The following is a 461373-nucleotide window of genomic DNA, read 5'->3' on the forward strand; positions in this document are numbered from 1 at the left end:
TCACCGCTATTGATAGGTTCTCGCAAAGTCTTTTAGGAAGCGGTGTTTTGACTCAATGCCGCTGGTGAGCTTGAACACAGGCTGACGATGTGAGTCTTTCTGTTTGATGGCGATGCAAACCTGAGCATTAAGAAGGGCACCCGCGTTGGATGCCCTCAAGTCCAGGACAGGTTTTCAGGGTTTCTACGTCCTCGGACTCCTGATCTAGGTCTAAGCAGGCAGGAACAAGACGTCAGTAGGCAAAAACGCTCCTTTCTATACCCACGTCTCAACAAGACAGCCTCTTGCCTGGTTGCTGCAAATGAATAAGCATCCATGCTCTTGGTTGCCCCTAAAGAACTCTGTCTTGTTCGCAAGTCGAGAGCGCTAAACGCAGGTTGCTACATGCACTCCAAACAGTCTTTACATCTTGGATAAGAACACAGCCATACGAGAGGCAGAGCTGTGTCGTCTTGAGGCTTCTCTCGTCGCAATGCACCGAGCTGAGCAGGCTTTGAGAAAGGAAAAACGCCGTGAAGGTGGCCAACCAGCTCAGTGGAAGTCGTGACTTGAGCTGAATAGTCGTCAATGCAGCAACGCCAAGCGAACAGCTAGTGACGGTTGAGGAACTGACAAGGGCAACTGGCACAGTGACAGTTGCGATCGTTATGTTTCATTTGTGAGGAGGACTTCTCCTCGGAGTGGAAACAAGGAAACACGCCCAAAGAGAAGTCTTGAGACCCTGCCTTTGGCGGGGTTTCTTTTTGCCCTTCTATCCAGAGCGTTTAGCTCTCTGCACAATGGTTTGAGGCCGGGAGTAATAGGACTGTCTGGTTAGCACCAATGACTCCCCAAGCATCCAGATCTAGACCTAAAGAAAGCCACTACAACCCCCTTGGGCTCTAGGGGGCCTGGGCGGGATTCCCGGATGAGGTGGCTTAGGGGCCCTACTTTCTCGGGCCCCGCAAACGATTGGCAACCCATCAAGCGATAGCCCACCTACTAACCATATTGGCTGAGCAGTGATAGCGATCTGCGATTTGCTGTCACGTCTAGCCCATTAGGCGATAGCGTTGGATTCTGTGACCCAAAAAAGAACGAAGATGTAGTGGAGCAGCACGAGAACTGCTGCCCATGCAAAGAAACATATGGGGCTCATTGGTTTTCAAAGCTTGTTGTTGGTTATCGGTGGAGTACCCAGCACTGCGCACCCGAATGAATGACCTTATCCCAAGCGTAAGAGCCCTTTTGTCGGGAGATGAATGGCGACAACTAGGCCCCCTGATTTCCCCTTGCGGGTTTTGTATTGCTTACAGCTAATAGGCTTGATGCTTCCCGACTAAAAGGCAACGGCAAACTTAGTTCTCGCTACCATCAAGTAACAGCTAAGGATCAAGGTCTTTCCATATTGATTCGTCTGCATTGATCTAGTATCAACTCACATAATCAGTTTTTAGGCTATCAACTTGACCGGAAAGTCCTTTCTCTCTACATAAGTCATTGTCATTAACCTGTCTACGTTTAGTGGAACTCTATATCGTGGTATCTAGAGCAGTTGCTAATAAGTAAAACCATCAGTGCTTGTTTTACGCACTGTCTTTTAAATTTTCTAATTCAATGGAGAAGTGATATAGGGCGATGCCAAGAAAAGCTCCTAAGGCAACTTGGCCATCGGCATTAGGTGCAATTTCTGTCGCAACGATCAGGATAAAACTAGTTAATGTCAAGGCGCGCAGAGTGCGTCGCTTTATGGCTCTATCTCTCAGCCTTTTGTGGAGTAGGGAGTTGGTCTCACTCATCCACTGTTCAAGCTGTTCTCTGGATTTAGTCACTCCTAAGTCGTCAGCAGCTGTTGATTTCTCATCTTACTGGGCTTTGTCTAAGCTTTTCATTGTGTGCACTAACAGTCCGATCAATAGTCCAGAAAATGTTCCTACAAGAATTTGTCCATCGTTAGGTGCAACTTCTAGCATCATGATAAATACAAAAACTGTCCATATCAATAGCCTCATGTTGACCATTGTCACTGTTTAGCAGTTGGCTAATGATAGTGAGTCGCTTATTAAAAAAAGCTTTAACCTTTTAATTTGAGTTGATCTTTTGCGATGCTTTTTGCTATGTGCTGGCAAGCTTTGGGATTAAGGCGGCAGCTTCTAATTCCTCTGTGAAGCCAAGTGAGGCAGAGTCAACCAGACGATCGGGAAACAAAACCCCGTCTAAGTGGTCACATTCATGTTGGATCACTCTTGCGGGGAAGCCCTCCAGGCAATGCTCAATATCTATCCCATTTTCATCGAGCGCCCTGTAGTGAACTCGACTCCAGCGTGACACCTTGCCGCGCAGGCCTGGCACACTCAGGCACCCCTCCCATCCATCCTCTAGATCAGAGCCGATTGGTGTTAAGACAGGATTAATCAGAAGTGTTCGTGGAATCGCTGGGGCATCGGGGTAGCGGGGATTAAGGCCTCCTCCGCCAAACAGCACCACTCTTAAAGGCACGCCAATTTGTGGTGCGGCGAGCCCTGCTCCTTGATGGGCCTTCATCGTGTCTTGTAAATCCCTTATCAGTTCACTGATTTGCTCATTCGAAACATCATTAACCTCATTGGCCACTTGCCTCAGTAGAGGATGGCCCATACGCAGGATTTCCTGTACAGACATCAGCTCTACTCCTGTCTCTTGGTCGCTTGGCTTCTTGCGTACACAACAAAACCAGCCACAAGGATGAGAAGGATTCCGTCTATGGATAAGTGAGTTGTCAGGTTCATTGATTGTGAGGTTCTGAAGGTTCAGCTGCTTAGCAGTCTCTTGCAAAAATTACTTGAGTGAGTCACTGCAGCGGACCAATTATCGGCTTCAGTGAGTCCAGAGTTTCGGGTGGGTTTGAAGCTGTGATCCCCGGCAGGCATCCATTGCAAAGAGACCATTGGCGACAAATCGTAGCTTTCAACCTCGTCTTGTCGACCCATGCCATCGCGTTCGCCTTGCAAAATTAAGGTCGGCGTTTTTTGCACAGCAAGATGTTCAGTTCTTAACTGCTGAGGTTTCCCCAAGGGATGAAAGGGGTAACCCAGGCAGATGCAGCCAAGCACATTCATGTTGGCTGAGAGTTCATCTGCCAGAAGACTGGCGACCCTGCCCCCCATCGACTTACCAGCGATGAAGACGGGCCGACTTGCAATTTCTATCTCCACTTGCTCCAGGAAGACTTGCTTCAACTTCGGCAATCGATCAGGAGCAGAGCGTTTGCCACTGATGCGTTGTTTTGCCATGTAGGCGAATTCAAAGCGCACAACTCGCCAACCGACTTCAGCTAAGCCACTAGCTATCGCTGTCATGAAAGGGCTATCCATCGCTGCACCAGCCCCATGGGCTAAGAGCAGGGTGGCAGGTGCAGCGCTAGAACCATTCACCAAGCGTGGAGTGGGATCCATCGATGAATTAGTCATCTATAAATTCTCCTAATTTTTGGCAGCTAAGTAGACATGCTTGGTGAGTCATCGTTTTTGTCAGGAAGGAACGCAATGGCTCAATGAAAAAATCGTAGGTAGCTATTCAATGGGGTTGTGACCTAGGGCTGATCTAACTCCCAACAAAGACTCGTAACTTCGTAAGTGCAGTTTTTCTAATTGCCTTCCAAGCAGAACTCGCAAGCTTGATCACTTATGCCACAGCGGCAGCAAGCAATTGACTAAGACTGTTAGGAGAGTTCAGCTCTTGACTAAGGGAATCAATCAGAATTCAACGCTATCGGAGCAAGGATGTTTGGCAGCTCAACCTTGTCTTAAATGGATGATGCCATTGAAGGCAACGTTATGCACTCAATGGCTGCTCCTCTTGTTGATCAATAGCAACCACTTCGAATTCCAGCTTGGCGGCCTCTCGATCACTTAAGCGTCGGGTCCAGGCACCTTGAATTGGATCATTCCAACGAAAGCCAGCTTCTTTGGCCAGGTGTCTTTGTGCATAAGACACCTGGGCACGCATCAAACGCCTTGGCTCTAGCCCATGAAGCAGGAGCGTTTCGAGATCCTTGCAACGGGCGAACACCTCGGCGAGATAAATGCAGTCAGTGAGAGCACGATGGGCGGCCCATACCGGCACGCCATAAGCGAGAGCCAAATCTCTTACAGAAGGCCTGGAACGAAGCTGACGATCAACTGGCCAAGCGATGTCTTCCATCGTGCACAGCCAGGGCTTCGAGACAGCTGGAAGCTGATCCTTTCCGAACCACTGACGATCGAAGGCAGCATTGTGAGCAACTAACAGATCAGCGGCATCCAGTAAGGCTTGGAAATAGTCCAGTCCTTGTCGCCAAGGCTGATCCAAGCGAGTGACCTCAGCGGGGATGCGATTGATTGATTCAGCCGCATTGGTTTCCACAGGCAGCAAAAAGGAATGCTGGGCAAGCACAGCACGCTGCGGTGCATGGAAAAGGATGGCTCCAACCTCTAGGCATTGACCTCGCTTCGGATCCAATCCAGTGGTTTCCGTATCGATGATCAGCAGCATCTCTGGCAGTGAGCTCAAAGCTTCTCGATGCAAAGAAGGCAGTGCTACTGGTGCATGAGGTTGCGGTAAAGAGACAGCCTCTGAATTAGAGACAGCCTTTGAGGTAGAGACATCCTTTGAAGGAGTGACAACTGCCTCTTCTGCATTGAGATCGGGGAGAAGATCCAATTGACCAGCTCCAAAGAGATGCTGCTTTGCTTCCCCCACTCTGAGTTCATCGATCAATTGCTTGTATTCTCCCGCACCCATCAAGGGGCTCTCTAGGGTGAGCCATAGATGCGAGCTTCTGCATGGCCCTTCAAGTTGGTGATAAGGCTCCTGCCATTGATCTGGTCGATCAAAATGGCAACAAGCGGCGGAGTAATGATCTCAAAGGCAAAGTACTCGTGTTGTTTTTCTATCCCAAGGACGACACTCCTGGATGTACAGCTGAAGCTTGTAGCTTTCGAGACAATTACTCAGTTTTTGAGAAACTCGGTTCTGAAGTCTGGGGGGTGAGTGGAGACGATGACATCAGTCATCGGCAATTTGCAGAACGACATGGCCTGCCCTATGCATTACTGAGCGACAAGGACAACACACTGAGGCGAGCCTTTGAAGTTCCTCGCACCCTTGGGATGCTGCCAAGCCGAGTCACTTACGTGATTGATGGCCAAGGAACAATCCGCCATATTTTTAATAATCTCCTCGATGGTCCTGCTCATATGCGTGAGGCATGTCGTGTCGTGGAGGAAATCAAAAAGAAACGATGACCAGATGGAGACGCCTCGGCAACGTCTGGGGACTATGGCCAGCTCAGCCAATCGCACTGGTCGAAATGGTGGGGGGCAGTTATTTGGCGGCGAGCCCCCAGCTCAGCTACCGACGATTGCTTGAAGGTTTAGCTGACCACAATCTGGCGGTTCATGCTTGGGGCTATGTGCCAGGCTTCGACCATCAGGCTCAGGCCAATGAAGCTTGGAAACATTTGCGTCGTTGTCGACAACAACTTGAGGCCAGAGTCGGAGCCCTTCCCACACCCCTTCGCTTGGGCCATAGCCTTGGCTGCAAGTTGCATCTTCTAGCCCCAGATGGAGGTCGTAACAGCAGGGCTTTGGTGGCATTGAGCTTTAACAATTTTACGGCTGATCGTTCGATTCCCATGCTTCGCGAACTTGCACCAAAGCTTGGCTTTTACACGGAATTCAGCCCAAGCCCCAATGAAACATTGCGATTGATCCGCGAGAGTTACCACCAACCTCAGAACTTATTGGTGAGTTTCGGGAATGACAGTCTCGATCAGAGTCCAAGCCTTTTGCATAGTCTCCAGCAGCGAGTGGAAGATGCAACACAAAGCTTGCATCTTCCCGGTGATCACCTCACCCCAGCCAGTGCAGGGTTACGGCAGAACCTTCTCGGCGACTGGGCGGATGACTCCGCCCGGGCCGAGACTCTCAATCAATTGGTGGGAACGATCTCCTCTTGGGCAAGCCCATGAATGAGGTCGTGATCAGGCTCTAAGCCGATCCAGCACGGAGCGATCTTCCAGGGTGCTGGTATCACCCTTGACCTCCTCTCCAGCTGCCAAAGCCCGCAAGATACGGCGCATAATTTTGCCGCTGCGGGTCTTGGGTAAGGCATCACTGCAACGGATCTCATCAGGTCGAGCAATGGGGCCGATTTCCTTGCCCACATGAACACGAAGCTCTTGAATCAAAGCATCACTCACTTCCCTGCTTCCCTCCAAGGTGACGAAGGCCACGATCGCTTCACCTTTAAGGTCATCAGGCCTTCCAACCACTGCCGCTTCAGACACTGCCGGGTGACTCACCAATGCCGATTCGATTTCCATCGTGCCAAGACGATGGCCTGAAACGTTAATCACATCATCAACCCTGCCCATCACCCAGAAATAACCATCACCATCTCGACGAGCTCCATCGCCTGCGAAATAGATGAAACTGCCATCCTTAGGGCGTAAGTATTCCCAATAGCTCTCTCTAAAGCGTTGGGGATTTCCGTGCACGGTGCGCATCATTCCTGGCCAAGGACGTCGCACGATCAGATATCCACCTTCGTCAACGGCTACCGGCTCGCCTTGTGCGTCAACCACATCAGCCTCAATGCCTGGTAGGGGAAGGGTCGCAGATCCTGGTTTTGTTGGCGTCGCACCAGGCAATGGGCTGATCATCACCCCACCTGTCTCCGTTTGCCACCAAGTGTCGACAATTGGGCAACGATCACCACCGATCACCTCGCGATACCACATCCAGGCCTCAGGATTGATGGGTTCTCCGACGGTACCTAGCAACCGCAGACTGCTCATGTCGTATTGATCGGGTACAGCCCGACCACTTTTCATGAATGCCCGAATTGCCGTAGGTGCGGTGTAAAAAATCGTGATCCCGTGCTTCTGAATCAGCTCCCAAAAGGCTCCAGGCTTGGATGGGCGTGGTGCCCCTTCATACATCACAGTTGTCGCCCCATTGGAAAGAGGCCCATAAACAATGTAGCTATGGCCAGTGATCCAGCCCACATCGGCTGTGCACCAGTAGACGTCTTCGTCGCGAATGTCGAAGATCCACTTGAAAGTGAGGTGAGCCCAGAGGTTATAGCCTGCCGTACTGTGCACAACGCCCTTTGGCTTTCCAGTGGAGCCAGAGGTGTAGAGCACAAACAGGCGATCTTCACTCGCCATGGGTTCCGCCGCGCACTCTTGAGATTGAGCTGACACAAGCTCGTGCCACCACTGATCTCGACCAGGTTCCATCACCACGCTTTCTTTCGTGCGTTGCACCACCAGCACCGACGTCACGCTGGGGCAGGCACCCTCCGCTAATGCAGCATCCACTGCTGGCTTCAAGGCAACGGCCTTGTCCTTACGAAAACTACCATCAGCAGTGATCACGGCTTTGGCTTCACCATCCACCAAACGATCTCTAAGGGCTTCAGCGGAAAAGCCACCAAAGACAACAGAATGTGGGGCTCCGATACGGGCGCAAGCCAACATGGCAATGGCCGCTTCTGGGACCATTGGCATATAAAGGGCAACCAGGTCACCTTTGCCAATGCCAAGAGCTTTCAGCGCATTGGCAGCCCTGCACACTTCAGCATGAAGTTCTCGATAGGTGAAGCGCCGCACATCACCTGGCTCTCCCTCCCAGATCAGGGCTGTTTTGTCTGCCTTCGGGCCATTGAGATGGCGATCAAGACAGTTGAAGGAAAGATTTGTCGTGCCTCCTTCAAACCAACGCGCAAAGGGAGGATTCGACCAATCGAGAACGCTATCAAAGGGTTCAAACCATTCCAGCTCAGTGCGGGCTGCTTCACCCCAGAAACTGTCAGGATCAGTTTTGGCTTGCTCTGCCATCCGACGATAGGCTTCCAGGCTGCCAACCATCGACTGTGAGGCCAGCTCTGCGGATGGATGAAAGACGCGCTGCTCCTGCAGGACTGACTTAATGGTGCCGGATGGATCAGGGGACATAAGGCAATCAATGACCAGTGATTTTCCGCATTCAAGCGATTAAGAGCAGGGACTACAGCGCTGTGACACGCTTGTTTAAACGAACCCCATCAGCGACAGTCTCTGAAGGGCATCTAAATGAGTACAAGTTGAAAGAGTAAAAATCTGAAATAAGATAAAAATACGAAGCAAAATGATCAATTCAAAGTCTTTCCCTATCTGCTTGAAGGCCGCCAAATATAGCCATAAAAAATACATTCCTGCTAACGGTGAAAAGAATGCTCATGGCAGCACAACGATGGACCAGCTCTGCGCTCAATCCATTGACTGGGAATCACTTCAATATGAAACTTGTGATTAGGTCGTAAAGTCGATTGTAAAAGCGATGCCGGCTGAGTTGACTCGTGCGATTGATAAACTTGAAAAATGCATTCATCCTCTGACCTCGATACCAATAACACATACAGATGTCGACTTTCATCAGGTCAGCTGTCTTGTGCTTCCAGAATGTCTTGAAGCATCTCAGTAGCATGATTGCTTGGCGGCCATATTCACTACTTCAGTTGAGTGGAAGCTTAGACATTTGTTTAATGCCTTGAATGGCAACTTTCTTTGAATAAGGGGATTGTCATGCTTAAGTTATCCCATTATGCTTGGCTTGCCGGACACGTGTTAGTTTTTGCTTCATGGCAGATTTATCTTTGGATTGACGATAAGATCATCTTATGGGCCAATAAGCCGCAAGCCAAGTACAGCCTATATCTCAATGCAAAATCTCAGCTTTCAGATGAAAATGCGATAGCGGCTTCTTTTCATGACTGATGAGCAGTCTCTCTTGATAGGTGAGCCACTTTTACAGGAAAGGTGTTAAAAGTATCAGTTGAGCCACACAACCTCCTGTTAAACCATTGACAACTGGCATCCAATCGAAAATAACTGAGCTGGATATTGAGTTTTAATCAAGTCAACCGAGAGGGTGCGCATTGGTTCATGTCCTTCCCTGCGGCCTGCTTGTTTGATCTAGATGGAGTGTTGTTGGATACTGAACCTCTACATGCTCAGGCCTGGTCTCAAACAGCGGCTGTCTTTGCTACCAGTCTCAGTACAAGTCAGTTGTCGATTTTAAAAGGTCGGCGTCGGCTTGATTGTGCTCAGCTGGTCAACAACTGGTTGAACACCCCGGTAGGGATCGAACAGCTCTTAGCCGTGCGCCAGCCGATCGCAAAGCATCTGCTCAGTCAGGCCAAAGCCATGCCTGGAGCGGAGGAATTGGTTCGCTGGTGCTACGACCACAGGCTGCCAATGGCCATGGCCTCCAGTAGTACGGCAGATGCCGTGGCATTTAAAAGTATCCATCACAGCTGGCTTGCACTGATTCAGACTCGAGTTCTTGGCGATGATCTATCTCTTACAGCAGGTAAACCCGCTCCAGATCCTTATCTGCTTGCCGCGCGGCGGCTGGCAGTCAAGCCGACTGCCTGTTGGGCATTGGAAGACTCTCAGGCCGGCACACAGGCTGCTCTAGCCGCAGGGTGTCATGTTTGGGTGCTGAGCGAAAATGATGCCCAGATCGATTGCGATGGCAAGTTTAAAGATGAGAATCCTCGTCAAATCTCTCAGTTAAAAACCGTTCTTGACCATCTCCAGCAGGCTTGGGATGCACTCTGAAAAGCTCAGTAGAGACGGCTTAAAACAAAATCAGGTAGTTCCATTAATGCACGCTGGCAAGGTGAATCTGGTAGCCAAGCGATGGCTTCACGAGATTCCCTGGCAAAGTCTTCAGCCAGCTGACGGCTGCGTGAAATAGCCTGCGAATTACGCACCAGCTCAAGGGCTTGATCAAGATCGTCCTCTTCGCTGAACTCTCTCTCAATCAGACGAGCTAGAGCTAAATGCTCTTCAAGCGCATAGAGAGCCGGTGCCGTTAGGTAGCCACTGGCCAAATCACTCGCGGCAGGTTTCCCTAATTGCTGTTCACTGCCTGTGAAGTCGAGGATGTCATCGACAACCTGAAAGGCGAGTCCAAGCTGGCGACCGAAGTGATGCAGTGATTTCTGATGTTCAACACTCTCACCACTGAGCACGCCGGCAGCCTGCACACTGTTGGCCATTAGAGAAGCCGTCTTGCAATAGCTCTTCTCCAGATATGTCGCAAATGATTGGCCGGTGTCATAGCGATAGAGGCCCTGCTTCACCTCCCCATCGGCGAGGTCCATGATGACCCGACTGAGAAGCTTGACCACAGCTAAGTTATCCAGATTAGCCAGATGCCAACTGGCTTGTGCGAATAGAAAATCACCTGCCAAAACCGCAACGCGATGATTGAAACGGCTATGAACAGTGGCCACGCCTCGGCGAGTGGCCGCTTCATCGACGACGTCGTCGTGAACAAGAGAAGCCGTGTGGATCATCTCGGTAATCTCCGCCAGCCGACGATGACGGGCCGAGAGATCACCATCGGCAGATAAAGCTCTTGAGATCAACAGCACAATGCCCGGGCGAAGGCGTTTGCCCCCGGCACTGAATAAGTGCTCTGCCGCTGCTTGAAGAATGGGATGACCGGCACCAATCAAGCTGCGCAGATCAGTGAGCAGGGTCTCAAGATCCAGCTCGACCGGCTGCAGCAGCTCAGTAACGGTGGCCATGGATTCCCTCGGTGGAGTGATCTTACGAGGCGCAGGCAGGACATTGCAGTGAAACCAACTCAACTTGAGGACGCTCGCCCAACCATGGCGTAGCACGTGTGGCAAAGCCCTCGGGATTGGCAGTCACGCAGAACCGTGTAGAGGTCAGCGACAGTGATGTTCCCAATGGGATCGTTGGGCTACCCAACAGACCATCCAGCTCGCGCGCCACACCGATAGCAGGATCAATCAAGCGCACATCTTGCGGCAAAATCTGACGCAAGATTGGTTCAAGAAGAGGATAGTGAGTGCATCCGAGAACCACTGCTTCCACCTGTGCAGCCAAGAGTGGATTCAGATACTCAAGCGCCGCCTGATAAAGCTCCTCGCTGCTGAGTTGACCAGTCTCAATCAATGGCACAAAGGCCGGACATCCCTGCTCAATAACCATCGTGCCTGGTCGAGAGATCTGAATTTGTTTGCCATATGCGCCTGATGCAGCAGCAGCAGGAGTGGCCAGTACTCCCACACGCTCTTCCGAAAGCATGTTGGCTGCTGCCTCGATCAACCTCACGATAGGGATCCCTCCCGCAACCGCTTCAGCCACATCAGAAGCCAACGCATTCGTGGTGTTGCAAGCCATCACAACCGCAGTCACTTGCTGGTCTCGTAACCACTGGACAACCTCCTTGGCGATCACTCGGATTTCATGCGGCATGCGGTTTCCGTAAGGGACTCGGGCGGTATCACCGAGATAGAGGCAAGGCACCTGCCCATGGCGCTCCAGCACTCGCCTGAGCACAGTCAACCCACCCACGCCGCTATCAAATAATCCCAAGCGAGGCTTCAACGGACCCCCTGTAAATAGTTGAGGATGCCAGTAGCAATAGCCAGAGCCAACTTGCGGCGATGGGCTGCTGAAGCCAGCCGAGGAGCATCTAGCCGTCCTGTTAAAAAACCTGTCTCAACTAGGGCGGAGGGCATTGTGGTTCGCCGGATGACAAAGAAACGGCCCCGTCTGACCCCTCTGTTGGGGCTCCCAGGGGAGACGTTCAGCACTTGTTGCTGGATATGAGACGCCAATCTGGCTGAACGGGAATCAGAGAAATAGAAGGTTTCGATTCCATTGACCTGTGGTCTGGACATGCTGATGGCATTGGCATGAATGCTTACAAATGCAGTAGCACCTAATCGATTGGCGATCGCCACTCTTGGCGGTAGATCCACATCCACATCAGCCGTGCGGGTCATGATGACCTGCACCCCTCGAGCTTCTAATAGCTGGGCCACCTGAAGGGAAACATCGAGAACAACATTCTTCTCACGTAGACCGCGAATCCCTATAGCACCAGGGTCTGGACCACCATGACCAGGGTCAATGACAACTCTAAAGCGCCCGCGGGGGACATTCGGCAAACCAGAGGCATTGATAGGCGTCCGTGTGGGGGTAATCCGGATTCCAGGAGCCCATCGGCTCAAAGTTGATGCTGTCAGGTCTCCTTCACCGATACGGCGAAGCCCACGGGTCGGTAAGCCTTCGAAGTTGAGCTTCCAGCGGTACGGAGAGGTTCCTATCAGCTTGAGCTGATTTGGATTCAGAGAGATTGATGGTTTGAACTCAATCACCAGTCGAGTTGATCCAGGCGTTGGTTTCCCCAAACGAATCGCACGCACCGGTCCGCTACCCCGCAGGCTGCGGGAGCGGCTCAATTCTCCAGGAAAATCAATCCAGACCTTTGCTCCCTGGGCACCATCCGCTGGTTGAAAGAACGCTTCTAGACGAGCCCCTCTTGATGTACGCAACTGCAACACCCCGTCGCTTCCAAGTGCCCAGGCCGCTAAAGCGCTTGCCGCTCTGGCCGGCAACGCTGCCAAAACCAAAGGGATCTGCAAGACACCAACCACCAGCAGGATGAGAGGGCGGGACGGAGCCGAGGCCATTGGCTCAGAACAGTGCTGACTGCCGGTGTTGGAGGCTTGGCATTTGCGCGCGAATGCGACCAATGTGCGAGTTATCCACAGGAGCAATGGCTGCACCCTGACTCACCCCTGCATCAGCCAAGACGGTTCCCCAGGGATCAATCACCATGGCATGTCCATGGCTCTGTCGACGGCTGTAATGACGACCTGTCTGGGCAGGTGCAAGCACATAGGAGGTGTTCTCGATGGCCCTGGCCTGAAGTAAGACCTGCCAGTGATCTTTTCCAGTGAAAGCCGTGAATGCTGCTGGAATCATCAATAACTCGGCGCCAGCAGCTACGAGATGGCGATAGAGCTCAGGGAAGCGCACGTCGTAGCAGATGGATAGTCCCACTCGACATAGTCCTGGCACATCCACGACTGGGGGTAGTTCACGACCAGACGTAGTCGTGGCCGACTCCTGATAGGTGTTGCCTTCAGGTAGATCCACATCGAAGAGATGAATCTTGTCGTATCTCGCTAGCAGCTGACCATCACGACCGACCAATTCGGCTCTGTTGACCGTGTGATTGCTATCTCCTGCAGGTACAGGGAAGCCCCCGCCCAGAAGCACCACCTGGTAGCGCCTTGCCATGGTGACAAGAAAGCGGCTGCATTGCTGAGCTAAGTCTTGTGCCAGCTCCAGCCGTCGCTCGTCATCACCCATAAAGGCAAAATTTTCAGGTAATCCCACCAATTCCGCACCACGGCGGGCAGCCAGTTCGATCTGCTCCTCGGCAGCAGCAAAATTGAGCTCTGGATCCGAGGTGCTCGTCAGCTGCAAAGCGGCTGCCAGAAAGTCGGTCACAGGGTTGAAACAGAGAGCGAGACTTTAGATCGCAGTGTGGTTTCAAGAGGCACAAAGGACTCCGGGTTTGACCTGAACAGGAATCACAGAAAGCCGATCCAATTCAGCACAACATCTGAAATCTGCATCGTGGTCGCCAAGCCCAATTAAGCGTTGCCCATGGCTGGCTTGACGAAGACAGGCTTCTGGATCGTGCTTCCACTGCTGCCAAAGGGCTAGTGCAGCAGTGAGTTCGTCGTTCACGACACAAGCCTCATCAGCGGCACCATCCAATAGCAAATCGGCCAATGCTCCGGCCGCCAAAGAATCCTCCAGGGAGTAGGCCCCTTCCCAGCCACTACCAACAATCCAAAGTTGCTCAGGTGGATCCATCAACAAGTGGTCTGCAACAGCTCTGCGGTTTGGTAGTGCCAAAGTGAATAAACGCTGAACCCCACGCACTCGCTGCAAAGAGCGCGTGCCGTTAGTCGTGCTCATAAAGAGTCTTTTGCCAGCCACTTGCTGGGGCACAACAGCGACGGGGGAATTCCCCAGATCAAATCCCTCAATGCGCTGTCCGCCGCGCTCACCAAGCATCAAACGGGAAGACTCCGGCCATTGAGCCGCGCTCTGCCTCAGTTGGTCCAAATCAGCAAAGGTTTCAACAGCTTCGGCACCGTTGTTTAAAGCCCAGGCGATGGTGGTGGTGGCTCTGAGAACGTCGATGACGACAGCAGCATCAGGCTCAGCCCCCTGAGGCACATCCGCGGCCACATGGAAATAAGCGAGCTGCATGGCCTCGATAGGGAACGACGTGCGCCACAGTAACTAGATCATTTTGCTGGCTGTCTTCCCAACCATGCCCCTGCTTCGTCCCGGACCTGCGTCCCAAGACATGCGGGACTTCCTAGCCCTACTTGAGCAACGTGGCCAACTAAGGCGGATCAGTGCCCCCGTAGATCCAGATTTAGAACTCGCCGCTATTACTGATCGGGTGCTGGGCTTGGGTGGGCCGGCCCTGTTGTTCGAAAACGTGATTGGTTCATCGATGCCAGTGGCAGTGAATCTGATGGGCACCTTGGAGCGAGTGGTCTGGAGCATGGGTCTGGACAACGCTCAGCAACTTGAGGATCTGGGAACTCGTTTGGCTCTGTTGCAGCAACCAAGGCCGCCAAAGGGTCTGCAAGAAACCAGACAGTTTGCAAGTGTGTTTTGGGATCTGATCAAAGCGCGACCAGACCTGGATCTCACACCTCCCTGCCATCAGCAGGTGCTGCGTGGAGATGCGTTGAATCTCGACAATCTGCCTTTGATCCGCCCTTGGCCAGGAGATGCCAGTGGTGTGATCACCCTGGGTCTTGTGATTACCAAAGACCCGGAGACGGGAGTGCCGAATGTGGGTGTCTATCGCCTACAACGCCAATCGCCAAAGACCATGACGGTGCATTGGCTGAGTGTTCGCGGCGGAGCCAGGCACCTGCGCAAAGCTGCTGCCATGGGCCAGAAGCTTGAGGTAGCCATTGCTATTGGTGTACACCCTCTGCTGATCATGGCCGCAGCAACTCCGATTCCTGTGCAACTCAGTGAATGGCTTTTTGCTGGTCTTTATGCAGGAGAGGGTGTACGTCTCACTGGCTGCAAAACACTGGATTTGAAAGTCCCTAGCCACAGCGAAGTGGTGTTGGAAGGAACCATTACACCAGGTGAGGAATTAGAGGATGGTCCATTTGGTGACCATATGGGCTTCTACGGAGGAGTGGAGTCCTCACCATTGGTGCGCTTCCACTGCGTGACTCAACGCCGCAATCCGATTTTCCTCACGACGTTTAGCGGCCGCCCCCCCAAGGAAGAAGCGATGCTCGCCATCGCCTTGAACCGCATCTACACGCCAATCTTGCGTCAACAAGTGTCGGAGATTGTGGACTTCTTTTTACCGATGGAGGCCCTCAGCTACAAGCTGGCGGTGATTGCAATCGATAAGTCTTATCCAGGACAAGCCAAGCGTGCCGCGATGGCTTTCTGGAGCGCATTGCCCCAATTCACCTATACAAAATTCGTTGTCGTGGTAGATGCAAACATCAACGTGAGAGATCCACGCCAAGTGGTATGGGCTATCGCTGCACAGGTCGATCCGCAAAGGGATCTCTTTGTACTTGAGAACACCCCCTTCGACAGCCTTGATTTTGCTAGCGAACATCTAGGGCTTGGAGGCAGGATGGCCATCGACGCCACCACTAAGATTGGCCCTGAGAAGCGCCATGAATGGGGCGAGCCACTCAGTCGGGATGCAGATCTAGAAAGCAGGGTGGATGCTCGATGGCAGGAGTTGGGGCTGGAGGATTTGGGCAGCGAAGAACCTGATCCAAGCCTGTTTGGTTATGTGATGGAGAGCCTTTGTCGTCAAGCGATGGTCAAAAAGACCTGAATTAAAAATGGCCTGGTTAGCAAAAAACACTCGGTAGATATCTGTTGCTTGAGATGGTCCAAAAGAGACAAATTACACAGCACAAAAACAAATTGGAAACAAGCTCAAACGCTTGCCCATAAGATCGATCTGATCCGGGCCACACCCATTGAGCGTTACAAGCACTGCCTCATCGTCACGTGAGCTTCGAGCAGGTGGTGGGCTTTCTGGAACGGTGCGAGTCCCTGGGGATAAATCGATTTCCCATCGAGCGCTGTTATTTGGAGCTATCGCAGAAGGGGTCACCACCATCGAGGGCCTTTTACCTGCTGAAGATCCCATGAGTACCGCCGCCTGTCTTCGAGCGATGGGAGCCACGGTCAGCCCGATTCATGCCGGGCAAATAGTTCGCGTTGAAGGCGTTGGTCTCGATGGACTTCAAGAACCGCAAGATGTACTCGACTGCGGTAACTCCGGAACAACAATTCGTCTGATGCTAGGGCTGTTGGCGGCTCGCAAGGGCCGCCATTTCGTGCTTAGTGGTGATGCTTCTTTGCGCCGTAGGCCCATGAATCGGGTTGGCCAGCCATTAACAATGATGGGAGCCAAAATTAAAGGACGATCCAACGGCGACTTCGCACCTCTTGCCGTGAGTGGTCAGAAACTTCGTGGTGGTGTCATCGGTACACCTGTAGCAAGTGCCCAGGTGAAGTCAGCCCTTCTGCTGGCAGCCCTTACAGCCGATGGGGCAACGACTGTGATCGAACCAGCCCATTCGAGAGACCACAGCGAACGCATGTTGCGGGCATTCGGCGCTGATCTCGAAGTGGGAGGAGAGATGGGTCGCCATATCAGAGTGAGCCCAGGACAAAAGCTTTATGGGCAAAATATTGTCGTGCCAGGTGATATCAGTTCCGCTGCCTTTTGGCTTGTCGCAGGAGTGCTTGTGCCTGGAGCTGAGCTCGTGGTGGAAAACGTTGGTTTAAACCCCACCCGTACCGGCATCCTGGAAGTGTTGCAGCAAATGGAAGCTCGCATTGAGGTGCTCAACCGCCATGAAGTCGCAGGTGAACCGGTTGGAGACCTACGGGTGAGGCAAGGACCGTTAAAGCCCTTCAGCATCAATGGGGACATCATTCCTCGCCTGGTCGACGAGGTGCCGATCCTGGCGGTGGCTGCTTGTTTCTGTGATGGTGAAAGCAAAATTACTGACGCCAGTGAACTGCGTGTCAAGGAAACCGATCGGCTTGCTGTGATGACCAGGCAGCTCACGGCTATGGGAGCAGATATCGACGAACATGCCGATGGGCTCACCATCCGTGGGGTCCGAAAACTGCGAGGCACAGACCTCGATAGTGAAACGGATCATCGTGTCGCCATGAGCCTGGCGGTGGCTGCGTTGCTGGCGGAGGGCAATTCCCGCTTGACGGGTAGCGAAGCTGCGGCTGTTTCCTACCCCAACTTCTGGGATGACCTTGAGCGGCTGCATCGCTAATGTCGACCACTCTCGCCCTTTGGGGGCGCTGAATGTTTTCCCAACGGCGGATGGTAGCTTCAGCCTGCATAGTGAGTACTTCGACGAAGCGTTCCACAACTCCGCCGGAGCGCTGAATGAAGCATGCGCGAAATTCGCACAACCGGCAGAGTTGACGCGCTTTAGTGGCGGACAAACTCTTCGGATCCTCGACGTATGCATGGGTCTTGGCTACAACACTGCGGCTGTGTTGGATGCCATGCCAACTCCAGCACCGAATGTGCTGTGGTGGGGTCTAGAGATAGACAGGCGACCACTGGAACTCGCTTTGGCGCAGACGGGATTCTGTAGTGCCTGGTCAGCATCGGTCCACCAGAAACTTATTTTAATCCGAGATTGTGATGGTTGGGATCAGCCAGAGAGCAGGGGAACAATGTTGTGGGGTGATGCACGCCAAACGCTTCATCAGCTACCCCAAGATCAGAAGTTTGATTTGATTCTTCACGATGCCTTCTCTCCAGGTCGCTGCCCACAGCTATGGAGTGAAGAGTTTCTGCATGGCCTGGCCATACGATTGGCTCCAGGTGGGAGGCTCCTGACCTATAGCCGTGCAGCGGCCATACGTGCCAGCTTGCAGCGAGCAGGGCTGAAATTATTCTCGCTACTTCAAGTGCCAGGGGAGCGCGGAGGTTGGAGTAGTGGCACCATGGGGATGAAGCAGTTCAAGATCAGCTTTGGAGAGAAAGGGCTTGGTTGGCGGTCGCTTACTGCAATGGAACATGAACATCTACATACACGCGCAGCCGTTCCGTACCGCGATCCAACTGGAGAAGATCAGGCAGAAGTGATCCTGAGGCGGCGCAGCACTGAACAACAGCTCTGCGGATTAGAGGCGACCAATAGCTGGCACCACCGCTGGACATCCAAGCAAAGGCAAGGTTGATTCTTGTCAGGAAGAAACGAGTGAAAAATTAGAATAGATAAGAATTGGAAGAGATTGTTTAGAGTCATTCTTGAATCCTCCCAACCCAACTCAACTCAACTCAACTCAAGTTCATTGCCTACAGCTGATCAATCCCAAAGGAGATGTTGTGGCAATATTTGATTTAATGGATCTTCTTTTGCTGGGTGATTCATACCAATGACTGGCAGCTTGCTTCCACTTGAGACTTTTGACCATGATCTATAGGCTTGCTTGAACAATGGCTCATCAATAAGGAGGTTTTTTATGTGGAGTCATAGTGTGCTTCATTGCTAGCAACAGTGACAGTGCTAGTGAAAGTAGAAACTGTTTTGGCGCTCTTCTTGCTGAATCATCACTGCTAGAAGCTGAGCTGATCCTGCTTAAAGGCTGTTAACTGCAGTGAAGTTGTCGGAATTCAATTAGATTCCGGCCGATTCGCCATTCGCTCCATGCTTGCCGTCGCCATCTTGGCTGCTGGGAAGGGCACCCGCATGAAGAGCTGCCTGCCGAAAGTCTTGCAACCGCTCGCAGGTTCCACGTTGGTTGAACGGGTGTTGACCAGTTGCTCGGGTCTTCAACCTCAACGGCGCTTGTTGATTGTTGGCCACCAGGCGCAAGAGGTGCAACAGCAGCTCACTGATTGGCCAGGCTTGGAGTTTGTTGTTCAACAACCTCAGAACGGCACTGGTCATGCGGTTCAGCAAGTACTGCCCGTATTGGAGGGCTTTGATGGCGAGCTTTTGGTTCTCAATGGTGATGTTCCATTACTTCGACCAAGCACGATCGATCATTTGGTGAACGAACATCGCTCAAGTGGTGCCGACGTCACGTTGTTAACAGCCCGACTCGCAGATCCCACGGGCTACGGCAGGGTGTTTTCAGATCAACAAGGCCGCGTAAGCAGCATCGTTGAACATCGCGACTGTAGTGACGAACAGCGCCACAACAATCTCACTAACGCAGGTATCTACTGCTTCAATTGGAAGAAATTGGCCGCAGTACTACCCCAACTTTGTAGTGATAATGATCAAGGTGAGCTCTACCTCACCGACACTGTGGCGTTGCTACCTATTGCGATGCATGTAGAGGTGGCTGATCCCGATGAGGTGAATGGCATCAACGATCGTTGCCAACTTGCCAAATGTGAGGCGCTGCTTCAAGAACGGCTACGTAACCATTGGATGAAGGAAGGGGTCACTTTTACTGACCCTGCTAGCTGCACGCTGAGTGAAGACTGTCAGTTCGGTAGAGATGTGGTAATTGAACCCCAAACCCATTTGCGGGGCTGCTGCAACATTGGCGATGGCTGCCAGCTTGGCCCAGGAAGCTTGATTGAGAATGCCGACCTTGGCCATGGAGTCAGCGTTCTTCATTCCGTTGTACGTGATGCCAAGGTGGGAAATGAGGTGGCTATTGGCCCTTTCTCACACCTACGCCCTGGTGCAGACATCGCTGATCAATGCCGCATCGGCAACTTTGTGGAGATTAAAAAAAGCCAAATTGGCGAGGGTTCAAAGGTGAATCACCTCAGTTATATCGGTGACGCACAACTTGGTCGCCATGTCAATGTCGGGGCCGGTACGATCACTGCAAATTACGACGGTGTGAGAAAACATCTCACCGTAGTTGGTGACAACAGCAAAACAGGGGCCAATTCTGTTTTGGTGGCGCCGATTGTTTTAGGTTCGGACGTGACAGTAGGAGCTGGCTCCACTCTCACTAAAGATGTTCCCAATGGTGCTCTCGCCCTTGGCCGCTCCAAACAACTAACTAAAAATGGTTGGCAGTGAAACGAGAGGATTAAGGCTTAGTCCCCTTAGAGCAAAGGGATCAATTTCTCTAGAGCGACACCACGACTAGCCTTAAGCAGAACCACATCGCCGGCCTCAAGCCAAGCCTGCAATGGCTGAGCAGCCTGCTCTGGGTTGGCAACGACGGCCAAATGCGGCAAGGACCCTGCTGCTGTTGCCATGGCTTCAGCCTCTGCGCCTGCAGCAACGACGACGAGTCCATCCAAACCAACTTGTACCGCCCGTTCAGCGACTTGGCGATGCAAAGCCACGCTCTGGTCTCCTAGCTCCAGCATGGTTCCGAGTACTGCAAAGTGACGTCCCGGTTGAATTGCTAATAGCTCCAATGCTGCTTGCACGGCTTCCGGCGAAGCGTTGTAGGTTTCATCCAGAACAGTGAAGTTGCCAACTTTTAGCCGTCGACTACGGCCACCAGGAACGTCTACTTTCAGATCGGATAGCGATTCATTGCAGACATCTAATTCACGGGCTACTGCGAGTGCCAGCATCAAATTGCAAGCGTTATGCATCCCTTCTAAAGGCAGGGTGTAGGCCTTTCCCTCTAGCAATAGTTCACCCTTGGCCAGGTCAACGCAGCCAATGAGATCGGCCTTGGGCAAAAATTTAGAATTCATGCCCTTAACCTCTGCGTCCTTCAAAAGACGATTGTCTTGAACTGCCACGCGGATCACCCGCCCCCGCCAGATCCGTTTAAGAGCATCTTCCAGGAGCGAATCCCCTGCTGGGATGACGATCACTCCTCTGGGTTTCAGGCAAGTGGTGATCTCACACTTGGCGGAAGCAATTGCCGCACGACTACCTAAACGACCGACGTGGGCATTGCCGATATTGGTGATCACAGCGACGTCTGGTTGGGTGCAACAGGAGAGCCGTTCTATTTCCCCAATTCCACGCATACCCATCTCCACCACAACTGCGCCATGATCTGAATGCGCCTGCAACAAGGTGAGCGGAACACCCACGTCGTTGTTGTTGTTGCCTGCACTTGCCAAGACCTCACCAAGGGGTGTGAGTGCAGAACGGATCAACTCCCGAGTCGTGGTTTTTCCTGCTGAACCTGTGACGGCAACCACCGGTACATTCAACTGACGGCGATGCAGCAACCCCAGTTGCTGATAAGCCTCGAGAGTGTCTTCCACAATCCAATGGGGGAGACCCTCGGGCACTGGATGATGATCTTTGCGAGCCACCACAGCCGCCTGGGCCTCAAGCTTCAGAGCTTGAGCAAGAAAGGCATGGCCATTGAAATGCTTCCCCACCAACGGCACAAAGAAGCTGCCTTCGCTCAACTGACGACTGTCTGTGCAGATCGGACCAACAGCTTGGTCAAGATCTAGGTCAGACGCGTGAACATGCATCGGAGCACCCCAAAGCTCGACCAGCTGCCCCAGACGCAGTCTCATCAAGCCAAATCCTGATCGAAAATGATCATGCCCACACCTACTCTTGCTGTCCTGGCAAGCAGTTGATCATCCTCGCTTTGAAGTTGAAGTTCGTCATAACCGAGCTGTTCAGCAAGAGTCTGCCAACGATCGGCAAGTTCATGCTGTCGAGATGAATTGAGGTTGTTCCAAGCTGGACTTAGCCTCAACACAAGATCATTGTCCAGGGGTCTTGGTTCGGCTGCAAGAAGCAAGCCACTGGGGAGATCATTGTCTGCCAGCATCGTTAAGAGAGGCTCAAGCTGAAGAGGTACAGCTAAAGGCGCTGAAAGTTGTGTGGATTCCAGTTCAGAAGGCTCCGACAACGTTGCAACAGGCTGTGACTCCGCAGTGGAGGGGCTAGACATCACAGCCAATGCAGCTGAATTGCTGGGATAGGTCTCTGCAGGATCTAGTTGTGCCACAGCTGCAGGTTGGTCAATCAGCAGACTGCTGAGGAACACTCCCAAGACCAGTACTGTTGCAAGTGTCAATGGCCAGAACATTGGTGCCATTGCAGAAGGCCAGAACCTTGGTGTGGAGAATTCGCCTTGCCGGTTGAGACGCCAGAGTTGCCTGAGTCGCAGACCAAGGTCTGCGAAGACATCACGAAATCCCTCTCGCAGGGATACCCAGGGATTGGTATAGGGGACTGGGAGTTGTCCCGTTTGCTTCTCTGGCCGGGGGGGCGAATTTCCCATGCTGATCAGGAGCCCTGACGACCAAGCGGCAGATTGAAAAGATTGGGGTGCATCAAATCAATGGGGTCGTCTGCAAAAGAGCCGCCAAATCTGCAAAACCAACAACCAAGTTTAAACCTCTTTTTTTAATCATTCCCCTTCTTCTTGCGTCTGGTTCTTTTTTTCGCATTGCTGTCCTGACCCTGACGGGAAGGATCTGAACCCTGGCCGAGAGAAAATTGCTCCACAACCGCCGCATCAGGAGACGGCTCCTTAAGGCCACAGACCTCCCGATACATCTGCGCATAGTCGAGAGCGGAGCGATCCCAGCTGTAGTTTTGAGTCATTCCACGTTGCTGCAACTCACGCCAGCAATCACGATGACGGAACGCCTCCCAGGACCTCACTAATGCTGTATAGAAGTCAACAGGCTCAAATCGATCGAAGCAGAATCCAGTACCGGTTTTATGAATAGGGTCGTAGGAAGGCACCGTGTCGACAAGACCACCCACTTTGCGCACCACCGGCACGCTGCCGTAGCGCATGGCCAACAGCTGACTAATGCCACAGGGTTCGAAGCGACTCGGCATCAGAAATGCGTCACTGCCGCCGTAGATCAAACGTGCTAGGTCATCGTCGTAAGTGAGGAAAACCGAGAAGCGGCCAGGGTTCTGAATCGCCAATTGCCACAGGCCTGATTCCAAACCACGCTCACCAGTGCCCAGCACCACGATTTGGGAATCTGTATAAGCAAGCAAACGCTCTGTCACCTGCAGCAGAAGATCAACCCCTTTCTGATCCACCAACCGACTCACCATCCCCAGTAGATAGGTGTCTGGATTGACCTCAAGCCCCATGCGCTGTTGAAGGGCCTGCTTGTTCACAGCACGACCTGAAAGGTCATCGGCACTAAAAGTGGCTGGCAAAGACTTGTCATTAACAGGGTCCCAATCCTGCAGGTCAATGCCATTGAGAATCCCACGCAGTTTTCCAGAGATGTAGTTCAACAAGCCATCAAGGCTCTCCCCGTATTCAGATGTACAGATCTCTCTGGCATAGGTGGGAGAGACGGCATTCACCCGATCGGCATAAAGCAAGGCTGCTGCCATGGTGTGATCCCCTTGCATGTACCAGGGGCACCAAGTCATCCGATCAAGTTTCCAGCGCCAGGGGCCCTGATATTTGAGGTTGTGAATGGTAAAGACCGTGCTGATTTCAGGGTCCTGATGCATCCACACAGGAATCATCCCGGTATGCCAGTCGTGGCAATGCAGCACCTGCGGTTTCCAAACGTTCCAGGCAAATTCCGTTGTCGCGCTTGCGAAAAACGTAAAACGCCAATCTTCGTCTTCTCCGCCGTAGATCCGTTCAGGATCAAACACTGGATGCCCCACCAGATAAAGGGGCAAACCATTGCTGGGATGACTTGTCTCATAGATGGCAAACTCGTTGCCCATGGTCTGACCGCGCCAAATCGGATCAGTAGGGATATCCAGCAAGCTCCAGAGCTTGCCGTAACCAGGCATGATCAGACGCACATCATGATCAAGCTTGGCCAGAGCTGGGGGCAATGAGCCCACCACATCACCCATTCCACCGACCTTGACCATCGGCGCGCATTCCGCAGCAGCAAATAGCACGCGCATTTTCAAGTCAGTCGAGAGCCGCGAGACTCTAAATGTGCATCAGCTCAATCAGATCACGATCATGGGAGCACCTTGAGCGGCGTGCCGATTTTGACCAGCTGATAGAGGGATTGGATGTCCTCTTCAAACAGCCGAACACAACCATGGGAAACAGCTCGGCCAACAGTCCAGCGGTGTGGCGTCCCATGGAAGCCAGACGTGACGCAGCCATCAATCGTTAGCCAACGATCACCATCGTGAGCGTCTCTGCCGTTGCAATCTCGATAGAAGCCGATCCAGCGACTGCCAAGGGGATTGTTCGGCCCAGATCCGATTCGCCTACCGCTCTGGGGATGCTCCCAAATGGGATGGGGAGTCTTGTTCAAAACTTGAAACTCACCTGCCGGAGTCTCCCAGCCAGGCATGCCAACCGCCACTGAGAAGCTTTTAATTAAGGAGCCATCTTCCAAAACAAGCAGCCGACGGCTACGCCGATCCAAGACCAGATGCCGCCCCTCACGTTCAATTAAAGCGATGGGGAAGCTGGCGACGATTTGCGGAAGAGAGTCCTGAACAGCTGCATGAATCAGGGAGGGCAGCAGCGGCAGTGGAAGCGGTAGCAAGAACTCCTTCCCTAAAGCAAACGATGCGTTAATCATGACGCTGCCTAGAGCGGCTGGTTAGGGAAGCCAGCCTGAGCCTGAAAAATCTGGACTTCGTTTTTGTAGAAAAGCATTTCGGCCCTCCTGGGCTTCATCCGTTCGATAGAACAGATGGGTGGCCTGACCGGCTAGCTCCTGAAGTCCTGCCAATCCATCGGTTTCAGCATTGAATGCGGCCTTCAGGCAGCGGATGGCTGTGGGGCTGTGCTGCAACACCTCTCTTGCCCAACGCACTCCCTCTGCTTCAAGGCCATCAAGAGGAACAATCTCGTTGATCAACCCCATTCTCAGCGCTTCTTCAGCTCCGTATTGACGACAGAGAAACCAGATTTCACGAGCCTTGCGTTGCCCCACGACCCTGGCCAGGTAACCAGCACCAAAGCCACCATCAAAGCTGCCCACCTTGGGACCGGTTTGCCCAAACACGGCATTCTCTGCCGCCAGACTGAGATCACATAACAAGTGCAGCACTTGGCCGCCGCCGATCGCATAGCCAGCCACAAGTGCAATCACAACCTTTGGCAAACTGCGAATGATGCGCTGTAGGTCGAGAACATTGAGGCGCGGCAAACCTTCCTCATCGAGGTAGCCACCGTCGCCGCGCACACTTTGGTCACCACCTGCACAAAAGGCATAGCCGCCATCGTCAGCAGGTCCAACACCGGTGAACAAAACCACGCCTAAACGTTGGTCGTCTCGAATTCGGGTAAACGCATCACAGAGTTCCATCACCGTGCGTGGCCGGAAAGCATTGCGCTTGGCCGGACGATCAATCGCAACCCTGGCAATGCCTTCTGAACTGCGATCGAGCAGTACGTCTTGATATTCACCCCAGGGTTCCCATTCGATCGTGGGCTTGCCAGGCAAAACCTGTCTTGGCCTCATGTCAAACCGATTGGAATCCATAGCCATCGGGATCAAAGATCAATGTGGCCATTTTGGGAAATCGACTGCAGATGCATCACCAATCCCTCGCGAAGCTGTTGCCTCATCGATGAATCTTGACCCCGATGGGTGCACACACGTATCAAAACAGGTCCAGCCTGGAAGAACCCCCATTCCAAGGCTGCTGGTAGGTCTTCAAGACAGGCCACCTGACGGTGAGGAATGTTATGAGCCCTTGCAAGAGCAAGAGGGTCAACCGTCTGAGGCATGGCAAACAGCTGCTCAAATGCTTCGCTCGGAGCTGTCTTCACCAGCAGTTGCTCGAAGATGCCTCCGCCACCATTGTCGATCAACACCACCACCAAAGGCGGGCGCTGGGGATGAGCAAGTAACCAGCCATTGCTGTCATGAAGGAGAGCCAGATCGCCGCTGACAAGCAAAGTGGGCCCAAGGGCCATCGCTAAACCCATGCTTAAAGAAAGGGTGCCGTCGATACCAGACGCGCCTCGAAAACTGAAGCATCGTCTCGAAAATAAGCTCTTGTCCGCATAAGCCAGCCAGTCCCTCACAGGACTACTCGCTGCCAACATGATTGGTAGCTCAGCTGGCAGAAGACGGGATAACCAGCGAGCCAGGGCTGGTTCTGTGATGGCACCCTGAAGGGGTAAGTGCTGATCCAGCCAGTCCTGCGCAAAACGATCGATGATCTGCCATTTCTTCAGTAGAGGATCGGTTGCCTGTTGAGAGGCGGCATCAGCATCGATCCAGCGATGGTGATGGTGTTGCCACCAGGTCGTCAATCCATGACTCCATTGCACTGACAAACCAAGGGGATCGAGACAACGGGAGTCTCCCTCTGTAATCAGGAGCTGACCGTCACCAAAGCTTTTCAACCATGCCTCAAGGCTCCGACTGGCTGACATTGGTCCTAGACGCAGCACTTGAAGCTGCTCCTTAGAGCTTAAAAGCCCAGCAGCCAAAAGCAGCTCCCAGGAGCGGATTAGACCAGGTTGGTCTGAAGGCAGAGCCGATAGTGGATCGGCCAGCACGGGCCAGCCACTCAAGGCCTGCCACTCCCGCAAGGATTGCTGAAAAGCAAAGAGGTCTTTGCTTAGGCCTCGCCAAGCACCAGCTATCACAACGCCGGGTCGTAAAGGATCCAATGCAAAGGGCGCCCGATCGGTAACCCCATCAGTTCCCTCCGCTGCCATTGCCAGATTTATTGGCGTGATCGGAGATGAACGTTGAATTTTGGGAGACCACCCCTTCCAGATCACCCTCTGCTCTTCTTCACTGAGATGTAGAGGCTCCTCAAAAGGCAGATTGAGATGAACGGCTCCTGCGGGGTGATGAGCTCGTTGCCAGGCCTCCTCTGCGAATGATTCCAGCGTTTCTTTACTGAAAAGATGCAACCCCTCTCTTGGGCCCTGCCCAATCCATCGACAGGCAGGACTCAAGAAAGTCTCCTGATTCACCGTTTGATTGGCACCGCAATCTTTGAGTCGATAGGGACGGTCAGCAGTGAGCAGCAACAGGGGCTGACAGGATCGATCAGCCTCCACTGCTGCAGGCAAAAGGTTGGCTACAGCGGTGCCCGAAGTGGTTACTACAGCTGCTGCAGTGCCAGTAGCAGTGCTAAAACCCAAAGCCAAGAAAGCAGCAGAGCGCTCATCAATGGCAGTGCTAAGCCGCAAGCGATTGGTACGTGCCATTCCTCCTGCGGCAAGTGCAAGGGGCCCCGAGCGGCTGCCAGGACAAAGCACGAGATGGCGCAGCCCCAAGGCATGAAATGCCTCGAGCAAGCTCAGGCAAACCAACAGATTGTTGTGAGCAAGAGACAGAGCTTGAGCCTTAGCCAATGCGATTCTCGGTCAATACCGACCGGCGAGGGCCGGCTTAATCAGTTTCGATGACTCCGACACCTTCTCCTCCTCGAAAAGAAGCAAGCGGTAGCTGGCGCAGCCTGCTGCTCTGGTTGGTTCTGGCCTTGTTGATGCGGTGGCAGGTGGTGGAGCCTCGCTGGATTCCCTCCGGTTCAATGCTGCCAACCCTTGAGTTGAAGGATCGCATTCTTGTTGAGAAGGTTCGCCCTCGACTTGCACGTCAACAAGAGCAGCCTTTGCCGCTGGGCAGCGTGGTGGTGTTTCACCCGCCATCCGCGCTACTGGATGCTGGCTACGACCCCAAAGCGGCCTTGATCAAACGCGTGGTGGGGCGTCCGGGCGATCAACTGGAAGTTCATCATGGTCAGCTCTTGCGCAACGAGATCGCCATCAAGGATGACTGCCGTGATGCACCAATGAACTACGAGATGGCGAAGGTGACCGTCCCTGAGCATGAACTCTGGGTGATGGGGGACAACCGCAATTCCAGTCTTGACTCTCATCTCTGGGGGCCATTACCAGAAGAAGCTGTGATCGGAACAGCTATTTGGAGGTACTGGCCACTCAATCGGTTCGGTCCAATACGGTTCCCCTCCCAAGGCAAGAGTGGATCTAACGACCTAGCTGCGATAGGGTCAACACCGTGACGAAAAGCACACCGGATGTTCAACCCGGAGTTCCTGACCACCGATAACAACGATTGCCAGGACGGTAATGGGCTAATTCAGTACCTTCAGGATCAATCCCCTGATGTATTGCAGCGAGTCGCCAAGTCCGCCAGCAATGATATCCAGGACATCATTCGCCACAATGTTCAGGGTCTGCTGGGTATGCTCCCAGGCGAGCAATTTGAAGTGAAGGTCACAGCTAGTCGAGATAATCTCGCCAGTTTGCTCGCATCAGCAATGATGACTGGATATTTCTTGCGCCAGATGGAGCAACGCAAGGAATTGGAAGAGTCGTTGTTTTCAGATGAAGCGATGGCAGTCGAGACAGACGATCTCAATCTCTGAAGGCTGCCTGAGGATCTTTCGGCACCACACCAAGACTGAGCAGGCGTTGATCAACGCTGCCTAGAAAACTCCAGCTGGCTTGATTGATCGCCCATGGGCGTTTGGAAATAGATTCACTTAAATCTCGAACGTGATGAGGCTTGAAGGCCACGATGTCGCTGAAGTGAGCAGACACAAGCCAGCGCATCCCTTTCAGGCGCCGCATCTCATCCAACCATTCCAACAAGACGTCCTTCGCTCTTGGAAATACGAGCCGTTCCAACACTGGCGCAACTTGTAGGAGCGGGCCGTTCTTTCCGAGACGCTCCTGAGCCGCAGCTTCCCAACCGGGCTGCCAAGCGAATGGAAACAGGCCGAAATGGGCTTTAGGGCTAAGTGTTCCGGGCCTGAAGGCATTGCGCAGCACTTCCAACAGAGGAGGTATCACAAGCGGCCCTGGCTTCAGATAGGTCGCGAACAACACCACACGGGCCCATCCTCGGCGGCGCGCTTGTGGAGAATCCGCAAGGGGTTGATCACCCCGATCACGGGCGTGGAATAACAGGGGTGTGGGGTCTAGATCAAACAGAGCTGGAGGCTCTGCCTCGATGCCCACTAGAGCATCTGTTACCAATACAGCTCCGGAAGCTCGGTGAAAACAAGCCACCTCTTCAAAACGGCCAAGCCCCAAATCCAGGGGGCCTAAAGGCAGCCAAGTACAACTGTCCGGATGGGGAAAGCCGTCCTCCTGCAGCACCTTGGTGCGGCGCGCTGGAATGCCCAGCCAAGAGGAAGGCAAGGAAATTGGGAAACTCCACTGACCAGGACAAACCCATACCTCTGCCTGTGGGAAGGCTCGTGCCATTGCCGGTAGAGACAGTTTGTGCTCTAGGCCAGACGCGGTGGGGAGCACAATCGTGACGACATTGCCATGGGTGGCCTCCAGATCAGCTAGAGCTCGGCGCAACTCGGGAGTAGGAGGAAGGGGATTGAACAACATCAACCCACCTGGCACCTTCACCACGGTGAGCCTTACAGGCACAGCGACGTAATAGAGGCCTTGGAGTTGTTCAAAACTCCAGATCTGATTGGGTATTAGTTCCCGGACCAGGGTGCGGCGCTGACCATAGGGATATAGAGGTAACAGCGGCCACCAAGGCCACTCTTGATCAAGCCAAGAGACAGTCTTATTGGCACTCACTTGACCTGAAATAGCTTGATTCTCGGGAGTCATGTCCTCAGTTTGTGCAATTGGTCAACATCTTCTGCAACTGGTTTTAGGGACAAGCTAGAGATAGAACAGGCGAGCAAGCGAGTCTGTCCCTGGATGACGCCCAACTACGGGATGCGTCGCAACAGCGCGAGGAGGCCGAGGCAACTTGCCAATTATCTCAGAGGAGTTCACTCTGAGCGACATGGCTTGTCTCTGCGCAGCAAGACCAGGCCGAATGGCCAGGGGGGTGATATAGCTGCTCTTCAATATCGCTACTGATGGGAAGGCTCTTAACTCCGGCAAAGAGAACGTTTACCAAAAGCTCGTAGCAGGTCAAGGAAAGCCTGTTAAACCAGAAAAGACCAGCGTGTGATTATGGGCGTATGGGTTAGAGCAGAAGCTGAAACCTCGAAGCTTGCAGATGCCGTCGCCTAATCTTCGCGGCGAGAAGTACAAAATAAAAGCTAATACTTCTACCATTATCCATACATAGGCCTACGTAAAAACCTCAAAATCATTCAAATAGTTTGAACAGAAAGAAGGGACTGGTTGAGATCCTGGAATGATTTAAGTATCAAGGATGAGAATAGCAACTATTAACTTATTTACTGCTCTCATTCTAACCCGTAAGCGTTAGCAACAAGAAGGTGCCGGTATTTGCTATTAAGTTAATCGTTAACTCTGTTACTCCTGAGGCTACTTTTTAGAGTCTTTTTATTGATCTAAGCATTGATTGATATGCGAAAATTGCAAAAGAAAATGGCCTGAAATGCATGGTTAGCATCCTTGATACTAAGGAAGAATCCGTTCATGAATGTCTGCCTCAAGTCTGTTAATTCTAATCAAAGATAGAGATATGATGAATTCATCCTAAATAGTTTTGAGCTTTTTTGGGCTGGCAGAGATTGCTCAGTATTTGAGATTCAAGAAGACACCAACTAAAATCAAGAGTACTGTAAGCAAGGCTGCCCATATGATAATCGGGCTAATTGAGGGATTGTTTCTTTTGCTGAGGGCATCAAAAACCTGCTCCTGAATCTCCTGGTCAGAGAGCTCGACTACAGCTTCTGTCGTGGACTCATTTGAGTCAATAAAGAGCGAAGCGACTTTTGCTATTGAAACTATATCTGCACCTTCGGCGGTTAATTGACTTTGCAGCAAGGGCTCTGATTTGAGCTTGGCAAGAAAAACTTTGAGCTGTGCTGCTTGCATTGCAATCTTGCTATTGTTAATTACTCTATCAAGATCATGTGCGATATCAACCTTTCGTAACCAACCATAATTATAAAAACTCTGCCTATGAACGATGATGATGAAAAGACTGCAAGATCCTGACGAATTAAGTGAACTCCCGTGATTCTCTCGCTATCCATTGCATTTTGATCGAAACTTACATCCCAATGCCAAGGCAATCGTTGTTGGTCTGAGGAGATCTATTTCCGCAGTTGATATGGTCTAGTTACAGCAGAGCTTCATCACTATCAAGTTGGAAACTCCATTGGCTATTTAGATCCAATTAGATCAATTGCGTTGTTCGTTTTTCCTTCCATTATCGCTCACTGAATCCTCGATTAAAGAAGAACTGAGTAGCTCTGAACTCTGATCCAAAGTTCGAATTCAGTTGCTGTTGCAAAGATCGAACAACGCCACTTCGGCACAAAGGCCGGGGCCAAAGGCGAGTGCCAGGCAAGGTCCGCTGCAAGCCTTATGACGCATGCGTTCAAGAATGAAAAGAACGGTGGCCGAAGACATGTTGCCGTGAGCTTGAAGGACGGACCGGGACTCAGCCAGGTGCTCATGCTTGAGGGCCAAGGCGTCGGCGCAGGCCTGCAGGATCCTCGGCCCCCCAGGGTGGAGGGCCCAGCTGCGGATTTCAGTCAGATCGGATCCATGGCCCTTCAACCAACTGCTCAGCCAAGGTTGCAATGCATCAGCTATCGCCTCTGGCACCTGTGGTGATAAACCCATAGCGAAACCATGATCTCCGACCTGCCAATGCATCAGACTGCTGGTGTTCGGAATCACGGTGGAGCCAGAAGCCTTCAGGGTCAGAGATTGCTTCGATTGCGCCAAAGCTTGAGAAGCAACCAAAGCTGCGGCTCCATCCGCGAACAGGGCGTTGGCTACCACCTTCTCGGGGTCCCAGCCGTAATGAAGATGGAGACTGCACAGTTCGACAGAACACAGCAGCACTACAGCGTTGGCATCAGCTTCAGCGAACGCCCGCGCCACACGTAGACCGTTCAAGGCACCGTGACAGCCCATGAATCCCACATGGGTCCTCTGAACACCGGGGTCAAGTTCAAGTTGGTCGATCAGAGCAAGGTCAACACCCGGAGCCTTGAATCCGGTACAGCAAACGGTCACAAGATGAGTGATCACATCAGCGGCTAGCTCGGCCTCCTCGAGGGCAAGACGGCATGCATTGATTGCTAGCGCTGAAGCATGGTGATCAAACTCGTTCATCCTTGCGGCAGTCGTGGGGCTTTTGGCCCCGTAGAAGGGCAAACGCTGGTTGATCGGCTCACTCGCGTCGTCTCCCAGCAGAACGCTGCCCCTGTTCTGAACCTGAGTTCGTCGCTGAATCCGGCGGACCAGTGCCGCTCGTTCGGGACTGTCGGCACTGACCAACTCGGCAAGCGCCATGGAATCGCTCTGATTGACTTGTTGTTCCGGCACTGCAGTTCCCATGCCGCGAATGGTCAGAGGCATTGCTGACTTCCGGCGGAGGGGAGCGTCACATGGTTCAGGCTGGCAACAATCCGTTCAGACAGTGCCGGCCAGCGGCTGCTCAGTTCAAACAATGCCCTCGTCGGTTTTGGCTGCCTCAGCACCATGGCCAGAGTGCGACAGATCCTCTGGCGACGACCGATCCGGAGCTTCAGCTCTCTCGTCCAGCGTTTCTCCAGATCATGGCTCCAGCGCAGGAGGCCTTCTTCAACGAATGGTGCCGCTGCGGCACCTGCAGTGAGGGCCCAGGCAATTCCTTCTCCTGTAAATGGCTCCACATAACCCGCTGCGTCACCCATCACCAGAAAGCGCTCTCCGGCAACAACCTCAGCGCCGCGACTAAGAGCTGGTGTCAGCTGCCATCGCCCCTGTCTCAGAGCAGCAGGTGGTGGGAAACCAGCCTGCATAAGCACATCCTGGGTCGCTCCGGCCGCTCCTTGCCCATGGGCTAGCGCCTGCCGATCGAAAGCGGCTGCCAGATTGAGTAAACCGTCCTCTCTGCGCACCAGACCCACATAACCACGTTCGCCGATTGCCATGTGAATGGCGCCTGCGGTGTAGTGCTTCTCATCATCAACAAGAACACAACCCGCCCCAACCCTGGAACGACTACGGATCCTGGTGATGCCAGCATCCTGCTCGGGCAAGCAACGCTGGGCAAGCCCAGCTGCAACAAGCACGACACGCGCCCTGACGTGGTTCTGCTGACCGCTGCGCTGATCCTTCAGCCGCACAATCCGCCAGCCTGGCTGGACTTCTTCGACCCCGGCGCTCATTTGACAGCGAACGGAAGCTCCAGCTTCAACGACCGCGTCCATCAGGGCCTGATCGAACCGTTCCCTGGAGAGAGCAAAACCATCTGGAATGGCTAGAGATGTTTGACGACCATTCAGACCGAGGCGAAGGGTTTGCAGTCGTACGCCGCCGCGATCAATGATGAGATCGTTCTGCCCCAGAGAGGCGAGAGTCGCCTGAGCCTGTTTGTTAAAGCAGCAACCACACACTTTCCAGCGGGGGAAAGCGCGTTTTTCCACAAGTAACACCGTTAATCCTCGCCTTGCGCAATCCAGGGCGGCTAGTCCCCCTGCAGGACCGGCCCCAACCACCAGTACATCCCACGACTCCTGCATCTCAATGTCGCTCCCAGCTGAGCAGGTAACGCTCAGGCCAGCAGCGATTCAGTTGAACACCCTCCAAACCTGCGCGCCGGGCTAAAGCCATGATTTCCTCAGGACGGAAAGCGGCACGAACCGAAAGGGGGCCATCGGTATGGACCACCCAGGAGCGACTCAGGAGACGCGTTCCAGCCCAGGCCATCACGTAGCCCAGACGACTGCGGATCAGATCATTAACCAGCACAAGCCTGCGGGCCCTTGTTGCCATTCTGGCGAGAAGCCGTTCCACGTCGCTGTCGTCTAAGTGATGGGTGAAAAGGGTGCAGAACACCACATCGAACGATTCATCATCAACGTTTTCAGAGAGTGCGTCGGCAGAGAAGAATGTCAATTTGGCATTCCTTTTCCATGCATTGGCACGGGCAATACGCACGGCTTCTGGGTTGAAATCACAGGCTTGAATCTCGAGCTTCAGGCCCTGGTGCTGTGCCATCAGAGCAAGATCGATCGCTGTGTCTCCACCTCCGCAGGCGAGCTCGAGCACCCGTAGGGGAGTCTCGGGGTGGCGGATGGCTAGAGCCTGAATGGATTGGAATAAACCTGCAGAACAGCGGCTGATGGCATTGATGCGTCGCAAGCCGTTTAAGGCCCTGGCATGTTCAGTGGGATCGAGCCCTGGCTGATCCATGACTTCCGGTTGACGATCACGCCGGTTGAGAGCCTCACCCCAGGGCATCGGGCACGAACGTGGTGTTCCCTCAACTTAGGCAGAAGGTTGGTGCGGAAATTGTCAGATCATCTTTAATCTCGATCGAACCGTAGATGCAGGCAATGCGCCCTACCACCGAACCGGTCAAGGCCCCAAAAATTCTCTCAACAACAAGCTGCTGAACATTGCCAGAGAGCACAGGAGAAGACTCATTGCTCAGGCAGACGACGTGTCATTGCAGGAAACATGACTCTTTGCACAAATCCCTAGGGACATCAAAGGGATAAGGCCTGCAAACAAATTGCAACCACAGCCGCAAAGCGGCAGCAGCGGCAATCAAAGCCACGCTTGATCAAGTCAAGTGATTGTTTGAACTGGAGTCTCAGGCGTTATCAGTGGATTCTCTGTTGAAAGTGAACACCATGAACAAAACTTGCCTGCTCAATTTAAATCTGAACAGAGATTAGGCATTGAGCAATTGCTGTTCCTCAAACCACATTGAGCAGAGCCGAATTGAAGAGGCCCATAAAAACCAAACCCTCTCTGGTCAGACTTGCGCTGTTCGGCCACGCCTATGGAGCAAGTGAACGCTGAACTTTCAAAATGCCGTATCGAGGGGAGAATAAGAAAGTCAGCAGGAAAAGAACGGTCTGCACCAGCACAATGCAGCCTGCAGTGGAACTATCGCTCCAATAGCTGATGTAGACACCTAGAACACTTGAAAGGGCACTACTGAGGATTGCTAGCAAAGTCATCCGATCAAAGCGGTCTGTGAGTAGATAGGCCGTAGCACCAGGAGTGATTAACATTGCAACCACAAGGATGATGCCTACGGTCTGTAGACCAGCAACGGCAGCAAGTGATAACACTGATAACAGCAAATAATGCAGTAGTCCTGTATTGATGCCGATCGATCGTGCATGGGTTGGATCAAAGCAGAACAACATAAAATCCCTGCGAAGAACCAACAGAATTGCCACCACAATTCCAGAAATCAAAAGTGTTTGCTGGATATCAGCCATTGAGATTCCCAGCACATTGCCAAAAAGAATATGGGTGAGGTCGATGTTGCTTCTGGTTTTGGATACCAGTACCAATCCGAGCGCAAAAAATCCTGTAAAGACAAGGCCAATCACAGTGTCTTCCTTGACCCTTGACTTTTGTTTTACAAAGCCAATCAAAGCCACCGACCCCACGCCAAAGACAAAGGCCCCTATCGAGAACGGCAACCCCAGGGCATAGGCCACAACCACTCCGGGCATCACGGCATGGGAGACCGCATCGCCCATTAACGCCCAGCCCTTGAGGGTCATGTAGCAGGAGAGCAGTCCACATACCCCTCCAACAAGAGCACTCACCACCAAGGCACGCAACATGAACTCATGACTAAGGGGTTCCAATAACCAAGACAGCGTTGTCGCTGTTGCCAGAAGCTCTGTCATTGCTTGAAGTCCTCCGTGGAGGTTGGACCACCGCTCAGGACGTTCGGAACCATGCCGCCGAATGTCATGGCGAGGTTCTCTGGAGTAAAGACCTCTGCCGTTTCGCCATAGGCCAGCACCGTCTTGTTGATGAGTACCACCAGATCGCAGAACTCGCGCACATGACTGAGGTCATGGGTGGAGATCAAGATGGTGTGACCCTCATGACGAAACTGAAGGAACAGCTCCGCCATGAGCTTTTCGGTTCGTACATCAACACCGTTAAATGGCTCATCCAGTAGGAGTACAGAGGCGCGCTGGGCAATTGCGCGGGCCAGGAATGCCCGCTTGCGCTGGCCGCCGGAGAGGGCCCCAATGGGGCGATGTCTCAAGTCGAGGAGCTCCACCCGTTCGAGGGCATGCCAAACCGCCAATCGATCTGATTCCCTAGGGATGCGTAAGAGATTCATCGAGCCATAGCGACCCATCATCACCACTTCCCAGACGCTTATTGGGAACGAGCAGTCGATTTCCTCGCTCTGAGGGACGTAGGCAACAGCCTGATCGCGCTGGGCACGGGGAACTGATAGACCATTGATTTGGATCGTTCCTCGTGATGGTCTTACAAAACCCATCAGGGCCTTGAAAAGGGTTGACTTGCCAGAACCATTCATTCCAACTAGCCCGCAGATGCAGCCAGCCCGCAAATGCAGGCTGGCGTCATAAAGCGCCACGACGCCGTTGTAATCCACGCAAATTTGATCGGCCTCAATGCGCAGGCGATCGCCGAAAGGAATTGAACGACACTGATCCATTATTTTTCGCGATTGACTGGTACCAATTCATCCAGAATCAGATTGACGTTATGTCGTTGAAGATCGAGCAAGGTCGAGGCCGGCCCATCGGCTTGCGAAAGAGAATCAACAAAGAATGTACCGCCAAAGTGAGCGCCGCTAGCCCGTGCGACCTCACGCTGAGCCTTGTCGCTGACAGTGCTTTCGCAGAAGATCGCTGGCACTTCACGCAGCTTGACGGTCTCGATGAGTTTGGCCATACGTTGAGGGGTGACCTCACTCTCGGCATTGACAGGCCAAAGGTAAGCCTCCTCCATGCCGTAATCCTTTGCCAAGTAGGTGAAGGCTCCCTCACAGGTAACCAGTAAACGACGTTTGGCTGGAATCGTTGCCAGAGATGTCCTTAGTTCATCATCAAGTTTTTGGAGCTGGTCTTTGTAGCGACGACCATTAATGGCAAAGGTCTTGGCACCTTCTGGATCAAGCTTGCTAAAGGCTTTCACCAGTTGATCGACGTATTGCATCGCCCGTTGCGGAGACATCCAGGCATGAGGATTGGGCTTGCCTGCGTAGGCATCCCCCTCAATTAACAGTGGCTCCATCCCCTCACTAAGAGTCAGCGTTGAGACCTTGCCAGCAGCGGCAGTGAACTTGCGCGCCCAGAGTTCCAGCCCAAAGCCATTTTCGACAATCAAGTCTGCACCAACAGCTTGGGACAGGTCACTTGGCGTGGGCTGATAACCATGAATTTCAGCGCCCTGCTTGACGATGGAGCGCACCTGTAAACGGTCGCCGGCAACATTGCGTGCCATGTCTGCCAGCACCGTGAAGGTGGTGAGCACAAGAGGTTTGCCTGAGTCTTGGGCCTTGGACTGGCTCGCCATCCTGGTTGGTGGTGTGCAGGCACCTAGAAGTGCAAGGCAGCAGAAGCCAAGTACAAAACGGACGGCTTGACGCCCAGAGATCAATTGAGACACGTGATAGGTCCGTTCGCGCCAAAGGACTCTCAGGGGTTGTTTCATGTTCCCTGAAGCTCCTAAGTATGGAATCTTGCTGAGCCCAAAAAGAGGCTTTTCAAAGAAGTTGCGACTTAGCAACAAAAAACCCCCTCTTGAGAGGGGGTTGTGAGGTTCAGCTGCTGCCAAACCTTGTATTGGGGATGATCAGATCAGCCAATCGCAGGAGCAATCAGAGCCACAGGTGTGGACTCAGCAGCTGCCAGGTCGAGAGGGAAGTTATGAGCATTACGCTCGTGCATCACTTCCATACCGAGGTTGCTGCGGTTGAGCACATCAGCCCAGGTTGGTACAACTCTGCCTTGGGCATCGAGAACCGACTGGTTGAAGTTAAAGCCGTTCAAGTTGAAGGCCATGGTGCTAATACCCAGTGAGGTGATCCAGATGCAGATCACCGGCCAGGCGGCCAGGAAGAAGTGCAGACTGCGGCTGTTATTGAAGCTGGCGTACTGGAAGATCAGACGACCGAAATAACCGTGGGCAGCCACGATGTTGTAGGTCTCTTCCTCTTGGCCGAACTTATAGCCGTAGTTCTGAGACTCGGTTTCGGTGGTTTCACGAATCAACGATGAGGTCACCAGTGAACCGTGCATGGCGGAGAACAAACTGCCGCCAAACATGCCCGCCACACCAATCATGTGGAAGGGATGCATGAGGATGTTGTGCTCTGCCTGGAACACCAACATGAAGTTGAAGGTTCCAGAGATGCCTAAAGGCATGCCATCCGAGAAGGAACCCTGACCAACGGGATAGATCAGGAAAACAGCAAAGGCTGCCGACAGCGGTGCGCTGTAGGCCACACAGATCCAAGGGCGCATGCCCAAGCGGTAGGAGAGTTCCCATTGGCGACCCAACCAGCAACAAATGCCGATCAGGAAGTGGAACACAACAAGCTGGTAAGGACCGCCGTTGTAAAGCCACTCATCAACAGAAGCAGCTTCCCAAATGGGATAAAAGTGCAGGCCGATGGCGTTGCTGGAAGGAACAACAGCACCAGAAATGATGTTATTGCCGTAGAGGAAAGAGCCAGCAACAGGTTCACGGATACCGTCGATATCAACCGGCGGTGCCGCAATAAAGGCAATGGTGAAGCAGATGGCAGCTGCCAACAGCGTGGGAACCATCAGGACACCGAACCAACCCACATAAATGCGGTTATTGGTGGAGGTGACCCAATTGCAGAAGGATTCCCAGCCACTGAGGCGACCACTGCGAATGGTGGTGGTCATTGAGTATGAAGAGGACGTTAACGAGCCTCAACCCATGGTTAGGGAAGACTCGCCAGTATCATATAAAAATTGGGCAGCAAAGCTCACTTGCTGCAAGTGCTTCCCTCACATTGCGACGCAGTGCGCAAGCAAACTTCATGAAGTTTGCTTGCGCAGCCTACGCAGGGTTCGGCGAGGCGCCTGGTTGGCGAGCCAACTCCTTGATCCAGCTGATTCCCTGTTGTGAAAAGCTTGACCAATCGAGACGTTCCTGCTCTGCAGCCTTAGCAACCAGCAGCGGTGCCTGAATCTTTAAGGCTTCCAAATCCGGCTCAGCAACGCCACTGTTCAATGCCAGCCAATCGGCCATTGAGCGTCCAACAACACGGGTTAGGTAAGCAGCGCTGAGCGCCTGAACAGTACCCGCTGCAAGCCAGCTGCTGCCGTCAAGTTTGGCTACGCCCAATAGAGCTTGGCCACTCCACTCCACCACTCCCTGAGCTAGAGCCGCCCCAGCCAACTGGCGAGCTGCCAACTGCAGAACCTCTGGCTTCAAGGAACACTTCCAAATCCCCGCCATTTCTTTAATCATCAAGCCGTTGACCACAGCCACGGCTAGAAGATCCGTTGTGGGTAAAGGAGAGGCAAAAACAGCTCCTGCAACCAACCATTGAGTGCGCTGTTGGAGTCCAAGGAACTTCTGCCTGCGAAGTTGCTCTAACTCGGCTTGCCAATTGCGGTGCAGACTGCCCAACAAGCGCTTACGCGTGATCTCAAGATTTCGCTGAGGGTGCTCTAACAGACGTCTCACCGGTGCAAGGGCTTCTGAAAGATCGTCTTGATTGCCTGTCCAACGAAGCACCTGTCCGCTCAAGCGTTGTGGCAACTGAGCTTGAAGTGCCTGCAGCTGATCGACCCAAGTCGATGAATCTTGCCAAGAGACGATCAGCCAGATGGGTTGATTGGCTGGCACCCTCTCTAACCAAAGAAGGTCTGCTGCCATCAACGGCAAAGGTAAGACATAGAGCAAGACATCCTGTTCTTGTAGAGCTGCGGGCCAGACCCAAGACTCGCCTGTCTGAGAGAGAGGCCGCGCCCAGCTGATGCTCAGTGGAGTGGATCCTGCAATGGCTGTCTGAACATCGGGATGATCCTCAAGAGAACCCTCTCCGGAATTCACAAAAGAAACTTTTTGAGGTTCGGAACGCTGTAGAACGGCATCAAGGGCCTCGCTGCGCTGTTGGCGAAGCGCAACCACATCGTCCTCACCCTCTTCTAGGTCCTCAAACTGATCAAGGACCTCTTTGCAGCGACGGATCCAGCCCTGCACAGAATCTGGTGCATCAAAACGGGCCGGTATTGAGGGCCTTGACAACCACCAGACGCCCGCACCAGCAACCATCAAGCCAAGACCACCGCCAGGCAGATGAATCACATCAGTGAAGACCCACTGACCGAGGACGAAGGATCCTGTGATGAGTGCTACCCGGCTAATTAAGGCAGGGGGGCGAGGCACAAGATTGATCAGTAGGGCTGGAAGCTTCACGGGGCACCACCTGTCGTGCAAGCCTTACCAGCCTACGTGACCTTCTTCGTTCAATTAATGGCTGAGAGAAGACTTTGCGTTCATTTGGCTCCTCAAATGGGGCCATAAAGAAGCGTTTCTCTGATGAAGATCAAAAAAAATTTAATCCCGTCATGAACGCCAGGCATGTCGCGAAAGACGACGATGCGTCACACTTGCGCCTGATTGAAGGCCGTAGGCCATGACTGATTCTTACAGCGATCCGCAACGACAAGAAAGGCATGGTGATGGTGCCCGGGAGAGTGGAAGGGCTGGATTCCGAGGTGGGCGCGGTCCTGGGAACCGTGAAGCCGGCGGATTTCGTATCCGTTTGAGCGACAACGAAATGCGCTCTGCCAGAGCCCTGCAGGAAGCCTTTCAACTGCGCTCCACAGTGGCGGTACTGGGATTTGCCTTGCGCACCCTTGGCCAGATGTTGGAGGACGGCCAATTGGACGAACTGGTGGCCAGTGAGCGTTCCAAGGCCCCAAGTGGTGGCAGACGAAGAGAAGAAGGAGCTCAGCGAACGCGTAGTGATCGCTCTCATAGAGACAGACAACCAATGCATCGAGGGGCTCGACCTGATCCTTTCGCAAGGCCAGCCAAGCCTCAACCATCGGTTCAAGAGCCCGAGAAGGCTCTAGAAAGTGAACAAAACCGAGCTGAAGAACAAACTCAAGAACAGGCCCAGACTGCTGAAAGCGAACAATTGCACTCAGCAGAGCAAGAGAAGGACCAGGCTACTGAAACTCAACAAGTGCAGGCAATAGAGCATGAACCTGACAATGCACCTAGTGAGGGCTGATTAATGCAGCGCCCGCGGGTCCTTTCCGGCGTCCAGCCGACTGGTGCCCTCCATCTGGGCAACTGGTTGGGGGCCATCCGCAACTGGGTAGATCTTCAGAGCAGCCATGACACCTATGTCTGTGTCGTGGATTTACATGCCATTACCGTTCCGCACGATCCAGAACGTTTGGCCGAGGAGTCCCTCTCCACAGCCGCTCTCTACCTGGCCTGTGGGATGGATCCAGATCTCTGCAGCATCTTTGTGCAGAGCCAGGTTTCCGCCCACAGTGAGCTCTGTTGGTTGCTGAACTGTGTTACGCCTCTGAACTGGCTAGAGCGAATGATCCAGTTCAAAGAAAAGTCAGTCAAACAGGGGGACAACGTTTCTGTGGGACTGCTGGACTATCCGGTGTTGATGGCAGCAGACATTCTTCTTTATGACGCTGATTTGGTGCCTGTGGGCGAAGACCAGAAACAACATTTAGAACTCGCCCGTGACATCGCTCAGCAGCGAATCAATGCTCGCTTCGGTAGTGAAGAGAAACCTGTCCTTAAAGTTCCAGATCCCCTGATCATTAAAGAGGGGGCAAGAGTGATGAGCCTTAGCGATGGCCGCAGCAAGATGAGTAAAAGTGACCCCAATGAAGGAAGTCGTATCACACTGCTTGATCCGCCTGAACTGATCACAAAAAAAATCAAGCGGGCCAAGACAGACCCCCAAATGGGCTTGCAATTTGGCAACCCAGACCGCCCAGAGGCTGACAATCTGCTTGGGATTTACGCCATTCTTAGCGGCCGCGGAAGAGACGCAGCTGCCCAAGAATGCGCAGAAATGGGATGGGGAACCTTCAAGCCTCTGCTGGCCGACGCCACGGTGTCAGCCCTTGAGCCGATACAGCATCGCTATCAACAACTCATGGGCGACCGCATTGAACTCATCAGAGTTCTTGACCAAGGCAGGACAAGAGCGGAAGAGACCGCCCAAGCAACCCTTCAACGAGTCCGCCAGGCCCTTGGCTTCCTGATACCCAGCTAATCAATACAGGCCGAAAGAAAAGCTTGGCTAATCATTGGGGATTAGTGATGGTCGAGGCCTCCTTGTGGCACTGAAGTCAGCGAGTTCTAGTCATCAGCAAGGGTCTCGTGAGACGCAGGATCTGTTGTCAATGTCAGCTTCAGGCTTATGCACACTCTGCTGCGTGAGTCAAGGGTATTAGTCACCATCTCGCCAGGCGGGGGAGGTATTGATCAATGTGACAAACCGTTTAGTTGGTTTACGTGCTTCGCTCGTTCCCATTGCAGTTTGGCTTTTCAAGTCAATCGAATCATTCGAATTGGGTCACGGCAACTTCCGCCATGATCAGTCTGAGTGTTCTTATGGGTACTGGCCAGACCTTGCAAGCTGAACGCATTCAGTTACCTAAAGAACATGCTTTTAGGGTGAACGTTGCTTATCAAAGCAATGAAAGCCAAAAGCTGCACTATTTAATAACGCCCGAACGTCGAGCCCTTCTGAACACCATCCGTTATGCAGAAGGCACTTGGAAAGAAGGAAAAGACCTCGGATATCGCACAATGTTTGGAGGGGGTGTCTTTGAGGACCTCTCTCAACACCCCAATCGAGTTGTGGTGAAGTTTTACAGCAGTGCAGCAGCAGGGGCCTATCAATTCATGCCATCAACTTGGATGGCAGTAGCGAAGGAGCTGAACTTACCCAATTTTCAACCACAACATCAAGATCAAGCAGCGTTGCACTTGGTGAGCAAGCGCGGTGCTCTCAAGGAAATAGATTCTCTTGGTTTAACGCACTCCGCGATGGCTCGTCTTGCACCGGAATGGGCTTCGTTTCCTAATTGGGCTGGCAACAGCAGTTATGGACAGCCAGTCAAGAGCCATGCAGAGTTGGCAAAATTTTATTCAGCCAATTTGCGGCAATTGCAGCAGCAGGCCTTAGCAAGCTAAAAGCATTTAACTTCAGAACCAGAAGAAGTTGTGTGCTTCTACTCGAAAGACATCCCTTGATTGCAACCAAATCCTAGCGTTCCCTTTGCGGATCACTCTCTAAAAGAGACATGCAAAAAGGATGACGATTACAACAGAAGCAGACAATCTCGGCAGCTTTCTTGCCACGAGCAAAGCCCATAGCCGATGCCCTCAACCATGACCCTGAGCATTGCGATCAGGCCCTAAGCGATTTGCTCACTTGTTTTGCTGACGGGCCTGCTGGTAGCTGGATTATCAGCAAAGCTCAAATTCCATGACAGACCATTCCCTAAGCAGAAAATGTTAGGCATCAAGCGTCTCTCGGATTGATTACGATCAAAGCCATGTGTGCTGGGGGTCGGCAGGTAATGCCAACATCTTTTGCTCACGACAGCCAAGAACGGCTACAAAAACGCCTAGGCGGCTAGATCGTCAGTATAAAAAACCATTTTGAGATCGTAGGAAATAGCTCTGACGAATCTAAGCAAGCCCCCATTGAAGTCTATGCTGGTATTTTGCTTGTTGGACTTGCCAGAAAATTTGATTCAATGTTCCTTTTTCGTAGAGTCCCTCTACGTTGTTGCTAATGTGCAAAATATTTTAGTCCAGCATTCAGAGGTGCAAGGATTGCTAATGATATAGCTGATAAAATAGAACACTATTGTAACTCATTAAAGAAAACTCCTTGCTATGCCTATTATTACACTTCCAGACGGAAATAAAAAGAAGTTTGATCAACCCGTAACCATTATGGAGGTGGCCGAAAGCCTTGGGCCTGGATTAGCAAAGGCGGCTATCGCCGGCCGAGTCAATGGCGTATTGCTTGATACCTGTATCCCTATCGAGAAAGACTCTGAAGTCAATATCATCACGGCGAAAGACCAAGATGGAATTGAGACTATTCGCCACTCATTCGCTCACTTGATTGGTCATGCCGTAAAGTAATTATATCCCGAAGCAAAAATGGCCATTGGTCCAGTTATTGAAGATGGATTTTATTATGATATTGCCTATGATCAGCCTTTTACTCCTAAAGACTTGGAAGCGATTGAGGCTCGTATGAAAGAGCTGGTTAAGCTTGACTACGACGTTAATGTTGAAATATTTTCAAGGGAAGAGGCTCGTAAGGAATTCGAAAAGCGATGCGCGCCCTACAAGATCGAAATCGTAGATGAAATTCCTGAGAATGAAATTATTAAGCTATATCGATATCAAGAATATACTGATATGTGTAGAGGTTCACATGTGCCTAACACAAGGCATTTGCGCACTTTCAAATTAATGAAAGTATCAGGTGCTTATTGGTGAGGTGATTCAAATAAAACAATGTTGCAGCGCATCTATGGCACGGCCTGGGGAAGTTCCAAAGAGCTAAAAGCTTATCTCAAGCGCCTTGAAGAAGCTGAAAAGCGCGATCATCGCAGGATCGCCAAGCAAATGTCTTTATTTCATACTCAAGAAGAAGCTCCTGGGATGATTTTCTGGCATGCCAAGGGTTGGGCTATTTATCAGGTTTTAGAGCAATATATTCGCGAGACCCTGAGCCTGCATGACTACCAAGAAATCCGAACACCTCAGGTTGTAGACCGCTCCTTATGGGAGAAATCAGGCCATTGGGAGAAGTTCAAAGATGACATGTTTACAACGACATCTGAAAATCGTGAATATGCCATAAAGCCTATGAATTGTCCCTGCCATGTACAGATCTTCAATCAAGGCCTAAAAAGTTACCGTGACCTGCCAATTAGATTGGCAGAGTTTGGTTCATGTTTAAGGAATGAACCATCGGGTTCATTTCATGGTCTCATGCGCGTGCGCAATTTTGTTCAAGACGATGCTCACATCTTTTGTACTGAGCTTCAGGTTCAGGAAGAGGTTTCTAAGTTTATTGATCTAGTCTTTGAGGTTTACAGATCATTTGGGTTTGACTCGGTGCTTATAAAGTTATCAACCAGGCCCGAAAAGCGTGTTGGTAGTGATGAGATCTGGGACAAATCAGAGAAGGCCTTGTCCGATGCATTGGAGGCTAAAGGTCTTGCATGGGACTTATTGCCAGGGGAAGGTGCATTCTACGGGCCTAAAATTGAGTTTTCTTTAAAAGACTGTCTTGGTAGAGTTTGGCAATGTGGAACGATCCAGGTCGACTTCTCGATGCCGGAACGTTTGGGAGCATCTTATGTAGCAGAAGACAGCCAGCGCAGAACACCAGTAATGTTGCATCGAGCAATTCTGGGTTCTTTTGAACGTTTTATCGGAATTCTGATCGAGCACTATGCTGGACGATTGCCTATTTGGCTAGCACCTGTGCAGGTGGTAGTGATGGGGATTACAGACCGTAATGCTCAGGCTTGTCAGGATATTTGCAAGAAGTTATCAGCTCTAGAATATCGAACTGAAGTTGACTTAAGAAATGAAAAAATTGGTTTTAAAGTTCGCGACCATACTCTTCAGCGTGTACCATTTTTAATCATTATTGGTGATAAAGAACAGCAAAGTGGAGAGGTGGCTGTGCGCACTCGAGAGGGCAAGGACTTTGGCAGCATGCCTTTGAAGGGCTTCACATCACTTCTGGATGAAGCAATTGCTCTTAAAGGTAGATCAGGTGTCTCTTGACAAATGTTGTCAATAGTTAGGTGATAATAATAATTGAGGAATACCTCGCTTTGGAGTGAATCTCTCTTTCGTCTGGATGAGAAGCTGAATGGCAAATTGGGCCTGGCTATAGGAGAAGCTGATTGCTTCTCGTTGGTCGTTCTGGCTCTCTCGTTGGAGCAGGCTCTTTCTGCTCTGCGAAGAATCAGAACTTCTTGATGGTCTCCGATGCAAGCACTACTCAACCATCAAAAGAAATGACTGGTCTTGCGAAACGTCAATCAAACCAGTGGGGAATCTCAATCCGTGTTGAGCAGGGCCAAGTCTGGTGGGGACTAATTAGAGCTGGCCAATTAGTCATTGCCAACCGATCTAGGCATGGGAATCACTATCCCTTGAGCTAATCACCAATCTATCCAACGTAAAAGTTGCAGATCTCTCGCTGTCAATGCAGCCTGAGGGAAGCCCTTTGCCTCATTCGTCATCACCATGCCGTCCCCGAGAACCTTTCTGGCAGGTGATTTGGGGGGCACCAAAACCTTGCTTGCGCTCTATAGCTGGGACGAAAAGCAACTCAAGCAACAGCACCGGCGGAGGTATTTATCCAATCAGTGGACTTCGCTTGAACCCATGCTGAGCCACTTCATCGCCCATTTGCCAGGGGATATGGAGCAACCCAATAACGGCTGCATCGCTGTTGCAGGACCGGTTCGCCATGGTGAGGCACGTATCACCAATCTGCCCTGGAGCCTGAAGGAGAAGGACCTTTGCTCAGCCACGGGACTGAAGCATTTGGAACTGATTAATGACTTTGGCGTATTGATCTACGGCCTACCCTTTCTCAACGACGCGCAGCAGGTGGAGCTTCAGCTTCCACAGCAGCATTTTTCTGCACAAGGACCCATTGCAGTTCTGGGGGCAGGTACTGGACTTGGAATGGCCCGTGGCCTGCCCACAAAAGATGGGATGGTGGCGCTGCCCAGTGAAGGCGGACACCGTGAATTTGCTCCTCGCAGTGAATGCGAGTGGCAACTTTGTGAGTGGCTCAAGGCCGATTTGCAACTCGAACGCCTTTCATTGGAACGTGTTGTCAGTGGCACGGGCCTGGGACACGTGGCGCGCTGGCGCCTACAGCAAAGTGACGCAGATGGTCATCCTCTGCGAGATCTGGCCGATGCTTGGCGCCATGGTGCTAATGATCATTGCGACCATTTGGATCTGCCTGCTCTTGCTAGTCAAGCCGCAAGCAAAGGCGATTCAATTCTTCAAGAAGCCTTACAACTCTGGTTAGCTGCTTACGGCTCTGCTGCGGGAGATTTAGCTCTGCAGGAACTCTGTGTCGGAGGCCTCTGGGTGGGTGGGGGTACCGCTGCGAAGCAGCTTCAAGGTCTTCGCTCAAGCACCTTTCTTGAAGCCTTCCGCAACAAGGGGCGCTTCCGTCCGTTTCTAGAGCAATTGCCAGTGATGGCAGTGATCGATCCCGAGGTGGGCCTGTTCAGTGCAGCCTGCAGAGCACACATGCTTGCTGAGCAAGGTGGGACACTGACCTAAGTAGACAAGTAGGGATGGCGCAGCCGAGTATCGGCCAAAGAATTGTGGTTGACGTACCGTCCACCACAGCCAACCTTGGCCCTGGCTTCGACTGCCTTGGTGCTGCCCTTGACCTCAACAACCGTTTTGCCATGCGGCGGATCGAAGGGGATAGCGGACGCTTTGAACTAATTATTGAAGGCAATGAGGGAAGCCACCTACGCGGTGGGCCCAATAACCTGATTTATCGCGCCGCCCAGAGGGTGTGGAAAGCCGCAGGGCTCGAACCTGTGGGACTAGAAGCCAAAGTGAGGCTTGCGGTACCCCCCGCAAGAGGCCTAGGAAGCAGTGCCAGTGCCATCGTGGCAGGGTTGGTCGGAGCCAATGCCTTGGTGGGCGAACCGCTCAGCAAAGAAAAACTGTTGGAACTGGCCATTGATATTGAGGGACATCCCGACAATGTGGTGCCTTCTCTTCTTGGAGGTCTTTGCTTGACTGCCAAGGCAGCCTCGCAACGCTGGCGGGTGGTTCGTTGTGTCTGGATCAATTCCGTGAAAGCCGTTGTAGCAATCCCCTCTATTCGCCTAAGCACGAGCGAGGCAAGGCGCGCCATGCCTAAAGACATCCCGATCAGCGATGCCGTAGAAAACCTTGGTGCCCTTACGCTCCTGCTGCAGGGACTGCGGACAGGAAATGGCGACCTGATCACAGATGGGATGCACGATCGATTGCATGAGCCCTATCGCTGGCCATTAATCAAAGGTGGTTTGGATGTTCGCGATGCGGCTCTGAATTCCGGTGCCTGGGGTTGTGCCATCAGCGGAGCTGGCCCCAGCGTGCTGGCTCTTTGCCCTGAGGATAAAGGGCAAGCAGTCAGTCAGGCAATGGTAAAAGCTTGGGAGGCCGAGGGTGTAGCAAGTAGGGCTCCACTGCTTAGCATTCAGTCAGGAGGAAGCCACTGGCAACCTCAGATTGAGGATGGGTAGATATACTCAAGCGCCCGTCCGGGGCTGATCAGTTCCTTCGCATTCTCTTGCCTGCCATGGACGCCAATTTGCCGCTGACGGCTGCGTCCCAGGCCTCATTTCCCTGGCTTTCCCTGATCGTGTTGCTGCCGGCAATGGGTGCCCTGCTGATGCCTCTGTTGCCAAAGAATGAAACAAGTAACTCCCAGGCACCACGCAATTTTGCACTGGTCTTTCTGCTGGTGGATTTCGTGCTCATGCTGGTTGTATTTAGCCGCATGTTTGATGGTCAGGATGGAGGGCTTCAGCTGGTTGAACGGGTTAGCTGGATTCCCTTCATCGGCCTGGAGTGGTCGCTAGGAGCAGACGGCCTTTCGGCTCCTCTGGTTGTGCTTAGCGGGCTGATCACTCTTCTTGCCGTGGCAGCTAGCTGGAAGGTGCAAAGCAAGACAAGGCTTTATTTCGCCCTGTTGTTGGTTCAGGCTTCTGCCCAGGGGCTGGTTTTCCTCTCTCAAGATTTCCTGCTGTTCTTTCTTGCTTGGGAACTAGAGCTGGTTCCGGTCTACCTGTTAATTGCCATCTGGGGCGGAAGCAGACGTCTATATGCCGCCACCAAATTCATTCTTTACACCGCTCTAGCGTCTTTACTGATTCTGATCAGCGGACTCGCTCTGGCACTTTCGGGTGGTGAGTTCACGCTCAACCTCACTGAGCTGGCGAATCGATCTCCAGAAGGCAGCCTTGGACTGCTCTGTTATCTGGGCTTTCTGGTGGGCTTTGGCGTAAAGCTACCGATGTTTCCTCTCCACACCTGGCTGCCAGATGCCCATGGAGAAGCCAACGCACCAGTGTCGATGCTGCTGGCAGGGGTACTCCTAAAGATGGGTGGCTATGCCCTTTTGCGCTTCAACGTGCAAATGCTGCCTGATGCTCATCTTCAGCTAGCGCCGGCCCTGATCGTGATTGGGATCGTCAACATCATCTACGGAGCATTCAACGCCTTTGCTCAAGACAACGTGAAACGACGAATTGCCTGCAGTTCTGTGAGCCACATGGGCTTCGTTCTGTTGGGTATCGGCGCGATCGATGCTCTCGGGATCAGTGGGGCCATGCTGCAGATGATCAGCCATGGCCTGATTGCAGCAGCCATGTTTTTCGTCACAGGAACGTTCTACGAACGCACGCAGACCCTCTCCATCCCCAATATGGGTGGCCTGGCCAAGGTCTTGCCAATCACCTTCGCTTTTTTCTTGGCCAGCTCCCTGGCTTCCCTCGCCCTGCCAGGAATGAGCGGCTTTGTCAGTGAAATCACCGTCTTCCTCGGCATCATTAGTCAGGAAGGATTCACTTCAATATTCAGGGTTATCACGATCGTGCTGGCGGCGATTGGACTGGTGCTTACCCCCGTCTATTTGCTGTCGATGTGTCGACGGGTCTTTTTTGGCCCCAGGATTCCCGCCCTTGCAATGATCGAAGACATCAACCCCAGAGAGCTGACCATTGGGCTCAGTTTGATTGTGCCCACGTTGGTGATCGGATTTTGGCCTCGAGTCGCCATCGATCTCTATGAGGCTTCAACCAATGCTCTCGCTGATCGACTGATTAGCCATAGCTTGGTAGCCCAAGGTTCCCTGCTACCCCTTGGCTGAATAATGCCTGTTGCTGTGAACGAAATAAAGTCATCAGCCCTCCTCCAGGGTGAAGGAATCCCAAACTTCACTGCCATTACTGCTCAACAAGTTCAGGATCACATGCCTGAACTTCTCTGTGCTCTTAACAAACAATTCAGCCGGCTGGAACAAGACCTAGACAAAGTTTTGGTGTCTGGCAAGAGCATTAATTGGCAACAAGTCATGTCTCCTCTGCATCGGCTGCAAGAGCAATTGCGTTGGAGCTGGGGAGTCGTATCCCATCTCAACGGCGTCTGCAATACCTCCGAATTACGGCAAGCTCACGCTGCACAAGAACCAGAGGTGGTGCGCTTTGGAAACCTTATGGGCCAAAGCCAAACACTTCATCGTGCCCTGCGCCGGCTTAAAGACCAGACCTCAAGGCCATTGCTGGATTCGACTCAACAGCGGATTTTGAACGCGGAATTACTCTCCATGGATCAACGAGGCGTGGGTCTCGATGACGACGCACAGCAGGCTTTTAATACCACCAGTGAACAACTGGCCGAGCTGTCGACCCGCTTCAGCAATCACGTCCTGGATGCAACCCAGGGATGGAGCCTGCTCCTCAATCGATCAGCACAAGTTGAAGGACTGCCGCAGAGGGCCTTGGAGGTTTTGTCCTCAGCAGCCAAGCAAGCCGGAGATCACCGAGAAGACGGTGGAGAACCTACAGCGGAGCAGGGTCCCTGGCGATTAGGTCTAGATATGCCCCGCTACATCCCCTTCATCACCCATGCAAAAGATCGAGGGCTACGTGAAACGCTCTACAAGGCTCATGTGAGTAGAGCGAGTGCAGGTGAGTTAAACAATCAACCATTGATTGAAGAGCTGCTAAGCCTTCGGATTGAGCAAGCTCAAAGGCTTGGCTACAGGAACTGGGCTGAACTCAGCCTGGCCAGCAAAATGGCCGAGGGCGTTGAGGCCGTCGAGCAGTTGCTTGATGAGTTGCGTGCTGCCGCTTTACCCGCAGCCCAAAAGGAGTTAATTGAGCTCGAGGCCTGTGCCAAAAAACATGGAGCTCCAGAGGCCAGCCAGCTCAAACCATGGGATGTGAACTTCTGGGCTGAACGGCTGAGGCAAGAGCGCTTTGACCTTGATCAAGAAGCGCTGCGCCCTTGGTTTCCCCTGCCACAGGTTTTGGAAGGTTTGTTCGGACTTTGTGAACGTCTTTTTGGCATTCGCATTCAAAGTGCCGACGGCGAGGCTCCGATCTGGCATCAAGACGTGCGTTATTTCCGGGTGTTGGATGCCAATGGTTCAGACCTGGCAGCGTTCTACCTCGATCCCTACAGCCGACCAGCCAGCAAGCGAGGGGGGGCATGGATGGACGAATGCCTGACACGCAGCAAAAGCCTCGAGGGCCAATCGATTCTTCCTGTGGCCTATTTGATTTGTAACCAGACTCCACCGCAAGCAGAGACACCAAGTCTGATGAGCTTCGATGAGGTGGAGACTTTGTTCCATGAGTTCGGCCATGGCCTTCAGCACATGCTCACGACCGTTGAGTATCCACAGGCTGCAGGAATCAACAACGTGGAATGGGACGCAGTGGAACTGCCTAGCCAGTTCATGGAGAACTGGTGCCTCGATCGCACCACGTTGATGGGGATGGCACGTCACTGGCGTACTGGCGAACCGCTTCCGGAGGAGGAGTTCGCAAAATTGCGCTCCAGCCGCACCTTTAATGCCGGTTTGGCAACTCTGCGCCAGGTGCATTTCGCTCTCACTGATCTGCGTTTGCATAGTTGCTGGACACCAGATCTCGGCGTGACCCCAGATCAGCTGCGCCGTCAGATTGCTCAGACCACCACGGTGATGCTTCCGATCGCCGAAGATCAATTCCTCTGTAGCTTTGGCCACATCTTCGCCGGTGGTTATTCCGCCGGGTACTACTCCTACAAGTGGGCAGAAGTTCTTAGTGCTGATGCCTTTGCTGCCTTTGAGGAAGCTGGTCTGGAACTTGAAGATCAAGTTCGACTCACTGGCGCTCGCTTTCGCGACACAGTTCTCAGTTTGGGAGGTAGCCATTCCCCAGCAGACGTCTATGAGCAATTCCGCGGGCGACCAGCGACCACTGAGGCATTGATTCGCCATTCCGGCTTAGCCGCAAGCGCTGCGGATCAGTGAGGAGATGGCTGAAGAGATACCGCACTCTCTGAACCCCCTAGCGTTATCACAAAGCTGGGGCCAAGATGAGCATGACGATATCCACACGGCACCACTGATTGCACTTAGGAGGTGCTTGAAACAAGCAGCTTGCGTCGCGGCATAAGCCGAGAACAATTGCTAAGTGAGTTGTTGCGTGATCTTGATCATCGCCGTGTAATCCCCCTGATAGGAATGCTGCCGAGAGGCTGGAAGGATGGCCACGGCCGTTCTTCCTGAACGTCTACGAGGGATTGCAACCCTATTAGAAGATGGTTTGCTAAGCCCTCTGCTGTTGGCAGCGTTAGCTGATGACCTACAGCATCTGCTGCCGATTCGGGAGAACGAACCGCCCAGTGCCCTGGAACTTTGGCGCCAACCCTCAGTTGCCCTAAAGCCAGGACATGGTGTGGGGGTGCCGTGCAATTTAAAGAACTGTCGATTACTAGCCAACCAGCCAATCACTAATGATGCACTTTCTGACCCGAAACAGCTTGCTCCAACCGCTTTAGGGAAAGGCCTCACGGCACTCGGTAGTGGCCTGGTCTGGCACAACGAGGGGTTGGTCATTCTTCAGAACGAGTCTTCTCAACGCATGAATGAGCTCATGGCTCAGGTGCTCAATTGCCTCGCTGCCAATCGTCTACCAGAGGCATTGCATCCCTCGGAACCTTTCTTATTCGAGGGGCTATCCTCAGGACGTCAACTGATTGAGTTGCTGAACCGACAGGGTTGGCACTGTTGCGGACGAATTAGAGCCAGTGTGGCCAGCTTCGGCCTGGGAGCTAGCCAAGCCAATGAAAGCGGGGGATGGTTTCAGGTCACTTTGGCGATGCCATATCGAACGGGTCTAGAGGATGATCGCAACCAGGAGATCCTCAGCTTGTTGCCGCATTGCGGCTTCGAGCTTGAGCTGTAACCACAGGGCAATGATTCTATTTTACTGCAGTATTACCAGGATATAGAAGGTCTGAATGGCTGGGCTGCGATGAACGACCTGCATCGGCCCTGGCAGAACGATCGCCACAATGGAACAGTCGCGTACCCCAGTCAGCCATTAACACAGCAACGCCTCGCCGATGCAATAGAGATCACCGAATTAATCGCAGCGGTGCACAATATGGAGGCAAGCTCGCAAAAGCTACATCTAGGGGGGTATGGAGCCCTGGGCTATTGCATTGATTCAACAGCCCTACTGGAGCAATGCCTTAACGGCTCTACCCATTTATTTCCACTGACCCTGGGAGGAATATGGCGAGAACGACTACGCCGTAGCCTCGACGCCCTTCTTGATCAGGTTTTTTGTATCAACACTTGTGTGGTAGATCGCTGCCGATGGGGCCTTGACACGTTGCCCCAGGATCTGAGCCTGCAAGGCTCTGCACGATTAGAGGTAATGCAGAGGCTTTTAAGCTGTCAACCCAGCCACAGTCCATTTGCTGTTGTGAGGAACCTCAACGGCGAAGTAGATCTCTAAAGCGATGCCAACGCACGTTTTCAGTTATCACTTATAGATAGATCAACCGGAAGCCGAGCGAGCCAATGCCAAGCAGATGATCCACGACCCTCCATCTGTGAAGTTAGCAAGCTTATCGAAAGAACGACTTTGCTCTGGGGGGATTTCATCAAGCTTCTTAGTCACGAGAAATCAAAGTAGATGCTTTTGATCATGATGCATAGAATTGGTTAAGCATCAAGTTCATTTAGGGCTTTAATACCTAAAAGAAGCTACAGGCAATTCAATCAAGGGAATCGTGCTTGCGAAAAGTACACGTGCTAACTAAGCAGGCATGAAGCTTGAACAAGCATAAATCGTCCACTCGAACTGCTTCCTACTTAACAAGCAAGGCTCTTTTGAAAAGACATTGTCTTGCAACATCAGGAAGTAGCAAGACATGATTGAACTGGTCTTACCCAACTGCCATGCATTCAGATCTCAAGCAGAAGCACTGGAGGCCGCAATGGTTTGTCCGTGGAGATGTCGACGGATTCCTAGGACTTGGCCTCGATAACTTGATTCAAGTCCTCTTGATAATTGCCTTATGCCGCAACGTGCTCGGCTATCCGAATGAATTAGTTTTCGGCACAATCCTTCCTGCCACAGGAATAAGCCTGCTGATAGGCAACCTTGCCTACGCGCATCAGGCTCATCAACTTGCCAGCATCGAAAAACGTAGTGATCGGACAGCTCTACCCTACGGAATCAACACCGTGAGCCTGTTTGCTTATGTTTTTTTGGTAATGCTCCCTGTGAAACTCACCGCATTGGGCCAGGGAATGGATGAGGCAAGTGCTGTTCGCCTCTCCTGGCAAGCAGGGATGGTGGCTTGCCTGGGCTCAGGGCTGATCGAAACAGTAGGGGCTTTTACAGCAGGTGTACTGCGTCGCTGGCTGCCTAGGGCTGCATTACTTGCCACTCTCGCCGGCATTGCTCTTGGCTACATCGCCCTTGGCTTTCTGCTGCGTACCTATGCCCAACCTGTAGTGGGGCTGACAGTACTAGCAATTGTTCTGGTCACCTATTACGGACGCTTGCGATTGCCCATTCCTGGTGGCTTGCTTGCTGTTGTTATTGGCGTGGGGCTTGCTTGGAGTACTGGATTAATCGATAGCGACGCTAGCCGTTGGAGTCAGGAAGCAAGTCAGATTGGCTTGCGCCTTCCTCACCTAGAAATCGCCAATCTTTGGCATGCTCGTGGCCAGCTGCTGCCCTGGCTAGGGGTGATTGTGCCAATGGGCCTATTCAACGTGCTGGGATCTCTTCAAAACATCGAAAGCGCAGAGGCGGCAGGTGATCGTTATTGCGTTCGAAGCTCTTTATTGATCGATGGCATCGGCACAATGGCTGCCGCAGGCCTGGGGTCTTGTTTTCCTACAACCATTTATATCGGCCATCCAGCCTGGAAGGAAATGGGGGCTCGCATTGGCTATTCCTGGCTAAATGGCTTGGTAATGGGTAGCGCTTGTCTTCTAGGTGTTTTTGGTTTGGTCGCAGAGTTGGTACCTATTGAGGCAGGCATGGCGATCGTGCTCTATATCGGCATCGTGATTGCTGCTCAAGCCTTTCAAGCCACGCCCAGCACCCATGCACCGGCAGTAGCTCTCGGCCTGCTTCCTGGATTAGCAGGATGGGGTGCATCACTGATCAAGGCTGGTTTGCGCGCAGGAGGAGCCGGAAGCAATTCAGAACCTTTTAATTCAGCTTTATTGGGAAGGCTTCAAGACGCTGATGTATGGGCAAGAGGCGCTTTTGCCCTTGAGCAAGGACAAATTATTACCGCCATGCTGCTAGCGGCAATGTTGGTTTATGTGATCGAACAACGCTTTTTAGCAGCAAGCATTACTTCTTTCCTCGCATCTGCAGCCTCATGGATTGGGATCATCCACGCTTGGCGATTCACCCAGACTGATACTGTTCTGGAGCTTGGCTGGGGCGTTGGTAACTCTTGGGCAACGGGCTATCTACTAATGGCAGTTGTGTTCATGCTCGCCGGTTTGCATCAGCGCAGATTGATTTCTGGTTGACAAAACTGTTTTCAAAATGCATAAGTTAAAGAAATGAGCGTAGGTAATACTACTGGATCCATTCTGCCCGACTGCTGCAGGTTACTCCTCTTCGTTTGTAAAATGGATGCCAAAAAAATATTTACAACGATGACTGATGCCTAGGAGAATGACTCGATCCCAGTGAAAGGGAGGCAGATCTTCTCTGATAATAACCTTGAGAATATTATTGGTGGAGTTATGAGAGAAAGAGTTTTAAATGGAGATGCTTATATTAGGCTTGAGGGGTTGTAAGTATTGGTTTAGAGCCAAGACGTTGATGGCTGAATTTATAGCGCTAAGTAATTACTTGCAAGCTTTAGATAGTCTCAGCACACCGCTTTGGATGAGTGTTTAAATACCAAGACCAAAGTAAGCCTAGCCACCCTGTGATTGTAAATTATTTACTGGTCTCTATGAAATACAACATCATTGATCCCCTAGATCTTATCCTGAAAAATGGTAGGTACTACTTAGTGCGGTAGTGGAATTCTAGAAACATGGATTCGTTTTGCCAATAGAGAGTACACATTGAGCAGTTAACCTGCCCCAGACACCGAAAGAGTTTCACCAGCTACGCCTTGCAGCGCTTCATTAGAAAGGTTTTGGCGGCCTTTATTTGTCTGCAGGTAAGTCTTCAACAGCTTTTGGAGTCGTAAGAGATATCTTTATGAGGGGATAGAAGGCTCGGAGGTTGTTGCTTAGCTGGCTAACATGTTGGCTAGTTCCTTCGCTAAAAATTTTAATCATTGCGTGCAAGTCTGGCCATGCTAACAATTTGTATTAATGCGAAAAAACTATGTAAAGACTAACTTTATAGGCGCTTATCTGGTCATGCATAGTTCACAACAAATTGCATCAACGACTTTAGAACTGAAATCATCACTGAATGGTCCTGACTGACCACAATGGTTCATGCCGGAAATTTCATAGCGAGTCAGCTTCCTTTTGCGTTGCCATCGATTCCAGTTTGACAATGGCAACAGTGGAGAACGCCCTGGGTAAGCCACTTGACCAAGAGCCGCAACAGGGTCTTTCCCGCCAACGACCATAGCCACACGATTGATCTCTTCTAAAGCGCCATTCCCACTGAACACTCCACAGACAGTGATCACTTGTACTGGAACACGACAAAGTTGTTGCAAGATCTCCGCTGTCCCAATAGCCATCTCTCCTCCTCCGCTGTAACCCACTAATACCAGGCGCACAGCTTGACTGGGATGGAAGCCAAGCGATTCAAGACGTCGGGCGATTTTCAAGGCAAGCTCATAATTCATCACCGGGCCATAACGGCGGTCAGAGGAAATTCCCACTTTGATCACATTATTGGCTTGTACACAAAAGGCGCTTAGAAAACGAACTAATGAATTGGGATGATGCTCTTGTAGAGAAAATAATCTTCGCCAGAACCACTTGCTGTATGAATCTGAACGCAGTGCAACAGGCCTGATTGTGTAAGCCTCAATGCCTTTGACTAAAATAGACTCATGATCAATTCCTTCTTCTAGTTGCGAGAGGAATCGACTAACCCGTGGAGGATGGTCTTCTTCACTTTGATGAATGCCATCCAGGTAAATGATGTAATGCCGATGTCCAGAAATATCCGGGGATCGTTCAGCAAATAGATGACTTGGGTTAGTAAGACCATCAAGCCACCCTTCCCAAAAGACAAAGTCAAGCATCACTGAATAAATACCTGACAGAGGGACCAAGATGATCACCAGAAGTGCCGCAAGCTTAAGAAGCTCATCAATCGATTCGCTGGTTACTAATGCAATAGCATCGCGACGAATCACAGCTAAGCACAGGAACAAAAGGATGGCTGAGGCCAGCATCAAAACAACAACTGTCCTGCGGCTTGTAAGCAGCAGCTCACGATGATGGCGAAGTGAAGATCTAGTCTTAGTCATGATCTCAGATCAGATCTAACTCAATGATTGAGAGCCATTTCTCGTGCTAGTTGGGCGTAACTTGATTTCCACCTCTGAGCGAACAAGAGCGCAATTAAAACAAGTGCCAAGGCAAAACCAGGAAGGGCCATGATCAAGCCATGCTGGAGAGATATACCATAAAGAGCTTTTAATAAAACAACTACATTGAGGTGAATCCATGCGAAAAGTGTTACAGCAATTAGATCACTAATATAAGGAGCTCCGACAAGAATATAAAATAATCCTGGCCAAATTGCTGGTAGTATATGGTTTGCAAAAGTAATCGGATGTAAAGGCACAGCCTTTAGAGAAGTAAGGATCAAGCTGTCACAGAGAATCCCCAATAGAAAAGCTAGGCTTAGGCCTAGCGCATCAAAGAATAAATGCACGGCAATTTGAACAGGACCTAAACGATTAGCAAGAAGAGAAAAGAAATGTGCTGCTGACATTGAAAGGCCAACTGCCAGCAACAATTCAACTCCAGCCTCCATTTTAAGCAGCACCTCAGCCATGGAATCAAGGCCTTGACTCAGTCCGCTTAAGCCCTGCAGAAGAGCATCAGGCACGACGCATCTCCGGACGATTTACGATCCATAGAACAAAAATTGAAAGAATTGCACTGTAGAAGCACCACACTGAATTGAAAGCCATACTATATGTAAACAGTGTCAGAATGATAGATAATACAATTAATACTCCGAAGAGTTTGACGGCTTTGTCTTTCAGAATCAGCAAAGGAATAACAATCCAACACCAATAAATTAGTTCTCCAATAGGCTCTGTATTGATGAAATTATGGAAGATGGTGTTGACGTTGTAGACGATCCTTCCGCCTGTCACTAGTCCTGGCTGGATCAACGGTGGATGTACTAATAAAGGCAGCCAGAATGAGATTCCAAGGATGGAACCAATAATCCAAACCCAGCGTAAAGCTCTCTTGACTCCTTCACTTTCGGAATGACGCCCAATCGAGTATGCGCTCCATGGAATCCATATCATCCAGAAGCAATAGGCAAAAAATAGAAAGCCAACAGAAGTAATTGAGGTGAGAGGTTCGACCGGTGAAGCCACTGTTTCTCCGTGACCCAATCCCACCCATACAAAACCCTCAATAAATTGCTGTAGCCCGAAGAAGAACGGTACTAGGGCTAGAGGTTTGTAGCCGGGACGTTTCGCTTCAGACGCAAGATGGTGGGTATAAAGCCCTAAGGGCATGAGGACCGCTGCAGCCGTAAAGCTGGCTGACGCTGAGAAACACATCTGTGTGCTGGTTTATGAGTATTCGCTCAGTTTGGTCAGGTAACTCGACTTCGCCTAGTTAATGACTGAGAAGCTTTGAAGTCAGCAACTTCAATGCCAGCGGATGAGACATCAATTGTTGATGCGTGATTACTGGAACGGCCTGTTGCTCACCCACTGGTAATACGGCTTGCCAGCCTGGAACAACCATGACATCCCATCGACAGAAATAACTGCTGCATTCAATGTCTTCTAAGGCTGAAACGTCGCCGTTGAGCTGACGCAGTAAGGGGCTGCCGCGCTTCATATCCGCTAAACCAGCAAACAAACAGGCGGGAATCCACTGGGCTGTGATGGTGCCTCGCTGTGGACTTCCTACACTCAGAAAACGATGCGTTCGTCGTGATCCACCTAGTTGTTGCAGCCAAACTCGACTGATCACCCCTCCCATCGAGAATCCAAGTACATCGATAACCGTCTCGGTCCCCCACTGCTCAACGATGAGCTGATCCAACGTCTCAGCCAGCTTGGAAAGCGGAACAACTCCCAGGCGATGAGGCAGATGGGGGATCTGTAGAGGTAGCTGATGCTGTTCGAGTGCCTTCACCAACCGCCTAAAAAGATGCGGGGTATCCCAAAGACCATGTACAAGCACCAATGGTCGACGGGGTTTATCCACTGATGCGACATGCGTAAACATCGCTAAAAGCCTTGACAAAGATCAGGGTGTTGGCCAATTGCGACACCTTTCAACAGCCACACTGCCACTAAACCCAGGCACCGGAGCAGCACATTTACGCACAAGCACTCGCATCGGCACAGGACCGTAGAGATCTTCCAAGAGCACTAGCAATCGCTCGCTGAAGTGTTCGATGGTGAAACACTTCAGTTCAAAGGAGAGTCGTTGCATTGCACCAATAGCCAAGCTGTAGTCCGCAGTGGCATTGAGGTCATCATCCAGGGCAGCCTTGTCAAGGTCTAACCAAAGGCTGAAATCCAAGCTGAACCACTGCCCTTCACGCCTTTCATGGTCAAGCACACCCACGTGAGCCCACAAGCGCACATCGTTAACATGAATGGCTCCTAAAGGGAGACGATTGATCACAGCGATAGGTCCCGGTGAGTGAACATGCATTCACCATTGGCATAGTCCGCCACAATGTGGCCGTGTCCACGCAACCGATAGCGATAGGTCACCAGCCCTTCCAAGCCAACCGGCCCCCTTGGAGGCAGTGTTTGAGTACTGATTCCAACCTCGGCTCCAAAGCCATAACGGAATCCATCGGCAAAACGCGTGGAGCAATTGTGAAAAACACCGGCACTATCGACAGCTTGGAGAAAACGCTCAGCCGTCTCCTGATCATTGCTGACAATCGCCTCCGTGTGACGGGAGCTATAGCGACGGATGTGATCCAGGGCTCCCTCTAGATCAGGCACCACTTTCACTGACAGAATCAGATCGAGATATTCCGTAGCCCAATCCTCTTCACTTGCTGACTCTTCTACTCCTAAAGCCCGGCTCGCTGAATCCCCAAGCAGACGAACCCCGGCCTGACGAAAGGCAGGAATTGCAAGCTCTAAAAACGACGGTGCAATGGACTGATGAATGAGCAGAGTTTCAATAGCGTTGCATGCTGCGGGGTACTGGGTCTTGCTATCGATTGCAATCTGTAGGGCCTGCTTCAGATCCGCCGCGGCATCGAGATAGAGATGACAGATTCCGTCCGCATGACCAAGAACCGGAATTCGTGTGTTGTCTTGAATGAAACGCACCAGTTCGTTGCTGCCGCGAGGGATGATCAAATCCACTAGGCCATCAAGGCGAAGTAGGGCAAGGCTTTCCTGGCGGGTCGTGAGTAAGGCAATTGCCTCGGGATCGATCTCTGTTTCAGCCAGACCATTCTTCAACGCCTCAATGATGGCCTGATTGGTGTGTCTTGCTTCGCTGCCGCCCTTGAGAAGTGCGCCATTGCCAGAGCGAATTGCCAGTGAAGCGATCTGAATTACGGCATCTGGGCGCGCCTCAAAGATTACCCCCAGGACTCCAAGAGGAACGGTGATGCGCTCCAGCACAAGGTCTTGATCCAGTTCACGATGCAACTGACGCAAACCAAGGGGATCAGATAATTGAGCCAACTGCCTGAGCCCCTCGATAGCCGAATTGAGTTTGCTTTGATCAAGCTTGAGCCGCGCCATCAGGGCAGAAGCAAGTCCCTGAGTTCGAGCCTTCTCAAAATCGAGTTGATTAGCCCTCACGATCTGCTCAGAGCTTGACAGCAAAGCATTGGCCATTGCCATCAGGGCCTTACGCCGCTGGTTGTCATCACTTTGCCCAAGAGCCATGGCTGCTTGCCGCACCTCTGCTGCAAGTCGCAGCAACTGGGCGGAAGGCTCAGGGACTCCAGGAGAAGTTGTCATCACAGCGCGGCACAGCTGTGCTCATCATTACGCCTCAAGGGGCATTGCCGACACTTAAGAGACGTTGAAGGGCAAGTCGAGCTGCTCCCAGGCGACCAGCTCCATTCCCAAGGGCACAGGAGCGAATCTGCAAACCCTCTCTGCTCACAGCTTGCACCCGCTTCTCTACTTCCTGACGGACCGCTGGTAGGAAATGAACTGCTCCACCTGCAAGACCTCCTCCGACCAGCACCAGCTGAGGGGTGAAAACATAGACGAGAGAACTGATTCCCACCCCGAGTTTGCGGCCATAGGTTTCCCAGATCTCGAGAGCCTGGCGATCGCCAGAAGCAGCTCGGTTACTTAATTCTTCTGGGTCCCCAGCCCATAGACGTTGAAGGGCGCCAATGCTGGCGTATTGCTCTAGGGAGCCTTGGTTGCCACTGTTGCAGCTGGGACCTTCCGAATCCACCCCAATCAGACCAGGCTCGGCTGCAGCCCCGTTATGACCGACAAACAATTGTCCCCCAAGCATGACGCCCCCACCTACTCCGGTGCCAAGAGTGAGCAGAACGACGTTTTGAAAATCTTGGGCCGCGCCCTGCCATGCTTCACCAACGAGAGCACAGTTGCCATCATTTGCCAGGGTGACGTGCCGATTCAGTCGTGGTTCCAACCAGTCGGCTAAAGGAACCTCCAGCCATCCAGGTAGGTTGATACAGACCCTGGCAACCCGCCCTTCAGCATCCATTGGTCCTGGCAAGCCCACTCCCACAAATGCAGCATGATGGCTTGGATCAACAGTCTCGATAGCTTCGCAAATAGCAACTGTGACAGCACCTGGCACCGAGGGTTGAGGGGTTGGCAATTCGGTTTCTGCCAACAGATTGCCCTGCTGATCAAATCGTCCTAACTTGATCGCGGTACCTCCCAAATCGACACCGATGAACTGAGCTAAGTCGGTTGCCAACTGGTCAAAAGCGGAAAAATAATTGCAATTGGCTTTGCCAAATTCCCTGGCTGTCTACAGAACCTGAGAGATTCATGCTGGGACTGATTTGATAAGTAAGGGTGCCTTGCGGAGGAATATCGTTGCGGTCTGGTGTCGCCAAAATAGAAACGTTAAGTCGCTTAGTGATATCAACACCAATGTCTGTGACTAACTCGAGCGTGGGTGGGACTTGCCCAGAAACGCGCTCTTGTTGACTCGTCACAACCGGCGAGACGTATGCAGGATAAAGGGCAATTTGCATTCGTTGACTGAAAGCATCAGAGATTGTTCCAAGAACAGGCGTGAGAAGAGATTGACCGATCACAGTCGCTAGTGCCGCACCACCATCTTCTCCCGACAACCCTGCCAGTGAATTTCCTCCAATTAACCCCAGCAATTGAGCACGTGGCAGTGACGGCGAGCTGCGTAAGTCAATGTTTTGGAAAAGACGATTTGCAGGTCCCTCGGCCTTCACCATCACTTTGATCAAGCGGAACTGTCCTCCGGCCCGAAGAGCACCTGTTCCATTGGTATCAAATACATTCGCTGATGCGGCGTTACTGTCGGTGCCGATGCTGATGCTGTCGGAGACCTGGCTGTTCATGGCGACATCAACGTAAGGGATTAGGCCCAGAGAAGGAGTAAACACAGCGACATTCGCAGCTCGCTGATCAAGACTGAAGAACGTCGTAAACAGATTCAGCCGCCCATTCAGTAGCCGAATCACCCCACGAGCCTGAAGCTTTGGATCTAGGGGACCATTCAAGCTGAGCAACCCTTCTGTACTGAAATTGGCCAGCGCATTAGCAGTGATGCGCAAATTTGGCCCCAGCTTTAAACGCAGGTTGTCGAAGCTGATAGAGGGGATGTTGGGAATCATGGAGCTCAACATCTTCCTCCGACTGACCTCTACATCTGGTCCAAGCAAGATCAAGGGTTTCTTGAAATCCCACTGCTCCTCAAGCAGGGTGTTGGCATTAACAACTTTGGGGCTGCTGGAAGTCGCTATCACCTCTCCGGCTCCAGGCCTTTTGGTGGATTGAATGGCAGAGTTGATCGGTCGCAGAAGCCCTGAGCCGGTAGGTGAGATCGTTCCTTCTTTGATCGTGAGCTCACCGCCAATCAAGGGTTTCAGCAAGGCACCCGTGAACTTGAGCTTGGCGGCCACCCCTACATCAGCCTTTGGCAACTTAAAACGGGACTTACTGATTTCGATAGTCAGGGGCTGGTCTTCAGGTGCAGGGCGAAGCAAGGCAATGGATCCCGCACCTTGCAAGATGCCCTTCGAGCCAATCTTTGCTTTGAGACGCTGCACCTCAAGGCGATTGAAGTCAAAAACCATGGCAGCCTCCAACCCCTTGACAACTTGTTCCATGACGACGAATTCGCCGTTTTGCATCACCAAAAATCCATTCGCCTGAGGAGCGCTAAGGCTGCCGCTAAACAACAACTTGAGGTCGGAGTTACCGCCCTTCCAGGCGACCGCACCTTCAGCAAAATCAGCCAGAAAATGTAGGCCGTCGCCGTGGCTCTCAACCCTGACGTCTATCGGCAAGGAGGGATCCAGAGGCACTTGACCGGTAATGGTTACAGCCTCTTTGGAAGAAGAGCTTCGCAGCGCCAAGTCGAGGTTCAGGAGGGCATCATTCAAGAGAATTTGTCCTTTGTCCAAGCTCAATGTGCTTTCAGACAACCTGGCGGTTTCCATCACTAGATCAGCTGTGATCTCAGGGGTTCCCCGTCTGAGGTTGTATCGACCCGAAAGTCCTAGAGCGCCCCGCAGTGCTTGAGGTAGAGGTGCGACCAACGAAAGCAGAGAAAAGGGAACGTGAAGCAGTGAAAACGACCCTTCCCCACCATGCAGTGGTCCTTGAATCGAGGCGAAAATGGGTTTGACTTGTAGGGCGTGATCCTGATCCTCACCTTCTGTCCAGAGATGACTGCTGGCCTTTAGCCCCAGATTGAGCTTGGCCAGATCGGGACCCTTCAGATCGATCACCGCATCAATCTGCCCACGTAGATCCTCTGGATGGATGATCTTGCTACGACGATTTCGCTGGTCGAAACGATTGACGGAAGCCTGCGCCGCTGCCAAGACTTTGAGCTGATCATCTAGAGACCTTCCCAAGGTTTGCATCAACAGAGTGCCCAGATCTTGGGCTCGCCCAATCGAAGCTGGAAGAACATCATTAAAATTAGAAAGTTGCTCTGCACTAGAGATCAGCCAACGCGCGCTTAGACCGCGTGCCTTTGCCTTGGCAGAGAGTTCGCCACCAAGGCGACCTCCCGCTGCAAGATTGATCTGGCCTGTATCCGCTGGTAGCAGCTCACCAGTCAGCTTGTAGCGCTGGTTGGCAACCCTCCCCTGCAGCAAAGCCTGTTGAAATTGCAGACCCATCAACCTTGGATTGCTGATGGTGACTTGGCCTTCCATGGCCAGGGGCTGAAGGCCCAGGCTGCCTGACCCGCTGAGTTGACCATAAACGCCTTCAAATCGCTGCTTTGAAGACAGGGCCGCCTCAATCCCATCCACTTTGAAGTTGTTCAACTCCCAGCGATAGCGAGCTGGGGTGCCGTTTAGCGAGAGACGGCCATCGCCACGGTTAATCGCCAACTCCTGTGGCAACCAGTCGCGTCCCAATCGAGCTGAGAGCTGCCCAGGGATCACAGCCCCCACTGATCCCATCAGCAGAGTGCTACCCCCAGCAGGGAGTCCGGCCAAGTTCCCTTGCCAATCTTCCAACAACCGCAACCCTCCAGCTTCTGGATTCACTACCCGGAGGGAAAGATTTGGACGAAGGGCCGAGAATGGCCCTCTCACCTGACCCGAAGCAGCAAGGGTTCCAGCCAAAGAGGTGCCGAGAAGCGGACCAACACGAGCTAAAGGGAAAGGATTCAAATTCAGATTGGCCTGCAGTTCTCCACTGCGTAGGCGTCCTTGATCAACTGAGAGAGGCAAGTCCGCCACAGCTTTGAGCAGGGGACTGTTGAACTGCCTTAAGCGGAGCAAACCGGAATCTGCTGACCACCCCGCTCGCAGAGACCAGGTTTCCAGCAAAGGATTACGTTGCTGAGCAAGGCTTAGCTGAAGTTGGGGGCTCGATGAAGGGCCCTCAAGCTGAAGCTTGCCTTTGATCAAGGATTGGCTGCCGAGAAGATCAGCAAGCACAGGGATGCGCTGCCATGCAGGTCCTGCAAACTCCAGGCGCTGGGTGCTCAGCCCTAACTCGGGATAGAGGGGGCCCCTTGCGCGGACCTGAAGACCTGGACCAAGAACATCAAAAGTGTCAATAAAGGCCCTGAAGGCCTTGGGATTGCGCCAGTTGGTGCGCATCTGCAAGTTCAGTTGCAGCGGACCATCAACGGGGATCTTTGGGGCAAGAATCCAGCGGCCACTGGCGTGCAGATTGGGCTCATGCCAAGGTCCATTGATCCGGGCTTGGAAGGCATGCCCTTGTTGCCGCTGGTTGACCTTGAGGTCGAGGTTGTAGGAGTGATTGAGATGAGCACCTCCCTTGAGAGAAGCGGTCCAAGGGCCGTAACGCCATTGGCTGAGAGGTAACTGAAGACGATCTTGACGACAGTTGATCTTGGCTTCACGAGATGAGAGTGACTTTTTGAGGGGACCACCCGCTAATTGGAATCGAACCAATGACAGGGATCCCTTGCAGTCCATACGTCCCTGATTAAGACTCATTTGGAGGTCACCGCCAATCTGACCCTGCATTTGCATGGGCAGTGTTCCCGGCAAAAGCCCCTGCAATGGTTTAAGGCTGATTTGGTCCAAACGAGCATGGGCCTGAAGCTCTAAACGATCCCAACGCCCACGGCCCTTTAGGAAGAATCTTCCACGATCTGGCAATACAAATTGGACAGACCCATTGGCCCATCCCTCCGCCAACTGAAGGTCTGCCCGTGTGGTGGCGGTGAACTCCAAGTTTGCCGGTTCGATCCGGACCCTGGCGGGCTGAGTCAACCGCAGCTGAAGATCAACCTTTGGGGGAGGCTCGCCTTTAGATGGACCAGGGACCCAGTAGAAACCCTTCTGATTACGACGTAGCGTTAACCGTGATCCTTCAAGGGTGAGTACGGCAACGGGTCGCAAACGGAACAGGCTGGCCATTGGGGCAAGACTGATGGTTAGACCAGAGAGCAATGCGGTGGAATCGTCATGACTTCCAGACAGCACTTCAGTGGGACCAATGGCCATACCCCAGGGCCGCAGGCCCTGATAGGCACCAATTTTCAAAGGATGGCCTAGAGGTTTAGAAAGCTGTTGCTCCAGTTGCGGACGCAGACGTTCAAGAAGGGCAGCAACAACTCGATCGGCGCCAACCCAAACAACCAAGCTGCTGGTTAGCAGTAGAACAGCAGGGCGTTTCCATCGCCCTTTAGCCAAAGATTGACTCTTCTCTCCCATCGATTTGAGTCAACCTTCCTGGGAGCGTGCGAAATATAAGTAGTTCTCCTGAGGTTCACCAGTCCATGTCTATTCCAGAGGTGATTGAAACCGCAACCGGATGGCTTGCCTGGTCAGGCCTAGCCCTAATCCTAATGACCCTGATTGCTTTCTTGGTTCGTTGGGGACAACGCTTCCGGCTGGTGGGAGTGACCAGCTTCAACCTTCTTCTTTTGGCAAGCTGTTGGGCTTTTAGCGTGAGCTATACCCCCCCCCTCAAGGTGGAAGGAGCTCTGGTGGTACCCGTGGTGTTTGACAACAGCACGGACCTTGTTGTCGCCCAGGCCCCCGACGACTTTCCCGATGAAGCGGTCGAAGCCACATTGGAGCAACTAGCAGGCAACATCCATCGCGGTGGATATAACGGCAGTGAAGTGCATGTGCGGCTACGCAGGCTGGAATCGGTTGGAGAGGGTGTCAGTCAACCCGTCATCCTCGGCGAAGTCATACGCGACTTGCGTCAGAACATCACGCTGCCATTAGCCGAAAAAAGTGATGCAGGTTGATCAACCTCTGGGAGATTTACCTCAGAGCTTTCGTGACGAACAAGCCCTGCTCGTGGCCGCAGGGATCACAACATGGAGCGCATTGAAACGCCTCGAGGACCGGGAACTCAACCGACTTGCTAAGGGAGGGCTTGCGACGACACGCAACCTGAAACGATTGCGAGGCATGGCGGCACTTGTTTGTGATCTAGATCTAGAACTGGCGGATGCTGCCTTGCTGATCCACTCCGGGCTAGCCACTGCAGCCGCTTTGGCCGCTGTGACTCCACAGGATGTTGTGCATCAGACGGGACGGTTACAACGCCAACTCAATAACCATCGACAATCGAGCGTGGACCTAGCTATGGCGAATCGCTGGATCCAGCTTGCTCGTACTAGGCAACTGCAGAACTGACCTAGCGAAGCCCCACAATCCCGACAAGAGTGTCTCAAATGATCACAGCGTGCATCTTTGGGACCAATGCGCTATTTGCCAGCGCTGATCGTCGTAGCCCTTGTCAGTGCTTCGGATGTCAAGGCGCAGTCCAGCCTTCTTGAAAGCGTCAAAAACAACCCAGGCGAAGCGCGCGAATTGTGCAGTCAATTTAAGGCTCTCAATACCAAAGGGGTTTCTGCTTATTCATCTCAAGCGATCTCAGAAGTCGCCCGCCAACGCAATCTCAGCTCAAATAACGCTGAGATTCTGGCCACCTATGTGATTGGAATGAACTGCCCGGATGTGCGTTGAAGGTCGAACGAGCTCTGGATCCGTGAACTGGCACGATGCCTGGCTGACACTCTCTGACGGGGTCAAGCTCGTTGCCAGGTTATGGGTCCCGAAAGGTGAGGGACCCTGGCCTGCTCTATTGATGCGTCAGCCCTACGGACGTGCGCTCGCCTCAACTGTGACTTACATCCATCCTGGTTGGTGGGCAAGTCATGGCTATCTGGTCGTGGTCCAGGACGTACGTGGGCAAGGGGATTCCGAAGGGCACTTCAATGGCTTCCTGCAAGAAGCTTCTGATACCACTCAGACGCATGCATGGGTTCGGGAGTTACCAGAATGCAATGGCCGCCTTGGAACCTATGGGTTTTCCTATCAGGGCCTAACACAGCTACTTGCTGAACCCGGGACGCCACCACCGGACTGTCTGGCCCCAGCGATGGCAGGAGTTGATGAGCGCAACCATTGGAGTTGTGAGGGAGGTGCTCACTGGTGGCATCTTGGCTTGGCCTGGGGGCTGCAACTTGCAGCACTACAAGCTCGTCGATGTGGCAACTGGGAAGCATGGAGAGAGCTTCGCCGCAGTTTGGAAGACGACAGCTACCTGTATGAGGGTCCGGCACTTCTGAAACGCCACGATCCCGATGGAATGAGCTTGAGATGGCTACATCAAGCGAGCCAAAACGATCAAGACTGTGTTGTACACAAGCCCTTGGATTCCTGGCTTCGTCAACCGATGCTGCTTCTGGGTGGCTGGTGGGACCCCCATTTGAATGGCCTGCTTGATCTCTATCAACGATCAAGCCAAGTAGGTGGTAGTCCAGAACTTCACATCGGTCCAGCGACTCACCTGCAGTGGTGGCCTGATGCGCAGCAACTTCAGCTGGAGTTCTTTGATCGCCATCTGCAATCTTCGAAAGCCTTAACGAATTCAAGACCCCATGGGCGGATCTGGAATATCACGTCTTGTTCTTGGCAGACATTTGCAAGCCCCACCCTGACCACAACATCAGCCCATGCCGGCTGGAGTCTTGTCAGTGGAGGGATGGCCTGCTTGGACCCCTCAGAAGGCACCCTGCATCAGAACAAGAAAGGTGGCGGCGTGGTTTATGTGGTCCATGACCCTTGGCGACCGGTTCAAGCAGTTGGAGGACATCTCAGCCCAAAACCAGGAGTTGCTGAGCGCAGCGCCGTGGACCAGCGCGCCGATGTAGCTACCTTCACAACCACTGCTTTGCAGGAACCTCTCCAACTCAATGGGATCCCATTACTGCAGCTGACAGTGCAGTCAGATCAACCGGGATTTGACCTTTGCGTTGCCCTCTCCGTTGTTAATCTCAGCCACAGCGAGGTAAGGCAGCTCTCAACAGGTTTTCTGCGTGTGCAAGGAGAGCAGGCCCTGCGCATGCTGCCGCGCAAGGTGAAACTTCAACCAATATTTGCAGACCTGCAGCGAGGAGAACATCTGCGCCTATCTCTCGCAGGTGCTGCCTGGCCGGCCATTGGTGTCAACCCAGGCCACGATCGTCATCCCTGTGGCCCTCCAGGACCCCATTGCCAAGTGGTGACCATGACACTGCAGCTCAATGGATCCAAGTTGAGGCTTTTGCCATGGAACTCCGGCAAAATAGATTTCGATTTGCCCCAAGAGTTTTGAAGCTGTCTGTTTGCCTGCTGAGCCTATCCCTTGGATTGCCCATGGGCTTGAGTGCACTAACCCTTCCGAATGTGGCAGCGCAGGAGACCATTCAAAAGACCACCTTGAGCCCTGCTGAGGCGACAAAAACAGCGCAAATCCTGCTCAAGGCATTAGTGGTGCAAGACGCGAAAACCATCTATGGCCAACTTTCAGAAGCCCTGCGCAGCACCACCACCACTGAACGGATCCAAAAACGTCTGAAAAGGCGTCCTCAAGTCAAGTCAAGTCGCATTGTCGACGTCTCACCAGGCATAGACGACACCACTGTCGACGCCATGGTTCAGACCATCGATGGCGACGTCCCGTTGATCATGGTTCTCGATCAGAAAGGGAAATTGATCGCATGGAAATGGAGTGGTGAAGCGTTGCCGATTGAGCAATCAGCCATTGATTTCGTTGACGATTTGGTATCTGCTCGCTGGATCGCTGCGCGCTCCTTTCTTGAACTGAGCTTTCAACAGGAGTTGAAACCACAAGACTTGCAACGCAAGTGGACAAAACTCAATCGCGTCAGCGGCGGTTTCCAAAAGGTGAAAGATGCGATTGTTGCCAGCCAAGGCGGGGAACAGCAGCTGGTTTTAGTGACCATTGAGTTTGGCGATTTAACAGACAACCTTTTTGTCATTTTCAACAGTCAAGGGGAGATCATCAACGTGGATTTCTCAGCTGATCTGGTCTGATTGATCAGCGTTCGCTGATTCAACTGCTCCCTCTGGTGCTCAGTCTGCCCTTGCGGTCCATGAATCGACCTAAGCTCGCGGCCATTGATGTCTTTACCCCATGACCACCAGTGTTGCCCTCGACTGGGTGGTTCAAGACGGCCAAAGACTTGCTGAATGTCGCCACGATCATCCTTTCTCGCTGTTGGGTCCTCAATCCCATGAGGGGCAATGGATCGTGCGCATCTGGATGCCGGAGGCAAGCCAAGTAGAGCTGCTTTGTGATGGCAGAACGACTGCCATGACAACGCCCAATCACTCCTGGATCTTCGAAGCAGCTCTCAACCAAGATCCCGGCCGCATATACCAGGTGCGGGTTAAACGCGCAGGAATCGTGCATGAGCAGCACGACCCCTGGGCCTTCCACGATGAATGGATGGGGGAGATGGACCGTCACCTCTTTGCGGAGGGCAACCATCACCACATTTGGCAACGCATGGGCGCCCACCTGATGGAGCGTGAGGGTGTTGAGGGAGTGATGTTCTGCCTCTGGGCACCCCATGCTTGCAGTGTGGCTGTTCTCGGAGAATTAAACGGATGGGATGGCCGTCATCATCCGATGCAGCGTCGCCAGGGAGGCCTTTGGGAGCTGTTTATTCCTGGGTTTAAAGAAGGGACCCTTTATAAATACGAAATCCGAACGCAGGAAGGCCATTGCTATCAGAAAGCTGATCCCTATGGTTTCCAGCACGAGGTGCGCCCAGCGACAAGCTCCGTAGTCGCGAGGCTTGATCGCTATCAATGGCAGGACGAGCAATGGATGCGGCAACGGGATAGTCGTAATGCTCTCGATCAGCCAATTTCTGTCTATGAAATGCATTTAGGCAGCTGGATTCATGCAGCAACAGATGAACCGTATATCGAGTTGGATGGCACGCCCCGGGCGCCGGTACCCGCTGCTGACATGAAGCCTGGAGCTCGTCTCCTGACCTATCCCGAACTAGCCGACCAGTTAATCCCCTACGTGAAAGATCGGGGATTCACCCACATTGAACTGATGCCAATCTCAGAGCATCCATTTGATGGCTCATGGGGATACCAGGTCACAGGGTGGTATGCACCCACCAGCCGATTTGGAAGTCCGGATGAATTCCGTGCATTTGTTGATCGCTGCCACGCCGAAGGTTTAGGTGTGATCATCGATTGGGTGCCAGGCCATTTCCCTAAGGATGGTCATGGCCTGGCCTTCTTTGATGGAACCCATCTCTACGAACATTCTGATCCACGCATTGGTGAACACAAGGAATGGGGCACGTTGATCTTCAACTACAGCCGCAACGAGGTTCGCAACTTTCTCGTTGCCAATCTTGTGTATTGGTTTGAGCAATTCCATATTGATGGTATTCGTGTTGATGCGGTGGCTTCGATGCTTTATCGCGACTATCTTCGACCTGATGGAGAATGGATTGCCAATGAAGATGGAGGGCGAGAAAATACAGAAGCAGTTCGATTCCTCCAACAGGCCAATCACGTTCTTTTCCAGCACTTCCCTGGAGCGCTTTCAATTGCGGAGGAGTCAACAACTTGGCCCATGGTTACTCAGCCCACCGATATGGGCGGGCTGGGATTCAATCTTAAATGGAATATGGGTTGGATGCATGACATGCTCGATTATTTCGAGTTAGATCCTTGGTTTAGGCAGTTTCACCAGAACAACATCACTTTTTCGATTTGGTATGCCTACACCGAAAACTTCATGCTGGCACTTAGTCATGATGAGGTTGTGCATGGTAAAAGCAATCTTCTCCATAAGATGCCAGGAGATGACTGGCAGAAATGTGCAAATGTTCGTGCATTGCTTGCCTATATGTGGACCCATCCTGGCAAGAAAACTATCTTCATGGGAATGGAATTTGGTCAACGATCGGAATGGAATGTATGGGGAGATCTGCAATGGGAGCTGTTGAAACATGATCCTCATAAGGGTCTGCAGAGATTGGTTGATGACCTCAACACTTTCTATAAAGCCGAGCCTGCTCTATGGAAAGATGATTTTGATCAATATGGATTCCAATGGATTGATTGCAATGATAATCGTCATTCTGTAATCAGCTTTATGCGTCGTGAAAGTAGTGGCGGAACTTGGCTTGTCGTCGTCGCCAACTTCACACCTCAAAGTCATTCAAATTACAGAATTGGCGTGCCTATGAGTGGCTATTATCAGGAAGTTTTCAACACAGATAGCTCTTGTTACGGCGGTAGAAACCTCGGCAATATGGGCGGTAAAAAAACTGATGAATTCAATATCCATGGATATGAGCAGTCTCTTGAACTCTGTCTACCAGCGCTGAGCGTGCTGGTCTTCCGTCATGACCCGAAGCGAAGTCTTTGAGTGCAGCCAAAGCCAATGAACATGTGACGAAGCTGCGTTCTCAACATCACTGATGGCCTGAACAACAACGGCCTTCAGGTAGGTTTTCTGACTGATCCTGACCCTTGTAATGAGCGACTCCCAGCCCTTATTGCTCCGCGCTGCGCGTGGTGAGTCGGTCGAGCGGACCCCTGTGTGGATGATGCGCCAGGCGGGACGCTACATGAAGGTTTACCGGGATCTCCGGGACCGTTACCCCAGTTTTCGAGAGCGTTCTGAAAATCCTGATCTCTCTTACCAGATCTCGATGCAGCCCTTTGAAGCATTCCAGCCTGATGGGGTGATTTTGTTCTCAGACATCCTCACTCCCTTGCCCGGCATGGGCATCGATTTCGACATCGTTGAAAGCAAGGGCCCCCTCATCCAAAAGCCGATTCGCAGCCTCAGTCAAATTGAGGCTCTTCAGCCATTGGAGCCAAACGCAACCATGCCTTTTGTAGGCGAGGTGCTCGGACGCCTGCGCGAGAGTGTTGGTAATAAGGCTGCTGTGCTGGGTTTTGTGGGGGCTCCCTGGACCCTTGCTGCCTATGTGGTTGAGGGCAAAAGCAGCAAGAATTACGCCGTGATCAAGGCGATGGCTTTCCAGCAGCCAGATCTTCTGCATCGTTTGCTCAACCATTTCGCTGAATCGATTGCCACTTATTTGCGTTATCAAATCGATTCCGGCGCCCAGGTCGTGCAGATGTTTGATTCCTGGGCCGGTCAGCTAAGCCCGGCCGACTACGACACCTTTGCAGCGCCTTATCAAAAAAGAGTCGTAGACCTGGTGAAATCCACTCATCCCGACACTCCAATGATTCTCTACATCTCCGGCAGCGCTGGAGTGTTGGAACGAATGGGGCGCACAGGTGTCGATATCATCTCTCTTGACTGGACTGTTGATATGGCCGATGGCTGCGCTCGACTTCCCGAGCACTTAGGTGTTCAAGGCAATGTTGACCCTGGCCTGTTGTTTGGAACACCAGAAGCGATTCGAGAGCGAATTGTCGATGCGGTTCGCAAGGCTCGAGGTCGCCGGCATATCCTCAACCTCGGCCATGGCATCCTGCCTGGAACACCTGAGGACAATGCCAAGGTGTTTTTCGAAACTGGCAAGACTGTTGACAATCTGATCGGATCTGCCGCTTGACTCCTGCCCGGATCCTGATCACAGGAGCAAGCGGCTGTGTTGGGCAGTACACAGCCTCCTGGCTACTTGAAAACTCCGATGCCGAGTTATTGCTCTGGCTCAGAGATCCGGCCAAACTCACGGCCATCTCAGCGCAACACCCACGTGTTCAACTGCTGGTAGGAGATTTACGTGATCCCTATTGTTTTGCTAATCAGCTAGCCACGGTCAGCCGTGTGATTCATACGGCAACGGCTTGGGGGGATCCAGAGCGAGCCCATCAAGTGAATGTTGTGGCTGTTAAAACTCTGCTCGGGCTTCTCAATCCAGAGGTTCTTGAGCAGATCACCTATTTCTCTACGGCAAGCATTCTCAACCGGGATCTTCAGCCATTGCCAGAAGCTCTTGCGTATGGCACTGAATACATTCAAACCAAGGCTCAGTGCCTCCAGGACCTTGAGCACCATCCGTTGGCTGATCGGATCGTGGCTGTTTTCCCTACGCTCGTTTTCGGGGGAAGGGTCGATGGTACGAGCCCATTCCCTACCAGCTATCTCACTGAAGGGTTAGTAGAAGCAAGCCGCTGGCTTTGGTTGGCACGCTGGCTAAGGGCTGATGCCAGCTTTCATTTCATTCACGCAGCTGATATTGCTTGCATATGTGGCCACTTGGCAACGAGCCCCAAACTCCTCAATCGAGAGGCTGGGCAGGGAGCTGTTCGGCGTTTGGTTATGGGTCAACCCTCGATCTCTGTGAATCAAGCTATAGCGACTCTTTGTCGCTGGCGTGGGCTTAGGCAGACGCCTGGCCTACCCCTCTGGGGTTGGCTGATTGAGGCTCTGATCAAGGTGCTGCCGATCGAAATCACTGCCTGGGATCGCTTCAGCATCAAACAAAGGCACTTTGTGCATGATCCAATTACGACACCAGAACGTGTCGGAGGTCACAGCCATGCAGCCACACTTGAAGCCGTGTTAGCCGATTCAGGGCTGCCGCAGCGCGGAAAACTTCACAATCAGGGCTAAAGTGTTCCTAGAAATCATGTAAGCCCTCATGGCCTCAATGCTTCGCTCTATCGCAGCAGCAGCCTGCACTTTGTTTTTGGTGATTGGGCTTGGAGTCTCTTCCGTTCAGGCTGCCACTACTGAAGTGAAACTAGGCAGCGATTCAGGCATGCTTGCTTTCGAACCAAGCTCTATAACGATTCAAGAAGGAGACACGATCAAGTTCGTCAATAATAATCTCGCCCCACATAACGCTGTATTTGAAGGCCACGATGAGTTAAGTCACTCTGATCTAGCCTTTGCTCCGGGTGAATCTTGGGAAGAAACATTCACAACAGCTGGCACTTATGATTTCTACTGTGAGCCCCATCGTGGCGCTGGCATGGTTGGAAAGGTTACTGTTGAATGAGTTAAATTAACTGACCGATAAGCAGGCATTAAAGACCCTAAAAATATCAAGCCTAAGGTAACTATTCTTTTTGTTTCTACATTTTTATTATTGGATGATATAGGTTTGATCACTCAATTATGCCTGCAAAGGTTTCTCGCTGGTTTGCAGGCGTCAAAGCTTGGATATATTATTAAACTAAGAATGTATATGATGCAATGACACGAGAGGGCCTGTCTGATCTTCTCCATGCCGCTGAGCACAGTTTAACGCTACGAGGCCAGTTGAAGAATTGCTCTAATGATCAGGAGTTAATAGATCTAGCTAAAGATTATGGTTTTCCTGTCAAGCTTTGCGACCTTCAAAATGAGGCTGAGTCACAGCAGATAGAGGATTGGTTTAGAAAAAGTAGAATCTCTCCAATTCGCAAATGATTGGCTTGAATGCAAGTGGCTACAAGTCTTTAAATATTTGCTGGTGAAATGGTTGAAGGTCACGGTGCTTATATTGAATTAAGGTATAAGTATGATTGGTGTCAGTAGTAATACATTTTGCTTAGAGTAAAGGATAAGCTAAATATTGGGTAGGCTGTTGTATTTGGATCAAGAGAATACTAAAAGTTTAAGCCATGAAGAGATGATCTAATCGTGCATAGATGGTTGATCTATAGGCTTCTTTAAACCAATAATTAAATACCTTAATGCATAGATGAAAGTTATTGATGACGAATTCAGCAATGAGGTTTGATTTGTCTCTTGGTGGTGCTTACCACACTCTGCCGAAAGAGCCGTACCAATCAGAACGGTTTACCGCTTGGCGCTAATGGTTAGTCGACATACGGTTGAATCAACGTAAAAGACCACATGCAACCTACGGCGGATCAATTTACCGAAAAAGGCTGGGCAGCAATCGTTTTGGCCCAACAACTTGCCCAACAACGCAAGCACCAGCAACTGGAAACAGAGCATTTGTTGTTGTCACTGCTCCAGCAAAACGCTTTGGCAGGAAGAATCCTAGAAAAAGCAGGTGTGTCGATCGGCAACTTGCAAACAGCCGTGGAGGCACACCTGCAAGAACAGCCCACTCTGCAGGCTGCGCCAGACTCTGTCTATTTGGGCAAGGGAGTCAATGATCTTCTCGATCAAGCTGAGAAACATAAGCAAGCTTTTGGCGATAGTTTCATCTCGATTGAACATCTGTTACTTGCATTGGCCGGGGACAATCGTTGCGGCCGCAAGTTGCTCAATCAAGCGGGCGTAGATGCCGGCAAACTAAAGGTTGCAATTGACGCGGTACGCGGAAACCAGAAGGTGACCGATCAGAACCCAGAAGGAACTTACGAATCTCTCGAAAAATATGGCAGAGACCTGACTGCTGCTGCTCGCGAAGGCAAACTCGACCCTGTCATCGGAAGGGACGATGAGATTCGACGCACGATTCAGATTCTTAGTAGGCGCACCAAAAACAACCCTGTCCTCATTGGGGAGCCAGGGGTGGGAAAAACTGCAATTGTTGAAGGCCTCGCACAGCGGATTGTTAATGGCGATGTACCTGCAGCCCTTCAGAACAGACAGTTAATCGCCCTTGATATGGGTGCTTTGATTGCAGGGGCGAAATATCGAGGTGAATTCGAAGAGCGACTCAAGGCGGTGCTCAAAGAAGTTACCGCCTCTGAAGGACAAATCGTACTTTTTATTGATGAAATCCATACTGTTGTAGGCGCTGGAGCGACCGGTGGGGCAATGGATGCCAGCAATCTGCTTAAGCCAATGCTGGCTCGAGGGGAACTGCGCTGCATTGGGGCAACGACCCTCGATGAGCACCGACAGCACATCGAAAAAGACCCCGCTTTAGAAAGAAGATTCCAACAAGTGCTTGTGGATCAACCCACAGTGCAAGACACGATCTCCATCCTGCGTGGTCTCAAAGAACGCTACGAAGTGCATCATGGTGTGCGCATTGCTGATAACGCCCTAGTTGCTGCAGCTGTGCTCAGTAGCCGATATATTGCCGATCGTTTTTTGCCAGATAAAGCCATCGATTTGATGGATGAATCTGCTGCACGGCTGAAAATGGAAATCACTTCCAAGCCTGAGGAAATTGATGAAATCGATCGCAAGATTGTGCAGCTCGAGATGGAGAAGCTTTCCCTAGGACGTGAGTCCGACTCCGTTAGCAAGGAAAGGTTGGAAAAACTAGAACGCGAACTTGCTGAATTAGCAGAGCAACAAAGTGCCCTCAATGCACAGTGGCAACAAGAAAAAGGTGCGATTGACGACCTTTCTTCGCTCAAAGAAGAAATCGAACGGGTGCAATTGCAAGTTGAGCAAGCCAAGCGCAGCTACGACCTCAACAAGGCAGCTGAACTGGAGTATGGAACTCTGGCGGGATTGCAGAAACAACTCAGCGAGAAAGAAACTGCCCTGGCCCAAGATGGAGAGGCAGGCGATAAATCACTGCTGCGAGAGGAGGTTACGGAAGACGATATTGCTGATGTCATCGCTAAATGGACCGGGATTCCCGTTGCCAAGCTTGTGCAGTCGGAAATGGAAAAGCTGCTTGGACTTGAAGCAGAACTCCACCAACGTGTGATTGGCCAAGAACAGGCTGTGCAAGCTGTTGCGGATGCGATTCAGCGTTCTAGGGCAGGTTTAAGTGATCCCAACCGCCCGATCGCAAGTTTTTTATTTCTAGGCCCCACTGGTGTCGGTAAAACGGAGCTATCCAAGGCATTGGCCTCTCAACTGTTTGACAGCGAGGCGGCTTTGGTTCGAATCGATATGTCTGAGTATATGGAGAAGCACAGTGTCAGCAGACTGATTGGGGCACCTCCGGGTTATGTCGGCTATGAGGCCGGTGGACAGCTCACCGAAGCCGTACGCAGACGCCCTTATGCGGTAATCCTGTTCGATGAAGTGGAGAAGGCACACCAAGATGTGTTCAATGTGATGTTACAGATCCTTGATGATGGACGTGTCACCGATGGTCAGGGTCGCACAGTTGATTTTACAAATACGGTGCTAATTCTTACCAGTAATATTGGTAGCCAGTCGATTCTCGACTTGGGCGGCGATGATAGTCAATACGGGGAAATGGAGCGGCGAGTTCATGATGCTTTGCACGCTCATTTTAGGCCTGAGTTTCTCAACCGCCTGGATGAAACAATCATCTTTCATAGTCTCAGGCGCGAGGAACTGCGTCAGATCGTTGCCCTTCAGGTCAATCGGCTGCGTGAGCGTCTTTGCGATCGCAAGCTTGGCCTAGAGATCAGTGATACAGCAGCTGATTGGCTCGCCAATGCTGGCTATGACCCTGTTTATGGGGCTAGACCCCTTAAGCGAGCGATCCAACGCGAGCTTGAAACTCCAATAGCCAAAAGTATCCTGGCGGGCCTTTATGGAGATAGTCAGATTGTGCATGTAGATGTGGATCAGGAGCGTCTGAGTTTTCGCTAATGCTTATCCCCTTCGCGCTCCCATTAGGGGAGTCGATCGAGCAAATTGATCAGAGCAAAGTCTTCGTCTCAAACCACGTAGGTGTTGCTTCATAGCAAGCTGCATTGGCTTCATTCTCACGCGCTTCTACCCGCCAGCAACAGCTGCGCCCACCATCTCGATCAAGCAGAAGGGCATTGGCCCATTGCCAAACCAGCTCTGCGCTGGACTCCATGCCTACGTTGTCCATCACCCTTAGATCAATAGCGCCTTGATCATTCAGGCTCTGCCATTGAGACAGGAGCGGATCATCAGCATTGGCGAGGAAGGTGTGATCGAATTGGTTGTTGAGTTGTTGTTCCAGATCCCGAAGACTGGAAAAGTCGACGACAAATCCGTAGGGATCAAGCTCTTGAGCTGCAAACCAAAAGGTAAAACTGCGGCTATAGCCATGCACAAATCGACAGTGTCCTGGATGACGCCATTGACGATGGCAGCAAGGATATCCAGAGAAATTCTTGCTACAAGTGTAAGCATTCTTCAGTGTCTTAGTCACGGTCGTTCATCCAGAGAGTTACTGCAGTTGGCGTGTGTTTTGAGATTATGTGTAGAGAGTGACTTTGATGTCGTGATTCAATCTATGTGACTATACGGATCAGCTTAAGCGACGAACAAAATCATCTTCAAATAGAAGCCAATCTTCAAGGCAATGCATTGTCATGCTTTCCATTGAAGGGAGTTGCCTAGGGGAATGTACTCTAGAGGCAAGATCTAAAGACTCATCTAAATTCTATGATTTAGACTCAAAGCTCTTGAGTTTGATTATTAACTCATTTGCAAAAGTGTATCTAATTGAACAAAAAATCTTCAGGCAGCATTTCGGCATGATTGCGGGTGTCCATTGATTTCTGATCAAGGTTTTCAATTTGCCGCCTCCAGTCCGAGTGCAAGAAGAAGCGTGATATTTGATGTTTTCGGCAATTGGCAAGTTCTTTTCAGCGGAAACCTAGGTCAGGCTCCTTTTGACAACATTAGATCTGTGATTGGTGGCAATATCTTGGATGGCGTTGCCTGGTGACAAAGGAGATATGAGAACTGGTAGGTACTAAATCTGGAGAATTGAATTGCTCAGATCTAAGAAGAGAGCAAGAATTGATTGAATTTATTTGCTTGGACCTGCTGCTAGTTAAAGATCGATGTAGCTTGTTTCTATACACCAGTAGAAATAAAATCGGAAAGGTGTCTGTTCAGAGCTTTATCGATGATATGATATAGTAATTGAAATTCAACTTATCAGTATTTGGAAGCTTCCCCTTCTATCTGAGCCTGAGACAAGCCATCTGCTTGATACTGAGACTGAATGCTTTGAGTAGCTCTTATCAGTCCGTAAGCCTACCCATCACCCCTTGATGTCTCTGGTGTCTGTTGATCCTGCCCCCTAGCCATGGCTAGGGATGAAATTTCTAATCAGCACCCATAGGATTCGAGATGCTGATGCACTGCTCCATCCGCTTCCAGGTTAAAAGGCCTTAGGAGGGGCGGATCATGCGAGAGCGAAGCAGTTGATGACTCGTTTGGTGCTGAGGGATGATTGCACGGCCGCTCCTGCGCTCCTTGAGGACGAATGCAACCCCTCAGCCCCGCCTTCATCGACCAACTTTGTTTTGACGATATTGGTTTGATTCCAGCGATCTCCCAAGACTGGCTTGATGGAGCCGTTCTGATGATGGCCTGGATGAATCGCACTGCCTTGGAGCAGACATTAAAGAGTGGCCAAGTTCATTACTGGAGCCGCTCGCGTCAGGAGCTTTGGCATAAAGGTGCCACGAGCGGTCATACGCAGACCCTTAAGGGAATTCGTTATGACTGCGATGCTGATGTGCTTTTACTCAGTATCGAACAAACCGGTTTGGTCAGTTGTCATACCGGAGCGAGAAGCTGTTTCTTCGCAGAGGTAAACCAGCATTCGCAGGGAGACTCACTCACTCTTCCACCTCCGATGGATGCATGCAGTGAACTTTTTCAGGTGATTGATCAACGCCACACCACACCTGAAGCCAACAGTTATACAAACAAGCTTTTAGAAGGTGGAGACAATCGCATCCTCAAAAAAATTGGTGAGGAGAGTGCGGAATTTGTGATGGCTTGCAAAGACGACGATGCGAAGGCAATTGCTAATGAAGCGGCTGATCTTCTCTTTCATCTGCAAGTCGCTCTTGCCCACCATGGTGTGAACTGGAGAGATGTGCTTGAGGTGCTCGCTAATAGACGTGGAGCACCGCGTCGAAACTGAATGCTGAACTGTGGCTGATTGAGTGATTCTTTTTAGTGAAATTCCTATCAACGTGGTTGCCCAAAGTTGGTGGATTGTGAACGGATCCACTCAAGTGTGAGCCGATCTCTTTTGGAAACAGTCAAGACAGGCAATGCCTCCTGGGATACGGCCATGACATCGCCAGCATGATCACTGTGCCCCCATAGGCCAAAAGCATGACCTAGCTCATGCAAGGCTGTCGCTTGAAGGACAGGCGCTCTTAGTTCTGGTGAAACCATGACCTTCACTTTTGGCTCAAGTTGGGTTGCTTTTTTGCGTCGAGCCTCAATGATCGTCAGTAGACTGCGGCCATTGCTGGCACGCCAACCTGAGGGGAGCTGTCGCAGCGGAGGGCGTTTTCTAAACACCATTACATGAGCGCGTTCAATCTCAGCGACCCTCGTTAGTGGAATCACTTCAGACCAGCTATTGAATGCAGCATCCACAGCATTGGCCCATCGCTTTAACCAGCGATGGGCCGCAACAGAGCCTTTGGGGTTTGGTTCAATCCATACACACCAATGAGGCAAGCTTGGATAACCAAAACTGGTGGTCGCTAATTTGTCGACATACCCGAGCCCATTTCTGGACTCTGGTAATTGGAGACCACCATTTAAAACACGCACGTCTTGCGCTGGTGGACAGAGATCTGGAACCATTTGGATTATTGAGAAGGAAGGCCGACGCCGCGGGCCATCAGGGTTGCCAAAAGGGGAATGAATGCAAATCCAACGATTTCGATGTTGATGAACCAACCGAGGCGAGTCACTAACGAGGAACTCACTTCAGGCAGTTCTCCCTTGCGCAGTGGAATAGCCCAGAGGATATAGGTGACAGTTGGATAAAGAGAAAGAGTCCCCGCAACAATAAAGACTCCTACCTTCCACCAGAACAAAGGGTTTTGAGTATAAAAGTCACTTCCTTGGCCGAAATACAACACCCGCAGAATGCCGCTGATCAAAAGCGCCAAGCCTGCTACGCCATAAACGATGTCCGTGATGACCATCGCCGTGGCTTCTCCACGGTTTGGGGAAGCCTTCAACAGCTTTCGCTCAAGCACCAAGGCAGCAAAGCAAACCATGAAGCTCAGGTAGTGGACGTAGGCAATTCCAGCATTGTTGACAATCTCAGGCATGAGGAGGACTCCCAAGTGGATGGGAAGAATGAAATTCGTTTTGACGCTAGCGACATCAAGCTCAATGAACGGCTATCTCAATAGAAGAAGAGGGTGAGGGGGGTCTGCATCAATCAAAGCAACACGACATCCTGAAGAAACTGTTTAATAACGCATAAAAAGTTAATTCCGTACTCTTCCTTACGCAGTCAGGATGGAAACACTTTGGCTCTAGGTTCAATTAAGAGTTGAGTTCCAGATGGTGAGTTCTTTAAGTGCCTATCTTGGGGAGATCGGGCGCCATCAACTTCTGACACCTGAACAGGAACTGACAATGGGTCGGAAGGTTCAGGCCATGGTTGCGCTTACTGACCGCTGCCATCTTGCTGGTGGAGCAGGGCCCGAATGCGAATACTCAGATGATCAGCGCCTCACCATTCGTCGTGGTGAAAAAGCTAAGAATCAGATGATCACCGCCAATTTAAGACTTGTAGTGAATCTTGCCAAGCGCTACCAGGGCAAGGGGCTCGATCTTCTCGATCTGATTCAAGAAGGCACGCTTGGACTTACCAGAGCAGTGGAGAAATATGACCCAACCCGTGGCCATAGATTTTCGACTTATGCGTATTGGTGGATTCGCCAGGGGCTTAACCGCGCACTATCCACCCAGAGCAGGACGATACGAATTCCCGTCAATGTGAATGAGAAGCTAACCAAGTTAAGGGCAGCAAAGTCAAGACTGATGCAGAACAACGGCTTGCCTCCCACTGCTGAGCAATTGGCAAAAACCATGCGACTGCCGATGGCTGAAGTGGAAGATCTGCTCGCTTGTGAATTACGCAGTGTGACAGTGAGCCTTCAAGGAGTTGTGAAGTCAAAATCCGATCCTTCAGAACTTGCGGATGTCCTTCCCAGTGAAGAGATCCCTCCTATGGAGCGTGCCGAAATGTCGGAAAGAACTGCATCTGTATGGACTTTGCTCAATCGTGCGAACCTCACTCCTAAAGAACGGATGGTGGTCACACTTCGTTTTGGCCTCGACGGATCTCATGAATGGCGCACTCTCGCGGAAGTTGCACGACATATGAGTTGCAGTCGCGAATACTGCAGGCAGGTAGTACAAAGGGCACTGCGAAAACTGCGCAAAGCAGGAATTCAGAGTGGTTTGGTAGAAAGCAGCCTCTAAGCGATAAAACTCACTGAAAAGTAGGAAATCCGCCCCAAGAAGGGGCGGAGCTCATCTTATGAATCCCCATAAATCAGGTAAAAATGGAATGACATCGGCGCCGACAAACCATGGTTGATGAGGCCACCGCAACTCACACCACCGTCGATGCAACGGTGCTGGAAAGTTCCGTTATTGATCAGAGTCTGTTTCAAAAGGTGTTGCGTCAGGCTGGGCGAAGCCTTGCAAGGCCGGCCTTAGAAGCTTTGGAAATGCTCCTGGATGCATCAACACCTGCACAGGCCAGACTCACCATGCTCGCGGCACTGACCTACCTCATCATGCCCATTGATTTGGTGCCAGATTTGATCCCTGTAGCAGGATTTAGTGATGACCTTGTTGCACTTACCGCAGTCGTAGGCCTCTGGAGCAATCACATGACCCCCCAGATTCGTGATCGTGCCCGACGCAAACTAGATCGGTGGTTTCCAGTTGGCGGCTGATGTCAGGGTGGTCTGGTCAAGTTGAAGATGAGCTGACCCTCCTGTTGAAGGATTGGTTGAAGCAGCAGGGACGTACTCAGGCAGACCTGCGTCGAAGCCTTCAGGCTGTATCGACTCGCATGCCTGCCTTGCTTGAGGTCTTGGAACGTGAACATCGCCTGGGAGGAATACCACGGGTGGCGGCACGTCTATGTGAAATTGAAGCGGAATGGGTTGGAACGAATGCATCATCTCCATCCGACAACCAAAAAGATGCCGATCCTTTCAGCCAACTAGACCTACTTCTGCAAGAAATCCGCGATGACTGCGGCAGCTGAACCAGATGACAGGCAAAGTGGATCTGAATGACTGTTTCATCATGCGTTTGCCATTACTTGTGACTTGCCTAGGAATGACTGCCAGTCTGCAATTAGCTGCTCCTTTAAGCCTGCAGGCACAGTCGGAGGGTTGGCTACTTGGACCAAATAGCCGTACAGGTGAAAACAGCAAAGTCGTGCCCAGCAACTGTATTGAAGAGGCCGATGGATCCATTACCTGCGATACCAAACTTGAGAATCCCAGCGGCGATACCCCGGCTCGGCCTTCCTACAATCCATTCAATAACTGAGATCCGCCTTGTGCCGTCTCAAGCGGGCAATGCCTTCATTCCTCAACCTAGTGGATTGGGGAGAAAGAGTAATTGTCAAGGTTCTCACAATGATCACCGTTGTTGTGATCATTGCGGCATTGATACAGCTCATCGTGAATGTTGGCAATGAATTGTTCGTTGATTCACAGCAGAGCTGGCTTGGAGATGACTTAATCAAGGTTCTTGGTGATCTGTTAACTGTGCTGATTGCTCTTGAAGTGCTTCAGAACGTCACCAGTTATCTCCGCCGCCACGTGGTACAGATTGAGCTGGTGCTTGTTACAGCGCTGACAGCCGTGGCGCGCAAAGTGATCGTGTTGCCACCAGGATCTGATGATAAACCTCAGTTACTGGCTGGACTGGGGATTGCCTCGATTGCTTTGGCCGGGGCTTATTGGCTGGTTAAGAGAGCGACAATTGATCCGGCCTTTTCTGCTCGTTCCAGAACAAAGCCAACCAAATTGTCCCAGGGTGAGGATCAGTTCGTTCCACACGATGCAGACGGTGAGGGGCCAAATGCAGCTGATCTCCCACGCTGAGATCAACCCACACATCGGGATTTTTCAGTTGCATACGTGCACTCCCCTTCATTAGCACAATCCATTCGTGATCAGCCTGGTCATACCAGAACCCCTCTGGACTAGATGCAGCACAAGAGAGAATTAGCTCTAGCCGCCAATTTGAACCAGCGTGGAGAAGATGCTGTTGTTCCTGTCCTTGTGGAGGTAATGGCCGCGTTAGTAGATTGGCATCGGAAGAAAGCTGCTCGACAGGCTCAAGTTCACCCCAACGGCGTCCAATCTCAAAGCCCCAAGATCGAGCTAACTTCACCACTTGATTGTGATCTCCACAAGCGGCTAGCAGCTCTCGTCGGCCAGGGACAGTTTCTAGCGACTGAATCATTTTTTGAAGCTGTTGCACCTTGTCGAGGAATCGGTAGAGATCCTGTTCTGCCATCCACTTCTCCAGAATTCATTTTCAACTAATGATGCTGATAACAAATTGTTCAAGGCATCAGCGAAATTTTTTTGGTTGCCTCATCCACTTTGATCATCACAACACGCATAGAAATACTCAACCATGAAAACCTTTGACGAGGATTCACAACCTATTTCCATGCCTTGCATCAGCCAGCCTATGAGAGCAGTGAACAGCAGTTGATTCGGCTCGGGATCTGCTCGAGGCCTTTGTGATACCCCAGTCCTCTCTTTCACGGGGGTGCCAAGCCCATGCGCAACTGTTAAAGCGGTATCAGCAGATCACAACAGATCGCTACGGCAGACTTAGGCGTTACTGCTGATGATTGCATGAACCTACAGATTCGTCTGAGGCGACTTGTATTTGAACTTGGGGGCCAAACTGCAGGATTATTAATCCTGATCTCTACACTCTTGATCCATCCTATTGGCACCATTGCATTGGATACCGATGCTGGAGGATCGTTATTCAAGCAACACTGTTCAGGGTGTCATGTAAATGGTGGCAATATCATCCGACGTAACAAAACCCTTAGGCTCAAAGCACTAGAGCGCAATGGTCTAGATAATCCTCAAGCAATCGCCAGAGTGGCTCGAGAAGGAATCGGGCAAATGTCTGGCTACGAGGATGTTCTCGGCGATAGTGGAGATCAGCTCGTGGCGGCCTGGATATGGGCTCAAGCTCAGAATGCTTGGACCCAAGGGTAAACCTCAAGAGAGGTCCATATGCCTTCCTTCCAGTAAACGTCTTGCTCTAGAAGCTTCCTAACAACATCAAGACTTGCGGCTTCGAAAATCCCAAAAACATGAGTGCTCCCTTCTGTTGGACCAAGAGTGATCAGAATGCCCTGTTTCTTAAGAGTGGTAAGCCTATTGAGGTGTTCTTCACGAAAAGGGTTTCGCTTTTCAAGTGCGTTCTCGCAGTAAGTACCCCAAAGAACAAATCGTGCCATGTCTGCTGCGTAAAACTCATCGCTAAAATTTGTCTCTTAAAGGATGGCACAAATGGGTAACTAAACGCTATGTTGTTGAAGTAGATTTCCATTTTACAAATCATGCTCACCGGCAGCGACCTCCTCACGAAAGTCAAAGACCTGGGTGATGTCAGCAAATCAGATCTTGTTCGCGCCTGTGGCTACGTCTCCACGAAGAAGGATGGTGGAGAACGCCTTAATTTCACTGCTTTCTACGAAGCTCTACTAGAAGCTAAAGGTGTAAGCCTTGGTATAACTGGTGTTGCAGGTATCGGTAAGGGTGGACGCAAGCTTAGTTATGTAGCGACTGTTCAGGGCAATGGCAATCTATTGATTGGCAAGGCCTATACAGCCTTACTTGATCTCAAGCCTGGCGATGAGTTTGAAATCAAGCTTGGACGCAAGCAGATTCGCCTAGTTCCCGCTGGAGGAAGCGACGAAGACGACGATTGATTCATATTTTGAGCTAAGGGAGATTCGGAGAAGATCGTTCCAACCTCATTTGAATCACGCAAGCCCTGGAAATCTTCCAGGGCTTTTTTTGTTGTGTCTTAAGGCAGGATGATAGATATGAGCAAGTTAAAACTCATCCAGCAGCGTTGCGCAGCTCCTTGCAGAAAAGACCCGCTTCTTGAGCAACTAATCCAGGAGTCGCAGCAGCCATTCGTTTCACTAGAGCACTGCCAACAATGGCTCCATCAGCACCCCAACTTCGCACCTGCCGTACTTGCTGAGGCCCAGAAATTCCAAATCCGACTGCTACAGGATTGGAGCCGGACAACTTGAGTTGCTGCACCAAGGATTGAACACGATCCTCCATTACAGAACGTTCGCCAGTAACTCCCGTCACGCTTACTAAATAGGTAAAACCCCTGCTGCTTTCTGCAATCCTTGCCATACGCTCCGCAGGTGTAGTAGGAGCCACCAGAAGAACCAGATCAAGTCCACGAGCAGAAGCCAAGGGAGAAAGGCGCTCAGCTTCCTCGAGTGGAAGATCTGGGACCACAAGACCGGCAACTCCAGCCTCAGCAGCTTCATCACAGAAACGCTCCATACCCCGGTTGAACAATGGATTGGTGTAGGTGAACAGGATCACAGGAATGGAAAGTTTGCCCCGCAAGTCACTCAACATCTGCAAGACCCGAGCTGGTGTCGAACCAGAAGCCAGTGCTCGAGAAGCAGCCGCCTGAATTACCGGACCATCGGCGAGAGGATCGCTATAGGGAATGCCCAGCTCGATCATGTCCGCGCCAGATTGCTCCAGGCTGAGCAATACCTCAGCAGTGGTTTCCAGATCAGGATCACCAGCCATTAGGAATGGCATGAGTGCAAGGCGTCCCTCAGCTTGTACTCGTTGGAAGCGACTGCTGATTGTGGCGTGTGTATTGGATTTAGGTGCTAAGAAATCTGCCATAGCAATCAATTAGAAGAAGGCGTGAGGGGGGCAAACGCCCTAGAACCTATGGGTCAGAGGGGGCTTGTTGCTTAGGATTCTCATCCTCAATATCCTTCAGTAAGGAAACTTTCTCAGCATCAGGTAATGCATCGAAGCGAGTCTGAAGTTCAGCAGCTGATAGATTTTCATAGGCCTGTTGATAATGTCGCCGTTGCTGCATGAAGGTCATATTCCCTGAAACCACTCGAAGTAGATATGATCCCGTCCAGGCGACAACAACCACAACAAGAAGTGATTGAGCAGCGATACCGGCAGAAATACTATCCAGGCCAGCAAATCTCAATACACTGTAAGCGATGCCCCCGAGTATCAAAATAAGAAAGCCCAGCTGAATGACCTTGGCACGCGTCATATGTTCAAACCTCTCCTTGACCATTAAGGCGAAGATTTAAAAAAGGCGCGAATAGAATTAAACCGGGAAAGAATAGGAACACCATCCCGTAGGCGCTTAGACGCTCGAATTTGCCCATACAGTGCCACCGTCTGTTCATCCAGGAATAGAGGAGCAAAGGGACAACAATCAAATAGAGGCTGCCTAACAAGGCATAGGCAGCGAGCACCATCAGCGAGTTGATCGAGATTGGACTGGTGACGGCCTGTAGAAACACTGTCAGCAAACTGCTTCGTGTAAATCTAGGATGCCATTGCGGGCCTTGGCCCAGCCATTGCCGGGGGCATGGCGGAATTGGTAGACGCAAGCGACTTAAAATCGCTTGTCCTGAAAAGGACGTGGGGGTTCAAGTCCCCCTGCCCCCACTGGTGATCATCGCAACGAGCCAAATATTTTCCCCATTTGGGTAGAGATTCAAGTTGCTAGCCAGACCCCAATCGGATCCTTGATTGCCAGGCCGAGCAATGGTGCAATTAATGCTCTCCAATGCGTGCTTTATCAATCAACCGAAACAGACCAGCCCAACAGTTCGCCAGCATGAAATGGAACTAAGTGTTCAGAAGAATCTGCGTTCGTCTGTCCGCTAAAAGTAGCTGGTACAACATGAGCTCGTCGTATCAGTTTGATTGAGGTGTTATTGAGGGGCAATCCATAGAAAGCTGGACCGTATTCACTGGAGAAGGCCTCAAGACGATCAAGTGCTCCTTCCTGCTCAAAGACTTCGGCATAACTTTCCATCGCATAATGAGCATTGAAAATGCCACCACAACTACAAGCACTCTCCTTTGCAGAGCGAGGGTGTGGTGCCGAATCAGTGCCAAGGAAAAAGCATGGTTTGCCACTTGTCGCTGCTCGACGCAGGGCGAGTCGATGGCGTTCACGCTTGGCTACTGGTAAGCAGTAGAAATCACTACGAAAACCACCGAGGAACATTGCATTGCGGTTGATATGTAAATGATGAGGAGTGATAGTGGCTGCCAAATTCGGTCCACCTGTTTCCACGAACTGAACTGCCTCTTGAGTCGTGATGTGCTCCATCACTACACGAAGATTTGGATGACGCGCTATTAGTGGAGCCAGGTGGTGCTCAATAAAAAAGGCTTCTCTATCGAAAATGTCGATATTGACATCGCTTACCTCACCATGAACGAGCAATGGCATCCCAATTTTCTCCATCGTCTCTAGAAGTGAGTTAATCGCGCTTAGATCACTGACTCCCTGCTCGGAATTAGTTGTGGCATTGGCTGGATAAAGCTTGGCGGCGATGAAAACATGCTGTTCATGCCCTTGCTCTAAAACATCTGCAGCCAAGCTCTCGTTGAGGTAGGCAGTCATCAATGGCGTAAACGGAGTACCCTCAGGAACGGCTGACAAGATCTGGTCGCGATAGTTTTTTGCTGCTTCTACACTCGTGATCGGTGGCCTGAGATTGGGCATCACGATTGCTCGTCGAAACACCCGCGCTGTGCTGCCGAGCACCGCATGCAGCATGGCACCATCCCTCAGATGGACATGCCAGTCATCCGGTTGACGCAAAATGAGTTGGTCGGGCAAAGAATCCAAAGTCATCAACCCAGAATGAGGTGTAGAGATTTCAGCACCGAAGCAAGACCCAAAAATAAATTTGCTGTGATACACCCTTTCAGGAAGTGCTCCGAAAGATGATGTTTTCGACGTTATGGCTCAGTCATTTCTGAGAACAGGTAATGACATTGTGTTCTCATGAGAGAGCCTTGGCCAGCGCAGAAGAGCAAGAAGCGAAAATCAAGATCATCGATAGAAGCATTTTTGCAGCGTTACGCTTTCTACGTACAGCGACATCTGAGAATCAGCGTTGGTTCGATTGAGCAACAGCGAATCTTGCAAGTATGAAGACCAAAACCTTAAGATCGTCTTACGCAAGCAACCATGATTTTTGAGAGAGAGGGTCAGGGTTTGCGTTCAGATGCAGAATCCCTTTAGTCCGTTCGGATCACATGCCGCAATTCCTTGAACCGGCTTTACAAGTGCTGGCAGGAATCGGCCTGTTGTTTGGGGGCGGAGAACTGTTTGTGCAGGGTTCCGTCGCCCTTGCACTGATCTTCGGTATACCCGAACTTGTGATCGGTCTCACTGTGGTGGCCTTGGGTACATGTGCCCCTGAGCTGTTCGTCAGTGTGAGTTCAGTGCTCAAGGGCTCCGATGCCCTGGCCGTGAGCAATGTGGTTGGTAGCAATATTTTTAATGTGATGGTGGTGCTCGGCAGCAGTGCCCTTGTGCTGCCACTCAGGGTGGAGAGTCGTTTAGTGCGACGTGATGTTCCTCTGCTACTAGCGGTGTCTGCAGCCGTATGGGGAATGGCTTCAGTAGGTCGTGTGACATGGCAGGCCGGAGTAGCCCTCTTGATAGCTCTCGTGATCAATTCTGTATGGGAAATCCGTACGGCCCGGGAGGAACCGGATGGAATGGTGGAGGCTGAGCCGCAGATTAATAGTGAAACTGCCAATGGTGGTTGGATCAAAGCTTGTATTCGCCTTTTGCTTGGCATCCTGTTGTTGACAGTCGGATCGAACCAGCTGGTTAAAGGGGCGAGCGATGCTGCTTCACTCTTAGGAGTGAGTGAGACCGTCATCGGACTCACGATTGTGTCTGCTGGCACCTCAATGCCGGAATTGTTCACATCTTTGGTGGCTGCTCTACGAGGCCGCACAGATCTTGCGATTGGCAATGTGGTGGGCAGCAGCTTGCTCAATCAACTTCTGGTCCTGAGCAGTTCTGCTTTGATCTCTGGTGGGGCTGGGCTGCAAGTCGATCGCTTGATCATTGAGCGAGATCTACCTGTGATGGTGCTCACCACGCTTGCCTGCATGCCAATTTTTTGGACCAGGGGACGAATTAGCCGGCTTGAAGGAGGGATCCTCGTAGGGCTCTACATTTTTTATGTGATCGATCAAGTTCTCCCCCGCACCCTACCCACTTGGCAGGATGGATTTCGATTAACAATGCTCTGCATTGTTCTACCGATTGTTCTCGTTATGATCGTGCTTCAAGCCTTGTTGTATTGGCGTCAACTGCGCAGAGAACGAATAACTCATAGTGTTGATTGATCTAGCAAACATCCTGCTGAAGATGCAGACTAATCGAGTCAACTGATTCGAAGATATCGATATCATGTGACACGAACATCAGAATATATACATCGCCAAGATCATTGTTTGCCGAGCCCTTATAGCATCCCCCTAAGGCCTTGCCTGGACGACTCAAATGGCGCAAGTGATCGACTAAAAGGATGGATGGAATTTATCTTCAGCAATACTCCCTAAGTCATGGTGACAAACTCCTCAGAAACCGTGGGATGTAATGCCATGGTGCGATCAAAGTCTGCCTTTGTAGCACCCATTGCTAGTGCTATTGATGCCATCTGAATAATTTCGGCAGCATGTTCCCCCACCATGTGACAACCAAGGATTCGATCAGTGTTGCGATCCACAATTAACTTGAGAAGACAACGGGGTCCCCGCTTCGGCAAGGCCTGAGCCATGGATCGGAAGCGGGCGCGGTAGACCTTGACCTGATCTTTGCCATAGCGATCAATCGACTGCTCTTCAGTGAGCCCAACCGTGGCTAGCTCTGGTTGGCTGAAGACAGCACTGGCAACGAGGTCATGATTGACCTGGCGGGGTTTCTGTCCAAAAACACTGTCGGCGAATGCCCTGCCCTCATCGATTGCCACAGGGGTGAGGTTGATGCGGTCTGTTACATCACCAACAGCAAAGATGTGAGGGATATTTGTCGATTGGTTGGCATCCACTGAAATACGTCGACCTTCTAAAACAACCCCAGCAGCGTCAAGGTTGAGTCCTTGCAAAAAGGGTCGTCGTCCTGTAGCAAGAAGAACCCCCCCACAAGAGAAGTGTTCCCCACTCTGGGTTGACAAGACGAGATCGCCAGGTTGGCCTTTTAGTGCGGCTGGGTTTTCTCCAAAACGAAGATCAATGCCCTTCCCCTGCATTCCATCCTGTACTGCAGTGGAGAGCTCCCGATCAAAGCCACGCAGCAAGTGATCCCCTCGCACCAGTTGGATGACCTCGACGCCAAGGCCATGGAGGATGCAGGCAAATTCACAGGCAATAAATCCAGCCCCCACCACCACCACTCGGTCGGGGAAGCTGCTTTGCATGAACATGTCATCGCTAACCCAGCCCAACTCCGCACCTGGGATATCAGGACGATGGGGACGCCCACCGACCGCGATCAGAATGTGATCGCCGTGAAGTTCCTGTGAAGCATCGATGGCTCCGTTCCTTGAGACTGCCACGCTGTTTGGGCTCGTAAAACTCCCCCATCCCGTCACAAGCTCAACACCGTTTTTGGCTAGCAGGTCAATGTGAAGAGCATTGAGACGATCCACTTCCTGACGCACATTGGCTAGCAACACCCCCGCATTGATCCGTGCATCACTCAACTCAACTCCAAAACTGGGGGCAACTTCAAGCTGTTCCCGATAAAGAGATCCGTAGACCAACAGCTTCTTAGGTACACAGCCGCGAATGACGCAGGTACCTCCAACACGGTCACCTTCAACGATGGCGACCTTGGCACCATGGCTTGCGGCTCGCTTAGCAGCGGCTAGTCCACCAGATCCAGCGCCAAGCACGATCAGATCAAAAGGATGCTCCAAGAGACGAGGATCACTGCATCCATTGTCAACTCCTTAAGAAACCAACGCCAGGATTACTCAGGGATCGTGACGACAATGATTAGTAAACCTGTCATGACTCATTCAAAACGACGAGTTATGGATTCTCTGCAATCGAGCATTGGCCGAAACTCTTGGCTTATCCAACATCAATGGTTGATCATTTGATTTGAATCGAGAACCTCTTGCCTAAGCACCTAAAGGCACTCGAAACAGGCATGATGATGCGGCTTCAAACCAAGGATTTATGCCTCCTGCAGCGTCGACAAAAGCTCTTGACTGGCAGGCCTTAGCAGAGCTAACAGTACCGGAGGCTGATCGAATCAATGGCCCCACCAATGCCCAAGCCACCTTGCGCCTGTTTGGGCAATCTGAAAAAGCTTTAAGGGTCACTCTTTATCGGGACCATCACGCCTGGTGCCCCTACTGCCAGAAGGTGTGGCTTTGGCTCGAATGGAAGCAGATCCCCTACAGGATTCGCAAAGTCACCATGCGCTGCTATGGGGAAAAGGAAGCCTGGTTCAAGAAAAAAGTGCCTTCAGGAATGCTTCCTGCCCTCGAGCTTGATGGTCGCTTAATCATGGAAAGTGATCAGATCTTGTTGGCTCTAGAGCATGCATTTGGTCCTCTAGGTCATCACTTGGAGGAACCGCGCACCCTTAAGTTGCGAAATCTGGAACGGCAACTTTTTGGAGCCTGGTGTCGGTGGCTTTGCACAGCTCGATTGAATCAGAGGCAGGAACAGGCTTGCCGAGAACAATTCCAGATCAAAGCTCGGATGATGGAACACCAGCTGTCAGCAGAACAAGGACCTTGGCTGGATCCAGCTAGCAATACACCAACCAGCCCATGTCCAGGAAGCGCCGATGTGGTGTTTATCCCCTATGTCGAAAGGATGAATGCCTCATTGGCGTATTACAAAGGTTTCAGCCTGCGGGAAGAACATCCCGCCATTCACAAGTGGTTTAAGGCTCTCGAAGAATTGGAGGTGTATCGAGGTACGCAGGGTGACTTCCATACCCATGCCCACGACTTGCCGCCTCAGATGGGTGGATGCTGGGTTGCACCTAATCCAAAACAACAAGAACTGGCAGAAGCTATTGATTGTGGTGAAGGCCTTGCGGAATTGGAAACCTGCTGGGCTGATCCCGATCACTCAAAGACGCGGCCTGAGGGTCTTGCTCTGTCAAGGGTGTTGAAGCATCACCAACGACTTTTGGAACTCAACCCGCTTGGAGCTATTCGCTTCGATCAACCCTTAAGGGCCACGCTCACACGAATGGCTTTAGGGGCCTCTTGCTCACCAGATCCAGGTAGTGCTAGAGGATTGCGCTACCTCAGGGATCGCATCTCAGTCCCGCGAGACATGCCACTGATATCAGCTCGACGGCTGCGTCAAGCCCTTGAACAAACAGCCCAGCTCGATAGCCCTGAGATGGGAGCTCCAATTCCGATTTACGATCGCTTTGATCAGAATCCCAAGCCTTTCCTGACGAGCTGATGCAACTGATTCCTTCAGCATTGGCTGCGGCGTTTTTGCTGTTCTCAATCCATACGCCAGCGCTTGAGATCAATGGTCAGACATCTTTTGTGGCAGTGCCGACTAAGGCAAAATTAATTAACTACAACAACTATGCATTTGAAGGTGGAGCAAAGTTCTATTTCGTGATCGAGTTACCAAAAGGAGCAGATGCTGGCCTCGGCGGAATCAGCCTAAAACAGATTCGCGGTGTCCAGCCTGCTTTCTATTATGGTCCTATTCAACCAAAGGCATTTTTAGGAATGCCACGTCAGGCTGGATCCTCCATACCGGTATCAGCCAATTTCGAGGACGGCAATCGATCGATCGCTATCAACTTTCAGGAAGCTGTTCCACCCGGATCCGAGGTCACTGTGGCTTTCAATGTGATGACGAATCCACCCGCAGGCCTATACGTGTATTCGATTTCTGCTATCCCTTGGGGCCCTAATCCCATCCCCCAGGATGTAGGAGTTGTACAGATGAGTGTTTTCTCACAAAGACAATTCTGAAACTCCATAGGATATTTAGATGAGCACGAAGATTTTCTTAATAGGGGCATTCTAGAAATAGAAACCTATTATTTCAAAGAAAAAAACGCCTTGATTCTCTAGTGAGGAGTTGATTTGTATGTCGCAAGACAAGCTTTATTGATCATCAGCAAAGCGATAAGACTCTCCTAAATGCAATTTTAGGTCTTAACCTCATCCTCACTACACTCGGCAAGGCTCAGCACACCTACAGCAGTAAAAGCTAAGGCTCCCAATAAGGTTGCTCGGATCGCAACCTGAGGATCTAGCACAGTGGCTATGGATAAATCTATAGGGATAGCAGCGATGGCTGCTTGCATAAACCACAGACATCCGAGGGCATTCACAACAGCCACCCACCAACCAAGATAGTGCGGCTGTATGACGAAGAGACGGCCATGATCTACCTCAAGAAGACCGAAGATCGCCGAAATAACAAACAGCACGGACCCGAGAATGTTGGGAGCAACCCCCAGCTTGAAAATGTCTCCATGTTGAAAAGAATGGTGCCAATGCTTTGCGTTAGCGCACACCAAATTCCACACCAGCCCCAGCGCTGCTTCCGATTGAGCAAACCACGGGTCATCAACAAACCCTGTTCCAACTGAAACCAACCTCCTGCCGTAAAAAAATGGAGCCAATTGCCAAGAGCGCTGCACCCAAGCCAAGTTTGCTCATCAGCAAAACACTGCCAATAACGAACAACAGCGGACCAATGATGAATGCTACGGCCGTTCGCACTTCAAGACGATGGACGTCTTTCCCACGCAGTAATGCTTGAACCATATGCTTCGGAGCCAAGGTTCGATACTTTGCTTGCTCCAGCGGCCCATGGCCTTTTCGCAGGCGACGACTTGTCCACAGCCCCCAACGTGAATGAGCTTCTAAATCACGCGGTCTGTCGCTAACAGGAACATCTTCCCGCCAAGCTGTCGTGCCCCATGGACTCGAATAATGCGACTGAAGGTTTGGAGGATGTTCCCGCTTTAACTTCAAAGCCCCCAATGGGGGGGCATCATCCATGCGCATCAAGGCATTCAACCATTGAACGGCCGAGATGATTAGTAGACGCTGCTTCAGTAGCGTTAAGACTGATCTTGACAGGATGACTCTCGAAATGAGTTATGGCGTTGCGGATGTCGGTAAGTAGGAGATCAGCCATTTCACGTGAGAAATCGCGTTTTACCAAGATCCGCTGAAAGGCTTGATGAGCAAGCTCACCTGTGAATGGATAAGCGGGCACTTGCCAACCACGTAATCTCAGTCGATCAGAGAGGTCGTAAAGGTTAAAACCAAGATCTTGGTCGGCTCGCAATTTCCATACCACAGAGGGGATGCCACGCGCTGGATTGCCATCGTGTATCAACTCAAATGGGCCTAGCTTTTTGAGTTCTTGAGCAAGATATTGAGCATTGGCATAGCTCGCTCCATGGATGGCTTGATAACCATCGCGACCTAGGCGGACAAAGTCGTAGTACTGGGAGATCACCTGCCCCGCTGGCCGCGAGAAGTTGATCTGAAACGTTGGCATATCGCCTCCTAGGTAACTCACATGGAAAACCAATCCTTCCGGTAGATCACTGGACTCACGCCAAAGAACCCAACCGACACCCAGAGGAGCTAAGCCGAACTTATGGCCAGAGGAGTTGATTGACTTCACGCGCGGCAAACGGAAATCCCAGGGAGCTAGATCAGGCGCACAGAAAGGAGCAAGAAAGCCACCGCTGGCTGCATCCACATGGATAGGAATGTCGAGTCCTTTTCGCTGTTGCAGCTCATCGAGGGCCTGACTGATGGCTTGTACGTCTTCATACAGGCCGTGATAAGTGACGCCCAGGGTAGGCACCACAACGATGGTGTTCTCATCCACTTGCTCCAGCATTCGTTCTGGAGACATGCAGAGCTCGCCGGAGGTCATCTCCACCTCTCGCAACTCAACGTCCCAGTAGCGGGCAAATTTCGTCCAGCAGATTTGCACACTGCCGCAAACCATGTTGGGGCGATCGACCGACTGACCTGCCGCTTTGCGATGTTCACGCCAACGCCATTTCGCAGCCAAGCCACCCAGCATGGCGGCCTCACTGCTACCGATGGTGGAGCAGCCCACAGCTTCACCGGGGGCATGCCATAAATCAGCCATCATCGAAACACAACGGCGTTCAATCTCTGCGGTTTGGGGATATTCGTCCTTGTCGATCAGGTTCTTGTCAACCGCGAGGGCCATTAGCTCAGCCACCTGGTTACTTTCATAGGTCTGACAGAAGGTGGCCAGATTTTGTTTGCTGTTGCCGTCAAGCAATAATTCCTCCTTGAGTAAATTAAATGTTGTCAATGCAGGACGGCACTCTTGAGGGAAAGTCGCGCGTGGTAATGGTGAGATCAATGCATCAACGGTTTCCCCAATGGCATGTTCTTCCAGATCGTTGGAACGTGAATTGGAACGATGCAGGACCATGCTTTTTTCTTGTGTCTATGTCTGACCTTAACGACGTTGTTTGAGCAAGGAAGCCTTGCAAGATGGGAGGTGCAATAACAAACAACTGAGTCGGTTGATGATCCATGAACTCAACACCCCTTCGGAGTTGAACGAGGCCTATGGCCTGATCCGCCACCTTCATCCGAAACTCGGCAAAGCTGATTTCATCAGCCGTCTTGGGCTGCAACGCAATGACCATGGCTACGTGCTTTTGGGTCTCTTTCAAGACCTCAATCCAACTGATCAGAAGCAACCCTCTTCATTGGCAGCCCTGGCGGGATATCGCTTGGCTTCTTCCCTATCGCTTGGCACCTACTTCTATCTGGGAGATCTTGTGACCAACCCCACCTATCAGGGCCAGGGTCTGGCAGCTCAGATGTTGCGCTACTTGGAGGCGATCGCAAGGGATGCGGGTTGCAGACAGATCCATCTAGATGCAGGCGTGGAGCGATTTGGAGCCCATCGCTTTTATGCAAAACAAGGGTTCAACATTGTGTTTCACCATTTCGCCAAGGAGCTTGGCTGAAAAGAGTTCCATCAAACCGATGGCTATCAGATCAATCAATTCATAGACGGTTGCAGTCTTGGTAAACGATCTTGAAATACAGAAGTTTGCTTCTTTGGGCTTATATCCCTCTAAAAGATTCTCTCAACATGTTCTTCAAAAACCCTTAAGAAAATAATTGATCCGATGAATTATTTGGTCCGCTTGATCTTTGGCCATATCGATCTTTAGACCGCATTGATTGCTTTGTTATGCGAGGTCCTGCAGGTTCGCCGTAGTTGGAACGTCAGTCGCTGGTCGGAAGCAACCCTGCTCTGGATCGCCTTTTGGGTCATGGGCCTAGGGGGACTGTATGGATTCGCAATGCATATAGCGTTTGGCCAGTTCATCACCGAGCAGATCGGCTGGCCTAATAGATCATTCCAGAATGAAGTGGCATTCACCATCTCACCATTGGCATTCTTGGGCTGAGTAGCTTCTGGCGGCGAAGTCGTGAATATTTGGTTGCCTCGATCGTTGCCTATGCCAGCTGGTTCTTCGCCGATGGGCTCGGGCATGTTTATTCGCTGGTTGTCCAGTCCAATGATGCTCCCTCCAATGTTGGAACAATCTTGTTTACAGACCTTTTAATGCCAATCCTGGTGGTGATCTTGTTGTGGCTAAGTCGCGAAGAACGAACCCGACTAAAGAGCTAAGCCCAAAAAACACTTTCGATTCGTTGTTGCAAGCTGCGCTTCCTTCAAGAACACTGCTGACATCCCGTTGCTAATCCTAGGAAAATGAGGATGTGGCAGAGCTTTCATAAGCTCTCAGTTTGCTGACGATGCAGCTTAAAATCATAACGAAAAAAACCTTCTAAAACTCTTTTTACAGAAAATCATCTAAAAAGAGGTAGAGGCACAAACCTAATAACAACCTCAGTTCAGTAGTAATGTCATCGACACCTCAAAGCCAGCCTGATCAAAGCCAGAGCGTAATTCTCAAACCAAACATCCGCTTACCTGTATTGGTGTACGTTATTGGCCTAGCAATGCTACCGCTTCCTCTCCATCCTTGGGCGACGATTGTGGTGTGCGGATTCGCAGTGTTTTTGCTGGTACAAGCTTATCTGCTGCGTTTGGAATTAACCGACAAAGATCTCGTGATATGGCGAGTAGACGAGGAGATACGCCGCTTCCCATTTGCCAATTGGCTGGCCTGGCGAATGTTCTTGCCGGAAATACCAGGCATCTTGTTCTTCCGCGAAGTCAACAGCCCTCATCTGCTGCCGATCCTTTTTGACCCTGTCATGCTTTTAGAACAGTTGAGGCTTCGAGTGGGAACTCTCGAAGTGCCTAAAGAATCGGACTAAAACAATCCAGGAGATTGATAAGATCCTGGGCAATGACCTTTCACATCCTCAATCACGAACTCCAGATGAATGCATGAAACTGCAAACACCATTGTTTGAAAGCTACTCATCAATTCCGTTACTTATCTATGATGGCGGCTGTCCTTTTTGTCTCCACTTTGCAGAATTGAGTGAGTTACGTAGTGGTGTTCAGGGCTTGGAGATATGTGATGGACGAGCAGAAAAGCCTTTACGAGATAATTTAAAATCTCGAGGATTAGATCTCAGAGATGGAGCCATATTAATCGTAGGTGATGAGGCTTTTCATGGAGCTGAGGCCATTCAGTGGTTATGTAAAAAAATGGAACCATCCGCTCCGCTATTATCTGTTCTTAAGACTTTGATGTCTTCACCATTTCGCTCGAGGCTAATCTATCCTTTTCTAAGGCTGGCCCGGCGTACAGCACTGGCTTACAAGCAAATACCATTAGATCCTGATTAATTGAATACAGGTGTTTGACTTGATAAAATATAGACGCTCGCTTAATATAATCAATCCAAGATATTAGCTGCTTTTACTTTCAGGCAGTAAACTTTATTGTCATTGCTTTTAAGAAGCTATAGCCTTGGAATTCATTGGATATTTATGATTTTGTAGCTGCATCTATTCCTTTTGAAATGGTCACGAATATTTCCCTGAATGAGTTTCAAGGATTGATACTTTAGGGCGTGCGATTAGAATGCTTTTAGTACTTCACGATTATCCTGTCTCCATCAGGTGATTGATACACTTTTTCAGTCACCTCTCCTTTGTCAATAATGATTGTCACCACCCTAGAGCCCTCTGGGATTTGAATAGTTTTTTCAGTTTCTAATTTCTCATCAGCCTCAGGTTCAATGGCTGGATTGTCTGAAGGATTCTCAATTGGCTCTTCAGGCATGGGCGGAATTCACTGCTTTTAGATCATAGCTGTGAGAGTCAAAAGTGACTGATTAAACCAAGGAAAGCGTTAAAATACTTGTTAATGGCAAGTTCAAATCTCTAAAAGTTTTTCACTGACGCTCCAAAGCCTTTGACGGTCTTCCTCCCTAAGTGCCAATGGGGCAATGCTGCAAAGCTTCGGGTAACCCCTAAAGTTAAATCTAGGTCCGTATTGTTCGCCGCCTTGAGCAGTTGGCGCGGTTGCAGCATGTAATTGTGGTAGAGACCCCATTGCAGCGCTCTGAAACATGGGATCCATTAACCGATAAGCAAGGCCTTCCTGCCAGGATTTGTTCGCAGCAACAGATTTAGACTGCAAATTAGTGCGGGCCAGACCTGGATGTGCCAACAATGATGCGATCCCACTTGCTGTCTGGCGCATTCGCTTGTCGAGCTCTAAGGCGAACATCACATTCGCAAGTTTGCTTTGTGAGTAGGCAGCCCAGCGGTCATATTGCTTGATCCCTTGAAGATCGTCCCATGCGATTCGACCCATGTACTGTGCGCCAGAAGTGACGGTAACAACCCTTGCTCCATGTTGCTTTGCGAGTAAGGGTAGGAGCTTTAGTGTTAATGCCATGTGGCCAAGATGATTAACGGCGAACTGAAGCTCCAGACCCTGTTTGCTGAGGGTCTTTGGAGTAGCCATCACTCCAGCATTGTTAATTAGAAGGTCCACTCGGCTGTATTGGCTTTCTACCTGCTCAGCTGCACGCCTAACGCTCGCTAAATCAGCGAGATCCAACTCAATCAGATCAAGCTTTGTGGAATCATTTCTCTCGAGAATAACTTGGCGTACATCTTCACCTTTGGGTAGTGAGCGACAAGCCATAATGACTCTGGCACCCTTATTAAGCAATGCCTTGGCTGTCTCAAGACCAAGGCCACTATTGGCACCTGTTACTAATGCAACCCTTCCTTTTTGATCAGGGATATCTGCAACTTTCCAGCTCATCAGGTGGCTCCCTTATCAGTGGTGATCCATAAAGTAGAACATTGAAGCCTAAGCTGCTTCATAGCATCTTGAGAAGGCCTGTAATTTCTAAATGGTTACACTGCCTGTCTCAATTCGCTAATTGATCCCATAAGGATGGCAAGCAATGTCGTTAAGTCGATTATAAAGGTTTCTTTGCCAATGATGGAGACTTCCTTTTGCTTGATTTAGTCATAAGTTCAATATTTATGGAAGAGGGCAAGATAAGATATTGTTGTATTACATAACACCTCAATCTCTATATTGCCGGAAGCTTTGCCAGTTAACCACAAGCTCATGCCTAGCTGCAAGGATATTCAAGACCAGAACATACAAGACCAGTGATTCTTCTGCTCTTCTTGCATATATCTATATTTTCGACCTAGACCATCTATTAAGTCCACTTAAACTTTCAGTCAGTTTTGGGTTGAAATGCTCTCAAGTAAGTTGCTAACGGAAAATGATCTTTGTTTGATTGAAGAATTGTGAGCTTTAATCAATCTTGCTGCTATCTCTGACGATTTCGTTAAAGCGCTTGGGGACATGATTCATCCTAAGCTTAGTTACTATCGGTAGTGAAACTTATCTCAAAATCATTGGCCAGGCTAGTTATCCAGAACAATCAGCTCATATATTTTGTCTTGGGCACTCATTTATTTTACTGATCTAGATAAAAATAAAGCTTCTTTCTGGCAACGCCGTGGGATGAGTTAGATACGCCATGCCTTTGTTTTGATCAATATTAGAATTTTGCCACGAGCTTTATTGTTTTGACTTAAGATTGTGCAGAAAAATGGACAGAGCTAATGGATTTATGGAACAACTTCTTATTGGTAGACGCAGGGCTGATGCTTGTAGGGATACCCCTGTTGTTCATTTGGAGAGCCGGAAAACATAAAGCAAGCAATCAGGATCATTCAAAATGATGTGCTGCTTGTTGAATGAAACTAGGGTGGCTAACCGGCTGTTGAATTATGGCTCAGGATTGCCATCCTCCTGTATTTCGACTTCATTAAACTTAGAAAGGATATGTGTCTCGATATCCAACACAAAAGACTGAAGTCTGCGGTATGAATTACTAATAAATCGTTTGTGAAAATTATTGCCAGGATACGAGATTCGTTTGTAGGCAACTTTTCTGAATTGCCATGATTTATTATCGAAGTAGCGATGCAGCCAGAATTGCTTTGATGGTTCTGTGGAGTTCTCAACAGTCTGAAGTATATTACGCTCCAGCATGTCTTTATTAAAAAGATTCTCAGTGCGAATTAGGGCGCATCCAGTAGATCTATCTATAGCGGCCAACCTGACATCATATAAATTTGTTAAGTCCTGAGCAGCAAGTACTAAAATTAAATCTTCAGTTGTTAGGAAAGTAGTGATAATAGCCTCATCTAGGATTATCTCAAGAAATTCACTCTTTGTATCCAAATCATCAAGTTTTGCACAATAGATGTCCTCCGTTTCAGGAGAGGTCATGAAAATGACTGACTTTGGATCAAGCCAGAAATCAAGATCAGCTTTTTCAATATTTGGTTCGCCTTTATTCTGATGGGATATACAAGCAAGACATTGTTGGACTGTATCGGTTAGTTCATTTAGGAGGGTCTCAGGCATGTGATTGTAAATGTAATCGTTGACTGTTCTTGCTATCAGGAATAAGTATTTATACTGAAGTATGGCTTTGGCTGAAAGATAGCGTTTCCAGTGTTTATTGTTCGCATGGATACACTCTCTTAAGCAGCTTATTGCATAAGTGCCGCCTGGGTTTAAGGTAAATTGTCTTATAGTCTCATGTGCCAATAACAAGGCTTTCCTGATTGTACATAGTAAACTAGCTTCAGACTATGGCTGAGAATCTAGCAGCAAGAGAAATTCTTTTAGCAGTATCACTGTCATAGATAGTGCCATGTCATTAGCACGGTTTTAGCGCTAAATTGAAATAAGCATTTATGTGCTCTGCTCAGCCTCTTTTGTGCCTCCAGAGATTGCAGAAGCGGGAACCCTAACAACATTGTGCCTTCACCCATTCTGCAGCATCTGCATCTCCCAGAGAGGAGGCCTGCCTCCAATCAGAACAAGCACCCTCTAGATTTCCTTCCAATTCTTTGGCAATACCACGATTTCTATAGGCAGCAACATTCTTAGGGTTAATTACTAGTACCCTCTCATAGGCTTCAATTGCACCTTGGTGATCACTTAATGCAGACTTTGTAAGACCGCAACCAATGTAGGCATCTTCATATATCGAGTTAATTTCTATTGCCTTGCTGTAATCATCAAGTGCGGCTTGATAGTCACCATGGTTGTAATTGGCTAGGCCCCTGTAGTTGTATGCCTCGGCATAGTGTGGATTGACTTCTATTGCCTTGGTATAATGTTCGATCGCTGATTTATTGTTTCCTCGCTTTTGTTCAGCATTGCCTTGGCTGTAATAATTAAATGCATCTTGCTGACTTCTGTCTTCTTCATGGCTCAAATCATTTACAGTCTTATTCTCAACTAAGTTTTTATTTTCACCACGTTTGTTCATCACAGTGACAAGTTGTGGTTTTATCTCTAGCGCCTTCTCATGGTCAGTAACCGCTGCTTGCCTTCGTCCCAGCCTCTCCATTAAATTGCCGCGATTGTAATAGGCAGAGGCAAAAAGAGGCATGGCCTCAATTGCCTTTGTGTAATCAGAAATTGCCCCTTTGATATCATTAAGATTGTTTTTGCTAATCGCTCTATTGTAGTATGATTTAGCATGCTTTGGATTTGTGATAAGTGCCTTAGTATAATCATAGATAGCACCTTTGTGGTCGCTTAGATTGACTTTAGCAATCCCCCTATTGTAATAGGAAGTTGCATGTTTTGGATCTAGTTCAATAGCCTTAGTGTAGTCATCGATTGCCCCTTTGATGTTATTCGAGTGTCTCTTGACAACACCTCTATTGATGTAAAAACTGGCATCAAGTTCGTTGAGTTCAATTGCTTTATTGTAATCATTCAGTGCGCTTTGATAATCGCCTAGTTCATCTTTTGCATTCCCTCGATTATTGTATGTAATAGCATTATTTGGATTGATCTCAATTGCTTTGCTGTAACTATCTATTGCCCCTTGATAATCCTTTGAACGAAATTTCTTTTCACCATCTTTGAAGTAGTCATTTGCAGTTTGTCCAGATACGGAATGATTGGACGACTCATTTGCCATGGCTTCAGGAGTCTCTAGCGCCACTTCAGTTGGATTCTACAAGCCAAACCCAAACTTCTGGCAGTATTTTAACTCAATTTTTCTAGGGACTGCCTTGGCAATAATCAACTCTGTGCTTCCACGAAAACCTACGTACCTTAATGAGAGTTCAACATGCAAGGCAGTGAAGATGGCCAAGCACTTACGTCATCGGCTCTGAATTTTAGAAAGCATCCTTTTGCTAGGGACAAACCAATGTAGAAAGAAATTATTTAAGTTATAGAAATGCTTTTGGCAGTTATTTTGAATCCATTCAACATGGGTCTAGTTTGGTTTCCTTTATTGGATTTGCCAGATTTGACTTTGTAACCAGCTACAAATCATGCATGATTAAGCTTTTGAGGAGTTGTTTTCGAATATGCCTATGATGAACTATTTCAAATCATTGGCTGCCGTCCTATCCATAGAGACTTTCTCTCTGCAATAAGAGGATCATCGTATTGCTTGTGGTAATGAGAATGTTGGTGAAATCCGCATTCAATGTTTGAACACTGCTCAATGATATTTCCCGCTCTGCTGGCCTGCGCAACGTTTGTTTGCCAACCCTCCGCTCTGTAGAGGGATCTTCTTGTCTAGCGTTTCATCTTACCTTCCCGCATAGTCCTCTGTTCTACCTGTCTTTATATCGGCTATTCCACTTCCTCGTTAGAAGAGCCCCTCTAGTGCTGTATCACGACATAGAGCGAAGTTTTGAAGCCGATGGTGTGTAAACCAGCTAAATAGAGAATCCACAATTTATCACCTAAACCACTTATGACCGATCTCGAAGAATAGAAGCTCACAACACGCGAGATGTTTCGTGCTCACCTCAATCCCTCCTTGGCGATCTTTGCAACAGGCCTAGCTACCTTCTCAACTATTTACTTCGCAATTCAGATTGAACCGATTGCCCAACAGTCACGATTGTTTCATCGTTGCGTGCAAGAACTAAAGGCAGACCCTGATCGTCAACTCCAGTCCAATTGGAAGCAAGTCCAGATCTGCAACGGCGGCAAATAAGTATGCCTCGGGCAGCATCGTAATAGGCCAAGAAGAATGTACTTGGCACAGGGGTCCTTCCACCGGACCTTTCAACCATGAGTTGTTGAATCTGTGATAAGCAACATCCAATTTTCTCCAGGTTACGTTTGCTAAGCCGCGATAGCCATTCACGATCTTTTTAAAGGTCTTCTCCATCTGTAGGTAGGCCTAAAAGTTGTCTAATAAAAGACCCGCGCTAGGCGGGTTAAGAGCTTGATTTTAAAATGTTTGATTTTAGAATCAAATCGAAATGACACCACCAATTTCTGGCCTACGACGCAAGTTTTAAGGGTGATAGACGGGCATATAGACGTTGCGATAGACGGGTCTATAGATCGAACGACGGTAAATGGGGGAATAAGGACGTGATACAGGAACGTAAACAGGTCTCAGGTGGCGCTTTACCACACAGCCGCGGTAACTGTGGGAATACCGCCAACCGCGACCACAACCATCAGCTGCTAGCGCTGGAGTGCTGATGGCCAGTCTGATGTTGTGCTAATTACTGCTAGTGCGGTAGCAGCAAGGGCGGATTTGAAGTTCATTGGATGGTGTGGGTTGTGGAGGCTGAGTGTCCCCGATGAACTCACCATCTCCGCGATCAATGATTAAGGTGATGAACTTACTCACTTATTGCTGTGAGCTTGCACACTGAGGGCTTTGAGTGAAATGCAAACCTATTGCTACGACTTGATTTGGCTGCATATGATCGATGCTTTTCAGTCTGGCAAAAAGGGTTGCTATTGCTTTAGAGAGTCCCTGCATGAACCAGTTCTGCAAGCTGCATCTCCTAGATGCAACCCTTAGTCTGAACAAGTGTTTTTACTCATGCCGCCATGTCCGCCTCCTGTCCAGAGATCAAATAGGAGTCCAAGGATGCAGATACCCTGAAAATTAGTCCTGGACTTGAGGGCATCCGACGCGGGTGCCCTTTTTAATGCAATGGGTTTGCGACCCTGAATAGAGAAAGAATGCTCTCTAGAAGATTTTGAGCAAGCTCAGCCTTGGTTTGGAGGCACGTTAAGGGGTGACTTTTTTGGCGTTGCTACCCCTGGGAGATCGACGAACTGGCCCGTAAAGTATCAATGTGTCATTATTCGCGGACCATTTTTGAATCTCTGGCTAATAATTGATTAGTTGGTGAAGTACCTAGTGGGATTTCCACATTGCCCTTTATGTGTTGGAATAGCATTTCTATCCCTTCTTCTGGTTGTGACGCGTGGTCTGATGGTTTGGCAACTTAGGGACACTATTTCGGTAGCTGTCTAGTTAAATAATTGTCCACGAATTCAAATCCTGGGTATTTAAGTAGGCATGGATGTAGATTCAATTGGGGGTGAAAGAGTTTGGTAAGCTTACGCTAAAGAACTGTAAAGCAAGGCGCAAGTTATTAAGACCCATTGACGAATTTTTGCCAAATATCTTCAGAGCGCTTTGGCCTCTTCAATCTTCATAAGTAAATCTTTTGGTCAGATTTCAGAGATCGGAACCCTACTGATAGAGCATGATTGCTGCCCTTCTAGTCAAAAAGGCTCCACTGCCTTCAGGAGAAGATGGCTTAGACTTGCACAGTAATCAAAAGAATCCAGAACCGTTGATTGAGGTCATTCAATATTTTCATTAGTTCCAATGAATGGAACCCAATCTTCTTATTGCTAAGAAGACATGCATTCTCTAAGGCTAGTGATAAACATAAGTACTTTTTAATCGCTCGTTGGCTAGATCGATGTCTCAATCTTCAGCTACTGCTAAACACTCCATAGAGCTTCAAAACTTCGAGGTAGAGTATGGCGCTAAGTGAGGTCATTACAACGATTACCGAGCCGCCAACTTTGACGAGTTTTTTGTCTGTGTTGACTTGACAAGCCTTGATCGAAGCTTCGGTTGCTCCGAACGGTAAAATGATAACACCCAGGATTACAATTGCGATGATTCCAATCACGATTTGACTGCTAACTGTGCTGTTGCTAAAAGTATTGACTGGGACATCTAATAACTCTCTGGCTGATTCCATCAGCTTTTTAAAGTAACCTTCTTGGCTAAGCTCGAATAGAGTTTTGAATTCAGCCAACATTTTAGATTTCCGATAGTACACTCAGTTTAATCTGGCATAAGCATGATGGTTTTAAAGGTTAATCAGCGGTTAGATAAAGCAATGATTGATAGGTCTTTCTACCCATGATCTATTGCCGATGCGAGCAAATGTGTTGATCAATGTATCTCTAGCGGCTGCATCAACGCTTCTAATCCAAATGACTGGCACTAGCTGGCTTTGGTTGAGCCTATATCTTTCAGTTGTGATTGAAGAAGAAAAAAAGAAGGGCCGCAAGAATAGATTGGTCAGGGTCAAATTGCTTTATTGCCTAGCGGCAACATGATCGACTATCGCAATCTAGCCAATGCGCCGTTCAATTTTCTAGATCAGTATCGACGCTGTTTTCTCTGATGACATTGGCAACAGTCTTGAAGTCTATGCACTCTCTCGTTGTTGGAATAGCTCAGGAATTAAAGGCGCTGCTTTTGCAGGTTTTGTGAACAAATAAACTACAAATGAGAACAGGGTAATCAGGTTTTGACAGGACCACCATTTTTTTTTGATCTGCACAAGCTGATGCTCAAATAGTGGAATGAGAAGCACTACCTAATTTTGTTGCAATCGCATTCAAGGTGAAAGAAAAATTTTGCTTAGCCCTCAGCATTAAATCAATAATCGCTTCAGCTTCTCCTGTCAGGCGGTTGTTTGGCCCACAGTCAGGTATCTTTGATTTAGTCAAGACCTAAAAGAGGTCATGAACCAGATGAGTAATTTGTCTAAGTATTTCTTGTCCATCTTTCTTTCTGCAATACTTCTGTTTGCTTCTGTTCTCATTCCTCCACCAGCCTTCGCAGACGACTTCAAGCTATCCCCTGCGGTATCGGAGGTGGGAGAGACTTTCTCAGAAAAGTACTGTGTTGCGATCTCAGATGGAAGCGCTGCAGATCAAGCTGCTTTAGTTGCTGGGCGTCAAATGATAAGTAGCTTAATGCGCTCAGGTACTTTAAAAGAAGTCATGGCAGTTCCAAAAGAAGATATGGCTTCATTCATCGCCTCGAATATTTTCGAGACATGCGGAGATAATATTGGAGTTTCCGAGTCAGAGCTTAATGCTTCAATCCTTAACCTGGCAAATCAAGGTCCTAGACAATCTCAAGCCAAGCCTTTTAACCCTTCTTCGTTAATCAATAAAAACCAAAATACATAATTCCTAAGAAGATGCTTATTCAACCCAATAGTAGAGAGCTTCCATCATGTTCGGCTATTAGGATGTATTCATAGAGTTAGAGCAAGTTGCAGATTCTGATTAAAATTAGGGAAAGTGTCTATAGATGAGAGTCTCACAATCTTTACTTTTCAACTTTTAGGTTCATAAGACCCGAACAAAGCTATTTTCTTTGCTTGTTGTAGGCCAAATCTTTACCAGCAGTCAAAAATTCAGCTTAGGCTCACAAATAGGCTGCTATTATGAAATCAGTAAACCATTTATCATCTATAGGGCCCATGATGCGTATGTTTAATTATAGAATCTCTGAAGAGGCCTAAAATGTCTAAGGATAAAGAGTTCGCAATCAGCAAGGATAGTCTGCGTGCTTTATGGGGAAATGTTCCAATTTCTGCAAAAATTTATCAGCAGATACAAGCCTATCTTCTCCAACGTCAATCAATGGGTTTATCAACTAATGTCGATGAATTGATTAGTACTGCTACCGATGAATTTCGTGATTTTCAGCAACGCCCAGAGGTCAAGGAGGCTCTCGAATTGGTCTTTGCGGATCTTGAATCAGATCTGGCTTTTTCAGGATTAAGTAAAGACGAAAGGACTCAAGCAATCGTGATTAACTTTGCCATCGCAAACTACCTCAATAATCTCACTGGTAAATGATATCTTTATCTCTATGTGATAAGTAGACAGCCTTATAGTAGATCCTCATGAATCCATAAACTACTGTTCGGGCTCTCGTCAATAATTTATCCACACTCTCGTTTCAACCCGTCAACCCTATCTAGGTTCTTGCTACTTAGTTGTAATTAGCTGCCAATGATTAATTCTCTTCCTCCTGTTCCGTTTCAAATTAAATGCATATCATTCGCCTATCTCCTCTAACCATTTGGAATCTTTAACGCAGCAAGTTCGGCTTGGCTCCTTCTGCTATTGATTGACTTCACTAAATAGAGTTCGCCCTTCCTGCTGAAAACTGTGATTAAATCAAGCGTCTTCAATGTATCACTGGTACTTACCACAATCACAATCTTTTTTTATTTTGCTGTAAATTAACCTCAATCACTTGAAATAACTTGCCAAACGTTCATCGCTACTGAGTGTTAACCAAATAAAAAAAATCTGCTTAAACCTGTTTTTTCTTCTTGACCCTCAGCTAGATCTAATCGACCCACAACTTGATGCATTCCTTGATTGCAAGCACGGCCCATAGGCCTTAACCGCGAACTTCTGATGTGCTTCTCTTAGCACCTCTATCAACACTTCTAGCTTGAGCTACGGCACAATCGAGAATAGCTTGCAATTGCATCACAGTGTGATGTGAAAACTTCTAGACCGTTATTGCAACGGCTTTGCGTACTGTATAGCCAGTGTATTGCACGTGGGTGTTGATTTTGCTGCGCCCTCTTAAACGATTGAAAAACAGTCGAGGCTGTCTTGTTGGAATGGAAAGAGCTGATTTGCTTCAGAACTCCGAAGCGCACTGGTGATTTTGCATAGATCGGCTTTGAATTCGTCAAGGTGGACACATGGATGCTTTACCCAGCCACCATCAACGCTCTAAGCAGTGGACTTTCAGTCGTTCACTTCTAGTTGACCCACTACGATCTCGGCTGCGTCAGTGGCAGCAGGTACGAACTTGGGCGCGTTTGATCCGTGAGGCTGAGGCCCTTTGGCATGTGGATGTGAGGGAACTCAGACGTTTGGGTGCCTTGGAGTTGTCCCAGTTGCTTGAGGAGGTTCCACCTAGCCAGCGGGGACGGGTTAATCGTTGGTTGCATCGCTATTCAGTTGCAACTAGGTTCCAATCCACTGGTTTGGAGCCCAATTGCTCTGAACGGTCATGAATCTTTGATGCCACACTAAAAAAAAATTTTTCTGACAAGCCTTTTTATTCTTCATTGTTCAATCCTAGTTGATAAAAAGTTCAAATATGGATTTCTTTTTAGATCTTAGGTTAGACGCTCCCTTTCAAACAATGAACAGTAATACTTTTTACACCTTTAGATATACGTGCTTTCAGAAATATATTGTTGCCTTTTTTTAGTGCTTAGTTGATTTGCTATCAAGCCTTTGAGCAGCTTCTTGCTAGGAGCTCAATTGTTTAAGCTTAGATCAATCCTTTTAATTTGTTGATAACAGGACTTGCTGACGGTCGAATCATGGTTTGTTTGGCTTGCCGTTGGGGTTCGCTATTGCAGATTGAGTCACTAATAGGCGAGTAACGATCTTGATAGCAGAACAAGCGTCGCTTGCAATGTTTTTTATTATGCGCTGACTCTATGGTTATTTTGCTTGGATTCTTCATTGACTCTTGAATAATTCCACTGACAAAATCTATATAGATGTAGATGAATCAAAAAAGCCACCTCTCTAATGAGAAGTGGCCTGAAGACTGAGATCTCAGTCATGCACGGAATCGGAGCGGCGGGATTTGAACCCACGACCCCTACTACCCCAAAGTAGTGCGCTACCAAGCTGCGCCACGCCCCGGCTTATTCAAGCTATCACAGGGTATTGCGTTGCCTACTGGCCGATCTAATCCGTTTTGAAGGCAATCTTCTGCTCAACCGCCTTAAGAGTCGCCTTGACAGCTGATCACGGCTTTCGCTCGCGTAGCCCCATAGCTTGAGCTGATGCGCCAGCTGTCTCAATTCAGAAAGGTTCATTGCTGCCAATTGCAGCTCCGGCAACGTTCTCCATGCGCGCGCCCTCATAGGAAGCTGAGTTTCGCTGGTGCTGTTTCCCATGTTCAAGCTGACCTCAGCAAGCCATTCGGGAATGACCACCATCAGAACTGCGATGAGCCCATAGAGCTCAACCAAGCCCTTAGGGAGCGGAAGAAACCTGCGTGGCTGCTGTTGGTCTGATGGTGAGGGCAAGATCAGCAACCTGATGCTGAATCCTGACCACTTTGCCACTTCTACAAGGGCTCAGATGGGCAGGGGTGGTTAGATCTGTAAGGATCCTGAGGTTGGCTCTGGGGCCTCCCTCCACTGTAGAGCTGGTTCTTTCCCCTGTTGACCGGTAAGCCTCAAGGAGAAGATCAGGCAGAAGACAATCATCAGAGTGGCAGCTAAGGCAAGCATTACCAATCGATCTGGTAAGGGTGGCTTCATTGCTCCATGTTGGGGATCTGCTTGCTTGAGTTGTAGGTTATATGAAATTTGAATGGGAAAAGTTATTTGAAACCGGCTGCTTCTCTTTGTGAGTAATTCTGGTCATACTTATCAAAAAAAGATTAATAATCAATCAGAAGATTTTCTTTGCTTAGAGTAACTTTAGCTCTGCCATGCCTGTTAATCACTATTGCTTTACCGATAAGACTTTTCTCTCCTGCTTTCGCAGATACCATCTCTCAGGGGGAGGTTCCGCTGATTCCACGTGAAGTCTTGTTTGGCAACCCTGAGGTGAGTGGGGTTACCTTGAGTCCAGATGGTAAGCAGATTGTTTTTCTGGCGCCCCATCGGGGAGTGCTGAATCTTTGGGCTTAAGAGCTTGAAGCGGGATCTAAACCACGTCTGCTTACAAAGAGTACGAATCGTCCCACTAGGGCTGCTAGTTGGAGCGTTGATGGGTGATATCTAACCACTAGTCGCGATAGCTATGGCGATGAAAACACTGTTCTGATTCGAATCGATCCAATGATTGGCGAGGCGATTGATCTCACACCAGGTAAGGATGTCAAAGCTGCTATCTGGGGTGATGACCAAGACGTCCCTGACGAGTTGGTCATCGGCCTAAATGATCGCGATCCTCGATATCATGATCTCTGGGTAATCAATCTACAGACTGGTGAGCGTTGCTTACTGTATGAAGATAATTATGGTCATTTGGTCTCTGTTGACTGGATTGACGGTGATTGGCAGTTGGTTCTGCGAAACCGGATACAACCAGATGGTGGCAATACTTACGATCTTCGTTTGCCTGGCCAAAAAGATTGGAAACCATTTTTAAGTTTAGGCTTGGTTGTATGTCTTGAATAATTTGGCTTGAGATTGCACCTTTTATGCATGCTATTTGCTAAAGCTTGATTATTTCATTCCCAGATCTTAGAACGCAATGACTAACTGACCAATCATATTCTTGCCAGACACTTACTGGTAATTTAAATTTTGCACCTGGGAAATCATTTAGAGCAACCTGAGTAGGCATTGCAGAGCAGTATTGTCTGCTTCCGGGTTTTGCTAGGTATTGCTGGTGATATGACTCGGCATAATGGAATTGTTGATCGGCTTTGATTTCAGTTGTAATTGCTCCAAAACCACCCTTGCTTAAGAGTTGCTGAAAGCTGTCTCGACTGGCCTGCGCAAGCTCCATCTGCTGAAGCGTGGTGGTGTAAATCGCCGATCGGTATTGACTCCCTCGATCATTACCCTGGCGATTTCCTTGCGTGGGATCATGGCATTCCCAGAACAATTTGAGGAGGTCGCTGTAGTCAATGACGGATTTATTCCACACCACCCGTACGATTTCAGTGTGTCCGCTACGTCCTGAGCAGACCTCTTGATAGGTCGGTTGCTCTTGATGACCACCGGCGTAACCTACTGCCGTGGTGATGATCCCAGGCAATTTCCAGAAACCCTTTTCGGCTCCCCAAAAGCAGCCACAAGCAAACAGAGCATCTTCCTGATCTGTGGTTAGCGGGGCATGCAGCCTTGTACCTAGAACGGCGTGCTGCTCAGTTCCTGAGGGAATTGCAGCCTCTTTTGAAGCCTTTGGGGTTAACCACGATGGGAACATCAAATTCATGCAAGATTACTAACCATAGGCAACTCCTTTTGGTTTTAGATGCAGGTGGTTATGGAGCCCTGTCACGAAGCACAAAAAGAGGTGGGGTAAGCCTAAAATAAGGATCATCTTCAACAGTTTAGAGCCAATCCTGTTTAGATCAGATGGATTCAGAATACCCATCGCTAACTGAATTATGTGAACATGCAATATCTTCTTTGACAATTTCTTGCACTTATACACAGTGCAGATTGACTTTCATGATTAGCTAAAGTTCAATGATATTTTGATCTGGTCAAAAACTCTGCTAACAGCTGTTTGGCTGCCATTCGGTTCGGGCTATCTTCTTGTTTGCTAGCGACAAACCCTCCAATATGAGCTGAGATACCTCTACTATGCATTTCATTGTTGCTTCAAAGCGTGAAATAGATATTTAAGTTTCCACCATCAGAGCAATCTGTATGCACATTCTTGTAATCAAGGGTTCAGTGGCTTGCGGCTTCAATTCTTTGATTCTCTGATTTTATTTGTTTTAAATTAAATCATTTTATCCTCTGCTTCCAGGTTGATTTATATAATAGATTGGCTTGTTTGATTGATCCTTTTGATTTCCCATTCAGGTCTTCTCCGAACAGAGTCTCTGGATCGCTTCAGCTCTGTCACTTGGCTTGGCTTCGGTTTAATGAACGCTTGTGATTAGAGATTGTGAGACTGACCCATTCGCGTTTCTTTTGATGTTGGTAATAAAATTAAAAGGAGTCTTCCTAGTGATGATTTGAAATAGTTAAGGCAGAAGTTTTTCTGTCATCGGCTTTCCAATGTTGTGCGTCAAAATGGCCACTGATTTGATTGCAGAAGTGGATCACTTTTGCTGAAGCCAGTAGTGGATTTACTTTATACTATACGAGCAACCTTGGTGTTTTTAGTGAGATCCAAGAAGAGCACTTGATAGCTGCCTTGATGTGGGCTCAAGGCATAATACTTAGAATATTTTCGTCTTCGGATCTTAATTAATAGGCTTACCTTTATAAACCTCTAGGTTGATCATTTTGGAAACACACATTACCCAATTATCGTTAACTTTGGGGTGCTTCTTTGGGCTCCAGAGAGATGTGGTTGAGCAGGGTTGTTACGAAGGCGAACAGGAGGAAGGGCAGGCTTAATACCAAGATCAAACCAACGCCAACTAGAGCGAACAGAGGCCTGCTCGAGCCCATTAGACCCAGGCCTGCTGCAAGGCTTACGAAGATCACTGCCATCCAGGCCAAGACTTGACCATAGATGTCTCCAAAGGTGAGAGTACAACGCAAGGAGTATGGAGTGTTGACTGTCATGTCATTGCCTTTATACTTTTCCTTATAGCTAAACCTTTTAACCCCCGCTTGTCTTGCGATTGAAACATATCATATTGAGAGGCATGAACCCTCTGATAGCAATGGCTCTAGGTAATCATGATGTGGGTTGAAGACACCATCTTTGTTCCCACTATTTAATAGATTGACAGATAGATCTTCTTTTAAGTTATTGCCCAAGCTTATTATCGGTTTTGAATGACACAGAACGCTTCTGTCGTAAGTTTCAACTTTATGATGTCCATAGAATCTATGGATGCCTGATTTAGCTAATAGGGAAATCTCAGAAATGAAACCAAGCCTTCCTGCTTCATGTAATTAGAAGGATGTTTCTAGAATGAACAAGAAGTAGTACGCTTATTGAGGCGCAAACTAATCTCACAATCTTAACGACGTGTGCACAGTAAAAGCACCCCTTCCACTGCTTCAAAGACTGAGTCAGGTGCCAGGCATGGAAAAAGGCAAATATCGACTTATTATTTTGCTTCCCCAGTTAGGTGACTTTGACAGCCTCGAATATGCTCAAGCACTAGTTGCTGATATGCCAAGGCTAAGGGCTGCTGGGATCTCCACTTTGGCCATAGGCATAGGCAATGCTGAGAGTGCTGAACGATTCTGCACCTTTACTGGCTTTCCTAAACAAAATATGTTGGTTGATGAGGAACCGACACTCCACAGAGCGCTGGGTCTCTATGGCGGACTAAAAACACTTGGTGGCCCTTGGCCTGCATTGTTTTTAATGTGCGCAGGCATTGGTTCTCCAGGCACCCTGTCTGAAGTACTACGTGGCTACACAGGAGATCGAAGTGCACCCCAGCGAATCGCGAACAACGAAACCATCAACATCTCCCCATTCCCATCCGTAAGAGGATCCTTTTTCAGGCGAGCTGGTGGTGAGGGTTTTCAAAGACCATTTGAGCTCGCCACTATTCGACTGCGAAACATGATAGAAGTGCTAAGTAACTTGGGTACTTACTTACCTCGTGACGACTTCATTACACAACGGGGCGGTACTTATTTACTAGATTGTGACGACACACTTTTATATAGCCACCAAGACAAGGGGATCCTCGGATTCTCAGAAACAATGGCCAAACCCCTTTCTTTCCTAGGCCAATATCTAGATAAGAATCAATATGAATAAAATATCAATTCAAATACTCTGATGATTCACACTTGCTTGCTTTCGATTTGGTGACTAGTATATAAAAAATAGCAATAATAATATGCATGATACTTAAGCAAGCGTTGCAAAATGTCTAGTAACTATTTGGTATAAGTCGCGATCAATAGATGTTGTCGGCACCGCTATGTTATTCAATACCTTGTGACTAAATTGCAATCAACTATATGTATGATCCTCATTAAGTCCAAGCATCCATAGGTTAATCACGGCCCTTCCCATATTATAAAAAGGCAATATCAGACGATTTATCAAATAACTTAATTCTTCAAACCCTGCAAAAATTCTAATCATCACAAGCCACAACTGAAAGTTAGCTGAATCCTTTACAATCTTCTATGAACGACAGTATGTATATTATAAATTAACTACACAAGTGTCCTGCATCCCAGCACTTCTCTATTAGCATGAATAGGTACTATCCTTTAAGTAAGTACATTTCACCAATGATGGCCTTAAACGTTAACCCTGAGCATGAATGATCTAACCAAGGCGATCAACCTTCATTTGGCCTGTGAGTTTCAGGCAAGTCATACCTACCTAGCGATGTCAATTTGGCTTCGCGAGAAGGATTTAGCTGGATTTTCCTCATACATGCAAATTAAGAGCCAAGAGGAACGTGGTCATGCAGATCGACTTATTGCCTACCTTGTTGATTGCGATGAGCAGGTCGAGCTTCCCGCTGTTGAAGCTCCACAACGCAATTGGGGGTCCACCCAGGATCTCTTTGATCAGGTTTACGAGCTAGAAAAAGATGTAACAGCATCAATTAACCGTATTTATTCCATAGCTGAACAAGCTGGTGAGCGTAGTGCGACCGCCATGCTCGATTGGTTCATCGCAGAACAGTTACAAGAGGAAGCGGAAGCTCGTTTCGTGCGTAAGCGACTTCGCCTGGCTGGTGATAACACTGCTGCGCTACTTCTTTTGGATCAACAGTTTCTTGATGGAACTGCCTTGACAACTGTCAAGGGTGGCCTTACTGGATTAAAGCAATCTGAGAATTAATCCCAAGTTGTTATGATCACTATTCAATAATACTAGAAAATATTATCCGCTACTGTTTGTTGCGGCTTACTTTCAAGGCATTTCCATTGCAATGATCTGGCATGAATAAAAATTGTGCAAGGCCTTCTTCTGACATAGAATGCTATTGCATTGCTTAAAGCAATATCTTCTAGCCATAAAATGTTTGTAAAAATAATCATCCTGTTAGATAAGCTTTTAAAAGTTACGTCCCGACAATGATTTCTTTGGTATATCTTATTTCACATTTGAAAAATTTTAAAATCCCAATCATGCTTAAAGTTAAATCAAACAGTGACAAGTTCTCTACCTTGACTTGTAACTAAAACCAAGACTAAAAAAAGGCAGAGTGAGAACTCTGCCCTTTCTTACAATCGATGCCAACTAAGATTTCACGTCATATTGGTTCCTTGTCCATCATTATCGGCTTTACCTCCGATGATAAAAATAGCCATGCAGGCCGAGCCAATGATTCCACACACCACTGCTGAGAGGGTTCCAAAATCCATTGATGAATCCAGACAAAGTCCATATATCACTAGCCCAAGTAATCCCAATCACAGGATGGCATTGTGCAATTCGAAATGAGACTTAATCCTAGGCGTGCTAATCCATTGTGCCAATAGATACATTCACCAAAGCGCCAGCGATGGCTTGCCTTGGTTCTGTCAGGATTCCTCAAAAGCTTGTGATATCAATAGTAATTCACCTTTTAGGATCTGTTGCCATCGAATCACTATTTGATTAGTTGTATGAAATATCACTCTATAAGGTGTCGCCTAACTCTCGCCTATGTGATCAATGCCTTGTCTCTACAGTATCCTCTGAGAGGTCTTTGATGTATCTAATGATCGTGCTTAATCACACATATACTACGGCACATTATCATGTCTAAATCACACTTTACCTCTTCGTATATGTAGAGTTCTGTGTACACCTAGCGTCGAACTGTCGCTATACAAATAGATTTTATTTGCCCTAAACAAGTTCATTCTCGTGCAAACCTACGGGAAAACAGACGTTACCTACGCCTGGTACGCGGGTAACAGTGGAGTGACCAACCGATCAGGCCGATTCATTGCCTCACATATTGGCCACACAGGATTAATTTGCTTCGGCGCTGGTGCCAACACCCTATTTGAGCTAGCTCGTTACGATTCCGCATTGCCAATAGGTGACCAAGGATTTGTAGTTCTTCCTCACCTAGCAGGCCTTGGTATTGGTGGCATAGAGAACGGTGTGATTACTGACTCCTATGGGATGCTTGTAGTCGCAGTCTTCCATCTAATCTTCTCGGCCGTTTATGCCGGTGGTGCGATGCTTCACTCCTTTCGATACAAGGAGGACTTGGGAGAATACCCGCAAGGATCCAGACCCAACAAATTTGATTTTAAATGGGATGATCCAGACAGGCTGACCTTCATACTTGGACATCACCTGCTATTCCTAGGTCTTGGCTGCGTTCAATTTGTTGAATGGGCTAAATACCATGGAATTTATGACCCAGCAATGGGTGTTGTACGTAAGGTCGAATACAACCTTGACTTGTCAATGGTTTGGAATCACCAGATTGATTTCCTTACGATTAGCAGTTTAGAAGATGTGATGGGAGGTCATGCATTCTTGGCCTTCTTCTTGAGTGCTGGTGCTGTTTGGCATATTTTCAGCAAGCCATTTGGGGAATACACTGAATTCAAAGGAAAAGGACTGTTGTCTGCTGAATTTGTGCTTTCCACCTCATTAGCAGGTGCAGCCTTTATTGCTTTTGTGGCAGCCTTCTGGGCTTCTATGAACACCACAATTTATCCAACTGATCTCTATGGTGGTCCTCTCAATATCGAATTGAACTTCGCTCCCTATTTCTCAGATACGGATCCATTGTTTGGTGGAGACGTACACTCAGCTCGTTCATGGCTTTCAAACTTCCATTTCTACCTTGGATTCTTCTATCTTCAGGGTCATTTCTGGCATGGATTGAGAGCGATGGGCTTTGACTTCAAACGTGTTGAAAAATTGTTCGATCAGCTAGAAAGCAACGAAATTAGCCTTAACCCAGCTAAAAGTACGACCGTGCCATCAACATCGAGCGATAACGCCACATAAACTAGCTTCAAATTAACACTGCGATTTATCTCAAAATAGGAGCCCTGCCTAAGCAGGGCTTTTTATTGAGACTATGGTTGTCAACTTGAAAATATATTGCTTAGCAAACTACAACTACTGATTGTTCTATTGTTCGACTTGCTTCCATTAGTTATACTGCTTCAAATACGTAAACCGCTGATCTTCAATTTTGCGATTTTGACAGCCAACGCAAATCGAATTTGTCAATGTATAGAGTGTCTTTGATTTAATAATGATCTAAAGCAAACATCTATAACAAGCCATTGATATGATCTAATCGCTATCTAAACTTGGCTTTTCTTCTTGTGGATCTAGGTTGAGTGCTGCTATTCCTTTCACGAACTCTGCTTCAACGACTTTTTCACTGACTTAATGCGATCGATTTACAATAGACCCTTGGCCTTAAGGTTTAGCAAGGATTGTCTCTCCCACTTATTGATCTCTAACTTCTTGATTAGGAGCCATCTTGCGCAGGCGGCTTTGTTGTTGCTGTCTTATTAATAAATGAATATCGGCGGCCAATACCAAAACACCAAGCAAGACAATTCCGCCAATGGTTATTGGTGTCAGCTCTACTGCCGCTGCAAAGGGAGCTGTAGCCATCTTTGACTTAAAATTCTCTCTAATCATAGCTATAAAGACCCATTTGAGGCACTGCAAACTTAATAATCAACCAATCCAAATATTTAGATAGGCCCTCTTACGTGTGTCGTTTAACAGTCGCTATGTCTTCGCAACGCTGTCTCCTAATCACTCCATTGATAGACTGCCTTGTCTCCAACACAACGATATCAATTTGCTTTTGCTACATTCTATTCATTAACTGTAATCAAGCAGGCTTGCGATCTCAGTATTAATCAGATTTGAAATCACTCTGCCAGATTATCGCTATAAACAGGCAAAGTTTACGGCAAGCACGCCTGGAATGATAATCAGCTTGACAACTGACGCACGATTTAAGTCATTGCATACACCAGTAACATCAATTCCTTCAAGAGATTCCATTTGTATTTCCTTTGGATATGTTCTTCTTCCATCCAAGCTACGCCCAGGATTAGCAACTCTTTCAATGGCCAGGATTTACATCATCTATACATTTGCAGTGCACGGCGTCATTGCTGTTTGGCGATTGATTCCTTCTGCCTATGCCACAGATTTCAACACGTGCAAGTGAGCAAGTTAAAACTTGACGGCACCAGTGGACTAAACAGCACCCCAGGCTGTGACTGAATTTACATAAGTGCCTATCAGCAAGGCATGTGCCTCGCAACAGCTCTATTGCTATTGAGAATCGCTTGCAAAAGGCCCCGTTGAGCGTATAGGTTGCGAAGAGTTCTCAAAAAGCACTGAGAGGCTTCATATGAGCTTCCGATTCCTGCCAGATGATCCGGTCCCAGCAGTGCGGATGCCAACTGGGCAATCCATCCTGATCGATCCCGCTGCACGTTCAGGCGGCGCTTGTATCGAAGTCGTTGAGGGAATCGCCCGCGTTTACTGCCCATGCGAAGAAACTGAAGGAATGACTCTCGCTTTTCTTCAGGAAGGCGACCAACTACGCACCGACCGCTTGTGTAGTGAAGGTGTCTGTGTTGAAGCACTTACACCATTATGTTTTCGCAGCGATGCTGAAATCCGTGATGGGCATGACTTTGATGCAGTGAACGAATGGACCCTACAGCTGCTTCGCATTCGCCATTTAGGTAATGCAGAACAGCGTCTCCAAGCATTGCTTGCCCTGCTTGTTAACCGCTTAGGGCGACGCTGTGGCGACTGGTGTGATCTCCCATTCCGACTCACCCATGAGCGAATTGGCGAACTCATTGGATCTACGCGTGTGACCTCCACGCGACTGATCTCCAGGCTAAGGACCGCTGATCTTTTAAACGTTCCCAGCGGAGAGCCCATCTTGCGTTTAGCTCCAGCCTTAATCGAATCAGCACCTCTTGCCGCCTCATAGATCTGAGTGAATGAAAGACCTAGTTACGACATCAGACAGCGTTATCGCCAGTCTCTGTAGAGAGGTTGATGGGATCCGTCATCGCTGTAGCTCATTGCTAGAGGCTATGGCTAAATGTAATGACGACAACCTATCTTGCCGCCTGAAAAAAGAATTTCAGCAGCTCAGCAATCGACGCAGTCGATTACTCGAAACAGCCAAAGCAATGCAATTTAAAGGTGTCGACGATAAACTCTCTATTGCATTTCTAATTGAGATCAGTAGCAGACCACTTGACATGAGAACTTGTTGGTCTCAAGAACAAAAGTCTGATTTTATTAGCCATAACTCATAGGCACTCTTAGTCAATATTTTAAAAACACAGTTATCTATCTATATTGATTATTGATGGCGATTACTAGGCCAGCTTTGCAGGTGAATGCTTTCCATCGCTCAATTCGCCGTCAATAATTAACATTGCAGAGGGCTGATTCTGGGCAAAACGTACCCGACCCAAGAGGTGAGCAAACTCATTTTCAGAGTCGACTTGATTATCGACTAGTGGATCAAGGAACACTGTCGTGCGCATATCAGAAGCTCGCTCAGCCATTGCATAAAGCTGATGCAGCGAGGTTGTTACATCTGCCTCCATCTGGAATGAGGCAGCCATGATTTCATCTGTAGAGATCCATTCCTGACGGGGTGAAGGTACATCCTGCAGAACAACAGCTTGTCCACGAGCAATCAGGTAATCTGCAAAATGGGCGGCATGTTCCTGTTCTTGAATAGCTTCTTGCTTGAAGTAATGGGAAAAGCCGCGCAATTCGCGCTCAGCAAACCAAATCGCAATAGCAAAGTAAGCAGCGCTAGCATTTCTCTCCATGGTTAGATGCTGATGGAGAGCCTCAACCAGAGAAGCTTCCATTGACTGAGCGATTGCACGTCCTGCAGGACCAGTGGTAAGGGCTACAGCTTTAGTACTGCTAGGCAATGCCATGATTTGTCTTGTGGAGATTGCACAGAGTGGCGAGGATGGATTAGCAACCAGGCAAATGTGCATAGAGTGATGTGACGAATGCTACAAGCCCTTTTACATCTTGAAAAGGTCTCTTCAGGTGCGATTTGGACCCCATATAATGAGAATCAGTCTCAGTTGCGGAGTTACCGCAGGTCTTTATGGCCAAGGCATTGGGGAATGACTTTGTGGACAGTCGTCTGCGACGTCTTGAGCTCGTTCAAAACAAGAAAAAAACCTGCAAAAAGCGGAAGTGCTCGAAGTGGAAAGGTGGCAAATGTGTTTGCAGCCGGGGCTGATTTAATTACCCATTCCTTTGCGAAAAGGGGGTATTGAGGGCTAATACAACTTGATCAGGATAAATTTGTAGCCTTAATAGTTGTTAATTGATTGAGAGCACCACTGGTTAGGCCTTGGTGGTCAAGCATTGCCCTCAACAAAGTGGGCATGGAATCGCTCCGGGGAAAAGAAGGCCTTTTTGTCCCGCGCGGAAGGCGACGAAGCAGCGCTCGCCTGTCTTGACAGGACGTTCAAGTGGTTGACGTACACGCAACGTGTGATTTCCAAGCTCCACACGCAACAACCAGTGACTACCAAGAAACTCGCGACCTTGAATCAGAGCCTCGCCTCTGGGATCCTGCTGAATCTGAAGAGCCTGATCATCGACCATTAACTCAGTTGCCTTAGCAGCGTTCGGTTCCGTGGGTTTTGAGAGAGGACCAATCGGCGTCAGCCAATGTTCGCCACCCATGTTGAGAGGAAGCAGGTTTCCTTGGAGCACAAAACGACCAACAAAAGGTGTGGCTGGTTTTTGCACCAGATCAGGGGGTGATGCGCACTGATGAAGCTCACCATTGCGCAGGACCGCAACCCGATCGCAGATTGCCAGGGCTTCTTGAGGATCATGTGTCACAAGCAGACCACTGGCACCACATGTTTGAAGAACACCTGCAAGCTCGCTGCGCAAACGCAGACGTACCTCAACATCAAGGTTGGAAAAGGGTTCATCAAGAAGTACGAGTGATGGCCCTGGGGCCAATGCCCTTGCCAGTGCCAAGCGTTGGCGTTGGCCTCCAGAAAGCTGATGCGGATAACGGTGACGAAGATCCGCTAGGCCAAGCATCTCAAGCAGCCATTCTGCTCGGCTGGTGTCTTGGCCGCGGCGTAAACCAAAACAGGTATTGCGCCAGGCATTGAGATGGGGGAAAAGAGCATAATCCTGAAACACCATGCCTATGCTGCGGCGCTCGGGTGGCAGCATTCCCCGTGAGCTTGCGACCTCGTGATCATCGATGCAGATTGTCCCTCGCACAGGCTGTTCAAATCCAGCAATCAATCGCAGCAAGGTTGTTTTGCCACAACCGGAAGGTCCCAACAAACCAACGAGCTCACCTCTCTGGAGGTTCATATTGATGGATTGCAGTGTCCAACCTTCTGCTGATCCATCACCGTAGTGATACCAGAGGCCCTTGATTTGCAAGTGGTTAGTCATCAAAATCGTATATCCATAGCTGGGGTGGATTCGATAAGTCGTGCCGAGAGCAGAAAAGTCCCGCCAGGTTCAATTATCTGAAGATCATTCTTGTTCCGAAACAAGGTGATCTGACGAGTAACAGTGGAGCGCGTGGCCCCAATCAGTTCGGCCATGCGTGCATGGCCAAGGGGAAAGGGCAATTCATAACCTTCACTTCTACGGATGCCAAAGCGACCAATCAGAAGTTTTAAAAGAGCAACTAACCTTGCTTCGGCTCCGACTGGATGCCTGACAAGATGAAAATCAAATAGCCAATCCCATAGGAGATCTTGATCTTTCGGGCAGTTGTCTGCGTAATGAAGGCCAATTGAACTATTTGTGAGTGCCTCAAGTAAAAAGTTGCTGCAGTCGGGTAACCGAAGCCAACTAGATTCAGAATCACCACAAAAAGCCAAAGTGATATCAGGAAAATGATCTCCGAAGGAGCCTGAGATCCTGGCAATGCCCTGCTGAAAAAACAGCCGCACGTAGCGAGATTGATCCGTCTGAGAGGACAGCAGAATGCTCTGCCCTACTGTGAGTTGAAGTGATTCCAGCGATTCCAGTTGACTACTGACTGTTATCGGACAAGACGCATTGTGTAATGGTTTACGGAGGTAAGGGAACTCTTCCTCGCCATAACGACTGGTAGAAGAATCAAGGGTGAAGTTTGTGGCAGGTTTCCAAGATCCATTGCTGTCAGATAGATCCCAGCATCTACTAGAGATTTTTGAGTCAACAGCGACCCCAATAGATGACAATTGTCACAAGCAGATGAATCATTCTCACCCATCAAGCACAGATCAATGCTTGCTTGGGATGTGATATTTATTACATCTAGAGGTAGCTATTGATTCGGGCGCTTGATTGGGGGGAGTAGCAAAAAAGCAGAAAAATGAGCGTGTTGGTCTTTTGGTCAAGAGTCAGGCTTTGGATCAAACCAAAGGCCAGCCATGCTATTCATGGGGCTGCTTGGATTCAAGTTAAGCCGTATGGTTTCAAATGTTATTCATGAAAAATAACTTACAGCGAGTAGAATTCATGACCTGCACAAGGATTTTGTCTCCATAGAAGCAATTAAAGATGGCTAGAATGGCAGGCGTCTATATTAAAGAATTATCTGTCTATAATGATCTACTTGGCTAAGCCTATTGTAAAGCTAGCTAGATAACTGTCGGTGCCAGAAGAAGTCAATAACTGCTATGAATATGCTATTCGCAGTCAGATTCCTGGAGGATGACTTGCCTGTTATTAGCACTTTAAATATGGATTGAAGTATGCATTCATGCAGGCAGAGCATCGTGTCTTCTAGGTTTATGATGATGAATACAATGAATAACAGTATTCGCTTTCATGTCTATCAAGTATACAGCGTTGGCTTGATAGAGTTGTGTTAAATAGATCTGCAAATTTAGTTTCTAAAAAATGATGAAACACTTGTTCCTGTAGGTATAATCAGCCCTAGGGGAATGCGTTAACGTAAGAGTTTTGCTATTCTAAATGTAATCATCATTGACAATTAATGTAATGATTATTGATGAGAAATAGAAGATTTAGGCATCCCGTTTGACGACCCATTCTTTTTTTATTTCTTAGTTGGCGTTAATCTTGAAGTTGAAATGTCTCGCTCGGTTTACTGTAGTCCAACAATTAGTGAATGCCGTAGCTGATTGATCAGCTAAGCATCGAGATAAATGGCATAGTTTCCTAAAGACTTCTTAAAAGGCAATTGCGTCCATGCCCTTGATCAACATCCAAGCATCAGTTCCAGCTGTAGCTGATGCCAACTCACTGCTGCAAGAGCTCTCTAGCAAGCTTGCCGAGCTACTTGGGAAACCAGAGAAATATGTGATGACATCTCTTCAATGCGGTGTGCCAATGACATTTTCGGGAAATACTGAACCGACTTGCTATGTGGAGGTGAAAAGTATTGGAGCTCTCGATGGTAGCCGTACGCAAGAAGTGAGCGAACTCGTGTGTGGCCACATCGAGAAAAATCTTGGTATTCCAGCTGATCGAACCTATATCGGCTTTGAGGATGTCCCTGCTCGACTCTGGGGGTGGAATGGAAGTACCTTCGGTTGACGTGATCGTGATATGCCGCCAAAGGATTGGTCAAATAACCTTAGGTTAAATGAAGTAATTGTTGGTGTCCATGTAACTTACAAAGTAGACTTAATATTGGGATTCATAGGTAGGTAAGCAAGAGTAGATGTTCAAAAAGTAATTTTTGGCCAATGAATAATAAAAATGAAACAAACACCGCAATTCGCAATTTAATGAAAGACACGTGAGAAAACATCAACGAGCAGAAACGATCATGCGACGACTAAACGAGCACTATCCTGATCCTGCCATTCCTCTCAACCATCATGATGATTTCACTCTATTGATCGCAGTTGTTTTAAGTGCGCAGTGCACTGACAAGAAAGTCAATGAGGTGACAGTATCTCTGTTTGAACATGCACAGACCCCAGAGGAGATGTATCAGTTAGGTGAAGTGAGAATACTAAATATGATCAGACAGCTAGGGCTGTCAAAGCAAAAAGCCAAAAACATACATAGACTTTCGGAAATCATTGTTCAACGCTTCCATTCTTCCGTACCACAGAATTTCAATGATCTAGAATCACTCCCTGGAGTGGGACATAAAACAGCAAGTGTTGTCATGGCTCAAGCATTTGGGGTGCCTACATTTCCAGTTGATACGCATATCCACCGTTTAGCTCAAAGATGGGGATTATCTAATGGCAGCAGTGTAGTTCAGACAGAAAAAGATCTCAAAAAGCTGTTCCCGAAATCAGCATGGAATAAGCTCCATCTTCAGATCATCTACTATGGTCGTGAAAACTGTACCGCAAGGGGTTGTGATGGAACAACCTGTGGTTTATGTAGAGAGCTATATCCAAAACGACGTAATCCAGTAAAGTGGATCAAAGCCTAGGCCGGTAAATAATAAGATATTGTCTGATAACTATGCATTCGCAAATGACGTCATGAGTTAAATGAAAGTATATATAGCTATAAGAATATTTTGTTATTAACCCTTGGCCTTATTCAATCGCTTTGGCTCCCGTGAAAGAGCAAGTGCAGCAAAAATCCCTCCAAGAAATCCACTAGCATGACCGATCCAGCTCACCCCAGCAGGAGACACGCCTGGGATCAAAGCCGGAAGTGCATTTCCAAAGAGAACCAAACCCACGACTGACAATAAAATGGTCATGAAACGGCGTTCAAGAAACCCAATTAACAAAAGGTAGCCGAGTAGTCCATACAAAACACCTGACATGCCATGGCTTCCTCTTGGCCAAAATAACCAAACCGGTATTTCCATCACAACAACAGCAACTAAAACACCAATGTAATCACGAATGCCCTTGCTAAGTACTAACCAGCTTAGCGGTAAAAACATAATCGTGTTAGAGGTCAGATGACCAAAGCCTGCATGGCTAAATGGAGCGGCAAGTAGACCCCACCAAGGCAGGCCAGGCCCTATAGGCAGATTCCAATTACCCGAAAAAAATATCTGATCAATACTCTCCTGCAGCCAAGCAATCCCGACAAAGAACACAGGGAGTAATAACCGAAAGCTCAGCATCTGCTTACGTTTGGATTGGTTCACTCAAGATGCTTTGAAATGAAAATCGCATGATTCACCATTCTATTGTGCGGCAACTCCCCTACAACTCCATTAAGACATCGCAGTAATCAGCAGCCCTGCAGATCAATAACCTGCGATCAAAGCTGATCTTCTTTGACATTTCGAACCTAAGAAAGGTTCTCCAGCAGGCTTGAAAGACGGCGCTCGCAGTGATGAATCGACATTGCCAAGGCGAAAATCCAAGCGTTTTGAAGCTTGAGCATTGATCAAACAACAGCGTTCTATATATATTTTCGCTAGACCTTGTGCAATCTTCAGCAAAACGACATGGGCATCAAGCTGGCCATCAGTGGAGCCTCTGGCAAAACCGGCTATCGAGTTGCCGAGGAAGCCCTAAAGGAAGGGAATAAGGTGCGCCTGTTGCTTCGTCCAAACTCCCAATTGCCCGACAATTTGAGCCAATGTGATCTACGGCGCTTGTCATTGGCAGATGAAGCTGCCCTCGATGAAGCCCTTGAAGGTTGTGACGCGCTTGTTCTCGCAACAGGTGCCAGACCCTCTGCAGATCTAACCGGCCCTGCGCGGGTGGATGCCTTAGGGGTAAGACAGCAAATCGCCAGTTGCAAAAGGGTTGGCGTCAAAAGGGTTGTTCTGGTTAGTTCGCTTTGTGCCGGACGATGGTTGCATCCACTCAATCTTTTTGGCCTGATCTTGGTTTGGAAACGCCTAGGAGAACAGGCTCTAGAGCAAAGCGGTCTCGATTGGACTGTGATCAGACCGGGTGGCCTGAATGATCGAGAAGAGAACCTAGAGAAAGAAGGGATCCTTTTTACAGGGGCCGATTGTCAGGAAGACGCTAGAATCCCTCGTCGATTAGTAGCGCGATGCTGCATTGAAGCCCTCAAGACTCCATCGTCAATTGGCCGCATCATCGAGGTCACGAGCGACCCTGACCTGAAGAGAATCACAATGCAACAAGCACTCAAAACCATCAATGCTCTGGCGTCATAGTGTCGTCAGATGAGTAGTATCTGGTCATGAACACCAATGCCAGAATTGATGCCTTACAGCTGATGCTTACCGACCTGCGTACTCGTAATGAACCCATTCGTCACAAGGCTGCATTTAGAGGCTGTCAACCTGAGTTTCAATCACTCGTTACTAAGCTGATTGAACAGCTCGAAAGCGAACTTCTTGAGGAGAAACAACGTCAGCGAAACCATAGCAACCATTCGTCTGGTTATTGATACTTGCCATGGTTAAGCTCAGTTGAAGAGCAATTGATCACAACGTTTTGCTTACTAAAATACAATCAATATAGGGTACACAAGAGGGAGACATTTAAAGGAAGTTATTAGCTTCCCTTTTAATGATTCTAATAAGACGACTTAAACGAGTCTCGTGATTTGATCACTTGCCGACCAAGCTGACGGCACTACGAGCTTTGTCGAGAATTTTGCCTTGCAGGGGAACGAAGCCCAACCCGTCAGCTTGCGCCTGAGCCTCATCACTCAACATGTAGTCAAAGGTTGTTTTGAGTGCGTCAAGGTTGCTGCCATTACCAGTTTTGTATGCCAACAACCAGGTGAGAGTGGCAATCGGATAAGCCCCTTTGGCTGTGGGATTTGGATTGGTACCGGCGAGATTGGCGTCTAACTGGATGCCATTGAGGGCAGCAGCTCCAGCATTCACAGTTGGCTTGAGGAATTCGCCAGAGAGATTTTCAAGTGCAGCAGCTTTCACCTTTCCTTTGATGAATGACTGATTCACATAACCGATCGCGCCAGGTGTATTTGTAATCACACCAGCAACACCTGAATTCCCTTTAGCGCCCACCCCTGTTGGCCATTCCACTGATTTCCCGGTTCCCAGGGTCCATTGTTGAGAAAAGGCCTGCATGGAATTGGTAAAAGCCTTGGTGGTGCCAGAGCCATCAGAGCGATGCACCCAAGTGATCTTGCCTGCAGGGCAATTGAGTTGATCCCAATCAGTGATGCTGCCAAGAGCAACTTCAACCGCTTGCTGTTGGGTCAACTTCAGATCGCAGCTGTGGTTGTAGCCAAAGGCGATTGTGCCTCCCACCATGGGGATTTGCACCAAGCCACGCTGAACCTTGTCAATATCCTCCTGCTTCATCGGATCATCCGATGCCGCGAAGCTCACGGTCTGATCAATGAAGGCTTTACGACCAGATCCAGAGCCAACAGCCTGATAGTTGACCTGTGGCCCCCCAGCCGTGGCCAGCTCAGAGAACCAACGGGTATAGATCTTCGCAGGGAAGGTTGCACCAGCTCCGCTTAGACGGCCGGATGACCCTGAGGTGCCGCAAGCCGTGATGCCAACACCGAGAACAACCACAGAAAGGAGCAAAAGGGCCTTCTTTGAGAACGACATGGGGCCCCTGAAGGATTTCATCAACCCATAACTAGATAAGAAAGGCCCTTTGATGGGAAAAAGTCAGCAATTGACTAGGAGATCTTGATGAATCGGTTAGTGGTTAAGGGAGATAAGAACGTTCTACCCAGTAGAACCCTTTTCTTTGCTCTAGGCAAAAACCCAGCAACTGGAACTATCAAAGGGAGATTCCTGCCCCCTTGCTTAGCCAAGCTAGGCTTCGCCTTGATCTACAAAGATCAACAAGGAGTTGGTCTTTCGGTGAATATTTGAATTAATAACAGCTTCTATCCAAAAGAGCTCAATGCCCATTTGATCACCAACAATGGTTGGCGTTGATACCTGCTTCTGATGCGTAGGCTACTTTCAGCTCTCCTTGCTATCACCGTATGCTTTGCAGCTCCTTCTTGGGTGATGGCTGCTGACTCGGCCCATGGCGGACAAGTCTTCTCGTCTACTTGTGCCGCATGCCACGCTGGCGGCGGCAACATCGTAGATCCTGCAAAGACCCTTCAAAAAGCGGCCCTAGAAGCAACCTTAAGCAACTACGGCTCAGGGCATGAAGAAGCAATTGTTGCCCAGGTCACCAACGGTAAAGGCGGCATGCCTTCTTTTGCAGACGTCCTCAGTGCAGCAGATATAGCTGATGTAGCAGCCTATGTTGAAGCCCAAGCCAGCAGTGGTTGGTAGTTATAAAGTCAATCAATCGTTTCAAATCCTTCAATCAAGCTGGTTAATAAACCAGACTTGACTGAAGGATTTTTTTTAGCCCAACTCCAAGCAGGCCAAACCATAAACCTCGTCTAAAGGAATAGATGGTTGTTCTCCGCGATACATGCGCAAAGTTTGAGAAACAGCACTGAAGCCAAGTCGTTTCAGCATGGGCTCTGCCGAAGAGTTTCCTCCAGGTGCGTCCAAGATCACCACACCTGGATGGCGTTGGATCAAACGCTTCAACAACAGCTCCGCGAGTTGCGGACTATCAGCCAATAGCGGCCCAATCCGCCAGCCTTCGCCATCACGTAATAAACAAGGCCGGATCCTGCCAAATCCATGGCAACAATTGTTGCCATCTACCAGGGCCAACACATTACCGGCAGGATGCTGAAGCCAATCGGAAAGGAAGTGAGGGCGGGGGCTGGGTTCACGTATGGCGTCATAAGACTGCACAGCCATCGCGGGAATCGAATCACCCTCAAGCAGTTGCAACCCTTCGCCATTGGAATAGTCATCGTCGTCAATCAGGTTGCCATCACAAATCCTCTGCCAGCGAGTTGTCGGCGATGAAATTGCAAAACCCCATCCGGCATAGTCGTCAATTCGATCGTATGCAGCCTCTAAACCAACGCAAGGAAGATCAACGAGATGCTCGAGAGCATGTTCCCATAGCTCAACTCCATACCCATGACCTCGATGCTCCGGAATGACAAGGAACAATCCGATGAAGCCATAGGAGGCGTTGTAGCGAACTCCAGCAATGCAACCGACAGGCTGATTGCCAAGCCAACCCACCCATAATCCCTGACGGTCGGTATGACGATAAATACTTACATCACCAACACCAGGAGCAAAACCCTCTGCCCTGGCCCATTGCGTAACCATGGCGATGTCATTGCGTTGCAGCGGCCGGATCTTTAGCAGCGAGGCCATAACGGAGCAATTAACGAGATGTTTTTCAGGACCAAGCTGGTTTGGAGATTGATCCAATGATGGGGCGTGATATTTAAAGATTGAGATCCATCAGGATGAGATTTAATCCTGTTCCGAAAGTTGCTGCTGAATCTGCTGGCGATAGATCGCTGGGGCTAGCACGAGAAACAAGCCCCACCATCCGATCACGCCTATAGCGATCAGAACAGTAAACCAAAGCAGATTGGGCCACCACCAGCTGACAGCGACACAAGCAACACCTGTGAGCAGAATGCTCCAGGGTTGACACCACCAGGGTTTTTCATCCCAAAAGCTTGCTGTAGTTGCTTTGCCTTGATCACTACTCATCGCAGTGTCTCTAGTTGGCCAGAAGCATGCATTTTCGATAGTTCATCGTAACCGCCAATCAACTCACCATCGATGAATACCTGAGGGAAAGTATTGAGCTCACTACGCTGATTGAACGCCTTGAAAGAGGCATCATTGTCGATGCTCTTAACGGTGTGCGGAATGGAAAGAGAACCAAGCATCCGCAGAGCTCTGGTCGACCAAGGGCAACCAGGCAGAACAGCAATTTCCACCCTTGGTGTCGGAGAAGGATCAGAAGGCTCTTGTGGGAGAGACTGATCCAATAAACCCACCAACAGATCAGCACCCTTGAGCACAAGGGTTCCTGGTTCAAGATGGCCACCCCATACCTGACAGGCACTATCAGAGAGGCTTAGATGCAGATGCACACTATTGGGAGAAACTGTGCCATTCAGAGTGATGATCTCCAGGTTTCCCTCGAGGACAGTAGGCCCTGACTGACCAGGACACTGAAATGCTGCACGCGAAAGATTGCCAACCACACCAAGAACAAAACCTGAGCTGTTCTGTTCCTGAGCTATTTTCTGAAGGCTTATCAGCAGGTCGCTGCCTGGAGCAAGCTTCAATGGCAGCGATCGCATGGAGTTCTCCTTCGAGAAAGCAGAGATTAAGAAGTCAACAGTAAATAACGGTTCTCAGAGCTGATCGATAGACGACTCGAAGATTGCCATAGAGAGCTTGTGGGCATGAACGGCAAGTTATTGCTGAACTATTGATGCCAAGCTAAGACGTCAAAGTGTCGTCACTGCAGAACCCAATGGCCGAGCTGCAAGAGCGCCAACGATTCTCTCAAGATGCTCCAAGTGCAGCAATGGTGGCCGATTCTGCTCAATCGGAACGCCTCAATGTGACCCTGCCGGTGGGTTTGATGAATCGGCTCAAGCAGCATGCCCTTGCAGAAAGCCGTAGCTGTAGCAGCCTTGCCTCGTTCTTGATTGAAGATGGACTGCGTCGTCATCGTCAGTTAGACGGGTGACGATCAGTTCTACTAAATAGCGAGGATCTTGACTGTTTAGATGCTGACGTAAGTGCAGTATTAGAAGGTTGACTAAATAGTGTTATTGGTTCGTCTTTGCTGCATTGAACAGTTGGAGGGGCGGTTTACTGGATGTTTATAGTCTCAATCTCTATGAAAATAATATTGAGATAAAAGTATCTTTATAGCTTCTGTGGTAATGATTTGTTTTGAATCTTTTAAGTCGATCGTTGATCGTCTTAGTTGTCCAGTGTAAAATAGTTCTAATTAAATACAGTATCTATGGAGAGTCAATGTAGGCAGCTCTTATTAATTTTATAAGTTGATCTGAATGCACCTGCTCTTAAACTCTGTCAACGTGGGGACCTGTCAAGTTGTTATTTTGTCCTTTGTAATGCATCTGACAAGTCAGAAAGGATGTCGTCTAGCCATTGGTGCTTATCCAGCCTTTAGCTATGACGCTAGAGGTGGAGGTGGAGACGGCCTTCTCGGGCCTTTGAATCAAGATGGGCTGAGAAGTCTTCGCTTTGATCCAAAAAACCTGATCATTCCTGCTCTCAGCTGGCGCACAACACAGATACTTGGCTTGCCAATGCCTCCTGGTTTGAACATCAGCATTACAACCCAAAAGCTTGAAGGGTCTTTCGCGCCCGACAGTGGTGAACTATCACTTCAGTTTGAAGCGCAATTCTGTTTCACAGTTGGCAGTTGGCTCACTGCTCCTGATCTGACTGTGAACACATGCCTCAGCAGTGGAAAGGTTGAGAGTCAGCGCCATCATGTACAAGGACAAGCACTTGATGCGGATGGCAATGCCGTACTTGTGGGCGTCGCCATCGTGCCACTCAGTGGAGCCGCATGGCTGGATCATTTTTTGGGACTACCCGATGAAGCGCTAGCAGTGCTGAGGTGTCAGCTGCAAAGCTAAATGTTTGTGAGTATTAGATCAGAGGAGTTATTTCAAAAGCCTGTCACTTATCGCTTTAACTTGATGACTGCGTTCAAGACGAAGGAGTTCAATGTTAATCAAACGTTCCAATGGGCTATCACTGGGCACGACAAATCCATAGGTCTGAAGGGAAAGTCTGAAAGGTGCTAATGTTAGAGATTTGTCTGGATTATTTTTCATATAAAAACTCAAGATAGGTGTGTCTGAGATCACTCCTGAGACTTTATTTCTCTTGATTAGATGAATGGCTTCCTTAAGGGTTGGTACTGGAAACGGCCGTGCACCATATGATCTGGCTAAAGATACACCTGTGGTGCCAGTAACTACACCAATTAATTCACCATCCAAATCCGATGGTTTCATGACCCCAGACAATTGCGTCTGAGATAGCGAGACGGTAAATGCCGAAGCCAATCCTGCAGTAATTGTCGACACTGATACTAGCGAAATTACCATCCAGACCCCTGCTATAGACCTTCCTGCTTTCGTTAAAGGTGCACGGTCTCCGTAACCTACGGTTGTGAGTGTAACCAAGGCAAACCAAATTCCATTCCCTAGACCCTTTATATATTGAGGCGGAAAATGTTCAGGGTTGCGTTTTCGCTCTGCAAGCCAAATCAGATTGCCTACACAGAAAAGTGTAAAGAGCAAGAAAGTGATAGAAGATAAAGCAGCGACACCAAAGAGAGGCTTGATTCTTGCCCACAGTCCGGGTGGCTGTGATGGTACTAAAACACCCTCCTCTGCATAGAAATAAGGTTGCGTGAATTCAATCCCATTTCTTGCTACTCGATCTGGCGTAATGCTGATAGGCCCGATGGCTAAATCAATCTTTCCATCAGCTACCGCCTTGATGTTCGAATCTATGTTGGGATATGGAATGAGAAAGTATTCAAGCTTCTCTGCATTAGCAATTTGACGCCAAACTTCAACACTAATTCCCTCATATACACCAGCTTTCTTGTCCACAAATGGTGGCGAACCACTCACTCCAACCCTCAAAGCCATTGCCTGAAGGGGAGACGGAGTCGCCATGACAATCAAGGCAGCAACGGAGAGCTGTCTCTTTAAATTCATGCCGCCCATCAATCGCCTATACACGAACTGAAAAGCCCATCTCACCTAAGGCTGCCATAGGACTGCGGACGATTCTTATCCACACCACCACGACAAGAAAGGTTGTAAGACCAGTCTGAGCAAGAACTTCAGAGGAGAGACAAGCAACAGCTTATTTCTGTTCAAGGCGACGAACGATCAAAATCATTGCCAGAACGGATCCAACCAGGGCACTAATCAGAAAAAGAGTCATCTAGAAGCTACGAATGCAAAGGTCATCTTAGATTGCGATCAACAGCCCTGAAGAGCGTTTTGCTATTTCCTTTTGTAAGCCTTAAGTGCTTGCAAGTTTTGCAGATGGTTTCCTCACGCAACCATAACCTTTGAATAAGACAGCATCAGACGGCGTAACTAGGTCAAACAGATTGATCGCGTTTTGATGGCATGACAAAGCCAGCCAAGCCAAATTCTTCCCTAAGCAATATTGATGTGGCTAGGAATAGAAAACGGATGCAGCAAAAATACGGCTAACAAGCATTGACTATGAAAAGGCTTGAAAGGGATCAAAACTTAGTACAGAAAGCCCTTTTGGAATCATGAGAAGCTAATAAATTCTGGTAGAGAAGGTTTGAAGCTCGAACGTTTTTGCCTGTTTCATTTTTGAGTAAGAAGCCATTCACTAACGACTTCTTTCATCTAGGGAGTTGACGGGAAGCCATTGATGCAGTGAGCTTTAGCTGAATTTGCTGATGGTGAAGGTAGCCATTTTTTTACTTGCCCCGAACGAAAACAGCTACAACCAAAGCAAAGGCAGCCCCACTTAGAAGTGCTGGTCGCACAGCCTCTTCGCCAAGGCGGCGACGGCGGCCTCAGCGTAGGAGATCTCAGCTATCCAAACGCTTACTTGTGATTGGGTTGCCGCTCACTGTTTTTGCTGGTCTTGTGGCTCTGGCTCCGAAAGCACCCGAACGCTTCAACCCAAGTCAAGTCGTCCCAGAGAGCATTAAGAGACAAGTGAATGCTCCCTTTCGCTATCGACCAAACGATGATGTGTACGCACTCGATTTTGATCCACGTAAAGTGAAGTTCGGCCTTCTTGAAGGCTGGGATAGAGAACAGGACGCTTTCCAGGACTCCTCTTCACTGGCATTTGTCTCTGGTCCGATGTACGAGCGGCATGTCGACATTGGTGGCCAAGAGATCACAGTTCCCCTTGGAGATCTCAAGTTGGGTCAACGCGTCTGGAGAAGTCGTAACCGCGCTGCCTCCATCCAACGCGCCTACATAGGCATTCGCTACAACGGCAGAGTTGACTTCGGTTACGGAGAACTAACAGCCAATCGTGCCTCCACCTACGACACCTTTATCGGTGGACTACACAGCATTTACAACGATCTGGAAGCGCCTCCTCCTCGCTACAAGGGCGCATACAGCATCAGCATGGGCCAGCGGATCCGCTACTACCTTCCTCGCATCAGGATGATCATGGGCCTGCGACAAGACGGGCGTATAGAGGTATTAATGAGCAGAGATGGGTTAACCCTTGAACAGAGCAAGGATTTAGCCCGCAGCCGTGGCCTTGTGGCGGCTTACATGCCAGACCATGCCTCCAAGAGTCGTTTGATCATTCCAGGTGTCAAGGGCTTCACGGAGGATGACGCCAATTGGATCAGCGGTGGTGTCACAAGTTTTGTGCATGTTCCCTATCTCCTGAGGCTCAGTGAACGGCGCTTCCAACTTCAGGGCACCTTGGCAGCTTCTCTCAGCCCCAGGATTGATGGGGCGCAAGACTGCAATGGAGTTAATTGCCAACAATGGCCGGGCGGAAGATTGTTCGACCGCGCCCTAGCTGGACTGAATCGATTGATCGAGCAAGGTGTGGAGCCCATCGCCAGGATGATCTGGGCGCCCAAGCCCGGCACTACCATTCCCAGCGATAGCCAAAGCACTTTTCTGGCTCGTAATAGTGATCGAGCTCCTCTACGGGAACCGCCGATTACGGCAGATCCACTGGTATTACTCGAAACGCCCGAAAAGTTCGATTCACCCTCGAATCTTCAAGATAACGATCCCTTGAGAACGGATCTGGAATGGGGCAACCCCCTGCTTCCACCGGATCTGCCACCACCTTTGTTGCTTCGGGAAGGCGAGGCACTGCCTCCAGCCCAGGAGATCCATCAACGAAGAGACCCGATTCATGACAATCCAGCCGAAATCGAGGCTCCCCCACTGATCGGAGCTCCACCACTACCGCTATTACCTCCACCACCGCCGTCTGCATCAGAGGTAGGACTGATCAATTAACAGTTCAATCAATCGTTTTAATAGCAGGCTCCTAACGATAAGGACTTGCCAATTTGAATCGTGTTCAATTCCCTACGCCTCAAGATTGGCTATTGCATATTCGCGAGCTTCGATAGGCACTAGTCAGACTGCATTGATAAAGCTCGAACAACATCACCCCGGGTAATCACCCCAACAAGTTTGCGCTGATCGTTGATTACAAATAAGCGCTGCGTACTGCGGTCATGAAGCATGGCGGCGGCCCTTGGTAATGGCAGTGCTTCATTGCAGGTATGGGTGTCGCTGCGCATCAAGTCGTTGACGCTAGTACCAAGCACTTGGTGAACTTGCTTATCCCAGTTAAGGGGGTTGCGCAAGTAGATAACACTGTCGAGCAGTAACACATACGGACCAGCATCAACGCCGCTCTCGCGCACCATCAGATCTTGCTCAGTGAGTTCCCCCACAAGCGTGCCATCGTCGTTGACGACTGGCAGGCCACTGATGTGGTGATCAGTCAGCAGTTGAACAGCCTCCTGCAGAGATGTGGCTGGCACGACACTGAGCACAGGCGTTGACATGACATCCTTCACCGTCTGCTGGAGCACCATGAATCACATGCAAGTTCATTCATTCTGAGCCTGTGAGTGCACCATCCCGCCTCGGTTCACCGTCAACACTGAGAAGATCGGCAAATGCTCTAACCGTGGGGAGGTCTGCCGCAGGTCTCCCCCTGGTGTTGTTGCTTCAATTGAGTCAGCCTGCTCTGGCATGGGTGTTGTTGTTGCTGGCAGGGCTTAGCGACGCCGCCGATGGCTGGCTGGCCCGCAGAGCTGGTGGTGGTAGTAGCTGGGGCGCTCGCCTGGACCCACTTGCTGACAAGCTTCTTCTAGCAGCACCAATGATCTGGCTGGCCAGCAACGAGGCCTTGCCTGTTTGGTCGATATGGTTACTGCTGGCCAGGGAACTACTGATTTCCGGTTGGCGTGCTCAAGCCTCATCTGGTGCTCCTGCTTCTTGGGGAGGTAAAGCAAAGACGATCCTTCAATTCCTAAGCATGCTGCTGTTGTTGTGGCCGCCTAGTTGGGGAAGCCACAACTTTTGCCTAAATATGCAGCACCTGGGCTGGTGGTTGTTCTGGCCATCTCTGATCCTGGCGTTTAGCTCTGCGGTGGCATACATCAAACCCCGATCAAGGATTGATCGGCACTGAAATCTGGTTCAGCCGTTGGCTTCAAGGAGTAGTCGTTGCAGTAGCTATCTTCGAGGCCAGTCTCAAGGTCAAAGCGTGGCTGCCAGGCCAATTCCCGCTCCACCCTGGTGATATCGGTAAGGAAATGACTCAGCCTCAGCGGGAAGGCCTTACGAGCTTTGGGATTCAGGCCTGAAGGATCAAAAGAACGAATCTCAACGGCATTTGGATCTTTGCCACAAGCCCTTGCTGCGGCTGCAATCAAGCCCCTGAAGGTGATACCACGCTTGCTGGAACAGTTGTAAATGCGATTCGTTGCTGTCTCCACCTCAAGGGAACGAACCATGGCATCAGCCAGATCAACAACATGCCCCAATTGGGTGATGGTGGTGCCATCTCGTGGCAAAGGAACCGGTCGATTATGGACGATACGATCGAAAAACCAACTTTCAATTGGGTTGTAATTACCAGGACCATAGATATAAGTAGGTCGGAAACTGGTAAAAGGAATTCCTTGCTGAAGCAGCCATGATTCGGTCTGAGCCTTGCCGGCATGACGACTGTTCGGATCGGTTGCACTCTCCTCATTCAGTGGCCACTCTTCGGAATCTGCATAGACGCCAGCGGAACTGACATAGAGGAAACGATGCTTTGGCTCTCCTGTATAGGCCACCACCCTTTGACTGTCTTCAAGCTTGCGCCCTGAGCTGTCGACGATGACATCGAAGCTTCGGCCTTGAAGACGACTCAGCCCCTCAGGAGTGGTTCGATCACCACTGAGATGTTCCACACCATCTGGTAAAGAATGGCGGCCTCGAGTGAACAACGTGAGCGCATGTCCTTGGGCCTGAAGTCGAGTAACCAGAGGCTTGCCGACAAATCGGGTTCCCCCCATGATCAGAATCTTCAAAACAGCTGAATCATCAAACGCGCATATTGAAGCGCGTTCGATCAGCAACTGAAGGCCCTTCGCCCTGCAGGATGGAGGTCAAAGGCAACGTTCTTTGCCAATCATGGAGATCATTCCAGCCATCGACCTACTGGACAGCGTGTGCGTGCGACTTCACCAGGGGGATTACGAGAAGGTGACTCGCTTCAGCGAGGACCCCGTTGCTCAAGCCCTTAGCTGGCAGAAGCAGGGGGCAACTCGCCTACACCTGGTGGATCTCGATGGCGCCAAATCTGGTGAGCCGGTCAACGATTCCTGTGTACGAGCTATTACCTCTGCCCTCAATATTCCTGTCCAGCTCGGTGGTGGTGTGCGCACTCTCGAACGAGCCGAAGAACTCCTCGCCTACGGCCTTGAACAAGTCATCCTTGGCACCGTGGCAATAGAGCAACCCCAGCTAGTGAAACAGCTTGCCCAAAGGAATCCTGGTCGGATTATCGTCGGCATCGATGCCAAAAACGGCAAGGTGGCAACGCGAGGATGGATTAGCCAAAGCGAGGTGAATGCAACAGACTTAGCCGCCGATTTCAATGCTGCCGGTATCGCCGCAATCATCAGCACAGACATTGCAACTGATGGAACCCTTGAAGGGCCGAACCTAGAGTCACTACGTGCAATGGCAAACGCCAGCAGCGTTCCAGTAATCGCCTCCGGAGGCGTGGGTTGCATGGCCGATCTACTTAGTCTGCTGGCTCTTGAACCCTATGGAGTGAGTGGGGTGATTGTGGGAAGAGCTCTTTACGACGGCAAGGTGGATCTAAAAGAAGCAATCCGAGCCATTGGCGATGGCCGACTGCAGGACCCACCAACTAGCAAACCACTGATGGCATGAGGACCTTGGACTATGAATTGACCTTGCTGGAGCCGTAAATTGAATTCATTATCACTTCAGTTGTGACGCACACCGCTCCCAACATCAGCGGCTCAAGTGCTGAGCGGGATGAAGATGGAGTGCAGGGAGCCTTCGAACGCTGCCGGCGGCTTGGGATGCGACTAAGCCGTCAGCGGCGCATGGTGCTGGATCTCCTCTGGAGCGAAGCCACTCATCTCAGTGCTCGCGATATCTTTCAAAAGCTCAACACCTGTGGACGGTCCATTGGTCACACATCCGTCTATCAGAACCTGGAGGCACTTCAATCAGCAGGACTGATCGAATGTCTCGATCGAGCCAATGGTCGCCTATACAGCTACCGAAGCGATCCTCATAGCCACCTCACTTGCATAGAGACCGGCAACATCACAGACCTTGATATAGAACTCCCTGAGGATTTGCTCGATCAAATCGAGGCCAAAACTGGTTACTGCATTCACTCCTACACCCTTCAACTCAGCGGTCGGCCAGCATGTAATAACCAGAACTAAAAACATCAAGATCTCAACGGACTGGAGGATTTGCCTAACGCTCGTTACCTTGATGGCATAAGCCTTGTGCCGTGGTGAATTTGGCGGACAGCACATCCACTCAGATCCTGTTGCTGGCTCCCGATCTGCTCGGTGAATCCTTAGCGTTGCAGCTCAGCAGTGCAAACCCAAACCTGGATGTCATTCTGCGGACGGACCAGCTGAGCCGTCATCCAGTCCTAGTGATCTTGTCGGTGGAGAGTCTCGAAACTCTCAGCACATTGCAACTGGAACTCAAAAGACTTCAGGAGCATTGGCAACCTGCGCCAGTAATGCTGATCCTTCCGGCCCAGCTTCGTTTCAATGCAAACGAGTTGTTGAGCCTCGATTGTCCAGGCCTACTTCAAGACCCCGATCTGGCCACATTGCAGGCTGCCATCACCACTCTTTGTGGCGGTGGCAGAGTTGTGAGACTCAATGCTGCCCCCGTTTCCCAAGACAGCATTCCCCAAGCAACGATGGGGCTTGGTCAGTGGCTGTTGGTGAGTGGTCTCCAGCAGATCGACAACGATCTGAGGTTGATCGAAGCATTCCTCAACCCACCGCCCAAAAATGAACTGTTTCGTCTTTTGATGGAAGGGCGCCAGCGGGAACTCCGTAGTGCAAGAGATTTTTTGTCATGGATTTGGGGCCCGCTGCAAGTGGGTCTCCGCAACCCTTTCCCCCCAAATCGGCCATCCCAAAAGGCACGCATCAATTTCGATTTCGATGCTTCAAGACAGATCTCAGCAGAAGCTGCAGGAACGGTTATCTGCCTCACTGAACGGAACGCAGTGGCGGTATGGGGAGCGATCCGTCAGCGGCTTAGCGATTCCGTAGAAAGAGGGCTCAGAAATTCAACAGGCAGTCTGCTAGCGCTTGAAAGCCTCAATCCTGAGCGACGTCGTGATCTACTCCTTGCCCTTTTGAACCAATTGGATCAAGTGATGAAAAGGCTGCGTCAAGCCAACAGTACCGAGACCCCACTCAATGACTCCTGGCTGACGCTCGAATCTGAACTACGTGAACAAGCCCTGCGATCCATGGCAGGTAATTACGTCAGACTTCCTCGAGGTGGTGAACTCAAACCAGTGGCAGATCAATTGCTTGCCACTGCCGATCTCAAGGGAATTGATCAAGAACTTCCAGATCCTCAGAGAATGCTGGCTCCATTGCTGCTCGACAGACCCGTGCTTGTTGAGGGGCAGCTGCTGCCGGCAGATGCCCCTCGTGCCTTACTGCAACTCGAAATGTTGGTGGGTAACTGGCTCGTACGAACCGCTGAAATAATCAGTGCCGAAGTTCTCGGAACCTGTGGTGAGTGGCCCGAACTACGCCGATTCCTACTTAACCAGCACTTGATCTCCACAAGAGAACTCGAGCGATTGCGTAATCAACTCAATAGTCAGGCCCGTTGGCAAAACTTGATTCAAAGACCAATCCAGCTCTACGAAAGTAAACGACTCCTCTACAGGTTGCGAGACGGCATTATCGAGCCATTACTGCTCACCGAACCTCGTGATGAAGAACTCAGCCAGCTTGGTTGGTGGCAGCAGCAAGTTGCTCTATTGCTCGAAGCCCGCGATGCTCTTGCACCCTCAATGCAATCCCTGATCAAACGCATTGGTGATCTCATGGTGGTCGTGCTTACTCAGGTATTAGGCCGTGCTATTGGTCTGATTGGACGAGGAATCGCGCAGGGAATGGGACGCAGCCTGAGAGGTGGCTAACTCCCACACTTTCGAGGCAATTAAGCGCCAAAATGAGCATTAAACATCTCCGTGTACTGCCCATGACCCATCTGCTCAAAGCACTCATGAGCTTGGGTCTGGCCATTCTTCTGATGGTGCCTCCTGTCCAAGCCATCCGAGATGACGATGCCTACGACGGCAACATCTTCCCGATCTATGCGGGCGATGGTTCATTGGGTTACGGGCAAGGAACAAATCTTCCCGAAGCCCTTAGGGAGAAGCGTACAAGTGTGATCGTGTTTTATCTCGATGACAGCGCCGTCAGCAAGGCTTTCTCGCCTGTGGTGTCAACAATTAACTTGATATGGAGAGATTCCATTGATCTGATCCCATTGACCACAGACGAGTTTCAAGGACGAATAAGCAACGATCCCCAAGAAGAGTCTTATTACTGGCATGGACGCATCCCTCAAGTGGTGGTGATCGATGGTCAAGGTGAGGTGATACTCGATCAAGAAGGCCAAGTTTCACTTGATGAAATCAATGATGCAATCAGTACTGCTACAGGCCTAAGTAAACCAATTGATTCACTAAAAATAGACAGCTTCAATGAGTACAACAGCTTCATGGTGAAAGAATAAGGCGCTAAAGCACTGCTATCAGCATCAACCACCCTTTACGCTGCGCGCCAGGTCCCCCGGTCTAGTAAGCCGGCTGCTCCAATGACTTGCCTGCTTGAGCTGCTTCTAGTGCTGGGTCTTGGTGTGTTTTGGCTCGAACTGAGGCATCGTCTGAGGCCCGCCTCCCCTCTGAGCCTCAAGGCGCTCGACTTCAAGGTCAAGCAAACCAACTCTGATCTTGATGTAGAAATCTGGCTGGAGATCAGCAACCCCCATCCGAGCATGGAAGTGATGGTGCCTGAGTTGCAAATTAACCCTGTTCTTCTTGGCAAAGCCGATCTAAGTGAAGTCAAGTTGAGCACAAAGATCACCCCACATCATCCAGATGAAAAGGCTCGCGATGATGGTTACTGGGCGGCCTACATTGTCAAAGGCCACAAAAGCACGAGGGTGCAGGTGAACCTGTGCCTGCAGAACAGCAAAAGCAGCGATTTGAAAACCAGTGCTGACAGCATTTGGGTAGATGTGAATTGGGTGAACTACGGCCCCTTTGGTCGGCTGAAGCGTCGTCAAGGTGTCCTGGTGCCACTCCATAAGCCTGAACCTCTCCAACCCTCTGAAGTCAGCTTCCAAGCTGGCGATTGCTGCGAGGTGTTGCCTCTGAAAACCCATTTGCTTGGCACCCTCGATAACACCGTTGAGATCTTGCGTGACTATGCCAAGCCGCATCTACGCCCCGGAGATGTCCTCACGATCGGGGAAACCCCGGTGGCGATCATGCAAGGGCGCTATCACCACCCCAGCACAGTCAACCCTGGATGGCTCGCCCGATTCCTTTGCCGAGCCTTTCATCCCACAAGCAGTCTTGCTACTGCTTGTGGGCTACAGAGCTTAATTAATCTGGTAGGGCCAACCAGAGTGCTACTGGCATGGATCGTTGGCCTAATTCTGAAAACGCTAGGTATCAAAGGAGGCTTCTATCGACTTGCTGGCGAACAGGCACGTCTAATTGATGACATCACAGGAACCACTCCTCCATACGATCAAATGATCGTGCTTGGGCCCCTCGCGCCAACAAAGCTCTGCAGAAAAGCAGCCACTGAGTTGGGAGTTGGCGTTGCCATCGTTGATGTCAATGATCTGGGCCGGGTCAAGGTCCTGGCCTCTAGTGATGGGTGCGATGAAACCCTTCTCAAGAAAGCTCTGCGTCCGAACCCAGCCGGTAATGCCAATGAACGCACGCCTTTGGTCTTGGTCCGACCCAATTGACCACACTGGAAGACACGGTCAAGCTGGATAAGATTCAAATCAAGGCATTGGTCGAGGCGTGATCGAGGCATCCAGCAGCACCCTTCAGGTGATGTCCCTCAGAGCGAGCCACTTCCCCATGCTTAATGCCAGCGATCACGCTGGTCGGATGCACTGGCTAGAGACCATGCTTTGGCGCGGTTGGCTGGCAAGAGCTGAACAACAACTTCCAAGCTTGCTGCCAACTAGGCAGCCAAGTTGCCTAGTTGCTCTTGAGCAGAAAAATCTGGTCGGCCTCGTTGTGATTAGGCCCTACAACCGACGTGGTACCTGCTGGTCAGTGACCTCACCGGAGCTAATAACGTCGCCGCGGCACTGCAGCAACCAAAGCGTGAGCCGTGACCTTTTAAAAAATGCCATCCAGCAAGGCAGTAAGCGGGCACAGAGCTGGCTCTTGCGCTGCCCCGCCAATGACACCGATCAGCTGGCACTAGCCAGAGCGCTTGGCTTTCAACCTCTCAAGCTCTTCCAGTGTTGGACACCACCCTCACTGATGGCCCAGTCGATACCAACTTGGCCTGTTGAGCTCAGCTGGCAACAGCTGAGCCGTCGAACAGCCTCCTTGCTTTGGCCACTGGAAAAAGCCGGAGGCTCTGGCCATCTCCGTCAGATCGTCGATCGACAATGGATCGACCTACTTGACCAAAACCAAACGGGCAGTGGCGTGTTGCTTACCCAGGGCGGCGCAACGATTACGGCCATCGCAGGTCTGGTAAGCCATCCTGGAACAAACTCAGAGACAGTGCTTGAACTTATTCGTGATGTCGGCTGGGACCCTCGACTGTCCCAAGCTCTGCCAAAAGTTCTGGCTGACCTTACGAGCATCTCCAAAACATTCCGACTGATCACCACCAGCGAAGACGAGCCGCTCAATACTCTTCTCGAACAACTGAGATGGAAGCGTGCGGGAGAAGAGTTGCTGCTTGGTCGCAGTCTTTGGCGTCGCCAGGTAAGCAATAAGTTGCTTCTTGGAGCTCGACCACTGCAATCGATGCTGGGGCGACTGCAACCACAGCAACCACCCCTCCCTACTCCAAGCCTGGGCCGACGTTAATGATGGCAACAAAACCCAGACCCAAATCCATTCTTAGTCTGGATTTGGGGAAAAGACGCATCGGCCTAGCAGGCTGCGATCCATTTGGCATCACGGTGAGTCCTCTACCACCGCTGCATAGAAAAAGCTTCGACCGAGACCTAAAAGCATTGCAGCGGCACTGTACTAGTCGCAAAGTTGAAGGTCTGGTCGTGGGTTTGCCGCTCGATGCCAAAGGTCTGCCCACAGATCAAGCACGACACTATGAGCGTTATGGACAACGCTTGGCGAGAGCTCTCAAGCTGCCTCTCGCTTTGGTCAATGAACACAGCAGTAGTTGGGCTGCTGCTGAACGCTACAACTTGCAAGGCGATCGCAGTGGCCAGCTTGATAGCGCTGCGGCAGCACTTCTGCTCGAGCAGTGGTTGAGAGAAGGTCCCGAACTGAAACCGGTCCACGTGGCGGCCCATCCAGTGAGCCAGGTGAACAGCGATAGTGGATCCTGAGCAAATCAACCTCAGCTCCAATGACTGCCCCGGGTCCAAACATCAATGGCGAGGTGCCAACGGTCCTAGTAAGAGATGATGAAGGGCGGGATCTGCTCTGTTTTCTCGAGCAACTCATTCCACTTGATGACAAGGATTACGCCCTACTCACACCGGTCGACACCCCGGTCTCCCTCTTCCGCCTCATCGAAGGCAACGATCCTGAACTGATCGAAACGATTGCCAGCAGTGAACCAATCCTTTCAGTAGCAGATGTCGTGCTGCAAGAACACGACCTCACTCTTGTTCGCTCAGCCGTAACACTCACTGTGAACGGTGAACTGGACGAACCCGATCCAGAGGAATTGGAAGATGAGGAAACCGATGACGACTCCGAGACATACGAATTGCTCGTTAGTTTTATGGTCCAAGAGCAGGAGTATGGCCTTTATATCCCTCTGGATCCATTCTTCGTTGTGGCTCGCATGACCGACGGTCAAGCAAAGCTTGTCGAAGGAGAGGAATTCGATCAAATCCAGCCACGTATTGAAGTCGAGCTCGAAGATAGGGAGCTGTAGATCTGATGAGCCAACATTGGCTTCAGCCAAACTGGGAACCCGGCTTGACCCTTCCTCATCTGCCGATCCAGCACTTTCTGGATCAGGGCCTGCAGGCCCTGATCCTTGACGTTGATCGCACCTTGCTGCCCGGGCGTGAGATTGAACTACCGCTATCCGTTACAAGCTGGGTTAAGGAAGCCCAACGCCATCTATTACTTCACCTCTTCAGCAACAATCCCTCTCGAAAACGTATCGGTTCGGTAGCTGAGCAACTAGATCTCACCTTCACCTGCAGTGCAGCGAAACCTCGCAGAGCCCGTCTGCGAAAGGTACTCAATCAGCTCCAGTGCAAACCTACAGAGATCGCCATTGTGGGAGATCGAATCTTCACTGACGTGCTAGCAGGAAACCGTCTTGATCTCTATACCGTTCTAGTTCGACCACTACGCGCCGATGGCTACCCCTGCAACAACAACCGAGTTCAGCGTCTTGAGCAAAAACTTGCAGCATGGCTAGGGGCCCCACAGACATGAGTCTGTGGGTGGTGAAGGTGGGAACCAGCCTGCTGAGAGGCAATGAGAAGCGATCCACCGCCGAAGTGATTGAGAGCTACAGCGCCTGCCTTTCAGCAAGCCTCAAGCGGGGGGATCATGTTGTCCTCGTAACAAGTGGCGCCGTAGGTCTGGGTTGCAATCGTCTAGGGCTAAGCCAACGGCCGGTCGATGTGGTGGCTCTCCAAGCGACGGCGGCTATCGGTCAAGGACAACTCATGGCTCTCTATGAGGCTGCCATGAGCCGAAGGGGCCACACCGTGGCTCAGGTATTGCTCACCCGCTCAGATCTTGGCTCGAGGCACCGATACCGCAATGCTTCAAGCACCTTGAAGCAATTGCTCGACTGGGGCGTGCTGCCGGTGGTGAATGAGAACGACGCCCTCTCTCCGGAAGAATTGCGTTACGGCGACAACGACACCCTTTCAGCTCTCGTTGCAACCGCAGTGGAGGCTGATCAGCTAATCATGCTCACCGACGTGGATCGCCTTTATTCCTCAGACCCCCGCATTAATGCCTCTGCCGAACCGATCTCAGATGTTTACCATCCCCATGAACTGACTGCCTTGGAAGTCGCGGCAGGGGAGGGAGGTCCCTGGGGCACTGGGGGTATGACTACAAAACTTGCGGCAGCTCGCATCGCTACCGCAAGTGGCATCACCGTTCTTCTTGCTGATGGCCGCGATCCTCAAGTGCTTGATGGGTTGCTGCAAGGAAGACGGAGCGGCACTGTGTTTCATCCTCACCCTCAACCTCTCGGCAATCGCAAGAGCTGGCTGGCTCATGCCTTGAAGCCCTTAGGGACCCTTCAGCTGGATGAAGGCGCCTGCGATGCCCTTCAACACCGTGGCGCCTCCCTACTCTTGGTGGGGGTTAAAGAGGTGGAAGGAAACTTTGAAGCCAACCAGCCGGTAAGACTAATTAATCCAGAAGGTAACGAGCTCGCTCGAGGCTTGTGTTCCTTGAGTAGCAAAGAACTGCGCGAGGCCATTGAGACCCAAATGAGCACGAATCGTTCACCGGTCGTGGTGCATAGGGACGTGTTGGTTCTCCGCAACGCGTGACTTGAGTGAACATCAACAACACATCACGCCTACGATCCGCCGAAAAGTGATTTGACATGCGCTTCAGCCAGTTGATCGCCTCCCTCCAACAAGGAAGCGCTGGGCTGCAGGACCACCAGCTAGCTGAAGATCCTGAATTGCTTAGCGGCGCATCTCTCGATCAAGCAAAGGCCAATCAGCTCAGTTTTCTGGAACAGGGCAATGCACTAACCACACAGCTAAGCCATAGCAAGGTTGGGGCCGTATTGATTCCACCTCAGGATGATCTACGTGTCATTGCTGAACAAAGAGGGCTGGCCTTTGCGGTGTTGCGAGATCCTCGCTTGGCATTCGCTGAAGCCTTGCATCAATTGCATCCACGCTCGCGGCCCAAGGCAGGTGTTCACCCCACAGCCGTGATCGGAGATCAAGTGCATCTTGGCCAAGGGATCTCAATCGGTGCGCACGTCGTCATCGGTGATGGCAGCCGTATCGGTGCCTATAGCGTGGTCCATCCAGGCGTAGTGATTTACGAAGATGTGGTGGTGGGTGAAGCTAATGAACTTCATGCCAATGCTGTTCTTCAGCCTGGTTCCAGGCTAGGTCTGAACTGCGTTGTGCACTCCAATGCCGTTGTGGGATCAGAGGGTTTCGGCTTCGTCCCTACCGCCAATGGATGGCGAAAGATGCCTCAAACCGGTTTGGTGGTTCTTGAAGACGGTGTAGAAGTGGGCTGCGGGTCGACCATCGACCGTCCATCGGTGGGTGAGACTCGCATCGGCGCTGGTACCAAAATTGACAACCTCGTGCAAATCGGCCACGGAGTGGTTACAGGCCAAGGATGTGCCCTTGCCTCACAGGTGGGGATTGCCGGCGGTGCTCGCTTGGGTGACGGTGTAATCCTCGCCGGTCAGGTTGGAGTCGCTAATCGCGCTGTAATCGGCGATCGTGCCATCGCTAGCTCGAAGAGCGGTATTCATGGCGAAGTTGAAGCGGGCGAAGTTGTCAGCGGCTATCCCGCGATTCCAAATCGCCTCTGGTTGCGCTGTTCCGCCACCTTCAGCAAATTACCGGAGATGGCCAAAATGTTGAGGAAGCTGACAAGAGATACACCTCAGTAACCTCACAGGAGGCACAAGCCATTTTGGAGTTCTCCACATGCGCCAGCACCGCATCGTTCTGCTGCCTGGTGATGGTATCGGTCCTGAAATCACTGCTGTAGCAAAGCTGTTACTTGATGTAGTAGGCCAACAACACGGTTTCAATCTGAATTTCGAGCAACACCCCATCGGTGGGGTTGCCATAGACGCAAGCGGATCTCCCTTGCCCGCCAGCACCCTTGAGGCATGTCAAGCCAGTGATGCGGTGCTCCTTGCAGCAATTGGTAGCCCTCGCTTTGATGCCCTGCCCAGGGAGCAACGGCCGGAAACAGGCCTGCTATCCCTTCGGGCAGGACTGAAACTATTTGCGAACCTCAGGCCGGTGACGATCCTGCCGGCCCTGATCGATGCCAGCAGCCTGAAAGCAAAGGTGATCAAAGGCGTTGATCTAATGGTTGTGCGGGAGCTCACAGGCGGGATTTATTTCGGCCAACCGAAAGGGCGGATTGAGGCCGATGGGGATGAGCGCGCTTTCAACACAATGACCTACTCCAGAACTGAGGTGGATCGAATCGCCAAGGTCGCTTTCGAGCTCGCCCGCGATCGCAGCGGAAAGCTTTGTTCAGTAGATAAGGCAAACGTGCTTGATGTAAGTCAACTGTGGCGTGATCGTGTCGATGCTTTGGCTGCCAACTATGGAGATGTAGAGCTCAGCCACATGTATGTGGACAATGCCGCGATGCAATTGGTGCGCAACCCCAGGCAATTTGACGTGCTGCTTACCGGCAACCTATTCGGAGACATCCTTAGTGACGAAGCCGCCATGCTTACCGGCTCGATTGGCATGCTGCCCTCAGCTTCGCTCGGCAGCGAAGGACCAGGACTGTTTGAACCGGTGCATGGCTCCGCACCCGATATTGCAGGACAAGACCTGGCCAATCCAATGGCAATGGTGCTTTGCGCAGCAATGATGCTGAGAATTGGCTTAAAGGAAAACGATGCCGCCACGGCTCTTGAAGGATCAGTAGAGCGGGTTCTCGCGGCAGGTTTCCGTACAGGTGACCTCATGAGCGAGGGGTGTACCCAACTGGGCTGCGCAGAGATGGGTGAGCAATTGCTGCAAGCGCTTTAAAGGATTTAAAACCCTGATGCGCAACTGCTGATGTTGCCAAATTGAGCTGTTTGCTCCATGACCTGCCAAAATCTCTGGGCCTGTCCTGCCTGCGTCGATGTCGAAGCGTCACCCGGTTGTTGCCGTTACAGGGTCCTCCGGAGCCGGAACCAGCACCGTAAAGCGGGCCTTCGAGCACATTTTTTCCCGAGAGAAAATCACGCCCGCCGTTGTGGAGGGCGATAGCTACCACCGCTTCGAGCGGATGGCCATGAAGGAAGCCATGGCTGACGCCTTGGCCAAGGGTGAAAACTTTTCCCACTTCGGCCCAGAAGCGAACTTATTCGACAAACTCGAAGAGCTCTTCCGCACCTATGGTCAAACAGGGGGTGGCAAGAAGCGTTATTACTTGCATAGCACTGAAGAGGCAGCAGAACATAACAGCCGCCTAGGCACGAAACTTGACCCCGGTCAGTTCACCCCTTGGGAGGAAATTCCAACCAACACGGATGTTCTCTTCTATGAAGGACTGCATGGTGGTGTCGTTGGTGATGGTTACGACGTAGCAGCCTGCGCCGATCTACTGGTTGGGGTGGTACCAATCACCAACCTTGAGTGGATACAAAAAATCCACCGCGACAATGCCGAGCGAGGCTATTCCGCAGAAGCAATTGTGGATACGATTCTGCGCCGCATGCCTGATTACATCAACCACATCTGTCCACAATTCAGCCGCACAGACATCAACTTCCAGAGAGTGCCCACTGTGGACACCTCCAACCCATTCATTTGTAGGAACATCCCTACGCCGGATGAAAGCTTTGTGATCATTCACTTCCGCAAAGGTGCTCGCGAAAAATGGGGCATCGACTTTGGAGATCTGCTCAACATGATTAATGACTCGTTTATGTCGAGTCCGACAAGCATCGTGGTGAACGGAGGCAAGATGGGTTTTGCAATGGAATTAATTTTGACCCCGATCATTCATCGCCTGATTGAAGACAAACACAAACTCTCCTAAACAAAATAATTTAGTTACCTCAAGAAACAACTATGATGGGATTATCTGAGTAATCAGTTAATCCTATTTCTATTTCCAGCCTCTCATTTGCAATTGCAACAGCCGCTTCCCGATCAACCGAGGCAGCACGCTGGGATCGGATCAACAGCGGCCAACTGATTGAGAAAGCACGACAAATATATTTCAACTATCTCTCCATCACCATCACTGGCACGGAACCCATTGGTGTTGTTCTGAATGAAAACAATGGGAAAGGACGCGTTGTCTTTGATCTTCCGGTTCTGCTTCCAAAAGAAAAATTTCTCAAGCTAGAGCTCCTGCGCACCCTCCCGATGCGCTCCCGTCAAACCCGTGCAAGAAACATCGCCATCTCTAGTCGCAGCTAATGCTCTGGATCTATCTAGCGATCATCGGAGCTTGTATGGGCAGCTTCATCAATGTGATGGTCTGGCGGCTTCCCCGAAAGGAATCATTGATTTGGCCTGGTAGCCATTGCCCACGTTGCGGATGCGGTGTGCGTTGGCACGACAACATCCCAGTACTCGCATGGATTCAACTGGGTGGTCGCTGTCGTGATTGCAGAACTACCATTCCAGTGCGTTATCCAGCGGTGGAGAGTCTCAGCGCCGGGCTTTGGGTATCGGCTGCCTTGGCAGCTCCAACCAGCATGGGCGAGTTGTCTTCCTTGTTCAATCTCTTTGCTGGAGTCGTGCTTGTCAGTGTGCTGTTGCCACTGGTCCTCATCGACCTCGATCACATGTGGTTGCCAGAACCACTTTGTCGGGCTGGCCTTTTGTTAGGCCTGGCTTTCACCACGACAGCGGCAGTTTCACTCGGCTGGAGTAAGTGGTCAGCCCTGCTGCTCGACCATTTACTAGCAGCAGCAGCAGCCTTAATTGCGATGGAAGGGCTTAGCTTCCTTGCCAAAAAGCTGATTGGTCAGCCGGCCCTTGGGCTTGGTGATGCCAAATTGGCGGCCATGGCTGGAGCATGGTTAGGACTGAATGGGGTGGCTATGGCCATGACCCTGGCCATCATCAGCGGCGCAGCGGTTGGTCTCATCGGTCGGCTTACTGGTCAGCTCCAACCTCGCCAGCCTTTTCCCTTCGGGCCTTTCATTGCCTTTGGGGTCTGGGGTGTATGGCTTTGTGGCTCAGATTGGTGGTGGCAACATTGGGTCAACCTAATGGGTCTTTAATAGACAAAAGGCTGCCAGAAAAAAATGCCAACTGTCAGCGAGTGAAGCTCGCTTTAGATTTGGATGATTCACCACTTCTTAATTTGCGGTATTGGACATAAGCATGGACACTTCATCCATCCTTATGTCTGCCCGAGAAGCCTTGTGCCAGTTGAGAAGTCACCCGTCCTCACACTGATTTAAAAGGATGAGTTTATTCGACTGGTTTGCTGATCGTCGCAAGGGTCAGTTCGTTGGCAAGGTGAGCCAGGAAACTGAAGAAAGCGATGGCCTTTGGGTCAAATGCCCCGAATGCGGTCAAGTTGTTTATCGCAAGGATCTTCATGCCAATGCAAGTGTTTGTTCCAACTGCGGCTATCACCACCGCATCGATAGCGACGAAAGGATCGTCCTGATCGCTGATCAAGGAAGTTTTAAATCACTGGATCGCAACCTCAGCCCTACAGATCCACTCGGATTTAAAGATCGACGTGCCTATGCCGATCGACTGAGAGAAAGCCAGGCCTCAACAGGGATGAAGGACGGGGTCGTCACAGGTCTTTGCCAAGTTGAAGGAATGCCGATGGCCATGGCGGTGATGGATTTCCGCTTCATGGGCGGTTCTATGGGATCAGTCGTTGGCGAAAAGATCACCCGACTGGTGGAACGGGCCACAGCCCAAGGCCTACCCCTCTTGATTGTCTGCGCTTCAGGCGGAGCTCGAATGCAAGAAGGCATGCTCAGCCTGATGCAAATGGCCAAGATTTCTGGTGCTCTTGAGCGACATCGAGAGGCTGAACTGCTCTACATGCCACTGCTCACTCATCCAACTACCGGTGGTGTGACTGCCAGTTTTGCCATGCTCGGTGATCTAATTCTGGCGGAACCGAAGGCTCTGATTGGCTTTGCTGGACGCCGGGTCATTGAGCAGACCTTGCGGGAAAAACTACCCGACAATTTTCAGACTGCCGAATATCTGCAAGAGCACGGTTTCGTAGACACGATTGTGCCTCGCACGCAACTTCGTAAAACGCTGGCCTCACTCTTGCTGCTTCATGGCTGCAAAGCGAAAAAGGCTGCGGGCAAATGAGCAAATCTCGATTCCGATTCTGCCTCTGGCTAGGTCAGGGTTTAATGCTTCTGCTGCTCACCCTTTTTATTCCTTGTGGCTTTCTCGAAGCAGAAATCGCAAGCGCTGGCCCAGTGGAATGGAAGGAAGTCCCCGCCACTGAAGCTGGACAGCAATGGTGGGATATAGGCAGCCTTCACTACGACAAGGATGGCAATCTCAGCGTGCTTAGTCGCTTTACTCCAGCGCTTAGAGAAGGCGAGAAGCAGCAAAATGGCAGCCTTTATTTGATGCATGTGGACTGCGATCAAAAGCTCTTCAGGGATACCTCGGTGAATGGTTTGCATCGTTTCCGCGCAGAATGGAAACCCTCTGATGGCGATGAGCTCATCGATGCAGTCATCGATGAGGTTTGCACTGCAGAGGTGACGTAAATATCAATCATGAATCCAATCCGCCCTCCAATTGGTGTTGCTATTGCCGGCCTTGGCTTCGGTGAAAGCGTTCATCTTCCGGCACTCAAAGCCAACCCAGACCTACAGCCTGTTGCCCTATGGCATCCACGCAGAGAGCGACTAGAAAAAGCCTCTAACCAGCATGAACTTGTCGGCTATAGCGACTGGTCAGCCCTATTGACTGATCCAAAGATCGAGGCCGTGATTCTGGCAACACCACCAGGCCCGCGTTTTGAATTGGCGCTCGAAGCACTGAAAGCTGGAAAACATTTGCTTCTGGAGAAACCCGTGGCGTTGCATGCCGATCAAGTCGCTGAACTGCAACGACTGGCCATCAAGAAAAGATTGAGCGTGGCCGTGGACTTTGAATACCGTGCTGTGCCGTTGTTTATGCAAGCCAAGCGTTTGCTTGATCAAGGCATCGTGGGAACGCCATGGCTGGTGAAACTTGACTGGTTAATGAGTAGTCGTGCCAATGCTTCAAGACCATGGAACTGGTATTCCCAATCCGAGGCAGGTGGCGGCGTGATTGGGGCGCTAGGCACTCATGCCATCGACATGCTGCATTGGTTGTGTGGGCCAACTCGCCAGGTGAGCGCTCTGCTATCCACCTCGATTCAAACAAGGCCTGATCCCAGTAGTGGCGAACCGTGTGATGTGAGCAGTGAAGACGTCACCCTGGCTCAGTTAAAGCTGGGTGGAAATGAGAGGCCTGAAATTCCTGCACAGGTGAGCCTCACGGCAATTGCCCTCCAGGGAAGAGGGTGCTGGTTGGAGATCTACGGCAGCAATGGCAGCCTCTTGCTTGGCAGTGACAACCAGAAAGACTATGTGCATGGCTTTGGCCTCTGGGCAGCAGCTGCCGGTGAGCCACTACGCAGCATTAGCGCTGATTTGGATCTAGCATTCCCAACCACATGGACTGATGGTCGCATCGCCCCTGTGGCGAGGCTTCAAGGCTGGTGGTCCGAGAGCATGCGAAGTGGCCAGCCAATGCTGCCAGGCCTTGCGGAAGGATGGGCCAGCCAAAAGGTATGCGACAAAATAAGGGATTCAGCTAGATCAGGACAGCGACTTGAAATCCAATCGACACTCTGAAAATAAATAAGCCTGATAGGGATAGGTGACAGTTCTGACCATCGTCTTATAAAGTCCGGGGCCGCAGGTCCAGGACTCTTTGCTTGAGAACTGGCCCCTACTGACACTACGGAGATTTCTATGGCCCTCGTTCCGCTAAGGCTTCTGCTTGACCATGCCGCAGAGAACGGCTATGGCATACCTGCTTTCAACGTGAACAACCTCGAGCAGGTGCAGTCCATCATGGAAGCGGCTGACGAGACTGACAGCCCAGTGATCCTGCAGGCCTCCCGCGGTGCTCGAAGCTACGCAGGTGAAATCTTTTTAAGACATCTGATCATCGCCGCCGTTGAGACCTATCCAGACATCCCGGTTGTGATGCATCAAGACCACGGGAATAGCCCCTCAACATGCTTTGGTGCTGCCGCCAACGGGTTCACCTCTGTGATGATGGATGGTTCTCTTGAGGCAGACGCCAAGACACCTGCCAGCTACGAGTACAACGTTGCTGTCACAAAAGAAGTCGTAGGTGTGGCCCATGCCATTGGCGTAAGCGTGGAGGGTGAACTGGGCTGCCTGGGCTCCTTGGAAACAGGTATGGGTGAAGCCGAAGACGGCCACGGATTTGAAGGCAAGCTCGACCACAGCCAACTGCTCACTGACCCAGCTGAGGCCTCCGACTTCGTCGCTAAAACCAAAGTTGACGCTTTAGCAATCGCAATTGGAACCAGTCACGGCGCCTACAAATTCACGCGCAAACCAACTGGTGAAGTATTAGCGATCAGTCGAATTGCAGAAATCCATAAGGCTATCCCTAACACTCATTTAGTGATGCACGGTTCCTCTTCCGTTCCACAGGAATGGCTGCAAATGATCAATAAATACGGAGGTGCAATCCCTGAGACCTATGGCGTTCCTGTCGAAGAGATCCAAGAAGGAATTCGCAATGGCGTGCGTAAGGTCAATATCGACACCGACAATCGCCTGGCTTTCACCGCTGCTGTGCGTGAAGCCTCTGTCGCTGATCCTGCCAACTTTGATCCACGCCACTTCAACAAACCTGCGCGTAAATATATGAAGCAGGTCTGTCTTGATCGCTATCAGCAGTTTTGGTGTGCCGGCAATGCCAGTAAAATTAAGCAACGTGATATCAACTATTACTCAGCCCTTTATGAGAAAGGGCAGCTTGATCCAAAAACTGCTGTTGCTGCATGATTAAGGCCAAATGAATCGCTGAGGGGGGCTGTGAGGCCTCCCTTTTTAATGAATATGGCTTAGGACAGCAACATTAGAGATCCATTGCGTCCGTCGAGGCGCGCGTTTGCTCCAAGAGGCAAGGCAAGATTCGGTTGGCCATGACCAACAGGAAGATCAGTGACCAATGGCACGCCAAGAGAAGAAAGACGCTCCTCAAGGATGCCGACCATTGAGAAGTCTCCAGGGACAATCTCCCCTTTCCAGCTGAAACGGCCTGTAGCTACAGCCGCAACATCTCGTAGCAGCCCTGCACTGCGCCATTGTGTGAGCATGCGATCAACCCTATAGGGTGCTTCGCCTACATCCTCGAGCACTAACACGGCACCCCGCAAATCAGGGAACCAGGGTGTTCCGATTAAATGTGTAGCCACGGTGAGATTGGTTACCACTAAAGGGCCTACAGCAATGCCTGGAATGACCCCAAGGCCTGATATCGGAGCTACAGATTGACAAGACAACAGATCAACCGTTCGTTGCCATTGTTCGTCAGACCCAGTCATCGACCCATGGATGGCGCCGCGAGATCCCACAGCCCACTGGGCTAATAACAGAGCACTGGAGTCTGAGAAGCCGAGGCTCCAAAGGGAGCGTCGTGGAAAATGGAACCCGTCCTCCAAAACCCTTGCGCCACCCCAACCAGAGCCGATGTAGACAATTCCATCAACATGAGGATCCCTCCACGCGGCCTCTAGTTCAGCGCGACGCTGGGCATCTGTGCCCGAAAACCACTGCCATTGGCGATGCAACGATTGAGGTAATTCAAGGAGCCACCCCTGCGCCTTGCAACGCTCAACTAAAAGAGAAAAGTCTGTTTGATGATCGATCCACGTACCAGTATTGACCGCCCGAATTCGTGAACCATCACGCAGTGGTGTTGGCGCCGCCAAAGGTGTCGATGCATTAAAGGCTGGGGTCAACGTTCGTCCCAGCTTTGGCCAAGCCAAGCTTGCTGTTACAGCAGCTGGAACCCCCTTCAGTAGCGAACGCCGTCGCATCGTGAATCAGCCAAGCAGTGACTGCAACAATCCTCTGCCATCCACACCACCAATCACAGGATCACAAGCCCGTTCAGGATGGGGCATCAAGCCAAGCACATTGCCAGTCTTGTTTGTAATTCCAGCGATATCAGCCACTGAACCATTGGGATTATTGACATAGCGCAAGGCGATAGCGTCGTCGTCTTGTAACTGGCAAAGGGTTTCGTTACTGCACTGATATCGACCCTCACCATGGGCAATGGGCAGGGTGAGAGCATCCTTGCGTTGATGACCCATTAGCCAAGGCGTGCGGTTGCTTTCCACAGTGAGCAAAGCATCCTCACAGATGAAATGAAGGCTTCGATTGCGAGTTAGAGCGCCAGGGAGCAGACCTAGTTCAGTCAGAACCTGAAAGCCATTGCAGATGCCGAGCACCCTGCCGCCACGTGCAACAAATTCCACCAGCGACTCAAGCACCGGTGCAAAACGGGCAATTGCACCACAACGGAGGTAGTCGCCATAACTAAACCCGCCTGGAAGCACAACAGCATCAAGACCATTTAAATCACGGGTCTCATGCCAGAGAAAGCGCGTTGGGATGTTCAAGCATCCTTGCGCTGCCCAGTGCACATCGCGATCACAATTTGAGCCAGGGAAGACAACAACACCAATACTCATGGCTGCATTAAGCGGTGGTTGTAGGAACCGGCTGAAGCTCAAGACTCCAATCTTCAATCACGGGATTGGCAAACAGGCGATCACTGAGCAGTTCCAGCTGCTTGCGTGCTTCCGCTTCATTATCAGCCTCGAGCTCAAGATCAACAACCTTTCCGATCCGCAGTTTGCTGATGCCTTCCACCCCAAGGCGATTGGCAGCAGATCGAGCAGCCTCCCCCGCCGGGTCAAGCACTGAAGGACGCAGGCTGACAAGAACGCGGGCATGAAATCGCGGCACGGTCTGTAGGAAGTGGATTGTTAAATCTTCGCAGCTCAAGGCACCCTTTTTAAAGGATGAAAGCGCGTTTAAAACCTAGTCCAGTAGGCCTGCACTGCTTGCGTGGTGAATGGTGATGGTTGATTCAACGATCAAAACAATGCAGGTGTAGGAGAAATACAACGCAAAAATTATAGTTATCTGAGCATGACTATGCAGCCAAAGTCAAGATGAGCTGAATGGACTGTACTGACCCTGGTTGTTAGTTGCTTGGCTGATGGCAAGTAAGACTCTCTGATGAAAGCTTAACTTACAAGAGGATATAGATTATGTTGCTAAGCATGAGACAACTCCTTAGCAAAATAATGTTCTAGAAATACTCTCTGGGGCTCTATTGCGTCAATAATATAGATAAGAATTGGCTGTCGGGAGTTTGGCTAGTGGATGGCTTGTTGAATTTGTTCATTCATCAACTCTCTGCCTCGATTAATTAAGTCATCTCGAGTGAACTCACCAGAATCCAGCCTCTCCAATATGATCTTCTGTGCTGCATAGTCTTCGTTGCGCAGCCCAGCACGGCTTTGCATCATCCGCCATGATTTACGGCGCTCTATATGGAAGAGAACCATCTGCCGACTAACCGCATAATACTTAAACTTGCCATTGATTTCAGCCTTAAAATACACACCCCAATCAGGCACATAAGCATGATGATTTTCATTGAAAACATTTCTATAAATAACATCTTGCTGCCTAATTAGAGTAAGCATATTATCGAGATGTATGAACTCGTTGACTTGTGCTTCAGGAATCTCTTTGAGGTGTCTGCGAAAACGTGCTTCGGTAAGAGCCCAGTGAGCAACAGTGAGATTATATGGCTTTCCATTTGATTGATATTTAGCTGCCCTCCAGTCTCGATTGATTGAAGGGTTACCCTTGAGCTCAAAAGTTTCCTGGATGGTCTCGCCAGCGCGAGGATTATAGATAAACTCAGGCATTCCACGACTATCGCGAATCATGCGAGCCTGATAGGCACTCATGTCGTCACCAATACCATGCTCTGGTTGACAAGATGTATAGCATTGGAAAAAGGCTGTACCACGATATTCAAGTCCATCAAGCATGGCCTTATACATTTTCCCTGAATTTGCCATAGAAACCTGGGCAATAAATGGGGAACCATGGCCAGTTGTAAATGCTTCTGCAACACTTTTCTTCTCTACGAGCTTACCTTGCGAAGCAACACCAAATTGGTTCATATCATATCCACCCAACATGTTAGAGCTGTCGGAGTTTTGACCACCGGTGTTGGAATAGACCTGCGTATCAAGCATCAGTAATTTGACATTTGGACGGTTTTGCAAGACGACCTTTGAAACGTTTTGGAAACCTATATCGCCCATAGCTCCATCTCCACCAATCGCCCAAACTTTAGGTAACTCACGTATTTCCTGATCAGTCATGAGTGAGTCATCAAGATGAGTTAGCTCAAAGTATTCACGCTCACTACAAACATTGATGTCACGATCGAGAAGTGCTGTGGCAAGTCGTTCCGGAGTTACAGATCGACGTGCATGATTGAGGACAGCAGATTCTCCTATCAGCCAACTAATGGTTGCGCCATCCTGAAATAAGGAATTCATCCAGGGGTATGGATGAGGATTGGAGGGAGGAGTAGAACCGTAAACCGTATTGCAGCCAGTATGAGCACCCATATACATGGTGCACATTCCATTTGCCATACGTCCATCAACTGCCTGTAGATCAGAGTGATTAAAGGCATCCTGATTGAGGACTGTTACCAGTGCTGTGATGACTTCTTGATCAGTGATCTCACCAAATCTATTGAGCCGAAGAGTTGTATCATTTTCGTTCTCACCACCAAGACCCATCACTGCATGGGCTACAGAACGCTTAAACCAACTATATTCATCATCATCTTGAGTCTTTAGAGTTGCCAACCTTGTAACACCACATTTTTCTAATAGTTGTGCTTTTTTGCGTAATCGCTCTGCTTTTTGGTGATAAATGGGTCGCATGTATGCCTCTGTGATAGAAGCAGCAGCTCTCAGCACACTCTTTTCTCCACAGCCTGCACAAGCACCGTCTCCAGAGACAAGAGACTCGTAATTACTCCGTACCATCAAGTGCTTCCGCAGGGCTGATTCAAGTGATGACTCTGGTGATTCAGACTGATATTGTCCAAGAAACTTTTGACTGGTATCTGGTAATAACCGGCTAAAAACTTGGGCAGTTGTAAGATCGGCATTAAGTTCAGGCGTATCCTGTTTCATTCGCAAGGCATCATGTTCTCCACAAACCTGAACACACTCCCCACAGCCTTTGCAGAGGTCGCTAACAAAAATAGAAAAGATGCCACCACTACCAGGATTCTTCTTTTCAAGACTTTTGTAAATACTAGGGGTGTTGTTATAAGCAAGTGGTAACTTGTCAATAATATCAATTAGCTGCCTACGTGAGGCTTCATCGATTGATGTAAGCTCATCCAACTCATTACTTAGAATAGTTTTAAAAGGCTGTTTGGTTTTGGATGCAACATTGTCATTCATTTTTTCGTGGCAACGTTGATCTAATCCAGGCACCTCCTTCAAAAGTTGCTTCGATGCATTCTCGTCAGTGACATAATTGCGTATGGCAGTGACAAGAATTGTACTTACATCCTGTGCTGTATTAGGCAAGGCAGTATCAGGACATGCCGCGATACATTCCATGCATTGAGTACAATTCTCTGCGATGTAAATTGGGGTTTCGCGCCTGGCTACATATTTACTTTGTGTCGCGCCACTGGCAGGTCCCATAACAGATAAGCTTGCAAAAGCACCTGATGGTTGGTGATAGCCCAAGTCGTTTCGGAATTCTGAATCAAATTTCTGCAGTGTTTGGAATGGTGACCTATTGGTTTGTCCATCAGGCATCGAACAAGACGAACAACCACTAGCGGCACAACCTGCAGTTGCTGGAATCTCAATGAGAGCAGAATCCTTTGGTGCAAGCATGGGGTTGCGCATGCTTGAAGTATCTACATCCTTATTTTTGCCATAAGTAATTTCCTGAACCCTTTCAAAGCCACCAGCCATAACCTTCATATTTGAATCAACTACCGCGTCACCAAAGCGTCCGAACTTCTTTTGATATTGGTTGCGAACAACCTCCTTATACGCTGCCTCACTAATTTCGTGATCCTGCAAAAATGTTGAAACTTTGAAGAATGCACCAAGGAAGGAATTGCCTTGCATCCTTAATTGCAGATCAGTTCGAGTTGTTGCTTCTCGAGCGATATCGAATCCAGGCAGAATAAATACACGAATGCCGTTATCTTTGATGAATTTGCGATACTTTGATGGAATTCGCTGCCAAGCTTCAGCAGCGGGCTCACTTGATTCCCATACAAGGCAACCGCCTTTATTTAAACCCGCCAGCGGATTAGTATGTGTGAATGCTTTGGGGTCACAGCAGAGCACCACATCAACATGATTGAGCTCACAATTCACTTGTATCTTTTCAGCCGCAACTGTTAGGAAATAATTAGTAGGGGCTCCTTTCTTTTCGGAGCCATACTTGGGGTTGGCCATAATGAAGAGCTTCTCTTCTAATTGGCCATGTTGATCATAGGTTGGATCACGTTCGGAAATCATTTGCCCAAACTTACCGATAATTTCACCAAGGTTTTTCCCAGTGGTGATCATTCCCCAGCCTCCAATCGAATGGAATCGAACAGCAATTGCTCCATTCGGCAATAGCGATGGTGTGTCTTTAGAAACAACGCTATAGGGGTGATCAATACCTAGTGTGAAATAAGCTTCGCCATCAGCTGCATTTTTGCCGTCTTTCCGGGCAATCTCCCCAGTGGCATATTCAAAAGCTCCGATGATATGTTCTGGTCGAAAATCTCTAGAGCCAAGCCCATAACTTCCGCGAAAAATTCTTGGTGTTTGATCAAGTGTTATTGCAGGCATCATGCCTCCATACTGTGCAGACTCCTGTCCTTTACTTAGAGCAGTGCGGATGTCTCGACCTAATGGATTATCACCAGCCAAGCCCTCATCTGTTCGTTCTAAAATAATGACATTCTTTTTGCCACGCAAAGCATTAATTAATGCCGCTTCAGGGAAGGGACGTAAAACATTTATATGAATAGAACCAACCTTGGCATTGCGGTGCTCACTTAGATAATCGCATGCCGCTTCAATATTTTCAGCTGCACAACCAAGAGAAATAAAGACTGTATCCGCTCCCTCGGTTTTATATTCTTGAATAAGCCCGTAGTTGCGGCCTGTTAACTGAGCAAACTCTAGATAGCATTGCTCAAGGAATTTAAGAATTGGTTCATTGAAATTATTACGACGTGCTATGACACCATTCATATGGTGCTCTTGATTTTGAACAGGACCTAAAAGCACCGGATTCTTTAAATCTAACATTTCGGGGACTCGGCGACGCCGAACTCCGAACAGTTCTCTTTGGGCTTGTGAAGGGCAATCTATCTGGTCATCTGGTGCGCCCAGATATTCACGTAGTAGATCCGCTTCTGGGGCTCGATAAGTACGCTCAGAATGGGTGGTCAACATCCCATCTTGAATATTCATTCCTGGATTTAAAGCTAATTCATTACATTTACGAAGAATAATAGCCTGATCTGCAGCTTGCTGGGCATCTCGAGCAATTAACATCGTCCATCCAGTATCTAGAGCTGCATTGAAATCATCATGGCCACAGTGAACATTAAGAGCATGCTTGGTCAGGGCTCGAGCTCCAACCTCCAAAACCATCGTTGAGAGCTTCCCTGGTGCGTGGTAATACTGCTCCATTGCATATACAATTCCCTGTCCAGATGTGAAGTTAACTGTGCGCTTACCAGTCATCGCTACCGCAGTAGCACCGCCTTGCGCTGCATGTTCACCTTCTGCCTCAACAGATAACTTTTGGTTTCCCCATACATCAAGAGCCCCTTCTGCAAAAGACTGTTGATATATTTCACCCCCCTCTGTTGAGGGTGTAATTGGGTAATAGACACCTCCTTCTGTAATGCGCGTTTCTACCCACTTGGTGACAAGATGATTGCCATTACACGTCACCGGAATTCCTGGATACTTTGGGTTATCACCCCCCAGTACTGCTGGAACCATCTCCTGTTCTACGGTTTGATCTGCCATACGTAGAAATCAACGAAGGAACATCTGCTGTGTGCGTAAAATCTACTGAAATCTGTGAACAGATTGCAGAACTTGATCAAAGAGAGCGAAAGAACACTTAAGCCCAGGCCCCAACGAGTCGATTCCTAAAAAGCTTAAACCTCACCCTTCTAGCGAATGCCAGTCTTGTGGCTTGCCTTGATTTTTTCAAGAGCTGGGGTTGGGGTCTCTGATTTCAACCCCTACAGATAGTGAACTGTTCTACCTGGCTGCATAACCTGGTAGCACAAGGGATGTTGCCTCATTCTGTTTTTAGAGGATCTCAGGTACTGACTCTGTTGTTTTCAAGTACACCACACCATGAGACCACCTGGTATGACTAGGGAATAGTCCTGTATTGCATGTAAAAGCACAAAGTCCTGTGCTTGCTTGCAGCTCAACAAAACCCATAGCTATCAACATTTCTGTGGTTCCTTGCCTTCGCAATAGCGCCCTCATCAAGGCCTATTCAATGATTGGTTGAAACAGACCACCTCTTTTGAAGATCAGTAGCAAAGCATCGAGGCAAACCGCTCAAGGGGTCTGAATCGGTTTCACAGAAATTCCATCAAAAAGATCTGAACATGGATGGTGGATTTCGAGATCTACACCCGAATTATGGGCAGCATCAAGGGAACTCAAACTCACCACTAGCCGTGCTCCACAGCGATCTTGACCTGGCAGTGATCAGTTTAGTGATCTTCGCCTATTGCCTGCTTTCAAGACGATTGTCCAGGACAGCAGTCTCTGGACCACTGGTCTTTGTTGCGCTGGGCTTAGTTCTTGGCCCTGCCAACCTGGGCTGGCTCAACATCTCATTGGATTCAGCACTGCTAAAGCGTCTGGCAGAGATCACATTGGGTCTCGTGTTGTTCACAGATGCAGCATCCTTGGACTGGACAGTGTTAAGCAACAGTGCCCGCCTGCCAATGCGTCTGTTGCTGCTCGGACTGCCACTCAGCATTCTGATGGGTTTCGTGGTGGCCCGATTGATATTGCCTGAACTAAGCCTGATTGAAGCAGCCCTACTTGCTGTGGTGCTCGCTCCAACAGATGCGGCACTTGGCGAAGCGGTGACCACCAACCGCGAAGTACCAGAAGCTATCCGCGAAGACCTCAATGTTGAAAGTGGCCTTAATGACGGAATTTGTGTTCCTATGTTGTTGTGCTTTCTTGGTATCTCAACTGGTCATCTTGACCAGATCAATGGACCGAAGGATGCATTGCAGAGCTTCGCCCAGCTGCTTGTCAGTGAAATAGGTCTCGGCCTCGTGATAGGAGCCTTTGTTGGATTATTGGCTAGTTGGTTAAGGGATCAGGCAGACCAACGCAAATGGATTGCTGAGGATTGGAGGCCTTTGATCACAGTGGCCTTGGCCCTGAGTGCCTACACCCTCGCCCAAACCCTTCATGGGAGCGGATTTATTTCCTGTTTCATCGCTGGTCTTTTTTATGGGATCTGCAGTCGCAAAGAACTCAAGGACGGTGAGATGGTGGCTTCCCTGGCAATGGGGGACATGTTGGCCCTACTGACCTGGGTTTTATTTGGCAGTGCCATGGTGCCCGATGCCTGGAGCCACATCACAGTCGCAAGTGTGGTCTATGGGGCTTTAAGCCTGACACTAGTGCGCGTTCTTCCGGTTGCCTTAGTAACCAGCGGCCTTGGACTTGATCACTGGACGAAACTCTTCGTTGGTTGGTTTGGGCCAAGAGGTTTGGCCAGCATTGTGTTTGTTGTGATGGTGGTAGACGCGGCGCTTCCAAGCGCACAAGCGATCCTTACTACCACAACGGTCACCATTGTTTTGAGTGTGATTGCCCATGGCATTACAGCTAACCGGTTTTCGATGTTCTACGGCCGTTGGGAAAGAAGCCATGCAGGCTGAAGTAAAGAAGATTGAGTTTATAAAGACAAAACAAAAAAGACGAAAGCCCAAAAGGACAAGCTAGTCAAATGAACGATCTATTGAAATGAAAGTATCTACAGTAATGATCTTCAGGATTAGGGCTGGAGATGGTTGAATGATAGGCCTGTAAGTATCATTAGTGCTTGGAATTATCAAAGATAATGAATGATAGAAATATGAGCCTATTGAGTGTTCTGCTGGAAGATGAATGAATTTAATTCTAGTAATAATTAATAGTTGATGCGACTTGCCTAACTAATGGCTAGCTAACAGTTCTTAAGCCAAGGAACGGCCTTTCCAGGTCCAATCGCGTCCAGTCAGTGTTCTCCAAACTGAAGTTGGTCCAAGCAAGCCAATAAGGATTCCACCTGCACTCATCAACCACCAATTCGTTAATGGCACCTCGAATTTTTGACGTGTCCAAAGACGTAGAATGAACTGAAGCAATACACCAATTACTGAAAAAGTAAAGGCAATTAATAGTGTCCCATAAAAAGGCATCCAGAGCAGGCAAACTATGATCAGCAACAATACTAGCCAGGGGCCTGTGAACATCCAGAACACTAGTGCTGATGCTCCGATTGCTTTGACGATACTGCTATCTAGGCCAAGAAACCAATTCTTGCTCCAGCCTTCCCAAAGCGCAGGAAAATTGTCGTACATCCGCAATTGCAATGCATCTAAGCCAAGCAGATAACGCAGTCGAAATCCTCCGCTTTTCACTCCACGAGCTAGAGCCAGATCCTCTATCACCACATCAGCCAGTGCACGATGACCACCAATCTCCTCATACGTTGATCGGCGAAATAACATAAATGGTCCAGCGGCAAATGCTGTTGATTCAGCTGGATCATTGGCGGCTTTAATCGGAAAACCTACAGCTAAAAGACAGGCCATGATCGGTTGCACCATCCATTCAGCAGAGCAGCTGCAGTTAATACGTGGTACCAGGCTCAGCAGATCTGCTTCTTCCTCAATTGCCTGATTCAGTGCACGCTTGAGGGTTGCTGGGTGAAGCTCCACATCTGCATCTACAAACAGCACCCAGGTGCTACTCACAAGCTCCATTGCACGCGAGCAGGCCCAGTTCTTGCCTACCCAACGCTGCTCCAAGGGTCTTGGTCCAGCGTTCAAAATTGTAAAGCGACCTTCCTCCAGCTTTAAGACTGAGGCAACAGCGCTTGCAACTTGAACGGTTTCATCAGTACTCCCGTCATCTACCAACAACACTCTCCAGTTGTTGCAGGGTGGATCACTGGCCAAAATGCTGCTCAGGCACATCTTGATGTTGGTGGCCTCGTTATAAGCAGGAACAACCACTGTGAGCTCAGTTTTCTTGAGGGTTTCCCCCTTGCTACTAGGTAGCTGCCCAGGCTGAAACTGCTTGGAATTTAAGGTTGGAGCATTTTGGAACACACGTACAAGACTGAACAGCAGCAGTAACAAGCCGAGTGCTGCTCCTGCAGCAAAGACAATCAAGATCCAAGTAAGGATCAACAAAATTGTTTCCCTAAAAAGTCCTTCTATCAAATTATCTCAAGGAGTAATCGCGGAAATCAGTTCCCTAGGCATTTGCGGTGAATGCTGGAATGACCAGTTAACGCTGTAATCAAAATCACAGGTCGCCATGAGCACAGTCACTAACTAACTTATAAAAGCCATAGATAATTATTGCATCAATGAAGGAATGATCATCATTTGGCTAAACCCATGACAACAAATAAATTCGAATTAGAGATCGAAAAGATCATCACACTCACTATTGCGATTGGCTTTGTAACAACTGTTGCTACATCAGCTTTTACAGAAGTTAATGCGCAGTTGAATACCAACTCAGATGCTGCAGGTCTTCCCTTTGTTAGATTGCACAATGAAGTCAAGGCGAAGAACTGAGATTGCCTTAATAAGACTTACTAATCCATATTTGCTGATTGCTTTTATTTGCATAAGCAAAATATAATTTTCTAATATTAGGTGTATTTGCTCGTAAATTCTTTGTTGGTAATAATCAAATCCGATTTTTTACGAGCTTGCCTATATGCAAATGTTTCTATGCATGCACGTACAAGCAGGTGCCACAATGGCTGAGGTTCCTTTGCGCAGGGTGTCCCGCATTGTCAGTCGAGAAGCCCATTGAGCCAAGCACTGTGATGCAGTTTCAGACCGAGAAATTGCGTCGAACAATCCAGGAGTGTCAGGATCTTGACACCCTACGTGGCATCGCAATGCAATTGTTGCAACTTCACGAGAAAAAAAGCGCAATTGCAGAGTGGGCCACAAAAAAGGGAGTTGATGCTGAATGTCGAGCACTTGTGGCCGAGATGGGTAACAACAACAAGCTGGCCAACACTTTTCAAATAATACGAAGTGACGGCCAATCAGATGAGATCGCTGGTAGGTATTTTTCCAGCTATGACGAGGCACATACTGTCTTGGAAAGATATTATGCTGATCTCAGCTGTTGCGATGAGGATGAAAGAGAATACTATGACATTGTTGAGGTAAATAGCTAAGGTATGATGCCTAAACCACCCCTTATTATTATGTCAAGTGGAAGTATTTGCCTAAAACAAGAAAGGAAATTCAGCATCGCATCTTCCTTGTTGATCTTATCAAAACTGAGAAGTAACTAAGGGGAAATGCTTGATGAAAAGCGGAAACAGCACTTTGGTTTAAGCGACAAACTAATTACTTCATTCTTGTTTATTCAGTCTATGTGAATGAAAAAAGATTCTGGAAATTAATTAACTATGCAGAAAGTTGCCACGCACATCTAAGTGCATACAGCTCAGGACTATCTTGTTGAATCAACAGATCTGACAAGCCTTGGTAGGCCTATCTATGGTCTTTCACCAGGGCAAGTCCCAGCCCATTCGACCAAATAGCCAAATTCCTAAGGTGACCTTGGCTCCAGTTGTTAAAAGCCACCAGCCCAAGAGCTGCTTTTTAGTAAAGCCAAACAGCATTTTGACAAGACCTTAGTCATTACCATTCATAGCCCACCAAGCGGTCTGTTAGCTACCAGCTGTAGTGGTTAGTCAAAAAAGAGCCCCCAGCTGTCGGTCTGGAGGCCTGCATACCTTGCTCAATTCAAATCAAAACGCGCTCAATAGCTTTGCGCTCTCGTAAGTAATACTCATAGCTTTATCTCGAATCAGCTGGTTTGCAGGAGGAGAAACCAACCTCGCTTACTGGGATATGTGAGGGCGGCCAGCTCTGGGCATGGTCCCAGTGATAATTGGGGAGGCTTGCCAACATATAAGATAAAAAAGAAGCTCAATCAATCGGCATCTGGTTCCGCTTTGATTCTGTAATAGCGATCAACGCCGAGCCATTTCCAAGTTGCTCTAGCTGACTTTGGCCCCATAAAGGCAGCCAAAAGAAGGATTGGTAAAGACACCCAGACAACTCCTGCTTGAAACGTTAGCCAAATAAGCCATCCCACAAATACAAGTTGAAGCAGACCAAGGATGGTAAAAACTGTTCCTCTGGGGTAGCGGAAGCCTTTGTAGAGAAGAACTGTGCACATGCCAAGGGTGAATGCTGGGGGCATCGCCAAAGCGATGTTCTTCACCCAGAACTCAAGCAGAGACGTGTCTCCATAGATGGGGATACCGCTCAATGAGGGGTTAGTGGCCAGTAGTGCTAGCAGGAATATGACGGTTAGACCTGCGGCGAGTTGACGACTCATGGCTTCGTTGGAACACCCCCTGGAGATAGCAGGTTCTGATGACACTCGCAGTGAATTGGTGGAAAACCAAGTCAAGCAATCTTGGCATCTACAAGTCCCTTACTGAGAAGTAGAAACAAGATGACTTGATGATCGCGAAAAAGCTTTGCAATAAAGCTGCAAACAGTTGAGAGGCGCTAGACAAGCTCAGACCACAAAAAAGCCCCGACTAGCGGGGCGAGTTCAAAGGGTTTTTCAGAAGTGATTGCCAAATGAATTACTTCTGGTACTCCTGCCCGCGATAGGTGAGCACAGGATGCGTCTGGGCTGCTTTCAGCTTGTTGTTTGCGTAGACAGTGCGGCGGTATGTCAGTTCTACGAGTTGCTTAGGTGCAACTTCTTTGTGCTGGGCATACTGCTGGCCGCGATAAAGAAGCGTGGTCATGATTCAGAGTCCGAAATGACGTCCAAGTCCCCGTTCCATGGCTTGGCTCGAACTGCGCCCTGCAATGATCAGGGTGAACGTTTTGGTAGCTATCGCTACAAATCAATTATGCATTCTGTGTAGGAGGGTTGGTTGTTCATGCGGATACAAAATCCTGCTTGGATCGCGCCTCTTCGCTTTGGATTACAACTTTGAAGCTGTTCTGGAAAGCTTGATACGGTCTGAATTCTCTCTAAAGCTGTCGTTACCGAAGGGACCATTCACGACTTTTATCGGGCCGCGGTCGCAACAAATCTTTACGTGTATGGATGAATGGGGGCAACTATCCTTGCAGAACTTACAGCAAGTTTCGCTATTGATTTCTTGATTGTATGCGTGCTGGTCCTTAAAAGGGAGCTAATCAGAGTGAATGAGAACTGGGCATATTTCAACCAAAGAATCAGTGACAAGATTCAACAGTAGAAATACTTGAAATCGTCAGTAAGGCAGGAGGCTCTGCTGGCCTCCCTCAGCGGGCCGGCATTCAGCTCAGTTCGAATGAGGACCTCTCCTAAATGAGACGAGAAAAACTGAGAATCACAATAAAAAATCCCCTTGGTTTCCGGACCCAGGGGATTGGACGCCGTCCATGGCTAACTTCGCATCTGCTTGGAGAAGAAGCTGTAATCAAGGCACCACGCGAACGTGCCGAATGTATCGATCATCCTGATCAGTATTCAATATTCCCCTGAGCTACGTATTTATTTTCAAGTTTTGGGATTGCTAAAAGTCTAAATATTAAGAGTCATAACCATAGTAACGTATAAATAAATTGAACAAACCAATAAAGAATGAGTACTGAACTGTGAACCCATAAAATGGAATGAAACATCTAACGGTCGCTTTTCATGCATCAAATTTCAAAAGAAAGAAGAGGGGAGTTGGAGTGGATGGGATTACAGAAAGAAAAATATCAACAAGCGAATCAGATTATTGTGACTATCAACATTCTCGTGCAAGTCTAACAAGGTTAATTTAACAGAAAATTGACTAGCCATTGGCACGAAAATCACTAGGATTCCTTAATAGAGTCAGCCAGTTATGACCTCACCGCAAAGTCGAAGCTTGCTAAGCAAGTGTACTGATAATACTTGGCAGCTGCTGCGACGTACTCCACCACTGGTCTTTGCAACGGCTGTTTTCGTGTGTGGCATCGTCGCGGCATCTTCAATCTTAGTGAAGGGAATTCGCAGTAGTAATGACACAATTACTGTCACTGGAGCCAGTACGGAGCGGATTACGAGCGACTATGTCGATTGGTCTGTAAATGTTAAACAAACTGGTTACAACCAGCAGACTTCCTATCAGCTGCTAAAACCGTCGTTAGAAAAAACGATTGTCTTTCTAAAAGCTAATGGGGTCAAGCCTGATGAGATAGAATTAGGAACTGTTAGGTCTAATAAAGATCAAGTTCGCAACCCAAAAACGGGAGAACTTCTATCAACAACTTGGACAACAACTCAAGCTGTTCTGATCGGAAGTTGGGATGTTAAAAAAATCCACATGATTTCAGGAAAGATCAGTGCCCTAATTGGTGAAGGGGTACCTCTTTCAATTAATCGCCCCTCCTACACTTTTACAAAGCTTGCAGCCAAGCGAGTTGACATGCTCGCAAAAGCTACTCGTGATGCACGGGAACGTGCAAAGGCTATTGCCCAGGAAGCAGGCTCGAGTATTGGCGCAATTACCAACGCCGATACCGGCACATTCCAGATAACAGTGCCTAACTCTACACAAATGAGTAGTTATGGATCATACGACACCAGCACAATCAAAAAAGACATCACTGCGGTTATGGGGGTAACCTTTCGGGTTGAATGAAGACTGAATAAGTCTATAGAGTTGCGGTTTTATCTTATTGCTAATACGATTGCTGATTATACTAAAATGACTAATTTCATGGAGTATGTTAATGCATTGCTTGTGATTTGCTATTCTTTTTTATTGATAGCCTGATTCGAAATGAATAGTCTTGTTAAAGTTCTATAATCTCTTAGCCGAAACCGTACATTGCATGATCAGGATAGGGATTGTCAAGAATTTGATTGCATGCTTGCTAAATGATCTAGTACTAGCTAGTAAATATGAGCACCATTCGCAATGTTTCTTTCTAATGATCTAGAGTTGAAAAGAGAATCTATTCAACCCAGGGCAAACATTGCCACCCAATTGCCAATCGTCTTGAACGATCGCCCTCAGCCTTCACCTCAGCCAACTTCTGAGAATTTTATTTAATGATAAAGATAATGCAATTACACAACAATATTGAGCAGGATGAATCAATCCCAATGATGATTGGGTGCATCATCAGTTACCTACACTGATGCTGAGCATAACTACCTTATTGCTACGGCCATGACCCGCGAACGAGATCCCTTCCGCATCCCACGAGCAGGACTAGAGATCGCGGCGATCGCAGGCCTTACATCGATTGATATCAACCTCAATGGAGGAGCCATCAATGGTGGCGAAATCGTGGCCGAGTCAACGCTTGGCGGGATGGCCGTCTATGCCATCTACCAAACTCTTCTGAGCGGATTAAGAACCGAAGCATTGCGCAAGCGGGGTGCGATCAGCCGCACCGTACAAATCCAAATGATTAGCACAACTGTCTGGGAATCCGTTAAACAGGGTGCCGCAGTCAGTGTCTTGCTGGGTGTATTGCTACTGGTGTTCCCATGGTTGAGCCTTCCACTCTCAATCATGGGGATGGTCGGCATGGGTGTTGCCTCTATTGAATTGTTCAACGCGTTCTGGGATGGTCTTGATGCAATGCAGCGAGCTGAGCTTCATGTTGCATCAATGGAAGCCGGAGTTAATCTACGTCGCTTTCTGAATGGTGATCAGCCTGATGTTCAATTTTTTTAAATCAAAACGAGCACTTCTACGCAAGCTTTCATTTTTCTGGGCTTCTGCAAAAGTCTCACCCTCATGAACCTCCTGTCTAGACATCTCCAATGAAGGAAAGTTTGTTAGTCGCATTGATCTTTCGCTCACCGCCATATCTAGACCGCGACAGCCTGCACTTCTTCAGTATGAGTGATTTTTAAATAGAAGCAGACTAGTATCAATAATAAAAAGTCAAACTCAAGTATAGATTGTCTTGTTTGCCCACTTTGTTATCTTTAATTGTTGCCAATTAGCGAGAGTATATTCCTGTCCTTATCCTTATGTCTACGATTCTTATCGCAAAGAATCCATATTATTGAAGAGGTTTGGAATGTTTTACTCGTCATTCCTTTGCCAAGAACAAAGTCTCATCAACTCTACTAAGGGTTTAGATCTCATGTGTGCAGTTCATGCTCAGTTCAAACGGTACACAACTGTTAGGTAGCTGTAGCAAATGTGAGCTCAAAGAGGCGATGTCATCAGGTTGAGTCATCGCCTCTTTGGGCAAAGACTTAACCCTTGCAGCCATATCGGTATTGACCCAACCTGGACAAATCGCTGTCACGCGGATGCCTTGCTCCCATCCTTCGTTACGCATGGTCTGACAAAGGCCCATCAGAGCAAACTTACTAACGGTGTAGCCAGCCAAGCGGCCCTTGGAACGCTTGCCACTCATTGACACCAACACAATGATGCGCGCCTCAGCATGACATTCAAGCTGAGACCAAGCAGCGCGGCTGAGCATCCATGGGCCCATTACATTCACCTGCCAGAGCTGATCAATCTCATGCTGCTGGTTATCATTAAACCGTAAGGGGGTGCGATGAAATACGCCTGCACAGTGAATCAAACTATCGAAGCCACTGAAATGAGCCAAGCTTGCCGATACCCAGCTTTCGGCAGCGTTAGCGTCCTGAGCTTCATAGGGATGTAGGAACACTTGTTCAGAACCAGCGATTGCCGGGTCAAGTGAGCTGCCAATTAGGCATTTAGGGTCCCGAAGACCAAGGCTAAGACGATGGCCATCAGCCAACATTCGTTCGGCAATTGCTCGGCCGATACCTCGACTGGCACCACTGATCAAGATGGTGCGCATCATTCCTGAATGGTCGTAAATCCAAAAACATTATTGCTGGGAGTTCTCGTGATGCTCATAACTCTGCAGAATCTGAAAACCTTTTGATGAAATCTCGCTCTACCCAGGCAATCAAAGCCCATGCAACGGAGCAAGCGGTCGCGGGGAACCATTGTTGTTTAATCAGGTCGATAAGCGCAAGCGTGCTTGCGGTGATGGCTAATGCCCGAAGTCCAAAACGTGAGAATCGCAGAAGTGGGTTGTTCATTAGTTTCTCTTCTCCTTTAACAATACTGAGTAAAAGCCAACTCAACTAGGGAGTGATCAGCTGATCTGATTTTGAAAGGTTTTGATGCTGCCGGGAGTCGGCTAGATCAATCAATTCTAATAACTAAGAGTTTTAACTTTGAACCCAGAGTTAAGGGTTGAGTCAAAAGCTTCACTTTCCTCTAATAACGAGATGGCGAAATTCAACTTAAGAAGATCCTTGCATGTAGTAACTCGATGCAGAATCGGAAATGATAAAAGTGCTACGTATGTTTATCGGCTAAAGAATCAAGAGCATCATATCGGAATCACACTAGTTCATTTTACCGAGGCTGAAAGTAGTGACAGTTTCACCTTAACAATAACCAGTAACGGCAGAAAGGGGCAAAAAACAGACAGTGCAGATCAACATCCAAACCGACGGATAGAAAGCCATCGTGAAACCAAGCGCTCGTCCTACCGCACCACGCCGATAGCCTGCAAAGAAGAGAACTCTCCCTAGTGCAAAAGACAATGCTGCAAGCGGTACGACAGACAACCATGCTGAGGGCATAACGAATGTCCAAGTGCCATAAACGAATGCTGCTAGGACCGACTGCTCAAGGGTATTTTGAAGAAGAGACTGGAGGAGGATAGCTCGATCAGAATCTGTTCTAAGACCTCTTCCATCAAGCTCGTCTGGGCTAAAGAAGCGATGCTTTGCAAGACGGCCAATCGAAAAAGTAAGGCAGAGAACAGAATGATCAGTGATTTAAACAGAACAGAACTTTTTTCTAAGAGTGTAAGATTGGAATGGAAATTAAACGGATTTAGCAAAATTCCGAAAATAATGATCCCTATCGAAATTGCTGTGCCAGTGAGCATTCCATGAAGGACACCACGCTGTTTAATTGAAAGTTCGATTGTTAGCTTCTAGCTCGTACTCATATTGGTATCAACTCAATATATCTAGGATTCATGGCCATGACCTGAAGAAATCATATAAAGCTAATTCTGCAGGAGTAATTGAGAATCATCAGAATACGCACTCAATGTTGGCCCGAAGGTCCAAGACGATAGGGCCTAAAACGATGAATGAGCAAGAGAAAAGCCGCTTATTTTTGGAATAAGATTTAATCAATTTTAGAATACTCATGTCCTAGATGTTTTACAACAGAGCAGCAAGATACTGGCTCGGCTGAAGTCCAGACCAGGTTTTTGCGACACTCCTGATCTTAATCTTTTAAAAGTTTTAACCTTTTAAGTGTTTGAAGCCTGGAGTTTCGTTTCTTGCTAGAGCTGAAGCTTGCTTTAGAGACTTTCTTCTCTTAGTTAAGGGTTATATTTCTCTATTCGCTCTTGCGTAGAGGGGATTCCATATTTTACAGCTGGTGATAATTAACTTCTGATAATCAGTACCGTGTGTTCTCTTCTCTTGATTTCTAGGTTTAAGAAGAAGGGTTTTCTTTCTGGATGAAAAGAGTTTGATGTGAATTCATTTTCATCAGGATAGTTAGCCCGATCGATCTCGTGTTGAGATGCATCTTCTGTCTTTAACTCTGATGGATGAATGCCAAGCACCATTGATTGTGAATTATCTGTCTGCTTGGCTGTCGAATCAACGCTTTGACCATTACTGCTATCGACTGTGAATGAAAATCCAAGCAGCCATTCGGCCAGTGCTATAACCAGAGCCATCGAATACACCAGGAGTAGGTGCAGAATCAAGAGCAGAGGTTGTAAGTCTAACCAGGCTGGACGAAGGATGATTAGCAAGGGCTTGATAACCCTCAAGAAGCGTTGTATGGGCACTATCAGACCATTGACAACCACAATGGCCAAATCGATAGGGTGTGGAGAGGATGGCATTACTCGTCGTCCCATTCAGGAAAATCTAGTTCTTCCAATGCATCGCTAGATCTAGAGAAGGATCCATAGACGATCAACAACCATTTAACATCACTCTCTCAGCTCGACAATCGAGATTGGTACTCAAAAAGAGGTTGCTACTTAAAAAGATCTGCTTGCTTCATCGCCTGGACCGCTTCGACCTTTCCCATAATGATCCGATCCGACTAGATAATTGAATCCACATGTTTTTAATTATCTGGAGGATTTAAAGGGATGCTTATGGCAAGTCAATGATGGAGTTAATCCCACTTGAGGAAGATCGGCTTGCCTGTCGATTAATCACCAAGATAGATTCTTGATATGATTCACTATAAAACAAAGGAAGAATTGGTGTTAAGTCCTAAGTTAGTGCTTTGTAAAACGCATTAGGCCCCAGCAAAGTCTTCCCTGACTCCCACCCTCAATCCAATGACCAAGGCCTGCATCCATGCGACTCAAATAATCCGTACTAATCACACTCGCAAGCTCTTGATGTCGTCGACGTAGTTCCTCTCGAACCCGCGTGTAATGCCTCACAAGCATTTCTGTGCGTTCTTGCCATACATCTCTAGTCATACCTGAAGCCTCTGCCCAGATTCGGTAACGATCAGGAGATGCCAAATCTGATAGGTGGATACGATCAAGAATCGGTTGAAGGGCGTTGGCTTCGATGCCGTCGCATGCCATTGGATCTGTTAAGACAAATACCCCCCCCGGCTTAAGAAGCCTTGACACTTCATTCATCACCTGGAGGCGATTACCGGAATGAAGTATGGCGTCTTGACTCCAAACCACATCTGCTATGCCATCGGGCAATGGCACTTCTTCGAATGATGCATCATGTACTTTGATGAGCTTGGCCAATCCAGCAGCATTGTTGAGATCTCGATGGCGCATATTCTCAACGGCAGAGATATTGACAGCATGCACATTGACCTGCCATTGCTTGGCGATACGTCGTGCCGCTCCGCCATAACCAGAGCCAAGGTCAACGACGCAACCTTTAGCTGGAGGTTGAGTTGCAAGCTCCATAAGTGCTTGCACGGTTCTCTCGCTCGCGGAAGCGATGCCTTGATCGGTAGCCTCGTATAGGCCGATATGGATGTCTTCACCTCCCCAAATCTCGGCATAAAACCGATCTGCATCGCTGCTGTCGTAATAAGTAGCAGCAACAGTTGATGATGATGAATTCATGATTGATTAGGATTGTATTTTGCTGAAGTCTTTAATATCACGCATCAGTTTTGTTTAATGTCTGCTTTGTATTCCTTCTCAGCGACATGTACATAAAAATCTGGGTCTTGATGGCCAGGTAAATAATCTCCAAAAGATGTAATCTTCTGGAATCCAACTTCGGTCATAAGTCGGTTTACGTAGCTTTGCCTTAGGGGGAACATATTCAAGTGATAAGTGCTGCCATCACTGAAGGAATATTGAAAACGCGCTAACCCTTCATCAACATGCTCAGGGCTGACATTGACATCCTTCCCGCAATAAACATTTCCCCTCCCAGAACGTATCGCTACCCCTTGATCGAGAAGTCGGTCATAGTTTCGGTGGTCAAGAATCAGGATTCCATTATGCTTAAGTACTGCGTAATATTCAGCTAGAGCCTTGCGTCGATCATGCTCTCGAAATAGGTGGGTAAAGGAATTGCCCAGACAGATAACAGCATCAAATTCGCCATGAATATCTCTATTTAGAAAGCGCCAATCAGCCTGAGCAGTGCGTAACAACTGACCATGATCACGAGCATTCTGAAAGGCCCTCGCCAACATATTAGGGCTTCCGTCTGCACTGATGACGTCAAACCCTTCCTTCAACAAACTAACCGAATGAAATCCCGTTCCGGTAGCAACGTCGAGCACGGAACGTGCGCCATGTTCACGAAGGATTCGAATATAAAAATCGCCCTCAGCTTCGGACCTCGCCTTCCAATCAATAAGTCGATCCCATCTGTCTGTGAAATCCTCAACATATTCCTGCTGATAATGGTCTGTATCACGTACTTGTTCAGGTTTATCACCAAAGTTTTGCAGATCGTCTTGGCAGGGTTTTTGCGAATGTTGAGTCAAAGTCATGCAGATTCAAACTTCCCGAAGATTTTTTTGATGCGCCATGTCTTTGAGGTCGGGAAAGGCCCGAATCAGCTAGAAAGGCATTGGTCTGAGCAAGGCTGCGTTACAGCTTATGCAATTCCCATACGCAATCATAGCGAATGATTCTATGGATGTCTGTTAATCAAAAATTTAATGACATCACATCAGTTCCCTTAACGCCTAAAAATTCATCAAATCCCTTTGGCAATAAGTGGTTTCAGCCGATGATTCAAGATAGACAATTCATTTGACTTCATAGGTGCCTTGGTACGGCCTGCAAGCAGTCATAGTCTGCAAATACAGTCGATGTCAGACATGACGCCCCGGATCAGCATCGACCAAGTCTGGAAGGTGTTTGGTGAGCATCCTGAACGTGCGCTTGACGATCACTGTCAAAGCATGGATGTGGAGCAACTCCATAATCAAACCGGTCTTAAGGCTGCCGTACGCGATGTAACGCTGTCGATCTCTAGTGGCGAGATTTTTGTGGTGATGGGCCTTTCGGGTTCAGGAAAGTCCACACTGCTACGCATGATCAATGGCCTAATCCTCCCAACTGGCGGTGAGGTTTCCGTTGACGGCAAGCCGATCACCCAGTTGGCAGCTGCTGAACTGCAAAAGCTTCGCAGCAACAAAATGGCCATGGTTTTCCAATCTTTTGCGCTCTTCCCCCAGCGAACCGCACTTGAGAATGCGGCCTTCGGCCTTGAGGTTGCGGGAGTTCCGCGACAAAAAAGGCTGGAAAAGGCTAGGGAAGCACTTGAGCGTGTTGGTCTTGGTAAGGATCTCGACAGGCTTCCTCAACAGCTCTCTGGCGGCATGCAACAGAGAGTTGGCCTGGCCAGAGCCCTGGCACTTGATCCTCCAATCCTGCTCATGGATGAGGCCTTCTCTGCTCTTGATCCTCTGATTCGGCGCGAGATGCAAGAACAACTGCTGGAACTTCAGGCAGAGAGACCTCGCACGATCGTCTTTATTTCCCATGATCTAGACGAAGCTGTAAGGCTTGGTGATCGCATTGCTCTAATGAAAGAAGGCAAAGTTCTGCAATGTGGAACGCCACGTGAGCTGCTCTGCAAACCCGCCAATGAGCAAGTTCGTCATTTCTTCCAAGATGTTGATGCTGCCTCTGTGATCAAGGTTGATACCGTTGCCGAATCACCCGCTCGCCTAATCAATCAATCAGATTTGCGGCAGCTGCAGATAGAAGGAGATACAGCAATAGAAGCACCGACGTACATCGTGGACGATCGAAATATCTACAAAGGTGTGCTTCAAAAGAACGGCAAAATCATTCCAGCTGAAACTGGTCCAGCTCTCATCGCCGAGACCACCATTCGCGATGCCATGAAATCTGTTGCCAACGCCCCCTATCCAGTTCCAGTGATTGGATCAGATCAGCGCCTCATTGGCGTGATTAGTCCACGTCGACTTTTGCGCTCGATGATCCTGAGATGATGGATGTGAACGACCAAGTTTTTGCAACCGTCAGTACCGGCCCTGTCGGCGAGGGCATGAGCAGATTCGTGGACTGGTTGCTCAATCATGCGCAACCAATTTTCCTAGTAATTGATTCTGCAATTAATGGGTTAGCCGGAGCAATCGAACAGATCCTCTCCGTACCAGCGCCCTGGCTGCTAGCTCCCCTGATCGCCATACTCGCAGCTTGGCGAGTGAGTTTGAGCTTCGCCATTCTCAGCCTTCTTGGTCTGAACCTCGTTTTGTTCATGGGGCTTTGGCAGCCAATGATCTCAACCCTGGCCCTAGTTATTGCAGCCTCATTACTGGCACTAATCATTGGCATCCCGATCGGCATTTTTTCTGCCCGTCGCCAACACATCTGGGCGATTACCCGCCCAGTATTGGATCTGATGCAAACCATGCCGGCATTCGTTTATCTCATTCCGGCAGTGATGTTTTTTGGCACAGGGCTTGTCCCATCAACTATCGCAACGCTGATCTTCTCGATGCCACCCGTAGTACGCCTGACGTACCTGGGCATACGACAAGTCCCTGTTGATCTAATCGAAGCCGGGCGCGCCTTCGGTTGCTCAGAACGACAATTGCTCTGGAAAGTGCAACTTCCAAACGCCTTACCAACCTTGATGGCTGGTGTTAATCAAACCATCATGCTCGCTCTATCGATGGTTGTGATTGCATCAATGATTGGTGGTGGCGGCCTAGGTGATGTGGTGCTAAGAGGCATCCAACAACTTGATGTAGGCCTTGGCTTCGAGGGGGGGCTTGCCGTGGTAATTCTGGCTGTAATCCTGGATCGACTCACACAAAGCCTGGCTGCCTCAAACTTTTCGAGAAAGTCATTGCCGCAGCGCTTTAAAGCCTTTATTAACCTCTGGACTTCCTCATGAAAATGTCTAACAAGTTGCGAAATCTAAGCCTTGTTATCGCTGGAGTGCTGATGACTGGGTTGTCGGGATGTTCGAATGCCAAACCAGATCAATTGCGCATCGGCTGGACTGCCTGGGCTGATGCTGACGTAGTAAGCCTGATGGCTGAAAAACTAATCGAAAGCCACTATGAGCAGCCTGTCGAACGAGTTATGGCAGATATCGGTATTCAGTACGACTCTGTCGCTCGCGGGAACCTCGATCTGATGTTAATGGCATGGCTGCCAAAAACACACGATAAATACTGGCAAAAAGTAAGCGATCGAGTTGTAGATCTTGGCATGATGTACTCAGGTCGCATTGGCTGGGTAGTCCCTGACTATGTGCCAAAACAACGGATTGGCTCCATTAGCGATCTGAGCGACCCGAAAATTGCTAACGACTTCAACAACACAGTGCAAGGGATAGACCCGGGATCAGGGCTGATGCAGGCATCTGAGCAAGCGCTAACTGCTTATGACCTATCGGATCTGAAACTGATTTCAGCGAGTGGTGCCGCAATGACAGCCGTTCTCGATCGGGCTATCAATGACGATCGATGGGTCGTGGTAACTGGTTGGACCCCTCACTGGATGTTTGCCCGCTATAAACTCCGCTTTTTGAAGGATCCCAAGAGTGTCTTTGGTGGCCAAGAAGGCATCCATGCCATTGCACGCCTAGGGCTGGACAAAGACCATCCCAAAGTGGTCGCCTTTTTCACCCGCTTCAAGTTGTCCGATGGTCAGCTGGATGTCATGCTATTGGATGCTCAGAACACCTCAACAGAGGAAGCCGTTAATAATTACATAGCCAACAACCGGAATCAAATTGACTACTGGATGAACGGCACTATGCAAGAGCCGAAAGATAGAGAAGCCAAACCATAATCACCCGCTAAGCTCTTCAGCTGCTTAATAAGTTGACTTCCCTTAGACAATATCTGACATCAAAGAGCTTTCAAGACCAAAGCGAATCGCTTCAGCTGCTTGCTTTTCAAAACTAAGCACGACCAGATCAACGCCCGCCTCCTCAGGATGCCAGGCGTTCTCTGGAGCAGCCTCAAACCAACTGCTAAGCCTTGGGCCAACCATCTGAAGCTGAAGGGGTAAAGCTTTGCCCGGTAGCCATAAGCGACCTTTTAGGCGTACAACCTGATGACGTGTTGCCAACTCAGGCAGAAGTGCTTCAACCGTAGCCCGATCAACAGAACCTTCAAGGCGCACCGCACCACTCACCATCTCCACATGGTTGTGGTCATGATGATGATCATCTTCATGATGATCGACATCAATGGAAGCATCGTCGATTAGGTCGTCGCCAAATTGTTTAGGCAAGCTCTTTTGTTGGTCACTATTCTCTGTCGTACTGAGGCCTAGCACCACAGCTGGATCAACTTGGCCATGACTGATGGGCATCATTGACGTGCCAAGGCGTACCTTTTCAGCAAGTTCGCTTTTGAGCTTGCGGAGGTCGACATTGGAGACAACATCCGCTCGACTGATCAACACCAAATCAGCAGCTTCCAACTGATCACTGAACAAGTCTTCAACAGCACTGAGATGATCAAGGCTTGGATCCTCCTGTCGCTGCCGTTCCAACCCGGCAGGATCACCAACGGGGCTACCCGCTGCGAGGGCTTCACCATCCACCATTGTGACCACTCCATTCACATAAACTCGAGTGCGAACGGCAGGCCAGTCGAGCGCTTTCAAGAGGGGGCGAGGAAGAGCAAGGCCACTGGTTTCAACGATAATTCCATCCAAATTATTCGCCTGTTTCAGCAAGGTCTCCATGGTGGGTAAAAAGTCTTCCTGCACCGTGCAGCAGAGACAACCGTTATTGAGTTCAACGACTCGACCCTCCAATTCCTCCTCCGGACAAAAGCCACAGCTACGGATTAAATCGCCATCAAGACCAATCGTGCCAAATTCATTGACCATGACCGCTAAACGCTGCCCCCCATGAGTTAGCAGATGACGTAGCAAGGTGGTCTTTCCAGCTCCAAGGAAACCAGTCAAAACAGTGACTGGTAGACGCTTTGAAATCAAGGCAGGTTTATGCAGGTTGGGAATTAAGAACGACAGCCAAGGCTGTCAAGAGTTTGAGACCCGCTAGCGGCATTGGTGCCGTCTGCTCTGGCGCAAAGCTCATTCTGCTGGCGACGATCAAGCACAGCATTGCTGAAATCAGCTCCTTCAATCAGGGCATCTTTAAATTGACTCTGCATCAGCATGGCATTGGTGAAGTTGGCTCCCCTGAGATCGGCTCCATCGAAACGACTAGCAAAAGCCACCACATTTTCCAAATCAGCTCCTTGCAGATCAGCTTCTTGCAGCTGGCTGCTGTTAAACACCGCACCACGCAGATCGGCCTCACTGAGATCAACGCCGCGCAGGTCAGCCTTGAGAAAGTTTTGCTCCTTGAGGTCACGTCCGTGCATGTCTTTGGAGATCTCTTCAATGGCCTGGCCTCCTCTGAATTCAGGAGGGATGATTGCCATTACAGGTGACTCTGTTAAACCCAACACAAGAATCACAAGGCCACTAAGCAACACTGCTCGACAACGGTTCCACCAACAGGGAGAGAGTTTCATGAAACTAGAAAATTGCAATGAGCCAGTAGTTTGAGCAGTCACGTTATGGCAATTGCCGGCCAATTCACGCGTCATGCCAATGACCCTAAGGGTAGTGGTCCCCCCCCATCCACTGATCGCCCACTGGCTCACATTGCTGCGCAACACCACAACACCGCCAGCCCTCTATGCCACAGGCTTGGAGGAACTTGGTCGCTGGCTTACCTATGAAGCCCTGCGGGATTGGTTGCCCCACCGCCGTGAAATGGTAACCACATCCCAAGCAGAAACAGAAGGCACGGTGGTCGAGTCCAATGTGCCATTGCTGAGCATTCCCTTGTTGCCCGGGGGCCTTGATCTGTGGCAAGGAGCACGACGAGTATTGCCCAGTTCACAGCTATGTCTTGGCGGGGTGCCCGATAACATCGAAACCAATGCTGGGGTGATTGTTTTTGTGGATCAGATTGCTAGTGGTGATCGTTTACTAGGCATCCTGAAGCTTCTGCAGACACAAGAAATCGAGGCTCGCCGGCTAAGGGTGATTACTGTTCTGGCATCAAGTCCAGGCCTCAAACAACTTGGCGAAATGATGCCCAATCTCACGATTCACACCGCTTGCATTGACCCCGACCTCACAGAAGATGGTGAGATCAGTCCAGGTATTGGTAATCCGGTTTTGCGACTAAACACCAGAACTGCAGGTAAGACCTAGACTTTCAAAACTGATCCAGCATCTATGGGCCAGCATCGTGAGTCGGCAACCGGCAGCCTCCCCTCCTTGATCAGCGGAGCCGTACTCGGCGCTGCAGGACTTGCTTGGTGGCTTTTTTCTGAGGCAGAGCGTCGGCAACGCAGTCGCCACCAACGCGCCATGCTTCACGCTCCTCGCATGCAGGACGGATCAGAGGCCCTGGAGGCCATCTCGCATCCCCAGAACAACAGCCAGCACCTGGAACATCGAGTCGAACAACTCAATGCCGCCATTGCAGATGTGCGCAGACAGCTTGAAGATCTAGGGGCGCGGACCTAAGAGCTCGGTAAGTTGGCGACTGAGTGCCCCAGTCGCCACCATGCTCAGATCCGCCGCCATCACAAAGGGAACTCAACGCTCTCCCAACCGAGCCATGCTTCGCGCAGTGGGCTTTGGCGACGAAGATTTCAACAAACCAATCATCGGTATAGCCAACGGCTACAGCACGATCACTCCTTGCAACATCGGTCTTAATGACCTGGCGCGACGTTCAGAAGAAGCAGCCCGCCAGGCCGGTGCAATGCCCCAGATGTTCGGCACCATCACCGTTAGTGATGGCATCTCTATGGGCACCGAAGGGATGAAATATTCCCTGGTAAGTCGCGAGGTGATTGCTGATTCGATCGAGACAGCCTGCAACGCCCAAAGCATGGACGGCGTACTAGCAATCGGTGGCTGTGACAAAAACATGCCTGGAGCGATGATCGCCCTGGCCCGAATGAACATCCCAGGTGTCTTTGTCTATGGCGGAACGATCAAACCAGGAAAATTGGCTGACCGCGACCTCACTGTAGTCAGCGCCTTTGAAGCTGTTGGTCAGCATGCCAGCGGCAAGATAAATGAGGAGCAACTCACCGCTATCGAGAAGAACGCTTGCCCAGGAGCAGGAAGTTGCGGTGGCATGTTTACAGCCAACACGATGTCAGCCGCGATTGAAACATTGGGATTGAGTTTGCCTTACAGCTCAACGATGGCTGCAGAGGATGAGGAAAAAGCAAATAGCGCAGCCCGTAGTGCTGAAGTGCTTGTGGATGCCATTAAGGCAAACATCTGTCCCCGCGATCTACTTACCAAGAATGCATTTGAAAACGCGATTAGCGTTGTCATGGCAGTGGGCGGCTCCACCAATGCAGTTCTGCATCTGCTTGCGATTGCACGTAGCGCAGGCGTAGACCTTTGCATCGATGACTTCGAGCGCATCCGCCAGCGTGTACCGGTGATTTGTGATCTAAAACCCAGCGGTCGTTATGTGACTGTTGATTTGCATAACGCTGGCGGCATTCCCCAAGTGATGAAACAGTTGCTTGATGCAGGCTTACTTCATGGAGACTGCCGCAATGTGGAAGGTAAAACCTTGAGAGAACTGCTCAAGGATGTGCCATCCGAACCTTCAGCAGAGCAAGACGTCATTCATCCCCTCTCGAAACCGGTCTATGCCAAGGGGCACCTTGCGATCCTTAAAGGCAATCTGGCCAGCGAAGGATGCGTGGCCAAGATCAGCGGGATCAAAACCCCTGTACTTACGGGACCTGCAAGGGTTTTTGAAAGCGAGGAGGCCTGCCTTGCTGCTATTCTCAACAACAAGGTGAAGGCGGGAGATGTCGTCGTCATACGTAACGAAGGCCCGGTTGGCGGGCCTGGAATGCGAGAGATGCTTGCTCCTACATCCGCCATCGTCGGTGAAGACCTTGGCGACAAGGTGGCCCTGATCACAGATGGACGCTTCAGCGGAGGTACCTATGGTTTGGTGGTGGGCCATGTGGCACCGGAAGCAGCCGTAGGCGGCATGATTGGCCTTGTGCAGGAAGGCGACAGCATCACCATCGATGCCGATCAACTGCTGATCCAACTCAATGTCGAGAAGGATGAATTGGAGCGTCGCTCCAGCGCATGGAAAAAAACACAGCCGCGTTATCAAACAGGAGTCCTCGGTAAATACGCCCGAATGGTGAGTAGCTCCAGCAAGGGTGCTGTCACCGACCAGCCCTGAACTCTGATCAACTAGCTCTGCTCAGGCAATACCAGCAGTGCTCTCAACCTACGAGCAAACGATTCCAATGGTGCTCCATCCTCAGGCGGCTGACAGCGTTGGCCACTGTTGCCATCCATCCACACGGGATGCTGCCCTTGCCAAAGCATTGGACGGTCAGGCAGTTCACACCAAGTCAACATCAGATTTAGATCGTTGCCGCTGCGATAGATCTCAAGTTCAAGGTCATGCTCTGGAAGGCGGTCACCTTCTCGGTTTCGGCATTCAATACGAACAATGAGATCAACAGATTTAGCCGATGTTAGATCAGGCGTAGATCCAGGCTTCTGATTATCGACATCAGCAACATCGGTGAGCACAACAGCATGAAGCCAGGGCTTTAAACAGACATCAGCCGCTGAGGCCACGAGGACCGACCAATTTTGCGCAGTCTGTTGGATTTCATTGCCTGTCAAGGCTTTCAGCTGAATCTAGGAGGTGAAAAAATGTTAGGCTATTTCTAAGCAAGATTTGACGATTGAAAGGAAGTCAATCACTATGCTGAATTGATGATCTATCCCGAATGGATTCAATAATACATTTGATTAGGTAAAAATATACCAAACCCTCTGAATGTATATGGCCATTTTGAATACTAAAAAATTTGCAATGAATCAGTGAATTGCTTTGATCGAGCGCAGTAAAACTCGAATTGGGCCAGGGCGGAATTCTGGGTTCAGTTCTCCTGGCTGACCAAACTTAGAATACAATAATTGCACTTGGTTGATACTTGATGCATCAAAGCGAATCAAGCGCAGAGGCATAGCCAAAGGCTGGGCAAGCACCGTAGGTTTCAGGGTGCTGAATGGGATTTCAATGGATGTAGTACCAGAAGCCTTAGTCGGCAACTGAGCGACCCATCGCAAACCACCATAAAAACGCTCAGTGAGTCCAAAGAGCCCATTGCGAGAGCCGAGTGCAAGCTTTAGGGTGCGACCGTCTCCATTCACCTCTACCTGTAAGGCTCGATAGCTGGAAAGATCAAGAGGAGGGTTCAAAAGGGGTGAACGGCAACTGACAAAGCCTCCATCCTGTTCAACAAGTTCTCCTTCTAGGATCAGGCCCTCGGAGGTCACTCGACAGGCAGCTTGGCTGGATCCGCCCATAATTGTGTCGTTCAAGCTAGACCAGGAGTTGAAGTCGTTCAGTTGAACCTGAACAGAGGCTTCGGGCATTAGATCCATGATTTGCCAACAATCTATTTACCTTATAGTTTCTCTCTTGGTTCATCATTCATTTCTTTAAGGTTAGACATTGATCCTTGAGAGAATTGCATTATTGAGATATCGATGAAATGCCTGAGTATCAAATACTTCTTAAAAAAACCTGCTCTAAGGCGGGCTTCAGCTGATTAACGGACGTTTCTTAATGGCAAGGACCCCATGGTGTACATCCAGGCTGTGTATCGAATTCGTGATTATCCTCTCCGGTTTCACTGTCTGGGCCGAGAGGGCAATCTGGACCTGAGAACATCCCATCAGGACACTGGCGATCGTGCTTTCGCTGAGCACGGCGTTCTTTATGGGCTTCACGCCGTGCTGGTCGGTCTGCCTTTGCGCCTCCAGAAATTTGGGAAAACTGATCAAGAGTTAGTCATTCGTTGGTGATTGCTTTAAAGCGGTAGCGAGGGTGTTGATCCCTTCAAAAAACACACCATCTCTAAAATGTTGGTCCATATGATGTCCAAACTCATTGTCTCTTCTGAGGTTAATCACAATATCTAGGATAACTCTAAAGAATGGAATTAATGCCTTAAGTGCTTATTTTAGTTGAATATTTAGTTGAACTCGTTGCGCAACGCCCTGGGCTGAACTAACTGTGTAGATGGGACATTTCACCTGCTCACGCATCAATTGAGCCAGCCAAAGGCTGGCTAATATAGCTACAACTGTAAGAAATTATTGTCGCAACCAAGCTATAGTAAAGCTTTAAGAATACTGGCCTTGATGCCTTTAATGTTTTTAGATGCAAGTAAAGCCATTGGTCTGTAATTTATGCTGAATGTGTATTTGTAGATATTGGAAGATAATATAAGCAATAATGAACAAGAATACTTCTCAAGAGTGCATCATTATCCGAGTAAGGCGGCCTCATCTGCCAAGACCAAAATCGGTGAACGAGGTTGAACCAAGCGGGCAGGCGTGCGTTCAGTTGATTCAGCAGAATCTAATAAGCGCTTCAGGGCAACCTGCTTCCCTACACCACTCACAAGAAAGATCACCTCGCGTGCAGAGCTGAGCACCGGTGCGGTGAGAGTGATTCTCTCTAGTCCCTTCCCTCTACCGACAGTCGCCCAGCGATCAACAACGGCGGGGGCATCCGTTCCTGGAAAAAGAGAGGCTGTGTGGCCATCTTCACCAAGTCCTAAAACCATTAGATCAAACACCGGCGGATCACCTGCACAGGTTTCCTGCACGAGTTTCGCGTAGGCCTCGGCACTGGCCTCAGGGTCTGGTAGCTCCACCGTTGGCACGGGATGAAACGCAGCCTGCGATCCAGGGCCTTCAGCAAGAAGCGTTGCACGAAGCATGCGGGCGTTACTGGCGTCATCACTGGCATCAACCCAGCGCTCATCGCCCAGGAAAACATCCACACGATCCCAGGGCAGTCGCTCCTGACCAAGCAACCTATAAGCAATAGCGGGGGTGCTGCCTCCCGAGAGAGCGATCTGAACGCGATCACGCTGATCAAGTACCAGATCAATATGAGATGCGAGCCTCTGGGCGGCTCGACGTGCCAGATCCTCAGGGTCGCTCGCTCGCTCAACTTTGTAGGTCGTCATCGCGATCTCCTCAGTCCAGCCACTCAGTATGGAAGGTTCCTTCTTTGTCAACCCGCTGGTAGGTATGTGAGCCGAAGCAATCGCGCATGGCCTGCACCAAATTCTGTGGTAAGCGTGCTGTGCGATAGCTATTGATGTAATCGAGTGTGCTGCTGAAGCAAGGCACTGGGATACCGGCTTCAGCTGCGCCGGCTACCACCTTTGCTAGGCCAGGTAGGCGACGGTTCACTTGCTCAGCGAACCAAGGATCGATCAACAAGTTGGAAAGCTGAGGGTCAGCATTAAAGGCATCCTGGATGCGCTTCAGCAGACGGGACCTGATGATGCAGCCACCCTTCCAAATCTGCGCGATGGAGGGCAAATGCAAGTTGTAGTTGTATTCAGCAGAAGCTATACGCAGTAGCTCCATGCCCTGCGCGTAACTAGCCATGCAAGACAACACGACGGCGTCCATGAGCGGCCCCATACCATCTGCGGAACTGCCAAGATCAAATGGTTTGATCGCTGACCCATGCAAAATCTGCTCAGCGGCAATTCTTTGAGGCTTCATTGAGCTCATCACACGGCCATTCAGAGAGGCGTAAATGGTTGGCACTGAAGCTCCTAATTCCAAGGCACTGACAACGGTCCATAGACCAGTTCCCTTCTGGCCTGCCTGATCCATAATTTTCTCAACAAGGTCACTTCCATCGTCAGGATCCTTGGTGCGTAAACACACTTCGGTGATCTCAACCAGATAAGAAGAGAGCTCTTCTGTGGCATTCCATTGCGCCAAGACATCAGCCATCTGGGTACCGGTCATGCCACCAACACGCTTCATCAGGTCATAGGCCTCGGCAAGAATCTGCTCAATGCCGTACTCGATGCCGTTGTGGACAGTTTTAACGAAATGCCCAGAACCCCCAGGACCGATGTAGGTCACACAGGGACCATCCTCCACTTGGGCAGCCATCTTGCAAACAAGGCTCTCAATCGCCTCATAGGAGGTTTTTGTTCCGCCTGGCATCATGCTCGGCCCTTCAAGTGCACCCTTAGCCCCACCGGAGACACCCATCCCGATATATCCAAAGCTTTTGCTCTCTAACTCGGCGACACGTCGCTCGGTATCACGAAATTCGGAATTTCCACCATCGATCAGTAGATCACCCTCCTGCAGATAAGGGGAGATCTGCTCAATAACGGCATCAATAGCCGAACCTGCCTTGATCATCATCAGAATTCGACGGGGTCGTTCGAGCTTGTCGACGAAATCTTGAAGGTCTTTGGCACCCTGAATGGCTTTGTCAGCTCCACGCCCTTTGAGGAACTCCTCTGTTTTGGCGTAGGTGCGGTTGTAAACGACACTAGAAAAACCATTGCGCTCTGCATTGAGCACAAGGTTTTCGCCCATCACGCCAAGACCGATTAAACCGAAATGTGCCTTGGACATCGCCAGTGAAACGATCAACTGGCGTTAGTGTGACCACCGCATCTCCAATCTGCTGTGATCTGTACAGCTATGTCAGGGTTGAACCATCCTCGTTGTAGATAAGAAACCGTAGAGATCATCACCAAAATTTCCCAAAAAACTTCTTGGATCTTGTGTTGATTCAGCCTCGGGCTGCATCAAATTACGGTGCCATCAGAAATGGTGGCATTTTTGACCACTACCACGATCCCATTGCGGATGTAGAAGCCCTCATCAGCACGATCGGCTTCCTCAACATGATCCTTGTTGACGATCGTGACGTTGTTGCCGATGCGTGTGTTCTTGTCGAGGATCGCACCCTTCACGGTGGTGCCTTGGCCAACGCCGAGTGGGATGCCTCCTCCTTGCCTTAGAAGAGTGCGTTCCTCGGATGATTCATAGAAATCAGAGCCCATCACCAGGGAATCTTGCAAGACCACATCGCTCTCAACTCGGCTTCGCACACCAAGGACGCAATGATGAATACTGCAGGATTTGAGGATGGATCCCTCTCCAATAATTGATTCCGTGATTTGCGCATCGACCAGTTTGGTTGGCGGTAGATAACGGGGTCTTGTATAGATCGGGAACTTCTCGTCATAGAAACTGAAAGGTGGATTGGGCTGCTGGGTCAGAGCCAAATTTGCCTCATAAAAAGCTCCTATCGTGCCGATGTCTTCCCAGTACTCATCGAACACATAGCTTTGCAGCCGGTCACCTCGAGCTAGGGCCTCAGGAATCACCTCCTTGCCGAAATCCTTGTGAGAAGGGTTCTTATGCAGCAAATCGAAGAGAGTGGCGCGACTGAACACATAGATGCCCATTGAGGCGAGATAGGGCTTGTTCCTTGCTGACTCAGCTGACAAGCCAAATCGAGAGGTATCGACGGCCATGGCCTTGAGGGATTCACCCTTGGGCTTTTCACGGAACTCTTGGATGTTGCCATCGCTATCCGTTCGCATGAGACCAAATCCCTCAGCCTGTTCTGCATCAACGGGAAGAGCCGCCACTGTGAGATCAGAACCTGAGCGACGATGGTGCTCCACAAAAAGGCTGTAATCCATACGGTAGAGCTGATCACCAGAGAGGATCAGATATTCATCAACATCCCATTCCTGAAACAACCACTGATATTTACGAACTGCATCAGCAGTCCCCTCAAACCATGAAGGGCTTTCTGGGGTCTGCTGTGCGGCAAGAACTTCTACAAAACCTTGACCAAAGGCAGCACTGAGGTTGTAGCTCTGTCCAAGGTGCCGATTCAGAGAAGCGCTGTTGAACTGCGTCAACACATACATCTTGTTGATGCTGGAGTTAATGCAGTTACTGATTGGGATGTCAATCAGACGATATTTGCCTGCAAGAGGTACGGCCGGCTTGGCCCGCATCTTGGTGAGGGGGTAGAGGCGCGTTCCAGCTCCTCCCCCGAGAATGATGGCCAAAACACGCTTCATGCCGCCCCCGCAAATCGGCGTTGCGCAGCAAACTTACTGGACGGTTGGCCATCTAAAGCTGTCTGCTGCGAAGATCCAACAAGACTTCTGCAAATCAAGACGCAACTAGCATTTGTCATAGAACTACCCATCCTCTAGTGGTGGATCTAACTCAAACAAACTCGCCACCACACGCAAAGCCTGTTGCCGCTCTGGACGAGCCTGAGGAGCCCGTAGCTGAGTGACTGGGGTATGGAGAATTTTGTTAATGATTCCTTTGCTTAAAGCCTCAACTACTTTGCGCTCACGAGCAGAGAAATCAGGCCCCATACGACTGAGCGCTTTTTGTAATTCCTCTGCACGAATAGCCTCAAGGGTCGCCCTCAAGCGATTAATGGTTGGCACAGCTTCCAGACTGTCCCACCACTCTAAAAACAGACGCGTCTCTTCCTGGAGCACAACCTCTGCTTCTTTGGCCATCTGTTGGCGGGCCTCCTGATTACGAGACACCACCTCATGCAAATCATCCACATCATGGGACTCAACACCGGGTACATCGACAACATCTGAGGCGATGTTTCGCGGCACGCCGATGTCAATCAGACGAAGAAGACTGCGGCGCTTGAGCTGCTTGAGCAGAGATGCATCAACAATCGGATCGTCAGCAGCCGTACTGGTAAAAACCAGTGAACAGGTACTTAGACAATGGTTCAAATCATCAAGGGGTCGACACTCAACGGGGAGCTCAGGGAAATCAGCCGATAGATCCTCAGCTCGTTGCCGCGTGCGGTTTAGCAACATCACCCCAGAACAACCTTTCGCCTGAAGATGTTGAAGCAGTAGTCGGCTCATCCGGCCCGCACCCACCACTGCGACCAACTCAGACTCCAGAGTCATCAACTGATCTTCCCCTTGCGCCTGGCCAAGTTTCAGTTGGGCTAACTCCACAGCCGCAGAACTAATTGAGACAGCCCCCGTACCCAGATTGGTTTCACTGCGAACTCGTTTGCCAGTACTCACTGCTTGAGTGAGTAGACGGTTAAGAATCGGGCCCATGGATTTGTGCTCCTGCCCCAATCGCACCATCTTTTTCACTTGGGAAAGGATCTGCCCTTCTCCTAAAACCAGACTGTCCAGTCCCGCAGCCACCCTCATCAAGTGGGCTACTGCTTCATCGTGATGAAAGTTGAACAGATGGGGGGAAAGATCTTCCCTTGCCAAACCAGAATGTTGGCCTAGAAAATCACTGATTGCTGAGATGCCTCGTTCAGGGTGACGAACCAAGGTGTAAATCTCAAGCCGATTGCAGGTGCTAAGGATCGAAACTTCAAGGACTTGATCGTTGCCGCGAAGAGTTTGCAGGGAGGTCTCCATTGTTTGCTCAGGGATGCTGAGCTTTTCACGGATTTCCACCGGCGCCGTGCGATGACTTAAGCCGACGACGGCAATGTGCATGGAGACGTCCCTTAGATCTTGTCTTGGATGGTTAGCTCAGAGCGATGCTCTTAGCTCCATCCTTTATATGCACGGTATTGGTAAACCGAGCTGTGTTGTCAAGAGTGCTGATCACCAAGCTGCTAGTGCGGGTGCAGTCAGGCTCGAACTTAACTCCATGGAACAACAGTCCATCAGTGATCCCACTACCCGCAAAAACAACATTGTTGCCGGAAGCCAGTTCTTCGGCTTCATAGATCTTGTCAACATCAGTAATGCCCATCTCATTGAGGCGGGCAATGTTGCCTTCCTTGGTGTAATCGGCCCACTCACTGGTTTGAGCAATGGCGGGGTCATACACCAGTTGGCCCTGAAAATGACCACCGAGAGCACGCATTGCGGCAGCTGAAATCACACCCTCAGGAGCAGCACCGATGCCCATTAGACAGTGGGTGCCGGTGCCGGCAAAACCACAGGCAATGGCGGCTTGAACATCCCCATCTGAGATGGGTTGAACACGTGCACCAGTGGAACGTATCTCAGAGATAAGGCCTTTGTGACGAGCTCGATCCATCACGACAATCGTGAGTTCACTCACGGCAAGCCCAAGACACTGGCTCAGGATGTTGATGTTCTCGGTGGCAGATTTGCGAATGTCCACCTTGCCTTTCGCTGACGGGGGGGCCGCCAACTTTTTCATGTAAAAGTCAGGAGCATTGAAAAGGCCACCGCGATCAGAGGCGGCCAGTACAGCCATCGAACCTCGCTGGTTGTTGGCGCAAAGATTGGTGCCTTCGCAGGGATCGACAGCAAAGTCAACGCCTGGGCCGCTGCCGCTGCCAACCTCTTCGCCGATATAAAGCATCGGGGCTTCGTCGCGTTCCCCCTCGCCGATGACGATGCGACCCTGCATTTGGATTTGTCCCATCCGCTTGCGCATGGCTTCCACAGCTGCTGCATCGGCTTCGTCTTTCTTGCCAAGACCAGTCAGATGTGCCGACGCAATAGCCGCTTGCTCAACGACCTCGAGAATTTCCTGAATAAGAGTGCGATCCACTGGTATGCGGCGGTGGGGATGGGTGTGACGACCAAAGAAACGAGCAGGGCTGGACTGAATTCACTGGTCAGCGTTATACGCTGATCATGTGAAAGGACCCGATGCCGCAGGGGTTCTCGGCTCTAAAGCGCTGCTCACTGTATCAGTGCAGGCAACAACGAGAATGCCCATACAGCCGATTCCTAGAATCGCCCACTCCCCAACCCCGATCGATGAGCACGAAGCCCCTGGTAATCGCCCCTTCGATCCTCTCTGCCGATTTCTCCCGCCTAGGAGAAGACGTGCAGGCTGTAGATCAAGCCGGCGCAGACTGGATTCATGTGGATGTCATGGACGGCCGATTCGTGCCAAATATCACGATTGGTCCTCTGATCGTTGAAGCACTAAGGCCTGTGACCAGTAAGCCCTTAGATGTCCACCTGATGATCGTGGAACCAGAAAGGTATGTAGGAGATTTCGCAAAAGCTGGGGCAGATCACATCTATGTGCAGGTTGAAGCCTGCCCACACCTTCACCGCAACCTTGCGCAAATCAAGGATCTCGGCAAGAAAGCAGGCGCAGTACTCAACCCAAGCACACCTCTGGACACCCTTGAGTACTGCCTGGAGCTATGCGATCTAGTACTGATCATGAGCGTTAACCCAGGCTTCGGTGGGCAAAGCTTCATCGACAATCAAGTGCAAAAGATCCGCGACCTGCGTCGCATTTGCGACGAACAGGGTCTCGATCCCTGGATCGAAGTCGATGGAGGGATCAAGGCCGACAATGCCTGGAAAGTGATCGAAGCTGGCGCTAATGCGATTGTGAGCGGGTCTGGCGTGTTCAATCAGCCCGACTACGCCCAAGCTATCCGAGGTATCCGTAATAGCAAACGTCCTGAAGGTGTTCTGGTCTGAAGTAAAAGATGCAGCAATAACTGCATCTATTGCCTATTAGTCTTGTGGGGATTTGTTGTTAAAAAGTACAGATCAACATCAGAAGATTAGGCTTCAAAGAACCAGCCGTAGCTGTGCAAACCAATCCCTAACAGATTCACACCGATATAACAAACAACGATCACAACTATGCCTGCCACGGCGACTAAAGCCGGACGTCGCCCGCTCCAGCCACGGCTGAAACGTGTATGCAGATAGGCTGCGTAAACCATCCAACAAATTAGAGCCCAAGTTTCCTTTGGATCCCAACTCCACCAGCTCCCCCAGGCCTCATTGGCCCAAACGGCACCACTGATCAACCCAAGCGTGAGCAACAAAAAGCCAACAGTAATCGTGCGATAACTAAGGCTGTCCAACTGTTCAGTGCGGCTCAAGTTGATTGAACTCAGGCGCAGGCCATCATTCTGATCCATAGCAGATGTGGCTAGCTTGGCCTGACGAAAGCCACCTGTTCCAATTGAACTGCTGCGTAGCTCCAAAGTTTGCTGGCGATCAGTAAACAGAACCGCCATTGATAAGAAAGAACCAACAAGCAGGGCAGCGTAACTGCACATAATCACGCTCACGTGCATCACAAGCCAACTGGAGCGAAGAGCCGGTACTAGAGGAGAGGCCTCCTGAAGAGTTTCTGGTAATGCAAAGCTGGCAAAAGCCACACAAAGCAAAGCCATTGGTGTAGCAGCAGCTGAAACAATCGGGGAAGACAAGGAACGTTCCACCAATAGCTGCGCAAGTGTGCAAGCCCAGGCCAGAAAACAGAGGGATTCATAAAGGTTGCTGATCGGGAAATGACCCGACTGCCACCACCGCAAAACCAATTGAGCGGTAAGAACCAAATTGGCAAGAGCCACCAGAAGTGTCACAACAGCAGAATTGCTACTTCCTGAAACCATCCAAAAAGAGATTGGTATGGCCAACAGAAGTAGGGCAAATGCAGCCAAGCCAAGAGCCAAAACAGGATCCCCTAGCGAGGCGGAAAGCTCAGCCAACGTCACTCCAAACACCTGGTCCCTGCGACAACTCTCTTATTCTGCAGCTGCAGTTCAACGACTGGCCTGACGCAGCAACAGACCGCCACCTGCCAAAGAGATAAAAACAGGGACCCACGCGGCCAACATCGGTGTCAAAGTGCCCGTAACGCCTAGAGAACTGAAGCTGAAGCTAAGCGTGTAATAAGCAAGAATTAATAAGAGACTGATGCCAAATCCCTGGGTCCGGCTGGTCCGAGAATTAGGTTTTGCACCAAGGCTGCTGCCAATCAGGCCAAACACCAGGCAGGACATCGGGAAAGTGAATTTTTCTTGGATACGCACTTTCAAGCGCCTTGCCTCTTTACGGTTACCAGCTTCGGTGTAAATACTTGCAGCCTCCATTGCCTGTGCAACAGTCATGTTGTTGGCATCTTTAGGGAGTTTGGCTACACGAATTGGACCTGATGTTAGGGGGTAGAGATAGCGATCAAATGCAACTGAAGTGGTACTCCCACTTGGTGTGAGAGTAAGGATATTGCCGTTAAAAAATTCCCACATCGCCTCCTGCTCATTCCAAATAGCCCGCTCGGCCTTCAACATCTGAGTAAAACCAAGACGAGATAAATCAAGCACTGTGACATCCTCCATTTCTCCCTTGAGGAATTCCCTTGCATAAAACAACTGAGAAAGCCCTTGATTCCATTCTTCAGCTTTTGCACCAGTAATCGTTCCGAATCGGGAATAAACAACATGTTTGCCTTTCTCTGTAGCAATGGCTTTGCCAAGAGCACGCTTTATCGTCACCTCAGCACTACTATTTGTTCTTGGGACAATGATATCATTGAAGATAAAAGTTAGCCCTGTCATCAATAATGCCAATGCCAATGCTGGAGCAACGATTCGTCTGGTGCTTACACCGAGGCTGCGCAAAGCCGTGAATTCGCTGTTAGAAGAAAGACGGCTATAAGCCAACAATGTGGCCAACAATGTGGCCATCGGAAAAGAAATCACCAGAAAGAAAGGTAATTTCAAGCTAAAAACCTGCAATGCAAAATGCAGAGGCAGTCCAAACTCAACAATCTTGCGCACCAAATCAAACATCACCCCCACTGAGACGGAAACCACCGTGAAGGCCGCTATGGCAAACAGCAATACGGGTATCAACTCACCTAAAAGCCATCGATCCAGCAGCGGGATCAGCCTCCACTTGGACGAAGCCCAGCGCCACCACTTCCAAGGCCAAGAATCAACGTCTTTCAACTTTCCAAGGCGCCATTTGCTCAAAGCTGAAAACCCTCCCCGAGATAGTGACGCCGCACCAAGGGGTTGTTTGCCACTTCTTCAGAACGGCCTGAAGCAAGAATGCTGCCTTCCGTAAGAATGTAAGAGCGGTCAGTGATGGCAAGGGTTTCACGGACATTGTGATCAGTGATCAGGATGCCCATGCCACGCTCACGGAGGGTATGAATCAAAACCTGGAGGTCTGCCACTGCCATGGGGTCAACACCTGCGAAGGGTTCATCAAGCAAGAGGTAGGTGGGACCTTCTAGACCTACCGCCAAGGCACGTGCTACCTCGCAGCGACGTCGTTCGCCACCGGAAAGCTGATAGCCACGACGGTCCAAGAACAAGTTGAGATGAAAGTCTTCAACCAACTGCTCGAGACGCTCCCGACGCTGATGAGTTGTTAAATGACTTTGAGAGAGCGCAAGCTCAAGGTTTTGTCGCACGCTGAGCTGTCGGAACACACTTGGTTCCTGAGGGAGATAACCGATACCTAGACGAACTCGATTGGGCATCGGTAAATCCGCCACTGGCTGCCTATCAAGTTGCACCTGCCCATAATCAGGACGCAACAAACCGATTACAAGATTGAACGTTGTTGTCTTGCCGGCCCCATTGGGACCGAGTAAGCCAACAACTTCGCCTGGATCAAGGCGCAAGGAGACATCTTTTACCAGGTGACGCCCTGCCACGGTGAGCGCCACCTGCTCTAAACAAAGACTCATTGGGCCAAAGGTGCCTCTGCCTGTTTGTTGGAATTAAGTTGCACAGAAGTGAACACTTGAGCACCAGTGCGTGGGTCTGCTACCGCTTGCTCCTCTTCGAGTAGATAAACAACTCGCTCAGCCTGCATGGAATTTTCCCCATCCCGAATCACATCAACATCTCCGGTAAGGACCACACGATCTTCTTTGCTGAAGTACTGAGCCTGTCTAGAGGTAGCAACGATGCCTCGGGCTGGATAAACGATGCGAACGTTGCCGATGGCGGTGAAAACCCCTGTGACGCTGTCTGCGTTTTGGATATCTGATTCGATCGTGATCAATCCGCCATCTTCTATCGGAGCAGAAGGGCTGCCCTCCTGGCTTAAAGCCGCAGGGGTAGATATTCCAACCAACGCTGTCGCTATGGCGAGATGAACTTGCAAACTCCTTGTCATGACTTGAACAAGAGCAGCCAAAGCGGAACAATCAAAATGTTTATGGTTAATTTACTCAGGAACTGAGCTGTCATAGATCAGGCCTGGGACAGTGCAATCGTCGGGATCCTGTCCCTGCTGAAGCCGTTGCAAGCGATTCTCCACACAGATGCAGAGTTGATCAAGGTCAAGACCCAGGTTTGGAGTTCCTACAGCTTTTAGACGCCCGAGGCCTTCACCATAAAGAAGGGTTGCCCCGCGACGATTTCCGCGCTGCAAGTGAAGTTGGGCAACAGCAACCTGAAGTACCCCTTGGATTGTCTGGCGTGCTTGACCGGATGTCTCATGCCAAAGCTCCTCAAAGGCATCATGAGCCGGGTACCAATCGGCCTGATTAAAAAGCTCCACGGCTAGTTGAAAACGTGGATCATTGATCACATCAGTAGGCTGGAATCTCTCTATCAAGAGCTTTAGCGTTTGGCCATCTTCTTGGCAGGCAGCTTGCGCAAGCGAATGGACTCTGGGGTGACCTCAAGCATCTCGTCTGGACCGATGTACTCAAGAGCACGTTCAAGGGTCATCTGAACAGGTGTCTGCAAGGTGTCGAGTTCTTCTGCACCAGCAGAGCGCATATTTGTGAGTTGTTTGGCCTTGCAAACGTTTAACTCCAGATCCTGAGGTCGATTGTTTTCGCCAACGATCATCCCCTTATAAACCTTGACACCTGGAGAGATGAAGAACTGACCTCGACCCTCAGCATTCTTGAGTGCGTAGAAGGTCGCAGTGCCCTGCTCAAAAGCAATCAGAACACCATTCCGACGAGCATCAAACTCACCCAACATTGGGCGATATTCAAAAAAAGAGTGGCTCATAATTCCTTCCCCCCTGGTAGCACGTACAAACTCACCACGAAAACCGATCAACCCTCGAGAAGGAACAACAAATTCAAGCTGGGTGCGACCGTCGTTACCGGTTTCCATATTCTGCATTTCACCCCGACGCACACCCAACTTCTCAATGCAGGAGCCAACTGCTGCCTCTGGTACATCCATGACCAAGGTCTCAACTGGCTCACAAGGAGTGCCGTCAATCGTTCGGAAGATCACCTGAGGCTGGGTTACCTGAAACTCAAAACCCTCGCGGCGCATGGTCTCAATCAGGATGCCCAGGTGTAGCTCACCACGTCCGCTAACCGCAAAACGATCAGGGGAATCAGTGTCCTCAACCCGTAGGGCAACATTGGTGAGTAATTCCTTGCGTAAACGATCTCGCAGCTGCCGGCTAGTGACGAACTTGCCTTCTTTGCCAGCAAAGGGTGAATCATTGACGACAAATGTCATCTGCAAAGTGGGTTCATCCACCTTGATTAGAGGTAAAGCCTTTGGTTCATCTGGACAGGCAATTGTCTCGCCAATATTGACTTGATCGAAACCGGCTAAAGCAACGAGATCTCCAGCTCCGGCTTCTTGTATCTCAATCCGTTGCAATCCTTCGAAACCGAGTAGTTTGCTAATTCGGCCACGTTTAATGCTGCCATCATCCTTAATCAACGAAGCACTCTGACCATTACGGATAACCCCGTTATGGACCCGACCAATCACAATCCTGCCCAGGAAGTCTGAATAATCGAGAGTAGTTATCTGTAGCTGAAGAGGCTTGTTCTCATCTCCAACAGGTGGTGGAACATGACGCAGGATGGCATCAAATAGTGGCTTCATTGTTTGACTTTCAGTTGCCATATCCGGCTTGGCAAAACCACCCATTCCACTGCCGAACAAGTACGGGAAATCACATTGGTCATCATCTGCACCGAGTTCAACAAACAGATCGAGCACCTTGTTGACAGCGGTTTCAGGATCCACCCGCGCACGATCAATCTTGTTTACGAACACAATCGGCCTCAATCCCTGCTCAAGCGCCTTCTTGAGCACGAAACGCGTCTGTGGCATAGGCCCCTCGTTGGCGTCAACGATCAGCAAACAGCCATCAACCATGCCAAGCACCCGCTCAACTTCACCGCCAAAATCGGCATGCCCAGGGGTATCAACAATGTTGATCCGCGTCTCGTCGTAGGTAACGGCCGTGTTCTTTGAAAGGATCGTAATGCCCCGTTCCCTTTCCAAATCATTGGAGTCCATGACACATGTGGGTACAGCCTCGTTGTCTCGGAAGATCCCGGACTGAGAGAGCAGGGCATCCACCAAGGTTGTTTTGCCGTGATCCACGTGAGCGATAATTGCAATGTTGCGGATCGCCTTGGCCTGGGCACTCATGGGTCAGAGACTTTCAAACGGAAAAGGAAACGCACACAGGCGTAGTGGCGGAAGGATATCTCAATTTGAGATTCGACTTAACTTCTAGGCCCCTTCCGCTAGCTAATCAAAACTTCTAAGACCGAAAAAAAACTTCTTCATTTCATTCATTCCAGTTGATGAGCCGATTCAAAGAGTCTCAGAGCAGAAGCTGAACCCTCAAATCGCCAATGCCAAGGCTCATAAGTCACCCCCTGTGGGTTATCAAGGGGAAAGGAAAGGACAAAGTGATAACTAGCAGCATGATCCTGTAGCCAGCGGAACGCCCTCGTGGCTTCGAAGCTTTCAGACAGATTCGCTTCAGGAATCGTCCCGTCACCAAGATCAATGGCATAGCCAGTGCTGTGTTCGGAATACCCTGGAGGTGCAGAGACCTTGGCCCGTTCGGCTGCTGTCTGGTTCCGGTCAGATTTGATATCAAAAAAGATTCGCTCTTGTAGGTCGTGAGAGCGGTAGCCACTCAACAGCCTCAAATCAACACCATCTGCTGAAGCCGCAGCACGCATGGAACTCAATGCATCAGCGGCTTCGTGATGAAGCTCAATCCCAGGCTGCATGAGAATTCGATCCTGTACTGAGGCTTCTGGATAAGGGAAATGTCCGAGCAGACGTCCGTCAGCAGTAGGACGATCCTGAATGCCCTCAACAGGAGCTGGACCCAAAAGCCCAGCAAATAGCCACGGGCCGAACAACACAGCTGTAATGGAACCTCCCAACACCATCAAACAAGCCACCAATAATCCCAATGAACCACCCCTTGCCCGTCTCTGAGGACGCGACCGACGAGCAACGGGAATGTCATCTCGGCTGATGCGTCGAGCGTTGATTGCTCGAGCCACGAAGTTGATGCAGAGTTATATAGATCGTAAGGGGGGGCGCCAGGGGGCCCCAAAATCTCTTTCAGGGAAGTAAGTTTTACTTAAGTGATTCCGCGGAGCGGATCTGAACATGCTGCGTGTTGCCGTTGTCGGTGGTGGTCCAAGTGGATCCTGCGCCGCAGAAGTTCTTGCCAAAGCAGGTATCCAGACCTGGCTATTCGAACGCAAACTCGATAACGCCAAGCCTTGTGGTGGAGCGATTCCTCTTTGCATGGTGGATGAATTCGACCTGCCCGAGTCGATCATCGACCGCAAGGTTCGCAATATGAGAATGATCTCTCCATCAAACCGTGAGGTGGATATCACTCTGGACAAGGTTTACAGCCCAGACGACAAGAGTGAATACATCGGTATGTGCCGCAGAGAGGTCATGGATGCCTTTATGCGAGATCGCGCCGCCAGCCTCGGAACTAACTTGATTAATGGACTCGTTACCAAAATCGATACTGGCTCTAATCGTCAAGGTCCATACACAATCACCTATTCCGACTATTCAACTGGTAAATCCACTGGTGAAGCCAAAAGCCTCGAGGTTGACCTCATTATTGGCGCTGATGGAGCCAACAGCCGTGTAGCAACAGCCATGGATGCCGGTGACTACAACGTGGCCATTGCATTCCAAGAGCGCATCAAGCTGCCAAATGAAGAAATGGCTTACTACGAAGATCTTGCTGAAATGTATGTAGGCACTGATGTGTCACCAGATTTTTACGGTTGGGTGTTCCCCAAGTACGACCACGTTGCCGTTGGCACAGGCACCATGCAGAAAAATCAGACCTTAATAAAAAGCTTGCAAAAAGGAGTACGCGAACGGGCTAAGAAAAGACTTGTTCATGGAGAAGTGATCAAAGTTGAAGCCCACCCGATTCCTGAGCATCCTCGTCCACGCAGGGTTGTTGGCCGCATGGCCCTTGTTGGAGATGCAGCGGGCTACGTCACCAAAAGCTCTGGCGAAGGCATCTACTTTGCTGCCAAAAGTGGCCGCATGTGTGCTGAACAGATCGTGGAATCGAGTCGGTCTGGTGAATTAATCCCCTCCGAAGCTGATCTCAAGAAATATCTGAAAAAGTGGGATCGTAAATACGGTTCTACTTACATCGTTCTGTCAATACTCCAAGCAATCTTTTACTCGAATGACACTGCCAGAGAAGCCTTTGTCGCCATGTGCGATGACATGGATGTGCAACGCCTCACCTTCGATAGTTACCTCTACAAAAAAGTTGTTGCGATGAATCCATGGCAACAGATCAAACTCACACTGCTAACTGTGGATGCACTCGCACGGGGAATTTTCCGTAATCAAACAAGCTATAAACCTGTTCCCAGTGCTGTGCGTAGCGACGAAGAAGTGAATGCCATGCTGGAGATCAAAACCATCACCGGCGGTATCAAGGTAGACAACAACAAAGATGCCTCTAAGCAAAATTTGGCATCAGAACAAGGAGAACGTGACCCTGCTGTTTCAAACAAATCCTAAGCCAGAAATAACCACTTTTAGCCGCTGATTTGGCTGAAATCGGCCAGCACACCAGCTTGGTTGCGCAAAAGGCTAAGCAGATTGAGACGGTTTGCGCGTACAGCGAGATCTTCACTCATGACCATCACACTCTGATCACCATCAAAAAAAGCTGCGAGAGCTTCCGAGCCAGCAATCAGGCCATCTGCTAAATGGCGGTAGCGTTCACTTGAGGAATCCTTGGTGATTGGTTCAAGAGCCTCGAGCACCTTCAACATCTCCAACTCACTAGGCTTTTCAAACAAACCAGGATCAACGACCTCAGCCGCACTCAGTACGGTTGCTGGTAGGTCCCCTTTCTCTGCTAAGCGTGCCGCTCTGGTAACAACAGCCTGAACCGCCAGCAACTTACCCGTGCGGCGCATCCTCACGAGCAGATCCACTCGCAGTCGCGCATCTGCAGGGTCAGAAAGAAGACGATCGATCAAAACTGTTTCACCAGCAACCGCCTGAGCTAGATCACTATCGGTTCCTGCCTCCTCCAGCAGGCTGAGCATCCGCTGGCGAAGAAACTCACCCAGCTCAGCCGCCAAGGTGGATGGTGTGACCTTGAGATGCGGTAGGAGCTTGCTCCAATGGTTCGTCGCTCGTTGCAATAAGGCGAGCAGATTCAGCCGCCAACCCTTCGACCAAAGGATTTGCAAAAGACCGTTGCCGGCCCTGCGCAAGGCATAGGGGTCCGAGGAGCCACTAGGACGGTCACCCTTGGCATAGATGCTGAGCAGCAATTCCAGGCGTTCGGCGAGTGCAAGCACTGCTCCCGCTCCTGACTCGGGCAAAGCATCCCCTGCCCCACGTGGCAGGTAATGCTCCAAAACGGCAAGGGCTACTTCTCGAGGCTCTCCTTCCGCTAACAAATATTTCGCTCCCATTACGCCTTGTAGCTCGGGAAATTCGCCCACCATCTGACTAACCAGATCGTGTTTACAGAGATGGACGGCTCGACACACTTGTATAGAAATTTCAGCAGAAAGATCCAGCAGCTCAACAAGCACATCAGTGAGCCATTCCATGCGCTCAACTCGATCGAGCAGAGAACCAAGGCCCTCGGCAAAGGTCACATGCGCTAGCTTTTTGCGCCGCTCGATGCTGGCTAAAGAGCGATCGGCCTCGACAAAGAATTCTGCATCAGCCAGCCTGGCTTTGAGCACCCGCTCATTGCCCCGTCTTACAGGATCGCTTGCCTTCGCGAGCCCATTGCTGATGCAAAGGAATCTGGGCAGAAGACTGCTCTTGGCATCGAGAGCAAGAGGGTCATTGACAGCATCAAGACGGTAAAGGGGCACATAGCGCTGATGCACTCTCATCACTGTGCTGAGCACTTCAGCGGGTAGATCTAGATATGACTCAGCGAAGGCTCCCTCTAAAAGCAGAGGTGCTTCCACTAGGTCGGTGAGCTCTTCGAGAAGATCATCAGGACAATCAGGGCATGCTTCAAGACCAGCAGCAGCCGTATCAATTGCATGACGGATCAAGGTGCCACGTTTTTGCCGATCGACCTCTACACCAACCTTGGCGAGGGTTTGTACGTAACGGTCTGCAGAAGGAATGATGACAGCTTGATCGTGAAGTCGATGGCCCCGACTCAGGTTCGCTGCACAAATCTCTGGGTCGCTGCCGTCAAGGCAAACAGGGATGATCTGCTCATCGAGCAGGGCCACAAGCCAACGAATCGGACGAGAAAAACGCCTTTCACCTTCGCCCCAGCGCATGAAACGTCGACCTTGAAGGCTACCTATCCACTCAGGGATCTGGTCTGTTAGTAGTTCCATTGCAGAACGCCCATGCTCAAGCACGGTTGCAAACACAAAAGGTCCCTTCGGGGTCTCCCGAATCTCGAGATCCTCTGGTTTCAGCCCACAGCGTTTGGCAAAGCCAGCGGCTGCCTGGGTTGGTACACCATTTTTGAAAGCTTGGCCAGCCGGTGGACCCTTGCGTACTTCCTCTAGATCAGCAGTAGCGCTGGCCAAGTTTTCAACCAACACGACAAGTCGCCTTGGCGTACTCGTGCATTGGATCATTCCGTAGCTAAGACGTAGACCTTGCAAGTCACGACTTACCATCTGCTCCAGTTGGGGTAAGGCAAGCCGGGCAAAATCAGCTGGCAGCTCCTCAGTCCCAATCTCCACTAGAAGGGTCGACACGGAGGCGAGCAATCAAGACCGCCCAACTGTATTGAAGGGAGCAGCTCAACAGGTCGTGTGCATTTCGCTACGGTGTATTAGGAAAATTTTGACGCCGTGACCGAAGGGCAGACAACATCTGGCCAAGCGGCAGATCTCAACTTCGCAGCTTGTCTCGCCAGTGGAGCAGAGCTGAGCAAATTTGAACAATTCAAGGCTGACAGCTGCTACTTACTAGACCCCCTGGCTGCTGAACTTGAGAACAGCAGTGATCACTTCAGCAACGACGCCGTTCAGCTGCTCAAATTCCACGGAAGCTATCAACAGGACAACCGAGATAACCGCCATAAAGGTGCGGGTAAGGATTGGCAAATGATGCTGCGTCTGCGCAGCCCTGGCGGACGCATTCCACCAGCACTGTTTTTAGCCTTAGATGATCTGTCCAATCGCCTTGGCAATGGGAGCCTGCGGGCCACTACACGCCAGGCGTTCCAGATTCATGGGGTCCGCAAGGATGACCTGCGGGAAGTTATCAGCACAATCATCCGATCAATGGGATCAACTCTGGCGGCTTGTGGTGATATCACTCGCAACGTTATGGCACCAGCAGCTCCCTATGAGAAAGGTGGTTATCCAGCTGCTCGACAACTTGCCAATGAAATCGCTGATGTTCTCAGCCCAACGGCAGCGGAGGGGTCCTATCTGGACCTATGGGTGAATGGAAGTGCGACCTACCGCATCCGCCCCTCCAGGCGAGTAAAAAAAGTTCGTACCCGCCAGCATCAGGGCAACGTATTCAGTGGAGATGCCAAGGAACCTCTCTATGGCAAGACCTACTTGCCGCGCAAATTTAAGTGCGCCGTCACCGTGCCAGGCGATAACTCAGTTGATTTACTTACCAATGACATCGGTCTAGTTGTCTTTACTGCTGCAAACGGTGAAATCAAGGGTTGCAATGTCTATGTGGGTGGCGGCATGGGTCGAACCCATAACAATGAACAGACATTCGCCCGCACAGCTGATCCTCTTGGCTATGTGGCTGCAGAGCATGTATTGGATTTGGTGCAGTCGATTTTGGCCTTGCAACGCGACTACGGAGACCGAAAGACAAGGCGTCATGCCCGCATGAAATATCTTCTCAATGATCAGGGGATCAGCTGGTTTAAACAGGAACTCAAGAGCAAATACTTCCTACATCCAATCAAAGCGTTAAGGCCTGAACCAAAGAGCAAACTTGAGGACTATCTGGGCTGGCATCAGCAAAGCGTTGGCCAATGGTTTGTTGGTTTGCCACTGCTTTCTGGTCGCTTGGAAGGAGATTTAAAGAAAGGACTCCGCCAACTGGTGGAGACCTTTCAACTTGAAATTCGCCTAACACCGAATCAGGATCTATTGCTCTGCAATATCGGGACGTCACAACGATCTAGTGTGCGCAAAGGTCTAGCCGCTCTAGGCATCCGCGCCCCAGAGGCTCCTGCGATGCTGGCACGGCATGCAATGGCTTGCCCTGCGTTGCCCTTATGTGGTCTGGCGGTAACCGAAGCAGAGAGAACCCTGCCTGCCTTGCTTGAGCGAATTGATGCTCAGCTGCGACGTCTTGAAATTACTAAATCGATCCTGATCCGCATGACAGGTTGTCCCAATGGATGCGCTCGGCCTTATATGGCCGAGCTTGCTCTAGTGGGAAGTGGTGTCGATCAATATCAACTCTGGCTGGGAGGCACCCCAAACCTGCAACGTCTTGCCAAACCCTATCTACAACGGATGCCCCTTGATCAACTCGAGAGCACACTTGAGCCCCTATTGCTGAGCTGGAAGCAAGCTGGTGGTCGACGCAGCCTCGGAGATCATGTCAACAAACTTGGCGATCAAGCCGTCCTTAGTTTGCTGTCTGGTAATGGCCAGGCTCCATAGATTGCTTCAGCGACACCCGTTCTCCACGCCCAGAGTTGATCTCCATAGCTGAAATGCCACCACTCATTCGGGTGCTGAGAAAACCCAGCTTTATCCATGGCCTCAGCTAAAGCTTGGCGCCTGTTGTGCCAGAGGTAAGCCTCTGATTGAGGTTGATCCTTCGCAGCTTCGCGGTAGTGATCCGGTTCTGAAATGCTGCCAATAGCATCGATCTCGCCACCCATATTCAGAGCTGTTCCCTGGCTATCCGCAAGGGTGAGATCCACGGCAGCTCCAGTGCTATGAGGAGGTGGAGTACAAGGATCGAGGCTGGGCGGAGCCCAAAACCTGCCAACATCATCCATGACCCTTTGCAGCTCCTCGGCCTGACTATGGTCATCGCGCTTCAGTTTGCGTTTGCGGCATTCCTTAGCGATGGCATGTTCGACCATAAAAGCCTGAACAGGAATCGGTCGCCAGGCATCAAAAATGGCAAGGCAAAGTTCTGGATGCTTTTGCTGCAGCTCATCTTGAGCCCTCAGCAGACGATCAACCACACCCTGACGCAGCCGAAAGGGATCAGCCTCTACACCATAGGGGGCACCTAAGGATGCATAGGGATGTGGCTCCAATCGATGCAACGAAAGAGGGATTTGATTGATGGACTCCCCGCAATCACGAATGGGCCTATCACTCCAAGGGCGCAGCCGGAAAAAAGTTCGCGCCGACAACATTTCCACAGCGATAACCTAGTTTTCCACAAAGCAAATCTCGTTGATGCTGCGAGATTGGAAATTGGTACAGCGAACCAACATCAAGCAAGTAAAACCTTGACAAACAGTTGAAAATCAAACAATCAAAAAATTACTGCCAGCTATTCAGTGAGATCTCTTGCAGCACAGTGCCTTTGCGGTACTAGCCCCAAAATTTAGGCACTAACGACAATGACTGCAGCAGAAGCTAGGCCGGCAATCGATGTAGCAGAAGGTACATCGACTCGTGATTTCTGAGTATTAAGACTCAAACGAGTCTCAAGTGTGTGGAAAAACAATGGACTCAATTCAGGTGGGCTGTTCCACTTATGTGCTGCCACTGTGCCTCCAGCAACTCCTTGAGCCGAGAGTGGTCAGTCAGGTTTGGATCTTCGCTGAGCAGTCTTTGAGCCTCATCACGAGCCTCTTCAAGCACGGCCCCATCATCCGCCAGGCTGGCCAGGGCCAAATCAGGCAATCCAGACTGTTTTGTGCCAAGTACCTGCCCTGGCCCTCGCAAGCGTAAGTCAATCTCAGCAATCTCAAAGCCATCACTGGAGCGCACAAGGACTTCAAGTCGCTGCCTTGCTAATGGGTTTGTGCTGTCATTGATCAGTACGCAATGGGACGCCGCTGCGCCACGTCCCACACGACCTCGCAGTTGATGCAATTGGGCTAGACCAAAGCGATCCGCGTGGTCGATCACCATCACACTTGCTTGAGGTACATCCACGCCTACCTCCACCACAGTGGTAGAGACCAGCACCTGGCAATCACCCGCTGCGAAGGATTGAATCACGCCCTGCTTCTCTGAGCTACTCAAACGTCCATGCAGTAATCCAACCGTGAACTCGGCAAATACCTGCTCTGATAAATGGGTGTGAACCTTAACTGCTGAACGCAGATCAAGTTTCTCGGAGTCCTCGATCAGAGGTAACACCACATAAGCGCGCTGGCCACGAGACACTTGATCTCGGATGAGTTGATAGGCCTGATCGCGGTCGCAGCCCCTAATCATCTGAGTTTGAATGGGGGTACGACCGGGAGGTAATTCATCGATCTGACTCACATCCAAATCCCCATGCAGCGAAAGTGCCAGTGTGCGAGGAATGGGTGTTGCTGTCATGGTCAAAAGATGAGGCTGAAGCCCCTTGTTCAACAATCTGTTGCGCTGCTTCACTCCAAAGCGATGCTGTTCGTCAACCACCACCAGCCCCAGTCTTGAAAAGGCAACAGGATCTTCGATTAATGCATGGGTGCCTACCAGTATTTTCAAGGATCCATTGACGAGATCATCAAGGATCTGACGGCGACGTATACGAGTGGTTGCCCCCGTAAGCAACTCGACGCTGACATGCAACTGAGGCAACCAACAACACAATGTGCGGTAGTGCTGCTCGGCAAGGACCTCAGTGGGTGCCATGAAAGCGCCTTGCCAGCCGGCCTCTACCGCTGTGAGCAGGGCTGCTATGGCGACAACCGTCTTGCCACTACCAACATCTCCCTGAATGAGGCGCGCCATTGGTTCCGAGAGCACCAGGTCAGCTTCGATCTCCCTCAACACACGCTGCTGAGCTCCTGTGAGAGGGAATGGCAAAAGTTCCAGGAAGCGAGAGACAAGGCCATCTCGCTGCCCTGCCGTCTGCAATACAGGAGCAGAACAACTGCGCAGCTCTGCTCGCCGTTTGAGCAACCCCAATTGCAATAGAAGAAACTCGTCAAAGACCAATCTGCGTCGAGCAGACTGCAATGTGTGCTGATCGACTGGATGATGAATTGCGATCAAGGCATCGCTTCTGCTGGGTAAACGCAATGCCTGACGACGTGGTTCAGGCAGGGATTCAGGCCAACTTGCTGCCAAAGGTAAAATCTGCCGTACCAGATCACGAAAGCGGTCAGCCGTAAGGCCTTCAGTGAGGGCATACACAGGCAACAACCGGCCAATGCTTTGCGACTGCAACGGCGAATGCGGACTCTCCATGACCTCAATCAAAGGGTCTTGAAAACTCATGCCGTAAGGACCCCCTTTGACCAATCCACTTACGGCCACAGTGACTCCAGGCGGGTAAAGGCGAGACTGGCTTTTGAGGTAAGCAGGGCTGCTGAAACGCCGACCAGCGAAAAATCTCCTCACTTTGAGCCGACCAGTTGGGTCTTGCAGCTGCAGCTCAAGAATGGACAAATTTGGGTTGCGTGGACTGGTGAAGCCATGACAACGCCTCACTGTGGCCACAATCGTGGCCGCCTCCCCTGCCTCTAGGGCCTGGATACGCCGCAGCGAGGAATAATCCACATAGTCCCTGGGGTAGTACTGCAGCAAATCTTTTACGAGCAGTAATCCAAGCCCGGCTAAGCGTTCAGCAAGTTTTGGGCCGATTCCTTTCACCTCTGACAGTGGGCTTTCCAACTTCAGAGAGCGGTTCCCACTAGGTAAAGGCATCTGCCGCTGCTTTTCAGCTCCCCCCTGCTTGAGCCTGGGAGGGCCTATTGGCGCTGGTGGTTCTAATTCCTGGCGAATGCCATGTAAAAGCTGTCTTGAGTCGGTCACCAATCGACGTCGCGCCGATTCAGAGCTGTCTGGATAACTCGCAAAGGCTTCAGCTAGCTGGCTGAGACGAGCCTGACTTTTAGTAGGCAGCAATCCAGAGGGTGGTTCTGCTAACTGACGCACCAAGAATGCATGAAAATTCTCCTGTCGCCCCTCAAGATTCTTAAAACCGTTCTCAGCCTCCAGGGTTAACGCTTGCTGCAGAATGCGCATCCAGCTGAGTAGATGCTGCAACTGATCCTTACTCAGGCCTTGGGTGGACTGGTTGGAGGATTGGCGGAAGGGCTCTGCCACCACTGTTGCTTTACCTCCTGAGCAATGGCGCGACGTTGCCAGTGCCGCTGTTGTCGAACCATTTTGAGCAAGGTACGGCGATGTCGCTTGAGTTGAGCCCGACAACGTCGCAAACGCGGGTCGTCAAACTCCAATTCGGATGGGCGCAGAAGAACGCAAATGATCTCCATGCCCTCTAAGACCATTGGATTGGTTGATACCGGTAAGCGCAATCTCAGCAAATTGGATGCCACAGGTTCAGATTCCAACTGACCATTCAAAACAGCATCAAGCAAGCTGATTGGTAAGAGGCTGTTGACAATTCCGGCTCGCAACATTTCCACGTTGAGAGCGTGGGAAAGATTGCGCAATCTACGAGCGAGAGCACGATCAAGAGATTCCAGCCAACGTGCTAGTTCAAGGGGACTCACGGGCAAAAAAACCTGCTCCTCATCAAGACCATTGTCAAGCTGGGTGCTGTCACCAGGCTGCAAATCGCTGAATTCACTGGTCAAGACATTATCTGTAGCCATGGTCTCGCCAGCCATGACAAAGAGAGAGCGAAGCACATCAAGATCACCCTTCTGCCCGCCACTCGGTTCTGAGTCCTCTGACGCCAGCTCCAAATCCTGAGAGTCAATCTGAGCTTGATCATCCTTGCCTAAATCAGGCTCATCGACAGCCTCATTAACAGTCAACCCTGCGCTTAAGACAGCGTTTTGGGGATCATGATCAAAAGTCAACATGCTGCCGAGAGGATCAGGATGCTCTAGTGGAGGATCAAGGCTTAGGTGAATGGACCCCTCAGCTTCTTGCATGGAGTCCTGTTCAGAACGAAAAGCCAACAACAGCTCACGCCTGTTTTGATCGCTCTTTCTCTGGCGTTCACGTTCCATCTGGCGAACCAGATCCATCAACTGCTCGACAGTCAATAAGGAACAGCAATGAGAGACCAATTGTTCAACCTGATCTTGAAAAGCTGCCCTTGTCTCGTCCGAAAGCCCACTCAGACGATTCTGATCCTGATCGGTTATCAACAGGAACAGGGCTTGACGGACAACATTTAGAAGTTCCCTCCGTAATAATTGCAGGTAAAGAGCTAAATCGTGGTACAGAGTCAGCGACAAGCGCTGACTCTGCTTTTTTAGTGAGGCAATCTGCTGATCGGGCTCGAAGCGTTGCAATCTCTACTTCTCCGCAGCCAAAATTAAGCAGTTTTCATGGACGCTACTTCCGTAGCGAAATCAGTCTGGTCCACTTCTATCCCCTCCCCAAGGGTATATCGGGTGAAGCGGCGAACCTTGATATTCTCTCCAATCTTGCCAGCAACTTGCTTGACGAGTTCCGCAACCGTCATGGAGCTGTCACGGATAAAGGGTTGCTCAAGCAAGACCAGTTCCTTAAGGCGCTTGCCAATTCGTCCTTCAACGATCTTTGCCTTCATCTGTTCAGGCTTGCCAGAAAGATCATCGCGACCCATCTCAATAGATTTTTCCTTTTCAACGACATCAACAGGGATCTCTTCTGTGCTCACGTATTCGACATTCGGGCAGGCCGCCACTTGCATAGCGACATCCTTTAAAAGCCCTTGGAACAAATCACCACGAGCAACAAAATCAGTTTCACAGTTCAACTCCAGAAGTACCCCGACCCTGGCTCCGGTATGGATATAAGTACCAATGGCACCTTCAGCAGCAATGCGAGAAGATTTCTTCTCTGCACTGGCAATACCCTTCTGACGCAGCCATTCGCTCGCCTTGATCATATCTCCGTCAGTCTCCGCAAGGGCTTTCTTGCAGTCCATCATTCCCGCGCCGGTCTTGTCGCGCAGGTCCTTGACAAGCTTGGCTGATACGTCCGCCATGGGTAATAGGGGTGAGGAGTATTAGGGATGCAGCCGACCAGATAAGGAGGACGGCGGCGAGAACTTAGTGCTGTAAATGGACTCAATCGTCGCTGTCGTCAGCACCTCTTTGGTCATTAGTGCCATGACGGCCTTCGTTGATGGCATCAGCCAGTCGGCCCAGCACAAGCTGCACAGAGCGAACGGCATCGTCATTACAAGGGATCGGGACCTCGCAAAGGTCAGGATCGCAATTTGTATCAAGCATGGACACCAAGGGAATGTCCAACTTGCGGGCTTCAAGCACAGCATTGGTTTCACGGCGTTGATCAACTAACACCACGACATCAGGTAACCGTCTCATCCCTTTGAGACCACCGAGGTACTTCTGCAGTCGCTCAAGCTCGCGACGCAAAACGGAAGCTTCTTTCTTGGGTCGCATGGCAATAGCACCACTGGATTCCATCCGCTCCAGATCCTTCAATCGATCAATTCGAGCCTTCATCGTGGTCCAGTTGGTGAGCATGCCACCAAGCCAACGTTGATTCACATAGGAAGCTCCGCAGCGAGTGGCTTCCAACGCCACCACCTCAGAGGCCTGCTTTTTGGTACCAACAAAAAGAAATCGCTTGCCACTTCGGGCGGAAGAACGAGTCCATTTGTAGGCATTGTTCATGCAGATCGCGGTCTGCACCAGGTCAATGATATGGACTCCATTACGCGCACAGTAGATGTAGCGCGACATCTTGGGATTCCAGCGACGGGTTTGATGCCCAAAGTGGGCGCCCGCCTCCATCATTTCTGAAAGAGTGACAACAGCCATAGGTTTTAGGTTTCGGGTTCGCCTCCACCTGCCAGGTATGCGAGACGATTCAGCCAAAAGGCATGTGTCGACTCATTCATCACCCGAAACGGACAGGTGTGCGGAATGAAAGAACCATTGAAATTTATCAAAGCGACAGCTCAGTGCAGCCCTGCTAGTGCTGCTTCTTTGAAGAGCGCGCGTACCCCGATTCGGTTCAGGGGTAAACGCAAGAGCTCCATTGCCAAACCTTGATGACCGTTGCGAATCAACCAGCCAAGTAAAGGTCTGAGGCTGCGCTCATTAAGGAATCCACCGAGCGTAAGCAACTCCCATAACAACCGATGAAGCCAGGTGAATTGGATGATGAAACGCACCCGTCGCGTCGGGTGCTTGCGATAAAAGACCAGACCCATTTTGGCCCGCTCCCGCTCCACTCTGATTAGGTCAGGAACTTGCTCAAGACGCAGGGCAGGATGCCAGTGATAACCAACTGCTTCGGGACATTTCACCAACTGAACATCCATCTGTCGAAGTCGTTCCCCCAGCTCTAGATCCTCCCAGCCATACAGACGGAAATTGGTATCGAATAGTCCAGAACGTTCAAGCACCTCACGATCAATGGCCACATTGCCTGTCGCGAAGTAGGCCCATGAGTTGTCCTGGAATTTGTGAGGTTCTGTAGTGGGCTGCTCGAAATTTGCCGTGTTGATCACCGCGCCATAGGTGAAAGAAAGTCGATCACCGCGTTGCTGCCAACTTTTTCGCAAAGCTCTTGCATGACAGGCGAGAAACGATTCGGTGACAACTAGATCACTGTCGATAAAAACAATTAGATCACCTCGGGCATTGTCTACCCCGCGATTACGCCCCTCTGCCGGGCCCCCATGCTCTTGTTCCAACATGCGCACATGTGGAAAGCGAGACGCCTCATCCCTCAGCCAGCTCGGTGTGCCATCCGTGGAGCCGTCATCCACCACGACCACCTCATAACCATCTAGCTCAGAGAAAAGGAGTTGTTGCTCGAGAGCCAACAGACACTTCTCAAGGATCGATCGACGGTTGTAGGTGGGTATCACGACGCTTGCGAACATTCGCAACCACATCTGCTGCTGACAAGCAACAGCCTAGAGACATGAAAAAAGGGGGCCCATTAATGCCCCCATCTGTTGATTTAAAAAGTCTGTCGATGGGATTAGTCGGCAGCACCACCGTTGTTGGCAGTTCCGGTTACACCATTACCAGCTCCCTCACCTCGGCCGTCATTGCGTAGCTTGCGTTTCTTGAATTTGCGGGCATAGGAGCGATTCCGCTCTTGCTTTTCTTTCTTGAGGTTTCTGCGCTTGGCCATGCTGTTAAAACTTCCAAACTAGAGATCTGTAACCAACCTAACGAAGAGAGGAGATCAGGCGACCATCTTCCATCTGCACCAATCGATCCGCGACATCAACAATGCGGGGATCATGGGTCACCATTAACACCGCACAAGACTGTTCTCGGGCCAATCGTTGAAGCAGCTCTACCACTTCCCTTCCAGTGACGCTATCCAGGGCTGCTGTGGGTTCATCGGCTAGCAAGAGCTGAGGTCGAGCCGCCAGAGCACGTGCAATTGCGACTCGTTGTTTTTGGCCGCCAGAAAGATCATGGGGCAGTTTGCTGAGGTGATCGTCTAGCCCCACAGCCCGCAACCAATAGCGAGCCTGATCACGGCGAGCTCGATAAGAGAGACTTGGCAACAAATCAGCTCCCATCTGCACGTTCTGTTCAGCTGTGAGACACCGCAAAAGATTGTGGCCCTGAATAATCATTCCGATATGACATCGAAGCTGTTGGCGAAGGCGACGATCTGATCCACGTAATTGATGGCCGAATACGCATATATCTCCCTCTTGAACTGTGCGGAGCGCTCCGATCAAAGTGAGCAGGGTGGTTTTGCCACAGCCTGAAGGCCCGTTGAGCAACACCACCTCGCCAGGGGCTATTTGCAGAGAAATGGACTGCAAAACCTGACGTCGCATTGCACCAATGCCAAACCAGTGGCTGAGACCCTGAACTTCAACCATGAGCTTTTCATTCATGGCGATGTCTTCTGATCGAATGATTGAAAGAGAACAGACCCATCAGAAAATCTCTGCAGGATCAGCATCGACCAATCGGCGCATCGCCAGCACCGCTGAGCCCATGCACATCGCCAGGATCAGGCTGAAAACAAGCACGGCACGCGGAAGATCCATTGCCACAGGTAGTTTTGTCGAACTGCGTACCAAGGCGTATAGGGCCTGGCCGGCGGCATAGGCCGGCACATACCCCATCACTGCCAGGAAGATCCCTTCGCGAGCTACCACGCCTAGAAGAGTCTTCAAGCGATAACCCATCGCCATCAGAGTGGCGTACTCAGGCAGATGATCGCTGACATCGGTGTAGAGGATTTGATAGACAATCACGCACCCCACAACAAAACCCATTGCTGCACCGAGGCTGAAAATGAAGCCAATGGAAGTACTGCTTCGCCAGTAATTCTTCTCAAACTCAATGAAAGCCTGCTTGGTAAAGACCTTCACATCGTTGGGCAAACTCGCCTTGAGAGATCGAACCACAGCATCTGGATCTGCCCCTGGCCGCAGCCTTAGCAAACCGATTTCAATGCTTCCAGGCGGATTGCTGGGTAACAGCTCAAGGAATGTCTCCCTGCTGGTGAGCAGATTGCCGTCAGCTCCAAACGATGGCCCCAGGCTGACTAACCCCGCTACCCGAACCCTTTTCCCGGCGAGCTCAGTCTCAACAATGCGGCCCTCATCAAACCACTTGGCAATAGGTCCGAATTCATTTCGAGAACGCTGATCAAACAAAACACGACCACGACTTGTGAGCGCTTTTGCCTTGGCCGCAAGCTCAGGATCTGTGAACAGCGAATCCCCCGGTTCAAAACCTAAGGCAAGAATCTGGCGAGTCGTGAGGGTTTGCGGATTTCTCCAAAGCAAAAAATTCCAGTTCACAGGCGTGATGCCCTGAACATCTGGATGTGCCATGGACTGCACCAACCGACGCCTTGGAAATCCACTCATGCTGATCGAGCTCATCGAGCGAGGGCTCATCAACACCAGGTCAGCATCAAAGAGACGATGCACGGTGACACTGGCATCGAACAAACCATCTCGGAAACCCAATTGCATGAACATCAGGATTCCGGCGAAGCAGATTCCTGCCAGAGCAACCAAAAGCCGCAAAGGTTGACGACTAAGGAGCAACCAAGCCAGAGGGATCCTCCGCTGTTGCCAAAAGCCAGACATCACGAGGGCTGAAAGCGAGCGATCACCTTCATACCCGCGAGACTTCTCACCCGAGCAGCTGAGTTCTGGTCAAGACTGACCCGAACTTCAACTACGCGGGCATCTGCATCACCAGTTGGATCAGTTGAGAGCACATTGCGCTGACGAACCTGGGGGCTAATGCGTTCCACACGACCCATCAAAGTCCCATCGAATCCACCGTTTTCACTGGTTAAGCGAACAACTTGTCCAACATTCACTCGATTCACATCCGACTCATAAACTTCGATCAAGGCTTCCATGGTCTGATTGGCGCCAACTTCCATCACGCCATCACTACCTGGACGCTCCCCGACGCGAGTGTGCACCCTTAACACCACACCATCGAGGGGAGACTTCAATTGACTATCAGCGAGATCAGCCTCAAGTCCGCTGATTTCAGCCAAAGCCTCCCGACGTTGGCCATCGATTTTGACGAGTTCTTCCTGCTTTTCCTCCAAATCCACCAGAGATGAAGCTCCAACCATGGCAGCTTTTTGATAACGAGTGACCTCCCGCCGCTGCATTCGCAACTGAACCTCGAGGGTCTCCAGTCGAGCTTGGACAGCTGCCAGATCAGCAAAAGTTTTAGGTCGGTTGTCGAACTCTGCTAGAACCTGACCACGCTTAACCGCATCACCTTCACGAACACTGAGCTTGGCAACCCGTGGAGTGCCACCAAATCCGCTAGCAGGGGCGGCCAAGCGACGGACCTCACCAGCGGGCTCAAGTTGCCCCAAGGCCGCAACAGCTTCAATTGGTCTGGCAGCTGGAACTAGCACAGCACTTTCTTGAGGTGTCTCAGGCCGACGCGTAAGGCTCCAGATACCAATAGCTACAACAAGGCAGATTCCTCCGGTTATCAACCATCTCCAGGTTTTGCTGCTTAAAGGGGAGGTGGATCCTCGAACAAGATCTCCTCGATGTATCGATCCGCCCATTGAGGATTGAAGGCCTTTTCCAGCACTCCACGTGTCTTGTCGTTGCGTTTCTGTTGGATGCAATAGGAGAGTTGGCTCTTATGCCTTTGGATCGTAGATGCCGCATCAGAAGCATCGGGAGTCGCGTCAATGACGCTAGAGATAAGAGCTTTGAGATAGCCATCTGCCAAATCCACGAACCAGCTTTCCTCTTGGCTACTAGCTGGACGGATGAACTGGACAAACGGCGAGAAAATGGATCCCCATGCTGGCAATTCCCTCACCTGTTGAAACGCAGGAATAGGCAGTGACTCAAGGCCATGGAGTAGGGCCACTGGCATTGTTAGGCCTACAGGCGAAAGATCCACGATGGCCGCCGAGATACCGGCAGGACCAGCAACAATATCGGCTCCAAAAATTGGTAGATCAAAGCGAGGATCGGGAAAGAAGACGCAATGGAGTACTTGCAGTCCCCCTCCCAGCCTTGCTATCTCCAAATGCAACTTGCGCATCCCCCGACAACGATGCAATTCATTGCTAATCAGCAGCTCCTCTCCATCAAGCTGGCCGCTGATTGACTCCATCACTGAATCCAGTGCAAATGGACTGAGCTCCGGCAACTGCGCCCTACGCTGCCTGATCCGCGCTGCCAACGACTCGATTAACGGATGAATTGCCGGGCCGCTTGTGGAGGGAAAAGGCAGCACGATGGCAAGAAGGATCAGAATGGGACTTTGACATGCACCTCTGACACGCTCCACCCCTAAACCCAGTCTTCAACACTGGGCTCTAAAGAACAAGACCCGCTGCGTGCTGGCATCCATGCCAGATGCACCACTGACTTGTTTAGACCTCTGGTGCAAAGCAGGTAGTTCAAGCGAACAAAAAGGAGAGGAAGGACTAGCCCACTTTCTTGAACACATGGTGTTCAAGGGAAGCTCACAGATGGAGGCGGGAGAATTCGATCGCAAAATCGAAGCGCTTGGAGGCAGCAGCAATGCCGCCACAGGTTTCGATGACGTCCACTTTCACGTTCTTGTACCACCAACGGCAGCCAGGGCAGCACTTGATCTACTGCTCAACCTTGTTCTGACTCCAGCTCTGCGTTCAGAGGCCTATGCCATGGAGCGAGACGTCGTATTGGAGGAAATTGCCCAATATCGAGATCAACCGGATGATCAAGTCCTCCAACAGCTTCTCGAAGCATGCTGCGAAGATCATCCCTACGGCCGAGCCATCCTTGGCTTTGAAGCAAGCCTAAAAAGAATTACTCCCGAGCAAATGAGGGAGTTCCACAGCCGCCGCTATCGAGGCCCGAACTGTTGCCTAGCAATTGCGGGTGCCATTCCGATTGGCCTGGAAGAAATCTTGAACAACAGCCGTCTGGCTGAGTTGAATCACCAAACGATGGAGGACATTGATCCTGCCATTTCTCCAACGCTCAGCTTTCAAAAAGGGCGACGAGAAATTCAAGTCCCCAGGCTGGAATCCACCCGGCTATTGATGACCTGGCCGATGCCCCCTGCCTCAAACCAAGAGATGGTGATGGGAGCTGACCTGGCGACCACCCTGCTTGCGGAAGGACGTCGCAGTCGACTGGTGCATCACCTCAGAGAGGAATTGCAAATCGTGGAATCGATCGATATGGATGTAACCGTGTTGGAACAAGGCAGCCTTGTATTGCTAGAAGCATGCTGCAACGAGACGCAGCTGGACAGGGTGGAAAAGGAAATCCACCATTTACTGCAGACGAGCCTCGAATCAACACCCAAGAATCAGGAGATCGAACGAGCTAGCCAATTGGTTTCAAATGGACTGTGTTTCAGCCTTGAAGCTCCCAGTCAAGTAGCCGGCCTGGCAGGGAATCAAGCTCTTTGGAATCGTCCTCAATCCTTGTTGGCACCACTTGATCACCTGACTGCATGGACGCCGACTCGACTTCTCGAGCAAATGCTTCCATTACTGCAACCAGAGCGGAGCTTCACCCTTGTTGCCAGACCGATGGAAGCAGAAGAATGAATCCTCTCGATGTGGTTTTAGATCCAATCGCCGCACCTGGAGTTATCGCCGCCAAGCTCTGGGTTAGAGGCGGCAGTGGTGCTGACCCACAAGGGCAACGGGGAGTTCATCAACTGCTCGGAGCCCTCTTGACCAGGGGCTGTGGACCCTATGACCACCTTGCTCTAGCCGATCTCGTTGAAGGCTGTGGGGCAGGTTTGCGCTGCGATACCCACGAAGACGGATTGCTAATTAGCCTCAAATGTGCAGATCGTGATGCCGAACGACTCCTTGATTTACTTGGCTGGATGCTGATCGATCCGCATCTGGATTCAAGTCAAGTAACGCTGGAAAGGGATCTCAGTCTTCAGGCCTTGCAAAGACAAAGAGAAGACCCATTTCACGTGGCTTTTGACGGCTGGCGGCAGATGGCTTACGGCAGTGGCCCTTATGGCCACGATCCCCTTGGCCTTAGCGAGGACCTCAACCAACTTGGTCGTCAGCAATTAATTTCGCTAATCGACGGGCTAACAGCACAATCACCTGTGCTTGCCCTCTCTGGGACCCTTCCAGAGGATCTTGAACAGCGGCTGGAGGCAATGGAATCTTTCCAGCGCTGGCCCAATCATCCACCTCAGCAAGCGAGAACGTCTGAATCGAGAAAGATCTCAACAGAGAACATTCAGCTCGAATCCAACATTTGTCTTCAGCCTGAACCTACAAGTCAGGTGGTCATGATGCTTGGACAGCCAACCCTTGCGCATGGCCATGAAGATGATCTAGCACTGCGTTTACTGAACTGCCACCTGGGATTAGGCATGTCGAGCTTGCTGTTCAGGCGTCTACGAGAGCAACACGGGGTGGCCTACGACGTAGGCACTCATCACCCGGTACGTCAGTGTGCTGCTCCATTTGTATTCCATGCCTCAACAAGCGAAGACAAGGCAAAACTCACCCTTCAATTGCTTTTAGATTGCTGGTGGGAACTAAGCCAGCAAGAAATATCAGAAGAAGACATTGAACTGGCACGCGCAAAATTCCATGGTCAACTCGCCCATGGAGCTCAAACCACTGGACAACGGGCAGAACGCCGAGCCCAATTGCGGGGACTAGGGCTGCCAGCCAACTATGACAAGCACAGCTTGGAGGCAATCAAAAATCTTGATGGAAGCGCTCTGCAAAAGGCAGCTCAACGACATCTAAGAATGCCCTTGCTAAGTCTCTGTGGCCCAGAAAACAGCCTTCAAATCCTTTCCAAGGATTGGCAACAGCAAGTGGATCAAAGCTCTTAATCACCCTTTGCGCCATCAACATCTGAAAGGTCAAAGATCAGGCGATCCAGTGGGATCAGAAAGCTGCCATGACGAAATCGCACAACAGCGATGTCCTTGGCTCGCAGGCCAACGATCTCGCCAAGCTCTTCTGGGGAGACCAAATCCGGTGGCCGTAGCATTGGCATGGGATCCGCGGTCTTTAGATAAGGCAAGGGCACCTTTAAACGGACCTGTTGACCAATAACCGGTTCCATCAGAAATGAGCAATGCCACTCTCCTACTGCAGGATGGAGCTAGCTGAAAACCTTTTTTGCGAGCCCTGGCTACCTGGAGCGGCGCCCTCGCCGGCCTGATGATGATCCTTGTAGGAGGGTTGATCCCTGCTGCGCTGCTCTTGCCTGGCCTTGACTTACAACCGCACGTGTTAACGCTTCCAAGTACTTGGCAGGTGCCAGCTCTATTGCTGTGTGCACTCGTATGCGGTCCGCGTGCTGGAGTCATCGCTGCAGTTGCCTATCTCACCATTGGCCTCGTTGACCTACCCGTATTTCATGGTGGTGGAGGCCTCAATTATGTGCTGACACCAGGTTTTGGCTACCTGGCTGGATTCGTTCCAGCTGCTTGGCTCAGTGGTCGTCTGGCCCAGCAACCAGGCATGAATGATGTACTGAGCCTGACGATTGCAGCAATCGCGGGGCTGATCATGCTGCAACTTTGTGGCGTACTCAATCTGCTTATCGGATCTGCCCTATACCAATGGCCTGATCGCATTCCAGAACTGCTATTTAGCTATACCTTTGGGCCCCTACCCGCTCAACTAGTTCTCTGTGCAGGCGTTGGCGTACTTGCCTTGCCATTGCGAAATCTGCTGTTTGTTGAATGAATCAACCTCAAATACTGAAGCAACGTCAACTATCACGCAGGGCAATGCTGCTAATCAGCATCCTGCTGATGCTGATTGATCAGATCAGCAAAAGCTGGGCCCGTCAACAACTCAGCTCAGGCTTGGTACTCCCTTTTGTTCCTGGGCTATTGCAGTTGCGTCTGATCAGAAATACAGGCGCAGCTTTTAATCTTTTCAATGGAGCAACATTCCTCTTAGGGCTGCTCAGCCTGGCTGTGACCATTGGTTTGATGGTCTGGATTTGGAGAGCAGGGCAGATGCCGCTATGGCAAGGCCTTGCAATGTCCTTTCTGCTCGGCGGAACGATCGGCAATGGCTTGGACCGATGGCGTCTAGGGCACGTCACCGACTTTCTGCAACTTGTACCAGTGGACTTTCCGATTTTCAATGGAGCCGATGTGGCGATCAATTTGGCCGTGATCTGCTTCGGAATCGATGCCCTGACAAGACGCCATGGACAACAACACACCTAAGCGTTGTGCCATGACTGGAGTGATCATCAATCAGATCAGTTAACCCGATCGAAAAGTTGTTCTTTAAAGCGATAGTTGCCCCTTTAGTGGAAACGTAAGGATGGAGCTTGCCTTACTTGATCATCAAGACAAACATTTAGTCTCTAGATGATCTCAAACCCACCAATGCACGTTGTTGGCGTTGGAGGAGGGGGCGAGAGCTGGAATGATGCGACGCCGATCAAATCAAGATTTCACGATCCTCAAAGATCGAATGACCTATTCGCCTCATTCCTGCATACAGCGAGCGAAAGCATCAAAATTGCTGGTCTGGGCAGATTCAGAGCATGCCTTAAATGGTGGTGATGAACTGGACCAGTGCAATAGGTCTCTTGGCGATATGGAAGATGGCAAGACCGGCACAACCATTAATGCCAGAGATCTGCTATTGATCGGCTATGAGCCTTGCGAATACAAATTCTTGGTCTCTGGCTCAGCAATGATGCCAACAGTTCCAGATCCCAGACGCTGTCTCTCTGGTCAAAGATCATTGAACCTGCAGGCCAGCGGAAGCATGACAAACAAATGATCTCCCGTCAGCGGCTGCTCCTATGGACCGCCTGCGCGCTGGTGGTCTTGCTCGTCATCGGAGCTCTAGTGCAAGTAGTGAGGAACCTGCTCTGGGATTTGAGTTACCTACTACCTCCCTGGTTGCTAGGCCCGGTGTTGTTTCTAACAGCAGGCCTCATCATCTTGATGATCTATCAGGTTGGATGGCCCTGGTGGAAGGCTTTTAAGCGTCAGAACTTAGAAACTGCTCAAAACAATCAACGGCCCCTTTCCCCTCCAAGTAGCCGTCATCAAGCAGCCAAGCAAAGTCTTGAAAACATTGATCGCCTACTTGAACGCCTCAAAGACGAGGTCACTCGAGAAGGGCTTAAGCAAGAGAGAGAAAGGGTGGCTGATGAACTGGCCCGTGGTGATCTGATGGTGGTGGTGTTCGGTACTGGTTCCAGCGGCAAGACATCTCTGATCCGAGCACTCCTGAACGAAATGGTGGGTGAGGTTGGTGCACCCATGGGATCCACAACCAGTAGCCAGATTTATCGACTGCGTTTAGAGGGACTTGATCGAGGCCTTCAACTGGCTGACACCCCAGGAATTCTTGAAGCAGGCAGAAACGGTTTAAGCCGAGAGAAGGAAGCAAGGCAACGAGCCAGCAGAGCTGACCTGATGGTGGTGGTTGTGGATTGTGATCTACGCGCTTCAGAGCTGGAGGTCATCAGTAACCTCGCCAATCTCGGCAAACGATTGCTCCTAGTTCTGAATAAATGCGATCTTCGCGGTGAAGAAGAGGAGCGACGGCTTTTGGCGCAGTTGCGAGGGCGATGCAAGGGCTTGCTTGAAGCTGAGGATGTGATCTCCTGTAGCGCTGCACCCCAGTCACTGCCGCGGCCTGGCAAACGACCTTTGCAGCCTCCTGCTGAAGTCGACAACCTGCTGCGTCGCCTTGCGTCAGTGCTACATGCCGATGGTGAAGAACTACTGGCAGACAACATTCTGCTGCAATGTCGTCATCTGGGAGATGCCGGTCGCCAGCTGCTGGATCGACAACGACACCATGAAGCGCGTCAGTGTGTTGATCGTTACAGCTGGATTAGTGGTGGTGTTGTCGCTGCAAACCCCCTCCCAGGAGTGGATCTATTGGGGACGGCAGCAGTGAATGCCCAAATGGTGATGGAGGTCGCCCGGGTCTATGGCGTTCAACTCACTCGCAACCGAGCGCAAGAACTGGCGGTATCAGTAGGGCGCACTTTGGCAGGACTTGGCATTGTTAAAGGTGGAGTGGCGATCATCGGCACAGCTCTCAGTGTCAACTTGCCCACCCTGTTGCTGGGCCGAGCGGTACAAGGGGTCGCTGCTGCTTGGCTCACACGCGTTGCTGGAGCAAGTTTCATTACCTACTTTCAGCAGGATCAAGACTGGGGGGATGGCGGTATGCAGGAAGTGGTGCAACGTCACTACGATCTCAACCGACGAGAATCTTCGCTTGAACGTTTTCTCACGACAGCCCTGCGGCGGGTGGTGGAGCCTCTTCAGCGGGAGAAACGGCGACAGCTCCCGCCTCGCCCAGGGCCTCGGGGGGTGGCGGACGCATCGGACCACGGGCATCCAGAACTGTGATCAAAGCCAGGTAGAACAATCCAATCGCTACTGATAAAACAGTCGTGATAATCGCCACCCAGCGGCCTCGTGGGGGTGATGAAGCCATTAGCGCAAACCCAGCAAAGATTGATTTATCAGGGTTGCCAATCGATTGAGATGAATCGATTGTGTATGGGGGTTGCCTAAGACCACCTTGAGGAAATGACGACCATGATGCAAGGGTCTTGACACCATCAATTGCTGCTCCAGCAAGCTTTGCCGAGTTGCTAATGACCAGACTGAGGCTTGATCTGCATCGGCGTTCTTAGGGGTACAGGCAATCAGATGCAATGGTCCGCTGAGAAGAATGAACCTGTATGGATCGAGTTGACGCGCGAGCGACTGACGACGCTGAATCGCCCCCTCCAGCAAGCTCTGAATTCCCTGCTCCCCGAGCTGCCGCAGACCCAACCAAAGCTTGAGCACTTCTGCTGGTCGAGTTCCTTGAAGGCCAATTTCACTTCCATGACCGTCTCCCCAGGCTGGTTCCATATAGGGCAAGCCAGTCGAGAAGGCTGAAGCAAGATGGGATTGGTTCGCGACTAACAATAGGGATGATGTCTTAGTGATCCCAAGCAACTTTTGAGGATTCACTGTGATCGAATCGGCTAGAGAGATTCCTTCAACCACAGAAGCAGTGGCTGCTGTTAGAGCAAAGACCCCTCCAATGGCTCCATCGACATGCAACCAGACCTGCTCGCGTCTGCATAGCTCTGCTACCGCTACCAAGGGATCTACAGCTCCCTGGACAGTCGTGCCTGCTGTCGCCACAACGGCTAAGCATGGTCTCCCTTCTGCGCGGAGAGCCTTCAGTTGATGCTCTAGGGCATCGAGATTCATGCAGCCCTCTTGATCGACAGGCACCGTCTGCAAAGCATCGCTAGCCAATCCCATGACCCGAATGGCCTTAGCGAGCGACACATGAGCGTCGACACTTGCAAGCACGACTGCCCTGGGATCATCTTGAAGATCTGCCTGTTGGCGAGCTATCACCATCGCCATAAGGTTGCTGAGGCTGCCACCACTGGCTGCCACACCACCAGCCGTCAACGGCAGCCCCAAGCGCTCAGCAAACCAGCGGCACATCTCTCGCTCTAAACGCGAAAGACTGGGTGACAACTCCTCGGCCAAAAGATTGTTGTTTAGCCCTGCGCAGATCAAATCGGCAGCGATGGATGCCGTTAGAGGAGGCGGATCGAGATGAGCCAAAGCACCTGGATGGGAAGGCTGATAAGCCCCTTCCATCACCAACTGCAAATCGTCCAGCAAGGCATCAACTGAAAGACCTTGAGGCGGCGGCGCCACATCAGGCAAAGCACTAATCGCTGGTAAGGGGCCTCGATTGCTTGCTGTTGCGAACCATTGACAAAGTCGAGCACTGGCCTGCTCCAGAAAAGTCTGCAGTTCTGGATCGAAACGGTCAGGCTTGGCAAAGGGAGCCAAGGTCGCAGTCGGCCTTATCTGGGGAGTGCCAGCCAATAACGCTCGTCATACAAGTTCCATTCTCCCTCCTGATGGCATTGTTTGATCAGGAGATGCCATTCAGCGGTGCCTTTAGCGAAACCTCTTGAACTAACCAACATGCAATGCCGCTATTGGATGTTGCGGCTACTGAATCGAGCAAAACAACTTGGCGATCTTGGAGAAGTTCCTGTGAGTGCCGTAGTTCTGGATGCCGATGGCCGCTGTATCGGACATGGCAGCAACCAAAGGCATCGAGGACGTGATCCATTAGGCCATGCAGAACTGATTGCACTCCGACAGGCTGCCTCGCTCAGAAGTGATTGGCGATTTAATGACTGCACCCTGATTGTCACTCTGGAACCCTGCCCGATGTGCGCGGGAGCACTAACACAAGCGCGCATGGGCCAGGTGATCTTTGCTGCACACGACCCCAAGCGAGGCGGGCTTGGTAGCACAATCAATCTGGGGGAACACCCCAGTGCTCATCATAAAATGAGTGTTCTTGGCGGTGTGATGGAAGTTGAAGCCAGGCAGCAGCTAGAAGCCTGGTTCAAGCAGCAACGGCAACGTTTTCACGAAAACGAGGTAACTCTGACTCGAACAGATTGAGCAACATCTCAACGTTTTTAGGGGTGGAGTTGTATCCCATCAAGCCAATCCTCCAGATCTTGCCAGCCAAGCTTCCTAAGCCGCCGCCAATTTCAATGCCGTGCTCATTCAGCAAATGCAGACGGAAGGCATTGCCATCAACTCCATTAGGAATGCAAACAGTTGTGAGTGTGGGCAAACGCAAGGCTTCAGGTACATGCAACTCCAAACCAAGACTCTCGAGCCCTGCCCAGAGCACTTCGGCATTGCAGCGATGACGATCCCAAGCGTTTTCAAGGCCCTCATCCGCAAGTAATCGCAGGGCTTCACGCATCCCAAAGTTCATATTCACCGGCGCAGTGTGGTGATAAACCCTGTCGCTTCCCCAATACTGATTCAGCAGCGACACGTCTAGATACCAATTGGGCACCTTGCTACTACGGGTCGCAAGCTTCTCTTGGGCGCGGGGCCCCATGGTGAAAGGACCAAGACCAGGAGGGCAGCTGAGCCCCTTCTGGCTACAGCTGTATGACAGATCAACCTTCCATTGATCCAGAAAAACCGGCACAGCGCCTAAGGAGGTGACCGTATCTAGCAGTAAAAGGCAATTGTGCTTATGGCAAAGATCGCCGACACCATCCATTGGATGACAAACGCCAGTGGATGTTTCTGCATGCACTAGAGCCAGAATTGCTGGGCGATGCTCGATCAAACCTGCTTCTAGCTCTGCAAGGGAAAAGGCTTCTCCCCAGGGTTTTTCAATCAACTGAACATTGGCTCGATAGCGAGCAGCCATATCGGCAAGGCGATTGCCGAAATAACCGTTTACCGCAACTAATACCGTGTCACCAGGTTCAACGGTATTGGCCAAGGTCGCCTCCATGGCGGCACTACCAGTACCGCTCATCGGCAGTGTGAAACGGTTGTCGGTCTGCCAGGTGTAGCGGAGCAACTCCTGAACCTCGCCCATCAATTCCAGATAAAGGGGATCAAGGTGGCCAATCGGAGAGCGCGCAAGTGCCTGAAGCACCTTGGGATCGGCATTTGAGGGTCCAGGCCCAAACAGCAAGCGGGTAGGCGTGGCAATCGGTTCGAGAACCGTCTTATGAGATTGGTCAACCTGGGGAAGGGTTTGCGTCGTCGCCAAGGCCCTTGGTTAGTTCAATTGTTTAGAGCCTAAGCAGTCAACCTTCATCCCCGGGACTTTTTTTGAGGGATTGCAACGGCAACCAAGCAGGTCAATCAATAGCGACGGCAATTAAAAAAACTGATTTTTTTTCGAATCTCTTGGCAGCAGAAGGGGAGTAAGTAAAAAAACGCTGGTTCATCTTGCAAAATTCCTTTGAAGCCTGATCAGTCATCGGCTCAACACTGATTCCCTTTGACTGCAAGCAGGCTTGTAAATCGTTGATGCAGATTGAGCGAAGGCTGAAAGATGATTGTTTTAGCAACCAATCAATCTTGTGATGAGATCAGCCATTGAGGACGAATGGACGAATGGACGAGTTGGTCGAGTTGGTCGAGTTGAGGGATTTAGAAGCTAAACAATCAAAATCAGTGATCCAGCCATAACGTTCACCCAGCCTTAGATCAGCTCAAGCTGACAGAAACGGTTACGGAATCCACCCAGAAAGGAAACAAGGCTTCATTAGAAGGTACCTGTTGCTACAAAAAGGAGGCCATGCGGCTGATTACGGTCGCTCTCTTATCGCCGGCTCGGCCTCATCTTCGCCATGGGCAAATCACCCCAAGACGTCCTCCGCCAGATCAAGGACGAGGGCATTGAACTGATTGACCTCAAGTTCACTGATCTGCACGGCAAGTGGCAGCACCTCACAGTTTGTTCGGACTTGATTGATGAGGAAGCCTTCACTAATGGCTTGGCTTTCGATGGATCTTCCATCCGTGGATGGAAGGCCATCAACGAATCAGATATGGATATGGTGCCCGACGCCAGTACGGCCTGGATCGACCCCTTTTATCGCCATAAGACTCTTAGCTTGATCTGTTCCATTCGGGAACCTCGTAGCGGCGAGCCCTATGCCAGATGCCCCAGGGCGCTTGCCCAAAAAGCCCTCGGTTACTTAGCCGGCACCGGCCTTGCTGATACAGCCTTTTTCGGCCCTGAGCCAGAGTTTTTCATCTTTGACGATGTCCGCTACAACTCCGGAGAAGGTGGTTGCTTCTACAGCGTTGACACGATTGAGGCCGCTTGGAATAGCGGCCGCATCGAAGAAGGCGGCAACCTTGCCTACAAGATCCAACTGAAAGAGGGCTACTTTCCGGTTCCACCCAACGACACCGCCCAGGACATCCGTTCCGAAATGCTGCTGCTGATGGGGCAATTAGGAATCCCGATGGAGAAGCACCACCATGAAGTTGCTGGTGCTGGCCAACATGAATTGGGGATGAAGTTCGCTGAGCTGATTGAAGCTGCGGACAACGTGATGATTTACAAGTACATCGTCAGGAATGTTGCACGTAAATACGGCAAAACGGCAACGTTTATGCCCAAGCCGGTGTTCAACGACAACGGCACCGGGATGCATGTTCACCAGAGCCTCTTTAAAGGAGGCCAGCCTCTGTTCTTTGGGGAAGGCACCTATGCCAACTTGTCACAGACGGCTCGCTGGTATATCGGCGGCATCCTTAAGCATGCTCCCTCCTTCCTGGCTTTCACCAACCCCACAACCAACAGCTACAAGCGTTTGGTGCCAGGTTTTGAAGCTCCTGTAAACCTTGTTTATTCCCAGGGCAACCGATCTGCAGCTGTTCGTATTCCGCTCACTGGCCCAAACCCGAAAGCCAAGCGTCTTGAATTCCGCCCAGGTGATGCCTTGGCTAACCCTTATCTAGCTTTCAGCGCAATGATGATGGCGGGCGTTGACGGCATTAAAAACCAAATTGACCCTGGCGATGGTTTCGATGAGGATCTATTTGAACTATCAGCAGAACGCCTTGCCAGCATCCCCACAGTGCCAGCTTCACTTAATGGTGCACTCGAAGCGTTAAATGCAGACAAAAACTACCTCATGGAAGGGGGAGTCTTCACTGAAGACTTCATTAACAACTGGATTGATATCAAATACGAAGAGGTGCAGCAATTGCGTCAACGGCCTCATCCCCATGAATTCACCATGTATTACGACGCTTGAGGTTGGGTGAAAAGATCACCATCTGTTTGAAAAAACAGGGGAAGTTATTCGTTTAAACTAGCTTTGATGTCCCCGCTAGCTAAGCGGGGACTTTTTAATAGCCTGGCATTCTGGGAGTCGTGATTTTTTTCATGAAAAGTTTTCTCCGAGGCGTTTTGACATTGAAAAGAGATTAGAGGTTAATAGCTAATAAGTATGAAGGCAAACATATATGAAATCAAATGTGAACATAAAAAGAGATGGTGTGATTTAAAGTAATCGTATCTCAATAGTAAGCCTTCTAGATGTAATGGCAAGTGCTCAGGAAAATAGACTTTTAGATGGATTTAATTGCAAGAGTTTGCACTGATTAATGAAGAAGAAACCGGTAAGCTCTTATTCTTGAAATCAAGCGGTTCTCATTGTCAAGAATAAGAGTCATTTTAATCACTGGCAAAAGACGCCAGTGAATCCTCAGCGTAGTTCACAAGAGCGCTATTTCGTATTTGAGAAAGGATAGATCTTGTCGATTGGGTTGTCGTTATCCAAATTGCTTTTAATTCTGATTTCTGTCTATGAATGGCGGCCTGATATCAAGCGAACATTGTTGGATGATTATGCCCAACGATCCATGATCTGTTTAACAACCACCTGCTCCATTCCTACCTGTAAAACCACCACAAGTGGCAGAGCCAACAACACCCCTGGTAGACCCAATAAGGCGCCCAAGCTCAGTTGAGCCATTAATGCCACGGTGGGAAGCAGGTTGACCGTACGCCGCAATAACAGCGGGGTGAGCAAAAATGCCTCAAGATTCTGCAAAATCAGCCGCAATACCAGCACTTGCAGCATTAGCAGGGGTGAAACAAGCAGGGCCATGGCCAATGGCAACAGGGAGGCGGCCGTTGGCCCAATGGTGGGGACGAAGGTCAGCAAGCCACAGACCAATGCACTCAATAGGGCCAGAGGAACCTTGAGCAGTGCAAGCCCTGCCCAAGTGAGTACAAACACGCTGGTGGCTGAGATCGTCATCCCAGCCAGCCAGCCACCAAGAGCCAAACGGCATTGATCAAGCAATTCAGCCATCTCCTGTCGCGCAGGCCGAGGTGTTGCAGCAATCACCATTTGGCGATGGGATGCAGGATCTAGCGCTAGCAAGACAGCCAGCAGGCTCATCAACAACAACTGAATCAGGCTGTTGGCGGCTCCGCCTGCAACACCAAGCAATTGAGTGCCCAAGGGTTGGATCCGATCCCAGCTGAACTGTTCGGCAAAAGACTCTTCCAGATTCATCAGTCGAGGGTTGCTGACCAGCATCGATTTCAGCTTGGTCACCAGGGTGGGCACGAGGTTGCCCAACTCTTGAACCTGGGTTATCAACTCAGGCACCAGCAGCTGGAAAATCAAGGCACCGCCAAGTAGCAGCACCACCAGCACCACTGCTAGAGAAAGGGGACGAGGCCAGGAGAGGCGGTCCTGAAGTTTTTCAATTAGGACATCAAGTGCTACTGCTAATACCACTGCTCCAAACAGCACCAACAACACCCAACGCAACTGCCAGGTGAGTAAAGCCAGCACCACCAGAGTGAGTGCGACAAGAAGGGTGCGGGCATTCATGGCGCCAATCGCTTTTTCTTCCAGGGATCAAGCAAATCGTGGATGACCACCTCGCGAATCAACACTTGCAGCACAACAGCGAGTGGCAGCGCCAACAGCAGGCCAAGAGGACCAAATACCACTGTGAATACAAACTGGGCTGTGAGAGTCAGCCCAGGCAACAATTTCACCTGGTGATGCATCACTGATGGAGTGATCACATAACTTTCCAGGTTCTGAATCACCACATAGAGCCCAAGCACAGCGACTGCTTTCCAGGGTGCATCAAGTAGCGCTACCGACATCGGAAAGATCGTGCTCAAGGTAGGCCCCACATTTGGGATCACGTTGAGCATTCCAGCAAGCAAAGCATTCGCCATTACGAGCTTGATCCCAAGTAGTGAAAGGCCGATTGCGGCAAGCAGGGCCACGCAAAAGGAACTGATCAGTACACCCACCATCCAGCTGCTCAGAGCCTCTCCGCATTGGCTCAGGATCGAGCGGGCTCGATGCCGATAAAACGAAGGCAATAACGAGATGGCTACATCTCTGTATGCCGTGGGTTGTACGGCCATCATCAAGCTCATTGCCAACACAAACAGGAGTTGCACCAAGCCGCTGCCGAGGTTGCCTGCAAGGCCCAGAAGGCCTTGCAGGCCTTCCCTCACTCCTGAGGCCAAGCTTGCACCATCTGGTAATGCATTTAACCCATTTGCAAACAGCTGTTCTTCCCAGTCAACATTGCTGTTGTTAACTCCGTAGACCATTGCAGAGGTTTGGTTGATGGCGCCGATGGCCAGCTTCCAGAGTTCTTTCGCTGCTGAAGGAAGTTGTAAAAGCAATTGGTGGAACTGCTCTGTAAAGGGGGGCACCACAATGGCGGTCGCCATACTCACAACAAGCACAAGACCGACCAAGCAGATCAGGAGGGCCATGCTGCGAGGCATGGGTTTCCTTGAGCGCAGCTCACCCACCAGAGTGCAGAGAGCCATGGCAAGAACAACGCCTGCAAAGAGGTGGATGAGCACCTCTCTAAGGCTCCAAAACAGCACACCCGTGGCCATCAGTGCAGCCAGAGCAAGCCATTGGGAGAATTTCACCCGTCTTCAGGCAGCCAGCCTTTGCATTCTCGCCTTAGTTTTGGGAGTAACCCAGACCGTTGCAAGCTGCATAGCGTTTAGCAAAACGCATGAAGCGTTCAAAATCCTCTTCTGATTTCCAGACGTAGGTGACTTCAAGTGCGCTTGGTTTGCCATTCACAAAACGTGCATTCACCTCACGCGTCACGAGTTCGCCTTCTTCGTCGATCATGAACATGCCGGTGATACCTGCCCACGTTTCCGGGGCCATGATCTCTGGCTGATCAAAGACAAAAAGAGCTCTGCCGGTACGGCCGTCACTACTGCGTGTGAGTTTGATGTCGGGAACGACAGGTTCATCAACACCACGTGTGAACTGAATTGCCGCAGTTTTGTTCGCTTTAGCCATTGATCTCTACGACAAGATATGGATCTTACGTTGAGTTCATAACCAGCTGTGGCTTGGGGCTTGATCTGACAAGTTCTCGTTCAATCAACATCTCAGCGGCTTTGGTTGTGTTCAGTCCGCAAAGATCCACGCTTTGTCTTTGAGGGGTCCTGCTTAGTTCGTAGTCATAGCAACGGTCGTAGTAATCCAACATGGCGCGACAGGCTTGGTCCCAGTTCTCAAGAGCGATTGCATCCAAGGCCTGTCGTGTGCACTGTGGGCCTAAACGACGGCTGATGCGTTGGGTCGCTTCCTGCAAAGACTCACGGCCATGCTGGCCATACACATCAACCAGTTGAGCAACCCGTTCATCAAGTGAACGGTTGATCTCCAACACTGGTGCCATTTGCATCTGATGGAAAAGTGCTCGGGGGATTCTGCAGCGACCCACCTGTGAACTTTCTGCTTCCAGCCAGATTTCATCAGCAGAACTGTTTTGACACCGCTGTAAACCTTCGGCAAGGAGATTTTCGTAATGTTCAGTGCTTGGTTGTGGGGGTAAGCCCAACCCACCAAAGCTGCTGCCCCGATGGTTCGCCAAACCTTCAAGGTTTACGACAGCGACCCCCCGTTGTGCCATGGCAATGAGCAGATCAGTCTTGCCCGTGCCTGTTCGTCCACCGAGTAATCGCAAAGGCCAGGTTTTCTCAAATTGTTGCAGCACCCATCGCCGATAGCTCTTGTATCCACCCTCCAAAATTACAGGCTTGAGATCCAGAAGACCCGCTAGCCAAGCAACACTCGCGGAGCGCATGCCTCCTCGCCAGCAGTAAATGCGTAGATCAGATGCAGAGGCGTCTTCTGATTCAGTGGCTGGATCTCTGCTGAGTTTCGTCAGGGCTTCAGCAAGACCTGACAGCTTTGGACCTGTGAACTCAAGACCCAGCTTGATCGCTTGCTGACGGCCTTTCTTTTTGTAAGTGATGCCGACCGCTGCCCGTTGCTCATCGTTGAAGAGAGCAAGGTTGATCGCACCTGGCCAATGTCCCTTATTGAATTCAGCTGGGCTGCGAACGTCCACAACCGGACCATTGGCCTGACGGAATCTTTCGATCGAGTAAGGAGTATTGGTACCCATTCCTGACATAGTGGGCCAGCGCCGAGCCAGAAGAGCCGGTTTCGATCCATGATCTCCGGTCCCCCCCCCTCCACCAACCAGAGCGTTGAAGAACTACTGGAACGATTCACCAGTGGTTCAAAGCGTCAACGGCTCAGCTTGGTGACATCGATTGAAGAACGGGCAGAAGAGCTGGCTGCATTAGGGCAAGCAGCTCTTGCCTCTTTTGACCCAGAGGGAGACGACTGGGCTGCAGGATGGATTCTGCAGGTTTTTCAGCGTCATCAGTCGCAGGTTTTGCCCAGCCTGTTGAGCAGCGAGTCGAGGGGCTGGTTCTCGACCCCATCAGCTGTGGGGATCGACTATGAGCCTTTGCAACTCGAGCTGCTTGCCGAAAACTTTGAAGAGGCTGATCGCTTCACCAGTGCAACTCTGCGCAAGCTCGCAGGACCTGGAGCCGAGCAGCGTGGTTACGTTTACTTCAGTGAGGTGCATGCGATCAATGGCCTCGACCTGGTCACAATCGATCGTCTCTGGACTGCCTATTCACAAGGAAGGTTTGGGTTTACGACCCAAGCGCGCTTGCTGAACGCTCTCGATGGCAGGTATCACAGCCTCTGGGCTCGTATTGGTTGGAAACAGGATGGAACATGGACACGTTATCCAGGTTCCTTTACCTGGTCTCTCTCTGCCCCTGAGGGGCATATGCCTTTAATTAATCAGCTACGGGGTGTGCGCTTAATGGATGCGCTGTTGCATCATCCATCACTTGCAGCCCGCCTTTAGAGCAGATTTCAGCTTGAGGCACCGGCCTAGAGCACGCGAACGGTTATGGTCAAAACAGGTCTGAATGGTCCTGATGTCTTCCTGGCCACGGGCAGCTTCTAGGCTTCTATTCAGCGTTAGCCCTCAAGGGGTGGCCCCGCTCTTTCGTTGGGCTGATTTCATTCTTCCTTCAACTCTGCAGCTCAATCCTTTGCTGGAGATCCTGCTTGAACCTGTTGTCTGTCAGGACACAAGCTATCGCCTACAGCTCGGATTGCAGGAGGCCTTGGTGAATGCGGTGCAACATGGCAATTGCGGAGATCCAGGCAAATCTCTGCGAGTTCGTCGAATCTTTACGCCTAACTGGATGATTTGGCAGGTCCAGGATGAAGGGATCGGTGTACCGCTCAATGCTCGAGTTGGTTGCCTTCCAGCTCAACTTGAAGCCAATAGTGGACGTGGAATGTTTCTGATTTATCAGTGTTTTGATGATGTGCGCTGGAGCCAGCGCGGCAATCGCTTGCAACTAGCCTGTCGACGTCCCAAAGCACTTAAGACTGCTAAATGCGTACAAACTTGAATGCTATTAATCATAACAGCTAATAATTAGAAGCGAAGCTGAAATGTATTCACCATCTAATTAATAATCAAGCAAGAACGTGGATCCATTCATTGTTTCAATCACAGCGTAAGTAGTGTCGGCATGATTCTAACTTTTTAATTCGTATTTCAGTACTGCAACAGCTTCATTCATCGATAGACCACTTCTACTTGAAGCAGGCCTTGCCTCTAGCCAATCGCTATTTGCTGCAATGCTATAGCCAACTGAAAGCCCTTCTTCATGGAGACCAAGCATGGACTTAGTGGACTTCTTGAAAGGAAACTTGCCGTTGAAAAGTGATCTGTCTCTATTTTCAAATAGAGAACTATTTTCTCTATCCAAGCCTTGCTTTTGTTAAGCCTAATCGGCAAAAAGTAAATCAATCATCTCTTCTATAATCATTTTCATAGAGTGTTATGGATGCAAAAAGAGCGTAAGAAAAATTTTCTCATTCAGCATGAAATAGCGCCTTCATGATTTAATTCGCCAAGGTTTTTTAAAATGATCCCCTCTATAATATGAGCAAATCGATCCAACGTTGTTTCGTCTTACTTTCTGCTCTTTATAAGCGATAAAGTCATAATGCCTGCTGTTTTGTCAAGTTGCTGACTTCTCACTAATGCATGCATTTTGTTGATGTTGAGAGCTAATTGATCGGACCACCTTTGTGACTTGATCAGCATTGACGGTTTTGATTACACCAGTATCAATACAAGCGACCTGAAATAGAGACGGGTCAGGGCCTCTAGCTCCAGAGACAATATGAATCACTTCTCCCATCCACCAACTCTCAGGCGCATGCCGTTGATTGTCTTGAACAATCACCACATCTCCACAAGTAACAGCAAGGAAGATTGATTCCTCTGGCAAAAAGCCTGGACCTACTTCTGTGGCCCTCGTTAGCGACACCAACCTGCTGAGCATTAGTACATCAGTCCTAGCATGGGTATCGCGCTTTGCCTGGTTGAGTGATTGTGGGTTGCTTCGATCGCTGCAGGCACAGCCAGCGGCATGAATGGGAAGTTCTGATGCAGGTTTGCGTGAGCATTAGGGCCATTGCTGCAAAGGCCATTCCTGTTGCAACAACCGTCTTAATTCCTGCCGCAACCAGGAGCTTTCAGTTCGCGCCTTAGCCAGCGCAGACTTTGATCGGTAAGGGCTTCAACATCAGAGCGTTCTCCACCTTGAAGCAGCTGGACTAAGGCTCCAGCAAGAAGCTCTGCAGCTCTGCGGTCGGCATCTCCTTTTTGTTGATGCCAGTTGTGATCATTGAGGCTTAACTGAGCATGAAGCTCCATGGCCTGGCGTTGCACCTCAATTGGCCATTCAGCTTGTTTGATTCCCATCTTTATCAGCGGTTCACTTGGTCTATTTTGCTGGTGATAGTAAACGCCGTCTGAATGGTGATACGGCCACGTCAGGTTCAACTCCGTTGGCTGCATGGGCTATCAAGGCTGGTGCTTTTGGGGCAGCGCCAGGACAGACTGAAACGATCTTCCAAGATGCTGGCAGCAAGACGGAGCAAACAGAGGAGGCAGCTCGCGCGTCAGATACTGGAAATGCCTTCAGAACAATGGTTGCGGCCTAAGTCGTCTGGAGAGTGGATTTGGCGGGCCTTGCGTTGGGGTGGACCTGGAGTTGCCCTTGGTTGGTGGCTCAGCCAGAGCGGGTAATTGCGTTTGAATTCAGATCAAACGGCTGTTAGTAGATCCTGCTCGACGACTAAAAGTGACTTAGAGATATCTGGAATGGCATGCTTCAGAGGAGGCAGTGGCATCTCGCTAGGGTTTGAAGTCTGTTGACCGCGCATCCAAGCATTACGAAGAGACTGCCGTCGTTGATCTTCTGCAAGGACCAGTCGGTCTGCAGCGGCTGAGGGGCTTTCACCGTGAAGTAATGCCGTTCGCAGGTAAATCCCAAACCCTTGAGCCTCGACTTGCACTTTGCCTTCCATTAAGACAATTTGGAAGGTCCAGCCCTGTAACCACCGCAGTTGAAAGGGATTACTCATGTTGTCCCTTCAGGAAAAAATACACCGGATTGTGCATCTAACAAGAGCACCCTATTTGTGAGACTCGATTGAACTACCGAGTGTCAGGAAACCCGCTTAAGCGTTGGTCTGGAGCGGTTTGAAAGCAGTCCAAACTCGTGTCATGAAGTGAGACTCGGCAGCAATGCCCTCAAAACCGCTTGCTTGGAAACGTGCCTCAATGTTGTCGGAGATGTAATCGCGGTAGTAAGGCTCATGAAATATCCGCCGGAAGTTCTCCATGGCCGGGATGAACTTGGGCGAGTCTTCCATTTGTACAGAATCTGCCAGGACCAAAACCCCGCCTGGTTCGAGCACGCGCCAGCATTCGTCAAGAACATTCTGCCGTGCCTCGCTCGGCAATTCGTGAAACAGGAAAACGCACGTAATGCCTTGCACACTTTGATCAGCAAACGGCAGCTGTTCAGCATTACCGCGCACCAGTTGCGCGAGTTCTCCATTGCGGCTGTTGAGCGAGCGGCTGGCCTGACGTAAATAAGCTGCTGATAGATCCAACCCCAGCAGTTCAACTTTGGGTAGGGCGCTGCGAATCTGTTGCAGGGTTCGACCGGTTCCGGTTGCGACATCCAACACCCGAAGACTGGCGGAGCTGCGGCTTTGGAAGCGTTTCAGCCCGCGCTTGAGAGGCGCTAAAACCCTGCGCCGCATGGAGTCTGCAGTGCCGTTAAAGAGAATCTCTACCTGCAGGTCATAAAGTTCTGCAGAGTGGTCGCTTAGATAGCCATCGGTTTGATGATGAAAGTTTTGCAGGTAGTAATCGGGATAGATCTCTGAATCGACATCGTTCGGCAGATCATGAATATTGCGTGCCTTGCGCCGCTGCCATGTCGAGGGAAGATCTAACCAGACCAAGGGGTAACGGCTCGCCCATTCCAACCAAGGGGCTTCAAAGAGCTGCGTTTTTGGATAAATGCCTTGCTCAGCTTCATGCCAGTCAAGTTGCTCGAGAGCTGACATTGAGCTGCGCAGCTCCATCAGCAATTCTCGCGGAATCGGTTCAATGCTTGGCATCGCATCAGGTGCCAGCAATTCCATCAGCTTGGTGCTCAATTCCTTGTGGGCCAGGCCCGCAAGAGTCTTGCTCTGCTGCAGGGTTTGATAAGCGAACTTGGTGAGGCTTGGCTGCGCCATAAACCTGATTTGGGTGTGCTCTATGTCAGCGGATCAGCCTTGCAATTGCTGAGATCTCAGATTATAAGCCTTGCCTATTCAATTAAGGATCTATGACAATGCATATGAAATGCTTCGCGAAGCTTTCGCTTGTGGTTGCTTTAAGCCTAATTTTTTGTAGATTAATTCAACAGACCAGGATCTAGTTACGAAGAAAGACCAATGGCTAAAGCCCTAATCGTAAGGATACTCAGTAATAACTATTGGAAGCATCCATTGATTTGTTGCTAATTAATTGGCCTTTGAAATTGATACTATAGGAAAGAAGATAGGCGATCCAAATGCATTCTAGAGACACGCGTCTTAGTATTAAGGAGTAATGCAAATCAAAGGGCATATCAACAATATCCGTGATACTTTGTAGTGAAAATCTTTGTAAGCTTAATATAGCGAGCGTTCGGTTGATATTAGAAGGAATGAAGAGATGAACCAAATCGCGAAAGATTCTTTGACTAGATTAGTTTAAATTGCTACTCGTCTACAATTTCATAGCCAGGGGCGCTCGTCTGCAGTTTGATTATTGAGCACTCCATCAGCCTGCTGAAGGTCTTTACTTTCTAAAGTCTGAGCTTGTTTCTTGAGGTTGTCCATTGTGATAGAGAATCCAGCTTCTTTGGCAAGCACCACAAACCAATGAGTGTCAACACGTTGTGCTTCAAGCTTTTGCTGAAGCACCGGATCTGATGCAACTTTGGAAAGCAACGCTTTCAGATCCTCCTCTGGCATGCCGATCAAAGAATGAAGAAGACAATGATTTTACTATAAATGGGAAATACTCTCGAAGAGAATCATATAAGTTGTTCATGTTTACAGAGAATTTTGCTATTGATATCTTGCTTGGCTGGCCGATGTGCTTAGAAATAGTGCAAACCTGCTTTGCTTAGGTTCCTGCGAAGCTCTGTCGTTGAGCTTCTGTGGAGTTCATCCCTTTTTCAATGCTGAAGGCTGTCCTGAAATAGGTCACCTTGAATGAAAGAACACCATTGGGGCTGATTTCCTATTCTTGTGGTTGCAGGAGAAACGTTTGCAGTTAGGCGCTTGTGGATCTTGTGGCTAACCATTCTCGCGCACTGAGAAATTGGCTGAGGTGATGCATCCGACCAATCTTCAGCTTTGAAGGTGGCATATGGAGATGAAACAGGCGCCATGAATTGAAAGCGGTACATATGTACTAGCCTGCAAGCGTCGCCTTGTCAACTCCAGTCGTCACTGCGCTCTCAAGCCAGGCCTGAATGGCTATGCAAGCCCATCGGTGCAGAACCCGCCCTTGCTGATTTTGTTAGATAGGCCAGGCTCTTGGGCATTGGCATCCCACAGGCCCCATGGATCAAGCTGGCAAGTCAGATTGAAAGTTCACTTGCCAATACCTGTGGGGATCAAAACCTGCTTGAGCTGCTAAGCCGAAATAGAAATCATCAAGGGAACCTTTTAGCTGCCTTGTACAACGATGAATGCAGCGGCATAGGCTGAAAATGCCATTGCTATCTCTGATTTCTTACTGCTCAACTTAATGATCTCAACCCGAACTAATTCGCCATTTCAGATAACATTAGTTTCTCTTTATTGAGGATCGGTAAAGTGCACTCTGCAGCGATAACGAGTGTTGCCAAGCCCGGCTTCGATTGTGGTGCACTTCTTCCCGCTGATCGTTGCATCTGCATGTATTTGCTGTCAGGCTGGCTTGATGGAGTTTTTCTTATCCCAACTGATTGCGCGGTAATACTGCCGGCCCAACTTAAAGGAGCAATATGCAGACTCACTTAAAAGGCTGCCCCCAGGGGCGAAATTAATTGAAGAAAACCAATAAGAAGTGCCAATAGACTATTAATTTAGGAAACAACTCATTTTCGAGGTTAATCAATAATAAACTTGGCAGATCCTCTTGTAGGTGAAGATATTGATAAATCTATTTATCTCTTAGAAGTATTCGTTCGCAGAGGGAAGACAATCGAAGAGCTTCTAAAAATATTACTCTTTTCATTTAACTAGTTTATGATAAGCATCGTAATCCTGTCCAGTCTCCTAAGTTGAGAGGTTTTGAATCTAGTTATCGTATTATTTAAACCGTTCTTAAATGCATACTTATTCTAATCATAAAAGTTGCTGCCTGCTCTATGCAATCATCATTAGATGTTCAACCCCAAAGCAATTGCAAAGCCTGCATATCTGATAATGTTGGCGGATTAAAGCCTGGATCTAAATCATTATAACTCATGATCGTGTCAAATGATGTATATCCAGCATGTCCACCATCACCATAGGGATGATCTAAGCCTAATGAATGTAATATCTCATGGCAAATAACTTCGGCCTCGTCTATGCTAAGCCTACTGCCATATTCATCAGCCCAAATAACTTCGAAGCCCCAATCTCTCTGGACAGTAACTCCACGTATTGCATTGATAATGTTATCATTCTCATCAGTAAAATATCCGATCTTTGATATATTTATATCAGCATAAGTAGATTCAACCTCAACAAAATCAAGTCGCGTAAAGCTTTCAACCCAGTCAAAAACAGAGTCTATAAGCGCTTCCTCTTGCCTAGAAACTCCAATATTCCAAGGTCTGCTCGATCCATAAGGCTCAAATATACTGTATTCGACGATTCCATCGCGCCCTGAAGCATTGTATAAATGACTTGCCAGACCATAATGAATAAGACCAGAAGGATTAATTGACATAACTAATTACATTAGAGAGCATAAGGATTGACAATATGTTGAGTACACTAATCTAAAGGCTCGCAATTTAGCATAAGGACATATTTGCTAGTTGGAGCATGGTTGACACAAATTTGCACATAAGTACGTTTTAGGGAATGTGACAGATTAATTGAAGAAGATAATCTTTTTTAGCCTTTAGACTTCTCTTAAATCAAGAAATCAATCTTCACTAAAAATTGTTTAAGATTAAAGTGGCGATGTGCTCGACTAAAAGCAGAATCAAAAGGCTAAAAGTCGGAGGAGTTTGGATATTTAAAGTGATAGAGTAAGGATATGTCTGGTATTGATATTGGGCAATCCTTTGGCTGGGAAAACAATAAAATTCTCCTTCAAGGCTCATCCAAAAATCTATCTCTGAATCTTCCTGTGGCCCGTTAATGTCACCCTCAGCTTCTCATCGCCTCCGCGAGACCCCATATCGGCGCCAAAGCGAAGGACTGCAAAACAGCACAATCACAGCAAGGCAGTGATGGCGAACAGCAAAAATCAACTGTGTAAAGGTGAAATGCTCCCAGAGCAAGAGAAACTCTGTTCGTAAATCCCAGAGAGACAGACCCAAAAGAAGAACGGGCAACCAACGATCGCCAGATAGGCCACGGGAGCGGGCCCTTTCAGCCATCTGAAATCGTATTTCCTCCCTCAATCGGAGGCTGGGAGGAAGACAACGGCGGTTGTGGAGCAGCAGCAGGGGCTGATAAAGGCCCTGCCGGAGGACCATTGCCTTGCCAGAGGCTCAACAATGAAGGGGCTAGAGCAATACTCGACCAGCTACCAACCACCACTCCAAGAGCAAGTGCAACCGCAAACCAGTAGAGCGTTGCACCGCCAAAAAGGATCAGAGCGAGCAGAGGCAGCAGGGTCGTACCGCTGGTGTAGAGGGTCCTTGTGAGGGTCGCGGATACGGCACGATCAACCTGTTCCGTCAGTGGCAGTGAGTTGTCTTCACGACTGCGCTCACGAATCCGGTCAAAGACCACCACAGTGTCATTGACCGAGTAGCCGGCAATGGTGAGCAGCGCTACCGCGAAGAGGCTATCCACCTCAAGCGTTATCAACAGGCCCAGCCAAGCGAATATCCCACAAACAATGATCACGTCATGGGCAAGGGCCACAAGGGCCAGGAGGGCATAGCGACGGTCGTAACGGAGGCTGATGTAGATAGCGATTCCCGTGAACGCCACCAGAAGAGAAATCAAGCTGCTGCGCAGCAATTGGCCTCCCAGACTTGGGCCAATGGTGTCGACCGATTGACCACCACTCTGAAACGGACCCGCTACAGGATCCATTGCCTTGATGACAGCTTGCCCCTGAGCAGCAGAGAGGAAGGGCAACCTCAAGACCAGAGACTGACCCCCATCAAGAAGCTGAACCCTGGCTCGTGAGAGGTTTGGAGCAACCTTGTCTTTGTCAGCGGGTAACTCAAGAGCCCCCAAAACCTCTTCAACACTTGTGGTTTTCAGCGACTGACAGCTCTTGCTACAGCTGCGCTCCAGCTGGATTTGAGTTCCACCAGTGAAGTCAAGTCCTGGACGAAGGGGAGCACCAATCGAAGGGTTCAGCCAACAGAGGATCAAGCCCACCAAACTCAAAACCACAAACAGGCCTGAGATTCCCCAAACGCGTCGTCGTTGACGACAAAGTTCAAATCTCAGTGGGCGTTGAGGAGTTCCTGAAGATGATGAAACAGCCATGGATCAGGCGAGAGAAGAAGGCAACTGTTTGGCAGGCAAAAAGTTGGTAGGTCGCCTCAAAGCCTGATAGCCCATCAAAAAACGCAGAAGAGTGCGAGTGCAGCTCAATGCCGTAAACAAACTGAGCACAACACCGATGCCGAGGGTGGCGGCAAAACCTTTAACCAAACCCGTACCCAGAAAAAAGAGCGCTGCGCAACTAATCAGAGTGGTGAGATGGCCGTCAACGATCGATGACAAAGCCTGGGAAAATCCAGTCTCGATCGAGCGAATCAAGGTGTTGCCACGCCGCAATTCATCTTTGACACGCTCAAAGATCAGCACATTGGCATCCACTGCCATGCCAATACTGAGGATGAAACCCGCAATCCCAGGCAGGGTAAGGATGACAGGAATCAGAGCATACATAGCGAGATTGAACAGGGCATAAAGACTCAATGCCAACACCGCCACCAAGCCCGCAAGGCGATAAGCCACCACCATGAAAACAGCCACCAAGGCGAGACCAGAGAGCGCTGCGATCAAGCTGCGGCGAATGTTTTCAGCACCAAGGGTGGGACCAATGGTTCGAACCTCGAGAATTTCTACTGGTAATGGCAACGAACCACCTCGCAACTGAACTTCCAGGTCGCGGGCATCTTCAGCATTGAAATTACCGCTGATCGTGGCCGCACCACCAGTAATGCCAGCGGCTTTGAACTGTTCCCCGACGCTGGCTTCACTGATCGACCTTCCATCAAGAACGATGCCAAGTAGACGACCTGTGCCAGCAATTGATTGTGTTAGCTCGGCGAATTGATCTCCGCCTTCTCGGTTGAAGCTAAGTGTCACCTCCCAGCTATCAGGAACGTTCTGCTGTTGCTGACGCCCAGCTGTAACTAGATCCTTCCCGGTTAAGGACGTGGGCTCGAAGAGTTCAGCGATCTTGATGCTGACTTTCTCATTCAACTGTTCCAGCTGCTCGACCTCACTGCCAACACTGCCTTGCAAACCAAAGGCCTGCTGCGCTTCAACAAGTTGCTGTTTGTCGAGTTCATCATCAGAGGGAGACTCTCCGGATATCGCACGCTCCCGCTTGGACTTGAGAATGCTCTCTACCTGTCGTTTTAGGCGCTGAAGGCCGCGAATCTCCTGTTCTGTGCCAGGTTTTTGAGCTCGAAACTCAAGTAAGGCCGTCTCGCCAAGCACCTTGGCAGCCCTGGAGGGATCCTGTTCACCTGGAAGCTGCAACACCAGTTGATCGTCACCAATGGTTTGCAGGGTGGATTCGGCAACACCCAAGCCATTGACGCGACGATCCAAAACAGCTTTGACCGCCTCTAGCTGCTCGGCTTTCACGCGCGTGATCTCACCAGCGGGCTGCACTTCAAGAGTGAGCTGACTGCCACCACGAAGATCAAGGCCCAACTCAAGCGGAAAGCTTGCAGTGACAGAACCTGCCGCAATGGCAAGAGCAAGAATAAGCGCAAACCAGCCCTGTTGACGTGCCATCAATCAAAGCCCCTGAAGAACAATCTGCTGAGCCGCTTCAACAATCTGATGAGGCTGAATGATCGTGAAATTCTCCAATTTGCCGTTATAGGGAGTGGGAATGTCCTGACTGGAGAGGCGAATTGGGCGAGCATCGAGTTCGTCAAAACACTGCTCAGTAATCAGCGCAATCAACTCAGCACCAATCCCACCAGTTTTCATACACTCCTCAACCACAATCACCCGATGGGTTTTACGGATGGAGCGAACAATGGTCTCCATATCGAAGGGCTTGAGACTAATCAAATCGATCAATTCCACATCGATGCCGTCTGCCTCCAACTGTTCAACAGCCTTGAGACAGTGATGACGCATACGGGAATAGGTGAGAATCGTGACGTCTTTACCCTCACGAACTAGATCTGCTTGATCTAGGGCACAGACATAATCACCGTCTGGGAGCTCCTCAATCAGGTTGTAGAGCAGCACATGCTCGAAAAAGAGAACTGGATTGTTGTCTCGGATCGCGGCTTTCATCAAGCCCTTGGCATTTGTTGGCGTGCTGCAAGCAACGATCTTGATCCCAGGCACAGCGTGAAAATAGGCCTCAAGTCGTTGACTATGTTCAGCACCGAGTTGGCGTCCCACACCACCAGGCCCACGCACCACGGTGGGAATTGTGAAATTTCCGCCACTGGTGTAACGAAGCATTCCCATGTTGTTGGAGATCTGGTTGAAAGCAAGCAGCAGAAAACCCATGTTCATGCCCTCCACAATCGGGCGTAGGCCAGTCATGGCGGCGCCAACGGCCATACCCGTAAAACTGTTCTCGGCAATCGGTGTATCCAACACCCGCAACTCGCCATATTTCTCGTAGAGATCCTTGGTGACCTTGTAGGAGCCGCCGTATTGGCCGACGTCCTCTCCCATCACACAAACATGGGAATCTCTGGCCATCTCTTCATCGATGGCATCTCGAAGAGCATTAAATAGAAGCGTCCCTGACACGTTTTCGTTGCAATCCCGGCCATGCCGGCGGATGAGGCCAAGCTATCTCAGCCTGCGCAGCATTAGCCTCCTGCGGCAAATGCTGAAAGCAGCAAAACGGACAGCAACAGACCAGGAGAGAGCAACAGCACTAACTGACCGAGATCGTGAGGCGTCATCTTTAGAAGTCCTGAATCGGCAATCAGGCTGTCAATCAACAAAAGCTAGGCAGCATCTGGCTCCTTGCCAGCAAACAAACTGCGAATAAACACAAGGGTTAGTCCAAAACCAATGAAGGCAAAGCTGAATGTGGCCAGAAAACACATGCCGATTACCAAGGTTTTAAACCCCGAAGCAATGCTTTGGGCAATCGCAGAGCTGTAATTAGGCGAATGAAGAGCAAAATAAGTCACTGTCTTTTGGCTCAAAATCAGGCAAAGCCAGGCAAAAAGTCCACTGGTGATTGCCCCAGACAGAAAACTGAGCGGGCCCTTGCGTGGTGTCGCAGGCGTCTCTGCCAATGATGTGGTGGATGACTCTGCATCTGCCGTCTCGAAAGAGCTGTTTTTGGAATCGCTCATGCTTCCAGTTTGATGCCTTCACAGCGGAACGCGCAGCACCAACTGCTTAAACCAGCTGCGGCGAAGGCAGGCTGTTGGAGCTGAAGCGCAGCCTTAGCTGAAGCAACGTCAGCAAAAAGGGCAAAACAGCTTGGACCAGATCCACTCATCGCCACTGCAAGAGAACCAGGCAAATCAGTGAGCAACTTCAATGTGGTTTGCACAGCAAACACTTCGGGGGCAACCACCTCCTGAAGGTCGTTGCGCAGAGGTGGCGGATCATCAGCCCGCAAAGGATTCAGCCAAGAAGATTCTCTGAGCTGCTGACGACGTTGCTCAAAATCAGATTCCTGTGAAAGATACCGACTACTGAAAAGCTCCTTACAGCGTCCATAAGCCCAGGGGGTTGAAACGCTCACTGATGGATCCTTCACCAACACCACGGCCATTGATGCTTTCATCGCTTGTAGCGATTCCAACCTTTCCCCACGGCCGAAACACAATTGGCTTCCACCTGCCAGGCAAAAGGGCATGTCGGAGCCAAGCTCAGCCGCAAATGCTTCAAGTTGACGCTGAGAAAAACTGAGACCCCATAGAGCGTTCAACCCCACCAGTGTTGCTGCACCATCACTTGAACCGCCCGCAAGACCAGCTCCAATTGGGATGCGTTTTTGCAATTCAATCGCAGCACCAAGTTCAGAGAACCCTGAGCGCTCACGTAATAAATGCGCAGCTCGCACGATCAAATTATCGCCAGCAGTGCTGAGGCTGGAATCATCGCAGCGAAGGCTGATGGTGCCATCAGCCGTATTGCGGAAATGAAGTTGATCAGCGAGTTCGATGCTCTGCATCACCATCGCTAGCTCATGAAAACCATCAGACCTGAGGCCAAGCACCTCAAGATGGAGATTGATCTTGGCTGGCGCCGAGACGCTAACCAGATGCCCTGAAGCAGCAGAAGGGTTAGATATGGTCATGGCTCAGGGTCTACTAGCTCCGCCCGATTCAAACCCCTGGCCAATTCCACCCAAGTGGCAGGGGACAGTTCTTGGGGGCGTTGCTGAAGGCTGATGCCAAGATCATCAGCAAGAGCATTGAGTTCAGCGGCAGGAAGAACCTTGGCAAGAGTGTTGCGCAGCATTTTGCGCCTGGCCAAAAAAGCCTGACGCAACAAAGATTCAACACGTTTGGCGAGCAGTGGCTCAAGGCGCTGTTCAGGCGCAAGAGGTTCAATCAGGATGACCTCAGAATGAACTTTCGGCGGCGGTTTAAAAGAGCGAGGCGGCACTGAGCAAACAGTTGTGCAATGAGCGAGCAACTGCAGGCGCACGCTTAGAGCACTAAAACAGCTCTGCCCGGGCAAGGCACGAATTCGTTGAGCGACTTCCTTTTGCAAAAGAAGCACAAGGCGTTGATAGGGATGATCAACAGGTCGATCCAAGCGACCGAGAAGACGCTCAAGCAGAGGACCGGTGATGTTATAGGGAATATTGGCCACCACTTTGTTCGCAGCACGGCCATCAGCAAGAGTTAATGGAATAGACAACACATCACCTTCTTGCAAGCTGAAGCGAGCTTGATCCGCAAAACGCTGCCTCAAGCCAGAGACAAGATCGCGATCAAGTTCAACAGCATGAACAGCAGAGGCAGAAGAGGCCAACAACCTTTCAGTGAGTGCTCCACGACCAGGACCTACCTCCAGCAGACGATCATCTGGTTGAACATCAGCTGCATCGAGAATCTGAGTCAACACAGCGGCATCGATCAGCCAGTGTTGAGCAAAGCGTTTGCGAGCGTGATGTCCGGAAAAGGCCATCACTCAACTTTGCACCAATCGGTATAGAGGGCGGCGCAATTGATTGAAGATATAAAAAAAGCTGCAGACAGAACTCGGAGTCAAACTCGCTGTTCCAATCAAAAGCGGCGATAGATCCCTGATTGTTCGAAGTCTGCGCACCGCATGGCTACGTGATTGGGATCAAAACAACCCAGCTCAAACAATTGGCTTCATCTATACCGATAACACCGTTTCCTACTCATCCCACCAAGACGATCAAAATGGCGTGCTTTTGGAAGTCGGGCTCGATTACACCACTCACAACATTGGCTCCACATTATTCAAGGTCTATGCACGTGGTGGCGTTGAAATCTGGGATTCATTCAACCGAAACAGCGATTGGAGAGCTTCTGGTGGTTTTACCTTCTAATTCTGATTCAAGCCAAAAAATCTACACAACCCTTTTGATCCATTGAGTTGCTTTAATCAGCAGCATCAATGTCAAGGTCGTCAATTCAGTTCCAATCGAGTGTGTTTCGATATTGACGGTCACATCTAATAACGACTTCAAGAAAATCTGTATTTTTATTGGTTTTTTTGCAATCTATGCAGGCACAATGAAAAAGAGAGATTATTAAAATTCTATCATCGTCAACCTGATACACAGAGTGTAAAAATCATGAAACTTTACCTGTCCCTTTTGATTCGGCCTCAGTCGAACATAATCATATGTATACACTGATATAAAATCAAACAATTCCATAAGCCAGCATTGCATCAGCAACTTTCGTAAATCCTGCAATATTGGCTCCTGTAATGTAATCAGTGTAGTCTTCGTATTTATGACTATGCTGAACACATTTGGAGTGAATTTCCAACATAATTGACTTTAAGCGTTGATCGACCTCTTCACGACTCCAAGATAGACGCAATGCATTCTGACTCTGCTCAAGGCCAGAGACTGCGACACCCCCAGCATTTGCAGCCTTGGCAGGAGCAAGTATTACTTTTGCATGACGAAATTCATGAATGCCGTCAAGATTGGTTGGCATGTTCGCACCTTCAACAACTGCTTTAACACCATTGTTGATCAGTTCCTGTGAATCTGCACGGTTAATCTCATTTTGAGTAGCACAAGGGAAGGCAATATCACAGGGAACATTCCATGGACGCTTTCCTGCGTAAAAATCAACGCCTTTGTAGTGGTTAGCAAATTCATGGATTCGCCCACGGCGAACAGTCTTTAGCTCCTTGACAAACGCAAGCATATCGAGATTAATGCCGTTTGGGACGTGTACAAAACCATCTGAGTCAGAAAGAGTAACAACTTTGGATCCTAGTTCAATGGCCTTTTCAACTGCGTAGAGGGCTACGTTTCCAGAACCGGAGATGGAACATATTTTGTCAACGAGAGAGTCCTCTATATGATTTAGCATATTTTCACAGAAATAAGCACATCCGTAACCCGTCGCTTCAGTACGAACAAGACTTCCACCGAATGACAGCCCCTTGCCAGTCAAGATTCCACTAAACCGATTTTCAAGGCGCTTGTACTGACCGAACATATAACTAATTTCACGAGAACCGACTCCGATATCACCAGCAGGTACATCTGTGTCTTCACCAATATGTCTATGAAGTTCAATCATCAGAGATTGACAAAATCGCATTATCTCCCGGTCACTTTTACCTTTAGGATTAAAGTTAGATCCACCCTTCCCTCCACCCATCGGCAGACCAGTAAGACTGTTTTTAAAGGTCTGTTCAAAACCTAAAAACTTCAGGACACTCAAGGTGACATTGGGATGGAAACGTATTCCACCTTTATAAGGGCCAATGGAATTATTAAACTGTACACGCCATGCTCGATTTGTGCGGATATTGCCTGAATCATCTTCCCAGCAGACTCGGAAGATAACGACGCGGTCAGCTTCCGTCATCCGCTCCAGTATCTGTGCATCTTTGTAAACACGGTTGGAAAGAATAAAAGGAATTAGAGTTTCAACAACTTCATGGACGGCTTGATGAAACTCAGGCTCTCCAGGATTTCTCTTCATCAGACCTTTCATGAAATGATCTATCTCATGGCTAGTAGCATCAGACATCAGCTGTCCTTTCTCAAGAAGTCATTTAGTATGATTTCATGGCAAGCGCCTAAAGTGACTTTAATACAGAATATTATCCAGATCAGCTTAAAAGTATGACCAAGGCATTCTCAGGAATCATGAAAAACTTGGCAATAAGCAGACAACAGCCTGATCCAGTTTTATGATGCATTTTATCCGCATAGCAAACAGTTGAGGAAGTTAAGGAACTGTCAGCAATCTGTCTTCAAGAGATGAAGAATTGAGTTGCTTTAATCAGCAGCATCAATGTCAAGGTCGTCAATTCGAATCCAATAGAGTGTGTTTCGATTCGGCGGTAAGGGCACCAACGCCAACACCAACTCCAAGCTGTGTTCAGCGAAGTAAGGATGAGTTGCCAGCCAACATCCAATCGCACGCTTCAATCGCAGCTGCTTTTCCTTGTTAAAGGCACCCAATCCCCAATGATCTAATCCACGACAACGACGAGACTTCACTTCCACAACCAACAGTCGTTGCTGCTTCTCAAGCACAAGATCTAACTCGCCATAGCGACATGACCAACGTTGACTCACCAACTGCCATCCGCGTTTTCTTAGCAGGCGTAACACCCGCTCTTCGCCCCAACTCCCCTTCCGGGTTGACTCCATCATTTGCTGCTGCATTCACATGAGAATTCCACCCATGCATCGATGTTGTACCAACCCACAAAGCAGTACGTATGAATTCAACACCAGAAGTTTCAGAGAATGATGCCCCAATTATTGCTTATTAAAGTGATAGGCAGATTCATTACTTTAGAGCTAAGCTCAATAAGATATGCTAGGCCCAGTAATTTTTATTGCTGATAAAGTTTAGATTATGATGCATTCAAAATCTATTTATACACTTTTTGATTCAGCGGGTGATAGCCTTGATTGATAGAATATCAGTGTTGAGCCTATTTGACAAAAGCATTCATCAGTGAATCCATTGAACGATCTGTTTTGGAAGAGTTGTCTCTGCTTTGGGATTGCTAAATGGTAGCGATTGAGGAGGTTTGCTGTCAGTAGTGCAGAGTTAAATTCTAATACAAAGCAGCATGAATGAACATCAATACTATAACTGTGAACAAGATGAATGGAATAACCATATTTTTACGCTTGTTGTTATTACAAGCTTAGGCTAATATGGAAAGGGTTCAGATGAATCAATTGATCATGCTCAGATGATAGGGCTAAGCTTTCTTAGGTATATGAACTAGGATACTTCTTATGCCAGTAGAATGAAAATATATATAGCTAGAAAATAGATGGGACAGACAAATCAAATCCAGGGATCTAGATCTCGATATGTACTTCTCATCTTGATTGCTCTAATCTGGGGTTCTCAGTTCTTACTTAATGATCTTGCTCTAGAGGTCTTTACTCCTCAAGCAGTTTCATGGCTTAGAGCGACGATTGGCTCCCTAACACTGAGTGGATTCTTGTTTATCTTGCCTGAAGCTCATGATAATACTGTCTCAAAGATTAGTTATTGGCGTCAAATCATTATGATAGGCTTTTTTGAAGCAACTCTTCCTTTCTTCCTTGTTGCCTGGGGTCAGCAATATGTCAACAGTTCTATTGCGGCGATCCTGATTTCACTTGTAGCAATCTTTACCTTAATCTTAGTTGTTGTTTTTGTTCGCAGTGAGCCAGTTACGAGAGGAAAGTTTATTGGTATTGCCCTTGGTTTTGCAGGTGTTGTTGTCTTGCTATGGCCTCAGGCTAGCCAGTCTCAACAAGGCAACAGCCTACTTGGAAGTGCTGCAATTTTAACCGCTGCATTCAGCTTTTCGATTAGTCTTGTATTGATTAGAACCCTGCCAGAGATGGGTACTCCGATAAGAATAGCAAGAGATATACTTCTTTGTGGTGCCGTCGAGTTAGGAGCTCTACTGCTTTTGCTTGGCCAACCTTTAACGCACCACCCTTTAGAGAGTAATGCGCTGCTAGCAATGGTTGCTCAGGGTGCTTTTGCTGGAGGTCTGGTTTATGTGTTGTATGTTCGTCTTGTTGGTCTTGCTGGAGCTACATTTGCCGGCTTCGTTAACTATCTAGTTCCTTTAGTAGGAGTTTTTCTAGGAGTTGTTTTCCTGCATAACAAGCTTTCAGCAAGTACCTATGTTTCTCTGGTGATTCTAGCGCTTGCAGTCTTTGCGAGTGAGTGGAAGCCAACTCGTGAATTAGTAGGTAGGCAATAATTTATATGGTAAATCCTTAAACAGTCTTGTAGTTTTTGTATTGATTAATGAATTTATTCTTTTGCAATTAACATCACAAATTACCTACTTAGAAGTTTCATGACTAAATGTTGATAGATCTCGTAGAAGCGTTCATGGGGATGCGGATGCGTAGCTCAGCAAACTTCTTTCTCATGAGCCATCATTCCTCGACCTATAGACCTATGGTTTAGCTATTTAACCCCTATCCCAATGTTCTCCCAACTACTTGGCCTTGCTGCTGCTGTCCTTCTACTTCTATTGCCGCCGCAACCAAGCTGGGCAATCATGAATCATTCCCAACAGGTTTTGGTTAATGCAGATTTCTCGAACCAAGATCTGCGAGGCGACACATTTAATCTTGCGAACCTGCGCGAGGCCAATCTGTCTGGGAGTGATCTAGAAGGATCCACCCTTTTTGGAGCCAAGCTTCACGATGCCAACCTCAGCAACACCAACTTGCGAGACTCCACACTTGATTCCGCCATATTTGATGGAACTGATCTCACCAATGCAGTTCTTGAGGACGCCTTCGCCTTCAACACCCGCTTCAAAAACGTGACCATTACAGGTGCTGACTTCACCAATGTGCCCCTGCGAGGCGATGCGCTCACAACGCTGTGTGAGGTGGCGGAGGGAACCAATCCGATCACAGGTCGCAACACTGCAGACAGCCTGGGCTGCAGCTAAATACTCCACGCCAACCACTCCGATGAGTTTCGATCCCAACAGTCTTGAACGTCTACGTGAACTGGGTCGCCAGTTACCCCGGCCCTTGCCAACACCAGATGCTTCAAGTACAGCAGAGCCTCGGGCAAGCAAACGTCGCCATCGCATCGAAACCGAAGACAATCCCCAGGCCCTCTTCCAGGAATTGATGCAGGTGAGCCCTGATGGCACAGTTCCTCCCCACTTGATGGCCCGCCTTAAGGACGCCGAAGCAAAGCGACAAATCCAGGAGCCGCTTGAAGGAGTTCGCCAACAACAAGGCGAAATGAACCCCCTCGACAGATCCTCCCCCGCCAGAAAAGGTAAAACGACCGTTGCCAAGACACCCCCGCTGACGCCTGGCAGCACAGAGGAAAGTCTCTATGTTGCTTTCGGGCAGCTGCTTCTTGAACATGAAGACGAGATTTGATCGTCTTAGAACTGAATCCGGCTAGATCAAGCCACGTTATGAAAGTGCTTAGCCTGGATAGCTTTTCTTAAGACAAAGATCGAAGCAAAGGGCATCTGCAAGGAGGGCTTAGGTAAAAGTCTCATTAACGAGAGAAGGCAACATTCAACGATAGAATCCTTCTTTTGAAGGGTTGAGTTAGAGTAGAAAAGGGTTTAGATCTGAATTGTTAACTACAGAACCTTTGGTTGGAGACTGTCCTTTAACTCTGATCATTTGAACCCTTACCGATGAAGTACAACACTGGTTTGATTGTTTTGATTCTCACTAGATTGCTTCGTGTAGTTCTTGCTGGAGTTCTAGCGGTAACAGCAATTCCATCAATGCGGATGTCCCTAGCAAACCCCGTAAAAAAGCAATTTGACCTCAACTCAGGCCAAAGAGATGTTTTCGGCAGTTTGATCAAAAAGTGGAATCAACACAAATTCTAGTTTCTTTAAGTCTTTCAGCTGCTTCCATCGTCAGAGCAACAACACATGCCTGTGGAGATGCCAATCTGCAAATGCGGTTAAATGCGCTTAATTCTTGCCGTTGGTGCTAATGCTAGGCTAGCAGATCAAGCAATAGATCGATTTGAAAGCCTATTCTGCAATCACAATGTCGCAGCATGATGGTGAGGCTTAAGTTCCTCAATTTAGGATCTTAGCCTATAAGGTAGATAGAAGGCTGGAAGATTTTTTTAAAAATCAATGACGAATAGTTTGTGTAATAAAGCATCAATTACTTTTGCAGATATGTCAAGGCTGATTCAGTCTCAGGTTTTTTCAAGGCTCTTCATTTATATATAATTCTTTCAGTTTCTTCTGTTTAAGTCTTTATGAACAGGTCGGATCCTTTTCATATCGCAAATCTTGCTCAATCAATCGCTTCACCCTCAAAGTAGTCGTATCTGTGAGCTCAAAATGGTTTTTCCAGCGCGATTGTAAATTTGAGATGGTCTTCATCTCGCAACCTTTGCATTTGATGACTGCCCTTCTTTCTAGAAGAGCTATTAGAATTTTTGCGTTTTTTATGCCTGGCTATTGCTGGCATAGATAGTGATGAGACCTATTTTTAATTGTTCAACCTCTGAACAGATCGAGTTAGATGACAAATCTTTAGTTGATTCCTACACTAGGATAAATGCCAGCCTAGTTCTAGATCAATCTGGAGCTTTGCATGTGTTTTGAATCCTTGCTTAGTAGCGGGGCACGCTTGAGTCGACATTGATGCTCCAAGCTTCGATTCCGCCTTCTAGATTCCAGACCTGATAACCAATAGCCTGCTCTAAAAGCCAGGTCCCGAACTTCCAACTGCGTATGCCAGCATGGCAAATCACGACGACATGACGGTCGTTTGGTAATAGTTTAGGCAGAGTTTCCATCCAATCAGAAGATCGACTCAGCGGCAAATGCAGCACATCGGCTGGGAATGGGGCTAACTCAAGCTCCTGGTCTTCTCTCACATCCACACAGATTGGTAGAGAGGATGAGTCGCTCAACCAGCGATGCAGTTCCTTTGCGGAAATAGGGGTTGGAGTGGACTGATTCATCGTTAAATGATTGGCTTTTGATGTGAGTTTCGTTCATCTCGATCCACTTTGATCGCCATTGGTATGGATGATCCTGTATTACAGTTTGATGTAACGCAATGACTATTAATCTGCCTTACCTAGGTTTGCACCAGAGACCATGGCCAAACCTTAGAGAAAATCACATGAGTGTCTCACGGTCAAGTCAATGAAGATCATATTCATGACAGTACTGTACCTCTTAACATCCTGTAGGTTGTTCATTGTTCTGCTGAAGAATACTCTTCCATCGCGATTGCTGCTATCAGACCATGGCAATAACAGACAAACGATCTAGTGGGTGCTGCATCTAAGCCTTTAGCTGGCTCTGAAGACCAAACGCGTTGGCTGATCTAAACCAGTACAAGCGAGAAGCGCCTAGTCTTGAACTCGCACATGCTCAATGCAGATAGCTGTTAATCCATCAGAATTGTTTTTATGAATGCCATTTTGGTAAGGAAGCCACACCAATTGCGCCAGTACAGCATCATTCGTTGATAATTGGCAGAGAACCAATCAGAACAATGTCTCAACCACATGTATGGAAGTCAGTTGATTTCATCGGCAGGCTTTGTTTATCAGCTGTTTTTGTTGTCGCAGTACCGTCAAAGATTACCAGGTTCTCATTAGTAGTTGAAACAATTTCAGGGCAAGGGATCCCAGCACCACTAGCACCCTTCTTGTTGTTGGCAGCAATTGCCTGCCTTGTTCTTGGCACAGTACTTCTACTATTTGGCAAGAGTCAAAAAATTGGAGCATCACTATTACTTATTTTTCTTGTGCCTACAACAATCATCTTCCACGCATTCCCCTTCCAGCCTAAAGCACTATTTATGAATGTTGGATTGATTGGTGGCCTAACTCTAGCCTTGACCAGACCCAAATTCATCGAATGAGAAGCTTGGCTATAAATAGCAAAGAATATGTTTTTTCTACATTGTTCTTATGTTATTCATAGCCATAATTTTTTATCTGGCATGCTAATATCAATCCTCATAGCACTTTGTTGAATGGCAACTTCCCAATAGCTTTATAGACAACATCAGCCTGCCTTCTAGCAGCGCTAGCCTTGCATGACTTAAAAATCTAATTTTAATTTAAAGGTGTCTTGTTCTGCCTCATGATCAACTCAATAGTAACAAGTTTAGGCACTATAAATATGAATCTTTTCGGATGAATCTTATTCTTATCTAATTGAGTAGTTGGAATCTGTTTTCTTCATTCAAAAAGGCTTATTCTAACGCTACGACTACATATTTAACCCATATTCCATTCTACTCATCGAACACCCACTCCTTGTTTTGGCATGATAATCTTCACTTTTAACTATTCTTATAGACTTTAGATAATGCTTCTTGGTTTTGACCGCTGCTTTGTTATTGACTTGATAGCATGATCAATGCTAATGCTGTTGGTTTAGTTTTCCAGATCAGTCAAATCAACCTAAGACAAAGGACCTGAATTAGAATCCAGGTAGTCTGCCTGACCACTATCCAAATAAGGCTTGATGGTGTTATTAAAATGATCTTCGCTAGAAGTCAGCATGATCAATCCGTTGCTTATTTCCCAATCCCAGGGTTGTTCTTTTTCTTGCTTGGCAAATTCTAAATTTCTTACTGTTACAGGTAATGAGGATGTGATTAGCCTGATACTCTCATTTTCTTGGGCTTCAATCTTGTGATTACACTCTACTTCTAGAAAAGTATCCCATTTCTTGGCAATCGCTTCCAATTCCCTATTATTAGAGTTTTCAGAAAGCCACTGCCTATTCAAATCACTAGCGCCAACATCTCCTCTATCCTCCTCAAGAATAGACCTCAAGAGGTAGTCTTTATTTCGGTCAAATAGTTCTATTTTTTGGCCATTCGACAAAAGCAGTAGCTGTGCTGGAGGTGGTGATTTATAGGCTCTGCCAATAGAAGGAAGGTCAAGTCCACCGATCCTTCCCTGCACATCATCCCAACAGTAATTTAACCAACGATCAACCCAAAAAAGCTTATATGAGATCAATTGTTGTTGACTAAGGCTGAAGTGTTCATCAAGAAAGTCCTCTTGTTTGTTGCCGTTAGCGGTCATAAGGTCGATTTTTACTTTTCAATAGATTAGAACGCCTGCACCTCGACCTGTAAAAGGTTTGAAGTCTAGGCATTATAGCCTAGCAATTCCCGCTATCACTTAGACCGATCACTGTCACCTTTTATCGAAAAGTAAGATAAAAGGTTGCTATTACAGTCATGAACATCAGCTCCTGTTAAATCGTTGTGATATTCTTTTCGGCTTGTACAATTTATCTGTTGAAGGCAACAACATCTTTGTGCTTGATCTCTATCACTTTTATATGCATAGCTTTGCCGCCTTCTTGGTGCCAGCTAAAAGGTTCAGGACAACATCTATGAATCTTGTACAGGTTTTCATTATTACAAGAATTTCCCATCATTCGGTTCATCTTTAACTGCAACTGCAAGGCTAGAACAACCCCAGATTATTTCGCTGCAGTTGTTCTCTTAGTCGTTTTAATCATCCGCCCAGTCTTGTCTCATTTAATTAAAATGATGTCGCTGAGCAGCAACAGGTCCGATATCAAAACCAGCTGGCCTCACTCACTATGGCCTTCTAACGTTGCCTTGAGCATTGACTGGTCCAACGACAAAGCCAAATCCGATACCAGTAGAGATGGCTCCAAGTTGATCAAGGCTTAGTTCTTGATCGTGCCGTTCCATGGACATGGTTTTACTCTGGTTGAGAAGGTTGTTTGCCTTCGATGCATTTAACTTCTCGCTGATCACTCGCTCTGGAGGTGATCTCGCTCAAATGAAAGTGTGACCTTGCTCATCGATCTCTAACTCCAGGGACTGTCTCGCTGGCGAATGGAGAACGCTTGATGCGGCTGTCTATTTCTTTTCCTTCTTGTCTGTTGCTTCTCTCGCCATTTCCTCCATGGAGGGACTGTGTGGTCAATAGCCACCCCTCACAGTAAAAAAACATGCCAAAACCAGCCTGGACTTCCTCCGGCGAGCATCAGCCAGATTTCAAGCGCAAATAGAGTCCAGGTCTGCCATTGTGCCCACTCCCTTGCATAGAGCTCCTGCCGCTGCAGTCAGAGCTTTTTCAGCCTTCTCCCCGTTGACGATATCGACGTCTTAGCAACCCATTGGATGCTGTTATCACCGGTCTTGATTGACCTTGCCATTGCCTGCCTTCTATGCCCTGCTTCGCTTTTTGCTATTGCGCCTGGAGGACTTCAAGTAACATTCTCTGCTGGTGATCTGTTGAACAGTGCTTATAACCGAGCATCATGGAGAGGGATGTTGCTGCAACGGTTCTTGAGAAACTGTGCGTTTAGAATCATCGCCGTTGGCAAGGTTCGCAAAGGCTGGATCCAAGACGGCCTAGCGATGTATCAAAAACGCCTACCAGGCTTGATTATCACAGAGGTTCGTGATGCATCTATGCCGCGAGAAGCGGAAGCGATCAGGGCCGCACTCAATGGCAACGAAGTGCTGGTTCCTCTTAGCGAAGAAGGGGAAGCGCTGACTTCAGTGTCCTTTGCTAAACGCCTTGAAAAATATGGCTCTCAACGTCTTGCCTTTGTGATTGGTGGCGCTGATGGCCTATCAGCAGAGCTGAAAAACTCAACCCAATGGCAGCTCAGTTTGTCTGCAATGACGCTTCCCCATGAACTTGCTCGCTTGTTGCTTGTGGAGCAGCTCTATCGAGCACAGACCATCCTGCAAGGAGGTAAATACCACAGGAGTTAACGATTCTGCAGATCTGAATTGCGATCACTGATAAAACAGCTGCATTCGATTAATATGATAACTCTTGAACACACTGAAATGGAAATCAGTTTAAGACAATGATGATGCTCAAATGTCAGATTGCTTCAGCAATATATGCCACAACACTCTCTCCAGAATGAAATTCAACCATCCTCCCATTCTTTATTAGTTGCCAGCCTGGGCTTCTGTTAATTCTTGGTTAACTAACTAATATTAGAACCTTAAAATAGGATGCTGACCAGGTTCATATTATTAATATTTACTTTGAGCTGACCAAGTTTCCAGTTGCCTTTAAACTGATTATTGTCCATCCACTAATCAGTTGAGGTCTTTTGATATGCCTGACGACGAAATTTTACGCAAAAAAGCGTTATCACAACTCAGGAAGAAAAGGATACTGAAGAGACAGGTTCAAACTTACTTCACTGTGAACCTTGCTCTGATTGTGATTTGGTTGGTAACTGGCATGGGCTACTTCTGGCCCATTTGGCCTATTTTTGGATGGGGCATTTCTCTTGCTGTGCAGTCTTGGAAGCTTGCTCATCCAGAGAGAGACTTCAGCACAGAAGAGATCGAGGCAGAGATGCGCCGCAGTTGATTTAAATCAATACTATTATATACACCTGTCTTTTTCAATTTGCTTCAGTTAAGTGAATGCCTAGAATAATAAGCGAGTTATAATATTGAGTAATATTAAGACCTAAATGCTTTTGCTATCCGAATCTTTCTCTGGCCAGCAAATGACTATGAAACGTGTTTCATTAATGCAGCCTATGACGCTAAGTCCCTAATCTCCTTGCGTCTACACCTTTTTAATTGATCATGCAAAGACTATTGCTTGCGCCACTAGCAATTATTGTGGTTTCGACGATTTCAGCAACGTCCTTAAATGCACATGATAATGCTAAATATAGCAAAGATCTTGGCGTTAAGATTGAAACACTTGTGCAAAGCACTAAGCAATGGGATGGAAACTTTCTTCCGCATTACCCAACCAGCAACGCTGAAATCACAGTTCTGCGTATCACGATTCCAGCCGGAGTCACCCTGCCATCGCATACCCACCCAGTCATCAGTGCAGGAGTAATCCTTCAAGGCACGCTTCAGCTAACTCTTCAAGATGGAACGACACGCCTTTTCAATCAGGGAGCTGCGCTCATTGAGACAGTGAATACAGTTCATACCGGAAAAAGTCTTGGTCCAAAAGACACTGTTGTTCTCGTTTTTTATGCAGGCAGCAAGCATCTTCCGAGGACTGTTCAGGTGAAAACGAAAGCCCTTTGAGAAAGGTTCCTTAGGCAGCGCTTAAAACTTAAAAGCTGGCAGGTGCAACAGAGCAGCTCGATCAAGCACGAGCGATCTTCTAAAGAGGTTGCTACCGCCCGGGGGCACACCCCTATCAAGCCAAATTAGAAAACCACCTCAATGGAACGGGTGTACTATCAGGCTGATACCCGATGCCGCGATGGAGTTCAGCGAGCCTCTTCTTCATTTGTGCTCCGAGCGGAAGCAGCAGATCCTGCCATTAGCGAGTGAGCACGTGGCGGCAGGCTTCCCCTCCCCTGCTGAGGACTATATCGAGATCGGTATCGACCTCAACGAACAGTTGATTCGTCATCCGGCTAGCACCTTCTTCCTGCGTGTTAGCGGCCACTCAATGACAGGTGTTGGCATCCACAATGGCGACCTCTTAGTTGTCGACCGCAGCCTAGATGCACGCCCCGGTCACATCGTGGTGGCGATTCTTGATGGTGCCTTCACGCTCAAACAACTTGTCCGCCACCGTGGTGTACTGCGTCTAGAAGCCGCCCATTCCAATTACCCACCGCTGGATCTGGCCCGCTTCGGTGACGTGCAAATCTGGGGTGTGGCAGTGCATTCCATTCATAGCCTCAACCCTGCGCAGCAAATATCCCACTCAACACAACGCCTACATGAATAGGCTCAAAATAGGCAAGACGATGAATAAGGTTGCCCGGCATAGCAATAGTGTTGTTGCTCATCTTTAAAGATATTACCTTTAAATCGTATATAGAGATAGGCAAGTTTGGTGGATCAAATGGATGACTTTTGTTGACCCAGATCGCGTAAGGCAAGGATGCGATCAGACCAATAACAATGAGAGGAGCCTTTGAAATCCCATAACGTGTCGGTCAACTGACCAAGCCATTGACGCCTTTCTTGTTGTTCATTTGCCTCTTGATCGGAAACCCAAGCAGAAACAGAGGTGTGGGAATAATCCAGGGATTTTTCCTCCGGCCCCCTTGCCCAGCCAAGATCTTCCAGATACTCGTGAACACATTCATCTACAAATGCAAACCAATCATGTAAGTGTTTAATGCCATTGGCTTTAATCGCTTTTTGCTGAAGCTCTGATGCTCCTTCTGGAGACTCAACATGGCCATGCACAGCTAAGATTTCTTCTCTGATATTGAGCCATTCGCAATCACCCTGTGATTGAAGCTCATAGTAACGTTCGCGGAACTGATCATCTTCCTTGCAAAGCCATTCGATCCAGACTTCTTCCATCAACTCTCTGATCTCTTGCCTATCTCCTCTTGATAGCCATTCAGAGAAGCTTTCCTTATTGACTCTCTGAATAATATCTTTCTGATGCTTGCTTAGAGTTGGTGCCATTGCAAATCCTTTTGTCTTGTTGGTTTTACAAAAGACCCGACCGACGCGGTTGCTCATAACATGGAATTAACCTAAGTGGCCAGGTCCAGCTAAGACGCCATAGACGACTTTTTGTAGACATTGTTAGGGATTCAGCTACGCCTAGCCGGCCATTGAGCCAGCATCCTCTATTGCAAAAGGTTTCTAGGTCACAACGACAGGCTTGATGTTGGAAACCTTGATGCAGCCAAGCAAGACCAATGCAGCCAAACAACCAATCAAAGTAATGATTGGCCGCCAGTCTGCATTGACATTCTCCTCGCCACATTGACGACAACCATTGCGACTGGCTGTCACAGCAAAGCACGTTCTCGCCATCAAACAGGCGCTAGTATCTCTGTACTAGGATAGGGCATAGTTTCGCTCGCTTCCCTCCAGTGCCATGTCTCGGGTCACGGCTCTGATCGACGGCAACAATTTCTATGCCTCCTGTGAGCAAAGCCTTGACGCCTCGCTGATCGGTCGTCCTCTGGTCGTGCTCTCCAACAACGATGGCTGCATTGTTGCTCGCAGCTCCGAAGCGCGTGCTCTCGGGATCAGCATGGGCACGCCCTATTTCAAGGTCCGTCACAAATTGGACCGACTTGGCGTTGTCGTGCGCAGCTCCAACTACGCCCTCTACGGCGATATGAGCCAACGACTGATGAGCTTGCTGGAAGCCCATTGCGAGGAGCTGGAGATTTACTCGATTGATGAAGCCTTTGCTTACATCAATGGTCCCTCTGATGACAACCTAAAGCCCTGGGCCCGTCAACTACGGGCCCAGGTGCATCGCAACCTGGGCCTACCGATAGCGATCGGACTTGGCGCCAGTAAAGGTCAGGCCAAACTCGCCAACCACCTGGCCAAGGCCATACCGGCTCACGCTGGAGTGTTCAACCTACTCACCGCTAGTGATCCAGATACATGGCTCGAGAGCGTCGCTATCGAAAATGTATGGGGGATCGGTCGCAAGTTGGCTCATTGGTGCCGACTTAGAGGCGTAACCAATGCCCGGCAATTGCGCGATATGCCACGTAGCAAACTTCATGCCCGCTGCGGCGTTGTAGGCATACGCCTACAACGAGAATTACAAGGTTATGCCTGCCTTCCTCTAGCCCTAGCCCCAACATCAAAACAGGAAACCTGTGTTAGCCGCAGTTTTAGCCGACCAATCGCCAACCTAGAGGAATTACGCCAGGCAATCGCAACCTACGTGGTGCGCGCCAGTGAAAAACTGCGACGACAACAGCAACGGGCCGGGATCCTCACCGTATTCACACGTACCAGCCCATTTGCACCATCGTTTTACAGCCAAGCCGCTACCATCCAACTGGATTTGCCAAGCAACGACACTGCAATCTTGCTAGCAGCAGCCTTGCCACTAGTAGAGCGAATCTACCGGCCCCATCGCCGCTTAAACAAAGCCGGGGTGCTGATGCAAAACCTACAGAGCGCAGACCATCTGCAACAACACCTGCTGGTAGCAGTTCATGCCGATGAGCAGCATCGTCGCGATCGACTAATGAACACCGTCGACCGACTCAATCACCGTTACGGCAGCGGAACCGTGAGTTGGGCTGTTTGTGGCATGCAGCCAGGATGGAGCATGCGTCGTCATCAACTCAGCCGCGCGGCCACAACTCGCCTCAATGACGTGCCGTTGGTGCTGGCCTGAAATTTAGAATTGAATGTCAACAGATCTCATTAGTTAGTGGATTGGGCTGGATTTGATTTGCTCGGTTCCATCCACATCTCCAATCCATAAAGAATGCGCCATGCAGAGAAGAAAGAAGTGAGGATAAATAGAAAAGTTACTATGAAAAAAGTCTTGGTCATTAGACGAACAAATGAGAGCCTGGCTGATGGTCTAGAAGGCAACAAGTGCGTGGTTTCATGAGCCAGGCAAGTAGAGCAAATTATTGAAGACCCTCCCGTTCGCTGAATACTCTTGGCAAATGCTTCAGTAATCTCAACAGATTTACCGCAAAGTCTGCAAAGGTGACTGAACGCCATTAAAATAATCTCAAGGCAGAGTAACTGATCTACAGATATACAATGAAGAAGAGAGGTTTTGTTATTTGATCATTAGGGGGTGCATGCATTTTAAAATTGCTGCAGAAGTTGCACCTCCTCTTCGCGACGATTCAACAGCAATACCATGCGCTCACCATGGCAAGCGAGGCCGGTCTGATGACGCAGCAGTTCAGTACTAGCCAAGGCGACCCCACAAGTTTCAACCAAAAGCACCGGCAAAGTTGCAGCATGACCTTGCATGCCCTGCAAATCAAGCGCCTGACGCACTGCGCGTTTTGATTTATCCATTCCCAGCCGTTCAACAAGCTGAGGCCAGAGATGATTCACCGGCGTGCAACCAGCAAAGGCAATAGGGACGTCACTCATCAGAGGCTAATCGCAGCAACCTTTGGATTAAAACAGCGATCATGAGGAAAGTTGTTGTACAGCTCCTGCAATCATCGCCGGGGTTACCGGAATCGTCTCGATTGCATCGGCATTATCAAGATAAGCGTCGAAGGAAGAGTAGTGATCCACATGAGGATTCGCCCCGTCCTTCGCACAGGCTTCTGTCCAGTCGCCATCTTCAGGTTTTACCACGATATAAGCCTGGAGCGACTCCTCTAAATCACCTCCATCACCAATGCCCTCACCGTGCCAAATCGCTTCGTAGAAGCTCATGCCATCAAATTTAAGAAGAGATCATCAGTTTAAAGAGCCATGCTGCAGTTAAAAGGCCTCAGTACACCGCCGTAGAGACAACCATCTGCTAAGATTGACAAGTGAGTTTCATCTTTAAGCTCCACAACTTGACGCCTTATCTGACAGCCCTACAAAGGATTCGCTGACCTGCGTAGCTGTTGCTAATGGACTGAAACGTCGATGGTAAAGCTTCGCTGAGCGGTGCATTCAAAAGCTAGAAAAGATCAGCGACAAGATGCAAGCAGGAATCGTGATGGTCAATCAAGACAACAAGTTCTTTGATATCGCCGATTGGCTTGTGAAGCGCATCCACAGACTGATGACCTAAGCCGGAATGACATCCTGGCCTGAGAAGCCACCACACCGCTGCTGATCTAAGTGACCAATATGCTTGCGCTCGCTGTAATAAAGCTCCTGGAAACGCAACGCATCGCTGTTGAGCTCCTCAAACATTGCTTCGATACGCTTTTCCATATCGACTGATTCAGTAGGTTGCTGTCGCTCTTCTTGAATCAAAGCAGCAATACAACGCTCAAGAGTTTCAAGACGCTGACCACCCCAGGCCTCAAGAAGATGACGACAACGCTTGAGGGATTTCTGGCGTTCTAGAGCCGCTGCTGTGCCCCGGAGCTGAAGCAGTGGCTTAGCCATAGCCGCCAAATGAACCTCGCCAGGCTCTAATAACGGGGTAAGACGAGCGACTAGAGCACTGTTCTCCAGGAGCAACTGATCGGTAAGCAGCCGTGGTAACTCAATATCCTCCAAATCATGACCAGAGTCAGTTCCGCGACTGATCGCCTCTAAACGTCCTGCACCAAGATTGGTTTCCTCCAAATCAGTGATCGCCGCCCAAAGCAAACGGTGATGTTGTAAGGCAAAATCCTCCAGCTCTCGTTGTCGTAACTCCCTGCGAATGGCAGCCCGATGATTTGAGCAATGGAGATATAACCTCAGGATTTCCGCCTCGCTGCGCTCCCGTTGACTGGCCTCGCCAGGTTGCTCATGGCGACTTGAGCGGCCATGCCAGCGCTGCCCTTTCACTTGTTGGCGCAGATCTTCCTCCAACTGCAAGGCCAACCGGCCCTGCCCACCGCTCAAGCGTTCGGCAACCTGTTGCAGGTAGTGGGTCCGTACGGCCGACTGGGGCAACTTGCCGAGCAATGCAACCAGGCCACTCACTGCTTGCTGAAACTGATCCGCTTGACTTAAATCACGGCCCTCCAACACCTGTTGAATCTGCCAATCAAGCCAAAGAGGTGACTGATCTAATAGAGCCCTGTAATCGCCAGCACCATGATCTTTGAGAAATTCATCGGGGTCTTTGCCAGAAGGCAAATGAAGCACTCGTAATTCCAACTGGCCTTGCAAAGCCAGTTGTTCAACTTCGCCAATGGCTCGGTTCGCAGCACGAACACCGGCTCCATCAGCATCAAAATTAAGCACGATCCGCTTCCCTTCGCTGCAACGGCAGATCTGGGTGATCTGCTGACTACTCAAAGCAGTGCCTAAGGAGGCCACTGAATTGGTGACACCTGCAGCATGCAATGCAATGACATCGAAATATCCTTCGACTACCACAGCCCGGTCATCCTTACGGATGGCATTCGCCGCTCGATCCAGTCCAAACAAATGCTTGCCTTTCTCGAACACGTCTGTCTCAGGAGAGTTGAGGTACTTCGGCTCTGAGCCATCGAGACTGCGTCCACCGAAACCAATCACCCTTCCCTGGCGGTCGTGGATCGGCACCATCACACGATGACGAAAGCGATCGTAAAAACCTCCTCCCCCCTTGCGCGCCACAACAAGCCCGGCGGCTTCCAGTAATTCAGCAGACAAACCTTCCACCTGCTGGAGGTGCTTGAGTAAACCATCCCATTGCTCAGGGGCATAGCCAAGCCCGAAGGATTCCAAGGTGACTTCACTAAGGCCCCGCTTCTCAGTGAGGTAATTCAGCGCACTTGCACCAACTGGCGTACGCAGCTGGCCACGAAACCAACCGGCCGCCAATGCAAGCGCACGATGAAGCTTGTCTCGACGAGAGAGCTGCTGACGTAGTCGTTCCTGCTGGGGCCCCTCGACCGTCTCAACAGGTAGTTGATACTTGCGAGCAAGCTCCAGCACCACATCACCAAAACTCTGGCGCTGAAACTCCATCAGGAACTTGATCGAGTTTCCACCAGCTCCACAAGAGAAGCAGTAATAAAACTGCTTCGTTGGCGAGACCGTCATCGATGGTTTGCTGTCGTCATGGAACGGACAGATCCCTACGAATTCACGGCCCTTTTTCTTTAGAACCACATGTTCGCCAACGACATCAACAATGTCGGCACGCTCCTTGACGGCCTCGATCGTGCGCGGGTGAAGACGGGGGACGGGCATGACCTTATTTTGCTGGTTGCGCCGTGAGAGGTCGAGAAGAGAACATGATCAGCAAAATCAATCCATACGACAAGCAAGGCCGAGATCAATAAGAACTCAAAACCTCTTCAAAATCGTCCTCTCTGTATTGGCAGCGCAAACGGCGTAATCAGCCCTGCCGCAAAACGACAAAACTTTGATCGAGATCAATCGAGTTGCAGCACATCACGTGTATTAGAGCGTCGAATTGATTCCTGCTGCTGATAAGACGCCAAACAGCCATCACGTATCACCAATAGGCAATTGACATAATCAGCACCATCAATGAGAGCTGCACGAATGGCTTTTGCTGCGGGAGTGCGATTACTTTCGCTGGATGATTCTTCATAACTAAAAGTGCCTGCAGCCGCAAGGCCATAGGCCCCTGCCCCTCTTGCTCCGGTTGCACCTCCTACAAACCCAGCCAAGGGAGCCAAAGATCCGCCGGAGCCTTTCTGCTTAGCTGTGCTGGTCGCACGCCCCTCTACTGTTCGCGCACCGATAACCTCTCCAGTGGAGGAATCCACCACCCGTAGGTCGATGGAAACATAAGCCTTGGATTCCGAAACAGTCTTCGAGCCTCCAAAACCCATAAAGCGCATCCCACTTCCAGATTGCTTTGTTTCAACCCCATCCTCGTAGCCACTCACACGCCCCATAATTAAATATTGGGCGCCACGCATTTGACGGCTACGTGCGGCGTTTCCGTCGTTTCGCACAATCCCCAACTCGGCAAGCTCTTGCTCAGAGAGGACGGCCTTGAGATTCTGCCGTTCCACGACTGTTAGTCCACCAGCAAGGGCTAGTTCATTGGAAAGAGCATCCGCGAGCTGACGGCTCACACGCGGGCTCCACCAAGACAACCTGCCTACCTGGTTTTTAAAGTCAGGTACAGAAACCGTTGGGCCAGCCCAGGCAGTTACTGGAACAAACACAAAGGAAGCCACCACAGCAGCAACTCCAAAGGAGGAGAGTTTCACGGCTTTTGAATCCATTAGAGATTTCTACAGTCGGGCAATTTAAAAAGAATTAGGAGAGTGGGTTGCTTCTCGTAAAGCAACGCGACTTGCCATCACCAATTTGGAACGTCATGGCGATCTCAATCCTGTTGCTGGTCTTTCCTTGCTGCAATGGCTTTCAGGGATGGCCTCTTCTCTTGTGTTGTTGACTATGCCATTGCCTCAGTTCTGCGGATGAGATGAATGATGTCGATGCAGGGCAACAACCAACCGCAGACAAACAGCCAATGGCGTGGATTCAAATCACTCCTGCTCGCCGCTCTGGCCTTCAGCTTGATGACCGTTTGCGTAAAACACCTTGGTGGTCGTTTGCCTGTCGCAGAAATTTTGTTTGCAAGATCTCTGATCAGCCTGGCAATTACTCGGTTCATGCTCAGTCGGGTTGGGGTTTCCCCCTGGGGACACCGTAAAAGGTTGCTGTTATTGCGAGGGCTGCTGGGCACAGCGGCATTGTTCTGTGTATTTGACGCCTTGGCGTCCTTACCCCTTGCTACAGCAACTGTTCTGCAATACACCTATCCAGCTTTTGTTGCGTTAGCGGCATGGATGTTTTTAAGAGAAAGAATCCATCCTCGTATTGGCATAGCAGTATTTCTTGGTTGGTTGGGGATCACCCTGGTTTTAAAACCCGCATGGCTTGGCACAAGCTTCACCGGTTACTCCCCTTTATCTGTCTCTATTGCACTTTCAGGTGCTCTATTTACAGCTCTGGCCTACGTCTGCGTACGTGAGCTTTCCAAGCAGGAACATCAACTTGTGATCGTTTTCTACTTTCCATTGACATCAGTACCAATAGCCTTGCTCTTCCTCGGGAATCATGGAGTCTTGCCACTTGGAATCGATTGGCTCTGGATACTGGGTATTGGCCTATTTACCCAACTAGGGCAAATCTGGATTACCGAGGGATTATCTCTTTTACCAGCAGCTACAGCAGGTTCAATTGGCTATTTCCAAGTTTTGTTCGCAACTCTCTGGGGTGTACTGCTGTTTGCTGAACCTGTTGATGGCTGGTTCGTGATTGGAGCTCTGTTGGTCCTAGGAGCAACACTCATCAGCTTCAGAAGCAGACAAGAAAATATCCTAAAGCAACCAACATGAAAACAAGATAGCGACCTCAGTCTTGTTGATGGAGTTGTAAACCATGGGTGGGAATTTCTGTAAAAATACCTTAAAAGGGAACGCCTAGGATCACCTTATGAGAATTAGGTCTCGTCTCTTTTAAGCTGTCGAAACATTTCGTAGGTAGTCAAGGTTGGCAGGGGAGTCTTGTAACCCTTTTCCTGGTTCTAAAATGGGGTCAGAACAACCTAGAAACTACTCCCACCGGTGGTCTTGAACCTAGAATCTTCCTTCTCTTGACCATCCAAGTCCTCTAATGCTTTCTTTACTGAAGCCCCTGAATCTTTTGGGTTATTAGATTTTAGATCAAATGGAACACTATCTATGCCACCACTAATACCTTTCAACTCATCATTTGAGAGTTCCTCGAATCTTTCTTCCCACTGCTGAGAGTTCCTCGTTTCTTCGTCTGTCATTAGGTGTTTCTGCTAGGTATTCTAATGATGGGCCATGTGAGGAGATAATCTAGTCACATGTATCTAAAAGAGACGGAATTTTTATGGGTTTATTGGTTGTATGGATTTTAACTTAAATCCCAATATCAATAAATGACCACAAGATAAAAGAATGTAGAAGTAAACCAGAGGCCTTGTATAACTATCATCCCGCAAAAGACTTAATCATTAAGGGTAAAGGTTGGAATAAAGAGAAGGGTGAAAGTCTGAAAGAGAGAACCAGAGCTTGTAGATTATACTTGCCCAGAATCAATGGGTTCTATTGAGTCTAGCTTTACTCAGTAGATGAGGTTGTCTAACCTCGTCAAGCCTATAGGTAAAACGGTATCCAGGTTCTAGTTCTTCTTTGAGTAGACAGTTTGGGCTTCTCTTCTGAAGATGGTCATCAATAGACAGGCAAATGCAACTCACCCTTTTTAAAAAATGTTCTAGAAATTTTTCAAACGAACTTTCTACAGGTAGGGAATCACTAGGTAGCTGTTAAGCAAAGTCACCCATTACCCCCAAGACCCAATTCTCACGAAGATGAGTGTCATCTCGCTTTTCAACATGCACTCGGCCCATGTCTGCTGAATTTCCCGTCTCAAGATCTAGGAGGCTGGTAATAGCGGTTTGCAACAACTCAATCTGTAGTGCCCGGGCTTCTGGCGGACATCCACTGGCGCGGCTACTGATAACCATTGCAGGAATTGAGTTTTAGACCGGTTACGCAAAGCAAAACAAGCTCCAGAAGTTCTGCGCAGGACCTCGAACGATCAAGCAGAGGCTGGACAGATCAGGCAGCATGGATGACATCAAGAGCAACCTCATGATCGGCTGGCTGCAAGGGCAAAAGGTAGAAGCCTGGCAGCAAGGGACTCGGCAAGGAGTCGTTCTGGCATGTGCTGGTGTTGGTTACGAGGTTCAGATTGCACCGCGCCATCTCAGCGAAATGGAGCACGGGCAAAACACATTCATCCTCTGGATCCATCAGGTTCAGCGTGATGATGGATCCAGCTTGTTTGGCTTCCCGGAACGACGAGAACGGGACATGTTTCGTACCTTGATTGGTGTTAGCGGAGTGGGGCCCCAGATGGCCCTCGCTCTTCTAGAGGAATGTCAGACCGGAGAACTTGTAGAGGCGATTGTGCAGGGAGACCTACGCAAGCTTTGTCAGGCTCAAGGTGTAGGCAAGCGCACAGCCGAACGTCTTGCGGTGGAATTGCGCACAAAGTTGGCTGAATTTAGTTGTCGTGATCCTGGAATGTCTCTGGTGGACAATGGTGTGATCGATTCGCATCAGCTCAAGGATTCAAGTCTGCATGAGCTACAGATCACCCTTGGGGGCCTTGGTTACGAAGATCTTGAAATACGCCGTGCCATAAGGGCTGTGGCCAGCGGTGCTGCAATAGGAGCCAGTGACATGCCTGAGTCTGTCCCCTCCATTGACGACATTGACGCTTGGCTGAGAGCAAGCCTGCGCTGGCTTAGTCAGGAAGCTGCCTAAAAAATGGTCCTCAAAGAGTTAGATTGTTTTTTTGGTCTCTTAGGGCAAAACGCCAAGCATGTCGCTCGATACAACAGAAAAGCAACAGCTGATCAATGCCAACCAAACCCATGGAACCGATACAGGGTCTGTGGAGGTGCAAGTGGCAATGCTTAGCGAGCGGATTACAAAGCTCAGCTCGCACCTGCAGGAGAACAAGCACGACTTCTCATCCCGTCAGGGACTGCTCAAGATGATTGGTCGTCGCAAGCGCTTGCTCAGTTATGTACGCGGAAAAAGTGAACAGCGCTACAACGGCCTGATCACCAAACTAGGCATCCGCGGTTAAATCCCTTTTAGCGATTTCCCTCTAATTCTTAAGTAGATGGCCGAACGAAGCAAAGCTATGCCTTTCGGGCCAGAAAAGAGCGGAATGGCCAACAAAAGCCTGCCCCCAAAGGGATCCAAATCGCCAAATATCAAGAAAGCAAAAGCGACTTCCAGCAGTCAGCAGGCCATTCCAAAGCCGGTGGCAAATCGCATGCTGCGGCGCGTGATCTTTGCCTCGGGTCTGCCTACTGCTGCAGGGATGGGTGTTTTTGTAGTTAGTTATCTGATTGTGAGCCGTGGCATTGCTGATATCTCACCATTCATCACGCTGATCACTTCAGCAGCCTGCTTCCTTGTTGGCTTGATAGGACTGAGTTATGGGGTTCTATCTGCCAGCTGGGAAGATGCCCCAGGCAGCCTGCTTGGATTGGAACATATTGGTCGCAACATAGGAAGAATGCGCGATTCAAGCAAAGCTAATCAACCTGGCTCAAAATCAGATACCAAGCCAAAGGAATCCGGACAAACATCAGACAAATAGTCGGTCGCTGCATCGAGCTTTGAATGCCTGCTGTTGAAGAGAACTGAGTGCAGCAGAAGCGTCTCGAACGCAGAACTGATGACCTAGGCATACGTAACGCACCTGGGGACCCTGGCGAACCGCTGCCACCACAGGTACCCGCACGCCAAATTCATCCTTGGCTGGGCGATGCTGATGGAGACATTCCCGAAGCTTGTGCTGCACAGTGATGTCACAGGCTTCATCAGGCATCAACTCCACCAACAGCAGTCGTAGGTCATCGATGGCGCGGCAATCATCAATGATCAATTGGATACGGTCGTCGCGACGATCAACAGAGGCCCAGATGAGCAGTCGCGCTTCCAACATGAGGTGATCTGATAGACGGGCATAGCTCTTGGGGAACACCACAGCTTCGCAACCACCGGTGAGATCCTCAATCTTGAGAACTGCCATACGATCGCCCTTGCGGGTTGTGACTTGGCGCATCTCCGTCAGCATCGTGATCACACTGACCTTCGCCTTGTCAGGCTGATCCTCAAGGCTGGCAAGACCAATGGGCGCCAGTAATTGAGCTGGAGCAGTGAGCTGCTTGAGAGGGTGATCAGAAAGGTAGAAACCAACCAACTCTTTTTCAAGTCTCAGCTTTTCAGTCGGTGGGTAGTCGGGAACCGGTGCTGCTTTGGGTGCAGTGCTCAGCTCATCAGACGTTTGCTCGTCTGCTGCTCCAGCTACAAGATCAAATAGGTTGCCCTGACCACTGAGTCGATCACGGGCACGAGAAGCAGCCCAGTGGATCAGAAGCTCCAAGTCGGCAATTAACTGGGCCCGGTTCGATTCAGGGTCTATGGCATCTAGGGCTCCGCAATGAATAAGAGATTCCAACCCGCGACGATTCAGAACAGTGGAGGGCAGACGATCACAGAGATCGGCAAGGGAGACAAAGGGGCCATCACCATCGCGATTGGCAATTAGCTGCCTGATTGCACCATCGCCAAGATTTCTCACAGCAGAAAGACCAAACAGGATGCGATCACCAGCAGGGGTAAAATCAATCCCTGAAGCATTCACATCTGGCGGCATCACTTCAATTCCCATCGCATTGCAGTTCGAGATATAGCGCTGCACCTTGTCACTAGCGCCAGCATTTACTGTCAGTAATGACGCCATATAGGCAACTGGATAATGTGCCTTTAAATAGGCAGTTTGATAAGTAACAGCGCCATAAGCTGTTGAGTGACTCTTGTTGAAGCAATATTCGGCGAACAAAACCATTTGATCGAAAAGCTCATCGGCGATCTTCTGATCAACACCACTTTGACTTGCTCCTTCAACAAAAATACTGCGATGTTTCTGCATCTCTGAAACCTTTTTCTTGCCCATTGCACGCCGTAGCAAGTCAGCTTCGCCCAGAGAATAGCCAGCAAGATCTTGGGCAATCTTCATGATCTGCTCCTGATAAACCATGATCCCGTAAGTCTCCTTAAGGATTGGTTCAAGGGCAGCATGAGCAAAATCAATTGCCTCTCGACCATGTTTCCGATTGATAAATTTTGGAATCAATCCGGCATCCAAAGGACCTGGTCTGTACAAAGCTAAAATTGAGGAGATATCTTCAAGAGATGAGGGGCGAAGGTCACGCACAATCTGTCTCATCCCAGTCGATTCAAGTTGAAAGATGCCCTCAAGATCTCCTCTTGCAAGTAAGGCAAAAGTTTCAGGATCCTCTGTTGGCAATTGATCAGGATCAATTCTCTCTCCATTGCTGACTTCAACAAGCTCAAGTGTTTTGTCAATCATGGTGAGATTCTTGAGCCCAAGAAAATCCATCTTTAATAACCCCATCGACTCAACATCCTCCATGAAGTATTGAGTAATTACCTGTCCATCGTTATTACGCTGAAGGGGTACAAGATCATCTAGGGGCTCAGCAGCAATGACGACTCCAGCGGCATGAACGCCAAAGGTTTTATTTGTACCTTCAATGCGCATCGCCATATCGACCCATTTTGTAACTACTGGATCGTTCTGATACTTCTCACGGAATTCAGCATTCGGCGAATCGCTGCCGATCATCGCAGCTAGTTTTGCAGGCTTTCCCCTTACTACGGGAATAAGCTTGGCAAGTCGATCGGCATCTCCATACGGAATATCAAGCACACGGGCTACATCCTTCAAAACGGCCTTGGAGGTCATTCGGTTAAAAGTGATAATTTGAGCAACCTTGTCTTCGCCGTAACGACGCGTGACATAGTCGATCACCTCACCACGACGTTCAATACAGAAATCAGTGTCAATATCAGGCATCGACTTACGCTCAGGATTGAGGAATCGCTCAAATAACAATCCGTTTTGAACAGGATCAATGTTGGTAATACCAAGGGCATATGCCACGAGTGAGCCAGCCGCTGACCCCCTCCCTGGTCCTACTGGAATGCCCTGTTCACGTGCAAAGCGGATGTAATCCCATACCACCAGGAAATAGGTGGGGAAGCCCATCTGTTCCATCACGCCCAGCTCATAGGTGAGCCTTTCGCCGTAATGGTCATCAATTGGATCTGTCGTTGCCAGTTTCAACCTTTGCCGTAGCCCCTGCTCAGAGACCTCGTGTAGATAACTCACGGCGCTATGTCCTTCAGGAATCGGGAAACGAGGCATCTGATAACTACCGAGGATTGAGTATTCCTCTACTTTTTCGGCAACGGCTGCTGTGTTGGCAATAGCCTCTTGCAGCACATCAGGTTCGAGATGATCGGCGAATAGCCGTCCCATCTCCTGTTCAGACTTGATGTATTCAGTACCTGTGTAGCGCAGACGCTTCTCATCACTGATCAACTTGCCTGTCAGCACACAAAGCAGGGCGTCATGGGCCTCCACATCGTTCTTGCTGAGGTAATGGGCGTCATTGGTCGCAATCAGCTCAATCCCTAGTTCTTTGGCGATGTTCACAATCTCTACATTGACGATTCGGTCTTCCGGCGAGCCGTGATCCTGAACTTCGAGATAGAAGTCTTTGCCAAAGACCTCCTGGTACCAACGAGCCACATCCCTTGCTACATCAATGCGACCGCGCAAGATGGCTTGAGGAATCTCCCCACCAAGACAAGCGGTGGCAACAATTAACCCTTCGCTATAGGCCTTCAGCAGTTCTTTATCAATGCATGGCCTTGCAAAGATGCCTCGGCCGCGCATGCCGCGCAGATGGCTAATGCTGGTGAGTTTCACAAGATTGCGATAGCCAACATCGTTCTTAGCAAGCACCACCAGGTGATAACGACGCTCCTTCTTCGGTTGCGGATCCTCAATAGACCCGTTGATCACATACATCTCATTGCCGATGATCGGCTTGATCTCAGCGTTCTTGCAAAGCTTCAGCAGTTCAATGGCGCCATACATCACACCGTGGTCGGTGAGTGCCAGAGCGGGCATGCCTAGCTCCTTGGCTCGCTTCACCATCTGGGGGAGCTGTGTAGCTCCGTCCAGAAGGCTGTAGTCGCTGTGGTTGTGAAGAGGAACGAATGCCATGCCCCTAGCCTAGGAGGAGGCGCAAGATGCAGGGTTGTTCAAGTAGCCAAACGCTGCATCTAGTGCAATAGATCGTTTAGGGAATGAAGTTTCCCTGCGGGTGATTTGCCATCACGTTTGCTGCTTGCTCATAGTGAAAAGCCACTTGCAGGAGGCGTGACTCCTCCAGCACATTGGCAATCAACTGCACCCCGATCGGAAGGCCATCGTCATCGAATCCACAGGGAAGACTGATGGCAGGTAAGCCAGCCAGGTTGGCTGGGATCGTCAGCAGGTCAGCCAGGTACATGGCAAGTGGATCATCAGCGTGGGCACCGACTTGGAATGCAGTGGTAGGTGATGTGGGTGTCAGCAGCACATCGACCGTTTGGAAGGCCGCATCAAAATCTTGACGGATCAATGTGCGGACCTGCTGGGCTTTCTTGTAGTAAGCATCCATGTAACCAGCCGACAGGGCATAGGTGCCGATCAGGATGCGTCGCTGCACCTCGCTACCAAAACCCTCTGCGCGACTTCGGGCTGTCATCGCGGCTAGAGCATCAGCTCCTTCAGCTCGGTAGCCGTACTTCACCCCGTCGTAACGCGCCAAGTTTGCCGAAGCCTCCGATGGGGCTATCACGTAATAGGTGGCGATGCCATCGCTAAAGCGTGGGCAACTCACCTCAACCAGTTCCGCTCCCAAGGATTGCAGCTTCTCTGCAGCTGTTAAAACTGTTCTCTTCACTTGCGCGTCCAAGCCGTTCTGGTCAAAGCACTCACGAATCAAGCCGATGCGTACCCCAGACATTGGTTGCGAAAGGGCAGAGCAATAATCGGGAACAGCAACATTGAGACAAGTGGAGTCACGAGGATCAGATCCTGCGATCACTTGTAAAAGCTCAGCAGCATCGGCCACGTTGGTCGTGAATGGTCCAACCTGATCAAGAGAACTGGCAAAAGCCACCAAACCCCAACGACTGACACGGCCATAGGTGGGTTTAAGGCCTACGACTCCACAAAATGAAGCGGGCTGACGGATTGAGCCCCCAGTATCCGAACCCAAGGCAGCCATGCATTCACCTGCCGCAACAGCTGCTGCACTGCCACCAGAACTGCCACCCGGCACACGGCTGATATCCCAGGGATTGGATGTAGCCCCAAACGCAGATGTCTCGGTCGAGCTACCCATGGCGAACTCATCGAGATTTGTTTTCCCGAGAAGCACAGCACCGGCCTGCCAGAGGCGCTCAGTGACGGTGGATTCATAGGGCGGCACAAAGGTTTTCAGCATTCGACTGGAACAGGTGGTGCGTATTCCTTTCGTGCAGAGGTTGTCCTTAATTGCCAATGGCACACCAGCCAGAGGTGGCAGAGACTCACCCGCAGCCAAGGCCTCATCGATGCGATCGGCATCGGCACGAGCTCGATCTGCTGTGATATCCAGAAAAGCGTGCAGAGTGGGATCCACCACTGCGATACGAGCAAGTTGGTGATCTGTGAGTTCCCTGGCGGAAACCTCGCCGAGCTTTAGTTGCTGACGCCATTCAGCGATCGCCATCGGCTTGCGGTGCTGTGCTGTGCAGCAGCGACGCTATCAGTCGTCTGACCGGCCTTCGACTGCGATCGTCAGCGGCTCAACGCGACGACAACGCACGAGGGTGTGATTCACAGACGCAGGTCCCTCAAAAGAGAGATCCGCAACGAAGGTCGATAGCTTGCCCTTAAGACTCTTTCGGGTCAAAAAAGGGCCGAACCAATAGGTGATATTTGGTTCACGGGTTTCAACCCTGGCCCACCAAGCCAAACCAAAGCCATTGACGAGGCTACGCAGCGGCCTAATCAATGAGCCCATGATTGAGGTTGGCGGATGAGCATTATTTTGCCTCGTCATGTTCCAATTGGTGTTCCGCTGTCGGCTGCCAAGGAATTTTTGGATCAACGCTGAACACTCTCTTCATCAGGTGATTGATCCTCACGAACGTCAAAATTCCAATCCTGACTGGTCAGCAAATCCTCATCCTCAATCGAAGTTCTTTCTGCCTGCAAATCCCCTATTTGGCGATCCATCGGTGGTTCATCAACTTTGGAACAAAGTTGCTGGTTAGCCAAGCTGGACGGCAAAGCCTCCCCAAACCGCTCAATCTCATCCGGCTGATGGATTGGCGAACGATTGGTCTTGGCAATGGGTTCTGACTCCACGGAAATGGAGTCGCATGAGTTGACCGGCAAAGGGCATTGAGGCCGCACGATCCTGGGGGATGGAGTTTGGCCATGAACCCCCTTCATCCAGCCACGACGGGCAACCTCGTATAAACACATCGCAGTAGCAACAGAGGCATTCAGACTGGGAGTAACCCCCCGTAATGGAACGCGTACAAGCTGATCGCAATGGCGACGAGTCAGGAGAGAGATCCCCTGCTTCTCTGATCCCGTCACGATCACTAAAGGTCCGTCTAGATCGACATCTGGAAGGGTGATGTCCCCTTCCTCCGCCAGGCCAATAACTCGATATCCCGCCTGCTTCAGTGCTTCTAAAGAACGATTGATATTCACGACACGCGCTACTGGTAGATGCTCCAAAGCGCCTGCTGCAACCTTGGCCACCGAACCAGTGAGACCAGCACTTCGTCGTTGTGGGAGAACAACCCCATGGGCGCCAAGTGCCTCTGCAGAACGAATAATGGCGCCAAGATTGTGGGGATCCGTTAGGCCATCGAGGGCAAGTAAAAGGGGCGATTCCCCAAGACCCGCACATCCCTCGATCAGACTTTGCAAATCAAGGGTCTCCGCTGCAGCAGTCTGCAGAACAATTCCTTGATGCACAGCACCACCTGTGAGTTGACCGAGACGAGCCCAAGTGACTTCTTCCACCAGTACTCCTGAGGATTTGGCCTCACGAAGCAATTGCAAAAACCTTGGTGCGCTTCGTAAATCTGATGTGCACCAGATGCGATGAATCGGGCGCCCAGCTTCCAGAGCAGCTTGGCTGGCATGACGTCCCCAAAGCAAATCATCGGCAGCAGCCGGTCCGAATGTTTCTGCCTCTGGAACGCGATCCGAAGTAGATGGATCGAATCTTTTTGAAGGCAACTGCCTGTCTGTAAGACGTGAACGTTCTCCCAAGGAGGGACGTCGCCCTAGCCGTTCATCGCTGCGACGTCGTGATGGTCTCTCATCACGAAATCGACGAGCCTCTTTTCTGTCAGTTTCACGTGCACGCCCTTGTTCAGAGCGAGGCCGATCCCGGCTAAAACGCCCCTGCTCAGAGCGAGAACGATCACGGTTAAAACGGTCCTGCCCAGAGCCCTCACCATTGAATACTTTTGAAGGGCTATCACCAGCTTCTCCATCAGGGCCAGAGCGATACACCCCTCGCGGTCCAGAGGAACGACCACTCGATGGGCGGCTGCCGGAAGAGCGGCTTCCGTAAGCAGATCGACCAGAAACCCCATCGCCATCCCGTCGGATCCCACCAGGACGACCTCCTCTAGGACGACCACCACGAGGGGGGTTGCCTGAACGGCGATCAAAGCGGGAGCTCATAAGAAGAGAAGAAGCTATAGCAAGTCGTGTTCGGTCTCCTCCAGTTGATCCAAGAGCTGCGCAAGCCGCGCCGGATTCTGCAAAAAGAGCCAGCCAACCATTGTCTCAAACCCTGTGGCCTTGCCGTAGGTCGCTGCCTCTCCACGGCGTGGTCCTCGTCCGGATTTGTTACGACCTCGCCGTACCAAATCCTTCTCAAGATCTGAAAGATGCGGATCTAAGCGAAGCAGAGCTTCTGCCTGAGCAGCGGCCTTCACCTCGTCAACAACTGCTCGATGTAGATCTTCAGATCTGCCAGGTTGGTAACAATGACGCAGACGCTGATGCAATTCCCAAACAGCATCACCAAGCCAAGCCAACTGCAACGGTCCCAGTTCATTAGCACCGCCAATCGCTGACTGACTACGAATCCAATTGTTCAAGCTTTCAACTGATTTAAAGCCGTACGCAGATCAACTGCCAGGTGGAGAAAATCCTCAAGCCGCACAAGTTTCACAGTTTGGACGACCCTTGCATTGCCCACAAGGGCAAATGACCGTTTGGCATCGGTGCACTTCTTGGCAGTTTGAACCAAAGCCCCTAGGCCAGAAGAGTCAAGAAAGTCAATCTTGTTCAGGTCAATAACCAAAGGGGCAGCATTGGCCAAGAGCACATCCTCTACGTAGGTGATGAACTGCTTCTCGGAATAAGCGTCTAGCTGGCCAGTGAACTGGAATACCAGACAACCCTGTCGACGTTCAAAACCCCCTCTTAGAGAAACGGTCAGTCGCTGCAATTCTGTGATGGGACCAGTCCCCCGGGACGCAATGGCACGAAGTGTAGTGATACTGAGTGATCCGCACCACGCTTCAGCGACGATCTGCCATCAGCTCAACAAAGTGAGCGAAGTGGTGGTCTGCATCATGAGGACCAGGACTCGCCTCCGGGTGGTATTGCACACCAAAAACAGGTCGATCCCGATGCGCTATCGCGGCAACAGTGCGGTCATTGAGATTGAGATGGGTCACAACCACGCTGACTTGTGACAGAGACGAGGCGTCAAGTGCGAATCCATGGTTTTGACTGGTGATCTCCACCTGCCCCGTTGTGCCGCAGGGATGGTTGAGCCCGCGATGGCCATAGGCCAATTTGAAAGTACGGCCTCCCATGGCAAGCCCAATAATTTGATGACCCAGGCAAATGCCAAACAGGGGGATATCAACCTTATTGAGAAGATCTTTAACCAAGGCAATACCACCAGTCACGGCAGCAGGGTCACCAGGTCCATTAGATAGAAATACGCCCTCGGGTTGTGAACTCAACACGGTGGCTAAATCGGAACTGGCCGGCAGGACGGTGACCTCACAACCGTGAGCGACCAAACGGTCGAGTATGGCCCGCTTGATACCGAAATCAATCGCGACAACGCGATAGGGCGAATCAATTTGTTGCTTCAACCTTTGATCAAAGCCCACAGCACAAGTTGATCTCCAGCGGTATGGATCTTTCGTTGAGACCTGATCTGCAAGGTTTAATCCCTCCATCGATGGAGCCTGCTGCAACAGTTCCATCAGCTGCTTAGGGGTGGAACCATCGCTGCTTATGACGCCATTCATGGCTCCGACCTCGCGCAGATGTCTCACAAGCGCCCTGGTATCAACACCTGAGATACCAACAACTCTTTGCTCCTCCAGCCAAGTCTGCAGCGACTGTTGGCAACGCCAACTGCTCGGCGTTGGGGAGAGTTGACGGGCGATGACACCCCTTGCATGAGGCAGGGATGATTCTTGATCATCAGGATTTACGCCTGTGTTACCCAACTCTGGATAGGTGAATGTGACCAACTGACCGGAGTAACTGGGATCCGTAAGGACTTCCTGGTAGCCCGTCATGCCGGTGTTGAAAACCACCTCGCCCATCGCGTCACCGCGATGACCAAAGGCCTCCCCCTCAAGCACCGTGCCATCAGCAAGCATCAAGAGCGCCGAATTTCGCGATGAAGCAATCATCAGCTGAAGGATCCCGAAGTCATCGCAGTCTCATTCTCCAATTTGATGATCAAGTTCCATGCGGAGCCCTTCTAGCCGTTGCCAGGGGAGGCCTTCCTGCAGGCAAGACTTTGCAGTAGAAACACCTGCTCGTAAATCATCTTGTAGGCCAGCAGCCCAGAGCACTAGGGCTGTGTTCAATGCCACCACATCCCGTTGAGGGGCGGTGCCGCCTCCCTGAAGTACAGCGGAAAGAATCGCTTGATTTGTTGCCAAATCACCACCCTGGAGAGCCTGCAAAGGAGCTCTAGTAAGCCCGAGTTCTGCTGAATCGATCGATGCTTGTCGCAAGTGACCATTTTCAAGCAAACGCATTGCATTGGCTCCCTCCAACGAAGCTTCATCAAGGCCTCCAGCGCCATGGACAACAACGGCCCGCTGCAAGCCAAGCCGTTGTAATGCTTCCGCCATTGGATTGAGCAGCTCAGCCTTAGCTACCCCGAGAACCTGGGCATTTGGTTGCAAAGGATTCACCAGTGGACCCAGAAGATTGAACACGGTGCGCACTCCAAGGCTGCGCCGCAATGGGGCCAAGTTGACCAAAGCGGGGTGCCAGGCTGGGGCAAATAAAAATGTGACGCCTACCTCAACCAGGGCCTCCACCACGGAGACAAGAGGGGCCTTGAGCTCTAGACCCAGGCCCTCAAGAACATCTGCTGAACCGACTTTGCCACTTGCACTGCGATTGCCATGCTTAGCCACATTCGCCCCGCAGGCGGCAGCAGTGAAGGCCACTGCGGTTGAGATGTTGAAGGTGTCTGCACCGTCGCCACCTGTTCCACAGGTGTCGACCATATGGATGTCTGGCAATGGGCAAGGCAAGGGACAAGCACCTCGCAACACCTGGGCCATTCCTGATAACTCATTTCCTGTGACTCCCTTGGCTCGCAAAGCCGCTAGAAACGCACCGGTCTGCACAGGGGTTAGTTGTTCCGCCAACCAAGCCTCCATCAAGGCAGTTGCTTCCACCTCAGGAAGGTTTTGTCCCTCGAGCAACATCTCGAGGATTTGCGACCAAGAGGAAGAGGCAGTAGCTGAAGTAGGCATCGGAGCAGAAAAAAACCCGGGTGCAAAGCACTCCGGGCCGGGTGATGGGGACAACACCACTATCTCCTAAAACTTTGCTACTGGCTAGAATCTCTTCAAGAGATCAGCAAGAAAGACCTCTGATCCATCCAAACGGTGCTATTGAAGCTGGATAGGAACGACTTTCTGATTGCTGCAACTAGCGCCAATGCCAAAGGTCTCAGGCATTTAGCCCTGCGTCATTCAATCCCAAAAACTTAAGGATCTTGAGACATTCACACTAAAAATCTTGCACCCCTGAAGGACGATGAATCGAATCAACAATCAGGGCATAGAGACCAAATCGACATCCGGAGCTCGTTCGTTAGTGAGCAGCAACGTTACTTAATCGCCAGCATTCACCTGGATTGGATGGTTCTAATGCGCATTAGCTAAGGATCTGTGATCGCAATGTTTCAAGAATCCCTCTAGGCTCGCTCATCAAACTGGCTGCATAGGTTGAACCATGTAGCGATACCTGCATGGCAGCATTTCGCCTCGATCTCATTGGTCGTTATCTAAAGCCCCATCGCCGCACTGTGCTGATGGGTGCAATGGCCCTCGTGGTGGTGAACATTGTCAGCGTCATCATCCCCCTAGAGGTGAGGCGCATCATTGATGATCTCCAAGAAGGCTTTGCCATCACTGACGTGATGCGTCAGGCCAGCTGGATTGTGATTCTCGCCAGCATCATGGGCATCGTGCGTTTGGTGTCTAGGCAACTGGTTTTCGGTGTCGGCCGCCAAGTGGAGGTGGACCTGCGCCAGCGCATCTTTGACCACATGCTTAGGCAGGAACCAGGCTGGGTGCAGGAGACCGGTAGTGGTGAAGTCATCAGCCGCGCAACCAGCGATGTTGAAAACATTCGTCGTCTACTTGGCTTCGCGATTCTTAGCCTTACCAACACTGTGTTGGCTTACTGCTTCACTCTTCCCGCGATGCTGGCCATCGACCCAGGCTTAACCCTGGCCGCGATCTCTCTCTATCCAGTAATGCTTGGCACTGTGCGCCTGTTTGGGGGGCGAATGATGCGGCAACAAAAACGCCAGCAGGAAGCTCTATCAAGTCTCAGCGAACTGATCCAGGAGGATCTATCAGGCATAAGTGCCATCAAGATCTATGGCCAGGAGCAACCTGAACAGGATGCCTTTGCTGAGCGAAACAATACCTATAAAGATAGTGCTATTCGCCTGGCACGAACTCGCAGCACCCTCTTCCCCTTGCTGGGTGGAATCTCCTCGGTTTCACTGCTCCTACTTTTGGCACTTGGCAGCGGTCAACTGGAACAAGGCACCCTCAGCATCGGCGGATTGGTGGCCTTGATCCTTTTTGTAGAGCGCTTAGTTTTTCCTACTGCACTACTTGGTTTCACCCTCAACACGTTCCAGACCGGACAGGTGAGCTTGGAGCGTGTGGAAGAGCTTCTGCAGCGTATCCCGATGATTCGCAACCCAACCACACCATTAAGCCTGGAGACGCCGCTCAAAGGTCGAATCGAAGCACGTGAACTGCGGATTCGTTACGACAAAAGCAAGACCGACTCGCTGTCGGGACTGAGCTTTGTGATCAATCCAGGTGAACTCGTCGCCGTGGTGGGGCCAGTGGGATGTGGGAAAACGACCCTGGCAAGAGCTCTCGGAAGGATGGTGGAAGTTCCAAGGGGGCAACTTTTCATTGACAACCATGATGTCAATGATTTGCTGCTCGAGGATCTGCGCAGCAATGTGGCACTTGTTCCGCAAGAGGGCTATCTCTTCACCAGCAGCCTCGCCGACAACCTTCGTTACGGCGATCCTCAGGCCTCTATGGAGCGAGTTGAAACATCTGCGAGGCAGGCCCGACTGATGGATGACATCAGGGGTTTCCCGGATGGATTGGAAACGCTTGTAGGCGAAAGAGGCATCACTCTCAGTGGCGGGCAGCGTCAACGAACTGCTCTTGGCAGAGCACTTCTAGTGGAGGCTCCTGTTGTGGTTCTTGATGACGCTCTAGCCAGTGTGGACAACAAAACAGCTGCGTCAATCCTGAGTTCGATTCGTGACAAACAGAATCAGACAATCCTGATGATTAGCCATCAGCTTTCTGCGGCCGCTGCCTGCGATCGAATTCTTGTGATCGATCAAGGACGGCTTGTGCAACAAGGCCATCACACTGACTTACTTGCTGTTCAGGGACCATACCGCAGCCTTTGGGAACGGGAGCAAGCTAGTGATCAAATGGAAGCCGTTGTCTAAGCGAATAAAAGCTATTATCAATGAAATGAGTTGATCACAATTAAACCACTATCATCTTTTGAAAAATATGCTAAATATTCAGTGATAATAGCCTGCTTTGTATAACATTTAAATGCCTTTATTTTTGGTATTGGTAATTATAGCTAGCTCTCTTTGATTTGTCTCGCCCCTCTTCTATTCTTTATTATTGCTAGACTTCCTATTTAATGCTAGTCAGGCAAGTTAGAGTTCGACTCCTGCTTACATAGTTTTTCTCTATTGCCAAATGTTTAGTTTAATTTGCATCTATACTTATGTCAGTGACACATGTTGTTGTAAACAATCTATTTCAATAGAGTCTTCTTTTGTATCAAAGATAATTTATAAATCTGTTCCAAACTCGTCTTGTGTCTACGAGCTCTTGTTGGCCGTAAATGGTTGATCAAGCTTCTGACTTATCAGATAGTTTAGTAGAGCCATTCGCTCATCTGGTATTATTCCTGCTTCTAATAATTGCTCTAACTCATGTGCACGTTGCAGTACATATTTACAAGCTAATCTACTGGCATTCTCATTCAATCCTTTTAGATATGTATGAACTCGTCCAGTTGTGGTTGTAGAAGCATCATTATTTAGCCCTAGCCCTTGTCTAAACAAGTCGGCAGAAAACACATTTAGCGCCTTAAGCATACCTAGGGCATCTGCGACCAGTTCATCAAATAGGTTTAATCTCATTTCGCCGGCTAATTTTTTTGTGGCGAGATGGGTTAGCTCATGCTCAAGTCGCCAATGTTGAGAGATTTCAAGCCATGCTTTTGTTGTCGGTTTCCCTGGGATAACACTTTTAGGCAGTGAGCTATATGGAGAGCGATGTAAGATAATCAACTGACAACGTTCCTTAATATTTATATTTTGGATTAACCCCCAGTGAATTAAACCAGCAACAGCTTGGGCATGAACAGAAGATTGGATATGTGGTTGTTCACAGCGGTATGCTAGGCAACGTACCACATTCAAAAAATCATCCTGATCATTTATCTCTATTACAGGGTATGTTCCGCATGGATGATCGACTAATCGAACTGAAAACCCTTGTTGATCCTTAAGCTTCAGAATGTTATCATTTTCTACATTATTCATTGCTTTACCTCGTAGTACTAATTGTTTGTATCTCTCGGATTTACTCGCTCCATCATGAGGATTAATCCATAGCTGTGGTAGATAGGAACGCAAACTCTCGAAATATCCTTCGCAAGCTGTCTCTTGTAGCCATTTTTGCCACCATTCAATGCCTGGCTGCACTGGTAGAGGAAGGCTTGGCCATTGTTTAGTAGATTCAATAAAGGGTCTACAGTACTCTTCAATTGATATATTTGAAACTGAACTCATTTTTCCAGGGAAATTGAATATTTAAATTATTATTATAGTTGATTTCAAGCGTTAATCTCTGATAAGTATTCAGATGCCTAGCCAAACTAAACAATAGATTTCTAGGCTGCTGCTGTACCTATTATTGCTCTCTAGTTAATTTATAAACAAATAATATTCTTAATTATTATCCTCTTGATTGTCTGATTGACTAATCTATTTCTCAAAATGAACCATCAATTTAAAACTAGGGTACCACATTAATTGGTTTCATGTCCTAAAAACCTCTTTCAAGAAAGTTATTTTTATTCCTTTATTGTCTTGATCTCATTTGGCTTGATTGAATAAACGCTCAGCGGATCAAGGTGTAACTAATGCAAATAACTTGTTTAATTTTACCGTTCCACTTCGTCTATATTTATGCTAACGTATTATATCGATTGTAATGATCTTACTGCCTCCATGGGACCAATCACTGTATTTAAGTTCAGCTCAGAGGATTGTGGTACCTGTCACCGCATGAGTCATTACGATGAAGCCGTCAGTAAGGAACTTGGCTATGGCTTTGTCAATGTTATGCTTCAGGATACAGATACTTATCGTCGATACAGGCGATTGTTGCTTGCCCAATACCCAAACAAAGTTGGCATGGGCTGGCCTACTTATTTACTAGTTAGTGATCCAGAGGGTGAATTTACTATTCATGGTGAACTTAAAGGAGGGATGCCAAAAGGAGATTTTCGTAAACGATTGGATTCAATAGAAATTCACTAATACTTTTTATACTTAGTAACTGTTACCCCTTTTCTTCTAGTCATACAAATGAACCTTTTACTTGTAATCGATTTTCATTTTACTTAAGCGACTGTTTTTTCAAAAATACTTAAATTTACAATTCATAGTTCCAGGCTATGAGAAAAGATATTTGATCTAATGCTACTCTTCAGCTTATTCGCTATTAACTAAATACGCTTTGACCCGAAGGTCTCCACTGTTAATTTTTAATTAGATATTTATTATCATAATCAACAGAATTGTTTGTTTAACATCAGTCACAATATTACTTCTTGTTCATCATTCCATAACTCATGAATTTCACTAACTAACAACTTATCAGTTGCTGTTTGATTAGAATATCAAGATTAGACTATTCTTCACTTTCCTTCTTTTACTAATAATAACCAGCATTTTATTAGAACCTCTATCTTTTGCTTGATTCTCTCTACAATTCTATTTATCTATATCAGGCTAGGTTTCTTTTTATACATTAAATATATGCTTATCAAGCTTATTTGTGGATTTCGGCCCTCTTATTCATACTTCTTTTTAGGCAACGTTCATTTGTATGTTGTAGCGATGACTTTTGCGTGTCTCGCTATACTAAAATTATAATTTGATATCCCTTGAATTCCCTATCAACTCTAGATTTGCTCTTGTTCTCACTCCACCGACTTCATGAGCTCTAAATACTGTAGTTCTTGTGGTGGCTCTATGTTTAGGGCCGACCGTTCGCTTGCCGGTCGGTTGGTTTGCATGACCTGTGGAACTCCATTAGGGTCAAATACTAGAAGCAGTCAAATTAATCTATCAAGAAGCACCCCATTAAGTTCAGCATTTAGATTACGCTGGCAGACACTCCTAATAATCTTTATCATAAGTTTATTAATTATATTAATTATGGCTTGATTTCTTTAAATACAATACTGATTTTTCAGAATAGAACCTTGTTTTTTATTCAAAATCTCACAATAGACCTTTCCTATTGTGCTAATAATAGATTAATGCTGTCAATTCACGTTTTTTGATTTGACATATTGTTTGTAACTACCCTGGGATAACTTGATAATATCCATTAGCAAAAACAATTTCTAGTGGTGTTTCATAGAGTTTTTCTAGTGGTTCTGATTGTAGTAGATCATTAGTCGCTCCATCGCGAATAATTGCTCCTTTCTTTAGGAATATGATTCGTTGCATTTCTTTTACTATATCTTCTACTCGATGTGTTATTAAAACGATCGTCGTTTTGCCTTTACACAAGCTGCGAATGCATTTTAGTAACTGGTGTCGTGCTTTTAGATCAAGTCCATTTGTAGGTTCATCTAATATTAAAATTTCTGGTTTGTTTACCATTGCCCTTGCGATTAATAGTCGTCTCCTTTCTCCATCTGATATTTGACCGAATGATCTTGCATCAATGTCTTCAAGTCCAAGATCTGAAATAAGGTCCTGTACTTTTTTTATCTCTTTTTCTTTCGGGCTACGGTTACGGTTAATTCCTATAGAGCCATAAAGTCCTGATAAAACAACATCCTTAGCACTAATATAATCTGGTGTGCGTACCTCCAGGTCAGTGGAAACCACCCCTATACGCGAATGAAGCTGATTTAATTTAATTTTTCGATTGCCGAATATTTTTAGCGTAGAACCCCTTTTTACAATGGGATATATATTTCGAGTAATTAATTTTACCAATGCTGTTTTGCCAGATCCATTTGGCCCTAGAATTACGGTGTTTTCTCCTTGCTTCAATTTTAAGGAGAGGTTTCTAAAAACTTGGGTAGGGCCAAGCCAGGCCTCTACGTCCTTAATGTCCAGCCATGGGTTTTCGTCTTTCATTGGCTTAAGACCAGAATTTCTATAATTTTTTTGCCCCTTCATTATCTTCTTTCTTTCTTTTCAGTCAAGCAACTGTTGTCTTATTTCGTTCTATGGAACAATAATTTTACACTTTTACCTTGCGCTATCACCACATAGTTATATAAGCCATTCTCTTAATATCCTTTCCATTTATATGGTAAGACCTTTTATTTGCATTTCACTCTCTCTTGCAAATCATTTTCCATATTATAACCTTTTCACTCCATTCCCGAAGGTATGTAGCTCTTATCCGAACGCCTATGACTTCTGTCTACAAAGCTTTACCTGCTTATCCATGCGATAATATCGTAAGGATATCTTTCTAATCAATTTCATCTGTATTTCAATAAGCTATTCTTCACACATAGAATCTTCGAGAATAAAGTCAACTAATGAAGCAAACTGTTTTCTATCGCATCATTACTTTGATCACATTCTTCCTGTCTTGTTATTCATGGTGGCTTCTTTATAATCAACAATCTTTATGGTGGATCTTGCTAGGGTTAATGTTGCTTGTTACGATGCTTACTTCTATTTATGGTTTAGAGTCTGTTCGCAGGATTCTAGCCGTTCCTGGCTTGCGTCTCCCAATCTCAGATTTCCTACTCACGGCTTCGGCTATTGGATATTTTGCTTCAGCTTTGGTTGGATTTATGATTTTAATCTTTCAACTCCCATTTCACGATAAAAGCTTTATGATCTTCCCCCTAATTATCGCTATTTTAATATTTGCAGGTGCAACCCTTGGCCTTTACCATGATCAAATTTGATTGCCTTTGATTTTTTTATTCTTATTTCTAAGTTTACTTATACTGTACTTTCCTCATCTATTTAAATATTCTATCCAATTTGCTATAGTGATCTTATCTCAAGCATCACTCCCTCTGCGAATTAAGTTTACTCCATGCAATCTGTTGATCCTAATCAACCTGTTTTAATCCTAGGCGGTTTCTTGATCACAGATGAGGCCTATGCCTCTTTAGCTAGCTGGATTCAGAACAATCAAGGTTCGATTGTAAAGGTCGTACCTTCTTCTAAATTTGACTGGCTGCTCACTTCATGGGCCATTGGTTGGCGCAGACTCCTTGATCGAGTGGATGCAATTGTTCAAGACCTTCAGTCTCGATCTAATACAGGAAAGGTGACACTTATAGGTCACAGTTCGGGTGGTGTAATGCTTCGCCTTTATCTCGGAGAACAACCCTTTTCTGGTCGTGTTTATAGTGGATATAAATCTTGCAATCGACTCATAACACTAGGTAGTCCGCATCAATCTGTTCGTGCCACCCCTCTGCGGTCCCAGGTTAATACTCTCTATCCAGCTTGTTTTTATGCTGATCATGTAGATTATTTTTCTACTGCTGGTCGATTATCACTCGATAGTCCAAATGCCAGCCAGTTTGCCAGGTATACCGCAGCTAACTCCTATCGCAGCATCTCAGATAATCCTCTATTAGAGGGCGACGGCTTAGTCCCTGTCAGCTCCGCACTTCTTTCTCAATCTCGAAATCTTGTTCTCAATGACACAGCCCACGGAGGCCTCTTTGGCGCTACTTGGTATGGCTCAATAGTGCGAATAGAACAATGGTGGCCTTCCGCTATGGGATATGCCTAAGGCATGAAGGTTTTAGTTTCCGTACTATTTTCCTGACTACTTGAACAGTTAAATTTCTTGTCTCCGTTTATTTTGCAGTATTGGCTAGTTTTTTCCACACTATCTTAAAATTAAAAAGAATTATTTCTGACAGTCCCTCTTGTTGTGCTGATCCTCAGCTTCACCGTGAACAATTAATGTTCACTAGCCTCCTGTATTTCTTTCATGCTTAGCATGCGTTGAATAGGAATAAAAGCCTTTTGACGTACCTCCTCTTCGATTTCTATTGATGGCTTCATTGTGCTTAAGCAGCTCCATAGCTTTTCTAATGTATTCAATCGCATATATGGGCATTCATTGCAGCTGCATCCGTCAATACCTGGAACATCCATAAATTCTTTCTTTGGGTTCTTCAATTTCATCTGGTGTAGGATTCCTGGCTCTGTTAGAACGATAAACTTTGTGCATGAGCTTATCTCGGTAAATTCAAGTAATTTGCTCGTTGAGCCAATATAATCCGCCAACTCTAGTAAATTTTCTAGGCACTCCGGATGGGCTATTACCTTTGCTTCGGGGTGCATGATTTTTAATTTTAGTAGAGCTTCTTCGCTGAATGTTTCATGCACCATGCAGCGTCCGGGCCAGATCGTCAGTTTTCTTCCGCTCTGCTTTTGAACCCATCTGCCCAAGTTTTGATCTGGAGCAAAAAGGATTGGTTGATCCTTCGGTAATTGATTTACAAGTGCTACAGCGTTGCTACTTGTACATATCAGATCGCTTTGGGCCTTAACAGCAGCTGTGCAGTTGATATAGCTCACCACAATGTGGTCTGGGTGCTTGTCTCTGAATGCAGCAAACTCATCGGCTGGGCAGTCATCAGCAAGGGAGCACCCCGCTTCGAGATCTGGTAGCAATACAATTTTTTCCGGGCTGAGAATCTTTGCTGTTTCAGCCATGAAGTGCACCCCGCAGAACACGATTACATCAGCATTTGTGCTAGCAGCTCTACGTGATAGTTCCAGGGAGTCCCCAATGAAATCGGCGATGTCTTGGATCTCTGGATCCTGGTAGTAGTGAGCCAGGATCACGGCATTGAGTTTTTTACGTAGCTCAGCAATGGCACCCTTTAATTCTTTCCTAGTTGATGGCACTGGAGAGACCGTCTTGGCGGTGCAAACAGCGGTCATTCGGACCATCTAGGGCAGTATGGCCATAGCCTAGATATTTGCCACGTCACACCAGAGCCTCGCCATTGTTGGAGACCTCCATGGTGTTTGGACACCTGATGATCAGTACTTACTGACTGAACTTCAGCCAGATGCTGTGTTGTTTGTAGGTGATCTCAGCGAAGGTGATCTCAAGTTGGTCAAAGCAATACAACAGATTGCTCTGCCGACAGCTGTCATTCTTGGTAATCATGACCACGGACGAGATCACAGCGGCGCAGTCCTCAGACGTCAATTGACCTTATTGGGCGACCGTCATTGCGGTTGGAGTTTGCGCCAATGGCAGTTTCCACCGATTGCTGTCGTTGGGGCCCGCCCTTGTAGTGCTGGTGGTGGCTTTCACCTCGCCAAAGCCGTTCAGGCGGTTTTTGGCCCGATGTCGGTCAGTGAATCTGCTGACCGGATTGTGGCCGCTGCAAAGCAGGCACCATCCCAATGGCCCTTAGTGATATTGGCTCATTCCGGTCCGACGGGCCTCGGCTCTGATGCTCAGAGCCCTTGTGGTCGCGATTGGAAAGTTCCCGCTCTCGATTGGGGCGATCAGGATCTTGCGATGGCCCTTGATCGCATCCGTAAGGATCGTTTGCCAGATCTGGTTGTCTTTGGCCACATGCATCATGATCTCAAACGCGGAACAGGTTTGCGGCAAACATGTGTTCAGGATCGCTTTGGCACTGTCTTTCTCAATGCTGCTTGTGTACCGCGGCGTGGAAGTGATTCCTCTGGTCGTCAGTTGTGTCACTTTTCCTGGGTCGAGTTCCTTGATGGACAGCTCAGTCAGGTGAGCCACCGTTGGTTTCTTCCAGATTCATCCTTGGCCTATGAACAGATTCTTTTTGAAAGAGCAACACCATTGGTGACACAGTGCTGATTTACCTCTGCTTGAGCAGCCATGGCTATGGCCATGCAGCACGCCAGGCAGCTGTTCTTATAGAACTGCATCGTCTTCAGCCTCAATGGCGATTCGTAGTGAGTACGGATGTGGACTTTCAATTCCTCAGCCTTGCGCTGCAAGGTGTCCCTTTCGAACACCGCAAACTGCGCTGGGATGTGGGCATGGTTCAGGCGAATGCCTTAGCCATTGACCAAATGGCCACTCTTAAGGCTTTGCAGGAACTTGAACAACACATTCCTGCCCAAATTGCGGCTGAGGTCTCTTGGATCCAGTCTCAACAGATGTCGGTGCTTGTACTTGCTGACATTCCACCTGCTGCTGCTGAGTTAGCTGATCAGCTTGGTGTTCCTTTGGTATGGATGGGCAACTTTGGTTGGGATGAGATCTACGCCCCTCTAGGAGATTCTTTTCTTACCCATGCTGAAGCTGCGTCAGCTGAATACTCACGTGGGAAGAAGTTGTTACGTTGCCCATTCTCACTTGCAATGGACTGGGGGCTACCTGAACAGAGCCTGGGCTTAACTGCGTCCTCACCGCGTTCACTACCGCTAGGACTCCAGCAGAAACTTGAATCTTTTCAAGGTCCAATCGTGATGGTGGGATTTGGCGGGCTGGGTTTGGCACTCGACTCAGATTTGTTCCAACGCTGGCCTGATCACCTCTTTTTGATGCCCAAACCACGATCTGTTGACCCTTTTCTGAGCATGCAATCACCTGACAATGTTTTGTATCTACCCAGGTCAATTCGAGTTGTCGATGCTCTTCCTTACTGCTCTAGGCACCTTGGGAAGCCTGGTTACAGCAGTTTCTGTGAAGCCATCAGCTTGGGTATCGGCCTTCATGTGGTTCTTCGAGAAGGCTTTGCAGAATCGGTAGCACTGATCAACGGCTTACAAAGCCATGCAGCCCATCGGCTGCTTGAGCGCGAGGCCCTCGAGCTTGGAGAATGGGAGTTAGATCAACCCTTGATACCAGCTTCTCAGCAACCGCTGGCTGTCGATGGATCCATGGCGGCAGCAAGTGCTGTAGTTGAACTGGTCTCTTAATCAGAATTACTAATCAAAAATCCTAGATCGTTCAATATGCACAACGCTGATTCCTCAACTTGGATTTCAGCGATCTTTGGGCCCAACTCAACCTTTGCCGCATGTGGACGATTCTCCCACCGGCACACGAGGGCTGTCCCTTTGGGCTAGCTTCGTCAAAGTCAACCCGATTATTAAATAATTTGGTTTAATAGTCACCCTTGGTTCATCGGCAACTCCCATTCGCTTCTGGGAATTGCCCAAACCTTCCCCCATTCCAAGGGTTTTTATTCTCTGAATGCAACGAATGATCGCTCCCGCATCGACTGTCTATCGTCTTCTATCAGCAGTCGCAGCTGGTTTTCTCCCTTTCTCAATAGCAGCTGGAGCAGCGCAAGCAACCAATACCCATATCCCTCTCCCTCCTTCACTTCCATCTCTTGAGCTAACAGCACGTTCCCAGTCGCTAAGTAATCCAGAACAGGTTCCCTCAGCGGCATTGCCATATGTGATCACCCCGGAGCGTCGGGCCCTTCTCAACACCATTCGCTTTGCCGAAGGTACTTGGAAGAATGGGCATGACCTTGGTTATCGAGTGATGTTTGGTGGAGGTCTCATGGCCTCATTAGATCGTCATCCCAATCGAGTCATTTACTCCTCTCGATATGCAAGTGCTGCTGCAGGGGCTTATCAATTCATGCCTTTTACCTGGGACATGGTGACCCGCAGTCTTGGTTTGCGTGGTTTTGGTCCAGAAGTTCAGGATCAGGGAGCTCTCTTTCTTGTTCAACGTCGCAAGGCTTTAGGTCTTACCGATTCAGGGTTTATGACCCCTCTATTAGCAGCAAAACTTGCGCCTGAATGGGCTTCATTCCCCACTCTGAGCGGGAGGAGTTACTACGGCCAGCCTGTGAAACGCTTTGCCAGCTTGCTTGGTTTCTACAAGTTCAACTTGGCGCAGCTCAGGTCGATCAGGGATCAGCGCCGTCAAGATCTTGCTGCACCTGGTAATGACGCAGCTAGGAGACCTGTCTGCAAACCCCCCACAATTCTTTGCAGCATTCAAAGTCGCTGATATCAATTGAAGCTAAGGCTCTGACTCTCGCTTTTGCCTACCCCCCAATGTTGCTTGAGCAATAACGTATGCCGCTACAGCTCCTCCCAAAAAGCCCAGCCCGTTGCGAAGGAGTGGTAGAAGATCGCTAGTTCGCGACACGACAGGGGCAATCCCGAAGATTCCAAACAACATGATCCATAGCGGGGAAGCAAGCAATAACCAAGGCCAAGCGATCAGTTCACCTTCTTTCCTGGGGTAGGAAGCAAAGCCAGCAACCAAACCACCAAGTAGCGATGTGGTGAATGTCAACAACCATTGCTCCAATGGCAGCCCAGGTACAAATTGACAACCACCTCGATCCAAACAGGTTTCTACGGCATTGAGTGAATCGAGGATTGCGATGTCCTCGCCATGATCCTTCACGTAAAACTGGTTCCCATAGCGGGTTTGCAGCTCTACCCAGTAGGTACGAGGCATTAGTGCATATAACGCATCACCCACGTTGAAGTTGAGCAGATTTCCACCGCGTGGGTCGGCGACAATCAGCAAGCTACGTTCATCAAGCCCCCAGTACTCTCGAACTGCAAGCCCAGGAGTTCGTTCGTACTGGGTCAGTACACGTAATTTCCAGCCTGTTCTCGTTTCATAGTCGTCTAGTGATTTTTCCAGGTTGGTGAGTTGCTTTTCGCTGAAGACCTTCGCCAGATCAACCACTGGTGTTTGCTGCTGGGGAAGCAGTTCAGGATTGTCGTAGGCGTAAACCGATCCTGCGCAACAAAGCAAGCAAAATAACCATGCCAACAGGCTTTTCAAGATTTTTCGCCTCTGATGTGCTCCCATGGGCCTGTTTCAGTGACAGGCATTCTCTCGAATGGATCTCTGCTCTGTGCCTTGCCCAGCTTGGTTGGTTAACCGAATAGTTCAGGCTGGAGGGAGCATCAGCTTCCATCAATACATGGACTGGGCCTTGCATGACCAAGTCTATGGGGCCTATGCCTCCGGTCAGCTTCGTATTGGTCGTCAGGGTGATTTCGCGACTTCTCCTTCCTTAGGAGCTGACTTTGCCCAACTTTTGGCCATACAACTGGTTGATTGGTTCCAGCAACTTCAGCAGCGTGTTGACAAGGGAAAGTCTTTATCGTTGATAGAGGTGGGGCCTGGTGAAGGCGATTTAAGTGCTGATCTGATCTCAGCCCTGGAGGATCTGTGCCCAGCGCTGATACCAAGACTGGAGCTGGTTTTGGTGGAGAGCAATAAGGCCATGGCCTTACGGCAACGAGAGCGACTGAAATCTGTCACCAGTGTGCCGATTCACTGGCGAAGTCTTAATGAGTTGGCTCAAGCTCCCGCTATCGGCGTGATGCTTGCTCATGAAATGTTGGATGCTCTGCCGGTGGAGCGGTTGGTGTGGCGCGATCAACGTCTATGGCGGCAGGGTGTTTGTCTTGAGAACGTCGATTCGGTTGCTCATCTTCGCTTCACTGAGCTTTCTCTTACAGACGCTTTGCATTCAGCTTTAACTGAGGCCCGAATGTGTTTGGGCATTCAGATCCCCCCTCCTGATGCTGCTGATGGTTGGTGTAGTGAATGGCATGGTGAACTGAAATCGTGGTTGAGTCAGGCAGCCTCTGCTCTGCTTTGCGGCCCCTTACTTGTCATCGACTATGCCCTCGAGGCCCGTCGTTATTACAGCGCGATGAGACCCTGCGGAACTCTGATGGCTTATCGCCAGCAGAGAGCTAGTGGTGCATTGCTTCAAGATCCCGGTCGGTGGGATCTCACTGCACATCTGTGTCTCGAAACTCTTCAACACCAGGCCGAACAGCAGGGTTGGACCTTTCTCGGTGAGTCTCGACAGGGGCAAGCACTCTTGGCACTTGGCTTGGCAGAGAGGCTTCATGCTCTCCAAAGTCTTCCTACCAGTCAGCTCTCTGCTGCCCTCAATAGAAGGGAAGCACTGTTGCGTCTTGTTGATCCAGTCGGCTTGGGAGAGTTTCGTTGGTTGGCTTTTGAGTTGAGGCCCAAACCATCTCTTGATGCTGAGGTCGGTGAACTTCGCTGCCGGTTCCTAGAGGACCCAGTTAGCTGAGCTCTGATAGGCATTTTCGGATTTCTTCTCTGCTTACGTCATTTTTGATTTCGACGTTGCCAATGCCGGTGGGAATCACAAAGCGAAGCTTTCCATCTTTGACCTTCTTATCCCCTTGCAGGGTATACAGCACCTCCTCTGGATCTAGCTTGGGCCAAGCAATCGGCAGCCCTGCCTTTGCGATCAGCGACTTTTGCCTGTTGGCATCATCCCTGTTCCAGCTCTGTCGCAACACCGCCAGCTCCCCAACCGCCACCATGCCGATGGCGACAGCTTCACCATGCAGCCAGGTTCCATAGCCACAGAGGGTTTCCACCACATGCCCGAAGGTGTGCCCGTAGTTGAGGATGGCGCGCAGCCCGCCCTCTCGTTCATCTGAGCTCACCACTCTCGACTTCGCGAGTGCTGAACGTTCGAGAATTTTCTCCAGAAGGTCTTGATGGAGTTGTGATGGTGTGTCTAGTTCTTGAATGCCTTCTAGGAGTTGAAAAAGTGCTGAATCACCGATCACCCCGTATTTGATCACTTCGGCCATCCCTGCCCGGAATTCACGTTCTGGCAATGTTTTCAAAGTTGAGGGATCGATTAATACAAGCCTTGGTTGGTGAAATGCTCCGATCAGATTTTTCCCGCCCGGGTGATTGACGCCTGTCTTGCCACCAATCGCGGCATCCACCATTGCCAGAAGGGTTGTAGGAAGTTGCACCACCGAGATACCTCTTAGCCAAGTAGCTGCTGCAAATCCAGTCATGTCGCCCACGACCCCACCGCCAAGAGCAACCATCAAGGATCCTCTTTCTAGCTTTGCTTCATAGGCTGCATCGTGAATTAACGCCACGCTCACTGGCGTCTTTTGATCTTCTCCGGCCTCGATCACCAGCAGAGTGGGCCTGAAACCGCTCTCCTTAAGGCTTTGGAGGCAAAGATCACCATATGGCTCAGCAACATCAGCATTGCTTACAACCAATACCTTGATTCCCTCTTTCAGCCCAGCACGGCGAAGCTCCTTACCAATACCCCGCAAGCCTTCCCCCCCAATGACCACCTCGTAGGGCTGATGGCTCAGTGCTACTGGGATGCGTTGGGCGTCGATATTCACGAAAGCGGACATGAAAGAGCAAGTCTGCTGATCTCAGTTTGCCGGGTGGCATCAAACGCTCCCACGTAATCTCCTGTCAGTACAGGCATTGTGGTGATGGCTGGTCCTCTGTTTCGGGGATTAAGACAGTCTTGGAGGACCACTCTTGTGGCATGGGTATTCCTCTTGCCTGCGCTCGCCCTGCTCAGCTTGTCGGTGCTGATACCAGCGCTGATGGCTCTTTTGATGAGCTTCACCAAAACAGGTCTCGACGTTACAGACCCCCTTGTCTTTGTGGGTTTGGCCAACCTGCGACGTCTTGCTGGTGATCCGATGTTTTTTAAGGTGCTGATCAATACTTTGATCTACCTGGCTGGGGTGGTTCCACCGATTGTTTTGGGTTCTCTTGCATTGGCGGTGTTGTTGAACCGTTCCTTACCAGGTATTCATTTTTTACGCGGTGCGTTCTATACACCCGTGCTCGTGTCGATTGTGGTTGCGGCCATCGCATTTCGTTGGCTTTATGCAGAGAACGGTCTTATCAATGGCTGGCTTTCCGCCTTTGTTGGCACAGATTTCGTGCCAATTGGCTTTCTCACGAATCCATTCTTGGCACTCCCGGCAGTGATGCTTGTAACCCTGTGGAAGGGGCTTGGTTATTACATGGTGATATTTCTTGCTGGCCTCCAAGGAATTCCTAAAGAGCTTTATGAGGCAGCCGAACTTGATGGTAGTGATGGCTTGCGCAAACACATCGACATCACACTGCCGTTGTTGCGGCCTTACGTAACCTTGGTTGCGGTGGTTTCATCGATTGCGGCAACAAAAGTGTTCGAAGAAGTGTTCTTGATGACTCAGGGGGGACCCGCCGACACCACTCGAACCCTTGTCTACTACGTTTACGACCAGGCTTTTGCTGAGCTTGAGATCAGTTATGCCTGCACGGTGGGCTTGGCGCTTTTCCTTTTGGTCCTGTTGCTCACTGCTGTGCGTTTGGCCTTTGCTGGTGATCAGGGCTTGCTCTGAAATCTCAATTTTGTTGGGATGCAATGCTTGCAGGATTGCGTGTTTGATTCTCTCTGCATGAGCAGCGTTAAAAGCCCAATGATTGGGGTCGTCGGTGGTGGTCAGTTGGCTCAGATGTTGGCGCAAGCAGCAAAAAGACGTGCTGTGGATGTTGTCGTGCAGTCTGGATCTGCAATCGATCCCGCTGCTGTTGAAGCAACTCGACTTGTCTTGGCCGACCCAGTGGATGTAGAAGCTACTGGCAAGCTCGTGCAGGGCTGTTGTGGCGTCACGTTTGAGAACGAATGGGTCGATATTCAAGCTCTGATTCCCCTTGAACAACAAGGGGTGTGTTTTTCTCCGTCTCTTACTGCGCTTGCTCCATTGGTCGACAAAATCTCGCAGCGTCAGTTGCTTGGTGAGCTAGATCTTCCTAGCCCTGATTGGACTTTGCTGAGTTCGATTTCTTTTGATCAGCCTGAGCTTCCTACGGAGTGGAATTTTCCTGTGATGGCCAAGTCAAGCCGGTGGGGATATGACGGCAAAGGAACCAAGGTTCTCAAGAGTGTCGAGGATTTATCGCAACTTCTGCGCTCAGTGGATCCAACTCAATGGCTGCTTGAGAGCTGGGTGCCGTTCGAAAAGGAATTAGCCATTGTTGTTAGTCGAGATGCTGAGGGCCGTGTTCGTAGCCTGCCACTTGCTGAGACTCATCAGTTCCAACAGGTGTGTGATTGGGTGATTGCACCTGCGAGTGTTGATCATGCTGTGGAAATGATGGCCTACAACATTGCAGCGTCTCTTCTAACAGAGCTCAATTACGTGGGCGTGCTTGCTGTTGAATTTTTCTACGGACCAGACGGACTACAGGTCAATGAAGTTGCACCTCGCACTCATAATTCCGCACATTTTTCGATCGAAGCCTGCAGCAGCAGCCAGTTTGATCAACAACTTTGTATCGCGGCGGGCTTGCCTGTTCCTGCAACCCATCTCCATGCACCTGGCGCCTTAATGGTGAATCTTCTAGGTTTGCAAAAAGGGGCTGTGTCCTCTCTAGATGAGCGTCTAGCGAAGCTGCGCAGTTGTGATCGCTTCCATTTGCACTGGTATGGAAAAGATTGTGAAACTCCAGGACGCAAGCTCGGTCATGTGACTGTACTGCTTAATGGTGTTGATGCGCCCAGCCGTCAGCTCGAGGCGGAAACTGCCTTAAAGCACATTCGCTCAATTTGGCCGACGCAGGACACCGTTTGCGCTTAAATTCTGCTTGAACTGCTGTGTTGGTGACGGCCTTTTTCTAGTGCTCTGATCTGACTCTCTTTCGATTTGGGGAGGCTGTCGTGAAGGTGACGTAGACCGGACTTGCTTCCGGAAACGAAGCCCCACTTTGCTTCCCCTTCTGGTTCTTCCAGGTCGAACACTGGGGCTCGCACGGCATGGCGGTTCACCTCTTTTGAACGCCTGGACGGCTGTGATTAAGTCGTTTCAATAATGACCCTTCGTCCAATTTTGTGACAACAAAAACCTCCTGAGCTGAGCTGCCAAGTCTGGCAACCAGTTTGAAACCACCCTTGATCGGCGTTGTAATTCTCAGGCGAAGTTCTGGACAATGACCTTTGACGCGTCGGATTACGGCTGGTGTAATCGTTTGAATATTCTTCTCCTCTGCAAGGGCCTTCAACCAAGGAATTAGACCCTCTACGTAGGTGCTGTGCGTGATTACAACTCGTCCCATCGCAACTTTTTCGTGTAATTGATCGAAACTAGCCAAAGTTTCAAGGTGAAAGCTGCTCTGTCTAAGAGGCGATACTTAAATCCTATATTTTTGCTTGCGGTGGTTTCGATCCCAAGCATTCTACTTTTGCTCCCAGGTCTAGGCCCTCCCTGCAAGGTTCATGACGAACAGATTCACGCGTTGTCTATCCACCCTGGCGAGGTTGTGTTCAATGTGCCTGAAAGGGTTCTAACCCTTTTAATCGAGACTATAGGTGAATTTTATTTTTCTCACTCTTGCTAGGATCTTCATCTAAAGTTCATATATATTCTGGGTGCATTGCTAACCCAAAAGTCAAGTATTGTTCTTCTTTGAGCAATCCCTCAATAAATATATTATGAATTAGTTTGTAGGCTGGATTCAGCTTTTGCTTGCTAAAGTCTGTATTTTGAGCTCAGAGAGTTTTGTTTGTTTGACTATTTTGATAACTATCGAGCATGAGTCGTGGGGCCATTAGAGCGTTGTAACATTGAGATTTTTACAAATGAGTCTTTGCTGATTTTCCTTGTATTTGTTGATGGAAGTTGAACTATCTATGTTCTTTAGGTTGTCGATCATTTTCATTTTTTAGCAGGATCTGTTCCTTTTAAGTTGATTAATCGTGATTTTTTATATTAACGCTTCTAAGATTTTGTTCCATCAACATTCACCTAGGTGTTGAGCTCTCAATGTTTTTGCCGGTGCTGCTCGACGAGCCTTTTATCAGTCTTCGAAAAGGAACAAGTTCACTGTGCTGTAGTGAACGTTGATCAGTCTTGGTCTGTTTCAGCACCGTTCAAGAGGTGCCATCGTTAGCCCCTCTCCAGACAGTTGCTGGTGGTAGAGCTCGGCCTGCTCAAGTGGGCCGCACCAGACCTCAGCGGAACCTTGACCGTCGATTTGATGCGCGAGATTCCAGGCTCTCTCCTCGCTCATGCCTGGAATGATCCTGCGCAGACAATCGACGACGTGCTGAAAGGTGTTTATCTCATCATTGAGAACGATCACGCGGGCTTGCGGATACCTTTGAGTTTCCTTGATACGTTCTAGAAGTGGCGTAGTAGCAGGAGTCGCGAACGTCATGACTGATGAAAGGCTTTGACGTGTAAAATGGAGCAAGCCTTAAAAGGCTAAGTCAATCTGAATTGATCGTTCTATGTTGTTCACTCTCGCCTGGGCCTCACTGGCGGCTGTGTTCAGTTTCTCTATTGCCATGGTCGTTTGGGGACGTAATGGCGACGGCACACTGAATTTCTGAAGTGCCTGAGGCTTTTCAAATCCCAGGGACCAACCAGCTTCTAGGAGGGGCAGCCGTCTTTCTTTTGGGCTTTGTGACCATTTCAGTTATTTATCTTTCAGTCGTTGATCGGCGTGATCGTCGTCGTCGCAAAAAGACAAATGAGAAAGTTTGATCCCCAGCTGCAATAGGGAAAGGGTGATTGGATGTCTCAGCATTCCCTAGGCCTCTTAAGGCTGAAGACGATTGTCTACATCCCAAGTCGCTTTCCTGTCAGTTTGGTGGGGATTTTCTCGCTGCTTTTGATTCCAACGATCGTCATCCTGCTTTTAAAGGGGCATTTGTCATCTAGCCGCACAGACCGGGTAGGGACACTTGCTCGCTTGATGAAAGAGATGGCGTTGATCCAGAGTTATCAAGGAGATCCACAAGGCCAAGCCCCGCGTCTATGGCAGGACCGTCTTGGCATGAACCTAGCCAAGGACCTTTGGCGACGTCAGGGTCGGGGTCTCTGGTGGCAGGCTTGGGCAAATGATGGCGAGGCTTATTTGCTTCTGCCAGAGAGCCTTTGGCCGATGAGTGTTAATTCAATCATTGCGTTTAAGCGTCTTGATGACATGGTTGTCATCGCTTCAGATGGCTTGCATCGTCAACAGCTCCTTCAAAGCCTTAGTGAAGGGTTTGTTCATTCTCCAGCTGGTCAATCGTCTTTACAGCGTTTTTGCAATTATGTTCTACAACATGGGCCAGCGGTGAGCTGGAGTCCCGATGGCTTGGCTTCAGTGAGTGGAGCGATGGCACCTCTCCTGCAGATTTCACGCTATGGATGTTTGTCATTGCGATTGGACCGTAATCAACTCAAATGGCAAGGAGTTGTTGGTTATCGTCCTTTTGGTTTGGCTCCAGTTGGCATCGATGCCAGCCCTTTTCAGTATCGCCCTATGGCGATCAAATTGGCAGCGATACCTGATACTGATCAGGCTCTCCTGAATATGCAAGTGAAGAGTATGGACCTGCTTTTTGGCAGTTTGCTTTCTAAGCAGATTATTCAGGATTCCCTTGATAAGAACTATGGCATTAATCAGCAATTAGGGTTGAGACTCGCATCATTACCACTTGATCTTAGCTTAGCCAAGCAACGTAAAGGGCCTTTTCAAGCCAGCATTCAAATCCAACTTGATCTACCAGAGGGCTCCTCACGATGGCAACCAGTTATCGATACTGTTAGTCAACGTCTGGAGGCACGAGACTTCATTAAAGAAGATAAATCTGTTGTCAAAAATGATCAAAATACTGACGCTGACTTCTCTGGACTTACTCTCTGGCGCCAACCTTACTCGGATGGTGAGAGAGTTGTTGGTGGATGGGTTTGGCAAAAACAAAATGGAAAACCTACTCGTTTTGGTATTGCTATTGGCGACTCACCAATGCTCACTGAGATCTCTAATAAAACTATCAACCTAGTCCATCCTGATGTTATGAAAATGTCCGCTGATACAGCTGGATTGTATCGTTTAGGTTTACTTAGTGGATCCTGGCCAGCCCTAGTTAAACAGGCTAAGTTGTTAACGGTGAACCTAAGTTATTTGCGGGGTGCCAAACTCAAAAAAACAGACTGGTGGTGGATGTCAGGTCAGTTGATATTGGAACAAGCTTCAACCCCCTGAGACATTTGCTCTGATGATCCAGTGTTGAGTTTTGCAGATTCATTTTGTTCCCGTTTGCGACGTTCAGATTCTAGAATTTGTTCAGTTAGTTCTACAGCCTGGGCCATCTTCTCGAGGTTGGACTTGTAGAGGTTCAGATCTTTTTCAACTCTGGCTTTGGAGAGTCCAACTGATTCACTTAGTTCATGGGCGATTTGGCTTAGTTTTTCGGGATCAGAGGATTCATCACCTTGGGCAGATGCGAGAAGGCTGAGCAACCCCACGGCCATTAGGCGTGAGTAATGAAAAGTGGTGCTGCCAGTATTACGCAATGCCTTGGCGAGAGGTTCAGGAGCCCCTTTGCCTTGTTGTTGGATCCAGCCTTGGACCTCCTCAAGATCTTGACCCCGGACCGACTCAAGAGTTTGTTGGGCCTGCTTGCGCAATGCATTTGGGTCGAAGCCGCAGCTTCGACATAGTGCATCGAACAAGGTCTTGACGTGAGCTTCTGGTCGGTAACCACGCGTGAAGACATCAAAAACTTGGCTAAGGCCAATAGCAAAGAGTGCGTCTGGGTGGAAATGCTTCTGGTGGCTCAGGAGATGCAGCTCGACAAGAAGTTCATCGGTTGTACGTCTGTAAAGCGAGGGGATGACATGAGGGAAATCATGATTAAACGCACGTTTGCTGTCAGCAATGGTCTTTCTGTCACTCAAGTGCTTGGCCCGACCTTTTCGCACCTGACCATAGCGCTGCTACGGCGCCGTTAAGATCGTGAAAACCGAGCAGAGCAGCATGATCCCGATTGTGATTGAAGAGTCGGGCCGCGGGGAAAGGGCCTTCGATATTTATTCGCGCCTTTTGCGTGAACGGATCATCTTTCTTGGCGAGCCTGTGACAAGTGATTCGGCAAATCGAATTGTTGCTCAGATGTTATTCTTAGAGGCGGAAGATCCTGAAAAAGATATCTATTTGTATATCAATTCACCAGGAGGTTCAGTATATGATGGCCTCGGAATATTTGACACAATGCAGCATGTCAAACCAGATGTTCAAACCGTATGTGTAGGGCTTGCAGCAAGTATGGGAGCGTTCCTTCTCTGCGCTGGGGCAATGGGTAAACGCAGCAGTTTGCAACATTCTAGAATTATGATTCATCAGCCGCTTGGTGGTGCCAGAGGGCAAGCGAGTGATATTCGTATTCAGGCTGATGAGATTCTCTTCCTAAAGGATCGATTGAACCGAGTATTAGCAGATCGTACAGGTCAACCTCTAGAGAGAATTCAAGAAGATACTGATCGAGATTTTTTCATGTCTCCCGCAGAAGCTGTTGGTTATGGACTTGTCGATAGTGTGATCGATAAGCGTCCGGTTCATTCAGTCAATTGACAAGGCTGCCTTTTGATAGGTAAGAATTGCAAGGCAAAAGAGTTTCTAATAGATATTTGTGAATCCATTAATTCTGAAGGAATTGATTGACTTGTTTGTAATTATGAAAACATGTATGTAGCTTCATCTTGGTGTCAAAATTGTTTTTATTCTAAAATTAAAGATTACATCTTGAAGCGAATGGGGATGCATTGTCAGGATCCATTCGATGATGCTTGATTTCGTGGATGATTATTATTTAACTGCTAGTTCTATTAGCTCTGGAGGATAGGTATGCTTCTTTCCTTCTCTGGAACAGATGTAAATTCTGCTACTACTGAAACGAATTCTTCTCCGTCGATGGTTTCCTTTTCGATGAGGATTTCAACCAGTCTATCCATAGCCTCCCGGTGTTGCTTGACGATTTTTACAGTTTCGCTATAGCAATGCTTAACCATTTCTCGAACTGCCTCGTCTATTTGGCGGGATATTGCATCTGAAATCTCGCTTCGAGTCATCAGGTCTCGTCCAATAAATACTTCTTGATTTCCGCTCTCCAGAGAGACTGGCCCTAAATCGCTCATGCCAAAACGTGTCACCATTTGGCGTGCCATGGATGCTACTTGCTGGATGTCTCCACCTGCACCTGTTGTGATCTCTGCATCGCCAAAAACAACATCTTCTGCTGCTCTGCCTCCTAGTGCTCCCATGATTCGAGCCTTGAGTTGGGCTCGAGTCACCAGCATTTGCTCTTCATCTGGAGCAAACCATGTAAGCCCCTGAGCCTGACCTCGTGGTATCAGAGTCACTTTTTGGACAGGGTCATGATCTTTAACTAATGTTCCTATTAGCGCATGTCCAACTTCGTGGTAAGCGATCAATCTCTTGCTACGTCCATCAGTGAGTGGGCGGCCTTCCATGCCCGCGATGATTCTGTCAACGGCATCGTCAATTTCATCAAGGCTGATAGCCTTTTTACGACGTCTAGCCGTGAGGATTGCCGCCTCATTAAGTAGGTTGGCAAGGTCTGCCCCGGTAAATCCAGGTGTGCGTCGGGCTACATTCTTTAAGGAAAGATCTTCTTCAAGTTTCTTGTCACGTGCGTGCACTTCAAGAATTGCAAGTCGTCCTTTGATGTCTGGTGCATCCACACTGATTTGTCTGTCAAAACGCCCTGGTCGCATCAGCGCAGAATCCAGTACATCAGGACGGTTTGTTGCTGCAATAATGATGATTCCGCTATTACCTTCAAATCCGTCCATTTCTGTTAACAGTTGGTTTAGAGTTTGTTCTCGCTCATCATTCCCGCCACCTATTCCGGCACCACGTTGTCGGCCTACGGCATCAATTTCATCAATAAAGATTAGGCAGGGTGTGTTCTCTTTTGCCCGTTTGAATAAATCTCGGACTCGACTCGCTCCGACACCGACGAACATCTCTACAAATTCCGAACCAGAAAGTGAGAAGAAGGGAACACCTGCTTCTCCTGCAATTGCTTTGGCAAGCAGTGTTTTGCCAGTGCCTGGAGGCCCTACCAGCAGAACACCTCTTGGAATTTGAGCACCTACCGAGGTGAAGCGTTCGGGTTTCTTCAGGAATGTCACCACTTCCTCAAGATCCTGTTTTGCTTCAGTTACACCTGCAACATCATCGAATTTGACTCCAGTTTCAGCTTCCATTGCGAAGCGGGCTTTTGTCTTGCCGAACTGCATTGCCTGCCCTGGGCCTCCAGGCATTGAGCTTGATCGACGGGCCAGCAGAATTAGGCCGCCAATGAGGAGTAGCGGGAAGAGGAGATTGCCTAATAAGCCAAGCGCCGGCGGAGTGGTACGAGCAGGATGAATATCGAAACTGATCCCCTCGCTCTTGAGTGTGTTGATTAACTCCGGAGCAAGACCGGGGAGATCAACTCTTAGCCGTTGTACGCGATTGTCGAGTTCAGGATCTACGGCTTCCACTACTGCATTCCGTCCACCGTCGTAAATATCCACGGCGGTGACTCTTCCTGCTTCCACATAGTCGAGGAAGCGGCCGTAGCTCATCCGAGTAACCGCAGCATTACGCGGAGCGAGAGTTGCGTTACTCGGCTGCTCTCCTGTGAGCTTGCCATTTCCTAAAATTTGCCAGGCGAGCAGCAAGGCAACACCGATGGGCAGCAGCCAGAGAGCAATAAGACGCCAGCGTTGATTCATCTGCTAGAGGATGGTTCACTGACTGTAACGGTGTCGATGGTTAGATCGTTGGCTGCTAGATCCTCTTCTGGCACCATCTTTCTGAGCTTTTGAGCTCAGATTCCCACTTGCGCTTTTAGATGCTGCTTTGAGCAACCGACATCTTTGAGCCAAAAACCGTTTTGTTTTTTCCAGAAAGAACGCGTTGGTTGATTGAGTCATCAATCCAATGCAACCCGCTTTGCTTGCGTTGGGCGCTTGACCTCATTGTTTTCGTAGCGGGGGAGTTGTGATTGCTACCCCTTTTTTGATTTGCCTATTCTCTGAAAATCAAAAAGGATTTACAGGCGCCGTAGGGCAACGATTGGGTCAAGTCTTGCTGCACGTCTGGCGGGCAAAACACCAAAGATCAAACCAATTGATCCAGAGAGACTAACCGTGATTAGAACGACGCTTATTCCGATTGCTGCCGGGAGAGGGGTCAAAACTCCGATTGTTGTGACGGCGCCAACACCTACAGCTGTGCCAATGACGCCACCAAAGCTTGCAAGAACAAGTGACTCGATTAGGAATTGGCTCAATACATCGCTATTGCGAGCTCCTAGGGCCTTTCTTAGTCCGATTTCCTCAGTGCGTTCACTGACCGCAACCAGCATGATATTCATGATTCCGATTCCTCCTACTAGAAGCGATATCCCTCCGATTGCTGCCAACATGAGGGTTAGTCCTCCGGTGATTGTGTTGACGATGCTGAGGGCATCTTTCTGTGATCGAACTGCAAAGTCGTCATCTCTCAGGATTCGATGTCGTTGACGGAGCAGGTTGGTGATCTGGAATTTTGCTGCCCCCGTGCTTTCTTCATTCTTGGCTTCAACACTGATAAAACTAAGGCTGACGCCATAGGTTGGATCTCTGCCTGTGATCCGGCTAACCATTGTTGTGAGTGGAATGTAGGCGTTTTCATCTTGATTGTTTCCAAACACCGCTCCTTTAGGAGCCATTACACCGATTACTTCAAATGATTGATCCTTAATTCGTAGAGTCTTACCGACTGCAGCACTCGTTGGAAAGAGTTTGTTGACAAGGTCGGGACCAATCACAACCACATTGCGTGCGCTACGAAGATCTAGATCACTAATAAATCTTCCACGGGCTACTTCGAAGTTGCGCACTGGTAGAAACGATGGGGTCACCCCAGAGATTGAACTCGTAGCACTTTGGGCAGCCGCTTGAATAACCTCGCTTGAGCTGATCTGTGGTGCAACTTCTTTAACGCTGGGAACTTGCTCAGCGATTGCATCTGAATCTTCGATGACGAGATTTCGCGGGAAGGCCACACCTCGACGACGAGTGTCGTTGTTGCCAGGCACCACAAACAACACATTGGCGCCCAGGTTGCTTAGTTGAGCCTCAGCCAGATTCTGAGCCCCCCTGCCAACCCCTACCAGGGTGATGACAGAAGCATTGCCGATCACAATGCCGAGCATTGTCAGGAGACTACGTAGGCGATTGGCTTTAAGGGTTGAGAACGCCATGCTCACCGTTTCGATGAGCGGAAGTGAGCTATTCATGAGCCCTCAGTCCATTGAGTCGAGCTTCATTGGCAGCTTGCCGCCTGTGCCGCGATGAACTTTGCCATTACTGAGCTGCATTGTTACCACCTCTCCTTCAAGCAGGTTTCTCGTGGCATGTGCTATCCCAATGATGAACGGAATCCCTAGGCGTTTTGAGATCATTTCTGCGTGGTATTCCTCTCCTTCTTGTTCTGTAATCACTCCTGCAGACTTTCTGATTGCATCGAGATAGTCATCGCTTGTTTCATGAATGACCAGGATCTCCCCTGGTTCAATTTTTGTTGAGTCGTTTGGGGAGAAAGCAAATCTGACCTTGCCGCTAACGGTTCCTTTACCAATACCGATCCCTTGGCCAAGTACTGCACTAACAATTCCTACTTTGACAAGATCTGTGGACCCGCTCACGCCAGCAAGGGTTCCTGCAGTTTGAATTGTTAGATCACCTTCTTTAAGAAGACCCAATTCCTGGGCAACAGCAATTGCAGCACTGAAGGTTGCAGTGGTGCTTTTTTGGGTTGGGACAAGCAGTGGGGTGACACCCCATGCCAATTGAAGTTTTCTTGCTACAGCCAATTCGTTGGTTACGGCCAAAATTGGTGCTGCTGGGCGGAATTTACTGACGTTGTGTGCAGTTGCACCACTTTCAGTTAGTGGCACGATTGCTGCTGCGTTGAGATGACTGGCGATGCTGCTTACGGCTGAACTAATCGCGTTGGAAATGGTGCTGGCCAGATAAGTTTCAATTGGACGCTGTGGATAGTCCCGTTCAATCCTTCTGGCAATGGTGGCCATCGTTTGAACCGCCTCCACTGGAAAGTCTCCTACAGCGGTTTCGTTCGAGAGCATCACTGCATCAGTGCCATCAAGGATCGCATTTGCTACATCACTGACTTCTGCTCTGGTGGGCCTCGGGCTTGAGGCCATCGAGTCGAGCATCTGGGTGGCTGTGATGATTGGAATTCCAAGGCTGTTGGCCTTGCGAATCAAATCCTTTTGCAGTAGAGGCACTTCTTCGGCTGGCATCTCAACGCCTAAGTCCCCCCTTGCAACCATGACTCCATCACAGAGAGGAAGGATTGAATCGATTTGATCAATCGCCTCAAATTTCTCGATCTTCGCGATCACTGGGGTGCTGTGCCCATGATCCCGGATGAGTTTGCGGATCTCTTTCATGTCCGAAGGGTTTCGCACAAAGCTCAGTGCGACCCAGTCCACCCCTTGCTGGAGGCCAAAGGCGAGATCTTGGCGATCTTTCTCTGTAAGGGCGCGAACAGAAAGCTGTACATCAGGGAAATTCACTCCCTTGTTATTTGAGAGCACCCCTCCCACTGTGACGATGCAGTGCAAGGTTTGTTCGCTTTGATCGATTTTTAAGACTTTCATCTCCACTCGGCCGTCATCTAGCAAGATTCGACTGCCGGTCGTGACTTCGTCTGCAAGCTTGTCGTAAGTGACGGTTGCCACTGACTGATTGCATTGAACTTGTTTGGAGGTCAGTGCGAAGGAATCGCCATTGGCCAGAGTGATAGGCCCCTTATCAAAACGACCCAGGCGAATTTTGGGGCCTTGCAAGTCTTGAAGAATGCCGATGTGCATTCCCAATTCATCAGAAACCTTACGGATGGTGGAGATGCGCTTGGCGTGCTCGTCATGGTCGCCGTGTGAGAAATTCAGCCGGAAGGTGGTAGCACCTACCTCAACGAGTTCTCGGATTCGTTCGGCGCTCTCGGTTGCCGGACCTATGGTGGCAACAATTTTGGTCCGTCGTGTCAGATCAATCTGGGCCATCAACGGGACCTGAAACATCGCGGAAACTACCATCCAGGCCTCAAAACGTAGTTATTGACAGCGTTGCCAATGATTTTCTATGGACATTAATCATTACCAGCATGGAGCTCGAGCTACGGCCCGCTATCCGAATGTGGGTCAGAACCCGATTTATCCAACCCTTGGGCTCACAGGTGAGGCAGGTGAAGTCGCGGACAAGGTCAAGAAGGTCCTTCGCGATCAACAAGGTGTTTTTGACCTGGATACTCGCCAAGCAATCAAGCTTGAGTTGGGAGATGTGCTTTGGTATGTAGCCCAGTTGGCTAGTGAGCTGGGCTTTGATTTAGAAGATGTGGCTCAAGCCAATCTCGATAAGCTGGCTAGCAGGGCATCACGTGGCCAGATCTCAGGAAGTGGTGATCAACGATGAAGGAGAATTTTTTGCAAAGCTCCATCTTCAAGGTAGTACTCACTGCAGTTTTACTGGTTTTTAATCTGGTTTTCAGTGATCAAGCCTTAGCGGCAACCCTCAGTGTGGATCAGTTGAGTATCGATGCTTGTGATCAAAAGGATCCAGGTGCGCAGCCCAGTCTGACTAGGCCTATCGGCGCCAGTTGCTATGTGCTTTCAGGTGAAGTGACCAACCCAGGCAACTCTGCCGTGATTGATAGCGATGTTTTTGCTCAGATCTTGGATCCAAGTGGTGAACCTGTTTTGCCAAACCGCGCTCGGGTTGGTTCTATTGGCGACGTGCAACCCGGATCAACTATTTTTGCAGTGCGGTTGGCGATTCCGGCAGGAACGCCAGAGCCTTTACAAGTGAAGGGGGCAAAGGTAAAGGGATTCAAGGCTCCTGTTCGTACTCGTGCTGGAGACGATGATGAGCTGCTTCCGCTTGAACAGGCTGTAGACCCTGGTCTTTTATGGGGAACCAAGGCAGTGAACCCTTCGGAACACCCGCTAGATCAGCTGTAATAGCTCATTCCACTATTCAAGATTGCCACACTTGCAGTATTCAGCATTTGTTGCAGAAGACTCAGGGCTACTAACGCCAGGATCGCTGAGAGATCCAAGCCTCCAAGGGGAGGAATCAAGCCACGAAAAGCATTGAGGTAGGGATCTGTGATTGAGCTAACGGTGCTCAGTACTGGATTCGCCCAGTCCAGATTAGGGAACCAGCTCAGCAGCACGCGCACGATAAGCACTAGTGAGTAGATCTCAAGTGTCTGGGCTAGTACCTGTAGCAACGTGGCCAGGATTTGCATGGGTGAAGACAACTATTCTGAGAACTCTATGCAACCTGAGAAGGTTCGGGTGTACCTAAATCAGGAAGTACTGAGAAGGTTCGATGGAACTTTTCAGAGAGCGTGAGCCAATAAGACCTGCCCTCGCTCTGTCGTTTGCGTTCGATGAAGTTCTGAGCAACGAGTTCTTTGATGTGGTCGTAGGCGCCTGATCCCCGTAAATCGACCAGCTCTGATTGAAGAATTCTTTTTTTTAGGGCAATGGTGGCAAGGGTTCTGAGTGTTGCTATGGAAAGATCAACGGGTAAAAGGTGGTGGACCAGCTCGCCAAGTCCTGGACACAATTGAAGGCTATATCGACCATTGTTCTCTTGGATCTCTAAGGCTGTATCTCTCTGTGCATAGCCTGCCATCAGCGCAAGTAGAGCTTGCTCAATCAGATCCTCAGTCTCATTGGCTAGCTCTGCCATCTCTTTGAGCGTTACAGGGCGACCCTTCAAATAAAGAATGGCCTCTAAACGTGCTGGTAAGGAGAAGCTGGAGACCTCATCCCTCTCTTGAGCTGGGGAATCGGTGGCGATGGCAGGCCCTGCTATGGAATATGCCAAGTTACCGCGATCAAACGGTCTGTGCACCCAGAAATAAGCAGTAGGCGGGGTTGTTGGTTTCTTCCCAGTTTGGGTAGCCCAGATCATCAAGAAAGCGCTGCCAATTTTTCATTTCGTTGTCCTGGACCAGCACCCCTACAACGATCCTGCCGACATCTGCTCCGTGATTGCGGTAGTGGAAGATGCTGATACTCCATTCGGGGTGAAGGGCACTAACAAAGGTCATAAGAGCTCCTGGACGCTCAGGGAACTCAAAGCGATAAAGCAGTTCGCGACATCCATCTCGGCAAAGGGTTTTTGCTGAGGCAGGAAGCCGACCACCCACCATGTGACGAAGGTGCCCTTTGGTGAGCTCGTCGTTGCTGAGATCAAGGCATGGGAATCCTGACGACTGCATTCGCGTTAAAAGTTTGGTTCGATCATTGAGGTCTAAAACCTCTACCCCGATGAATATTTGGGCTCTATCGCCCTCTGCCATTCGGTAACTGAATTCGGTGAGATTTGTTCCCGCTAGGACGTTGCAGAGCTTTCGCAGGCTGCCTGCTTGCTCTGGGATCTCCACCGCGAGGATTGCTTCCCTTTCTTCCCCTAGCTCTGCTCTTTCGGCGACAAAACGGAGCCGTTCAAAGTTCATGTTTGCGCCACAGGCCACGGCCACAAGAGTGCGGTCTTGAAGATCACGTTTGGCGATATCTGCCTTCATGCCAGCAATTGCCAGTGCGCCAGCTGGTTCAAGAATTGAGCGGGTATCCTCAAAAACATCTTTGATCGCTGCACAGATTTCATCAGTGCTTACCGTCACCATCGCGTCTACGTGCATCTGAGCTAATGAGAAGGTGTGTTTTCCTACTTGACGTACAGCGACTCCATCGGCAAAAAGGCCTACTTTTGGCAGCTGAATACGTTCACCAGTTTCAAGAGAGAGCGTCATCGCTGCAGCGTCGTGGGGCTCGACACCGATAATTTCGACTTGCGGCCACAAGCTTTTGACATAAGTGGCAATCCCCCCGATCAGTCCGCCACCGCCAACTGCGACATAGATTGCATCTGGTGGATCTTGGATCTGGCGCAGGATTTCTAGAGCAATCGTCCCTTGCCCAGCAATCACCTCTGGATCATCAAACGGGTGGATAAACGTGAGTCCGTCTTTTTCACTTCGACGCATTGCCTCTTGATAGGCCTCGTCGTAGGTCTCTCCATGAAGTGCGACTTCAGCGCCAAGAGCACGGACTGCCCGTACCTTCATTTCGGGTGTCGTAATCGGCATCACAATCACAGCTCTGCAATTGAGATAAGAGGCGCTCAGTGCGACTCCTTGAGCGTGGTTTCCAGCACTTGAAGCAATCACGCCACGCTGTAACTCCTCTTTGCTGAGAAGGGACATGCGGTTATACGCACCACGAAGCTTGAAGGAGAAGACTGGCTGGAGGTCCTCACGTTTCAACCAGATCTTGTTCTTAAGACGGCGACTGAGGTTTTTTGCCAGTTCCAGGGGGGTTTCATGGGCTACGTCATAGACACGTGCCCTCAGAATCCTTTGTAGATAATCGTCCATCACGCCAGTCTTGCAATATTCAGATCCGGCAACTGTTTGCACTTGCCAGGGTTGCTTTCGCCGTTCTATAGCTGAGAAGACCTAGATTGAATGGGTTGGAGTGGGACAGGAACGCGAATGCGTCTGAGCGAGTTAACCCATCCGAATCAGCTTCATGGCTTGAGCATTGCCGAGCTTGAGGATGTAGCACGTCAGATACGGGAACGCCATCTTGAGGTGGTGTCCACCAGTGGAGGTCATTTGGGGCCTGGGCTCGGTGTAGTTGAACTCACCCTTGCTCTTTATCAAACTCTTGATCTAGATCATGATCGAGTTGTATGGGACGTTGGCCATCAGGCTTATCCACACAAGCTGATTACTGGTCGATATGGCGACTTCAATACCTTGCGTCAGCAGGGTGGTGTCGCTGGCTATCTGAAGCGTTGTGAAAGTTCTTTCGATCATTTTGGTGCCGGCCATGCCAGCACCTCGATATCAGCGGCACTCGGCATGGCCGTTGCTCGTGAGCGTCGTGGTGAATCGTTCAAATGCGTAGCTGTAATTGGTGATGGGGCTCTTACTGGCGGCATAGCACTAGAAGCGATTAATCATGCCGGCCATATGCCCAACACACCTTTTCTGGTTGTTCTCAACGACAACGACATGTCGATTTCTCCGCCAGTAGGAGCGTTGTCGACGCATCTAAACCGCATGCGCCACAGTGCGCCTGTGCAGTTCATCTCGGATAGCGTCGAGGAGAGGGTCAAGAGTCTGCCTTTCATGGGAGGGGAACTGCCTGCCGAACTCGACCTGCTCAAGGGCAGTATGCGCCGATTATCCGTCCCGAAGGTAGGGGCTGTTTTCGAGGAGCTTGGCTTCACCTACATGGGCCCTATTGATGGCCATGACATTGAACGCATGGTTCGAACCTTTGAGACGGCTCACAAGGTTGGTGGCCCTGTACTCGTTCATGTAGTTACGACCAAAGGCAAGGGCTATCCCTATGCCGAAGCAGATCAAGTTGGCTATCACGCCCAATCAGCGTTTGATCTAAGTACCGGTAAAGCTCTTCCCTCAAAAGGAAAGAAACCACCGAGTTACAGCAAGGTGTTTGGCGAGACGCTCATCAAGCTTTGTCAGCAGGACAGCACTGTCGTTGGGATCACAGCCGCGATGGCCACAGGTACTGGCCTTGACCTCCTGCAAAAGGCTGTCCCTGAGCAATACATCGATGTAGGTATCGCTGAACAGCATGCTGTAACTCTTGCTGCTGGGATGGCTTGTGAGGGGCTCAAGCCTGTGCTGGCGATTTACAGCACATTCCTGCAGCGCGCCTTCGACCAATTGATCCACGACGTGGGGATTCAGAACCTGCCAGTGACCTTTGTGATGGATCGCGCAGGCATTGTTGGCGCTGATGGACCGACCCATCAGGGTCAGTACGACATCAGTTATTTCCGCGCTATTCCTAATTTCACCGTGATGGCGCCCAAGGATGAGGCTGAACTTCAACGTATGTTGCTGACATGCCTTCAGCATCAAGGCCCTGCAGCTCTCCGTATTCCAAGAGGATCAGGCGAGGGAGTACCTCTGCTTGATGAAGGCTGGGAGCCTTTGGCAATTGGTCGAGGCGAAGTGCTTTGTGAAGGTGATGATCTTTTAATCGTTGCTTATGGAGTGATGGTGCCTGCTGCCATGATCACAGCTCAGCTGTTGCTGGAAGTAGGTGTCAAGGCCACTGTGATCAATGCTCGCTTCCTAAGACCACTTGATCAAGCCTTGATTCATCCGTTAGCCCGTCGTATCGGTCGTGTCGTCACGATGGAGGAGGGTGCTCTTGCGGGTGGTTTTGGTGCAGCTGTGGTTGAGTCCCTTAGTGATCAAGATGTCTTGGTTCCAACGTTCCGAATTGGAATCCCTGATCAATTGGTAGACCATGCCAGTCCCCAACAGAGCCGGGAAGCGCTGGGGCTCACGCCAACACAGATGTCTGAACGAATTCAAGAACACTTTTGCTTAAATTCGAAGCCTTCTCTTGTAGGGCAGGAAGCACCGCAGGCCCTGTCAACCTGATCAATTGACTGTTTTGGTGGCAGGTGCAGGGCCAGCAGGAGCTCGGCTTGCACAACGACTTGCTAGCCAGGGGATTGCGGTAACTCTTGTTGAACGCTTAAGAGAAGCCAATCAGAATGCTTTTTCTAGTGCTGCCATCCCTATCCAGGCGGTGTCTGATCTCTGCATTCCTTCTGAAGCAATTGCCAGCCATTGGAAAGGCTGGCAATTGGTGGATCCAGATGGAATTCAACATCAATGGTGGTCTCAACATGACCTTGGTGTGGTTCTCAACTTCGGCTCGCTACGTCACCAGCTCTGGCAGAAAGCTATTGAAGCAGGTGTTGAATTTTTATTGGGTTGGAGAGTTCATTCCGTTCTTACGGTCAATGACGGCGCAAACGTTGAATTGATTGGTCCAAATGGCTTGTGTCAAACAAGGAGAGTGAGCTGGGTGGTAGATGCCACAGGTCATCGCCGCCTTTTATTGGGTTCAACTGCAGCATCCAAGCTTTCTGATACCGATTGCATGCTTGAAGGTGCTGGCGTTGAGTGGATCCTGCAGGGTGATCAAAAAACAACAGCTCACTGGCGTGACCGGGTTTGTTTTTTTCTGGGATGCCAGTGGATTCAACATGGTTATGGCTGGATTTTTCCCATGGCTGGTAATCAGTTGAAGGTAGGAGTTTGCCGTCTGCCTCCACCAATGAAGGAGTGCCTCGAACCGATGAGCAGCATCTTGAACCGCCTGCTTATCAAGAACCAGCTTGATCAGCTACCAGTTATCGATAGACATGGCGGAATCTTGCGCAGCAGTTTAAGGCGCAGTGAAGCTCACGTTATTGGCAGGATTGTTGGAGTTGGCGACGCTATTAGTACTGCCAATTTGCTTGGCGGAGAAGGCATCCGTCATGCTCTCGTTAGTGCAGAGGTGCTTACTCCTTTGCTTGTTGAAGCCTGCTGTCATCCATCCAGTTCAAATCAAGACAAAGACAACATGGTCTTGATGCAATTTGAACGGCTCCTGCGTCTTCGTTTGGGTTGGCGCTGGAATCTTTCAGGTCGCTTGGCAAAGCGAACATGGTGGGGTTTGTGCGATCAAAAAGGCGATCGACGCTTGTCAGGTTTGATTAATGGGCTGTCAATGCGAGTCAGCGCTGAAGATCTGAGCCGATTGTTGTTCGAATACCGCTTTGAGCGCTACGGACTCCGTCTTCTTCCTTATTTAATGGGCTGGCGATGAATTCGCCAGCCCTAGTGCTGTTCAGAGAACGCCGCGTGAAGCTAATCCGAGGATTGTGCCCATGCCAAGGATGTGGCCTAAGCATTGGGATCCGACAACGGAGGCGTGGCTCATGCCTCCATAGAATTGGTTATTAGGCATGTCGAACCCTTCATTTTGGTGTTCGATGTTGGCCTTAGCAATGACAAATGCGAGCACGTTGCAAGCGATCATCACCATGCCCACCGCAGGCGACCAGGTGAATGTGGAAGGAGCAGCTGCAGCCAGGAGGTGCGTGAACATTTAGACCGTGGAAGCGACACCTTATTGTCCGACATTGATAGGAGTTCTTGGCATACAAGCCATACCTCTTAAGAGTTTTTCACCACCTGTTGCTGGCCAGCACGGATAAATCCCAAAACCACGAGGGCATCGCTTAGCACTAGAAAGGCTTCTGCCGCCCCATGGAAAGCATCAACTTCAACCAGCTCAAGTCCATAAATTTGATCAGCCAGGATCGAAAAAATGATTGTCATAAACACAAAAAGAAGAGTGAGCCGGAATCCCCAGATGGATAGTCGTGGCAAGCTCTTGCTCTGTTGCGCCCACCACAGGAAACCGAGATAGGGAATTAAGGAAAGGCCATATAGAGGACCTGGGTCCATCTCAATGAGGGAGTTCAGAATCTCAGTAGAAGTGGAAAAAATCATGATTTCTGTCGTTCTGAACGCACCAAATTCCAGGTAGCTGCTGCCAAACAGCAGTTGCCAATCAGAGTCAGCCACGCTTGGAGCACAACAATTCCACTAAGGGCTTTGCTGTTGTCAAAAATATGCCAGGTGATGGCTGTCATTGCACTCACCAAGTTGGGGAGCATTGCTAGCGCCAACCATGACATTGCCCTGTTTTGGTTCCTTTTCCCCCATTGCACCACCAGCACAATCGCAAGCATCCATTCGAACAAGGATGCGAGGTGGATCCACCATGTGCCTAGAGATAGGGCGTGCACGTGATTCGCTCGATGGCAGCAGCCTAGGAAGGCTTGGTCGCCGTTAATGTTTGATGCAGCTATTGCTTGGCTATGGCAGTTCAGGCAAAGCAATGCAAGGCAGTGCTGTTATGCGGCTACTACGGCGAGCACAACCTTGGCGATGATGCTCTTTTGCAGGTTTTACTTCAGGAGCTTCCCTCAAGTTTGCAGCCTTGGATCACGGCAAATGATTCAAATGTGATTAAGGATTTAGCTCCTCAGGCTCAAGTCATTAACCGACGCTCATTGCTGGAGAGCATTAGGGCACTTTTTCAAGTTCAGGGTTTGATTCTTGGTGGTGGCAGCTTGCTGCAGGACAGCACGAGCTTTAAGAGCCTGATCTACTACTTGATCTTGATTGTGATAGCCCAACAACGTGGCGTTCCTGTTGTGCTTTGGGGGCAGGGCCTGGGGCCATTTCGTTATCGCTCAAGTCGATGGATGGTTAGGAGAGTCTTACGCAGGGTGCAGGCAGTCAGCTGGAGAGATCCAGACTCTTTTCAGCTTGCTGAGCAGTGGTGCCTACCCTCTCCGATGCTGATGGCACCAGATCCAGTATGGCAGCTTCCCTCTAGGAGCTGGGAGGGTGGCCAAGCAGTTGTGCTCTGTTGGCGTTCCACCTCAATGCTTGATCGCTTTGGCTGGCAGCATTTGCTCCAAGCCCTTGAGATGATCCTTACAGATATTGATGCTCCAGTTCATTGGCTTGCTTTTCATCAACGTCAGGATGAAGACCTATTCCGAACACTAGATAGACAAGGATTGATCAGTTCCAGCTTGAGATCAAGAAGTCATTCCTTTGCATTTGATTCACTAACAGAGGTTATGAATCAGTTCACGATGGCCAGATTGGTGCTCCCCATGCGACTGCATGCACTAATCCTGGCCCAATTGGCTGGTAGTCCCACAGTGGCACTCAGCTACGACCCGAAGGTGTCATCTGCAGCTCTGATGGCAAATGTGCCCTTTACTGATTTGCAATCGTTGCCTGACATTCGTTTGCTTGCTGGACTATGGAGGCAGGTCTTAGATGTTCCTCCTGACCTTGGAAAGATCGAAGCAATCCGCAAACAAGCTTCTCAACACAGTAAGATAATAGACAGAGTCTTTAATTAACGTTCAAGCTTCAGTGTCACTTCTTTGATTATTGTTAAAATTCAATGACATATCAACTTTATTGATCAATACAATTCGCGATATTCTTTGCGAATTAAATCTTTTAAATTATTGTCAGCATCTTTCTCCTGAGCTGGCTTTGAAATGATGTTCTTTATCTGGGGACCAATTGAGCTTAATGTTCTCGGGAATTGTGATCTCGCTAGCGCAAAGCATCCGTAGTGGACCTCTGTTGCTCTCAAGAATGAGCAACTGGGATGTTCCCAGCCACTCCCTGTAGACAAGACGGCTAGGAATCCCATCTGAACTTAGTTGAAGATGTTCTGGTCGAATTGCTTTGATAATGCCTGATTCTGCTGGCAGAAGGTTGATCTGGGGGCGTCCTATAAAGCTGGCCACAAAGAGTGATAATGGATTGTTGTAGAGCTCTTGGGGAGTACCGATTTGCTCGATCTTTCCATCTCGCATTACGGCAATTCGATGTGCCATGGCCATGGCTTCATGTTGATCGTGTGTGACGTAGATGACTGGCTGACTGCCTTGAAGAATTAAATGGCGTAACTGGGGTCGCAGATCTTCGCGCAGCTGAGCATCCAGATTGCTCATTGGCTCATCAAGTAGATACACCAGAGGATCTCTGAGCAGAGCTCTGGCGAGTGCCACTCTTTGACGTTGACCACCTGAGAGTTCTGCCGGATGTCGCTCTGCAAGATCCTCTAATTGCATTAATGCCAGAACAGATGCCACACGTTGTTTGCGATCAGTGGCGGATATTCCACGAACCCGTAGACCAAGTGCAAGATTGGCAAAAACTGTGAGATGGGGAAATAATGCATAGCTCTGAAACACCATGCCGATGCGTCGGTCAACAGGGGACACCTTCGTGACATTCTCGCCAGCGATAGTGATCGAACCTTCGTTGGGCTGATCGAGTCCTGCTATCAGCCTGAGAGTGGTGCTCTTGCCACATCCACTTGGTCCAAGTAGGGCAAGGCATTCACCCTCGCCCACTTCAAGGTCTAGATGACGAACAATCCAGTTTCTACCGAAACGGCGACCGATGTTTTGTAGAACAAGATTCATCCTTTAATTGCTCCCTGTGTCAGACCGGAAACGATCTGTCGCTGAAAGATGAGCACGAGTAACAAGAGCGGCAGAGCACCTAGAACGGTGGCAGCTGCATAAGCGCCATAGGGAATTGAGTAGACCGATGAACCTGCAATTCGTGCTATGGCAACTGGAAGTGTGAGGAGATCAGCTCGACTAATCCAGGTCAATGCGATTGGATATTCATTCCAGGAGAAGAGAAAGACCAAGATGGCAGTGCTTGCGGTTGCAGGACCAATTAGGGGAATCAATACCCAGCGCAATCTCTGCCATAAGTCAAAACCTTCAAGCCTCGCGGCTTCTTCTAGTTCAGAAGGTAGATCGCGGAAGGCTGATAAAAGCAACAACACAGCCAACGGCATAGATAAGCCAGCATAGGGAAAACTGAGCGCAAGCAGATTGTTTCCGAGGTTGAAACTCCTTGCAAGTTCTAATAACGCCAAAAAAAGAAGAACATATGGAAATAGAGCTGCACCAAGCAGTATAAGTTTGGCCGTTCTGGCAACACTTTGGGAGACTCTTGAAAGAGAATAGGCGGCTGGAATGGCTATCAGTAGGGTTAATCCTGTTGAGCTAATGCCAACGATGACACTGTTCAATAGATAACGCCAGAAGGGAGGGTTGGCTGTCAATACCTGGCGATAGTTGTCAAGTGTCCAACGCTGATTATGCTCAGCCAATGGTTGTAGAAGAGCTTCATGGGTGCAAAAAGATGTATAGAGCTGCCAAAGCAGAGGTGCTAAAGACCAAAGCAGGAGAACAATGATCCAAAGATTTCGCTGACGCATCATTTCATTGCCTCTCGCCAATGGCTGGCCTGGTTGATGATCAGCCAAACAAGCAGACAGGCAATAACAAGTAGAAGAAACCCGCTGATCATTACGGTGGCGCTATAGCCAAAATCGAGGTATCGCATTGCGTTTAAATAAGCATATAAAGCAAGGCTTTCCGTGCTTCCTGCAGGACCCCCACCAGTCATCACCTGAATCAAGTCGAAAACGCCGAAGGCCTGCGCAAGGCGAAATAAAAGGCTAAGGAGTAAATAAGGTTGCAAGAGCGGCAAGGTGATCTGAAATAGTGCGGCTCGTGGATGGCCACCTTCGAGATAGAAAGCTTCGTAGAGATCATTGGGAATAGTTTGCAAGCCAGCCAAAAGAATCAGAGCCGCAAATGGCGTGGTCTTCCATACATCACCAACTACCGTGGCCAGCCAGGTGATATATGGATTCGAGAGGATGTTTAGAGGTTGTAGTCCAATCAGTTCTGTGAACTGCTCAATAGGTCCGTAAGGTGTATTAAAGATCCAACGCCAGCCAAGAGCCATCACAGTCGTTGGCAAAGCCCATGGGAGCAAACTGATGGCCCTTACAACACCTCGACCCCGCCAACGCTGATCGAGTAAGAGGGCTATCGCTAAAGCAAGTAATAGTTCTAGGCTGACTGAAACGGTTGCGAAGCGGGCTGTCTGATAGGTGTCTTGCCAGAAGCGTTGGTCGTGCAGTAGACGAAGCCAATTCGCACCATGATTGGGAATCGCAACTAAGCCTGTGAGGACTGAATCAGCATGGAAGCTCAACCAGGAATAACGAAGTAGAGGAATACCAAAGACCAAGGCAATTAATATAGCTGCCGGCAATAGAAGCAATTGGATCATTTAGTTTCTCTTGCCGCCATAAGAATCTTCTCGGTGTTTGCTTGGGCGTTGGCCATTGCATCGCTAACACTGGATTGTCCTGTTAAAATCGAACTAAGATTTCGTTGTAATACATCACTAATCTGTGCATAAAGAGGAGTTGATGGACGTTCATCAGTGCTTTCTAGGGCTTTAGCAAGCTCCGGAAGAATTTGTGACTTTGAGAGCAGCTCTGGGTCTTTGAATAGTTCAGCTTTGGTTGGCGTATAACTTTCGTTCAAGAACAGTGTCTTTTGTGCAGATGTTGAAGTGAGGAAGGCAATTGCCTCTGCTGCTGCTTGAGGGTTCGATGAGCCCCTGAGGATCGAGAAGCCCCAGCTGCCTAGGGTTGATGTGGATCGATTGCCAGCGGAAGCAACCATCCTGGTTACGCCAACATTGCCTCTAACATCGCTGTTAGGCTTCTGAAGTTCTCCCCAGGCATAAGGCCAGTTACGCATTAGCGCAACATCTCCAGACTTAAACGCTTGTAGAGCTTCATTTTCTGCATAGTTGATCACTGCTTTGGGGCTTGCTCCACTGCGAATCAGTTCACGCAACCAACTTGCAGCCTTAAGACTTGCGGAGCTGTCGAGGCCAACATTATCGGTTTCGGGTTCAAGCCATTGCCCTCCAAATCCGTCAAGAACTTCTAGAAATACACAACTTAGGCCTTCATATTGGCGGCCTTGCCAGACATAGCCATTAGCAACACGACCTTCTTTTTGGAGTTTAAGACTAACTTTAATAAGTTCCTCAGGGGTACGCGGTGGTTTACTCATCAAATCAGTCCGCCAATAGAGCAATCCCATGTCCGCCACAAGCGGCCATCGATACAGTTTCCCGTCGAAATTATTTCCAAGCATTGCCCCCGGAGCAATGGAATCAATCTGTTGTTGGTCGATCCATGGATCCAAGGGAATAAGCCATCCTGCAGCGGCGTATTTCGGCAACCAAGTTACATCAATTAAAAGGGCATCGAATGGACTTTTACCTAAAAGCAGACTGCTGATGGCTAAATCAGATACGGCTTCTGTTTCAAGTGGACCTCGAGTCACCCGAAGTTGGATCCTGCCATGATGATCTTTGTTGAATTGTTGTACCAGATCAGTTGTTGACTCAGCAAATGGAGCTGGCATCAAGATATTGATCTGAATAGGGCGAGTACTCAGGGCCCAACTTGCAAATAGTGCGACACTGGTCAAAGAGAATAGAAGAGCTATCTTCGTAAATATCCTTCTCTTCATGGCTGCGTTGCTTCTATTTTATCAACCAAACTTTTCATTTGCTCTTCTCCACAATCTTTGACTGCGTATGAGTCGACAGTAGCAGTAGTTATCACATGGTTATTTTCTGCACTTCTAAGCATGCTTAGCATTTTTTCAGACAAGTTAATGCCATGCTCCAGCATCTTGATGGTAACTAGTTTGCTGAATTATTTAGTGATTAGATCTTGTTCAGGTCAATCCCTAACGATTTGGCATAGACACCGAGACCTTTTTTTTGGATGGTTTTCAGTGCACGGGTGCTTACACGAAGTTTCAACCAACGGTTCCCTTCAGCCCACCAGAGGCGCCGCTGTTGCAGGTTGGCCTGTTGCAGCTTCTTTGTGCGGATGTGGGAATGGCTCACAGCCATGCCGTTGTTGGCGCGAGTTCCAGTGAGCTGACACACCCGGGACATGTCTTGATCCTCTACAGAGCTAGGGCGCTTAACCCAAACTAATATTTTATCAAATCCACCTTTCCTTTAAAAAGCTCGATCCATCAGCTGTCCCATCAACCCAGCACTACGGCTTTGGAATCCAGCAAGTTCATTGGGCTCCAAACCTCCTACACCGAGGCGAGCCATGTCGTATAGGTGACGGGCTAAGCCTTGTGCCAAGGATTCGGTTGGAGACACACCTGAAGTGCTGACCAGCACGGATCCAGATTTGAGTTTCAAAAGTCCTTCGACAAGTGGATGACGACGATTGACAAGAAGGACATGATGCTCGGGAAGACCTGGCAGCCTTTGATCCATGAGAGCTCCAATGTCGTTCATACGTCGCATCTGTTCTGGCAGCAAAATCATTGCTGGAGGTGCGTTATCTCCCTTAAGTGCTTGTACTTGTATGGTGACCTTGTCGTTATTAAGTGATTGCTTCATTAGAGTTCTCAGGCTTTCAGACTTGGTCTCTCCTTCCTGGTCAGTTAGTTCAGGTTTGTCCTCTTTAAGAGTGTCATCCAATTCGGCATCAACGCGCTGGAATCGGAGATCGTCATGACGTGCTTCAAGCCATGGAAGGAATTGGCTGTCTATAAACGTTTCGGTTTTAAGAATTTCAGCCCCCTGTGAAGTCCATAAGCTGAGGGCACTCGCTTGGGCAACTTCATCCGTGCAGTAAAGAATGCGATTGTTTGCTTCTGTACTCAGACGACTTTTGTATCCACTCAGCGTAGTGAAGGCTTTTTCCCCACAAGGAATTGGATCTGGAGTGGCCCCATCTGTTTCTTTTGAAGCCAGAGCAGTCGTCCCAAATAGGATTAGATCGGCAACTTGATCAGCAAACTTTTCATCTTCCATTGATCCTATTTTGACGAATGGTGCTAACGCATCCCATGCTTCAGCATAAAAAAGGGGTTGTTCAGCCTTTAATCCTCGCAGCCGATCGGCAACTTTCTTTGCAACAAAATTCCCAATAGATCTAACACGTCTGTCTGTTTGTAATGCGCTACGACTGACATTAAGTGGAATGTCAGGTGAGTCGATCACACCTCTTAGGGGAAGAAGGTAGTGTGGTACTACTTCTTTAATTGAATCACTGACAAATACTTGATTGCAGTAGAGTTTTATCTCACCTTTTTCCCAATCTGCGCGACCACCAATTCGAGGGAAATAGAGAATACCCTGAAGGTTATATGGGTAGTCAGTATTTAGGTGTACCCAAAGAAGAGGATCACCTTGGAATGGATATAGATAATTATAGAGTTCGATATACTCCTGATCAGTGATTTCTCTTAGGTTGCGCCTCCAAAGAGGATTTCGCTTATTGATTGACTCGCCTTCGAGTTTTACCTCAACAGGCATAAAGTCACAGTATTTTGTGATCAGAGTACGGATTCGACTTGGCTCGATGTATTCCAACTCTTCATCCATAAGATGAAGGATGACATCGGTTCCTGCTTCATTGCGTTCGGCTTCTTGGATGTTAAATCTTGGTGAGCCATCACAGCTCCAACGAATAGCTTTACTCTCGGAACAAGCAGACTTAGTGACTAGCTCTACATATTTCGATACCATGAATGAAGAATAAAAACCTAGCCCAAAATGACCAATAATTCCGTCACTTTCCTGCTTGTATTTTTCAAGGAAGTCTTCTGCACTTGAGAAGGCAACCTGATTAATGTACTTTTTGACCTCATCGGTTGTCATGCCGATTCCGTTGTCAGAGATAGTGAGTGTCTTTGCTTCTCGGTCAATCTTGATATCAATAACTCCTTCTTCAGCTTCAGTGCAGTCACCTGCTATGGCTGCCATGCGCCTTTTGCTTATTGCATCGACGCCATTGCTGACTAGCTCTCTCAAGAAAACCTCGTGGCCGGAATAAACGGCTTTCTTGATGATAGGGAAAATATTCTCGGTGTGAATCTGGATTTGACCTTCTTCCAGCACAGTCATTGGTTTCACTGTTTAGGATTTGACCTTAGGTAGTCTTTGCCTGAGTTCTCAAGCTGGTTTTAGGTGGGGTGACCGTACCTAGTGATTAATTCAGCTGCTTCGCTGTAGGTCACGTCGCTCCTCGGGAAGGACAGCTCCTTCTACGGGGCAGACCTGGAGGCAGATACCGCAATCAATGCAGATGTCGAAATTTATCAAATAGAAATTTCTTCCTTTGTCGTTTTTGCCTTGACCAGGCTGAATGCAGCCGACAGGGCATGCCTGAGCACAGTCAGCAACCCCTTCACATATTTCTGTCACGATGCTGTGTGGCATGGCCTTGCAGATCGGACGACGAGACTCTCGAAATCCTAATGATCTAACCAGTCCAGTGTGCTACAGCCCCGATCTGATAGACGGCTGAAGGCATCTTCACGATCGCGACAGGCTTCAAGTTCAACAACAGCACGCTGGCCCTGCTTGTGCCAGTGACGCTGACGCTTGAGTGCATGTTCCAGCGTTGCTTGCTCGCCGTAGGCAACAAGGGTTGATTCCACAGCGTCAGACGCTTTGATCTCTTTGGTCAGCAGTTCACGAATATCGTCTATGGCGAAACTAAAGCCCACCCCTGCGGCGTGAAGCCCTTTGGCACCACAACGAGCTACAAGGTTGTCGTAACGCCCCCCACGAGCAATCACGACAGGTCCAGCATCGCTTTGACATACCAACTGAAACACCAGCCCGGTGTAGAGCTCAAAATGGGGCTGAAAGGTTGGATCCAGTTGCAGGTCAATCCCCTGATCAGCGGCCAGTGGACTCATCTGTTCAAATAGCCTTTGTAGGTTATTGAGTGCTTGTTGAGTTCCAAATAGGCCTGATAAGCGTTCGAGCACGTCTAGGGGTTCACCACGGCACTCCAAGTGATGGAGGAGGCGCTCGAATTGATCATTCGGCAGTTGCAGGCTTTCAAGAGCAAGGCGGTCATAGTGGATCAATGCTGTTCTTATTTTTTCGCGTAGATCGTTTTGAAATGGCAGCATGATGAGATCCATTAATGCTGTGTGGCCAACAAGTAAACGAGGCTGGTGTCGTTTACTCAGTTCGAGAGTCTCCACTGCTGAAAACAGCAGGGAAAGAAGCTCCATTTCCGCATTGATGGGCTCGACCCCGAAGAGCTCTACACCGCTTTGAAGGTTTTCTTCGATGCAAAGGCTTCCTTCATCAGCAGTACGGCTTTCAAAAATTGTTCCTGCAGCCCATAGCCTCAAGGGACGAGGTCTTTGTCTAAGCCTTGTACAAGCGGCGCGAGCGATTGATGCTGTCATCTCTGGTCGTAGACCAAGGGGTTCATCGGCCACCAATCGCACGATGTCCTGACTGGCAATAGCACCACCAGCTTTCAAGGTTTCGAGTCGCTCGACCCGTGGAGGAGAGACTTCGTCGTAGCCCCATAGTCGATAAACCTCGGCAAGTCTCTGGCTAAGTTTTTGGTTTAGTTCGACCTGCTGGGGGTTCAGATCGCGAGCACCCGCTGCCGGTTGCAGGGCCATCCCTGATTTTCTCGGAGTGACTTCAGGATCCCATGCCCCTGAGTTCGGGAGCGCCAAATGAATCCGCTTCAAGGGGTTTTACTTTGCTGAGTTGATCAACAAGCAGTTTCTGCATTCCAGGCGGACAGGCCAGCACCCTGCCACTATTTAGATCAAATGTGTCACCGCGGTAATCAGTCACCTTCCCTCCAGCTAGCTCCACCAGGGCTACTCCAGCAGCTAGATCCCATGGAGCAAGGCCGCGTTCCCAATAACCATCGAGTCGCCCAGCAGCCACAAAAGCCATGTCCACTGCTGCTGCACCACCACGTCGCACGCCACGTGTTCGGTGTGTCATCCAGCAGAATTCGGCGTAGTTGTTGTCTAAGCGGTTTTGCCTGTCATAGGCAAAACCGGTCACAAGCAAGGAATCAACCAGGCTTTTGCATGATGAAACCTTGATCGGTTTTTGATTGCAAAATGCACCCAGGCTTGGGGCTGCCCAGTAGATCTCATCAAGGAAAGGCACAGCTATGGCGCCAAGGATTGGTGTTTGCCGCCAAGTGAGGCCAATCGAGGTAGCGAAGAACGGATAGCCATGAGCGAAATTGGTTGTTCCATCTAGTGGGTCAACACACCAACAAAGCGAACCTTGGCCAGAAAATGATCCGCTTTCTTCTGCGAGAAGGGCAATGTTAGGAGTTTCCTGCTGGAGAAATTCGAGTACACACTTCTCAGCGGCTAGATCTGCATTGGTGACAAGATCGCCAGTTCGCCCCTTGCTTTCGATGCTTTCAAGATGTCCATAGTGGTCCATCAAAATGGCACCACCACATTCAGAGGCCTTACGCGCTACAGCTGCAAGGCGCGCCAGATCTTCGTTGTTCAAGCCAGCTTGCTCAGCAGCAAGGGTGCAGTTCAGAGGTTTCAAGCTTCACTACCCATCAATTTGGTATGCCATCAGGAATTTATAGATTGAATGATCCTCTGAACCCCAGTCCATAGAGCGTGACTTGTTCCTGCGTTTCCGTTTCCAGTGGAGTGATTGCTTTGTGCTCACAAAGTTAGGTCATCTCCTTTGTCGCTAGTGGTCTGGGATTCTGTTTTTTGGTGTCATGTATGGGTCTACTGGAGAGCCCTGCTACATTCACGAGGGCCTGAAAGCCGCTGGAGAGGTGGCCGAGTGGTCGAAGGCGCAGCACTGGAAATGCTGTATAGGGGCAACTCTATCGAGGGTTCGAATCCCTCCCTCTCCGTTTCAAAGGAAGTCTGATACCGTCTGATTCGGTATGGGCTTCCTTTGGGAACGCTTTTATAGAAGTCGTTTTCGGGCATTTTCGGACTGTCCTCCGTCTGATGCAATCTCGTTGTGTATGACTGGTTTTTTGGTTTTTATGCGAAGCGTGTCGGCACGAAGACCAAGGCGTTTATAGACAGGCCGCCAAAATTAGGTAATCGACGTCGTTCACCTTTGGTATTAATGCCTTGTTTTAAAGGATGCTTTAATTTTATTTTGTTCTAGAGAATAGCTAATAGCTATTCCTCGCAACTACACATCTAGCTATAAACTTTGAATCTTTAACAAATACCGTGATACCTTCAACCAAAGCGGCCGGATATATAATTCTGAGTAGCTTCCTGAGCAGGTGAATGGAAGATTTTCTCTGTTTCATTGAACTCAACAAGATAACCAACTTTTCCTGATCCACCTTCTTGTACCTCAGCATTGAAGAAAGCTGTGAAATCACTAACTCGAACAGCCTGTTGCATATTATGAGTGACAATTACAATCGTAAATCTATTTTTTAACTCATGCATTGTCTCTTCAATTTTAAGTGTAGAAATTGGATCAAGGGCTGAACAGGGTTCATCCATTAAAATCACTTCTGGTTCAATAGCGATTGTCCTTGCTATGCATAGCCTTTGTTGCTGGCCACCTGATAGAGAACATCCGCTTTCTTTAAGCTTATCCTTGCATTCATCCCATACAGCTGCTTGACGAAGTGAGCGTTCAACAAGCTCATTCATATCACCTTTATATCCATTAATTCTTGCTCCAAATGCAATATTTTCATAGATGCTTTTAGGGAATGGATTGGGTTGCTGAAATACCATCCCGATGCGTCGGCGTACCTCAACTGGATCGATATTTGGGGAATACAAGTCGTCTCCATCAAACATCACTCGACCTGTAAGAGAACATCCTTCTATCAAATCGTTCATGCGATTTAGAGATCGCAGAATTGTTGATTTACCACATCCAGATGGTCCGATTAAAGCTGTAATTTTACCGCGCGGTATCTCGCAGTAAACATGTCGTACTGCTTCAAATTCATTGTAACTTATAGTGACGTTCTGAAGTGATATGCAGGGATCAGTTGAAATCTGCTTTGGCCGAGGAGAGGAAGTTGCTGTCATGGATCAGCGCGCGATTAATAATGAAGGCAATTCAGTCGTCAAGATAAAAATAGTCTTGTGTAAGTGACTCATCTTGAGGTTAAGTGGCCAATCCAGCGTGAAAGGATATTCATCGCGAGAATAAATACTACAAGAATAAATGATGCTGCCCAAGCCAATTCATTCTGAACTTGATAGGGTTGAGTTGAAAAATTATAAATCAAAACCGAAAGTGTCGCGATTGGATTGAAGAAAGCATCTGAACCACTAGGCCAAAAATATGAAAAGAGTGCTGTAAAAATCAATGGTGCTGTTTCACCAGCTGCCCGAGCAACTGAAAGAACGACTCCTGTAGCGATTGGAGTAAATGCCATTGGCAATGTAATGTGGGAAATGGTAACAAATTTAGAGGCGCCTACTCCAAGTGCACCTTTGCGAAGGTTGTCTGGTACCAGTTTTAGGCCTTCGTCAGTGGTTTTTATCACTGTTGGCAACATCAGGATTGAGAGTGCTACTCCGCCAGCTATCGCACTGTATGAACTGCCAAGAATGACCCGTGAAGAGACAATTATATCGTAGACAAAGACGCCAGTAATAATTGAAGGAACACCTGAAAGAACATTGGTTCCAAAACGTATAAATCTAGAGAATGGTCCTTCACGTGCATATTCGGCAAGGTAGATACCTCCACCAACACCAACAGGTATAGCGATCATTCCGGCTATGCAGGTGACAATAATAGTTCCCAAGATTGCGTTGCCAATACCTCCGCCATCGAGTCCTGGGGGAGGCGGAAGCATAGTAAAAAGAGAGATACTTAATCTGGTTGCTCCTTTGAAAATTACATAGGTTAAAACAAGAATTAGTGGCAGAATGGCTACGAATGAAAATAATCCCGATAATATTGTGCAAATTCTATTAATTCTATTACGCCTCAAGCCTGGCTTGTAGTAAAGATTGGAGGATAGATCCCCACTTGTTGAAATCGCTTCGCTAGTCATTGATTTCATGTTAGTATTTAAGACTTAATCGTTTGACCATCCATTGTGAAACGATATTTACAGCAAGCGTTATCACCATAAGAATAAATGCTGCATAATAAAGTGATGAGACCTGAGTTCCATCTGCTTCTCCAAACTGATTGGCTAGCATCGCAGCGATTGTGTTGCCTGGGCCAAGCAATGACCAGCTAAAATTATTGGAATTTCCTATAATCATTGTTACTGCCATTGTTTCCCCCATTGCTCTTCCCAGAGCGAGTAGTACGCCTCCAGCAATGCCCGAAATTGCCGCTGGTAGAATGACATTAATTATTGTGCTCCAGCGTGTTGCTCCAACCCCATAAGCAGCTTGGCGCAGGCTAATTGGTACTTGATTGAGTGAGTCTCTTGAAATAGCTGTAATGATAGGAAGTATCATCACAACAAGTATCAAGATCGCTGGGGTCATTCCAGGCCCCATTGGCTGAGTACTAAAAAATGGAATCCAGCCCAAATATATATACAGGAAAGAAAGCAAGGGTCTTAGGAACGGCTCCATTACAAAGATTGCCCATAGGCCAAGTACCACAGATGGAATGGCCGCTAGTAGTTCAATCATTACTCCTATGATGTTTTTAGCTCTTGTAGGTATAAAGCTTTCGGTTATAAAAATTGCTGTTCCAACACCTAGAGGAATCGCAATTAATAGTGAAAGCAATGAGGTTACTGCTGTTCCATAGATTGCGGTTAACACTCCGTACTCATCATCAACAGGGTTCCAATTTGATGTCACTAGAAATTTCCACCCGTAACGCCCCATCGATTCAAGTGACCCCCAAAAGACAACGATCAGGATCGCTACAAGTATCAGTGCAACCATGGATGCCATTGATATGGCGATAGTTCTAAAGCTGCTGTCGACGAATTTTTCATGAGCTGGACGTCTTCTGAGCACGTACAGCTCTTTCTGCACACCAGTTGGCATACCACTGCAATACAGACATAAGAAACCTAATCCTGAGAGGGGTGCTTTTGCATTAACAGGCCATTAACAGTCCAACATCCACATTGCTAAAAAGGCTTGGTTTAGGGTGCTTTTCGCCGTTACCTTGGAGCTTCAGTAAACGCGGCCATGGGGCGGATTGTTGGCATAGACCTAGGGACAACAAACTCCGTTGTGGCGGTGCTTGAGGCTGGTCGCCCTCAAGTGATCGCTAATGCGGAGGGCAGTCGCACGACTCCCTCAGTAGTGGGTTACAGCAAAGAAGCAGAGCTACTTGTCGGTCAATTAGCACGTCGCCAGTTGGTGCTTAATCCAAGAAATACCTTTGCCAATCTCAAGCGCTTCGTGGGACGAGGCTGGGATGAAATGGATGACAGCAGTCTCTCTGTTCCATACACCGTAAGGGCCAATGAACAGGGGAACGTGCGTGTCTCCTGTCAAGTGACGGAGCGTGAATATGCACCCGAAGAACTTGTGGCCAGCATCATTCGCAAGCTTGTGGATGATGCGGCGACATATCTAGGAGAGCCTGTTGAGGCTGCTGTAGTGACAGTACCTGCCTATTTCAATGATGCCCAACGTCAGGCGACTCGTGATGCCGGCAGGCTCGCTGGAATCACAGTGGAACGGATCCTCAACGAACCCACTGCTGCTGCACTGGCCTATGGCTTTGATCGCAGTGCCGCTCGCCGTGTTCTTGTCTTCGATCTGGGTGGCGGGACGTTTGATGTCTCACTGATGCGTGTCGCTAATGGTGTTTTTGATGTCAAGGCCACATGTGGTGATACACAACTAGGGGGCAATGATTTCGATCAGCGGATTGTTGATTGGCTCGCTGAAGCTTTTAAGACCAAGCATGGCCTCGATTTACGCCGTGATCGCCAGGCACTGCAACGCTTGATTGAAGCAGCAGAAAAAGCCAAGCAGGAACTCTCTGGTGTTCTTAATACTCCGATTTCTTTGCCTTTTATCGCAACGGGGCCTGATGGCCCTCTTCATATCGAGACCAGTCTTGATCGCCCCACATTTGAAGGCCTTTGCCCCGACCTTCTCGACCGTCTTCTGAATCCAGTGCAGACAGCTCTGCGTGATTCTGGCTGGTCTGCTGATGATGTTGATGATGTTGTGCTTGTTGGAGGTGGCACCAGAATGCCGATGGTTCAGCAATTGCTGCGAACCCTCGTTGCCAGTGAACCTTGTCAATCTGTCAACCCTGACGAAGTCGTGGCTGTTGGCGGAGCTGTTCAGGCCGGAATCCTTACCGGTGAGCTTCGAGATCTGATGCTCAACGATGTCACTCCCCTTTCATTAGGGCTGGAAACCGTTGGTGGGTTGATGAAAGTGCTGATCCCACGAAATACACCAATACCAGTGCGCCAATCCGACGTGTTCAGCACCTCAGAGGCCAACCAATCGTCTGTTGAAATTCATGTCTGGCAGGGTGAACGTCAGTTGGCAACAGATAACAAGTCTTTGGGTCGCTTTCGCCTGTCAGGCATTCCACCTGCACCAAGAGGTGTTCCACAGGTGCAAGTGGCTTTTGATATTGATGCCAATGGTCTCTTGCAAGTGAGTGCAACTGATCGCACCACAGGCCGCAAGCAATCTGTGAATATTCAGGGAGGTTCCACCCTTAACGAAGAGGAATTGCAAGCCTTGCTCGCGGAAGCTGAAGCCAAGGCAGGAGAAGATCGTCGTCGTCGTGCATCAATTGATCGTCGTAATGGTGCACTCACACTTGTTGGTCAAGCTGAAAGAAGACTTCGCGATGCAGCTTTGGAACTGGGCCCCTATGGGGCTGAGCGGCAGCAGCGGGCTGTTGAGACAGCGATGCGCGATGTGCAAGACCTGCTTGAGCAGAACGATCTACAGGAACTTGAGCTTGCTGTTGCTTCACTTCAGGAAGCCCTTTTTGGCTTGAATCGACGAATTTCATCAGAACGGCGTACTGACGCCAATCCACTCCAGGGCATACGTAACACTCTTGGCTCGTTGAAAGATGAGCTCTTCTCGGATGATGACTGGGATGAAGATCCTTGGAACAGCCCTGCCCGGTCGTCCGACGGCCGACGCATCTACAGGGGACGTGAGCTAAATCCCTGGGACGATGACTTCTACCGCTAAACCGGATTACTGGTCTTTGCTAGGTGTCTCTCCAGACAGTGACGCCTCCCAGCTCAAAAGGGCATTTCGTCGCGAAGCACGGCGATGGCATCCAGACCTCAATGGCAATGATTACCACGCCGAGGAACGCTTCAAATTGGTTAATGAGGCCTATGCAGTTCTCAGTGATCCAAGACGTCGGGCTGCTTGGCAGGGATCGATGTCGACAGAGCAAGCCACTGCTGATCCTTTCGCAGTTGGTTTTCCAACTTTCGATGAGTATCTGGAAGTGGTGCTCGGTTTGGAGCTCACAGACGAACAGCCTGTTGACGTAGCTGACCCTTTCCCCTCAGAACAAGTCCACTGGCCTGCGACGTCTCCACCACCACCTCCTCCTCCCGTACAGGCCAGTGATGATCTCGAGACGTTGGTCGAGTTGACCCCTGAGCAAGCCCTCTATGGAACTTCAGTGGATCTTGAGCTCGATGACGGCACTCTTTTAGAGGTTGACACACCGCCTTTGGCTGGCGACGGTTGGCGGTTACGTCTTGTGGGCGTAGCCCCTGGAGGACGTGACCACTTCCTTCAGTTGCGCGTTCAAACAGAAGACAGACTGAGGATTGACGGACTTCGTGTGCTTTATCGCCTTGAGTTGTTTCCACCTGATGCAGCTCTTGGTTGTGCTGTGGATGTCCCAACTCTCTCTGGTCCTGTCACACTCCAAGTGCCTCCAGCATCATCAAGTGGTCGTTTATTGCGCCTTCGCGGACGGGGACTTGAGCTTGATGGACGCAGAGGTGATCAATTGGTTGAAATTGTGGTGGTTATTCCTGCTGAACTTGCTGAAGCCGAACGTGCTCTCTACCGACGACTTCAAGAATTGGCTCTTGATCCGGAAAATCTATAAAGCCGAATTAGATAATCGAGTGAGAGATCCCATCGGTCTGGCCTGATCCACATGCGCGTGTACGTCCTTCTCTATGACGCCGGTAAAGACAACGAGGGTATTCATTCCCTCGAACTTGCTGGCAATACAGCTGTGCTGATGTTCGAAAACGCTGATGATGCCGAGCGTTATGCCGGTCTTCTTGAGGCTCAAGACTTTCCTTTACCGACTGTTGAAGAGATTGGCCGTGATGAGATTGAAGATTTCTGCCGCCAGGCCGGATATGAAGCTCGTTTTGTGGAGGTTGGCTTTATGCCAAAAACTGATGAGGAGCGTCTTTTATTTGCTCCACCAGAATTAAATCGAGATGTGAGTCACTGGCAGGATGAGGATCATTCCGTTGCAGACAGCAATGGATTGGATCAGCAAGTTGAATCAACAGATCTTGAAGCGATTCGTAAGCGGCTTGAAGGATTGATTTGACCATGACCAATGTTTTTGCAGACCTCAAATTGCATCCTTCAGATAATCGAGGGCATCTGTTGACTGAACAGGTCAATCCCAAAAGTGAATGTTTGGATCAACTAACCACAGAGTCCTTAGTGACACTTTTCTGCGAAGAGGACCGAGAGCCACAGCGTGCCGTCGCAGCGGCTTTACCCGAACTTATTCAGGCAGTTGAAGCGATTACGGACCGGCTTCGAAGCGGAGGTCGCCTTTTTTATTTGGGTGCTGGCACCTCCGGACGACTAGGTGTTCTTGACGCCGCAGAGTGCCCACCAACCTTTTGCAGCGATCCTGATCTTGTTCAGGGTGTTCTTGCTGGTGGGAGCGCAGCTTTGCTGAAAAGCTCCGAGGGACTTGAAGACATTGAACAGGCAGGGCAAAAGGATCTTGAGGAGCGTGACTTTAGCCCTGCTGATTGTCTTGTCGGTATTGCGGCCGGGGGAACGACTCCTTATGTGAAAGGAGGACTTGCATACGCAAAGGAAATCAATGCTTTGGCGATTGCAATTTCATGTGTGCCTATAGAGCAAGCTGAGATGCCATGCAGTATCGATATTCGTCTTTTGACTGGCCCTGAATTACTCACAGGTTCCACGCGTTTAAAGGCCGGTACCGCAACAAAGATGGCTCTAAATATTCTTTCAACCTGTGCGATGGTTCGGCTTGGCAAAGTCTTTGGAAATCGAATGGTTGATGTTGCTGCTACCAACATCAAGCTGATGGATCGTGCCTTGCGAATCCTGCATGATTTAGCTGATGTTGATCGAGTTCGTGGAACTGAGTTGCTTCAAGCAAGCGATGGATCTGTAAAAGTGGCTCTGCTTATGCATGCTTGCGGTTTAGACGCTGAGGCTGCCCAGAAACTACTGATAGAGCATAACAATCAATTGCGAACAGCTTTAGCGAGCTGTAAAAATTGCATTACTTGATTTTAATTGTGCCTTTGCAAGAAGCAAAATAATAAGATCATTCTACTCGGTAGGTACACGATAGCAATAACAGATTCTAAACGATTTGAATATCTTCAAATGGAATACACAGCTTTCCCATGAATCGTTCCATCCTTGTTGAATGCTGTTTATACAATCGATTCTATTGCTTTGATTTAATTAATAATTCTAGAGATGTCGCGAAAGTTGGCTTCGTTGACTAGACTATTTTTTTGAGCATCCAACTGTGACCAAGGCCCTGATGGACACTGATGCTGGTTTGATTGAGTTGGAGCTCTTTGATGATGATGCTCCCAACACGGTTGCCAATTTCACAAAGCTGGTTAAGGAGGGTTTTTATGACGGCCTGTCTTTCCATCGTGTAATCGATGGTTTCATGGCTCAAGGTGGCTGCCCAAATACTCGTGAGGGGGCAAAGGGGATGCCTGGAACCGGTGGGCCTGGCTATACGATTAATTGTGAAATAAATAGCAAAAAGCATCTCGCCGGTTCTCTTTCTATGGCTCATGCAGGAAAGAACACTGGCGGAAGTCAATTCTTTCTTGTCCATGATGCTCAGCCTCATCTCGATGGAGTGCATACCGTTTTCGGTCAGGCTGCCAATATGGATGTGGTCTTAGCCTTAAAGAACGGCTCTAGGATCAATAAAGTAACCATTCAATAGGATTGAAAATATACAGCTGGTCTCTTTCATGACCAAAGGATCAGATTGGGAAAGCTCGTGGCATCCCAATCTTTTAGTGGGGAAAAATCATCTTTAAATAGTGTTGCCAACGACCGCTCTTCTCTCTTTAGGTCTTGAGGAGGATGCATTGCTTGCTCAGCACGGTCAGTACGCAGAAGACCAATTCGACGGCTCCCTGACCATTGAATCAACTCTTGAAGCAGTAACTCCAGCGATGCTTTTTTAAGTGGATCTGATGAAACCTCAGAAGAGGTTTTGACTCGTGGACATACACGCCATACAAAGAGGGGGCGATCCCATAGGGCAAGTAGACGGGGTGAGCTTTCTGCTATGAGCTCAAGTTCATTGCTTTTGGCCCAATCATGTGCACGGGTCCTCAGCTTAGCCAACGTCTCTCCATTCACCTCACCGTCCCAGGCAACCACAACAAAAGGTCCAACTTCTGGAGCTTGATTCTCTGATTTGCCAGCATCAATCAAGTGTCCAAGTTTTTCCCGTTTAACAGCTAAATAAGCGGCATTGTGATCTCCAGGACAGATTACTAGGGGGACACGACTTTCGACTTGTAAGCCATATCCACCCAGTCCAGCAATTTTGCGTGGGTTGTTTGTAAGTAGACGTAAACGGTGGATGCCAAGGTCAGTGAGAATTTGAGCACCAACCCCATAGTTGCGCAGATCTGCAGGGAAACCCAAACTTTCATTGGCTTCCACAGTGTCTAGACCGCCATCCTGAAGGCTATAGGCCTTTAATTTGTTAATTAGTCCAATGCCGCGACCTTCCTGGCGGAGATAAACAACCACGCCTTCACCTTCCTGTTCGATGCGAGCTAACGCTGCCTCAAGTTGGGGGCGACAATCGCAGCGCAGTGATCCAAAAGCATCTCCCGTAAGACATTCGGAGTGCATGCGCACTAAAACTGGTTCTTTCAGTTCTCGTGGATCGCCCTTGACAAGAGCAATGTGTTCCGATCCATCCAAACCATTTAAATAGCCGATTGCCTGAAAACTGCCAAAGAGACTTGGTAAATCGGCAGTGGCTTGACGGTATACAAAGCGTTCATTCTCAAGACGGTAACGAATGAGATCGGCGATGTTGATGAGCTTGAGTCCCCAACGCCGCGCATAGTTTTGCAATTGCGGCAGTCTTGCCATTGATCCGTCTGAGTTTTGGATCTCGCAGATCACGCCAGCTGGAGCAAGCCCTGCCAGCTGTGACAAATCCACGGCGGATTCTGTATGTCCAGCCCTTTTGAGAACACCTCCTTGACTCGCTCTAAGGGGGAAAATATGTCCAGGGCGGCGTAGGTCTCTTGGACGAGTCTCCGGATGTAAGGCCACTTGAATCGTGCGCGCTCGATCCTCCGCTGAAATACCGGTAGAAACCCCTTTTTCAGGGCCTGCATCGATGCTTACGGTAAAAGCCGTTTGGTTGGCATCTGTGTTGCGATCAACCATCAGCGGCAGGTCAAGTTGATCTAGGCGACTGCCTTGCATCGCAAGGCAGATCAGACCACGAGCCTCTGTGGCCATGAAATTGATTTGCTCAGGCGTAGCGAACTGAGCAGCACAAATTAGGTCGCCCTCGTTTTCTCTGCGCTCATCATCGACAACCACAACGCATTCACCGTTTCGGATCGCGGCAAGTGCATCAGAAATGTCGTCGAAGCGGATCTCGACCGATTCAGCGGGTATAGGAGAAGTCCTCAGGGCCTTAGGGATGAACGTACTGGGTTCATTATCGACACCAGTACGATCAGCCGGCGTCCGATGAAGGCAATGGAAAGTTCTCCTCGCTCTTCAGCCTCTGACATTTCTCAGGTTCGAGGCAGCCGAGTAGCGGTTATCGGCGCTACGGGCTACGGCGGTCTTCAAACCATCAGATTGCTTGAGGACCATCCCCAGCTCCATGTGACCTACCTGGGCGGCGAACGAAGTGCCGGCAGGCGATGGAGTGAGCTTTGCCCTTTTTTACCCATCCTTGATGATCCTGAAGTTCAATCTCCCGATCCTGACAAGATCGCTGAATTCGCCGATTACGCAGTCCTCAGTCTTCCCAATGGACTTGCCTGCCAATTAGCACCGCAACTGCTGAAACGCAATGTTCGGGTTGTAGACCTCTCTGCTGACTTTCGCTATCGCTTACTGGAACAATGGAAACAAGTTTATGTCCATGAAGCTCAAAACCTCAATCGAGATGATGTTCAGCTTTGTAGAGAGGCTGTATATGGGTTACCTGAATGGAAGGGACCTGAAATTGCAGTTGCAAATCTTGTCGCTGCACCAGGATGCTTCCCAACCGCAAGTTTGTTGCCCTTGCTGCCTTTTCTAAAACAGGGATTGATCGAAAACGATGGTTTGATTATCGATGCAAAAACTGGCACCTCTGGTGGAGGGAGGGTGGCCAAAGAACAATTTCTTCTGGCAGAGGCCTCGGAGTCGATCATGCCTTATGGCGTGGTTGGGCATCGACATACATCAGAAATCGAACAACTTGCTAGTGAGGTTGCCGGACAACCGATTGAGGTTCAGTTCACACCCCATCTCGTACCGATGGTGCGTGGACTGCTAGCAACGGTTTATGGACGCTTGAGAGATCCTGGATTGACCGCTGAGGACTGCACAACTGTGTTGAAAGCGGTCTATCGACATCATCCCTGCATCGATGTTCTTCCTGTGGGAACGTATCCAGCGACTAAGTGGGTGAAATACTCCAACAAAGCTGTTCTTTCTGTTCAGGTCGACAACCGCAACAGCAGGCTTATCTTGATGAGCGCTGTCGACAACCTGATTAAAGGACAAGCTGGTCAAGGGGTTCAATGTCTAAACCTGATGGCTGGATTACCTCCAACCACAGGGATGTCTTTACTAACCTTCTACCCTTAATTTTGAGCTGCGTTTCTCCAACTTTGGCCTGCAAGAGCAACAGATAGTGGAAGCAATTGATGCTCCATGCGCTGGATCCTTTTGCTGAGGCTCTGATGGTCGTCTGAGCTCAAAACTGGTACTGCAGCTTGCGCAAGCACCGGACCGTCATCTACTTGAGGTGTAACCAGGTGAACGGAACAACCACTGATAGGAACTCTCGCTTTAAGTGCTTGCCCAACCGCATCTAAACCGCGAAAGCTAGGTAGCAGAGATGGGTGAATATTGATAAGGCGATTCGGGAAAGCAGAAATCAGGATTGGGGTGACGATTCGCATCCAGCCGGCCATCACCACGCCTTCTACAGAATGGTTGGTGAATGTCTTTACCAAGGCCTTATCTAGTTCTTCTCGACTACTAAATTCACGATGATCGTGGATGACACAAGGCACACCTAGTCGTTGAGCTCTACGACGTGCTTCACAATGAGGATTGTTAACCACCAATATGGAAATATAAGCATCAAGTTGAGAATTTTGAATGGCTTTAACCAGGGCTTCAAAATTGCTGCCATTCCCTGATGCCATCACGCCAAGATTTAAGCAAGGGTTGAATTTTGGGCTGGCCTGGAGGGTGGGCCAGATCAGCGATCGCTTCGCATCCTTTTCATAGCAACTGTTCTGACCAGGATTCGAAGCAGCGCTGTTCAGACAAATCTCCTTTTTATCTAAGTTGTTCATCTTGTTGACGATCGAGAAGACCAGCTGCATGCTCTAAGCACATCAGATTCACAACCTAATTCCTATATTCATCATCCAATTGGAACCCCTTCTGCGATCCATGATTTTTTTAGACAAAGTCAAGCCTTCAGATGGCTCAAAGCCATGATCCAGAACATCTTCCGTCAAGATACCCATTACCAGCACCATTACAGTTGTTGCATAACGTCTGAGCTTGTTTTTGAGGTTGAGTGAGGTGATCGAGGTTGTTGAAGTCCATCTTGATCTGTGTGACAAGGCAAGTCAGACCTTTAAGGTCAGTCTGAAATGGAAGCCAAGAACACATCGTCAGAGCTGGTCTCTGCCGATATGGACACCAGGCTCTTACACCATTAGAGACCATGTTCAGTATCTCCACAGTCTGAGCCTTTCTCAAGCCTCAAATGATTGTCAAGTTCAACGGATCGCTCCAAGTGGTTGGCAGGCTGATCTCGACACTCTTGATCTTGTCACCCTTGGCTATGTCATAGAGGCTCGAGAGCTCACTGTGCGCACCTGCTACTTAGATCCGGAGTTTGCATCCCTTTGTCTTGCGGCTGCTGTGATGGAAATCGATGGTCAGCGTTGGACTCCTCATTGCCTCACCCTGGCCCTACCAGCGGGTTGGAATGCCTACGTTCCTCTAGCTGGAGAGAAAACTCTCTGGGCTAAGGATTTTGATCATCTTGTCGATGCGCCTGTTCATGCTGGCTGTTTCGTTTCTCAGCCCTTTGTTGTCAAAAAACATTCTCATCAACTTCTCTGTATAGGCGAGCCTCCTATGGGATGGCCAGCAAACCTTGTGAATGATGTCAGCGCTGTTTGTAAAGCTACCTGTTGTCTAATGGATGAACCCCCACCAGCAGGAGATCTCTACCAATTGGTGATTCATATGTTAGAAACGGGTTATGGCGGTCTTGAGCATGATTATGGCGCAGTTTTGCATTATTCCTGGAGTGCATTAACTGAACCTGATGGTTATCGGAAGCTCCTACAATTGATAGGACATGAGTATTTACATCAATGGAATGTGAGACGTCTACGGCCCAGGGAATATCGACCTTATGATTATTCTCAAGCTGTAATTAGTGATGGACTTTGGTTCGCCGAAGGAATCACTAGCTACCTGGACCTCACCCTGCCATTCCTTGCTGGGTTGAGCGATCGCTCAGCATTACTAAAGGATTTATCTCTAGAGTTTTCACCACTATTAATCAACTCAGGTCGTCAATTACAGAGCCTAGCTGACAGTTCACGTGAAGCCTGGGTGAAATTATATAAAGCAACACCGGCAAGTGCCGGTTCTCAGGTCAGCTATTACAAGCTTGGTGCTGCGATGGCCTTTTGCCTGGATGTTCGCCTGCGTCAACAAAACTCGTCGTTAACACAAGTACTCCGTGAACTTTGGCAGAAGTTTGGTCGTAGTCATCGAGGTTATTCCAGGTTAGACATCAAAGCTGCCATCGCCAAGTTCGATCCCAATACTGCGAATGAGGTTGATGCATGGCTTGATCAACCTGACTCTCTCCCGTTGACTTCGATAGTTAAAGATCTTGGACTGAGGTTTGAAAAGAGATATTCAAACAAAAGAGAAACAGGGCTTACTTTAGTTGAACGAGATGGTCTTATTTTGGTGTCACGAGTTTCTCTGTCTAGTCCAGCCCATCATGCAGGTCTTGTCGTTGGTGATGAATTGCTTGCTGTCGGCGGATTTCGATTGCGTAAGGTCGATGATTTATGCAAACTTGTCTCCAAAGAAGAACCTGTATCGATCACCTATTCAAGACGAGGACGACTTAGCGAAACAACACTTTCGAGTGATTTGCCCCAAGTTGATCACTGGGAGATTATTATTGATTGTGAGGCACCATCTGAGTTAAGCAATCTACGGGATCGATGGTTTCAGATTATTTAACCACTCTGATTATGTCTATGAGGAGCAAAACTAAACGATTCCTAATGATACTCATATTTGCAATAAGTGGTTTGATAATATTCACCTGGCATACAAAGAATAGCATTCCTGATGATCAGTCAAAATTAAATCAAAGTCTCCAAAGCCATCTAGAACGACTTGGGCAATTCTCTGAAGAAGTCAATCAAAAGTCAAATGGCCTGCCATCAACTAGTCAACAAAAACCACCGCGAGCAATATCATGGTCATCTCCACTCTCTAAGCAATGCTCTGATGTCGATCAAGGGCTTAAGAAACGTCTTGACCACCGTCAAAAGCAACTGGCAACTGAACGCAATTATGTAGTGATTGATTCATCGAATTATGGCAAAAGATATCGCTGGGATCTTTATGGCCGTCGAATTGATCCGACTCCTAGTGTCGTAATTTTACATGAGACTACCGATTCGTATCAATCTGCACTCTATACATTTAAAGATTATCATCGCAAGGATGAGGATCAAGTTAGCTACCACACATTGATTACATTGGATGGGCGAATTATTGATGTTGTAGACCCACTTAATAGAGCATATGGAGCAGGAAATTCTGCTTTTCTTGGTGAGTGGGTTGTGACAAATCCACGCTTTAAGGGATCCGTCAATAACTTCGCTTTGCATGTGAGCCTAGAGACACCATGGGATGGTCGCAACGGCTATCTAAATCATAGTGGTTATAACGACAAACAATATGATTCTCTTGCTCTAGTCTTAGCAGATTGGATGGATCGCTTCAATATCCCCCCAGAAAATATCACTACTCATCAGCATGTTGATTTAGCAGGTGAGCGATCAGACCCCCGTAGTTTTGATTGGTCAAATCTACAGCGAAGACTAGCGGCGATTGGTTATCTTTGTGTGAGTAGCATGCCCTCAGATTAAGGGCAGCTGGGCTGAAGAACGTTGGGAATAAATCAGACCATGTAGTTCAGGGTCTTGCATATAACGAAGAATTCTTGCGGGATAGTCAAGCTTGCCATTATGAAGATAAGCCAGTGTGGCGATCGCCTTGGCATGTTTATAAGAGCGACTAGCTTGGATCATGGCATTAGAAGGTAAGCCTAAGTCATCCTTTAGACGCGCTATCTTTCCTGCAAGTAACTCAATATTAGATTCTGGATTTAGAAGCAAATTACGTGCACTTGAAATTTGTTCTGCCGTTGGATACTGAGGCAAACGTTTTTGATGGATGAGTTCAGAGATGCCTAGTTGGGCTGGCCCATGGGTCTTCAATAGACCGGAATGAGCCACAAAAGGGATGTTTTCGCCTGGTTTTGAATGCTGAATTTCATCAAAAAGGATCGCTGTAACCAGCATTGGGTTAACGCGGTATCGCTTGGACTCGCGCACGATCACAGGTTTTAATTCATCCAGTCGATTGACTGTCTGAGCTCGCAGTGGCTGGAGGTGATCAATTCCTCGTGTGAACAACTGAGCTAAAGGCGTCTGAGGGCCATGTACCCCGAAACGTTTTTGAAGATATCTGAGCTCTTCTGCTGTGAAATCGGTTGGATCAAGGTGATTAACGGTTGCAATATCCAGCGGTGGTGATTGACGTGTCTGGCTTGCCTGCCGGCCACAATTCTCTGTCATGAGAACCATGAAAAGCGAAGCCAGGACTACAAAGTTGGTTAGTCGAAGACATCTTTTGAGTGTTTGTAGGAGTCTGAAAAGAGTCTTGATCATCGCGCGAGGTTAGCCTGAGTGTCTGAGAAAATGGGCAGGCATTTTGATCGTTGATCGTTTCGAGCTGTGAGCGACGTGCATCAGCTGATGAGTTTCCCGGATTTCAGCGCCAGCGATGCCCAGGTTCAGTGGCAGCGCTTTAACAATTTGCTTTGGTATCACAACGATCTTGGAATTTGGCTGGACATCAGCCGAATGCATATCAATACAGAAGATTTTGAACGGCTAGGGCCACGCTTTGATCAGGCTTTCAAGGCCATGCAGGCTTTGGAACATGGAGCTATCGCTAATGCTGATGAACAACGGATGGTTGGCCACTACTGGCTGCGTCAGCCGCAGCTGGCGCCTGATCAAGAGGTCTGTGATCACATTGCCAAGGAAATTGACCTGATTGAGACCTTTGGCAGCAATGTGGTCAATGGCCTCATCAAAGCCCCCAATGGCAAAAAGTTCACCGATGTGCTTTGGATCGGGATTGGAGGCAGTGGCCTAGGACCTTTATTAATGATTCGTGCTCTTCAGGAAGCAGAGCAGGGATTGCGATTCCATTTTTTCGACAATGTGGATCCTGATGGCATGAGTCGCGTTCTTGGCAATCTTGGAGATGCCCTGAGCACGACTTTGGTTGTCACGGTCAGCAAATCTGGTGCGACTCCTGAACCACACCTCGGAATGGAGCAGGCTCGTCAACGCCTCGAAGAGATGGGAGGTCGTTGGGCGGGTCAGGCCGTTGCCGTGACGATGCTCAATAGCCAGTTAGATCAGCTTGCACAGAAGGAATCCTGGCTTAAGCGTTTTGACATGTTCGATTGGGTGGGCGGTAGAACAAGCATCACGAGTGCTGTTGGCCTTTTGCCGGCAGCTTTGATTGGTTGTGATGCCAGCGATTTTCTTGCTGGTGCTGCCCAAATGGATGAGGCCACACGTGTGTCTGATCTACACAGCAACCCAGCAGCATTGATGGCTGCTGCGTGGTTTGTTGCAGGAGATGGGCTTGGGCGTCGTGACATGGTTGTTCTTCCATATAGAGATTGCCTTGAGGTCTTTAGTCGTTACCTGCAACAGCTGGTAATGGAGTCGCTAGGTAAGCGTCTAGATCGGGATGGCAATGTTGTTCATCAAGGCCTTGCTGTATATGGCAACAAGGGTTCAACTGATCAGCATGCTTATGTGCAGCAATTACGCGATGGTGTTGACAATTTCTTCGCCACATTTATTGAGGTGCTTGAGGATGTTGAGAACATACCGGCGATCAACAATCAGCATCCAGGTGATTTTCTCGATGGCTTCCTTCAAGGCACTCGCGCAGCGCTCAGCCAGGGAGGTCGTCAGAGCCTCAGTATTTCGATGCGTCGATTTGATCCTCGCCGACTCGGCGCATTAGTTGCTTTATTTGAGAGAGCAGTTGGTTTATATGGTGAACTTGTAAATATTAATGCTTATCACCAGCCTGGAGTGGAATCAGGTAAAAAAGCAGCCGCTGCCATCCTTAACTTGCAGTCTCGCGTTGAAGCCTTGCTTGCTGATGGTGTCGAACGTACAGTTGAAGAGATCCATCAAGTGATTGGAGATGGGTCAGAAGAAGCCATCTTTTGGATCATGAGGCATTTAACTGCGAATAAGCGTGGTTACGTTGCAGAAGGTGATTGGGGAATTCCAACTTCACTACGTTTCAGCAAAGGCTGATCAGTTCTATGGCACTAGGTTCACCAACTTGCCTGGCACAATGATGACCCGTCTAGGCGATTGACCCTCTAACCATTTGACTGCGATGTCACTGTTTAAAGCCAATTCTTCTAATGTCGTTTTGTCTGCGTTAGCAGGAACCTGGATTGTTCCACGTACCTTTCCTTTAACTTGAATGACGAGATCAATCTTTTCGAGTACAAGTGCGCTTGGGTCGATTACAGGCCAGGATTGTTGATGGATGCTTCCTTGCCCATGAAGCTTCAGCCAGAATTCTTCTGCAAGGTGAGGAGCAAAGGGTGCCATTAATCTAACTAAAACTGAAAGAGCCTCTGCAGCCACTTCAGCACGGACCATATCTAATTTTCCGCTCAAGGAGTTTGATAGCTTCATGAGTTCGGAGATAGCTGTATTCAATTGAATATCACCACTTAAATCCTCTGTTATTGCTTCTATGGCCATGTGAGTAGCTCTTCTCATATTGATCTCTTCTTCACTTAGATCAGCTGAATCTATAATCAGGTTTGCCGAAGAAATGGAGGCATCGTCACCATCAGTCTTAGGCCATACAAAATTATCAATTAGACGAATAAGTCGTTGCAGAAAACGAAATTGGCCTTCAACATCTGCATCATCCCATTCCAGGTCTTTCTCTGGTGGTGCTTTAAAAAGTATGAACATTCTAGCGGTATCAGCACCGTATCGATCGATTACAACGGCAGGGTCAACGCCATTATATTTTGATTTAGACATTTTTTCAAACAGGACCTCTAGTTTATCTCCAGTCTCTGGGTCCCTCGGATCACTGTCATCACTAACAAGTTCAGGAGAAATATAACTGCCATTTTTAGTATTGCGGTAGGTGAGCCCTTGAACCATCCCTTGAGTAAGTAATCGATTAAATGGTTCTTTAAAGCCAATCAAGTTTCGATCGTGGAGTGCTTTGGTAAAAAAGCGTGCATAGAGGAGATGGAGGATTGCATGTTCAATACCTCCCACATATTGATCAACAGGTAACCATTCATCAACAATATCCTTGTCAAATGGACGTTGACTATTAAGTGGATCAGCAAAACGTAGGTAATACCATGAAGAACACATAAAGGTGTCCATCGTGTCTGTTTCCCTGTGGGCCTTTTCACCACAAATAGGACATTTCACCTCAACCCAATCCTGTTCTTGTGCTAAGGGAGATCCTCCTTTTCCTGAGAGATCTATGTCCCTAGGAAGGGTTACAGGTAGGTCCTCTTGCGGAACAGGAACGATTCCACAGTTTGGACAGTGAATGATAGGGATCGGGCAACCCCAGTAGCGCTGGCGAGAGATAAGCCAGTCTCGCAAACGGTATTGCACTTTGCTTTGAGCCCAACCCTCAGAAGCTCCATGGGTTGTAATCGCAACCTTCGCTTCCTCTGTGGAGAGACCATTAAAGGCTCCGGAATTTACAAGTACTCCGGCCCCGGTCCAGGCTTGTCCATCATTGTGATGCTCGTCTGACTCTGGCATCTGCACCACAATGCGTATCGGCAGTTCGTGGCTGCGAGCAAAGATGAAATCCCTCTCATCATGAGCGGGTACTCCCATGACTGCTCCTGAGCCATAGTCAACCAATACGTAATCCGCAATCCAAACTGGTAGTGATTCACCATTCACTGGGTTGATCACCTGTGCACCGATCGGGACCCCACGTTTTGGTAGGTCCTCAGCGGTGCGATCCTTGACACTGAGTTGGCTTACAAGGTCACAGAATGCGGTAACGGCAATACGTTGCTCCGGACTTGTTAGGGCTTCCACCAAGGGGTGCTCAGGTGCCAAAACCACATAACTTGCACCGTGAAGTGTGTCTGGCCGTGTTGTGAAGACCGTGATGATTGAGTTGGTCTGACCAGCAACTCTGAACTTGATCTCAGCACCATGAGAGCGACCAATCCAATTGGCTTGCATCGTACGGACACGCTCAGGCCAACCAGTCAATTCATCAAGGTCATCAATTAATGCATCGGCATAGTCGGTGATTCGCAGGAACCATTGCTTGAGTTGTCGCTGTTCAACAAGAGCGCCTGATCGCCATGAACGTCCCTCGCCATCTACCTGTTCGTTAGCCAGAACAGTTTTGTCGACGGGATCCCAGTTGACTTTCGCTTCCTTCTGATAAGCCAATCCACCCGCAAAAAGTTCAAGGAACAACCACTGGGTCCAGCGGTAGTAATCCTGATGGCAAGTCGCCTGTTGCCGGTCCCAGTCAATCGACAAACCCAGCCGATCAAGCTGGGCCCTCATTTGGGCAATATTTTGGTCTGTCCAATCACCTGGATCCACGTTTCTGGCGATGGCAGCATTCTCAGCTGGTAAGCCAAAGGCATCCCATCCCATTGGGTGAAGTACCGCATCACCGCGCATGCGCTGCACCCTGGCAATCACATCGGTAATCACGTAATTGCGTACGTGCCCCATGTGCAGTGTCCCTGATGGATAAGGAAACATCGACAGGGCGTAAAAGCGTTTCTGGTTGGTTTCAGCGACTGAAGTTCGATCTAGTCCTTGTCGTAACCACTCCTTTTGCCAACGCGTTTCAAGCTCAATAGGGTCATATCGAGCTGAGGAGTAGCTGGAGGCAGACGTTGAGGGGAAAGACTCCGTCACGTACAAGTTTCACCAACTTTCGATCGTGCCATAACAAGATGACGCTAGGGAGTTGAATTAGCCCAGTGGACGAATTATTAGTACAGCGTGACGATTAATCAGCACAGGTTGACTCGATCCAGGCCGTTCCAGGGCAAGGAATTCTGGGTCCTGCCAAAGCAAGCGGCCTTCCAATCGGAGCCCATCAGCTAATTCAAGGCTGAGAGGGATCTCGTCCCGCACCCAACCCTGAATCAGACGAACCCCTGGAAGGCTGGGATTGAGAGGGGGGTTCTCCATAGGATTGGGATGGGTCGATGCTGGGGAATCTGCAGTTAAGCAAGTAATTAAGTGGGCTGAGATCCGGATATTTCAAATGGAAGGGAGAACAAGGAAATGCTGAATACAGGAGAGCTTTTTAGTTACAATTATTATCAAGGCAAGTTTTTTAAATATAGCTAAAAGGAGAATTAAGGATGAACTCATGCATGGTTGGAATAAATTATGAATGATAGATCTCATACATAATTACTTGACTTAAGATTATAAAATTAATTAACGCCAGATTTGATTCATGCCTCGTGGAATCCCAATAATAAATTATACGACTTTCTTAACAAAACAAAACCTTGTGACAAAAGGACCGAAAATGCCCGTCTGGCAGGTTCGAAACGAAATCGAACTTAAAGCTTTAAGAGCTATAACAAATGAATTCAATGGTTCTATGCACAAAGTTGACGCAAGTCAAGTCGAACCAGCTACTTGGAGATTTAGAAAAGGTTTGGTACTTGGAATTGGTATAAAAAACTTTAATGAAGCAATAATATATTCTCACCTAACAAATCGAAATGTATGCCTTATCAAAGATATCCCCCAAGATTACAAAGGAAGACGGCCAGAGGTAATTGTGACAACAATAGAATATATAGATTCAATTTTACTGGAGTTTGCCGCAATTAATCAAGAAAAGGCAATAATAGGTTTAGTTGCATCAGAAAAAAAAGAAGATTTGTATTTACGAGTTCTTGTTTCATCTGCTGCAGCAAAGCTATGCGGCCCAGTAAATGATAATAATCTTATAATAGATATAAGGCCACTTGAAAAAAAAGGAATAATAAAGAAGAAGAATAAAATTATTGCTGGTAGTCTTGTAATAAATGCTGAACTTAGATCCATTATTAACAAAGGAGCTCCAATTGTTACTTTGTTAAGTCATTCTGATGGTATTGATGCGTTTATGGGGAATGCCATTCTTTGTACACAGAAAGACGTTTATAACCATAAATCAAATGAAAATATACCGCTCTGCCTTGAAAAAGGCTACTGCCATAGAATTGGAGCAAATATAGAGGAGGCTCTTTTAGATGAGCAACTAATAGATACTTCAATCCTTAGAGGGAGAGTACTTGTTCTGGGGATTTGTTCTGGATTACTCTTGCCAGGATCTCTAGCTGATCCAAGATTTGGGATAGCGATAAGACTTAATGAAAATTATAAAATTGGAGCATTCATAACATGTTGGTCAATTGTGCCAGCAAATGCTGCAACATTCGAAACAATTTCGACAGAACTGTCCAATTCTTTATCTGTTGGTAAGGCTCTTGATCGAGTACAGAAAAGAAATACTTTTTATCCAAGCATACTTCATAGGCTAGTGTTATTTGGAGATCCAGCAGTAAAAGTTATTCCATGCAAATCCTCTACTAATTCTTCAAATGCTAAGCAGAAAGAAATAGATGAAATCGATTATCGAAATGAGATGGCTGAAAGGACACAAGAACAGATAGGAATAAAAAGAGTATCATTGAAGAAAAAGGAAGACGACTTTTACGATTTTCTGATGAACATTATCAGGATACAAATGCAATATTCTAATAAGCCTAATGATAACAATGAGATGAAAAAAACATATTCTATTCTTAAAGAATACAGAATCAACCCTAATGCTGATAGCAGACGAAAACTTTTCAAGAGCATATTGACTTGGTTTGATACAAGAGATACCATTTTATCCAAACTATGGCTTACATTTTCGGATTATGTTACTCATGAGACAACTAGTTGTTGTCCTGTGTGTAACCGGAATATGGACGAGTGGTTGGGACATTTTGATAAACTTTTGCTTAATTCTCGTAGAGTTTGCATATGTCCAGCGTGTGGTATTATCCAAGATACATATCCTGAGATTGATTTTCATATTGATATAGGTTCATCTAATACAATGTGTATAAACGGCACACTACCTGAGTCTCCAAATCAAGGGATCATACATATTGGATCTAGTAATGTGAGCGATAATATTGTTTTGCCTTGGCCCTGCAATGGTAAAAATCAATTACTCAGAAAGATTCCATTAAGACTTAAATGTAAACTCCCAGGAACAGTTAGATTGTCAGCAGTGGTAATATGTTGTAAGGGAATAGCTATAGCCGCTAGATATTGGAGACCCAACAAGAGTATAAATATCTATTAATAAATTGGATAGCTCTATATAATCAGATAGGTTTATACAATATAGGTATATAAGGTTGTAGTGAATAATCAGAATAAGAGCCTATTGAAATCGAATATAGAAAAAACTAATGAAGTGATTTCTGAGAGTGGGGACATTGTAAATCTAATTGAATTATCATTAGGGAAATCGAGTAATAATAATATAAGAGGCTATATGCATAATAGAAACAAGAAATTCAAGCAAATGTGTCATAGACGTGTAATCGGGCTACGCTGAAAAATAAAAAAATTAATAAGTAGAGATCATTTACTTTGCATGTCTACTTCTATAGAGAAAAAATTATCCCCAAGAATTTAAAAATACAGCATCTGAACGCTCCTCAGCTGATTGACGGAGAACATCAATGATTTCGTTTATCTTAATTGCACCAAAATCTGTTCCGTCTCGTAACCGGATGGAGCATGAACCGGACTTAATTTCGTCGTCTCCTATAATTAAAAGAATTGGTATTTTTGAAAGAGTTGCAGACCTAATTTTCTTTTGCATACGCTCACTGGAATCATCAAGTTCTACCCTAAATCCTAGAGACCCGTTAAAGACTCTTTGTGTTTGCAGTTGTTCTTTCAATATCCGTGCATGATCTAGATGCCTATCTGAAATAGGAATAATTATTAGTTGGATTGGCGCCAACCAGAAAGGAAACTTTCCTCCATAATGTTCGGTTAAGAATGCTATAAATCTCTCGTGAGAACCAAGTGGGGCTCGATGTATAACATATACGGGATGATCTTCGCCATCTTCTCCTGTATACGTAAGGTTAAACCGTTGGGTCGCTAAGAAATCTAGCTGGTTAGTAGATATCGTATACTCAACTCCTGTGGCAGTTTTGATTAGGAAGTCTATTTTTGGACCGTAAAAGGCTGCTTCACCTTTTGCTTCTTGATAGGGTAATCCGCTCTCCTCCATAGCTTCTCTAATTATTGTTAGAGCATCCAACCACTTCTGAGGCTCGTTTATATATTTATCGAGTTTACTTAAATCAGGCAAAGAGAGCTGCATATGAAAATCATCTATCCCGAACATGTCGTAGTAACAAGCGTGCATGATCATGACTTGCTTAAATTCGTTCTTAGCATCTTGCAATGAACAATAAATGTGTGCATCATTCTGGCAAAACCCTCGAGTTCGGACAATCCCAGACAACGAACCTGATTTTTCATGTCTGTAGACTTGTCCGTATTCAGATATTCGTAAAGGTAGGTCACGGTAAGATCTAGTTTCACTTAGATATATGTGATGGTGGTGAGGGCAATTCATAGGCCGAAGGTAATACCTTTTATCATCGATTTCGATCGGAGCATACATATCATCTTTGTAGTAAGGAAGATGACCTGATTCATAATAAAGATCTTCATTTGTAATATGTGGAGTAGATACCCTTAGGTAGCCTGCCTTTCTTTCACATTCTTTTGCGAGATTCTCAAGTTCATCTCGAATGGCAGTTCCGTTTGGAAGCCAGAGCGGCAACCCAGAACCAACTTTTTCAGAAAGGTGAAATAACTTCATTTCCTTGCCAACACGACGATGATCACGCAATTTAATTTGCTCTAATCGATTTATTTCATTTAGAAGTTCTTCTTTTGACTGATAACAAAGTCCATAAATACGTTGCATTTGAATATTTCGCTCGTCTCCCCTCCAGTAAGCACCTGCAAGTCGGTGTAGCTTAAATTGGCCTATCTGACCGGAATTCTCAACATGTGGCCCCCTACATAAATCTACGAAGTCATCGATTTCATAGATACTTAATTCAGTTAAAGTATCTGTGTCTAAAACAACATTAGTATCTCCTGTCTCTTCAATAATCGAGGTGGCTCCACGGGTACGTAGTAATTCAATAAGCTCGAGCTTAAAGGTTTGCTTCTTTTGTGTAAAAAAATTAACTGACTCATCGATTGACCATAGCTTATGAATAAAATTTCGTTTTTCACGTCTAATTTTCTTCATCAGACGTTCAATCGTCGCTAAATCATCAAATTTAATGGCATCAGGAAATAATACATCATAATAGAATCCATTGGAGATACTCGGTCCAACTCCAAATTTAGCTGTTGGCCACAGTTGCTGTATAGCAGCCGCCATAACATGTGCGCAAGAATGTCGCCTCGACTCAATGCTAATCATCATGACCACCGATTAGTGCCGGAATTAACAGATACTCCGACTTACAGACAAATCTTAGCTCCTAGGCGGGTCATTGTGGCACGACTTAGGTAGGAAAAATAATGAGTATGATAGAAGAAATTAGGCTTACAAAAAAAAGGGGATTAATTATTTCCATAAATACTGATAGAGTTAACACTATTAAGACTGATTAATAGGATTAGGATAAAATAAAATCTAGTCATCAGTATTCAGACTATTAGGTGATTTATTGAAATACTATTACAATTATCGGTTGAGAGGGCTCTTGATCTTTACTAACCTAGAGGACCTTTTTGATGACCTCCAAGCAATCGGTGCGTAACCTCATTTAATGAATGAGTAACATGTTGTGGTAGGGTATAGTTAATAAATGGATAGAAACGTTGCTGTATAAATCTTTTTCCATATGAAGTTAAAAGGAGATAACGTATATTATCTGTAGTATTTTGGTGGGCTGAATGCCATGTTTGATGGTTTAATATCAATATATCGCCAGCGTTAGCATCGAATGTGATTTGATGAAGACCATTTACCTCTTGACTATTCTCGCCTGTTGGCTTATAACCAAAACGATGACTTCCTGGTATAAATCTTGTAGGTCCATACTTTACATCGGAAAAATGGGAAAGTGCAATGTTTACACTTAGACTAAAGCATGGAGTTTGAGGCATGTAAGATTTACCTTCAGGAATAAACCGCTTATCAAAGTATAAATCCCCATCAATATGCCACCGTGTTATTCCGCAATAAGAGTTAGTGCGCAGGGCTGTTTGTGAAATCACGTGGCAATCATTTCCTAAAATATGTTCGACAAGGTTAAGAATTGGCTTATAGGCTAATATCTGTAAAAAAATATTGGAAAATTCAAACATACGCATAAGTGCTAACTTATTCCTTATCTGATCATCTAGCTCGCCCGATGTTGTTGCAGGATGGTTGTATTTTCTATCGATTTCACTTCTCAATATAGATATTACATCTGAGGAAAGAAGTTGCCTTATAATTAGATATCCATCTTCGTGAAAGCTAGATACCTTATTGTCAATATCATTAAGTTCTTTATAAGCATTAGGGTTTATAGAAAATCTATGGAACTCTGATGCGTATGGGTGATGAGGGACGTCTACAGATAAAGACACTTGATACTAAGTTATATTGATAGAGTATTTTCTTTTGCCCAAATTTGCTCTTCTGGTACTTCTGGAGGCATGTGTGGTGCACCTATCCAAATTATTCTACCAAACTCCCAATATTCCTCTGTATTTAGTATAAAGCTATGCCATATCATATCAACAGGTCCAGAAGGGGCATTATGTTCATTCGGATAAAGCATACATAAGGCTACAAACATTCGAAACTCTTCGATAAGTGGAATAGCATATTTCTCATAGAAATAGTCACGAAATTCAACAGCTTTATCATCTACTATTGATTCAAATTCTCCTTGAGATGGATTAAATACTAACCATTGACGCATTATTTCAGAGGCCCAAAAACGACAATGCTTGTCCCATTGAGCAAAATACAGAAGCATTGGAAGTACTTGTTCATTATCAAATAATCGCCCATCGCGGAGCAGCCTTCGAGGGCTCAGTCCAAGTAATAAGAAGCCAAAATCAAAATTTTCAAGGAGTTTGAGACGATCGTTTAACTCAGAGGTTATGTTTACCTTACTGGCGTGGCATTTTGTAACTAATGAACCTGGCTCTGCAACCAACCGGATTTTGTCCATAACTTTGAACCTGAGAATAATATCTTATTTTACTGGTATCTACCTCAACTACACAAGTTACTAAGTGGTAAAGAGTAATTCATCATAGAGTATTAACATGCTACATTCATTATCAAATATTCAGCCCATTAGCAATTTAAACAAACATCTGTGCATGCTAAATTTATTCTTAATCATTAAGAGTCCATATGTATAGAATTTTCACTAACTAGCTATTAAAATAACATGGCATTTCTTGGTTAATTGCTTAACAATAATAAAATCTCTAATCAAGCACTTCCTTTAAAATTATTGCACAAGTTAAAATTTAATCTTATCAATCATATTTAATTATAGAAGCTAGTTTCTTGAATATTATTTTGTGATTTCGGTATTATTATTAATAATATCATATAACTCATCAAGTTAATTATCTACACTATACTTATGCAAACGAGGGATAGGAATTATTCAAATTAAAACATAAGTACAAAATATGTACATTAATTTATCGGTACATTAGCAATAAATTATACTATTCTTTCGAAGCTTGTAGTCGTCACAATCGAATTAAATTTTAAATGACATTGTAAGACAAAATAAAGTTATTTAAGAGGTTGTCTGAATTAAAGTCTAGGGGATAATTGGTACATATTGCAATGTGTAAAGTATGAATATCATAAATTAAGAACAGTTGATCATAAAATCATATTTATTTATATCTTTATTGATTTATTATTACTAATATGAAAGTATTAAAACTGGAAAGGTTAAATTAGTAAATAAACTTTTCTATAGAGCTATCATGTTTGTCTTTTGGGAAAGAAGTGAACATTTGTGATATTTATATTACTAGATTGGATAAATATATTATATAATAAATAAAAATTGTCATTATTTAACTATTTATGACATGTATAGTGGATATTTTTTATAGATTTATAATGAATGCACTAAATATATTAGATGTACGCTGTAATTAAACAAAGAGAGTGATTTATAGTTTTGAGCCTATTGCTGGAGAGACGCTGTAGCAACCTGAGCATGTTTGTTCAGCGGCAGGCCAGACTTTTGCATCACGGGTTCCAAAGATTGCTTCGAATCTTTTTCTTGTGTCGTGATAAATAGGTGAGTATCCTTCTGCTGTGATTTCATTAGAGGGAAGGTGAGTACGCATTAGATACTTTTTTAACTATTTCTAATTTAACTCAGGCATTTGTTTGCTAGCATCTTGTTAACATATCTTATTCCATTTTCCATGAGCTGATTAGTTACCTCTGCTAATGCAAATCGAGATTACTATGTATTCCTATATTGAATAGTGCTACTAACACATATAAAAAATAATGGTGTATTCAAATGCTTTAGATAATACAATGATTTTTTAAAAATTCTTTAGTTTAACAAGCATAAATGATTTCTACAATAAGAAGATTGAAATTAACTAGTATGGGTTAAAGTTTTGTCCTTAAGGCTGGTGTCACACTATAGCAATCTGAGCATGTTTGTTCTCCGGCAGGCCAAACTTTTAGATCACGCTTTCCAAAGATTGATTCAAACCTTGCTTTTGTAGCATAATAAATAGGTGCATAACCTTCGGATGTGTTTTCATTGGAGGGAACGTGGGTTCGCATTGTATTCTTTGCAAGGATTTACTAATTTTAAAATAGCGCAAACTATTATTGCAACAGATTTATCTTAAAAACTCTTAAAACAATACATATGATCAAGAAATTAATGCTTAAATTTAAAGTTGCTATATGAATAATTTGAAATTGATTCTTCATCTGACATAGTAGTTTATTTAATGATTCACATCGAAATACAAAACGTGAAGCAAATATATATCAAGAAATAAGTGCTTTTATTGCACGTCAATATTTTCGATGTAACATATTTATTTAATCACTTAAATTAGCCATATCTCTTGATAATTTTTTCAAGGAGCTATCCATCAATCCAACCATCCAAGATTAAATTCGAAAGCTCGGGGACTCAATTACTACAGAGCAAATCGTATCAGTAGATAAAAAGCATACTATTAGCATCAATGAACAAGATTTGAATCAACCCTTAGATGTATCCGTAGATGAATCTTTTTTTGATAATGAATCAGATTCAGAAGAGCTGGAGGAATCTGAGCTCTTATCTATTTCAGGCGGAGGAAGCAGACGTATTAGTTCGTTTAGTGCATACTCCTGGCTAAAGCTAAGTCGTAAAGCTCCTCGACTTGCTAAAAGTATAAAAATAAACATCAATAGACTGGATTGTGCAGGTGGGTGGCTCTGCTGGTGAAAACCTTTTCAAAATAATCATATTGGTAATTTTTTTAACTAAGATTCACTTAACTAAATAATTTTTAACTCGATTATATTAAACACAATTCTCAATAAATAAAAAGCATCTAGGGGTTTCAGATTGTTAAATAATTAAGGAACTTTATGATCCCCCTATGAATTCGGTGTATTTTAGGTTTAATCAACTTTATAATTATGTCATTTGAGAATTTTTACAAGCAACTTGCCACCAATCCATCAATTCAAGATGAAGTCCGCAAGCTAGGGGACTCAATGACAACAGAGCAAATCGTTTCAATAGCAAGAAAGTTTGATTTTATTATCAACGAGCAAGAATTAAATCAACCCATAGATGTTACCGTTGATGAATCTTTTTTTGACGATGAATCAAATTCAGAAGAACTGCAAGAGGCTGACCTTATATCTATCTCAGGTGGAGGTAGCAGGCGTATTAATTCAATGAGTGTATTCTCCTGGTTAAAGCTAAGCCGTAAATCCCCAAGCCTTGCCAAAAATATAAAAATAAACAGCAATCGGCATCAGTTTGGAGATGTTGTTCTCTGCTGGTAATTACTATCACCACAATATATTTAATGATTTTACCTCCTTATTATTTACCCAGCATAATACAATAATACTTTAGCTTGAATATATTATCATTTAATTGACTTCAATCTTCACCATGAAAATAAGCTATAGACTATATCATCTTACTTACTAAAAAAATATTCTACAGCTTGTCTCTTAATTTTTTAAATGTCAACATATCTATTCCAGCCATTAAGCTTACTCAGAATCAGTTAATATCCATCCTCAGAGATGCGTAATTAGATATACATATAACAATATATATAAATTGTCTCATGCTAAGAATATAATATGTCTCATACCAAAAAGCTATTTAATCTTCGAATAAAATTACTTAATAACAGACCGCTTAAACCCTTAAGAATTATTTCTAATCCTTTTTCAATAAATTATTTTAAATAATTCACCATGTTCAATATTTAGCCCTTTATTACTGGAATGTTTGTATAATTTCTTTGTTTAGAGTATTATTGCAAATATCTTTCAATAGCTTTCATTCAATATCATGTTTTTTCTGCAATTAATTGTCTATGAGTATGTTTGAAAAGACTAATCTTTTTCGCAAATATAGATACATTTAAGGAAATATACAATATTTTTATTCCTTGCATGTCGCATATTAATTAACGTCTGGTCCAGCATGTTGCCTCATGTTATGCTAATAATAGATTCTACGCCATACTGCTAGTACTAATTGTAGAGGTTAAATGTTAAGTTTCAGCAAATATCACGGACTCGGCAACGACTTCCTCCTGATTGATGGGCGCGAGAATCAGCTCAATCAACAAGTGATCAATCCTGGTCCGGCCTGGGTACGAAAAATCTGTGATCGACACTTCGGGATTGGAGCTGATGGGCTGATTCTTGCTTTACCACCTAGCGCTGATGGTGATCTAAGAATGCAAATTTTCAATGCTGATGGAAGCCTGGCCGAGATGTGTGGCAATGGCATCCGTTGCTTAACACGTTTCTTGGCTGATATCGACGGAGATTTGTGTGTTCAGCGGTGGAACATAGAAACCCTAGCAGGAATAATTTCTCCAATTTTGCAGGAAGATGGACAAATTTGCGTCGATATGGGATCTCCATTCTTAGATCCAAAATCGATACCTACAACCCTGACAATCGGTTCTGCTGGATTGCCCCAGGGCGAGTGCCACTTGGGTGATACATCATTGAATGTCGCAGCTGTAGGAATGGGTAATCCCCACGTGATCGTGCCTGTTGAAGATCTTGAAAGTATTCCGTTTGAAAATTGGGGACAAAGACTTGAAAAACATCGCGCCTTCCCAGCTAAAACAAATGTTCATTTTCTGAAAATACACAGCCCGAATCAACTTGAAATTCGTGTTTGGGAGCGTGGGTCGGGACCAACCCTCGCTTGTGGGACAGGAGCCTGTGCATCTCTTGTAGCCGCTTGTTTGTTAGGACTTTCTGATGACCATGCGGAGGTTCTTTTACCAGGAGGTGTGTTACAGATCAGTTGGCCAGGGCGCAGGGGTTCTGTTTTTATGACTGGACCCGCTGAACCTGTCTTTGACGGGGTTTTAACACCTCTTCTCACACCAAGTCATGCTGAGGTCTTACCTCAAGATGATCAGATTATTTGAACACATCGAATAGTCTACAACCATTTATAGCTCTTGAATTAATAAAGACTCCTATCTTGGATAAGATAAAAATCCTAAGGTTTATTCCCTTGAAACGGTGAATGATTGTTTACCTAGTCCCTATTTAGAGAGCATGATCACTCCTGCTTTTGATTCATTTGGCCATCACACTCGATTCGTTCTAGGAAAGGATGGTCAGATCTAGTTCTTGCCCATCTGAAATTTATCTGGATGCTTGTGCAACGACTCCGCCTCGACCTGAGGTGATTCAACGCATCTTGGAAGTTCAGGAGAGTGTCTGGGGTAACCCCTCGAGTCTTCATGGCCCAGGACTGATCGCTGCTGAATTACTTGAACGCAGTCGTCAGGTGATCGCCTCATGCCTTATGGCCAGCTCAACTGAGCTGGTGTTGACCTCGGGGGCTACAGAATCTATTCATTTAGGCCTTTTGGGCATGGCTCGTTCCATGCAGTCGGGCCGTCTAGTGATTTCAGCGGTAGAACATCCTGCTGTTCTTGCAGCAGCTCAGGTCCTCAAGCATGAGGGCTGGGAGGTGTGTTACTGGCCTGTTGATCCACTAGGTCGCGTCAAAATTGAGGATCTAGATCTGATGCTTGCTCCGCCAACACGATTGGTCTCAATCATCTGGGGTCAAAGTGAGGTCGGTACGATTCAACCCATTAAGACGATTGGCTTAGCTTGTAAGGAAAGGGGCATTATTTTTCACACTGATGCCACTCAAGTTCTTAGTCAGGGTCTACTGCATTGGGCTGATCTGCCGATAGACTTACTTAGCGCATCAGCACACAAGTTTCAGGGTCCTAAGGGAATTGGTTTGCTTCTATTACGCCCTGAATTGATAGATGTTTTACAACCTTTACAGGGTGGTGGTGGCCAAGAACAGGGGCTTCGGGCTGGTACAGAATCTGTCGCCTTAGTAGCAGGCATGGCGATGGCCCTCGAACACTTGAAACTATCCAGGCCAAGGTGTGCTGATGTTGAGTTGGCCGATCAGGTCAAAGTTCAAAGAATGCGTGACGCGTTAAGAATCAACCTGCAGACCTTGCCTGGACTTCACTTCACCGGTGATCCAATCAATCGTTTGCCTCACCATATATCCATGCTTGTGGGATCAGGTGATGACCAGCCCATCTCTGGTAGAGCTGTTGTGCGAGAACTTTCACGACTTGGCGTGGCAACAAGTAGCGGTAGTGCCTGTATGGCAGGGCAACCAAAAAACAGTGCTGTCCTACAGGCCATGCAGATCAAACCTAAGTGGCTTCAGTCAGGATTACGTTTCTCTCTGGGTTCATGGTTAGACGAAACACAGTTGGATCAGATCCCTGATCTTCTGCAGCAGGCCATGATTGCAGCAGCATCGCCAGAATGAGCCTTACATCTAATCCTTAAATCATCCACCCCAGCCTGTGATAAAAACTCTTCCCGCTGACCTCCTCGCTGCCGAGAACATGGTTTTGGAGGCTCTACAAACCTCTTTAAAGGATCAACCCCTGGGGCGATGGGAGGTGAACTTGAAGTTTGAGGGCTTGAAATTGATGCCCGTGGCTCTGCGCCTGATGCAGAATCTGCAAGAAGATGGGTTTGAGATTGTTCTTGTTTGGCCTGATATGGGTGGTGCCGCCCTGGCAAAACACAATGCTCCTGAACTTGCTAATCAGATCTCTTCAATCAATGATTTGCTTACTGACCAGAATGGAAAAGATGATGATCGTATCTTTTTGGTTGTTGCACCACAACCCAGCGATTACGAGCAGTTTGAACTCCTCTGCAACAAACATTCAGGTGCTGTTGTCATGCTGAACGGCCGTTTGGAAGATAGTGCTGTAGGAATTGGAGGCGTTGCTAGACAACGTAGACGAGGATTTTTATCTTTATGGCGTAAGGCCTATTGGCTTGAACCATTGGAGTCTGGTGCGTTGATGCGTTCGCACCCAGGCGAATGGATCTTGTTTCGTGCTGATGTTGATGGGTATCGAGAGACGACGACCTTCGACCAGCGTCCAGATGCTGAAGCCATCGACGCTGCTCTTGTTGGCACTTAGAACATCAAGGGGACATAAGACAGACAACAGTAATCAGTTCATTGTTTGCATCGCTTGAGAGACCATTGGTTGACTTGATCAATCGGATCGGTCTCCGTATGGTGCAGCTCTGAAGAGTTTTTATGAGTCGCCAAACCCTTTTGAAACAATTCACCCCTATTGATGGGATTGCCGCAATCGTGGCACTCATCGCTCTGGGGGGTGTGTTGTGGAGTCCGAAGTTAAGTCATTCATTGGCCAGGGCGGCAGGCGTCATGAGGCCTGTGCAGGTTTCTGTCGATGTTCGCAACGTGCCTACAGCTGAGCCCAATGCACTGATCGAAGCGGCCTTGGCCCAGGGCAGCACCAGTATCGTTATACGCAATCAGCCTGCTGGTTCACTGAAACTTAAGGGCATCGAAGACCTCAGAAGCAAGCTCGTGGCAGTCCAGCCAGACGGCTCTGTCGTCATCGCAACGGATCCCAATTTGGCTGCCAACAGTATTCTTGATGCTCGCTTCATACTTGAAGGTGACGGCACAGTCTCCAAGACGGGAGTTGTGTTAGCTGGAACAAAACTCAAAATTGGCACACCAGTTGAGCTAGAGGGATCCAGCTATCGAATCAACGGAACCGTGAGTGGTGTCAGTGTTCAATGAGGATTCTCCCTGCATGTTCCAAGATCGCTAAGAGAAACCATTCTCAATTGTTGATCCGAATTCTTGGAGCTGGGGGAATCCTGATCGGTTCAAATGTGAGTGCAGCACCAACTGTTCTTGCACCACCCCCACCAGTTGCTGTCCAGGGCTGGCCTTCTCTTCAATCTGGGCGTCTCTGCCCTTCCTTGCAAAGGAGTTTCAAATCCTTACTCGGCCAGGGCTCATCGGCATGGAGCGTGAGCGTCGTAGATCGTCATGGTCAGCTCCTTGCTGACATCAACGGAACTGTTGCCAAAGTTCCAGCCTCCAATCAGAAGTTGATTACAACGGCCTTTGCGCTCGATAAACTTGGCCCTGATTTCAAGTTGCGCACCCAACTATTGCGACGCCCTGATGGAGTACTTGAAATCAGTGGTGAAGGAGATCCTGATCTAGGTGTCACAGAGATACAACGCTTTGCGATGGCAGCTCTTGGTCAGGGTGGTTCGCGCACGTTTCGTTCTCACGACGATCTCCAATTACTGATCCGTGAGGAGCCTCAACGACGCTGGTGGCCCAGTGATTGGCACCCAGCTGACCGTATTTATGCCTATGGAGCACCTATCACCCGTCTTGCACTAACAAGCAATGCCCTTGATGTGGCTGTGACGAATCCAATTGGTCGTTTACAACGCTTGCTGGAGCGCGAAATACATCGGCAGGGAGGCAGAGCTCACTTAAGTCTTGTCAACCACGACCATGTGAAGACAAGTTCTGCCCAGTCCGTTCTTCTTCATGAGGAAGATTCCGCACCGATGCATGCCTTGGTGAGTCTTGCTAATGCGGAGAGCCATAACTTCACAGCAGAGGTACTGCTTCGACACGCCGCAGAAAGCTGGGATGTGAGGATTGCCTCCAGGGAGGCTATGCGCTGGATGCAACGACAAAATCTTCCTCTGACAGGACTACGCATAGCCGACGGCAGCGGGCTCTCAAGGAACAACCGAATGAGCAGCCAAACTCTGGCGACTTTATTGATGCGTATGGGACATCACCCTCTTGCTCCTTACTATCAAGCCTCAATGGCCATCACCGGACAGCGTGGAACGTTGCGCAAACTGTTTAGAGGTTCTTCCCTAGAAGGGAAATTCTGGGGAAAAACAGGCACTCTCAATGGAGTGCGTTCTATCTCAGGAATTCTTGAGACAGTAGATGGACCCCGCTACGTGAGTGCAATAGCTAATGGCGCGAGCTCACCAAATAGAACAATCGGATTGTTGTTGAAGGCTACCCAACGCTTCAGCCCGTGTTCTTCATCGCTCTCAACTTCGAAGTAGCTCTACGCCCCCGGTTGATCGGCACGGCCTTGTCTGTGTGTTGGTCAGTTGAACCGCGACTGTCATGACTGCTGATGGTTTGGATTTTCACCAGCTCTTGGCGACCAGCAATGATGACTTGAGCGATTTCTTTGAGGCGCTGCTCAAGTTCTCCAAGGGTCTGTTCGGCATAACGGTTTGCTCCGTCCTGGACACCGGCAGCTTCTTGACGACTGCGCTGAATAAGGGACTCACATTGCTGGTGAGTTTGCTGCCTGAACTGAAGAGCATCGTTATGTAGCCGTTCAGCTTCGTTCTGAGCTTCCTTCTGGAGTCGTGATCCCTCTGATCTGATCTGATCAAGTTCTTGAATTGCTTGTTGACGGTTGCGTTCGTGCTGTTCGGTCAGCTGCCTCTTGATATCAATGGCTTCACGATCCAGTTGTTGTCGACGCTCCAGGGCCTCCTGCTCAAGTTGCTGTCGACGGCTAGAGAACTGCTGTTCAAGCTGAGCAAGTTTCGACTGCATCTCATGTTCCAGCTGAGCAGATTGCTGCCTGGTTGCTTGTAGCAGCTGTTCGCATTGTTGGCGGCTCTGATCACGAAGCTCGGCAACCTGTTTTTCCGCTTCTTGACGAATGGAAGCTGCATTGACCAACTGCTCGCGCTGTTGATTGGCCTGCTGAACAATCTCTTCGGCTTGTTTTCGCGAAGTTGTGATGAAATCATCACGTTTTTGGAGCAACTGATCGGCCTGGTTCACTTGCCCAGGGAGGGTCTCTCGAACGGCATCAAGCACTTCGATCGCTTCCTGTTCATTCACTAGGCGAGTGCCACTAAAGGGGATACGGCTGCCTTCCAGAACTATCTCTTCGAGTTGGTCGAGCTGTTCGAGAACGGTGAACCTAGGCTCGCTCATCACAGTTTTAGTACTAAAGCTCAATTAAATAACCTGTGGAGGTCTTGTGCCACCACCGCAGGCACCATGTGATCAATATTGCCACCAAAACGGGCGACTTCCTTCACCATAGAACTACTGAGAAAGCTGTGATGAGCTGCAGTCGCAAGGAAGATTGTCTCAAAATCAGGAGCCAGGGAGCGGTTTGTATGAGCAATTTGGAGCTCATACTCAAAATCACTCATGGCCCGAAGACCACGCAGGATCAGATCAACCTGATTGTGACGAGCACAGCTCACTGTGAGGCCTTCAAAGCTGATCACACTTACACCCTTGCAATGTGCTGTAGCCATATGAATCTGATTAAACCTCTGTTGCAAGGTGAATGTTGACGTTTTGGCAGGGTTGCTTAAAACCGCTACCACAACCTCGCCGAAGAGTGCGCAGCCACGCTCAATCAAATCCAGATGACCAAGTGTTAAAGGGTCAAAGCTGCCTGGGTAAAGGGCCCTCATGATCCAATCAAACCACCTCTGGATCCTATGCAGAGAGGTGCTGCTTAGAGTTGGTAGATCTGATGAGATGCTCAATGGCACTGGATCTAGAAGCGAAAAAGGTTTTGCTTCGCAAAATCCCCCATGGTCTTTTTATTTGTGGAGTCCGCGAAGGTGATGAAATCAACGGCTTTACAGCAAGTTGGGTGACCCAAGGGTCGTTCGAACCTCCCCTTGTTGTTATGGCAGTTCGATCAGAGGGAAGCAGTCATGGAATCATTGAACGAACGAAGCATTTCTCGCTCAATGTGCTTCGGGCTGATCAGAAAGAACTTGCGGCAGTTTTCTTCAAGCCTCAGTCGGCGATGGGAGGGCGCTTTGAGTCAGCCCCCTTTCGTTATGGAGAATTGGGTCTACCCCTACTAGAGGATGCTATTGGAGGAGTTGAGTGTGAACTTGTGGGCCAGGTCGTTCATGGTGATCACACTGTGTTCGTCGGAGAAGTGAGATCAGCCCATCTAAATCAGGATGGGGATGCGCTTAACCTCGCTTCAACGGGTTGGTCATACGGCGGTTGAATATAATTTGATCAACGCTTCTCAGCGCACCATCCTTCTAAAGGATGAAAATAGACTTGAGCAAAGGCTTAAGGAGATTCCAGCTGAACCTGGTTGTTATCTCATGCGTGATGGAGAAGACAGGTTGTTATATGTGGGTAAATCAAAATGTTTGCGAAATCGAGTAAGAAGTTATTTCCGAAGTAGCAGTGATCATGGGCCTCGTATTCGATTGATGGTGCGGCAAATTGTTGAGATTGAATTTATCGTTACTGATAGCGAGGCTGAATCCTTAGTACTGGAATCTAACTTGATCAAAAATCAACAACCACATTTCAATGTGTTGTTAAAAGATGACAAAAAATATCCATATCTGTGCATAACATGGAGCGAGGAATATCCACGTATCTTTATCACGAGAAGGAGACGTTTCCGGAATAAGAATGACCGATTCTATGGACCATATGTAGATGTAGGACTATTACGTAGAACCCTATTTCTAGTCAAGCGTTCGTTCCCGCTGCGACAACGACCACGGCCATTGCACCAGGATCGTACGTGCCTTAACTATTCAATTGGACGTTGCCCTGGCGTATGCCAGCAGAAGATCACATCAAAGGATTATCATCAAGTTCTTCGCAAAGTTGCGATGGTCTTTCAGGGCAGGAATCAAGAGCTTAAGGTTTTGCTTGAGAATCAAATGGAACGTTATTCAGATCGAATGGACTATGAGTCAGCCGCTAACATAAGGGATCAGATTAAAGGGTTAGAACAACTTACAGAAGAACAGAAGATGACCTTACCAGATTCAAGCGTAAGCCGAGATATACTTGCAATTGCAAGCGATCACAGGGTAGCGGCAGTTCAGCTTTTTCAGATGCGTGCAGGTAAACTTGTTAATCGTCTTGGCTTTACTGCTGATGCAGTCAATCAAACGCTTGGAAGTGTACTTCAGCGAGTTATCGAAGAACATTACAGTCAAGTAGATGCTGTAGAAATCCCGCCAGAAGTTCTTGTTCAACACTCATTACCTCAGCAAGAATTACTAGTTGATTGGCTCAGTGAGCAACGTGGTCGTCGTGTTCAAATCAGTTGTCCTCAACGCCAAGCAAAAGCAGAGTTGATAGAACTTGTTGAACGCAATGCAGTCTTTGAATTATCTCGTGCGAAGAGTGGTCAGCAGAAACAAGAATTGGCAACAGAGGATCTTGCCCAGTTGCTTGAACTCACGACACAGCCAAGAAGAATCGAAGGATATGATATTAGTCATATCCAAGGAAGTGATGCTGTTGCATCACAGGTTGTATTTATCGATGGGCTGCCCGCTAAGCAGCATTACCGAAAGTATAAAATTAAAAGTAGTAGTATCAAATCTGGCCATAGCGATGACTTCATGGCGATGGCAGAGATTATGCGGCGTCGCTTTCGTCGTTGGGCAAGGGTGAAGAAAGAAGGATCAGATTTTGAAAACCTGCAGCGCTGCAGTGGCAGCACCTTGCAGACAGATGGTCTCAATGATTGGCCTGATGTGGTGATGATTGATGGCGGTAAGGGTCAACTTTCATCAGTCATGGAAGCATTACGAGAGCTTGACCTTCATGAGGATCTCGTCGTTTGTTCATTGGCTAAGAAACATGAACAGATCTTTGTACCTGGACAAAGCAAACCATTGGATTCTGATCCTGATCAGTTGGGTGTCGTCCTTTTACGGCGGCTTCGGGATGAAGCACATCGCTTTGCCGTGAGTTATCACCGCCAACAAAGAGGGGTAAGAATGAACCGATCGCGGCTTACAGACATCCCTGGACTAGGGCCTAGGCGTGTCCGTGACCTTCTTGCCCACTTTCAATCCATTGATGCTATTCAGTTGGCTAGTGTCCAGCAAATTAGTCAGGCACCAGGGCTTGGACCAGCACTTGCCTTACAGGTTTGGACCTATTTCCATCCTGAAGCCGATAAGGCGTTGGAGGAGGTTGCCTGACCAAGACGGATCGCTTTTTTAATTCTCATTACTACCTCATCCCAGCAGATTGCTGATAGTTATCCATGACCTTTCCGCCCGAGGCATACCTGTGGTTCAAAACCCTCCACATTGTTGGGGTTGTGGTTTGGTTCGCCGGCCTTTTTTATCTTGTGCGCTTGTTTATCTATCACGTGGAAGCAGCTGAATTAGAACCAACTGTCAAAAAAGCATTTGAAGAGCAATACACGCTGATGGAGCGTCGATTGGCAAATATCATTACCACTCCTGGGATGATTCTTGCCGTTTCTATGGCTGTTGGATTGCTGATCACCCAACCGAGTTGGCTTCATCAAACTTGGATGCAAGCAAAGCTTGCTTTGGTGGCTGGGCTAATCGCCTACCACATCTTCTGCTATCGGCTGATGGGTCAGTTAAATCGCGGGGAATGCAGCTGGAGCGGCCGTCAGCTGCGTGCACTAAATGAACTTCCAACATTATTCTTAGTGCTAGTAGTGATGCTGGTTGTCTTCAAAAACCAGTTTCCAACAGGTGCAGCTACTTGGTTGATCGTTGGCCTTGTGCTGTTTATGGCGGCATCAATTCAGTTTTATGCACGATGGAGACGATTAAGACTTAGTCGACAATTGGAAAGCCCGATAAATAATGGCTAATGTTTCGCATCCTCTAAGGGAAATCCTCTTGGGTGTTAGTCCTCAGAGTTGTCCAAATATTTTGAATTTTCACTGTCATACTATTTGCAGTGATGGCAGCCTTGAGCCAGAGCTTTTAATTGCGCAAGCAAGCGAAAGAGGTTTGCAACATATAGCAGTCACAGATCACCACAGCACTCAGGCCCATCAGCCCATGAACGAATGGCTTGCTAGGCGAAGTGATCAAGGATTACCAGTTCCAAGACTTTGGAGTGGTTTAGAAATCAGTTGCTTGTTGAAAGGTTGTCTTGTCCATGTCCTTGCTCTTGGCTTTGAGGTTGGGCATCGTGCTCTTCACACTTATTGCCAAAATAACTCTGCAACCGGCGGGTCATTACAGGCTAAAGCTGTAAAAGAGGCGATTCATGAAGCAGGAGGATTAGCAGTTCTGGCCCATCCAGCTCGATACCGCGTCCGGCATGCTCTGCTTATAGAAGCAGCCGCTGAACTTGGCTTCGATGCTGGTGAAGCATGGTATGACTACGACTTTCAGACCAATTGGCATCCAACACCATTCATCTGTGAAGAAATCGATCATCAGTTGCAGGGTCTTGGGCTGATGCGTACATGTGGAACTGATACACATGGATTTGACCTCAGCGGACGATAAATCCCATCTATCTCATTAGTATTACTATGATTTTCAGATTAAGCTTAATCATTGACCTATTAATGTAATTTTAACATGTATAGGACAACAACTTACAATCGATAAAATCTCTGAAACAAGCTTGCAAATAGGGCAACAAAGAGGTGTTACTTGATGGCATTAGCTTGGCATTAATGTCCCCATCCAGCATTAAAATATCATTCAGGGCCTTTATTAATAATAACTCTCAATGGTTAGTCGATGGTATCTCAAAAGATAGGCTTTGATTTCTCAATGGATGCCTGGCATTGCGTTATAAATCTTTTAGTTGCTCGATCATTTTCTTAAACCTTTTCAGCTGGATGCATTACTTATCCAGAGCTTGACATAACTATGACCTTGCCAATGAGCCGATTGGTGAGGAATCAAACATATCGTAAGGCATTGGCTCATCAATTAATCCCTTAATGAATTACTCTCCATGCTGTTAATATTGACCCATAAAAGAAAAAAAGGCGGGATTCGATTCGAATATAATGTCTAGAGGAATGTGTATGTTTATTATTGTTCAGGGGATCATTTAACCGGCAAAAAATCGTCGGGCCTTGATTCAATCTGAGCCTCACTAGTATAAATAAGTTGTTTGAGTATTGATATCTTGTCGAGCGATGCTGATTCCCACATGCCACGGTTTGCGGCTTCCAACAAGCGTTCGGCCATATCTCTAAGAACCCATGGATTATTGTCATGGAGGAAACGTTGAATATCTTTTTCTTCTAGCCATTGCTCACATAGAGCGCTATAACACCAGTCTGGAATTCGATCAGTCGTTGCATCATAAGCGAAGAGATAATCCAAACTTGCACCCATTTCAAAAGCTCCCTTGTATCCGTGTTGTTTCATACCCTCGATCCAACGTGGATTCAACAATCTGCTACGTACAACTTTGTCGATTTCTCGTTCAAGTCGACTGAGCCTTGGACGCTCCCGTCGAGAATGATCGCCGAACCAAAGTTCGGGACGTTGACCTGAGATCACTTCCACAGCAGTTGCTAATCCACCGTGAAATTGGTAGTAATCATCTGAATCGAGGAGATCATGCTCGCGATTGTCTTGGTTGTGAAGCACGACCTGCACATCCTGCAAGCTGCGCTCAAGACCCTCTCGATCAAGGCTTGGATTAGATGCACTGTCATATCGCCATTGGCTCCAGTTCAAATAGGCCTCGCCAAGATCAGAACGATCGTCCCAAGAGCCAGAGTCAATTAATGCTTGAAGCCCCGCGCCATATGCCCCTGGAGCAGAGCCATAGATTCTGCCTTGAGGTCCGTGCTTGCGCGTGGTTGCTGCCAAGGGATTTAATTTTTCATCTTCTTCTAGATTTGAGATGAGTTTTTGAGCCTGATGCACCCAAATCACAAGTTGGGGAAAAGCGTCACGAAAGAGACCTGAGATCCTTAGGACCACGTCAACCCTTGGACGTCCAAGAAGGCTTAAGGGGATCACCTCTAGATCAATCATTCGCCGACTGGGACCATCCCAAACAGGTCGAACACCGATCAATGCCAGCAGTTGCGCAATGTCCTCGCCGCCATTTCGCATAGTTGCTGTTCCCCATACAGAAAGAGCAAGATGAGTTAGTGGCTCGCCATGTTCAAGTAGATGTAAGTCACACAACTGTTCAGCACTTCGCTGCCCCAGGTCCCAAGCTGCTTCTGTAGGTAGTCCACGCAGATCAACTGAATAAAAATTTCGGCCAGTAGGAAGAACTTCCGGGCGACCACGAGTTGGTGCTCCAGAAGGGCCACTTGCTATACGGCGTCCAGAAACAGCTTTTAGGAGTGCTTCATGTTCTTTCCTCGGGCTAGTGATAAGCCGAGGCCAGAGATCATGTTCGATTCGTGAAATTAGGGGATCACTTTTAGCAGACTTGAGCCAATCTCGTAATGGCTTTACAAGTAAGTCTTGATCATTTCCCTTCCTCTTTTCAATCTGATTTTTGTCTAGAAGAACATTTAAAAACATCAAAGCTTGTTCTTCGATCCAGGCCACTGCATCGCCTTTTCTTCGAGCATTATCAAGGCCAAAGCTGATTAAAACTTTACTGTCATGGCTAGAAAGTAACTCACCTTCTTCATCACACCAGGGATCACAGTTTAATTCGAGGCGCCTTGCGATGGCTTGTGTTAGCCCTGGCTGATCCGAAGAAGGTGACCGTGCTATTCCTAGAAGAAGTTCAATAGCACTCTTATCAGATGGTGCCTGACCAAAGCGATGCAAACCTGTGCGAATTTGAGACTCCTTAAGTTCACAAAGATAGGCCTCAGCTTGTTCAAAACTTGTTATCAGTAAATCACGGCAACTTTCTGATTTATCAAAGACCTCAGGAAGCCCAGGAAAATTATTTAAGCGTAAAAGATTCAACAATTCTTCCTCTAGTTTCTGCATTCGTTTCGCTCCCAGCTGTGTAGCCTCGACATATTCATCCAACAAAGACTCAAGCCTAAGTAAATCTCCATGAAGTCCGGCTCGACCAAGAGGTGGGGTGAGGTGATCAATGATCACAGCAGCTCCACGACGCTTGGCTTGAGATCCCTCTCCAGGGTCATTAACAATGAAGGGATAAGCATGTGGTACTGCTCCAAGAGCAAGATTTGGATAGCAGGATTGACTAAGACCGACACCTTTACCTGGCAACCATTCGGCACTTCCATGTTTACCAACGTGTATCAACAGATTGGTTGCATGTACCTCTCGCATCCAAAGATATTGAGCGAGATATCGATGAGGTGGTGGTAGATCGGGTGAATGAAGGTCAGCGATTTCATTGCTGTCGTAGCCACGACTCGGCTGAATCATTACCACAACCTGTCCAAAAAGCATGCCATGGATAGCAAAACCATCGGCTTCGAGATCCTCAGCTTGTTCAGGTAACCCCCAACGCTTAACAATCGGCTCACATGCTTCTACTGGCAGGGTTTTCCACCACTTCAAATACTGTGAAAGTGAGAGATATGACAGTGGTTGTCGGTTTTGACTTTCTGGATCATTGGTACGCGATCTGAGTAGATGTTTCATCAATTCCTGGCCATCGGCAGGAATCGGATTGCAACCGAGGTCATGTCCGCTCTCTTGCAACCACCCCAAAATGGACGCTGTGCTTGCAGGAGTATCCAGCCCTACTCCATTAGCAAGTCGCCCATCGCGGACAGGGTAATTGGCCAGAACAAGACTGATGCGTCGTTGGTTTGGCTGAGATTGTTGAAGCTTGATCCACGCCTTTACATGACTGACCGCCCATGCCAATCCGTCATCATCAGGCTCCATGACCTGTACAGCTGTTGCGAGTGAGGCATTCGCCTGCACAGTTGAACGAAAAGCACCAGGCCGAGAAGTGATCCGCCCATCTAGCTCTGGCAGAACGACTTGCAATGAAAGATCTAGAGGGTCTAACCCTCTACTGCTGTTGATCCATTCATTGCGGGAGCGACCGCTGCTGAGTACTTGCACAACCGGTACATCCAAGGCCTCCCATAGATCTGAACCAAGCCCAGCTTCTTGAAACTGCACTGATGCAAACGAGGTGGTCGTCATCACTGCAGCAACGTTCTGTTGCTTAAGCAAATGCTTTACGCCTTGCTGAACGGCAGGATCTCTAAGGCTGCTGACCCAGAGAGCACGCGGGACTAATCCTTGTGCACGAAGTTGCGTATTAAGGGCTTTTGGAAAGGCAAGATCTCCGGCCTGAGAAAGGGCGCGATAAAGCACAACTCCCACCTTGGGTCCATCTTCATCTCGCCAATCCCATGGTGAAGGGTCAACCATCGCTTTCAACACGATGTGATCAAGATCGATGGAAGTGCCTACGAGAAGTTGATCAATGACTCGCAGAAACATCAACATGTTGTCCACACCACCTTCACGCATCAGCTCAGCGAGCCGATCAGCCAATGCGATGGGGTGGCTCCCGAGGGCATGAAGCTCAACATCCAAATCAGTAGTGCCAGAAAGAATCAGCAATTGACGAGACGAGGCGTGTTGTTGCCAAATCCCGAGTTGTTCAAGCCCATAGCTCCAGTGACCCCGACCACCAAGAAGGCGCACAACGATGAGCTGGGCATTTGCTGCCGTCGTAGCGAGATAGTGATCTACCTGAGCTGGATGGGAAAGAGCGGCGAGTGGTAGCGCGCGAATACGACCGTTCCACGCCTGCTGTGATGGAATTTCAAGAACAGAGGCAAGAGTGGAAATATCTGTTCTCGCACTTGTCAGTAGAAGGATTTCTGCCTGTGGTTGTTCAACGAGAATCACCTCCTCGGCTGGTCCTTCACCTGGCAGGCTTGCTAATCGATGCATTGGCTCATTCTTTGATGGAAAATGCCACGTGTGAGACGAGGTAATGAGAAGATTTGGCTATTAGGGCCCTATCCAAGTAATGCATCAGTTCCTGCCTTATGCCTGGTTCAAGGGAGCTTGTGTTCCATTCGAAGAAGCCAAGATTTCTGTCGCCACGCATGCTTTGCACTACGGCACAGGCGCTTTCGGGGGCATGCGTGCCATACCTGATCCCCAAAACAGCAACACCATGTTGCTCTTTAGGGCAGACCGTCATGCCAAAAGACTCAGTCAAAGTGCTCGATTGTTGCTGACGGAACTCAGCGAGACAAGAATTCTGTCAGCGCTTGAGGCGATGTTGCAGGCGAATCGACCAACCACTCCCATTTATCTGCGACCATTCGTATATACCAGTGATCTAGGCATTGCCCCTCGACTCCACAATATTGAAACTGATTTCCTTATCTATGGTCTAGAACTTGGCGACTACCTATCTCCAGAAGGCGTGAGCTGCCGGATCAGTAGCTTTACGCGCCAAGAGGATCGCTCACTGCCGCTACGGGGCAAGATCAGTGGTGCTTACATCACAAGCTCTCTCGCCAAAACGGAAGCGGTCTTAAGTGGATTCGATGAAGCATTGTTGCTCAATAGCAGAGGCAAGATCAGTGAAGCAAGTGGGATGAACCTATTCCTGGTCAGGGAAGGTCAGTTGATTACCCCCGGTGTTGATCAAGACATTTTGGAAGGGATCACGCGATCAAGTGTCATTGAACTGGCACGGGTGATGGGCTTATCTGTGATTGAACGCCCTGTGGACAAAACGGAACTATTTATTGCTGATGAGGTGTTCCTTACGGGAACAGCTGCAAAAATCACGCCTATACGTCAGCTTGAATCAACCACATTGGCTGCAGAGCGACCGATTATGAATGCTCTTCGAGACCGTCTAATCGAGATAACTCAAGGACGTGATAAGGATTATGAGCACTGGATAACACGTATTTGTATGACTAATGACTGATTCTTGAGAAGAGCAACCGATCTATCAGTAAGGGGCTATCTAGGATCGCAACAAAGCATGAGAGACAGGATGACAGCAGGACCATTGGATATCACCAGACCAGAATCAGCTTTTTTGGCACGCCTCCACTCGTCAGAACGTCCTGTTCTTGTATTTGATGGTGCCACGGGTACATCCCTGCAAAAACAGGATCTCAATGCTGATGATTTTGGTGGTGTATTACTAGAAGGATGTAATGAGAATCTTGTCGTTACTAGACCAGACGCAGTGAAGGAGGTGCATCGCCAATTTCTTGAATCAGGTTGCGATGTCATTGAGACAAATTCCTTTGGTGCTGCATCCATTGTTCTTGCGGAATATGGATTAGAAGACCAGGCATTTGAACTGAATAGACAAGCTGCACAGTTAGCAAAATCAATGGCCGTTCAATACAGCACAAAAGATCAACCTCGTTTTGTCGCAGGATCCATCGGACCAACAACAAAGTTGCCCACACTTGGACACATCGCATTTGACACGATGCGTGACTCCTTCCAAGAACAAGCAGAGGGACTATTAGCAGGAGATGTTGACCTTTTCATTGTTGAGACTTGCCAGGACGTCTTACAAATCAAGGCCGCTTTGCAAGGAATTGAATGTGCATTCTTAAAAGCTAATGAACGTCGCCCTATCATGGTTTCAGTGACAATGGAAACAACAGGCACGATGCTTTTGGGGTCAGACATCGCTTCTGTTGTGACAATATTAGAACCATTCCCTATTGATATTCTTGGTCTTAATTGTGCTACTGGTCCTGAACAAATGAAGGAACATATACGATATCTGTCAGAACACTCTCCTTTTACAATTAGTTGCATCCCCAATGCAGGTCTACCAGAAAATATTGGCGGTGTTGCTCATTACAGATTAAAGCCACTGGAACTAAAAATGCAACTCATGCATTTTGTAGAGGATCTTGGTGTTCAAGTCATAGGGGGATGCTGCGGTACAACTCCAGAACACACATCTGCATTGGCAGAACTTGCAAAAGAGATGCGTGCTGCTCAAAGACCATGTCGACAAGGTGAAAACGAACACCAACGCCAACTCTTCGGGTATGAACCATCAGCTGCTTCAATTTATGGAATTACTCCCTATCACCAAGATAATTCGTTTTTGATAATTGGTGAACGTCTAAATGCAAGTGGTTCAAAGAAAGTTAGAGAGCTATTGAATAGTGAGGACTGGGATGGTCTTGTTGGCCTTGCACGAGGGCAGCTTAAAGAGAATGCTCATGTTCTTGATGTTAATGTCGACTACGTTGGGCGTGATGGTGAGAAAGATATGAATCAACTTGTTAGCCGTCTTGTAACTAACATTAATCTTCCATTGATGCTCGATTCAACAGAATGGCAGAAAATGGAGGCAGGGCTAAAGGTTGCAGGTGGTAAATGTATACTTAACTCCACAAACTACGAGGATGGAGAGGAACGTTTCTTCAAGGTTTTAGATCTGGCGAAAAAATATGGTGCTGGATTAGTCATTGGCACCATCGATGAGAATGGTATGGCAAGAACAGCGATGCAGAAGGTCGAGATTGCAAAAAGGGCTTATCGTGATGCAACTGAATATGGCATACCTGCTCATGAAATTTTCTATGATCCACTTGCACTGCCAATTTCAACTGGTATCGAAGAGGATAGGCGAAATGGCCTTGAGACAATAGAAGCAATACGAGTTATTCGTGAAGAGCTAGAGGCAGTACATGTTGTTCTAGGTGTCTCTAATGTAAGCTTCGGATTATCTCCGGCTGCCAGAATTACTCTCAACTCGGTATTTCTTCATGACTGTACTGATGCTGGAATGGACGCAGCTATAGTTTCACCAGCAAAAATTCTACCTCTCAATAAAGTAAGTGATGAACAACAAAAGATATGTCGTGACTTAATAAATGACCACAGACGCTTTGAAAATGAGATCTGTACCTACGATCCATTAACAGAGCTAACGAGTCTATTTGAGGGGGTTAGCACTAAGGAAGCACGTGCTTCAGGCCCTTCATTGGCTGATTTGCCTGTTGAAGATCGACTCAAGCAACACATTATTGATGGAGAGAGAATTGGACTGAATGAAGCCCTCGATGAAGGTTTGGAATCTTACAAGCCTCTACAACTTGTCAATACATTTCTTTTGGATGGAATGAAGGTTGTTGGAGAGCTTTTCGGTTCAGGAAAAATGCAACTCCCCTTTGTTCTTCAATCGGCTCAAACGATGAAGGCAGCCGTTGCCTACCTTGAACCGTATATGGAAAAATCAGCAGGAGAGAACTCATCTAAAGCAAAATTCCTAATAGCTACAGTAAAAGGCGATGTACATGATATTGGCAAGAATCTAGTTGATATTATTTTAACAAATAATGGTTATGAGGTGATTAACTTAGGGATTAAACAGGACGCGGCTTCAATTATAAATGCTCAAATGACACATCAGGCAGATTGTATTGCCATGAGTGGGCTACTAGTAAAATCAACAGCATTCATGAAGAATAACCTTCAGGAATTTAATGATTCTGGTATTACCGTTCCAGTGATATTAGGTGGTGCAGCTCTGACCCCTAGATTTGTAAACCACGATTGCAGTGAAGTCTATAAAGGGAAACTTATTTATGGCAAGGATGCATTTACAGATCTAAGGTTTATGGACGCCTATGTCAATGCACTTTCTAATGATCGTTGGGATGATTGTAGAGGGTTTCTTGACGGCACTCCTGATGGGTTGACACTAGGAGGGCAATCTACTGAATCTGATTCACCTCACTCAAGCAATGAAGAACATCCTCAAGAGGAAAACCAAAAGAACATCGAACATATTAATTTAGCAGTTAATACTAATCGCTCTGAAAAAGTTACCCAAGAAGACGCAGTCACTCCTCCATTCCTTGGTTCAAAACATCTTAAATTAGACAAAATTCCTCTTGACGAGATCATTTTATATCTAGACCGAAACGCTTTATTTTCAGGGCAATGGCAAATACGCAAGAGAAAGGATCAATCTCGTGACCAATATGATCAGTACATTAACGATGAAATAGAACCAATATTGCAGCATTGGCTCCATAGAATTCGTAACGAGTCACTTTTACATCCTGGAGTCGCATATGGGTATTTCCCATGTGGTCGGAAAGATAATGATCTTTTAGTCTTCGATAATGAAGGCAACAGTCTACTTGGGAAGTTTAATCTTCCACGCCAAAAAGGTGGTAATAGATATTGTATTGCTGATTTTTATAGAGACCTTGAAGGCGGTTTGCCTAAGGATATTTTGCCTATGCAAGCAGTAACAATGGGCGAGAATGCGAGTATTTTTGCGCAGAAGTTATTTGAATCAGATGCATATACTGACTATCTCTTTTTTCATGGACTTGCAGTTCAACTGGCTGAGGCTCTCGCCGAATGGACGCATTCTCGAATACGTTGTGAGTGTGGATTTAAATCAGACGAGCCTAAAACTTTGCAAGATGTACTTGCACAGCGCTACAGAGGTAGCCGCTTTTCATTCGGCTACCCTGCCTGCCCAAACGTTGGCGATTCTCGCCAACAATTGAAGTGGTTAAAAGCCGACTTAATCGGGTTGACAATGGATCCAAATGATCAGCTACACCCAGAACAGAGCACAACGGCTCTGGTTACTCTTCACAGTAAGGCTAGATATTTCAGTGCCTAAATTGCCAAGGCTTTATTCAGCGATGTGAAAAAAGAATCTTGCTTTTGTTTTCAGGACAATCACATATCCCATGAAAAGTGAGCCTTTTACCTGGTCTAATCCTGGCAAAGCGCCTCCATTGTATCGATCACTTCCTGTTGAAAATCGTCTAGAGAGCCTGAGTCGCTGAGGTCCAGCCCTTCTCCTGCAGCGTTTTGGGTCAGTTCATGGAAGTGAAAAGCACCCTCCCCATTAGCGAGGAACTCGATAGCCGACGATTCACCACTTTCGCGAAAGGCATCGCAAAGAGCAAGGAAGGCGGCGTCTTCTGTGAACTCCCAATCCATTGAGGAGGCATATCTGATTGACCTTTAACGCCTGCCCCCCGTCATCCGTCAACCATCTCGAAGAAAAATGTGCCACTACTTCGGCAGACTCCTATGCTCAAACAGAGGAGCTGTAGCTCAATAAAGTCAGTGATAGCAATTGATCTGCAAGGCAAGGAGGTCTTTCTGACTTTATTTGCCAAGGTGTCTTTGGTGAAGCTTGGTCACATCGGATCAAGACGCATTTTTGGCTTTTGTTGCTTTAGCTGCGCTTGCGACATCCATGCAACACCTCATAGCCATTAAGCAAGATTGGCCCTGGGAGCCTCTAGGGAGGCTATTCAAGGGGGGTTCCGGCAAATTTCCCCACAAAGGCCTATTGACCCGCTTGTGAAGGCGTTGGCGGCGCATCTATGACCATTGGCCTCATCGTTGATCGCCATGGTTCTGACCATTTAATGAATGATTGGTTTAAGCACGTCTCACTAAACCGAAAAAATTTCTGTAAATAATCAATTTTTTGATCTGGCTTATGGATGAGCATGCGCTTTATTTATATCAATTTAACAGCTGTACTAAAGATTTCAAAAGACTTTCATAAATAAAAAGGTTAACTAGGCAAGCTCTGCATAAGCAAATTTTTACTTGCAGGGATATTCAATAAAGTCACTATCACTAACAATAGCGCAGCTTATGAATTACTCTAAACTAATCCGATATCCACTAGGTATAGGCTGACCATCATGATAAGTACTAAAAAATATCTTTATCTATAAACAATAGATATATGTAATGTTTCCTAATCAGAAGAGGTTGTAATTTGGCGGCTTTTTATTTGGCTTTAAGGAAGACCAGACTAGACGCTCGTTAAAGATTTCAAACATCCGGTCTATGATAATTATTGATTGGGCCTAACAAAGCAATGGTTTTATTAGATGCTATTTCGAAAAATATATTCTGATCTCAATCTGAAACCATCTCTAAAATAGCTATATTTTGCAATCAGTCGCAAAGACAAAGAATTGATTAGCATTCAATTGATAATACTACTATAACAGTGACGCAATTCTCCAATTCTAAGGCTTGTGGAATTTATGATGCTATCTTCAGGCTGTGTTCAATGCTTGATTTACAAATCTTGAAATCAAATTCTGAAAAAGATTGACAGTTGCGCATTCAACTGCAAAAATAATATTATTCATTTATTTGAAATGCACCAATCAGGGCAAATCACTAGGTCTTAATTTTTCTGTGAAACTAAAAGCTCATAATCTTTTGTATTTTTCACAAGCCATACTAGCTTGTGGACTAATCGTAGCTATCGTTAACGTACTTCTAATCTCAATTAATAGATTCCATCAAAGAACAGCAAGAAATCAACTTATGCAGCTCTTTCTGGAGGGTAGACAAGCCATAATTGAAGATAAATCACTTTCAAAGAATGCGAAGGACGTATCTTCGCAACCAACACCCTATTCTGCACTTCTCTCCTCTCAGGATGTCGATTCCTTGTCTTTAGAGTTAAAAGTTGGTCTGATTAGCCAAAGTCCCCCAATACAAATAAAGATAAAAGATTCAGGGTTTTGTAAACATCACTCTGGGAGGCTTATTAATGAGCATACTCTCAATAATATATTGAAGATAAAGAATAATCAGATTGCTGATATCAAATGTTTTACCACAGCCAGTAGCGGCATCCTAGTCAACAATCAGCCATATAGATCTAAAGTTTATTTTGTTAACCGGGGCAATGGCTGGATTGTAGTTAACCAACTCACGCTTGAGGATTATGTCGCTTCTGTTGTTGGTGCTGAAATGCCCAGTCTTTGGAATATGGAGGCTCTTAAAGCTCAAGCGGTTGCTGCACGTTCTTATGCGCTTGCCCATATCGCAAGACCTGCGAACAAGGATTTCCATCTGGGTGACACCACGCGTTGGCAGGCATATCGAGGAATATCAAGCCAAACATCACGATCTACGCAAGCCACTCAAGCCACTAAGGGAATTGTTCTTAGCTACAAGGGAGGAATTGTTGAAAGCCTTTATGCGTCAACGGCAGACATCAGTTTGCAAGCTCATGGCCACCTTGGAGCGAGCATGAGCCAGCATGGGGCCCAGCAATTGGCACGGAGTGGTTTGAAGTTCAATGAAATTCTTGCTAGGTATTACACAGGTGCTTCCTTAGCCAAACTACAAAGCCGTGGCAATTGAGCATTACTGGGATCAGGCGCTTGAACGCAGCACTGCAGCACAACTAGAGGGTGCACTGGTACCTCTCAGCACCGAGCTCACCAGAATTCCAGCACGACAAGGAGAACCCTTTGAACTGCGCAAACTAAAAGGCCCCCCGCCATCCCATCTCCTAGCCAGAGGTCCAAAACCTAACCCATTTTTGCCTTGGGAACCAAGCTTGGAGGTTAGTCAAATTGGCATGAGACATGTGCTAATTCTCAACAAATATCCTGTTGAAAAGGGACACATGTTGTTGATCACACGTGAATGGGCCCCTCAGCATGGTTGGCTTAGTTGTGATGACTGGGAGGCACTGCTAAGTGTTGATCAGGACACCAAGGGGCTTTGGTTTTTTAATAGTTCTCCAACGGCTGGAGCTAGTCAACCTCACAGACACTTGCAATTGCTAAGACGAAGCGACGACGATCGCAGTTGTCCTCGACAGGAATGGTTTCAATCATTATTAAAGGCCTCACCCAGGGAAAGCTGTCAACTTACTCAATGCTGTGCTGCAACAGCTAGAGCACAGAATAATGAAGCTCAAATTCATTATCAAGCTTATCTAACGCTTTGCGAACAGATTGGACTTGGTAATCCGACAGAGAATCAACATCCAAGACAACCATACAATATGCTGCTCTCGAACGAATGGATCGCACTGATACTTCGAAGTCGAGAGGGAATCGCAGGCTTCAGCATTAATGCACTTGGATTTGCCGGTTACCTTCTATCCACAGAAACATCTGATCTGGCCTGGCTTAATCACCATGGGCCTGAGGCCTTGCTAGAAGGCGTGGTCAAGACGATTCAGTGATTTTACGGTTGTGTTGCTGGGCAATTACATGGATCTCTAGAGGGACAGGCGATCGATCAACGACCGCTTTTTATTTACGATTCAACTGATGAATGACAAACTGAAACGTCGGAATAAGCAGATCGAAGAACATCTGCAACTCGTTAGGCCAATAGCACTTCACTACGCTTATCGTACTGGACAAGACAAAGAGGACCTCACTCAGGTCGGAATGTTAGGCCTTATCCGAGCAGCATAATTTTTTCAAAGCAGTAAGTCAGTACCTTTTGCTGCCTTTGCAAAACCGCATATACGCGGTGCCATCCTTCACTACCTCAGGGATAGCTTAGGACCAGTTAAAATACCTAGGCGAGTTGAGGAGCGAGCTCAAGAACTTCTCAGAGGTTGCCCCTTGATGGACAGAGCCAGTTTTTTTGAAAAGCTCAGAGCGGTCGATAGAACAGCGATAGAGAGCTACAAGCAGAAAGGACGCTGGTACCCGCTCGATGATCAGTTAATAACAGCTGATAAAGATCAGTGGAGTGAACTGGTCAACAAGGAACGCAATCGAATGCTGATGAATTCTCTAGAGAAGCTCGATTGCCAAGAGTCTGCGGTGGTTGATCACGTAGTCCTCAGAGGACAAAGCCTTCGCAGTACAGCCAGTCACCTGGGGATAAGCTGCATGACCGTACAAAGACGTGTGAAGCGAGCGCTTCGGCGCATGGCTGCTGATTGCTCTGAGTTGTCTCCTGACGCTGTTTCCCCTCTCAGGAAGCAGGATTTTGATCCCTCTGGATCTGTTGCTCCAAGGTCTCTATAGCTGCTTTCACTGCAGACAGGCGACGCTCTAGACCATCTCGCAGGAAAAGAAGCATTTCAAGCTTCCTATTCTGATAGTGACGGCGACGGTCTGCCGAGTCAACATTTGAGCTGAGACAAAAGGGAGAGAACATGCCGTTCCTACAGTTGGGTGAATCTTCGCGAAATTCTGCCAAGAGTGCGAAATTTCTTTCTTTGCGGTGTTGGCTGGTGTGACTAGGTTTGAATTGGCAGAGTTGCCCTAGGCGCTCGCTGCTCAACGTAACAAATCCATCCGGCTTAAAGGTGTCACAGAAGATCTCATTACTAGTCTCATTAAGTCTCTCGACTCTTGCCTGTGAGATTATTTTCGCAAAAGCATCCTGGTCCTACGTGCCTTTAATGGCTGGACAGTCAGCACGTCCTCTCAATGGAAGCTTTAACAAAGTTCCCGTTCTCCACTCCAACCAGCCGGAGACGGTTGTTGGCTCAGGAATACTTGTTAATACAGCTCCAGGTTCAGCAGTAGTCGTCCGTACAGGGCAACAATTAAGAAATGCAGAATTTACCTTTGACGGCAAGTTCGGGATTCATATTCATCATAAGTATTATCCTCGCGACAGACGTAAACTTGGCAACATCCGACAACGTGGATTGCTTACTGTTGCAGCCATAGCAAACAATCCAACAGATTCATCAATCGAACTTAAATTTGTTCGAGGTTCAGTTAAAAATAGTTTTGAGGCTCCTTACCATTCGAATAAACTTATGGGGGTAAAGCCCCTGGGGCCTCGTCCTTGGAATACAGGTCCGGGGGATGCAACAGCTGTACAGATGCTGAGAGGTAAATTGGACAGAAAATTAGCGGATAATATTGTCATTCCACCTCACACTAAAAAAGTTGTATTCACAACACAAATACCTGCAAGAGGTATTGCTAATGGACTGCTTAGTGGGACTAGCAACGGACCTTTTCAATTAGCTGTGGTTGCAGCAGAGGGGGCTACATCAGAAAAGAATCTGATCGCTATTCTTAATTCAAGGCGATTGGCGCCCGGACGTACTTATCTCAATAGAATCAGTGAAATTGAAACGGGCAAGGTTTTTTCGCGTGTAGCAGGAGTAGCAATTGGTGATCACTATACCGCTAAGCTAAATCATGACCTTAAGCATGGTGCTCTACATGTACCTCTTACCAGTACTCGTAAACATCATTTTGGAACAAGAGAGATCCAGGTCAACCCACTGGAAACTCGCATGATTGATTCTGCCGTAAATAATGTAGGCACTTACGGGGTGCGTTTTGATATCACCCTTAATCTAAAAGGCTCAGGAGCTCATCAATTAGTTTTAAGCCACCCTGCAGCAACAGACAAAAAGAAGCCATTCACGGCATTTCGTGGTTCAATCGGAATCAAGACTGAGAAGAAATACAAAGAAGTTCATGTAGGCCTACGCTCAGGCCAAAGTCTTCCAATATCAAACCTAGAATTGACAACCAAAAAAGATAATCCTGTTACTATTAGTTTAGTCTATCCTGCAGACAATACGCCAGGGCACCTACTAAGTGTTGTTCCAATGGAACAGTATACGCAGGTTATGCAAAAGGAAGAAAAAGCAAATAAAGCAAAGCTACCTGTAACATCAAGTAAGAATTACCACGCCAAACCACTAACTCCAAAGCCTATAGCGAAAACAAAAGTTGTTGAAGTGAACAGAAATTCGACGATACAAAGACATCAAGACAATTACAAATTAAGCAGAAACAAAAAGGAACTTTTACCGAATGAATCCAATGATCACAATTACCCGGTCAGCAATTCACCAATACTCATTTCCAGTCCTAGTAGAACTAATGTTATGCCATTAGCAATTATTGATCCGCAAAGAGTCAATTCGAGCCTTGGAAAACACTACACCGAAGCCCTAAAGGCACAACAGCAATGGTTGCATCAACTGCAAAACCAATAGGCTACCTACAGTTGTTCGGGTTCAAGTGAAAGCGTCCGAAGACAATTCGAGGCGACGGATTACCGTTGAACTACCAAATCATCTAATTGCAAGACTAGATGAACTTAAAAGGGAATGGGGGTTAAGAGCACGAGGTGACCTTTTAGCACGTTTACTTGAAGAACTGTTTACCCCTCAAGAGAATGATCGAGATGATCAACAGGCTGGAGGTCTATTTCAAATAAATGAACCAGATCCACTCGAAAACGATGATAGTGGATCATTGTCTAGATCTTTACCGCCCGAATACAATGAGACAAAAGCACTGGTATTAATAGGGCGGGGATCGAATGAAAGAGGTGAACCTGGCTTAAAGCCAGATGAAAACAAGGTAGAAAGTAGTCATGAAGTAAAGACTACACATTCAGTTGGGATTGATTTGCCAGGCTTTGTGCGTAAACAAACGGATAATCTTCGAGAAAGTCTTGGCAGCAACAAACCGGGTCAAAATTCGAGGGACTTGCCCTTAGTAACAACAGTTGCTGAGACTGATGTGATTGAAAGTCTTAATGCCGCAAATCGACACTGGATTTCACTTTATGGCAATCCACCAGGAGAGACAGTCGTTGAAGCTGCAATGATCTGGTTAGCGAGGGACATATGGCTTCATGTCGATGGCACTGATGGACGGCCATTCACATGGAGTGCCGCAAATCGACTAATGACGGAACTCTGTTCCAGTTGGCAGGTGAAACCGGCGACTTTTGAGCTTGTGATGGTGGTTGCTGGAATTTTGGAAGATCCGTTTGCCTGCAAGAGTCTTTCAGAGAGAATGCCCACACTGATCCGCAGATTTGTTAATCGCTTTAAACGAAGTCGTCAGGTCACCTCATTCCAAACACTTGAATCAACAATGACACTTCATGGAGCACTCAAACTTCTCAAGCTGCCATCTCATGCTGGTGCACCAATGACACTTTCTACCATTCGAGAGGCCTACAAATTACAGGCCATAACCATCCATCCGGACGCTGGAGGCTCAACAGAGGCCATGAGAAGGCTAAATGAAGCATATCAAATGCTTAAAGAGCTATACCGCGAGAGGCCCAGTTAGTCGCAATAGTCTAATCCACGACTCGGCATTAGTCTAATAGTGAGAAATAACAAACACTTAGTAGACTCACTTGGAGCATCTTTTAGCTGCGTTCAGCTGACTTCGAGCAACGAATACAAAAAGGCTGGAACATCTCTAATGGGCAAAAGCTCTAAATGCTAAGGAGTTGCGGCTAAGCCATGAGAGACTCTCATGAGTTGTTTGAGACTAATCTAAAGACTATGAATAAGACTTAGGTAAGATCGAAAAGAGAGGGCAAGGGTTATTGTTGTTGTTATCAGTGAAAGAATTAATATCCTCAAATTCAAAATTCTCTAAATACATCGAACGGTAAGGCGAATTTATTGAAAAAACCCGCTTACTTGTGCTCAAGGTGAACTTCATCATCGGTCCACACTGCGTCCAAAGAAAGTTTTACCCTTTATAGAAGTGTTCTATGACAGGCTTTACAGCTTTGCGTAACTGCATTATTCACAGGTACGCAGGATTTGCTGTATTGCATCCCGCTCATGGGGGGTATTTGTGGTGAGGTTGAAGGGGCAAGGAACCTACCCATGCAACGGTCGCGCAACAAGAGGGGGGGCTCCACGACGCTACGCCTCCTTCTGATCATATAGGTCTAGGAGTGAGACTAGTAAAGCGTCGCATAATATACACATAAGACAAAGGGAATCAGTCATCTATCTTTTATTAGTCTTATACTAAGACTATAACCGAGTCTTATCTAAGACTTTAGAGGCGAAGGTCATAGTGCGAATGGTCAGATCTATTCAGCGCTTCATCAGGCTTACATGCCCTATTGAGTGAGATGCCAGGTCCGATCCAGAATGATTTGTCGATACTGAATTATCCAGCTAGTGGCGATATGCTCAAAAACTAAAATCTCAATTGAAATCGTGAACAGTGCTTATGAAATCCACTATTTCAATGAAATAATCCTGGCTAAGCACAACTCTTCGTTGTGAAGTGTCAGTTTTTTGCAATTGCTTATCAAAAATAAGACTTGAGGGTCTTCTCCTGAATATTCCACCTTCGTTTCGGTTGAATTTATTAATTGGTGTTCAGACTCATAATCATGGAGCTCACTCTAAGCAATCTATAATGAATTTGTATCCGAGCACTTGAAAGGCTCCTGGATCTGACTAAGATTATATTTACCCAACCCAGTACCACATATTTGGATATTTATGATTTATTTATAGACAGCATTGACTTTATTGTTATGCCTAATAAATAGGAAGACTTGCTATGACTAGCTCTACAGACTCAAGTTTGACATTAATACCTTCCCCAGGTGATAAGGTTGAGATCACATGCTTAGATTTAGATCGTCATGGTAATGGTCTGGCACGATGGAACAATTGGGTTGTGATAGTCAATGACCTTCTACCTGGTGAACGTGCACAAATAGAGTTTGTAAGGCGCCATCGAAACCAGTTTTTAGCCCGCAAGGTTCAAACAATTGAGACAGTTGCAAGTCGCAGACCCCCCCCATGCAAAATCGCTAAGGAATGCGGAGGCTGCTCTATACAACATCTTAATGATCATGGACAAACCTTATTAAAGCAAGGTCATCTGCGGGAAATACTTCTACGTTTAGGTCAATTAGATCATAAGATAGAACCAATCATGACTGATTATAATAGAGCTCTTGGGTATCGAAATAGAGCCTTAATTCCTCTTCATCGCAATAGAAAAGGGCAGTTACTTATGGGTTATTACCGACGCGGCAGTCACCAAATTATTGATCTCAATCGATGTCCGGTTTTGGATCGAGGAATCGATCAATATCTGGCCTCGATCAAGGATGATCTTCAACAGCAGAATTGGCCTGCAGATTCTGACCTATCTTCTGGTGAAGGACTCCGGCATCTAGGCATTCGTATTGGCCAAAAAACAAGACAAGTGCTGATCACACTGGTAAGTAGTACCACTCAACTCTCTGGCCTCCATCAACAAGCCAAGGAATGGTATGGCAGGTGGCCGGAAGTAAGAGGGATAACTTTAAACATCCAACGACAGAGGAACAATCTTGTTCTTGGTCAAGAAACTATTTTGCTTGCTGGTGATCTTGAAATTGAGGAGAATTTTTACAATCTCTCCTTATTGCTTTCTACCACAACATTTTTTCAAGTAAACACTCATCAGGCAGAACGGATTGTCTCAAAATTAATTGAATGGCTATCAACTGCTTCGCTCGACATCAATATAATTGACGCATATTGTGGAATTGGCACAATTTCTCTCCCCATTGCAGCAACTGGATATCATGTAATAGGTCTTGAACTTCATGCAGAAGCTATTGCTCAAGCAAATAAAAATGCCTTGCGGAATAGTCTTGATAATGTTTCGTTTTTGTGCGGTGATGTTTCCTTGTTATTGGCCAAAAAACTTCAACATCATGATGTGTTAGTGCTAGACCCACCGCGTAAAGGTTTGGATCAAATGGTGATTAAAACAATCCTTTCAGTTCGACCTGAGAGAGTGGCATATCTTAGTTGTGATCCTGCCACATTAGCTCGTGACCTCAAGCAATTGATCGTACCAAATGGACCCTATCAGATTGATCAATTACAACCCATTGATTTCTTCCCACAAACAATGCATATCGAATGTCTGGCACTGTTAATTCGTATTAGCTCCTAAGCTCTGCAGAAAACTGCTTTACAAGTGCTTGACGTACCTTGTCGTGAATCGGGTTGACCTTGTCTTCACTAAGAGTCCTGTCTTTACTCCGATAGCGCAACCTGAACGCTTGACTGCAAGAGTAAGGATCAAGCTGTCCACCCTCAAAACGATCAATCAGCTCTACATGCTCTAGAAGCGGTTTACCAGCTTTTCTGATGGCCTGGATCAAATCGGAACAACTACATTCCTTTGAAACGATCACAGCTAAATCAAGTTCCATTGCTGGAACTGTCGGGAATGGTCGGAAGGTAGGGTTCCATCGATTAGATCGTGTCGCAGCTTGGATGATGCACTGCAAGTCCAAAGCGAATAGATAGGTTGCTTCAGGTAGATCAAGACGTTCCGATAGTGCTGGATGAAGCTGCCCAAAATCCCCGAGCAGTTTGCCTTCGACAAATAACGCTGCAGACCGTCCAGGATGAAGTGAAGGATTGTCCATGAGGGGACGGTCGTTAATGTCCAACTTCAACCCTTGAAAGACTTGGGAAAGCTGACCGCGTGCCTGGTGATATGTCATTGACTTGATCTTGCCACTTGTACTCCATCGTTCAAACCTTCGCTCTGCACAGATCACGCCACCAAGAACAGCGCGTTGGTTGATGAGCTCGTCAGTGTCTGTATAGACATTGCCTATTTCATATAACCAACAACCAGGCTGCGATGACTGGAGGTTGCGTTGGCAAATACGTAGATGCTCCTCCCAAAGATTGGTACGCAGGTGGCTGGTCTCAGCCAATAAAGGGTTGCTAATTGAAATTCGTTGTGGTTCATCACTATCAGCACCCACTAACGACAAGGTCGTGACTTCCTGCAATCCTGCTCCGCACAACATCTGCCTTAATAGGCGTTCAGCTGTTTGAGCAGTCGTTAGCCCACCAGGTTCAAGCGGATCTGGCAGGTTGGCCTCAAAACGATCAAAGCCAACAAGGCGAGACACTTCTTCGATCAAATCAACCTCTCGCGAGAGATCTCTACGGCGTGATGGTGGAACTATGACCAACCACCCTTCGTTATAAGGAGACAACTCGCATCCGAGAGCAAGCAGCGAAGTCTCGATAATGTCGTCTTCTAGATACCTATTGTCATTCTCATCAGCTATTGGTCCGAGTAAACGATGGATAGCTTCGCGGCGAAGTTTTACCGGATCAGCAGTTTTTAGGGGCTCACCATATACCCAACATCCATTTGATTTAATGCCTAGATGTTCCTCCATTAGTGTCACAGCTCGACGCGCTGATGCCAAAGTCATTTCAACAGGCAACCCTTTCTCAAAGCGACTGCTTGCATCGGTCCTCAAGCCAACAGCTCGGCACGTAGTTCTCACGGCCGTTGGGGTAAACATTGCAGATTCCAGCCATACTCGCCTTGTCTTGGCAGACACGCCGCTTTCAGCACTACCGATAACACCCGCAAGCGCTATAGGAATGTCATGGCAGGTGACGATCTGGCAATTTTCGTTCAGTGCAAGTTGATGTCCATCTAGGCCATTAAAAACTTCATTGTTTCTTGCTTGTCGAAGGCCAAAAGATTCTGCGGAAACTGTTTGACCTGTGATCAATTCGAGAGCATCAATATCAAATGCATGCAATGGCTGGCCTTGCTCCAACATCACCAGATTTGTAATATCGACTACACCATTCACTGATTTCAGTCCTGAACGCTCCAATCGTTGTTTTAACCAGGCTGGCGAAGTTAATTCACCATCCACATTCTCTAAGGCGGTTAATCCATAAAGACCACCCTTCAGCATGGACGCAGAGCTGGTGGAATCAGGCTCAAAAGACTTATGGATTGGGGCCATATCAAGTTGCGGAAGCTGCAGGCTTGCGCCTGTTAAAGCAGCGACTTCCCTTGCGATACCAACCATCGACATTCCATCGGGGCGATTGGCTGTGATTGCCAACTCAAGCACTGTGTCATCGAGTCCGAGCAGAGGAGCTACAGGCTGGCCAAGCTCTGGAACGTTTTCAGCGATCTCTTCAAGGATGGCTATTCCATCACCATTTGATTCCAGTCCTAATTCCGCTAGAGAGCAGATCATTCCTTGACTTGGAACCCCCCGAAGCTCACTGGCTTTGATCTTGATTCCAACTGCTGGGAGGGTTGCACCAACCATGGCAACAGGTACGTGTATACCAAGCCGAACATTTGGAGCCCCACAGACGATCTGAAGACCTTCGCCCAGCCCGACATCCACCTGACAGACGCTGAGTTTGTCGGCATTGGGGTGGGGTTGATGGTCTTTCACCAACCCAACGACCACGCCATCGGCACGGCTGGCTAAATCATCAATAGCCTCAACCTCAAATCCAGCCATCGATAGGCGTTCGGCGAGGTTCTCGACGGTCTCATTCAGCTGTACTAGATCCTGCAGCCAGGAGAGAGAAACCCGCATGGATCAGCTAGATGCAGCCAAAGATCTTACGAAGCAAGAGAACGACGGCGTCAAGTCATGTGAGGCTGCCCTGTAGGATCTTAGTTCTTCACTACGCTTCGCATCTGCGGCGCAACGTCCTTTATGGCCAAAAACAAGGGCGTCCGGATCGTGATCACTCTTGAGTGCAACGAATGCCGGTCCAATCCCGCCATCGACAAGCGGTCTCACGGGGTGTCTCGCTACACCACTGAAAAGAACCGCCGAAACACCACCGAACGGCTGGAAATCAAGAAATTCTGCCGTTACTGCAACAAGTCAACAACTCACAAAGAGATCAAATGACTTTGCAGTCACGAAAAGCACACCAGCGTTCTTAAATCATGTCCAGTTCATTTTTTAAAAAGCGGCTGTCGCCAATTAAGCCTGGCGATCCCATCGACTACAAGGATGTTGATCTCCTCAAGAAGTTCATTACTGACCGTGGCAAGATCCTGCCTAGACGCCTTACAGGTCTAACGTCTAAACAACAACGTGACCTTACTAATGCTGTAAAACGTGCACGTATTATTGCACTTTTGCCATTTGTTAATCCAGAAGGCTGATTGCAACAGCTTTGACGCCTTCTCTACAGCAAGGTGATTTAGTTGGCTTTATTTTAAAAGGTCAACCACAAATTGGCCTGCTAACTTCCTTGAAGGGCAGCCGAGCAATTCTAAGAGTTGCAGGAACACGGCGAGAACAACAGCTAGCCAGTCGAGAACTATCCGTTCTAAAGCAAAATCACAACATGGTAGAGGTGGAGACATCTCTACCCACAATGAGTGAGGTCCGTAACCTTAGTCTTAATTCACGCGATTTAATTGCTGGTTGGCGATTGCTCGAAGGAGAAAGGCGTAAAAGTAAGACTTCACCAACAGCACTCAAAATTACAGAACTAGCAGATTTACTCCTTAATAAAGATGATCCTATCCATCTCGCAGCATTGTGGTTTTGGCTTAATAGCGACCAACCTTTATTTCGAGTTCGACGTGACCACATGGTTGAAGCACGTCAACTTATTGACCTACGCCGCATCCGCCAGCTGCGCCGCAAGCAACAATCTCGAGTGCAGAAACGCCTAGATTCTCTTGCATTGCTGATAGCAGATACACCTCTGAGCAAAGATCAGTGGCAGGATTTACCCTCGGATCTTCAGTTCACTATCAACCGTTTAATCGAGCTGGCTGACGGTCCAGAGGATGTTTTTTTGGCAGATGAACAAGCTCTTGAGCTGATTAAAGATTTAAAGTTGGGTAGATCGCTGAGCGACCTCCGTTATTGGTTGATCAAGAAAGGCTGGCGCGATCCACACGATCTAACAACTCTCAAAGGCAGTATCTGGACAATATCTTTTGAAGGGAGTGTACAAGCTCAAGCGGACCAATTACTCAATAAGTTTGAGCAACTATCTTTCGGTGGCGATGATAATCGTCTTGATTTGAGTGATTTAAGAACCTACACCCTCGACGATCATCAAACTCAGGAAATTGATGATGCAATCTCTTTGCAGTGTGTTGATCAAGACAGCTGGATTTGGATCCATATCGCCGATCCGGCAAGACTTATTCCTGTGGACAGCCCCTTAGATCTTGATGCTCGTGCAAGAGCAACCAGCCTCTACTTGGCTGATGGCCTAAGACCAATGCTGCCATTGAGTGTTGCAGCAGAAGTTCTCAGTCTTAGAGCTGGCCGTCGCTGTGCAGCGTTGAGTGTTGCTGTGGTTCTAGATGAATCAGGATGTATAGCCGACACTCGTGTTTGTCGCACTTGGATTCGCCCCTGCTACCGACTCACTTATGAGGATGGGGATGAATTGATTGAGCTTGCGCCTCCTGGCGATGAAGATCTTTCAACACTCGCAAGCCTGCTAAAAAAACGTCAATTGTGGCGTGAGCGACAAGGTGCACTGCTGCTTGAACAATCTGAAGGGCGATTCAAAGTCAAGGATGATCAGCCTGAGCTTCATGTTGTTGAGTCAACTCCAGCCAGACGGCTAGTCAGCGAAGCGATGATTCTGATGGGTACTGTTATTGCTGAATTTGGAAAGCGTCAAAACCTTGCTCTGCCCTATCGCAGTCAGCCTCCAACTCAACTACCCAGTGCAACTGACTTTTCACAGTTGATTGAAGGACCTGTCCGACATGCCGCGATCAAGCGTTGCCTTAGCCGAGGCGTCCTTGGTACTCGTCCGATGGCTCATTTCAGTCTTGGCCTCTCTGCCTACGTACAAGCCAGTTCGCCGATCCGTCGCTATGCAGATTTACTTGCCCATCGACAGGTGGTGGCTCACTTAGGAGGCTTAGTTCCATTAAGCGAGCACGCTCTCATGGTGCAGTTGGATGCACTTGAAGACCCTCTTCGCCAAGCACAGCAAATTCAACGCGAAGACCAGCGACACTGGCAAAAGGTGTGGTTTTTAAAAAATCGCCATGAACAATGGCCAGCCCTATTTCTGCGCTGGTTGAGGCCACAAGATCAGATTGCACTTGTGCATGTGGAATGCCTGGCTATGGATCTTGCCTGCAAGATCCATGGTTTGATCGACCCTAGTCCAGGTCTTGTATTGATCATGAGAGTTCATGTTATTGATCCATTGACTGATCAGATTGAGCTGGTCGCCAAGTAGCTTCTCAAATCATAGAAACAAACAAACTACCAAAAGCTGTTATTAATATAAAACGCGAATCAACCTCAGCCATGGTCCCCATGGATTAGCAACTGCTAGAAGGTGTACATTCTGCTGGTCTTCACATGATTCTAGCCACCGCTTTAATGCCGGCTCCAGTGTTATTAATCGCCAGGATTTAAACTTGGTATCTAGAGAGAATGTCTGATCAGAATGAACACGAAGGCAACCTGAAAACTTTTTCACATGTTTATTGAGTGGTGTTTGATCTGGCAGTGGCATTTCTCCTACATTTGCTTTAAGATTAAAGCCTTCTATCACGCTATGGTTGCTGAGGCAATCTGGTTGCGCCAAAACAAATTTCTGAGCATTACGCCAGTGAGGATGCCATGCAGGCCAATCCCAAATAGGAACAATCGCGGCTGGGGCATAAATATCATGCAATAGTTCATGCTGTATTTCTGAAATATCAACTTCTGCTGGTTGAAGCCTCTTTTTCAAGGCTATAGCTGCTGCCATTCCAGCAGCCTGGCCAAGATTTAAAATCATTGGCTGTAATCGAGTTGCACCATTGGCTATATGACTCACACTAAAGGCCTTATCAGCTATCAGAATATTCTCCACTTCGCTACTAAGTAGAGCCCCGTAAGGAATGCAGAATGGAGTACCTGTCCATCTCCCACCCCATCTACAACTTTTTGAGGCTAACGGCCAATCTTTACCAGGATAATGATGATCATTAGCGTAAGTCCCTACAGCAATACTGGTGCAACGTCCCTGTTTATCTAAGGGGATTGGTCCTCGGGCTGTACCAGAGGCTAATGGCAGAAGATCTCCTTCCACTAATGTGTATTGACCTTTAAGGCGTCGACCTTCACGCCAGTAGGGCATCAATGCCAGGCTTTGATTGATCCCTGGAAACACCTTGCCAGGATTAAGCCAACCCTCACTAACTGTTTGAAGAGCCTGTAGGAATGACAAGCTATACAGCTGCATTTCAACAGCAAGCTGGTGTTTAATTTTGACGTCTGAGCTGCGAATACGCTCCAAGCCTTTATGCCAGTCGTTTCCATGAAGGGGCCAGTTGAGCATTACTAAACCGTCTGGAAGGCGGCCATAGGTAACGGTGCGCTCAAAACCAAACGCCTGAGTTGCACCTTCGAATGGTCGAGGCAAGCACCCTGGTGATGAAGGTGATTGTGCATGTTGATCGAGTTGACCCATCACAACCCAAGTAGGGGATTGAACAGGCTGGCTGGTAAAGAATGGATCGGAATTCAATTGTTTTGCCGAAGGGGCGCTTGGCTCATTCCAGAGTTCTTGTGATTCCCAACCCCAGCGGTGAGAAATGTCTGCGAGGGAAAAGCTGTCGCCTAAATCACTTCCATCAATGAATAAGTCAAAGCGCAGTTGATGCTGTCGCCCTTCAAGCTCCAGCTCAAGCAAAACAAGGCGATCTCCCTCACGTAACAGTGATTTGAGCTGAACGTCAGACCACCATTCGAGATTGGGGAGATCTACAACCCAGCTCCGCAAAACCTCTTCTGCGCGAGCGGGATTAAAACCAAAGCAACTCACCCAGTTCTGATCCAGTCCATCCTGTTCAACTTTGGCGATGTCTTGAAGGAAGGCCCCCCACAAGCCTGTCTGCCAGCAACTGAGTTCATGGCCGTCTGGAGCCGAAACGCCTGCTGCACTGACCATTCCACCAAGCCACGCACCTGGTGTTAACAGCAGAGTTCTAATCCCTTGTCGAGCAGCTTGTACGGCTGAGGCGACGCCTCCTGTGCCTCCACCCCAGACCACCAAGGGCACCTGCGTAGTGGAAAAAATTTTGTTCGCAGACACTGTCATCCCAAAACATAATCATCTTTGCCAGAAAGCAATTGAGCTTCATAACAAAGGTTGCTTAAACAACGCTGGCGGGGCGCAACAAATTGTTGATAGAGGCGATTTGACTTGATCATCGTCGAAATAAGAACAATCTCCAGCCCAGCATTGTGCTGTCACTCTCAAAAGAACATTGCCCCACTCTCATGTGCACGATGAATTTGGCGATAAGGGGGTCATCAGGATCAAATTATCAAGCCAGTGCCAGATGGAAGCTAAAGGTCGAAGGTCTTGATCACTTTCACCAGGCCAAGACTGAGAACATCTGAATATCAAGCGCTGCTGCCAAAACCTTAACCATAGTCAGTTCTTCTGTTCTGATATGGCCATATCTACGATTGGCTCCCAAAATCGTTGCACGTAGAATCTCTGCGGAATGAATCGGTGCCGCCGCAAAGTGCTTGAGGAGTTTTTTGTATCGTGTGCTGCTTGTGAATCCCAGTCAAGGGGTGCCTCCGGCTGCATCTCAGCTAGGTTTTCAGCAAGTCGTTGAGGCTTGAGGAGGGCAAAATTTCCGTCGGCTTGCTCTAGCTGGTGATAAACACAACGCTAGGAAGGCAAGGCTTGGTCTGAGAGATGACGGCAGACGATCAACAAGCTGAAATGAGTTGTTCTGGTTAGGATCCGGCCGCTCTGCGCAGCAGCAGATACTCCCCACAATGATGACCTATACCATTACGACCCCTCTTTACTACGTCAATGACAAGCCCCATCTAGGCAGCCTGTACACAACCATGGCCAGTGATGCACTGGCTCGTTTCCAGAGACTAGAAGGAAAGCAGGTGATGTTTGTTACAGGTGTCGATGAACACGGCCAGAAAATTCAACGCACAGCAGAAGTCAATAACATCAGCCCCCAACAACATTGTGATCAGATCACAAGCAGTTATCAAAATCTATGGTCTCGTTGGGGTATTTCAAATGATCGCTTTATTCGTACAACCAGCCAGCGCCATCAGTTACTGGTCGAGGCTTTTTTTCAACGTGTCGAGACCTCCGGCGATGTGTATCTTGGTCGGCAGCAGGGTTGGTATTGCGTCGATTGTGAAGAATACAAGGACGAACCTCCGCAAGCCCAGTCACCCTCCTGCCCTATTCATCAGAAGCCTCTTGAATGGAGGGATGAGGAGAACCTTTTTTTCAGACTTTCTCGTTTCCAATCACAAATCGAAGATCTCATTTCACAGCCAGATTTCATCTGGCCAGTCATGCGCCGGAATGAAATACAGAATTTTGTAGCTCAGGGTCTTAGAGATTTTTCAATTTCAAGAGTTGATGTTGATTGGGGCTTACCAGTACCTGGTTATCCAAAACACACCTTTTATGTCTGGTTTGATGCGCTTGTAGGCTATTTGAGTGCTCTTTTAGATGATGGTGGCCAGGTTCGAATAGAACGTCTTGAAGAGTGTGGGTGGCCTGCATCAGTACATTTAATTGGCAAGGATATCCTCCGTTTTCATGCAGTCTACTGGCCCGCAATGCTTATATCAGCTGGCTTACCCTTGCCAAAACAAGTTTTTGGCCACGGATTTCTCACTCGTGAAGGTCAAAAGATGGGTAAATCACTAGGGAATGTACTTGATCCAGAGAAACTGCTTAAAGTGTGTGGTGAAGATGCTGTTCGATGGTATTTATTGCGTGACATCCAGTTCGGTCATGATGGTGACTTTCAGCAGAAAAGATTTATGGATTTAGTCAATAACGACTTAGCAAATACAATCGGAAATCTGCTGAACCGAACTTCGACTATGGCAAGAAAATGGTTTGAAGGATCTGTACCTTCACATCGCAATGAAATAGATTATGCTCATCCCTTAGTGACCACTGCTGAAACAACTATTACCATCGTACGTGAATCAATGCCATCCATGGCTTTTCATGATGCAGCTGAGGCGATCCTTAAATTGGCTATTGCAGCCAACGTCTACCTCAATGAGACTGCACCTTGGAGTCGAATGAAGACGCCTGGTAATGAAGCCGAAGTGGCTGATGATCTTTACTCAGTTTTGGAGGCATGCCGACTTGTAGGACTATTAATTAATCCTCTTGTACCTTCTCTAAGCGAACGCTTGCTCAACCAACTAGGACTAAGTATTGATGGCAACGATTGGTCTAACAGTTTAACTTGGGGACAATTGCAAAGTGGAGCTTTATTGCCACCATCTCAACCCGTAATGCAAAGACTAGAAATCTCTTCTTCCCTCTAATGCGATTCAACCTTCTACCATCACGTCATCTTGGCAGTCTTCTGCTGATATTAACGATGATGGGATGTCAGGAGTCGCCATCACCACAGAAGAAATCATCAGTTCCTTTTGTATTTAAATCTCTAGAACTTCGCCACAAGCAAGCTGATGGTTCACGAGACTGGGACCTAAATAGCCCCTTAGCTCGATATGAATTAGGCAGCAGAGTTGTAAGGGCTCGCAACCCAGAGGGTGTTCTGTACAAAGAAAACAAACCATCATTTAAAATTAGCGCCCAGGCCGCCACAATAGTAAATGATGGTGAGACTGTGCTTCTTGAAGGAAATGTAAATATTCAGCAGCTTACAGGAGAAAAAGTATTGATTACTGGTGATCGTTTGCGTTGGACACCTAATGAATCGAAGATGGTGATTGAGCAACGACCCCAAGCTATTGATAGCATTTCAAGGATTAGTGCCAAGACAGTATTGTTTCAACAGTTAACCCAAGAAATTGTATTTAAAGGTCAAACAAAATTTGAACGCTGGAAAAAACAACGCAAAGACAATCATGAACCCTCAATTGTGATCAGAGGACGCAATGGCCTTTGGAATCTAGACAGCGGCAAACTTAATGCTATGGGACCAATCCTTGGCCACCGAATTGTAGGTAAAAGTGATACTCCACAGCAACTTACAGCCACAAGGTTGCAAGGAAACACGAAGAAGGGTTACCTCGACCTAATCAAGCCTGTTACACTTACGATTCCAGAACAAAAAGCAATTTTACTTGCACAGACAACGCGCTGGAAATTTAATAGCGAAAAGATTCTAAGCAATGAACCTTTTACTGCAACTCAGGAAAGATCAACCTATCGCGGAAATAGTTTTAAAGTTGATCTTGCCCGTACAGAAGTAGAAATTCCTCAGAATTGTGAACTTAGTCAACCTGGCGAACAACTAAAGGCTAAAAAATGTATTTGGAATTGGAGCACAGATGAGGTTCAGGCAATTGGCGATGTAATCTTGAAGCGAGATGCAAATAATCAGATCACTCGAAGTGATAAGCTAGAAGGACGAATTGGAGATGAGGGAAAAGTGTCTTTCTCATCATCTGTTTCTAAAGTGAGATCACAACTAAGAATTGAAGAAGGTAAGGAAAAATCGATCTTTTCCTCTAAGCCCTCTCCTCCAATTCAGTTCTAAGACGTTGCGACCATCCAATAAACCAAAGTTCATCTGAACGACTAAAACATCGCTCGGAACATCCACCCAAGACAACCCAACCATTTAATGCTAATGGATACACCATAACAGCAGGTAAGTTCTCAACAATTGGATTAAATTCGATTCTGCCAGGGAACAGTGATGTGTTAACTAATGAAATCAGTTCGCTTCGATCTCTGGCCTGTTTACAGATCTCTCCTGGAACGAATTTACCATTACCACTGATTCCTCGACGTAAAAGAACTTGATCATTCCAATAAACTAGGATCACTGCCGCTGGGGTTGCTGTAAGTAATAAATGACTTCCCCAGGCAAGTTCTTTTTGTAATACATCGTTCAATCCATCTACTAATTCGAATGTCTGATTTCCCTCAAGGATCTGCTTAATGGGAGCCATCGGGCTCGCTTGTGTCCATAACACTCCCATAAGCATCAACCCGACGGCGGCAACACCAGCCAGGACCTCCGCACGCTGAAAGCTCGGCGTAACAAGGTCCACTGTCAAAGCATTAAATGCTGCCAAAGACAGGGTCAACAGCCCGGCAATCAGGGAAATACGCGCAACTGGTCGCATCGAACGAAACAAAAGTGATGTCAGATGCACGCACTCTTGCTCAAATGGGTTGTGTTGTTCCAGCTTTCATGACCGATGCTGAAGCCTTTGCAGCAGTGGCCCTCGCCGCTGTTTCTTGTGACGGGGTTTTCGGTCGCGAAGAAGCCCATGCCCTTCGTCGCCAACTTGAATTCAGATACCCCTATCGGGAGCGCTCGGAAGCCTCTATGGGCGAGCTCTTTGATCAACTCCTAAGCCTGTTGCGCCAGGAGGGTGTAGATGGTCTGATTAGCAAAGCATTACCTGCCCTGTCTTCGTTCCAGCAGGAAAGTGCCTTGGCAGTCGCCGCCCAGTTAGTCCATTCAGATCGCGAGGTCTCAAAGGAGGAAGCTGCTTTCCTGGAGGATCTAGCTTGCAAGCTTGACTTACCTTCTGATCGAGCAAGGATTGTGATTCAAGCAATTTCTGCTCTGAATCGAGACAGCTTGCTCAGCTGACGTCAGACTGCATTGTGAGCTGTTGTTGAACTGATGCCTGTTCTGAGGTCAAGCCGCATTCTCGGTGTTCTGATCAGCATCCTCCTGGGTCTGATTCTCCTTGTGCCAGGAGCCTTTGCCATAACAACAGAAGATTTTCCTGTTGCAAGGCCTGAAGGCCATGTTGTCGATTCTGCTGATGTCCTCAGCAGAGTGTCTCGTTCTCAGATTGAAGGACGTCTTGTTGAGCTCGGAAACGAAAGGCTTGATGCTCGCTTGATTACTCTTCGTAAACTTGATTATGGTGTTTCCCTTTCCAACTTTGGCAGTTCGCTGATCGATAGATGGTCCACAAACGCTGGTGAAAAAGAGCTGCCCTTGCTAGTGATGTTGATAGATGCACAAACCAAGCAAACTGTTGTCTTGGCAGATGCAAGTTTAAGAAGCACATTACCCGACGCCCTTTTGCAGAGCACTGGCCGTACGACAATGAATAAGCCAGTGGTCGGAGGGGAGCGTTACCAGCAAGCATCCTTTGATGCAATTGCCCGCTTACAAGTCGTATTGGATGGCGGGGATGACCCAGGAGCTCCTGTCGAAACATTTAGCGCAATTAAGCAAACCAATATCCCGTCACAAGAACAAACACAAAACAGTAATGCAACCCTAATTGTCGTTGTCTTGATGGTTGTCGGCACAATCGTTCCGATGGCCACATGGTGGGTGTTCTCTCGCTGACTCAATCACCATGACGCTTAGGGACTGGATGAGAACATTTGGAGAAGCTCGATCAATAGACATCAATAATGACCTTGAACGTGGTTACGAAGCAGCACTTCTGATCCAGACACTTGAGCTTGAATACTACGGCGATCGGCCTATAAGAGACAACCAGCAACTTTCTGTTCCACGATCATTACAGTCAACCATATTGCGTAAATTTCATACTGCCGTAAATATCTGTCGTTTAACGTTTGAGGCTATTAAGCCTAATATCAGCCAACTTGAAAGTCAGGAATATCGAAAATTTCAGTTAATTGAGACGATTGTAAATCGCTATGCCCCGAAGCGTTCATCAAGATCAACGTCTATGAGTAGGGCACCAGACCCTCTTCCCAGATCTCTTCTTGGTTTAGTTGATAAGGTGCGACGACAGCTTGATCCAACATCCGAGGCGACTTTAGTTGCAGGGTTTCGCCGCCGTCGCGATTCCACTCTGATCTCACTAAAGATCATCTTGCTGCTAATTCTGGTGCCGTTACTTGTGCAACAGATCAGCCGAACTTACCTCATTAGCCCGGCGATTGACTACTTGGCCCCAGAGCTGCCATTTCTGAGTTATCCCAAACCCCAACTTGAAGAACAAGCGGTTGAAAAACTTAGAGTATTTAAAGCAGAGATAGAGTTTGATGCCCTACTCAAAGGTGATTCAGTCCCAAGTCAAGACGAACTACAGAAGGCACTGGCAATAAAAGCAAGTCAACTTAAGGATGAAGCTGATAAAGAAAGCACACATGCAGTAAAAAATGTCTTAGCAGATATCGCAGCACTGATTGCTTTTGCTTTTGTTTGTATAATTAATCGGGAAGAATTGAGAGTTCTCCGAGGGTTTCTAGACGAAGCAATTTACGGCTTAAGTGACTCTGCGAAGGCATTCGCAATCATTCTTTTTACAGATATGTTTGTAGGGTTCCACAGTCCCGAAGGATGGCAGGTATTATTGCAGGGAATTGCAAATCATTTTGGATTTCCAGCTCGAGAAAATTTCATACTTTTATTCATTGCCACCTTCCCTGTGATACTTGCAACCATCTTTAAGTACTGGATTTTCCGTTATCTCAATCGCGTCTCTCCCTCTTCTGTTGCAACCCTACGCGGAATGAATGGTAGTAGCTAACACTATTCCTAAAGTCAATGGCCTTACCCTAGTGTCAGGCCCAAGCAGAGGTGGAAAGAGCCGATGGGCTGAACACTTGGTCAAACAATTCAAGTCTGTAACTTATATCGCCACCTCGCCGAGAAGAGCTGGCGACCTGAATTGGCAGCAAAGGCTTGAAAAACATCGTAATCGTCGACCAAAACACTGGTCATTGATTGAATCTGGACCAGACCTTAAAAAGGCAATCATTCAAATGCCAAGATCAGATGTTGTTTTAATTGAAGCGTTGGGTGGTTTTGTTGCATGGCATCTCGACCAACCTTCGAGCAATTGGAAAGCCCTAAAAAACGATCTACTACAAACGATTAAACAACATGATGCATCCATCGTGATTGTCATTGAGGAAACTGGCTGGGGTGTTGTACCCAGTACCTCCAATGGAGGTCTTTTTAGAGATCGTCTTGGGAAGCTATCTCAGGAACTGGAACCGTTGGCATCAAACAGCTGGCTTGTCATACAGGGTCGAGCCTTGAATCTCAAACAGCTTGGTATTGCGGTGCCATGAGCGATCCAAATGAACTCTCACCATTACGCGTAGCTCTATACGAGCCACGTATTCCACCAAATACAGGAAATATCGCCAGGACCTGTGCAGCCTTCCACATTCCACTAGCTCTGATTGAACCTCTTGGGTTCAGCCTTGACGATCGCTATCTACGTAGAGCAGGACTTGATTACTGGCCTCACGTCGATTTATCAGTTCATTCTGACCTGGATACATTTCGCAGGTGCCTGCCATTGAATCATCGACTGATCGGTTGCAGCAGATTTGGAGGAATCCCCCTCCGTTCGATGCGTTTCCAAACCGGAGATGTTTTGCTTTTCGGCCGTGAGGACACCGGTCTTCCTACCAAAATCCGTCAGCAGTGTGATCAGATCACGACAATTCCCATGCCTGGAGCAGCAAGTGAACAGGGGCAGGGCGGAGTAAGGAGCCTAAACCTGTCTGTGGCTTGCGCCATCGTGAGCTTTGAGGCTGGCCGGCAACTGGGGCTGTGGTGAGTAAACCGGAGCAAGATTGCTTCTGCCCCCCCTTGCCTAATCGAGGGGAGATCAGCTAACTTCTCCCGGACTCCGGCCAAGTTCGGCTTGATAGGGGTTTTGAACATCGACTTTATTGAATGAAGCCCCTGTTGTTGCTTATCTCTTCCTTTGCAGCACCAGTGCTTGCTTTAGGAAACCTTGGGTCCTTTCCTGGCTATGCAAATAGTGCTGTAGGGGAGAAGGTCAAGATCTCAAGCACAACCTCACAGCAACTGATATGGATAAAAGTTGCCCTCCCAGTAACCTTAGAGGAACTTGCAGGCAAGCTCGGACTGAAAGCGACTGAACTGTCAAAACTCAATAAAAATTCATCAGATACAGAACTGAGCAAAGGCAGTTGGATTGTTTTGCCAAGATCTGTTCATAGCCGCTTGGGTCGAATCAGTTACCTTGATTCAGATGAGGCACTGCTGCATGACCCTAGTAAAAAAATCGACAACTCAAGCAACAAAGCTAATAGCTTGAATCGACTGCTTGATGAAACTAAGAAAAAAAATTCACTTTACTCGTTCAATGATCTAAATAAGAATAAAAATCAAGTAAAGATCCAAACAAAAATAACTAGCAACAACATCCTTAAAAAGGAGTGTTCACTTGAGTCTCCATGCAACTGCCCCACCTGCTTAGATGTTGAATCACCAGTTAACCCAGCAGATTTATACACCAGAAGTAATGGCATGCTCCATCTAGGAAGCATTGATTCTGACTCCTACATATGGCCTACTAAAGGTGTGTTCACATCTGGTTTCGGATGGAGGTGGGGGAGAATGCATCAAGGCATTGATATCGCCAATAAAGTGGGCACTCCCGTTTTTGCAGCAAAAGACGGAATCGTCACCTATGCCGGATGGAGGGGGGCCTACGGCTACCTCGTAGAAATTGCACATGGTGGTGGCTCCACAACCCGCTATGCCCATAACAATCAGATTTTGGTGCGCAGTGGTCAGTTCATACCGCAAGGAGCAACGATCTCTAAGATGGGCAGCACTGGTCGCAGCACTGGTCCACATCTCCATTTTGAGATCAGAAAGAAGGATGGCTTAGCAATGAATCCAGTCACGTTGCTTCCATCGAATAAGGTCTGACCAGAGAAGGTCCATCGTTTATTGTTGTTAACGACAAGGCTCGGTAGCTCAGCTGGTTAGAGCGTGGGATTCATAACCCCAAGGTCGGGAGTTCAAGTCTCCCCCGAGCCATTCTATTTTCTCAAATAGTCAACCTTCTGCTAATTGATTTATTATGTTATTGAATCTAAAAACTAAGTATAGCTTTAGACGAAATCTCAATCTCAATGATTTCATCTAACAAAGATTTAAACGGCTGACGAATAGGGTTTATACCTTGTTCAAAGAAACCAATCAGCCTTCACCACAACAAATCAAATGCGACCAAATAATAAAAGGAATTTCATTCCAAAAAGCCTAAACGGAAATCAAGGGTAATTAGAAAGTGAATACAGTTAAATTTCGGCAAGATTATCAACAATATCGAGATCGAACTGACGTCGAGTGAAAAAATATCAACCTCCTGAAAGAAGTGATTTGCGAGGTTTGAGTCTCTTGGCCATTGTGTCAGCCTCTACAAGAGATTCAGAAGCACAATCACCTTAAATAAAATATCAAGGGCTTTATGCTGACGAGAGAAGGCAGGCCAAAGCAACGACGGCCGCCTGTGAGTAAAAACACCTACAAAGAATTGATTTGCTCCAGGGTTAATCGCGTTTACCTCAGTTTTGCCCTTGCAGGAAAATGTCTAGCTTACCTATGAGATCAAATCAACGATGGCCAATCAAGCACCCCTTGCGGATCTCTAATTCAGACGTTAATTTTCGCGCGAACTCCTCAAGGCTGAATGTCTAAGGGGTGCTTCACGTTGATTGGCCCCCATGAACTCGCTGCCGTTGCTGATCTCAACCATCGCCGCGCCAGTACTTGCATTAGGGACAGTCAACCACCTGCCTGGCGAAGCCAGTAAATATCATCATCCCTCCTCCCATCCATTACCCCCACCTGTTCTCCCTCAGCCTGATGGACAGATATGGGTCAAAGTCAACAAACCAGCAACGATTAAATTCATTGCTCATCAGCTTGGCATCTCTTTGTCTGAGATTTCGGCGCTCAATGATCAGCCATCAGCCAACAGGCTGATGGCTGGCAGTTGGATTGTGTTACCTGTCTCAGCCATGGCTCGTCTGCAGCAGTCCAAGTCTTTAGACATAACAACAGTCAGCCAAAACCAGCCGCCAGTGTCCGCGCCGGCTCCACCTCCAAGCTTGGTCAAAATAGAAAGCGGAGACTCGATTGCATCAATTGCCAAGCAGCATGGACAAACACATCAGAGGATTCGTCAGCTAAATCCAGGTCTTGAATTCAATCAACTCAAAGTGGGTAGGAATATTCGAGTTGCAAACTCAACGCACCCTCAGAAAACAATTATAACGACAAGTCTTGGCAATAACAACCTTCAATCCCTTTCTCTACTCAGTAATGGAGGTGAATTGATAGATCTAGGTGACACGAACTCTTATATTTGGCCTACAAAGGGTGTAATCACTTCAGGGTATGGCTGGCGTTGGGGAAGAATGCATCAAGGTATTGATATAGCGAATAAGGTCAATACACCTATCCTTTCGGCAAAAGGCGGCATTGTTTCCTATGCGGGCTGGAAAGGAGCTTACGGATATCTTGTAGAAATAGCACATGTAAACGGGGATTCAACTCTGTATGCGCACAACAATCGACTACTTGTTAAAAAGGGGCAGATCTTACCCCAAGGAGCCACAATCGCAACAATGGGCAGCACAGGCCGTAGCACTGGGCCTCACCTACACTTTGAGATAAGGAAGAAGAGCGGTACAGCCATCAATCCAGCAAGCCTACTACCCTCAAAAATAGTAACAACAGCGCCCACTTTTCACTATTGCTATCATCACAAATCCTTCCACGAACATCATGTATGATTAGAGATATAAATCTATCATGAGACCATTTAGCCTATTCTTACTAGGGAATTATGGAGATACTAATGACTACAAGTCTCTTTTTTCAAGTATATATGAAACAAGCAGATTGCTACGCATAATGTTAATCAGACAGTGATAACAATCGTTTCGCATGATTAGATTATCCGGCATTGATGAATATCTTTGTTCTCATTTTTTAATCGCTATTAGGAGCCGATGCAAGGCTAGCTAAATCAATATTTCACATCCCCTGAGGAAGTAATTGGGTCTTCACTAGCGTTATCATGAATCAATCAATTTATATTGGCATTTTTTACAATGACATTAAATAGTTTAGAATCTAAAATCTAACGCATTTCAATTGCATTAAGTCTTTGTCGAAATGAACTCTGGTTCTCTTTCGCTTCTACAGCCTGTGTTTTATCGCTATGGGATGCCTCAGGCGTGTAGGGGCGCCTATTGCCTCGGTGGCTCCCAGATCGAATCGGCATCGCCTGCAGGGTTAGCCTTCTAGTGTTGGGATCGCGAATTAGTGGTTGGAGCTTAAGTTCAGTCCTAAGCTGATTGAGAAGTCGAAAATGGCCTGTGTTGCTGAACTTACGTAGCAAGGCTTGGTCCCAGGCTGTTGTTTGTTTGAGCATGCAAGAAGTTTAGATGATTCCCGCTTCAGCCATATTGATTAAGCTTAGCCCTAGCGATCAAAATAGGCATGGCATGATAAATTTGAGTAGCCAACAAGAAGTCATACCGACTTCACTTTAGCTCTGATTAAGCACATCTCTTGCAGAGCCATCAACTCTTAACTCTCAATCATGACGACCAACGAATGCCTACGGGTGGGTCAGCAGGCCCCAGACTTCAATGCTACAGCTGTTGTTGATCAAGAGTTTAAAGAAATAAGCCTTTCCCAGTACAGGGGGAAGTATGTGGTTTTATTCTTTTATCCCCTAGATTTCACTTTTGTATGCCCAACAGAAATTACAGCATTTAGTGATCGTTACGCTGATTTCTCGAGCCGAAATACAGAGGTATTAGGTGTTTCAGTTGATAGTCAGTTCAGCCATCTTGCATGGATCCAGACATCACGTAAGGAAGGAGGTCTTGGTGACATAAACTATCCACTAATAGCTGATCTCAAGAAAGAGATTTCGACAGCCTATAACGTTTTAGATGATGCTGCTGGAGTAGCCCTACGTGGTTTGTTTATCATTGACCCAGATGGAGTCATAATGCATTCAACAATTAACAACCTACCAGTAGGAAGGAACGTGGATGAGACATTACGTGTACTGCAGGCCTTTCAGTATGTACAGTCACATCCAGATGAGGTATGCCCAGCTAATTGGACACCAGGAGAGAAAACAATGAAACCAGACCCAGTTGGAAGTAAGGAGTTCTTCGCCTCAATAAATTAATCATTAATCTATCAATACATCATTAATTTGATTGATCTGCTTCCTTAATTGGTGGCAGATCAATTCTATTTAAATACACTGCTTTTTTGCTTGATCCATCAACTAAGGCCCTTAGGCCTTCGGCGAGATCCTCAGCCATGGCTATCCTTTTGCCATCACTAACCACAACCCTGGTAAGTGTTGGTAAACCACCTTGACGTGCCCTTAGGTAAACAGGTTCTACATAAAGAAGGGCCTTCCCTAGGGGTACAACAAGAAGGTTCCCTTGCACAACTTCAGATCCAGCACGATCCCAAAGACCAAACTGTTGACTGATCTGTGGGTCCTGATTGATAAGGGCCTGAATCTGTTCAGGACCGAAGATTGGCGTTTGACTTGGGAAACGTAACAAGACTAATTTTCCATAATGCTCACCATCACTGCGAGCAGCGAGCCACGCAGAAAGATTGGGACGAGCCAGTGGTGTTAGTGGTTGTAATAATAGAAATTCTGAACTTTCTTGAGTACCTAACTGTGCAGTGATGTGATAGGGATCAACAGGAACCTGCCGCCTACCATAGAGTTCCTTTGGAACCTGCCAAACATCATCACCGCTATAAAATATACGAGGATCAGTAACGTGGTATCTAAGTAATTGCTGTACCTGTACATTAAACAAATCTGTAGGTACCTTGAGATGCTCTCGCAAGCTTGAAGGCATCTCCTCAAGAGGTTTGAAAAGATCTGGAAACAATCGCTGCCAACCCAATATTATCGGATCCCGCGGTTCACTCACATACAAGTGAACACGACCACTGTATGCATCAACAATAGCTTTGACTGAGTTACGTAAATATCGCAGCGGGCGACCATCTGGTAGGTTTGCTGCGTAGGGGTATGTGCGTGAGCTTGTATAAGCTTCAACAATCCAGTATTGGTTTTGCTTAGCTTCATAATCAAGATCTTTAGAATTAACTGAAGTAGAAACCAAATATGGGTCACCAATGACTTCAAGGAATGGCGCTATTGCCCTCACTCTTTGTCTTACTTCGCGCCTAATAAGAAGTTTGGAATTAATCGTTAGCGACCCTGTATTAAGAAGACGAGGTTCAAAAAGGTACATAGCTGCTGCTAATTGTTGCCAGGGATGCCCCACCGGCACACCTCCTGATCCCAAATAGTGGTTGTAGATATTCTTATCACCTACTGGATAATCAAGTTCTTTTAGTTTGCTCGGAGCAAGAGCATAAGGAGAGGGTAGCATTCCAAAATAAAGAGCTGCTCTCCCAATAGGGACAGCCTCTTTGACCTCATCACGAGTAATGCCTAGCTCAGAACTACCTTCAAGACGTGTTGAGGTTCCTAGATCACTGATAAAATAGTCAGGTAGACCATCGGGTGCTCTTGTATTGACTGGACTGAGAGTAAAGCCATATCCATGCGTGAATACAAAATGACGATTCAACCAAGTACGTGAACGTTTTGGAAGTGCAGCCTGATCAAGTTCGCGTGCTGTGATCATCACCTGTTGCCGGTTCGCTACGTCAGGCACAAAGCGATAACGATCTACTGCTGCATTTGAAAAGCGATAGTAAACCCTCAATTGCTGTAATTGACGATTGGTTGCCAATAGAGGCTGACTATCCCATAGACGAATATTCCTTAGTGTGCTAGCACCTTGTTCAAGATCAAGTTGAGTTAACTGAGGTTGAGGATTAATAAGTGTGGTTGTTATCGAGTCAAGCTGAAATGCTTTCCTTGTGGCTTTAATTGCTCGAATAATGTAAGGGGTTTCTAGTTTCAGTTCTCTAGGTTTTACGACCATCCACTGCACAAATGGAGCCAAAAGTACTTCGAGAAGAATTACTCCTACGCCAATAATTGAAGCAATTAATCTCAATAGACGCCTTTGTTGTATCCATGGAAATGGAATTACCAGAAATGCGAAAACCAAAATGGCCAAGCTTGCCAAACTTCGCAGAGGAAGTATCAGGTGAGCATCCAACCAACCAGCTCCGGCCACCGTACCGTTCTGCGTCCAGAGAAGTTCATGACGTGATAACCATAAAAGTGCTGAAAGTGTTAAAAGTATGATGCCGATTAGTGGCCTTAAAAAATTGCACTGTCTAGGAGATAAACCTTTGAAAACCCAATCCGAAAGCGATTCAGGCTGGGCTAACTTCATCCATATAGTCGTACATGTTGTTAAGATTAGTTGGGCCAACAGAACAACCAAACCAAAGGCTAGTGCTGGAAATTGGCCGAGCCCAAAACTTACATCGCCACCCAGTAGTGGTTCTTTAATACCTGTAGGAGGTATAGCAAGGGCGAGTGCCCATAGCCCCCAGCCTCTAGCAATCGAGATACTGAAGCAAAAACAACCCATTAAATGAGCAATCCTTCCACCTCGGGCATTGCCAAGCATCACGCAAATTGAGATGAATACACAGGACAGCGGAATCACCAGCGCCCAAATGTCTTCAAAAGGTTCACTCCACCAATGCCCAAGGTCAAATGGCTTGAAACAAGCTAACCACGCCAATCGACTGAGTAATACAAGATCACCGACCACCACCACGAAGCAGCCAAGTAGCCCCAAGCCATAACGCCATCCATGCAGGGAAAGGGATGGCTCTCCCAAATTGCTTGCACCTTCGAGTTTGATCCAGTTGCGCTGCCAAAGCTGACAAGTCGCGACAACCAGAAGGGCGAGGAGAAGTCCTCCCAGTTGCCAGAGCCAACGGCGGAGAAGCATCCCTTGCCAATCAAATTGACCGAACCACAACCATTCGACTTGAACCCGCATCAACAACCAGAAAGCTGAAATAGAGAGCAAGAGCCAAAGCCATTGGCTCTTGAACCATTGCAAGGGTCGGGCGAAACCAGCCAAGCCCATCGACTCAATCAACACAGGCTAAGTCCTTCTAATTACACGCCCACTGGCTGTGACTGATCAACAGTCAATCCAGCCAATTGCAGAAAACGATCAGTATGGAGAGTTTCCTCCTGAATCAGAGCATCAACCAACAGATCCATCACTTCCCTTCTTGGCGAAAGCAAGTTAATTGCCTGCTCTAAGGCATCAACCGCTAAAGCTCGTATCTGCTCGTCTATGACTTTTCCAGTCGATTCAGCGTAGCTCGGGCGTGTATGGATCAAATCACGTCCTAGGAAAACCTCTGAGCCCTCTGTCTCCAAAGCGATAGGCCCAAGGCTCGAAAAGCCGAACCGCGTCACCATCTCTCGAGCCAGATGCGCAACGCTCTGCAAGTCGCCACTTGCACCCTGGGTGATTTCATCGAGTCCAAAAACCACCAACTCTGCTGCCCGGCCGCCAAGGGCAACCACAAGCCTTGCGAAGAGATATCCCTTTGTGACAAGGCCTGAATCAAGGATTTCCTCATCTGGCCAGAAACGAGTAAATCCGCCAACGCCTCCGCTACGAGGCAAAAGCGTGACCTTATCTATGCGGTCGGCATGAGGGGTTAAAGCTGCAACCAAGGCATGTCCAATCTCGTGATAGGCAATCAACCTCTTTTTTGCACTGTCTTGTAGAGGTGCTGCAGAGAGTCCCATCGTGATCCTTTCAAGCGCCGCTTCAAGCTGTTCAGTGCCAATGCATGCTTTCTCCTGCCTTGCTGTGAGGATGGCAGCTTCGTTCAATAAGTTGGCAAGATCAGCCCCTGAGAAACCAGGCGTTCGACGTGCCCAATCCTGCAAACATACCTCCTCCGCAAGGGGTCGAGTTCGAGCATGAACAGCGAGGATTTCCTTACGACCCCGACGATCAGGAAGGGAAACTTCAATACGACGATCAAAGCGTCCAGGCCGCATCAGTGCCGCATCAAGCACATCTGGCCGATTGGTAGCTGCAAGAAGAATGACGCCAGAATTATCTGCAAACCCATCCATTTCTGTCAGAAGCTGATTCAGAGTCTGTTCTCGTTCATCATTTCCACCACCGATGCCAGCCCCTCGCTGTCTCCCCACAGCATCAATTTCATCTATAAACACGATGCATGGGGCTTTCTCTTTAGCTTTGCGGAATAGGTCTCTTACTCGACTAGCACCCACGCCAACAAATAATTCCACAAATTCAGAGGCCGCCATAGAGAAAAAAGGCACGCCTGCCTCACCAGCAATTGCCTTGGCCAAGAGGGTTTTCCCTGTTCCAGGAGCACCCACTAGAAGAACACCCCTTGGGATCAGGGCGCCAAGCTTGATGAAACTCTCAGGTTGCCGCAAGAAAGTAACCACCTCTTGCAGCTCCTCTTTCGCTTCTTTAATCCCCGCTACATCATCAAAGCGAATAGGTAGATCCTCTTGCGGTTTCAACCGAGGTTGACTACGTCCAAATCCCATTGCTCTGTTTGCCACTTGAGCAGAACGACGAAAAAGAAACGTCAAGCCAACAACAACCATCAAGATCAATACAAGATTGCCGGCCATTCCTGCAAATGCCTGTTCCTGACGAATGTCCTTCACCGTCAGAGAGGTATCAGCAGCCTCGGCGACTCGTAGGATTTGTTGGTAATTATCGAAGATCGCCACCTTCTCCTGGTGTCCATCCTTGAAAACCACCACGACTTCTCGCCGAGCTGGTATCAACTCCAACGACTTAACCTTTTTCTCTTTGATCTGATTGAGCAGCTGGCTATAGCTGATTGTGGGTTTCTGCTTGAAGGGCGCAAAGGATACAGCTTCAGATGAATGCTGAGACTGATCTGCTTCCAGAGATGAACGCTTCACAGATGGCGAACCCTGCAGTGCCGATGGACCTGAACTCACAGCAACGTTGCGGTGTAGAGAGCCTAGCTATTTGACGCAAGGCCTTACTAAAGGGGAGGATTATCGTTTGGCTGTTCCTGCCTGAGATGGCTGTACCGAAGAAAAAAACCTCCAAAGGCAAACGTAATCAGCGTCATGCCATCTGGAAAGCTAAAGCCGCCACAGCGGCTCAACGCGCTCTATCAATCGGTAAATCGGTTCTAAGTGGTCGAGCACAAGGATTTGTTTATCCAATGCAAGAGTCTGATGATGATGAGTCTTGATATCCCCTCTGACCGACCCACATCAACTGGCGTGCAGGCGTAAGGGTGGCGACGACATCAGCCTCTATCCCATCGAGACAAGTTAAGGGAATAGAGGCAAGGATCATGCGCACAAAACCCTCAAACGATTCTTGATCAAGGCAAACACCACGATTTAGTTGCATCAAGCTCTCCTGGTTAGCTTTCCAAATTCGTGTAGAGCTTGGGTCGATTGCTTTCAGGTGCCAAAGAGTATCTAAACGGTCCCATATCGGCACATAGCCGTTCAACGCCTCTTGGACAACAAAGCGATAATCATGCTCAAGCTTGTTCAGCGGTGGTACGAGCTGATCCGAAAATTGGCCTGCCTCTGCAAATTTGCAAGGCAAGCAACCAAGGATCCATCCTTCTATGACAAGTACCTTTGGATCAGAAAGGTGCCAACCATCTCGATCACCTCGACCATGGCGGAGCGCTTTGTCGAACATCGGTGCTTTTAAGTGACCAGTTGACTGCCATGTATCCAGCACACTGGCCAACAAATCGAGATCATGGCTGCCTGGAAGCGCTCTAGGCACTCTCCAGGGATTACCGCTCATGCTTCGATCGAGCTCAGGGAATGACCAATAAAAATCATCCAATGAAATCACCTTGATCGGCCAACCAAGTTCTCCAGCAGCGGCTTCGAGCCAACAACCAAGGCTCGTCTTTCCGCAACCCGGAAGGCCTGTTATACCAAGCAATGATCGATCGCTTTTACCAAGACACCCTTCCACAAGTGTGAGTAACGGCAAACCAAGCCCCCAAATCCAATCGGTGCGGGTAGATGGATGCCAGAAAGGCCTTTTTAGCGAGATGCCGCCTCGCTTTTGCCAATGGATAAGCCAAGCTTGTGGATCAGGCCAACCCAATTGAACGAGTAACTGTTCAAGAGGTTGAATTGGAAAGAGAATCTGGGGGTCGGCAGGGTCAGACCAAGGCGTTAAAAATTTATTTTGATGATGATCAAGAACCAAGCTTGAAGGCCTCGAGGACAACTGCATAAACCGCGCCAATCCTCAGGTTGTCCAAAGCCAACCAGTGCAACGGCCAAGGCTCAATCTCAACACGGCTGCGCAAGAATACCAATAGCTCAATGATCAAAACCATCACAATGACAACAAGCGGTCTCAAATCAATCTTCTGCAGGTAATAGACAGTGAGGTTGCTACCGAGATAAAAGCCAAGCAACAAAGCGATCAGAGCAATGCTGCGCCGCCGCCATGATCCAAGCCAAGCTTGAGCAAAATGCCCCCACAGCTGACGCTGGAATCGTGCAAAGCGTGTGTTTTGTAGGCTCATGAAGGAGCCATATCGATGAGTCTTTGTAAGTACTCCAGCTTGACCTGCTCTTGAAGACAAGGGGGGCCTACGAGCACTTTGCAGGGCAACCCTTTGTCACCAAGATGGTCGAACACCGCATTGGCTTGGTGGAACTTTGATTTCAGCTCCTGATCCCATGGGGATGGGGTGAGCAGGCATGGCAGATTTGCAGCTCTAGCGGCAGCAAGTCCAGCTGCAGAATCTTCGATCACTATCACCTCATTCTTGTTGAAACCACTGGCGCAAAGTGCATGCAGATAGCCCTCTGGATGTGGCTTGCCAAGGCAAACATCCTCAGCGGTGATGCATCCCTGGAATGGTGAATCACCATGAGGGAAATTCACCTCAAGCAAGGCGCTTACAGAGTCGCGACCGCTTGTGGTTACCACCCATTGCTCCACTCCATTCAGTTGGAGTTCCGTGAGAAGACGCCGCACACCCGGTCTCCAAGGGACGTATCCAGAACGTATTCTTTCGATGTAGTGGTGTTGTTTACGTCTACGCAACTGAGCCAAAAACTCTTCATTGAACTCTTCTCCCAGGCGCCCAGCATAGTTCTCAATACGTTGTCTCCCACCTGGTATTCGTAGAAGTTCAGCGTAGAGGTGGCGATCCCAAAACCAAGCAAGTTCCGCCTCGGCAAACGCTGCATTAAAGGCCACGCGATGGCCATCCATTTCTGTGTCAGCAAGGGTGCCATCAACGTCCCAGAACACTGAACAAAGCTTGTTCATGTCTAGCGGCGATACAACTCCCTGACAGCTTGAAGCAACGCTAAAAATGCAAAAGGTTGCCTAGGACCATTGTCATCATCCGAACATCCCACCTGGAGCTGGCAACTGCCGAGGCCCATCCCCTCTGATCCTCTGCCAGAAGTTCCTCTTCCTTTGCCTCTAAGGGCCGTGCTGGTTCGCAGAGGCGTGCTGGATTCCTCTACAGCTACAACGATCCTGGAACCACCCAAACCACCAGATCCTTGCGATCACTTTCCTGATCTAGCGAAGGCCATTGTGCGTCTGCAGGGAGCCTGTCAAATAGCAGAATCAGTCGCCATCTGTGGCGACTACGACGCCGATGGGATGACCAGCACAGCCTTGCTAATGGTGACGTTGAAGTGTCTTGGCGCTCAACCAATAGCTGCGATCCCGAACCGAAAAAGTGAAGGCTACGGTCTCAATCGCGACATGGTGACAAGGCTTCATGAACAGGGAATTCGACTGATTGTCACCGTCGACAACGGTGTAACAGCCCAAGAGGCACTGCAACAGGCAGAAAACCTCTCTATGGAGGTGATCCTCACCGACCACCACACGCTCCCAGACTCACCTCTTAATGTGCTCTGCCTGCTTCATCCATCAGTAACACCTCAAGACTCACCCTACCGATGCCTGGCAGGCGTAGGTCTGGCATACCTGCTTGCTTCATCTCTTGCTGAAGCGATGGATTGCAAAGAAGCTATAGGGCCTGCAAGAGATTTATTCTGTATTGGAACAGTAGCGGATATGGCACCGCTCACTGGTGCAAATCGAGCCTTCTTGAGAGAAGGTCTGAACAATCTGCATCGAACCCGATGTAAAGGCCTTAGAGCTCTCCAACGGCTGGCTGGTATAGAAGAACGTCCCCTTAAAGCCGAAGACATCGGCTTCCAGCTAGCCCCAAGGATCAATGCGGTAGGGCGTCTAGGTGATCCGCAGCTCGTGGTGAAACTTTTGACTGTCGATAACGAAGACGAGGCCATGACCCTTGCTCGTCAATGTGACCAGCTCAACCGGCAGCGCAAGGATCTCTGTAATGCCATTGAGGCAGAAGCTATTGCCCTGGTTGAGGCCGAGGGTGCAACACCTCCACCATTTTTGATGCTTGCTCAGAATCATTGGCACCATGGCGTGATCGGAATCGTGGCAGCTCGTCTAATGGAAAGATATTTTCGCCCAACTGCATTACTTGCTGGTGAGGGAGACGGACGTCTACGAGCCTCTGTACGTGCACCATCTGGGTTCGCTGTGAATGATTCTCTCAAGGCCTGTGCTGTTCATCTTGATCGCTTTGGTGGCCATTCAGCAGCAGGTGGTTTTACGATTCGAGCTGAAAAAGTAGGAGCACTTCATGAAGCATTAAATAAGCTGGCTAGCAATTGGCATGCAACTGTTGGTGGTGGGGTCTCTATTTCACCAGAAACACTTTTAAAGCTTCATGAGATCAACTTGGATCTATGGAATAGCCTTCAGCAACTAGAGCCCTTTGGCATTGGTCACCCAGCTCCACTGTTCTGGGCACGGAATTGTCTTGTTGTTGACCAGCACAGAATGCGTGGTGGTCACCTGCAACTAATTTTGGCCCAAGGTGACTGCCAGAGAAGGGCAATTGCGTGGCGATGGATAAGCGAAGCCCAAGTTCCTGAACGGATTGACGTAGTATTTCGAATCAACATGAACCACTGGCAAGGGGAGGACCGCCTGCAGATGGAGGTTGTCGCCCTGCGGGCATATTGCCCTGAAATCAACCTTCATCGCAAAGATAAAACCTATCGCTGCCTTATCGACAAAGAAGGTCAAATGGTACTAGTTAATCCTAAAGGTGAGGTTCTAAAAGCCATCTTGTCAAGCAATGGAAAGCTTCAATGCACTGACAGTCGAGCTAGACATCCTTACATTCATAACCTGATCGAAGAGGGATTAATAGGTCTGGGACTTCGCCCATGAGTTTTGATCTACGACGGCTCGAACAATTAATCCCAGGAGTGATTGGAAGAAAACAATCTGAGATTATTCAGCTCTTTCAACATCTTTTATGTCTTTTGATTATTGGCCTTCTAATCGGCCTTGCATGCCTGCCACTCAACCTGATTGATGCAATTCAAAAGTCTCTATTTCAGCAGTTACCAGCAACAACAGGAAGTGCATGGCGGCCCATTGGTCTGATATTGGCACTTTTGCCGATAGGAGTGATGCCAATCCTCTTGTTACTGCAGCGGGGGCCATGGCGAGATGCAGCTGGCTCTGGGATACCCCAGACGATGAATGCTCTTGAAGATCACTCACAGCTAGCACCTGCTCTCGCTGCACCTAGAACCATTCAACGTGGCCTTCTCTGGACTATTGCAACGGTTGCCCTTTTCCCTCTTGGACGGGAAGGGCCAGTGGTGCATGTAGGAGCAGCTGTTGCACGTGCAATTCACAAACGTTTTAAGCGTTGGCTCCCTTCACTGAATGAGCGTCAGATTGTCGCTATTGGTGGCGGTGCTGGACTTGCAGGAGGCTTCAATACGCCTCTACTAGCACCAATATTCATGATTGAGGAACTCACAACTGAATATTCCCTCACTTTGATTTGGCCTGCTCTTGTGATTGGAATCTCCGCGGCTTGGTTTAGCAGCGTTGGCGGAGAACCAATCTTCGGTCTTGGCATGATCAATGTGATGGCTCCAGAATCCGAGCAGCTCTTAATTGCTATTCCAATTGGGATTTTGGCTGGGCTTGTGGGGGGATTCTTTAATCGAGGCCTTGTCTGGTGCTCTTCATTTCTTGAACCATGGGTGCGTCAACGACCAATCCGCACTGGGCTTTTGCTTGGAATATGCCTAAGCGCCTTGGCTCTAACCAGCTGGGGGACAAGCACAGGTGATGGAGAGGGGCTTCTGCAATTGTTGATTCAAGAAGGCATGCCAAACCATTTCCCTGATGGTGGCTCTATTTCAAAAGGAATAACGTCTATATGGATCACCTTGGTTCGCGTCTTGGCTCCGATGATTGCACTTTCACCTGGTGTACCTGGAGGCCTTATTGACCCTTCACTTGCGTTTGGAGGCCTCCTCGGTTACACATTCTGTGGATTGGTTGGTTCAAGCACTCATCTCGGCCTAGCGCTTGGGATGGCTGCTGGTTTGGCTGGTGCCACACAGCTTCCCCTTGTCTCGATTGTGTTCGCCTGGAGACTAGTTGGCGATCAGCAACTTTTTGCAGGTGTGATTCTTTGTTCAGTGCTGGCCGCCTACATAGGAAGGTTGGTGGCACGTACGCCCATCTATCACGCTCTTGCCGAACTTCAAAGACCTAATCGGTTTTGATAGAAGCATAGAAATATAATTGCTGGACCGGCTAGGGCGACTGCGCCAAGTGGCCCAAAGATCTCGAGAATGCGGATGGCAGTGTCCATAGCGACTTAGAGATGATCCCTTTTGACTGGTAGAGAATACGAGATTGCGGTCACATAAAGTGTGACTGATTACCGACTCTGTGATGCCTTGTCACAGCATGAAGGATGAGCGATGCCTGGACGAAGTGGCAATGCATTCAAAATTGCGGAGCCTGCTGCCGTCTAGATCCCACTGATCGAGGAGAAGCGATCGCAGTACTGAATGAAAGGCAGCAAGAGATTTATTTCGGGATGGTCAACCCCGACGGCTGGTGCAAGCATTACGACACTGGTGGACGTCGTTGTCGCATCTATAATTCCCGCCCTGATTTCTGCAGGGTTGGTTTACTGGCAACACTTTTTAATCTGCCGCAGGACAAATCAGAATCATTTGCAATCCACTGCTGCCGCCAGCAGATTCGATCTGTCTATGGCGGTAGAAGCCGAGAGCTACGAACCTTTGAACGTAGCCTGCGCCTGCCATTTCAAAAAGATGGTTAAGGCACCAACTTCTAAGGACACAATTCAAAAACCCGCTCCTGAGAACGGAGCAATGGGTTTCACAACGGTGTTGTTAACAACATTCACCACAGTCTTTTTGGCTGAACTTGGCGATAAAACCCAGCTAGCAACCCTATTGCTATCAGCTCAGTCAGGCCAACCATGGGTTGTGTTTCTCGGGGCTGCCCTAGCTCTCATCTCCTCCAGTTTGGTGGGCGTCTTGGTGGGTCGCTGGCTGGCTGGAATCCTGCCACCAGAACGCCTGCAAAAAATGGCCGGGGTGCTGATGGTGGGCTTGGGGTTATGGCTTGGACTACAAGCAACACAGTCTCTGCTAATCGCAAGCCAATAATTAAGTCTATGGATTTCACCCTGCTGTTATCGACATTCATCACAGTGTTCCTTGCCGAACTCGGTGACAAGACACAGCTGGCAACCGTAGCCATCAGTGGAACAACAAACAGACCTTTTGCTGTTTTTCTTGGTTCTGCAAGTGCTTTGGTCTTTGCAAGCCTGTTGGGAGCCATGGCCGGAGGATCGATGGCTGCTTTAATCCCTGAAAACCTTTTGCAATTGCTGGCTTCGTTAGGCTTTCTGATCATTGGCCTACGCCTTATGTTCTCAAACCTGAGTCTTTCTTCTGCAGAGGAGGAAGCCCCTGAGAAATAAATGCTATTAAATGTCTAGAATTAACTCAGAGCCAATGTTGACTCTGCGCTGTCTTCGGATTCCTCTTTGGTGATGGCACCGCCGGTCATGAAGACTGGTCTTCTACCTTCCTATCTCAATGAAGTTCACGGTCGCTGACCTGCTTGACCAGTTACCCCCCACTGGGGGACTGGAGATCAAAAAACTCGAAAAAATTCTCAAGCTCACCACAAAGGCCGATCGCGACGGTCTTGAAACAGCCCTTCAGGCTCTCTTGAAGCTCGGCATTGTCAACAACGAAGAAGCCGGTGCAATAAAGCGTAGTGATGACGAGTCACTGATTGAAGCTCGTTTGCGCTGCAGCAGTAAAGGATTTTGCTTTGCCCTAAGAGATGATGGGGGAGACGATATCTATATTCGCGATCATCAGCTCAACCATGCCTGGAACGGAGATCGGGTACTAGTCCGCATCACAAGAGATGGGGGGCGTCGAAGATCGCCAGAAGGTGGGGTGCAATGCATCCTCGAAAGGAGCACCACCAGCTTGCTTGGTCATGTTGAACGCAAAGATCAAAATATCCTTGCAATACCTCTTGATGACCGCATCCTTGCAACGATCCAACTGCCAGATGGTGATCAAGCCCATCTGAATGATGGGGAGCAGACAAGCGTGGTGGAGGTGAAGCTTGATCGCTATCCCATTGCCCAGTTCCCCGCTGAAGGGCATGTAGCACGGTCACTTCCCTTGAATGGAGGCCCCTCAAGTGATCGTGATCTTCTTCTTACCAAAGCCAACCTTCAAGATCGACCTGCTCCCCCACGCAGCAGCCTAAAGACCCCAACGGCTAAACATCGGCAAGATCTGAGCTCGCAGCCAGCGTTGCTACTGCGCAGCTGGCAGGTATCTGATGCGCCACCCCTACCAGCAGTCTATGTGGAGCCCCATGCAGGTGGCACACGTCTGTGGATTCATGCGCCTGCTGTAGCAGAACGTCTGAGTATTGGGAACAACCTGGATCTCTGGCTAAGAGATCGAGCGGAAGCTCTCTGCCTTGGTGAAGTTTGGCATCCCCTACTCGGCCAAATTCTTTCAAAAGCCTGTTCATTTAAAGTTGGGGAAATCAACGATGCAGTAAGCGTTGCTCTCGACATCTCGGCAGATGGTGAGGTAACTAATTGGCATTTCAGCCTTAGTTCAATCAAGCCAGTAGCCGAAATCGGACCTAAGACCCTCACAGCTCTTAGCAACAGGAAACCAAAGGCAAGAACAGTCCCTGCTGCTCTGAAGTCCGTTAAGGATCACTTAGCCCAACTCGAGACATTGATCTTTTGTGCTCGTTCATTGCAAATGGGAGAACAGGCCAGTGGCTCTATAGAGCTTGATCTGGCTGTTCCAGAACTTCAATGTCTTGGCGACCTCCGCTGGGCAGACCCTGATTCATATCATCATCAATGGGCTCTTCCTCTTGATCAAACTGACCCCCAATCAGTTTTGAGCCCAATGATCAGAGCTGCTCATCGTGCCTGGGCGCAACATGCCCAGAACTTGCAACTCCCTGGCCTGGTGATTGAGGCTTCAGAAGCAGACAACAGCACCTTGAACGACGTTGCTAAATCAGCATTAGCTCTTGATATTGCCTTGGAACTTGATGAAGAAGGTAGTCCTGCTGCCACAGAGCTTGCAAAAGCATTTTCTACAACAGCCTGTCGAAGAGTGCTGGATCAGCAACTACGCCATGCACTGCCAGAAACTGTGTTAAGACTTGGAATTAATGATAGTCAGAAAGAGAATGGAAAGATTGAATCCGACCATGAAGACACAAAGACAAAGGATTCGAACCTACAATCACCTTGGTGCTGTCCAACTATCCATTACACAGATCTTGTTAATCAAGAGATCATAGTGTCACTTTTAAGTAACGGTAAAGATCGTCCAAATGTCCGACAAAAGGAAAAAGTGGTTCTGGGGTCCCGTGAATGCTGGCAACAAATCAAATGGCCACTATTCAGCACAAGCCAAGAAAAGAACCTAGAAGAAATCTGCAGTAAAAGCCTTGTGCATCGCCTCAACACACTGCGCCGTCAAGCTGAAGAGCTTCGACAAGACCTGATCGCTATGGTTCAGGCACGTATCGTGGAACCCCTTGTTGGGGAAGAACATCAGGGGGTGATAAGCGGAGTGCAGAGTTATGGGTTCTTTGTGGAAATTCCACCTTCTATGGCAGAGGGCCTTGTCCACGTCAGCTCTTTAAATGACGATTGGTACGAATATCGCTCACGTCAAAACCGATTGGTGGGTCGGAAGAATCGCAAGATCTATCAACTTGGTGATCAAGTAAACGTGAAGGTTGTCAAAGTTGATGCCTTAAGGAACCAAATTGACCTCGAAGTTAATGGATCAGCAATAACTGTTGAAGCCAATATGAATGTTAATTCTGATCTAACTAATCAAGCAACAGCAACAACAACAAAAAGTGAGGTCAAAGGAAAAATCTCCAAGAATAATGGACAACTAGTCAGCTCAAATGAGGCATAGTTTATGGATCCCTATGTCCTTGCCGTTTCTGGAGCTTCAGCTCAACCTCTAGCTGAAAGATCGCTGCAGCTCTTGCTTGAAAACAACCGTGACGTCCATTTGATTTTCAGCCACGGGGCTCTTCAGGTGTGGAAAGCCGAAAGAGGAGTTGAAGTTCCAGTGGATCCTTCTGATCAGGAGAAATTCTGGCGCGATCATCTACAAGTAAAAAATGGCAATCTGAGATGCCATCGATGGAATGATCAATCTGCCTGCATCGCAAGCGGTAGTTTCCGCACCCGCGGGATGGCAATCGTGCCCTGCAGTATGGGCACAATTGGTCGAATCAATGCTGGTGTATCAATCGATCTAATCGAGCGTTGTGCAGACGTTCACCTCAAAGAGGGGCGGCCACTGGTGATTGCGCCAAGGGACATGCCCTGGAGCATCATTCACCTTCGCAACCTCACATCACTTGCAGAAGCAGGAGCCAAAATTGCGCCACCAATTCCTGCCTGGTACACAAAACCAAACACAATTGAAGAGATGGTTGATTTTCTTGTTGTGAGATTGTTCGACCTCTTTGATGAAAGGCTCGCCCCCATTAACCGCTGGAATGGTCCTTCAAAATGACAAGACTGCAAAAGTACTTACTTTTGCCTTGCCTGAGTCCTCTGCTGGCTGTGGTTGTAGTAGCAGGTTTCAATCTCAACCAACCTGTCAACCTAAGGATATTGAATTGGCGATCTCCAACCTGGACACTAGGTGGGTGGATGGTCCTTGGCAGCAGCGCAGGGGCAATTTTCGCCCTAACCACAAGTCTCTCCTTACCACTAAGCAGAGACCCATCACATGATCATTTCTATCAAGGGGTAAGAGAGGCTTCACCCAATCCCAGCACCACGTGGCAACGAAACTGGCAGGCAGCCAACGATGAACCATCCCAATCAAGACCAAAGCATGATGAGAACCCAGAACGGGATTTAAGAGATCCATCTCCCACCGTGGCTGTGCCATTCCGAGTCGTACGAAGATCATCAGTAAGGCGGCAAACGCATGATGACAAATCGCCCCAGCGTCCACCTGTCGAGAGCAACGCTCCACATAGATATTCATCAATAGAAAATGATTCTTGGGGAGATTCTCTCAGTGAGGACTGGTAAACCAATCGCGCATCGAACTCAACGGATCTTTGAGTTCGTCGCAAAGCTGTTTAAAGTTCATTCGTCTGTACTGATCCAGTGAACGACAACGACAACCGAGTAAATCCTAATGCGGATGCTCAAAAGCCAGCTGAACAAAAACCAACTCTAGAAAATCCATTGAGAACCAACCCCACTGAAGATCAACAGGAGGGAGCAAAGCCTCAAACCTCCAAACCTCCAGCTGCAAAGGTAGAAGACAAACCTTTTGAGACCTTTATTCGTGATCACTTTCTTCCAAACATAAAACAGGCACTTACTGAAAGAGGTATGCCACCATCAACTCTTGAGCTGATTCAGGGAGATCGACCAGTTGTCGGTGATCCTTGCTGGATGGTCTGTGGTGAGATCCCCCTCGGTCGTCGCTTTTGGCTTTGCTTTGCAAGTGATTCAATCGCTTCTAAAAAGACTATTTCTCTAGCTGAGACTGGAACAGAACCAAGTCTCATAGAGCCATTCCTAATTGATGAAAAAAAGATGACATTGACTTTATTGCGCTCACGTCTGTTGCAGCGGCTCAATGGTCAGAAATGGTTGACTGCAAACTGAGAGACTTATTAGCCTGTTCAGGCTTTTAAACGTATTTTCGCCGTTTCCAAAGCCACGATGCAGAGAACGAAATAAGCATTTTTTTTGCGGTTCGCCTGGATCGGCGCTGTCCATCTACATATCTACGCAAATTCTCTCCATAATCAACGCAAGCTGCAGGAGAAATGGTTGGTCTCGACCTACACCCCGGATCAAAGCCTGGTGCATAAGGCAGAAGCCTTGAATAGCCACTGGCAACCACAACTGGAATTACTACTAGCGCGTGGTCGAACTGCCGGTGCTGATCTGGTGGAGGTCTACCTGGAGCAAATTGATCATCTCAGCGTCCTTGCTGAACAAGACACCATTACCAGTGTCACTCCATCCTTCGGCAGGGGGGCTGGGATCAGGGTGTTCCTGGGCAAACAAGATGGCTTTGTCAGTACCAATGATCTTTCAGATGCAGGCCTGAAGCATGCATTAGAGCAAGCTCTCAGCATGCTTGGGCTTGAGGTTAATGAGGCTGGTCGCTCATCATTTAATGGTCTGCCGAACCTTCGTGATTTCGCCATCGATAAGGCCCAATGGCTCAATCAATGCCCAGAGCTATATGAAGCAAGTGATCGCCTTCTAAACGGAACTCAATTGCTTGATCAATATGGAACCCATCTGCAGGTGCGGCGAGGCAGTTATGCCCGCGACTGGCAGGAGGTTCTCGTGGCTGCCAGTGATGGCACCTTTGGACGCGACATCCGTTTGCATCAGTCCATAGGGCTTAATGTCCTTGCTACAGATGGCGAGCACCGCTCAAGCATTGGTCGCCGTTATGGCACATCGGGACGTCCAGACGACCTTCGCAAGTGGGATGCCGAAACGAGCGCCAAGGAAGTTTGTGAAAGCGCAGGCACGATGCTTTATGCCGATTACGTGGACGCCGGTCAAATGCCAGCAGTACTCGCCAACCGCTTTGGTGGTGTGATTTTTCACGAAGCATGTGGGCATTTGCTCGAGACCACTCAGATCGAGCGCGGTACAACACCTTTCAGCGACAAGTTGAACCAATCGATCGCCCATGAAGCTGTAACGGCAATCGATGAGGGGATTACTGATGGGGCCTTCGGTTCCCTGAGCATGGATGACGAAGGCATGGAAAGTCAGCGAACGGTATTAATTGAAAACGGTGTGCTCAAGCAATTCATCAGCGATAGAGCCGGTGAGCTCCGTACCGGTCACCAGCGCACAGGCAGCGGCCGACGTCAGTCCCACACATTCGCTGCAGCTAGCCGCATGCGCAACACTTATATCGCCGCCGGCCAGCACTCACCGGAACAACTCATCGCCTCGATCGACCGAGGCCTTTACTGCAAATCAATGGGTGGAGGCAGCGTTGGACCCACAGGTCAATTTAATTTTGCTGTAGAAGAGGGCTATCTGATCGAGAAAGGCAAGCTCGGCAAACCTGTTAAAGGAGCCACTCTGATTGGCGAAGCAAAAGATGTGATGCCACGGATTTCTATGTGTGCCAAGGATCTTGAGCTGGCAGCCGGTTTCTGCGGGTCAATAAGCGGTAACATTTTTGTCACCGTAGGGCAGCCTCATATCAAAGTCGATTCAATCACCGTGGGAGGGCGTTGATGATGTCCGAAATAAAAGCAGCAAATGCAATCGAACTCGACACTCATTCTCTACGGGATAAACTCAGTCAACTTGCTAGCCGCGAGAGTATCCACCAATGGGATTTAGGAGCAGCATGCAGCACAGATAGTTCTGTTCAAATTGATCGTGGCGAAGCCAAGCAAATGAAGGGTGCGCAACGCAGCTCAATCACAGTACGTGTATGGAACAACAAAGGGCTTGTAGGAATCACAAGCACTTCAGATCTTTCAGAAAAAGGAATAGAGAAAGCGCTTATTGGTGCTCGTCAGGCAAGTGACTTTGGCAACGCCGATGACGTTCCTGCCTTCTCAACACTCGCTAAATCTCCGTTACCAAAGCTAGAGCGACCTCTAAGACCAGCACAGGGAATTCAACGAATGCTTGAGGTTCTTAAAGAGGCCGAAGCTGATCTTCTTAGTCGACATCCTGCTATACAGAGCATTCCTTACAACGGTCTAGGAGAAGCAACCTACGAACGAGTTTATCTCAATAGCGATGGTGCGCTTCGTCAAATGAAGCGTAGTCAAGCCAGCCTTTACCTTTTTGCCCGCGCAGAAGAAAGTGGACGTAAACCACGCAGTGGTGGTGCAATTCGCCTTGCTCTAGGTAGTCACGATCTGGATATTGATGGATGTATTGATGAAGCAGCAGAACGAACAATCAGTCATCTTGACTATCAGCCGATCGACACTGGGTGTTATCTCGTCTGCTTTACACCAGAGGCTTTCCTAGACTTGATCGGTGCCTTCAGCAGCATGTTCAATGCCAGAGCAGTGCTCGATGGCGTCAGCCTCAGCCAACGAGAAACAATCGGCAAAAATATCGCCGTTCCATTCTTCTCCCTTCATGATAATGGCCTACATCCTGCACATGTAGGGGCCTCTAGTTTCGATGGTGAAGGCACACCTACTCAAAAACTTTGCTTAATCAACGGTGGAAGACTTGAGAGTTTCCTGCACTCGGAAGCTACCGCAAGGGCATTTGGTGTACCACCAACTGGCCATGCCGGACTGGGAGCAAAGGTATCAGTGGGACCCGATTGGTTTGAAGTGAGCAAAACTGAAGGTCAAAACAGTGCAAATACTCATCTGCAACACAGCAGGAGCAAAGAAACCTTCGTGTTAATCGAAGGGTTAAATGCTCTACATGCTGGGGTTAAAGCAAGTCAGGGTTCATTCTCTCTGCCATTTAATGGTTGGTTGGTCATCAAAGGGGAAAGGGTGTCGATCGAAGCAGCGACAGTTGCTGGAGACATCCGTACGCTGTTGAATAGCATTGTGAATATGGAAGCTGAACAGGTGATCACACATGGTGGGGTATCTCCTCATGTGTGGGTCGAAGGCTTATCAATTACCGGTGAAGCATGAGGGTGCTGTTCTGGGGTACCCCCAGCTATGCAGTGCCAACTCTGGATGCCTTAAATGACTCAGGCTATGAAATTGTTGGCGTGGTGAGTCAGCCTGATCGTCGTCGTGGGCGTGGTAATCAGCAAATGGCCTCACCCGTCAAACAACGAGCAATGGATCAGGGGTTGCGTGTATTCACCCCTGAACGGATTAGGGATGAGGGCGACATTCAAGCAGAATTAAAATCACTAAAGGCTGATATTTCTGTTGTAGTCGCCTTTGGGCAGCTTCTTCCTTCAACAGTTCTCAATCAACCTCCTCTCGGTTGCTGGAACGGTCACGCTTCACTGCTACCCCGCTGGCGAGGAGCAGGACCGATTCAATGGAGCTTGCTAAGTGGTGACAGCGTGACAGGCGTTGGAATCATGGCAATGGAAGAGGGGCTTGATACAGGACCTGTTTTAGTCCAGGAAAGGGTTGCTATCGGCTTACTCGAAAATGCGAATCAGCTATCTAATCGTTTGAGCTCTATAACAGCAAAATTGTTTTTAGAATCAATGCCAAGGATTGCAGCAGCAGGCCCTGGAGTCGAATCGGAACGTTGGAAACAATTGGAAGTCATCAAACAGGAAGAGATTGAAGGTGACCCGACATATGCCCGAATGCTCTCGAAAAAGGACCACATTCTTGATTGGAATCAATCTGCAATGGATTTGCATCGCAGGGTTATGGGCCTTTATCCAAACGCATTCAGCAGCTGGAATAACAAAAGGCTGAAAGTACAAGCCACTGAGCCACTTGATGAGGAATTGAAATCTAAGCTTTCGGAAGAAGTAAGGCCACTGCTTGGACGATGGCAAGATGGAGAACATGAACCAGGAAAGATCCTGGCTTGCGAATCCGATCTGGGCCTAGTCGTAAGTACAAAAACATGCCCTTTACTCATTCGACAAGGCCAATTGGAAGGCAAAAGCAGGGCACTTGGAGAGGTGTTAATACAACAATTGCAAGCGACTGTTGGCCAGGGTCTTGGGGTGGGGTTCAACATCTAACTCAAGGGTTATCTTTGCCAGATGTCCTCCTTTAGCGTGTTTCAAAAATTGTCATAGATTCAAACCAGACTTGACCAATCCTGACAGGAGCATGCTTAGAAGACCAATGTGTAAAGGCGAAAGGAATAGAGAAATCACAAACAGCGCAGTTATGAGTTGGTGTGGTCAATAATGCCCAGCAAGACTGGCTTTAGCCGTTGGTGATGCAGATCCAGGTAAAGTTGTGCCACACAGACCCAAATCGTTGCATTGTGCACGTTTCGGGTTGGAAAGGTGGCGATCCTCTAGGAAGTGCCTTAGGAGAGGGACCGACAGCTGAGTCTGCAGAAGACCGAGCGATAGAAAGGCTGATCCAACGACTAACCAACAAGACAAGCCATCTCAATGATAGTGATATAGTTGAGACTCAAGAAACTGATTCAGAGTCAAGCACTAATAAAAGATTGATCAGCGTGCCATTCAAAAAAGATGAGCAGAATCATCAACCAAATAATATAGAACAATTATCAACATCAGAGCATCAAGTAGATGCTCTAACAGATCCCGAAGACTGGAGTGATGAATTGGCAGCAATAGATCATGAGCTACAAAGAATCGGATGGGATAGAGAACAGGAGATGCTTTACCTGCAGAAGTGCTTTGGTCACTCAAGTCGTCATCGCATCACTCGCTACAGTGATTTAACTTCCTTTCTGAATCAACTAAAAGGATTAAAGCCTGGAGAAGACCCTAATGAGGCTAGCCAACCATTACGCCGCAAAGATCTTTTGATCCAATGTGATCAATTGCTCGAGAAACTTAGATGGACACCAGAGCAAGGCAGAAGATACCTACAAGAGCAACTAAAAGCGAGAAGTCGACAACAATTAAATGATCAACAATTGCTGAGTTTCAACATGCTTCTAGAAGCAGAGCTGATATCAAATAGGCAAAAATCAACATAAAAATATTGTCTGCATGATTCGTATATGTTGACTATTTGATAAAGAAAAAGCTTAGAGTTAGCTATCATCGAGAAAGTCGACAATGAATATATCGACCAAGACTGTATAAACCTATAGAGTGGCATCAATGTAGATCAACGAAGACTAGCTGTTAAGTTAGCCTGGAACTAATATACACAAACGCCAAAGGCTCAAACGATAAATTCAAGAGGTATCAATACTCTAGGTCAACATGAGCTTGATAGACAATGAGAATTGGAAGCCTGAAAGGAGGATTGGATGCCTATAAAATAAGGCTGTTGAGCATGCGGAAACAATTAGACCGAACTATCCTGTTACATGGGAAAGAATCAATGGCACGGAATCAGGCCTCAGGGAATAGCATCTTGCACGATATTATGAATCAGAAACTCTTAAGCTGTCAAAAGATCCACAATAGGTTGTTGTTATCAGTGGCAGCCTAATTAGGAGGGCTACATAAGAGTTAAACAGCCAATTGAAATTCAGGCAAAGAGATACTGATAGTCTGTTCGCTGATTCGTCAGAGTTGGTATATTGAATAAATTGTTAGCGTTAAATAATTTTAGCCTGAATAATCAACTGAGTTGTCAAAATACGAAGGTGCCGCAACCCGTGCCGTCAAGGCAGGAAAGATCTACCAGAAAGCGGTGAGCTAAGTGCCACAAACGTCCTGTCAGGGGGGGGGGTGAGGCCCAGGGGTCACCGGTGTGATCGCCTGCAGCACAAGGGTTTATGAGTCTTAACGTCGCATCCAAGAGGCCAATGAGAAGCTCACCAGAATATCAATATTATTACGCCATAACTGCAGAATTTACAAACCAGTTGCCTGCACGATAAAATCGAATTAATAAAAAAAAGACCAAGTTGACAGTTGAGTCTCCAATCGAGAAAGCCATACGTCCTTCAGTAGGCCTACTGGGTTGGTATTCCGTCTGTGCTAGTAAGTTATTAAAAGAAAATGAATTATATCATCTGTCCATGTTTAATGAGCCATTAGTGATATACAGAGACAAAAATAACAAGCCGAGATGTATCAAAGATTCATGCCCGCATCGATCGGCATCTTTTCGTGGAGGAGAAAATGAAAATGGTGAAATTGTTTGTCCATATCATGGAGCTCGCTATACGACATCTTGCAATCATGATGGATCAGACAGAATAACATGCAACCATATTATTGACTCTCATTATGATAACTTCGCGAAACATTTACACCTCAGGCAATATCCCTGTGTAGAGCAAGGTGACTATATATATATCTATTATACAGGAGAAGCACAGCCTAGCCCAAAAGATTTTCAGATAAAATCTCACCTAGAGAATAGTCTTCCAGAGGCATATGGCTTTGACTTGAAAGATTACGAATATGAAGAAGTATTTATAGACTTTAAATGCGATTGGTCTCGCATCATAGAGAATCATTTGGACATCTTACATATCTTTTGGCTACATGGCAATACATTGCCAGGAAATGATGTTAACAGAAAAACAATTAAAAGCTTCAACCAGTCAATTAATAAAGACCAATATCATCTTCGAAGTGTCTACCATGAGAAAGAAAATAACAAGGATGAATTCATTTCTCAAATCTTCATCCCTCCTGGCCGTGTGATTATTTTCAAGGGAGCAACTGAGCAGGCAAGATATGTACAAGTTTTAGATCATATCCCCTTGTCACATAATAGAGCACGAATCATTGTTCGTCATTATAGAAAGTTTCTTAGGAATAAGCTTCTGTGCAAATTACTTCTCTTTAAACAAAGGCAGCAAAAAGTGTTTTATAAAATTTTCTCGGAAGATTATCTCGTCTTACAAACTCAAACGTTTAATGAGCAAATGGGATACTTGAACCAAGACAAAACCAAACTTTTAGCAGAAGACAAGATGATTAATCTTTTTTGGGATTGGCATCAACACTCACTTGAAAAAGAACACCCATGGGATATACACCCCACAACCGCACATACAAATACAATTCATCAAGATATGTTGATGCTATACCCTCCTGCAAACCCACAGTTATCTCATGATATTAAACGTATAATCGATCGCAAAGTAGCCGTTCGACTATTCTCTATAATACTGATCATACTCGCGTTAATTTTTGCGCCAGACTTAGTTCAACAAATAAAGTCTGGCAATGTTTCAATGCCCATGGTTGGAACTCAAGAATAAAGATCTAATTTCCTAGAGATTTTGATTTTTATTGATATGAGTTCTGTTCAAGAATTAGGCCTTGCCTAACAATTGAACAAAACACTTCACTTGGGTCACACAAGCTATATTTATAACATGTTAATTTTGATGATTATTTAGCAACCATGCCTCTGAGCTCATTAGTTCGTCAGCTTCAGAAGTCGACTCTCACTGGTGAGTTGGTGGATAGAAGTAATCGAAACGACCGCTTACTGATGCGGGGAGCCGGGCGAGTCGGGCGCGCATTAATTGCAAGTGCAATAGCTCGTAAGCAGAGCCGTCCACTGGTTGTGATCGTACCGACACTAGAAGAGGCCAATCGCTGGTCTTCGCTGCTTGCAATGATGGGTTGGTCGCATAATCATCTCTACCCAACAAGTGAAGGATCACCTTATGAGCCATTTGACCCCACAACAGAAATCGTATGGGGGCAATTGCAGGTTCTAAGTGAACTTCTTGGAGAATCAACCCGAAGTTGGGATCGAGCCATTGTGGCCACAGAAAGAGCTTTGCAGCCACATCTACCTCCTGTTGATGCACTCGCATCACAGTGTGAAATACTCTGTCGTGGAGAGCATATAGACCTGGAAAGCTTAGCCAATACTCTTAGCAAACTTGGATATGATCGAGTTACAACCGTTGATCAGGAAGCTACCTGGAGTCGTCGTGGTGACATCGTTGATATATTTCCAGTAAGCAGTGAATTACCAGTTCGCCTCGAGTTATTCGGTGATGAACTTGACAAATTAAAAGAATTCGACCCAGTCAGTCAACGTTCCCTGGATGAAGTTAATGAGCTTTGCCTTACCCCTTCAGGGTTTAGTCCATTAATTGCTCATCAACTACGAGAGTCCATGCCCGATGGGCTTGACCGTCTTGTTAGTGAGGAGACTTTAGATCAACTATTAGAAGGTTCTACACCAGATGGTATAAGAAGGTTAATGGGTATTGCATGGAACAAACCTGCCTCGCTACTTGACTACATTCCTGCCAACTCCTTTATCGCAATAGATGAGAAGCGTCATGGCTCTGCACATGGAAAACTATGGCTTGAACATGCAGAAGAACATCACATTGATGTGGGTCAATCATTGGGATTGTCGACTGATGAACAAAAGAAGTATTGGCCTCCATTGCTTCATCGCAGCATCAAAGAAAGCTATGCAACCACAGATGGCTTTGCTGGCATTGATCTTGCCGAACTCCATGAAGACGATGGTTATGCAAATAGTTTTGATCTTGCCAGTCGGCCAATTCCAGCCAACCCAAACCAGTTCGGCAGGTTAGGAGAGCAAATCAAAAATTATCAAAAAGAACATCATCCCGTTTGGCTTTTATCAGCACAACCAAGCCGTGCTGTGGCTCTTCTTGAGGAGCATGACTGCATCACACGCTTCGTCCCAAACGCTAAAGATCACCCAGCCATTGAACGTTTGCTCGAGCAAAACACCCCAGTAGCTTTAAAGACAACCGGTTCTGTGGATTTAGAGGGGCTGATCTTGCCAGCCTGGCGTGTCGTTTTGATGACTGACCGTGAATTTTTTGGTCAAAAAACCCTTGGATCTACCGGTTATGTTCGACGACGACGACAGGCGGCGAGTCGTACGGTTGACCCCAATAAAATGTGCTCTGGGGACTTCGTCGTGCATCGCAATCACGGCATCGGTCGTTTTCTAAAATTAGAAAAACTGGCCATCAGTGGTGAGGTCCGTGACTATTTGGTTATCGAGTATTTGGATGGAACTCTCAGCGTGGCCGCCGATCAGCTCGGCAGCCTTGGTCGGTATCGATCAACAAGTGAATCGCCACCAAAACTTAATCGCATGGGAGGAACAGCGTGGCAAAAAGTTAAAGAGCGAACCCGAAAGTTAGTTCGCAAAGTTGCGATGGATCTGGTCAAGCTCTATGCAGAGCGACTCCAGGCCCCTGGATATGCCTTCCCACCAGATGGACCATGGCAGATTGAACTAGAAGAATCTTTTCCCTATGAACCAACACCTGATCAGGTCAAGGCAGTCGTTGATGTAAAACGCGATATGGAAGCCGCACAACCTATGGATCGGCTTGTGTGCGGAGATGTTGGTTTCGGAAAAACGGAAGTAGCAATACGAGCGATCTTCAAAGCAATTACGTCTGGACGCCAGATAGCCATGCTTGCACCCACAACAGTGCTAGCCCAACAACACTGGAGAACACTTTCAGACCGCTTTGCTCCCTACCCAATCAAGGTCGCTTTACTGAACCGATTCAGAACAAGCTCAGAACGAAAATCAATACTTAATGGCCTCAAAGAAGGGACAATCGATGCAGTTGTCGGTACCCACCAGCTACTCAGTAAAAACACAACATTCCAAAAACTAGGGTTGTTGGTTGTTGATGAGGAACAGCGTTTTGGAGTCAATCAAAAGGAAAAGATCAAAGCTCTTCGTAAGGATGTAGATGTTTTGACCCTTTCAGCCACACCAATTCCGCGAACCTTATACATGAGCCTTTCAGGGGTAAGGGAAATGAGTCTGATCACAACCCCTCCACCATTGCGCCGTCCTATCAAAACCCACCTAGCCGCTTTTGATGAAGAAGCAGTTCGTAGTTCTATTCGCCAGGAACTTGATCGAGGCGGACAGGTGTTCTATGTCGTTCCTCGTGTTGAAGGTATTGAAGATGTAGCTCGTCAACTTCAACAGATGCTGCCCGATTTGAAGTTGTTGGTAGCCCATGGTCAGATGGCAGAAGGCGAACTTGAGAGCTCGATGGTCGCCTTTAATGCAGGGGAGGCCGACTTGATGCTATGCACCACGATCGTTGAAAGTGGCCTCGATATCCCACGTGTGAACACTATTCTCATTGAGGATGCTCATAAATTTGGACTAGCACAGCTCTACCAACTACGTGGACGTGTGGGTAGAAGCGGTGTTCAGGCTCATGCATGGTTGTTCTATCCGGGTGACGCATCCCTCAGTGATACCGCTAGACAACGCCTAAGGGCAATCCAGGAATTTGCACAGCTAGGAAGTGGCTATCAACTAGCGATGCGAGACATGGAAATCCGTGGTGTGGGAAACCTTCTCGGCGTTGAACAAAGCGGCCAAATGGAAACCATTGGTTTCGATCTTTACATGGAAATGTTGCAGGAATCACTTGCTGAAATCCAAGGACAGGGCATTCCATCTGTAGATGACACTCAAATCGATCTGCCGGTAACAGCGTTCGTGCCAGCGGAATGGATTGTTGATGGTGACGAAAAGATCGCTGCCTACCGAGCTGCCGCAAATTGTGCTTCTCATGAATCACTGATTGAGTTGGCAGCTAGCTGGACAGACCGATACGGAGCCATTCCTGGTCCTGTGCAATCACTTCTTCAACTCATGGAGCTCAAACTCTTAGCTCGTCGCTGCGGGATCTCGAGAATTAAGCCAGAAAAGCCAAATATTGCGATGGAAACGCCGATGGAGGAGCCCGCCTTCCGGCTACTTAGGCAAGGTTTACCGCAACACCTGCACGGCCGACTGATTTACCAGACTGGAAGTGGAAATAAAGCCAAGGTGCTGGCACGAGGTCTAAGCGTCTTGCCTATGGAAAAACAGCTTGAACAACTGATGGAGTGGTTGCGTCTCATGGCCACACAGATTCCTTGCGAGGATGGATTAACTGCAATTCAGCAAAAGCAGCAAGCCATTGAACGAGACGAGGCCGTCAGTACCCCCTAAGCCCTTCCAGCGCAACTATATTAAGAAGTCTTTACAAAAGCGCAATTCTTCGTTACATTTGACGAAATAGCGAAAAATGCCTTGGGGGAATTCACTGAGATCGGGAACAATCAGGGAATCATGGGATTAATGAGCGGATTGTTGAGTCTCGCCGCCATTGCCATTTTTGCTGTTCTTCAAAGCGAAGCAGAAAACGATGACGACGACTCGAATTCAGGTGGAGATGGTGGCTTAATGCAACCTGTTACTTAGAGATCAAACGGGGCGTAATTATTATGCGCTCGTACAAATCCTGCAAGATCAAACATTAATCATCATTTAACAGAAAACCTAACTGTTTAGATATTATAGCGTTGATTGAATAGCCTGAGGAAGGTTAACTCCTACAGGCTTATACATTGGTCCATCAAGTATTTTGTTTAGGGCTTTAATTAGTGTTGTTTCGGCCACCTTGTATTGACTATCCTTCCCAGAACCAAGATCCTCAAGCTTAAGATTATTAATTTCTTTTTCAGACATCACGGCCTTAATATCTGGCTTTATGCCATTTTTATGAATGTCAGTTCCGCTTGGAGTGAGATACTTAGCGATCGTGACAGTAAGACCAGAGCCATCAGAAAGGCCTCGAACTGATTGAACCAAGCCCTTGCCAAAGGTCTTCTGTCCTACAAGTACACCACGATGATTATCCTGTAGTGCTCCTGAGAGGATCTCACTTGCGCTTGCTGAGCCTTCATTCACCAAAACAACAACAGGGCGTTGGGTTAAGGCACTTCCATTCGCTCGGCGTACATCTTGAATGCCATCACGAGTTTTTGTGCGAACAATCGTGCCTTCATCTAACCATTGGCGGGCAATATCAACACTGGCCTCTAGCAACCCCCCTGGGTTGCTTCGTAAGTCAAGAACATATCCCTGAGCTCCTTCAACTTCTAGGTCCCTGATAGCACTTCGCATCCCTTTAGCTGCATGGGCATTAAACTGTTTCAGGCGGATATAACCAATCTTTTTACCATCTACTGTCGTATTTAACTGGATATCAACTGCCTGTATCTCAATGCGTGCACGTATCAACGGGACCTGGATAACTTCACCCCTGCGACGCAGACCAAGGGTGACCTCACTACCTTCTTTACCACGAATCAACTTAACAGCATCCGCTGTAGACATGCCCTTAGTGGATTGTCCATTAATGAAAACGATCACATCCTTAGGTTGGACACCAGCCTTAGATGCAGGAGTTCCTTCGATTGGTGAAACCACAACTAATTCTTTTGTATCCTTGTCTAGAGAAAGCTGGATGCCAACACCTGTTAATTCTCCTGAGGTGTCGATCTGCATTTCCTTAAATTCCTTTGGATCTAAGAATCGTGTATAGGGATCATCCAAGCTTGCTAACATGCCACGGATCGCTTCATAGGATTCTGAAGTGGCTGAATAGTTCTTGGCTAATAAGTTCTTGCGTAGTCCCTTCCAGACTTCAGGGTTATATTTACCTGTGGAATCAAGATAGTCACGATATACAATCTGCCAGACCTGATCAATCACCTCTTTAGGGCTATCACTAATAGCGGAAGAAGAACTGCTTGGCAAACCCAAACTTGGAGAGGCAAGTGCAATTGCAGTAGCGGCTCCTCCCGCGCCCAGAAGAACCAGCCATGAACTGCGCTGGCGGCCTAATGAGCGAAGACTTCTAGAGATAGGCATAGCGTCCAAATTGGACTGATCTCACACAATAACGACTTCATGGCGGATCCACCCATCGACCGTCATCCTTAATCAACTGGATCAACGCATCTACACCCTCAGACTCAGAAACCTTGCGAATCTCATCTCTGCCCCGATAGAGGGATATTACTCCTGGGCCTTTACCAACATAACCATAGTCAGCATCTGCCATCTCACCTGGGCCATTCACAATGCAACCCATCACCGCAATATCCAAACCAACAAGATGGGATGTGGAATCGCGCACTTTCTGAACAACCTCTTCAAGGTTGAACAATGTTCGGCCACAACTTGGGCAGCTGATGTACTCGACCATCGTTTTGCGCAGCCCGATGGATTGAAGAATCGAGTAACAAACTGGAATTTCTTTCTCAGGCGCCTCGGTCAATGAAACTCGGATGGTATCGCCTAGACCTTCTGCTAAAAGCGTTGCGATGCCCGCTGTACTTTTAATCCTTCCATAATCCCCATCACCAGCCTCGGTTACGCCCAAATGAAGGGGATAATTGAAACCCTCTTGATCCATCGTGTCAGCCATCAATCGATAAGCCGCCAACATCACAGGCGCTCTAGAGGCCTTCATCGAAATCACGATGTTATGAAAATCGAGCGAATCGCAAATTCGCACGAATTCCATTGCTGACTCAACCATCCCAAGAGGAGTATCTCCATAGGCAAAGAGCATGCGTTCCGCAAGCGAACCATGATTCACGCCAATACGAAGGGCTTTGTCTTGCTGCTTGAGACAAGTGACAAGCGGTTCAAAATTCTCGGAAATGCGTTCTCTGATAGAAGCAATCTCTTCGCCGCTGAACTCGGTTCGATCTGGATCAGCTTTATCAAACACAAAAAGGCCAGGATTGATCCTCACCTTGTCGACATGGTTTGCCACCTCAAGGGCAATTTTCATGCCGTTGTGATGGACATCAGCCACAAGGGGTACCGGTTGATAGGTCTCCCTAAGCCGTTTACAAATCTCGCCGACGGCCTTGGCATGACCGAGAGATGGAACAGTTAGACGAACAATTTCACAACCAGCTTCATGCAAGCGTCGTATGCCTGCTGTTGAACCCTCCACGTCAAGGGTGTCCTCGTTGATCATCGACTGCACCCTGACAGGATGATCACTACCGATCAAGACACCTCCTACGTTGACAGTGCGCGTTACACGTCGGTGGATCTGGGTGTCGTATCTCCTGGATGTGCTGGATTGATACTCAGCCATGGTTGCACTCATGGCAGACGGCGCCTAGATGAATCCAACATTGGCACAACAGCGCACCTATTGACTTGTATGAGCCTTTGGCGGACCTCGAGCAGATCGCCTTTGGTGAGGGCAACAGGAGCACCATCTACTGGAGATGGATTGCGAAGGAGGTAGGCAGGATGCAAAAGCGGCATCAGTAAACGGCCTTGCCAATGCTGCCATTGACCACGAAGACGGGTAATTCCTCCCTTGATACCAAGGATGGCTTCGACTGCTGTCGAGCCAGCCAAGGCAATCACGCAGGGATCAACCAACTCAATCTGTTGTTGCAACCAGGGACGGCAAGAATCAATCTCTACAAGTGTCGGTCGCCGATTCTTAGGGGGCCGGCATTTCACAACATTGCAGATGTAGGCATCAGTTTGAGGGTCAAGGCCAACACTCTCCATCAAACGATCTATAAGTTGCCCAGAACGTCCTACAAAGGGCTTCCCTAGCTCATCCTCGCGAGCGCCTGGCGCTTCCCCGATCACCATCAAAGGGGCATGCGGGTTTCCACGACTCACAACAACCTGAGGCTGGTTAACAGGCAAGTCACAGGAACCACAGCCATTAGTGCGCTCCATATGAGCCCCATAGACATGGGTCAAACCTTGTGAGTTTTATTTTAATTAATTGCGAACAGCTTCAACGTCTCTCTGATGGAAAGCATCGACTTGCGTTGAGGAGATCTAGGCGAATTCAGACTAAAAAACCGCGAAGAGTCTCCAAAAACTAGCTCTTGGCAAGATCGATTGACCTTCAAAGGACAGTTGTTGTGCGACCCAAGTCAACCATGAGCTTTAAAAAGCCAATTGAAAGAAGTTGGTTGTCCATGTCAGAGCATCAGGCAAGATGTGGTCCTTACGGGCATCCCGCAAGGGGATGCGGCACCAATGCCACTCCCGCCTCATCTTTCCGACCGAGTCGTTGCCCTTCAGCCCTCACTCACACTGGCAATCAGTGCTCGAGCAAAGGCCCTTCAGCAAGAAGGCCGCGACATCTGCAGCCTGAGTGCTGGTGAGCCGGATTTCAATACCCCTGAATTCATCATTGATGCCACGGTGAAGGCACTCCGTGATGGCATCACCCGTTATGGCCCTGCCGCCGGAGATCCCGAACTCCGTGAGGCAATAGCAACCAAGCTCAGCAAAGAAAACACTGTGCCAACCAATGCAGAGCAAGTGTTGGTGACAAATGGAGGCAAGCAAGCAATCTTTAACTTGTTTCAGGTGATCCTCAATCCGGGCGATGAGGTTTTAATCCCTGCTCCTTATTGGCTGAGTTATCCAGAAATGGCCCGCTTAGCTGGTGCAAAGGTGACAACACTTCCCTCCACTCCAGAAAATGGTTTCTGCCTAGATCTCAACAACCTAGAAGCCTCCATCGGCCCTAAAACCCGTCTTTTATTACTTAATTCCCCTGGCAACCCAACCGGCCGTGTGATGGCACGCAAGGAGCTGGAAACTTTGGCTGATCTGCTGAGAGATCATCCCCAGATCCTGGTCATGAGTGATGAGATCTACGAGTTCATTCTTGAAGAAGGGCAACAGCATCACAGCTTCTCGGCCATAGCACCAGATCTTTCCAACAGAACCTTCATCGTTAACGGCTTTGCCAAGGGCTGGGCAATGACCGGTTGGCGTTTGGGTTATCTAGCCGGCCCCGCTGATGCTGTAAAAGCTGCTACTGCCCTCCAAAGCCAGAGCACTAGCAATGTCTGCAGTTTCGCTCAGCGTGGAGCCTTGGCCGCGCTGCAAGGCTCAAGGGAGTGTGTGAAAAAGATGGTCAAGAGCTACAACACCCGCCGCGAACTCCTCACCTCTGGCTTGCTTAGCCTTGAGGGAATGAGCCTGGTTCCTCCAAAAGGTGCCTTTTACGCCTTCCCAAAACTGCCCCCTGAAAGCCTCGACTCAGTAAGTTTCTGTGAGCAAGCTCTTGAAAACCATGGGCTTGCGATGGTTCCAGGTGCCGCCTTCGGAGACGACAGTTGCGTACGCCTCACCTGTGCGGTTTCACCAGAAACGATTTGCGATGGACTAGAACGTCTCCGCAAAGCTCTCAAACAGAGCTGAACAACAAACGCAACAAAGACAACATGCCTTTAAGACCAGGCGGGGCGTTGGTCCGCACTGCATTAATCTGCTTCATTGGGTTGCTGAGCTGCACTAATCAAACTGAGAAGACACTTCGTATTGGGGCAATTCCCGATCAGAATCCTGAGCGTTTGAACCGTTTATACGGCCTACTCTCGTCTGAACTGAGCAAAGAATTAAATGTGCCCGTTCGCTACAAAGCAGTAACGAACTATCCAGCCGCAGTCAGTGCATTCCGCACCGACAGCCTTGATCTTGTTTGGTTTGGAGGCCTAACAGGTGTACAAGCTAGGTTGCAGAAGCCAGGAGCAGAAGTTATCGCGCAAAGAGATATTGATGCCAAATTCACAAGTGTATTCATAGCCAATACAAAGAGCGGAATTAAGCCATTAAAAAGCCAATCTGGGCTTCAGCAACTTAATGGGAAGCGGTTCACTTTTGGCTCCGAAAGTTCCACCTCTGGAAGATTAATGCCTCAGCACTTCCTTCAGCAAGCAGGTGTGCAAATGAATGATTTTTCTGGAGGCAAACCAGGTTTCAGTGGCAGTCATGATGCAACAATTGCTTTGGTGCAAAGTGGTTCTTTTGATGCTGGCGCCCTGAACGAAAGTGTATGGGAGTCGGCTCGAAAAAATGGCCGCATCGATCCAGCCAAAGTGAAAGTGATTTGGAGAACGCCCCCATATGCAGACTATCACTGGCTAGCACAACCCAATCTCGATAAAAAGTTTGGCGATGGTTTCACTGAAAAACTAAAGTCTACTCTAACTGGATTAAAGAAAAGTTCAAAATCACAAGAAAAAATACTTGAACTTTTTGGGTCAAGTAGTTTTGTAGATGCAAACCAAAATCAATACATAACAATCGAGAAAATAGGCAGACAACTAGGAAAGATTCAGTGAGAAGATTACTCGAAATAAGGGGCGTATTTGTTCAAAGCAGCAGAGGGAATCGGCTTAATGATATCAACCTTAGCATTTCTTCTGGAGAGCGTGTTGCACTTGTAGGCAGCAACGGATCAGGAAAAAGTAGCTTATTAGGGGTTGCCAACGGAACTCTTATTCCTGATTTAGGGAAGGTGATTTGGCAAGATTATTCAACCTCAAACTTAGGGCAACGTCAACGACAAAAAATAGGAACCCTGTGGCAAGATCTTCGCCTTGTAGAAGAGCTCAACGTTGCACAAAACATCAACTGTGGTGCGTTAGCTAACAGAAATTTACTATGGGCTCTAGCTAATTTACTCAAGCCAATCGAATTAAATGCCTGCAGTGAATGTCTTAAAAAAGTAGGTCTTTCAACGAGCATCCTTTCTGCAATGGTAAGCGAACTCTCGGGGGGACAGCGACAGCGAGTGGCAATAGCACGCCTCTTACGTCAAAAACCAGAACTCATTCTCGCTGATGAACCTTTATTCAGTCTCGATCCAATCCTTGCAGAGGAAATCCTCCATCTTTTCTTGGACAACACGATGACTAGTGATATGGGCGAAGAAAGAACCCTTTTGATGAGCCTGCATCAACCTTCCTTTTTTCGGCACTTTGACAGGGTAATCGCACTTAAGTCTGGGAGAGTTGTCTTTGATCAACCTGCTGAATGTCTTGATGAAGAAGCCTTAGCCTTGATCTACGGATCTGCATGAGTCGCCTCAGTCCAACTCCTCCAATCCTGAGCCTTTTGCCAGCACTGGCTTTATTGCCTGTACTTATTTCTATACTCATAAGTTTCCACAATGGTGGAGTCACTCTCCTATGGGAGTTTATTTGCGCTGCCGTTCATCCATCTATTCAAGCAGAAGTCGTTCAAAGTGCATTTAGAGGAATACAGATCACTTTGGCCACAGCTCTTCTTAGCTGGTCAATAAGTTCAATATTTGGAATTTGTCTTGGCATAGCCAGCGCCAGGGTGGTATGGGAGACCTTTTTAGGTAAAAGCTGGCCAGCGATTGTGATTCGCAGACTTTTGGCAATCCCACGCGCAATTCATGAACTCCTCTGGGGTTTGTTGTTACTTCAAATGGTTGGACTGAGCCCTTGGGTAGCAATTGTTGCAATCGTGATTCCTTACTCCTCACTTGTTGCTCGAGTCGTAAGTGATCAACTTGACACCCAGGATCGTCGAGCCCTAAGGGGCTTAAAACAGGCTGGGGCGGGCTCCTCTTCAGCCTTAATTACAGCTCTTGGCCCTGCGATGGGGCCTGTCTTATTGAGTTATGTCGGATATCGACTTGAATGTGCATTAAGAGGTGCAACCGTGTTGGGGGTTTTTGGATTGGGCGGTATTGGCACTGACCTTCAACTGGCACTTCAATCTCTTCAATTCCATGACGTATGGACAGCTTTATGGTTACTAGCAGCAGTAATGTTTAGTCTTGAGCAGATATTAAGTTTGATAAGTGGATATTTTAAATTATCGAAAAATGGGATTTGGCAAGTTGCCACAATATTAATTGTCTTATTGATTCTATGCGCACTAAGTATTCCCTGGCTAAATGCAGTTGATATTGATCTAGGAGAACCTCTTCACTGGAGCCCCCTTCCATTACCAACTGTTGATGAGCTAATAAATGCTATTCACACTCTCCCATGGATCCAATTAATCAGCAGCACGATGTTGCTAACAGTGTTAGCAGCAGGAATCGCTATTGGAACACCGCCACTAGCAATGATGCTTTGGCCAAGCCGACTGGGAATAGCAATACAAAGAATCATCTGGGGCCTGCTAAGACTGATGCCAACCCCTCTTACTGCTCTATTTTTGCTGCTCTTCAGCAAACCGAGTCTGGCTGTTGCTGCTCTTGCACTTGGAGCCCACAACATTGGAGTGATGGGTCGCCTCTTAAAAGAAGGGCTTGACCAACAAAGCGACAACAACTTGAAAGCCTTAAGCGCGACTGGTGCCGGAGCACGATCGGCTTGGCTCTATGGATGCTTTAGCGGCCAAAGCCGTAGCTATTTAGCCTATGCCGCTTACAGAACGGACGTGATTTTGCGAGAAACCGTGGTAGTTGGCATGGTTGGAGGCACTGGACTGGGTTGGCAGTTAATCGAATCTCTTGGTTCGTTCAACTGGGCACAGGTCAGTGTCCTAATCGCGGTGTTCACAGCTCTGACCTTGATCGGAGAATCGATCACTGATCGCTTGCGATATCACTGGAATGGTTCAACTAAAAAGCTACCTATGGTTGTAGACCTACAAAGCTGATCAGGTTCCACTTCTCGATGTGATGGCCAATACATACAAGAGACTCGTTGTCATAGGTGACAGTGGTGTTTATGGATGGGGAGATCGAGAGGGGGGCGGATGGTGTGAACGTCTGCGATGCCAATGGATGAGCCTCCCTGATGCCCCAGTGGTCTACCAGCTTGGAATTCGTGGTGATGGACTGGAAAATGTTGCCAAACGCTGGCAAAAGGAATGGCAAAGTCGAGGCGAACTCCGTCGTCAGGTTCCTGATGCAGTTCTTGTGGCGGTGGGCCTCAATGACACAGCACGTATTGGACGCCCCGATGGCCGGCCCCAACTCACGGCAGAGGCCTTTCGCTTTGGCCTGCAGCAAATGCTGACAGAGATGAAACACCTCACCAAGGTGATGGTGATGGGCCTCACTCCTGTCGATGAAGCTGTAATGCCATTTGCGCAATGCCTCTGGTATTCAAACCAATCGGGGTCGGTTTATGAAGCCCAGCTTGAGGAAGCCTGTCTTGAGGTTGATGTGCCATTTCTGCCGTTGCACAACGCCATGCTCAATGAACCTGCCTGGCTCAGCTGGATCGAACCCGATGGTATCCATCTCAACTCAGAGGGACATGACTGGATCCACCAACGGTTGATGGCATGGACATCGATGCTGGAGTGGGCACAGCTCGAACCAGTAACAAACTTCACTCCTACGGTTGGCTGAAATCACCCCTAAGGAATCCGATGTTCATCCTTTAGTTGGTTTACCAGTGCTGCAGAAAAGCAGAAAGTTAAGGATGTCAATAGAAAGTCAAGTCATGGCGCAAACTTCTTGCAAAACCTTGAGAAGAAAGAGAGCAGAGTGCTCTGGGAATCAGCGTTCATTTTCATTGCCCGAATCGATACAAAAACGCAATCAGGCTGTAGTTGAACACCTTGGATTGGCGCACCTTGCAGCAACTCGCCAAGCCACCCGTGGCGGAGAGGAACTGGATGATCTCATTCAAGAAGCAAGGCTGGGATTAATCATGGCGATGGAGAAATTCGATGCCAATCTTGGATTTAAAGTAAGTAGCTATGCAATGGCCAGTGCCAACGGCCAGATCCTCCATTTCCGCAGAGACAGAAGCCAGATTGTGAGAGTGCCCTGGCGACTGAGAGACCTATATACCCGCGGTATGAGACTCCAGCAGATGCAGCAGAGTGATGGCTTAAAACCGCTCACCGAAGAGCAGCTGGCTGCACAATTAAATGTAAGTTCAGACCGCTGGCATCAAGCTGCCGAAGCCATATGGCAGACACACCTTGTATCTCTGGATGCCAAAGTGACTTCAACAGGTGGCAATCATGATGAGAAGAGAGTCCCATTATTGGAATTGCTCAAGTCACCAAAGCAGAAAGAACCGGATCTGCAATACCAATGGCTAAAAAAGGCTATTCAGCGTCTAACATCCCACCAGCAACACTTGCTTTAAGCCCATTACATCGATGACATCAGCTTGAGACAGTTAGCAAAGCGCGAAAAGATGAAGGAGAACAAGCTGCGAAGAGTTTTGCGAGGTTTAATTAAACAACTTCAACTTTGGTCAACAAACAAATCTGATTAGCTGATTAAGCAGCCAAACCAAGCCAAGCGGCGATTGCGATGGCAAAAATAGCAGCAAAGCTTGTCTGTAAACCATTAACAAGTTCATTACTCAGCCAACTAATTTTGTTCTGAGCAATTGCGCCTAAAAGGCTCTCCATAAGAGTGGCCAATAAGCCAATCAAAGCAACCAAGATCGCCTGGAAACCAAAAGGCAACAGAGAGAGGGAGACCATCACGAAGGTCATCAAAAGACTGCCAAGGGCACTTGCGAGAGTGCCCTCAAGACTGATGGCTCCATCCGTACCAGCAGGTACAGAACGCAGCGTGGTGATGAGCACAGTGGTTCGGCCCCAACGTTTGCCTATCTCACTGCCGAAGGTGTCAGCAAGTTTCGCAGCAAAACTTGCTGCGAAACCGATCATCAGCAAAGACTGGGAACCAAGGCCCAGTTTGATCAGGATTGCCACTACAGCACCAGTGGCTGCAGATCCCCAGACATTTTCAGGCCCACGCCTACCACCACGTCCCTCAGCAAGGCCAGCGAGTTTCTTCTGGGCCATGCCAAGACGGGTGACCATCGATCCCAGCACGAGATAAATCACTACCGCAAGCCACCCACGCCAGCCAAGACACCCCCAGAGGATGGTGCCTAGTGCCCCGGCATGAATCCATCCGGAGGAAGTGAGTAATGGCAGCCTCTGGGCCAGCGCAATCAATAGAGCATTGAGAGCAAAAGCCCAGAGCCATTGAACCAGAGTCGGATTAGAAAAAAGCATCAACTTTGATAGCACTGCCTTTGGCCAGATTGGACAAGAGACAGCAAGCGTGGGCTATTGCTTGACGCTGTCTGGCAGACCAGAGCATGAAGCAGAAAAAACAGCCTACGGTTTTGATCTTCTCAATCTCAGCATTGAGAAAATTATCACCTCAAAAGACTCTGCAGAAAATCACTGAAGAAGTCCAAGCCCTCGAGTCAAAGGAAGCCGCTATGAAATGAAGGTTTGCTTGAAAAAGACGCCGATAAGCGCTGACATTCGTGAGTAAAAACGCAGCCGCGAAGATCAAAAACAAGCCTGAAGGAATTCAATCAGATCTTGACTGATCTCTTGACAAGCTGATCCGTCGACTTGAAACCATTGTTTGAGCTGCTGCCACAGCAGCTGTGCAAGTGCGCAGGATTGAATCTCCCAACGCCACAGGCACCCAACCGGCGGCCTCAGCGGCACACTCTTCAAGTGGGCTCCAACCACCCTCAGGACCAATCGCAACTGTGACTTGGTTGATTTCTGGGGTCAATCCTTCCATCAAAAGTTGTAGATCAATCAGTCCCTGCCGACGAGTGGTGGCCAAAGCAAAAACTGCATGATCTGGTGGACTTTTCCACAAGGCTGAAGCTTCTGCTATGGGCAAAAGTTCTGGCTGCCAAAGCTGCTCAGATTGCTCAACTGCTTCCCTAAGGATCACCTTCCATCGCAATGGTCGCTCCTCCGCCTGAGGAGTACACCTATCAGAACGTAGAGGCTGAATCAGGTTGACGCCTAGTTCACAACTCATCCTCAAAACCTCCTCAAAGCCACGCTTTGGGAGAACAACAGCCAAACCGAGTTGTTGACGATGGCGAGGTTGTTGTAGAGAAGGAGACGAAGGTGACGTGTCAAGTTTTAAAAAATCACCTGCTTGTAGATGGGCCTCCCAGAAATGGCCAACACCATCAACAACCGCAACCGCTTGCCCATTGCGAAGGCGAAGCACTCTGCGCAGGTAATGGACTTCGTCTTGCTTGAGAGATAACAAATGGTCAGAAGCAGTGATTGCATCAAACCGCTGCGATTCAACCAAAAGGCGCCTGAGCTCAGCCAAGAGACTTCTTAGGCCTCCACAGGGAAGATGCTGTCGGGATGGGGCTCAACAGGCCAGTCATCATTGACACCACCAATCAACACTTCATCCAACTGCACCACATCGGAGTCAATTTGTTGGAGAGCGTTGATCAGGACATCAAGTGCAACAGCATCACTTGTACCAAGATCAACCCAACAACGTGCCCAGCAGCCTTGATATTCCAACTGGCCCATGTTGTGCATCAGCGCAGGGATCACGGATCTGGCGTCTTCATTGTCGTAAGTGATCCAGCTGAGATCCGCACCTTCCTCATGGACTTGTAGGTTCTCAGCATTAAATCCACCCAAACGGCCAATCACGTACCAACTATCAAAGATGCCATCGACGTAATTTTGCTCACCCTGGCTTGGTACATCGGCAAAGTGAAGCCATAGCCAACAGTTGAATGGATCAACCTCGCGGAAACGAACGTCCATGAAAGCTCGACGATGGCTGCATCATCGCGGCATTCGACAGATCCGTCTGCATAAGCAAGCATTCATCAATCAAATTGGAGGATCATTAGCTGCTGTGAGCAGAGAAGTGAGGTGCTCATGCTGGAGCTGAAAGACATTCAATACCGTCCCTCAACATCTGAAGAACCTGTGCTGCAGGGAGTTGATCTCCTTGCTCATGCGAGCCAACCCGTTGTAATAGCTGGCGCTAGTGGAAGTGGCAAAACCAGTCTGCTAGAGGTGATAAGTGGACTTGCAAGTGCTCAACAAGGCGCCATTTACTGGGAACACAAACCCTTAAATCAGCGTCAACGACGCTGGTTGTGTGGGGTCGTCTTTCAATTCCCAGAGCGGCACTTTCTTGGATTAACTGTTGCCCAGGAGCTGCGCTTAGGGCATCGGCGACTCACCAGTGTGGAACAAACACAAGCGCTACAAAAGGTGGGACTGGCTCAAGTCGACATGAAACAAGCACCGGAACGTCTCAGTGGAGGTCAACAAAGACGGCTTGCCCTTGCTGTTCAGTTGCTGCGCAAGCCAACCATTTTGCTGCTTGATGAACCCACCGCCGGGCTTGATTGGTCAGTACGTGATGAGGTATTGGAACTGCTTTCCAAGCTTGCACGAGAACAGTTGTTAATCGTGGCCACTCATGAGCCAGAACTCTTTGTGGGCTTGTCAAGTGCAGCGTATCGGCTCGATTCAGGTCGGCTTCATAAGCTGCCTAAATAACTCTTAATCAACTTAGATGACTAGCTGCCTTCGCAATCGAAAGTCACAGAAAAGCAATTCACAATGGCCAACCATTGATAAGCAACGCCTCAAAAGCGAATTGGGTCAGCGATCTATAAATATCTTCCCGATCTTTAAATCAATAGGTAGTTGATGAAGTAAATAATTACTTCCAAGGCGGCTTGAGCGCAGAAAAGTATTGGAGCACTAAGTCTTTTTGCTGAAGAACTCAAAAGCATTCTTCAGGAAGCTCGCAATATAGAATTAAACAACAACTCAAAAGGAATATTTAATTGCTGGCAAAAGTGAATCAAGAGCTTTTTATCAGTTTATTATATGGTGAAAACAAGCCATTGTTCGCATGGGTCTTATCTACTCAATCCAAAAGGAGTGCACCAGCCCAAAGCAACAACACTGTTGGCACCGCTTCAAGCTGGTCTCCTGTAATCGGCAGGGTAACGCTTGGTAAAGCTGTCATGGCTTGCAGGAGGAGTCCCCCAAGAATCAAGCCGCTAGCAAGTAAGAGAACACTCCAGCCCAATGATGCAAGTGGGCGACGACCTCGTCTGATCTGACTGAGAAACAGAGCAATTGTAGAAACAGCAAGGATAAGCTCCGTACTTCCAACAGGAGCAACAATCACAAGCAATAAGGCAAGTCCTCCCAAGACCAATCGAACCGTGAGGCCCTGTCCTTCAGGTAGAGAGAGATTCGGCCAGAATTCTCCTGATTTGTTGTTAGCAGCTGATGAATTGATATTGCGTAAACGTGTAAGCAAAGCATTGCTTCCACCACTACGAGCAGCTGTCTCGACCTGCAGCTCCTCTCGCTGAGAGGCATTAACTGCAGCATTGCTCACTTTGCCAAGCTGACGTTCCTTGAGACTGGACATGAGCACAGCGTCATAAGACGCTTCAACCCTTGCCCTGGCTTGAAGGTCATCGCCTACCTCTAAAAGCCGCTTTTCCTTTGCTTGTTGCACAGATTCGAAGCTGGCTCCTGGTTCAAGACCAAGGATGGAGTAGGGATCCTGCGACCCTGGATTCGAACTGGAGCCGATGCCCGAGGCCATGGATCTACGAGAACTACTCTGAGCGTATCGAGACCAGCTCAAAAGAGGGGTGAACCATAGCGATAGCCATGGCTGTTCTGGAGCTGTTTGCAACAAACCAAAGCCTCTTGCTGTCCCATCCACTGCCTACTCTTGAGCAACGGCATCTGTGGTGGAAGGTGGAAGCCAACAAGCATTTCAACCCTTTCAGGTTGATCATTGCAGCTTGCAGCACGAAAGCAAACGTACTCAGTGCCACCATCAACACAGGGGCGTATCAGCCATTGGTTGTCCACTACCACTGAAAACATTCTTTAACGATTCTGGCTAACTAGAGCAGTGAATCGCGAGTTCTTTTCGTCAGGAAAGCAGATTTAGGCCCAACGCTCAAAGGCTGATCGGCTCTACACCACTAACCACAGGCGCAACAGCACTAAGTTCCAACGCAGGGTGATCATCAAGAAGCTGGTTAAGGTTCCACTCGTTCTTGAACAAGAGAACAGGACGCTGCCAGGCATCCTGAACGGTCTTGCAATTAAATATCCGTCCCATCTCATCTAGAGCAGGCCAACCATCACTGACCCACCGTGCCACCTGGAACCCCATAGGTTCAAGACGTGTCTGAACGCCATATTCGTTTTCTAAACGATGCTGAACAACATCAAGCTGCAACTGACCTACTGCAGCAAGAATCGGATCCCGCTTACTCTGATCAGTATCGTAGAGAATTTGTACAGCCCCTTCCTCTCTTAACTCATTGACTCCTTTACGAAAATTTTTAAATGCTGAAGGATTCGGGTTACGTAACCAGCTAAATATCTCAGGACTAAAGCATGGTATTCCCTCGTATTCAACTCTAGAGCCTGTATACAGAGTATCACCAATCGCAAACATACCAGGATTGTTTAGACCGATAACATCACCTGGATAGGCATCATCAACAACCGAACGTTCTTGGCCAAATAACTTCTGTGGGCGAGATAGACGTATGGATTTACCGGTTCGTGCTAGGCGCACCGTCATATCCTTTTCAAAACGTCCGCTGCAGACCCTTACAAAGGCAACACGATCACGATGACGAGGATCCATATTGGCCTGTAATTTGAAAACAAAGCCACTAAAGGACGGTCGCAGAGGATCAACAGGGCCCTCACTTGTAGAACGAGCTACCGGACGCTGCGCCATCTCAAGAAAGGCATCAAGGAAAGGCCTTACCCCAAAATTGGTCATTGCTGAACCAAAAAACACAGGTGTCAACTCGCCTGCATGGACTAATTCCAGATCAAGCTCTGCACCTGCTGCTTCCAAGAGCTCTAACTCTTCCAAAGCTTGGTCCAAAAGCTCCTGCTCGACAAGGCTTGGCAATTCCGGATCGTCAAGGTGAAGGTGGCGTTCACTGGCTTGCCTGCCCCTTTCTGCTCTTGTGAAAAGAACAACATTTCTAGTTCGACGATCAATAACACCACGAAACAACTCCCCACTACCAATAGGCCAATTCACGGCCCAAGGTATTAGTTCCAACTCTGCTTCAATCTCATCCAACAGCAACAGAGGATCCCGCCCTGCACGATCCATCTTGTTTATGAAAGTAAAGATTGGAATGTTTCTCATTCGACATACCTCAAACAATTTTCTGGTCTGAGGTTCTAAACCCTTAGCTGCATCCTCCAACATCACTGCATTATCTGCAGCCGCCAGGGTGCGATAAGTGTCTTCGGAAAAATCCTGGTGTCCGGGGGTATCAAGAAGGTTAATTGTGTTATCTGCATAATCAAACTGCAGCACGGTGGAGGTGATCGATATACCCCGCTGCTTCTCCAACTCCATCCAATCGGAGGTCACCTTGCGCTGCTCACCGCGGGCTTTAACAGCCCCTGCTTGCTGGATCGCACCTCCGTAAAGCAACAATTTTTCTGTAAGGGTGGTCTTCCCCGCATCTGGATGGGAAATGATCGCGAAATTGCGGCGACGGCTAATGGCCTCAGCCAACGAGGCCTCAAGGACTTGATCTATATCGATTGAAGAGCTCGAATCAATCGGCGGGCTCGTGGAATCGGGAAGAGAGGTCAAGCTGTGACGAAGATCTGGCGGGTGCAAGTGCATATTAAAGGTGCGATAAATGATCAAGCCTTTGACTGGGTCTAAGATTCATAAGACAAGGAATTCACTTCGCGGCAGGTGTAAAGGTGATATTTCAGCCTCTGTCAATGATTGATTGTGATCAGTTTTTCAATCTCAACTCATCTCAGTGAGAAAAACTGGTTTGGCAAAGTGCTTAAGCGTACTCAATCATTCTGATCCATCGACGCAACCAAGATCATCGATTTCTAGTACTGAGCCCTACCTGAGGGCCATGGCACCAACACCAACGTTGATCTCAATACTTTCTTCAGCGACAACTCAATTCAATGGGAAAAGACTTGCGCCCTCACTTGTGAGAACGGGCGAGAAGGCCTCATAAATGAAACTGACCCTATGCACTTAGATCGTGCCAAATACGTCGAGATACCTGTCCTCAACTTCGATCACATGCAAATGATCTAGACCTGCATGAACAAGCTGTGACTGCACCTCTTCCAAGGTGAAGGCTGCGTGCAGAGACGCCAAATAATCACGAATCAAAATAGAGGGTGCTTCCTGCATGTGTTTTTGTTGAAGCGCAATAGCATTTTTCGTCGATAAGGGTCGACGCAAATCGCGATGAAAAACAAACGCACCTGGGGCTGCTAAATACTTAGTGACCTGCCATAAAAGATTTGGGTCATGAAGGTGGTGAAGCAAGCTATTACTAACAACGAGAGCAGCCGAACATTTCAAATCGACGCATTGGTTCACGAGTGATGAAAGATTGGAACAGCGATAGGTCAGTCGCTTAAGTTCAGCGGCCATCGCTTTTTGCCGTTGCAAAGCGTGATCAAGCATCGCTTGAGCACCATCAATGCCCAGCACCATCACATCAGGCCAGAGGCACTGGAGACGCTCGCAAATATTTCCAGGTCCACAACCAAGATCAACGATCATGCTGCCTGGAGAAGGAATCTTGCACAAGCTGATCAGATACTCCTGCAAGCGTTCGATCAATGCCTCATCACCACAGGAGAAATCTGCTTCGGCATAGGCCTTGGCCTGAAGCGGATCATCCATTAACTCCGGCTCAGGCAAACGCTTCACAAGATCTCAATCAGATTTCTCACTAGTCTCAGCCAGGCACTGTTGATGGTGTTACTAAAGCTTGCAGACACCATGAGTGGCGGTAGCGTTCCCGTACTTATCGGCATAAGCCAACCTATGACCCTGACTTCGAGCAGACCTGAGATAGCAATGACAGCCTTAGAAGCCAGCGGACAACGTGGTGATTTCCCTGCTACGGCTCCAGCCGCTAACCCGGTTTTCTATCGCACTTACAGCCGCCGCACCTCGTCGGGACGAGAAAGCTGGAACGAAGTCAGCACACGCAACCTCCAAGGACTGCAGCAACTCGGCAAACTCAGAGCTGAGGAGGTAGCGCTGATGTCGCGCATGCAAGCCGAGAAAAAGGCTCTCCCCTCTGGTCGTTGGCTATGGATCGGTGGAACTGATTGGATCGAAAGAGCAGAGAATTTCTCAGGTGCCTACAACTGCACATCCACCAACCTGGTGGACTGGGAAGCCTTTGGTCTAATGATGGACCTTGCGATGATGGGCTGCGGAACTGGTGCTGTCATTGAACCTCACTTGATTGATCAGCTTCCGGTGGTTCGCAACCCCATCAAAATCGTTGGCGTCACAGATATTGGCCTAACAGCAGCACATCAAAGACAAGAGCAGACAACGCACAGCATTGAAAACGACAACGTCTTGATCAAGGTTGGAGACACACGTCGTGGCTGGGTTGACAGCTATCAGTTATTACTCGAACTATGCAGCGATGAGCGCTTCGCTGGACGAACCATCAATGTGAGTATTGACCTTTCAGACGTAAGGCCAGTAGGCGAGACTCTCAAGGGCTTTGGTGGAATGGCCAATCCAGTGAAGCTGAAGGATCTTTATACCCGTGTCGCTCGACTGCTTGGTAAAGCAGTCGGCCGTCGCCTCACTTCAGTGGAGTGTTGCCTCTTAATCGACGAAGCCGCAGTAACGATCGTGGCAGGCAACATTCGCCGCAGTGCTGGCATGCGTCAGTTCTCGGCGGAAGATCTTGCAGCTGCAGAGGCCAAAGAAAATCTCTGGCAACAAGATGCCGAAGGTAATTGGCGCATCGATCCCGAAAAAGATGCGCTACGCATGGCCAATCACACCAGGGTTTACCACAACAGACCGAGCCGATCGATTGTGGTTGAAGCCGTAAGAAAACAATTCCATTCTGGAGAGGGTGCCATTCAATTCGCACCAGAGGCCATTGCTCGCTCCAATGCAGACCTGCTCACCACACAAGAATTACGCCAGGAATTCATTGGGATCTACTGCGATCAGGGAAAAGACGAAGCAGGTCGCTGGTTGCAGACCAACCACGGTCCGATCGATGCCAGCGAACTAGAGCATCGACTAGGCCGCTATGGCCTAAACCCATGCGGGGAAATTCTTGGAGCCGACTTTCACTGCAATTTGGCCGAGATCCATCTCAACCAAATCGACCCTTGCGATGAAGACGGTCAAGCCGATGCTTTCAAAGCTGCTGCTCTATCTGTTGCCTGCCTACTAAACCATCGCTTTGAAGTTCCCAGATATCGCCAAAGCCGTGCCTGGGATCCAATTGTGGGCGTGAGTTTTACTGGTTTATTTGACTTCTTCGTCCATGCCTTCGGCACTGCCTGGCTCAGATGGTGGGAAAACGGTCGACCAGACACAGATGAAGGTCGCCAATTCAAGCAAAAGGAAGCATCCTTTTTGATCCGTTGGAAAAAAATAGTCAACGAAACTGTCTGGGACTATTGCGATCGCCACGAGTTGCGTCGCCCTAGCCGTTGCACCACAGTTCAACCAGCCGGAACGAAAAGTCTGCTTACAGGAGCAGCGCCGGGATGGCATCCTCCTAAGGCCCAGCGTTTCATTCGTCGGATTACCTTCCGCAAGAATGATCCAGTGGCGATGGCATGTATGGACTACGGATACACCGTTGTGCCGTCTCAATCTGATAAAGATGAGCAGGGTCGCTTGCTGGATGATCCATTTGATCCTCGCTGCAGCGAATGGTTGGTTGAAATCCCCACGGAAGTCAGCTGGGCCAACCTGCCTGGAGCCGATGCTGTCAATATCAATAACTTCTCAGCACTAGCTCAATTTGATTTCTACATGCAAGTGCAAAGCCATTACACGGCCCACAACACTTCAGCGACGATCGAACTGCGTGAGGATGAGATAGAGAGTCTGGGAGAAGCATTGCATCAGGCCATTGACAACAGTGAGGGCTACATCTCTGCTGCGCTGCTTGCTCGCTTCGATGCCCACAATGCCACCTTCCCGCGCTTGCCGTTTGAACCGATCGATGCAAACACATTCGAGCGCCTGCAAGCAGAGGTGGCTAATCGGAGGGTGAGGAGCAACTTCTTCGAAGCTCTTCACTCCTATGACCAAGGTGAACTGATGGAGGCGGGGCCGGCAGGCTGTGACTCAGACAAATGCCTACTTCCACTTGCCAAACCTGGGAGCTGACAAAAACGCTGATGGGATCCGTGCTGGATGGTTCACCAGGACGGATCTCTAGGCAAGAAGCATAAAATTCTGACGAAACCAAATCAATTGGTTGGTAAAGACCATTGCAACCAAAAGCGATAGGTGGCTATTTATGGGGTAAGGCAAGTTCGATCTACACCTACTTAAGCCAATGAGCACTGCCAAGATCAAGGTCAATGCGATGAGTAAAAGCACACGCGAAGCAATAGTCGACAAACTCAGGGCTTGTCAAACAGATGAGCAGTTACTTGCATACGATGCTCAATTCAATATTGAATCCAATACAGGTCCCTTATATCTGGTGATTTGCGAATTTCTGCATAATCGCACCATCTCTCGTGCGATCGCCGCCAAATGGCTAAGGACACTACTGGAAGACCGCGAAAATAAACTTCGAATGGTGAGTGTAAAAACCTAAAATATTGCCTTAGATACACGTAAACACGATGCTCATGAACCTGAAGAATGATAGACAGACCAACACATCAATAGTTAACAACTTTTCAATAGGAGTTTGACAAGAAGAATGAAGCAGAGACTCCAAGAAGCATGGAATTTATTCTGTATTTTTTACATCACTGATCTCTACGTTGGAAAACCTATCAATCACATGCCTCGAACAAACTCAAAAAAAAGGTTTAAAAAACTGATATAGCCTTAATCGTCGGATAAATACATTAATCATCCTCCTATCAAATTAATTGATTGATCTTTGCGATGGCTAGAGATAGGCAAGTAGCCTTAGGGTATTACTATTAACCTGCAACCATACAAGCATGAAGCCCAAAATTGTTGATGGACCAAATCAATCGAAACGAGGAGAAGAGTTTTCCGCTTTAGCAAAGATTTTTGCTATTGGGGTTGCTCCGCGTGGAATCATTGCAATCGGCATCGTGCCGATGGGCCTTGTAAGTATTGGAGTGGTATTCATGGGTTTAGTGAGCATTGGCTGCGTAGGCATGGGAGCCGTTAGCGCTTGCCTGGTAGGCATGGGGATATGGGCTACGGGAATGAATGTTATGGCTGCTTGGTAAGCAAGACTAATCAGAGTACATAGAATATTGGTTAATAGGCATCCTATTCAGCTCTATTACAAGCCAAGCAGCCACCATTGATTCGATAAGGAGAAAGGTGACCATTAAGACAATAAGTGCCTCTGAAAAATTTCTTTACTCCAATTTCCCTAGCATGAGCATCAGTTAAGGGAAGTTTTAGCCATTGATCTGGAACCTTACCTGCAAGATTCTTTCGATTAATTAGCGCCTGCTTTCTTCTTAAGTTCTCCTCACGATCATTCTTATCACAAACAGCCTCAGTTGTGAGTTCACGAGAACATTCAATGCATTCGGTAATATTCTTTTTCTTTCTCAACCGATGAGATAAAGAGTCACTCGGAACTTCACGTTCATTGCCGCAGCTACAACGGCACCACCAATAGCAATTGCCTGCTGCGGTTCTGCGATCGGACGCACGAACAACAGTTAGGCGACCATAAACTTCTCCGAGCCGATCTCGAGGCTTACTAGGCATCAGTAACTTCTCAAGTCATGCATTGGCAAACATAATTGGTCAAAGGATCTGAAAGCAAATCAATAGGCTGACATATCGATGGAATATAGTCAATACACCTCTACGATATAAATGAGATATTGCTTTTGCCAAAAAAGGAGAGGTTAAGAGATTACCCCAATCAAAGATCTAGGCACAAAACCTTGGATGGTGCATTTTCAAGCAAAGGCAAATGTCATGGTTTAAAATATCAGAGCTGACTTGATCGAGTCAGTTGAGGGAGAGGTGGTCGAGTGGTTGATGGCTCTGGTCTTGAAAACCAGCATGTCCGCAAGGGCATCGTGGGTTCGAATCCCACCCTCTCCGTTTTAGTTACCTTAATATCAGATGATTAGATTTCAAAACAGTTTCTATGTTGATTGTGTTGAAAGTAAATAGAATATCTAATTTTAAGATAGCCTAGTCAAACTGGTTGTAGATTTGCCTCTGCAAGTGTGACTAACTTATTGGAGTCTGAGTCCCAGAGAATATAAGCAAAGCAATCTGGTATGTCTGTAATGCGTAATTTCTTTGCTCGATGCAGAAGTGCTTTATTATGCGTATGGCATGCCTTCAATCTATAATTAGGTATACGCTCGCAAAGATGATGAATGCTGTGGAAAGAAATATCTGCAAAAAACCAATTAAGCCATAGTGGAATATCTAAATTGCTACTCCCTTCAATTGCTGCAGCAAAGTAGCTCCAGTCGTCATTACCATGAGCATAGGAACCTTGGAAATTATGTTGAACAAAAAAGATGCAAATAAAGATTGCTGCCGAAGCTGTCATCACCAAAGAGTAACAAGTCCAAAACAGGCCGACTCCAAGCCATCGACTCATTAATAACCAACTTGCTAGTACTAAGAGATTATTGGCCAGAAGATCAGCTAATTCTCCTGAGGTATACCAATAACTTGACTGATGATTCAGTAATTGAGAGCGAAAACTATTGATACTTTTCCATCCATCATCTCGAAGACCGACAACAAATTGACTGCACTTAGACCAACAATATTCTGCTAATCCCAGAAGCAAGGCCAATCGAGGTTTGATTATGAGGTAAAAGAAACCACCAGGAAATAACATCAATGGGTGCCGACTTATAAAATAAATAGTCTTATTGATTTTGGATAAAGATTGATACTGAGCAAGAGTTAATAAAGCTGAAGGGCCTCGATAAAGCTGCCAATTTCCATTGTGCTTATGATGATATGCATGCCCTCTTGACCAAGGGTGCTGAGGTATCGCATTCAGCACTCCAAGAAAAAAACCGGCCGAGCGGTTCAGCCATCGGGAGTGAAAAAGAGAACCATGTCCGCAATCATGCATTAAAGCAAAGCAGCGAGACGACAGCAAAACCAACAGGACAAGAACAATGAGTAATTGAACAGCCTTCAGGCCAACTGGAGAGGATGCATGCCCAATCAATGAAACCATCAGCCATAATCCAGCGATCGGAACAAGAGTGGAGAACAACTGCCAACAAGCCCAAGGGTCACTGCGTAGCAAGTAGGGCTCAATGACGAAATCAGTCCTGTTTAGAGGCCTGTTATCTGGTTGGATTGGTGGATCGTAGGATTGTGTTGGGATCTGGCTAACGTTTGAAGTCTCCCTCTAATATGCCACTTTTGTCAGCAAACTGCGCCTTTGCATAGAGGTGGGTGTAATCGCTAAGCGGGTTAAACACATATGGGGCAACTGATCTGTTGATGATGGCTAGGCAAGCAGCGCCTAAAAAGTATAGAGAACTTCATTGAGTAACAATATAGGAGAAGCAGAGATCCATGCCAAATACTCATCAAATAAATATATTGACGATAAGGTATCACGATTTAAAGCCATATAAGATCAGGCTATAAATCGATTGTGATTCATATGCGAATCCAAATTAGAATGTCAGCGAAAATTTCCAAAGAAGTCATGCTGAGGTTGCAAAAATAATGCCATAAAGACATAATCATCAAGACAAAGGCAAATCCTCACTGGCCTGCACAAGGGGTAGTGCCAAACACAATCAATAGGTAAAGACAGTGATCAATACTAGAATGGGACACGAGCAGGAAAAATGAAAGGGCATCTTAAGACTTTCGCGGATACTTCTTTATTTTAAAGAATACAGCCAAGCATGAATCAAGCTGTCAACGTGAAAAACATGAGAGCCAGCTAATACTTGCGAGAAAACAATGATTCGCGCAAGATATATAGTCTATCTAAAGTCTAGCAAGAATGCAATCGCTATATATACAAAAAGCCTAGAGACTGGTTTGTTAAGTTTAAATTGATCAATTAAACATTAAATAGTTAAGCTTCTGAAGCAATAGATTACAGAATATCTGATGATCTAAAAATGTGATGGCCAAAGCTCGCGAAATAAATCTGAAAGTAGCTTTAGCCGCCTAGGTCTACTGCTACTACTATAAAATTGCTGCTGATCACGCAAAATATCTGCTGCGTTATCGCCAAGGGCTGCACAGATGAAATCATTGTCTTCAGCAATCCAACGAAAAACATCTTCATCCTCGACTTCTAGATGAAACTGGAGGCCATAAGCCAATGGGCCAATTCTGAACAATTGCTCACGGCAGCGAAGACTACTGGCAAGAACATTGGCATTTGTAGGCAGAATTATCCTGTCGCCATGCCAATGCAAAACATCCAGTGGCTGGATTAAAGACCTGATGACTGACTGATTTCCTGCCTCGAGCGTGGATGTAATTGGTGCCCACCCGACCTCCGCAAGTGGTCGCGGTGGATCGCCGCCCAAGAGCGGTTCAACGCCACCACCACAAGCATGTGCAAGTAACTGTGCACCAAGACACACACCAACAAAAGGGATCTGATGCTCCAAGGCTTGTTGAATTAAAAGAACCTCATCCTCTAACCAAGGGAAGGCTGGGTTATGCAGATCGCCTACGCCCATCGGCCCTCCTAGGACCAGCAAACCATCTCCTTTAACCAAAGAAGGCAAAGGTTCCCCTAGGTCCACTCGGATGACATGGACTGCCATCCCGTGTTTTTGTGCAAGGTCTTCAAACAAACCAGGAGTTTCACGGTCTAAATGCTGAACAACAAAGAGGCGAGTCATTTGCATAGAAAATGAATTTGTTACACTAATATTGTTGAGGTTAACTGCTACAGCAGTACCAACAGCCTGATTGATAAGGGTCGGCTGCTGAAACGAGCTCAATAAACAAATAAATGCAACTCAAGTAAGAAAAAAGAGTGGCTATAAAATAATAACTTGTGTTTATCAATGACATTTACAGCAGGCAAATGTGATTTATTTTAGAATCACGAAAAGCAATAAGGTCATTGGACGAAAGCATTGCGCACAGTATTTGAACCATAAAAAGATATAAGCTGCTGATTGCATAATAATTCAGCGCCTGTCTGGAGGATTTACTCAGCATCATAATGAGCATGAATGATCTTAGACCTGCAAAGTGACAGAATCAAGAAGGTGATTAGAAATGAGCGAGTGGTTCGAGTGAAGTTCACAGGGGAAATAAGGTATAGACTAAGTAGGAATATTTTTCAATATCGGGGATCTGAAAGTAACATCTATTAGAAGATCATGAAGGCCAAATGATCTAAGCACGTAATATCTAATACAAAGATTGTAATCAATCAAAAATTGATAGGATTCACAGCAGAAATCATTTTTTATCTTGCATCTATGATCGACAGTTCGCCTTCATGAAAAAACATCTGTTGGGATGCTGTTTTAAGTATGAAAATCAATCCTTTTAAGTAGTTCAATATTGATGAATAGACCAAGAAATACAGAGTTGACAGTGATAAAGTATAAAATAGTAATAATAAATAATCCCAGAATATATTTGCTTAGCCGACCCATTACCAAGCCTTGAAGCTAACTGGCTGATACTTGGCAAACTCTAGGGTCCAGCCTCTATCGGCTATTTTTTTCAAATCCAGAAGGAAGCTCGAGAAGTCCCCGTTTTGGATCCAGGCTGCCTTGATTGCGGGTAGATCCTCCGGTAAACGCTCCATTGGCAGTTCTACAAGTAGGAAGCTGTTTGCTCCAACAGCTCGGTTCAAGGGGCCGTCATCTGTACGTTGCCATATGCGCAGCAATAATTCCAAAGCAAGGGCCTTGCCATCATCTGATGGCATGTCATGACGCGCCTGATGACCATCAATGTCCACATTGCTAGGTGGAAGAGACTGTGATTTACCTGAAAGTGGTAGTGAACGCTTACCATTTTGCTCAAGCAAGGCCAAGGCGATTAGATAGGGAGCATCTGCCATAAGGCATCATCGGATCCTCCATCATGACGGGTTAACAGGCCTGCAATGGCAAGAAAAGCAAAAAGGCTTTATTGAAATAACTCTAAGGAGAAATTGCCAAATCCAGAGAGTGCATCAATTCCTTCATCCAGATTGAATAATGAGGGAATGCTGCCATGATTTGAATTAATGATGAGTACGAGGATGGACAACCCAGAACGGCCTGTATGGATGAACTGGGCTTTCCTAGGTATATTTCTTTGGACCAGCTGGCAGTTAGCCGGATTTTGGATGGAACGCCTCAACGGATAAGCCACCAGCTGAGTTAAAGCACAAAGGTATAAAGATTGCTGCCTGTAGAGCACAGCTCAAAAGAATCCTTTGACAATAATCCCAATAACCATAGTTAATGTCATGATTTCATTACCCATGAGACATGACTAGAATAAGGTCAATAAAAGCATCATTGAATTTAAGTCATTAAAAATTAAACAAACCAAGCGATAGTGAATAAAAGCTGTCAACAGAGGTTTATCATATAAACAAAACTATAATTAATATAAGAATAAACAGAAAGGCGTAACAACATATACTGCAGAAGACGCAAGGTCATGCTGAAGGAATATAGAATATGGGCTTGAAGGAACATAAATTACTCATTTGATTCAAATCCTGCAGCTCTTTAAAGGCTCATCTAGCCAGAGGCTCATTCAATTAACAAGCCTCACTAATGATTCAGTTTCTTAAAAAGACAAGGTTGAACAAATCATTGCCTATTCTCACCCTAAATTTCATAAAAAACCACATTTCCTTCATTTACAAAATGCCTGCAACAGAGCTTGCTTGCAAAGGAAAATCTTAGAGCCATCTAGAACAACCAATATGTTGTATAAATAAGCACGGCATTGAGTTAATAATGGACGACATAAATAAGCCTTGATGAATTAAGACTAGTTTGCTTTTATTGAATCCATGGCTGTCGGCATCTACTTTGCAACAACAACAGGTAAAACTGAGGATATTGCTGATCGGCTTCATCCTCTCCTCAATGGCACTAATACACCTCAGGATTTGGCTGAACTACAGGACTTAAGCCCGCTAAACGATTTAGATGCGATTATCTGCGGTATTCCAACATGGAACACAGGTGCAGATAGTGAACGATCTGGTACAGCGTGGGATTCAATGCTCGAAGGCATCTCCAAGCTAAGCCTTAGTGGTAAACAAGTCGCAATCTATGGGCTCGGAGACTCATCGACTTATACCGAAAACTTCTGTGATGCTATTGAAGAATTGCATCAGTGCTTCAAAAATGCAGGAGCGACAATGGTGGGATATGTCTCAAAAGATGGTTATACATTTGAAGATTCAAAGAGTTTAATAGGGGACAAGTTCTGTGGTCTACCCCTCGATGAAGATAGCGAATCAGACATGACGGATGATCGACTGATGTCATGGGCAATTCAGCTCAAGCAAGAGATACCTGCGTTAAATTAATGATACTTACAAAATATCTCTATTTAACAAGAGATCAAAATTGCAAACAACTCGTCCACTCTTTTTCACATATCATAGATCGATTAATGGCCTGGTATTAATCGATGAAGAAATAACATATTTCATCACCACAGTAAAGATAAAATAATCAAACATCTCTGATTAATGGTTTGCTCTGAGATTATTAGATTGTTTGTGAGCTTAATCAGGCCTGCTAGTGCCTTAAAACGATAAGCAGGATACTCTATTAAACATTAAATTCGCTAGGTTCTCTTAATATGAAGCGTGTAATGCCTATATGGATTAAACAAATAGTTCATCATGTAAAAATTGCAAACGCCTTTTGCAATAGACAATTGAATATGAAAGAGTGTAAAAATCCATGGATTATCTTCTGGAACAACTTTGAAATATCAACCTGATGATGCAAGTCAAAGCTTGCGATCTAGAAGCTGAATACACCACCAAACTGGTTGAGTGTTTCATCAGTATCCATAAGCCCTGAGGCAGGGCGGCTCAGATAGAAGAGGCTGGGGTAACAACAATGTTGTCAGTCGCCTGCAACTTATACCAAAGCTCTGAAACATAGTTTCCATCATGAGGTGTGCCACCACCTTCAAGCCTGGTTGCGAATGGTGCCTGGCCGATCGCGAAACCACCAGCGTTACCTTCAACAAACAGATCATTCCATTCGAGACCAACCATCCAGGACTGCGACTGAGAAACTTCTCCCTCGTAAACATCATCGTCATCGTCAAAGCTGGTTGAATTGATGCCCCAGCCAAGGCTAACTGAAGGGATCCAACCATTCTCTTGAGGCATCCAGTATGCAGACAATGCGAAGGCATTTGTATAACTGTCGGTTCCAGAAGTGAATCCGTAGCTATCAGCTACATCCATACTCGAGTAAAGGACAAGATCATTATTTTGAAGATAGCTATAGGTCGCAGCGACACCCCACTGCTCATCGATATATCCGATTTGAGCAGTTCCTGTTCCAGCTGAACAATCATTAGCTATGCCACCACAAAGATCATCATTGGAATTGAGATCACCGTTACGTCCATTGGCAGCGACATAATTGACACTGATTGCCCAACCATTGTTCTCCCACCAAATGCCAGCCCCCTGACCCAGGTTTTTGTTGAAAGCACCAGCTGATGCACCAGGTAATGTGACGACATCCAAAACCGTTGAAGATCCATCACTTGCATAGGCCGTTGGCCAAATTGCAAGCATGTCTTCCTGGCCAACGATTGCGCCAAGAGTTGCGGTGAAGCTCTCACCAATCGGGAATTGGTAGAAAATCTTGTCGATATACACGAGATCGGCACCAGTTTCTGACTCAGACGCAACTTCCAAGGTCGAGAGGTTTGTGGGTCCATCTCCTCCGAATACAGTCTTTCCGAAGTTACCTGCACGCAAAGTAGTAGACAGTGAGTCCTTACCTGTAAAGCTCGTGTTCAGCAAAAGCTCAAGGTCATAGTTGAAGCTGGTTGCACCCCACTCTTTGTTATAGATATCTCTTACGTCGTCAACTGAGCCACCAAAGCTATTTGCACCGAGAACAAAGGAAGCCTGACCAACAAGCTTGGTTGTTGTCGAGAACTGAGTGGCTTCGAGTTCACCAACGCGGGCTTCTAGGCCATCAACACGGCCCTTGAGGATGGCGAGCTCCTGCTCGAATTCGTTGAGCAGACGACGCAGCTCGTCGGTGACTTCAGTGATGCGATCGAGGCAGGCATTCAACAGAGCAGCCGCTTCAAAGCGGGTCATTGCTCTGTTGCCCAAGTAGCTACCGCTTGGATAGCCAGCGACACAGCCGTAGCGCTCAATCAGGTTGCTCAGAGCCTGATAAGCCCAGTCGGTTGGGTAAACATCTTGGAATTGGGAGATGCTGGTGACCTGCTCGCTGGAGGCCGAATAATCGGACACACCTTTGATGTCTAGGTCTGCGGCATTAACAGCCATTGGGGCCATCAGGCCCAAGGCAGCAGGTGCCACCAGCAATTGCTGGAAGAGCTTCATTTAGTTCCTCACACAGATAGGGGAGAAAGGCGGATGATAATGATCTGTTATTAGCATTAGCCTTTGAAAGACCATTAGTGCCTATACCGACAGAAATTGCGATATTATCAAGGTCAAGAATCGAATTCTGCATGTAACACTTGACATGCAACTGAAGGCGCTCTAATCAATGAATCTCTACGAAAGACCTGGCTTAATTATTGGTTAGACTTGAAAGCTAGCCTTGTAAAAATAAAACTATCGGCACATAGGCAAAGCCATCAAATTCTGCAAGATAGTATTGAGAGTGAGGAGTACTGACTACTATGATAGAAACATTATTAATGGGAGGAATCCGTCCAATAATATCAATCATAAGGATAGGCATTGGGTACAAAAAACTGCTCATTAATTGGTGGGCGCTCATATTCACCCTGTTCAGGCCTAGCTGGAAGTTTGATGGCCGGCGGTGTCATGTCTTCCCAGGGGACCTTGCTGAGCAAATGCCGAATACAATTTAGACGAGCTCTACGTTTATCATCAGCCTCTACGGTGAACCATGGAGCTTCAGGAATATTGGTGTGAGTAAACATCACATCCTTTGCTTTGGAAAATTCAACCCAACGATTACGAGCCTCAAGATCCATCTCGCTAAGCTTCCAACGACGCGTAAAATCGTTAATCCTTGACTGGAATCTGGCCTCCTGTTGTACATCACTAACTGAAAACCAATACTTGATTAAAAGAATGCCACTTTGTACGAGCATCCTTTCAAATTGAGGACAAGCTTCATAGAAGCGATCTAGCTCATCTTGTGTACAAAAACCCATGACCCGTTCCACTCCAGCGCGGTTATACCAACTGCGATCAAACACGACAATTTCTCCAGCGCCAGGGAAATGATCAACGTATCTCTGGAAATACCACTGGGTCTTTTGTTGATCTGATGGAGTTCCCAAGGCCACAACACGGCAACCTCGGGGATTCAAAGGTTCTGTCAATCGTTTGATCGTGCCCCCTTTACCAGCTGCATCACGACCTTCAAACAGCACAATCATGCGAAAACCAGTGGCTTTTATCCAGTACTGCATCCTCACCAAATCAGACTGAAACTTCTTCAATTCAGACTTATATAGCTTCTTGTTGAGACGTTGAACCCTTGAATGAAGACCATCTGAAAATGCTGATGGATGTTGGATATCTTGATCAGTAGTATCCAGACTTTCCATATCCAGCTCACTGATTTTCTCTGGTGACACAGAAGCCTTCTTCTGTTTCTTGTTCTTGTCTTTGCCCATTCAATCTTTCTAGCAAAGCAAACTTGTATTGCCTGCTAAAGTGACAAAAAGAAAACATCAATCAAGTTTTCTCAATCCTTGAGCAATCTGACATAAACAATTGAGAATATCAACGGCGTTTTACGCCAATGACTAGTCAGGAGGATCAAAAGGCAATTGAAGCCTTACGGCAAATCGACCAGGTTGATCTTCAGTGGTTCCGTCAGAAGCAACAAAACTAAGTTGGCCTGCATGTCGACTAACAACATGAGCAACGATCGCCAACCCGAGGCCGCTATGCCCCTGTTCCCGGCGTGATTCATCCAAGCGTTGAAAAGGTTGTAAGGCTCGCTCCCACTGATCCATTGGCATGCCTTTCCCCTGGTCCCAAACTTCGATGTGATAGCTGTGTTCAAAGCCACGCAGCGTCACATTCACGGGGGCTAAACCGTAGGTAAATGCATTGTCGATGAGATTGACAACTGCTCGTCCCAAGGCAACAGGCCTCACCTTGGCCATAAGAGGCTGAAGATCAAGCCTCAGCAAGTCGGCAGAATGAGCAGCGCAGACCTCTGCCATCCACGCATCTAGAGGCAACTCCACCAAGGCTTCGCTATCACCACCACCGGCAAAAAGAAGAAACTGGCCAGTAATTCGCTCAAGTGACTCTAAATCCCTTGAACATTGCTCACGATCCTTAGCACTGAGGGATGGCAAAGACAGCCGAAAACTGAGTCGAGTTATGGGGGCTCTCAGATCATGGGCGATGCCTGCAAGCATCGTTGTCCTTTCACGGCGGTTGGCCGATAAGCGTAAAAGCATGGCGTTGAAACGTTGTGTGAGGCGTTGAACTTCAGGAGCTCCAACTGCTGTTACAGCCTCAGGATCAATACCATCGCCAACACGAGCGAGAGCCCTTTCCAGCCCCCTCAACGGTCGATCAACCTGAAAGAGCAGAAAAAGACCACCACAAATCACCACGGCACCAACCAAAGCCAGCCCAAACATGATTGGCTCCGGTGGCCAACCAAACGCGGAACGCAGTCCAACTCGGAGCCAAACGGGCTCTAAAGGGGAAATAAGTTCAATCCAAGCTCCACGTTGCGCGCCTTCCGCCGAGAAAGGAATCAAAATTGGACAATGGGAGAGTCGTTGGCATAGCTGCCTCTGAAGCGCATCTGTTTGCCGCTGAAGAGAATGATCAAATCGGGGCGGATCTGGTGGTCGTTCGATCACTGCTAGATCCAGCCCTGTTAGCTCAGAAACCAAAGCAGGGGGATACCGCTCAAGAGCTAACTCAGTAAGACGAACGTTGAGTGATAGATCACGACCAAGTTGAACGGTCTGAAGCATCTCTAACTGTCGGCCAAAGAGCACCTG

428 protein-coding genes, 5 tRNA genes, 1 other RNA gene and 5 pseudogenes (1 of these 439 cut by a window edge) are annotated in these 461373 nt (G+C 48.5%); 219 read left to right on the plus strand and 220 right to left on the minus strand.

The window, feature by feature from the left end; genetic code table 11:
* Positions 1-6: 6 nt before the first annotated feature.
* A complete protein-coding gene (locus SIB68_RS01045; protein ID WP_155724904.1) occupies positions 7-159 on the minus strand; it encodes a hypothetical protein in 153 nt (50 codons plus the stop codon).
* Positions 160-409: 250 nt separating this feature from the next.
* On the opposite strand from SIB68_RS01045, the gene SIB68_RS01050 reads away from it, so the two are divergent.
* Positions 410-547: a hypothetical protein gene (locus tag SIB68_RS01050; RefSeq protein WP_155724903.1), complete on the plus strand. Its 138-nt coding sequence runs from the start codon at positions 410-412 to the stop codon at positions 545-547.
* 1018 nt (positions 548-1565) lie between these two features.
* Here the strand turns inward: SIB68_RS01050 and SIB68_RS01055 are convergent.
* The 4 genes from SIB68_RS01055 to SIB68_RS01070 form a co-directional block, all read right to left on the minus strand.
* Positions 1566-1778 (minus strand): carbohydrate phosphorylase, encoded by a 213-nt coding sequence (locus SIB68_RS01055; RefSeq protein ID WP_413681876.1) that lies wholly within the window; start codon positions 1776-1778, stop codon positions 1566-1568.
* Positions 1779-2094: 316 nt separating this feature from the next.
* Positions 2095-2793: a peptide deformylase gene (def, locus tag SIB68_RS01060; protein ID WP_236068855.1), complete on the minus strand. Its 699-nt coding sequence runs from the start codon at positions 2791-2793 to the stop codon at positions 2095-2097.
* A complete protein-coding gene (locus SIB68_RS01065) occupies positions 2769-3428 on the minus strand; it encodes an alpha/beta family hydrolase (protein WP_063399570.1) in 660 nt (219 codons plus the stop codon). Before SIB68_RS01065 ends, def begins: the two co-directional genes overlap by 25 nt.
* 364 nt (positions 3429-3792) lie before the next feature.
* Positions 3793-4740: a 3'-5' exonuclease gene (locus SIB68_RS01070; protein ID WP_063399569.1), complete on the minus strand. Its 948-nt coding sequence runs from the start codon at positions 4738-4740 to the stop codon at positions 3793-3795.
* 41 nt (positions 4741-4781) lie between these two features.
* Here SIB68_RS01070 and SIB68_RS01075 point away from each other — a divergent pair, with 41 nt between their 5' ends.
* Both SIB68_RS01075 and SIB68_RS01080 read left to right on the plus strand, forming a co-directional pair.
* Complete coding sequence (locus SIB68_RS01075; RefSeq protein ID WP_063399568.1) at positions 4782-5243, plus strand: peroxiredoxin; 462 nt, start codon at positions 4782-4784, stop codon at positions 5241-5243.
* The gene (locus SIB68_RS01080; protein WP_063399567.1) at positions 5240-5968 is read left to right on the plus strand and encodes a DUF1350 family protein; all 729 of its coding nucleotides are present in this window, start codon (positions 5240-5242) and stop codon (positions 5966-5968) included. Before SIB68_RS01075 ends, SIB68_RS01080 begins: the two co-directional genes overlap by 4 nt.
* Positions 5969-5980: 12 nt before the next feature.
* Here the strand turns inward: SIB68_RS01080 and acs are convergent, their stop codons facing one another.
* Positions 5981-7957 carry an acetate--CoA ligase gene (gene acs / locus SIB68_RS01085; protein ID WP_063399566.1) on the minus strand — a complete coding sequence of 659 codons (1977 nt, stop codon included), beginning with the start codon at positions 7955-7957 and terminating at the stop codon, positions 5981-5983.
* A gap of 609 nt (positions 7958-8566) precedes the next feature.
* Between acs and SIB68_RS01090 the strand changes: the two genes are divergently transcribed.
* Together SIB68_RS01090 and SIB68_RS01095 are read left to right on the plus strand one after the other, a co-directional pair.
* A complete protein-coding gene (locus SIB68_RS01090) occupies positions 8567-8758 on the plus strand; it encodes a hypothetical protein (protein ID WP_063399564.1) in 192 nt (63 codons plus the stop codon).
* A gap of 168 nt (positions 8759-8926) precedes the next feature.
* Positions 8927-9604 (plus strand): HAD family hydrolase, encoded by a 678-nt coding sequence (locus SIB68_RS01095; protein ID WP_063399563.1) that lies wholly within the window; start codon positions 8927-8929, stop codon positions 9602-9604.
* Positions 9605-9609: 5 nt separating this feature from the next.
* Here SIB68_RS01095 and sds read toward each other — a convergent pair whose 3' ends face one another.
* Genes sds through SIB68_RS01120 form a run of 5 tightly spaced genes read right to left on the minus strand, consistent with a single transcriptional unit; the run spans position 9610 to position 14101 of the window.
* The gene (gene sds / locus SIB68_RS01100; RefSeq protein ID WP_011826520.1) at positions 9610-10581 is read right to left on the minus strand and encodes a solanesyl diphosphate synthase; all 972 of its coding nucleotides are present in this window, start codon (positions 10579-10581) and stop codon (positions 9610-9612) included.
* A 22-nt stretch (positions 10582-10603) separates the two neighbouring features.
* On the minus strand, positions 10604-11410 hold the full coding sequence (gene murI, locus SIB68_RS01105) for a glutamate racemase (protein ID WP_063399562.1): 807 nt from the start codon (positions 11408-11410) through the stop codon (positions 10604-10606).
* The gene (locus tag SIB68_RS01110) at positions 11407-12501 is read right to left on the minus strand and encodes an N-acetylmuramoyl-L-alanine amidase (RefSeq protein WP_063399561.1); all 1095 of its coding nucleotides are present in this window, start codon (positions 12499-12501) and stop codon (positions 11407-11409) included. The genes murI and SIB68_RS01110 overlap by 4 nt, the downstream gene beginning before the upstream one ends.
* Positions 12502-12505: 4 nt before the next feature.
* Positions 12506-13327, minus strand: a complete 822-nt coding sequence (locus SIB68_RS01115; RefSeq protein WP_063399560.1) for a carbon-nitrogen hydrolase family protein — start codon at positions 13325-13327, stop codon at positions 12506-12508.
* Between the two features lie 42 nt (positions 13328-13369).
* A complete protein-coding gene (locus SIB68_RS01120; RefSeq protein WP_063399559.1) occupies positions 13370-14101 on the minus strand; it encodes a 2-phosphosulfolactate phosphatase family protein in 732 nt (243 codons plus the stop codon).
* Between the two features lie 64 nt (positions 14102-14165).
* On the opposite strand from SIB68_RS01120, the gene SIB68_RS01125 reads away from it, so the two are divergent.
* The 4 genes from SIB68_RS01125 to glmU all read left to right on the plus strand — a co-directional run bounded on the left by SIB68_RS01125 (position 14166) and on the right by glmU (position 19938).
* Complete coding sequence (locus SIB68_RS01125) at positions 14166-15731, plus strand: UbiD family decarboxylase (protein WP_063399558.1); 1566 nt, start codon at positions 14166-14168, stop codon at positions 15729-15731.
* 148 nt (positions 15732-15879) lie between these two features.
* Positions 15880-17205, plus strand: a complete 1326-nt coding sequence (gene aroA, locus SIB68_RS01130) for a 3-phosphoshikimate 1-carboxyvinyltransferase (RefSeq protein ID WP_063399557.1) — start codon at positions 15880-15882, stop codon at positions 17203-17205.
* A complete protein-coding gene (locus tag SIB68_RS01135) occupies positions 17180-18127 on the plus strand; it encodes an MnmC family methyltransferase (RefSeq protein ID WP_063399556.1) in 948 nt (315 codons plus the stop codon). The genes aroA and SIB68_RS01135 overlap by 26 nt, the downstream gene beginning before the upstream one ends.
* Positions 18128-18597: 470 nt before the next feature.
* Entirely contained in the window at positions 18598-19938 is a 1341-nt protein-coding gene (gene glmU / locus SIB68_RS01140) for a bifunctional UDP-N-acetylglucosamine diphosphorylase/glucosamine-1-phosphate N-acetyltransferase GlmU (protein ID WP_063399555.1), read from the plus strand.
* Between the two features lie 26 nt (positions 19939-19964).
* On the opposite strand, the gene SIB68_RS01145 is transcribed toward glmU, so the two are convergent.
* The 6 genes from SIB68_RS01145 to menD all read right to left on the minus strand — a co-directional run bounded on the left by SIB68_RS01145 (position 19965) and on the right by menD (position 27091).
* Positions 19965-21362, minus strand: coding sequence for a UDP-N-acetylmuramoyl-tripeptide--D-alanyl-D-alanine ligase (locus SIB68_RS01145; protein WP_063399554.1), 1398 nt, complete (start codon positions 21360-21362; stop codon positions 19965-19967).
* A complete protein-coding gene (locus SIB68_RS01150; RefSeq protein WP_063399553.1) occupies positions 21362-22081 on the minus strand; it encodes a hypothetical protein in 720 nt (239 codons plus the stop codon). The genes SIB68_RS01145 and SIB68_RS01150 overlap by 1 nt, the downstream gene beginning before the upstream one ends.
* A 125-nt stretch (positions 22082-22206) precedes the next feature.
* Complete coding sequence (gene glgA, locus SIB68_RS01155) at positions 22207-23706, minus strand: glycogen synthase GlgA (protein WP_063399552.1); 1500 nt, start codon at positions 23704-23706, stop codon at positions 22207-22209.
* Between the two features lie 59 nt (positions 23707-23765).
* Positions 23766-24344 carry a L,D-transpeptidase gene (locus SIB68_RS01160; RefSeq protein ID WP_081215468.1) on the minus strand — a complete coding sequence of 193 codons (579 nt, stop codon included), beginning with the start codon at positions 24342-24344 and terminating at the stop codon, positions 23766-23768.
* 21 nt (positions 24345-24365) lie between these two features.
* Positions 24366-25259, minus strand: coding sequence for a 1,4-dihydroxy-2-naphthoyl-CoA synthase (gene menB / locus SIB68_RS01165; protein WP_063399551.1), 894 nt, complete (start codon positions 25257-25259; stop codon positions 24366-24368).
* Between the two features lie 5 nt (positions 25260-25264).
* Positions 25265-27091 carry a 2-succinyl-5-enolpyruvyl-6-hydroxy-3-cyclohexene-1-carboxylic-acid synthase gene (menD, locus tag SIB68_RS01170; protein ID WP_413681877.1) on the minus strand — a complete coding sequence of 609 codons (1827 nt, stop codon included), beginning with the start codon at positions 27089-27091 and terminating at the stop codon, positions 25265-25267.
* A 50-nt stretch (positions 27092-27141) separates the two neighbouring features.
* Here menD and lepB point away from each other — a divergent pair, with 50 nt between their 5' ends.
* Positions 27142-27762, plus strand: coding sequence for a signal peptidase I (lepB, locus tag SIB68_RS01175; RefSeq protein ID WP_063399550.1), 621 nt, complete (start codon positions 27142-27144; stop codon positions 27760-27762).
* 15 nt (positions 27763-27777) lie between these two features.
* Positions 27778-28128: a DUF760 domain-containing protein gene (locus tag SIB68_RS01180; RefSeq protein WP_063399549.1), complete on the plus strand. Its 351-nt coding sequence runs from the start codon at positions 27778-27780 to the stop codon at positions 28126-28128.
* On the opposite strand, the gene SIB68_RS01185 is transcribed toward SIB68_RS01180, so the two are convergent.
* The 10 genes from SIB68_RS01185 to SIB68_RS01230 form a co-directional block, all read right to left on the minus strand.
* Positions 28118-29341, minus strand: coding sequence for a DUF4336 domain-containing protein (locus tag SIB68_RS01185; protein ID WP_063399548.1), 1224 nt, complete (start codon positions 29339-29341; stop codon positions 28118-28120). The two genes, SIB68_RS01180 and SIB68_RS01185, sit on opposite strands and share 11 nt — an antisense overlap.
* Positions 29342-30229: 888 nt before the next feature.
* Positions 30230-30532, minus strand: a complete 303-nt coding sequence (locus tag SIB68_RS01190; protein ID WP_063399547.1) for a Nif11 family protein — start codon at positions 30530-30532, stop codon at positions 30230-30232.
* Between the two features lie 405 nt (positions 30533-30937).
* Positions 30938-32032: a type III polyketide synthase gene (locus SIB68_RS01195; protein ID WP_063399546.1), complete on the minus strand. Its 1095-nt coding sequence runs from the start codon at positions 32030-32032 to the stop codon at positions 30938-30940.
* Positions 32023-33180, minus strand: coding sequence for an NAD(P)/FAD-dependent oxidoreductase (locus SIB68_RS01200; protein WP_063399545.1), 1158 nt, complete (start codon positions 33178-33180; stop codon positions 32023-32025). Before SIB68_RS01200 ends, SIB68_RS01195 begins: the two co-directional genes overlap by 10 nt.
* Position 33181: 1 nt before the next feature.
* Entirely contained in the window at positions 33182-33901 is a 720-nt protein-coding gene (locus tag SIB68_RS01205; RefSeq protein WP_063399544.1) for a class I SAM-dependent methyltransferase, read from the minus strand.
* 545 nt (positions 33902-34446) lie between these two features.
* The gene (locus SIB68_RS01210) at positions 34447-35316 is read right to left on the minus strand and encodes a metal ABC transporter permease (protein ID WP_063399543.1); all 870 of its coding nucleotides are present in this window, start codon (positions 35314-35316) and stop codon (positions 34447-34449) included.
* Positions 35313-36110, minus strand: coding sequence for a metal ABC transporter ATP-binding protein (locus SIB68_RS01215; protein ID WP_011129796.1), 798 nt, complete (start codon positions 36108-36110; stop codon positions 35313-35315). The genes SIB68_RS01210 and SIB68_RS01215 overlap by 4 nt, the downstream gene beginning before the upstream one ends.
* Positions 36110-37111, minus strand: a complete 1002-nt coding sequence (locus SIB68_RS01220) for a metal ABC transporter substrate-binding protein (RefSeq protein WP_063399745.1) — start codon at positions 37109-37111, stop codon at positions 36110-36112. Before SIB68_RS01220 ends, SIB68_RS01215 begins: the two co-directional genes overlap by 1 nt.
* A 146-nt stretch (positions 37112-37257) precedes the next feature.
* Positions 37258-38334 carry a photosystem II q(b) protein gene (gene psbA, locus SIB68_RS01225; protein WP_011129798.1) on the minus strand — a complete coding sequence of 359 codons (1077 nt, stop codon included), beginning with the start codon at positions 38332-38334 and terminating at the stop codon, positions 37258-37260.
* A gap of 157 nt (positions 38335-38491) precedes the next feature.
* On the minus strand, positions 38492-39859 hold the full coding sequence (locus tag SIB68_RS01230; RefSeq protein WP_063399338.1) for a YcjF family protein: 1368 nt from the start codon (positions 39857-39859) through the stop codon (positions 38492-38494).
* 220 nt (positions 39860-40079) lie between these two features.
* Between SIB68_RS01230 and SIB68_RS01235 the strand changes: the two genes are divergently transcribed.
* The 13 genes and pseudogenes from SIB68_RS01235 (at position 40080) to SIB68_RS01295 (ending at position 55076) form a co-directional block, all read left to right on the plus strand.
* Positions 40080-40682 (plus strand): hypothetical protein, encoded by a 603-nt coding sequence (locus tag SIB68_RS01235; RefSeq protein WP_063399339.1) that lies wholly within the window; start codon positions 40080-40082, stop codon positions 40680-40682.
* Positions 40683-40685: 3 nt separating this feature from the next.
* Positions 40686-41699, plus strand: coding sequence for a tryptophan--tRNA ligase (gene trpS / locus SIB68_RS01240; protein ID WP_063399340.1), 1014 nt, complete (start codon positions 40686-40688; stop codon positions 41697-41699).
* 320 nt (positions 41700-42019) lie between these two features.
* Complete coding sequence (locus tag SIB68_RS01245; protein WP_052646214.1) at positions 42020-42625, plus strand: glycoside hydrolase family 104 protein; 606 nt, start codon at positions 42020-42022, stop codon at positions 42623-42625.
* A gap of 161 nt (positions 42626-42786) precedes the next feature.
* Positions 42787-42924, plus strand: a complete 138-nt coding sequence (locus SIB68_RS01250; RefSeq protein ID WP_196757074.1) for a hypothetical protein — start codon at positions 42787-42789, stop codon at positions 42922-42924.
* Positions 42925-43336: 412 nt separating this feature from the next.
* Positions 43337-45259 (plus strand): annotated as a pseudogene (gene thrS, locus SIB68_RS01255) (threonine--tRNA ligase).
* Positions 45260-45727: 468 nt separating this feature from the next.
* The gene (gene glk, locus SIB68_RS01260) at positions 45728-46789 is read left to right on the plus strand and encodes a glucokinase (RefSeq protein WP_063399342.1); all 1062 of its coding nucleotides are present in this window, start codon (positions 45728-45730) and stop codon (positions 46787-46789) included.
* A 14-nt stretch (positions 46790-46803) separates the two neighbouring features.
* Positions 46804-47754, plus strand: a complete 951-nt coding sequence (gene thrB / locus SIB68_RS01265; protein WP_063399343.1) for a homoserine kinase — start codon at positions 46804-46806, stop codon at positions 47752-47754.
* Between the two features lie 56 nt (positions 47755-47810).
* Positions 47811-49382: an NAD(P)H-quinone oxidoreductase subunit 4 gene (locus tag SIB68_RS01270; protein ID WP_063399344.1), complete on the plus strand. Its 1572-nt coding sequence runs from the start codon at positions 47811-47813 to the stop codon at positions 49380-49382.
* 3 nt (positions 49383-49385) lie between these two features.
* Positions 49386-51533: a M3 family metallopeptidase gene (locus SIB68_RS01275; RefSeq protein WP_063399345.1), complete on the plus strand. Its 2148-nt coding sequence runs from the start codon at positions 49386-49388 to the stop codon at positions 51531-51533.
* Between the two features lie 111 nt (positions 51534-51644).
* Complete coding sequence (locus SIB68_RS01280; protein WP_236068812.1) at positions 51645-51791, plus strand: hypothetical protein; 147 nt, start codon at positions 51645-51647, stop codon at positions 51789-51791.
* Positions 51769-52470: a hypothetical protein gene (locus tag SIB68_RS01285; RefSeq protein ID WP_236068814.1), complete on the plus strand. Its 702-nt coding sequence runs from the start codon at positions 51769-51771 to the stop codon at positions 52468-52470. The genes SIB68_RS01280 and SIB68_RS01285 overlap by 23 nt, the downstream gene beginning before the upstream one ends.
* 69 nt (positions 52471-52539) lie before the next feature.
* Positions 52540-53028 (plus strand): hypothetical protein, encoded by a 489-nt coding sequence (locus SIB68_RS01290; RefSeq protein WP_236068816.1) that lies wholly within the window; start codon positions 52540-52542, stop codon positions 53026-53028.
* A gap of 446 nt (positions 53029-53474) precedes the next feature.
* Positions 53475-55076, plus strand: a complete 1602-nt coding sequence (locus SIB68_RS01295; RefSeq protein WP_063399346.1) for a hypothetical protein — start codon at positions 53475-53477, stop codon at positions 55074-55076.
* Between the two features lie 842 nt (positions 55077-55918).
* Here SIB68_RS01295 and SIB68_RS01300 read toward each other — a convergent pair.
* From SIB68_RS01300 to SIB68_RS01335, 8 genes are read right to left on the minus strand one after another with little or no spacing between them, the layout of a single operon-like run.
* Positions 55919-57004, minus strand: coding sequence for a hypothetical protein (locus SIB68_RS01300; RefSeq protein WP_063399347.1), 1086 nt, complete (start codon positions 57002-57004; stop codon positions 55919-55921).
* Between the two features lie 20 nt (positions 57005-57024).
* A complete protein-coding gene (locus SIB68_RS01305) occupies positions 57025-57537 on the minus strand; it encodes a hypothetical protein (protein WP_063399409.1) in 513 nt (170 codons plus the stop codon).
* Between the two features lie 46 nt (positions 57538-57583).
* Complete coding sequence (locus SIB68_RS01310) at positions 57584-58285, minus strand: hypothetical protein (protein ID WP_063399348.1); 702 nt, start codon at positions 58283-58285, stop codon at positions 57584-57586.
* Positions 58286-58343: 58 nt separating this feature from the next.
* Positions 58344-58964 (minus strand): esterase/lipase family protein, encoded by a 621-nt coding sequence (locus SIB68_RS01315; RefSeq protein WP_063399349.1) that lies wholly within the window; start codon positions 58962-58964, stop codon positions 58344-58346.
* A 21-nt stretch (positions 58965-58985) separates the two neighbouring features.
* On the minus strand, positions 58986-59399 hold the full coding sequence (locus tag SIB68_RS01320; protein ID WP_063399350.1) for a dihydroneopterin aldolase: 414 nt from the start codon (positions 59397-59399) through the stop codon (positions 58986-58988).
* Positions 59366-60682 (minus strand): glutamate-5-semialdehyde dehydrogenase, encoded by a 1317-nt coding sequence (locus tag SIB68_RS01325; RefSeq protein ID WP_063399351.1) that lies wholly within the window; start codon positions 60680-60682, stop codon positions 59366-59368. Before SIB68_RS01325 ends, SIB68_RS01320 begins: the two co-directional genes overlap by 34 nt.
* 34 nt (positions 60683-60716) lie before the next feature.
* Complete coding sequence (locus tag SIB68_RS01330) at positions 60717-61631, minus strand: ROK family protein (protein WP_063399352.1); 915 nt, start codon at positions 61629-61631, stop codon at positions 60717-60719.
* 4 nt (positions 61632-61635) lie between these two features.
* Entirely contained in the window at positions 61636-66072 is a 4437-nt protein-coding gene (locus SIB68_RS01335; protein WP_063399353.1) for a translocation/assembly module TamB domain-containing protein, read from the minus strand.
* A 65-nt stretch (positions 66073-66137) separates the two neighbouring features.
* On the opposite strand from SIB68_RS01335, the gene SIB68_RS01340 reads away from it, so the two are divergent.
* From SIB68_RS01340 to clpB, 11 genes are all read left to right on the plus strand, one after another.
* Positions 66138-66617, plus strand: a complete 480-nt coding sequence (locus SIB68_RS01340; RefSeq protein ID WP_063399354.1) for a Ycf51 family protein — start codon at positions 66138-66140, stop codon at positions 66615-66617.
* The gene (locus SIB68_RS01345; protein WP_063399355.1) at positions 66607-67011 is read left to right on the plus strand and encodes a DUF4332 domain-containing protein; all 405 of its coding nucleotides are present in this window, start codon (positions 66607-66609) and stop codon (positions 67009-67011) included. Before SIB68_RS01340 ends, SIB68_RS01345 begins: the two co-directional genes overlap by 11 nt.
* Positions 67012-67077: 66 nt before the next feature.
* Positions 67078-67344, plus strand: coding sequence for a hypothetical protein (locus tag SIB68_RS01350; RefSeq protein ID WP_063399356.1), 267 nt, complete (start codon positions 67078-67080; stop codon positions 67342-67344).
* Entirely contained in the window at positions 67334-68977 is a 1644-nt protein-coding gene (locus SIB68_RS01355) for a CocE/NonD family hydrolase (protein ID WP_063399357.1), read from the plus strand. Before SIB68_RS01350 ends, SIB68_RS01355 begins: the two co-directional genes overlap by 11 nt.
* Complete coding sequence (locus tag SIB68_RS01360) at positions 68932-69699, plus strand: DUF3887 domain-containing protein (protein ID WP_063399358.1); 768 nt, start codon at positions 68932-68934, stop codon at positions 69697-69699. The genes SIB68_RS01355 and SIB68_RS01360 overlap by 46 nt, the downstream gene beginning before the upstream one ends.
* 100 nt (positions 69700-69799) lie before the next feature.
* A complete protein-coding gene (glgB, locus tag SIB68_RS01365) occupies positions 69800-72070 on the plus strand; it encodes a 1,4-alpha-glucan branching protein GlgB (RefSeq protein WP_063399359.1) in 2271 nt (756 codons plus the stop codon).
* A gap of 109 nt (positions 72071-72179) precedes the next feature.
* Positions 72180-73238: a uroporphyrinogen decarboxylase gene (hemE, locus tag SIB68_RS01370; protein ID WP_011129824.1), complete on the plus strand. Its 1059-nt coding sequence runs from the start codon at positions 72180-72182 to the stop codon at positions 73236-73238.
* Positions 73235-74242: an NAD-dependent epimerase/dehydratase family protein gene (locus tag SIB68_RS01375; RefSeq protein ID WP_063399360.1), complete on the plus strand. Its 1008-nt coding sequence runs from the start codon at positions 73235-73237 to the stop codon at positions 74240-74242. The genes hemE and SIB68_RS01375 overlap by 4 nt, the downstream gene beginning before the upstream one ends.
* A 28-nt stretch (positions 74243-74270) precedes the next feature.
* Positions 74271-74630, plus strand: coding sequence for a plastocyanin (petE, locus tag SIB68_RS01380; RefSeq protein ID WP_063399361.1), 360 nt, complete (start codon positions 74271-74273; stop codon positions 74628-74630).
* Positions 74631-74827: 197 nt separating this feature from the next.
* Positions 74828-75043 carry a Nif11-like leader peptide family natural product precursor gene (locus SIB68_RS01385; protein ID WP_063397712.1) on the plus strand — a complete coding sequence of 72 codons (216 nt, stop codon included), beginning with the start codon at positions 74828-74830 and terminating at the stop codon, positions 75041-75043.
* 429 nt (positions 75044-75472) lie between these two features.
* Positions 75473-78064 (plus strand): ATP-dependent chaperone ClpB, encoded by a 2592-nt coding sequence (gene clpB, locus SIB68_RS01390; protein ID WP_063399362.1) that lies wholly within the window; start codon positions 75473-75475, stop codon positions 78062-78064.
* 49 nt (positions 78065-78113) lie between these two features.
* Here the strand turns inward: clpB and SIB68_RS01395 are convergent, their stop codons facing one another.
* Positions 78114-78599: a 6-carboxytetrahydropterin synthase gene (locus tag SIB68_RS01395; protein WP_063419415.1), complete on the minus strand. Its 486-nt coding sequence runs from the start codon at positions 78597-78599 to the stop codon at positions 78114-78116.
* A gap of 1068 nt (positions 78600-79667) precedes the next feature.
* On the opposite strand from SIB68_RS01395, the gene hisIE reads away from it, so the two are divergent.
* Complete coding sequence (hisIE, locus tag SIB68_RS01400) at positions 79668-80336, plus strand: bifunctional phosphoribosyl-AMP cyclohydrolase/phosphoribosyl-ATP diphosphatase HisIE (protein WP_063399364.1); 669 nt, start codon at positions 79668-79670, stop codon at positions 80334-80336.
* Between the two features lie 47 nt (positions 80337-80383).
* Here hisIE and SIB68_RS01405 read toward each other — a convergent pair whose 3' ends face one another.
* Positions 80384-81016: a hypothetical protein gene (locus tag SIB68_RS01405; protein ID WP_063399365.1), complete on the minus strand. Its 633-nt coding sequence runs from the start codon at positions 81014-81016 to the stop codon at positions 80384-80386.
* A 5-nt stretch (positions 81017-81021) separates the two neighbouring features.
* Positions 81022-81492: a DUF2214 family protein gene (locus SIB68_RS01410; RefSeq protein ID WP_011129834.1), complete on the minus strand. Its 471-nt coding sequence runs from the start codon at positions 81490-81492 to the stop codon at positions 81022-81024.
* Between the two features lie 238 nt (positions 81493-81730).
* On the opposite strand from SIB68_RS01410, the gene SIB68_RS01415 reads away from it, so the two are divergent.
* The 5 genes from SIB68_RS01415 (at position 81731) to SIB68_RS01435 (ending at position 84306) form a co-directional block, all read left to right on the plus strand.
* Positions 81731-82657: an RNA polymerase sigma factor RpoD/SigA gene (locus SIB68_RS01415; RefSeq protein WP_063399366.1), complete on the plus strand. Its 927-nt coding sequence runs from the start codon at positions 81731-81733 to the stop codon at positions 82655-82657.
* Positions 82658-82767: 110 nt separating this feature from the next.
* Positions 82768-83139 (plus strand): YkvA family protein, encoded by a 372-nt coding sequence (locus SIB68_RS01420; RefSeq protein ID WP_011129836.1) that lies wholly within the window; start codon positions 82768-82770, stop codon positions 83137-83139.
* On the plus strand, positions 83139-83456 hold the full coding sequence (locus SIB68_RS01425; protein ID WP_063399367.1) for a hypothetical protein: 318 nt from the start codon (positions 83139-83141) through the stop codon (positions 83454-83456). The genes SIB68_RS01420 and SIB68_RS01425 overlap by 1 nt, the downstream gene beginning before the upstream one ends.
* A gap of 5 nt (positions 83457-83461) precedes the next feature.
* Positions 83462-83746, plus strand: coding sequence for a hypothetical protein (locus SIB68_RS01430; protein WP_063399368.1), 285 nt, complete (start codon positions 83462-83464; stop codon positions 83744-83746).
* A gap of 29 nt (positions 83747-83775) precedes the next feature.
* Positions 83776-84306 carry a phosphate-starvation-inducible PsiE family protein gene (locus tag SIB68_RS01435; RefSeq protein ID WP_063399369.1) on the plus strand — a complete coding sequence of 177 codons (531 nt, stop codon included), beginning with the start codon at positions 83776-83778 and terminating at the stop codon, positions 84304-84306.
* Here the strand turns inward: SIB68_RS01435 and SIB68_RS01440 are convergent.
* A pseudogene (locus SIB68_RS01440) lies at positions 84269-84724 on the minus strand (Nif11 domain/cupin domain-containing protein); the annotation flags it as partial. The gene SIB68_RS01435 and the pseudogene SIB68_RS01440 overlap by 38 nt on opposite strands.
* Before the next feature lie 350 nt (positions 84725-85074).
* On the opposite strand from SIB68_RS01440, the gene SIB68_RS01445 reads away from it, so the two are divergent.
* On the plus strand, positions 85075-85452 hold the full coding sequence (locus tag SIB68_RS01445; RefSeq protein ID WP_063395700.1) for a c-type cytochrome: 378 nt from the start codon (positions 85075-85077) through the stop codon (positions 85450-85452).
* Here SIB68_RS01445 and SIB68_RS01450 read toward each other — a convergent pair.
* Complete coding sequence (locus tag SIB68_RS01450; RefSeq protein WP_063399371.1) at positions 85428-85697, minus strand: YciI family protein; 270 nt, start codon at positions 85695-85697, stop codon at positions 85428-85430. The two genes, SIB68_RS01445 and SIB68_RS01450, sit on opposite strands and share 25 nt — an antisense overlap.
* Positions 85698-85799: 102 nt before the next feature.
* Here SIB68_RS01450 and SIB68_RS01455 point away from each other — a divergent pair, with 102 nt between their 5' ends.
* Entirely contained in the window at positions 85800-86171 is a 372-nt protein-coding gene (locus SIB68_RS01455) for an AbrB family transcriptional regulator (RefSeq protein ID WP_011129843.1), read from the plus strand.
* Between the two features lie 133 nt (positions 86172-86304).
* On the opposite strand, the gene trpA is transcribed toward SIB68_RS01455, so the two are convergent.
* The 3 genes from trpA to SIB68_RS01470 are packed head-to-tail and all read right to left on the minus strand — an operon-like array spanning position 86305 to position 87737.
* Positions 86305-87132: a tryptophan synthase subunit alpha gene (gene trpA / locus SIB68_RS01460; RefSeq protein ID WP_063399372.1), complete on the minus strand. Its 828-nt coding sequence runs from the start codon at positions 87130-87132 to the stop codon at positions 86305-86307.
* Positions 87133-87178: 46 nt separating this feature from the next.
* On the minus strand, positions 87179-87526 hold the full coding sequence (locus tag SIB68_RS01465; RefSeq protein WP_063399373.1) for a DUF3007 family protein: 348 nt from the start codon (positions 87524-87526) through the stop codon (positions 87179-87181).
* A 4-nt stretch (positions 87527-87530) separates the two neighbouring features.
* Positions 87531-87737 carry an NAD(P)H-quinone oxidoreductase subunit L gene (locus SIB68_RS01470; RefSeq protein ID WP_413682009.1) on the minus strand — a complete coding sequence of 69 codons (207 nt, stop codon included), beginning with the start codon at positions 87735-87737 and terminating at the stop codon, positions 87531-87533.
* 107 nt (positions 87738-87844) lie between these two features.
* On the opposite strand from SIB68_RS01470, the gene SIB68_RS01475 reads away from it, so the two are divergent.
* Positions 87845-87930, plus strand: a tRNA-Leu gene (locus tag SIB68_RS01475).
* A 133-nt stretch (positions 87931-88063) separates the two neighbouring features.
* Here the strand turns inward: SIB68_RS01475 and pyrC are convergent.
* Positions 88064-89128, minus strand: coding sequence for a dihydroorotase (gene pyrC, locus SIB68_RS01480; protein ID WP_063399411.1), 1065 nt, complete (start codon positions 89126-89128; stop codon positions 88064-88066).
* 413 nt (positions 89129-89541) lie between these two features.
* On the opposite strand from pyrC, the gene SIB68_RS01485 reads away from it, so the two are divergent.
* Positions 89542-90651 carry a calcium/sodium antiporter gene (locus tag SIB68_RS01485; RefSeq protein ID WP_063399374.1) on the plus strand — a complete coding sequence of 370 codons (1110 nt, stop codon included), beginning with the start codon at positions 89542-89544 and terminating at the stop codon, positions 90649-90651.
* A 212-nt stretch (positions 90652-90863) separates the two neighbouring features.
* On the opposite strand, the gene gorA is transcribed toward SIB68_RS01485, so the two are convergent.
* On the minus strand, positions 90864-92225 hold the full coding sequence (gorA, locus tag SIB68_RS01490) for a glutathione-disulfide reductase (protein WP_063399375.1): 1362 nt from the start codon (positions 92223-92225) through the stop codon (positions 90864-90866).
* A gap of 265 nt (positions 92226-92490) precedes the next feature.
* Here gorA and SIB68_RS01495 point away from each other — a divergent pair, with 265 nt between their 5' ends.
* On the plus strand, positions 92491-93744 hold the full coding sequence (locus SIB68_RS01495) for a glutathione S-transferase family protein (protein WP_063399376.1): 1254 nt from the start codon (positions 92491-92493) through the stop codon (positions 93742-93744).
* Positions 93744-94274: a DUF2808 domain-containing protein gene (locus SIB68_RS01500; protein WP_063399377.1), complete on the plus strand. Its 531-nt coding sequence runs from the start codon at positions 93744-93746 to the stop codon at positions 94272-94274. Before SIB68_RS01495 ends, SIB68_RS01500 begins: the two co-directional genes overlap by 1 nt.
* A gap of 179 nt (positions 94275-94453) precedes the next feature.
* On the opposite strand, the gene SIB68_RS01505 is transcribed toward SIB68_RS01500, so the two are convergent.
* From SIB68_RS01505 to SIB68_RS01515, 3 genes are read right to left on the minus strand one after another with little or no spacing between them, the layout of a single operon-like run.
* Positions 94454-94933 (minus strand): hypothetical protein, encoded by a 480-nt coding sequence (locus SIB68_RS01505; protein WP_236068818.1) that lies wholly within the window; start codon positions 94931-94933, stop codon positions 94454-94456.
* On the minus strand, positions 94878-95315 hold the full coding sequence (locus SIB68_RS01510) for a hypothetical protein (protein ID WP_236068820.1): 438 nt from the start codon (positions 95313-95315) through the stop codon (positions 94878-94880). The genes SIB68_RS01505 and SIB68_RS01510 overlap by 56 nt, the downstream gene beginning before the upstream one ends.
* Complete coding sequence (locus SIB68_RS01515) at positions 95308-96747, minus strand: glutamate decarboxylase (protein WP_063399378.1); 1440 nt, start codon at positions 96745-96747, stop codon at positions 95308-95310. The genes SIB68_RS01510 and SIB68_RS01515 overlap by 8 nt, the downstream gene beginning before the upstream one ends.
* A gap of 55 nt (positions 96748-96802) precedes the next feature.
* On the opposite strand from SIB68_RS01515, the gene SIB68_RS01520 reads away from it, so the two are divergent.
* From SIB68_RS01520 to SIB68_RS01535, 4 genes and pseudogenes are all read left to right on the plus strand, one after another.
* Positions 96803-97294, plus strand: coding sequence for a GNAT family N-acetyltransferase (locus SIB68_RS01520; protein WP_063399379.1), 492 nt, complete (start codon positions 96803-96805; stop codon positions 97292-97294).
* A 225-nt stretch (positions 97295-97519) separates the two neighbouring features.
* A pseudogene (locus tag SIB68_RS01525) lies at positions 97520-97968 on the plus strand (DUF6790 family protein).
* A 236-nt stretch (positions 97969-98204) separates the two neighbouring features.
* Positions 98205-98624: a DUF3119 family protein gene (locus SIB68_RS01530; RefSeq protein ID WP_063399382.1), complete on the plus strand. Its 420-nt coding sequence runs from the start codon at positions 98205-98207 to the stop codon at positions 98622-98624.
* Between the two features lie 73 nt (positions 98625-98697).
* Positions 98698-99105 (plus strand): DCC1-like thiol-disulfide oxidoreductase family protein, encoded by a 408-nt coding sequence (locus SIB68_RS01535; RefSeq protein ID WP_063399383.1) that lies wholly within the window; start codon positions 98698-98700, stop codon positions 99103-99105.
* A 244-nt stretch (positions 99106-99349) separates the two neighbouring features.
* Here SIB68_RS01535 and SIB68_RS01540 read toward each other — a convergent pair whose 3' ends face one another.
* From SIB68_RS01540 to SIB68_RS01555, 4 genes are all read right to left on the minus strand, one after another.
* Positions 99350-99544 carry a hypothetical protein gene (locus SIB68_RS01540; protein ID WP_063399384.1) on the minus strand — a complete coding sequence of 65 codons (195 nt, stop codon included), beginning with the start codon at positions 99542-99544 and terminating at the stop codon, positions 99350-99352.
* A gap of 93 nt (positions 99545-99637) precedes the next feature.
* Positions 99638-100540, minus strand: coding sequence for an oxidoreductase (locus tag SIB68_RS01545; protein ID WP_063399385.1), 903 nt, complete (start codon positions 100538-100540; stop codon positions 99638-99640).
* Positions 100541-101530: 990 nt separating this feature from the next.
* Positions 101531-102175 (minus strand): hypothetical protein, encoded by a 645-nt coding sequence (locus tag SIB68_RS01550; protein ID WP_063399412.1) that lies wholly within the window; start codon positions 102173-102175, stop codon positions 101531-101533.
* A gap of 388 nt (positions 102176-102563) precedes the next feature.
* Positions 102564-103754: a tetratricopeptide repeat protein gene (locus SIB68_RS01555; RefSeq protein ID WP_236068822.1), complete on the minus strand. Its 1191-nt coding sequence runs from the start codon at positions 103752-103754 to the stop codon at positions 102564-102566.
* 831 nt (positions 103755-104585) lie between these two features.
* On the opposite strand from SIB68_RS01555, the gene SIB68_RS01560 reads away from it, so the two are divergent.
* Complete coding sequence (locus SIB68_RS01560; protein WP_063399387.1) at positions 104586-104792, plus strand: hypothetical protein; 207 nt, start codon at positions 104586-104588, stop codon at positions 104790-104792.
* Between the two features lie 1759 nt (positions 104793-106551).
* Here SIB68_RS01560 and SIB68_RS01565 read toward each other — a convergent pair.
* Complete coding sequence (locus SIB68_RS01565; RefSeq protein ID WP_236068823.1) at positions 106552-106887, minus strand: hypothetical protein; 336 nt, start codon at positions 106885-106887, stop codon at positions 106552-106554.
* A gap of 541 nt (positions 106888-107428) precedes the next feature.
* Positions 107429-107587 (minus strand): hypothetical protein, encoded by a 159-nt coding sequence (locus tag SIB68_RS01570; protein ID WP_155724888.1) that lies wholly within the window; start codon positions 107585-107587, stop codon positions 107429-107431.
* A 24-nt stretch (positions 107588-107611) separates the two neighbouring features.
* On the opposite strand from SIB68_RS01570, the gene SIB68_RS01575 reads away from it, so the two are divergent.
* From SIB68_RS01575 to SIB68_RS01585, 3 genes are all read left to right on the plus strand, one after another.
* Positions 107612-108055: a hypothetical protein gene (locus SIB68_RS01575; RefSeq protein WP_236068825.1), complete on the plus strand. Its 444-nt coding sequence runs from the start codon at positions 107612-107614 to the stop codon at positions 108053-108055.
* Positions 108056-108394: 339 nt separating this feature from the next.
* Positions 108395-108733 (plus strand): hypothetical protein, encoded by a 339-nt coding sequence (locus tag SIB68_RS01580; RefSeq protein WP_063399391.1) that lies wholly within the window; start codon positions 108395-108397, stop codon positions 108731-108733.
* An 866-nt stretch (positions 108734-109599) separates the two neighbouring features.
* Complete coding sequence (locus SIB68_RS01585; protein WP_063399392.1) at positions 109600-109917, plus strand: hypothetical protein; 318 nt, start codon at positions 109600-109602, stop codon at positions 109915-109917.
* A 572-nt stretch (positions 109918-110489) separates the two neighbouring features.
* Here SIB68_RS01585 and SIB68_RS01590 read toward each other — a convergent pair.
* The 3 genes from SIB68_RS01590 to SIB68_RS01600 form a co-directional block, all read right to left on the minus strand.
* Positions 110490-110563: transfer RNA gene (locus tag SIB68_RS01590), tRNA-Pro, on the minus strand.
* A gap of 14 nt (positions 110564-110577) precedes the next feature.
* On the minus strand, positions 110578-110961 hold the full coding sequence (locus SIB68_RS01595; protein ID WP_196757077.1) for a hypothetical protein: 384 nt from the start codon (positions 110959-110961) through the stop codon (positions 110578-110580).
* Positions 110962-111021: 60 nt separating this feature from the next.
* Positions 111022-111189 (minus strand): hypothetical protein, encoded by a 168-nt coding sequence (locus tag SIB68_RS01600; RefSeq protein WP_196757076.1) that lies wholly within the window; start codon positions 111187-111189, stop codon positions 111022-111024.
* A gap of 525 nt (positions 111190-111714) precedes the next feature.
* Here SIB68_RS01600 and SIB68_RS01605 point away from each other — a divergent pair.
* The gene (locus SIB68_RS01605; protein ID WP_063399394.1) at positions 111715-112056 is read left to right on the plus strand and encodes a hypothetical protein; all 342 of its coding nucleotides are present in this window, start codon (positions 111715-111717) and stop codon (positions 112054-112056) included.
* 37 nt (positions 112057-112093) lie between these two features.
* On the opposite strand, the gene msrA is transcribed toward SIB68_RS01605, so the two are convergent.
* Both msrA and SIB68_RS01615 read right to left on the minus strand, forming a co-directional pair.
* Positions 112094-112813 carry a peptide-methionine (S)-S-oxide reductase MsrA gene (msrA, locus tag SIB68_RS01610; protein ID WP_063399395.1) on the minus strand — a complete coding sequence of 240 codons (720 nt, stop codon included), beginning with the start codon at positions 112811-112813 and terminating at the stop codon, positions 112094-112096.
* Positions 112814-113877: 1064 nt separating this feature from the next.
* Entirely contained in the window at positions 113878-114135 is a 258-nt protein-coding gene (locus tag SIB68_RS01615; RefSeq protein WP_063399397.1) for a hypothetical protein, read from the minus strand.
* Positions 114136-114604: 469 nt separating this feature from the next.
* Between SIB68_RS01615 and SIB68_RS01620 the strand changes: the two genes are divergently transcribed.
* The 3 genes from SIB68_RS01620 to SIB68_RS01630 all read left to right on the plus strand — a co-directional run bounded on the left by SIB68_RS01620 (position 114605) and on the right by SIB68_RS01630 (position 118465).
* Complete coding sequence (locus SIB68_RS01620; protein ID WP_063399414.1) at positions 114605-115297, plus strand: peroxiredoxin-like family protein; 693 nt, start codon at positions 114605-114607, stop codon at positions 115295-115297.
* Positions 115298-115810: 513 nt separating this feature from the next.
* On the plus strand, positions 115811-116344 hold the full coding sequence (locus tag SIB68_RS01625; RefSeq protein WP_011129874.1) for a ferritin: 534 nt from the start codon (positions 115811-115813) through the stop codon (positions 116342-116344).
* Positions 116345-117358: 1014 nt separating this feature from the next.
* Positions 117359-118465, plus strand: coding sequence for a chlorophyll a/b binding light-harvesting protein (locus SIB68_RS01630; protein WP_063399398.1), 1107 nt, complete (start codon positions 117359-117361; stop codon positions 118463-118465).
* A gap of 453 nt (positions 118466-118918) precedes the next feature.
* On the opposite strand, the gene SIB68_RS01635 is transcribed toward SIB68_RS01630, so the two are convergent.
* Positions 118919-119089, minus strand: coding sequence for a hypothetical protein (locus SIB68_RS01635; protein WP_155724889.1), 171 nt, complete (start codon positions 119087-119089; stop codon positions 118919-118921).
* Between the two features lie 757 nt (positions 119090-119846).
* On the opposite strand from SIB68_RS01635, the gene SIB68_RS01640 reads away from it, so the two are divergent.
* Positions 119847-120443, plus strand: a complete 597-nt coding sequence (locus tag SIB68_RS01640; protein ID WP_063397747.1) for a helix-turn-helix domain-containing protein — start codon at positions 119847-119849, stop codon at positions 120441-120443.
* A gap of 397 nt (positions 120444-120840) precedes the next feature.
* On the opposite strand, the gene SIB68_RS01645 is transcribed toward SIB68_RS01640, so the two are convergent.
* The 3 genes from SIB68_RS01645 to SIB68_RS01655 form a co-directional block, all read right to left on the minus strand.
* A complete protein-coding gene (locus tag SIB68_RS01645) occupies positions 120841-121419 on the minus strand; it encodes a ferritin (RefSeq protein ID WP_063399401.1) in 579 nt (192 codons plus the stop codon).
* A gap of 451 nt (positions 121420-121870) precedes the next feature.
* Positions 121871-122929, minus strand: a complete 1059-nt coding sequence (locus tag SIB68_RS01650; protein ID WP_063399402.1) for an ABC transporter ATP-binding protein — start codon at positions 122927-122929, stop codon at positions 121871-121873.
* Positions 122929-123711, minus strand: coding sequence for a helix-turn-helix domain-containing protein (locus SIB68_RS01655; RefSeq protein WP_063399403.1), 783 nt, complete (start codon positions 123709-123711; stop codon positions 122929-122931). The genes SIB68_RS01650 and SIB68_RS01655 overlap by 1 nt, the downstream gene beginning before the upstream one ends.
* A 976-nt stretch (positions 123712-124687) precedes the next feature.
* Between SIB68_RS01655 and SIB68_RS01660 the strand changes: the two genes are divergently transcribed.
* Positions 124688-125035 (plus strand): phenylpyruvate tautomerase MIF-related protein, encoded by a 348-nt coding sequence (locus SIB68_RS01660; RefSeq protein ID WP_063399404.1) that lies wholly within the window; start codon positions 124688-124690, stop codon positions 125033-125035.
* 205 nt (positions 125036-125240) lie between these two features.
* The gene (gene nth, locus SIB68_RS01665; protein WP_063399405.1) at positions 125241-125894 is read left to right on the plus strand and encodes an endonuclease III; all 654 of its coding nucleotides are present in this window, start codon (positions 125241-125243) and stop codon (positions 125892-125894) included.
* Positions 125895-125990: 96 nt separating this feature from the next.
* Here nth and SIB68_RS01670 read toward each other — a convergent pair whose 3' ends face one another.
* Positions 125991-126548 carry a rhomboid family intramembrane serine protease gene (locus SIB68_RS01670; RefSeq protein ID WP_063399406.1) on the minus strand — a complete coding sequence of 186 codons (558 nt, stop codon included), beginning with the start codon at positions 126546-126548 and terminating at the stop codon, positions 125991-125993.
* Positions 126549-126878: 330 nt separating this feature from the next.
* Here SIB68_RS01670 and SIB68_RS01675 point away from each other — a divergent pair, with 330 nt between their 5' ends.
* Positions 126879-127562, plus strand: coding sequence for an SDR family oxidoreductase (locus SIB68_RS01675; protein WP_063399407.1), 684 nt, complete (start codon positions 126879-126881; stop codon positions 127560-127562).
* Between the two features lie 26 nt (positions 127563-127588).
* Positions 127589-127798 carry a hypothetical protein gene (locus SIB68_RS01680; protein WP_063399408.1) on the plus strand — a complete coding sequence of 70 codons (210 nt, stop codon included), beginning with the start codon at positions 127589-127591 and terminating at the stop codon, positions 127796-127798.
* A gap of 163 nt (positions 127799-127961) precedes the next feature.
* Here the strand turns inward: SIB68_RS01680 and pstS are convergent, their stop codons facing one another.
* Entirely contained in the window at positions 127962-128945 is a 984-nt protein-coding gene (pstS, locus tag SIB68_RS01685) for a phosphate ABC transporter substrate-binding protein PstS (RefSeq protein ID WP_413681882.1), read from the minus strand.
* A gap of 351 nt (positions 128946-129296) precedes the next feature.
* Between pstS and SIB68_RS01690 the strand changes: the two genes are divergently transcribed.
* A complete protein-coding gene (locus tag SIB68_RS01690; protein WP_011129888.1) occupies positions 129297-129635 on the plus strand; it encodes a c-type cytochrome in 339 nt (112 codons plus the stop codon).
* Between the two features lie 75 nt (positions 129636-129710).
* Here SIB68_RS01690 and SIB68_RS01695 read toward each other — a convergent pair whose 3' ends face one another.
* The 3 genes from SIB68_RS01695 to SIB68_RS01705 form a co-directional block, all read right to left on the minus strand.
* Positions 129711-130595: a GNAT family N-acetyltransferase gene (locus tag SIB68_RS01695; protein WP_063400670.1), complete on the minus strand. Its 885-nt coding sequence runs from the start codon at positions 130593-130595 to the stop codon at positions 129711-129713.
* A gap of 102 nt (positions 130596-130697) precedes the next feature.
* On the minus strand, positions 130698-130943 hold the full coding sequence (locus SIB68_RS01700; protein WP_011129890.1) for a DUF6737 family protein: 246 nt from the start codon (positions 130941-130943) through the stop codon (positions 130698-130700).
* On the minus strand, positions 130940-131545 hold the full coding sequence (locus tag SIB68_RS01705; protein WP_063400346.1) for a PCC domain-containing protein: 606 nt from the start codon (positions 131543-131545) through the stop codon (positions 130940-130942). The genes SIB68_RS01700 and SIB68_RS01705 overlap by 4 nt, the downstream gene beginning before the upstream one ends.
* A 176-nt stretch (positions 131546-131721) precedes the next feature.
* On the opposite strand from SIB68_RS01705, the gene SIB68_RS01710 reads away from it, so the two are divergent.
* Positions 131722-131940, plus strand: a complete 219-nt coding sequence (locus tag SIB68_RS01710; protein ID WP_236068946.1) for a ribbon-helix-helix domain-containing protein — start codon at positions 131722-131724, stop codon at positions 131938-131940.
* A gap of 394 nt (positions 131941-132334) precedes the next feature.
* Positions 132335-132868: a hypothetical protein gene (locus tag SIB68_RS01715; protein WP_063400348.1), complete on the plus strand. Its 534-nt coding sequence runs from the start codon at positions 132335-132337 to the stop codon at positions 132866-132868.
* A 27-nt stretch (positions 132869-132895) separates the two neighbouring features.
* Here SIB68_RS01715 and SIB68_RS01720 read toward each other — a convergent pair whose 3' ends face one another.
* Positions 132896-133975, minus strand: coding sequence for a transporter substrate-binding domain-containing protein (locus SIB68_RS01720; RefSeq protein WP_081215509.1), 1080 nt, complete (start codon positions 133973-133975; stop codon positions 132896-132898).
* 744 nt (positions 133976-134719) lie between these two features.
* Here SIB68_RS01720 and SIB68_RS01725 point away from each other — a divergent pair.
* Entirely contained in the window at positions 134720-136249 is a 1530-nt protein-coding gene (locus SIB68_RS01725) for a hypothetical protein (protein WP_063400349.1), read from the plus strand.
* A 119-nt stretch (positions 136250-136368) separates the two neighbouring features.
* Here the strand turns inward: SIB68_RS01725 and SIB68_RS01730 are convergent, their stop codons facing one another.
* Positions 136369-136839: a CBS domain-containing protein gene (locus tag SIB68_RS01730; RefSeq protein WP_063400350.1), complete on the minus strand. Its 471-nt coding sequence runs from the start codon at positions 136837-136839 to the stop codon at positions 136369-136371.
* A 32-nt stretch (positions 136840-136871) separates the two neighbouring features.
* On the opposite strand from SIB68_RS01730, the gene SIB68_RS01735 reads away from it, so the two are divergent.
* Positions 136872-137441 carry a CDP-alcohol phosphatidyltransferase family protein gene (locus SIB68_RS01735; protein ID WP_063400351.1) on the plus strand — a complete coding sequence of 190 codons (570 nt, stop codon included), beginning with the start codon at positions 136872-136874 and terminating at the stop codon, positions 137439-137441.
* Here the strand turns inward: SIB68_RS01735 and SIB68_RS01740 are convergent.
* The gene (locus SIB68_RS01740; protein ID WP_196757121.1) at positions 137410-138315 is read right to left on the minus strand and encodes an NAD-dependent epimerase/dehydratase family protein; all 906 of its coding nucleotides are present in this window, start codon (positions 138313-138315) and stop codon (positions 137410-137412) included. The genes SIB68_RS01735 and SIB68_RS01740 overlap by 32 nt on opposite strands.
* Positions 138316-138433: 118 nt before the next feature.
* On the opposite strand from SIB68_RS01740, the gene hisA reads away from it, so the two are divergent.
* The 18 genes from hisA to fba all read left to right on the plus strand — a co-directional run bounded on the left by hisA (position 138434) and on the right by fba (position 155265).
* Entirely contained in the window at positions 138434-139201 is a 768-nt protein-coding gene (gene hisA / locus SIB68_RS01745; RefSeq protein WP_063400352.1) for a 1-(5-phosphoribosyl)-5-[(5-phosphoribosylamino)methylideneamino]imidazole-4-carboxamide isomerase, read from the plus strand.
* A gap of 155 nt (positions 139202-139356) precedes the next feature.
* Positions 139357-139731, plus strand: a complete 375-nt coding sequence (locus SIB68_RS01750) for a Fur family transcriptional regulator (RefSeq protein ID WP_236069036.1) — start codon at positions 139357-139359, stop codon at positions 139729-139731.
* A gap of 71 nt (positions 139732-139802) precedes the next feature.
* Complete coding sequence (locus SIB68_RS01755; protein ID WP_063400353.1) at positions 139803-141479, plus strand: DUF3685 domain-containing protein; 1677 nt, start codon at positions 139803-139805, stop codon at positions 141477-141479.
* Between the two features lie 32 nt (positions 141480-141511).
* Positions 141512-142081 (plus strand): thylakoid membrane photosystem I accumulation factor, encoded by a 570-nt coding sequence (locus SIB68_RS01760; protein ID WP_063400354.1) that lies wholly within the window; start codon positions 141512-141514, stop codon positions 142079-142081.
* A gap of 81 nt (positions 142082-142162) precedes the next feature.
* A complete protein-coding gene (locus SIB68_RS01765) occupies positions 142163-143329 on the plus strand; it encodes a hypothetical protein (protein WP_063400355.1) in 1167 nt (388 codons plus the stop codon).
* A 58-nt stretch (positions 143330-143387) separates the two neighbouring features.
* Positions 143388-144422 carry a hypothetical protein gene (locus SIB68_RS01770; protein WP_236068949.1) on the plus strand — a complete coding sequence of 345 codons (1035 nt, stop codon included), beginning with the start codon at positions 143388-143390 and terminating at the stop codon, positions 144420-144422.
* A complete protein-coding gene (gene ruvX / locus SIB68_RS01775; protein ID WP_063400356.1) occupies positions 144422-144907 on the plus strand; it encodes a Holliday junction resolvase RuvX in 486 nt (161 codons plus the stop codon). The genes SIB68_RS01770 and ruvX overlap by 1 nt, the downstream gene beginning before the upstream one ends.
* Positions 144908-144927: 20 nt before the next feature.
* The gene (locus SIB68_RS01780) at positions 144928-145464 is read left to right on the plus strand and encodes a DUF3727 domain-containing protein (RefSeq protein ID WP_011826367.1); all 537 of its coding nucleotides are present in this window, start codon (positions 144928-144930) and stop codon (positions 145462-145464) included.
* Positions 145465-145469: 5 nt separating this feature from the next.
* Positions 145470-145979, plus strand: coding sequence for a YqeG family HAD IIIA-type phosphatase (locus SIB68_RS01785; protein WP_063400357.1), 510 nt, complete (start codon positions 145470-145472; stop codon positions 145977-145979).
* Positions 145976-147061 (plus strand): glutamate 5-kinase, encoded by a 1086-nt coding sequence (gene proB, locus SIB68_RS01790; RefSeq protein ID WP_063400358.1) that lies wholly within the window; start codon positions 145976-145978, stop codon positions 147059-147061. The genes SIB68_RS01785 and proB overlap by 4 nt, the downstream gene beginning before the upstream one ends.
* Before the next feature lie 56 nt (positions 147062-147117).
* The gene (gene lpxD, locus SIB68_RS01795) at positions 147118-148161 is read left to right on the plus strand and encodes a UDP-3-O-(3-hydroxymyristoyl)glucosamine N-acyltransferase (RefSeq protein ID WP_063400359.1); all 1044 of its coding nucleotides are present in this window, start codon (positions 147118-147120) and stop codon (positions 148159-148161) included.
* A gap of 37 nt (positions 148162-148198) precedes the next feature.
* Entirely contained in the window at positions 148199-149272 is a 1074-nt protein-coding gene (gene leuB, locus SIB68_RS01800) for a 3-isopropylmalate dehydrogenase (protein WP_063400360.1), read from the plus strand.
* Positions 149273-149369: 97 nt separating this feature from the next.
* Complete coding sequence (locus SIB68_RS01805) at positions 149370-150272, plus strand: phosphoribulokinase (RefSeq protein ID WP_011129911.1); 903 nt, start codon at positions 149370-149372, stop codon at positions 150270-150272.
* Between the two features lie 385 nt (positions 150273-150657).
* Complete coding sequence (locus SIB68_RS01810; RefSeq protein WP_063400361.1) at positions 150658-151470, plus strand: prepilin peptidase; 813 nt, start codon at positions 150658-150660, stop codon at positions 151468-151470.
* A 187-nt stretch (positions 151471-151657) separates the two neighbouring features.
* Positions 151658-152539 (plus strand): acetyl-CoA carboxylase, carboxyltransferase subunit beta, encoded by an 882-nt coding sequence (gene accD / locus SIB68_RS01815; RefSeq protein ID WP_011129913.1) that lies wholly within the window; start codon positions 151658-151660, stop codon positions 152537-152539.
* 44 nt (positions 152540-152583) lie between these two features.
* Positions 152584-152952, plus strand: coding sequence for a hypothetical protein (locus SIB68_RS01820; RefSeq protein WP_063400675.1), 369 nt, complete (start codon positions 152584-152586; stop codon positions 152950-152952).
* A 9-nt stretch (positions 152953-152961) separates the two neighbouring features.
* Entirely contained in the window at positions 152962-154071 is a 1110-nt protein-coding gene (locus SIB68_RS01825) for a Gfo/Idh/MocA family protein (RefSeq protein WP_063400362.1), read from the plus strand.
* A 120-nt stretch (positions 154072-154191) separates the two neighbouring features.
* Complete coding sequence (fba, locus tag SIB68_RS01830; protein ID WP_063395759.1) at positions 154192-155265, plus strand: class II fructose-bisphosphate aldolase; 1074 nt, start codon at positions 154192-154194, stop codon at positions 155263-155265.
* A gap of 59 nt (positions 155266-155324) precedes the next feature.
* Here fba and SIB68_RS01835 read toward each other — a convergent pair whose 3' ends face one another.
* From SIB68_RS01835 to SIB68_RS01850, 4 genes are all read right to left on the minus strand, one after another.
* Positions 155325-156302 (minus strand): S66 peptidase family protein, encoded by a 978-nt coding sequence (locus SIB68_RS01835; RefSeq protein WP_063400363.1) that lies wholly within the window; start codon positions 156300-156302, stop codon positions 155325-155327.
* Positions 156303-156308: 6 nt separating this feature from the next.
* Positions 156309-156962, minus strand: a complete 654-nt coding sequence (purQ, locus tag SIB68_RS01840) for a phosphoribosylformylglycinamidine synthase subunit PurQ (protein ID WP_063400364.1) — start codon at positions 156960-156962, stop codon at positions 156309-156311.
* 7 nt (positions 156963-156969) lie between these two features.
* Positions 156970-157239, minus strand: a complete 270-nt coding sequence (gene purS / locus SIB68_RS01845; protein WP_011826356.1) for a phosphoribosylformylglycinamidine synthase subunit PurS — start codon at positions 157237-157239, stop codon at positions 156970-156972.
* A 416-nt stretch (positions 157240-157655) separates the two neighbouring features.
* Positions 157656-162392, minus strand: a complete 4737-nt coding sequence (locus SIB68_RS01850; protein WP_063400365.1) for a 2-oxoacid:acceptor oxidoreductase family protein — start codon at positions 162390-162392, stop codon at positions 157656-157658.
* A gap of 602 nt (positions 162393-162994) precedes the next feature.
* Here SIB68_RS01850 and SIB68_RS01855 point away from each other — a divergent pair.
* On the plus strand, positions 162995-164296 hold the full coding sequence (locus SIB68_RS01855; protein WP_236068952.1) for a cation:proton antiporter: 1302 nt from the start codon (positions 162995-162997) through the stop codon (positions 164294-164296).
* Positions 164297-164593: 297 nt separating this feature from the next.
* On the opposite strand, the gene SIB68_RS01860 is transcribed toward SIB68_RS01855, so the two are convergent.
* Positions 164594-165817, minus strand: coding sequence for a glycosyltransferase (locus SIB68_RS01860; RefSeq protein WP_063400366.1), 1224 nt, complete (start codon positions 165815-165817; stop codon positions 164594-164596).
* A gap of 198 nt (positions 165818-166015) precedes the next feature.
* Between SIB68_RS01860 and SIB68_RS01865 the strand changes: the two genes are divergently transcribed.
* Both SIB68_RS01865 and SIB68_RS01870 read left to right on the plus strand, forming a co-directional pair.
* The gene (locus tag SIB68_RS01865; RefSeq protein ID WP_155724941.1) at positions 166016-166210 is read left to right on the plus strand and encodes a hypothetical protein; all 195 of its coding nucleotides are present in this window, start codon (positions 166016-166018) and stop codon (positions 166208-166210) included.
* Positions 166211-166467: 257 nt separating this feature from the next.
* A complete protein-coding gene (locus SIB68_RS01870) occupies positions 166468-166830 on the plus strand; it encodes a hypothetical protein (RefSeq protein WP_155724977.1) in 363 nt (120 codons plus the stop codon).
* Between the two features lie 767 nt (positions 166831-167597).
* Here the strand turns inward: SIB68_RS01870 and SIB68_RS01875 are convergent.
* A complete protein-coding gene (locus SIB68_RS01875) occupies positions 167598-168083 on the minus strand; it encodes a hypothetical protein (RefSeq protein ID WP_155724942.1) in 486 nt (161 codons plus the stop codon).
* Positions 168084-168264: 181 nt separating this feature from the next.
* Positions 168265-168432 (minus strand): DUF4278 domain-containing protein, encoded by a 168-nt coding sequence (locus SIB68_RS01880; protein WP_071818067.1) that lies wholly within the window; start codon positions 168430-168432, stop codon positions 168265-168267.
* A gap of 1080 nt (positions 168433-169512) precedes the next feature.
* On the opposite strand from SIB68_RS01880, the gene SIB68_RS01885 reads away from it, so the two are divergent.
* The gene (locus SIB68_RS01885) at positions 169513-170292 is read left to right on the plus strand and encodes an SIMPL domain-containing protein (RefSeq protein ID WP_063400368.1); all 780 of its coding nucleotides are present in this window, start codon (positions 169513-169515) and stop codon (positions 170290-170292) included.
* Positions 170293-170826: 534 nt separating this feature from the next.
* Positions 170827-171339, plus strand: coding sequence for a hypothetical protein (locus SIB68_RS01890; RefSeq protein WP_063400677.1), 513 nt, complete (start codon positions 170827-170829; stop codon positions 171337-171339).
* 409 nt (positions 171340-171748) lie between these two features.
* Here SIB68_RS01890 and SIB68_RS01895 read toward each other — a convergent pair whose 3' ends face one another.
* The 5 genes from SIB68_RS01895 to SIB68_RS01915 form a co-directional block, all read right to left on the minus strand.
* Positions 171749-172459 carry an SDR family NAD(P)-dependent oxidoreductase gene (locus tag SIB68_RS01895; protein WP_063400369.1) on the minus strand — a complete coding sequence of 237 codons (711 nt, stop codon included), beginning with the start codon at positions 172457-172459 and terminating at the stop codon, positions 171749-171751.
* 598 nt (positions 172460-173057) lie between these two features.
* Positions 173058-173453 carry an MAPEG family protein gene (locus SIB68_RS01900; RefSeq protein WP_328586785.1) on the minus strand — a complete coding sequence of 132 codons (396 nt, stop codon included), beginning with the start codon at positions 173451-173453 and terminating at the stop codon, positions 173058-173060.
* 626 nt (positions 173454-174079) lie between these two features.
* A complete protein-coding gene (locus SIB68_RS01905; protein WP_413682013.1) occupies positions 174080-174514 on the minus strand; it encodes a hypothetical protein in 435 nt (144 codons plus the stop codon).
* A 423-nt stretch (positions 174515-174937) separates the two neighbouring features.
* Positions 174938-175765, minus strand: coding sequence for a methyltransferase domain-containing protein (locus SIB68_RS01910; RefSeq protein ID WP_063400371.1), 828 nt, complete (start codon positions 175763-175765; stop codon positions 174938-174940).
* Between the two features lie 44 nt (positions 175766-175809).
* Complete coding sequence (locus tag SIB68_RS01915) at positions 175810-176652, minus strand: class I SAM-dependent methyltransferase (RefSeq protein ID WP_063400372.1); 843 nt, start codon at positions 176650-176652, stop codon at positions 175810-175812.
* A gap of 324 nt (positions 176653-176976) precedes the next feature.
* Here SIB68_RS01915 and SIB68_RS01920 point away from each other — a divergent pair, with 324 nt between their 5' ends.
* The 3 genes from SIB68_RS01920 to SIB68_RS01930 are packed head-to-tail and all read left to right on the plus strand — an operon-like array spanning position 176977 to position 179944.
* A complete protein-coding gene (locus tag SIB68_RS01920; RefSeq protein WP_196757122.1) occupies positions 176977-178128 on the plus strand; it encodes a quaternary amine ABC transporter ATP-binding protein in 1152 nt (383 codons plus the stop codon).
* Positions 178125-179039, plus strand: coding sequence for an ABC transporter permease (locus SIB68_RS01925; protein ID WP_063400373.1), 915 nt, complete (start codon positions 178125-178127; stop codon positions 179037-179039). The genes SIB68_RS01920 and SIB68_RS01925 overlap by 4 nt, the downstream gene beginning before the upstream one ends.
* Positions 179036-179944, plus strand: a complete 909-nt coding sequence (locus tag SIB68_RS01930) for a glycine betaine ABC transporter substrate-binding protein (RefSeq protein ID WP_063400374.1) — start codon at positions 179036-179038, stop codon at positions 179942-179944. The genes SIB68_RS01925 and SIB68_RS01930 overlap by 4 nt, the downstream gene beginning before the upstream one ends.
* A 42-nt stretch (positions 179945-179986) precedes the next feature.
* Here the strand turns inward: SIB68_RS01930 and SIB68_RS01935 are convergent, their stop codons facing one another.
* Both SIB68_RS01935 and SIB68_RS01940 read right to left on the minus strand, forming a co-directional pair.
* Entirely contained in the window at positions 179987-181102 is a 1116-nt protein-coding gene (locus SIB68_RS01935) for a GTP-binding protein (RefSeq protein ID WP_063400680.1), read from the minus strand.
* A gap of 26 nt (positions 181103-181128) precedes the next feature.
* Positions 181129-181725, minus strand: a complete 597-nt coding sequence (locus tag SIB68_RS01940; RefSeq protein WP_063400375.1) for a pentapeptide repeat-containing protein — start codon at positions 181723-181725, stop codon at positions 181129-181131.
* On the opposite strand from SIB68_RS01940, the gene SIB68_RS01945 reads away from it, so the two are divergent.
* Genes SIB68_RS01945 through ilvD form a run of 3 tightly spaced genes read left to right on the plus strand, consistent with a single transcriptional unit; the run spans position 181724 to position 184370 of the window.
* Complete coding sequence (locus tag SIB68_RS01945; RefSeq protein ID WP_063400376.1) at positions 181724-182341, plus strand: uracil phosphoribosyltransferase; 618 nt, start codon at positions 181724-181726, stop codon at positions 182339-182341. The two genes, SIB68_RS01940 and SIB68_RS01945, sit on opposite strands and share 2 nt — an antisense overlap.
* Positions 182342-182365: 24 nt before the next feature.
* Positions 182366-182659, plus strand: coding sequence for a hypothetical protein (locus tag SIB68_RS01950; RefSeq protein WP_063400377.1), 294 nt, complete (start codon positions 182366-182368; stop codon positions 182657-182659).
* 40 nt (positions 182660-182699) lie between these two features.
* Positions 182700-184370, plus strand: coding sequence for a dihydroxy-acid dehydratase (gene ilvD, locus SIB68_RS01955; RefSeq protein WP_063400378.1), 1671 nt, complete (start codon positions 182700-182702; stop codon positions 184368-184370).
* Positions 184371-184381: 11 nt separating this feature from the next.
* On the opposite strand, the gene SIB68_RS01960 is transcribed toward ilvD, so the two are convergent.
* A complete protein-coding gene (locus SIB68_RS01960) occupies positions 184382-184777 on the minus strand; it encodes a hypothetical protein (protein WP_236068958.1) in 396 nt (131 codons plus the stop codon).
* A gap of 246 nt (positions 184778-185023) precedes the next feature.
* Positions 185024-185593 (minus strand): CIA30 family protein, encoded by a 570-nt coding sequence (locus tag SIB68_RS01965; RefSeq protein WP_063400379.1) that lies wholly within the window; start codon positions 185591-185593, stop codon positions 185024-185026.
* Positions 185594-185791: 198 nt separating this feature from the next.
* On the opposite strand from SIB68_RS01965, the gene SIB68_RS01970 reads away from it, so the two are divergent.
* Positions 185792-186016 (plus strand): hypothetical protein, encoded by a 225-nt coding sequence (locus SIB68_RS01970; RefSeq protein ID WP_236068960.1) that lies wholly within the window; start codon positions 185792-185794, stop codon positions 186014-186016.
* A 464-nt stretch (positions 186017-186480) separates the two neighbouring features.
* On the opposite strand, the gene pgl is transcribed toward SIB68_RS01970, so the two are convergent.
* The 5 genes from pgl to glpX form a co-directional block, all read right to left on the minus strand.
* The gene (gene pgl / locus SIB68_RS01975; RefSeq protein WP_063400380.1) at positions 186481-187191 is read right to left on the minus strand and encodes a 6-phosphogluconolactonase; all 711 of its coding nucleotides are present in this window, start codon (positions 187189-187191) and stop codon (positions 186481-186483) included.
* A 10-nt stretch (positions 187192-187201) separates the two neighbouring features.
* Positions 187202-188620 (minus strand): NADP-dependent phosphogluconate dehydrogenase, encoded by a 1419-nt coding sequence (gene gndA, locus SIB68_RS01980; RefSeq protein ID WP_063400381.1) that lies wholly within the window; start codon positions 188618-188620, stop codon positions 187202-187204.
* Positions 188621-188796: 176 nt separating this feature from the next.
* Positions 188797-190092: a glucose-1-phosphate adenylyltransferase gene (locus SIB68_RS01985; protein WP_063400382.1), complete on the minus strand. Its 1296-nt coding sequence runs from the start codon at positions 190090-190092 to the stop codon at positions 188797-188799.
* A 123-nt stretch (positions 190093-190215) separates the two neighbouring features.
* On the minus strand, positions 190216-191526 hold the full coding sequence (locus SIB68_RS01990) for a glutamyl-tRNA reductase (protein ID WP_063400383.1): 1311 nt from the start codon (positions 191524-191526) through the stop codon (positions 190216-190218).
* Positions 191527-191557: 31 nt separating this feature from the next.
* Positions 191558-192562 carry a class II fructose-bisphosphatase gene (gene glpX, locus SIB68_RS01995; protein ID WP_063400384.1) on the minus strand — a complete coding sequence of 335 codons (1005 nt, stop codon included), beginning with the start codon at positions 192560-192562 and terminating at the stop codon, positions 191558-191560.
* Positions 192563-192774: 212 nt separating this feature from the next.
* Here glpX and rpe point away from each other — a divergent pair, with 212 nt between their 5' ends.
* Positions 192775-193458 carry a ribulose-phosphate 3-epimerase gene (gene rpe, locus SIB68_RS02000; RefSeq protein WP_063400385.1) on the plus strand — a complete coding sequence of 228 codons (684 nt, stop codon included), beginning with the start codon at positions 192775-192777 and terminating at the stop codon, positions 193456-193458.
* Positions 193459-193544: 86 nt separating this feature from the next.
* On the opposite strand, the gene ccsB is transcribed toward rpe, so the two are convergent.
* From ccsB to SIB68_RS02035, 7 genes are all read right to left on the minus strand, one after another.
* Positions 193545-194501 carry a c-type cytochrome biogenesis protein CcsB gene (gene ccsB / locus SIB68_RS02005; protein ID WP_063400386.1) on the minus strand — a complete coding sequence of 319 codons (957 nt, stop codon included), beginning with the start codon at positions 194499-194501 and terminating at the stop codon, positions 193545-193547.
* Between the two features lie 39 nt (positions 194502-194540).
* Positions 194541-195752: an LptF/LptG family permease gene (locus SIB68_RS02010; protein WP_063400387.1), complete on the minus strand. Its 1212-nt coding sequence runs from the start codon at positions 195750-195752 to the stop codon at positions 194541-194543.
* A complete protein-coding gene (lptB, locus tag SIB68_RS02015) occupies positions 195749-196477 on the minus strand; it encodes an LPS export ABC transporter ATP-binding protein (protein ID WP_063400388.1) in 729 nt (242 codons plus the stop codon). The genes SIB68_RS02010 and lptB overlap by 4 nt, the downstream gene beginning before the upstream one ends.
* On the minus strand, positions 196474-196911 hold the full coding sequence (locus SIB68_RS02020; RefSeq protein ID WP_063400389.1) for an LptA/OstA family protein: 438 nt from the start codon (positions 196909-196911) through the stop codon (positions 196474-196476). Before SIB68_RS02020 ends, lptB begins: the two co-directional genes overlap by 4 nt.
* Before the next feature lie 51 nt (positions 196912-196962).
* Entirely contained in the window at positions 196963-197328 is a 366-nt protein-coding gene (locus tag SIB68_RS02025) for a DUF309 domain-containing protein (protein ID WP_236068963.1), read from the minus strand.
* Positions 197329-197360: 32 nt separating this feature from the next.
* Positions 197361-199163, minus strand: a complete 1803-nt coding sequence (typA, locus tag SIB68_RS02030) for a translational GTPase TypA (RefSeq protein WP_063400391.1) — start codon at positions 199161-199163, stop codon at positions 197361-197363.
* Positions 199164-199309: 146 nt separating this feature from the next.
* Entirely contained in the window at positions 199310-200041 is a 732-nt protein-coding gene (locus tag SIB68_RS02035; RefSeq protein ID WP_063400392.1) for a M15 family metallopeptidase, read from the minus strand.
* A 109-nt stretch (positions 200042-200150) separates the two neighbouring features.
* Here SIB68_RS02035 and chlP point away from each other — a divergent pair, with 109 nt between their 5' ends.
* Positions 200151-201557, plus strand: coding sequence for a geranylgeranyl reductase (chlP, locus tag SIB68_RS02040; RefSeq protein ID WP_063400393.1), 1407 nt, complete (start codon positions 200151-200153; stop codon positions 201555-201557).
* A gap of 17 nt (positions 201558-201574) precedes the next feature.
* On the opposite strand, the gene glyS is transcribed toward chlP, so the two are convergent.
* The gene (gene glyS, locus SIB68_RS02045) at positions 201575-203740 is read right to left on the minus strand and encodes a glycine--tRNA ligase subunit beta (protein ID WP_063400394.1); all 2166 of its coding nucleotides are present in this window, start codon (positions 203738-203740) and stop codon (positions 201575-201577) included.
* A gap of 96 nt (positions 203741-203836) precedes the next feature.
* On the opposite strand from glyS, the gene SIB68_RS02050 reads away from it, so the two are divergent.
* Positions 203837-205633: an NADPH-dependent assimilatory sulfite reductase hemoprotein subunit gene (locus SIB68_RS02050; RefSeq protein WP_063400395.1), complete on the plus strand. Its 1797-nt coding sequence runs from the start codon at positions 203837-203839 to the stop codon at positions 205631-205633.
* On the opposite strand, the gene SIB68_RS02055 is transcribed toward SIB68_RS02050, so the two are convergent.
* From SIB68_RS02055 to SIB68_RS02105, 11 genes are all read right to left on the minus strand, one after another.
* The gene (locus SIB68_RS02055; RefSeq protein WP_196757123.1) at positions 205588-206346 is read right to left on the minus strand and encodes a M15 family metallopeptidase; all 759 of its coding nucleotides are present in this window, start codon (positions 206344-206346) and stop codon (positions 205588-205590) included. The genes SIB68_RS02050 and SIB68_RS02055 overlap by 46 nt on opposite strands.
* Before the next feature lie 322 nt (positions 206347-206668).
* Entirely contained in the window at positions 206669-209209 is a 2541-nt protein-coding gene (recG, locus tag SIB68_RS02060; RefSeq protein WP_063400396.1) for an ATP-dependent DNA helicase RecG, read from the minus strand.
* Positions 209158-210369, minus strand: a complete 1212-nt coding sequence (locus SIB68_RS02065; protein ID WP_063400397.1) for a hypothetical protein — start codon at positions 210367-210369, stop codon at positions 209158-209160. Before SIB68_RS02065 ends, recG begins: the two co-directional genes overlap by 52 nt.
* Before the next feature lie 23 nt (positions 210370-210392).
* Positions 210393-211049, minus strand: coding sequence for a translation elongation factor Ts (gene tsf, locus SIB68_RS02070; protein WP_063400398.1), 657 nt, complete (start codon positions 211047-211049; stop codon positions 210393-210395).
* Positions 211050-211131: 82 nt separating this feature from the next.
* Entirely contained in the window at positions 211132-211851 is a 720-nt protein-coding gene (gene rpsB, locus SIB68_RS02075; RefSeq protein ID WP_011129963.1) for a 30S ribosomal protein S2, read from the minus strand.
* Positions 211852-211991: 140 nt separating this feature from the next.
* On the minus strand, positions 211992-212924 hold the full coding sequence (locus SIB68_RS02080) for a glycosyltransferase family 2 protein (protein WP_196757124.1): 933 nt from the start codon (positions 212922-212924) through the stop codon (positions 211992-211994).
* A 101-nt stretch (positions 212925-213025) separates the two neighbouring features.
* Positions 213026-213181 carry a hypothetical protein gene (locus SIB68_RS02085; protein ID WP_011129965.1) on the minus strand — a complete coding sequence of 52 codons (156 nt, stop codon included), beginning with the start codon at positions 213179-213181 and terminating at the stop codon, positions 213026-213028.
* Between the two features lie 37 nt (positions 213182-213218).
* Positions 213219-213908 carry a DevA family ABC transporter ATP-binding protein gene (locus SIB68_RS02090; protein WP_063400400.1) on the minus strand — a complete coding sequence of 230 codons (690 nt, stop codon included), beginning with the start codon at positions 213906-213908 and terminating at the stop codon, positions 213219-213221.
* A gap of 42 nt (positions 213909-213950) precedes the next feature.
* Entirely contained in the window at positions 213951-215120 is a 1170-nt protein-coding gene (gene devC, locus SIB68_RS02095; protein WP_063400401.1) for an ABC transporter permease DevC, read from the minus strand.
* A complete protein-coding gene (locus SIB68_RS02100; protein ID WP_063400402.1) occupies positions 215120-216004 on the minus strand; it encodes an HlyD family efflux transporter periplasmic adaptor subunit in 885 nt (294 codons plus the stop codon). Before SIB68_RS02100 ends, devC begins: the two co-directional genes overlap by 1 nt.
* Before the next feature lie 20 nt (positions 216005-216024).
* The gene (locus SIB68_RS02105) at positions 216025-216819 is read right to left on the minus strand and encodes a phycocyanobilin:ferredoxin oxidoreductase (protein WP_063400403.1); all 795 of its coding nucleotides are present in this window, start codon (positions 216817-216819) and stop codon (positions 216025-216027) included.
* A gap of 61 nt (positions 216820-216880) precedes the next feature.
* Between SIB68_RS02105 and SIB68_RS02110 the strand changes: the two genes are divergently transcribed.
* Together SIB68_RS02110 and SIB68_RS02115 are read left to right on the plus strand one after the other, a co-directional pair.
* Positions 216881-218077 (plus strand): M16 family metallopeptidase, encoded by a 1197-nt coding sequence (locus tag SIB68_RS02110; RefSeq protein WP_063400683.1) that lies wholly within the window; start codon positions 216881-216883, stop codon positions 218075-218077.
* Positions 217981-219348, plus strand: a complete 1368-nt coding sequence (locus tag SIB68_RS02115) for a M16 family metallopeptidase (RefSeq protein ID WP_063400404.1) — start codon at positions 217981-217983, stop codon at positions 219346-219348. The genes SIB68_RS02110 and SIB68_RS02115 overlap by 97 nt, the downstream gene beginning before the upstream one ends.
* Here the strand turns inward: SIB68_RS02115 and SIB68_RS02120 are convergent.
* Positions 219345-219584: a DUF3148 domain-containing protein gene (locus tag SIB68_RS02120; protein WP_063400405.1), complete on the minus strand. Its 240-nt coding sequence runs from the start codon at positions 219582-219584 to the stop codon at positions 219345-219347. The two genes, SIB68_RS02115 and SIB68_RS02120, sit on opposite strands and share 4 nt — an antisense overlap.
* A 56-nt stretch (positions 219585-219640) precedes the next feature.
* Between SIB68_RS02120 and SIB68_RS02125 the strand changes: the two genes are divergently transcribed.
* The 4 genes from SIB68_RS02125 (at position 219641) to SIB68_RS02140 (ending at position 222870) form a co-directional block, all read left to right on the plus strand.
* Positions 219641-220213, plus strand: a complete 573-nt coding sequence (locus SIB68_RS02125) for a biotin transporter BioY (RefSeq protein ID WP_011129973.1) — start codon at positions 219641-219643, stop codon at positions 220211-220213.
* Positions 220210-220707, plus strand: coding sequence for a signal peptidase II (lspA, locus tag SIB68_RS02130; protein ID WP_063400406.1), 498 nt, complete (start codon positions 220210-220212; stop codon positions 220705-220707). The genes SIB68_RS02125 and lspA overlap by 4 nt, the downstream gene beginning before the upstream one ends.
* Positions 220708-220912: 205 nt before the next feature.
* Positions 220913-221275, plus strand: coding sequence for a hypothetical protein (locus SIB68_RS02135; protein ID WP_063400684.1), 363 nt, complete (start codon positions 220913-220915; stop codon positions 221273-221275).
* The gene (locus tag SIB68_RS02140) at positions 221272-222870 is read left to right on the plus strand and encodes a YcjF family protein (protein WP_063400407.1); all 1599 of its coding nucleotides are present in this window, start codon (positions 221272-221274) and stop codon (positions 222868-222870) included. The genes SIB68_RS02135 and SIB68_RS02140 overlap by 4 nt, the downstream gene beginning before the upstream one ends.
* A gap of 87 nt (positions 222871-222957) precedes the next feature.
* Here the strand turns inward: SIB68_RS02140 and SIB68_RS02145 are convergent, their stop codons facing one another.
* Positions 222958-224370 carry a pyridoxal phosphate-dependent decarboxylase family protein gene (locus SIB68_RS02145; RefSeq protein WP_063400408.1) on the minus strand — a complete coding sequence of 471 codons (1413 nt, stop codon included), beginning with the start codon at positions 224368-224370 and terminating at the stop codon, positions 222958-222960.
* A 102-nt stretch (positions 224371-224472) separates the two neighbouring features.
* Here SIB68_RS02145 and SIB68_RS02150 point away from each other — a divergent pair, with 102 nt between their 5' ends.
* Positions 224473-224964: a nucleoside deaminase gene (locus SIB68_RS02150; RefSeq protein WP_063400685.1), complete on the plus strand. Its 492-nt coding sequence runs from the start codon at positions 224473-224475 to the stop codon at positions 224962-224964.
* Here the strand turns inward: SIB68_RS02150 and SIB68_RS02155 are convergent.
* Positions 224906-226090, minus strand: coding sequence for a pyridoxal-phosphate-dependent aminotransferase family protein (locus SIB68_RS02155; RefSeq protein WP_063400409.1), 1185 nt, complete (start codon positions 226088-226090; stop codon positions 224906-224908). The genes SIB68_RS02150 and SIB68_RS02155 overlap by 59 nt on opposite strands.
* A gap of 586 nt (positions 226091-226676) precedes the next feature.
* Here SIB68_RS02155 and glnA point away from each other — a divergent pair.
* Positions 226677-228098, plus strand: coding sequence for a type I glutamate--ammonia ligase (gene glnA / locus SIB68_RS02160; protein ID WP_063400411.1), 1422 nt, complete (start codon positions 226677-226679; stop codon positions 228096-228098).
* A gap of 594 nt (positions 228099-228692) precedes the next feature.
* Here glnA and SIB68_RS02165 read toward each other — a convergent pair.
* From SIB68_RS02165 to mnmH, 4 genes are read right to left on the minus strand one after another with little or no spacing between them, the layout of a single operon-like run.
* On the minus strand, positions 228693-229694 hold the full coding sequence (locus SIB68_RS02165; RefSeq protein WP_063400412.1) for an AI-2E family transporter: 1002 nt from the start codon (positions 229692-229694) through the stop codon (positions 228693-228695).
* Entirely contained in the window at positions 229691-230773 is a 1083-nt protein-coding gene (locus SIB68_RS02170; RefSeq protein ID WP_063400413.1) for an AI-2E family transporter, read from the minus strand. Before SIB68_RS02170 ends, SIB68_RS02165 begins: the two co-directional genes overlap by 4 nt.
* Before the next feature lie 34 nt (positions 230774-230807).
* Positions 230808-231161: a photosystem II reaction center protein Psb28 gene (psb28, locus tag SIB68_RS02175; protein ID WP_063400414.1), complete on the minus strand. Its 354-nt coding sequence runs from the start codon at positions 231159-231161 to the stop codon at positions 230808-230810.
* A gap of 25 nt (positions 231162-231186) precedes the next feature.
* A complete protein-coding gene (gene mnmH, locus SIB68_RS02180) occupies positions 231187-232287 on the minus strand; it encodes a tRNA 2-selenouridine(34) synthase MnmH (RefSeq protein ID WP_063400415.1) in 1101 nt (366 codons plus the stop codon).
* A 39-nt stretch (positions 232288-232326) separates the two neighbouring features.
* Here mnmH and SIB68_RS02185 point away from each other — a divergent pair, with 39 nt between their 5' ends.
* Both SIB68_RS02185 and SIB68_RS02190 read left to right on the plus strand, forming a co-directional pair.
* Entirely contained in the window at positions 232327-233043 is a 717-nt protein-coding gene (locus SIB68_RS02185) for a GUN4 domain-containing protein (protein WP_063400416.1), read from the plus strand.
* Between the two features lie 64 nt (positions 233044-233107).
* The gene (locus SIB68_RS02190) at positions 233108-233602 is read left to right on the plus strand and encodes an ATP-binding protein (protein ID WP_081215513.1); all 495 of its coding nucleotides are present in this window, start codon (positions 233108-233110) and stop codon (positions 233600-233602) included.
* A 618-nt stretch (positions 233603-234220) separates the two neighbouring features.
* Here SIB68_RS02190 and SIB68_RS02195 read toward each other — a convergent pair.
* On the minus strand, positions 234221-234547 hold the full coding sequence (locus SIB68_RS02195) for a DUF3104 domain-containing protein (protein WP_328586783.1): 327 nt from the start codon (positions 234545-234547) through the stop codon (positions 234221-234223).
* 167 nt (positions 234548-234714) lie between these two features.
* Positions 234715-234969, minus strand: coding sequence for a DUF6439 family protein (locus tag SIB68_RS02200; RefSeq protein ID WP_063400417.1), 255 nt, complete (start codon positions 234967-234969; stop codon positions 234715-234717).
* A 54-nt stretch (positions 234970-235023) separates the two neighbouring features.
* On the opposite strand from SIB68_RS02200, the gene SIB68_RS02205 reads away from it, so the two are divergent.
* Complete coding sequence (locus tag SIB68_RS02205) at positions 235024-235296, plus strand: hypothetical protein (RefSeq protein WP_074160286.1); 273 nt, start codon at positions 235024-235026, stop codon at positions 235294-235296.
* 17 nt (positions 235297-235313) lie between these two features.
* Here SIB68_RS02205 and SIB68_RS02210 read toward each other — a convergent pair whose 3' ends face one another.
* From SIB68_RS02210 to rsmA, 12 genes are all read right to left on the minus strand, one after another.
* The gene (locus SIB68_RS02210; RefSeq protein WP_063400419.1) at positions 235314-235634 is read right to left on the minus strand and encodes a hypothetical protein; all 321 of its coding nucleotides are present in this window, start codon (positions 235632-235634) and stop codon (positions 235314-235316) included.
* A gap of 96 nt (positions 235635-235730) precedes the next feature.
* Positions 235731-236804, minus strand: a complete 1074-nt coding sequence (locus SIB68_RS02215) for a class I SAM-dependent methyltransferase (RefSeq protein WP_063400420.1) — start codon at positions 236802-236804, stop codon at positions 235731-235733.
* Between the two features lie 525 nt (positions 236805-237329).
* Positions 237330-237569 carry a Nif11-like leader peptide family natural product precursor gene (locus SIB68_RS02220; protein WP_063400421.1) on the minus strand — a complete coding sequence of 80 codons (240 nt, stop codon included), beginning with the start codon at positions 237567-237569 and terminating at the stop codon, positions 237330-237332.
* Positions 237570-238977: 1408 nt separating this feature from the next.
* Positions 238978-239526, minus strand: coding sequence for a hypothetical protein (locus tag SIB68_RS02225; RefSeq protein WP_063400422.1), 549 nt, complete (start codon positions 239524-239526; stop codon positions 238978-238980).
* Positions 239527-239962: 436 nt separating this feature from the next.
* Entirely contained in the window at positions 239963-240187 is a 225-nt protein-coding gene (locus SIB68_RS02230; RefSeq protein WP_063400423.1) for a hypothetical protein, read from the minus strand.
* Positions 240180-241259: a protein translocase subunit SecF gene (gene secF, locus SIB68_RS02235; protein WP_063400424.1), complete on the minus strand. Its 1080-nt coding sequence runs from the start codon at positions 241257-241259 to the stop codon at positions 240180-240182. The genes SIB68_RS02230 and secF overlap by 8 nt, the downstream gene beginning before the upstream one ends.
* 3 nt (positions 241260-241262) lie before the next feature.
* Positions 241263-242750 carry a protein translocase subunit SecD gene (secD, locus tag SIB68_RS02240; protein WP_063400688.1) on the minus strand — a complete coding sequence of 496 codons (1488 nt, stop codon included), beginning with the start codon at positions 242748-242750 and terminating at the stop codon, positions 241263-241265.
* Between the two features lie 3 nt (positions 242751-242753).
* Complete coding sequence (locus SIB68_RS02245; RefSeq protein ID WP_063400425.1) at positions 242754-243737, minus strand: pyruvate dehydrogenase complex E1 component subunit beta; 984 nt, start codon at positions 243735-243737, stop codon at positions 242754-242756.
* A 62-nt stretch (positions 243738-243799) separates the two neighbouring features.
* Positions 243800-243934: a hypothetical protein gene (locus tag SIB68_RS02250; protein WP_268874314.1), complete on the minus strand. Its 135-nt coding sequence runs from the start codon at positions 243932-243934 to the stop codon at positions 243800-243802.
* A 6-nt stretch (positions 243935-243940) separates the two neighbouring features.
* Positions 243941-244297, minus strand: a complete 357-nt coding sequence (locus SIB68_RS02255) for a DUF3082 domain-containing protein (RefSeq protein ID WP_063400426.1) — start codon at positions 244295-244297, stop codon at positions 243941-243943.
* Entirely contained in the window at positions 244294-245253 is a 960-nt protein-coding gene (gene ispE, locus SIB68_RS02260) for a 4-(cytidine 5'-diphospho)-2-C-methyl-D-erythritol kinase (protein WP_063400427.1), read from the minus strand. The genes SIB68_RS02255 and ispE overlap by 4 nt, the downstream gene beginning before the upstream one ends.
* Positions 245250-246092 carry a 16S rRNA (adenine(1518)-N(6)/adenine(1519)-N(6))-dimethyltransferase RsmA gene (gene rsmA, locus SIB68_RS02265; RefSeq protein WP_063400428.1) on the minus strand — a complete coding sequence of 281 codons (843 nt, stop codon included), beginning with the start codon at positions 246090-246092 and terminating at the stop codon, positions 245250-245252. The genes ispE and rsmA overlap by 4 nt, the downstream gene beginning before the upstream one ends.
* Before the next feature lie 61 nt (positions 246093-246153).
* Between rsmA and SIB68_RS02270 the strand changes: the two genes are divergently transcribed.
* Positions 246154-246483 carry an autotransporter outer membrane beta-barrel domain-containing protein gene (locus SIB68_RS02270; protein WP_196757134.1) on the plus strand — a complete coding sequence of 110 codons (330 nt, stop codon included), beginning with the start codon at positions 246154-246156 and terminating at the stop codon, positions 246481-246483.
* Between the two features lie 319 nt (positions 246484-246802).
* On the opposite strand, the gene gdhA is transcribed toward SIB68_RS02270, so the two are convergent.
* Together gdhA and SIB68_RS02280 are read right to left on the minus strand one after the other, a co-directional pair.
* A complete protein-coding gene (gene gdhA / locus SIB68_RS02275) occupies positions 246803-248158 on the minus strand; it encodes an NADP-specific glutamate dehydrogenase (protein WP_063400429.1) in 1356 nt (451 codons plus the stop codon).
* A gap of 251 nt (positions 248159-248409) precedes the next feature.
* Positions 248410-248790, minus strand: coding sequence for a YraN family protein (locus SIB68_RS02280; protein WP_063400689.1), 381 nt, complete (start codon positions 248788-248790; stop codon positions 248410-248412).
* A 638-nt stretch (positions 248791-249428) separates the two neighbouring features.
* On the opposite strand from SIB68_RS02280, the gene SIB68_RS02285 reads away from it, so the two are divergent.
* The 3 genes from SIB68_RS02285 (at position 249429) to SIB68_RS02295 (ending at position 251517) form a co-directional block, all read left to right on the plus strand.
* On the plus strand, positions 249429-250361 hold the full coding sequence (locus SIB68_RS02285; RefSeq protein WP_063400430.1) for a DMT family transporter: 933 nt from the start codon (positions 249429-249431) through the stop codon (positions 250359-250361).
* A gap of 231 nt (positions 250362-250592) precedes the next feature.
* Entirely contained in the window at positions 250593-251069 is a 477-nt protein-coding gene (locus SIB68_RS02290) for a pentapeptide repeat-containing protein (RefSeq protein WP_063400431.1), read from the plus strand.
* Positions 251070-251091: 22 nt separating this feature from the next.
* Complete coding sequence (locus SIB68_RS02295; protein ID WP_063400432.1) at positions 251092-251517, plus strand: hypothetical protein; 426 nt, start codon at positions 251092-251094, stop codon at positions 251515-251517.
* 1216 nt (positions 251518-252733) lie between these two features.
* Here the strand turns inward: SIB68_RS02295 and SIB68_RS02300 are convergent.
* Entirely contained in the window at positions 252734-253087 is a 354-nt protein-coding gene (locus SIB68_RS02300) for a rhodanese-like domain-containing protein (RefSeq protein ID WP_063400434.1), read from the minus strand.
* A gap of 542 nt (positions 253088-253629) precedes the next feature.
* On the opposite strand from SIB68_RS02300, the gene SIB68_RS02305 reads away from it, so the two are divergent.
* Positions 253630-254001, plus strand: a complete 372-nt coding sequence (locus SIB68_RS02305) for a DoxX family protein (RefSeq protein ID WP_063400435.1) — start codon at positions 253630-253632, stop codon at positions 253999-254001.
* Between the two features lie 547 nt (positions 254002-254548).
* Here SIB68_RS02305 and SIB68_RS02310 read toward each other — a convergent pair.
* Positions 254549-255181 (minus strand): hypothetical protein, encoded by a 633-nt coding sequence (locus tag SIB68_RS02310; protein ID WP_063400436.1) that lies wholly within the window; start codon positions 255179-255181, stop codon positions 254549-254551.
* A 1229-nt stretch (positions 255182-256410) separates the two neighbouring features.
* Here SIB68_RS02310 and SIB68_RS02315 point away from each other — a divergent pair.
* The 4 genes from SIB68_RS02315 (at position 256411) to SIB68_RS02330 (ending at position 258826) form a co-directional block, all read left to right on the plus strand.
* Positions 256411-256863 (plus strand): 23S rRNA (pseudouridine(1915)-N(3))-methyltransferase RlmH, encoded by a 453-nt coding sequence (locus tag SIB68_RS02315; protein WP_063400690.1) that lies wholly within the window; start codon positions 256411-256413, stop codon positions 256861-256863.
* 358 nt (positions 256864-257221) lie between these two features.
* Positions 257222-257482, plus strand: coding sequence for a 2TM domain-containing protein (locus tag SIB68_RS02320; protein ID WP_063400437.1), 261 nt, complete (start codon positions 257222-257224; stop codon positions 257480-257482).
* Between the two features lie 347 nt (positions 257483-257829).
* Complete coding sequence (locus tag SIB68_RS02325; protein WP_236068968.1) at positions 257830-258168, plus strand: cupin domain-containing protein; 339 nt, start codon at positions 257830-257832, stop codon at positions 258166-258168.
* A gap of 181 nt (positions 258169-258349) precedes the next feature.
* Complete coding sequence (locus SIB68_RS02330; protein ID WP_063400439.1) at positions 258350-258826, plus strand: LexA family protein; 477 nt, start codon at positions 258350-258352, stop codon at positions 258824-258826.
* A gap of 113 nt (positions 258827-258939) precedes the next feature.
* Here SIB68_RS02330 and SIB68_RS02335 read toward each other — a convergent pair whose 3' ends face one another.
* Both SIB68_RS02335 and SIB68_RS02340 read right to left on the minus strand, forming a co-directional pair.
* Positions 258940-259578 carry a hypothetical protein gene (locus SIB68_RS02335; RefSeq protein WP_063400440.1) on the minus strand — a complete coding sequence of 213 codons (639 nt, stop codon included), beginning with the start codon at positions 259576-259578 and terminating at the stop codon, positions 258940-258942.
* A 126-nt stretch (positions 259579-259704) separates the two neighbouring features.
* On the minus strand, positions 259705-259878 hold the full coding sequence (locus SIB68_RS02340) for a hypothetical protein (RefSeq protein ID WP_155724944.1): 174 nt from the start codon (positions 259876-259878) through the stop codon (positions 259705-259707).
* 64 nt (positions 259879-259942) lie between these two features.
* On the opposite strand from SIB68_RS02340, the gene SIB68_RS02345 reads away from it, so the two are divergent.
* A complete protein-coding gene (locus SIB68_RS02345; protein WP_063400441.1) occupies positions 259943-261217 on the plus strand; it encodes a Y-family DNA polymerase in 1275 nt (424 codons plus the stop codon).
* 428 nt (positions 261218-261645) lie between these two features.
* Here SIB68_RS02345 and SIB68_RS02350 read toward each other — a convergent pair whose 3' ends face one another.
* The 4 genes from SIB68_RS02350 to SIB68_RS02365 all read right to left on the minus strand — a co-directional run bounded on the left by SIB68_RS02350 (position 261646) and on the right by SIB68_RS02365 (position 265634).
* Positions 261646-261942 carry a hypothetical protein gene (locus SIB68_RS02350; protein ID WP_011130018.1) on the minus strand — a complete coding sequence of 99 codons (297 nt, stop codon included), beginning with the start codon at positions 261940-261942 and terminating at the stop codon, positions 261646-261648.
* 39 nt (positions 261943-261981) lie between these two features.
* A complete protein-coding gene (locus SIB68_RS02355) occupies positions 261982-262236 on the minus strand; it encodes a hypothetical protein (protein WP_011130019.1) in 255 nt (84 codons plus the stop codon).
* Between the two features lie 345 nt (positions 262237-262581).
* Positions 262582-264636, minus strand: coding sequence for a DNA primase (gene dnaG, locus SIB68_RS02360; RefSeq protein ID WP_063400442.1), 2055 nt, complete (start codon positions 264634-264636; stop codon positions 262582-262584).
* Between the two features lie 185 nt (positions 264637-264821).
* The gene (locus SIB68_RS02365; RefSeq protein WP_236068971.1) at positions 264822-265634 is read right to left on the minus strand and encodes a CsgG/HfaB family protein; all 813 of its coding nucleotides are present in this window, start codon (positions 265632-265634) and stop codon (positions 264822-264824) included.
* A gap of 222 nt (positions 265635-265856) precedes the next feature.
* Between SIB68_RS02365 and SIB68_RS02370 the strand changes: the two genes are divergently transcribed.
* Positions 265857-266771: a DMT family transporter gene (locus SIB68_RS02370; protein WP_063400444.1), complete on the plus strand. Its 915-nt coding sequence runs from the start codon at positions 265857-265859 to the stop codon at positions 266769-266771.
* Positions 266772-266980: 209 nt separating this feature from the next.
* On the opposite strand, the gene SIB68_RS02375 is transcribed toward SIB68_RS02370, so the two are convergent.
* Both SIB68_RS02375 and SIB68_RS02380 read right to left on the minus strand, forming a co-directional pair.
* The gene (locus tag SIB68_RS02375) at positions 266981-267208 is read right to left on the minus strand and encodes a bacteriocin (RefSeq protein ID WP_063400445.1); all 228 of its coding nucleotides are present in this window, start codon (positions 267206-267208) and stop codon (positions 266981-266983) included.
* 519 nt (positions 267209-267727) lie between these two features.
* Positions 267728-267928: a hypothetical protein gene (locus SIB68_RS02380; protein WP_063400446.1), complete on the minus strand. Its 201-nt coding sequence runs from the start codon at positions 267926-267928 to the stop codon at positions 267728-267730.
* A gap of 127 nt (positions 267929-268055) precedes the next feature.
* Between SIB68_RS02380 and ruvA the strand changes: the two genes are divergently transcribed.
* The 3 genes from ruvA to SIB68_RS02395 are packed head-to-tail and all read left to right on the plus strand — an operon-like array spanning position 268056 to position 269583.
* Positions 268056-268733, plus strand: a complete 678-nt coding sequence (ruvA, locus tag SIB68_RS02385) for a Holliday junction branch migration protein RuvA (protein ID WP_063400691.1) — start codon at positions 268056-268058, stop codon at positions 268731-268733.
* A gap of 58 nt (positions 268734-268791) precedes the next feature.
* A complete protein-coding gene (gene rpsO, locus SIB68_RS02390) occupies positions 268792-269061 on the plus strand; it encodes a 30S ribosomal protein S15 (protein ID WP_011130024.1) in 270 nt (89 codons plus the stop codon).
* 36 nt (positions 269062-269097) lie between these two features.
* Complete coding sequence (locus SIB68_RS02395; protein ID WP_063400447.1) at positions 269098-269583, plus strand: PAM68 family protein; 486 nt, start codon at positions 269098-269100, stop codon at positions 269581-269583.
* Here SIB68_RS02395 and SIB68_RS02400 read toward each other — a convergent pair.
* The 8 genes from SIB68_RS02400 to trpD form a co-directional block, all read right to left on the minus strand.
* Positions 269572-273087 carry a DNA polymerase III subunit alpha gene (locus tag SIB68_RS02400; protein ID WP_063400448.1) on the minus strand — a complete coding sequence of 1172 codons (3516 nt, stop codon included), beginning with the start codon at positions 273085-273087 and terminating at the stop codon, positions 269572-269574. The genes SIB68_RS02395 and SIB68_RS02400 overlap by 12 nt on opposite strands.
* A gap of 76 nt (positions 273088-273163) precedes the next feature.
* Positions 273164-274624, minus strand: a complete 1461-nt coding sequence (gene gatA / locus SIB68_RS02405; protein ID WP_063400449.1) for an Asp-tRNA(Asn)/Glu-tRNA(Gln) amidotransferase subunit GatA — start codon at positions 274622-274624, stop codon at positions 273164-273166.
* A 36-nt stretch (positions 274625-274660) separates the two neighbouring features.
* Positions 274661-274957: a DUF1816 domain-containing protein gene (locus SIB68_RS02410; RefSeq protein ID WP_081215534.1), complete on the minus strand. Its 297-nt coding sequence runs from the start codon at positions 274955-274957 to the stop codon at positions 274661-274663.
* A gap of 44 nt (positions 274958-275001) precedes the next feature.
* Positions 275002-276609 (minus strand): 23S rRNA (guanosine(2251)-2'-O)-methyltransferase RlmB, encoded by a 1608-nt coding sequence (rlmB, locus tag SIB68_RS02415; protein ID WP_063400450.1) that lies wholly within the window; start codon positions 276607-276609, stop codon positions 275002-275004.
* A gap of 14 nt (positions 276610-276623) precedes the next feature.
* Positions 276624-277031, minus strand: a complete 408-nt coding sequence (locus SIB68_RS02420) for a Mini-ribonuclease 3 (protein ID WP_063400451.1) — start codon at positions 277029-277031, stop codon at positions 276624-276626.
* Entirely contained in the window at positions 277028-277384 is a 357-nt protein-coding gene (locus tag SIB68_RS02425) for an STAS domain-containing protein (RefSeq protein WP_081215514.1), read from the minus strand. Before SIB68_RS02425 ends, SIB68_RS02420 begins: the two co-directional genes overlap by 4 nt.
* Positions 277385-277457: 73 nt before the next feature.
* The gene (gene carA, locus SIB68_RS02430; protein WP_063400452.1) at positions 277458-278597 is read right to left on the minus strand and encodes a glutamine-hydrolyzing carbamoyl-phosphate synthase small subunit; all 1140 of its coding nucleotides are present in this window, start codon (positions 278595-278597) and stop codon (positions 277458-277460) included.
* Between the two features lie 30 nt (positions 278598-278627).
* Complete coding sequence (gene trpD, locus SIB68_RS02435) at positions 278628-279683, minus strand: anthranilate phosphoribosyltransferase (RefSeq protein ID WP_063400453.1); 1056 nt, start codon at positions 279681-279683, stop codon at positions 278628-278630.
* A 500-nt stretch (positions 279684-280183) separates the two neighbouring features.
* Between trpD and SIB68_RS02440 the strand changes: the two genes are divergently transcribed.
* A complete protein-coding gene (locus tag SIB68_RS02440; protein WP_063400454.1) occupies positions 280184-281935 on the plus strand; it encodes an ABC transporter ATP-binding protein in 1752 nt (583 codons plus the stop codon).
* A gap of 390 nt (positions 281936-282325) precedes the next feature.
* On the opposite strand, the gene SIB68_RS02445 is transcribed toward SIB68_RS02440, so the two are convergent.
* Positions 282326-283303: a DUF7005 family protein gene (locus SIB68_RS02445; protein WP_063400455.1), complete on the minus strand. Its 978-nt coding sequence runs from the start codon at positions 283301-283303 to the stop codon at positions 282326-282328.
* A gap of 441 nt (positions 283304-283744) precedes the next feature.
* On the opposite strand from SIB68_RS02445, the gene SIB68_RS02450 reads away from it, so the two are divergent.
* Positions 283745-284056, plus strand: a complete 312-nt coding sequence (locus SIB68_RS02450) for a thioredoxin family protein (RefSeq protein ID WP_011130036.1) — start codon at positions 283745-283747, stop codon at positions 284054-284056.
* Between the two features lie 1050 nt (positions 284057-285106).
* Here the strand turns inward: SIB68_RS02450 and SIB68_RS02455 are convergent.
* The gene (locus SIB68_RS02455; protein ID WP_081215515.1) at positions 285107-285940 is read right to left on the minus strand and encodes an ATP-binding cassette domain-containing protein; all 834 of its coding nucleotides are present in this window, start codon (positions 285938-285940) and stop codon (positions 285107-285109) included.
* Positions 285941-286311: 371 nt separating this feature from the next.
* Between SIB68_RS02455 and SIB68_RS02460 the strand changes: the two genes are divergently transcribed.
* Complete coding sequence (locus SIB68_RS02460; protein ID WP_063400456.1) at positions 286312-286689, plus strand: hypothetical protein; 378 nt, start codon at positions 286312-286314, stop codon at positions 286687-286689.
* Positions 286690-286823: 134 nt separating this feature from the next.
* A complete protein-coding gene (locus SIB68_RS02465; protein WP_063400457.1) occupies positions 286824-287534 on the plus strand; it encodes an esterase/lipase family protein in 711 nt (236 codons plus the stop codon).
* A gap of 173 nt (positions 287535-287707) precedes the next feature.
* On the opposite strand, the gene nadA is transcribed toward SIB68_RS02465, so the two are convergent.
* Entirely contained in the window at positions 287708-288700 is a 993-nt protein-coding gene (nadA, locus tag SIB68_RS02470; RefSeq protein WP_413681903.1) for a quinolinate synthase NadA, read from the minus strand.
* Between the two features lie 64 nt (positions 288701-288764).
* Here nadA and SIB68_RS02475 point away from each other — a divergent pair, with 64 nt between their 5' ends.
* The 3 genes from SIB68_RS02475 (at position 288765) to SIB68_RS02485 (ending at position 291734) form a co-directional block, all read left to right on the plus strand.
* Positions 288765-289610 carry a TIGR04168 family protein gene (locus tag SIB68_RS02475; RefSeq protein ID WP_074160288.1) on the plus strand — a complete coding sequence of 282 codons (846 nt, stop codon included), beginning with the start codon at positions 288765-288767 and terminating at the stop codon, positions 289608-289610.
* Complete coding sequence (locus tag SIB68_RS02480; RefSeq protein ID WP_063400459.1) at positions 289604-290680, plus strand: hypothetical protein; 1077 nt, start codon at positions 289604-289606, stop codon at positions 290678-290680. Before SIB68_RS02475 ends, SIB68_RS02480 begins: the two co-directional genes overlap by 7 nt.
* A gap of 277 nt (positions 290681-290957) precedes the next feature.
* On the plus strand, positions 290958-291734 hold the full coding sequence (locus SIB68_RS02485) for a glycoside hydrolase family 104 protein (RefSeq protein ID WP_081215517.1): 777 nt from the start codon (positions 290958-290960) through the stop codon (positions 291732-291734).
* Positions 291735-291746: 12 nt separating this feature from the next.
* Here SIB68_RS02485 and SIB68_RS02490 read toward each other — a convergent pair whose 3' ends face one another.
* Entirely contained in the window at positions 291747-292556 is an 810-nt protein-coding gene (locus SIB68_RS02490) for a TPM domain-containing protein (RefSeq protein WP_063400460.1), read from the minus strand.
* A gap of 31 nt (positions 292557-292587) precedes the next feature.
* Here SIB68_RS02490 and SIB68_RS02495 point away from each other — a divergent pair, with 31 nt between their 5' ends.
* A complete protein-coding gene (locus tag SIB68_RS02495; RefSeq protein ID WP_063400461.1) occupies positions 292588-293805 on the plus strand; it encodes a class I SAM-dependent methyltransferase in 1218 nt (405 codons plus the stop codon).
* Here the strand turns inward: SIB68_RS02495 and aroB are convergent.
* Positions 293798-294916, minus strand: coding sequence for a 3-dehydroquinate synthase (gene aroB, locus SIB68_RS02500; RefSeq protein WP_063400462.1), 1119 nt, complete (start codon positions 294914-294916; stop codon positions 293798-293800). The genes SIB68_RS02495 and aroB overlap by 8 nt on opposite strands.
* Positions 294917-295000: 84 nt before the next feature.
* On the opposite strand from aroB, the gene SIB68_RS02505 reads away from it, so the two are divergent.
* From SIB68_RS02505 to ssrS, 3 genes are all read left to right on the plus strand, one after another.
* Positions 295001-295909 (plus strand): carbohydrate ABC transporter permease, encoded by a 909-nt coding sequence (locus SIB68_RS02505; protein ID WP_063400697.1) that lies wholly within the window; start codon positions 295001-295003, stop codon positions 295907-295909.
* A gap of 57 nt (positions 295910-295966) precedes the next feature.
* Positions 295967-297148: a 5-(carboxyamino)imidazole ribonucleotide synthase gene (locus SIB68_RS02510; RefSeq protein WP_236068973.1), complete on the plus strand. Its 1182-nt coding sequence runs from the start codon at positions 295967-295969 to the stop codon at positions 297146-297148.
* 6 nt (positions 297149-297154) lie between these two features.
* Positions 297155-297338, plus strand: a non-coding RNA gene (gene ssrS / locus SIB68_RS02515) — 6S RNA.
* Here ssrS and SIB68_RS02520 read toward each other — a convergent pair.
* Together SIB68_RS02520 and clpS are read right to left on the minus strand one after the other, a co-directional pair.
* The gene (locus SIB68_RS02520) at positions 297333-297623 is read right to left on the minus strand and encodes a DUF2103 domain-containing protein (RefSeq protein ID WP_041384963.1); all 291 of its coding nucleotides are present in this window, start codon (positions 297621-297623) and stop codon (positions 297333-297335) included. The genes ssrS and SIB68_RS02520 overlap by 6 nt on opposite strands.
* 804 nt (positions 297624-298427) lie before the next feature.
* Positions 298428-298724: an ATP-dependent Clp protease adapter ClpS gene (gene clpS / locus SIB68_RS02525; RefSeq protein ID WP_074160289.1), complete on the minus strand. Its 297-nt coding sequence runs from the start codon at positions 298722-298724 to the stop codon at positions 298428-298430.
* Positions 298725-298797: 73 nt separating this feature from the next.
* Here clpS and petN point away from each other — a divergent pair, with 73 nt between their 5' ends.
* From petN to SIB68_RS02540, 3 genes are read left to right on the plus strand one after another with little or no spacing between them, the layout of a single operon-like run.
* Complete coding sequence (gene petN, locus SIB68_RS02530) at positions 298798-298899, plus strand: cytochrome b6-f complex subunit PetN (RefSeq protein WP_006041398.1); 102 nt, start codon at positions 298798-298800, stop codon at positions 298897-298899.
* Between the two features lies 1 nt (position 298900).
* Complete coding sequence (locus SIB68_RS02535) at positions 298901-299053, plus strand: hypothetical protein (RefSeq protein ID WP_155724945.1); 153 nt, start codon at positions 298901-298903, stop codon at positions 299051-299053.
* Between the two features lie 31 nt (positions 299054-299084).
* On the plus strand, positions 299085-300545 hold the full coding sequence (locus tag SIB68_RS02540) for a hypothetical protein (protein WP_063400464.1): 1461 nt from the start codon (positions 299085-299087) through the stop codon (positions 300543-300545).
* Here SIB68_RS02540 and psb29 read toward each other — a convergent pair.
* Positions 300512-301240: a photosystem II biogenesis protein Psp29 gene (gene psb29 / locus SIB68_RS02545; protein WP_063400465.1), complete on the minus strand. Its 729-nt coding sequence runs from the start codon at positions 301238-301240 to the stop codon at positions 300512-300514. The genes SIB68_RS02540 and psb29 overlap by 34 nt on opposite strands.
* 58 nt (positions 301241-301298) lie before the next feature.
* On the opposite strand from psb29, the gene clpP reads away from it, so the two are divergent.
* Complete coding sequence (gene clpP, locus SIB68_RS02550) at positions 301299-301913, plus strand: ATP-dependent Clp endopeptidase proteolytic subunit ClpP (protein ID WP_071818070.1); 615 nt, start codon at positions 301299-301301, stop codon at positions 301911-301913.
* A gap of 254 nt (positions 301914-302167) precedes the next feature.
* Here the strand turns inward: clpP and ftsH (SIB68_RS02555) are convergent, their stop codons facing one another.
* The 3 genes from ftsH (SIB68_RS02555) to pyk form a co-directional block, all read right to left on the minus strand.
* Positions 302168-304084, minus strand: a complete 1917-nt coding sequence (gene ftsH, locus SIB68_RS02555) for an ATP-dependent zinc metalloprotease FtsH (protein WP_063400466.1) — start codon at positions 304082-304084, stop codon at positions 302168-302170.
* 320 nt (positions 304085-304404) lie between these two features.
* Positions 304405-305634 (minus strand): ABC transporter permease, encoded by a 1230-nt coding sequence (locus SIB68_RS02560; RefSeq protein WP_063400467.1) that lies wholly within the window; start codon positions 305632-305634, stop codon positions 304405-304407.
* Positions 305635-305640: 6 nt separating this feature from the next.
* Positions 305641-307425, minus strand: a complete 1785-nt coding sequence (pyk, locus tag SIB68_RS02565) for a pyruvate kinase (protein ID WP_063400699.1) — start codon at positions 307423-307425, stop codon at positions 305641-305643.
* Positions 307426-307504: 79 nt separating this feature from the next.
* On the opposite strand from pyk, the gene SIB68_RS02570 reads away from it, so the two are divergent.
* On the plus strand, positions 307505-307834 hold the full coding sequence (locus SIB68_RS02570) for a nucleoside triphosphate pyrophosphohydrolase family protein (RefSeq protein WP_011130058.1): 330 nt from the start codon (positions 307505-307507) through the stop codon (positions 307832-307834).
* Positions 307831-308379: a hypothetical protein gene (locus tag SIB68_RS02575; protein WP_063400468.1), complete on the plus strand. Its 549-nt coding sequence runs from the start codon at positions 307831-307833 to the stop codon at positions 308377-308379. Before SIB68_RS02570 ends, SIB68_RS02575 begins: the two co-directional genes overlap by 4 nt.
* On the opposite strand, the gene SIB68_RS02580 is transcribed toward SIB68_RS02575, so the two are convergent.
* The 3 genes from SIB68_RS02580 to ilvA are packed head-to-tail and all read right to left on the minus strand — an operon-like array spanning position 308370 to position 310811.
* Positions 308370-308669 carry a YggT family protein gene (locus SIB68_RS02580; protein WP_011130060.1) on the minus strand — a complete coding sequence of 100 codons (300 nt, stop codon included), beginning with the start codon at positions 308667-308669 and terminating at the stop codon, positions 308370-308372. The two genes, SIB68_RS02575 and SIB68_RS02580, sit on opposite strands and share 10 nt — an antisense overlap.
* 26 nt (positions 308670-308695) lie before the next feature.
* Positions 308696-309229 carry an SMC-Scp complex subunit ScpB gene (gene scpB, locus SIB68_RS02585; RefSeq protein WP_063400700.1) on the minus strand — a complete coding sequence of 178 codons (534 nt, stop codon included), beginning with the start codon at positions 309227-309229 and terminating at the stop codon, positions 308696-308698.
* A gap of 37 nt (positions 309230-309266) precedes the next feature.
* Entirely contained in the window at positions 309267-310811 is a 1545-nt protein-coding gene (ilvA, locus tag SIB68_RS02590; RefSeq protein ID WP_063400701.1) for a threonine ammonia-lyase, biosynthetic, read from the minus strand.
* Positions 310812-310928: 117 nt separating this feature from the next.
* Between ilvA and dxs the strand changes: the two genes are divergently transcribed.
* Together dxs and SIB68_RS02600 are read left to right on the plus strand one after the other, a co-directional pair.
* On the plus strand, positions 310929-312863 hold the full coding sequence (gene dxs / locus SIB68_RS02595; protein WP_063400469.1) for a 1-deoxy-D-xylulose-5-phosphate synthase: 1935 nt from the start codon (positions 310929-310931) through the stop codon (positions 312861-312863).
* A gap of 4 nt (positions 312864-312867) precedes the next feature.
* Positions 312868-314085 carry an NAD(P)/FAD-dependent oxidoreductase gene (locus SIB68_RS02600; protein WP_063400470.1) on the plus strand — a complete coding sequence of 406 codons (1218 nt, stop codon included), beginning with the start codon at positions 312868-312870 and terminating at the stop codon, positions 314083-314085.
* Between the two features lie 21 nt (positions 314086-314106).
* Here SIB68_RS02600 and psaK read toward each other — a convergent pair whose 3' ends face one another.
* The 3 genes from psaK to SIB68_RS02615 all read right to left on the minus strand — a co-directional run bounded on the left by psaK (position 314107) and on the right by SIB68_RS02615 (position 315073).
* Positions 314107-314367: a photosystem I reaction center subunit PsaK gene (psaK, locus tag SIB68_RS02605; RefSeq protein ID WP_063400471.1), complete on the minus strand. Its 261-nt coding sequence runs from the start codon at positions 314365-314367 to the stop codon at positions 314107-314109.
* Positions 314368-314435: 68 nt separating this feature from the next.
* Complete coding sequence (locus tag SIB68_RS02610; RefSeq protein ID WP_063400472.1) at positions 314436-314774, minus strand: DUF3593 domain-containing protein; 339 nt, start codon at positions 314772-314774, stop codon at positions 314436-314438.
* A complete protein-coding gene (locus tag SIB68_RS02615) occupies positions 314771-315073 on the minus strand; it encodes a DUF2499 domain-containing protein (RefSeq protein ID WP_063400473.1) in 303 nt (100 codons plus the stop codon). Before SIB68_RS02615 ends, SIB68_RS02610 begins: the two co-directional genes overlap by 4 nt.
* 72 nt (positions 315074-315145) lie before the next feature.
* Between SIB68_RS02615 and csaB the strand changes: the two genes are divergently transcribed.
* Positions 315146-316210 carry a polysaccharide pyruvyl transferase CsaB gene (csaB, locus tag SIB68_RS02620; protein WP_063400474.1) on the plus strand — a complete coding sequence of 355 codons (1065 nt, stop codon included), beginning with the start codon at positions 315146-315148 and terminating at the stop codon, positions 316208-316210.
* Between the two features lie 114 nt (positions 316211-316324).
* On the opposite strand, the gene SIB68_RS02625 is transcribed toward csaB, so the two are convergent.
* From SIB68_RS02625 to SIB68_RS02665, 9 genes are all read right to left on the minus strand, one after another.
* Positions 316325-317293, minus strand: a complete 969-nt coding sequence (locus SIB68_RS02625; protein WP_063400475.1) for an ABC transporter ATP-binding protein — start codon at positions 317291-317293, stop codon at positions 316325-316327.
* Positions 317290-318108: a carbohydrate ABC transporter permease gene (locus SIB68_RS02630; protein ID WP_063400476.1), complete on the minus strand. Its 819-nt coding sequence runs from the start codon at positions 318106-318108 to the stop codon at positions 317290-317292. Before SIB68_RS02630 ends, SIB68_RS02625 begins: the two co-directional genes overlap by 4 nt.
* Entirely contained in the window at positions 318105-318971 is an 867-nt protein-coding gene (locus SIB68_RS02635) for a carbohydrate ABC transporter permease (RefSeq protein WP_063400477.1), read from the minus strand. The genes SIB68_RS02630 and SIB68_RS02635 overlap by 4 nt, the downstream gene beginning before the upstream one ends.
* Positions 318968-320236 carry an ABC transporter substrate-binding protein gene (locus tag SIB68_RS02640; RefSeq protein WP_063400478.1) on the minus strand — a complete coding sequence of 423 codons (1269 nt, stop codon included), beginning with the start codon at positions 320234-320236 and terminating at the stop codon, positions 318968-318970. Before SIB68_RS02640 ends, SIB68_RS02635 begins: the two co-directional genes overlap by 4 nt.
* A gap of 199 nt (positions 320237-320435) precedes the next feature.
* Positions 320436-320672, minus strand: coding sequence for a 50S ribosomal protein L28 (gene rpmB / locus SIB68_RS02645; protein WP_011130073.1), 237 nt, complete (start codon positions 320670-320672; stop codon positions 320436-320438).
* A gap of 66 nt (positions 320673-320738) precedes the next feature.
* Positions 320739-322649: a molecular chaperone HtpG gene (gene htpG / locus SIB68_RS02650; RefSeq protein WP_063400479.1), complete on the minus strand. Its 1911-nt coding sequence runs from the start codon at positions 322647-322649 to the stop codon at positions 320739-320741.
* A 90-nt stretch (positions 322650-322739) separates the two neighbouring features.
* On the minus strand, positions 322740-322964 hold the full coding sequence (locus SIB68_RS02655; RefSeq protein ID WP_011826161.1) for an indolepyruvate ferredoxin oxidoreductase subunit alpha: 225 nt from the start codon (positions 322962-322964) through the stop codon (positions 322740-322742).
* A gap of 35 nt (positions 322965-322999) precedes the next feature.
* Positions 323000-324178, minus strand: a complete 1179-nt coding sequence (locus SIB68_RS02660; protein ID WP_063400480.1) for an ATP phosphoribosyltransferase regulatory subunit — start codon at positions 324176-324178, stop codon at positions 323000-323002.
* 22 nt (positions 324179-324200) lie between these two features.
* Complete coding sequence (locus tag SIB68_RS02665) at positions 324201-325088, minus strand: inositol monophosphatase family protein (RefSeq protein ID WP_063400481.1); 888 nt, start codon at positions 325086-325088, stop codon at positions 324201-324203.
* Between the two features lie 238 nt (positions 325089-325326).
* Here SIB68_RS02665 and SIB68_RS02670 point away from each other — a divergent pair.
* Positions 325327-325413 (plus strand) — tRNA-Ser (locus SIB68_RS02670).
* Positions 325414-325756: 343 nt separating this feature from the next.
* On the opposite strand, the gene pstB is transcribed toward SIB68_RS02670, so the two are convergent.
* The 3 genes from pstB to pstC all read right to left on the minus strand — a co-directional run bounded on the left by pstB (position 325757) and on the right by pstC (position 328519).
* Complete coding sequence (gene pstB / locus SIB68_RS02675) at positions 325757-326575, minus strand: phosphate ABC transporter ATP-binding protein PstB (RefSeq protein ID WP_011130078.1); 819 nt, start codon at positions 326573-326575, stop codon at positions 325757-325759.
* Positions 326576-326643: 68 nt separating this feature from the next.
* Complete coding sequence (gene pstA / locus SIB68_RS02680) at positions 326644-327564, minus strand: phosphate ABC transporter permease PstA (protein ID WP_063400482.1); 921 nt, start codon at positions 327562-327564, stop codon at positions 326644-326646.
* Position 327565: 1 nt separating this feature from the next.
* Positions 327566-328519 (minus strand): phosphate ABC transporter permease subunit PstC, encoded by a 954-nt coding sequence (gene pstC / locus SIB68_RS02685; RefSeq protein WP_063400483.1) that lies wholly within the window; start codon positions 328517-328519, stop codon positions 327566-327568.
* Between the two features lie 147 nt (positions 328520-328666).
* Here pstC and dnaK point away from each other — a divergent pair, with 147 nt between their 5' ends.
* From dnaK to SIB68_RS02710, 5 genes are all read left to right on the plus strand, one after another.
* A complete protein-coding gene (gene dnaK, locus SIB68_RS02690) occupies positions 328667-330661 on the plus strand; it encodes a molecular chaperone DnaK (protein WP_063400484.1) in 1995 nt (664 codons plus the stop codon).
* Positions 330645-331547, plus strand: a complete 903-nt coding sequence (locus SIB68_RS02695; RefSeq protein ID WP_063400485.1) for a DnaJ domain-containing protein — start codon at positions 330645-330647, stop codon at positions 331545-331547. The genes dnaK and SIB68_RS02695 overlap by 17 nt, the downstream gene beginning before the upstream one ends.
* Before the next feature lie 51 nt (positions 331548-331598).
* Positions 331599-332009: a DUF3110 domain-containing protein gene (locus SIB68_RS02700; RefSeq protein ID WP_063400486.1), complete on the plus strand. Its 411-nt coding sequence runs from the start codon at positions 331599-331601 to the stop codon at positions 332007-332009.
* Positions 332010-332011: 2 nt separating this feature from the next.
* A complete protein-coding gene (murQ, locus tag SIB68_RS02705) occupies positions 332012-332962 on the plus strand; it encodes an N-acetylmuramic acid 6-phosphate etherase (protein WP_063400487.1) in 951 nt (316 codons plus the stop codon).
* 262 nt (positions 332963-333224) lie between these two features.
* On the plus strand, positions 333225-333647 hold the full coding sequence (locus SIB68_RS02710; protein ID WP_063400702.1) for a peptidylprolyl isomerase: 423 nt from the start codon (positions 333225-333227) through the stop codon (positions 333645-333647).
* Positions 333648-333673: 26 nt separating this feature from the next.
* Here the strand turns inward: SIB68_RS02710 and ribBA are convergent, their stop codons facing one another.
* Positions 333674-335362 (minus strand): bifunctional 3,4-dihydroxy-2-butanone-4-phosphate synthase/GTP cyclohydrolase II, encoded by a 1689-nt coding sequence (gene ribBA / locus SIB68_RS02715; protein WP_063400488.1) that lies wholly within the window; start codon positions 335360-335362, stop codon positions 333674-333676.
* Between the two features lie 84 nt (positions 335363-335446).
* On the opposite strand from ribBA, the gene argC reads away from it, so the two are divergent.
* A complete protein-coding gene (argC, locus tag SIB68_RS02720; RefSeq protein WP_063400703.1) occupies positions 335447-336553 on the plus strand; it encodes an N-acetyl-gamma-glutamyl-phosphate reductase in 1107 nt (368 codons plus the stop codon).
* Here argC and purN read toward each other — a convergent pair.
* Positions 336550-337302, minus strand: coding sequence for a phosphoribosylglycinamide formyltransferase (purN, locus tag SIB68_RS02725; RefSeq protein ID WP_196757126.1), 753 nt, complete (start codon positions 337300-337302; stop codon positions 336550-336552). The genes argC and purN overlap by 4 nt on opposite strands.
* Before the next feature lie 205 nt (positions 337303-337507).
* Here purN and SIB68_RS02730 point away from each other — a divergent pair, with 205 nt between their 5' ends.
* Positions 337508-339205 (plus strand): PDZ domain-containing protein, encoded by a 1698-nt coding sequence (locus SIB68_RS02730; RefSeq protein WP_063400705.1) that lies wholly within the window; start codon positions 337508-337510, stop codon positions 339203-339205.
* Entirely contained in the window at positions 339187-340125 is a 939-nt protein-coding gene (locus tag SIB68_RS02735; RefSeq protein ID WP_063400489.1) for an N-acetylmuramoyl-L-alanine amidase, read from the plus strand. Before SIB68_RS02730 ends, SIB68_RS02735 begins: the two co-directional genes overlap by 19 nt.
* Here SIB68_RS02735 and SIB68_RS02740 read toward each other — a convergent pair.
* Positions 340117-340929, minus strand: coding sequence for a hypothetical protein (locus SIB68_RS02740; RefSeq protein ID WP_063400490.1), 813 nt, complete (start codon positions 340927-340929; stop codon positions 340117-340119). The two genes, SIB68_RS02735 and SIB68_RS02740, sit on opposite strands and share 9 nt — an antisense overlap.
* An 87-nt stretch (positions 340930-341016) precedes the next feature.
* Between SIB68_RS02740 and SIB68_RS02745 the strand changes: the two genes are divergently transcribed.
* The gene (locus tag SIB68_RS02745; protein WP_063400706.1) at positions 341017-342615 is read left to right on the plus strand and encodes a glucose-6-phosphate isomerase; all 1599 of its coding nucleotides are present in this window, start codon (positions 341017-341019) and stop codon (positions 342613-342615) included.
* Between the two features lie 6 nt (positions 342616-342621).
* Here the strand turns inward: SIB68_RS02745 and leuS are convergent, their stop codons facing one another.
* On the minus strand, positions 342622-345258 hold the full coding sequence (gene leuS / locus SIB68_RS02750; RefSeq protein WP_063400491.1) for a leucine--tRNA ligase: 2637 nt from the start codon (positions 345256-345258) through the stop codon (positions 342622-342624).
* 57 nt (positions 345259-345315) lie between these two features.
* A complete protein-coding gene (locus SIB68_RS02755; protein ID WP_063400492.1) occupies positions 345316-345537 on the minus strand; it encodes an Hfq-related RNA-binding protein in 222 nt (73 codons plus the stop codon).
* 274 nt (positions 345538-345811) lie between these two features.
* Between SIB68_RS02755 and SIB68_RS02760 the strand changes: the two genes are divergently transcribed.
* Positions 345812-347710 carry a hypothetical protein gene (locus SIB68_RS02760; protein WP_063400493.1) on the plus strand — a complete coding sequence of 633 codons (1899 nt, stop codon included), beginning with the start codon at positions 345812-345814 and terminating at the stop codon, positions 347708-347710.
* A 321-nt stretch (positions 347711-348031) separates the two neighbouring features.
* On the opposite strand, the gene thrS (SIB68_RS02765) is transcribed toward SIB68_RS02760, so the two are convergent.
* From thrS (SIB68_RS02765) to SIB68_RS02775, 3 genes are all read right to left on the minus strand, one after another.
* Positions 348032-349879: a threonine--tRNA ligase gene (thrS, locus tag SIB68_RS02765; protein WP_063400494.1), complete on the minus strand. Its 1848-nt coding sequence runs from the start codon at positions 349877-349879 to the stop codon at positions 348032-348034.
* A gap of 293 nt (positions 349880-350172) precedes the next feature.
* Positions 350173-351036, minus strand: coding sequence for a phytanoyl-CoA dioxygenase family protein (locus SIB68_RS02770; RefSeq protein WP_074160291.1), 864 nt, complete (start codon positions 351034-351036; stop codon positions 350173-350175).
* A gap of 11 nt (positions 351037-351047) precedes the next feature.
* Positions 351048-351629 carry a hypothetical protein gene (locus SIB68_RS02775; RefSeq protein WP_063400495.1) on the minus strand — a complete coding sequence of 194 codons (582 nt, stop codon included), beginning with the start codon at positions 351627-351629 and terminating at the stop codon, positions 351048-351050.
* A gap of 2471 nt (positions 351630-354100) precedes the next feature.
* On the opposite strand from SIB68_RS02775, the gene SIB68_RS02780 reads away from it, so the two are divergent.
* The 6 genes from SIB68_RS02780 (at position 354101) to SIB68_RS02805 (ending at position 360121) form a co-directional block, all read left to right on the plus strand.
* Positions 354101-354475 carry a hypothetical protein gene (locus SIB68_RS02780; RefSeq protein WP_063400496.1) on the plus strand — a complete coding sequence of 125 codons (375 nt, stop codon included), beginning with the start codon at positions 354101-354103 and terminating at the stop codon, positions 354473-354475.
* Between the two features lie 725 nt (positions 354476-355200).
* Positions 355201-356103: a diaminopimelate epimerase gene (gene dapF / locus SIB68_RS02785; protein ID WP_063400497.1), complete on the plus strand. Its 903-nt coding sequence runs from the start codon at positions 355201-355203 to the stop codon at positions 356101-356103.
* Positions 356104-356294: 191 nt separating this feature from the next.
* On the plus strand, positions 356295-357494 hold the full coding sequence (locus tag SIB68_RS02790; protein ID WP_063400498.1) for a cysteine desulfurase family protein: 1200 nt from the start codon (positions 356295-356297) through the stop codon (positions 357492-357494).
* 37 nt (positions 357495-357531) lie between these two features.
* Positions 357532-358167 (plus strand): DUF1995 family protein, encoded by a 636-nt coding sequence (locus SIB68_RS02795; protein ID WP_074160292.1) that lies wholly within the window; start codon positions 357532-357534, stop codon positions 358165-358167.
* Between the two features lie 122 nt (positions 358168-358289).
* Positions 358290-358805: a DUF4330 domain-containing protein gene (locus SIB68_RS02800; RefSeq protein ID WP_063400499.1), complete on the plus strand. Its 516-nt coding sequence runs from the start codon at positions 358290-358292 to the stop codon at positions 358803-358805.
* Entirely contained in the window at positions 358802-360121 is a 1320-nt protein-coding gene (locus SIB68_RS02805; protein WP_063400500.1) for a D-alanyl-D-alanine carboxypeptidase/D-alanyl-D-alanine-endopeptidase, read from the plus strand. Before SIB68_RS02800 ends, SIB68_RS02805 begins: the two co-directional genes overlap by 4 nt.
* Here SIB68_RS02805 and SIB68_RS02810 read toward each other — a convergent pair.
* Both SIB68_RS02810 and coaD read right to left on the minus strand, forming a co-directional pair.
* The gene (locus SIB68_RS02810) at positions 360084-361019 is read right to left on the minus strand and encodes a hypothetical protein (RefSeq protein WP_063400501.1); all 936 of its coding nucleotides are present in this window, start codon (positions 361017-361019) and stop codon (positions 360084-360086) included. The two genes, SIB68_RS02805 and SIB68_RS02810, sit on opposite strands and share 38 nt — an antisense overlap.
* Before the next feature lie 20 nt (positions 361020-361039).
* Positions 361040-361513: a pantetheine-phosphate adenylyltransferase gene (coaD, locus tag SIB68_RS02815; RefSeq protein WP_063400708.1), complete on the minus strand. Its 474-nt coding sequence runs from the start codon at positions 361511-361513 to the stop codon at positions 361040-361042.
* A gap of 74 nt (positions 361514-361587) precedes the next feature.
* Between coaD and SIB68_RS02820 the strand changes: the two genes are divergently transcribed.
* From SIB68_RS02820 to SIB68_RS02835, 4 genes are all read left to right on the plus strand, one after another.
* Positions 361588-362070, plus strand: coding sequence for a flavin reductase family protein (locus SIB68_RS02820; protein ID WP_041374810.1), 483 nt, complete (start codon positions 361588-361590; stop codon positions 362068-362070).
* Positions 362027-364030, plus strand: coding sequence for an excinuclease ABC subunit UvrC (gene uvrC / locus SIB68_RS02825; protein ID WP_063400502.1), 2004 nt, complete (start codon positions 362027-362029; stop codon positions 364028-364030). Before SIB68_RS02820 ends, uvrC begins: the two co-directional genes overlap by 44 nt.
* A gap of 65 nt (positions 364031-364095) precedes the next feature.
* The gene (gene hemJ / locus SIB68_RS02830; RefSeq protein ID WP_063400503.1) at positions 364096-364683 is read left to right on the plus strand and encodes a protoporphyrinogen oxidase HemJ; all 588 of its coding nucleotides are present in this window, start codon (positions 364096-364098) and stop codon (positions 364681-364683) included.
* Positions 364676-365332: a PHP domain-containing protein gene (locus tag SIB68_RS02835; protein ID WP_063400504.1), complete on the plus strand. Its 657-nt coding sequence runs from the start codon at positions 364676-364678 to the stop codon at positions 365330-365332. The genes hemJ and SIB68_RS02835 overlap by 8 nt, the downstream gene beginning before the upstream one ends.
* A gap of 555 nt (positions 365333-365887) precedes the next feature.
* On the opposite strand, the gene cobN is transcribed toward SIB68_RS02835, so the two are convergent.
* Positions 365888-369667: a cobaltochelatase subunit CobN gene (cobN, locus tag SIB68_RS02840; RefSeq protein ID WP_063400505.1), complete on the minus strand. Its 3780-nt coding sequence runs from the start codon at positions 369665-369667 to the stop codon at positions 365888-365890.
* A gap of 79 nt (positions 369668-369746) precedes the next feature.
* On the opposite strand from cobN, the gene SIB68_RS02845 reads away from it, so the two are divergent.
* A complete protein-coding gene (locus SIB68_RS02845) occupies positions 369747-370667 on the plus strand; it encodes a branched-chain amino acid transaminase (protein ID WP_063400506.1) in 921 nt (306 codons plus the stop codon).
* 57 nt (positions 370668-370724) lie between these two features.
* Positions 370725-374369, plus strand: a complete 3645-nt coding sequence (gene metH / locus SIB68_RS02850) for a methionine synthase (protein WP_063400507.1) — start codon at positions 370725-370727, stop codon at positions 374367-374369.
* 95 nt (positions 374370-374464) lie between these two features.
* On the opposite strand, the gene SIB68_RS02855 is transcribed toward metH, so the two are convergent.
* On the minus strand, positions 374465-374695 hold the full coding sequence (locus SIB68_RS02855; RefSeq protein WP_011130108.1) for a hypothetical protein: 231 nt from the start codon (positions 374693-374695) through the stop codon (positions 374465-374467).
* Positions 374696-375835: 1140 nt separating this feature from the next.
* On the opposite strand from SIB68_RS02855, the gene SIB68_RS02860 reads away from it, so the two are divergent.
* The 7 genes and pseudogenes from SIB68_RS02860 to rlmD all read left to right on the plus strand — a co-directional run bounded on the left by SIB68_RS02860 (position 375836) and on the right by rlmD (position 384210).
* Positions 375836-376885, plus strand: a complete 1050-nt coding sequence (locus SIB68_RS02860; protein ID WP_236068976.1) for a SpoIID/LytB domain-containing protein — start codon at positions 375836-375838, stop codon at positions 376883-376885.
* Positions 376875-377720, plus strand: coding sequence for an ATP adenylyltransferase (locus tag SIB68_RS02865; protein WP_063400508.1), 846 nt, complete (start codon positions 376875-376877; stop codon positions 377718-377720). Before SIB68_RS02860 ends, SIB68_RS02865 begins: the two co-directional genes overlap by 11 nt.
* A gap of 88 nt (positions 377721-377808) precedes the next feature.
* Positions 377809-377958, plus strand: a complete 150-nt coding sequence (locus SIB68_RS02870; protein ID WP_081215519.1) for a sigma factor — start codon at positions 377809-377811, stop codon at positions 377956-377958.
* Positions 377959-377991: 33 nt separating this feature from the next.
* Positions 377992-378522 (plus strand): annotated as a pseudogene (locus SIB68_RS02875) (sigma-70 family RNA polymerase sigma factor); the annotation flags it as partial.
* A gap of 380 nt (positions 378523-378902) precedes the next feature.
* On the plus strand, positions 378903-380471 hold the full coding sequence (locus tag SIB68_RS02880; RefSeq protein WP_236068978.1) for a DUF3370 domain-containing protein: 1569 nt from the start codon (positions 378903-378905) through the stop codon (positions 380469-380471).
* Positions 380472-380496: 25 nt separating this feature from the next.
* Positions 380497-381564: a hypothetical protein gene (locus SIB68_RS02885; protein WP_063400511.1), complete on the plus strand. Its 1068-nt coding sequence runs from the start codon at positions 380497-380499 to the stop codon at positions 381562-381564.
* Between the two features lie 1248 nt (positions 381565-382812).
* Entirely contained in the window at positions 382813-384210 is a 1398-nt protein-coding gene (gene rlmD / locus SIB68_RS02890) for a 23S rRNA (uracil(1939)-C(5))-methyltransferase RlmD (protein ID WP_063400512.1), read from the plus strand.
* Here rlmD and pheT read toward each other — a convergent pair.
* Positions 384200-386647 carry a phenylalanine--tRNA ligase subunit beta gene (gene pheT / locus SIB68_RS02895; protein WP_063400513.1) on the minus strand — a complete coding sequence of 816 codons (2448 nt, stop codon included), beginning with the start codon at positions 386645-386647 and terminating at the stop codon, positions 384200-384202. The genes rlmD and pheT overlap by 11 nt on opposite strands.
* Before the next feature lie 123 nt (positions 386648-386770).
* Between pheT and rpmG the strand changes: the two genes are divergently transcribed.
* From rpmG to SIB68_RS02910, 3 genes are read left to right on the plus strand one after another with little or no spacing between them, the layout of a single operon-like run.
* Positions 386771-386971, plus strand: coding sequence for a 50S ribosomal protein L33 (gene rpmG, locus SIB68_RS02900; RefSeq protein ID WP_011826119.1), 201 nt, complete (start codon positions 386771-386773; stop codon positions 386969-386971).
* 38 nt (positions 386972-387009) lie between these two features.
* Complete coding sequence (gene rpsR, locus SIB68_RS02905) at positions 387010-387231, plus strand: 30S ribosomal protein S18 (RefSeq protein ID WP_011130118.1); 222 nt, start codon at positions 387010-387012, stop codon at positions 387229-387231.
* 11 nt (positions 387232-387242) lie between these two features.
* Complete coding sequence (locus SIB68_RS02910) at positions 387243-389294, plus strand: ribonuclease catalytic domain-containing protein (protein WP_063400514.1); 2052 nt, start codon at positions 387243-387245, stop codon at positions 389292-389294.
* Positions 389295-389336: 42 nt separating this feature from the next.
* Here the strand turns inward: SIB68_RS02910 and SIB68_RS02915 are convergent, their stop codons facing one another.
* Positions 389337-391148, minus strand: coding sequence for an FAD-dependent oxidoreductase (locus tag SIB68_RS02915; RefSeq protein ID WP_063400515.1), 1812 nt, complete (start codon positions 391146-391148; stop codon positions 389337-389339).
* Between the two features lie 698 nt (positions 391149-391846).
* Here SIB68_RS02915 and metG point away from each other — a divergent pair.
* Together metG and lptC are read left to right on the plus strand one after the other, a co-directional pair.
* Positions 391847-393391, plus strand: coding sequence for a methionine--tRNA ligase (gene metG / locus SIB68_RS02920; RefSeq protein ID WP_063400710.1), 1545 nt, complete (start codon positions 391847-391849; stop codon positions 393389-393391).
* Positions 393391-394575, plus strand: coding sequence for an LPS export ABC transporter periplasmic protein LptC (lptC, locus tag SIB68_RS02925; protein ID WP_063400516.1), 1185 nt, complete (start codon positions 393391-393393; stop codon positions 394573-394575). Before metG ends, lptC begins: the two co-directional genes overlap by 1 nt.
* On the opposite strand, the gene SIB68_RS02930 is transcribed toward lptC, so the two are convergent.
* Positions 394547-395170: a cofactor assembly of complex C subunit B gene (locus SIB68_RS02930; RefSeq protein ID WP_063400711.1), complete on the minus strand. Its 624-nt coding sequence runs from the start codon at positions 395168-395170 to the stop codon at positions 394547-394549. The genes lptC and SIB68_RS02930 overlap by 29 nt on opposite strands.
* Positions 395171-395187: 17 nt before the next feature.
* Between SIB68_RS02930 and SIB68_RS02935 the strand changes: the two genes are divergently transcribed.
* The 8 genes from SIB68_RS02935 (at position 395188) to SIB68_RS02970 (ending at position 401567) form a co-directional block, all read left to right on the plus strand.
* Positions 395188-395646, plus strand: coding sequence for a tellurite resistance TerB family protein (locus SIB68_RS02935; RefSeq protein WP_081215522.1), 459 nt, complete (start codon positions 395188-395190; stop codon positions 395644-395646).
* A gap of 33 nt (positions 395647-395679) precedes the next feature.
* Positions 395680-396363: a photosystem II repair protein Psb32 gene (psb32, locus tag SIB68_RS02940; RefSeq protein WP_063400517.1), complete on the plus strand. Its 684-nt coding sequence runs from the start codon at positions 395680-395682 to the stop codon at positions 396361-396363.
* Positions 396364-396373: 10 nt separating this feature from the next.
* Positions 396374-397522: a proton extrusion protein PcxA gene (gene pxcA / locus SIB68_RS02945; protein WP_063400518.1), complete on the plus strand. Its 1149-nt coding sequence runs from the start codon at positions 396374-396376 to the stop codon at positions 397520-397522.
* Positions 397509-398069, plus strand: coding sequence for a bifunctional adenosylcobinamide kinase/adenosylcobinamide-phosphate guanylyltransferase (cobU, locus tag SIB68_RS02950; protein WP_063400519.1), 561 nt, complete (start codon positions 397509-397511; stop codon positions 398067-398069). Before pxcA ends, cobU begins: the two co-directional genes overlap by 14 nt.
* Positions 398066-398566, plus strand: a complete 501-nt coding sequence (locus SIB68_RS02955; RefSeq protein WP_063400520.1) for a tRNA (cytidine(34)-2'-O)-methyltransferase — start codon at positions 398066-398068, stop codon at positions 398564-398566. Before cobU ends, SIB68_RS02955 begins: the two co-directional genes overlap by 4 nt.
* A gap of 719 nt (positions 398567-399285) precedes the next feature.
* Positions 399286-399693, plus strand: a complete 408-nt coding sequence (locus SIB68_RS02960; RefSeq protein ID WP_236068980.1) for a M23 family metallopeptidase — start codon at positions 399286-399288, stop codon at positions 399691-399693.
* A gap of 37 nt (positions 399694-399730) precedes the next feature.
* Positions 399731-399804, plus strand: a tRNA-Met gene (locus tag SIB68_RS02965).
* A 689-nt stretch (positions 399805-400493) separates the two neighbouring features.
* Positions 400494-401567: a peptidoglycan DD-metalloendopeptidase family protein gene (locus tag SIB68_RS02970; protein ID WP_063400522.1), complete on the plus strand. Its 1074-nt coding sequence runs from the start codon at positions 400494-400496 to the stop codon at positions 401565-401567.
* Between the two features lie 350 nt (positions 401568-401917).
* Here the strand turns inward: SIB68_RS02970 and SIB68_RS02975 are convergent, their stop codons facing one another.
* Positions 401918-402211: a hypothetical protein gene (locus SIB68_RS02975; protein ID WP_063400523.1), complete on the minus strand. Its 294-nt coding sequence runs from the start codon at positions 402209-402211 to the stop codon at positions 401918-401920.
* 171 nt (positions 402212-402382) lie between these two features.
* Between SIB68_RS02975 and SIB68_RS02980 the strand changes: the two genes are divergently transcribed.
* Positions 402383-402985 (plus strand): peroxiredoxin, encoded by a 603-nt coding sequence (locus SIB68_RS02980; protein WP_063400524.1) that lies wholly within the window; start codon positions 402383-402385, stop codon positions 402983-402985.
* A 22-nt stretch (positions 402986-403007) separates the two neighbouring features.
* Here SIB68_RS02980 and SIB68_RS02985 read toward each other — a convergent pair whose 3' ends face one another.
* On the minus strand, positions 403008-405860 hold the full coding sequence (locus tag SIB68_RS02985; protein WP_063400525.1) for a UPF0182 family protein: 2853 nt from the start codon (positions 405858-405860) through the stop codon (positions 403008-403010).
* 32 nt (positions 405861-405892) lie between these two features.
* Positions 405893-407752: an ATP-dependent zinc metalloprotease FtsH gene (ftsH, locus tag SIB68_RS02990; RefSeq protein WP_063400526.1), complete on the minus strand. Its 1860-nt coding sequence runs from the start codon at positions 407750-407752 to the stop codon at positions 405893-405895.
* 86 nt (positions 407753-407838) lie between these two features.
* Between ftsH (SIB68_RS02990) and rpmF the strand changes: the two genes are divergently transcribed.
* Positions 407839-408015 carry a 50S ribosomal protein L32 gene (gene rpmF / locus SIB68_RS02995; RefSeq protein WP_011130135.1) on the plus strand — a complete coding sequence of 59 codons (177 nt, stop codon included), beginning with the start codon at positions 407839-407841 and terminating at the stop codon, positions 408013-408015.
* Here the strand turns inward: rpmF and SIB68_RS03000 are convergent.
* Genes SIB68_RS03000 through SIB68_RS03010 form a run of 3 tightly spaced genes read right to left on the minus strand, consistent with a single transcriptional unit; the run spans position 407979 to position 410090 of the window.
* Complete coding sequence (locus SIB68_RS03000) at positions 407979-409037, minus strand: hypothetical protein (protein WP_063400527.1); 1059 nt, start codon at positions 409035-409037, stop codon at positions 407979-407981. The genes rpmF and SIB68_RS03000 overlap by 37 nt on opposite strands.
* Complete coding sequence (locus tag SIB68_RS03005; RefSeq protein ID WP_063400528.1) at positions 409000-409335, minus strand: DUF565 domain-containing protein; 336 nt, start codon at positions 409333-409335, stop codon at positions 409000-409002. Before SIB68_RS03005 ends, SIB68_RS03000 begins: the two co-directional genes overlap by 38 nt.
* On the minus strand, positions 409332-410090 hold the full coding sequence (locus tag SIB68_RS03010; RefSeq protein WP_063400529.1) for an HAD-IA family hydrolase: 759 nt from the start codon (positions 410088-410090) through the stop codon (positions 409332-409334). Before SIB68_RS03010 ends, SIB68_RS03005 begins: the two co-directional genes overlap by 4 nt.
* Before the next feature lie 69 nt (positions 410091-410159).
* Between SIB68_RS03010 and recJ the strand changes: the two genes are divergently transcribed.
* The 7 genes from recJ to SIB68_RS03045 all read left to right on the plus strand — a co-directional run bounded on the left by recJ (position 410160) and on the right by SIB68_RS03045 (position 417787).
* A complete protein-coding gene (gene recJ, locus SIB68_RS03015; RefSeq protein WP_063400530.1) occupies positions 410160-412058 on the plus strand; it encodes a single-stranded-DNA-specific exonuclease RecJ in 1899 nt (632 codons plus the stop codon).
* Positions 412055-413422 (plus strand): chloride channel protein, encoded by a 1368-nt coding sequence (locus SIB68_RS03020; protein WP_063400531.1) that lies wholly within the window; start codon positions 412055-412057, stop codon positions 413420-413422. The genes recJ and SIB68_RS03020 overlap by 4 nt, the downstream gene beginning before the upstream one ends.
* Positions 413423-413616: 194 nt before the next feature.
* Positions 413617-413991 carry a YkgJ family cysteine cluster protein gene (locus tag SIB68_RS03025; RefSeq protein WP_063400532.1) on the plus strand — a complete coding sequence of 125 codons (375 nt, stop codon included), beginning with the start codon at positions 413617-413619 and terminating at the stop codon, positions 413989-413991.
* 52 nt (positions 413992-414043) lie between these two features.
* A complete protein-coding gene (locus SIB68_RS03030; RefSeq protein WP_011130142.1) occupies positions 414044-414343 on the plus strand; it encodes a TMEM165/GDT1 family protein in 300 nt (99 codons plus the stop codon).
* A gap of 8 nt (positions 414344-414351) precedes the next feature.
* Positions 414352-414660, plus strand: a complete 309-nt coding sequence (locus SIB68_RS03035) for a TMEM165/GDT1 family protein (RefSeq protein ID WP_063395925.1) — start codon at positions 414352-414354, stop codon at positions 414658-414660.
* A gap of 118 nt (positions 414661-414778) precedes the next feature.
* Positions 414779-417175: an RNB domain-containing ribonuclease gene (locus SIB68_RS03040; protein ID WP_063400533.1), complete on the plus strand. Its 2397-nt coding sequence runs from the start codon at positions 414779-414781 to the stop codon at positions 417173-417175.
* Positions 417176-417178: 3 nt separating this feature from the next.
* Positions 417179-417787 (plus strand): flavin prenyltransferase UbiX, encoded by a 609-nt coding sequence (locus SIB68_RS03045; protein ID WP_063400534.1) that lies wholly within the window; start codon positions 417179-417181, stop codon positions 417785-417787.
* A 232-nt stretch (positions 417788-418019) separates the two neighbouring features.
* Here SIB68_RS03045 and SIB68_RS03050 read toward each other — a convergent pair whose 3' ends face one another.
* Positions 418020-418361: a hypothetical protein gene (locus SIB68_RS03050; RefSeq protein WP_413681911.1), complete on the minus strand. Its 342-nt coding sequence runs from the start codon at positions 418359-418361 to the stop codon at positions 418020-418022.
* A gap of 34 nt (positions 418362-418395) precedes the next feature.
* Here SIB68_RS03050 and SIB68_RS03055 point away from each other — a divergent pair, with 34 nt between their 5' ends.
* The 8 genes from SIB68_RS03055 to SIB68_RS03090 all read left to right on the plus strand — a co-directional run bounded on the left by SIB68_RS03055 (position 418396) and on the right by SIB68_RS03090 (position 430058).
* Positions 418396-418905 carry a DUF2996 domain-containing protein gene (locus SIB68_RS03055; protein WP_063400536.1) on the plus strand — a complete coding sequence of 170 codons (510 nt, stop codon included), beginning with the start codon at positions 418396-418398 and terminating at the stop codon, positions 418903-418905.
* A 168-nt stretch (positions 418906-419073) separates the two neighbouring features.
* Positions 419074-420519 carry a TldD/PmbA family protein gene (locus tag SIB68_RS03060; RefSeq protein ID WP_063400713.1) on the plus strand — a complete coding sequence of 482 codons (1446 nt, stop codon included), beginning with the start codon at positions 419074-419076 and terminating at the stop codon, positions 420517-420519.
* Positions 420519-421907, plus strand: coding sequence for a TldD/PmbA family protein (locus SIB68_RS03065; RefSeq protein ID WP_063400537.1), 1389 nt, complete (start codon positions 420519-420521; stop codon positions 421905-421907). The genes SIB68_RS03060 and SIB68_RS03065 overlap by 1 nt, the downstream gene beginning before the upstream one ends.
* Positions 421904-422938: a methionyl-tRNA formyltransferase gene (gene fmt / locus SIB68_RS03070; protein ID WP_063400538.1), complete on the plus strand. Its 1035-nt coding sequence runs from the start codon at positions 421904-421906 to the stop codon at positions 422936-422938. Before SIB68_RS03065 ends, fmt begins: the two co-directional genes overlap by 4 nt.
* Positions 422939-423141: 203 nt before the next feature.
* Entirely contained in the window at positions 423142-423882 is a 741-nt protein-coding gene (locus SIB68_RS03075) for a hypothetical protein (protein ID WP_063400539.1), read from the plus strand.
* 885 nt (positions 423883-424767) lie between these two features.
* The gene (locus SIB68_RS03080) at positions 424768-426078 is read left to right on the plus strand and encodes an aromatic ring-hydroxylating dioxygenase subunit alpha (protein WP_063400541.1); all 1311 of its coding nucleotides are present in this window, start codon (positions 424768-424770) and stop codon (positions 426076-426078) included.
* Positions 426079-426224: 146 nt separating this feature from the next.
* Positions 426225-429806, plus strand: a complete 3582-nt coding sequence (mfd, locus tag SIB68_RS03085; protein WP_063400542.1) for a transcription-repair coupling factor — start codon at positions 426225-426227, stop codon at positions 429804-429806.
* Positions 429807-429935: 129 nt separating this feature from the next.
* Positions 429936-430058, plus strand: a complete 123-nt coding sequence (locus tag SIB68_RS03090) for a hypothetical protein (RefSeq protein WP_255454360.1) — start codon at positions 429936-429938, stop codon at positions 430056-430058.
* Between the two features lie 93 nt (positions 430059-430151).
* On the opposite strand, the gene SIB68_RS03095 is transcribed toward SIB68_RS03090, so the two are convergent.
* The 3 genes from SIB68_RS03095 to SIB68_RS03105 are packed head-to-tail and all read right to left on the minus strand — an operon-like array spanning position 430152 to position 433367.
* Complete coding sequence (locus SIB68_RS03095) at positions 430152-431513, minus strand: S41 family peptidase (protein ID WP_063400543.1); 1362 nt, start codon at positions 431511-431513, stop codon at positions 430152-430154.
* 37 nt (positions 431514-431550) lie between these two features.
* Positions 431551-432771: a (E)-4-hydroxy-3-methylbut-2-enyl-diphosphate synthase gene (ispG, locus tag SIB68_RS03100; protein WP_063400544.1), complete on the minus strand. Its 1221-nt coding sequence runs from the start codon at positions 432769-432771 to the stop codon at positions 431551-431553.
* A complete protein-coding gene (locus SIB68_RS03105; RefSeq protein ID WP_063400545.1) occupies positions 432768-433367 on the minus strand; it encodes a uracil-DNA glycosylase in 600 nt (199 codons plus the stop codon). The genes ispG and SIB68_RS03105 overlap by 4 nt, the downstream gene beginning before the upstream one ends.
* Before the next feature lie 309 nt (positions 433368-433676).
* Between SIB68_RS03105 and SIB68_RS03110 the strand changes: the two genes are divergently transcribed.
* The 6 genes from SIB68_RS03110 (at position 433677) to SIB68_RS03135 (ending at position 439531) form a co-directional block, all read left to right on the plus strand.
* Entirely contained in the window at positions 433677-434855 is a 1179-nt protein-coding gene (locus SIB68_RS03110; protein WP_063400714.1) for a pyridoxal phosphate-dependent aminotransferase, read from the plus strand.
* Between the two features lie 23 nt (positions 434856-434878).
* Positions 434879-435778, plus strand: a complete 900-nt coding sequence (locus SIB68_RS03115) for a putative selenate ABC transporter substrate-binding protein (protein WP_063400546.1) — start codon at positions 434879-434881, stop codon at positions 435776-435778.
* Positions 435775-436518, plus strand: a complete 744-nt coding sequence (locus SIB68_RS03120; RefSeq protein ID WP_063400547.1) for an ATP-binding cassette domain-containing protein — start codon at positions 435775-435777, stop codon at positions 436516-436518. Before SIB68_RS03115 ends, SIB68_RS03120 begins: the two co-directional genes overlap by 4 nt.
* Positions 436515-438080 (plus strand): hypothetical protein, encoded by a 1566-nt coding sequence (locus SIB68_RS03125; protein WP_063400548.1) that lies wholly within the window; start codon positions 436515-436517, stop codon positions 438078-438080. The genes SIB68_RS03120 and SIB68_RS03125 overlap by 4 nt, the downstream gene beginning before the upstream one ends.
* 22 nt (positions 438081-438102) lie before the next feature.
* A complete protein-coding gene (locus SIB68_RS03130; protein WP_063400549.1) occupies positions 438103-438780 on the plus strand; it encodes a GDSL-type esterase/lipase family protein in 678 nt (225 codons plus the stop codon).
* A 166-nt stretch (positions 438781-438946) separates the two neighbouring features.
* The gene (locus tag SIB68_RS03135) at positions 438947-439531 is read left to right on the plus strand and encodes a sigma-70 family RNA polymerase sigma factor (protein WP_236068986.1); all 585 of its coding nucleotides are present in this window, start codon (positions 438947-438949) and stop codon (positions 439529-439531) included.
* Positions 439532-439667: 136 nt separating this feature from the next.
* On the opposite strand, the gene SIB68_RS03140 is transcribed toward SIB68_RS03135, so the two are convergent.
* From SIB68_RS03140 to SIB68_RS03150, 3 genes are all read right to left on the minus strand, one after another.
* Complete coding sequence (locus SIB68_RS03140; RefSeq protein ID WP_063400550.1) at positions 439668-440420, minus strand: DUF92 domain-containing protein; 753 nt, start codon at positions 440418-440420, stop codon at positions 439668-439670.
* A 307-nt stretch (positions 440421-440727) separates the two neighbouring features.
* The gene (locus tag SIB68_RS03145) at positions 440728-441504 is read right to left on the minus strand and encodes a 16S rRNA (uracil(1498)-N(3))-methyltransferase (protein WP_063398055.1); all 777 of its coding nucleotides are present in this window, start codon (positions 441502-441504) and stop codon (positions 440728-440730) included.
* A gap of 8 nt (positions 441505-441512) precedes the next feature.
* Entirely contained in the window at positions 441513-441962 is a 450-nt protein-coding gene (locus SIB68_RS03150) for a DUF3531 family protein (RefSeq protein WP_011130165.1), read from the minus strand.
* A gap of 117 nt (positions 441963-442079) precedes the next feature.
* Here SIB68_RS03150 and SIB68_RS03155 point away from each other — a divergent pair, with 117 nt between their 5' ends.
* Complete coding sequence (locus tag SIB68_RS03155; protein ID WP_063400551.1) at positions 442080-442712, plus strand: ABC transporter ATP-binding protein; 633 nt, start codon at positions 442080-442082, stop codon at positions 442710-442712.
* A 376-nt stretch (positions 442713-443088) separates the two neighbouring features.
* Here SIB68_RS03155 and SIB68_RS03160 read toward each other — a convergent pair whose 3' ends face one another.
* From SIB68_RS03160 to SIB68_RS03175, 4 genes are all read right to left on the minus strand, one after another.
* Positions 443089-443784: a CPP1-like family protein gene (locus SIB68_RS03160; protein ID WP_063400552.1), complete on the minus strand. Its 696-nt coding sequence runs from the start codon at positions 443782-443784 to the stop codon at positions 443089-443091.
* A 38-nt stretch (positions 443785-443822) separates the two neighbouring features.
* The gene (locus SIB68_RS03165; protein WP_041374804.1) at positions 443823-444074 is read right to left on the minus strand and encodes a hypothetical protein; all 252 of its coding nucleotides are present in this window, start codon (positions 444072-444074) and stop codon (positions 443823-443825) included.
* 76 nt (positions 444075-444150) lie between these two features.
* Positions 444151-445866, minus strand: coding sequence for a peptide chain release factor 3 (locus SIB68_RS03170; RefSeq protein WP_081215523.1), 1716 nt, complete (start codon positions 445864-445866; stop codon positions 444151-444153).
* Positions 445867-446244: 378 nt separating this feature from the next.
* The gene (locus SIB68_RS03175) at positions 446245-446925 is read right to left on the minus strand and encodes a class I SAM-dependent methyltransferase (protein ID WP_063400715.1); all 681 of its coding nucleotides are present in this window, start codon (positions 446923-446925) and stop codon (positions 446245-446247) included.
* A gap of 126 nt (positions 446926-447051) precedes the next feature.
* Here SIB68_RS03175 and nrdJ point away from each other — a divergent pair, with 126 nt between their 5' ends.
* From nrdJ to SIB68_RS03190, 3 genes are all read left to right on the plus strand, one after another.
* Positions 447052-449394: a ribonucleoside-triphosphate reductase, adenosylcobalamin-dependent gene (gene nrdJ, locus SIB68_RS03180; RefSeq protein WP_196757136.1), complete on the plus strand. Its 2343-nt coding sequence runs from the start codon at positions 447052-447054 to the stop codon at positions 449392-449394.
* Positions 449395-449566: 172 nt separating this feature from the next.
* Positions 449567-449833: a spectrin repeat-containing protein gene (locus SIB68_RS03185; RefSeq protein WP_011130172.1), complete on the plus strand. Its 267-nt coding sequence runs from the start codon at positions 449567-449569 to the stop codon at positions 449831-449833.
* 358 nt (positions 449834-450191) lie between these two features.
* Complete coding sequence (locus SIB68_RS03190; RefSeq protein WP_063400554.1) at positions 450192-450449, plus strand: hypothetical protein; 258 nt, start codon at positions 450192-450194, stop codon at positions 450447-450449.
* Between the two features lie 43 nt (positions 450450-450492).
* Here the strand turns inward: SIB68_RS03190 and SIB68_RS03195 are convergent, their stop codons facing one another.
* Entirely contained in the window at positions 450493-450945 is a 453-nt protein-coding gene (locus tag SIB68_RS03195; protein WP_063400555.1) for a hypothetical protein, read from the minus strand.
* 258 nt (positions 450946-451203) lie between these two features.
* On the opposite strand from SIB68_RS03195, the gene SIB68_RS03200 reads away from it, so the two are divergent.
* Positions 451204-451290: transfer RNA gene (locus SIB68_RS03200), tRNA-Ser, on the plus strand.
* Between the two features lie 97 nt (positions 451291-451387).
* On the opposite strand, the gene SIB68_RS03205 is transcribed toward SIB68_RS03200, so the two are convergent.
* The 3 genes from SIB68_RS03205 to SIB68_RS03215 all read right to left on the minus strand — a co-directional run bounded on the left by SIB68_RS03205 (position 451388) and on the right by SIB68_RS03215 (position 455233).
* Positions 451388-452401 carry a fatty acid desaturase gene (locus tag SIB68_RS03205; protein WP_413681914.1) on the minus strand — a complete coding sequence of 338 codons (1014 nt, stop codon included), beginning with the start codon at positions 452399-452401 and terminating at the stop codon, positions 451388-451390.
* Between the two features lie 904 nt (positions 452402-453305).
* The gene (locus SIB68_RS03210) at positions 453306-454049 is read right to left on the minus strand and encodes a type 1 glutamine amidotransferase (RefSeq protein WP_063400716.1); all 744 of its coding nucleotides are present in this window, start codon (positions 454047-454049) and stop codon (positions 453306-453308) included.
* A gap of 770 nt (positions 454050-454819) precedes the next feature.
* The gene (locus SIB68_RS03215) at positions 454820-455233 is read right to left on the minus strand and encodes a hypothetical protein (protein ID WP_063400557.1); all 414 of its coding nucleotides are present in this window, start codon (positions 455231-455233) and stop codon (positions 454820-454822) included.
* A gap of 951 nt (positions 455234-456184) precedes the next feature.
* On the opposite strand from SIB68_RS03215, the gene fldA reads away from it, so the two are divergent.
* The gene (gene fldA, locus SIB68_RS03220) at positions 456185-456709 is read left to right on the plus strand and encodes a flavodoxin FldA (protein ID WP_063400558.1); all 525 of its coding nucleotides are present in this window, start codon (positions 456185-456187) and stop codon (positions 456707-456709) included.
* Positions 456710-457154: 445 nt separating this feature from the next.
* Here fldA and SIB68_RS03225 read toward each other — a convergent pair.
* The 3 genes and pseudogenes from SIB68_RS03225 to SIB68_RS03235 form a co-directional block, all read right to left on the minus strand.
* Positions 457155-458737: pseudogene (locus tag SIB68_RS03225) on the minus strand (iron uptake porin).
* A 347-nt stretch (positions 458738-459084) separates the two neighbouring features.
* A complete protein-coding gene (ppk2, locus tag SIB68_RS03230) occupies positions 459085-460014 on the minus strand; it encodes a polyphosphate kinase 2 (RefSeq protein ID WP_063400559.1) in 930 nt (309 codons plus the stop codon).
* A gap of 132 nt (positions 460015-460146) precedes the next feature.
* Positions 460147-461373, minus strand: the 3' portion of a protein-coding gene (locus SIB68_RS03235; protein WP_063400560.1) for an ATP-binding protein. 96 nt of this gene lie beyond the right edge of the window; only the last 1227 of its 1323 coding nucleotides appear in the window; the start codon falls outside the window, past its right edge; it ends in the stop codon at positions 460147-460149.

This window comes from Prochlorococcus sp. MIT 1323 (assembly GCF_047304905.1).
Classification (GTDB): Bacteria; Cyanobacteriota; Cyanobacteriia; order PCC-6307; family Cyanobiaceae; genus Prochlorococcus; species Prochlorococcus marinus_D.

Bases quoted from the DNA above. Each gene is read 5' to 3' on its own strand.
- SIB68_RS01055 (WP_413681876.1), bottom strand. From the start codon at position 1,778: ATGAGTGAGACCAACTCCCTACTCCACAAAAGGCTGAGAGATAGAGCC.
- SIB68_RS01065 (WP_063399570.1), bottom strand. From the start codon at position 3,428: ATGACTAATTCATCGATGGATCCCACTCCACGCTTGGTGAATGGTTCT.
- SIB68_RS01070 (WP_063399569.1), bottom strand. From the start codon at position 4,740: ATGGGTGCGGGAGAATACAAGCAATTGATCGATGAACTCAGAGTGGGG.
- SIB68_RS01075 (WP_063399568.1), top strand. From the start codon at position 4,782: ATGGCCCTTCAAGTTGGTGATAAGGCTCCTGCCATTGATCTGGTCGAT.
- SIB68_RS01080 (WP_063399567.1), top strand. From the start codon at position 5,240: ATGACCAGATGGAGACGCCTCGGCAACGTCTGGGGACTATGGCCAGCT.
- acs (WP_063399566.1), bottom strand. From the start codon at position 7,957: ATGTCCCCTGATCCATCCGGCACCATTAAGTCAGTCCTGCAGGAGCAG.
- SIB68_RS01090 (WP_063399564.1), top strand. From the start codon at position 8,567: ATGCTTAAGTTATCCCATTATGCTTGGCTTGCCGGACACGTGTTAGTT.
- SIB68_RS01095 (WP_063399563.1), top strand. From the start codon at position 8,927: ATGTCCTTCCCTGCGGCCTGCTTGTTTGATCTAGATGGAGTGTTGTTG.
- sds (WP_011826520.1), bottom strand. From the start codon at position 10,581: ATGGCCACCGTTACTGAGCTGCTGCAGCCGGTCGAGCTGGATCTTGAG.
- SIB68_RS01110 (WP_063399561.1), bottom strand. From the start codon at position 12,501: ATGGCCTCGGCTCCGTCCCGCCCTCTCATCCTGCTGGTGGTTGGTGTC.
- SIB68_RS01120 (WP_063399559.1), bottom strand. From the start codon at position 14,101: ATGCAGCTCGCTTATTTCCATGTGGCCGCGGATGTGCCTCAGGGGGCT.
- SIB68_RS01125 (WP_063399558.1), top strand. From the start codon at position 14,166: ATGCCCCTGCTTCGTCCCGGACCTGCGTCCCAAGACATGCGGGACTTC.
- SIB68_RS01135 (WP_063399556.1), top strand. From the start codon at position 17,180: ATGACCTTGAGCGGCTGCATCGCTAATGTCGACCACTCTCGCCCTTTG.
- glmU (WP_063399555.1), top strand. From the start codon at position 18,598: ATGCTTGCCGTCGCCATCTTGGCTGCTGGGAAGGGCACCCGCATGAAG.
- SIB68_RS01145 (WP_063399554.1), bottom strand. From the start codon at position 21,362: ATGAGACTGCGTCTGGGGCAGCTGGTCGAGCTTTGGGGTGCTCCGATG.
- SIB68_RS01150 (WP_063399553.1), bottom strand. From the start codon at position 22,081: ATGGGAAATTCGCCCCCCCGGCCAGAGAAGCAAACGGGACAACTCCCA.
- glgA (WP_063399552.1), bottom strand. From the start codon at position 23,706: ATGCGCGTGCTATTTGCTGCTGCGGAATGCGCGCCGATGGTCAAGGTC.
- SIB68_RS01160 (WP_081215468.1), bottom strand. From the start codon at position 24,344: ATGATTAACGCATCGTTTGCTTTAGGGAAGGAGTTCTTGCTACCGCTT.
- menB (WP_063399551.1), bottom strand. From the start codon at position 25,259: ATGGCTATGGATTCCAATCGGTTTGACATGAGGCCAAGACAGGTTTTG.
- lepB (WP_063399550.1), top strand. From the start codon at position 27,142: ATGACTCCGACACCTTCTCCTCCTCGAAAAGAAGCAAGCGGTAGCTGG.
- SIB68_RS01180 (WP_063399549.1), top strand. From the start codon at position 27,778: ATGTTCAACCCGGAGTTCCTGACCACCGATAACAACGATTGCCAGGAC.
- SIB68_RS01185 (WP_063399548.1), bottom strand. From the start codon at position 29,341: ATGACTCCCGAGAATCAAGCTATTTCAGGTCAAGTGAGTGCCAATAAG.
- SIB68_RS01190 (WP_063399547.1), bottom strand. From the start codon at position 30,532: ATGCAAGCAGCACAGCTCAAAGTTTTTCTTGCCAAGCTCAAATCAGAG.
- SIB68_RS01195 (WP_063399546.1), bottom strand. From the start codon at position 32,032: ATGCCTCTGACCATTCGCGGCATGGGAACTGCAGTGCCGGAACAACAA.
- SIB68_RS01200 (WP_063399545.1), bottom strand. From the start codon at position 33,180: ATGCAGGAGTCGTGGGATGTACTGGTGGTTGGGGCCGGTCCTGCAGGG.
- SIB68_RS01205 (WP_063399544.1), bottom strand. From the start codon at position 33,901: ATGCCCTGGGGTGAGGCTCTCAACCGGCGTGATCGTCAACCGGAAGTC.
- SIB68_RS01210 (WP_063399543.1), bottom strand. From the start codon at position 35,316: ATGACAGAGCTTCTGGCAACAGCGACAACGCTGTCTTGGTTATTGGAA.
- SIB68_RS01215 (WP_011129796.1), bottom strand. From the start codon at position 36,110: ATGGATCAGTGTCGTTCAATTCCTTTCGGCGATCGCCTGCGCATTGAG.
- SIB68_RS01220 (WP_063399745.1), bottom strand. From the start codon at position 37,111: ATGAAACAACCCCTGAGAGTCCTTTGGCGCGAACGGACCTATCACGTG.
- psbA (WP_011129798.1), bottom strand. From the start codon at position 38,334: ATGACCACCACCATTCGCAGTGGTCGCCTCAGTGGCTGGGAATCCTTC.
- SIB68_RS01235 (WP_063399339.1), top strand. From the start codon at position 40,080: ATGACTGATTCTTACAGCGATCCGCAACGACAAGAAAGGCATGGTGAT.
- trpS (WP_063399340.1), top strand. From the start codon at position 40,686: ATGCAGCGCCCGCGGGTCCTTTCCGGCGTCCAGCCGACTGGTGCCCTC.
- SIB68_RS01245 (WP_052646214.1), top strand. From the start codon at position 42,020: ATGATCAGTCTGAGTGTTCTTATGGGTACTGGCCAGACCTTGCAAGCT.
- glk (WP_063399342.1), top strand. From the start codon at position 45,728: ATGCCGTCCCCGAGAACCTTTCTGGCAGGTGATTTGGGGGGCACCAAA.
- thrB (WP_063399343.1), top strand. From the start codon at position 46,804: ATGGCGCAGCCGAGTATCGGCCAAAGAATTGTGGTTGACGTACCGTCC.
- SIB68_RS01270 (WP_063399344.1), top strand. From the start codon at position 47,811: ATGGACGCCAATTTGCCGCTGACGGCTGCGTCCCAGGCCTCATTTCCC.
- SIB68_RS01275 (WP_063399345.1), top strand. From the start codon at position 49,386: ATGCCTGTTGCTGTGAACGAAATAAAGTCATCAGCCCTCCTCCAGGGT.
- SIB68_RS01285 (WP_236068814.1), top strand. From the start codon at position 51,769: ATGGCCACGGCCGTTCTTCCTGAACGTCTACGAGGGATTGCAACCCTA.
- SIB68_RS01290 (WP_236068816.1), top strand. From the start codon at position 52,540: ATGAACGACCTGCATCGGCCCTGGCAGAACGATCGCCACAATGGAACA.
- SIB68_RS01295 (WP_063399346.1), top strand. From the start codon at position 53,475: ATGCATTCAGATCTCAAGCAGAAGCACTGGAGGCCGCAATGGTTTGTC.
- SIB68_RS01300 (WP_063399347.1), bottom strand. From the start codon at position 57,004: ATGACTAAGACTAGATCTTCACTTCGCCATCATCGTGAGCTGCTGCTT.
- SIB68_RS01305 (WP_063399409.1), bottom strand. From the start codon at position 57,537: ATGGCTGAGGTGCTGCTTAAAATGGAGGCTGGAGTTGAATTGTTGCTG.
- SIB68_RS01310 (WP_063399348.1), bottom strand. From the start codon at position 58,285: ATGTGTTTCTCAGCGTCAGCCAGCTTTACGGCTGCAGCGGTCCTCATG.
- SIB68_RS01315 (WP_063399349.1), bottom strand. From the start codon at position 58,964: ATGTTTACGCATGTCGCATCAGTGGATAAACCCCGTCGACCATTGGTG.
- SIB68_RS01320 (WP_063399350.1), bottom strand. From the start codon at position 59,399: ATGCATGTTCACTCACCGGGACCTATCGCTGTGATCAATCGTCTCCCT.
- SIB68_RS01325 (WP_063399351.1), bottom strand. From the start codon at position 60,682: ATGACAACTTCTCCTGGAGTCCCTGAGCCTTCCGCCCAGTTGCTGCGA.
- SIB68_RS01335 (WP_063399353.1), bottom strand. From the start codon at position 66,072: ATGGGAGAGAAGAGTCAATCTTTGGCTAAAGGGCGATGGAAACGCCCT.
- SIB68_RS01340 (WP_063399354.1), top strand. From the start codon at position 66,138: ATGTCTATTCCAGAGGTGATTGAAACCGCAACCGGATGGCTTGCCTGG.
- SIB68_RS01345 (WP_063399355.1), top strand. From the start codon at position 66,607: ATGCAGGTTGATCAACCTCTGGGAGATTTACCTCAGAGCTTTCGTGAC.
- SIB68_RS01350 (WP_063399356.1), top strand. From the start codon at position 67,078: ATGCGCTATTTGCCAGCGCTGATCGTCGTAGCCCTTGTCAGTGCTTCG.
- SIB68_RS01355 (WP_063399357.1), top strand. From the start codon at position 67,334: ATGTGCGTTGAAGGTCGAACGAGCTCTGGATCCGTGAACTGGCACGAT.
- SIB68_RS01360 (WP_063399358.1), top strand. From the start codon at position 68,932: ATGGAACTCCGGCAAAATAGATTTCGATTTGCCCCAAGAGTTTTGAAG.
- glgB (WP_063399359.1), top strand. From the start codon at position 69,800: ATGACCACCAGTGTTGCCCTCGACTGGGTGGTTCAAGACGGCCAAAGA.
- hemE (WP_011129824.1), top strand. From the start codon at position 72,180: ATGAGCGACTCCCAGCCCTTATTGCTCCGCGCTGCGCGTGGTGAGTCG.
- petE (WP_063399361.1), top strand. From the start codon at position 74,271: ATGGCCTCAATGCTTCGCTCTATCGCAGCAGCAGCCTGCACTTTGTTT.
- SIB68_RS01385 (WP_063397712.1), top strand. From the start codon at position 74,828: ATGACACGAGAGGGCCTGTCTGATCTTCTCCATGCCGCTGAGCACAGT.
- clpB (WP_063399362.1), top strand. From the start codon at position 75,473: ATGCAACCTACGGCGGATCAATTTACCGAAAAAGGCTGGGCAGCAATC.
- hisIE (WP_063399364.1), top strand. From the start codon at position 79,668: ATGCAACCCCTCAGCCCCGCCTTCATCGACCAACTTTGTTTTGACGAT.
- SIB68_RS01405 (WP_063399365.1), bottom strand. From the start codon at position 81,016: ATGGTTCCAGATCTCTGTCCACCAGCGCAAGACGTGCGTGTTTTAAAT.
- SIB68_RS01410 (WP_011129834.1), bottom strand. From the start codon at position 81,492: ATGCCTGAGATTGTCAACAATGCTGGAATTGCCTACGTCCACTACCTG.
- SIB68_RS01415 (WP_063399366.1), top strand. From the start codon at position 81,731: ATGGTGAGTTCTTTAAGTGCCTATCTTGGGGAGATCGGGCGCCATCAA.
- SIB68_RS01420 (WP_011129836.1), top strand. From the start codon at position 82,768: ATGGTTGATGAGGCCACCGCAACTCACACCACCGTCGATGCAACGGTG.
- SIB68_RS01425 (WP_063399367.1), top strand. From the start codon at position 83,139: ATGTCAGGGTGGTCTGGTCAAGTTGAAGATGAGCTGACCCTCCTGTTG.
- SIB68_RS01430 (WP_063399368.1), top strand. From the start codon at position 83,462: ATGACAGGCAAAGTGGATCTGAATGACTGTTTCATCATGCGTTTGCCA.
- SIB68_RS01435 (WP_063399369.1), top strand. From the start codon at position 83,776: ATGCCTTCATTCCTCAACCTAGTGGATTGGGGAGAAAGAGTAATTGTC.
- SIB68_RS01445 (WP_063395700.1), top strand. From the start codon at position 85,075: ATGAACCTACAGATTCGTCTGAGGCGACTTGTATTTGAACTTGGGGGC.
- SIB68_RS01450 (WP_063399371.1), bottom strand. From the start codon at position 85,697: ATGGCACGATTTGTTCTTTGGGGTACTTACTGCGAGAACGCACTTGAA.
- SIB68_RS01455 (WP_011129843.1), top strand. From the start codon at position 85,800: ATGCTCACCGGCAGCGACCTCCTCACGAAAGTCAAAGACCTGGGTGAT.
- trpA (WP_063399372.1), bottom strand. From the start codon at position 87,132: ATGGCAGATTTCTTAGCACCTAAATCCAATACACACGCCACAATCAGC.
- SIB68_RS01465 (WP_063399373.1), bottom strand. From the start codon at position 87,526: ATGACGCGTGCCAAGGTCATTCAGCTGGGCTTTCTTATTTTGATACTC.
- SIB68_RS01470 (WP_413682009.1), bottom strand. From the start codon at position 87,737: ATGGTGCTCGCTGCCTATGCCTTGTTAGGCAGCCTCTATTTGATTGTT.
- SIB68_RS01485 (WP_063399374.1), top strand. From the start codon at position 89,542: ATGCCGCAATTCCTTGAACCGGCTTTACAAGTGCTGGCAGGAATCGGC.
- SIB68_RS01495 (WP_063399376.1), top strand. From the start codon at position 92,491: ATGCCTCCTGCAGCGTCGACAAAAGCTCTTGACTGGCAGGCCTTAGCA.
- SIB68_RS01500 (WP_063399377.1), top strand. From the start codon at position 93,744: ATGCAACTGATTCCTTCAGCATTGGCTGCGGCGTTTTTGCTGTTCTCA.
- SIB68_RS01510 (WP_236068820.1), bottom strand. From the start codon at position 95,315: ATGGATGATGCCCCCCCATTGGGGGCTTTGAAGTTAAAGCGGGAACAT.
- SIB68_RS01515 (WP_063399378.1), bottom strand. From the start codon at position 96,747: ATGGTCCTGCATCGTTCCAATTCACGTTCCAACGATCTGGAAGAACAT.
- SIB68_RS01530 (WP_063399382.1), top strand. From the start codon at position 98,205: ATGTCATCGACACCTCAAAGCCAGCCTGATCAAAGCCAGAGCGTAATT.
- SIB68_RS01535 (WP_063399383.1), top strand. From the start codon at position 98,698: ATGAAACTGCAAACACCATTGTTTGAAAGCTACTCATCAATTCCGTTA.
- SIB68_RS01540 (WP_063399384.1), bottom strand. From the start codon at position 99,544: ATGCCTGAAGAGCCAATTGAGAATCCTTCAGACAATCCAGCCATTGAA.
- SIB68_RS01545 (WP_063399385.1), bottom strand. From the start codon at position 100,540: ATGAGCTGGAAAGTTGCAGATATCCCTGATCAAAAAGGAAGGGTTGCA.
- SIB68_RS01550 (WP_063399412.1), bottom strand. From the start codon at position 102,175: ATGCCTGAGACCCTCCTAAATGAACTAACCGATACAGTCCAACAATGT.
- SIB68_RS01555 (WP_236068822.1), bottom strand. From the start codon at position 103,754: ATGGCAAATGAGTCGTCCAATCATTCCGTATCTGGACAAACTGCAAAT.
- SIB68_RS01560 (WP_063399387.1), top strand. From the start codon at position 104,586: ATGTTTCGTGCTCACCTCAATCCCTCCTTGGCGATCTTTGCAACAGGC.
- SIB68_RS01565 (WP_236068823.1), bottom strand. From the start codon at position 106,887: ATGTTGGCTGAATTCAAAACTCTATTCGAGCTTAGCCAAGAAGGTTAC.
- SIB68_RS01575 (WP_236068825.1), top strand. From the start codon at position 107,612: ATGAGTAATTTGTCTAAGTATTTCTTGTCCATCTTTCTTTCTGCAATA.
- SIB68_RS01580 (WP_063399391.1), top strand. From the start codon at position 108,395: ATGTCTAAGGATAAAGAGTTCGCAATCAGCAAGGATAGTCTGCGTGCT.
- SIB68_RS01585 (WP_063399392.1), top strand. From the start codon at position 109,600: ATGGATGCTTTACCCAGCCACCATCAACGCTCTAAGCAGTGGACTTTC.
- SIB68_RS01600 (WP_196757076.1), bottom strand. From the start codon at position 111,189: ATGAAGCCACCCTTACCAGATCGATTGGTAATGCTTGCCTTAGCTGCC.
- SIB68_RS01605 (WP_063399394.1), top strand. From the start codon at position 111,715: ATGATTGGCGAGGCGATTGATCTCACACCAGGTAAGGATGTCAAAGCT.
- msrA (WP_063399395.1), bottom strand. From the start codon at position 112,813: ATGTTCCCATCGTGGTTAACCCCAAAGGCTTCAAAAGAGGCTGCAATT.
- SIB68_RS01615 (WP_063399397.1), bottom strand. From the start codon at position 114,135: ATGACAGTCAACACTCCATACTCCTTGCGTTGTACTCTCACCTTTGGA.
- SIB68_RS01620 (WP_063399414.1), top strand. From the start codon at position 114,605: ATGGAAAAAGGCAAATATCGACTTATTATTTTGCTTCCCCAGTTAGGT.
- SIB68_RS01625 (WP_011129874.1), top strand. From the start codon at position 115,811: ATGAATGATCTAACCAAGGCGATCAACCTTCATTTGGCCTGTGAGTTT.
- SIB68_RS01635 (WP_155724889.1), bottom strand. From the start codon at position 119,089: ATGGCTACAGCTCCCTTTGCAGCGGCAGTAGAGCTGACACCAATAACC.
- SIB68_RS01640 (WP_063397747.1), top strand. From the start codon at position 119,847: ATGAGCTTCCGATTCCTGCCAGATGATCCGGTCCCAGCAGTGCGGATG.
- SIB68_RS01645 (WP_063399401.1), bottom strand. From the start codon at position 121,419: ATGGCATTGCCTAGCAGTACTAAAGCTGTAGCCCTTACCACTGGTCCT.
- SIB68_RS01650 (WP_063399402.1), bottom strand. From the start codon at position 122,929: ATGACTAACCACTTGCAAATCAAGGGCCTCTGGTATCACTACGGTGAT.
- SIB68_RS01660 (WP_063399404.1), top strand. From the start codon at position 124,688: ATGCCCTTGATCAACATCCAAGCATCAGTTCCAGCTGTAGCTGATGCC.
- SIB68_RS01670 (WP_063399406.1), bottom strand. From the start codon at position 126,548: ATGCTGAGCTTTCGGTTATTACTCCCTGTGTTCTTTGTCGGGATTGCT.
- SIB68_RS01675 (WP_063399407.1), top strand. From the start codon at position 126,879: ATGGGCATCAAGCTGGCCATCAGTGGAGCCTCTGGCAAAACCGGCTAT.
- SIB68_RS01680 (WP_063399408.1), top strand. From the start codon at position 127,589: ATGAACACCAATGCCAGAATTGATGCCTTACAGCTGATGCTTACCGAC.
- pstS (WP_413681882.1), bottom strand. From the start codon at position 128,945: ATGTCGTTCTCAAAGAAGGCCCTTTTGCTCCTTTCTGTGGTTGTTCTC.
- SIB68_RS01690 (WP_011129888.1), top strand. From the start codon at position 129,297: ATGCGTAGGCTACTTTCAGCTCTCCTTGCTATCACCGTATGCTTTGCA.
- SIB68_RS01695 (WP_063400670.1), bottom strand. From the start codon at position 130,595: ATGGCCTCGCTGCTAAAGATCCGGCCGCTGCAACGCAATGACATCGCC.
- SIB68_RS01700 (WP_011129890.1), bottom strand. From the start codon at position 130,943: ATGAGTAGTGATCAAGGCAAAGCAACTACAGCAAGCTTTTGGGATGAA.
- SIB68_RS01705 (WP_063400346.1), bottom strand. From the start codon at position 131,545: ATGCGATCGCTGCCATTGAAGCTTGCTCCAGGCAGCGACCTGCTGATA.
- SIB68_RS01710 (WP_236068946.1), top strand. From the start codon at position 131,722: ATGGCCGAGCTGCAAGAGCGCCAACGATTCTCTCAAGATGCTCCAAGT.
- SIB68_RS01715 (WP_063400348.1), top strand. From the start codon at position 132,335: ATGCATCTGACAAGTCAGAAAGGATGTCGTCTAGCCATTGGTGCTTAT.
- SIB68_RS01720 (WP_081215509.1), bottom strand. From the start codon at position 133,975: ATGGGCGGCATGAATTTAAAGAGACAGCTCTCCGTTGCTGCCTTGATT.
- SIB68_RS01730 (WP_063400350.1), bottom strand. From the start codon at position 136,839: ATGGTGCTCCAGCAGACGGTGAAGGATGTCATGTCAACGCCTGTGCTC.
- SIB68_RS01740 (WP_196757121.1), bottom strand. From the start codon at position 138,315: ATGGGGGGAACCCGATTTGTCGGCAAGCCTCTGGTTACTCGACTTCAG.
- hisA (WP_063400352.1), top strand. From the start codon at position 138,434: ATGGAGATCATTCCAGCCATCGACCTACTGGACAGCGTGTGCGTGCGA.
- SIB68_RS01750 (WP_236069036.1), top strand. From the start codon at position 139,357: ATGCGACTAAGCCGTCAGCGGCGCATGGTGCTGGATCTCCTCTGGAGC.
- SIB68_RS01760 (WP_063400354.1), top strand. From the start codon at position 141,512: ATGAGCATTAAACATCTCCGTGTACTGCCCATGACCCATCTGCTCAAA.
- SIB68_RS01765 (WP_063400355.1), top strand. From the start codon at position 142,163: ATGACTTGCCTGCTTGAGCTGCTTCTAGTGCTGGGTCTTGGTGTGTTT.
- ruvX (WP_063400356.1), top strand. From the start codon at position 144,422: ATGATGGCAACAAAACCCAGACCCAAATCCATTCTTAGTCTGGATTTG.
- SIB68_RS01780 (WP_011826367.1), top strand. From the start codon at position 144,928: ATGACTGCCCCGGGTCCAAACATCAATGGCGAGGTGCCAACGGTCCTA.
- SIB68_RS01785 (WP_063400357.1), top strand. From the start codon at position 145,470: ATGAGCCAACATTGGCTTCAGCCAAACTGGGAACCCGGCTTGACCCTT.
- proB (WP_063400358.1), top strand. From the start codon at position 145,976: ATGAGTCTGTGGGTGGTGAAGGTGGGAACCAGCCTGCTGAGAGGCAAT.
- lpxD (WP_063400359.1), top strand. From the start codon at position 147,118: ATGCGCTTCAGCCAGTTGATCGCCTCCCTCCAACAAGGAAGCGCTGGG.
- leuB (WP_063400360.1), top strand. From the start codon at position 148,199: ATGCGCCAGCACCGCATCGTTCTGCTGCCTGGTGATGGTATCGGTCCT.
- SIB68_RS01805 (WP_011129911.1), top strand. From the start codon at position 149,370: ATGTCGAAGCGTCACCCGGTTGTTGCCGTTACAGGGTCCTCCGGAGCC.
- SIB68_RS01810 (WP_063400361.1), top strand. From the start codon at position 150,658: ATGCTCTGGATCTATCTAGCGATCATCGGAGCTTGTATGGGCAGCTTC.
- accD (WP_011129913.1), top strand. From the start codon at position 151,658: ATGAGTTTATTCGACTGGTTTGCTGATCGTCGCAAGGGTCAGTTCGTT.
- SIB68_RS01820 (WP_063400675.1), top strand. From the start codon at position 152,584: ATGCTTCTGCTGCTCACCCTTTTTATTCCTTGTGGCTTTCTCGAAGCA.
- SIB68_RS01825 (WP_063400362.1), top strand. From the start codon at position 152,962: ATGAATCCAATCCGCCCTCCAATTGGTGTTGCTATTGCCGGCCTTGGC.
- fba (WP_063395759.1), top strand. From the start codon at position 154,192: ATGGCCCTCGTTCCGCTAAGGCTTCTGCTTGACCATGCCGCAGAGAAC.
- SIB68_RS01835 (WP_063400363.1), bottom strand. From the start codon at position 156,302: ATGCGACGGCGTTCGCTACTGAAGGGGGTTCCAGCTGCTGTAACAGCA.
- purQ (WP_063400364.1), bottom strand. From the start codon at position 156,962: ATGAGTATTGGTGTTGTTGTCTTCCCTGGCTCAAATTGTGATCGCGAT.
- SIB68_RS01850 (WP_063400365.1), bottom strand. From the start codon at position 162,392: ATGGCAGATCAAACCGTAGAACAGGAGATGGTTCCAGCAGTACTGGGG.
- SIB68_RS01855 (WP_236068952.1), top strand. From the start codon at position 162,995: ATGGATGGTGGATTTCGAGATCTACACCCGAATTATGGGCAGCATCAA.
- SIB68_RS01870 (WP_155724977.1), top strand. From the start codon at position 166,468: ATGCAGTTTCAGACCGAGAAATTGCGTCGAACAATCCAGGAGTGTCAG.
- SIB68_RS01880 (WP_071818067.1), bottom strand. From the start codon at position 168,432: ATGACCACGCTTCTTTATCGCGGCCAGCAGTATGCCCAGCACAAAGAA.
- SIB68_RS01885 (WP_063400368.1), top strand. From the start codon at position 169,513: ATGACCTCACCGCAAAGTCGAAGCTTGCTAAGCAAGTGTACTGATAAT.
- SIB68_RS01890 (WP_063400677.1), top strand. From the start codon at position 170,827: ATGACCCGCGAACGAGATCCCTTCCGCATCCCACGAGCAGGACTAGAG.
- SIB68_RS01895 (WP_063400369.1), bottom strand. From the start codon at position 172,459: ATGATGCGCACCATCTTGATCAGTGGTGCCAGTCGAGGTATCGGCCGA.
- SIB68_RS01910 (WP_063400371.1), bottom strand. From the start codon at position 175,765: ATGAATTCATCATCATCAACTGTTGCTGCTACTTATTACGACAGCAGC.
- SIB68_RS01915 (WP_063400372.1), bottom strand. From the start codon at position 176,652: ATGACTTTGACTCAACATTCGCAAAAACCCTGCCAAGACGATCTGCAA.
- SIB68_RS01920 (WP_196757122.1), top strand. From the start codon at position 176,977: ATGTCAGACATGACGCCCCGGATCAGCATCGACCAAGTCTGGAAGGTG.
- SIB68_RS01925 (WP_063400373.1), top strand. From the start codon at position 178,125: ATGATGGATGTGAACGACCAAGTTTTTGCAACCGTCAGTACCGGCCCT.
- SIB68_RS01930 (WP_063400374.1), top strand. From the start codon at position 179,036: ATGAAAATGTCTAACAAGTTGCGAAATCTAAGCCTTGTTATCGCTGGA.
- SIB68_RS01945 (WP_063400376.1), top strand. From the start codon at position 181,724: ATGCCAATGACCCTAAGGGTAGTGGTCCCCCCCCATCCACTGATCGCC.
- SIB68_RS01940 (WP_063400375.1), bottom strand. From the start codon at position 181,725: ATGACGCGTGAATTGGCCGGCAATTGCCATAACGTGACTGCTCAAACT.
- SIB68_RS01950 (WP_063400377.1), top strand. From the start codon at position 182,366: ATGGGCCAGCATCGTGAGTCGGCAACCGGCAGCCTCCCCTCCTTGATC.
- ilvD (WP_063400378.1), top strand. From the start codon at position 182,700: ATGCTCAGATCCGCCGCCATCACAAAGGGAACTCAACGCTCTCCCAAC.
- SIB68_RS01965 (WP_063400379.1), bottom strand. From the start codon at position 185,593: ATGGATCTAATGCCCGAAGCCTCTGTTCAGGTTCAACTGAACGACTTC.
- SIB68_RS01970 (WP_236068960.1), top strand. From the start codon at position 185,792: ATGGTGTACATCCAGGCTGTGTATCGAATTCGTGATTATCCTCTCCGG.
- pgl (WP_063400380.1), bottom strand. From the start codon at position 187,191: ATGACGACCTACAAAGTTGAGCGAGCGAGCGACCCTGAGGATCTGGCA.
- gndA (WP_063400381.1), bottom strand. From the start codon at position 188,620: ATGTCCAAGGCACATTTCGGTTTAATCGGTCTTGGCGTGATGGGCGAA.
- SIB68_RS01985 (WP_063400382.1), bottom strand. From the start codon at position 190,092: ATGAAGCGTGTTTTGGCCATCATTCTCGGGGGAGGAGCTGGAACGCGC.
- SIB68_RS01990 (WP_063400383.1), bottom strand. From the start codon at position 191,526: ATGCACATTGCCGTCGTCGGCTTAAGTCATCGCACGGCGCCGGTGGAA.
- rpe (WP_063400385.1), top strand. From the start codon at position 192,775: ATGAGCACGAAGCCCCTGGTAATCGCCCCTTCGATCCTCTCTGCCGAT.
- lptB (WP_063400388.1), bottom strand. From the start codon at position 196,477: ATGAGTCTTTGTTTAGAGCAGGTGGCGCTCACCGTGGCAGGGCGTCAC.
- SIB68_RS02020 (WP_063400389.1), bottom strand. From the start codon at position 196,911: ATGACAAGGAGTTTGCAAGTTCATCTCGCCATAGCGACAGCGTTGGTT.
- typA (WP_063400391.1), bottom strand. From the start codon at position 199,163: ATGAGTGCCCAGGCCAAGGCGATCCGCAACATTGCAATTATCGCTCAC.
- chlP (WP_063400393.1), top strand. From the start codon at position 200,151: ATGCTGCGTGTTGCCGTTGTCGGTGGTGGTCCAAGTGGATCCTGCGCC.
- SIB68_RS02055 (WP_196757123.1), bottom strand. From the start codon at position 206,346: ATGTTGTCGGCGCGAACTTTTTTCCGGCTGCGCCCTTGGAGTGATAGG.
- tsf (WP_063400398.1), bottom strand. From the start codon at position 211,049: ATGGCGGACGTATCAGCCAAGCTTGTCAAGGACCTGCGCGACAAGACC.
- rpsB (WP_011129963.1), bottom strand. From the start codon at position 211,851: ATGGCTGTTGTCACTCTTTCAGAAATGATGGAGGCGGGCGCCCACTTT.
- SIB68_RS02080 (WP_196757124.1), bottom strand. From the start codon at position 212,924: ATGTTCGCAAGCGTCGTGATACCCACCTACAACCGTCGATCGATCCTT.
- SIB68_RS02085 (WP_011129965.1), bottom strand. From the start codon at position 213,181: ATGGCCAAGCGCAGAAACCTCAAGAAAGAAAAGCAAGAGCGGAATCGC.
- SIB68_RS02090 (WP_063400400.1), bottom strand. From the start codon at position 213,908: ATGAATGAAAAGCTCATGGTTGAAGTTCAGGGTCTCAGCCACTGGTTT.
- devC (WP_063400401.1), bottom strand. From the start codon at position 215,120: ATGTCTGGCTTTTGGCAACAGCGGAGGATCCCTCTGGCTTGGTTGCTC.
- SIB68_RS02110 (WP_063400683.1), top strand. From the start codon at position 216,881: ATGCCAGATGCACCACTGACTTGTTTAGACCTCTGGTGCAAAGCAGGT.
- SIB68_RS02115 (WP_063400404.1), top strand. From the start codon at position 217,981: ATGGACGCCGACTCGACTTCTCGAGCAAATGCTTCCATTACTGCAACC.
- SIB68_RS02120 (WP_063400405.1), bottom strand. From the start codon at position 219,584: ATGGAACCGGTTATTGGTCAACAGGTCCGTTTAAAGGTGCCCTTGCCT.
- lspA (WP_063400406.1), top strand. From the start codon at position 220,210: ATGAATCAACCTCAAATACTGAAGCAACGTCAACTATCACGCAGGGCA.
- SIB68_RS02135 (WP_063400684.1), top strand. From the start codon at position 220,913: ATGATGCGACGCCGATCAAATCAAGATTTCACGATCCTCAAAGATCGA.
- SIB68_RS02140 (WP_063400407.1), top strand. From the start codon at position 221,272: ATGATCTCCCGTCAGCGGCTGCTCCTATGGACCGCCTGCGCGCTGGTG.
- SIB68_RS02150 (WP_063400685.1), top strand. From the start codon at position 224,473: ATGCAATGCCGCTATTGGATGTTGCGGCTACTGAATCGAGCAAAACAA.
- glnA (WP_063400411.1), top strand. From the start codon at position 226,677: ATGGGCAAATCACCCCAAGACGTCCTCCGCCAGATCAAGGACGAGGGC.
- SIB68_RS02165 (WP_063400412.1), bottom strand. From the start codon at position 229,694: ATGAATGCCCGCACCCTTCTTGTCGCACTCACTCTGGTGGTGCTGGCT.
- psb28 (WP_063400414.1), bottom strand. From the start codon at position 231,161: ATGGCTAAAGCGAACAAAACTGCGGCAATTCAGTTCACACGTGGTGTT.
- mnmH (WP_063400415.1), bottom strand. From the start codon at position 232,287: ATGTCAGGAATGGGTACCAATACTCCTTACTCGATCGAAAGATTCCGT.
- SIB68_RS02185 (WP_063400416.1), top strand. From the start codon at position 232,327: ATGATCTCCGGTCCCCCCCCCTCCACCAACCAGAGCGTTGAAGAACTA.
- SIB68_RS02190 (WP_081215513.1), top strand. From the start codon at position 233,108: ATGGTCCTGATGTCTTCCTGGCCACGGGCAGCTTCTAGGCTTCTATTC.
- SIB68_RS02195 (WP_328586783.1), bottom strand. From the start codon at position 234,547: ATGCTCAGCAGGTTGGTGTCGCTAACGAGGGCCACAGAAGTAGGTCCA.
- SIB68_RS02200 (WP_063400417.1), bottom strand. From the start codon at position 234,969: ATGGGAATCAAACAAGCTGAATGGCCAATTGAGGTGCAACGCCAGGCC.
- SIB68_RS02205 (WP_074160286.1), top strand. From the start codon at position 235,024: ATGGTGATACGGCCACGTCAGGTTCAACTCCGTTGGCTGCATGGGCTA.
- SIB68_RS02210 (WP_063400419.1), bottom strand. From the start codon at position 235,634: ATGAGTAATCCCTTTCAACTGCGGTGGTTACAGGGCTGGACCTTCCAA.
- SIB68_RS02215 (WP_063400420.1), bottom strand. From the start codon at position 236,804: ATGGCGCAGCCAAGCCTCACCAAGTTCGCTTATCAAACCCTGCAGCAG.
- SIB68_RS02220 (WP_063400421.1), bottom strand. From the start codon at position 237,569: ATGCCAGAGGAGGATCTGAAAGCGTTGCTTTCCAAAGTTGCATCAGAT.
- SIB68_RS02225 (WP_063400422.1), bottom strand. From the start codon at position 239,526: ATGTCAATTAATCCTTCTGGTCTTATTCATTATGGTCTGGCAAGTCAT.
- SIB68_RS02230 (WP_063400423.1), bottom strand. From the start codon at position 240,187: ATGGCTGAAAGGGCCCGCTCCCGTGGCCTATCTGGCGATCGTTGGTTG.
- secF (WP_063400424.1), bottom strand. From the start codon at position 241,259: ATGGCTGTTTCATCATCTTCAGGAACTCCTCAACGCCCACTGAGATTT.
- secD (WP_063400688.1), bottom strand. From the start codon at position 242,750: ATGGCACGTCAACAGGGCTGGTTTGCGCTTATTCTTGCTCTTGCCATT.
- SIB68_RS02255 (WP_063400426.1), bottom strand. From the start codon at position 244,297: ATGAGCGATTCCAAAAACAGCTCTTTCGAGACGGCAGATGCAGAGTCA.
- ispE (WP_063400427.1), bottom strand. From the start codon at position 245,253: ATGACCATATCTAACCCTTCTGCTGCTTCAGGGCATCTGGTTAGCGTC.
- rsmA (WP_063400428.1), bottom strand. From the start codon at position 246,092: ATGGCCTTTTCCGGACATCACGCTCGCAAACGCTTTGCTCAACACTGG.
- gdhA (WP_063400429.1), bottom strand. From the start codon at position 248,158: ATGTCTGATGCTACTAGCCATGAGATAGATCATTTCATGAAAGGTCTG.
- SIB68_RS02280 (WP_063400689.1), bottom strand. From the start codon at position 248,790: ATGATGGAGTCAACCCGGAAGGGGAGTTGGGGCGAAGAGCGGGTGTTA.
- SIB68_RS02285 (WP_063400430.1), top strand. From the start codon at position 249,429: ATGGGACAGACAAATCAAATCCAGGGATCTAGATCTCGATATGTACTT.
- SIB68_RS02290 (WP_063400431.1), top strand. From the start codon at position 250,593: ATGTTCTCCCAACTACTTGGCCTTGCTGCTGCTGTCCTTCTACTTCTA.
- SIB68_RS02295 (WP_063400432.1), top strand. From the start codon at position 251,092: ATGAGTTTCGATCCCAACAGTCTTGAACGTCTACGTGAACTGGGTCGC.
- SIB68_RS02300 (WP_063400434.1), bottom strand. From the start codon at position 253,087: ATGAATCAGTCCACTCCAACCCCTATTTCCGCAAAGGAACTGCATCGC.
- SIB68_RS02305 (WP_063400435.1), top strand. From the start codon at position 253,630: ATGTCTCAACCACATGTATGGAAGTCAGTTGATTTCATCGGCAGGCTT.
- SIB68_RS02310 (WP_063400436.1), bottom strand. From the start codon at position 255,181: ATGACCGCTAACGGCAACAAACAAGAGGACTTTCTTGATGAACACTTC.
- SIB68_RS02315 (WP_063400690.1), top strand. From the start codon at position 256,411: ATGTTGCTGCAACGGTTCTTGAGAAACTGTGCGTTTAGAATCATCGCC.
- SIB68_RS02320 (WP_063400437.1), top strand. From the start codon at position 257,222: ATGCCTGACGACGAAATTTTACGCAAAAAAGCGTTATCACAACTCAGG.
- SIB68_RS02330 (WP_063400439.1), top strand. From the start codon at position 258,350: ATGGAGTTCAGCGAGCCTCTTCTTCATTTGTGCTCCGAGCGGAAGCAG.
- SIB68_RS02335 (WP_063400440.1), bottom strand. From the start codon at position 259,578: ATGAGCAACCGCGTCGGTCGGGTCTTTTGTAAAACCAACAAGACAAAA.
- SIB68_RS02340 (WP_155724944.1), bottom strand. From the start codon at position 259,878: ATGGCGAGAACGTGCTTTGCTGTGACAGCCAGTCGCAATGGTTGTCGT.
- SIB68_RS02345 (WP_063400441.1), top strand. From the start codon at position 259,943: ATGTCTCGGGTCACGGCTCTGATCGACGGCAACAATTTCTATGCCTCC.
- SIB68_RS02350 (WP_011130018.1), bottom strand. From the start codon at position 261,942: ATGAGTGACGTCCCTATTGCCTTTGCTGGTTGCACGCCGGTGAATCAT.
- SIB68_RS02355 (WP_011130019.1), bottom strand. From the start codon at position 262,236: ATGAGCTTCTACGAAGCGATTTGGCACGGTGAGGGCATTGGTGATGGA.
- dnaG (WP_063400442.1), bottom strand. From the start codon at position 264,636: ATGCCCGTCCCCCGTCTTCACCCGCGCACGATCGAGGCCGTCAAGGAG.
- SIB68_RS02370 (WP_063400444.1), top strand. From the start codon at position 265,857: ATGATGTCGATGCAGGGCAACAACCAACCGCAGACAAACAGCCAATGG.
- SIB68_RS02375 (WP_063400445.1), bottom strand. From the start codon at position 267,208: ATGACAGACGAAGAAACGAGGAACTCTCAGCAGTGGGAAGAAAGATTC.
- SIB68_RS02380 (WP_063400446.1), bottom strand. From the start codon at position 267,928: ATGGTTATCAGTAGCCGCGCCAGTGGATGTCCGCCAGAAGCCCGGGCA.
- ruvA (WP_063400691.1), top strand. From the start codon at position 268,056: ATGATCGGCTGGCTGCAAGGGCAAAAGGTAGAAGCCTGGCAGCAAGGG.
- rpsO (WP_011130024.1), top strand. From the start codon at position 268,792: ATGTCGCTCGATACAACAGAAAAGCAACAGCTGATCAATGCCAACCAA.
- SIB68_RS02395 (WP_063400447.1), top strand. From the start codon at position 269,098: ATGGCCGAACGAAGCAAAGCTATGCCTTTCGGGCCAGAAAAGAGCGGA.
- SIB68_RS02400 (WP_063400448.1), bottom strand. From the start codon at position 273,087: ATGGCATTCGTTCCTCTTCACAACCACAGCGACTACAGCCTTCTGGAC.
- gatA (WP_063400449.1), bottom strand. From the start codon at position 274,624: ATGGCGATCGCTGAATGGCGTCAGCAACTAAAGCTCGGCGAGGTTTCC.
- SIB68_RS02410 (WP_081215534.1), bottom strand. From the start codon at position 274,957: ATGACGAGGCAAAATAATGCTCATCCGCCAACCTCAATCATGGGCTCA.
- rlmB (WP_063400450.1), bottom strand. From the start codon at position 276,609: ATGAGCTCCCGCTTTGATCGCCGTTCAGGCAACCCCCCTCGTGGTGGT.
- carA (WP_063400452.1), bottom strand. From the start codon at position 278,597: ATGATTGCTTCATCGCGAAATTCGGCGCTCTTGATGCTTGCTGATGGC.
- trpD (WP_063400453.1), bottom strand. From the start codon at position 279,683: ATGCCTACTTCAGCTACTGCCTCTTCCTCTTGGTCGCAAATCCTCGAG.
- SIB68_RS02440 (WP_063400454.1), top strand. From the start codon at position 280,184: ATGGCAGCATTTCGCCTCGATCTCATTGGTCGTTATCTAAAGCCCCAT.
- SIB68_RS02445 (WP_063400455.1), bottom strand. From the start codon at position 283,303: ATGAGTTCAGTTTCAAATATATCAATTGAAGAGTACTGTAGACCCTTT.
- SIB68_RS02450 (WP_011130036.1), top strand. From the start codon at position 283,745: ATGGGACCAATCACTGTATTTAAGTTCAGCTCAGAGGATTGTGGTACC.
- SIB68_RS02455 (WP_081215515.1), bottom strand. From the start codon at position 285,940: ATGAAGGGGCAAAAAAATTATAGAAATTCTGGTCTTAAGCCAATGAAA.
- SIB68_RS02460 (WP_063400456.1), top strand. From the start codon at position 286,312: ATGAAGCAAACTGTTTTCTATCGCATCATTACTTTGATCACATTCTTC.
- SIB68_RS02465 (WP_063400457.1), top strand. From the start codon at position 286,824: ATGCAATCTGTTGATCCTAATCAACCTGTTTTAATCCTAGGCGGTTTC.
- nadA (WP_413681903.1), bottom strand. From the start codon at position 288,700: ATGACCGCTGTTTGCACCGCCAAGACGGTCTCTCCAGTGCCATCAACT.
- SIB68_RS02485 (WP_081215517.1), top strand. From the start codon at position 290,958: ATGCAACGAATGATCGCTCCCGCATCGACTGTCTATCGTCTTCTATCA.
- SIB68_RS02490 (WP_063400460.1), bottom strand. From the start codon at position 292,556: ATGGGAGCACATCAGAGGCGAAAAATCTTGAAAAGCCTGTTGGCATGG.
- SIB68_RS02495 (WP_063400461.1), top strand. From the start codon at position 292,588: ATGGATCTCTGCTCTGTGCCTTGCCCAGCTTGGTTGGTTAACCGAATA.
- aroB (WP_063400462.1), bottom strand. From the start codon at position 294,916: ATGTCCGCTTTCGTGAATATCGACGCCCAACGCATCCCAGTAGCACTG.
- SIB68_RS02505 (WP_063400697.1), top strand. From the start codon at position 295,001: ATGGCTGGTCCTCTGTTTCGGGGATTAAGACAGTCTTGGAGGACCACT.
- SIB68_RS02510 (WP_236068973.1), top strand. From the start codon at position 295,967: ATGAGCAGCGTTAAAAGCCCAATGATTGGGGTCGTCGGTGGTGGTCAG.
- SIB68_RS02520 (WP_041384963.1), bottom strand. From the start codon at position 297,623: ATGGGACGAGTTGTAATCACGCACAGCACCTACGTAGAGGGTCTAATT.
- clpS (WP_074160289.1), bottom strand. From the start codon at position 298,724: ATGACGTTCGCGACTCCTGCTACTACGCCACTTCTAGAACGTATCAAG.
- petN (WP_006041398.1), top strand. From the start codon at position 298,798: ATGTTGTTCACTCTCGCCTGGGCCTCACTGGCGGCTGTGTTCAGTTTC.
- SIB68_RS02540 (WP_063400464.1), top strand. From the start codon at position 299,085: ATGTCTCAGCATTCCCTAGGCCTCTTAAGGCTGAAGACGATTGTCTAC.
- ftsH (WP_063400466.1), bottom strand. From the start codon at position 304,084: ATGAATCAACGCTGGCGTCTTATTGCTCTCTGGCTGCTGCCCATCGGT.
- SIB68_RS02560 (WP_063400467.1), bottom strand. From the start codon at position 305,634: ATGAATAGCTCACTTCCGCTCATCGAAACGGTGAGCATGGCGTTCTCA.
- pyk (WP_063400699.1), bottom strand. From the start codon at position 307,425: ATGGCCCAGATTGATCTGACACGACGGACCAAAATTGTTGCCACCATA.
- SIB68_RS02570 (WP_011130058.1), top strand. From the start codon at position 307,505: ATGGACATTAATCATTACCAGCATGGAGCTCGAGCTACGGCCCGCTAT.
- SIB68_RS02575 (WP_063400468.1), top strand. From the start codon at position 307,831: ATGAAGGAGAATTTTTTGCAAAGCTCCATCTTCAAGGTAGTACTCACT.
- SIB68_RS02580 (WP_011130060.1), bottom strand. From the start codon at position 308,669: ATGCAAATCCTGGCCACGTTGCTACAGGTACTAGCCCAGACACTTGAG.
- ilvA (WP_063400701.1), bottom strand. From the start codon at position 310,811: ATGGACGATTATCTACAAAGGATTCTGAGGGCACGTGTCTATGACGTA.
- dxs (WP_063400469.1), top strand. From the start codon at position 310,929: ATGCGTCTGAGCGAGTTAACCCATCCGAATCAGCTTCATGGCTTGAGC.
- psaK (WP_063400471.1), bottom strand. From the start codon at position 314,367: ATGTTCACGCACCTCCTGGCTGCAGCTGCTCCTTCCACATTCACCTGG.
- SIB68_RS02610 (WP_063400472.1), bottom strand. From the start codon at position 314,774: ATGATTTTTTCCACTTCTACTGAGATTCTGAACTCCCTCATTGAGATG.
- csaB (WP_063400474.1), top strand. From the start codon at position 315,146: ATGGCAGTTCAGGCAAAGCAATGCAAGGCAGTGCTGTTATGCGGCTAC.
- SIB68_RS02625 (WP_063400475.1), bottom strand. From the start codon at position 317,293: ATGAATCTTGTTCTACAAAACATCGGTCGCCGTTTCGGTAGAAACTGG.
- SIB68_RS02630 (WP_063400476.1), bottom strand. From the start codon at position 318,108: ATGATGCGTCAGCGAAATCTTTGGATCATTGTTCTCCTGCTTTGGTCT.
- SIB68_RS02635 (WP_063400477.1), bottom strand. From the start codon at position 318,971: ATGATCCAATTGCTTCTATTGCCGGCAGCTATATTAATTGCCTTGGTC.
- SIB68_RS02640 (WP_063400478.1), bottom strand. From the start codon at position 320,236: ATGAAGAGAAGGATATTTACGAAGATAGCTCTTCTATTCTCTTTGACC.
- rpmB (WP_011130073.1), bottom strand. From the start codon at position 320,672: ATGTCCCGGGTGTGTCAGCTCACTGGAACTCGCGCCAACAACGGCATG.
- htpG (WP_063400479.1), bottom strand. From the start codon at position 322,649: ATGACTGTGCTGGAAGAAGGTCAAATCCAGATTCACACCGAGAATATT.
- SIB68_RS02655 (WP_011826161.1), bottom strand. From the start codon at position 322,964: ATGCCACACAGCATCGTGACAGAAATATGTGAAGGGGTTGCTGACTGT.
- SIB68_RS02660 (WP_063400480.1), bottom strand. From the start codon at position 324,178: ATGGCCCTGCAACCGGCAGCGGGTGCTCGCGATCTGAACCCCCAGCAG.
- pstB (WP_011130078.1), bottom strand. From the start codon at position 326,575: ATGACAGCAACTTCCTCTCCTCGGCCAAAGCAGATTTCAACTGATCCC.
- pstA (WP_063400482.1), bottom strand. From the start codon at position 327,564: ATGAAATCAATGACTAGCGAAGCGATTTCAACAAGTGGGGATCTATCC.
- pstC (WP_063400483.1), bottom strand. From the start codon at position 328,519: ATGCCAACTGGTGTGCAGAAAGAGCTGTACGTGCTCAGAAGACGTCCA.
- dnaK (WP_063400484.1), top strand. From the start codon at position 328,667: ATGGGGCGGATTGTTGGCATAGACCTAGGGACAACAAACTCCGTTGTG.
- SIB68_RS02695 (WP_063400485.1), top strand. From the start codon at position 330,645: ATGACTTCTACCGCTAAACCGGATTACTGGTCTTTGCTAGGTGTCTCT.
- SIB68_RS02700 (WP_063400486.1), top strand. From the start codon at position 331,599: ATGCGCGTGTACGTCCTTCTCTATGACGCCGGTAAAGACAACGAGGGT.
- murQ (WP_063400487.1), top strand. From the start codon at position 332,012: ATGACCAATGTTTTTGCAGACCTCAAATTGCATCCTTCAGATAATCGA.
- SIB68_RS02710 (WP_063400702.1), top strand. From the start codon at position 333,225: ATGGACACTGATGCTGGTTTGATTGAGTTGGAGCTCTTTGATGATGAT.
- argC (WP_063400703.1), top strand. From the start codon at position 335,447: ATGGAAAGTTCTCCTCGCTCTTCAGCCTCTGACATTTCTCAGGTTCGA.
- purN (WP_196757126.1), bottom strand. From the start codon at position 337,302: ATGCAGCTGGTCTTCTCGATCGTCAACAAGATGAACAACTTAGATAAA.
- SIB68_RS02735 (WP_063400489.1), top strand. From the start codon at position 339,187: ATGGTTTCAGATTATTTAACCACTCTGATTATGTCTATGAGGAGCAAA.
- SIB68_RS02740 (WP_063400490.1), bottom strand. From the start codon at position 340,929: ATGATCAAGACTCTTTTCAGACTCCTACAAACACTCAAAAGATGTCTT.
- SIB68_RS02745 (WP_063400706.1), top strand. From the start codon at position 341,017: ATGAGTTTCCCGGATTTCAGCGCCAGCGATGCCCAGGTTCAGTGGCAG.
- SIB68_RS02755 (WP_063400492.1), bottom strand. From the start codon at position 345,537: ATGGAGAACCCCCCTCTCAATCCCAGCCTTCCAGGGGTTCGTCTGATT.
- SIB68_RS02760 (WP_063400493.1), top strand. From the start codon at position 345,812: ATGCCTCGTGGAATCCCAATAATAAATTATACGACTTTCTTAACAAAA.
- thrS (WP_063400494.1), bottom strand. From the start codon at position 349,879: ATGATGATTAGCATTGAGTCGAGGCGACATTCTTGCGCACATGTTATG.
- SIB68_RS02775 (WP_063400495.1), bottom strand. From the start codon at position 351,629: ATGGACAAAATCCGGTTGGTTGCAGAGCCAGGTTCATTAGTTACAAAA.
- SIB68_RS02780 (WP_063400496.1), top strand. From the start codon at position 354,101: ATGTCATTTGAGAATTTTTACAAGCAACTTGCCACCAATCCATCAATT.
- dapF (WP_063400497.1), top strand. From the start codon at position 355,201: ATGTTAAGTTTCAGCAAATATCACGGACTCGGCAACGACTTCCTCCTG.
- SIB68_RS02790 (WP_063400498.1), top strand. From the start codon at position 356,295: ATGGTCAGATCTAGTTCTTGCCCATCTGAAATTTATCTGGATGCTTGT.
- SIB68_RS02800 (WP_063400499.1), top strand. From the start codon at position 358,290: ATGAGTCGCCAAACCCTTTTGAAACAATTCACCCCTATTGATGGGATT.
- SIB68_RS02805 (WP_063400500.1), top strand. From the start codon at position 358,802: ATGAGGATTCTCCCTGCATGTTCCAAGATCGCTAAGAGAAACCATTCT.
- SIB68_RS02810 (WP_063400501.1), bottom strand. From the start codon at position 361,019: ATGAGCGAGCCTAGGTTCACCGTTCTCGAACAGCTCGACCAACTCGAA.
- coaD (WP_063400708.1), bottom strand. From the start codon at position 361,513: ATGAGGGCCCTTTACCCAGGCAGCTTTGACCCTTTAACACTTGGTCAT.
- SIB68_RS02820 (WP_041374810.1), top strand. From the start codon at position 361,588: ATGGCACTGGATCTAGAAGCGAAAAAGGTTTTGCTTCGCAAAATCCCC.
- uvrC (WP_063400502.1), top strand. From the start codon at position 362,027: ATGCGCTTAACCTCGCTTCAACGGGTTGGTCATACGGCGGTTGAATAT.
- hemJ (WP_063400503.1), top strand. From the start codon at position 364,096: ATGACCTTTCCGCCCGAGGCATACCTGTGGTTCAAAACCCTCCACATT.
- SIB68_RS02835 (WP_063400504.1), top strand. From the start codon at position 364,676: ATGGCTAATGTTTCGCATCCTCTAAGGGAAATCCTCTTGGGTGTTAGT.
- cobN (WP_063400505.1), bottom strand. From the start codon at position 369,667: ATGCATCGATTAGCAAGCCTGCCAGGTGAAGGACCAGCCGAGGAGGTG.
- SIB68_RS02845 (WP_063400506.1), top strand. From the start codon at position 369,747: ATGCATCAGTTCCTGCCTTATGCCTGGTTCAAGGGAGCTTGTGTTCCA.
- metH (WP_063400507.1), top strand. From the start codon at position 370,725: ATGAGAGACAGGATGACAGCAGGACCATTGGATATCACCAGACCAGAA.
- SIB68_RS02855 (WP_011130108.1), bottom strand. From the start codon at position 374,695: ATGGATTGGGAGTTCACAGAAGACGCCGCCTTCCTTGCTCTTTGCGAT.
- SIB68_RS02870 (WP_081215519.1), top strand. From the start codon at position 377,809: ATGAATGACAAACTGAAACGTCGGAATAAGCAGATCGAAGAACATCTG.
- SIB68_RS02880 (WP_236068978.1), top strand. From the start codon at position 378,903: ATGGCTGGACAGTCAGCACGTCCTCTCAATGGAAGCTTTAACAAAGTT.
- rlmD (WP_063400512.1), top strand. From the start codon at position 382,813: ATGACTAGCTCTACAGACTCAAGTTTGACATTAATACCTTCCCCAGGT.
- pheT (WP_063400513.1), bottom strand. From the start codon at position 386,647: ATGCGGGTTTCTCTCTCCTGGCTGCAGGATCTAGTACAGCTGAATGAG.
- rpmG (WP_011826119.1), top strand. From the start codon at position 386,771: ATGGCCAAAAACAAGGGCGTCCGGATCGTGATCACTCTTGAGTGCAAC.
- rpsR (WP_011130118.1), top strand. From the start codon at position 387,010: ATGTCCAGTTCATTTTTTAAAAAGCGGCTGTCGCCAATTAAGCCTGGC.
- SIB68_RS02915 (WP_063400515.1), bottom strand. From the start codon at position 391,148: ATGACAGTGTCTGCGAACAAAATTTTTTCCACTACGCAGGTGCCCTTG.
- metG (WP_063400710.1), top strand. From the start codon at position 391,847: ATGACCTATACCATTACGACCCCTCTTTACTACGTCAATGACAAGCCC.
- lptC (WP_063400516.1), top strand. From the start codon at position 393,391: ATGCGATTCAACCTTCTACCATCACGTCATCTTGGCAGTCTTCTGCTG.
- SIB68_RS02930 (WP_063400711.1), bottom strand. From the start codon at position 395,170: ATGCGACCAGTTGCGCGTATTTCCCTGATTGCCGGGCTGTTGACCCTG.
- SIB68_RS02935 (WP_081215522.1), top strand. From the start codon at position 395,188: ATGTCAGATGCACGCACTCTTGCTCAAATGGGTTGTGTTGTTCCAGCT.
- psb32 (WP_063400517.1), top strand. From the start codon at position 395,680: ATGCCTGTTCTGAGGTCAAGCCGCATTCTCGGTGTTCTGATCAGCATC.
- pxcA (WP_063400518.1), top strand. From the start codon at position 396,374: ATGACGCTTAGGGACTGGATGAGAACATTTGGAGAAGCTCGATCAATA.
- cobU (WP_063400519.1), top strand. From the start codon at position 397,509: ATGGTAGTAGCTAACACTATTCCTAAAGTCAATGGCCTTACCCTAGTG.
- SIB68_RS02955 (WP_063400520.1), top strand. From the start codon at position 398,066: ATGAGCGATCCAAATGAACTCTCACCATTACGCGTAGCTCTATACGAG.
- SIB68_RS02960 (WP_236068980.1), top strand. From the start codon at position 399,286: ATGCTCCATCTAGGAAGCATTGATTCTGACTCCTACATATGGCCTACT.
- SIB68_RS02970 (WP_063400522.1), top strand. From the start codon at position 400,494: ATGAACTCGCTGCCGTTGCTGATCTCAACCATCGCCGCGCCAGTACTT.
- SIB68_RS02975 (WP_063400523.1), bottom strand. From the start codon at position 402,211: ATGCTCAAACAAACAACAGCCTGGGACCAAGCCTTGCTACGTAAGTTC.
- SIB68_RS02980 (WP_063400524.1), top strand. From the start codon at position 402,383: ATGACGACCAACGAATGCCTACGGGTGGGTCAGCAGGCCCCAGACTTC.
- SIB68_RS02985 (WP_063400525.1), bottom strand. From the start codon at position 405,860: ATGGGCTTGGCTGGTTTCGCCCGACCCTTGCAATGGTTCAAGAGCCAA.
- rpmF (WP_011130135.1), top strand. From the start codon at position 407,839: ATGGCTGTACCGAAGAAAAAAACCTCCAAAGGCAAACGTAATCAGCGT.
- SIB68_RS03000 (WP_063400527.1), bottom strand. From the start codon at position 409,037: ATGCAGTTGTCCTCGAGGCCTTCAAGCTTGGTTCTTGATCATCATCAA.
- SIB68_RS03005 (WP_063400528.1), bottom strand. From the start codon at position 409,335: ATGAGCCTACAAAACACACGCTTTGCACGATTCCAGCGTCAGCTGTGG.
- SIB68_RS03010 (WP_063400529.1), bottom strand. From the start codon at position 410,090: ATGAACAAGCTTTGTTCAGTGTTCTGGGACGTTGATGGCACCCTTGCT.
- SIB68_RS03020 (WP_063400531.1), top strand. From the start codon at position 412,055: ATGAGTTTTGATCTACGACGGCTCGAACAATTAATCCCAGGAGTGATT.
- SIB68_RS03025 (WP_063400532.1), top strand. From the start codon at position 413,617: ATGAGCGATGCCTGGACGAAGTGGCAATGCATTCAAAATTGCGGAGCC.
- SIB68_RS03030 (WP_011130142.1), top strand. From the start codon at position 414,044: ATGGGTTTCACAACGGTGTTGTTAACAACATTCACCACAGTCTTTTTG.
- SIB68_RS03035 (WP_063395925.1), top strand. From the start codon at position 414,352: ATGGATTTCACCCTGCTGTTATCGACATTCATCACAGTGTTCCTTGCC.
- SIB68_RS03040 (WP_063400533.1), top strand. From the start codon at position 414,779: ATGAAGTTCACGGTCGCTGACCTGCTTGACCAGTTACCCCCCACTGGG.
- SIB68_RS03045 (WP_063400534.1), top strand. From the start codon at position 417,179: ATGGATCCCTATGTCCTTGCCGTTTCTGGAGCTTCAGCTCAACCTCTA.
- SIB68_RS03065 (WP_063400537.1), top strand. From the start codon at position 420,519: ATGATGTCCGAAATAAAAGCAGCAAATGCAATCGAACTCGACACTCAT.
- fmt (WP_063400538.1), top strand. From the start codon at position 421,904: ATGAGGGTGCTGTTCTGGGGTACCCCCAGCTATGCAGTGCCAACTCTG.
- SIB68_RS03075 (WP_063400539.1), top strand. From the start codon at position 423,142: ATGCAGATCCAGGTAAAGTTGTGCCACACAGACCCAAATCGTTGCATT.
- mfd (WP_063400542.1), top strand. From the start codon at position 426,225: ATGCCTCTGAGCTCATTAGTTCGTCAGCTTCAGAAGTCGACTCTCACT.
- SIB68_RS03090 (WP_255454360.1), top strand. From the start codon at position 429,936: ATGAGCGGATTGTTGAGTCTCGCCGCCATTGCCATTTTTGCTGTTCTT.
- SIB68_RS03095 (WP_063400543.1), bottom strand. From the start codon at position 431,513: ATGCCTATCTCTAGAAGTCTTCGCTCATTAGGCCGCCAGCGCAGTTCA.
- ispG (WP_063400544.1), bottom strand. From the start codon at position 432,771: ATGAGTGCAACCATGGCTGAGTATCAATCCAGCACATCCAGGAGATAC.
- SIB68_RS03105 (WP_063400545.1), bottom strand. From the start codon at position 433,367: ATGGAGCGCACTAATGGCTGTGGTTCCTGTGACTTGCCTGTTAACCAG.
- SIB68_RS03110 (WP_063400714.1), top strand. From the start codon at position 433,677: ATGCCACTCCCGCCTCATCTTTCCGACCGAGTCGTTGCCCTTCAGCCC.
- SIB68_RS03115 (WP_063400546.1), top strand. From the start codon at position 434,879: ATGCCTTTAAGACCAGGCGGGGCGTTGGTCCGCACTGCATTAATCTGC.
- SIB68_RS03125 (WP_063400548.1), top strand. From the start codon at position 436,515: ATGAGTCGCCTCAGTCCAACTCCTCCAATCCTGAGCCTTTTGCCAGCA.
- SIB68_RS03130 (WP_063400549.1), top strand. From the start codon at position 438,103: ATGGCCAATACATACAAGAGACTCGTTGTCATAGGTGACAGTGGTGTT.
- SIB68_RS03140 (WP_063400550.1), bottom strand. From the start codon at position 440,420: ATGCTTTTTTCTAATCCGACTCTGGTTCAATGGCTCTGGGCTTTTGCT.
- SIB68_RS03150 (WP_011130165.1), bottom strand. From the start codon at position 441,962: ATGGACGTTCGTTTCCGCGAGGTTGATCCATTCAACTGTTGGCTATGG.
- SIB68_RS03155 (WP_063400551.1), top strand. From the start codon at position 442,080: ATGCTGGAGCTGAAAGACATTCAATACCGTCCCTCAACATCTGAAGAA.
- SIB68_RS03160 (WP_063400552.1), bottom strand. From the start codon at position 443,784: ATGGCCTCGGGCATCGGCTCCAGTTCGAATCCAGGGTCGCAGGATCCC.
- SIB68_RS03165 (WP_041374804.1), bottom strand. From the start codon at position 444,074: ATGTTTTCAGTGGTAGTGGACAACCAATGGCTGATACGCCCCTGTGTT.
- SIB68_RS03170 (WP_081215523.1), bottom strand. From the start codon at position 445,866: ATGCACTTGCACCCGCCAGATCTTCGTCACAGCTTGACCTCTCTTCCC.
- nrdJ (WP_196757136.1), top strand. From the start codon at position 447,052: ATGACCCTGACTTCGAGCAGACCTGAGATAGCAATGACAGCCTTAGAA.
- SIB68_RS03185 (WP_011130172.1), top strand. From the start codon at position 449,567: ATGAGCACTGCCAAGATCAAGGTCAATGCGATGAGTAAAAGCACACGC.
- SIB68_RS03190 (WP_063400554.1), top strand. From the start codon at position 450,192: ATGAAGCCCAAAATTGTTGATGGACCAAATCAATCGAAACGAGGAGAA.
- SIB68_RS03195 (WP_063400555.1), bottom strand. From the start codon at position 450,945: ATGCCTAGTAAGCCTCGAGATCGGCTCGGAGAAGTTTATGGTCGCCTA.
- SIB68_RS03205 (WP_413681914.1), bottom strand. From the start codon at position 452,401: ATGGTTTCATTGATTGGGCATGCATCCTCTCCAGTTGGCCTGAAGGCT.
- SIB68_RS03210 (WP_063400716.1), bottom strand. From the start codon at position 454,049: ATGACTCGCCTCTTTGTTGTTCAGCATTTAGACCGTGAAACTCCTGGT.
- SIB68_RS03215 (WP_063400557.1), bottom strand. From the start codon at position 455,233: ATGGCAGATGCTCCCTATCTAATCGCCTTGGCCTTGCTTGAGCAAAAT.
- fldA (WP_063400558.1), top strand. From the start codon at position 456,185: ATGGCTGTCGGCATCTACTTTGCAACAACAACAGGTAAAACTGAGGAT.
- ppk2 (WP_063400559.1), bottom strand. From the start codon at position 460,014: ATGGGCAAAGACAAGAACAAGAAACAGAAGAAGGCTTCTGTGTCACCA.